This window comes from Nonomuraea fuscirosea, from assembly GCF_003001935.1.
In the GTDB taxonomy this organism is placed as follows: domain Bacteria; phylum Actinomycetota; class Actinomycetes; order Streptosporangiales; family Streptosporangiaceae; genus Nonomuraea; species Nonomuraea fuscirosea.
On record NZ_PVNG01000001.1, the window covers coordinates 285962 to 747334 of the forward strand.

The 461373-nt window shown below is 71.5% G+C and carries 399 protein-coding genes, 6 tRNA genes, 5 pseudogenes and 2 riboswitches (1 of these 412 running past the window's edge); of the genes and pseudogenes, 241 read left to right on the top strand and 169 right to left on the bottom strand.

Annotation, left to right across the window (positions count from 1 at the left end; genetic code table 11):
- Positions 1 to 508 carry the 5' portion of an ABC transporter ATP-binding protein gene (locus B0I32_RS01265; protein WP_245955451.1) on the bottom strand. It extends 431 nt beyond the left edge of the window, so the window shows 508 of its 939 coding nt (coding positions 1–508); the start codon lies at positions 506 to 508; the stop codon falls past the left edge of the window.
- A 641-nt stretch (positions 509 to 1149) separates the two neighbouring features.
- Between B0I32_RS01265 and B0I32_RS01270 the strand changes: the two genes are divergently transcribed.
- Positions 1150 to 1557 (top strand): hypothetical protein, encoded by a 408-nt coding sequence (locus tag B0I32_RS01270; protein ID WP_146177997.1) that lies wholly within the window; start codon positions 1150 to 1152, stop codon positions 1555 to 1557.
- A 238-nt stretch (positions 1558 to 1795) separates the two neighbouring features.
- Here B0I32_RS01270 and msrB read toward each other — a convergent pair whose 3' ends face one another.
- A complete protein-coding gene (gene msrB, locus B0I32_RS01275) occupies positions 1796 to 2197 on the bottom strand; it encodes a peptide-methionine (R)-S-oxide reductase MsrB (protein ID WP_106234192.1) in 402 nt (133 codons plus the stop codon).
- A gap of 376 nt (positions 2198 to 2573) precedes the next feature.
- Between msrB and ligD (B0I32_RS01280) the strand changes: the two genes are divergently transcribed.
- Entirely contained in the window at positions 2574 to 3575 is a 1002-nt protein-coding gene (gene ligD, locus B0I32_RS01280; protein WP_106234193.1) for a non-homologous end-joining DNA ligase, read from the top strand.
- 17 nt (positions 3576 to 3592) lie between these two features.
- Here ligD (B0I32_RS01280) and B0I32_RS01285 read toward each other — a convergent pair whose 3' ends face one another.
- On the bottom strand, positions 3593 to 4405 hold the full coding sequence (locus tag B0I32_RS01285; RefSeq protein ID WP_106234195.1) for an MBL fold metallo-hydrolase: 813 nt from the start codon (positions 4403 to 4405) through the stop codon (positions 3593 to 3595).
- Between the two features lie 163 nt (positions 4406 to 4568).
- Here B0I32_RS01285 and B0I32_RS01290 point away from each other — a divergent pair, with 163 nt between their 5' ends.
- The 3 genes from B0I32_RS01290 (at position 4569) to B0I32_RS01300 (ending at position 6922) form a co-directional block, all read left to right on the top strand.
- On the top strand, positions 4569 to 5114 hold the full coding sequence (locus B0I32_RS01290; protein ID WP_146177998.1) for a hypothetical protein: 546 nt from the start codon (positions 4569 to 4571) through the stop codon (positions 5112 to 5114).
- A 187-nt stretch (positions 5115 to 5301) separates the two neighbouring features.
- Entirely contained in the window at positions 5302 to 6150 is an 849-nt protein-coding gene (locus B0I32_RS01295; RefSeq protein WP_106234198.1) for an MBL fold metallo-hydrolase, read from the top strand.
- Positions 6151 to 6196: 46 nt separating this feature from the next.
- Complete coding sequence (locus B0I32_RS01300) at positions 6197 to 6922, top strand: class F sortase (RefSeq protein WP_146177999.1); 726 nt, start codon at positions 6197 to 6199, stop codon at positions 6920 to 6922.
- On the opposite strand, the gene B0I32_RS01305 is transcribed toward B0I32_RS01300, so the two are convergent.
- Positions 6923 to 9190, bottom strand: a complete 2268-nt coding sequence (locus B0I32_RS01305) for an acyl-CoA dehydrogenase family protein (RefSeq protein ID WP_106234201.1) — start codon at positions 9188 to 9190, stop codon at positions 6923 to 6925. It abuts the gene before it with no gap.
- Positions 9191 to 9519: 329 nt separating this feature from the next.
- On the opposite strand from B0I32_RS01305, the gene B0I32_RS01310 reads away from it, so the two are divergent.
- Together B0I32_RS01310 and B0I32_RS01315 are read left to right on the top strand one after the other, a co-directional pair.
- The gene (locus tag B0I32_RS01310) at positions 9520 to 9867 is read left to right on the top strand and encodes an RNHCP domain-containing protein (protein WP_245955453.1); all 348 of its coding nucleotides are present in this window, start codon (positions 9520 to 9522) and stop codon (positions 9865 to 9867) included.
- 1 nt (position 9868) lies between these two features.
- Positions 9869 to 10261, top strand: a complete 393-nt coding sequence (locus tag B0I32_RS01315; RefSeq protein ID WP_106234205.1) for an RNHCP domain-containing protein — start codon at positions 9869 to 9871, stop codon at positions 10259 to 10261.
- 120 nt (positions 10262 to 10381) lie between these two features.
- On the opposite strand, the gene B0I32_RS01320 is transcribed toward B0I32_RS01315, so the two are convergent.
- Both B0I32_RS01320 and B0I32_RS01325 read right to left on the bottom strand, forming a co-directional pair.
- Positions 10382 to 11257 carry a tetratricopeptide repeat protein gene (locus B0I32_RS01320; RefSeq protein WP_106234207.1) on the bottom strand — a complete coding sequence of 292 codons (876 nt, stop codon included), beginning with the start codon at positions 11255 to 11257 and terminating at the stop codon, positions 10382 to 10384.
- A 19-nt stretch (positions 11258 to 11276) separates the two neighbouring features.
- The gene (locus B0I32_RS01325) at positions 11277 to 12710 is read right to left on the bottom strand and encodes an aldehyde dehydrogenase family protein (protein WP_245955455.1); all 1434 of its coding nucleotides are present in this window, start codon (positions 12708 to 12710) and stop codon (positions 11277 to 11279) included.
- Positions 12711 to 12839: 129 nt separating this feature from the next.
- Between B0I32_RS01325 and B0I32_RS01330 the strand changes: the two genes are divergently transcribed.
- Positions 12840 to 13913: a class I SAM-dependent methyltransferase gene (locus tag B0I32_RS01330; RefSeq protein ID WP_181306894.1), complete on the top strand. Its 1074-nt coding sequence runs from the start codon at positions 12840 to 12842 to the stop codon at positions 13911 to 13913.
- Positions 13914 to 14052: 139 nt separating this feature from the next.
- Here B0I32_RS01330 and B0I32_RS01335 read toward each other — a convergent pair whose 3' ends face one another.
- Positions 14053 to 14985, bottom strand: a complete 933-nt coding sequence (locus B0I32_RS01335; RefSeq protein ID WP_106234210.1) for a U32 family peptidase — start codon at positions 14983 to 14985, stop codon at positions 14053 to 14055.
- Between the two features lie 330 nt (positions 14986 to 15315).
- On the opposite strand from B0I32_RS01335, the gene B0I32_RS58685 reads away from it, so the two are divergent.
- The 5 genes and pseudogenes from B0I32_RS58685 to B0I32_RS59545 form a co-directional block, all read left to right on the top strand.
- Positions 15316 to 15687 carry an enoyl-CoA hydratase-related protein gene (locus tag B0I32_RS58685; protein ID WP_219911585.1) on the top strand — a complete coding sequence of 124 codons (372 nt, stop codon included), beginning with the start codon at positions 15316 to 15318 and terminating at the stop codon, positions 15685 to 15687.
- 145 nt (positions 15688 to 15832) lie between these two features.
- Positions 15833 to 17017: an RNA-guided endonuclease InsQ/TnpB family protein gene (locus tag B0I32_RS01345; protein ID WP_245955458.1), complete on the top strand. Its 1185-nt coding sequence runs from the start codon at positions 15833 to 15835 to the stop codon at positions 17015 to 17017.
- A gap of 88 nt (positions 17018 to 17105) precedes the next feature.
- Positions 17106 to 17246, top strand: coding sequence for a hypothetical protein (locus B0I32_RS01350; protein ID WP_181306897.1), 141 nt, complete (start codon positions 17106 to 17108; stop codon positions 17244 to 17246).
- 148 nt (positions 17247 to 17394) lie between these two features.
- On the top strand, positions 17395 to 18105 hold the full coding sequence (gene pgeF, locus B0I32_RS01355; protein WP_106234215.1) for a peptidoglycan editing factor PgeF: 711 nt from the start codon (positions 17395 to 17397) through the stop codon (positions 18103 to 18105).
- A 55-nt stretch (positions 18106 to 18160) separates the two neighbouring features.
- A pseudogene (locus B0I32_RS59545) lies at positions 18161 to 18310 on the top strand (sigma factor); the annotation flags it as partial.
- Between the two features lie 255 nt (positions 18311 to 18565).
- On the opposite strand, the gene B0I32_RS01360 reads toward B0I32_RS59545, so the two are convergent.
- From B0I32_RS01360 to B0I32_RS01380, 5 genes are all read right to left on the bottom strand, one after another.
- On the bottom strand, positions 18566 to 18907 hold the full coding sequence (locus B0I32_RS01360; RefSeq protein ID WP_106234217.1) for a hypothetical protein: 342 nt from the start codon (positions 18905 to 18907) through the stop codon (positions 18566 to 18568).
- Positions 18908 to 18933: 26 nt separating this feature from the next.
- Positions 18934 to 20106, bottom strand: coding sequence for an ATP-dependent DNA ligase (locus B0I32_RS01365; RefSeq protein ID WP_106234219.1), 1173 nt, complete (start codon positions 20104 to 20106; stop codon positions 18934 to 18936).
- Entirely contained in the window at positions 20081 to 20824 is a 744-nt protein-coding gene (locus B0I32_RS01370) for a pyrimidine reductase family protein (RefSeq protein ID WP_106234221.1), read from the bottom strand. The genes B0I32_RS01365 and B0I32_RS01370 overlap by 26 nt, the downstream gene beginning before the upstream one ends.
- 176 nt (positions 20825 to 21000) lie before the next feature.
- Entirely contained in the window at positions 21001 to 23127 is a 2127-nt protein-coding gene (gene glgX, locus B0I32_RS01375) for a glycogen debranching protein GlgX (protein ID WP_106234222.1), read from the bottom strand.
- A 110-nt stretch (positions 23128 to 23237) separates the two neighbouring features.
- Positions 23238 to 23663, bottom strand: a complete 426-nt coding sequence (locus B0I32_RS01380) for an OsmC family protein (RefSeq protein ID WP_106234224.1) — start codon at positions 23661 to 23663, stop codon at positions 23238 to 23240.
- Positions 23664 to 23814: 151 nt separating this feature from the next.
- Between B0I32_RS01380 and B0I32_RS01385 the strand changes: the two genes are divergently transcribed.
- The 4 genes from B0I32_RS01385 to B0I32_RS01400 all read left to right on the top strand — a co-directional run bounded on the left by B0I32_RS01385 (position 23815) and on the right by B0I32_RS01400 (position 26829).
- Positions 23815 to 24372, top strand: a complete 558-nt coding sequence (locus B0I32_RS01385) for a sigma-70 family RNA polymerase sigma factor (RefSeq protein ID WP_219911586.1) — start codon at positions 23815 to 23817, stop codon at positions 24370 to 24372.
- Between the two features lie 199 nt (positions 24373 to 24571).
- A complete protein-coding gene (locus B0I32_RS01390) occupies positions 24572 to 25462 on the top strand; it encodes a maleylpyruvate isomerase family mycothiol-dependent enzyme (protein ID WP_106234227.1) in 891 nt (296 codons plus the stop codon).
- 221 nt (positions 25463 to 25683) lie between these two features.
- Positions 25684 to 26169: a hypothetical protein gene (locus B0I32_RS01395; RefSeq protein WP_106234229.1), complete on the top strand. Its 486-nt coding sequence runs from the start codon at positions 25684 to 25686 to the stop codon at positions 26167 to 26169.
- Between the two features lie 84 nt (positions 26170 to 26253).
- Positions 26254 to 26829, top strand: a complete 576-nt coding sequence (locus B0I32_RS01400; protein ID WP_106234231.1) for an HD domain-containing protein — start codon at positions 26254 to 26256, stop codon at positions 26827 to 26829.
- 177 nt (positions 26830 to 27006) lie between these two features.
- On the opposite strand, the gene B0I32_RS01405 is transcribed toward B0I32_RS01400, so the two are convergent.
- Positions 27007 to 28356, bottom strand: a complete 1350-nt coding sequence (locus B0I32_RS01405) for an ankyrin repeat domain-containing protein (protein ID WP_245955459.1) — start codon at positions 28354 to 28356, stop codon at positions 27007 to 27009.
- A 184-nt stretch (positions 28357 to 28540) separates the two neighbouring features.
- On the opposite strand from B0I32_RS01405, the gene B0I32_RS01410 reads away from it, so the two are divergent.
- Complete coding sequence (locus B0I32_RS01410) at positions 28541 to 29263, top strand: DUF1707 SHOCT-like domain-containing protein (RefSeq protein WP_106234232.1); 723 nt, start codon at positions 28541 to 28543, stop codon at positions 29261 to 29263.
- A gap of 1 nt (position 29264) precedes the next feature.
- Here B0I32_RS01410 and B0I32_RS01415 read toward each other — a convergent pair whose 3' ends face one another.
- From B0I32_RS01415 to B0I32_RS61540, 4 genes are all read right to left on the bottom strand, one after another.
- Entirely contained in the window at positions 29265 to 30041 is a 777-nt protein-coding gene (locus B0I32_RS01415) for a sirohydrochlorin chelatase (protein WP_106234234.1), read from the bottom strand.
- On the bottom strand, positions 30023 to 30751 hold the full coding sequence (locus tag B0I32_RS01420; RefSeq protein WP_106234236.1) for a phosphoadenylyl-sulfate reductase: 729 nt from the start codon (positions 30749 to 30751) through the stop codon (positions 30023 to 30025). The genes B0I32_RS01415 and B0I32_RS01420 overlap by 19 nt, the downstream gene beginning before the upstream one ends.
- 136 nt (positions 30752 to 30887) lie before the next feature.
- Positions 30888 to 32576 (bottom strand): nitrite/sulfite reductase, encoded by a 1689-nt coding sequence (locus B0I32_RS01430; protein ID WP_106234239.1) that lies wholly within the window; start codon positions 32574 to 32576, stop codon positions 30888 to 30890.
- Positions 32577 to 32688: 112 nt separating this feature from the next.
- Positions 32689 to 32772: a putative leader peptide gene (locus B0I32_RS61540; protein ID WP_311132608.1), complete on the bottom strand. Its 84-nt coding sequence runs from the start codon at positions 32770 to 32772 to the stop codon at positions 32689 to 32691.
- Between the two features lie 195 nt (positions 32773 to 32967).
- Here B0I32_RS61540 and B0I32_RS01435 point away from each other — a divergent pair, with 195 nt between their 5' ends.
- From B0I32_RS01435 to glyA, 5 genes are all read left to right on the top strand, one after another.
- Positions 32968 to 33741: a TIGR03084 family metal-binding protein gene (locus tag B0I32_RS01435; RefSeq protein WP_106234240.1), complete on the top strand. Its 774-nt coding sequence runs from the start codon at positions 32968 to 32970 to the stop codon at positions 33739 to 33741.
- 54 nt (positions 33742 to 33795) lie between these two features.
- A complete protein-coding gene (locus B0I32_RS01440) occupies positions 33796 to 34170 on the top strand; it encodes a YccF domain-containing protein (protein ID WP_106234816.1) in 375 nt (124 codons plus the stop codon).
- Between the two features lie 87 nt (positions 34171 to 34257).
- Positions 34258 to 35190 (top strand): YihY/virulence factor BrkB family protein, encoded by a 933-nt coding sequence (locus tag B0I32_RS01445; protein ID WP_245955462.1) that lies wholly within the window; start codon positions 34258 to 34260, stop codon positions 35188 to 35190.
- A gap of 82 nt (positions 35191 to 35272) precedes the next feature.
- Positions 35273 to 36904, top strand: coding sequence for a serine/threonine-protein kinase (locus tag B0I32_RS58690; protein ID WP_219911587.1), 1632 nt, complete (start codon positions 35273 to 35275; stop codon positions 36902 to 36904).
- A 26-nt stretch (positions 36905 to 36930) separates the two neighbouring features.
- Positions 36931 to 37013, top strand: a riboswitch (ZMP/ZTP riboswitch).
- A 25-nt stretch (positions 37014 to 37038) separates the two neighbouring features.
- The gene (gene glyA / locus B0I32_RS01455; RefSeq protein ID WP_106234242.1) at positions 37039 to 38289 is read left to right on the top strand and encodes a serine hydroxymethyltransferase; all 1251 of its coding nucleotides are present in this window, start codon (positions 37039 to 37041) and stop codon (positions 38287 to 38289) included.
- 137 nt (positions 38290 to 38426) lie between these two features.
- Here the strand turns inward: glyA and B0I32_RS01460 are convergent, their stop codons facing one another.
- The 3 genes from B0I32_RS01460 to B0I32_RS01470 are packed head-to-tail and all read right to left on the bottom strand — an operon-like array spanning position 38427 to position 41487.
- Positions 38427 to 39638: an amidohydrolase family protein gene (locus tag B0I32_RS01460; protein WP_106234244.1), complete on the bottom strand. Its 1212-nt coding sequence runs from the start codon at positions 39636 to 39638 to the stop codon at positions 38427 to 38429.
- Positions 39635 to 40750 carry a serine hydrolase domain-containing protein gene (locus tag B0I32_RS01465; protein WP_106234246.1) on the bottom strand — a complete coding sequence of 372 codons (1116 nt, stop codon included), beginning with the start codon at positions 40748 to 40750 and terminating at the stop codon, positions 39635 to 39637. The genes B0I32_RS01460 and B0I32_RS01465 overlap by 4 nt, the downstream gene beginning before the upstream one ends.
- Complete coding sequence (locus tag B0I32_RS01470) at positions 40747 to 41487, bottom strand: IclR family transcriptional regulator (protein ID WP_106234247.1); 741 nt, start codon at positions 41485 to 41487, stop codon at positions 40747 to 40749. Before B0I32_RS01470 ends, B0I32_RS01465 begins: the two co-directional genes overlap by 4 nt.
- Before the next feature lie 116 nt (positions 41488 to 41603).
- Here B0I32_RS01470 and B0I32_RS01475 point away from each other — a divergent pair, with 116 nt between their 5' ends.
- The 6 genes from B0I32_RS01475 to B0I32_RS01500 are packed head-to-tail and all read left to right on the top strand — an operon-like array spanning position 41604 to position 48180.
- On the top strand, positions 41604 to 43157 hold the full coding sequence (locus tag B0I32_RS01475) for an ABC transporter substrate-binding protein (RefSeq protein ID WP_106234249.1): 1554 nt from the start codon (positions 41604 to 41606) through the stop codon (positions 43155 to 43157).
- Positions 43154 to 44071 carry an ABC transporter permease gene (locus B0I32_RS01480; protein ID WP_106234251.1) on the top strand — a complete coding sequence of 306 codons (918 nt, stop codon included), beginning with the start codon at positions 43154 to 43156 and terminating at the stop codon, positions 44069 to 44071. Before B0I32_RS01475 ends, B0I32_RS01480 begins: the two co-directional genes overlap by 4 nt.
- Positions 44071 to 44925, top strand: coding sequence for an ABC transporter permease (locus B0I32_RS01485; RefSeq protein ID WP_106234252.1), 855 nt, complete (start codon positions 44071 to 44073; stop codon positions 44923 to 44925). Before B0I32_RS01480 ends, B0I32_RS01485 begins: the two co-directional genes overlap by 1 nt.
- Entirely contained in the window at positions 44922 to 46169 is a 1248-nt protein-coding gene (locus tag B0I32_RS01490) for a threonine synthase (protein WP_106234254.1), read from the top strand. The genes B0I32_RS01485 and B0I32_RS01490 overlap by 4 nt, the downstream gene beginning before the upstream one ends.
- Positions 46170 to 46206: 37 nt before the next feature.
- Positions 46207 to 47181, top strand: coding sequence for an ABC transporter ATP-binding protein (locus tag B0I32_RS01495; RefSeq protein ID WP_106234256.1), 975 nt, complete (start codon positions 46207 to 46209; stop codon positions 47179 to 47181).
- Positions 47182 to 48180, top strand: a complete 999-nt coding sequence (locus tag B0I32_RS01500) for an ABC transporter ATP-binding protein (protein ID WP_106234257.1) — start codon at positions 47182 to 47184, stop codon at positions 48178 to 48180.
- A gap of 312 nt (positions 48181 to 48492) precedes the next feature.
- Here B0I32_RS01500 and B0I32_RS01505 read toward each other — a convergent pair whose 3' ends face one another.
- The 3 genes from B0I32_RS01505 to B0I32_RS01515 all read right to left on the bottom strand — a co-directional run bounded on the left by B0I32_RS01505 (position 48493) and on the right by B0I32_RS01515 (position 51190).
- Positions 48493 to 49740 carry a CHRD domain-containing protein gene (locus B0I32_RS01505; protein WP_106234259.1) on the bottom strand — a complete coding sequence of 416 codons (1248 nt, stop codon included), beginning with the start codon at positions 49738 to 49740 and terminating at the stop codon, positions 48493 to 48495.
- A 161-nt stretch (positions 49741 to 49901) separates the two neighbouring features.
- Positions 49902 to 50645, bottom strand: coding sequence for an anti-sigma factor family protein (locus tag B0I32_RS01510; protein WP_106234260.1), 744 nt, complete (start codon positions 50643 to 50645; stop codon positions 49902 to 49904).
- Positions 50642 to 51190, bottom strand: coding sequence for a sigma-70 family RNA polymerase sigma factor (locus B0I32_RS01515; RefSeq protein WP_245955465.1), 549 nt, complete (start codon positions 51188 to 51190; stop codon positions 50642 to 50644). Before B0I32_RS01515 ends, B0I32_RS01510 begins: the two co-directional genes overlap by 4 nt.
- Before the next feature lie 298 nt (positions 51191 to 51488).
- Between B0I32_RS01515 and rsgA the strand changes: the two genes are divergently transcribed.
- Complete coding sequence (rsgA, locus tag B0I32_RS01520; protein ID WP_106234262.1) at positions 51489 to 52586, top strand: ribosome small subunit-dependent GTPase A; 1098 nt, start codon at positions 51489 to 51491, stop codon at positions 52584 to 52586.
- Between the two features lie 65 nt (positions 52587 to 52651).
- Positions 52652 to 53278: a phosphoribosyltransferase gene (locus B0I32_RS01525; RefSeq protein ID WP_106234263.1), complete on the top strand. Its 627-nt coding sequence runs from the start codon at positions 52652 to 52654 to the stop codon at positions 53276 to 53278.
- Positions 53279 to 53378: 100 nt separating this feature from the next.
- Here the strand turns inward: B0I32_RS01525 and B0I32_RS56275 are convergent, their stop codons facing one another.
- On the bottom strand, positions 53379 to 53780 hold the full coding sequence (locus tag B0I32_RS56275; protein ID WP_181306899.1) for an ATP-binding protein: 402 nt from the start codon (positions 53778 to 53780) through the stop codon (positions 53379 to 53381).
- Between the two features lie 201 nt (positions 53781 to 53981).
- Here B0I32_RS56275 and B0I32_RS01535 point away from each other — a divergent pair, with 201 nt between their 5' ends.
- Both B0I32_RS01535 and B0I32_RS01540 read left to right on the top strand, forming a co-directional pair.
- On the top strand, positions 53982 to 54863 hold the full coding sequence (locus tag B0I32_RS01535) for a helix-turn-helix domain-containing protein (RefSeq protein ID WP_106234267.1): 882 nt from the start codon (positions 53982 to 53984) through the stop codon (positions 54861 to 54863).
- 136 nt (positions 54864 to 54999) lie between these two features.
- Positions 55000 to 55233 carry a DUF397 domain-containing protein gene (locus B0I32_RS01540; protein ID WP_106234268.1) on the top strand — a complete coding sequence of 78 codons (234 nt, stop codon included), beginning with the start codon at positions 55000 to 55002 and terminating at the stop codon, positions 55231 to 55233.
- 49 nt (positions 55234 to 55282) lie between these two features.
- Here B0I32_RS01540 and B0I32_RS01545 read toward each other — a convergent pair whose 3' ends face one another.
- From B0I32_RS01545 to B0I32_RS01565, 5 genes are all read right to left on the bottom strand, one after another.
- The gene (locus B0I32_RS01545; protein ID WP_106234270.1) at positions 55283 to 55933 is read right to left on the bottom strand and encodes a maleylpyruvate isomerase N-terminal domain-containing protein; all 651 of its coding nucleotides are present in this window, start codon (positions 55931 to 55933) and stop codon (positions 55283 to 55285) included.
- Between the two features lie 282 nt (positions 55934 to 56215).
- Positions 56216 to 56527 (bottom strand): WhiB family transcriptional regulator, encoded by a 312-nt coding sequence (locus tag B0I32_RS01550; protein ID WP_080036407.1) that lies wholly within the window; start codon positions 56525 to 56527, stop codon positions 56216 to 56218.
- A gap of 100 nt (positions 56528 to 56627) precedes the next feature.
- Complete coding sequence (locus tag B0I32_RS01555; RefSeq protein ID WP_245955467.1) at positions 56628 to 57503, bottom strand: sucrase ferredoxin; 876 nt, start codon at positions 57501 to 57503, stop codon at positions 56628 to 56630.
- Positions 57504 to 57606: 103 nt separating this feature from the next.
- Positions 57607 to 59103, bottom strand: a complete 1497-nt coding sequence (locus tag B0I32_RS01560; RefSeq protein WP_106234273.1) for a glycerol-3-phosphate dehydrogenase/oxidase — start codon at positions 59101 to 59103, stop codon at positions 57607 to 57609.
- On the bottom strand, positions 59096 to 59605 hold the full coding sequence (locus B0I32_RS01565; protein ID WP_106234274.1) for a TetR/AcrR family transcriptional regulator: 510 nt from the start codon (positions 59603 to 59605) through the stop codon (positions 59096 to 59098). Before B0I32_RS01565 ends, B0I32_RS01560 begins: the two co-directional genes overlap by 8 nt.
- 31 nt (positions 59606 to 59636) lie before the next feature.
- Here B0I32_RS01565 and B0I32_RS01570 point away from each other — a divergent pair, with 31 nt between their 5' ends.
- Positions 59637 to 61310 (top strand): FAD-binding oxidoreductase, encoded by a 1674-nt coding sequence (locus tag B0I32_RS01570; protein ID WP_106234276.1) that lies wholly within the window; start codon positions 59637 to 59639, stop codon positions 61308 to 61310.
- Positions 61311 to 61381: 71 nt separating this feature from the next.
- On the opposite strand, the gene B0I32_RS01575 is transcribed toward B0I32_RS01570, so the two are convergent.
- Positions 61382 to 61795 (bottom strand): tetratricopeptide repeat protein, encoded by a 414-nt coding sequence (locus tag B0I32_RS01575; protein WP_146178001.1) that lies wholly within the window; start codon positions 61793 to 61795, stop codon positions 61382 to 61384.
- Between the two features lie 399 nt (positions 61796 to 62194).
- Between B0I32_RS01575 and B0I32_RS01580 the strand changes: the two genes are divergently transcribed.
- Positions 62195 to 63430, top strand: a complete 1236-nt coding sequence (locus tag B0I32_RS01580; RefSeq protein ID WP_245955546.1) for a metallophosphoesterase family protein — start codon at positions 62195 to 62197, stop codon at positions 63428 to 63430.
- A gap of 211 nt (positions 63431 to 63641) precedes the next feature.
- A complete protein-coding gene (locus B0I32_RS01585; RefSeq protein ID WP_219911636.1) occupies positions 63642 to 65144 on the top strand; it encodes a bifunctional 3'-5' exonuclease/DNA polymerase in 1503 nt (500 codons plus the stop codon).
- 128 nt (positions 65145 to 65272) lie between these two features.
- On the opposite strand, the gene B0I32_RS01590 is transcribed toward B0I32_RS01585, so the two are convergent.
- The 9 genes from B0I32_RS01590 to B0I32_RS01625 form a co-directional block, all read right to left on the bottom strand.
- On the bottom strand, positions 65273 to 66550 hold the full coding sequence (locus B0I32_RS01590; RefSeq protein WP_106234281.1) for an MFS transporter: 1278 nt from the start codon (positions 66548 to 66550) through the stop codon (positions 65273 to 65275).
- Positions 66551 to 66629: 79 nt separating this feature from the next.
- The gene (locus B0I32_RS58695; protein ID WP_219911588.1) at positions 66630 to 67118 is read right to left on the bottom strand and encodes an MOSC domain-containing protein; all 489 of its coding nucleotides are present in this window, start codon (positions 67116 to 67118) and stop codon (positions 66630 to 66632) included.
- 12 nt (positions 67119 to 67130) lie between these two features.
- A complete protein-coding gene (locus B0I32_RS58700) occupies positions 67131 to 67445 on the bottom strand; it encodes an MOSC domain-containing protein (RefSeq protein WP_219911589.1) in 315 nt (104 codons plus the stop codon).
- Positions 67442 to 68737, bottom strand: coding sequence for an MFS transporter (locus tag B0I32_RS01600; RefSeq protein ID WP_106234282.1), 1296 nt, complete (start codon positions 68735 to 68737; stop codon positions 67442 to 67444). The genes B0I32_RS58700 and B0I32_RS01600 overlap by 4 nt, the downstream gene beginning before the upstream one ends.
- Before the next feature lie 52 nt (positions 68738 to 68789).
- A complete protein-coding gene (locus tag B0I32_RS01605; protein ID WP_106234284.1) occupies positions 68790 to 69362 on the bottom strand; it encodes a TetR/AcrR family transcriptional regulator in 573 nt (190 codons plus the stop codon).
- A gap of 41 nt (positions 69363 to 69403) precedes the next feature.
- Positions 69404 to 71644, bottom strand: a complete 2241-nt coding sequence (locus B0I32_RS01610) for a serine/threonine-protein kinase (RefSeq protein WP_181306900.1) — start codon at positions 71642 to 71644, stop codon at positions 69404 to 69406.
- Between the two features lie 255 nt (positions 71645 to 71899).
- Positions 71900 to 73279 carry a YlbE family protein gene (locus B0I32_RS01615; protein ID WP_106234287.1) on the bottom strand — a complete coding sequence of 460 codons (1380 nt, stop codon included), beginning with the start codon at positions 73277 to 73279 and terminating at the stop codon, positions 71900 to 71902.
- Positions 73276 to 74625, bottom strand: coding sequence for an AllF/FdrA family protein (locus B0I32_RS01620; protein WP_106234289.1), 1350 nt, complete (start codon positions 74623 to 74625; stop codon positions 73276 to 73278). The genes B0I32_RS01615 and B0I32_RS01620 overlap by 4 nt, the downstream gene beginning before the upstream one ends.
- Positions 74622 to 75476 carry an oxamate carbamoyltransferase subunit AllH family protein gene (locus tag B0I32_RS01625; protein WP_245955468.1) on the bottom strand — a complete coding sequence of 285 codons (855 nt, stop codon included), beginning with the start codon at positions 75474 to 75476 and terminating at the stop codon, positions 74622 to 74624. Before B0I32_RS01625 ends, B0I32_RS01620 begins: the two co-directional genes overlap by 4 nt.
- 130 nt (positions 75477 to 75606) lie before the next feature.
- On the opposite strand from B0I32_RS01625, the gene B0I32_RS01630 reads away from it, so the two are divergent.
- The 11 genes from B0I32_RS01630 (at position 75607) to B0I32_RS01680 (ending at position 86909) form a co-directional block, all read left to right on the top strand.
- The gene (locus tag B0I32_RS01630) at positions 75607 to 77208 is read left to right on the top strand and encodes a PucR family transcriptional regulator (protein WP_106234292.1); all 1602 of its coding nucleotides are present in this window, start codon (positions 75607 to 75609) and stop codon (positions 77206 to 77208) included.
- Between the two features lie 22 nt (positions 77209 to 77230).
- Positions 77231 to 77434, top strand: a complete 204-nt coding sequence (locus B0I32_RS01635; protein ID WP_245955547.1) for an RNA-binding S4 domain-containing protein — start codon at positions 77231 to 77233, stop codon at positions 77432 to 77434.
- Between the two features lie 152 nt (positions 77435 to 77586).
- On the top strand, positions 77587 to 78231 hold the full coding sequence (locus tag B0I32_RS01640) for an NYN domain-containing protein (RefSeq protein ID WP_181306901.1): 645 nt from the start codon (positions 77587 to 77589) through the stop codon (positions 78229 to 78231).
- 78 nt (positions 78232 to 78309) lie between these two features.
- Positions 78310 to 79617 carry a uracil-xanthine permease family protein gene (locus B0I32_RS01645; protein ID WP_219911591.1) on the top strand — a complete coding sequence of 436 codons (1308 nt, stop codon included), beginning with the start codon at positions 78310 to 78312 and terminating at the stop codon, positions 79615 to 79617.
- A 194-nt stretch (positions 79618 to 79811) separates the two neighbouring features.
- Positions 79812 to 81224 (top strand): uracil-xanthine permease family protein, encoded by a 1413-nt coding sequence (locus B0I32_RS01650; protein WP_106234297.1) that lies wholly within the window; start codon positions 79812 to 79814, stop codon positions 81222 to 81224.
- Positions 81221 to 82087, top strand: a complete 867-nt coding sequence (locus tag B0I32_RS01655) for an FAD binding domain-containing protein (RefSeq protein WP_106234299.1) — start codon at positions 81221 to 81223, stop codon at positions 82085 to 82087. Before B0I32_RS01650 ends, B0I32_RS01655 begins: the two co-directional genes overlap by 4 nt.
- The gene (locus B0I32_RS01660) at positions 82077 to 82556 is read left to right on the top strand and encodes a (2Fe-2S)-binding protein (RefSeq protein WP_106234300.1); all 480 of its coding nucleotides are present in this window, start codon (positions 82077 to 82079) and stop codon (positions 82554 to 82556) included. The genes B0I32_RS01655 and B0I32_RS01660 overlap by 11 nt, the downstream gene beginning before the upstream one ends.
- Positions 82553 to 84913 carry an aerobic carbon-monoxide dehydrogenase large subunit gene (cutA, locus tag B0I32_RS01665; protein WP_106234302.1) on the top strand — a complete coding sequence of 787 codons (2361 nt, stop codon included), beginning with the start codon at positions 82553 to 82555 and terminating at the stop codon, positions 84911 to 84913. Before B0I32_RS01660 ends, cutA begins: the two co-directional genes overlap by 4 nt.
- A gap of 22 nt (positions 84914 to 84935) precedes the next feature.
- The gene (locus tag B0I32_RS01670; RefSeq protein ID WP_106234825.1) at positions 84936 to 85937 is read left to right on the top strand and encodes a leucine-rich repeat domain-containing protein; all 1002 of its coding nucleotides are present in this window, start codon (positions 84936 to 84938) and stop codon (positions 85935 to 85937) included.
- 75 nt (positions 85938 to 86012) lie between these two features.
- The gene (locus tag B0I32_RS01675; protein ID WP_106234303.1) at positions 86013 to 86438 is read left to right on the top strand and encodes a hypothetical protein; all 426 of its coding nucleotides are present in this window, start codon (positions 86013 to 86015) and stop codon (positions 86436 to 86438) included.
- Between the two features lie 51 nt (positions 86439 to 86489).
- Complete coding sequence (locus tag B0I32_RS01680; RefSeq protein ID WP_106234304.1) at positions 86490 to 86909, top strand: hypothetical protein; 420 nt, start codon at positions 86490 to 86492, stop codon at positions 86907 to 86909.
- Between the two features lie 68 nt (positions 86910 to 86977).
- Here the strand turns inward: B0I32_RS01680 and B0I32_RS01685 are convergent, their stop codons facing one another.
- A complete protein-coding gene (locus B0I32_RS01685; RefSeq protein WP_106234306.1) occupies positions 86978 to 88126 on the bottom strand; it encodes a LacI family DNA-binding transcriptional regulator in 1149 nt (382 codons plus the stop codon).
- A gap of 101 nt (positions 88127 to 88227) precedes the next feature.
- On the opposite strand from B0I32_RS01685, the gene B0I32_RS01690 reads away from it, so the two are divergent.
- The 5 genes from B0I32_RS01690 to B0I32_RS01710 are packed head-to-tail and all read left to right on the top strand — an operon-like array spanning position 88228 to position 92757.
- A complete protein-coding gene (locus B0I32_RS01690) occupies positions 88228 to 89457 on the top strand; it encodes an amino acid ABC transporter substrate-binding protein (protein WP_106234307.1) in 1230 nt (409 codons plus the stop codon).
- Positions 89454 to 90332 carry a branched-chain amino acid ABC transporter permease gene (locus B0I32_RS01695; RefSeq protein ID WP_219911592.1) on the top strand — a complete coding sequence of 293 codons (879 nt, stop codon included), beginning with the start codon at positions 89454 to 89456 and terminating at the stop codon, positions 90330 to 90332. Before B0I32_RS01690 ends, B0I32_RS01695 begins: the two co-directional genes overlap by 4 nt.
- Positions 90316 to 91305: a branched-chain amino acid ABC transporter permease gene (locus B0I32_RS01700; protein WP_219911593.1), complete on the top strand. Its 990-nt coding sequence runs from the start codon at positions 90316 to 90318 to the stop codon at positions 91303 to 91305. The genes B0I32_RS01695 and B0I32_RS01700 overlap by 17 nt, the downstream gene beginning before the upstream one ends.
- A complete protein-coding gene (locus tag B0I32_RS01705; protein WP_106234311.1) occupies positions 91302 to 92033 on the top strand; it encodes an ABC transporter ATP-binding protein in 732 nt (243 codons plus the stop codon). The genes B0I32_RS01700 and B0I32_RS01705 overlap by 4 nt, the downstream gene beginning before the upstream one ends.
- Positions 92026 to 92757: an ABC transporter ATP-binding protein gene (locus B0I32_RS01710; protein WP_106234312.1), complete on the top strand. Its 732-nt coding sequence runs from the start codon at positions 92026 to 92028 to the stop codon at positions 92755 to 92757. Before B0I32_RS01705 ends, B0I32_RS01710 begins: the two co-directional genes overlap by 8 nt.
- 30 nt (positions 92758 to 92787) lie before the next feature.
- Here B0I32_RS01710 and cydB read toward each other — a convergent pair whose 3' ends face one another.
- The 3 genes from cydB to B0I32_RS01725 form a co-directional block, all read right to left on the bottom strand.
- Entirely contained in the window at positions 92788 to 93666 is an 879-nt protein-coding gene (gene cydB, locus B0I32_RS01715; RefSeq protein ID WP_106234314.1) for a cytochrome d ubiquinol oxidase subunit II, read from the bottom strand.
- An 11-nt stretch (positions 93667 to 93677) separates the two neighbouring features.
- Positions 93678 to 95033, bottom strand: coding sequence for a cytochrome ubiquinol oxidase subunit I (locus tag B0I32_RS01720; protein WP_106234315.1), 1356 nt, complete (start codon positions 95031 to 95033; stop codon positions 93678 to 93680).
- Between the two features lie 196 nt (positions 95034 to 95229).
- Positions 95230 to 96153 (bottom strand): polysaccharide deacetylase family protein, encoded by a 924-nt coding sequence (locus B0I32_RS01725; protein ID WP_245955469.1) that lies wholly within the window; start codon positions 96151 to 96153, stop codon positions 95230 to 95232.
- 95 nt (positions 96154 to 96248) lie between these two features.
- Between B0I32_RS01725 and B0I32_RS01730 the strand changes: the two genes are divergently transcribed.
- The 4 genes from B0I32_RS01730 (at position 96249) to B0I32_RS01745 (ending at position 99151) form a co-directional block, all read left to right on the top strand.
- On the top strand, positions 96249 to 97013 hold the full coding sequence (locus B0I32_RS01730; RefSeq protein ID WP_106234317.1) for an SRPBCC family protein: 765 nt from the start codon (positions 96249 to 96251) through the stop codon (positions 97011 to 97013).
- Positions 97014 to 97090: 77 nt separating this feature from the next.
- The gene (locus tag B0I32_RS01735) at positions 97091 to 97987 is read left to right on the top strand and encodes a hypothetical protein (protein ID WP_106234318.1); all 897 of its coding nucleotides are present in this window, start codon (positions 97091 to 97093) and stop codon (positions 97985 to 97987) included.
- Between the two features lie 34 nt (positions 97988 to 98021).
- Positions 98022 to 98693, top strand: a complete 672-nt coding sequence (locus B0I32_RS01740) for a DsbA family oxidoreductase (RefSeq protein WP_106234320.1) — start codon at positions 98022 to 98024, stop codon at positions 98691 to 98693.
- Between the two features lie 38 nt (positions 98694 to 98731).
- Positions 98732 to 99151: a MarR family winged helix-turn-helix transcriptional regulator gene (locus B0I32_RS01745; protein ID WP_106234321.1), complete on the top strand. Its 420-nt coding sequence runs from the start codon at positions 98732 to 98734 to the stop codon at positions 99149 to 99151.
- On the opposite strand, the gene B0I32_RS01750 is transcribed toward B0I32_RS01745, so the two are convergent.
- Positions 99108 to 99830 carry a thymidine kinase gene (locus B0I32_RS01750; protein WP_342751700.1) on the bottom strand — a complete coding sequence of 241 codons (723 nt, stop codon included), beginning with the start codon at positions 99828 to 99830 and terminating at the stop codon, positions 99108 to 99110. The genes B0I32_RS01745 and B0I32_RS01750 overlap by 44 nt on opposite strands.
- Between B0I32_RS01750 and B0I32_RS01755 the strand changes: the two genes are divergently transcribed.
- The 3 genes from B0I32_RS01755 to B0I32_RS01765 are packed head-to-tail and all read left to right on the top strand — an operon-like array spanning position 99814 to position 104050.
- On the top strand, positions 99814 to 100242 hold the full coding sequence (locus B0I32_RS01755) for a hypothetical protein (protein WP_245955473.1): 429 nt from the start codon (positions 99814 to 99816) through the stop codon (positions 100240 to 100242). The two genes, B0I32_RS01750 and B0I32_RS01755, sit on opposite strands and share 17 nt — an antisense overlap.
- Positions 100243 to 100248: 6 nt before the next feature.
- A complete protein-coding gene (locus B0I32_RS01760) occupies positions 100249 to 102249 on the top strand; it encodes a hydantoinase/oxoprolinase family protein (protein WP_106234323.1) in 2001 nt (666 codons plus the stop codon).
- Positions 102242 to 104050 (top strand): hydantoinase B/oxoprolinase family protein, encoded by a 1809-nt coding sequence (locus B0I32_RS01765; protein WP_106234325.1) that lies wholly within the window; start codon positions 102242 to 102244, stop codon positions 104048 to 104050. The genes B0I32_RS01760 and B0I32_RS01765 overlap by 8 nt, the downstream gene beginning before the upstream one ends.
- A gap of 76 nt (positions 104051 to 104126) precedes the next feature.
- On the opposite strand, the gene B0I32_RS01770 is transcribed toward B0I32_RS01765, so the two are convergent.
- Positions 104127 to 105020, bottom strand: coding sequence for an NAD(P)-dependent oxidoreductase (locus tag B0I32_RS01770; protein WP_106234326.1), 894 nt, complete (start codon positions 105018 to 105020; stop codon positions 104127 to 104129).
- A gap of 69 nt (positions 105021 to 105089) precedes the next feature.
- Here B0I32_RS01770 and B0I32_RS01775 point away from each other — a divergent pair, with 69 nt between their 5' ends.
- Positions 105090 to 105767, top strand: a complete 678-nt coding sequence (locus tag B0I32_RS01775) for a histidine phosphatase family protein (protein ID WP_219911594.1) — start codon at positions 105090 to 105092, stop codon at positions 105765 to 105767.
- Positions 105768 to 105904: 137 nt separating this feature from the next.
- Here B0I32_RS01775 and B0I32_RS01780 read toward each other — a convergent pair whose 3' ends face one another.
- Positions 105905 to 106435: a uridine kinase family protein gene (locus B0I32_RS01780; protein WP_106234328.1), complete on the bottom strand. Its 531-nt coding sequence runs from the start codon at positions 106433 to 106435 to the stop codon at positions 105905 to 105907.
- Positions 106436 to 106512: 77 nt separating this feature from the next.
- Between B0I32_RS01780 and B0I32_RS01785 the strand changes: the two genes are divergently transcribed.
- Positions 106513 to 107670 (top strand): CaiB/BaiF CoA transferase family protein, encoded by a 1158-nt coding sequence (locus B0I32_RS01785; RefSeq protein WP_106234330.1) that lies wholly within the window; start codon positions 106513 to 106515, stop codon positions 107668 to 107670.
- Positions 107671 to 107744: 74 nt separating this feature from the next.
- Positions 107745 to 109229 carry a carboxyl transferase domain-containing protein gene (locus B0I32_RS01790; RefSeq protein WP_106234331.1) on the top strand — a complete coding sequence of 495 codons (1485 nt, stop codon included), beginning with the start codon at positions 107745 to 107747 and terminating at the stop codon, positions 109227 to 109229.
- A 51-nt stretch (positions 109230 to 109280) separates the two neighbouring features.
- Here B0I32_RS01790 and B0I32_RS58705 read toward each other — a convergent pair whose 3' ends face one another.
- The 7 genes from B0I32_RS58705 to B0I32_RS01820 form a co-directional block, all read right to left on the bottom strand.
- Entirely contained in the window at positions 109281 to 109490 is a 210-nt protein-coding gene (locus B0I32_RS58705; RefSeq protein WP_219911595.1) for a hypothetical protein, read from the bottom strand.
- A 117-nt stretch (positions 109491 to 109607) separates the two neighbouring features.
- Entirely contained in the window at positions 109608 to 109841 is a 234-nt protein-coding gene (locus B0I32_RS58710) for an RNA polymerase sigma factor (RefSeq protein ID WP_219911596.1), read from the bottom strand.
- Between the two features lie 33 nt (positions 109842 to 109874).
- Positions 109875 to 110267 carry a hypothetical protein gene (locus B0I32_RS01800; protein WP_106234333.1) on the bottom strand — a complete coding sequence of 131 codons (393 nt, stop codon included), beginning with the start codon at positions 110265 to 110267 and terminating at the stop codon, positions 109875 to 109877.
- Positions 110264 to 110710, bottom strand: a complete 447-nt coding sequence (locus B0I32_RS01805) for a hypothetical protein (protein WP_245955475.1) — start codon at positions 110708 to 110710, stop codon at positions 110264 to 110266. The genes B0I32_RS01800 and B0I32_RS01805 overlap by 4 nt, the downstream gene beginning before the upstream one ends.
- Before the next feature lie 45 nt (positions 110711 to 110755).
- On the bottom strand, positions 110756 to 111532 hold the full coding sequence (locus tag B0I32_RS01810; RefSeq protein ID WP_106234336.1) for a carbon-nitrogen hydrolase family protein: 777 nt from the start codon (positions 111530 to 111532) through the stop codon (positions 110756 to 110758).
- Entirely contained in the window at positions 111492 to 112418 is a 927-nt protein-coding gene (locus B0I32_RS01815) for a DUF418 domain-containing protein (protein ID WP_219911597.1), read from the bottom strand. The genes B0I32_RS01810 and B0I32_RS01815 overlap by 41 nt, the downstream gene beginning before the upstream one ends.
- Positions 112415 to 114121 (bottom strand): alpha/beta fold hydrolase, encoded by a 1707-nt coding sequence (locus B0I32_RS01820; RefSeq protein ID WP_146178002.1) that lies wholly within the window; start codon positions 114119 to 114121, stop codon positions 112415 to 112417. Before B0I32_RS01820 ends, B0I32_RS01815 begins: the two co-directional genes overlap by 4 nt.
- A gap of 25 nt (positions 114122 to 114146) precedes the next feature.
- Between B0I32_RS01820 and B0I32_RS01825 the strand changes: the two genes are divergently transcribed.
- From B0I32_RS01825 to B0I32_RS01835, 3 genes are all read left to right on the top strand, one after another.
- The gene (locus B0I32_RS01825) at positions 114147 to 115313 is read left to right on the top strand and encodes a pyridoxal phosphate-dependent aminotransferase (RefSeq protein WP_106234340.1); all 1167 of its coding nucleotides are present in this window, start codon (positions 114147 to 114149) and stop codon (positions 115311 to 115313) included.
- A gap of 105 nt (positions 115314 to 115418) precedes the next feature.
- Positions 115419 to 115604 carry an Arc family DNA-binding protein gene (locus B0I32_RS01830; protein ID WP_245955477.1) on the top strand — a complete coding sequence of 62 codons (186 nt, stop codon included), beginning with the start codon at positions 115419 to 115421 and terminating at the stop codon, positions 115602 to 115604.
- On the top strand, positions 115601 to 115972 hold the full coding sequence (locus B0I32_RS01835) for a type II toxin-antitoxin system death-on-curing family toxin (protein ID WP_106234343.1): 372 nt from the start codon (positions 115601 to 115603) through the stop codon (positions 115970 to 115972). The genes B0I32_RS01830 and B0I32_RS01835 overlap by 4 nt, the downstream gene beginning before the upstream one ends.
- Before the next feature lie 70 nt (positions 115973 to 116042).
- Here the strand turns inward: B0I32_RS01835 and B0I32_RS01840 are convergent, their stop codons facing one another.
- Together B0I32_RS01840 and B0I32_RS01845 are read right to left on the bottom strand one after the other, a co-directional pair.
- Complete coding sequence (locus B0I32_RS01840; protein ID WP_245955479.1) at positions 116043 to 117182, bottom strand: FUSC family protein; 1140 nt, start codon at positions 117180 to 117182, stop codon at positions 116043 to 116045.
- Positions 117183 to 117263: 81 nt separating this feature from the next.
- Positions 117264 to 117926 carry an alpha/beta fold hydrolase gene (locus B0I32_RS01845; RefSeq protein WP_219911598.1) on the bottom strand — a complete coding sequence of 221 codons (663 nt, stop codon included), beginning with the start codon at positions 117924 to 117926 and terminating at the stop codon, positions 117264 to 117266.
- A 176-nt stretch (positions 117927 to 118102) separates the two neighbouring features.
- Between B0I32_RS01845 and bar the strand changes: the two genes are divergently transcribed.
- The 8 genes from bar to B0I32_RS01885 all read left to right on the top strand — a co-directional run bounded on the left by bar (position 118103) and on the right by B0I32_RS01885 (position 124569).
- Positions 118103 to 119200 carry a barbiturase gene (bar, locus tag B0I32_RS01850; RefSeq protein WP_106234346.1) on the top strand — a complete coding sequence of 366 codons (1098 nt, stop codon included), beginning with the start codon at positions 118103 to 118105 and terminating at the stop codon, positions 119198 to 119200.
- Positions 119201 to 119211: 11 nt separating this feature from the next.
- On the top strand, positions 119212 to 119751 hold the full coding sequence (locus B0I32_RS01855; protein ID WP_106234348.1) for an SseB family protein: 540 nt from the start codon (positions 119212 to 119214) through the stop codon (positions 119749 to 119751).
- Positions 119752 to 119893: 142 nt separating this feature from the next.
- On the top strand, positions 119894 to 120487 hold the full coding sequence (locus B0I32_RS01860) for a prepilin peptidase (protein WP_146178003.1): 594 nt from the start codon (positions 119894 to 119896) through the stop codon (positions 120485 to 120487).
- Positions 120488 to 120531: 44 nt separating this feature from the next.
- The gene (gene aroC / locus B0I32_RS01865) at positions 120532 to 121713 is read left to right on the top strand and encodes a chorismate synthase (RefSeq protein WP_106234351.1); all 1182 of its coding nucleotides are present in this window, start codon (positions 120532 to 120534) and stop codon (positions 121711 to 121713) included.
- A gap of 31 nt (positions 121714 to 121744) precedes the next feature.
- On the top strand, positions 121745 to 122245 hold the full coding sequence (locus tag B0I32_RS01870) for a shikimate kinase (protein WP_106234353.1): 501 nt from the start codon (positions 121745 to 121747) through the stop codon (positions 122243 to 122245).
- A 70-nt stretch (positions 122246 to 122315) separates the two neighbouring features.
- Positions 122316 to 123386: a 3-dehydroquinate synthase gene (gene aroB, locus B0I32_RS01875; protein ID WP_106234355.1), complete on the top strand. Its 1071-nt coding sequence runs from the start codon at positions 122316 to 122318 to the stop codon at positions 123384 to 123386.
- The gene (gene aroQ / locus B0I32_RS01880) at positions 123383 to 123817 is read left to right on the top strand and encodes a type II 3-dehydroquinate dehydratase (protein ID WP_106234356.1); all 435 of its coding nucleotides are present in this window, start codon (positions 123383 to 123385) and stop codon (positions 123815 to 123817) included. Before aroB ends, aroQ begins: the two co-directional genes overlap by 4 nt.
- Positions 123814 to 124569: an SGNH/GDSL hydrolase family protein gene (locus B0I32_RS01885; protein WP_106234358.1), complete on the top strand. Its 756-nt coding sequence runs from the start codon at positions 123814 to 123816 to the stop codon at positions 124567 to 124569. The genes aroQ and B0I32_RS01885 overlap by 4 nt, the downstream gene beginning before the upstream one ends.
- 73 nt (positions 124570 to 124642) lie before the next feature.
- On the opposite strand, the gene B0I32_RS01890 is transcribed toward B0I32_RS01885, so the two are convergent.
- Positions 124643 to 126619: an ATP-dependent DNA helicase gene (locus B0I32_RS01890; protein ID WP_106234360.1), complete on the bottom strand. Its 1977-nt coding sequence runs from the start codon at positions 126617 to 126619 to the stop codon at positions 124643 to 124645.
- Positions 126620 to 126870: 251 nt separating this feature from the next.
- Here B0I32_RS01890 and B0I32_RS01895 point away from each other — a divergent pair, with 251 nt between their 5' ends.
- Together B0I32_RS01895 and B0I32_RS01900 are read left to right on the top strand one after the other, a co-directional pair.
- Positions 126871 to 128154 (top strand): hypothetical protein, encoded by a 1284-nt coding sequence (locus B0I32_RS01895; protein ID WP_146178004.1) that lies wholly within the window; start codon positions 126871 to 126873, stop codon positions 128152 to 128154.
- Positions 128155 to 128311: 157 nt separating this feature from the next.
- Positions 128312 to 129886 carry a Na+/H+ antiporter gene (locus tag B0I32_RS01900; RefSeq protein WP_106234363.1) on the top strand — a complete coding sequence of 525 codons (1575 nt, stop codon included), beginning with the start codon at positions 128312 to 128314 and terminating at the stop codon, positions 129884 to 129886.
- Positions 129887 to 129948: 62 nt separating this feature from the next.
- On the opposite strand, the gene B0I32_RS01905 is transcribed toward B0I32_RS01900, so the two are convergent.
- Positions 129949 to 130206 carry a UBP-type zinc finger domain-containing protein gene (locus B0I32_RS01905; RefSeq protein WP_106234365.1) on the bottom strand — a complete coding sequence of 86 codons (258 nt, stop codon included), beginning with the start codon at positions 130204 to 130206 and terminating at the stop codon, positions 129949 to 129951.
- Between the two features lie 127 nt (positions 130207 to 130333).
- Between B0I32_RS01905 and B0I32_RS01910 the strand changes: the two genes are divergently transcribed.
- Genes B0I32_RS01910 through B0I32_RS01935 form a run of 6 tightly spaced genes read left to right on the top strand, consistent with a single transcriptional unit; the run spans position 130334 to position 137041 of the window.
- The gene (locus B0I32_RS01910; RefSeq protein WP_106234367.1) at positions 130334 to 131095 is read left to right on the top strand and encodes an ABC transporter ATP-binding protein; all 762 of its coding nucleotides are present in this window, start codon (positions 130334 to 130336) and stop codon (positions 131093 to 131095) included.
- Positions 131083 to 131847, top strand: coding sequence for an ABC transporter ATP-binding protein (locus B0I32_RS01915; RefSeq protein ID WP_106234368.1), 765 nt, complete (start codon positions 131083 to 131085; stop codon positions 131845 to 131847). Before B0I32_RS01910 ends, B0I32_RS01915 begins: the two co-directional genes overlap by 13 nt.
- Entirely contained in the window at positions 131844 to 133688 is a 1845-nt protein-coding gene (locus tag B0I32_RS01920) for an AMP-dependent synthetase/ligase (RefSeq protein ID WP_106234370.1), read from the top strand. Before B0I32_RS01915 ends, B0I32_RS01920 begins: the two co-directional genes overlap by 4 nt.
- On the top strand, positions 133685 to 134572 hold the full coding sequence (locus B0I32_RS01925; protein WP_106234372.1) for a branched-chain amino acid ABC transporter permease: 888 nt from the start codon (positions 133685 to 133687) through the stop codon (positions 134570 to 134572). The genes B0I32_RS01920 and B0I32_RS01925 overlap by 4 nt, the downstream gene beginning before the upstream one ends.
- Positions 134569 to 135735, top strand: coding sequence for a branched-chain amino acid ABC transporter permease (locus B0I32_RS01930; protein WP_106234373.1), 1167 nt, complete (start codon positions 134569 to 134571; stop codon positions 135733 to 135735). Before B0I32_RS01925 ends, B0I32_RS01930 begins: the two co-directional genes overlap by 4 nt.
- A 16-nt stretch (positions 135736 to 135751) precedes the next feature.
- Positions 135752 to 137041 carry an ABC transporter substrate-binding protein gene (locus B0I32_RS01935; RefSeq protein WP_106234375.1) on the top strand — a complete coding sequence of 430 codons (1290 nt, stop codon included), beginning with the start codon at positions 135752 to 135754 and terminating at the stop codon, positions 137039 to 137041.
- A 95-nt stretch (positions 137042 to 137136) separates the two neighbouring features.
- On the opposite strand, the gene B0I32_RS01940 is transcribed toward B0I32_RS01935, so the two are convergent.
- From B0I32_RS01940 to bla, 5 genes are all read right to left on the bottom strand, one after another.
- Positions 137137 to 138087 carry a D-alanyl-D-alanine carboxypeptidase family protein gene (locus tag B0I32_RS01940; RefSeq protein WP_106234836.1) on the bottom strand — a complete coding sequence of 317 codons (951 nt, stop codon included), beginning with the start codon at positions 138085 to 138087 and terminating at the stop codon, positions 137137 to 137139.
- A gap of 70 nt (positions 138088 to 138157) precedes the next feature.
- On the bottom strand, positions 138158 to 139888 hold the full coding sequence (locus tag B0I32_RS59555; protein ID WP_245955480.1) for a sensor histidine kinase: 1731 nt from the start codon (positions 139886 to 139888) through the stop codon (positions 138158 to 138160).
- A complete protein-coding gene (gene cseB / locus B0I32_RS01950) occupies positions 139885 to 140556 on the bottom strand; it encodes a two-component system response regulator CseB (RefSeq protein WP_181306902.1) in 672 nt (223 codons plus the stop codon). Before cseB ends, B0I32_RS59555 begins: the two co-directional genes overlap by 4 nt.
- 164 nt (positions 140557 to 140720) lie before the next feature.
- Entirely contained in the window at positions 140721 to 142925 is a 2205-nt protein-coding gene (locus B0I32_RS01955) for a transglycosylase domain-containing protein (protein ID WP_106234376.1), read from the bottom strand.
- Entirely contained in the window at positions 142925 to 143866 is a 942-nt protein-coding gene (bla, locus tag B0I32_RS01960) for a class A beta-lactamase (RefSeq protein ID WP_106234378.1), read from the bottom strand. The genes B0I32_RS01955 and bla overlap by 1 nt, the downstream gene beginning before the upstream one ends.
- Positions 143867 to 144100: 234 nt before the next feature.
- Here bla and B0I32_RS01965 point away from each other — a divergent pair, with 234 nt between their 5' ends.
- From B0I32_RS01965 to B0I32_RS01985, 5 genes are all read left to right on the top strand, one after another.
- Positions 144101 to 145054 carry an alpha/beta fold hydrolase gene (locus B0I32_RS01965; RefSeq protein ID WP_106234380.1) on the top strand — a complete coding sequence of 318 codons (954 nt, stop codon included), beginning with the start codon at positions 144101 to 144103 and terminating at the stop codon, positions 145052 to 145054.
- Between the two features lie 58 nt (positions 145055 to 145112).
- Positions 145113 to 145499: a hypothetical protein gene (locus B0I32_RS01970; RefSeq protein WP_106234381.1), complete on the top strand. Its 387-nt coding sequence runs from the start codon at positions 145113 to 145115 to the stop codon at positions 145497 to 145499.
- 66 nt (positions 145500 to 145565) lie between these two features.
- Complete coding sequence (locus B0I32_RS01975; protein ID WP_106234383.1) at positions 145566 to 145892, top strand: YidH family protein; 327 nt, start codon at positions 145566 to 145568, stop codon at positions 145890 to 145892.
- 3 nt (positions 145893 to 145895) lie between these two features.
- A complete protein-coding gene (locus tag B0I32_RS01980) occupies positions 145896 to 146231 on the top strand; it encodes a DUF202 domain-containing protein (RefSeq protein WP_106234385.1) in 336 nt (111 codons plus the stop codon).
- Positions 146232 to 146286: 55 nt separating this feature from the next.
- The gene (locus B0I32_RS01985) at positions 146287 to 146589 is read left to right on the top strand and encodes a hypothetical protein (protein WP_146178005.1); all 303 of its coding nucleotides are present in this window, start codon (positions 146287 to 146289) and stop codon (positions 146587 to 146589) included.
- A 105-nt stretch (positions 146590 to 146694) separates the two neighbouring features.
- Here B0I32_RS01985 and B0I32_RS01990 read toward each other — a convergent pair whose 3' ends face one another.
- Positions 146695 to 148551 (bottom strand): ABC transporter ATP-binding protein, encoded by a 1857-nt coding sequence (locus tag B0I32_RS01990; RefSeq protein WP_106234388.1) that lies wholly within the window; start codon positions 148549 to 148551, stop codon positions 146695 to 146697.
- Positions 148548 to 150272 carry an ABC transporter ATP-binding protein gene (locus B0I32_RS01995; RefSeq protein ID WP_106234390.1) on the bottom strand — a complete coding sequence of 575 codons (1725 nt, stop codon included), beginning with the start codon at positions 150270 to 150272 and terminating at the stop codon, positions 148548 to 148550. The genes B0I32_RS01990 and B0I32_RS01995 overlap by 4 nt, the downstream gene beginning before the upstream one ends.
- A gap of 213 nt (positions 150273 to 150485) precedes the next feature.
- Here B0I32_RS01995 and B0I32_RS02000 point away from each other — a divergent pair, with 213 nt between their 5' ends.
- The gene (locus tag B0I32_RS02000; RefSeq protein WP_181306903.1) at positions 150486 to 150959 is read left to right on the top strand and encodes a nucleoside deaminase; all 474 of its coding nucleotides are present in this window, start codon (positions 150486 to 150488) and stop codon (positions 150957 to 150959) included.
- A gap of 84 nt (positions 150960 to 151043) precedes the next feature.
- Positions 151044 to 152327 carry a sensor histidine kinase gene (locus tag B0I32_RS02005; RefSeq protein ID WP_106234393.1) on the top strand — a complete coding sequence of 428 codons (1284 nt, stop codon included), beginning with the start codon at positions 151044 to 151046 and terminating at the stop codon, positions 152325 to 152327.
- A 2382-nt stretch (positions 152328 to 154709) separates the two neighbouring features.
- Here B0I32_RS02005 and B0I32_RS61545 read toward each other — a convergent pair.
- Positions 154710 to 155306, bottom strand: a pseudogene (locus B0I32_RS61545) (NACHT N-terminal helical domain 7-containing protein); the annotation flags it as partial.
- 144 nt (positions 155307 to 155450) lie between these two features.
- Between B0I32_RS61545 and B0I32_RS02010 the strand changes: the two are divergent.
- On the top strand, positions 155451 to 156098 hold the full coding sequence (locus B0I32_RS02010) for a TetR/AcrR family transcriptional regulator C-terminal domain-containing protein (protein ID WP_106234394.1): 648 nt from the start codon (positions 155451 to 155453) through the stop codon (positions 156096 to 156098).
- A gap of 27 nt (positions 156099 to 156125) precedes the next feature.
- Here the strand turns inward: B0I32_RS02010 and B0I32_RS57400 are convergent, their stop codons facing one another.
- Both B0I32_RS57400 and B0I32_RS62055 read right to left on the bottom strand, forming a co-directional pair.
- Positions 156126 to 156581 carry an aggregation-promoting factor C-terminal-like domain-containing protein gene (locus B0I32_RS57400; RefSeq protein WP_181306904.1) on the bottom strand — a complete coding sequence of 152 codons (456 nt, stop codon included), beginning with the start codon at positions 156579 to 156581 and terminating at the stop codon, positions 156126 to 156128.
- Between the two features lie 335 nt (positions 156582 to 156916).
- Positions 156917 to 157315: an aggregation-promoting factor C-terminal-like domain-containing protein gene (locus B0I32_RS62055; protein WP_342751701.1), complete on the bottom strand. Its 399-nt coding sequence runs from the start codon at positions 157313 to 157315 to the stop codon at positions 156917 to 156919.
- Positions 157316 to 157503: 188 nt separating this feature from the next.
- On the opposite strand from B0I32_RS62055, the gene B0I32_RS02025 reads away from it, so the two are divergent.
- Positions 157504 to 157989 carry a glutathione peroxidase gene (locus tag B0I32_RS02025; RefSeq protein ID WP_106234396.1) on the top strand — a complete coding sequence of 162 codons (486 nt, stop codon included), beginning with the start codon at positions 157504 to 157506 and terminating at the stop codon, positions 157987 to 157989.
- A 38-nt stretch (positions 157990 to 158027) separates the two neighbouring features.
- On the opposite strand, the gene B0I32_RS02030 is transcribed toward B0I32_RS02025, so the two are convergent.
- Positions 158028 to 158903, bottom strand: a complete 876-nt coding sequence (locus tag B0I32_RS02030) for an alpha/beta fold hydrolase (protein WP_106234397.1) — start codon at positions 158901 to 158903, stop codon at positions 158028 to 158030.
- Positions 158904 to 158905: 2 nt separating this feature from the next.
- Positions 158906 to 161752 (bottom strand): helix-turn-helix transcriptional regulator, encoded by a 2847-nt coding sequence (locus B0I32_RS02035; protein WP_106234399.1) that lies wholly within the window; start codon positions 161750 to 161752, stop codon positions 158906 to 158908.
- Positions 161753 to 161892: 140 nt separating this feature from the next.
- Here B0I32_RS02035 and B0I32_RS02040 point away from each other — a divergent pair, with 140 nt between their 5' ends.
- Positions 161893 to 163038 carry a 2,5-dihydroxypyridine 5,6-dioxygenase NicX family protein gene (locus B0I32_RS02040; RefSeq protein WP_106234400.1) on the top strand — a complete coding sequence of 382 codons (1146 nt, stop codon included), beginning with the start codon at positions 161893 to 161895 and terminating at the stop codon, positions 163036 to 163038.
- 58 nt (positions 163039 to 163096) lie between these two features.
- Here B0I32_RS02040 and B0I32_RS02045 read toward each other — a convergent pair whose 3' ends face one another.
- A complete protein-coding gene (locus B0I32_RS02045) occupies positions 163097 to 164167 on the bottom strand; it encodes a LacI family DNA-binding transcriptional regulator (RefSeq protein WP_106234402.1) in 1071 nt (356 codons plus the stop codon).
- A gap of 179 nt (positions 164168 to 164346) precedes the next feature.
- Between B0I32_RS02045 and B0I32_RS02050 the strand changes: the two genes are divergently transcribed.
- The gene (locus B0I32_RS02050; RefSeq protein WP_106234404.1) at positions 164347 to 165561 is read left to right on the top strand and encodes an ABC transporter ATP-binding protein; all 1215 of its coding nucleotides are present in this window, start codon (positions 164347 to 164349) and stop codon (positions 165559 to 165561) included.
- A 120-nt stretch (positions 165562 to 165681) separates the two neighbouring features.
- Here the strand turns inward: B0I32_RS02050 and B0I32_RS02055 are convergent, their stop codons facing one another.
- Positions 165682 to 166431 (bottom strand): SDR family NAD(P)-dependent oxidoreductase, encoded by a 750-nt coding sequence (locus tag B0I32_RS02055; RefSeq protein WP_106234405.1) that lies wholly within the window; start codon positions 166429 to 166431, stop codon positions 165682 to 165684.
- A gap of 46 nt (positions 166432 to 166477) precedes the next feature.
- On the opposite strand from B0I32_RS02055, the gene B0I32_RS02060 reads away from it, so the two are divergent.
- Positions 166478 to 167668 carry a PQQ-dependent sugar dehydrogenase gene (locus B0I32_RS02060; protein WP_106234407.1) on the top strand — a complete coding sequence of 397 codons (1191 nt, stop codon included), beginning with the start codon at positions 166478 to 166480 and terminating at the stop codon, positions 167666 to 167668.
- Here the strand turns inward: B0I32_RS02060 and B0I32_RS02065 are convergent.
- Positions 167628 to 167963 carry a carboxymuconolactone decarboxylase family protein gene (locus B0I32_RS02065; protein ID WP_146178006.1) on the bottom strand — a complete coding sequence of 112 codons (336 nt, stop codon included), beginning with the start codon at positions 167961 to 167963 and terminating at the stop codon, positions 167628 to 167630. The two genes, B0I32_RS02060 and B0I32_RS02065, sit on opposite strands and share 41 nt — an antisense overlap.
- A gap of 248 nt (positions 167964 to 168211) precedes the next feature.
- Between B0I32_RS02065 and B0I32_RS02070 the strand changes: the two genes are divergently transcribed.
- Both B0I32_RS02070 and B0I32_RS02075 read left to right on the top strand, forming a co-directional pair.
- Entirely contained in the window at positions 168212 to 168889 is a 678-nt protein-coding gene (locus B0I32_RS02070) for an LptM family lipoprotein (protein ID WP_181306905.1), read from the top strand.
- Positions 168890 to 168899: 10 nt separating this feature from the next.
- Entirely contained in the window at positions 168900 to 172010 is a 3111-nt protein-coding gene (locus tag B0I32_RS02075; RefSeq protein WP_106234412.1) for an AAA family ATPase, read from the top strand.
- Between the two features lie 116 nt (positions 172011 to 172126).
- Here B0I32_RS02075 and B0I32_RS02080 read toward each other — a convergent pair whose 3' ends face one another.
- The gene (locus B0I32_RS02080; RefSeq protein ID WP_106234414.1) at positions 172127 to 173323 is read right to left on the bottom strand and encodes a TerC family protein; all 1197 of its coding nucleotides are present in this window, start codon (positions 173321 to 173323) and stop codon (positions 172127 to 172129) included.
- Positions 173324 to 173493: 170 nt separating this feature from the next.
- Between B0I32_RS02080 and B0I32_RS02085 the strand changes: the two genes are divergently transcribed.
- Together B0I32_RS02085 and glnII are read left to right on the top strand one after the other, a co-directional pair.
- The gene (locus B0I32_RS02085; protein WP_106234416.1) at positions 173494 to 173985 is read left to right on the top strand and encodes a hypothetical protein; all 492 of its coding nucleotides are present in this window, start codon (positions 173494 to 173496) and stop codon (positions 173983 to 173985) included.
- An 88-nt stretch (positions 173986 to 174073) separates the two neighbouring features.
- Positions 174074 to 175093, top strand: a complete 1020-nt coding sequence (glnII, locus tag B0I32_RS02090) for a glutamine synthetase (RefSeq protein ID WP_106234417.1) — start codon at positions 174074 to 174076, stop codon at positions 175091 to 175093.
- Between the two features lie 43 nt (positions 175094 to 175136).
- On the opposite strand, the gene B0I32_RS02095 is transcribed toward glnII, so the two are convergent.
- From B0I32_RS02095 to B0I32_RS02110, 4 genes are read right to left on the bottom strand one after another with little or no spacing between them, the layout of a single operon-like run.
- Entirely contained in the window at positions 175137 to 176675 is a 1539-nt protein-coding gene (locus tag B0I32_RS02095; RefSeq protein ID WP_106234419.1) for an aldehyde dehydrogenase family protein, read from the bottom strand.
- Between the two features lie 33 nt (positions 176676 to 176708).
- Positions 176709 to 177578: a UTP--glucose-1-phosphate uridylyltransferase gene (locus B0I32_RS02100; RefSeq protein ID WP_106234421.1), complete on the bottom strand. Its 870-nt coding sequence runs from the start codon at positions 177576 to 177578 to the stop codon at positions 176709 to 176711.
- A gap of 51 nt (positions 177579 to 177629) precedes the next feature.
- On the bottom strand, positions 177630 to 178058 hold the full coding sequence (locus tag B0I32_RS02105; RefSeq protein ID WP_245955483.1) for a dsRBD fold-containing protein: 429 nt from the start codon (positions 178056 to 178058) through the stop codon (positions 177630 to 177632).
- 45 nt (positions 178059 to 178103) lie between these two features.
- Positions 178104 to 178649 (bottom strand): cupin domain-containing protein, encoded by a 546-nt coding sequence (locus tag B0I32_RS02110; RefSeq protein WP_219911599.1) that lies wholly within the window; start codon positions 178647 to 178649, stop codon positions 178104 to 178106.
- A gap of 33 nt (positions 178650 to 178682) precedes the next feature.
- Between B0I32_RS02110 and B0I32_RS02115 the strand changes: the two genes are divergently transcribed.
- The 6 genes from B0I32_RS02115 to B0I32_RS02150 are packed head-to-tail and all read left to right on the top strand — an operon-like array spanning position 178683 to position 186831.
- Positions 178683 to 179012 (top strand): hypothetical protein, encoded by a 330-nt coding sequence (locus tag B0I32_RS02115; protein ID WP_106234422.1) that lies wholly within the window; start codon positions 178683 to 178685, stop codon positions 179010 to 179012.
- A 33-nt stretch (positions 179013 to 179045) separates the two neighbouring features.
- Positions 179046 to 180698: an SWIM zinc finger family protein gene (locus B0I32_RS59560; RefSeq protein WP_245955548.1), complete on the top strand. Its 1653-nt coding sequence runs from the start codon at positions 179046 to 179048 to the stop codon at positions 180696 to 180698.
- Complete coding sequence (locus tag B0I32_RS02135) at positions 180695 to 182053, top strand: DUF5691 domain-containing protein (RefSeq protein WP_219911600.1); 1359 nt, start codon at positions 180695 to 180697, stop codon at positions 182051 to 182053. The genes B0I32_RS59560 and B0I32_RS02135 overlap by 4 nt, the downstream gene beginning before the upstream one ends.
- Complete coding sequence (locus tag B0I32_RS02140; RefSeq protein WP_106234424.1) at positions 182050 to 183114, top strand: ATP-binding protein; 1065 nt, start codon at positions 182050 to 182052, stop codon at positions 183112 to 183114. Before B0I32_RS02135 ends, B0I32_RS02140 begins: the two co-directional genes overlap by 4 nt.
- Entirely contained in the window at positions 183111 to 185606 is a 2496-nt protein-coding gene (locus B0I32_RS02145) for a DUF5682 family protein (protein WP_106234426.1), read from the top strand. Before B0I32_RS02140 ends, B0I32_RS02145 begins: the two co-directional genes overlap by 4 nt.
- A gap of 58 nt (positions 185607 to 185664) precedes the next feature.
- Positions 185665 to 186831 (top strand): VWA domain-containing protein, encoded by a 1167-nt coding sequence (locus tag B0I32_RS02150; RefSeq protein WP_106234428.1) that lies wholly within the window; start codon positions 185665 to 185667, stop codon positions 186829 to 186831.
- 6 nt (positions 186832 to 186837) lie between these two features.
- Here the strand turns inward: B0I32_RS02150 and B0I32_RS02155 are convergent, their stop codons facing one another.
- Positions 186838 to 188283, bottom strand: coding sequence for a DHA2 family efflux MFS transporter permease subunit (locus tag B0I32_RS02155; RefSeq protein ID WP_106234430.1), 1446 nt, complete (start codon positions 188281 to 188283; stop codon positions 186838 to 186840).
- 112 nt (positions 188284 to 188395) lie between these two features.
- Here B0I32_RS02155 and B0I32_RS02160 point away from each other — a divergent pair, with 112 nt between their 5' ends.
- The 4 genes from B0I32_RS02160 (at position 188396) to B0I32_RS58715 (ending at position 194106) form a co-directional block, all read left to right on the top strand.
- The gene (locus tag B0I32_RS02160) at positions 188396 to 189145 is read left to right on the top strand and encodes a TetR/AcrR family transcriptional regulator C-terminal domain-containing protein (RefSeq protein ID WP_106234431.1); all 750 of its coding nucleotides are present in this window, start codon (positions 188396 to 188398) and stop codon (positions 189143 to 189145) included.
- A gap of 90 nt (positions 189146 to 189235) precedes the next feature.
- Positions 189236 to 190615 (top strand): MFS transporter, encoded by a 1380-nt coding sequence (locus B0I32_RS02165; RefSeq protein WP_245955484.1) that lies wholly within the window; start codon positions 189236 to 189238, stop codon positions 190613 to 190615.
- Positions 190616 to 190626: 11 nt separating this feature from the next.
- Complete coding sequence (locus tag B0I32_RS02170) at positions 190627 to 191631, top strand: enolase C-terminal domain-like protein (RefSeq protein WP_181306907.1); 1005 nt, start codon at positions 190627 to 190629, stop codon at positions 191629 to 191631.
- A gap of 222 nt (positions 191632 to 191853) precedes the next feature.
- A complete protein-coding gene (locus B0I32_RS58715; RefSeq protein ID WP_219911601.1) occupies positions 191854 to 194106 on the top strand; it encodes a class I SAM-dependent methyltransferase in 2253 nt (750 codons plus the stop codon).
- 303 nt (positions 194107 to 194409) lie between these two features.
- Here the strand turns inward: B0I32_RS58715 and B0I32_RS02180 are convergent, their stop codons facing one another.
- Positions 194410 to 195714, bottom strand: a complete 1305-nt coding sequence (locus tag B0I32_RS02180; protein ID WP_106234435.1) for an MFS transporter — start codon at positions 195712 to 195714, stop codon at positions 194410 to 194412.
- A gap of 88 nt (positions 195715 to 195802) precedes the next feature.
- On the opposite strand from B0I32_RS02180, the gene B0I32_RS02185 reads away from it, so the two are divergent.
- Positions 195803 to 196492, top strand: a complete 690-nt coding sequence (locus B0I32_RS02185) for a GntR family transcriptional regulator (protein WP_106234436.1) — start codon at positions 195803 to 195805, stop codon at positions 196490 to 196492.
- On the top strand, positions 196489 to 197577 hold the full coding sequence (locus B0I32_RS02190; RefSeq protein ID WP_106234438.1) for a mandelate racemase/muconate lactonizing enzyme family protein: 1089 nt from the start codon (positions 196489 to 196491) through the stop codon (positions 197575 to 197577). Before B0I32_RS02185 ends, B0I32_RS02190 begins: the two co-directional genes overlap by 4 nt.
- Before the next feature lie 88 nt (positions 197578 to 197665).
- On the opposite strand, the gene B0I32_RS02195 is transcribed toward B0I32_RS02190, so the two are convergent.
- Complete coding sequence (locus tag B0I32_RS02195) at positions 197666 to 198238, bottom strand: ankyrin repeat domain-containing protein (RefSeq protein WP_106234439.1); 573 nt, start codon at positions 198236 to 198238, stop codon at positions 197666 to 197668.
- Between the two features lie 59 nt (positions 198239 to 198297).
- The gene (locus B0I32_RS02200) at positions 198298 to 199437 is read right to left on the bottom strand and encodes an ROK family protein (RefSeq protein ID WP_245955486.1); all 1140 of its coding nucleotides are present in this window, start codon (positions 199435 to 199437) and stop codon (positions 198298 to 198300) included.
- A 107-nt stretch (positions 199438 to 199544) separates the two neighbouring features.
- Between B0I32_RS02200 and B0I32_RS02205 the strand changes: the two genes are divergently transcribed.
- Genes B0I32_RS02205 through B0I32_RS02215 form a run of 3 tightly spaced genes read left to right on the top strand, consistent with a single transcriptional unit; the run spans position 199545 to position 201924 of the window.
- Positions 199545 to 200450, top strand: a complete 906-nt coding sequence (locus B0I32_RS02205) for a glutamate ABC transporter substrate-binding protein (protein WP_106234440.1) — start codon at positions 199545 to 199547, stop codon at positions 200448 to 200450.
- Positions 200450 to 201094, top strand: a complete 645-nt coding sequence (locus B0I32_RS02210; protein WP_106234442.1) for an amino acid ABC transporter permease — start codon at positions 200450 to 200452, stop codon at positions 201092 to 201094. Before B0I32_RS02205 ends, B0I32_RS02210 begins: the two co-directional genes overlap by 1 nt.
- Positions 201091 to 201924: an amino acid ABC transporter permease gene (locus B0I32_RS02215; protein WP_106234443.1), complete on the top strand. Its 834-nt coding sequence runs from the start codon at positions 201091 to 201093 to the stop codon at positions 201922 to 201924. The genes B0I32_RS02210 and B0I32_RS02215 overlap by 4 nt, the downstream gene beginning before the upstream one ends.
- Here the strand turns inward: B0I32_RS02215 and B0I32_RS02220 are convergent.
- Entirely contained in the window at positions 201887 to 203362 is a 1476-nt protein-coding gene (locus tag B0I32_RS02220; RefSeq protein WP_106234445.1) for an LCP family protein, read from the bottom strand. The two genes, B0I32_RS02215 and B0I32_RS02220, sit on opposite strands and share 38 nt — an antisense overlap.
- Positions 203363 to 203532: 170 nt before the next feature.
- On the opposite strand from B0I32_RS02220, the gene B0I32_RS02225 reads away from it, so the two are divergent.
- Together B0I32_RS02225 and B0I32_RS02230 are read left to right on the top strand one after the other, a co-directional pair.
- A complete protein-coding gene (locus B0I32_RS02225; protein ID WP_106234447.1) occupies positions 203533 to 204477 on the top strand; it encodes an enoyl-CoA hydratase-related protein in 945 nt (314 codons plus the stop codon).
- Position 204478: 1 nt separating this feature from the next.
- Positions 204479 to 205429: an alpha/beta hydrolase gene (locus B0I32_RS02230; RefSeq protein ID WP_106234449.1), complete on the top strand. Its 951-nt coding sequence runs from the start codon at positions 204479 to 204481 to the stop codon at positions 205427 to 205429.
- On the opposite strand, the gene B0I32_RS02235 is transcribed toward B0I32_RS02230, so the two are convergent.
- Complete coding sequence (locus B0I32_RS02235; protein WP_106234451.1) at positions 205402 to 206895, bottom strand: alpha/beta hydrolase family protein; 1494 nt, start codon at positions 206893 to 206895, stop codon at positions 205402 to 205404. The two genes, B0I32_RS02230 and B0I32_RS02235, sit on opposite strands and share 28 nt — an antisense overlap.
- Before the next feature lie 105 nt (positions 206896 to 207000).
- Here B0I32_RS02235 and B0I32_RS02240 point away from each other — a divergent pair, with 105 nt between their 5' ends.
- The 3 genes from B0I32_RS02240 (at position 207001) to B0I32_RS02250 (ending at position 213218) form a co-directional block, all read left to right on the top strand.
- Positions 207001 to 208110, top strand: a complete 1110-nt coding sequence (locus B0I32_RS02240; protein WP_106234453.1) for an exonuclease SbcCD subunit D — start codon at positions 207001 to 207003, stop codon at positions 208108 to 208110.
- Positions 208110 to 212204 carry an AAA family ATPase gene (locus B0I32_RS02245; RefSeq protein ID WP_106234454.1) on the top strand — a complete coding sequence of 1365 codons (4095 nt, stop codon included), beginning with the start codon at positions 208110 to 208112 and terminating at the stop codon, positions 212202 to 212204. The genes B0I32_RS02240 and B0I32_RS02245 overlap by 1 nt, the downstream gene beginning before the upstream one ends.
- A 126-nt stretch (positions 212205 to 212330) precedes the next feature.
- Complete coding sequence (locus B0I32_RS02250; protein WP_106234455.1) at positions 212331 to 213218, top strand: NAD-dependent epimerase/dehydratase family protein; 888 nt, start codon at positions 212331 to 212333, stop codon at positions 213216 to 213218.
- Positions 213219 to 213276: 58 nt separating this feature from the next.
- Here the strand turns inward: B0I32_RS02250 and B0I32_RS02255 are convergent, their stop codons facing one another.
- The gene (locus B0I32_RS02255; RefSeq protein ID WP_219911602.1) at positions 213277 to 213909 is read right to left on the bottom strand and encodes an HAD family hydrolase; all 633 of its coding nucleotides are present in this window, start codon (positions 213907 to 213909) and stop codon (positions 213277 to 213279) included.
- Between the two features lie 105 nt (positions 213910 to 214014).
- On the opposite strand from B0I32_RS02255, the gene B0I32_RS02260 reads away from it, so the two are divergent.
- Complete coding sequence (locus tag B0I32_RS02260) at positions 214015 to 215304, top strand: MFS transporter (protein WP_106234458.1); 1290 nt, start codon at positions 214015 to 214017, stop codon at positions 215302 to 215304.
- 44 nt (positions 215305 to 215348) lie between these two features.
- Here the strand turns inward: B0I32_RS02260 and B0I32_RS02265 are convergent, their stop codons facing one another.
- Positions 215349 to 216560 carry a LeuA family protein gene (locus B0I32_RS02265; protein WP_106234460.1) on the bottom strand — a complete coding sequence of 404 codons (1212 nt, stop codon included), beginning with the start codon at positions 216558 to 216560 and terminating at the stop codon, positions 215349 to 215351.
- Between the two features lie 1037 nt (positions 216561 to 217597).
- Here B0I32_RS02265 and B0I32_RS02275 point away from each other — a divergent pair.
- Positions 217598 to 218470: a citrate/2-methylcitrate synthase gene (locus tag B0I32_RS02275; RefSeq protein ID WP_245955488.1), complete on the top strand. Its 873-nt coding sequence runs from the start codon at positions 217598 to 217600 to the stop codon at positions 218468 to 218470.
- Between the two features lie 554 nt (positions 218471 to 219024).
- Here B0I32_RS02275 and B0I32_RS56285 read toward each other — a convergent pair.
- From B0I32_RS56285 to B0I32_RS02300, 3 genes are all read right to left on the bottom strand, one after another.
- On the bottom strand, positions 219025 to 222237 hold the full coding sequence (locus B0I32_RS56285; RefSeq protein ID WP_146178008.1) for a coiled-coil domain-containing protein: 3213 nt from the start codon (positions 222235 to 222237) through the stop codon (positions 219025 to 219027).
- A gap of 71 nt (positions 222238 to 222308) precedes the next feature.
- On the bottom strand, positions 222309 to 223547 hold the full coding sequence (locus B0I32_RS59565; RefSeq protein WP_245955492.1) for a hypothetical protein: 1239 nt from the start codon (positions 223545 to 223547) through the stop codon (positions 222309 to 222311).
- Positions 223544 to 224743 carry a hypothetical protein gene (locus B0I32_RS02300; protein ID WP_106234854.1) on the bottom strand — a complete coding sequence of 400 codons (1200 nt, stop codon included), beginning with the start codon at positions 224741 to 224743 and terminating at the stop codon, positions 223544 to 223546. Before B0I32_RS02300 ends, B0I32_RS59565 begins: the two co-directional genes overlap by 4 nt.
- A gap of 193 nt (positions 224744 to 224936) precedes the next feature.
- On the opposite strand from B0I32_RS02300, the gene B0I32_RS02305 reads away from it, so the two are divergent.
- From B0I32_RS02305 to B0I32_RS02340, 8 genes are all read left to right on the top strand, one after another.
- Positions 224937 to 227072 carry a fibronectin type III domain-containing protein gene (locus B0I32_RS02305; protein ID WP_425438080.1) on the top strand — a complete coding sequence of 712 codons (2136 nt, stop codon included), beginning with the start codon at positions 224937 to 224939 and terminating at the stop codon, positions 227070 to 227072.
- A 14-nt stretch (positions 227073 to 227086) separates the two neighbouring features.
- On the top strand, positions 227087 to 228136 hold the full coding sequence (locus tag B0I32_RS02310) for an AAA family ATPase (RefSeq protein ID WP_245955493.1): 1050 nt from the start codon (positions 227087 to 227089) through the stop codon (positions 228134 to 228136).
- Positions 228137 to 228146: 10 nt separating this feature from the next.
- The gene (locus tag B0I32_RS02315; protein WP_219911603.1) at positions 228147 to 229256 is read left to right on the top strand and encodes a DUF58 domain-containing protein; all 1110 of its coding nucleotides are present in this window, start codon (positions 228147 to 228149) and stop codon (positions 229254 to 229256) included.
- Positions 229253 to 231679: a transglutaminase TgpA family protein gene (locus B0I32_RS02320; RefSeq protein ID WP_146178010.1), complete on the top strand. Its 2427-nt coding sequence runs from the start codon at positions 229253 to 229255 to the stop codon at positions 231677 to 231679. The genes B0I32_RS02315 and B0I32_RS02320 overlap by 4 nt, the downstream gene beginning before the upstream one ends.
- Before the next feature lie 3 nt (positions 231680 to 231682).
- On the top strand, positions 231683 to 232642 hold the full coding sequence (locus tag B0I32_RS02325) for a winged helix DNA-binding domain-containing protein (RefSeq protein ID WP_106234465.1): 960 nt from the start codon (positions 231683 to 231685) through the stop codon (positions 232640 to 232642).
- Between the two features lie 58 nt (positions 232643 to 232700).
- On the top strand, positions 232701 to 233276 hold the full coding sequence (locus B0I32_RS02330) for an RNA polymerase sigma factor (protein WP_245955495.1): 576 nt from the start codon (positions 232701 to 232703) through the stop codon (positions 233274 to 233276).
- Complete coding sequence (locus B0I32_RS57405; protein ID WP_106234467.1) at positions 233269 to 234051, top strand: hypothetical protein; 783 nt, start codon at positions 233269 to 233271, stop codon at positions 234049 to 234051. Before B0I32_RS02330 ends, B0I32_RS57405 begins: the two co-directional genes overlap by 8 nt.
- Positions 234052 to 234180: 129 nt before the next feature.
- Positions 234181 to 235764, top strand: coding sequence for a heparinase II/III domain-containing protein (locus tag B0I32_RS02340; protein ID WP_245955497.1), 1584 nt, complete (start codon positions 234181 to 234183; stop codon positions 235762 to 235764).
- Here B0I32_RS02340 and B0I32_RS56295 read toward each other — a convergent pair.
- From B0I32_RS56295 to B0I32_RS02365, 6 genes are all read right to left on the bottom strand, one after another.
- Positions 235699 to 236238, bottom strand: a complete 540-nt coding sequence (locus B0I32_RS56295; RefSeq protein ID WP_146178011.1) for a hypothetical protein — start codon at positions 236236 to 236238, stop codon at positions 235699 to 235701. The two genes, B0I32_RS02340 and B0I32_RS56295, sit on opposite strands and share 66 nt — an antisense overlap.
- A gap of 11 nt (positions 236239 to 236249) precedes the next feature.
- Entirely contained in the window at positions 236250 to 238316 is a 2067-nt protein-coding gene (locus B0I32_RS02345; protein WP_146178012.1) for a hypothetical protein, read from the bottom strand.
- Entirely contained in the window at positions 238313 to 238564 is a 252-nt protein-coding gene (locus B0I32_RS02350) for a hypothetical protein (RefSeq protein WP_106234470.1), read from the bottom strand. Before B0I32_RS02350 ends, B0I32_RS02345 begins: the two co-directional genes overlap by 4 nt.
- A 193-nt stretch (positions 238565 to 238757) precedes the next feature.
- Positions 238758 to 239876, bottom strand: a complete 1119-nt coding sequence (corA, locus tag B0I32_RS02355; RefSeq protein ID WP_106234472.1) for a magnesium/cobalt transporter CorA — start codon at positions 239874 to 239876, stop codon at positions 238758 to 238760.
- Positions 239877 to 239898: 22 nt separating this feature from the next.
- Positions 239899 to 240372: a nuclear transport factor 2 family protein gene (locus B0I32_RS02360; RefSeq protein WP_106234474.1), complete on the bottom strand. Its 474-nt coding sequence runs from the start codon at positions 240370 to 240372 to the stop codon at positions 239899 to 239901.
- Positions 240373 to 240376: 4 nt separating this feature from the next.
- Positions 240377 to 241279 carry an amidohydrolase family protein gene (locus tag B0I32_RS02365; protein ID WP_245955499.1) on the bottom strand — a complete coding sequence of 301 codons (903 nt, stop codon included), beginning with the start codon at positions 241277 to 241279 and terminating at the stop codon, positions 240377 to 240379.
- A gap of 287 nt (positions 241280 to 241566) precedes the next feature.
- On the opposite strand from B0I32_RS02365, the gene B0I32_RS02370 reads away from it, so the two are divergent.
- Positions 241567 to 242265, top strand: a complete 699-nt coding sequence (locus B0I32_RS02370) for a M50 family metallopeptidase (RefSeq protein ID WP_106234475.1) — start codon at positions 241567 to 241569, stop codon at positions 242263 to 242265.
- A gap of 45 nt (positions 242266 to 242310) precedes the next feature.
- On the top strand, positions 242311 to 244257 hold the full coding sequence (locus tag B0I32_RS02375; RefSeq protein ID WP_106234477.1) for a serine/threonine-protein kinase: 1947 nt from the start codon (positions 242311 to 242313) through the stop codon (positions 244255 to 244257).
- Positions 244258 to 244267: 10 nt separating this feature from the next.
- Here the strand turns inward: B0I32_RS02375 and B0I32_RS02380 are convergent, their stop codons facing one another.
- Positions 244268 to 246487: a thiamine pyrophosphate-dependent enzyme gene (locus B0I32_RS02380; protein WP_106234479.1), complete on the bottom strand. Its 2220-nt coding sequence runs from the start codon at positions 246485 to 246487 to the stop codon at positions 244268 to 244270.
- A gap of 198 nt (positions 246488 to 246685) precedes the next feature.
- On the opposite strand from B0I32_RS02380, the gene B0I32_RS02385 reads away from it, so the two are divergent.
- Positions 246686 to 248005, top strand: coding sequence for a hypothetical protein (locus B0I32_RS02385; protein WP_146178013.1), 1320 nt, complete (start codon positions 246686 to 246688; stop codon positions 248003 to 248005).
- A 62-nt stretch (positions 248006 to 248067) separates the two neighbouring features.
- Here B0I32_RS02385 and B0I32_RS02390 read toward each other — a convergent pair whose 3' ends face one another.
- Together B0I32_RS02390 and B0I32_RS02395 are read right to left on the bottom strand one after the other, a co-directional pair.
- On the bottom strand, positions 248068 to 248757 hold the full coding sequence (locus B0I32_RS02390) for a hypothetical protein (protein ID WP_146178014.1): 690 nt from the start codon (positions 248755 to 248757) through the stop codon (positions 248068 to 248070).
- A gap of 136 nt (positions 248758 to 248893) precedes the next feature.
- A complete protein-coding gene (locus B0I32_RS02395; RefSeq protein WP_106234483.1) occupies positions 248894 to 249517 on the bottom strand; it encodes an SACE_7040 family transcriptional regulator in 624 nt (207 codons plus the stop codon).
- 61 nt (positions 249518 to 249578) lie between these two features.
- Here B0I32_RS02395 and B0I32_RS02400 point away from each other — a divergent pair, with 61 nt between their 5' ends.
- The 8 genes from B0I32_RS02400 to B0I32_RS02435 all read left to right on the top strand — a co-directional run bounded on the left by B0I32_RS02400 (position 249579) and on the right by B0I32_RS02435 (position 260899).
- On the top strand, positions 249579 to 251150 hold the full coding sequence (locus B0I32_RS02400) for a carboxyl transferase domain-containing protein (protein WP_106234485.1): 1572 nt from the start codon (positions 249579 to 249581) through the stop codon (positions 251148 to 251150).
- Positions 251151 to 251154: 4 nt separating this feature from the next.
- Complete coding sequence (locus tag B0I32_RS02405; protein ID WP_106234487.1) at positions 251155 to 253161, top strand: acetyl/propionyl/methylcrotonyl-CoA carboxylase subunit alpha; 2007 nt, start codon at positions 251155 to 251157, stop codon at positions 253159 to 253161.
- Positions 253161 to 254066, top strand: coding sequence for a hydroxymethylglutaryl-CoA lyase (locus B0I32_RS02410; protein WP_106234489.1), 906 nt, complete (start codon positions 253161 to 253163; stop codon positions 254064 to 254066). Before B0I32_RS02405 ends, B0I32_RS02410 begins: the two co-directional genes overlap by 1 nt.
- 3 nt (positions 254067 to 254069) lie before the next feature.
- Positions 254070 to 255206, top strand: a complete 1137-nt coding sequence (locus B0I32_RS02415) for an acyl-CoA dehydrogenase family protein (RefSeq protein ID WP_106234490.1) — start codon at positions 254070 to 254072, stop codon at positions 255204 to 255206.
- 45 nt (positions 255207 to 255251) lie between these two features.
- Positions 255252 to 255686: a GNAT family N-acetyltransferase gene (locus B0I32_RS02420; RefSeq protein WP_106234864.1), complete on the top strand. Its 435-nt coding sequence runs from the start codon at positions 255252 to 255254 to the stop codon at positions 255684 to 255686.
- 197 nt (positions 255687 to 255883) lie between these two features.
- A complete protein-coding gene (locus B0I32_RS02425; RefSeq protein WP_245955500.1) occupies positions 255884 to 258976 on the top strand; it encodes a helix-turn-helix transcriptional regulator in 3093 nt (1030 codons plus the stop codon).
- Positions 258977 to 259199: 223 nt separating this feature from the next.
- On the top strand, positions 259200 to 260363 hold the full coding sequence (locus B0I32_RS02430) for a S1 family peptidase (protein WP_106234492.1): 1164 nt from the start codon (positions 259200 to 259202) through the stop codon (positions 260361 to 260363).
- A 92-nt stretch (positions 260364 to 260455) separates the two neighbouring features.
- Positions 260456 to 260899 (top strand): hypothetical protein, encoded by a 444-nt coding sequence (locus B0I32_RS02435; protein ID WP_106234493.1) that lies wholly within the window; start codon positions 260456 to 260458, stop codon positions 260897 to 260899.
- A 193-nt stretch (positions 260900 to 261092) separates the two neighbouring features.
- Here B0I32_RS02435 and B0I32_RS02440 read toward each other — a convergent pair whose 3' ends face one another.
- From B0I32_RS02440 to B0I32_RS02455, 4 genes are all read right to left on the bottom strand, one after another.
- A complete protein-coding gene (locus B0I32_RS02440; protein WP_106234495.1) occupies positions 261093 to 264038 on the bottom strand; it encodes a serine/threonine-protein kinase in 2946 nt (981 codons plus the stop codon).
- Positions 264039 to 264122: 84 nt separating this feature from the next.
- Positions 264123 to 265052, bottom strand: coding sequence for a carbohydrate kinase family protein (locus B0I32_RS02445; RefSeq protein WP_106234496.1), 930 nt, complete (start codon positions 265050 to 265052; stop codon positions 264123 to 264125).
- Entirely contained in the window at positions 265049 to 265975 is a 927-nt protein-coding gene (locus B0I32_RS02450) for a pseudouridine-5'-phosphate glycosidase (RefSeq protein WP_106234498.1), read from the bottom strand. Before B0I32_RS02450 ends, B0I32_RS02445 begins: the two co-directional genes overlap by 4 nt.
- 120 nt (positions 265976 to 266095) lie before the next feature.
- Positions 266096 to 267037: a YeiH family protein gene (locus B0I32_RS02455; RefSeq protein ID WP_245955502.1), complete on the bottom strand. Its 942-nt coding sequence runs from the start codon at positions 267035 to 267037 to the stop codon at positions 266096 to 266098.
- A 289-nt stretch (positions 267038 to 267326) separates the two neighbouring features.
- On the opposite strand from B0I32_RS02455, the gene B0I32_RS02460 reads away from it, so the two are divergent.
- Positions 267327 to 268217 carry a LysR substrate-binding domain-containing protein gene (locus tag B0I32_RS02460; protein ID WP_106234500.1) on the top strand — a complete coding sequence of 297 codons (891 nt, stop codon included), beginning with the start codon at positions 267327 to 267329 and terminating at the stop codon, positions 268215 to 268217.
- A gap of 236 nt (positions 268218 to 268453) precedes the next feature.
- Positions 268454 to 269959 (top strand): phytoene desaturase family protein, encoded by a 1506-nt coding sequence (locus B0I32_RS02465; RefSeq protein ID WP_106234502.1) that lies wholly within the window; start codon positions 268454 to 268456, stop codon positions 269957 to 269959.
- Positions 269960 to 270068: 109 nt separating this feature from the next.
- On the opposite strand, the gene B0I32_RS02470 is transcribed toward B0I32_RS02465, so the two are convergent.
- Positions 270069 to 270626 carry a TetR/AcrR family transcriptional regulator gene (locus B0I32_RS02470; RefSeq protein ID WP_106234504.1) on the bottom strand — a complete coding sequence of 186 codons (558 nt, stop codon included), beginning with the start codon at positions 270624 to 270626 and terminating at the stop codon, positions 270069 to 270071.
- Between the two features lie 84 nt (positions 270627 to 270710).
- Here B0I32_RS02470 and B0I32_RS02475 point away from each other — a divergent pair, with 84 nt between their 5' ends.
- From B0I32_RS02475 to B0I32_RS02500, 6 genes are all read left to right on the top strand, one after another.
- Positions 270711 to 271913, top strand: coding sequence for a cytochrome P450 (locus tag B0I32_RS02475; RefSeq protein WP_106234506.1), 1203 nt, complete (start codon positions 270711 to 270713; stop codon positions 271911 to 271913).
- An 87-nt stretch (positions 271914 to 272000) separates the two neighbouring features.
- A complete protein-coding gene (locus B0I32_RS02480) occupies positions 272001 to 272699 on the top strand; it encodes a response regulator transcription factor (protein WP_106234508.1) in 699 nt (232 codons plus the stop codon).
- On the top strand, positions 272696 to 274081 hold the full coding sequence (locus B0I32_RS02485; RefSeq protein ID WP_245955504.1) for a HAMP domain-containing sensor histidine kinase: 1386 nt from the start codon (positions 272696 to 272698) through the stop codon (positions 274079 to 274081). Before B0I32_RS02480 ends, B0I32_RS02485 begins: the two co-directional genes overlap by 4 nt.
- A gap of 77 nt (positions 274082 to 274158) precedes the next feature.
- The gene (locus B0I32_RS02490) at positions 274159 to 275016 is read left to right on the top strand and encodes an ATP-binding cassette domain-containing protein (protein ID WP_106234510.1); all 858 of its coding nucleotides are present in this window, start codon (positions 274159 to 274161) and stop codon (positions 275014 to 275016) included.
- A gap of 11 nt (positions 275017 to 275027) precedes the next feature.
- Positions 275028 to 275978, top strand: coding sequence for an ABC transporter permease (locus B0I32_RS02495; protein WP_219911605.1), 951 nt, complete (start codon positions 275028 to 275030; stop codon positions 275976 to 275978).
- 22 nt (positions 275979 to 276000) lie between these two features.
- Positions 276001 to 276957 (top strand): ABC transporter substrate-binding protein, encoded by a 957-nt coding sequence (locus B0I32_RS02500; RefSeq protein ID WP_106234513.1) that lies wholly within the window; start codon positions 276001 to 276003, stop codon positions 276955 to 276957.
- Positions 276958 to 277066: 109 nt separating this feature from the next.
- Here B0I32_RS02500 and B0I32_RS02505 read toward each other — a convergent pair whose 3' ends face one another.
- The 10 genes from B0I32_RS02505 to B0I32_RS02550 form a co-directional block, all read right to left on the bottom strand.
- Complete coding sequence (locus B0I32_RS02505) at positions 277067 to 277333, bottom strand: hypothetical protein (protein ID WP_106234515.1); 267 nt, start codon at positions 277331 to 277333, stop codon at positions 277067 to 277069.
- A gap of 69 nt (positions 277334 to 277402) precedes the next feature.
- The gene (locus B0I32_RS02510; protein WP_106234517.1) at positions 277403 to 278254 is read right to left on the bottom strand and encodes a helix-turn-helix domain-containing protein; all 852 of its coding nucleotides are present in this window, start codon (positions 278252 to 278254) and stop codon (positions 277403 to 277405) included.
- A gap of 57 nt (positions 278255 to 278311) precedes the next feature.
- Entirely contained in the window at positions 278312 to 278572 is a 261-nt protein-coding gene (locus B0I32_RS02515; RefSeq protein ID WP_106234519.1) for a hypothetical protein, read from the bottom strand.
- 152 nt (positions 278573 to 278724) lie between these two features.
- Positions 278725 to 279738: a phosphotransferase family protein gene (locus tag B0I32_RS02520; RefSeq protein ID WP_106234521.1), complete on the bottom strand. Its 1014-nt coding sequence runs from the start codon at positions 279736 to 279738 to the stop codon at positions 278725 to 278727.
- A gap of 81 nt (positions 279739 to 279819) precedes the next feature.
- Positions 279820 to 281601: an acyclic terpene utilization AtuA family protein gene (locus tag B0I32_RS02525; RefSeq protein ID WP_106234523.1), complete on the bottom strand. Its 1782-nt coding sequence runs from the start codon at positions 281599 to 281601 to the stop codon at positions 279820 to 279822.
- A gap of 2 nt (positions 281602 to 281603) precedes the next feature.
- Positions 281604 to 282377 carry an enoyl-CoA hydratase-related protein gene (locus tag B0I32_RS02530; protein ID WP_106234525.1) on the bottom strand — a complete coding sequence of 258 codons (774 nt, stop codon included), beginning with the start codon at positions 282375 to 282377 and terminating at the stop codon, positions 281604 to 281606.
- Complete coding sequence (locus B0I32_RS02535) at positions 282374 to 284497, bottom strand: acetyl/propionyl/methylcrotonyl-CoA carboxylase subunit alpha (RefSeq protein ID WP_106234526.1); 2124 nt, start codon at positions 284495 to 284497, stop codon at positions 282374 to 282376. Before B0I32_RS02535 ends, B0I32_RS02530 begins: the two co-directional genes overlap by 4 nt.
- Positions 284494 to 286092 carry an acyl-CoA carboxylase subunit beta gene (locus tag B0I32_RS02540; RefSeq protein ID WP_106234528.1) on the bottom strand — a complete coding sequence of 533 codons (1599 nt, stop codon included), beginning with the start codon at positions 286090 to 286092 and terminating at the stop codon, positions 284494 to 284496. Before B0I32_RS02540 ends, B0I32_RS02535 begins: the two co-directional genes overlap by 4 nt.
- A 328-nt stretch (positions 286093 to 286420) precedes the next feature.
- A complete protein-coding gene (locus B0I32_RS02545; protein WP_106234529.1) occupies positions 286421 to 288901 on the bottom strand; it encodes a serine/threonine protein kinase in 2481 nt (826 codons plus the stop codon).
- Between the two features lie 361 nt (positions 288902 to 289262).
- Positions 289263 to 290624, bottom strand: a complete 1362-nt coding sequence (locus B0I32_RS02550) for an FAD-binding oxidoreductase (protein ID WP_245955506.1) — start codon at positions 290622 to 290624, stop codon at positions 289263 to 289265.
- Between the two features lie 113 nt (positions 290625 to 290737).
- Here B0I32_RS02550 and B0I32_RS02555 point away from each other — a divergent pair, with 113 nt between their 5' ends.
- The gene (locus tag B0I32_RS02555; RefSeq protein WP_146178015.1) at positions 290738 to 291316 is read left to right on the top strand and encodes a hypothetical protein; all 579 of its coding nucleotides are present in this window, start codon (positions 290738 to 290740) and stop codon (positions 291314 to 291316) included.
- Positions 291317 to 291328: 12 nt separating this feature from the next.
- Here B0I32_RS02555 and B0I32_RS02560 read toward each other — a convergent pair whose 3' ends face one another.
- Entirely contained in the window at positions 291329 to 292534 is a 1206-nt protein-coding gene (locus tag B0I32_RS02560) for an aspartate aminotransferase type Ic (RefSeq protein ID WP_245955508.1), read from the bottom strand.
- A 298-nt stretch (positions 292535 to 292832) separates the two neighbouring features.
- Between B0I32_RS02560 and ctaD the strand changes: the two genes are divergently transcribed.
- From ctaD to B0I32_RS02600, 8 genes are all read left to right on the top strand, one after another.
- Positions 292833 to 294410 (top strand): aa3-type cytochrome oxidase subunit I, encoded by a 1578-nt coding sequence (gene ctaD / locus B0I32_RS02565; protein ID WP_245955551.1) that lies wholly within the window; start codon positions 292833 to 292835, stop codon positions 294408 to 294410.
- Positions 294411 to 294444: 34 nt separating this feature from the next.
- Positions 294445 to 294678, top strand: a complete 234-nt coding sequence (locus B0I32_RS02570) for a hypothetical protein (protein ID WP_106234537.1) — start codon at positions 294445 to 294447, stop codon at positions 294676 to 294678.
- A gap of 5 nt (positions 294679 to 294683) precedes the next feature.
- Positions 294684 to 296420, top strand: coding sequence for a fumarate reductase (quinol) flavoprotein subunit (gene frdA / locus B0I32_RS02575; protein ID WP_219911606.1), 1737 nt, complete (start codon positions 294684 to 294686; stop codon positions 296418 to 296420).
- Complete coding sequence (sdhB, locus tag B0I32_RS02580; protein ID WP_219911607.1) at positions 296413 to 297171, top strand: succinate dehydrogenase iron-sulfur subunit; 759 nt, start codon at positions 296413 to 296415, stop codon at positions 297169 to 297171. The genes frdA and sdhB overlap by 8 nt, the downstream gene beginning before the upstream one ends.
- Positions 297168 to 297575 carry a succinate dehydrogenase/fumarate reductase transmembrane subunit gene (locus B0I32_RS02585; RefSeq protein ID WP_106234870.1) on the top strand — a complete coding sequence of 136 codons (408 nt, stop codon included), beginning with the start codon at positions 297168 to 297170 and terminating at the stop codon, positions 297573 to 297575. Before sdhB ends, B0I32_RS02585 begins: the two co-directional genes overlap by 4 nt.
- Entirely contained in the window at positions 297572 to 297913 is a 342-nt protein-coding gene (gene frdD, locus B0I32_RS02590) for a fumarate reductase subunit FrdD (RefSeq protein ID WP_106234540.1), read from the top strand. Before B0I32_RS02585 ends, frdD begins: the two co-directional genes overlap by 4 nt.
- 160 nt (positions 297914 to 298073) lie before the next feature.
- Positions 298074 to 300776 carry an immune inhibitor A domain-containing protein gene (locus tag B0I32_RS02595; protein WP_245955510.1) on the top strand — a complete coding sequence of 901 codons (2703 nt, stop codon included), beginning with the start codon at positions 298074 to 298076 and terminating at the stop codon, positions 300774 to 300776.
- A 46-nt stretch (positions 300777 to 300822) separates the two neighbouring features.
- Complete coding sequence (locus B0I32_RS02600) at positions 300823 to 301761, top strand: diacylglycerol/lipid kinase family protein (protein WP_106234544.1); 939 nt, start codon at positions 300823 to 300825, stop codon at positions 301759 to 301761.
- An 18-nt stretch (positions 301762 to 301779) separates the two neighbouring features.
- On the opposite strand, the gene B0I32_RS02605 is transcribed toward B0I32_RS02600, so the two are convergent.
- Positions 301780 to 302550: an SWIM zinc finger family protein gene (locus B0I32_RS02605; protein ID WP_106234546.1), complete on the bottom strand. Its 771-nt coding sequence runs from the start codon at positions 302548 to 302550 to the stop codon at positions 301780 to 301782.
- Entirely contained in the window at positions 302550 to 305666 is a 3117-nt protein-coding gene (locus tag B0I32_RS02610; protein WP_106234548.1) for a DEAD/DEAH box helicase, read from the bottom strand. The genes B0I32_RS02605 and B0I32_RS02610 overlap by 1 nt, the downstream gene beginning before the upstream one ends.
- A gap of 78 nt (positions 305667 to 305744) precedes the next feature.
- Between B0I32_RS02610 and B0I32_RS02615 the strand changes: the two genes are divergently transcribed.
- The 6 genes from B0I32_RS02615 (at position 305745) to B0I32_RS02635 (ending at position 309326) form a co-directional block, all read left to right on the top strand.
- A complete protein-coding gene (locus tag B0I32_RS02615; RefSeq protein ID WP_106234549.1) occupies positions 305745 to 306497 on the top strand; it encodes a class I SAM-dependent methyltransferase in 753 nt (250 codons plus the stop codon).
- A 67-nt stretch (positions 306498 to 306564) separates the two neighbouring features.
- Positions 306565 to 306729, top strand: a complete 165-nt coding sequence (locus B0I32_RS57415) for a hypothetical protein (RefSeq protein WP_181306909.1) — start codon at positions 306565 to 306567, stop codon at positions 306727 to 306729.
- A 64-nt stretch (positions 306730 to 306793) separates the two neighbouring features.
- Complete coding sequence (locus tag B0I32_RS02620) at positions 306794 to 307174, top strand: phage holin family protein (protein WP_106234551.1); 381 nt, start codon at positions 306794 to 306796, stop codon at positions 307172 to 307174.
- Positions 307171 to 307836 carry a DUF3618 domain-containing protein gene (locus B0I32_RS58720; RefSeq protein WP_219911608.1) on the top strand — a complete coding sequence of 222 codons (666 nt, stop codon included), beginning with the start codon at positions 307171 to 307173 and terminating at the stop codon, positions 307834 to 307836. The genes B0I32_RS02620 and B0I32_RS58720 overlap by 4 nt, the downstream gene beginning before the upstream one ends.
- Before the next feature lie 6 nt (positions 307837 to 307842).
- Positions 307843 to 308886 (top strand): YihY/virulence factor BrkB family protein, encoded by a 1044-nt coding sequence (locus B0I32_RS02630; RefSeq protein ID WP_106234553.1) that lies wholly within the window; start codon positions 307843 to 307845, stop codon positions 308884 to 308886.
- Positions 308886 to 309326 (top strand): protease inhibitor I42 family protein, encoded by a 441-nt coding sequence (locus B0I32_RS02635; RefSeq protein ID WP_106234554.1) that lies wholly within the window; start codon positions 308886 to 308888, stop codon positions 309324 to 309326. The genes B0I32_RS02630 and B0I32_RS02635 overlap by 1 nt, the downstream gene beginning before the upstream one ends.
- 144 nt (positions 309327 to 309470) lie before the next feature.
- Here the strand turns inward: B0I32_RS02635 and B0I32_RS02640 are convergent, their stop codons facing one another.
- Both B0I32_RS02640 and B0I32_RS02645 read right to left on the bottom strand, forming a co-directional pair.
- Positions 309471 to 310046, bottom strand: a complete 576-nt coding sequence (locus B0I32_RS02640) for a TetR/AcrR family transcriptional regulator (protein ID WP_106234556.1) — start codon at positions 310044 to 310046, stop codon at positions 309471 to 309473.
- A 4-nt stretch (positions 310047 to 310050) separates the two neighbouring features.
- Positions 310051 to 311562 carry an MFS transporter gene (locus B0I32_RS02645; protein ID WP_106234558.1) on the bottom strand — a complete coding sequence of 504 codons (1512 nt, stop codon included), beginning with the start codon at positions 311560 to 311562 and terminating at the stop codon, positions 310051 to 310053.
- A 52-nt stretch (positions 311563 to 311614) separates the two neighbouring features.
- Between B0I32_RS02645 and B0I32_RS02650 the strand changes: the two genes are divergently transcribed.
- Genes B0I32_RS02650 through B0I32_RS02675 form a run of 6 tightly spaced genes read left to right on the top strand, consistent with a single transcriptional unit; the run spans position 311615 to position 316691 of the window.
- Positions 311615 to 312397, top strand: a complete 783-nt coding sequence (locus B0I32_RS02650) for a DUF1838 family protein (RefSeq protein WP_106234559.1) — start codon at positions 311615 to 311617, stop codon at positions 312395 to 312397.
- Positions 312394 to 312798 carry an HIT family protein gene (locus B0I32_RS02655; RefSeq protein WP_106234561.1) on the top strand — a complete coding sequence of 135 codons (405 nt, stop codon included), beginning with the start codon at positions 312394 to 312396 and terminating at the stop codon, positions 312796 to 312798. The genes B0I32_RS02650 and B0I32_RS02655 overlap by 4 nt, the downstream gene beginning before the upstream one ends.
- A 49-nt stretch (positions 312799 to 312847) precedes the next feature.
- Positions 312848 to 314029, top strand: coding sequence for a histidine kinase (locus B0I32_RS02660; RefSeq protein ID WP_106234562.1), 1182 nt, complete (start codon positions 312848 to 312850; stop codon positions 314027 to 314029).
- Between the two features lie 33 nt (positions 314030 to 314062).
- A complete protein-coding gene (locus tag B0I32_RS02665; protein WP_106234564.1) occupies positions 314063 to 314812 on the top strand; it encodes a LytR/AlgR family response regulator transcription factor in 750 nt (249 codons plus the stop codon).
- Positions 314809 to 315207: a hypothetical protein gene (locus tag B0I32_RS02670; RefSeq protein WP_106234565.1), complete on the top strand. Its 399-nt coding sequence runs from the start codon at positions 314809 to 314811 to the stop codon at positions 315205 to 315207. Before B0I32_RS02665 ends, B0I32_RS02670 begins: the two co-directional genes overlap by 4 nt.
- Complete coding sequence (locus tag B0I32_RS02675) at positions 315204 to 316691, top strand: sodium/solute symporter (protein ID WP_106234567.1); 1488 nt, start codon at positions 315204 to 315206, stop codon at positions 316689 to 316691. Before B0I32_RS02670 ends, B0I32_RS02675 begins: the two co-directional genes overlap by 4 nt.
- Before the next feature lie 60 nt (positions 316692 to 316751).
- On the opposite strand, the gene B0I32_RS02680 is transcribed toward B0I32_RS02675, so the two are convergent.
- Entirely contained in the window at positions 316752 to 319085 is a 2334-nt protein-coding gene (locus B0I32_RS02680; protein WP_146178016.1) for a helicase-associated domain-containing protein, read from the bottom strand.
- 464 nt (positions 319086 to 319549) lie between these two features.
- On the opposite strand from B0I32_RS02680, the gene B0I32_RS02685 reads away from it, so the two are divergent.
- The gene (locus tag B0I32_RS02685; protein WP_219911609.1) at positions 319550 to 320386 is read left to right on the top strand and encodes an inositol monophosphatase family protein; all 837 of its coding nucleotides are present in this window, start codon (positions 319550 to 319552) and stop codon (positions 320384 to 320386) included.
- A 386-nt stretch (positions 320387 to 320772) separates the two neighbouring features.
- On the opposite strand, the gene B0I32_RS02695 is transcribed toward B0I32_RS02685, so the two are convergent.
- Together B0I32_RS02695 and B0I32_RS02700 are read right to left on the bottom strand one after the other, a co-directional pair.
- Positions 320773 to 321822, bottom strand: a complete 1050-nt coding sequence (locus B0I32_RS02695; RefSeq protein WP_106234572.1) for a hypothetical protein — start codon at positions 321820 to 321822, stop codon at positions 320773 to 320775.
- Between the two features lie 103 nt (positions 321823 to 321925).
- A complete protein-coding gene (locus B0I32_RS02700; protein ID WP_106234574.1) occupies positions 321926 to 322921 on the bottom strand; it encodes a LacI family DNA-binding transcriptional regulator in 996 nt (331 codons plus the stop codon).
- Between the two features lie 11 nt (positions 322922 to 322932).
- Between B0I32_RS02700 and B0I32_RS02705 the strand changes: the two genes are divergently transcribed.
- The 11 genes from B0I32_RS02705 to B0I32_RS02755 all read left to right on the top strand — a co-directional run bounded on the left by B0I32_RS02705 (position 322933) and on the right by B0I32_RS02755 (position 336077).
- On the top strand, positions 322933 to 324090 hold the full coding sequence (locus B0I32_RS02705) for a trans-sulfuration enzyme family protein (protein WP_106234575.1): 1158 nt from the start codon (positions 322933 to 322935) through the stop codon (positions 324088 to 324090).
- A 56-nt stretch (positions 324091 to 324146) separates the two neighbouring features.
- Positions 324147 to 325409, top strand: a complete 1263-nt coding sequence (locus B0I32_RS02710; protein WP_219911610.1) for an ABC transporter substrate-binding protein — start codon at positions 324147 to 324149, stop codon at positions 325407 to 325409.
- Positions 325406 to 326293 carry a carbohydrate ABC transporter permease gene (locus tag B0I32_RS02715; protein WP_219911611.1) on the top strand — a complete coding sequence of 296 codons (888 nt, stop codon included), beginning with the start codon at positions 325406 to 325408 and terminating at the stop codon, positions 326291 to 326293. Before B0I32_RS02710 ends, B0I32_RS02715 begins: the two co-directional genes overlap by 4 nt.
- A complete protein-coding gene (locus B0I32_RS02720; protein ID WP_106234576.1) occupies positions 326290 to 327114 on the top strand; it encodes a carbohydrate ABC transporter permease in 825 nt (274 codons plus the stop codon). The genes B0I32_RS02715 and B0I32_RS02720 overlap by 4 nt, the downstream gene beginning before the upstream one ends.
- 264 nt (positions 327115 to 327378) lie before the next feature.
- On the top strand, positions 327379 to 327609 hold the full coding sequence (locus tag B0I32_RS02725; RefSeq protein WP_407674833.1) for a DUF485 domain-containing protein: 231 nt from the start codon (positions 327379 to 327381) through the stop codon (positions 327607 to 327609).
- A 17-nt stretch (positions 327610 to 327626) separates the two neighbouring features.
- Positions 327627 to 329225 carry a solute symporter family protein gene (locus B0I32_RS02730; RefSeq protein WP_106234876.1) on the top strand — a complete coding sequence of 533 codons (1599 nt, stop codon included), beginning with the start codon at positions 327627 to 327629 and terminating at the stop codon, positions 329223 to 329225.
- Positions 329226 to 329614: 389 nt separating this feature from the next.
- Positions 329615 to 331006, top strand: a complete 1392-nt coding sequence (locus B0I32_RS02735; RefSeq protein ID WP_106234578.1) for an ABC transporter substrate-binding protein — start codon at positions 329615 to 329617, stop codon at positions 331004 to 331006.
- A 1-nt stretch (position 331007) separates the two neighbouring features.
- Positions 331008 to 331940: a carbohydrate ABC transporter permease gene (locus B0I32_RS02740; protein WP_106234580.1), complete on the top strand. Its 933-nt coding sequence runs from the start codon at positions 331008 to 331010 to the stop codon at positions 331938 to 331940.
- Positions 331937 to 332764, top strand: a complete 828-nt coding sequence (locus B0I32_RS02745) for a carbohydrate ABC transporter permease (protein WP_106234581.1) — start codon at positions 331937 to 331939, stop codon at positions 332762 to 332764. The genes B0I32_RS02740 and B0I32_RS02745 overlap by 4 nt, the downstream gene beginning before the upstream one ends.
- Before the next feature lie 92 nt (positions 332765 to 332856).
- A complete protein-coding gene (locus B0I32_RS02750) occupies positions 332857 to 334566 on the top strand; it encodes an alpha-amylase family protein (RefSeq protein ID WP_106234583.1) in 1710 nt (569 codons plus the stop codon).
- A complete protein-coding gene (locus B0I32_RS02755; protein ID WP_106234878.1) occupies positions 334563 to 336077 on the top strand; it encodes an FAD-dependent oxidoreductase in 1515 nt (504 codons plus the stop codon). The genes B0I32_RS02750 and B0I32_RS02755 overlap by 4 nt, the downstream gene beginning before the upstream one ends.
- Before the next feature lie 61 nt (positions 336078 to 336138).
- On the opposite strand, the gene B0I32_RS02760 is transcribed toward B0I32_RS02755, so the two are convergent.
- Positions 336139 to 337842, bottom strand: coding sequence for a glycoside hydrolase family 84 protein (locus tag B0I32_RS02760; protein ID WP_106234584.1), 1704 nt, complete (start codon positions 337840 to 337842; stop codon positions 336139 to 336141).
- A gap of 38 nt (positions 337843 to 337880) precedes the next feature.
- Between B0I32_RS02760 and B0I32_RS02765 the strand changes: the two genes are divergently transcribed.
- The 7 genes from B0I32_RS02765 to B0I32_RS02795 all read left to right on the top strand — a co-directional run bounded on the left by B0I32_RS02765 (position 337881) and on the right by B0I32_RS02795 (position 347995).
- Complete coding sequence (locus tag B0I32_RS02765) at positions 337881 to 339722, top strand: MBL fold metallo-hydrolase (protein ID WP_106234585.1); 1842 nt, start codon at positions 337881 to 337883, stop codon at positions 339720 to 339722.
- Entirely contained in the window at positions 339719 to 340762 is a 1044-nt protein-coding gene (locus B0I32_RS02770) for a LacI family DNA-binding transcriptional regulator (protein WP_106234587.1), read from the top strand. Before B0I32_RS02765 ends, B0I32_RS02770 begins: the two co-directional genes overlap by 4 nt.
- A 126-nt stretch (positions 340763 to 340888) precedes the next feature.
- On the top strand, positions 340889 to 341974 hold the full coding sequence (locus tag B0I32_RS02775) for an ROK family protein (RefSeq protein WP_106234588.1): 1086 nt from the start codon (positions 340889 to 340891) through the stop codon (positions 341972 to 341974).
- A 27-nt stretch (positions 341975 to 342001) separates the two neighbouring features.
- Positions 342002 to 342586 (top strand): D-sedoheptulose-7-phosphate isomerase, encoded by a 585-nt coding sequence (locus B0I32_RS02780; RefSeq protein ID WP_219911614.1) that lies wholly within the window; start codon positions 342002 to 342004, stop codon positions 342584 to 342586.
- Positions 342583 to 345150 (top strand): alpha-mannosidase, encoded by a 2568-nt coding sequence (locus B0I32_RS02785; protein ID WP_106234591.1) that lies wholly within the window; start codon positions 342583 to 342585, stop codon positions 345148 to 345150. The genes B0I32_RS02780 and B0I32_RS02785 overlap by 4 nt, the downstream gene beginning before the upstream one ends.
- A complete protein-coding gene (locus B0I32_RS02790; protein ID WP_106234592.1) occupies positions 345144 to 347117 on the top strand; it encodes a hypothetical protein in 1974 nt (657 codons plus the stop codon). Before B0I32_RS02785 ends, B0I32_RS02790 begins: the two co-directional genes overlap by 7 nt.
- A 146-nt stretch (positions 347118 to 347263) precedes the next feature.
- Positions 347264 to 347995, top strand: coding sequence for a TioE family transcriptional regulator (locus B0I32_RS02795; protein ID WP_106234594.1), 732 nt, complete (start codon positions 347264 to 347266; stop codon positions 347993 to 347995).
- A gap of 19 nt (positions 347996 to 348014) precedes the next feature.
- On the opposite strand, the gene B0I32_RS02800 is transcribed toward B0I32_RS02795, so the two are convergent.
- Positions 348015 to 348392 carry a 2'-5' RNA ligase family protein gene (locus B0I32_RS02800; protein ID WP_219911615.1) on the bottom strand — a complete coding sequence of 126 codons (378 nt, stop codon included), beginning with the start codon at positions 348390 to 348392 and terminating at the stop codon, positions 348015 to 348017.
- Between the two features lie 391 nt (positions 348393 to 348783).
- On the opposite strand from B0I32_RS02800, the gene B0I32_RS02805 reads away from it, so the two are divergent.
- The 3 genes from B0I32_RS02805 to B0I32_RS02815 all read left to right on the top strand — a co-directional run bounded on the left by B0I32_RS02805 (position 348784) and on the right by B0I32_RS02815 (position 351507).
- Positions 348784 to 349503, top strand: coding sequence for a DUF6882 domain-containing protein (locus B0I32_RS02805; protein WP_106234595.1), 720 nt, complete (start codon positions 348784 to 348786; stop codon positions 349501 to 349503).
- 109 nt (positions 349504 to 349612) lie between these two features.
- Complete coding sequence (locus tag B0I32_RS02810; protein ID WP_106234880.1) at positions 349613 to 350650, top strand: S66 family peptidase; 1038 nt, start codon at positions 349613 to 349615, stop codon at positions 350648 to 350650.
- Between the two features lie 26 nt (positions 350651 to 350676).
- On the top strand, positions 350677 to 351507 hold the full coding sequence (locus B0I32_RS02815) for a maleylpyruvate isomerase family mycothiol-dependent enzyme (protein ID WP_106234597.1): 831 nt from the start codon (positions 350677 to 350679) through the stop codon (positions 351505 to 351507).
- A 74-nt stretch (positions 351508 to 351581) separates the two neighbouring features.
- Here the strand turns inward: B0I32_RS02815 and B0I32_RS02820 are convergent, their stop codons facing one another.
- The 4 genes from B0I32_RS02820 to B0I32_RS02835 are packed head-to-tail and all read right to left on the bottom strand — an operon-like array spanning position 351582 to position 355381.
- Positions 351582 to 352169, bottom strand: coding sequence for a GTP-binding protein (locus tag B0I32_RS02820; protein WP_106234599.1), 588 nt, complete (start codon positions 352167 to 352169; stop codon positions 351582 to 351584).
- Positions 352150 to 352527, bottom strand: coding sequence for a DUF742 domain-containing protein (locus tag B0I32_RS02825; protein ID WP_106234600.1), 378 nt, complete (start codon positions 352525 to 352527; stop codon positions 352150 to 352152). Before B0I32_RS02825 ends, B0I32_RS02820 begins: the two co-directional genes overlap by 20 nt.
- Positions 352524 to 352943 carry a roadblock/LC7 domain-containing protein gene (locus B0I32_RS02830; protein WP_106234602.1) on the bottom strand — a complete coding sequence of 140 codons (420 nt, stop codon included), beginning with the start codon at positions 352941 to 352943 and terminating at the stop codon, positions 352524 to 352526. Before B0I32_RS02830 ends, B0I32_RS02825 begins: the two co-directional genes overlap by 4 nt.
- Entirely contained in the window at positions 352940 to 355381 is a 2442-nt protein-coding gene (locus B0I32_RS02835) for a sensor histidine kinase (protein ID WP_106234603.1), read from the bottom strand. The genes B0I32_RS02830 and B0I32_RS02835 overlap by 4 nt, the downstream gene beginning before the upstream one ends.
- Positions 355382 to 355659: 278 nt before the next feature.
- On the opposite strand from B0I32_RS02835, the gene B0I32_RS02840 reads away from it, so the two are divergent.
- The gene (locus B0I32_RS02840) at positions 355660 to 356610 is read left to right on the top strand and encodes a terpene synthase family protein (protein ID WP_181306911.1); all 951 of its coding nucleotides are present in this window, start codon (positions 355660 to 355662) and stop codon (positions 356608 to 356610) included.
- On the opposite strand, the gene B0I32_RS02845 is transcribed toward B0I32_RS02840, so the two are convergent.
- Together B0I32_RS02845 and B0I32_RS02850 are read right to left on the bottom strand one after the other, a co-directional pair.
- The gene (locus tag B0I32_RS02845) at positions 356598 to 358157 is read right to left on the bottom strand and encodes a prenyltransferase/squalene oxidase repeat-containing protein (protein ID WP_245955512.1); all 1560 of its coding nucleotides are present in this window, start codon (positions 358155 to 358157) and stop codon (positions 356598 to 356600) included. The two genes, B0I32_RS02840 and B0I32_RS02845, sit on opposite strands and share 13 nt — an antisense overlap.
- Positions 358154 to 359458, bottom strand: coding sequence for a cytochrome P450 (locus B0I32_RS02850; protein WP_181306920.1), 1305 nt, complete (start codon positions 359456 to 359458; stop codon positions 358154 to 358156). The genes B0I32_RS02845 and B0I32_RS02850 overlap by 4 nt, the downstream gene beginning before the upstream one ends.
- Before the next feature lie 511 nt (positions 359459 to 359969).
- Between B0I32_RS02850 and B0I32_RS02855 the strand changes: the two genes are divergently transcribed.
- Positions 359970 to 360977, top strand: a complete 1008-nt coding sequence (locus tag B0I32_RS02855; RefSeq protein WP_106234883.1) for a polyprenyl synthetase family protein — start codon at positions 359970 to 359972, stop codon at positions 360975 to 360977.
- 132 nt (positions 360978 to 361109) lie between these two features.
- Positions 361110 to 362039, top strand: coding sequence for an aldo/keto reductase (locus B0I32_RS02860; RefSeq protein ID WP_106234608.1), 930 nt, complete (start codon positions 361110 to 361112; stop codon positions 362037 to 362039).
- Positions 362040 to 362237: 198 nt separating this feature from the next.
- Here B0I32_RS02860 and B0I32_RS02865 read toward each other — a convergent pair.
- Positions 362238 to 362570: pseudogene (locus tag B0I32_RS02865) on the bottom strand (STAS domain-containing protein); the annotation flags it as partial.
- Positions 362571 to 362715: 145 nt separating this feature from the next.
- Here B0I32_RS02865 and B0I32_RS02870 point away from each other — a divergent pair.
- On the top strand, positions 362716 to 363150 hold the full coding sequence (locus B0I32_RS02870) for a helix-turn-helix domain-containing protein (RefSeq protein WP_106234611.1): 435 nt from the start codon (positions 362716 to 362718) through the stop codon (positions 363148 to 363150).
- A gap of 928 nt (positions 363151 to 364078) precedes the next feature.
- Here B0I32_RS02870 and B0I32_RS02875 read toward each other — a convergent pair.
- The 3 genes from B0I32_RS02875 to B0I32_RS02890 form a co-directional block, all read right to left on the bottom strand.
- Positions 364079 to 365956: a wax ester/triacylglycerol synthase domain-containing protein gene (locus B0I32_RS02875; RefSeq protein ID WP_245955515.1), complete on the bottom strand. Its 1878-nt coding sequence runs from the start codon at positions 365954 to 365956 to the stop codon at positions 364079 to 364081.
- A gap of 142 nt (positions 365957 to 366098) precedes the next feature.
- A complete protein-coding gene (locus B0I32_RS02885; protein WP_106234613.1) occupies positions 366099 to 367145 on the bottom strand; it encodes a sulfite oxidase in 1047 nt (348 codons plus the stop codon).
- Positions 367146 to 367324: 179 nt separating this feature from the next.
- A complete protein-coding gene (locus B0I32_RS02890) occupies positions 367325 to 368053 on the bottom strand; it encodes a hypothetical protein (RefSeq protein ID WP_219911616.1) in 729 nt (242 codons plus the stop codon).
- A gap of 160 nt (positions 368054 to 368213) precedes the next feature.
- Here B0I32_RS02890 and B0I32_RS02895 point away from each other — a divergent pair, with 160 nt between their 5' ends.
- Entirely contained in the window at positions 368214 to 368633 is a 420-nt protein-coding gene (locus tag B0I32_RS02895) for a YkvA family protein (protein WP_106234616.1), read from the top strand.
- A gap of 1190 nt (positions 368634 to 369823) precedes the next feature.
- Here B0I32_RS02895 and polX read toward each other — a convergent pair.
- Both polX and B0I32_RS02910 read right to left on the bottom strand, forming a co-directional pair.
- Positions 369824 to 371503, bottom strand: a complete 1680-nt coding sequence (gene polX / locus B0I32_RS02905; RefSeq protein WP_106234620.1) for a DNA polymerase/3'-5' exonuclease PolX — start codon at positions 371501 to 371503, stop codon at positions 369824 to 369826.
- A 51-nt stretch (positions 371504 to 371554) separates the two neighbouring features.
- On the bottom strand, positions 371555 to 372526 hold the full coding sequence (locus tag B0I32_RS02910) for an aldo/keto reductase (protein ID WP_106234621.1): 972 nt from the start codon (positions 372524 to 372526) through the stop codon (positions 371555 to 371557).
- 68 nt (positions 372527 to 372594) lie between these two features.
- Between B0I32_RS02910 and B0I32_RS02915 the strand changes: the two genes are divergently transcribed.
- Entirely contained in the window at positions 372595 to 373083 is a 489-nt protein-coding gene (locus B0I32_RS02915; protein WP_106234887.1) for a carboxymuconolactone decarboxylase family protein, read from the top strand.
- Here the strand turns inward: B0I32_RS02915 and B0I32_RS02920 are convergent.
- A complete protein-coding gene (locus B0I32_RS02920) occupies positions 373052 to 374098 on the bottom strand; it encodes a zinc-dependent alcohol dehydrogenase family protein (protein ID WP_106234623.1) in 1047 nt (348 codons plus the stop codon). The two genes, B0I32_RS02915 and B0I32_RS02920, sit on opposite strands and share 32 nt — an antisense overlap.
- A 1-nt stretch (position 374099) precedes the next feature.
- Positions 374100 to 374930 (bottom strand): helix-turn-helix transcriptional regulator, encoded by an 831-nt coding sequence (locus B0I32_RS02925; RefSeq protein WP_106234625.1) that lies wholly within the window; start codon positions 374928 to 374930, stop codon positions 374100 to 374102.
- A gap of 102 nt (positions 374931 to 375032) precedes the next feature.
- Between B0I32_RS02925 and B0I32_RS02930 the strand changes: the two genes are divergently transcribed.
- The 3 genes from B0I32_RS02930 to B0I32_RS02940 all read left to right on the top strand — a co-directional run bounded on the left by B0I32_RS02930 (position 375033) and on the right by B0I32_RS02940 (position 378269).
- On the top strand, positions 375033 to 375743 hold the full coding sequence (locus B0I32_RS02930; RefSeq protein ID WP_106234626.1) for an SDR family oxidoreductase: 711 nt from the start codon (positions 375033 to 375035) through the stop codon (positions 375741 to 375743).
- A gap of 35 nt (positions 375744 to 375778) precedes the next feature.
- Positions 375779 to 377176, top strand: coding sequence for a glutamate-cysteine ligase family protein (locus tag B0I32_RS02935; RefSeq protein WP_106234628.1), 1398 nt, complete (start codon positions 375779 to 375781; stop codon positions 377174 to 377176).
- Positions 377177 to 377282: 106 nt separating this feature from the next.
- Complete coding sequence (locus tag B0I32_RS02940; protein WP_106234629.1) at positions 377283 to 378269, top strand: hypothetical protein; 987 nt, start codon at positions 377283 to 377285, stop codon at positions 378267 to 378269.
- Positions 378270 to 378274: 5 nt separating this feature from the next.
- Here B0I32_RS02940 and B0I32_RS02945 read toward each other — a convergent pair whose 3' ends face one another.
- Entirely contained in the window at positions 378275 to 378994 is a 720-nt protein-coding gene (locus B0I32_RS02945) for a PaaX family transcriptional regulator C-terminal domain-containing protein (RefSeq protein ID WP_106234631.1), read from the bottom strand.
- Between the two features lie 30 nt (positions 378995 to 379024).
- On the opposite strand from B0I32_RS02945, the gene B0I32_RS02950 reads away from it, so the two are divergent.
- The 3 genes from B0I32_RS02950 to ligD (B0I32_RS02960) all read left to right on the top strand — a co-directional run bounded on the left by B0I32_RS02950 (position 379025) and on the right by ligD (B0I32_RS02960) (position 382780).
- Positions 379025 to 380695: an acyl-CoA dehydrogenase family protein gene (locus B0I32_RS02950; protein ID WP_106234632.1), complete on the top strand. Its 1671-nt coding sequence runs from the start codon at positions 379025 to 379027 to the stop codon at positions 380693 to 380695.
- A gap of 77 nt (positions 380696 to 380772) precedes the next feature.
- Positions 380773 to 381522, top strand: coding sequence for a crotonase/enoyl-CoA hydratase family protein (locus B0I32_RS02955; protein WP_106234633.1), 750 nt, complete (start codon positions 380773 to 380775; stop codon positions 381520 to 381522).
- A gap of 52 nt (positions 381523 to 381574) precedes the next feature.
- Positions 381575 to 382780, top strand: a complete 1206-nt coding sequence (gene ligD, locus B0I32_RS02960; protein WP_106234634.1) for a non-homologous end-joining DNA ligase — start codon at positions 381575 to 381577, stop codon at positions 382778 to 382780.
- A gap of 7 nt (positions 382781 to 382787) precedes the next feature.
- Here the strand turns inward: ligD (B0I32_RS02960) and B0I32_RS02965 are convergent, their stop codons facing one another.
- Positions 382788 to 384242 carry an NAD(P)/FAD-dependent oxidoreductase gene (locus B0I32_RS02965; RefSeq protein WP_106234636.1) on the bottom strand — a complete coding sequence of 485 codons (1455 nt, stop codon included), beginning with the start codon at positions 384240 to 384242 and terminating at the stop codon, positions 382788 to 382790.
- A gap of 72 nt (positions 384243 to 384314) precedes the next feature.
- Positions 384315 to 385208, bottom strand: a complete 894-nt coding sequence (locus tag B0I32_RS02970; protein ID WP_181306922.1) for an SDR family oxidoreductase — start codon at positions 385206 to 385208, stop codon at positions 384315 to 384317.
- A gap of 88 nt (positions 385209 to 385296) precedes the next feature.
- Here B0I32_RS02970 and B0I32_RS02975 point away from each other — a divergent pair, with 88 nt between their 5' ends.
- The gene (locus B0I32_RS02975) at positions 385297 to 387063 is read left to right on the top strand and encodes a thiamine pyrophosphate-dependent enzyme (RefSeq protein ID WP_106234639.1); all 1767 of its coding nucleotides are present in this window, start codon (positions 385297 to 385299) and stop codon (positions 387061 to 387063) included.
- Positions 387064 to 387100: 37 nt separating this feature from the next.
- Here B0I32_RS02975 and B0I32_RS02980 read toward each other — a convergent pair whose 3' ends face one another.
- Complete coding sequence (locus B0I32_RS02980) at positions 387101 to 387847, bottom strand: IclR family transcriptional regulator (protein WP_106234641.1); 747 nt, start codon at positions 387845 to 387847, stop codon at positions 387101 to 387103.
- A 70-nt stretch (positions 387848 to 387917) separates the two neighbouring features.
- On the opposite strand from B0I32_RS02980, the gene B0I32_RS02985 reads away from it, so the two are divergent.
- Positions 387918 to 389072, top strand: a complete 1155-nt coding sequence (locus B0I32_RS02985) for a 4-hydroxybenzoate 3-monooxygenase (protein ID WP_106234643.1) — start codon at positions 387918 to 387920, stop codon at positions 389070 to 389072.
- A gap of 37 nt (positions 389073 to 389109) precedes the next feature.
- On the top strand, positions 389110 to 389421 hold the full coding sequence (locus B0I32_RS02990; protein ID WP_146178017.1) for a DUF6401 family natural product biosynthesis protein: 312 nt from the start codon (positions 389110 to 389112) through the stop codon (positions 389419 to 389421).
- A 136-nt stretch (positions 389422 to 389557) separates the two neighbouring features.
- Here the strand turns inward: B0I32_RS02990 and B0I32_RS02995 are convergent, their stop codons facing one another.
- The 3 genes from B0I32_RS02995 to B0I32_RS03005 form a co-directional block, all read right to left on the bottom strand.
- The gene (locus tag B0I32_RS02995; RefSeq protein ID WP_181306924.1) at positions 389558 to 390346 is read right to left on the bottom strand and encodes a mechanosensitive ion channel family protein; all 789 of its coding nucleotides are present in this window, start codon (positions 390344 to 390346) and stop codon (positions 389558 to 389560) included.
- 183 nt (positions 390347 to 390529) lie between these two features.
- Entirely contained in the window at positions 390530 to 391294 is a 765-nt protein-coding gene (locus B0I32_RS03000) for an HpcH/HpaI aldolase family protein (RefSeq protein ID WP_106234647.1), read from the bottom strand.
- A gap of 57 nt (positions 391295 to 391351) precedes the next feature.
- A complete protein-coding gene (locus B0I32_RS03005) occupies positions 391352 to 392272 on the bottom strand; it encodes an aldo/keto reductase (RefSeq protein ID WP_106234648.1) in 921 nt (306 codons plus the stop codon).
- 254 nt (positions 392273 to 392526) lie between these two features.
- Between B0I32_RS03005 and B0I32_RS03010 the strand changes: the two genes are divergently transcribed.
- The 3 genes from B0I32_RS03010 to B0I32_RS03020 all read left to right on the top strand — a co-directional run bounded on the left by B0I32_RS03010 (position 392527) and on the right by B0I32_RS03020 (position 395655).
- Complete coding sequence (locus B0I32_RS03010; protein ID WP_219911617.1) at positions 392527 to 393783, top strand: four-carbon acid sugar kinase family protein; 1257 nt, start codon at positions 392527 to 392529, stop codon at positions 393781 to 393783.
- Positions 393780 to 394778, top strand: a complete 999-nt coding sequence (gene pdxA, locus B0I32_RS03015; protein WP_106234651.1) for a 4-hydroxythreonine-4-phosphate dehydrogenase PdxA — start codon at positions 393780 to 393782, stop codon at positions 394776 to 394778. The genes B0I32_RS03010 and pdxA overlap by 4 nt, the downstream gene beginning before the upstream one ends.
- Positions 394779 to 394872: 94 nt before the next feature.
- On the top strand, positions 394873 to 395655 hold the full coding sequence (locus B0I32_RS03020) for a DeoR/GlpR family DNA-binding transcription regulator (RefSeq protein ID WP_106234653.1): 783 nt from the start codon (positions 394873 to 394875) through the stop codon (positions 395653 to 395655).
- Here the strand turns inward: B0I32_RS03020 and B0I32_RS61555 are convergent.
- From B0I32_RS61555 to B0I32_RS03050, 7 genes are all read right to left on the bottom strand, one after another.
- A complete protein-coding gene (locus tag B0I32_RS61555) occupies positions 395599 to 395799 on the bottom strand; it encodes a DUF6879 family protein (RefSeq protein WP_425438081.1) in 201 nt (66 codons plus the stop codon). The genes B0I32_RS03020 and B0I32_RS61555 overlap by 57 nt on opposite strands.
- 157 nt (positions 395800 to 395956) lie before the next feature.
- A tRNA-Val gene (locus B0I32_RS03025) sits at positions 395957 to 396028 on the bottom strand.
- A gap of 19 nt (positions 396029 to 396047) precedes the next feature.
- Positions 396048 to 396119 (bottom strand) — tRNA-Gly (locus B0I32_RS03030).
- Between the two features lie 52 nt (positions 396120 to 396171).
- Positions 396172 to 396242 (bottom strand) — tRNA-Cys (locus B0I32_RS03035).
- A gap of 15 nt (positions 396243 to 396257) precedes the next feature.
- A tRNA-Gly gene (locus B0I32_RS03040) sits at positions 396258 to 396329 on the bottom strand.
- A 91-nt stretch (positions 396330 to 396420) separates the two neighbouring features.
- A complete protein-coding gene (locus tag B0I32_RS03045) occupies positions 396421 to 398595 on the bottom strand; it encodes an N-acetylmuramoyl-L-alanine amidase (protein WP_245955518.1) in 2175 nt (724 codons plus the stop codon).
- Positions 398596 to 398660: 65 nt separating this feature from the next.
- Complete coding sequence (locus tag B0I32_RS03050; RefSeq protein WP_219911618.1) at positions 398661 to 399269, bottom strand: TetR/AcrR family transcriptional regulator; 609 nt, start codon at positions 399267 to 399269, stop codon at positions 398661 to 398663.
- A gap of 61 nt (positions 399270 to 399330) precedes the next feature.
- Between B0I32_RS03050 and B0I32_RS03055 the strand changes: the two genes are divergently transcribed.
- The 11 genes from B0I32_RS03055 (at position 399331) to B0I32_RS03105 (ending at position 410163) form a co-directional block, all read left to right on the top strand.
- A complete protein-coding gene (locus B0I32_RS03055) occupies positions 399331 to 400137 on the top strand; it encodes an ABC transporter ATP-binding protein (protein WP_106234654.1) in 807 nt (268 codons plus the stop codon).
- Complete coding sequence (locus B0I32_RS03060; RefSeq protein WP_245955520.1) at positions 400127 to 400957, top strand: ABC transporter permease; 831 nt, start codon at positions 400127 to 400129, stop codon at positions 400955 to 400957. The genes B0I32_RS03055 and B0I32_RS03060 overlap by 11 nt, the downstream gene beginning before the upstream one ends.
- Before the next feature lie 113 nt (positions 400958 to 401070).
- Positions 401071 to 401346: a hypothetical protein gene (locus B0I32_RS03065; protein WP_106234893.1), complete on the top strand. Its 276-nt coding sequence runs from the start codon at positions 401071 to 401073 to the stop codon at positions 401344 to 401346.
- Positions 401347 to 401357: 11 nt separating this feature from the next.
- Positions 401358 to 403178: a glutamine--fructose-6-phosphate transaminase (isomerizing) gene (glmS, locus tag B0I32_RS03070; protein WP_106234656.1), complete on the top strand. Its 1821-nt coding sequence runs from the start codon at positions 401358 to 401360 to the stop codon at positions 403176 to 403178.
- A 57-nt stretch (positions 403179 to 403235) separates the two neighbouring features.
- Positions 403236 to 404012 (top strand): SAM-dependent methyltransferase, encoded by a 777-nt coding sequence (locus B0I32_RS03075; protein WP_245955522.1) that lies wholly within the window; start codon positions 403236 to 403238, stop codon positions 404010 to 404012.
- Between the two features lie 97 nt (positions 404013 to 404109).
- Positions 404110 to 405093 (top strand): Bug family tripartite tricarboxylate transporter substrate binding protein, encoded by a 984-nt coding sequence (locus B0I32_RS03080; RefSeq protein ID WP_106234659.1) that lies wholly within the window; start codon positions 404110 to 404112, stop codon positions 405091 to 405093.
- 4 nt (positions 405094 to 405097) lie between these two features.
- Positions 405098 to 405293, top strand: a riboswitch (cobalamin riboswitch).
- Between the two features lie 103 nt (positions 405294 to 405396).
- Entirely contained in the window at positions 405397 to 407568 is a 2172-nt protein-coding gene (locus tag B0I32_RS03085) for a ribonucleoside-diphosphate reductase subunit alpha (protein ID WP_106234660.1), read from the top strand.
- Positions 407569 to 407580: 12 nt separating this feature from the next.
- Entirely contained in the window at positions 407581 to 408576 is a 996-nt protein-coding gene (locus tag B0I32_RS03090; protein ID WP_106234662.1) for a ribonucleotide-diphosphate reductase subunit beta, read from the top strand.
- Positions 408577 to 408588: 12 nt separating this feature from the next.
- Positions 408589 to 409680 carry a mechanosensitive ion channel family protein gene (locus B0I32_RS03095; protein ID WP_245955523.1) on the top strand — a complete coding sequence of 364 codons (1092 nt, stop codon included), beginning with the start codon at positions 408589 to 408591 and terminating at the stop codon, positions 409678 to 409680.
- Between the two features lie 216 nt (positions 409681 to 409896).
- A tRNA-Pro gene (locus B0I32_RS03100) sits at positions 409897 to 409975 on the top strand.
- A gap of 114 nt (positions 409976 to 410089) precedes the next feature.
- Positions 410090 to 410163, top strand: a tRNA-Leu gene (locus B0I32_RS03105).
- A 167-nt stretch (positions 410164 to 410330) separates the two neighbouring features.
- Here the strand turns inward: B0I32_RS03105 and B0I32_RS03110 are convergent.
- Together B0I32_RS03110 and B0I32_RS61560 are read right to left on the bottom strand one after the other, a co-directional pair.
- The gene (locus B0I32_RS03110) at positions 410331 to 413495 is read right to left on the bottom strand and encodes an AfsR/SARP family transcriptional regulator (RefSeq protein WP_181306926.1); all 3165 of its coding nucleotides are present in this window, start codon (positions 413493 to 413495) and stop codon (positions 410331 to 410333) included.
- Between the two features lie 267 nt (positions 413496 to 413762).
- Positions 413763 to 414154, bottom strand: a pseudogene (locus B0I32_RS61560) (hypothetical protein); the annotation flags it as partial.
- Between the two features lie 88 nt (positions 414155 to 414242).
- Here B0I32_RS61560 and B0I32_RS61565 point away from each other — a divergent pair.
- From B0I32_RS61565 to B0I32_RS03120, 3 genes and pseudogenes are all read left to right on the top strand, one after another.
- Positions 414243 to 414536: pseudogene (locus B0I32_RS61565) on the top strand (transposase family protein); the annotation flags it as partial.
- Complete coding sequence (locus tag B0I32_RS57420) at positions 414521 to 415213, top strand: helix-turn-helix transcriptional regulator (protein ID WP_181306928.1); 693 nt, start codon at positions 414521 to 414523, stop codon at positions 415211 to 415213. The pseudogene B0I32_RS61565 and the gene B0I32_RS57420, both read left to right, overlap by 16 nt.
- Positions 415214 to 415284: 71 nt before the next feature.
- A complete protein-coding gene (locus B0I32_RS03120; RefSeq protein ID WP_146178018.1) occupies positions 415285 to 416157 on the top strand; it encodes a beta-ketoacyl-[acyl-carrier-protein] synthase family protein in 873 nt (290 codons plus the stop codon).
- Positions 416158 to 416171: 14 nt separating this feature from the next.
- Here B0I32_RS03120 and B0I32_RS03125 read toward each other — a convergent pair whose 3' ends face one another.
- Positions 416172 to 417011 carry a class I SAM-dependent methyltransferase gene (locus tag B0I32_RS03125; protein ID WP_181306930.1) on the bottom strand — a complete coding sequence of 280 codons (840 nt, stop codon included), beginning with the start codon at positions 417009 to 417011 and terminating at the stop codon, positions 416172 to 416174.
- A 160-nt stretch (positions 417012 to 417171) separates the two neighbouring features.
- Here B0I32_RS03125 and B0I32_RS03130 point away from each other — a divergent pair, with 160 nt between their 5' ends.
- The 8 genes from B0I32_RS03130 to B0I32_RS03165 are packed head-to-tail and all read left to right on the top strand — an operon-like array spanning position 417172 to position 426130.
- Positions 417172 to 417441, top strand: a complete 270-nt coding sequence (locus B0I32_RS03130) for an acyl carrier protein (protein WP_106234669.1) — start codon at positions 417172 to 417174, stop codon at positions 417439 to 417441.
- A 17-nt stretch (positions 417442 to 417458) separates the two neighbouring features.
- On the top strand, positions 417459 to 418970 hold the full coding sequence (locus B0I32_RS03135; RefSeq protein WP_106234670.1) for an amidase family protein: 1512 nt from the start codon (positions 417459 to 417461) through the stop codon (positions 418968 to 418970).
- Positions 418971 to 418993: 23 nt separating this feature from the next.
- Positions 418994 to 419725, top strand: coding sequence for a sugar phosphate nucleotidyltransferase (locus B0I32_RS03140; protein ID WP_106234672.1), 732 nt, complete (start codon positions 418994 to 418996; stop codon positions 419723 to 419725).
- A gap of 59 nt (positions 419726 to 419784) precedes the next feature.
- Positions 419785 to 421092, top strand: coding sequence for a nucleotide sugar dehydrogenase (locus tag B0I32_RS03145; RefSeq protein ID WP_219911620.1), 1308 nt, complete (start codon positions 419785 to 419787; stop codon positions 421090 to 421092).
- Positions 421085 to 422083 (top strand): NAD-dependent epimerase/dehydratase family protein, encoded by a 999-nt coding sequence (locus B0I32_RS03150; protein WP_106234673.1) that lies wholly within the window; start codon positions 421085 to 421087, stop codon positions 422081 to 422083. The genes B0I32_RS03145 and B0I32_RS03150 overlap by 8 nt, the downstream gene beginning before the upstream one ends.
- Entirely contained in the window at positions 422070 to 423245 is a 1176-nt protein-coding gene (locus tag B0I32_RS03155; RefSeq protein ID WP_106234675.1) for a DegT/DnrJ/EryC1/StrS family aminotransferase, read from the top strand. The genes B0I32_RS03150 and B0I32_RS03155 overlap by 14 nt, the downstream gene beginning before the upstream one ends.
- A 6-nt stretch (positions 423246 to 423251) precedes the next feature.
- Complete coding sequence (locus tag B0I32_RS03160) at positions 423252 to 425096, top strand: cellulase family glycosylhydrolase (RefSeq protein ID WP_106234676.1); 1845 nt, start codon at positions 423252 to 423254, stop codon at positions 425094 to 425096.
- On the top strand, positions 425093 to 426130 hold the full coding sequence (locus B0I32_RS03165) for an alcohol dehydrogenase catalytic domain-containing protein (RefSeq protein WP_181306932.1): 1038 nt from the start codon (positions 425093 to 425095) through the stop codon (positions 426128 to 426130). Before B0I32_RS03160 ends, B0I32_RS03165 begins: the two co-directional genes overlap by 4 nt.
- Positions 426131 to 426153: 23 nt before the next feature.
- On the opposite strand, the gene B0I32_RS03170 is transcribed toward B0I32_RS03165, so the two are convergent.
- From B0I32_RS03170 to B0I32_RS03215, 10 genes are all read right to left on the bottom strand, one after another.
- Positions 426154 to 427500: an MATE family efflux transporter gene (locus B0I32_RS03170; protein WP_106234679.1), complete on the bottom strand. Its 1347-nt coding sequence runs from the start codon at positions 427498 to 427500 to the stop codon at positions 426154 to 426156.
- A gap of 71 nt (positions 427501 to 427571) precedes the next feature.
- Entirely contained in the window at positions 427572 to 428441 is an 870-nt protein-coding gene (locus B0I32_RS03175; protein WP_106234681.1) for a hypothetical protein, read from the bottom strand.
- A 20-nt stretch (positions 428442 to 428461) separates the two neighbouring features.
- Positions 428462 to 429400 carry a 3-oxoacyl-[acyl-carrier-protein] synthase III C-terminal domain-containing protein gene (locus B0I32_RS03180; RefSeq protein ID WP_106234683.1) on the bottom strand — a complete coding sequence of 313 codons (939 nt, stop codon included), beginning with the start codon at positions 429398 to 429400 and terminating at the stop codon, positions 428462 to 428464.
- Positions 429397 to 430473 carry a glycosyltransferase family 4 protein gene (locus B0I32_RS03185; RefSeq protein ID WP_106234684.1) on the bottom strand — a complete coding sequence of 359 codons (1077 nt, stop codon included), beginning with the start codon at positions 430471 to 430473 and terminating at the stop codon, positions 429397 to 429399. Before B0I32_RS03185 ends, B0I32_RS03180 begins: the two co-directional genes overlap by 4 nt.
- Positions 430470 to 431954 (bottom strand): class I adenylate-forming enzyme family protein, encoded by a 1485-nt coding sequence (locus tag B0I32_RS03190; protein WP_106234686.1) that lies wholly within the window; start codon positions 431952 to 431954, stop codon positions 430470 to 430472. Before B0I32_RS03190 ends, B0I32_RS03185 begins: the two co-directional genes overlap by 4 nt.
- Entirely contained in the window at positions 431951 to 434167 is a 2217-nt protein-coding gene (locus B0I32_RS03195; RefSeq protein WP_181306934.1) for a beta-ketoacyl synthase N-terminal-like domain-containing protein, read from the bottom strand. Before B0I32_RS03195 ends, B0I32_RS03190 begins: the two co-directional genes overlap by 4 nt.
- A 35-nt stretch (positions 434168 to 434202) precedes the next feature.
- On the bottom strand, positions 434203 to 435063 hold the full coding sequence (locus B0I32_RS03200; RefSeq protein ID WP_106234690.1) for a cupin-like domain-containing protein: 861 nt from the start codon (positions 435061 to 435063) through the stop codon (positions 434203 to 434205).
- A 15-nt stretch (positions 435064 to 435078) separates the two neighbouring features.
- Positions 435079 to 435456: a holo-ACP synthase gene (acpS, locus tag B0I32_RS03205; protein ID WP_106234691.1), complete on the bottom strand. Its 378-nt coding sequence runs from the start codon at positions 435454 to 435456 to the stop codon at positions 435079 to 435081.
- A gap of 23 nt (positions 435457 to 435479) precedes the next feature.
- The gene (locus B0I32_RS03210) at positions 435480 to 435740 is read right to left on the bottom strand and encodes an acyl carrier protein (protein WP_106234693.1); all 261 of its coding nucleotides are present in this window, start codon (positions 435738 to 435740) and stop codon (positions 435480 to 435482) included.
- Positions 435740 to 437029 carry a type III PLP-dependent enzyme gene (locus tag B0I32_RS03215; RefSeq protein ID WP_106234695.1) on the bottom strand — a complete coding sequence of 430 codons (1290 nt, stop codon included), beginning with the start codon at positions 437027 to 437029 and terminating at the stop codon, positions 435740 to 435742. The genes B0I32_RS03210 and B0I32_RS03215 overlap by 1 nt, the downstream gene beginning before the upstream one ends.
- Positions 437030 to 437314: 285 nt before the next feature.
- Here B0I32_RS03215 and B0I32_RS03220 point away from each other — a divergent pair, with 285 nt between their 5' ends.
- Both B0I32_RS03220 and B0I32_RS03225 read left to right on the top strand, forming a co-directional pair.
- The gene (locus B0I32_RS03220) at positions 437315 to 438184 is read left to right on the top strand and encodes a 3-oxoacyl-[acyl-carrier-protein] synthase III C-terminal domain-containing protein (protein WP_219911621.1); all 870 of its coding nucleotides are present in this window, start codon (positions 437315 to 437317) and stop codon (positions 438182 to 438184) included.
- 192 nt (positions 438185 to 438376) lie between these two features.
- The gene (locus tag B0I32_RS03225) at positions 438377 to 439528 is read left to right on the top strand and encodes a DegT/DnrJ/EryC1/StrS family aminotransferase (protein ID WP_219911622.1); all 1152 of its coding nucleotides are present in this window, start codon (positions 438377 to 438379) and stop codon (positions 439526 to 439528) included.
- Between the two features lie 49 nt (positions 439529 to 439577).
- On the opposite strand, the gene B0I32_RS03230 is transcribed toward B0I32_RS03225, so the two are convergent.
- From B0I32_RS03230 to B0I32_RS03240, 3 genes are all read right to left on the bottom strand, one after another.
- Positions 439578 to 441029, bottom strand: a complete 1452-nt coding sequence (locus B0I32_RS03230; RefSeq protein WP_106234697.1) for a condensation domain-containing protein — start codon at positions 441027 to 441029, stop codon at positions 439578 to 439580.
- Between the two features lie 30 nt (positions 441030 to 441059).
- Positions 441060 to 442187, bottom strand: a complete 1128-nt coding sequence (locus tag B0I32_RS03235) for a 3-dehydroquinate synthase family protein (protein ID WP_146178019.1) — start codon at positions 442185 to 442187, stop codon at positions 441060 to 441062.
- An 80-nt stretch (positions 442188 to 442267) separates the two neighbouring features.
- The gene (locus B0I32_RS03240) at positions 442268 to 443671 is read right to left on the bottom strand and encodes an aldehyde dehydrogenase family protein (RefSeq protein ID WP_245955525.1); all 1404 of its coding nucleotides are present in this window, start codon (positions 443669 to 443671) and stop codon (positions 442268 to 442270) included.
- Between the two features lie 288 nt (positions 443672 to 443959).
- On the opposite strand from B0I32_RS03240, the gene B0I32_RS03245 reads away from it, so the two are divergent.
- The 8 genes from B0I32_RS03245 (at position 443960) to B0I32_RS03285 (ending at position 454232) form a co-directional block, all read left to right on the top strand.
- The gene (locus B0I32_RS03245) at positions 443960 to 445297 is read left to right on the top strand and encodes a preATP grasp domain-containing protein (RefSeq protein ID WP_106234700.1); all 1338 of its coding nucleotides are present in this window, start codon (positions 443960 to 443962) and stop codon (positions 445295 to 445297) included.
- A gap of 77 nt (positions 445298 to 445374) precedes the next feature.
- Positions 445375 to 445911 carry a hypothetical protein gene (locus B0I32_RS03250; RefSeq protein WP_146178020.1) on the top strand — a complete coding sequence of 179 codons (537 nt, stop codon included), beginning with the start codon at positions 445375 to 445377 and terminating at the stop codon, positions 445909 to 445911.
- Positions 445908 to 447143, top strand: coding sequence for a class I SAM-dependent methyltransferase (locus tag B0I32_RS03255; protein ID WP_106234703.1), 1236 nt, complete (start codon positions 445908 to 445910; stop codon positions 447141 to 447143). The genes B0I32_RS03250 and B0I32_RS03255 overlap by 4 nt, the downstream gene beginning before the upstream one ends.
- Positions 447144 to 447164: 21 nt before the next feature.
- Positions 447165 to 448217 carry an NAD-dependent epimerase/dehydratase family protein gene (locus tag B0I32_RS03260; protein WP_106234704.1) on the top strand — a complete coding sequence of 351 codons (1053 nt, stop codon included), beginning with the start codon at positions 447165 to 447167 and terminating at the stop codon, positions 448215 to 448217.
- A complete protein-coding gene (locus tag B0I32_RS03265; protein ID WP_106234706.1) occupies positions 448214 to 449140 on the top strand; it encodes a Gfo/Idh/MocA family protein in 927 nt (308 codons plus the stop codon). Before B0I32_RS03260 ends, B0I32_RS03265 begins: the two co-directional genes overlap by 4 nt.
- A 38-nt stretch (positions 449141 to 449178) precedes the next feature.
- Positions 449179 to 451506: a LamG domain-containing protein gene (locus B0I32_RS03270; protein WP_106234707.1), complete on the top strand. Its 2328-nt coding sequence runs from the start codon at positions 449179 to 449181 to the stop codon at positions 451504 to 451506.
- Complete coding sequence (locus tag B0I32_RS03275) at positions 451494 to 452531, top strand: glycosyltransferase family 2 protein (RefSeq protein WP_181306936.1); 1038 nt, start codon at positions 451494 to 451496, stop codon at positions 452529 to 452531. The genes B0I32_RS03270 and B0I32_RS03275 overlap by 13 nt, the downstream gene beginning before the upstream one ends.
- A 564-nt stretch (positions 452532 to 453095) precedes the next feature.
- Positions 453096 to 454232 (top strand): hypothetical protein, encoded by a 1137-nt coding sequence (locus B0I32_RS03285; protein WP_106234709.1) that lies wholly within the window; start codon positions 453096 to 453098, stop codon positions 454230 to 454232.
- A 438-nt stretch (positions 454233 to 454670) separates the two neighbouring features.
- Here the strand turns inward: B0I32_RS03285 and B0I32_RS03290 are convergent, their stop codons facing one another.
- The gene (locus tag B0I32_RS03290) at positions 454671 to 455813 is read right to left on the bottom strand and encodes an acyltransferase family protein (protein WP_106234710.1); all 1143 of its coding nucleotides are present in this window, start codon (positions 455811 to 455813) and stop codon (positions 454671 to 454673) included.
- Complete coding sequence (locus B0I32_RS58730; protein WP_219911623.1) at positions 455803 to 457191, bottom strand: alpha/beta hydrolase; 1389 nt, start codon at positions 457189 to 457191, stop codon at positions 455803 to 455805. The genes B0I32_RS03290 and B0I32_RS58730 overlap by 11 nt, the downstream gene beginning before the upstream one ends.
- Positions 457192 to 457270: 79 nt before the next feature.
- Between B0I32_RS58730 and B0I32_RS58735 the strand changes: the two genes are divergently transcribed.
- Both B0I32_RS58735 and B0I32_RS61570 read left to right on the top strand, forming a co-directional pair.
- On the top strand, positions 457271 to 458869 hold the full coding sequence (locus B0I32_RS58735) for a sensor histidine kinase (protein WP_219911624.1): 1599 nt from the start codon (positions 457271 to 457273) through the stop codon (positions 458867 to 458869).
- Entirely contained in the window at positions 458866 to 460014 is a 1149-nt protein-coding gene (locus B0I32_RS61570; RefSeq protein ID WP_425438079.1) for a response regulator, read from the top strand. Before B0I32_RS58735 ends, B0I32_RS61570 begins: the two co-directional genes overlap by 4 nt.
- Positions 460015 to 460143: 129 nt before the next feature.
- Here B0I32_RS61570 and B0I32_RS03320 read toward each other — a convergent pair whose 3' ends face one another.
- Positions 460144 to 461049: a universal stress protein gene (locus tag B0I32_RS03320; protein ID WP_106234712.1), complete on the bottom strand. Its 906-nt coding sequence runs from the start codon at positions 461047 to 461049 to the stop codon at positions 460144 to 460146.
- Positions 461050 to 461373: the final 324 nt, after the last annotated feature.

Sequence of the window (461373 nt, forward strand, 5' to 3'; positions counted from 1 at the left end):
GATCGACACCGGCGGTGGGCTCGTCGAGGATCAGCAGGGGAGGGCGGTGCAGCAGGCCCACGCCGATGTTGAGCCGCCGCTTCATGCCGCCCGAATAGTCCTTGACCGGGTCTTTCGCGCGGTCGGTCAGGCCGACGACCTCCAGCACCTCCTCGATCCTGGTGCGGGCCTCGGCGCGGCCGAGCGCGTACAGGCGGGCGAAGAAGCGCAGGTTCTCGCGGGCGCTGAGGTCGGGGTAGAGGGCCAGGTCCTGGGGGACGTAGCCGATGCGGCGCTTGCCCCAGGCGCTGGAGGTGCCGTGGGGGCGGTCGCAGACGGACACGTCGCCGCCGTCGCGGGCCAGGATGCCGGCGATCATGGAGATCGTGGTGGTCTTGCCGGCGCCGTTGGGGCCGAGCAGGCCGTAGGTCTCGCCCGCCGTGATGGTGAAGCTGACGTCGTCCACGGCGACGAGATCACCGAACGTCTTCCGCAGATTGCGACATTTCAGGATCTCGTCCGTCGACACAATCGCAGTCTGGTGGGCCGGATCCGTACCCAGCAAGACCCATATTGGCGATCCCACGGAATTGATCTATCCCCTTTGTCACAATCAGGGGAAATCTCTTGGTCGCTGGACATGCGCGGGGTGGCACGTTCCAACGGGAACCGGAGGACGGGGTGGCGGAGCCGGCAAGACGAGAACGACGACCGGCCGGTCGGCACGCGGCGGGCCGTCATGTGCGGGCGCGGCGGACGCATCGGGCGCGAGGTCGTGGCCGGGGGCGGCTGCGGCTGGTGGCGGGGGTGCTGGTGCTGGTGGGTGGGGTCGCGGGGCTGCTCGGAGTGAACGGGGTGTTCTCCGGTGCGTCAGGCGGAGGGGGTGGTGGGGTGCCCGTGGCCTCCGGTTCCGGGGACGGGTCGTCTGGGGCGGTGACGCGGGAACGTGCGGCGTCGGGCGGGGGTGACGGTGCGACGGGCGGAGGTGGCACGCCCACGACGGGCGGCGGTGGGGGATCACCAGGGGAGCCCGGCAGGGGTGTGGCGAGTGCGGGGGCCGAGACGCGGCAGGCGCCCAGGTCCCAGGCGCCCACCGTGCAGTCGGGGCCGGTTCAGGGAGGCACTGGGCAGGACGGCGCCACGAGAGAGGGCGGGGCCGCTGAGCCGGGGATGGTCGCGGGGACCACGACGGCGGACGACGTTCTGGCCGGAGGGCCGGACCCCGCCGACGGGGAGGGTTACAAGGCCGACGGGCCGTCCCGGCATACCGATCAGGAGGCGGCGCGGTATTTCCGGGCCAACTGGGGGCCGGGCGACAAGGCGATGAAACGCCTCAGAGACATTCGCACAGTCGGCGGATATTTGCGCATTTATACGGATCTGCCGGAAACCGCGGACAATTCGCTGACCGCGATCACTTTGTGTGAGCGCGGCCTGGCCTACATGCACGAGCGCGGGGTGGCCGACCCGGTCGTGTTCGTCCAGGCGGAGTTCGGCGGAAACGGCAACCCGGTGCTCGCCAACATCCTGGGCCGCTCCGACCGCAGCTGCCGCGTCACCCACCCCGCGCCGGGATGACCGGTCGGCGGAATCGTCACCGGGCCGGCACCGAGGTCATCTGGGCCGCCGCGTTCGTCCTCCCGGCGCCGAGGGACCGGTCAGCGCACGCGGACGCGGGTTTTCGAGCACACGTCACACCGCTGGGTGACGATCCGACCGATGGTCTCGATCGTCACCCAGCGGTGGCGAAGATGTACAAACCGCACGCGGCACTCGTACCCGGGAGAGACGATCGATACGCGCTGTCGCTACGTGATCACTGTTTGGGTTCGAGGCGGAGCGACACGGAGTTGATGCAGTAGCGGTCGTCCGTCGGCGTCGGGTAACCCTCGCCGTGGAAGACGTGCCCCAGATGCGAGTCGCAGCGCGCGCACCGCACCTCGGTGCGCACCATGCCGAGACTGCGGTCCTCGATCAGCCGCACCGACTCGGATTCGGACGGCTCGAAGAAACTCGGCCAGCCGCAGTGCGACTCGAACTTCGTGTCCGATCGGAACAACTCGGCACCGCAGGCGCGGCACGAGTAGACCCCCTCGGTCTTGGTGTCGACGTACTCCCCCGTGAACGGGCGCTCGGTCCCGGCCTCCCTGAGGACGTGGAACTCCTCGGGCGACAGTTCGGACCGCCACTCGGCCTCGCTCTTGACCACCTTGTCCATGAGTTCAGGATACGAGATCGGGCAAAAAGAGATCTCCAGAGGGTGAAGCATCCGTTCTGGGGCGAATTCGCGTCTTTGTAGGCATGGGGGTGTCATCGCCTCCTGTGAAGGGGTGAGATCGTCCGCAGATCCCGCCGAGCGGCACAGCCCACGCCCGTGCTGGCGCCGCTGGGGATCGGAACGGCCGGCCGGGTGGCGCGCCAGCGCCCGGAACGGCGGCGGACGCTCTCAGCGGCCCGTCCCGTCGAGCCCCCGGTCCCGCCACTGAGGCGGCTCCGGGACGGGCCCACCCCGCAGACCTGGGACGGGCTCACCCCGCGGACCCGGCGGCCGTTCTTCACGGAGCGGAGGGCGTGGGCAGGGTAGGTTCGGTGGCATGGCATCGCCGTACATAGAGCTCGAGGTGGGGGAGAGGACCGTCAAGGTCACCAATCCCGACAAGGTCTACTTTCCTGAGATCGGCGCGACCAAGCGGGAACTGGTCGAGTACTACGTGAGCGTCGGCGAGGGGGCCCTGCGGGCGCTCAAGGACCGGCCCACCAACATCAAGCGCCACCCCGACGGCGTGCAGACCGAGGCGATCTACCAGAAGCGGATGCCTCCCAAGCATCCCGACTGGCTCCAGTCCGTGACCGTGACCTTCCCCAGCGGCCGTACGGCACAGTCCCTGCGGGTCACCGAGGTGGCGGCCATCGCCTACTGCGCCAACCTCGGCACCATCGACTTCCACCCGTGGCAGGTGCGCGCGGCCGACGTCGAGCACCCCGACGAGCTGCGCGTCGACCTGGACCCGCAACCGGGCCTGGAGTTCGACGCGGCGCGCCGGGCGGCGTTCCTGACCAGGGACGTGCTCGACGAGCTGGGCATCACCGGGTTCGTGAAGACCTCGGGCAACCGCGGCGTGCACATCGCCGTGCGGATCGAGCCGCGCTGGGACTTCGTCCAGGTACGCCACGCCGGCATCGCCCTGGCCAGGGCCGTCGAGGCGCGTGACCCGAGCCTGGTCACCACGGCGTGGTGGAAGGAGGAGCGCGGCGAGCGGGTGTTCATCGACTTCAACCAGAACGCCAGGGACCGTACGGTGGCCAGCGCCTACTCGGTCAGGGCGCAGCCGCACGCCCCCGTCTCGACCCCGCTGACCTGGGAGGAGCTGGAGGACGCCGACCCGCGCGACTTCGACCTGCGCACGGTGCCGGCCCGCTTCGCGAAGGTGGGCGACGTGCACGCGGCCATCGACGATCAGGCGTACTCGATCGAGCGTCTCCTGGAACTGTACGCCGAGGACGATCGCGGCGACATGCCCTATCCGCCGAACTATCCGAAGATGCCGGGGGAGCCGAAGCGGGTGCAGCCCAGCAAGGCCCGGTCCGACACCTGAGAGACGGGCGGCGGGGCTCAGCGGCGGAGGAGGTGGTGGGGCGCGAGTTCGCGCGTCTCACCTCGTTCCAGGTAGACGACCCGGTCCGCCAGCCCGGCCTGCTCGATGTGGTGCTTGAAGTCGTCCAGCGGCGAGCTGAAGACGGTGTAGTCGTCGTAGTGGACCGGGACGACCGCGTGCGGGTGGATCAGGCCGACCCAGGCGGCCCCCTGCGCGCCGTCCATGGTCACCAGCATGGTGCCGAGCAGTTTGGTGCCGCCCAGGTGGACGAGGGCCAGGTCGATGTCGGGGAAGCGGCGCGGGATGGCGTCGAGCCGCCGGTCGAGCAGGGTGTCGCCGCTGATGTGCAGGCGCAGCTCGACCCGTTCGTCCTGGTTGCAGAACTCCAGCATCGTGCCGATCACGGGCGGCAGCAGCGCCTCTGCGGGGCCGGGCGCGTGCTTGGCCGGCAGCGCCGTGATCCGTACGGTGCCGCCCGGGCCGCGCAGCACGTGCTGCTGCCACGGGCGCAGTCCCACGCTGCGGCGGAAGCCGCGGCGGCGCAGCCGGCGGGCGGCCGCCGTGGTCGTGATGACCGGCGTCTCCTTGGGCAGGTTTCTGTGCGTCACCCGGTCCCAGTGGTCGCCGTGCAGGTGGGACAGCAGGACGGCGTCGATCGTCGGCAGGTCCTCGATCCGCACGGCCGGGTCGAGGAGGCGGCGTGAGCTGAGGCCGTGACCCAGGTACGCCCGCTGGCCACGGTGCAGGAAATTGGGATCCGTCAGCAGCGTGAGCCCGTTGTAGCGGATCAGCGTGGTCGCGTTGCCGATGAACTGCAAACTCCCTGTCACGGCTTTTGCCCCCTTTGTCGGGGTTCCTCTGCCACGATCTGCCGCCGCCAAACACTCCGTGTCCGGCTGGTTTCACTTCGGTCACATTACTTGACTGGCGGTCTAATAATTCGCCAGGCTCTCATGTGCATCGGGGGGCGACAACCGAGTCTGGAGCCTTCTCATGGCAAGAGCGCGACGTCTCGCAGCGGCTGGAGCGGCGACCGCCTTCGCGGTCGCGGGAGTGAGCCTCGCGGCGGGTCTGGGCACAGCCTCCGCTGCCTCCGTTCCCAGTGCCTCCTCCGTCTCTGGAGCCTCCGTCTCCAGGGCCTCCGACTCCGACGATCCAGGCCATCGGGTGCCCGGCACGGAGGCGCTCTGTCTGCTTCCGCTGCCGCTGCTCTGCGACGAGCCGACCGGCGCGCCGGGCTCCCCTCAGGACCACCCCACGGACGCCGGGTCGAGCGATCCGCACCACGAGGAGTCCTGGTCGGAGCCGCCCACGCGGGAGGGCTCCGAGCCGGGCACGCGGGAGACCGGGCGGCCGTGGCGGCCGGCGGGCGAGGACGAGCACAGGGTGCCCAGGGGTCATCCCGAGACGGGCGGGGGCGCGCTCGCCGCGAGCGGGCCGGTGTGGCCGTTCGCCGTGGGCGGCGCGGCCCTCCTGGCCGGCGCCGGCCTGGCCGGCCTCGCCGCCCGCCGCACGAGACGGCCCGCGGCACCCGAATAGCGCGGTGTCCTGATGGCGCGGCTCAGGCCTGGTGCGGACGGCGCGGCGCGCTCCGGTCGCGGCTCATTCGCCTCGCTCCTCCGCCTTGCCATCCGTCGCCGCCGATCACTACGGTCTCGGCAGCGGAGCGGTCGCCGTCCACAAGGGGTGGTAGAGCGGTTGCCGTTCACCAGGGGAAGGAGCCTCCGTGCTGAGGCAGGTCGCAGCGGGTGTGCTGGTGCACACGAGCGAGTTCGTCCAGACCAACGGGGTCGTCGTGCACGGCCGGGACGGTGTGCTGCTCATCGACCCCGGCATCCAGCACCACGAGCTGGCCTGCCTCGCCGACGACCTGTCCGGCGCGGGGCGGAGCGTCGTGGCGGGCTTCGCGACGCATCCGGACTGGGATCACGTCCTCTGGCATTCCCGGCTCGGCCCGGCCCCTCGCTACGGCACGGCGCGCTGCGCGGAGACCGCACGCGAGCAGTTGTCCGGTCCTGAGGGCAAGGCCCTCGTCACCGACCACCTGCTCGAAACGGAGATCGCCGGGCAGGTCCCGACGGACCTGCTCGGTGACATCACCGCCCTGCCCGAGGGGACGGAGCAGGTGCCCTGGGACGGCCCCCGCACCCGGATCATCGAGCATCAGGCGCACGCCCCCGGCCACGCGGCGCTGCTCGTCGAGGAACGCGGCGTCCTCGTCGCCGGCGACATGCTGTCCGACGTCCTGGTCCCCATGCTCGACCTGGAAGGCGGGGCCGACCCGATCGAGGACTACCTGTCCGCGCTGCGGCTGCTGGAGGAGGCGGCGGACGACGTCGAGTTCGTCGTCCCCGGCCACGGATCGGTCGGCGGACCCGGTCAGGTGCGTGCGCGGATCGAGCTGGACCGGGCGTACGTGCTCGCCCTGCGCGAAGGCCGGGAGCCGAGCGACCCGCGGATCGGCCCGTCGGCCCGGCCCGGCTGGGAGTGGGTGGCCGACGTGCACGAAGGGCAACGCCGGCGCCTCGCCGTAAGACGCGAGCGCGACGGCGCCGACCGGACCGCCGGCGACTAACATGCCCCCGCCGCCGTTCCCGCCACCGGAGCCCGCCGGGCGCCGTGTGCCGAAAGCAGCGCCGACCGCCGGGCCGACCGCCGGGACGCGGGTCCGGCAGGCGGCGGGAGCTCGGCTGATCGCGGGTGTGGCGGCGGTGGTGTCGCTGGCCGGGGTGGCGCTGATCGGGCTGGGGATCGCCGGCGTGCTGGACGGCGGTACGGACCCCGCGCCGGCCGCCCGGCAGGACAAGGCCCCCGGACCGGCGGTGAGCGACCTGCCGATCGTGGACGTGCCGCTGTCGAAGGTGGCCGGGCCGATGCGGGCCGCCCGGCCCACCGCCGTCTACATCCCCTCCATCGGCGTGGCCGCGCCCCTCATGGAGCTGGGCCTGGACGCGCGGGGCGCCATCGAGAACCCGCCGTTCGACCCGCCCGACCTGGCCGGCTGGTACCGCTACGGCCCCGTCCCCGGCCAGCGCGGCGCCGCCGTGATCACCGGCCACCTGGACACGCGCTCGGGCCCGGCCGTCTTCGCCCGGCTCAAGGAGGTCAAGCGCGGCGACCAGGTGCAGGTGCTGCGCGCCGACCGCTCGGTGGCCGTCTTCGTCGTGGACAAGGTCGAGCACACCCCGAAGCGCACGTTCCCCGCCAAGAAGGTGTACGGCAAGCTCGCCTACCCAGGGCTGCGGCTGGTGACCTGCGGCGGCACGTTCGACCGGCGCGCGCACAGCTACGCGGACAACACGATCGTGTACGCCCACCTCGCGGCCCCGTACCGGCTCAAGGACTGATCACGGATCCCGCGGCAGGCCCAGGGCGCGTTCGGCGATGATGTTGAGCTGGACCTCCGTCGTGCCGCCGCCGATCGTGAACGCGCGGGTGGTGAGGATCATCCGGTTCCAGTGCGGGTCGGCGGGCGCGAGCGACCAGCAGAACTCCGAGATCTCCTGCGAGTGCCGCATGCCGAGCAGTTTTCGCACACTCGATGCGGTGCCTCGACTGCCCGCGCTCGACGACCGGGAACCTGACGGCTGGGCGTCCGACAACTGGGAGAGGGTCACGCGCAGGCCGAGCGCCGAGACGGCCTGCCCCTCGGCCCACAACCGGCCCGCGCGCTCGCGCTGCGCCGGCCGGAGCTCGGGCAGGCGGGCGATGAGCGCGGCCATGTCCTGGTGCCGCGATCCGGGGCCCCAGGAGTCGCCGAGCGCGACGCGTTCATGGGAGAGCGTGTCGCGGGCCACCCGCCAGCCGTCGTTCACCGCACCCACCACCAGGTCGTCCGGTACGAAGACGGCGTCGAGGAAGACCTCGTTGAAGATCTCGTCCCCGTTGATCTCCTTGAGGGGTTTGACGGTGACGCCGGGGGAGGCCATGTCCACCAGGAAGTAGGAGATGCCGTCGTGCTTGGGCCGGTCGGGCGAGGTACGGGCGAGGCAGATGCCCCAGTGCGCGTACTGCGCCAGGGACGTCCAGATCTTCTGGCCGGTCAGCGACCAGCCGCCCTCCACCCGTTCCGCCTTCGTCGACAGTCCCGCCAGGTCGGAGCCCGCGCCGGGCTCGCTGAAGAGCTGGCACCACACGATCTCGCCGGCGAACGTGCCGGGCAGGAAACGTTCCTGCTGCTCGCGGGTGCCGTACCGGACGATGGACGGGATCGCCCAGGCGGCGATGCCCAGGTTCGGGCGGCGCAGGTCGCGGAACTCCTGGTGGATGATCACCTGTTCGAGCGGCGAGGCGTCCCGGCCCCAGGGACGCGGAAGGTACGGCATCAGCCAGCCCTCGCGCGCGAACCGCCCGCGCCTGGCCGCCGGCTCCTCGGCGCGCAGCGACGCCGCCTCGGCCCTGACCCGGTCCCTGAGGGCGGCGGCCTCCTCCGGTAGATCCGGCTCCATCCGCCGCCGCACACCCGCCACCGCCAGCCGCGCCGTCTCCTCCGCCCACGGGCCGGGGTCGCCGGCGAGCATGCGGTCGGACAGCGCTCTGCGGTAGTAGCGGTGGGCGTCGTGCTCGAACGTGTACCCCATGCCGCCGAGCACCTGGATCGCGTCCGCCGCGCACCGGACCGCGGCATCGGGCGCGAGCACCGCCGCCACCGCCACGGCCAGCCGCGCCTCACCCCCCAGCCCGTCCTCCCGGCCACCGCCGGCGCTCCCGCCCGACCCGGCCGCGTCGCCGGCCGTGCCATCGCCCGCGTCGCCGTCCGTGCCATCGCCCGGCGCGCCGTCTGGGGTGTGGTCCGGGTCGCGGGTCTCGTCCAGGGCTCTGGCGGCGTCCCATACGGCGGCCCTGGCCTGTTCGAGTGCTACCAGGGCGTCGGCCACCCGGTGCTTGACGCCCTGGAACTGCCCGATCGGCCGCCCGAACTGCTCGCGGGTCCTGGCGTGCCCGGCCGCCGTCGCCACGGCCCACGCCGCCACGCCGCACGCGTCCGCGCCGAGCAGGACGGCCGCGAGCTCCCGTACCGGGACGTCGCCGAGCACCCGGCCGGCGGGCACGGTCCGCGCGGCGACGGAGCAGAGCGGCCGGTCCTGATCGACGCCGTCGGCGGGCTCGGCGGTGGCGTCGCCGCGATCGAGCACCGCCCACGCCCCGCCGCCGACCGGAACGAGGAACAGGTCGGCTTCCATCGATCCGAGTGCGAGAAGGCCCCGCCCGCCCGCGCCGGGCGCGGGTCCGGACGACTCGCCGTCCGTCCCGAGCGCGCGAACGCCCTGGGTGGTGGGTGGGCCGAGGGTTACGGCGGCGGTCAGCGTGCCGTCGGCGAGGCCGCTGATCAGGACCCGCGCGTCGCCGATCAGGGGACGCGCGCCGCCCGCCCAGGCCAGCGCCGCCGACGTCAGCACCGACGGCAGGTACGCCCCGCCGACCCGCTGCTCGGCCAGCGCCTCCAGTGCCACGCAGAGCTCCAGCAGGCCGTACCCCTGCCCGCCGCACTCCTCGTCCAGATGCAGCCCCAGCAGCCCCTGCCCGGCCAGAGCCGCGTGCCCGCGATCTCGCCCGGCCAGCCCGCGTACGGAGGCGGCCAGCTCGACATGCTCCTCGGTCAGCCCGATACCCATGGGCCGAATCTAGAACATCATTCCGCCCAGCTCCAGAAAAATGGCTGGCGACCGGGCATCGCGCCTCGTTACGCTCGCCGTGTCCGTTCAGTGGAGCTTCCGGGCAGTCACGCCCGCAGGGGAGGGGTCTATGCCCGGCACCGCGCCCAGCGCGCCTCGCCGTACCCACGGGCGGATCCCGACCCCGTAAGGCGTCACCACACCCGTCCGCCCATCCACCGGCGTGCCCCGCGAGGCCCGCTCGGGCGCTTCCTTGCTGCTTTTCGCGAACCTCTCGCGAATCTTCTCGAACTCTCTCGAAGATGACATTCCGGCAAGGAGTACCCAGGTTGTCCACCGACGGAAAACCTCGTTCGCTCGCGAACACCGAGACATTCCCGTGCGTACGCTGCGGCCTGACGGTCGCCGCGGTCGCACCCGACGGCGCCCGCCGCAACCACTGCCCGAGCTGCCTGCACTCGCTGCACCTGCGCGACGAGTGCAGATCACGCATGCTCCCGATCTCGATCGCCGTCCTGCGCACCGGCGAATGGATGGTCATCCATCGCTGCACCCGGTGCGGTGAGCTGACGTCCAACCCCATCTGCGGGGACGACAACCAGCTCATCCTCATGCGCATGGCCGTCAGGCCGCTGGCGCAGCCGCCGTTCCCGCTAGAGGCGTTCGGTGATCTGTGACATGCCCAGGAGGAACCCGGGCCGGGAACGGCCCCAGCGACGTAAAGAGCTCTTCCACGCGGACGCGTTCCGCTGCGTCGGGTGCCGGCTGGACGTGCCGATGCTCGCGCCCGGCACCGCGCACCGCAACCACTGCCCGAACTGCCTGACCAGCCTGCACGTCGATCACCGGATCCCGGGGGATCGGCGGGCGGAGTGCCGGGGCAGGATGACGGCGCTGAGCGTGTCCGTGCGCGGGGACGGCGAGTGGCTGATCATCCACTCCTGCCAGTCGTGCGGCGGGCTCAGCGCCAACCGGATCGCGGGCGACGACAACGCGCTGGCGCTGCTGCGCATCGCCATGCGTCCGCTGTCGGACACCCGCCTGCCGGTCAGCGCCCTGCTGGCCCTGTGATCCCGCCCCGCCGGAGCCGCGGTACGCCCGCGGCCCCGGCGGGTACGGGAATCCCTGCGAAAGCGGCCCGGGTCAGAAGCGGCCCGGGTCAGAAGCGGCCCGGGTCAGAAGCGGGCCGGGTCACTCCTCGGCTTCGAGGTGCAGGGCCCGGGTGAAGTCGGCCACCGCCTCCTCGTGCCGGTCCAGCTCCTGGAAGATCTCGCCCCGCACCCGGTACGCCCAGATGTAGTCGGGATCCAGCTCGATCGCGGCGTCGAGGTCCTTCAGCGCCGCCTCGTTGTCGCCCAGCTCGCTCAGCACCGCGCCCCGGCTCCCGAGCGCCCGGTCGTTGCCGGGCTCCAGCTCCAGCGCCCGGTTGAGGTCGGCGAGCGCCTCCTCGTAGCGGTCGGCCATGCGCAGCGCCTCGCCCCTGCGGCTCAGCGCCCGCACGTAGTCCGGGTCGGCCTCCAGGGCCTTGGTGTAGTCGTCGATCGCCTCCGGGTAGAAGTTCATCCGCTGGTAGAGGTCGCCGCGGGCGACCCATGAGTACGCCAGCTCCTCGTTCAACGCGATGATCTTGCCGTGCTCGGTCAGGGCCTCGTCCAGCCGGTCCAGGTCCACCAGGGCGTCCGCCTTCGCCTCCAGGATCCACAGGGAGTCGGGCGACAGGGTGAGCGCGTGCTCGAAGTCGGCCATCGCCTCCTCCAGGCGGCCCATGGCGGCGTAGGTCTGGCCGCGCGAGCCGAGGGCGTACGCGCTGTCCGGCTCCAGCTTCAGCGCCTCGTCGAAGTCGTCGAGCGCGGTGTCGTACCGTTCGATCACCCGATGGCTCTCCCCGCGCAGCCGCCAGGCCCTCGCGTTGTCCGGCACCAGCGCGATCGACTCGGTCAGATCCGCGATCGCGGCGTCGTGCCGTGACAGGGCGATGTACGATTCGGCCCGGCTGCGCAGCACCGATGCCCGGGACTGCGCGGCGGCTTCCGACAGCCCTGACGTGTCCTTGATCCCCTCGCTCATGAGGGGTAAATGTATCCGACTAGATCTGGATAATGGCTGCCTTTTCCCGGGTGTACTCCAGGACCGAATCGTGGCCGTACCCGCTGTCCTTGACCCCGCCGAACGGCAGCCCGGGAGGCATCTGGCGGAAGGTGTTCACCCACACCGTGCCGCTGCGCAGATCGCGGACGAACCGGTGGGCCCGGCCCAGGTCACGGGTCCAGACACCGGCCGCCAGCCCGTACGGGGAGTCGTTCGCGATCGCCAGCGCCTCCTCGTCGGTCGAGAACGGCAGCGCCACCGCCACCGGCCCGAAGATCTCCTCCTGGCACACCCGCAGCGCGTTGTCCTCGGCCGTGTAGAGCGTGGGCGCCACCCAGTAGCCGCCGGGCAGCGCCGGCACCACCTCGGCGCCGCTCCGCCCGCCGAAGACGAGCCGCGCGCCCTCCTTCTCGGCCAGTTCCAGGTACGACGTCACCCGCTCGTACTGCCCGGCCGACACGATCGGCCCCATCGTCGTCGCCAGGTCCAGCGGGTCGCCCAGGACCAGGTCCGCGCAGGCGCGCTCGATCCGGCCGAGCATCTCCGACCAGATCGAGCGGTGGATGAGGATGCGTGAGCCCGCCACGCACACCTGTCCGGCGTTGCCCGTGTAGACGGAGTTCACCGTGACGCCCAGGGTGGCGGCGTCCAGGTCGGCGTCGGGGAAGACGATGTTGGGGGACTTGCCGCCCAGCTCGAACGTCAGCGGCTTCAGCGCGTCGGCCGAGGCCCTGGTGATGGCCTGGCCGGTCTCGGTCGAGCCGGTGAGGCTGACCTTGTGCACGCCGCGGTGGCGGACGAGGGCGTCGCCGACCTCCTCGCCCAGGCCGCTGACGATGTTCAGCACGCCGGGCGGGAAGACGTCGGCGAGCAGCTCGCCCAGCCGCAGCACCGACGCGCTCGCCTGTTCGGCCGGCTTGACGATCACCGTGTTCCCGGCGGCCAGCGCGTACGCGGCCTTGGCCGAGAAGGTCGAGATGGGGGAGTTCCACGGGATGATGCAGACCGCCACCCCGTACGGCTCGCGCCGCGTCAGCCCGAGGGCGTCCGGCCCCAGGACGACCGTGTCGCCCTTGACCGCGTCGAGGCACTGCCCGGCGGCCAGCTGCCACAGGTACGCCATGCCCGGCAGGTCCCGCTTCAGCGTGTCGCGCAGGATCCGGCCGTTGTCGCGCGTCTCCAACTCGGCCAGCTCCTTGGCGTGCCGGCCGAACAGCTCCGAGACCTTGCGCAGGACGTGCGCCCTGGCCGCCGCGGGCAGTGCCGACCAGGCGGGGAAGGCGCGGGTGGCCGCGGCTACGGCCGCCTCGGCCTCGGCGGCCCCGCCGGCCGGGATGCGCGCCCAGGGCTCGCCGGTGGCGGGGTTGACGGTGTCCATCTGGCGTGCGGCGGGGACGAGCTCGCCGCCGATCAGGTTGCGGTAGTCAGGCACGCGACCAAGCATATGCTTGCTCGTTTCGAGGAGCCAGGCCGGAGAAAGCCTCAAAGATCACGTAAAGCGACCGAACGCGGACGCTTAGACGGGGACGGCTCGGGCACAACCGCACGAAGGGTGGTGGCGATGACCAACAGAATCCTGGCCAGACTGGCGTACGGCTCCCGTTACGACCGCGTCCCGTGGGAACAGCGGGTCTACGTGCGGCCGGGAGAGCGGCTCATCCGCGAGGCGCAGTGGCGCCGGCTGATCGCCCGCGCGCCGATCATGTCGCGCGCCGCCTACGAACGGCTGCGCCCGCTGGGCGAGATCGAGGAGTTCCTCGACTGCATGATGTGCGGGGAGTCGCGCCAGCAGCCGCTCTTCGAGCCGACCGGCGGCAAGGGCTGGCGCTACCACGTCGTCCGCTGCCCCTCCTGCGGCTTCCTCTACCGCAACCCCAACGTCCGGCCCGAACGCCTCGGCGACCTGTACTCCACCGGCTACAGCGCCTTCCTGACCGGCAAGTACGCCGCCAACCGGCAGCGCCGCTACGACCTGACCATGAAGGCGCTGGCGCCCGTGTTCGACGAGGGCAAGGAGCGGCGGCTGCTCGACTTCGGCTCGGGCGTCGGGCTCTTCCTCGAACTGGCCGAGCGGCGCGGCTTCGACGCCTGCGGCGTGGACCTGTCGCCCGAGTCGGTGGCCCAGGCCAACGAACGGCTGAGCCGGGCCCGCACCTACTTCGGCGCGCCGGGGGACGTGCCGGAGATCGCCGCCGGCGGGTTCGACGTGATCACGCTGTGGTCGGTGCTCGCGCACCTGCCCCGGCCGCTGGAGGACTTCCAGCTGTTCAGGAGTCTGCTGGGGCCCGGCGGGGTGCTGCTCGTCCTGACCGTGAACGCCCGCTCGCTGCTGCTCAAGGCGTACGGGTCGAAGTGGAGCGGCTTCACCAAGAACCACCTGATGTTCTACTCCTCGCAGACCGTACGCACGCTGCTGGCCCGCGCCGGGTTCGCCGGCGTCGCCTTCACCCACCACTACGGCGACACGGTCGAGGCCGGCACCACCAAACTGTCGCCCGCCCTCGCCGCCCGGCTGCGGCGCAGCGTGGAGGCGAGCGACGGCGGCAACATGATGCGCGTGCTGGCCTTCGCCGACGAGGAGGCCATCGGCCGCTGGGGCGGCGGCCCCCTCACGATCCACCGCCTGCACGACTGAGCCGGTCCAGGCCCCGGACCCGGCACGCCCAGGCCCCGGACCCGGCACGCCCGGGTCCGCGGTCGGGGACGGTTACGATCCCGGCACGCCGAGGCCGGAGACTCGCCTACGGTCCCGGCACGCCGAGGCCGGGACGCGTCTACAGCTCCGGCACCCCGAGGTCGGAGGTCTGGGACGGCTTGGCCAGCTCGGGATCGAGCTGCTCGATCAGCCGCTGCACCAGCGCCGCCCGCCGGACCCGCTCGCGGCCGAGCTCCTTCGGCACCACCCCGAGATGCCCGCCGGAGGGGTAGATGTTGGGCGCGTTACGCAGCCCCATCTTCAGGTAGACGGGAGCGGCGGCCCGGACGATCTCCACCGCCTCATAGAAGCGGACGAACCCACCCTGATCATCCGGCACCTCCAGATAGAGATCGATCGGCAACCGGGTCGCCGCGCGGATCTCGGCCAGGTGCGGCACGGTCAGGTCGGTGCCCACGTTGACCGTGGTCGCGCCGAGCCGCTCGTAGACGGCGGCGGTCGGCCCGTTCGTCAGCGGCATCAGCACGGACGTCTTCAGCACCAGGTTCGGCGGCAGTGTCCCGTCCGCCTTGAGCTCCCGCAGCACGTCCAGCGTGCCGAGATCGCCCACGAGCAGGCTGCGGATGCCCAGCGAGCAGGCCCGCAGCGCGTCCGCCAGGCAGGCCGCGACCATCGCGTTCCCGCGCGCCGCCGCGCCCACGGCCTGGGTGAGCTTGGCCTGGCCACCGGTGTCCCAGGCGGCCCTCGGCCCCAGGAACAGGTTGACCTCGATGCCCCGCTCGGCCCCGAGCCTGGCCATCCGCCCGATCTCGTCGTCGGTCAGCATCATCACGCCGCTGCCCTGCGAGGTCCTCGCGACCGGCACGCCGAGCCGGTCGGCCTCGGCGACCACGGCCTCCAGCACGTCCGGTCCCTCGACGCTGGGAATCTCGAACCGGTACGGAGCCCCGTCCGCGAACCGGGACGCTACCGGAACGGCGGGCGCCTGCGCGGGCACCACCGGGTGTCCCAGGCGCTCCATCAACGCGTGGAGCTCGGCCAGGGTGGTCATCAGAGAGCCTCCTCGTCATAGATCACGTCAGCGCGGCCGAGCATGGTGCGCCGGCCGGTGTCGTCCTCACCCCACCATCCCAGCTCCACCCCGCCCACCGACATGCGCACCACCCAGCTGCCATGCTTCGGTACACAATGGAGCAAACCCGACTTAAGTGAGGTGTCGGCCATCCGGGAGGCGGGCCAGCATTTCGCCACCGGCGAGACGCTCGCCGAAGGCGTGGCGGTCCGGCCCCCACTCCGAAGGAGACCGTGTGAGCGAGCTGATCGTCACCGCCGACGGGCCCGTCCTGCGCGCCCCGCCCAGCACAACGCGCTGACCTGGGCCATGTGGGACGGCCTGGACGACGCCTGCGAACGCGCCGACGCCGACCCCGGCATCAAGCTGCTCACGATCTCGGGGGCCGGCGGGCGGGAGTTCGTCTCCGGAACGGACATCTCCCAGTTCGCCGACTTCACCGACGGGGCGGACGGCATCGCCTACGAGCGCAAGGTCCAGGGCATCATCGACCGCCTCGAACGCGTCAAGGTGCCCACCGTGGCCGTCGTCCAGGGCTACTGCGTGGGCGCGGGCCTCATCGTGGCCGCCGCCTGCGACCTGCGCCTGGCCGTATCGGGATCGAGCTTCGGCGTCCCCATCGCGAGGACGCTCGGCAACTGCCTGTCTATCAGCTCCTCCCGAGGGGACCGTCGTCTTTAGGCGACGGGGGAACCGGGAGCGGGAGGGCCGCCAAAGCCCGAGCGTGCCCTGACCTACCAGGTCCGCGCATCACAGATTTCCTCCCGGGTTTTGTCGGTGCAAGGCGATAGCGTGGTTGTCTCGTTACCGAACGTGGGGGGTGGGTGTGCGCCGGTCGTACAAGTACCTGCTGCGCGCCACCAGCAAGCAGGCCACCGCGCTCGCGCAGTGTCTGGAGGACCACCGGCAGCTGTACAACGCCGCGCTGGAGCACCGCCACACCGCCTACGCCAAGGCCGGGGCGAGCATCCGGTACGGTGAGCAGTCGGCCGATCTGAAGCACATCCGCGGCGATGACCCCGGCGGGCAGGGCCGGTGGTCGTTCTCTTCCCAGCAGGCCACGCTGCGCCGCTTGGACAAGGCGTTCCGCGCGTTCTTCGACCGGGTCAAGGCCGGGCGCATCCCAGGCTTCCCCCGGTTCAAGGGCCGGGGCTGGTTCGACACGGTGGAATGGCCGAAAGACGGCGACGGCTGCCGGTGGGACTCCCAGCCCGAGCACCCCGCCGCGACCTACGTCCGGTTGCGGGGCGTCGGGCACGTCCGGGTGCATCAGCACCGACCGGTCAAGGGCCGGGTGAAGACGATCGCGGTCAAGCGGGAAGGCAACCGCTGGTACGTGGTCCTGTCGTGTGACGACGTGCCCGCCGAGCCGCTTCCCGCCACGGGCGCGGCAGCCGGGATCGACATGGGCGTGGCCTCGCTGGTCACCACCTCCGACGGGGAACACCTGGCCAACCCCCGCCACCTGGCCGCAACCGCCGAACGTCTCGAGACGACGCAGCGGGCCCTTTCCCGCAAGAAGCGGGGCTCCAAGCGGCGGCGCAAGGTGGTGGCCCGCGTTGCCGCGCTGCACGGCAAGGTGCGCCGCCAGCGGCTCGACTACGCGCACAACGCCGCGCTCGCGCTGGTCCGCGACTACGACCTGATCGTGCACGAGGACCTGCCGATCACCAACATGACCCGCTCGGCATCCGGCACGATCGAGGCCCCCGGCCGCAACGTCGCCGCCAAGGCCGGTCTCAACCGAAGCATCCTGGACGCGGGTTGGGGGGTGTTCCTGACCATCCTCGCGCACAAGGCTGAAAGCGCCGGTCGAGAGCTGATCGCAGTGAACCCCGCCGGCACCTCCCGCACCTGTGCCCGATGCGGGCACTGCGCGAAGGAGAACCGCGTCACCCAGGCGGAGTTCGCCTGTACGGCGTGCGGGCATGCCGCGCACGCCGACGTGAACGCGGCGGTCAACATCCTCAGGGCAGGGCTTGCCCTTCGCCGGGCTTCGGAAGCGGCTTAGCGAGAAGCCGCTCCCTTCAGGGAACGGAGGAGTCACGAACACGTACTCGCTGCTCGTCCACCACCTCGGCCCCGCCAGAACCCTGGACATGCTGCTGCGGGCCCGCATGTTCACCGCCGAGGAGGCCCACTCCGCCGGCTTCGTGGCCACGGTCTTCGGCAGCGACGACTTCCACACCGCCGTCCCCGCCTTCCTCACCAAGCAGCAGCCCACCTGGCAGGGCCACTGACCGCCCGCCCCTGAGGCCGGTGGAGGGTGGCGTGTGCCTGCGGGCGGTGGCACCGGCCCCCAGGCAGTGGCACCGGCCCCGGGCAGCGGCATCGGTCCGTGCACGCTGGGACGCGTCCGTGCCCTGCGCTCGGCCTAAGATCGGAGGCATGCAGCTCGCCCCCGGTGTCCACGTCGCCATCACCGACCGCAACGGAGGGGTCAGCGCTCCTCCCTACGGCACGCGCAACCTCGGCGGCATGGTCGGCGACGACCCGGCCGCCGTGCGGGCCAACCGCGAGGGCGTGGCGGCCGAGCTGGGGGTGCGCGCCATCGTGTTCATGCGCCAGGTCCACAGCGCCGACGTCGCCTACGTGAGCGAGCCGTTCGGCGACGACCCGCCCATGCTGGACGGCGTCTTCACCACCGAGCCCCGCCTGGCGCTGGCCTCGCTCGGGGCCGACTGCCCGGCCGTGCTGGTGGCCGACCCCGTGGCGCGCATGATCGGCGCCGCCCACTCCGGCCGCCCCGGCACCGAGGCCGGCATCGCCACGGCCCTGGTGGAGGCGATGGCGGCCAAGGGCGCGGAGCCCGGCAGGATGGCCGCCCTGATCGGCCCGGGCGCGTGCGGCCGCTGCTACGAGGTGCCCGCCGACCTGCGCGACCAGGTCGCCGCGAAGGTGCCCGCCACCTGGTCCACCACCTCCTGGGAGACCCCCGCACTCGACCTGCGGGCCGGCATCGAGTCCCAGCTCCGGGCGGCTGGCGTCCCCGACGTACGCCACGACGCCCGCTGCACGATCGAGTCGCAGGAGCTCTACTCCCACCGCCGCGAACACCCCGGCGGCCGCTTCGCCGGCCTCATCTGGCTCGACGCCTGACCAGCCCTCACCCGACGCGCAGATCCGCGGGCCGGCTCTGCCGCGCTACGGGCTCGTGCTCACCGGCAACCCGCACGACGCCGCCGACCTCGCCCAGGAGGCGCTGCTGAAGCTCAGCGGTTCCTGGTCGAGGGTGCGGAAGAAGCACGACCCCTGGGGTTTCGTCCGCATCACCATGGCATGGCTGCACATCAGCGCCTGGCGCCGGATCAAGCGTGAACGTCTGGTCGTCAGTATTCCGGAAGAGGGTGCCGCCGACGCGGACATCGCCCGCTTCGACGGCAAACCGGGGCTGTGGCGCCTGGTGACGCGACCGCCCCCGCGCCGGCGCGCGGTCATCGGTCCGTGTCCGGTCATCCCGGGCGAGTCGGTCGGCCGGATCAGCGAGCCGGCCCGGCCACGTGAGAACGGCCGGCCGGGAGGGCACCTGAGGCCGTGTGGGCCGGGTGCCGGTGGCGGGTCAGCTCTTCTTGTTGGAGTTGTAGAGCGAGTTCACCACGATGATCCCGAGCCAGATCCAGATGAGCCCGTACGCCCGTTCCGCGAACACGAGGACCAGGGTCATGATCGTGCCCAGGGCCATCGAGACGATGGCCAGGGCCAGGCGCTGGGCCTCCGTCGGTCCCGGGCGGGCCACCTTGGCGGTCTGCTCCGGGGCGATCTGGGCGACGCGTTCGTCCACCCGGCGGTCGATCTCGGTGCCCACCCGGTCGAGGAACGACTCCACGACCGCGTCCTCGAACTCCGGCCCGAGGTCGCGACGCGCGGACACGGCGGCTCGTAGTTCATCCCCAGTGCTCATATGTCGAGATATAACGGGATTATGGGCTATCGGGCAAGGACGTCATCGAGGTTGTAACTGACTGGACGCTCCAACTGCTCATAAGTGCACGATTCGGGCGTCCGGTCGGGCCGCCACCGGCGGAACTGCGCGGTGTGCCGGAACCGGTCGCCCTCCATCTGGTCGTAGGCCACCTCGATCACCAGCTCCGGCCGCAGCGGGATGAACGACAGGTCCTTCTTGGCGTTCCACCGCGACACCGCCCCGGGCACCCGCTGCCCGCCGGTCGCGGGCCCGGCGGCAGGCTGGCCGGCGTTGGCCGCCGCCTGCTCGGCCCAGTGGCCCCAGGGATGCTCGCTCAGCTCCGCGAGGTACGGCCTGATCTCCTCGACCAGCTCCGCCCTGCGCTTCATCGGGAACGAGGCCGCCACCCCCACGTGGTGCAGCCGCCCGTCGTCGCCGTAGAGGCCGAGCAGCAGCGAGCCCACGATCGGCCCCGTCTTGTGCTCCCGGTAGCCGCAGATGACGACGTCGGCGGTACGTTCGTGCTTGACCTTGAACATCGTCCGCTTGTCGGGCACGTACGGCTGGTCACCCGGCTTGACGATGATGCCGTCGAGGCCCGCCCCCTCGAACATCTCGAACCACTCGCCCGCCTGCTCCTCGCTGGTCGTGACCGGCGTCAGCCGGACGGAGCCGCCCTTCTCCTCGGGGAAGAGCTTCTCCAGCCTGGCCCGCCGCTCCGCGAACGGCGCCTCCAGCAGCGACTCGTCGCCCACCGCCAGCAGGTCGAACGCGATGAACTGGGCCGGTGTCCGCTCCGACAGCATGCTCACCCGCGACTTGGCCGGATGGATGCGCTGCTGCAGCGCGTCGAAGTCGAGCTGGGTCCCCATGGGCAGCACGATCTCGCCGTCCACGACGACCCTGCCGGGCAGCTCGGCCCGCACCGCCTCGACCAGCTCGGGGAAGTAGCGGGTGAACGGCCGCTCGTTGCGGCTGCCCAGGTAGACCTCGTCGCCGTCGCGGAAGACGATGCAGCGGAAGCCGTCCCACTTCGGCTCGTAGAACAGCGTGCCGTCCTGCTTGGGCATGGCCTTGACCGGCTTGGCCAGCATCGGCGGCACCGGCGGCCGCACCGGCAGATTGGGCACCGGCTCCGGCTCAGGCTCCGGTTCGGTTTTCTTGGCCGCTTCAGGCTCCGGCGTCGGCTCGGTCATGGCTCTGCTCCCTCGTGTACTTGCAGAAGAGGACCCCCGCCTCTTCCAGCACCTGGCTCAGTTCAAGTGCCGTCTGCGCCGGCTCGCCGTTCTGGATGCGCGCGGCGCCGCCTCCGACCAGCAGCGGGCTGATCGACAGGCACAGCTCGTCGACCAGGCCGTCGGCGGACAGCTGGGCGTTGACCCGGGGACCACCTTCGCACAGCACCCTGGTCAGGCCCCGGTCGTGCAGCGCGGCCACGGCCGCCCGCAGGTCGACGCCGTCCTCGCCGGCCACGATCAGGTCGGACCGCTCGGCCGCCGTCTTGCGCCGGTCACCGGGCGCGGCCTCGCAGGTGATCACGATGGTCCGGCTGGGGGCGCTGGTGAACAGCTCGCCGTCGAGGTCGAGGTCGAGGCTGCGGGTGATCACGGCGATCGGCGGCACCTCGGGCCGGCCCCGCCTGATCTCCGCCCACGCCTCGCGCGGCGGGACCGGGCCGTACCGCTCCTTGCGCACGGTCGCGGCGCCGGCGACGATGACGTCGGCCAGGCCGCGCAGGGTCTGGAAGATGCGCTTGTCGCCCTTGCTGGACAGCCCGCCGGAGCGCCCGTCGAGCCAGGCCGCGCCGTCGGCGCTGGACACCATGTTGAGCCGCAGCCACGGACGGCCCTCGGGATAGGCGTACGCCTGCACGATGTCCGGATTGTCCTGTATGTCGGGATAGATGCGCCGCACTCCTCTACCTTGGCACACGGCACCGACAATCGGTCGCAGGGGTTTTGTCGGGAACGAGAGCCGCGTCCAACGGGAAGGCACGGGGCACAGGGCCCGTAGCCCAGAGCCGGTCGAGGGCTGGCCCAGGACTGGGCTAGAGCTGGTCCAGGGCCGGTCGAGGCCGGTCCAGGGCTGGGTCAGGGCTTGGACTGACGGGGCTGGCGCAGGACCTGGAGCGAGCGGGCCGTGACGGCCACCACGGCGTTCGGCAGCCAGCGCTCGTCCAGGAACGCGTCCTCCACCGTGTCGTGGTTGGTGTCGAGCACCGGCAGCCACGCCGCGCCGAACTCCTCGCCCGGCAGCGTGAACGGCATGTTCTCGTGGTGGGCGTTGATCAGCAGCAGGAAGGAGTCGTCGACGATCTTCTCGCCGCGCGGTCCCGGCTCGGTGATCGCCTCGCCGTTCAGATAGACCATCAGCGACTTGGCGTAGCTGATGTGCCAGTCGCTCGCCGTCATCTCGCGCCCGCCGGGCGTGAGCCAGACCAGGTCCCGCTTGCCGTCGTCGGGGTGGCGGCCGTGGAAGAAGCGGCGGCGCTGGAAGACGGGATGCTCGCGGCGCAGCTTCGACAGCACGCGGACGAAGTCGAGCAGGTCGGACTCGGCCCGCACCATCGACCAGTCCACCCAGGCCAGTTCGTTGTCCTGACAGTAGGCGTTGTTGTTGCCGCGCTGGGTGCGGCCGATCTCGTCGCCGTGGGACAGCATGGGCACGCCCTGCGACAGGAACAGCGTGGCCAGGAAGTTGCGGCGCTGGCGGCGGCGCAGCGTGACGATCTGCGGGTCCTCGACCGGGCCCTCCGCGCCGCAGTTCCAGGAGCGGTTGTCGTTGGTGCCGTCGCGGTTGTCCTCGCCGTTGTCCTCGTTGTGCTTGTGGTCGTAGGAGACCAGGTCGGCGAGGGTGAAGCCGTCGTGGCAGGTGACGAAGTTGATCGAGGCGACGGGACGGCGGCCGGAGGACTCGTACAGGTCGGCGGAGCCGGTCAGGCGGGAGGCGAACTCGGGCAGGGCCGAATGGGTGCCCCGCCAGAAATCTCGTACGATGTCGCGATATTTGCCGTTCCACTCCGTCCACAGGGGCGGGAAGTTCCCCACCTGGTAGCCGCCGGGACCGACGTCCCACGGCTCGGCGATCAGCTTGACCTGCGAGATCACCGGATCCTGCTGGATCAGGTCGAAGAACGCGCTCAGCCGGTCGACGTCGTGCAGTTCCCTGGCCAGCGCCGAGGCCAGGTCGAAGCGGAACCCGTCGACGTGCATCTCCAGCACCCAGTAGCGCAGGGAGTCCATGATGAGCTGCAGCGCGTGCGGCGAGCGCACGTTGAGCGAGTTGCCGCACCCCGTGTAGTCGAGGTAGTAGCGCCGGTCGCCGTCGTGCAGCCGGTAGTAGGCGGCGTTGTCGATGCCCCTGAAGCCCAGCGTGGGCCCCATGTGGTCGCCCTCGGCCGTGTGGTTGTAGACCACGTCGAGGATGACCTCGATGCCCGCCTCGTGCAGCGCCCGCACCATGGCCTTGAACTCCAGCACCTGCTGCCCTCGCGTCCCCGAGCTGGAGTAGCGGCCGTGGGGAGCCAGGTAGGCCATGGTGTTGTAGCCCCAGTAGTTCGTCAGCCCGCGCGCCACCAGGAAGTGCTCGGGGACGTAGTGGTGCACCGGCATCAGCTCGACCGCAGTGACCCCGATCGACAGCAGGTGCTCGATGATCGCGGGATGCCCGATGCCGGCGTACGTGCCGCGCAGGTCGGGCGGCACGTCGGGGTGCCGCATGGTGAGCCCGCGCACGTGGGCCTCGTAGATCACGGTCTCGTGGTACGGGATGCGCGGCGACCGGTCGTTGCCCCACTCGAAGAACGGGTTGATCACCACGTTCTTCGGCATGTAGGGCGCGCTGTCCTCGGTGTTACGCCGGGTCGGATCGGTGAAGTAGTAGGGGAACAGCGCCTGGTTCCAGGTCAGCTCACCGTCGATGGCCTTGGCGTAGGGGTCGAGCAGCAGCTTGGCCGGGTTGCACCGGTGGCCGTGGGACGGCTCGTTGGGCCCGTGGACGCGGTAGCCGTAGCGCTGGCCCGGCTGGATGCCCGGCAGATAGCCATGCCAGACGAACCCGTCGACCTCGGGCAGTTCGACGCGCTCCTCGGAGCCGTCATCGTGGAAAAGGCACAGCTCGACCCGCTCGGCGACCTCGGAGAACACCGAGAAACTGGTGCCCACGCCATCCCAGGTGCCGCCGAGTGGATAGGGCTCGCCCGGCCAGACCTCACGCATGTGGCCCAATTGTCGCACGCTGAAGCGGTCTTGGTCGTGTCATGGAGAGAACGCTCTGCTCCCGGGCCACGGAACCCCACGTCGGCAGGGGCTCCGTGGCGGACGGGAGACTAGAGCAGCTCGGCCTTGAGCGTGATCGTCGTGCCGGCCAGGGCCTTGCTCACCGGGCAGTTGGCCTTGGCCGTCTCGGCGGCCTCCTGGAACTGCTCGGCGGTCAGGCCGGGCACGTGACCCTGCACCGTGAGCACGATGCCCGTGATGCCCTCACCCGGCTGGAACGTGACGTCGGCACTCGTCCGCAGCGACTCGGGCGGCGTGCCCGCCCCGGCCAGCCCGTGGGACAGCGCCATCGAGAAGCAGGACGAGTGGGCGGCGGCGATCAGCTCCTCCGGCGAGGTCTTGCCGTTGGCCGCCTCGGCCCTCGACGGCCAGGAAACCTCGAACGTGCCGACTCCCGAGGTGTCGAGCGAGACCGTGCCCGAACCGTCGAGCAAGGCGCCCTTCCACTGCGTGGTCGCGGTGCGTGTGGTGGCCATGGCGTTGTGCTCCCTCCTGTATGGACTTCCGACCTTATCGCGTGGCGAAACAGGCCCGCCGACCGTCATCCGGCTGCACATTTGCCGCGAATAATGACATGCTCGGGTCGCGGCGCACCCGCCGCCTTGGTCCGGATCAAACGGGAGTGTGGTGCCAGTGGAGGCACCGTACGACGACCGTCTGCTGCATCAGCGAGTGGTCGGCGGCGATGAGTCCGCTCTGGGTGAGGTCTACGATCGGCTCTCCTCGCTGATCTTCGGTCTCTCCCTGCGGGTCACCAGGGACCGGGTGATCGCCGAGGACATCACACAGGAGGTGTTCCTCGTCTTCTGGGAGCGCCCGCTGGCCTACGACCCGGAGCGGGGCACGCTGCGCGCCTGGCTGGCCACGATCGCCCACCGGCGCGCGGTGGACCACGTACGCGCCGAGGAGCGCAGGAGGGTCTCGGCGCTCGGCCCGCGGCTGTTCGAGCGCGAGCCCGTGCGGCTGGAGGACACCGTGCTCGCCGCCGACGAGGCGGAACGGGTCCGGCAGGCGGTCACGTCGTTACCCGACGGCCTGCGGGAAGCGGTCGAGCTGGCGTATTTCGGCGGCAGGACCTACCGGCAGGTCGGGGAGGAGCTGGGCGTGCCGGAGGGCACGGCCAAGTCGCGCATCCGGCTGGCGCTGCGGCGCCTGGCGGACGCGCTCGCCGAGGAGGAAGTGTGATGACCACCGCGCCGCCGACCGCCGGGCGGGCGTTCGCGCACGCGAGCGGCACGCCGGACGCGGGCCCGCCGCACGCGCGGCCGGCGCACGCTGGACCGGCGCACGCGAGCCCGGTGTTCGCGCACGCGGGAAGCAGTCTTACGGACGCAGGGCCGCCGCGCACGTGCCCAGCGTCCACGCACGCGCAGGAAGAGGTGTGATGGACCCCGTCGAGCGTCTCTATCTGGACGCGATGATGGAGGACCCGGCGGTGCCGGCCCACTCGTTGCGACCCCAGCTCCTGTCCGGGGCCAGGGCCCGGCGCAGGCCCGCGGCCCCCACCGCCGCCTGGGCCGAGCCGTACGCCGGCCGCGTGGCCGCCATGGACGCCCTGCTGGCCTCGGCCGCGGAGGACGACTGGTCGCGCGTCATCGTCGAGGGCTGGACGTTGCAGGAGCTCGTCGCCCACCTGGCCGCCAAGGACGGCCTGCTGGCCGCCGCCGTCGGAGCTCCCGTGCTGGGCCCGCCGATCGGCGCGGCCGACTCGGCGAGCCGGACGGACGACCTCCAGGCCTACGAACGTGCCCGCAGCCCCGAGCAGACCAGGCGGGACTGGCGCGCCCAGGCCGACGCCCTGTGCCGCCACCTGGCCGAGCTGCCGCCCGCCACCCCGACCACGCTGGACGGCCTGGAGGTGGTGGCGAGCGACCACATCCTGGCCAGGAGCCTGGAGACGTGGATCCACACGGTGGACGCGGCCCAGATGGCCGAGATCCGGCTGCCCGACCCCATCGCCGGTCACATCCACCTCCAGGCCGACCTCTGCGCCCGCCTGCTGCCTCTCACGATGTTCCTGTCCGGCCTGGACGGCACCGGCCGCACGGCGCACGTGACGCTGACGGGCGAGGGCGGCGGCGAGTGGCGGGTCGCCCTGGGCGTCGGCGACACGGAGCCGGGCGAACCGGATTTGCGCATCACGGCGGACGTGGTGAAGTTCTGCTTCCTGCTCGGCGGCAGGGGGGATCCGGGGGAGTTCCCCGCCGAGCTGGACGGAGACCTTCCCCTGGCCAGGGACATCCTCCATGCGGCCCCCGCCCTTTCCGGTCCTTAACCCTACAAAAGGGACGAATTGCCGCTACGCCAATTACCGTATTTCCCACAAAATCAGGATTTCCGAATATCGCGACTTCCTGGTGAACGGCGATGATTTGACGGGTTGTTGGAGTTCGTAGAGGTAAAGGAGATTCTGCGTCGGGGTATGCCGACCCATGTCCGAGTACGCCGAGAAATGCGCGTTCCAGGACTCCGGGTCGATCTACCCAGGGCGGAAAAATGCACGTCAATTCGAATGACTCGCGCCGCGGGCGCATCGCGACACTGGCCGCGGCCGGAGCCGTCGCCGGACTCATGCTCCTCCCCGTCGGCCAGGGGGTCGCCGGCGCGAGCACGGCCGCGGTCCCGAGCGCGGTCGGATGGGTCTCGGGCGAGAAGCCGGTGCTGTGCGGGTACAGCCACTGGTGCGGCCGCCGCGGCTGGGGTCCCCGCTGGTGCGGCGGCAGGTGCCACCGGCATCACCACCACCACGGCTACCGCCACCACCACGACTTCGAGTCGCACAACAGGCACCACCACGTCGACCGGCGCGAGCCCGTACGCCGGGAGCCCGTGCGCGAGGAGCCGGTGCGGATGGAGCCCGAGCGGCCGGTCAAGGAGGACCGGGTCAGGCCGATCAAGCCGGTCAAGCCGGAGAACCCGTACAAGGACGACCGGGACGACTGGGGCGACTGGCTGCCCTTCGGCGCCGACGACGAGGGATGAACGAAGGCCGGCCGGGAGCACGCGTGTCGCGGCGATCGTGGAGGTCGTCGTCTAGGCTCGGCCCATGACGAGAGGGGGGTCCTCGTGACGGACGAAGTGACGGGTCTTGCGGGCCTGCTGTACGAGTTCGGGCTGCTCAAGCGCTACAAGCGGACCGGTTGGCTGGTGGCGGGCGTACGCGACCCCGAGAGCATCGCCGAGCACTCCTTCCGCGCCGCCGTCATCGCCAGCGTGATCGCCAGGCTCGAAGGGGCCGACCCGGAGCGGGCCGCGTTCATGAGCCTGTTCCACGACACGCAGGAAACCCGCATCACCGACATCCCGTACATCGGCAAGCGCTACCTCAAGCCGCCCTCCAACGAGGACGTCACCGCGGACCAGATGCGGGGCGTGCCCGCGGAGGTGGCCGAGATGGTCGGCGACGCGGTCGGCGAGTACGAGGAGAAGGCCAGCCTGGAGGCCGTCTGCGCGCGCGACGCCGACAAGCTGGAGTGCCTCATCCAGGCCGTCGAATACCGGGAGCAGGGGCACCAGAACGTGCAGGGGTGGATCGACAGCTCCCTGGCCGCCCTCACGACCACGACGGGCAAGCGGCTGGCCGAGGAGGCGTTGAGCACGGGGACCCTCGACTGGGTGGTCCGCGTGCTCAACGGCGACTGACGCGACAGCCCGCACGGGCCCCGGCAGACGGCGCCAGGGCCCGTCGGCGGAGAACGGGGCAGACAGCGCCAGGGCTCGCCGGTGGAGGACCGGGCAGACGACGCCAGGGCTCGCCGGTGGAGGACCGGGCAGGCGGCGCCAAGGGCGCGCTGACAGGCCGTACCGGCGGCGGCCCGGCTATTCGCCGGCGGGGCGGGTGACGAGCTCTCTGGCGTACTCGTCGTCGCTCTCCGCCAGCACCCGCTCGGCCCCCTGCGCGGCCCGTTCGTCGCCGCGCAGGGCCAGCCCGCGGGTCGCCTCGGCCACCGTGCGCAGGTCGGTGTCGGTTAGCCGGGCCGCCAGCGCCTCCCTGATCCCGGGCGTGTCGGCGGCCAGCCCGGCGACGCCGGCGGTGGCCCAGTCGCGGATCTCGGAGTCGTCGTCCTCGGTCATCGAGATGAGCAGCGCCAGCGCTTCCTCGTCGTCCGGCGGCAGCACGTCGGCCAGCGCGATCGGGTCGGTCATCGTGCGCTGGTGACCGGGCCGCCCGATGACGTCGAGCACGTACGGCAGCGCCCGCGGATCGCCCTGATGCCCCAGCCCGGCCAGCACCGAGCGCAGCACCTGCGGATTGCTCTCCGTGGTGACCATCTTCTGCAGCAGCGGCAGGGTCCGGTCGAGGTACGGCTTCTCCCCGTCCTCGGTGAACCCGAACTGGGCGATGGCGTCGACCCCGAACTCCCGCTCCCTGGCGTCCTCGCTCAGGCACAGCCGGGTCAGCGCGTCGTACGTCTCCTCGTCGTCCCGCCTGTTCAGCGTGTCGGCCACGATCCACCAGGTCTCGGCGTCCTCGTCGATGTCGCGGTGGGCCAGCGCCCGCGCCACGAGCCGCTCGACCGGGGTGTGGACGCCCGCCGCCTCCTCCAGGAGCGTCGCGACGGCCGCGTGGCCCCGCTGGGCCTGCACCTGGTCGCTCTCGGAGCCGTCGGCCGAGCGTCCCGCCACGGTGATCAGCTCGGTGCCGTCCTTGGCGTACTGGCGGGCCACCACGTATTCCCAGTCGTCCTGCTCGAACTGGTCCATCAGCGCGCTCTCCAGGTGCACGCCCACCCACGCGCCGGCGATCTCCAGCGGTGAGTCGCCCTCGCCGTCGTACTTCTGGTGGTCGGCCCCGGCCTCCAGCAGTGCCTGCACCACGCCCAGCGCGCCCCGCCTGGCGGCCAGGGTGAGCGGGGTGTCGCCGTCGTCGTTGGTGACGTCCACGTCGGCGCCCGCCTCGATCAGCACCTGGGCGACCGCGGCCTGTCCGTTGGTGGCGGCCCAGAGCAGGGCCGTCCAGCCGCCGTCCTCCCGGCCGTCGACCTGGGCGCCGGCTTCCAGCAGCGCCCTGGCCACCTCTGTGCGGTCCCTGGCGGCGGCCGCGCACAGCGGCAGCCCGCCCTCCTCGCCCTCGCTGGGCGTGTTGGGATCGACGCCGGAGGCGAGCAGCTTGCCGACGGTCTCGATCTCGCCGTTCATCGCCGCGCGGTAGAGCTGTTCCTCATGCATGACAGGGACCCTAGCCTGGTCCGGCCGCGCCCCGGACCAAGCCAGGGCCCCGTGTCATGGCGTGGTACGCACGCGGCCCCCGCCGGGGTTCAATCGCGATGCCGAACCTGCATACTTCGCTGGATGTCGTGTTTCCTACCAAAGTAGGAGCTTCAAGGCGCTCGAAACGCGATATGTTGCGAGTATGACTGATCCCGGTGACGTCCGCGCGTCGGACGCCGAGCGCGAGGCCGTCGTCGAGCAGCTCCGGGTGGCCTCGGTCGAGGGCCGGCTCTCGCTCGTCGAGCTGACGGACAGGACGGAGGCGGCCTACACCGCCACCACCCACGCCGAGCTGGCCATGCTCACCCAGGACCTGCCCGCGGGCGGCACGCGGGCGCCCGTCCCCGCCGCTCCCGCGGAGGGCAGGAAGCGGCGCTGGTTCGTCGGCGTCATGGGCGACTCCAAGCGGCGCGGCACGTGGCGCATCGACCAGGAGCTCGGCGCCGTCGCGGTGATGGGCGACGTGGTGCTCGACCTGCGCGAGGCCGAGGTGCGCACCGACCGGGTGGAGATCCTGGCGGTCTCCGTGATGGGCGACGTCAAGATCATCGTCCCCGACGGGGTGAACGTGGACCTCGACGGCATGGCCATCATGGGCGACAAGAAGGTCAAAGTGGACCAGGCGCCTCCCGGCATGAACGTGCCGGTGGTGCGGGTGCAGGCGTACGCGATCATGGGTGACGTCAAGGTGGTCGGCGACTCGCACGCCCAGCCGCTGCAGCGCCGCATCACCGCCTGGCGCGAGCACTGGCGGCGGCTGCACGGCGAGGACTGGCGCGAGCTGAGCCGCCAGCTGCGCGCCGACACCCGCGAGCTGAACCGGCAGATCCGCGACGCCCACCGCGACCTGGGCCGAGGCTACTGAGTCAGCCCGCCAGGGGCACCGGCTGCCGCTGGGCCGCCTCGTACCGTTCCAGCAGCACGTCCACCAGCTCGGGCGCGGGCCCGAGCACGTCCGCCACCACCTCGGCGCCCGCCTCCAGCGTCTCCCGCCGCACCTTGTCGGCGAAGTAACCGGGAGCCAGCAGGTACGGCGCGACGACCACCCTCGGCGCTCCCGCCCGCCGCAGCGCGGCCACGGCCTCGGCGGGGGAGGGGCGGGCGGCGGAGGCGTACGCGGCCGTGACGGTCCACCAGCCGGAACGCCGCCAGCCCCGCGCCAGCGCGGCGACGACCCCGTTCGCCCTGGCGTCGCTGGAACCCGCCGAGACCAGCACCACCGCCGTGTCAGGGTCGCCCACGGTCACGCCCGCCTCGCTCAGCCGCCGTTCGAGCGCGCGGCGCAGCGCGGGATGCGGCCCGAGCGTGCGGCCGTAGTGGACGACAAGGCGCGGCTCGCGGGCGCGCACCTCGTTCAGCGCGGCCGGCAGGTCCACCCGGCTGTGGTAGGCCTCGGTGAGCAGCAGCGGCAGCACCACGGCCCGGTCCAGGCCGCGCAGCGCCTGGCCGAGCGTGGGAGCGCTGTGGTCGAGATAGGCGACCCGGACGTCCAGCGGCACCTGGCCGAGCAACGCGGCCACGGTGGCGGCGGCGCGCGGGTCTCGCGACCCGTGGGCCACCGCCACCAGTGGCACGCCGCCGGGGGCCGTCCCGCCTGCCAACGGGACGGGTCCCCCACTGGGGATCACAGGTGAATGCCGCATTCGACCTTCCCCAGGCCCGCCCAGCGACCGCTGCGCGGATCCGCACCCTCGGCGACCTGCCGCGTGCACGGGGCGCAGCCGATCGACGGGTAGTTGTCGTAGTGCAACGGGTTGATGAGCACCCCGTTGTCGGCGATGTAGTTGTCGACGTCCTCCTGCGTCCAGGAGGCGATCGGGTTGACCTTCACCATCTGCCGCTTGGCGTCCCACTCCACGACCCTGGTGTCGGTCCTGCTGGTCGCCTCGTCGCGGCGGATGCCGGAGATCCAGGCCAGGTACGGCTCCAGCGCCCGGTTCAGCGGCTCCACCTTGCGCAGGTAGCAGCACAGGTCGGGATTGCGGCCGAACAGGCGCGGGCCGAGGTCGCGATCCTGCTCCTCGACCGTCCGCGACGGCTTCACGTCGATCACGTTGACGTCATAGACCTGCCGCACGGCGTCCCGCGTGCCGACCGTCTCGGCGAAGTGGTAGCCGGTGTCGATGAACAACACGTCCACCCCGGGTTTGACCCTGCTCACCAGGTCGATGAGGAGCGCATCGCTCATCGAGGAGGTCAGGCACAGCCGGTCGCCGAACGTGGCCGCCGCCCAGCGGATGATCTCGCGGGCGGGGGCGTCCTCCAGGAACAGCGCGGCGGACTCGACGATGTCCTGCAGGTCGAGCGCGTCGCGCTGCTCTCTCAAACCGACCTCGATGTCGACCAGCGTCATATCTTCACTCCGATTCCCAGGAATTTCAGCTTGAAGGCACGAGCGCAGGCGCGGCAGTACCAGCCGCCGTCACCCTGGTAGGGCTCAAGGTCCTCGTCGCCGCAGTAGGGGCAGTGGAAGGGGACCGCTCGTGTGGTCATTTCAGGTCGGCCTCGTCCGCTCGCTGGACCCAGTCGGCGAACGATTCGCCTTCCTTCTTCTGGCTGTCGTAGTTGGACACGACGCGCGACACGTAGTCGGGCAGCGCCTTGGCGGTGGTCTTGAGGCCGCGGACCTTCCTGCCGAACCCGGCGTTGACGCCGAGCGAGCCGCCGAGGTGGATCTGGTAGCCCTCGACCTGGTCGCCGTTCTCGTCGACGACGAGCTGCCCCTTCAGGCCGATGTCGGCCACCTGGATGCGGGCGCAGGAGTTGGGGCAGCCGTTGACGTTGATGGTCAGCGGCTCCTGGAAGTCGGGCAGGCGCCGCTCCAGCTCGTCGATCAGGTCCATCGCGGTGGCCTTGGTCTCGACGATGGCGAGCTTGCAGTATTCGATGCCGGTGCAGGCCATCGTCTGGCGGCGGAAGGTGGACGGGTTGACCTGGAGGTCGGCCGCCTCCAGCTCGGCCACGACGGACTCGACCCGGTCGGGCGCGATGTCGAGGACGACCATCTTCTGCTCGACGGTGGTGCGGACCCGGTCGGAGCCGTGCCGTTCGGCGATGTCGGCGATCCGGTGCAGGGTGTCGCCGTCGACCCGGCCCACCTTGGGCGCGAAGCCGACGTAGAAGTTGCCGTCCTTCTGCGGGTAGACGCCCACGTGGTCGCGCCGGTTGTCGCGGGGCAGCTCGGGCGCGGGCCCGTCGGGCAGCCGCTCCTTGAGGTATTCGGTCTCCAGGACGTCGCGGAACTTCTCCGGACCCCAGTCGTTGACCAGGAACTTGATCCGGGCCCGGTGACGCAGCCGCCGGTAGCCGTAGTCGCGGAAGATCCCGACGACGCCCTCGTGCACGTCCGCGGCCTTGTCGGGGCTGACGAACACGCCGAGCCGCTTGGCCAGCATCGGGTTGGTGGACAGCCCGCCGCCGACCCACAGGTCGAAGCCGGCCTCGCCCTGCTCGTTGACCACGCCGACGAACGCGACGTCGTTGATCTCGTGCACCGTGCAGTGCGCGGGGCAGCCGCTCAGCGCCGTCTTGAACTTGCGCGGCAGGTTGGAGTAGGCCGGGTTGCCGATGACCCGGTCGTAGATCTCCGTGATCTGCTCGGAGGCGTCGAGCACCTCGCCGGTGTCGATCCCGGCGAGCGGGCACCCCATGATCACGCGGGGCGTGTCGCCGCACGCCTCCGTGGTGGACAGGCCGACGGCCTCCAGCCGCTCCCAGATGTCGGGCACCGACTCGATCTCGATCCAGTGCAGCTGGATGTTCTGGCGGTCGGTGATGTCGGCGGTGCCGCGGGCGTACTCGTTGGAGATGTCGGCGATCGTGCGCAGCTGGGCCAGGTCGAGCTGGCCGCCGTCGATGCGCACGCGCAGCATGAAGTAGCGGTCGTCGAGCTCTTCGGGCTCAAGGATGGCGGTCTTGCCGCCGTCGATGCCGGGCCTGCGCTGGGTGTAGAGGCCGTACCAGCGCATGCGTCCGCGCAGGTCGGCCGGGTCGATCGAGTCGAAGCCCCGCTTGGCGTAGACGTCGATGATCCGTTGGCGGACGTTGAGGCCGTCGTCGTTCTTCTTGTTCTCTTCGTTCTTGTTGAGCGGCTCGCGGTAGCCGAGGGCCCACTGGCCTTCGCCGCGCGGGCGTTTGTGGTGCCGGCTGGCAGGAGTGCGGCTGGCAGGGGTGCTCATTGCGCGTCCTTCGATTCATGGGCGCGCTGCAGTGTTCCCACCTGGCCTCGTCATCGAGGGCAGGGCTGGAGAGGAAGAGTGCGACGCGCTCAGCGGTAGAGAAACAAGTGAGTTAGCGGGCGTCGCAACAGATGGCACTGCGGACACGCTGAAGATCGACGTGGCGTCGACCGACGAGCATGGGGTCCGCTGGCATGATTCGAGATTACTCTGGCTGTCCGGGATGTCCAAGACGGGGTCCAGAGTGTGGGATGGTTCACCCCTGACGTGGCCAGTCCAGGTCCGACTCCTGAGGCTGCTCCTCGCTCTTGTGCTGGCAGTCGCACCATGAGCCGCCGCGGCAGTCCTCGTGACGCTTGTCCTTGCAGCTCTCGCAGATCACGCTTGCATTATGGACCTCATGGCCGAGCTGCTCGGCGACCTGCGCGCCGAGACCGCCTCCTTCGAACAACTGCTCCAGCCCCTGCGGGACGACGACTGGGAGCGGCCCACCCCCGCCGAGGGCTGGGCGATCCGTGACCAGGTGAGCCATCTCGCCTGGTTCGACGACGCGGCCGTGCTCGCCGCCACCGACCCGGGCGGCTACGAGGCGCTGCTCGGCCGGTTCGGCTCCGTCGACGACGTGGCCGAGGCGATGCGGGGGATGCCGCCGGGCGAGTTGCGCGCCTGGTTCGGCGCCTCCAGGGCCCGCTCCCTTGAGGTGTTCGGCACGCTGGACGCCCGTGACCGGCTGCCGTGGTTCGGGCCGCCGATGTCGGCGGCCTCGTTCGTGACCGCGCGGCTCATGGAGACGTGGGCGCACGGCCAGGACGTCGCCGACGCGCTCGGCGTGGTCAGGGAGCCGACGGAGCGGCTGAGGCACGTGGCCACGATCGGGTTCAGGGCCCGGCCCTACAGCTTCGCCGTACGCGCGCTGCCCGTCCCCGAGGAGCCCGTACGGGTGGAGCTGAGCCTGCCCGGCGGCGGCACCTGGACGGCGGGGCCGGAGGAGGCCACCGGCCTCGTCCGCGGCACGATCCTCGACTTCTGCCTGGTCGTGACCCAGCGCATCCACCTGTCGGACACCGGCCTGGAGGCCACCCCCGGCCCGGCGCGGGCCTGGATGGAGATCGCCCAGGCGTTCGCCGGCGGCCCTGGCAAGGGCCGGGCGCCCAAGTCGGGGTGAGGCCAGGGTTCCGCCGGATGACGCCGGCCTCATGATCGGTGACATGCTGTGAGCATGCGCACAATCCTCAACGTCATCTGGCTGGTGTTCGCGGGTGTCTGGCTGGCGATGGGCTACGCCCTGGCCGGCGTCATCTGCTGCATCCTGATCGTGACGATCCCGTTCGGGATCGCCTCGTTCAGGATCGCGGCGTACGCGCTGTGGCCGTTCGGCCGGACGGTCGTGCGCGACTCCGAGGCGGGCGTCTTCTCGCTGCTGGGCAACATCATCTGGTGCGTGGTGGCCGGCATCTGGCTGGCCATCGGGCACGTCGTCACCTCGATCCCGCTGTTCATCTCCATCATCGGCATCCCCATGGGCGTGGCCAACATCAAGCTCATCCCCGTCTCCCTCCTTCCCCTGGGCGCGCGCATCGTCGACAACGACTGAGCACGACCGGCGGCGACCGGACGGCTAGAGGTGGCCCGGGGGACGTAAGCTGTGCCGAAGAGTCACTGCGAATAACCGTTGGGTGCCATGACGTCCACCGATGCGCCTTCCCGGCCCAAGCGCGGCCTGGTCTCCCATGCCCGCGCGCGGCTCAACTGGGTGCTCGACACCAAGTCGTGGGCGATCGTGCGCGCGTCCACCAACGCCGGCGTCACCTACCGGGTGACCGGCCTGGCCGGCGAGGCCGCGTTCTTCGCGCTGCTGTCGCTGCCGCCGTTCGTGCTGGGCCTGATCGGCGTGCTGGGCAAGCTCGGCACCTGGCTCGGCCCCACGGTGGTCACCCAGGTGAAGACCTGGGTGATCGACCAGGCAGGGCTGCTGTTCACCGACGACGCCCTCGACAAGGTGATCAATCCGCTCATCACCGACGTGCTGAGCGACGACGCCGGCAAGGTGTCGATCATCTCGCTGGGCTTCCTGCTGTCGCTCTGGTCCGGCTCCAGGGCGCTCTACGTCTACGTCGACCTCATCTCCGTCGCCTACGGGCTGGGGGAGGAGCGCGGCATCATCCGCACCCGGCTGATGTCCTTCGGCCTCTACGTCATCGGGCTGATCATCGGGATCATCGTCATGCCGATCCTGGTCGTCGGCCCGACCCTGATCAAGGACGCCCTGCCGGCCGACTACGGCAGCCTCATCGACCTGCTCTACTGGCCGGTCGTCATCATCGGCTCGGTGCTGTTCCTCACCGTGCTCTACCACGTGAGCGTGCCCGTCCGCACCAAGTGGTACCGCGAGCTGCCCGGGGCCATCCTGGCGCTGTTCCTGTGGATCCTCTGCGCGGCGGTGCTGCGCGCGGTGCTGGCCGCCTGGTTCTCGCCCGTCTCGGTGTACGGGTCGCTGGCCGCGCCCATCGCGCTGCTGCTGTGGCTCTACATCACCGCGCTGGCCGTGCTCATCGGGGCGATCCTGAACGCGGAGGTCGACCGGCTCTGGCCGGGCGTGGGCCGCGCCAAATAGCCGGCCGCCGGGGCCGGGCGGCCCCGGCGCGATCCCCGGGTTCCGCTACCGCAAGTCATGACGCACCGCCAGAATGCATGACGTGAACGATCAGACCAGGCGAATAGGGCCCTACACCCTCGTGCGCAAGCTGGGCGAGGGCGGCATGGGCATCGTCTACCTCGCCCAGGATCCCTCGTTCGCCCCGGTCGCGCTCAAGGTGCTGCGGCCCGAGCTGGCCGGCAGAGAGGACTTCAGGCGCCGCTTCACCAGGGAGGCGGAGGCCGCGCGGCAAGTGGCCAGGTTCTGCACCGCGCCCGTGCTCGACGCCGGGATCGAGGGTGGGACGGCCTACCTCGTCACCGAGTACGTGGACGGCCCCGACCTCACCACCATGATCGAGACGCGCGGGCCCATGCGGGGCGCCACCCTGGAGGCGCTGGCCGTCGGGGTGGCCACCGCGCTGGCCGCCATCCACGGGGCCGGCGTCGTGCACCGGGACCTCAAGCCGTCGAACATCCTGCTCAGCGCCGTCGGCCCGCGCGTCATCGACTTCGGCATCGCCCGCCTCGCCGAGCCCGACGCCACCCAGTCCGCCACCGTCGTGGGGACACCCGCCTACATGGCGCCCGAGCAGACGGGCGCCGGGCCCATCACGGCCGCCGGCGACGTGTTCGCCTGGGGCGGCGTGGTGACGTACGCGGGGACGGGACGGCCGCCGTTCGGCACCGGGCAGGTGCCCGAGGTGCTCTACCGGGTGGCGCACCACGTACCGCAGCTGGACGGGCTGGACGAGCGGCTGCGCGAGCTGGTGGAGCACGCGCTGCGCAAGGACCCGGCCCGGCGGCCGAGCGCGCAGCAGCTCATCGACCGGCTGCTGGGGCACGAACGGGCGAGCGTGGCCTCGGCGACCCGCGCCGTCAGCGACTCCTGGACCCCGCTCCTGCCCGCCCAGCCACCCACCGGCCCCGTCCAGCCAGGCCGGACCGGGCCCATCCAGCCAGGTCAGGGACAGGTCGGGCCCATCCAGCCATGCCAGGTGAGCGCAGGTGTGCCGGTCGCTTCGGCGTCCGGAGGGGGCGGGCGCTGGGTGGCGCCGGTGGTCGCCGCCGTGCTCGCCTCCGCGCTGACCGCCGGTGGCACGCTCGCCCTGTGGCGGCCGTGGGAGCCGCGCGCGAGCACGCCCGCGGCGATGGTGACCACGTACGAGACCGTGACCGAGCCGGCGGACGCCACCACGCCGGCCGGCTCCGAGTCCGATCGGCCCGAGGAGACCGGCACGCCGCGCACGTCCCCGACCGGTCCCCGGGGCATCGTCACCCCGGGCACCAGGCAGGCCGCGGAGTCCTTCGACTACAACGACGGCTCCGTCCGCAAGCCGGTGGTGCTGCAGATCGTCAAGCTCCGGTGGCAGGGCGACGACGTACGGCTGGAATTCTCGCTCAGGAACGACCACACGCGGAACTCCCTCAGCGTGTGGGGACTCACCGAGAGCAACGCCTACAGCCTGGGCGACATCGAGATGGCCCTGCCCGACCGGCCGATGCCGGTCAAACCCCTGCGGGAGGGCGACAAGTGCGTCTGCACCGAGCTGACGCCCGGCGACCAGATCCCGGCCGGTCAGACTCGGCGTTTCTTCGCCGTCTTCGGCGGCGTCCCCAAGACGGCGACCACGGTGGACCTGGACCTGAAGAACCTCGGTCACTTCGAGAACTTCCTGATCACCACGAAATGAGCGCCTGCTCGCATCCGCTATCGTCTAGGGCGTGACGCGACTGGCGCATTGGGTGGGATCGACCACCGGGGAGCGAAAGGAGCGGAGGCCGTGCGCCTGGGTCTTCGCAACTCGTCAACGATGACAGGAGAGTCATGAGTTCTCTCGCTAGCGTCGACCCGCAGATCGCCGAGCTCATCAAGGCGGAAGAGCGTCGTCAGTCCGACACCGTCAAGCTGATCGCGTCCGAGAACTACGTGTCGAAGGCCGTCCTCGAGGCCACCGGCACCGTGCTGACCAACAAATACTCCGAGGGCTACGCGGGCAAGCGCTACTACGAGGGCCAGCAGGTCATCGACCAGATCGAGACCGTGGCCATCGAGCGGGCCAAGTCCCTGTTCGGCGTCAACCACGCCAACGTGCAGCCCTACTCCGGCTCGCCCGCCAACCTCGCCGTCTACATGGCCTTCCTGGAGCCCGGCGACACCGTGATGGGCATGGGCCTGCCGTTCGGCGGCCACCTCACCCACGGCTGGTCCGTCTCGGCCACCGGCAAGTGGTTCAACCCGGTCCGCTACGGCGTGCGCCAGGACACCGGCCGCATCGACCTCGACGAGGTCCGGCAGCTCGCGCTGGAGCACCGGCCCAAGCTGATCTTCTGCGGCGGCACCGCGATCCCGCGCACGATCGACTTCGAAGGCTTCGCCTCGATCGCCCGCGAGGTCGGCGCCGTGCTGGCCGCCGACATCGCCCACATCGCCGGCCTGGTCGCGGGCGGTGCCCATCCGTCGCCGGTCGGGCACGCCGACGTCATCTCCACGACCACGCACAAGACGCTGCGCGGCCCGCGCGGCGCCATGCTCATGGCGAGCAGCGACGAGCACGCCACCGCGCTCAGGAAGGCCGTCTTCCCCGGCCTGCAGGGCGGCCCGCACAACCACACCACCGCCGCCATCGCGGTCGCGCTGCACGAGGCCGCCCAGCCGTCGTTCCGCGACTACGCCCACCAGGTGGTCGCCAACGCCAAGACCCTGGCCGACGAGCTCGCCTCGCGCGGCTTCGACCTGGTCTCCGGCGGCACCGACAACCACCTCATCCTGCTCGACCTCACGCCCAAGGGCATCGGCGGCAAGCCGGCCGCCCAGGCGCTCGACCGCGCGGGCCTGGAGACCAACTACAACACGGTGCCGTTCGACACGCGCAAGCCGTTCGACCCGTCCGGCATCCGCATCGGCACGCCGTCGGTGACCTCGCGCGGCATGGGCGAGGCCGAGATGCGGCAGATCGGCGCCTGGATGGACGAGGTCGTCACCGCCCTGGCCAAGGGGGATGCCGAGTCCGTCATCACGCGCGTCCATCACGAGGTCAGCGAGCTCACCGCGCAGTTCCCGGCTCCGGGTCTTTAAGGTCAAGAGCTTCATCTGTTACGGCGGTGCCGGCCTGGCGCCGCCCGCCGCACGGGGCTGAGGGCCTCCAGGGTGACGCCCTCTGACCCGCACGTGGTCGGCCGCCGTCACGGCGCGAAGCGGGCCGTGACGGTGGTTCACCCGCCGGTCGCCGGTGAGGTTCTGGTGAGGGTGCCGTTGCTGATCGTGGCTACCGGGATGACGTGCTGTTTCGGGGTGAGGGTGTCGCCCTTGGCGTCCCGGTAGACGCGGTGCTCCGGGGCGGTGGTGGTGACGCGGAAGAGCGTGGCGTGGTGGATCGTGCCGTCGGCGCTCAGCCAGGGTTCCGGCATGCGCAGGATGTCGCGCGGTCGCGTCGTGACCGCGTCGATCGCGTCCTCCAGGGGCATCCCGCAGGCCACCAGCTTCGTGATCGTGGTGGCCAGGTCGTGCACCGGGCCGCCGACGTTGCGTACGTGGATGTCCGTGCTGATCGTGTGCGGCGGGAAGCCGGCCGCGAGCGCGCGGGCCGCCACCTCGAAGCTGAAGCTGGCCGCCCCGTGTCCCACGTCCAGCAGCACCCCCCGGTCCAGGGCGCGGGCCAGCGCCGGGGCCGGAGCACCGCCGCAGGTCCACGGCGTTCCGGTCTTGCCGTGGTAGCAGTGGGTGACCACGTCGCCCGTCTCCAGCAGGTCGAGCACGTCGCCGATCAGCGGCGGCGCCTCACCCACGTGGACCAGCAGCGGCAGGCCCGCCTCCCTGGCGACCAGGCGGCCGAGCTGGAGCGGCTGCAGGCCCATCGCGCCCACGATCGCGCCGCTGGAACGCACCTTCACCCCGCACACCACGTCCCGGTGCCGCTCGATCGCGGCCAGGGTGGCGTCCACATCGATGAACGACGGGTCGGCGGTCTCCCGCAGGTGCACCAGGCCGTGGGAGCCGATGTTCAGCCAGGCCCGCACCCGGGTCCTCGCCGTGGGCAAGACATAACGGACCAGGCCGTCGATGGTCGCCTCACCGGCGCTGCCCGCGTCGGCCAGCACGTGCACGCCCGCGTCCAGGCCGACCCGGTCGGGTGGCAGGCTGATCTCGGTCATGGCGTCGTAGACGTGCGTGTGCAGATCCACCCATCCCGGCCCGGCCCACAGCTCCCCGGCTTGCCGGTCCTGGTCCCGGACCTGTCCGGCGGCCCACGGCTCCCCGGTCCACCGTTCCTCGGCCTGCTCTGTGCGCGATCGGTCGTCCGGTTCGGGCAGCGGGGTCAGGCGTGCCGTGCCGTCGGAGATCGTCAGGCGGGCCGGAGACGGGGAGCCGATCACGCGCAGGGGTGTGGTCGTCAGGTCCTCGGTCGGGTTGCGGTCCCGGGTCATGACAGTGCCTCCGTGACGGCGGCGTTGTGGAAGGTTCTGCGGACGCGGCCGATCGCGTCCGAGGTGCGCGCCGGGTGCACCCGGTTGGTCAGCAGCACGGCGAAGAAGTCCAGCTCGGGGTCCACCCACAGGCTCGTCCCGGTGAACCCGTTGTGCCCGTAGGCGGCGTCGGTGAGCAGGTCGCCGCCGCTGCTCAGCGGGGGCTCGTGCGCCTGCCAGGCCAGCGTGCGGCCGAGCACCCGGGTGCCGGTCATCACGCTCAGCGTGCGCGGCGCGAGCGGGCCGCCGCCGCCCCGGCACAGCCAGCGGCCCAGCCGGGCCAGGTCGGACACCGTGCCGAACATCCCCGCGTGACCGGCCACGCCGCCGAGCACCTCGGCGTTCTCGTCGTGCACCGTCCCCTGGACGACCCGGCCGCGCCACGGGCAGTCCTCGGTGGCAGCCGCCCTGGCCCGGTCCCGCTCCGGCAGCACGAAGGTGGTGGCGTCCATGGCCAGGGGCGCGGTGATCCGGTCCCGTACGAGCCGGTCGAGGGACGTCCCGGAGGCGCTCTCCGCGATCAGCCCGAGGATCATGAAGCCCTGGGAGCTGTACTCCATCCCCGGCTCCGCGCGCAGCGGCAGGTCGACGAGGGCTTCCAGCAGCTCCTCCCGGGTCGGGAAGCGGCGGTAGAGGGGCTGCCGGCCCGGGATGCGCGAGGTGTGGGTGAGCAGTTCGGACACGGTGATGTCCGCCTTGTCAGTGCCTTCGTAGCGCGGCAGGTGGTGCGCCACCCGGTCGTCCAGGGTCAGCTCGCCCGACTCCACCAGCGCCATGACCGCGAGGCCGACGATCGGCTTGGTGACCGAGGCGAGGTCCCACAGGGTGTCCGCGCCGACCGGGTCGCCGTCCCAGCTCAGCGTGCCGAGGGCGCCGAGCTCGACCGGACCGCCCGAACGGCCCCACGCCCACGCGGCCCCCGAGAACACGCCCGCCTCCCGCGCCCGCGCCAGCACCCGCGCCGCCGCGCCGGCCGGACTGCCCGCGCCAGGCGTCGAGTCCGTCGCCGTGCTCAGCGCCGGGCCCGGCGATGGACCTCCTGCCGCCGGGCTTGCGGATCGCGGCACCGTCATGTGTTCCTCCCCAGCGCCGCCGAGACCCGGGCGGCGGCGGCCACCACCAGCGGGCCGAGCAGCGGCACGTCGTCCTCGTTCAGGTTGAGGGTCAGCCCCGCCACGCTGACCGCGCCCACCGCCGTGCCGGCCGCGTCGTGGACGACCGCCCCGACGCACCGCACGTTGGTCTCGTTCTCCTCGTCGTCGACCGCGTACCCGCGTTGACGCACCCGTTCCAGTTCGGCCATCAGCAGGTCGGGGTCCACGATCGTCCTCGGCGTGTTGCTGATCAGCGGCGCGGTGGCCGCCAGCACGGCGCGCACCTGCTCCTCGGGCAGGTGCGCCAGGATCGCCTTGCCGATCGCCGTGCAGTGCAGCGCGATCTGCGTCCCGACCCGCGAGGCCATCCGGTACGGCTGCTGCGACTCCACCTTGGCCAGGTAGACGGCCGACGAGCCGCTGCGGATCGCGAAGTGCACCGTGTGCGTGGTGTTGCGCTGCAGGTTCTCCAGGATCGGCCGGACCAGCGTGGTCATGTCGCGATCGGTGAGCGCCGCACCGGCCAGCGCGAGGATGGCCGGTCCCGAGGCGTAGGTGCCGTCGCCGTGCGAGACGGCGTACCCCTGCGCGATGAAGATCTGCAGGATCCGGTGCACGGTCGTCTTGTTGATGCCGGTCCGCAGGGCGATGTCGGCCAGGCGGCGGGGCTGATCGTGCCCGGCCAGCGCCCCCAGCACGACCAGGGTCTTCTCCACCGAGTTCATTGTCACCTGACCCAAAAGCCTTGACGGACATATCCGAAACGAGCCATATTCAACCACGTGATACGAGATTTCACCATGTGAAACGTACGAAAGGGAGGCGGGACCTCATGTCCGTCCGCGAATTGCCGACCCGCCGGGATCTGTTCAAGCTCGGCGGCCTCGCCGCGGCGGCGCTCTCCCTCGGAGCCTGCGCCAGCACCAAGCCGTCGACCGGCGGCCAGGGCGCCGCCGCGACCGCGCTGCGGGTCTCGCTGGCCTCTGACGCCACCACCCTCGACCCGCACAAGCAGGGCGACCTGCCCTCCATGAACGTGCTGATCAACGTCTTCGACACGCTCACCGTCAGGGACACGAGCGACCAGCTCGTCGGCGGCCTGGCCGAGCGCTGGGAGTCGAAGGACGACAAGACCTGGCGCTTCCACCTGCGCGAGAACGTGACCTTCCACAACGGCGAGCCGTGCGACGCCGCCGCCGTGGCCTACAGCATCGAACGCCTCATCGACCCCGCCACGCAGTCCCCGATCGTGGAGCTGCGCCTGGTCACCGGCGCGAAGGTGATCGACCCGCACACCGTGGACCTGGTCACCAAGGAGCCCGACCCGATCCTGCCGGCCAAGCTGTCGCTGTTCGGCGGGGTGATCGTGCCGCCGAAGTACATCAAGGAGAAGGGCGACGAGTTCTTCGCCGAGCACCCGGTCGGCACCGGGCCGTTCACGTTCGAGCAGTGGCAGCGCGACAGCCAGATCACGCTCAAGGCCAACCCGAAGTACTGGAACGGCAGGCCCTCCGTCGAGCAGCTCACCTTCAAGGTCATGCCGGACCCGTCGTCGTCGCTGGCCGCGCTGCAGTCAGGCGAGCTGGACGTGGTGACCGGCCTGACCCCCGACGCCGCGCAGCAGCTCGGCGACGCGCCCGGGTTCAAGGTCGTCACCTCGCCGGGCGTGCGCACGTTCTTCGTCTCGCTCGACACCGAAGAGGGCCCGCTGAAGGACAAGCGGGTGCGCCAGGCGCTCAACCACGCCCTCGACGTGGACACGCTGATCAAGTCGGTGCTCAACGGCGCCGCCGAGCGCACCCCGACGCTCATCCCGAAGCAGGCCTTCGGCTTCGACGCCTCCGTGCAGCCGTTCCAGCACGACGTGGCCAAGGCCAAGAGCCTGCTCGCCGAGGCGGGACACGCGGGCGGCTTCTCGCTCAAGCTGTCGTCCTCCACCGCCGACAAGGACATCGCGCAGGCCATCTCCGGCCAGCTCGCCGAGGTGGGCGTCAAGGCGGAGGTGTCGCTGCTCGACCCGGCCACGTTCAAAGGCCGCCTGGTTTCGGACAACCGTAAGGCGCTGGGCGAGATGTACTTCGTCGGCAACTCCGGCTGGACCATGGACGCCTCCAGCAACCTGCAGTCGTTCGTCCGCCACGACCGCCGCCAGAGCCGCTGGAACAACCCGGAAGCCGACAAGCTCATCGACACCGAAGAGCAGTCGGTCGACCCGGACACCCGGCAGGAGGCGTTCACCGCGCTGCAGAAGCTGATGATCGAGGAGTCGCCGTTCCTCTACCTGTATCAGGCGAGCATCCTGTACGCCGTCAGCGACCGGGTCCAGTGGAAGACGAACGCCAACGGCACTCTCGCCATGGCGACCGCCAAGCTCGCCGGCTCATGATCGGATTCATCGTCAAGAGGGTCGGCCACACCCTGCTCGTGCTGTTCTGCGTGGCCACGGTGGCGTTCTTCATCGTCCGGCTGGCCGGCGACCCGGTGCAGCAGATGCTGCCGCCCGAGGCCACCATCGAGCAGGAGCGCGCGCTGAGGGCGAGCCTGGGCTTCGACCGGCCGCTGCTCGACCAGTACGTCTCGTACATGACCGGCCTGCTCGGCCTGGACTTCGGCCAGTCGGTGTTCTTCCACCGCCCCGCGTTCGAGGTGATCATGGAGCGCCTGCCGCTCACGATCGACCTGGCCGTGGCCGCGATGGCGTTCACCCTGATCGTCTCGATCCCGGCCGGGATCGTGGCCGCGGTCAGGAGGGGCAGCGCGACCGACACCTCGGTCATGGCCTCGGTCCTGGTCGGCCAGTCCACCCCGGCGTTCTGGGTCGGCATCCTGCTCATCCTGATCTTCGCGGTGAACCTGCAGTGGCTGCCCGCCTCGGGCACCGGCTCGCCGGCCCACCTGGTGCTGCCCGCGATCACGCTCGGCCTCTACTCGGCCGCGATGATCGCCCGGCTGCTCCGCTCGTCGCTGATCGACGTGCTCGGGGAGGACTACATCCGCACCGCCAGGGCCAAGGGCCTGTCCGGCTTCAAGGCGGTCACCGCGCACGGGTTGCGCAACGCCTCGCTGCCGGTCGTCACCGTGGTCGGCCTGGAGGTCGGCAGCCTGCTCGGCGGCGCCATCCTGACCGAGCAGGTCTTCTCCTGGCCGGGCATCGGCCGGCTGACCGTCGAGGCGATCACCTACCGCGACTATCCGCTCATGCAGGCCACGGTGCTGTTCCTGGCGGCCGTGTTCGTCATCGTGAACCTGGTCGTGGACCTGTCCTACGCCCTGCTCGACCCCCGCGTGAGGCTGTCCTGATGCTCACCGCAACCCTGCGCGCCCTGCGCCGCAACCACGCCGCCAAGGTCGCCGTGGGCGTCATCGCGCTCGTCGTCCTGGTCGGGGTCTTCGCGCCGCTGATCGCGCCGCACGACCCCAACCTGCAGAACCTGCAGCTGAAGCTGCGCCCGCCGTTCTGGATGGACGGCAGCGAGCCCGGCTACCTGCTCGGCACCGACAAGCTCGGCCGCGACGTGCTCAGCCGGGTCATGTACGGCACCCGCGTCTCCCTTCTCGTCGGCCTGGCCGCCACGCTGCTGTCGGGCGTGGTCGGCGCGGCCGTCGGGGTCGTCAGCGGCTACTACCGGGGATGGCGCGAGCAGGTCTTCATGCGCCTGGCGGACGTGCAGCTCGCCTTCCCCTCGATCCTGCTGGCCCTGGCCATCATCGCGGTGCTCGGCCCGAGCCTGCTCTTCCTCATCCTGGTGCTCGGCCTGACCGGCTGGGTGTCGTACGCCCGCGTGGTCCGCGCCGAGGTGCTCTCGCTCAGGGAACGCGAGTTCGTCACCGCGGCCAGGGCGATCGGCGACACCGGCCCGCAGATCATGGTGCGTCACCTCCTGCCGAACATCGTCGCCCCCCTGGCCACCATCGGCACCCTCCAGGTGGCCGCGATGATCGTCGCGGAGGCGTCGCTCAGCTATCTGGGGCTCGGCGTGCCGCCCAGCGTCCCCACATGGGGCAGCATGCTCGCCGACGGCCAGCTCTATCTGCGCGGGGCCTGGTGGATCGCGGTCTTCAGCGGCGCTGCCATCATGATGACCACACTCGCGATCAACGTCACCGGCGACCTGCTCCGCGACGTCGCCGACCCGAAGGCATACCACCGATGAACCTCGCCACCCACTACACGTGCGACGACTGCCACGCCACCTTCTCGCTGGACAAGCCCGCCCTCCTCTGCGAGGCGTGCGGCGGCCTGCTGGAGATCGGCTACGACCTCGGCTCCGCCGACGCCCGCCGGATCACGGACCGGGCCGCCGCCCGCCGCGACCTCGGCCTGTGGCGGTGGGCGGACCTGCTCCCGCTGCCGCGCGGCGCCGAGCCCCTCCACCTGGGCGAGGGCGACACCCCGCTGATGCCCACGAGGAGGCTCGGCCGCCACGTGGGCCTGCCCAACCTGCTGATCAAGAACGACACCCTCATGCCCACGGGCAGCTTCAAGGACCGCGGCTTCTCCGTCGCCGTCGGCTTCGCCCGGGCGCTGGACGTCAAGCAGGCGTTCACCTACAGCTCGGGCAACGCCGGCGCCTCCTTCGCCGCGTACGCCGCCAGAGCCGGCATCGAGGCCACGGTCCTGGTCGAGGACGTGGCCAACGAGTCCAAGATCGCCGCCATCAGCCTCACCGGCGCGCGCGTGCTGCGGCTGCGCTACCGCTCCAGCCTGGAGATCTTCGCCGGGGTGAGCGCCCTGTCGGAAGCGGGTTTCTACTGCTTCGTCAACTTCATCAATCCCGTGCGGCACGAGGGGATGAAGACGTACGCGTACGAGATCTGCGAGGCGCTCGGCTGGCGCGCGCCCGACGTGATGGTGCACCCGGTCGGCACCGGCGGCGGTCTGTACGGCGCCTGGAAGGGCTTTCGCGAACTGCGCGCGCTGGGCCTGATCGACCGGCTGCCGAAGATGGTCGGCGTCCAGCCCGCCGCCTCGGCCCCGCTGGTGCGCGCGTTCGCCGAGGGCAAGACGGCCGCGGGACGCCACGGCGACGCGAACAAGACCGTCGCCCAGAGCATCGCCGGCGACGCCCCCATCCAGGGCGGCTCCCGCGTGCTGCGCGCCGTGTACGAATCCGGCGGCCGGGTGGTCGCCGTGGACGACAACGACCTGTTCGAGGCCATGCGGCTGCTCGGCGAGGAGGGCGTGTCGGCCGAGCCGTCCGCCGCCGCCTCCACCGCCGCCCTGCTGCGCGCCCGCGCCCAGGGCTGGGTGTCGGAGAGCGACACGGTGGTCAGCGTGGTGACGGGCGGCGCGCTCAAGCAGCCCTCCGCCCTCGCCCAGGCGGCCCGCCCGCCGGCCGGCACCGTCCAGGCCGACCCGGCCGAGCTGCTGCGCATCTTCAGGGAGGACCTGGTATGAGCGGCGCGTCCCGTCCGAGCCCGGAGGCGATGATCGCATGAGCAGCGTGCTGGAGATCAACGATCTGCACGTCGAGTTCCGCCTGGACGCCGACACGGTCAAGCCGGTCAACGGCGTGTCGCTGTCGGTCGAGGCGGGGGAGACCCTGGCCGTCGTCGGCGAGTCGGGCAGCGGCAAGACCGCGACCGCCCTGTCGATCCTGCGCCTGCACCCCACCCCGCCCTGCCACTACACCGGCGGCGAGATCCTGGCCGGCGGCCGGGACCTGCTGAAGCTGCCGGAGCGGGAGATGCGCGCGATCCGCGGCAACGAGATCGCCATGGTCTTCCAGGACCCGATGACCAGCCTCAACCCCCTCAAGAGCGTGGGGGCGCAGATCGCCGAATCGCTCCGCCTGCACCAGGGCCTGTCCAGGTCGCAGGCCCGCGCCCAGGCCGTCCAGGCGCTGCGCGAGGTCGGCATCCCCAACCCCGAGCAGCGGGCGGGGGAGTACCCGCACCAGTTCTCCGGCGGCATGCGGCAGCGCGTGATGATCGCGATCGCGCTGGCCTGCCGGCCCAAGGTGCTGATCGCCGACGAGCCCACGACCGCGCTCGACGTGACCGTCCAGGCGCAGATCATGGAGCTGCTCGCCGGGCTGCAGGAGCGGTTCGGGATGGCGATCGTGCTCATCACGCACGACCTCGGCGTGGTGGCCCGCTGCGCGGACCGCGTCCTGGTCATGTACGGCGGGCGCCCGGTCGAGCTGGCCGCCGTGGACGAGGTGTTCGCGGCGCCCCGGATGCCGTACACGAGGGCGCTGCTGCGTTCCATGCCCCGCTCCGACGTCCCCGGCGGAGCCCCGCTCGACCCGATCCCCGGCAGCCCGCCGAACCTGTTCTCACCGCCGGGCGGCTGCGCGTTCCATCCCCGGTGCGCGCTGGCCCTGCCCGAGTGCTCTTCGACGGTGCCGCCCCTGACCGAGCGGGCCCCGGGGCACAGCGCCGCCTGCCTGCTGGAAGGGAGTCTCTGAATGGCAGAGCCACTGCCGCCGCCACTGCCGCCGCCGCTGCTGTCGCTGCGCGGCGTGCGCAAGGAGTTCCGCTCGAAGGTGGTCGCCGTGGACGACGTCTCGTTCGACGTGCGCCCCGGCGAGACGCTCGGGCTGGTCGGCGAGTCGGGCTGCGGCAAGACCACGCTGACCCGGCTCATCCTGCGGCTGGTCGAGGCCAGCGGGGGCGAGATCTGGTTCGACGGCAAGGAACTGCTCGGGCTGCGGCAGCGGGAGCTGCTGTCCGTGCGCGAGGACATGCAGGTCGTCCTCCAGGACCCGTACGCCAGCCTGAACCCCCGCATGCGCGTGGGCGACATCGTCGCCGAGCCCCTGGTCACCCACGGCCGGGTGCGCCGCCGCTCGGCCGCCGCCCGCGACCGCGTGGCCGAGCTGCTCGACGCCGTCGGGCTGGAGGCGGGCAGCCAGGACCGGTTCCCGCACGAGTTCTCCGGCGGGCAGCGGCAGCGCATCGGCATCGCCAGAGCCCTGGCGCTGGAGCCCAAGCTGGTCATCTGCGACGAGCCGGTCAGCGCGCTCGACGTCTCCATCCAGGCGCAGATCGTCAACCTGATGAAGCGGCTGCAGGCCGAGCGGGGGCTGACGTACCTGTTCGTCTCCCACGACCTGTCGATCATGCGGCAGATCGCCACCCGCGTCGCCGTGATGAACCTGGGCCGGATCGTCGAGCTGGCCGACACCGAGACGCTGTTCACCGCGCCGCGGCACCCGTACACGCACAGTCTGCTGTCGGCGGCGCCCGTCGCCGATCCCCAGGTGGAGCGGACGCGGCGGCGCATCGTGCTCAGGGGCGACCCGCCGTCGCCCGCCGATCCGCCGTCGGGATGCAGCTTCCGCACCCGGTGCCCGGCGGCCCGCGACGAGTGCGCGCACACCCGCCCGCCGCTGGCCGCCCAGGAGGACCCCGGCCACACGGCCGCCTGCCTCTTCCCGGTCGCGGACGCCTCGGCCCTCGTCTGACCGGGCTCCGGATCTCCGGCCTGGTCTGACCGGGCTCCGGATCTCCGGCCTGGTCTGACCGGGCTCCGGACCTCCGGCCTGGTCCGACCCGGCTCCGGATCTCCGGGCCTCGTCCGACCCTGCGCCGGGATTTCCGGCCCTGGAACGGCGGAGCGCCCCGCCGCACGGGCTCCGTGTGCGGCGGGGCGCTGGTCGCGACCGGGGTTTGGCCGGAGTCACCCCGTCGCGGCGGCCGACCGGCTGACCAGGCCGGTTCGGCCGGAACGGCCGTCGGCGGGCACGGGACAGAACCGTCCCCGCCACGGCCTCGACTCAGCCGAGGAAGACGTAGTCGGCCCCGTACGGGACGCTCACCTCGGCGCCCGGCTCGCAGGCGCCGGCGGGGGCGACGCCGCCCGTGGTGTTCAGCCGCAGGATCTGCGTGGCCTGCGCCAGCAGCCCGGCGCCCGCGCCCGCCTGCGTGGCGTCGAGGACCAGCTCGGGAATGTGCGCGCCGTTCGGCGTCCTGGAGAACACCGCGCCGCGCACCGCGCTGCCGTCGGGGGCGACCCACTGCGGCGGCCCGGAGGCGGGCGTGACGAACGTGTGCTCGATGCCGCGCTTGAGCGTGGCCGTCACGCCGAGCTGGGTGAAGCCGTAGCCGCCCGCAGGAAGCTCCGTGCAGGCGTAGATCTGGCTGCCGCGCAGCACCTCGGCGGTGAATCCGCGCGGATGGGTGAAGGCCGCGCCCGACAGCCGGGCCGCCGCCCTGCCGTCGCCGGATTCGGCGGTGCGCAGGTCGGCGTGGTATCCGCCGGGGCCGGCGGCGAGGTGCTTGGCCACCTTCGGGGCGACCGGCGTCTCCCCGGTGACGCCGGTCACGTTCGCGGGCAGGCCCCGGGGGACGGTGAACAGCTCCGCCGCCACGGCGCCGTGCCGTCCCGGCGCGCCCTTGTGCAGGTGCCCGGCCGTCACCCGGCCGAGGCCCGACCAGGTGACGGTGTAGGCGATCGAGGAGCCGCCGGGACGCAGCCACCAGGTCGCCCGGCCGCCCGCCTGGGTGCCGGTGCTCGCGGAGATCGTGGCCTGGTCGCCGCCGTGCAGGACGCCGTTGAGGTCGATCGGCCTGCTGAGCCGGTGGAACTGGCCGCGTACGGCGCCCTTGGGGTGGGCGGCGTCGGACAGGTTGGCGTAGAAGCCGCCCGGGTTCTCGACGAGCGCGTCCACCACGTCGGCGCTCGCGGTGACGGTACCGGTCACGCCCAGCGCGGAGGCGGGCAGTGACCCGGGAAGTAAGTCGAGCCGGACGTCGCCCTCCGTGCCCTTGGCGCCCGCGTGCACGCGGCCCGCGGTGGGCACGCCGATCCCGTTCCACCGGGCCGCGAACGTCACCTGGTTCCCGCTGACCTTGAGCACGACCGTCGAGGCGCCGTCCGCGTCGCCGGGGGCTCCGACCTCGCTCGCGCCACGCAGGCCGGCGGCGAGATAGACGTCGTCGGCGGCCTGCGCCGGGCTCACGGGCCCCGTGAGCAGCGCTCCCGCCGCCAGCAGCGCGGGAACCAGGATTCTTCGCTTGGACATTACGGCACCTCGTCAAGGACTCTGATATTCCGGTCAGTACGGCAGGCAGTACGCGCCCGAAGCCGGGAAGGTTCACCCCGTCGCGCGGATATTTCGCTATTTCTGCCGATAAATCGAGAAAAGCCCTCCCACCAGCGGTGGAAGGGCTTCCCGAGAACCGGTCAGGCCTGGACGGTGAGCAACTTCTTACCGGCCGAGGTGACCACCTCGAAGTGGTCGATGTCCTTCAGCGGCGTCGCGCTCCCGCCGTGCATGTAGAGCGGCGTGGGCGACCCCGGCACTCCGTACCCGGCTGGAGGTACGGACCACCCGGTCATCACCCGGCGCTCACCCGACTTGCCGACGGAGATCAGCTCGCACTCCAGCGGCCCCTTCACCCCGGACAGCTTGAGCGCCGCGTGCGTGCCCCACCCCTTGGACTCCACGACCAGCCCGCCGGTGACCCCGTCGACGCCCTTGCCCTCGATGGGCCGGCCCTCGGTGTAGAACTGCTCGGCCGGGCCCATGTCGGTGCCCATGTGGCCGCCGTGGCCCTGCGCGACCGGCGCCGCCTCACCCGCGTCGAGCTGCGTGCCGATCGTCAGGCCGCCCGCCACCAGCGTGACCGCGGCCGCCATCCCGATCACGAACGTCCCCCTGCGCGTCCGCCTGTCGGCCGCCTTCTTGCGCCGGAGCAGGCCGACCACGTCGTCCTCCCTGCCGGAGGGGAGGTCAACGGTAGGGGGGCCGAGATCATGGACCGGCCCGATCCCGTGCAGCACGTTGGCCACGCCGGCCAGGTCGGACAGTTCGTACCGGCACTGCGAGCAGCCGAGGAGGTGGGCCTCGAAGGCCAGCCTGTCGTCCTCGTCCAGCAGCCCGAGCGCGTACGCCCCCACATCCGTGTGCTCGACTCTCGAACTCACGCCGTCACCCCCCTCTCCTCAAGTGCGATCCGCAACGCGCGTACGGCGTAGTAAACCCGGGACTTCACGGTGCCCACCGGGATGCCGAGCGCCTTGGCGGCGTCGTTGACCGACCGGTCCCGCAGGATCGTCTCGTTGAGGATCTCGCGGTGGGCCGGCGACAACGCCTTCAGCGCCTCGGACACGACCACCTGGTGCAGCAGTCCTTCCATCTCGTCCGGCACGGGCATGCTCTCCAGCGGTCCGTCGCCCGACTCCCGCGGCCGGGCATCCCGGCGTCGCCGGTCATCGATCACGATACGTCTGGCGACCGTGGCGAGCCAGGGCATCAGCGAGACGGAATCGGGGTCGAGCCGCTCCGCACTGCGCCACGCTCTGATCATGGTCTCCTGCACCACGTCTTCCGCCCACTGCCGATCGCCCGCGGTCAGCCGGATCACGAATGCCAGCAGGGGCCTGTGATATTCCCGGTAGAGCGCGGACACGACCACCTCGTCGTCCGGGCGTACGCGCCGGATCCAGTGTCGTAGGCGCGGCTTCCCCATCGGGGCGGCTTCCTCGGCCGAGGGCGGGGGATACGTGCTGATTCGCATCATTCCCCTTTCTCAGTCCGTCGGGAGGTGGTACGGCCAGTGGCCAGGCCGCGGTTCAACGAATCGCCGAAGATAATGCGATTGCATCGGCGGCGGCAGTCTGCGTAGAGTCGCCCCGACGACAGTTCGAGATCGAGGAGGTGAGGACCTATGCGGGTCGCCGTTTTCAGCGTGCCGTCAGTCCACCTCCGGGCGCTCACCTGAGCAGCCCTTTCTTTCCTCTTCGTTCTCGAAACAAAGGTTCACTGCGTTGTCTCACGACCTTTCCCTGCTCGGCTGGAGCGACCTGCGCGCCGCCGAGCTGCCGGCCGAAACCGTGCCCGCCCGCGTGGCCCGCATCGACCGCGGCGCCGCCGAGGTGATCGCCGCGGACGGCCAGCATCACGCCAGATACGGCGCCCGCGTGCGCCGCGCCTCCGCCGCCGACCCGGTCGCACTGCCGTGCGTCGGCGACTGGGTCGCGCTCCGATGGCTGCCCGAGGGCCGCTACGAGCTCGACGAGGTCCTGCCGAGGACCACCGCCTTCGTCCGCGGCGGCGTCAGCCGCGACTCCGTCGGGGGCCTGTCCGGCGACGGCCAGGGCCAGGTGCTCGCGGCCAACGTCGACGTCGTCTTCGTGGCCGAGCCGTCGATGCACTCGACCGACTTCGCCGACCTCGGCCGCATCGAGCGCCTGGTCGCCCTGGCCTGGGAGTCCGGCGGCACGCCCGTCGTGCTCATCACCAAGTCAGACCTGTTCGAGGACGGCCTCGACGGCCTGCTCGACGACGTCCGCGTCGCCGCTCCAGGCGTCGACGTGCACGCCGTCTCCTCGCTGCTCGGCGACGGCGTCGAGCTGGCCGCCTCCTACCTCGGCGGCTCACGCACCGCCGTCATCCTGGGCCCGTCGGGGGCGGGCAAGTCCACCCTCGTCAACGCGCTGGCCGGCGACGGCGTCATGGAGACCCAGCACGTACGCGCGGCCGACGGGCGCGGCCGGCACACCACGGTGCACCGCGAGCTGATCCCGCTGCCCGGCGGCGGGCTGATCATCGACACGCCCGGCATCCGCCGGGTGGGCCTCTACGACATCGGCCAGGGCGTCGACCTCGTCTTCGCCGACATCGAGGCGCTGGCCGAGCGGTGCAGGTTCGGCGACTGCGGTCACAACGGCGAGCCCGGCTGCGCGGTGCTGGCCGCCCTGGAGAGCGGCGAGCTGCCGGAGCGGCGGCTGGAGAGCTGGCGCAAGCTCCAGCGGGAGGCCGCCTGGATGGCCTCAAGGACCGACGCGCGGCTGCGTAAGGAGCAGCAGAACAAGTGGAAGGTGATCACCAAGGAGATGCGCCGCTCAGGCCGCAACCGCCCGTGACGGCCCGCTGAAACAGCACTCCTGGGTACAGGCGAGGAGCGGCCGTCAGCGGGTAAGCACAGGTCATGGAGTTCTTCGCGGACCGGGCCGAGGCGGGAGCCCTGCTGGCCGAACGGCTGCAGGACGCGCACGACCCGGTGATCCTGGCCCTGCCGCGCGGCGGCGTGGCGGTGGCCGCGCCCATCGCGCGGGCCCTAGGCGCGCCGCTCGACGTGCTGGTGACCAGGAAGATCGGCTATCCCCCGACGCCCGAGCTGGGCGTCGGGGCGATAGCCGAGGGCGGCGAGCCGGTGTTCGACCTGACGCTGCTGAGCCGCCTGGGCCTGACGCCCGAGTCCGTGGCGCACGTGGTGGAGGACGAACGGCGCGAGCTGGCCCGCCGGATCCGCGCCTACCGCGGCGACCGGCCGCTGCCCGCGCTCGAAGGCCGGGAGGTGATCGTGGTCGACGACGGCCTGGCCACCGGAAGCACCGCGCGGGCGGCGCTCAGGGCGGTCGCCGGGGCCCGGCCGGCGAAGGTGACGCTGGCCGTCCCCGTCGGGGCCACGGAGACCGTCGAGTCGCTGCGCGCGGAGGCCGACGAGGTGGTGGTGCTGCTCACGCCCATCGACTTCAGGGCGGTGGGCCAGTGGTACGAGCACTTCGAACAGCTCACCGACGCCGACGTCCTGCGCCTGCTGGACCGGGCCTGAGACCTGCTGAACGTCTGGACTGGGGCCGTCCGGACCGACTCAGCCCGGACTGGGGCCCTTTCAGACCGGATCCTTCGGCTCTCAGCCCTTTCGCGCCGGGTCAGCCGGCGATGACCGCCCAGACGAGTTTGCCGGACCCGCCGGGGGAGAGCCACCCCCACGTCGCGCAGAGGGCGTCCACCAGCCGCAGGCCGCGTCCGTACTCGGAGAACACGTCGGGCGCCGAGGTCACGGGGACGGTCCTGCTGTGGTCGGTTACCGCGCACGCGAGCTGCGCCTCGTGCGAGACCAGCCGTAACTGCGCGGCGCCGCCGCCGTGCCGCATCGCGTTGGTGACCAGCTCGGAGACCACCAGCTGGGTGTCGAAGGCCAGCTCGAGCGCCCCCCAGGAGCCGAGCGTCTGGTCGACGAAGCGCCGCGCCATGGCCACGCAGGCGGGTTCGAGAGCGGTGCGCTGGTGGAAGGGGAAGACGGCATCACACTCCCCGGCACGCCCTTCCACCAGGATGGGCGTAAGCCACACGGGTGGCCGGGTGCCGGTGGCGGCTTGCGGCCGAGCGTCGAAAGTCGTCATTCTGGCCCCCGAAGCGCGGTCTGGTGATCCAATGCCCATCTTTACGGGGAGCGCTTACCGATGCAAGACTTTTCATCGTTTACGGATGCGAATCGCATCTGCACGTGCAGATGACCTAGGAGCGGTGCAGTGAGCGCACAGAGCGCGGAAGGGCAGCTTCTCCGCCACTCGCCGGGAAGCCCGACAGTGCTGCGGATCCTGCTCGGGACCCAACTGCGCAGGCTCCGTACGGAGCAGGGTATCTCGCGCGAGGACGCCGGATACTCGATTCGCGCATCTCACGCGAAGATCAGCCGGCTGGAGCTCGGCCAGGTCAGCTTCAAGCAGCGCGACGTGGCCGACCTGCTGACCCTCTACGGCGTCACCGACCCGGCCGAGCGTGAGCCCCTGCTCGCCCTGGCCAAGCAGGCCAACGCCCCGGGCTGGTGGCACCAGTACGGCGACCTGCTGCCCTCCTGGTTCGAGGTCTACATCGGCCTGGAGGGGGCCGCGTCGAGCATCCGTACGTACGAGAACCAGTTCGTCCCCGGCCTGCTGCAGACGCCCGCCTACGCCAGGGCGGTGATCGAGCTGGCCCACGAGAAGGCGCCCAGGGCGGAGCTGGACCGCCGGGTGACGCTGCGCACCACGCGGCAGAAGCGGCTGGAGAGCGGCCTGACGATCTGGGCGGTGATCGACGAGGCCGTCGTGCGCCGGACCCTGGGCGGCTCGGAGACGATGCGGGGGCAGATCGCCCATCTGCTCGACATGACGGCCGAGCGGAACATCACCGTGCAGATCATGCCGTTCGAGCGCGGTGGTCACGCGGCGGCCGGCGGGCCGTTCAGCATCCTGCGCTTCCCCGAGCGAGAGCTGCCCGACGTCGTCTACATGGAGCAGCTCACCAGCGCCCTCTACCTGGACAAACCCGCCGACTCCGACCAGTACATGGAGGTCATGGACCGGCTCAGCATCCAGGCGGAGGAGCCGAAGGCGACCAGGCGCTTCCTGGAGCGGCTCATATCTGGATGAGTTCCTGGATATCCCTGTGATCCACTCCATACCGTGATTTTTGGTCGTCCGGTATATGGAGCTCTCCGTGCTGCCGTATTGTCAGCTCGCAAACGCGGATGCACGTGCATCCGTAAGATCGCGAGGAGCCGTCCCCATGCATGAGTTCCACAACGGAACGTCCGCCGGCCGCCTTCCCGTCGTCTGGCGCAAGAGCAAGCGGAGCAATCCCAACGGGAACTGCGTCGAGGTCGCGAACCTGCCCACCGGGGAGATCGCCATGCGCAACTCACGCTTCCCCGAAGGGCCCGCCCTGGTCTACACCCAGGCCGAGATCACCGCGTTCGTCCTGGGAGCCAAGGACGGCGAGTTCGACGACCTCATCGTCTGACGGAGCAACGCCGTCGCCCGGTTACGGTCGTACCGGCGGCGGGTTTCGGTCACGGAGTCTGTGACGGCGGCTCGTTGTACCAGCGCCACCGTGTCAGGCGCGGACGTCCGGGCAACTCGGCGCGGCCCGTGACCCACAGCAGCGCGGCCCATGGCTCGGTACCGCGCGGAGCGTCGGGGAAGAGCCTGTTCAGCACCCTCGCGCAGATCTCCGCGGGCGGATCCCAGTCGAGCCCCAGCCCCCGTGCCAGGTCGTGCGTGTGCACCAGGGTCTCCACCAGGCCCATCGCGGCCGAGGACGCCGCGTCCGCCGGCCCGAAGATGTGATGGGCGCGCGCGTGCGGAGGGGCCGTGCGCACCATCGCGCTCAGCAGCGCGCCGCTCGCCTGCAGCACCTGCATCAGTCCGCTCACGCCCGAGGCCCGGTCGGCGTGCACGGAGTTGCGCGGCCCGCCGGGCCGGCGGCTCTCGGCGGCGAAGGGGACGTAGACGTCCAGCGGCCCCGTGCTGAGGCCGAGCTGGACCGCGTAGGCGAACAGGTCGTCGGCCAGGTGCTCGGCGGTCTCCCAGCAGGTCCATTCGAGGTCGCCCGCCTTGGCGTTCCAGGCGGGTTCTGTGGTGTCCGCGAGGAGCTCGACGGCCAGACGCACGATCTCGTCCAGGTCGTCCGCGCTCACGGATGCGGTATCTGATGCCGGCATGTCAGGAACCCTAGCCGCCTGCCCCGCCGCGCCGGAGCCGGTCGTGCTCGCCGGAGACGACCCTGGACATGACTTCGGACCGCGGTTGGCGCCCGCGGTCCGAAGTCATGTGCTCCCTCCCGCTCGCCGCCGATTCGGCACGTGAAGCGGGGGGTTGATGATTGTGGTCGCCTGATCAGGCAGTTGTCCCGACCGGGTTCGCCAGAGCCTGTGCTTGGCTGGCCAGGCTCTGGTTCATCGGGACAACTGCGTGATCACGCGATGGTGACGCTGCCGGGTGTGTCAGGCGGCGGAGATGCCGGCGCTGGCCGCGCGGCGCATGCGACGGCGACGCTCGCTCGCCCGCTCGTCCTCGTTGAGACCGCCCCACGTGCCGTACTTCTCGGGCCGCGAGAGCGCGTAATCCAGGCACTCGTTGCGGACAGGGCACTGGGCGCAGATCGCCTTGGCCTTCCGCTCTCGTACGTCACGCTCGGGCTGCCGCTCCCCGTCGGGGCCGAAGAAGAGCACGAGGTCCTCACCCCGGCACGCGGCATCATCCTGCCAACCCCAGCTGGGGCGCGGGCGGGCGAGCTGCCGACGTACCTGAGACATGAGAAAACCACCTTCGTGAGAGGTATTTCGGTAATTGAGCCGCATTGGACGCTTTTGGCGTCACTGTTCCAACGCAACGTAGGGCCGTGATGTTCCCTGCTCAGGCGAGAGCGGGCGTGGCGTACCGCACAGGCGTGAGCCTGTCCAGCGAAACCAGCCGGTAGGTGGTGATCGTCTCGGCGCAAGCCGAAGCGGTGCCACACGGCGCCGTGAACGCCGATGGCTCGACCACAACCTGGAGCCGGACGTCCCCGATGCGCACAATGGCCTCGGTGACGTCGCCGTCCGTCCTGGAGGATTCCACGGCCACCGCGCCGACGGAGCACTCTCCCGTATGGGCTCGGGCGAAGTGCTCGACGGCCTGCAATGGCTCAGGGATGCCTGCGCGTCCCCGGTAGCGGTCGAGAATGACCTCGCCCGACCGGTACGCGTTAGCCGCTGCCAACGCAGCAGCCTGAGACATGCTGCCGTAGAAAATTCCGTGTGGCAAGCACACGAGGTTGGCGGCGTACCGATCGCCGCCAACGTGTGACGTTTCCCATACTCTGTCCGGCAGGTTTTCCGCCAGCGACCGAGCGAGGGGTAGTCCAATGCGGGCGCAGCACACATTGCGCTTGGCGTGCGTGCAGACCAGAAATACCGGCTCGTCTTCAAGTATGCAGGACTCCGGGACCACTCCGGCCACCAGCGCGTCCAGGTCAAGATCGTCGGGACCTGCGACGACACCCGAGGCCAACCAGGGGTTCGGCCCCGCCGCGTAGCCCACTAGCACACGGATCCCCTGCTCCTGCGGGCGGGTTCGCCTGCCTGGACGGCGGATCAGCTGGGGCCTGATACCGCGTTCGAGGGCCCGGCGGACGAGTTCTGAGATTTTTCCCGGAAGTTCGAGCGTTTCCAGGCGCGAAGGCCAGGCTCCGGTGTATTCGATGAGCAGCCACAGCCTGGCTCCCACGGTGGCGCTGGCCAGCGTGGGCACCTCCCCTGTGTGACATCCCGCGGGATGTTCGCAGCCCCTCGCCAACGTGCCTGTCCTCTCCCCGATCCGACTTAGGTAAGACTAACCTAACGGATCGGATGGGTCAGGCGGACGAGATCCGGTCGAGCACGGCCCGTGTCGCGGGCAGGGCGCGGTCCCTGTCCCGCCCGACCAGGCCGATCCTGGTCCGCCGGTCCAGCAGGTCGCCCTCGTCGAGCGCCCCCTCGTGCAGCAGGGACCAGAGCAGGTCGCCCTCGGTGAGGCCGAGCCCGACCTCCTCCGGGTGTCTCTTGACGAGCTCGTGCACGGCTCCGGCCTCCGCGCCGTAGCGCTCGGCCAGGCTCGCCGGCACCCCGGACGGCACCGGGCCCGCTCCCACGAGCGGGATCTTGCGGGTGCGGCACCGTCCGGCCCGGAGGTTCCCGTACGAGATCGCTCGATCCACCGCGTCCTCGGCCATGCGCCGATATGTCGTCAGCTTGCCTCCCACGACGGTCACCACGCCGCCGTCCGTGAGCACCGCGTGCCTCCTGGACAGGTCGGCCGTCCTCCCGTCGGCTGCCAGAAGGGGCCTGAGGCCCGCGTAGACGCCCGCGACCGCCTCTCTGGTCACCGGAACCTCAAGAACCCCGTTCAGCACCTCCAGAAGCGCTCTGACGTCCTTCTCGGGCGCCTCGGGCACATCGGGGACCGGTCCGTCCACCGGCTCGTCCGTCAGCCCGACGTGGACGCGGCCGTCGCGCTGCGGCAGCACGAGCGCGAACCGGTTGCTCTCGCCGGGGATCGGCAGGTGCATGCCCGCGATCTGCCCCGGCAGCGTGCCGGGTCCGAGCACCAGGTGCGTGCCGCGGGACGGGCGCAGCTCCACCGCCGGGTCGAGCGTGCCCGCCCACACCCCGGTGGCGTTGATCACCACCCTGGCGCGGATCGTGAACTCCTCGCCGGTCAGCTCGTCGCGCACGTCCGCGCCCCCGCCGGTCAGCCGCAGCGCACGGCACCTGGTCAGCACGCGGGCGCCGTGCCCGGCGGCGGTCCGCGCCACGGCCACCACGAGGCGGGCGTCGTCGAGCAGCCGCCCGTCCCACGACAGCAGCGCGCCGCGCAGCCCGTCCACGGCCAGCACGGGCGACAGCGTGTGGGCGCGGGCCGCGCTCAGCCGGGACGGGCCCGGCAGGAGGCGGCGGGAGGTGCGCGCGGCGGCCCGCAGCCCGTCGCCGAGCCGGTAGCCGGCCATCACCAGCGCCGCCTGCCCGCGCGACACCGCCCGGGTCAGCGGCAGCAGGTACGGATGCGCCTTCACCAGGTGCGGAGCCGTCCTGCGGAGCAGGATCCCGCGCTCGACCGCGCTCTCGTACGCGACGTCCACCTGCCCCTTGGCCAGATAGCGCAGCCCGCCGTGCGCCATCTTGGAGCTCCACCTGGACGTGCCGAACGCCAGGTCGTGCGCGTCGATCGCCGCTACGCTCAGCCCTCGTGAGGCGGCATCGAGCGCGGCGCCCGCGCCCGTCGCGCCCAGCCCCACCACCAGCACGTCCACCCGTTCGCCGGCCACCCGGCGCAGCTCCAGGGACCTTCTTGCGGCGTTCAGCGAGCTATCCAAGGTAGGCCTCCAGCAGGGCGGCGAGCTCGTCGTCGAGCTCGTCGAGCGTCACGGGGTCGAGCATGGTCGGGGCGGACAGCAGGAACGACTGGGCGACCAGCAGCACCGCCCTGGCCCTGCGCGCGTCGCCGACCACCGGCTCCAGCACCTCCAGCACCGCCTCGTGGGTGGCGCCGCGCCGGTCGAGCAGGTACGGCACGAGCAGTTCAGGGTCCGCCTCCACGATCTTGCGCCACAGCGGGTGACCGCGCAGCCCTCTGACGCCCGACACGACCGCGCGTACCGGGTCGGAGGTGTCCAGCCCCTCCACCACCCGTACCCATTCCCTGGTCATCACGTCGGCCACCAGCGTGCGCACGTCGGGCCAGCGGCGGTAGAGCGTCATCCGCGACACCCCCGCCCTGCGCGCCACGTCCGTGAGCGTCGTCCTGCGCACCCCGTAGGCGAGCACGCAGTCGCGGGCCGCGTCCAGAACCTCGTCGTTGTGACGAATCGACGTCATGTGTCACAGTGTATGCGTGACTGGAGAACCGATGCTGTGGTCCGGCTGGGGCGACCCCGCCCAGGCGCGCGAGCTCCCCGAGAGCGTCCGCGGGCTGCTGCGCGACCTGCTCGGCGTGCGCGCGCCCGCCACCCCCGCCGCCGGCCTGGAGTCGGTGCGGCTCGCGCCGGTCGCCCTGCCCGAGCCGCTGCTCGGCGCGCTGGCCGAGATCGCCGGAGCCGGGCACGTGCGGACCGGACACGAGGACCGCGTCCGGCACACGCGCGGCAAGTCCACCCCCGACCTGCTGCTCATGCGCGCCGGCGACGGCTCGGCGGCACCCGACGCGGTCGTGCTGCCCGGCTCGCACGAGGAGGTGGCCGAGCTGCTGCGGCTCTGCTCGCGGGAGCGGATCGCGGTCGTGCCCTTCGGCGGCGGCACCTCGGTCGTCGGCGGGCTCGCCGCCGCGCGTTCCGGCTTCACCGGGGTGATCGCGCTCGACCTCGGCCGGCTCGACCGGCTGCGGTCGGTGGACACCGAGTCGATGGTGGCCGAGTTCGAGCCGGGGGTGCGCGCTCCCGACGCCGAGCGGCTGCTGGCCGGGCACGGGCTGACCCTCGGTCACTTCCCCCAGTCGTATGAGTACGCCACGCTCGGCGGCTTCGCCGCGGCCCGCTCCAGCGGCCAGGCCTCCGCCGGCTACGGGCGCTTCGACGACATGGTCGTCGGCCTCACCCTGGCCACCCCGTCGGGCACCCTCGACCTCGGCCGGGCCCCCAAGTCGGCGGCCGGGCCCGACCTGCGCCAGCTCGTGCTCGGCTCGGAGGGCGCCTTCGGGGTCATCACGTCGCTGCGGCTGCGCGTGCGGCGGTCGCCGGCCGAGCGCCGCTACGAGGGCTGGCGGTTCCCGTCCTTCACGGCCGGCTCCGCCGCCGTGCGGGCGCTCGCCCAGGAGGGGCCGCTGCCGGCGGTGCTCCGGCTCTCGGACGAGACCGAGACCCTGATCGGCCTGGCCAAGCCCGACTCGATCGGCTCAGGCGGCTCCGGCGCCTCGGGCGGCACCGGCGGCTCGGGCGGCTCGGGCGGCTCGGGTGGGTCGGGCGCGCCGGATGATCCCGGCGGTTCGGGTGGATCGGGCGGTTCCGGGTGTCTGTTGATCGCCGGGTATGAAGGGGCAGCGATCGGGCAGCGGCATGCCGCCGCCTCGGCCGTGCTGGCGCGGATGGGCGGGGAGCCGCTCGGGCCCGAGCCTGGGCGGGCGTGGGAGCACGGCCGCTTCTCCGCGCCGTACCTGCGCGACTCCCTGCTCGCGGCCGGAGCCACCGTGGAGACGCTGGAGACGGCCGGGTTCTGGGCGAACCTGCCCCGGCTCTACGACGCGGTCAGGCTCGCGCTGCTCGGCGCGCTGGATCCGGCGCACCCGCCGCTCGTCATGTGCCACATCTCGCACGTGTACGAGACCGGCGCCTCGCTTTACTTCACCGTCGTCACCCCGCAGGACGCCAACCCCGTCGCGCAGTGGGAGCGGGCCAAGACGGCGGTGAACGCGGCCATCGTCGAGGCGGGCGGCACCATCACCCACCACCACGGGGTGGGCCGCGACCACCGCGACGCGTACGGCGCCGAGATCGGCCCGCTCGGCGCGGCCGTCCTGCGCGCGGTCAAGGCCGAGCTCGACCCGGCCGGCATCCTCAACCCCGGCGCCCTCATCCCCCCGCCGCCGTAGTTCGGGCCCGCGTCCGCATCCCCGTGCTGCCGTGGTTCCGGCCCGGGCCCGCGAACGGTCTCCTGGGCGGTTCAGTCGGTCCTGGGGACCTGTTCGGCCTCGGCCATGGTGGCGGCGGCCTCGCTGTAGCGGTGCAGGGCCTCAAGCGCCGTGGCCAGGCAGACCAGCGAGAGCACCAGGGGGCCGCCGCCGATCGGGCGGGCGACGGCCACCGCCTCCTGCGCGAGCGGCAGCGCCTCGGTCGCCCGGCCCCACCGCAGTTGCAGCTTGGCGGTCGTGCGCAGGCAGCGGGCGAGCAGTTCGGTGTACTCGCCGGGGGACTTCCGGGCCAGCGCCCTGCTCCTCGCGATCGCCTGGCTGGCGCTGTCCAGGGCGGCGCTGCCGCTCCAGCGCGGCCGGGTCTGGGCGAAGGCGAGCAGACCGACGATGGCGTCCATTTCCGAAGTGCCCTTCCGGGTCGCGTCGTCCGGGCCGTTACGCGTCATGGGAGCCTCCCTGGGCGGTCCCAACCGCTTGCTTGGGGGGTGAGGCTACACCATTGCGCACCTTGTGTGTTCCTTACGGTACGGAGCGTTCAGGATGCGCGAATGGTAGATCACCGTAAAGATGTGGTCATGGTGGAAGTTGCGGCCGAACGCGGAAAGCAGTCGTCGTCCCGGATCTCCGAGGAGGGGGCCGGCTGGGCCTGTGCGCAGACGGGGACGTTCGCGCAGCTCAGACCGGATCGCCGTGGTTTCTCCTGGCTCAATTTAGGGACGCTCTGGCGCTCGCGCAACGAGATCCTCGCGGGATTGTTCGGTGATCCTTCCGGACAGGTCCGGGCGCGCTGGGTGGAGGCGCAGGAAGCGCGGGGCATTGACCAGGAATTTCGCATCAAGCCGCCGGTGGGGGGAGATTTCACTTTCCTGTTGCTGGGCGATACGGGTGAGGGAGACGCGTCGCAGTACTCCGTTGTTCCGGGCCTGCTGAAAATAGGGGAAAAGACGTCCTTCGCGGTCATCGCCAGCGACGTGATCTATCCGACGGGATCGGGCAACGAATACGGCGACAAGTTCTTCCGCCCGTACCAGGGCTATGACGCCCCGATCTACGCCATCCCCGGCAACCACGACTGGTACGACGGGCTCGGCGGCTTCATGCGCGTCTTCTGCGACGCACCGCAGCTGAAGCCGAAGCCGGACCGGGGGCTGCGCGGGGTGCTGTGGCGCAAGCCGGAGACGATCGACGAGGCCGCGCTGGCCGAGGCGCGCAAGCTGCGGGGCAGGACGTCGCAGCAAGCGGGCCCGCCGGCGGCGCAGCCGGGGCCGTACTGGGTGATCGAGAGCGACAGCCTGCTGATCGTGGGCGTCGACACCGGCATCCGCAACGAGATCGACCGGGCCCAGACCGAGTGGCTGCGCCGCGTCTCCCGCGACCCGCGGCCGAAGATCCTCGTCACCGGCAAGCCGATCTACACCGGCAACGAGTACAAGCCGTCGCGGCTGGAGGACGGCGGGACGATCGACGACATCGTGCGCGACCCGGCGCACCGGTACGTCGCGGCCATCGGCGGCGACGTGCACAACTACCAGCGCTATCCGGTCAGGCTGGACGACGGCAGGGTGATCCAGTACGTCGTGACCGGAGGCGGCGGCGCGTTCATGCACGCCACCCACATCATCGACCGGGTCGACGTGGCCGGCGTGCACGAGGACGGCTTCAGGTGCTACCCGCTGCGCGGCGACTCGCTGTCCTTCTACAGCCAGCTCTACGCCAAGCGGCTGCGGATGAGGTGGCTCTACCTGACGCCGTCCGAGGCGGCCTGCATCATGTCGGAGCGCATCAGGAACGAGCCGGTCAGGACGATGGCAGGGCCCGTGCGGATCACCCGGCGGATGCGGTGGGCGGCCCGGCTGCTGGGGGCCTGGCCGTGGCCGCTGCGGCTGCCGGTGGACAAGGTGTTCCACCGGTTCCTGTCCGAGCTGTCCGACTGGGACACGCCGCCGTTCTTCAAGCAGTTCCTGCACGTCACGGTCACCTCCGACGCGCTCACCCTGCGCTGCTTCGGGGCCACGGGGTGCCTGGCGCAGGAGCTGGAACCGCCGCTGGAGGACGAGGTGCGCATCCCGCTGACCGTGTGACGGCCACCTGGCGGCCGTTCTGTCGGAGGCGTTTGGCACTCTTGACCTCGTGTACGTCGTGGTCGCGGGGGAGAGGCTGCTGCCGGTCGGGGAGACGCCGGGTCCTCCCGCGGCCGGTCCCGCCGGCGGCCGGGCCGGCGTTCCCGACGGTGATTCCGCGGGTGGCCGGGCCGGTGATCTCGCCGAGGTGCCCGCCGGCGGTCCCGATGGGATGGCCGGGGTCGTGCGGGAGATCGAGGCGGCGCGGGGGCCCCGGTGGGTGTGGGCCGACACGCGGGAGGCGTACCCGCCGCTGCTGGAGCGCGGCGTGCGGGTGGCGCGCTGCCACGACCTCGCGCTCACCGAGGGGCTGCTGCTGGCCTTCGAGGGCCGCTACGGCGAGCCCCGCTCGGCCAGGGCCGCCCACGCCAGGCTGCACGGCCTGCCCGTGCCGGACGATCAGCCGGACGCGCCCGGCACGCTGTTCGCGCCCGAGCCGCTCGGCGCGGAGGCGGTCGCCGAGGTGCTGGCCGACCAGCTCGCGCGGATCGCCGCGCTGCCCGAGCCGGGCAGGTTCCGGCTGCTGGTGGCGGCCGAGTCGGCGGGAGCGCTCGTGGCGGCCGAGATGTCGCAGGCCGGCATGCCCTGGCGCCGTGACGTGCACGACGCGCTGCTGACCGAGTTGCTCGGGCCGCGTCCCGTCCACGGCATGCGCCCGGCCAAGCTGCAGGCGCTGGCCGACGAGGTGGCGGCGGCGTTCGGTCATCCGGTCAACCCCGACTCGGTGCAGCAGCTGGTCAAGGCGTTCAAGGGCGCGGGGGTGGCGCTGAAGACGACCCGGTCGTGGGAGCTGAAGCGGATCGACCATCCGGCGGTCGCGCCGCTGCTCGCCTACAAGGAGCTGGCCCGGCTGTTCAGCGCGCACGGGTGGGCGTGGGCCGACCAGTGGGTGCGCGGCGGGCGGTTCAGGCCCGAATACGTGGTGGGCGGGGTCGTGTCCGGGCGGTGGGCCACCAGCGGGGGAGGGGCGCTGCAGATCCCCAAGGTGATGCGGCGCGTGGTGATGGCCGACGACGGATGGGTGCTGGTCGTCGCCGACGCGGCGCAGCTGGAGCCCAGGGTGCTCGCCGCGATGGCCGGCGACGGGGGGCTGGCCAGGGCGGCCGGGGAGATCGACCTCTACTCCGCGCTGGCGCAGGCGTTCGGGGGCGAGCGCGACCACGCCAAGATCGCGATGCTGTCCGCCATGTACGGCGGCACCAGCGGCGACGCCGCCAAACTGCTGGCCGTGATGCGCCAGCGCTTCCCGAAGGCCTACCAGTTCGTCGAGGACGCGGCCAAGGCGGGGGAGGAGGGCCGGATCGTCCGCTCCTGGCTGGGCCGCACCAGCCCGCCGCCGTCGGCGAAATGGAAGGAGCTGGTGTCCGGGCCCGAGGGTGCGCGCGCGGCCAGGGACCGGGGTCGCTTCACCCGCAACTTCGTGGTGCAGGGCACGGCGGCGGAGTGGGCGCTGGCGCTGCTGGCCGTGCTGCGCGGGCGGCTGCCCGAGCCGGCCCGGCTGGTGTTCTTCCAGCACGACGAGGTGATGGTGCACTGCCCGGCGGAGCAGGCGGGGGAGGTGATGGCGGCGGTGACCGAGTCGGCCGCCGAGGCGAGCCGGCTGCTGTTCGGGCAGACGCCGGTACGGTTCCCGATGGAGGCGGTCGCGGTCTCCTCCTATGCCGACGCCAAGTGACCCCTGGCAGCTGACCCGGACGCGGACCGGCCGCTCCGCCCAGAGCTAATGCCGGACGCGCGGAGCCGGCGGTCGAGGGTGGCGCGGCAAGAGCCGGGGGCTGGGTCGGGGGTGGGGCGGCGGCTGGGTCAGGGGACGTCGGGGGTGGGGTGGCGGCGGACGGCGACGAGCCACAGGCCGGCGGCGGCGACCATGATGCCCACGACCAGGCCGAGCATGCCGTAGCCCAGCATGCCGACGATGGCCCCGGCGACGATCGTCCCGGTGGCGCCGCAGACGTTCATGATCAGGTCCGACAGGCCCTGGACAGCGGGGCGGCCCTCCAGCGGGACCGACTCCGAGACGAGCGCGGAGCCGGCCACCAGGCCGCAGGACCAGCCGAGGCCGAGCAGCACGAGCGCCGCCGTGACCTGCCACACCCGGTGCCCGGCCGTGCCGGCGAGGGCGGCGGCGCTCAGCAGCAGCGCCATGCCGAGCACCAGCACCGGCACCTTGCCCGCCTTGTCGGCCAGCCAGCCCACGACGGGCGACAGCACGTACATGCCGGCGATGTGCAGGCTGATCACGAGGCCGATGACGTCCAGGTTCGAGCCGTCGTGGTGGAGTTTGACCGGAGTCATCGACATGACGGAGACCATCGCCGTATGGCTGACCGCGATCATGACCAGGGCGCGGCGGGCCATCGGGGTCGTGCGCAGGGTCAGCCACGCGGTCCTGATCGTCCGGTTGCGTCCGGGGCCGGGGTCTTTGCTGCCGTTCACCTCGCGAGCCAGCGTGAGCGGGTCGGGGCGGAGGAAGCCGATGACGACGATCAGCGCCAGCGCGAAGGCGAGCGCCGCGAACGCGAACGGCCCCGCCTTCTCCACCAGCCCGAGCCGCATGCCGATCTGGTCGGCGGGCTTGGCCAGGTTCGGGCCGGCCACGGAGCCGATCGTGGAGGCCCAGACGACCAGCGACAGGTGCCGGGCCGCGCGGCCCTTGGGCGACAGGTCCGTGGCGGAGTAGCGGGACGCCAGGCTGGCCGCGCTGCCGCCGCCCACCAGGACCAGCCCGGCCAGCAGCAGCGGCCAGGAGCGCAGGCTGATCGCCAGCACCGAGATGGCGCATCCGGCCAGGGCCGCCAGGTACGCCAGCGACAGCCCGGCCCGGCGCCCGCCCTGGCCCGACGCCTTGGCCGTGGGCAGGGCCAGCAGCGCCGCGCCGAGCACGGTGGCGGTGCCGGCGAAGCCGCTGATCACCGTCGAGCCGGACAGTTCGTCGACGACGACCGAGCTGAGCGCGAGACCGACGGCCACCCCCACCCCGCCCACGATCTGAGCTGCGGAGAGCACCACCAGGGTGCGGCGCTGGACGCGGGAGATCCGGTCAGAGGGGGAGACCGCGGGCTTCGTGGGGGCACTCGTCACCCGTGAAGTCTCGCATAACCCCTAACTTCGCCCCAAAAAGGACGGTGAATAAATTTGATCGGGAAAGCGGCATTTTTCATTAGAAAACGGTGACGGCGTCACCCGTGGCGATCTGTCCGGGTCCGTCCGGGATCAGGTTGATGCCGAACCACACCTTCCCGTCCCATTTGCGAAACCGGGCCAGCGTCCTGATGGGCTCGGGGCCCTTCGTGTACGTGGCCGGGTCGACCGTGGTCAGCACGCAGCGGTCGCACCGCTTGCCCACCCGGAACTCCACCTCGCCGATGCTCAGCCGCTTCCACTCGTCCTCGGCGAACGGCTCCGCCACCCCGTCGATCACCACGTTCGGCCGGAACCTGCGCATGGGCAGCGGCGCGGGCGGCTCCTCGCCCCGTTCCAGGGCCGTCTCCGCGATCCAGTCGTCGAGCCGGGCGAGCGAGGCGGCCGAGGTGAGCAGCAGCGGGTAGCCGTCGGCCAGGCTCACCCGGTCGCCGGGGCGGCCGTGGGCGGGATCGACCGGGCGCCGCGCGGGGTCGTCCAGCCACTTGAGCCGGACCGGCCGCCCCACCAGCGCGCTCAGCTACTTCGCCGCCGCGTCGCCGCAGTCGGTCAGCTCGACCGGGGTGCCCCACACGGTCACCGTGGAGCGCCACCCGGCGGGCGAGACCGGCAGCGGCGGCGCGTGCGGCCCCGTCAGGGTGAGCGCGCCGCCGTCGAGCCGGGCGACGCAGGCCAGCAGGCGCGGCTCCACACGGGCGGTGAGCACCTCGCCGTCCGCGCCGGTGACCAGGTAGCGGCGGTCGCCCGCCAGGCCCCACGGCTCCACCTCGGCCGCGGTGACCTCGTGTCCCGCCGTGGACTTGACGGGATAGAGGGAGATGCTCGCCAGCCTCATACGGCCGACCGTACCGGACGCGCGCCGGCGGTTTCCGGCATGACCGGAACCCGGCGGTGCAGGGCCGCGGCGAGCACCACGGCGGCCAGGGCCGCCACCCCGATCGCCGCGCCGATCCAGGCGACCGAGGCGTAGCCGAGGCCCGCCCCGATGGCCAGGCCGCCCAGCCAGGGGCCCACGGTGATGCCGACGTTGAAGGCGGAGACGTTCACCGCCGCGGCCAGCGTGGGCGCGTTCCTGGCCAGGGCGAACGGGCGGGCGTTCAGCGCGGGGTTGGTGCCGAAGCCGAACGCGCCGAGCAGGAAGATCAGCGGGACGGCGAGCAGCGCCGTGGTCGCGGACGCGGCCAGGGCGGCCGAGGTCAGGATGACGCCGGTGACGCCGGCGTACAGGAGGGGGAAGGGGCGCGCGTCGGCGATCCTGCCGCCGATGGTGATGCCGATCAGCGAGCCCACGCCGTAGAGGGCGAGGACGGCGGGCACCCAGGCGGCGTCCAGGCCGGTGGTGCCGATCAGCAGGGCGCTCAGGTAGCTGAAGGAGGCCAGGAGCGCGGCCGTGGTCAGGGCGGTGGTCGCGTACGCCAGCCAGAGCGCGGGCCGGGCCAGCGCGCGCAACTCGGCGGCGATTCCGGACGCCGGGCCCGGGGAGACGTCGGTAGCGGCGCCGGACGCCTGGTTGTCAGTGGGGTCAGAAACCGTGCCGGAAGCCGTGGTCGAGGTCGGGGCCGGGGTCGTGGTCCGCTGCGGGCGGCCGCCAGGGATGGTGACGAAGACGCCGATTCCGGCCAGTGCCGACATCGCGGCGACCGTCCAGAAGGCCGCCCGCCAGCCGAGGTGCTGGCCGATCATCGTCCCCGCGGACAGGCCGAGCACGGTCGCCACCGTCAGCCCGCCGGCCAGCACGCTCATCGCCTTGGCCCGGGCGTTGACGGGCACCATGCCGATCGCGGTGCTCGCCGCCACGGCCCAGAAGCCCGCGTACACGAAGGCTCCCGCCACGCGGGTGGCGAACAGCACGCCGTAGCTCGACGTCAGCGCGGCGACGACGTGGGTCAGCACGAAGATCGCGGTGAACGCCAGCAGCACCGTACGGCGTGGCCAGCGCGAGGTGACGATGGCCAGCACCGGCGCGCCCACCAGCATCCCCATCGCGAACGCCGAGATCAGCAGGCCCGCCTCCGGCACGGAGACGCCCAGATCGGCGGACATCACCGGGATCAGCCCGGCCAGCATCAGCTCGGACGTGCCCTGGGCGAAGATGGAGAGTCCCAGGATGTAGACCGCCAACGGCATGGCGACCCCCTCAATTTTAGATTGATCAGTACAAAACAAGGGCGGCAAAAGATCAGATCGCGTCCAGCGCGACTTTCGCGATCGACTCGAGCGCGGCCCGGCTCGTCCCGCCCCTGGCGGCCACCCCCAGGCCGTTGATCGTGGCGGTGACGAAGTGGGCCAGGGCCAGCGGGTCCTTGTCCGCGCCGATCTCGCCGCGCAGCCGGGCGGTCTCGAGGGCGGACCTGATGACCTGGACCCGCAGGTCGGTGTCGCGGCGCAGCAGCTCGGCGACGCTCTGGTCGTGCGGGGCCAGCTCGACCAGCGTGTTGATCACCAGACAGCCGGCCGGATCGGCGGGTTCGGGGTCGACCGACCACCACAGCAGCGTCCTGATCTTCTCCTTGACCGGCCCCTCGCCCGTCATCAGCTCGGTGAACTGCGCGTTGCGCCAGGCCGTGTAGTGCAGCAGCGCCTTCACGAACAGATCGTGCTTGCTGGCGAAGGTGTTGTAGATGCTGCTGCGCCCGAGGCCGGTCGCGGCGCACAGGTCCTGAGTCGAGGTGGCCTCGTAGCCCGCGTCCCAGAACGCGCGCATGGCCGCCTCGACCGCCCGCGTCTCCTCGAACTTCCTCGGTCGTGCCACGAGAGGCACGCTACCCGTTTTGGAATGGTCAGTGCAATACGTCAGGCCTGCCGGAACGTGTTCAGGAACACCTCGCGGGTGCCGGCCTGGTCGTCCCACTTGAGCTCGGGCAGATCGAACGTGATCTTGAACGCGGCCTTCTTGTCGATCGAGACGTACCTGGTCAGGGCGTGCATGGGGACGCCGTTGGGGGTGGTGTAGGTGTACTCCCAGTCGGCGGCCTGCCAGTCGCGGTAGTCCACGCTCTGCAGCTGCACCTGGATGTAGCTCTCCAGCCCGCCGTCCGCCTCCTGCCGGCCCAGCGCGGTCAGCCCGCCGTCGGACTGCGGGGTGGCCCGCTCCACGACGATCCGCATCCCGGAGTCCTTCGGCCCGCTGAAGGTGGACCTGTCGCCGTCGTCACCCGGCTTCCAGCTCGCGGGCGCGGCGGCGGCGAAACCGGCGCCCGTGTGCATCGTGTAACCCTCGGGCGCGCTGGACGGCCCGTCGTCCGCCTTCAGCGGCGAGACGCCCGACGTGGCGGCTCCCGTGGCGACGGCCGTGGCCGCGGTGGGCGGCGTCCCCGGCGACCCGCCGGTCAGGATGATCAGCACGGCGCCCGTCACGACGGTCAGCGCCAGCAGGGAGCTGATGATCGTCAGGGGCGTGGGCCGGCCGTCGCGGACCCAGGGGCCGTCGTCCTCCTCGCTCCTGCGCCGGCTCTTGCCCGCGCGGGGAGTGGCGCTGGGCAGCGTGGTCAGGCGGTCGCGGCCGATGTCGCGCGACAGGCCGCGCGACTGCTCGCGCAGGTCGTCGGGCGAGGCCAGCGGCCAGGGGGTGGCGGCGGAGGCGCGGCTGTCGGTGGTCAGCGGCAGGATCGGCTGGGGACGCGGCCAGGCCGGGCTGTCCAGGTCGTCGTCCGGGTGCCGGCCCGTCCTGGGGCCGGGAGGAGCGCCGAAGGGCATCCCGGCCGGGCCCGAACTGCTCGCGAGGGAGTCGTACGGGCCGGAGGAACTGGCCAGGGAGTCGTAGGGGCCGGAGGAGCCGGGCCGGGAGTTGTACGGGCCCGAACCGCTCGCCAGGGAGTCGTACGGGCCCGAATTGCTCGCGAGCGAGTCGTACGGGCCGGAGGAACTGGCCAGGGAGTCGTAGGGACCGGAGGAGCCGCCCCGGGAGTCGTACCCGCCCGAACCGCTCGCGAGCGAGTCGTACGGACCCGACGAGCTCGCCAGGGAGTCGTACGTGCCGGGACGCGGGCCGGAAGGGGCGCCGGGCATACGCGGCAACTGCGGCAGCTGGTCGGTGCGGTGGCCGGCCGACGGGCTCGTCAGACCGTCGTAGGGCGGCATCGAGTAGCCGCCGGACGGGTTGCCCTGCGGGTCGTAGGGCACCCGTACCGGACCTGAGGGCGTCTCCACGATCCGTGAGGGCATCGGCCCCGACGGAGTGTCCAGCGGCGGCAGTAGCCCCGCGGGCGTGGGGTTGGACTGGCTGGGCAGCGCCTCGGGCGTGCGCGGGCGGGGCGCGCCGTGCGCGCGCAGCACCGCCTCCAGCATCTCGATGACCTGGGCCGAGGTCAGCCGCCGCGCCGGATCCTTGAGCAGCAGCCCCTCGATCACCGGCAGCAGCGAGCCGGCCCGCTGCGGCGTGATCGGGTCCTGGGTGAGCACGGAGCCGAGCACCGCGACCGGGTCGGGCCCCTCGTACGGCGGGCGGCCCTCGACCGCGGCGTACAGGGTGGCGCCGAACGACCACAGGTCGGCCGCCTGCGTGATCGGCTGGCCGGACAGGCGCTCCGGCGGGATGTACGCGGGCGAGCCCATGAGCAGCCCGGTCTGCGTGATCGTGACGTCGCCCTCGATGGCCGCGATGCCGAAGTCGGTCAGCACCACCCGGTCCGAGGTGAGCAGCACGTTGCCCGGCTTGATGTCGCGGTGCAGGATCCCGGCGGCGTGCGCGTGCCGCACCGCGTCGAGCACCCGGATGCCGATCTCGGCGGCCTGGATCACCGGCAGCGGCCCGCTCTGGCGCACGGCCTGCTCCAGGGACCAGGCCCGGACCAGCTCCATCACGATCCAGGGGCGGCCGTCCTCCTCGACGACGTCGTGCACGGTCACGATGCCGGGATGCGTCAGCCGCGCGGCCGACCTGGCCTCGCGCAGCATGCGCCGGTGGGCGACCTGCTTGCCGGCGTGGTCGAGGCCGTAGGGGAGGATCAGCTCCTTGACCGCGACGTCCCGGTCGAGCAGCACGTCATGCGCGTGCCACACCATGCCCATGCCGCCCCTGCCGACGGGCGACATCAGTCGGTAGCGCCTGCCGATCAGGCGTCCCTGGCTCTGTGAAGCGCCCCCCGTGGCACCTTCCTCTGAGCCGGGCCCGCTGAGCAAGCGGTCGGCTGCCATGTTCCGCCCCCATCTCGCCTCATCCGTCACGTGCGTTTCCACGCTACTTGCAGATTATGAGGATCGTTACGATATCGGCGGCGAATGCGCAAGGGAAGGTGATGTTGCCTTACATAAGTTCCGACGTGGGGATATGTCGGAATTTAAAATGGATCACTTAATCGCCTCGGCGAGAGCGCGCAGCGCGCTGGTGAACGCCTCGACCGGCGGCTCGACCAGCCCCGCCCCCACCTGCCCCGTTCCGGCGACCCGGCCCGCGATCCCGGTGTTGACCACCGGCAGCAGGCCTGTCCGCGCCACGAGCGTGACGTCGATGCCGACCGGCGTGCCGCGGAAACCGAGGCCGGGGATCTGGAAGGCGGGATGCTCGGCCAGCGTGATCTCGTACATCGAGCGGGTGGCCCGCACCGCGTCCGCCACCTCGCCGCCGACGAACCGCACGATCGCCGGCGACGCCGCCATCGCGAACCCGCCCACTCCTGACGTCTCCGTGATCGTGGAGTCGCCGATGTCGGGGTTGGCGTCGGCGGGGCCGTACGAGCCGAGGTAGAGCCCGTCGGGCACGCCCGCGGGGCCGGTGAACCAGCGCCCGCCCAGCCCTGAGACCTGGATGCCGAAGTCGGTGCCGTTCCGCGCCATCGCGACGACCAGGGACGAGCCGGGAACGTCGCGGGCCGCGTCGGTGGCCGCCTTGGCGGCGGCCATGCCCGCGTTGAGGAAGAAGTGGTCGTTGCCGTGGATGAAGCGCAGCACCGCCGCCGCGTCGGAGGGGGCGGCCTCGACCACGGCGGGAGCCAGCTCGCGCAGCAGCAGCGAGGTGGCGGCGCGGTTGCGGTTGTGCAGCTCGTCGCCCATCTGCAGCGCCTGCGCCATCAGCCAGCGCAGGTCGATCGGGCCCGTACGCTCCAGCGCGCCCGCCAGGGCCGGGCCGAGCACCCCGTCCATCCAGCGCAGCCGCTCCAGCACCTCGGGCCCGTACGCGCCGTAGCGCAGCACCTTGCCCAGGCCCTCGTTCAGGGAGCAGTACGCGGTGCCGCCGTGCTCGTCGTCGCGTACCTCGAACAGCCACATGGACGGGCTCACCACGCCCGCCATCGGGCCGACGGTCGCCTGCTCGTGGCACGGGCGGAGCGCGACCGCGCCCGCCGCGAGCCGGTCGGCGGCGTCGTGCTCGTCGGCCGCCAGGTCCTCCAGCAGCATCGCGCCGATCAGCGCGCCGCGCATCGGGCCCGAGGCGCGCTCCCAGGTGATCGGCGGGCCCGCGTGCAGGAACACGCCGGGCCCGAGCACCTCGGACGCCCGCCGCACGCCCACCAGATGCGGGCGGGCGGAGACGAGCCGGGCCACGGCCCACTCGTTCGCCTCGTGCCGGCGCGGGTCGGCCAGCACCCTGGCCAGGTCCTCGGCGGTGCCGGGCAGCGGCGGCCGCCAGGCGACCGGCGTCGTCGGCACGGCCTGCGCCCGCAACGCCTCGTCCAGCAGCCCCGCGCCGACGGTGATCACCCGGGGTGGTGCGTCGAGCAAAGAACTCACAGGAGGCTCCTGGCGTGGCGGGCGGCCTGGGCGTTGGACAGGAAGACGGCCGCGCCCGCCTCGCGGAAGGCCCCCGCCTGGCGGTGCAGATCCTGCGGGTCGCCCTCGGTGCCGATCAGGGCGAGCACGACGGTGGCGGGGCTGCGCGCGATCGGATGGGCGAGCGAGGCGGCCGGATCGGGGTCGGCGCCGTGCCCCAGGACGACGTCCATGAGCACCACGTCCGTCTCCGCGGCCCGCCCCAGCGCCTCCACGCGCAGCGCCGGGTCGATCATCGGATGCGCCCTGCCCCTGGTGTAGGCGTCGTCCCCGAAGTCGGTGAACTCCCCTGCGCCGGCCACCGCGGCGGCCTCCACGCTCAGGGTGCCGCCCGCGTACAGACCCCTGATCCGGTGCGGCGTGGCCCGGCCGCCGCGCCACGCGGGCCAGGACGGCCACTCGGGAACGGACCTGCCGAGGGCCCGCAGCGCCTGCTCGGCCGCCTCCGTCAGATCGGGCGCGCCCGGCCCGAGCAGAGCCCGCACCACGGGCGTGCGCAGCGGCAGCGCCTCGATGGCCCGCGCCACCTCGGGGGCCGGCGGCTTGGAGATCAGCACGATCAGCTCGGTGCCCGGGTCGTCGTCCAGCATGCGCAGCGCCCGCCGCGCCGACAGCCCGCCCACCTCGGCCGACAGGTCCCTGCCGCCCACGCCGAGCACGTGGCTCACGCCGGTGCCGGCCCGGTCGAGCAGGCACGTCACCTGCTGCGCGCCGGTGCCGGACGCGGCGACCACGCCGACGGGGCCGGGCGTCAGCACGTTCGCGAAGCCCAGGCCCGCGCCCGCGATGACCGCGGTGCCGCAGTCGGGGCCCATGACCAGGACGTCCCGCGCCTCGGCCCGCTCCTTGAGCAGGCGCTCCCGCTCGACGGTGACGCCGTCGCTGAAGATCATCACGTTGAGTCCTGCCTCGACGGCGTCCAGGGCCTCGAAGAAGGCGTACTCGCCCGGGGTCGAGACCAGGACGAGGTCGGCGGGACCGCGGGCGGCGGCCGAGCGGGTGGTCAGCGGCGGCTGCTCGCCGGAGTTCTCTTCCGGCCTGGGCGCCGCGGTGAGCTGCCGGTCGGCCTCCTCGACCGCCGCGTCCGTGTCACGCGCCCGTACGGCGATCACGAGGTCGCCCGGGTCGGCCTCCGGCACGCCGAAGCCCATCTCCCGCAGGATCGACACGTTGAGCTCGGTCGCCATGGCGACCATGGCCGCGTGCACGCCGGGCAGCTCCGACAGCGCCCGGCTGACCCGCATCAGCGTCACCGAGTCGTGGTAGGTCCCTCTCCGTACGAGCACCGCCTGGGGCAGGCCGTTCATCGGGCCCCGCTCAGCGAGCGGACGGCCCGTACCCCGATCGCGACACCCTGGGCCAGGTCGGCGCCAGAGGTGTGGCCGAGCCGGTGCAGCCGGCGCAGGGCCGGTTCGAGCGCCTGCCTGCCCGCGATGCCGCGCAGCACCGCGATCACCTCGGGACTGGCCTCGCCCCTGGCCGCGCAGTGCAGCAGCGTGGCGGACAGCGGCGTCGTCCGCGTCCGCGCGTCGAACGTGACGGTCGCCGCCAGCCAGCCGGCCAGCCACTGCGGCCGCTCCGCCCGCGCCGCCCGCCCCAGGTGCCGCAGCGTCACCAGCAGCCCCGCCAGCACGTCGTCACCGCTCGGCGTCAGCCCGGGGCCCAGCCCCACCAGCCGCTCCGCCGCCGTCACCGCACCCAGCAGCCAGCCCCTGGCGCAGCTGTCGGCCAGTTGCTCCACCGCCTCGTCGCCGGCCAGCCCGGCCCCCGGCGGATCGGCCAGAGCGGCCTCCGCCTCCGCCAGGCGGGCCGGATCGAGCCGTCCCAGCGGCGGCGCGGGATCCCACCATCGCCGTACGCTCAGGCTCAGCGGCCCCAGATCGATCGTCCGGTCGCCCACCGTCGCCTCGTCACCCACCGTGAGCTGCGGCAGCGGCGTGGACAGCAGCACCGAGTTGGGCAGCCGGGTGGCGTCGCCGGTGATGACGGCGATCACGGACGGCTCCAGATCGGTCCTGACCTCCAGGTACACGCCCGCGGGGAACGCAGCCAGCACCCGGGCCGGGCGTCGCTGGGACTCGAGGACGGGGCGCACCGCCGTACTGGCCGCGCCGGACACGTGAGCGCGGGTACGCCGAGCATGAGTACTGACGGTCACCAGACCTCCCAACCGACCTTGGTCCTGACCGTAGAACGGCCGGTGAACCCTCCGTACGGGTAAATTTGCCAACAGTCAGCGGGAAGGTTGGCTCTTCCTGACAGACCGCTTCTGGGTTCACAATTTCCTCATGGAGCCCCCCGTCCGTCTCGCCAGCACCGGCACGATCATCCACGGCGTGTCCGTCGGTGAGGTGCTCGGCGTGTCCACCCTCGCCGACGCCCGGCTGATCGCGGGGGAGAGCGGGCTGGGCCGCATCGTGCAGCGGCTCAACGTCATGGAAGTGCCCGACATCCTGGCCTGGGTCAAACCGCACGAACTGCTGCTCACCACCGGCTACCCGCTGCGCAACACGCCCCAGTCGCTCGGGCGGCTGGTGGCCGACCTGGACGAGCGCGGCCTGGCCGCGCTGGCGATCAAACTCGGCCGGTACGTGGACGAGTTGCCCGACGAGATGGTCGAGCAGGCGGACCGGCTCGGCTTCCCCCTCATCCTGCTGCCGAACGACGTCGGCTTCGACGACATCCTCAACCAGGTGCTGACCGACATCCTCAACCGCCAGGCCGCCGTGCTGGCCAGGGCGGAGGAGGCCCACCGGGCGCTGGTGCAGGTGGTGCTGGCCGGAGGCGGGCTGAACGAGGTCGCCGCCGAGGTGGCCCAGCTGCTCGACGTGTCGGTGGCGGCCGTGGACGGCTCGGGCGGCGTGCTGGCCACCGCCGGCGCCGCCGAGCACGTGAAGGTGCTGCGCGAGTCGATCTCCCGCGAGGGCCCGCCGCTCTCGCCGGCCACCGGCCGCGTGCGCTCGTTCGCCTCGGTGCCCGTCCTGGCCGGCGGCCACCACCACGGCAGGATCGTCGCCTACAGCCCGTCGGGGGCGATCGGCAACGCCGACGTCGGCATCCTGGAACGTGCCGCCACCGTCGCCGCGCTCGTCGTCACCCGGCAGGAGGCGGTCAACGCCGTCGAGAGCAAGTACCGGGCCGACTTCCTGCGCGACGTGCTCACCGGCCGGGCCGGCACCCCCGAGCGGATCACGGCCAGGGCCAGGGCGTTCGGCTGGGATCTGGCGCGGACGGTGACCGTCCTGGTGGCCGAGCTGGACCCGGACGGCGACGAGCGCAGCGCCCAGGACCGGCTGGTGGCCTGCTGGACGGCCGCGATCAGGCGGCACGACCCGCGCGGCGCGGTGGCCGGGTTCTCCCACGAGGTGGTGGCCGTGGTGGACGCCGCGCTCGACGCCGCCAGGGTGGCCAAGGACGCCGCCTCGGCCTTCGCCGACGTGCCGCCCGCCACCTTCTCCACCGGCACCTCCCGGCCCAGCCCCGGGGCGGCGACGCTGCCGGAGGCGTACTCGCAGGCGCTCAAGGCGGCCAGGGTCGGCCGGCAGCTGCACGGGCCCGGGGCGGTGGCCCACTTCGACCAGCTCGGCGTGTACCGGCTGCTGTCACTGGTCAACGACACCGACGAACTGCACGCGTTCGTCCGGGAGACGCTCGGGCCGCTGGCCGCCGACGACGACGCCGAGAACGCCGACCTGCGGCGCACCCTCCAGGTGCTGCTGGAGACCAATCTGAACGTGGCGGAGACGGCGCGGCGGCTGCACTTCCACTACAACACGCTGCGCTACCGGATCGGGAAGCTGGAACGCCTGCTCGGCAACTTCACCGACGACCCCCACCTGCGGCTCAACCTGACCCTGGCCCTGCACGTGCTGCGCATGCGGGGCATCTAGCCTGCCCCTAGGCTTGGACGTCGTGGACTTCGAACTGCGCTCTGACTACATCCCGCTGTGCGACCTGCTGAAGTACTGCGGGATCACGGAGACCGGCGGCATGGCCAAGCACCTCATCGCCGAGGGGATGGTCTCGGTGGACGGCGAGATCGAGCTGCGCAAGCGAGCCAAGATCCGATCGGGGCAGGTCGTGAGCGGGGAGGGCTTCTCGATCCGGGTGGAGTGAGCGCGGCGGACATCTACGAAAAGTCACCACGTCATTACGCGTTGTTTACTAGCATCGGGCCCGCCGGAAAAAGAAACGGCCCCCTGACGGGGGCCGTAAAGCCCGGGAACTGAGTGCCGGGCGCTCTGACTCCATGCTAGGAGATAGTGGCTGTGCGTGACAAGCCGAACGACGGAAACGGCCGCGTGGGCGTCTACGTCGACGGATTCAACCTCTACTACGGGCTCAGGCAGCTGAGCGGGCGTCGCGACCTTTGGCTCGATCTCGCAGGGCTCGCCCGCGAGCTGCTGCGCGACGGCCAGTCCCTGGAAGTGGTGCGCTATTTCACCACCATCGTGCGCGGCGACCGCCAGGCCGCCGCCCGGCAGCGCGTCTATCTGGCGGCTGTGCAGAGCCAGGGAGTGGACGTGGTGCTCGGGCGGTTTCAGGAGCGGCGCAACCGGTGTCACTCCTGCGGTCTGTCGTGGCGGTCCTACGAGGAGAAGAAGACCGACGTCGCCATCGCCAGCGCCATGGTGGCGGACACCGCGCTCGATAGGGTGGACATGGTCATGCTCATCTCCGCCGACACCGATCTCTGCGGCGCTGTCGAGACGATCCGGACGATCGATGACGGGCGCGGAACCAAGACACGGGTGGTCAGCGTGTTCCCGCCGGGCAAGGGCGCGAACGAGCTTCGCCGGTGCAGCGACGCCTGGTTCCCCCTCGGGCAGGCGATGGTGCGCAAGTGCCAGTTCCCCGACACGCTGACGGGTCCAGGCGGAGACGTTTACCGACGCCCGGCGTACTGGAACTGAAGCTCACCCTCTATTGTGCTCTCCGACACAAGTCGGGGAGACGAATCCGCTGGTCAGGCGGGAGATCGAGGTGCGGGCGTGGCGTTCGGGTGGAAGGTGCACGGCGATGGGAAGCGCCTGACGCCGGGTGAGGTGGTCAAGCCGGACGAGCGGCTGAGCTGGCCCAGGATGGTCGGGATCGGGGCGCAGCACGTCATCGCCATGTTCGGCGCGACCTTCGTGTTCCCGCTCGTCATGGGGCTCGACGCCAACCTGGCCGTGATGATGTCCGGCGTGGCGACGATCCTGTTCCTGCTGATCGTGAAGGGCCGGATCCCGAGCTACGTGGGGTCGAGCGCGTCCTTCGTCGGGGCCGTGGTGGCGATCAGGGCGGCCGGGGGCGGCGACGCCACCGTCACCGGGGCGCTGCTGGTCGTGGGCGTCGTGCTGGCCGGGTGCGGGTACGCGATCCACCGGCTGGGCGTGGGCGTGATCCACCGGGTCTTCCCGCCGATCGTCACCGGCGGCGTGGTGATGCTGATCGGGTTCGGGATGGCGTACGTGGCGGCGGACGTCTACTGGCCCAAGGACCCGTGGGTGGCGCTGCTGACGATGGCGGCCACGTTCGTGTTCATCGGGGTGTTCCGCGGGTTCCTGGGCCGGATCGGGGTGCTGCTGGGGCTCGTGTTCGGGTTCCTGCTGTCGTGGGGATGGGACCTCGTCGGCGGGCGGATCCTGGCGCCGGACGACAGCGGGCGGGTCACCGAGCACTTCCGGGTGAACCTGGACGCCGTGGCGCAGGCCGACTGGATCGGGCTGCCGTCGCTGCACGGGCCGGTGTTCGAGGTGTCGGCGATCGTGCTGGTGCTGCCCGTGGTGATCGCGCTGATCGCCGAGAACGTGGGGCACGTCAAGGCCGTGGGGGAGATGACCGGGGCCGACGTGGACGCCTACATGGGGCGGGCGGTGCTGGCCGACGGCGTCGGCACGGTCGTGGCCACGTCCGTCGGCGGGCCGGCCACCACGACGTACGCCGAGAACATCGGGGTCATGGCGGCCACCCGGGTGTACTCGACGGCCGCCTACTACATCGCGGCCGTCATCGCGATCCTCTTCGGGCTCTGCCCCAAATTCGGGGCGCTCGTCGCGGCCACGCCCGGCGGTGTGCTGGGCGGGGTGACGACCATCCTGTACGGCATGATCGGCCTGCTCGGCGCCAAGATCTGGATCGAGAACCGGGTGAACCTGTCGGACCCGGTCAACCTGGTGCCCGTCGGGGCCGGGATCATCTGCGCCATCGGGCCCGTCGCGTTGCCGATCACCGGCACGTTCGCGCTGAGCGGGATCGCGCTGGGCACCATCGTGCTGCTGGCCGGCTACCACCTGCTGCGCGTCACCCGCCGATAGCCCCCTGGACGCGGGCCCGGCCGATCCCGCGCGAGCCCTTCACACGCCGCCACTTTTCATGTGCGCGAGGTTCACCCTGGTCTGCCGGTCAGATTTGGCAGATCATGCCCGTGTAGGTGCGTGCCGTCGGGCCTAATGTGCCCGCAAAGCGGAGCGTGCCGCCGGCCCAGCCGCCCAGTACAAGAGGGGCTCGCATGGTTGTGGGATGGACCAAACACGGTGACGGCAGACATCTGGCACCCGGCGAGGTGGTCAGACCCGACGAGAGGCTGAGCTGGCCCCGGATGGTGGGGTTCGGGGCGCAGCACGTGATCGCGATGTTCGGCGCGACGTTCGTGTTCCCCCTGGTGATGGGGCTGGACCCGAACGTCGCGGTGATGATGTCGGGCGTCGCGACGATCCTGTTCCTGCTGATCGTGAAGGGCAAGGTGCCCAGCTACCTGGGCACCAGCGCGTCCTTCGTGGGCGGCGTGTTCGCCATCAGGGCCGCCGCCGGCGGCGACACGGCGGGCGCGGACGCCGTCGTGACCGGCGCGATCCTGGTCGCCGGGTTCATGCTGGCGCTGGCCGGGCTGGCCATCCACTTCCTCGGCGTGGACGTCATCCACCGCGTCTTCCCGCCCGTGGTCACCGGCGCGGTGGTGATGCTGATCGGGTTCGGGCTGGCGTTCGTGGTGGCGGACGTCTACTGGCCGCAGGACCACTGGATGGCCCTGGTCACGATGGTCATCACGTTCGTGGTGATCGTCGCGTTCAAGGGGTTCATCGGGCGCGTCGGCGTGCTGATCGGGCTGGTGTCCGGGTTCGTGCTGTCGTGGGTGCTGGACCTGACCGCGGGGCCCGTCACGTCGGTGCTGCCGGGCGCCAACCTGCGGGACGCGGCGGGTGCGGCCTGCCCGGCCGAGGGGACGTACTGCGTGGCGACGGCCTTCCCGCACGACCGGGTCAGCTTCGACGCCGTGTCCTCCGCGCCCTGGTTCGGGCTGCCCAGCTTCCACGCGCCCGACTTCAAGACCTCGGCGGTGCTGCTGGTGCTGCCCGCCGTGATCGCGTTGATCGCGGAGAACATCGGGCATGTGAAGGCCGTGGGGGAGATGACCGGCACGGACCTGGACCCGTACGTGGGGCGGGCGGTCACGGCCGACGGCGTCGCGACCGTGCTGACCAGCGCCGTCGGCGGGTCGCCGACGACCACGTACGCCGAGAACATCGGCGTGATGGCGGCCACCAAGGTCTACTCGACGGCCGCGTACTACATCGCCGGCGTCATCGCGATCCTGTTCGGTCTGTGCCCGAAGTTCGGGGCGCTGGTCGCGGCCACCCCCGGCGGCGTGCTCGGCGGGGTGACGGTGATCCTGTACGGCATGATCGGCCTGCTCGGCGCGAAGATCTGGATCGAGAACAAGGTGGACTTCGCCGATCCGGTGAACATGGTTCCGACCGGAGCGGGCATCATCCTGGCCATCGGACCCGTGAGCCACTTCATCGGCGGAGACTTCACCCTTGAGGGCATCGCGCTCGGCACGATCGTGGTGCTGGGCGGATACCACCTGCTGCGCGCCATCGCCGGCCGCACTCCCGTGCCCGCCAGGAGCGAGGCCGGGTGAAGCCGCCGCCCTTCGAGTACCATGCGCCGCGCGACCTCGGCGCGGCGCTGCGGACCCTCGCCGAGGTGGACGGCAAGGTGCTGGCCGGCGGCCAGAGCCTCATCCCGATGCTCAACATGCGGCTGGCGGCGCCCGCCCATCTCGTGGACATCAACCGGGTCGGCGGGCTCGGCGCGAGCGAGGTCACCCCTGAGGGGGTGCGGGTGGGCGCGCTGGCCCGGCACGCCGAGGTGGAGCGGGCCGCGGCGCATCCGCTGCTCACCCGCGCGCTCAAGCTGGTCGCCCACCCCGTGATCCGCAACAGGGGGACGGTGGTGGGCAGCCTGGTGCACGCCGACCCGGCGGCCGAGCTGCCCGCCGTGCTGGCGGTGCTGGGCGGGAGCGTGCGCGCGGCCCGCTGGGACACCGCCGGCGGCGGCCCCGTGCTGCGGGAGGTGCCGGCGGAGGAGTTCTTCGTCGGCCCCATGGAGTCGGCGCTCGGCCCGGACGAGCTGGCCGTGTCGGCGTTCTTCCCGGCGCTGCCGGAGGGGAGCGGGGCCGCGTTCGAGGAGGTGAGCCGCAGGCACGGCGACTACGCGCTGGCGGGCGTGTGCGCGGTGGTCACGGTCGGCGCCGACGGCGCGGCCCGCGCGCGGGCCGCGTGCGTCGGGGTCGGCGCCGGGCCCGTCGTGGTCGACCTGGGCGAGCTGGGGCCGGTGCGGCGGGCCGGCTGGAAGGCGGCGGCGGCCCTCGTACGCGAGGCGACCGATCCGGAAGAGGACATCCACGCCACCGCCGCCTACCGCCGTCACCTGGTGGGCGTGCTGGCCGAGCGGGCGCTGCGGAACGCGGCGCGGGAAGGGGCGGCGGCCCGTGGAGCATGAGATCACCCTCGTCGTGAACGGCACCGCCAGGCGGGTCCGCGTCCCCGCGCGCCGCCTGCTGTCCGACTGCCTGCGCCACGACCTCGGCCTGACCGGCACCCACGTGGGCTGTGAGCACGGCGTCTGCGGCTGCTGCACGGTGCTGCTCGAAGGACGGCCGGTGCGCTCGTGCCTGACGTTCGCCGTGACCGTGGACGGGGCCGAGATCACCACCGTCGAGGGCCTGGCCGGGAGCGACGGCCGGCTGTCGGCGGTGCAGCGGGCCTTCGCCGAGTGCCACGGGCTGCAGTGCGGGTTCTGCACGCCGGGCTTCCTGTGCACGGTGACGGCCCTGCTGGCCGACAACCCGGTCCCCACGGACGACGAGGTGATCGAGGGGATCTCGGGCAACCTGTGCCGCTGCACCGGCTACCAGAACATCGTCAAGGCCGTGCACCGGGCCGCCGAGCTGCGGGCGGAGGAGACATGACGACGAAGCTGTTCGGCGAGCCCGTGCAGCGGCGCGAGGATCCGCGGCTGCTCACCGGGCAGGGCCGCTACCTCGACGACCTGGGCCGGGAGGCGCTGGCGGCGGCGTTCGTGCGCTCGCCGCACGCCCACGCCCGCATCCGCGACATCGACGTCGGCCCCGCACTCGACGTGGAGGGGCTCGTCGCCGTCTACACCTGGGAGGACCTGCCGGAACGGGTCGGCCGGGCGCTGCCGCTGCTCATCCCGCACCCCGCGCTGACTCACGGGCGCACCGCGTACCCCCTGGCCAGGGAGGTCGTCAGGCACGTCGGCGAGCCGGTGGTCATGGTGGTGGCCACCGACCGGTACGCCGCCGAGGACGCCTGCGCGCTCATCGAGGTCGACTACGAGCTGCGCAAGCCGGTCGTCGGCCTGGAGGAGGCCGTGCACGGGGCCCAGCTCGTGCACGAGGACGTGCCCGGCAACGTCGGCGCGCACCTCGTCCAGGAGGTCCCGGCGCCCGGCGGGCACGGCGCGAGGGAGGCGATCGAGGCCGCGCCGCACACGCTGTCCTTCCGGCTCGACATCGAGCGCAGCGCCAGCATGCCGCTGGAGGGCCGCGGCGTGTACGCCCGCTGGGACGGCCGCGACCTGCGCGTCTACTCCAGCACCCAGACCTCCACCAGCGTCCGCATGGCGGTCGCCGCCGCGCTCGGCCTGCCGCTGCCCCAGGTCGAGGTGATCGCGCCCGACGTGGGCGGCGGCTTCGGGGTCAAGATCGTGCACCCGTGGCCCGAGGAGGTGCTCGTCCCCTGGGCCGCGATGACGCTCGGGCGCGAGGTCAAGTGGGCCGAGGACCGGCGCGAGCACTTCATCTCCTCCGCGCACGAGCGGGCCCAGGTGCAGCACGTGCGGGTGGGGTTCGACGACGAAGGGCGAGTCCTGGGGCTTGACGTCTCGATCCTGCACGATCACGGCGCCTACACGCCGTACGGGATCATCGTGCCGATCGTCACCTCCACGCAGCTGCTGGGGCCGTACCGGGTGGGCGCCTACCGGGTCGAGTTCACCGCCGTCTACACCAACACCGTGCAGGTGACCCCCTACCGGGGGGCCGGGCGGCCGCAGGGCGTGTTCTGCATGGAACGCACGATGGACAAGATCGCGCGCCACCTGGGCAAGGACCGCACCGCCGTCAGGGAGGCCAACTTCATCCGCCCCGAGGAGTTCCCGTACGACCAGGGGATGATCTTCCAGGACGGGCGGCCGCTCATCTACGACAGCGGCGACTACCCCGAGATGCTCCGCATGATCAAGGAGCTGATCGGCTGGGACTCCTTCGAACGGCGTCCCGGCCGGGGCATCGGGATCGGCTGCTACGTCGAGGGCACCGGCGTCGGCCCGTACGAGGGCGGCCACGTGCAGATCACCTCCGACGGCCGGGTGCACGTCTCCACCGGCCTCACCTCGCAGGGGCAGGGCCACGAGACGGCCTTCGCCCAGATCGCCGCGGCCGAGCTGGGCGTGCCCATCGAGCGCGTCAGCGTGGTCACCGGCGACACCCGCAGGTTCGCCTACGCGGTCGGCACGTTCGCCTCCCGCGCCGCCGTGGTCAGCGGCAACGCCATCGCGCTGGCCTGCCGCAAGGTGCGCGAGAAGGCGCTGCGCATCGCCGCCGACGCCCTGGAGGCCGACCCGGCCGACCTCGACATCGCCGACGGCCTCGTGCACGTGGCCGGCACCCCGTCCGCGTCCATCCCGCTGTCCACGGTGGCGGTGCTGGCCAACCCGCTGCGGTACGCCTTCGACGAGGAGGCGGCCAAGGCCACCCAGTTCTCCGGCACCGCCTCGCCCGACCGGCCGCCGGTGGCCGAGGGCGAGGAGCCGGGGCTGGAGGGGCGCGACTACTACTCGCCGATCAGGTCCACGTTCGCGGCCGGCATGCACGCCGCCGTCGTCGAGACCGACCCGGACACCGCCGAGATCAAGGTCGTCCGGTACGCGGTCGTGCACGACTGCGGCCGGCTGATCAACCCCATGATCGTCGAGGGGCAGATCCACGGCGGCGTCGCCCAGGGCATCGGCGGCGCCCTGTACGAGCGCATGGTCTACGACCAGCACGGCCAGCTCGTCAACGCCTCCTTCATGGACTTCCTGATGCCGTACGCCACCGAGGTCCCGCACGTCGAGACCGATCACCTGGAGACGCCCTCGCCGCTCAACCCGCTCGGCATCAAGGGCGCGGGCGAGGCCGGCGTGATCCCCGTCTCGGCCGTGATCGCCTCGGCCGTCGAGGACGCCGAGGGCTTCGCGGTCGACCGCATGCCCATCTCCCCGTCCGAGCTGTTCGAGGCGAGGCGGCGCAACCGCGGGTGACGGGGGTGGGATGATCGGCGCCATGCGTGCCCCCGACTCCGGTCTGACCGCCTTCCCCGACGTGCCCGGCGACGTCCGCCTGATCGACCTGGCCTGGAACGAGATCGCCGAGGTGCCCGGCTGGGTGGCCGGGCTCGCCGCGCTGGAGGAGCTCCGCCTCGACGGCAACGGCCTGCGCACGCTGCCCGACCTGTCCGGGCTGACCGCGCTGCGCGCGCTGCACCTCGACGGCAACGCGCTGACGTCCTTCCCCGCCTGCCCGCCCGGTCTGGAGAGCCTCTTCCTGTACGGCAACCGCCTCGCCGGACTCCCCGGCCGGCTGCCGGCGACGCTCAGGCACCTGCACGTAGGCGCGAACGGCCTCACCGCGCTCCCGGACACGCTCTGGAAGCTGACCGGCCTCGAATCGCTCAACGTGGCCCAGAACGCGCTCACGGAGCTCCCCGCGGGCATCGGCGCGCTGGCCCGGCTGCGCATGCTCGACCTGGGCCACAACCGGCTCACCGAGATCCCGCCCGAACTCGGCGACCTGCCGCTGACCGACTACCTCTACCTCAGCGACAACCTCTTCACCGAGGTGCCGGAGTCGATCGGGCGGCTCGACCGGCTGGCCTACCTCAACCTGACCGACAACCGGATCACCCGCCTGCCCGCCTCGCTCGGCTCCATGACGGCGCTGGTGGAGCTGCGGCTCTACGGCAACCGGCTGGAGTCGCTGCCGGAGACGATCGGCGACCTGCCCCGGCTGCGTGAGCTGCACCTCCAGGGCAACCGGCTGCGGGAGCTGCCCGGACGGCTGCCGGAGAAGCTGAAGGTGCTGGATCTCCGCGACAACCGGCTCGGCCGGCTGCCGGAGTCGCTGCCCGCCGGGCTGAAGCAGCTCGACCTGCGTGACAACCGGCTGCGCGACCTGCCGGACACCCTGCCCGACCTGGAGAAACTCGATCTGCGCTGGAACAAGCTGGACGGTGAGCCGCAGGTGCTGGCCCGGCTCGAAGCGCGCGGGTGCGTCGTGCTGAGGTGAAACCGGGAGCACCCCACCGCGAACCGGAGTCGTCCGGCGGTGAACCGCGCCGGGCGGGCCTGCGTACCCTCGCACATGACGACATTTCCACGTCTGGCCGCTTTCGCGCTGCTGGCCGGACTGGTCGCCGGCTGCTCCTCAGGGGGCGGCTGGAGCGACTACGTCGCAGCAGGCAAGAACCAGCCCCCCAACCCCGCCCCGCTCACGGTCGAGCAGATCTCCGAGAAGGTCGGCTGCAAGCCGAAGATGCAGGTCGACGCCGACGAGGTCCGTACGGCGTACTGCAAGACCCAGGACGGTGAGTTCTTCGTCAACACGTTCAAGACGGAGAAGCTCAAGGACGAGTGGATGGACCGGGCCCCCGAGTACAACCCCCATCTGGTCGGACCCAAGTGGACCGTGCTGGGGCCGTTGAAGGTGCTTGAGACGATCAGGGGACCGCTCAACGGCGACCTGCACCTGACCGACCACCGGGTCTCCAAGACGCCTGCGCCCAAATAGCCGGACGGTATGAGTCTGAACCGAGGTAGGAAGGGCCGCGTACCCCCGCACATGACGACAATCCCCCGCCTGACCGCTGTCGCGCTGCTGGCGGCGCTGGTCGCCGGCTGCTCCTCGGGGAGCGGCGGCGGCTACGTCGCGTCCGCCGGCAAGCTGGCCGGCGCCGCGCCGCTCACGGTCGAGCAGATCTCCGCCAAGGTCGGCTGCACGCCTCGCATGCAGGTCGACGCCGCCGAGATCCGCACGGGCTTCTGCCGCACACCGGACGGCGAGTTCTTCGTCACGACGTTCGCCAGCCAGACCGGCAAGGACGCCTGGATGGACGCCGCTCCCGAGTACAACCCGCACCTGGTGGGCAACCTCTGGACGGTCCTGTCCAGCCGCAAGGTGCTCGACCTGCTCAAGGAACGGCTCGGCGGCGACCTGCACCTCACCGACCACCGCACCAAGCAGATGAAGGTCGTCGGCTGACGCACGCCTCCGGCCACCGGCCGTGAAACGGTGGCCGGCGCGTCTCCCGAACCGCACCCGATCCCCGCTCAGGGGCGGGGTGCGGCCGTGGAGGCTCTGACGACCAGCTCGTGCCGGGTACGGCGGCGGCGCGGGCGGGTGGCGGGCGGCTTGAGCACCAGTTCCAGGGCCTGCCTGCCCATGCCGACCATGGGCAGTCTGACCGTGGTCAGCGCCGGATAGACGTCCCTGGCCACCGGCACGTCGTCGAACCCGGCCACCGAGATCTCCTCCGGCACCCGCCGCCCGTGGTTGAGCAGCCACGACAGCGCCCCCACCGCCATCGGGTCGTTGAGCGCGACCACCGCCGTCAGCTCCGGATGGGCGCGTACCAGCCGGGCCGTGGCCGCCGCGCCGCCCTCGCGGGTGAAGTCCCCGTGCACGACCGGCACCGACGCCCAGTCGAGCCCGGCCGCCCCGTACGCGGTGCGCAGCCCGGCCAGCCGGTCCTCGACGGTGGTCAGGTTGGCCGGGCCGCCGAGCACGCCGAGCCGGCGGTGACCCAGGTCGAGCAGGTGGCGCATGAGGGTCGCGCCGCCGGCGGCGTTGTCGGGCAGCACCGCGTCCACCGGCAGGTGGTGCCGGCCGATCACCGCGACGCGCCCGCCCGCCGCGGTGAACGAGCGCAGCTCGGCCGCGATGTCGGTCTCGGTGCGCGCGTCCACGTAGCCCGAGCCGGCCAGCACGATCGAGGTCACCCGGTGCGCCCGCAGCGCGCGGATCCTGGCCAGCTCGGCGCGCGGGTCGCGCTCGGTCTGGCTGATCAGCGCCAGGTAGCCGCGGCTGTCCGTCTCACGCAGCACGCCCCGCGCGATCTCGCCGAAGTAAGGGTCGCCCACGTCGTGCACGACCAGCCCGACCATGGACGCCTGCCCGCCGGCCAGCGCCCGCGCGTGGCTGTTGGGCACGTACCCCACCTGAGCGGCGATGGCCCGCACGTGCGCGGCGACCCGGGGGCTCACCCCGGCGCTGCCGGTCATCGCCCGCGAGGCGGTGGCCAGCGACACCCCGGCCGCCCTGGCCACGTCGATCAGGCGCGGCGGGCCGGACGGCTCGCCGGGAGGAGCGCCGGGAGGAGCGCCGGGAGGAGCGCCGGCCAGGGTGCCCGCGCGGGTGTCGGGAAGGGCGCCAGGTGGGGCGCTGGGTGGGGAAGGCCGCGGGGAGGGGCGTTCTGCCATGCGGTGCGTACCCCCTTGTATGGGGCGAAATCCCGTGTAATCGTAACCGAAAGCGCTTACGAAAGCGCTTTCGCTCGCCTCTTCTGACGGGGGTCTCCTCGATGGCAAGAGTAAGCAAGGGCCTGGCGATCATCTCCCTCTGCGCACTGGCGCTCACCGCCTGCGCGAAGACCGACGAACCCGGCGCGGCGCCGTCGCCCGGACAGCAGCGGGGGCCGGTGCGGATCGGCGTCTCCTTACCGCTCACCGGCGACTTCTCCGAGCCGGGCAAGGGCATCCAGGAGGGTTACCAGGTCTGGGCCGACCGGGTGAACGCCAAGGGCGGCCTGCTCGGCAGGAAGGTCGAGCTGATCTTCCGCGACGACGCCTCCGACCCCAACCGGGTCAGCTCCGACTACGAGTCGCTCATCACCCAGGACAAGGTGGACCTGGTCTTCGGGCCGTTCTCCTCGCGCCTGGTCATCCCGGCGGCGAAGGTCGCCGAGTCGTACGGGATGCTCTTCGTGGAGCCGGCCGGCGCCGCCGCCGAGGTCTTCGAGCAGGGCTTCAAGCGGCTCTTCTACGCCGCCCCCGCCATCGCCGGCGACCACTACGACTACCTGTCCGACTACCTCACCCAGTTGCCCGCCGACCAGCGGCCGAAGACGGCGGCGTACGCCAGCCTGGACGACCCCTTCGCCCAGGGCACCGCGTACGGGCTGCGCGACAAGCTGGCCGCGGCCGGGATCAAGACCGTCGTGGACGAGGTCTACCCGCCGGAGACCACCGACTTCGCCCCCATCGCCGCCAAGATCGCGGCTGCCAAGCCCGACCTGGTCGTGGGCGGCACGCAGTTCGAGGACTCGGTCGGCCTCGTGCGGGCGCTGCAGGAGCTCAAGGTGCAGCCGAAGCTGGCGGCCTTCTCGACCGGGCCGACGCTGGCGGAGTTTCCCGCCGCGGTGAAGGGGGCGGCCGAGCACGTCATCTCGCCCGTCGGCTGGTCGGCCACCGCCACGTTCACCGGCAACCAGGACCTGGTCAAGCGGTACAAGGAGATGTTCGGCGGCGACGCCAACGAGGACGCGGCCAACGGCTACACCGTCGGCCAGATCGTCGAGGCGGCCGTGGCCGCGGCCCAGTGCGCGGACCCGTCCAAGGAGTGCCAGGACAAACTGACCGCGCACATCGGGCAGGCCACGTTCGACACCGTCGTGGGGCCGCTGTCGTTCGACGACAAGGGCCGGCCCGAACAGGCGCACATGATCCAGCAGTACGTGAACGGCAAGGTCGAGATCGTGCTGCCCGAGCAGGCCAAGACCGCCGGCATCGTCTACCCGAAGAAGCCGTGGTGAGCCTGCTCGCGCAGGGCCTGGCCCTGGGCGTGCTGACCGGCGGCCTGTACGCGCTGCTCGCCTCCGGCCTGTCGCTGTACTTCGGCGTGATGCGGGTGGTCATGGTGGCGCACCCGGCGTTCCTCTTCCTGGCCGCCTACCTGACCTACACCGCGCACACCGTGTTCGGCGTGGACCCGTTCCTGGCGCTGCCGGTGACCGTGCCGCTGTTCTTCGCGCTGGGCGTGGCGGTGCAGCGGCTGCTCATCGCCCGGCTGGCGCCGGAGAACGTGGCGATGATGTCGGTGCTGCTGACCTTCGGGCTGGCGCTGACCATCGAGGGTCTGCTCGGCACGTTCTACACCGGCTCGTACAAGTCGATCAGCATGGACTACGCCACCCGGTCGCTCACCGTGGCCGGCGTGCACCTCCCGTACGACAAGATCATCGCCTTCCTCGTGGCCGCGCTCACCCTCGGCGTGCTGTTCGCGGTGCTGGTCAAAAGCAGGTTCGGGCAGGCACTGCGGGCCACGATCCAGCACCGCGAGGCGGCCAGGCTGGTCGGGATCCCGACCGAGCGCGTGGCCGGCCACGGCTTCGGCGTGGGCCTGGCCACGGCCGCCGCAGGCGGCACGGTGCTGGCGCTGATCACGCCGTTCTTCCCCGCCTCCCACTGGGTGTGGATCGGCAAGCTCATGGCCGTCATCGTGGTCGGCGGCCTGGGCAGCGTGACCGGAGCCGCCCTCGCGGCCGTGCTCCTCGGGGTCGTCGAGGGCGTCGTGCTGGTGACCGTGGACGCGACCTGGGCCACCATGATGTTCTACGTCTTCCTCTTCCTGGCCCTGCTCGTCCGCCCCCAGGGGTTCTTCGGAGGCCGGCTTGCGCACCGTTTCTAGAGGACTGCCGCTGCTGGCGGGCGCGCTCGCGATCGCCTACCCGTGGCTGGTGCCCAACTACTACCTGGTGTACGCGGGCGCGCTGACTGTCATGTACGCCGCCATGTCCACCTCCTGGAACCTGCTCGGCGGCTTCACCGGCTACGTCTCGCTCGGCCACTCGGCCTTCTTCGGGCTGGGCGCGTACGGCACCGGGCTGCTGGTCGTGCGCCTGGACGTGCCCTGGCTCGTCGCCCTGCCGGTCTCGGCGCTGCTGGTCACGCTGTTCGCGGCCGGCGTCGGCATCGCCGCCGTGCGCGTGCGCGGCGCCTCGTTCGTGATCGTCTCCATCGCGCTCGTGTCGATGATGAACCTCGTCGTGCAGGGCTGGCGCTCGCTGACCGGCGGCTCCACCGGTCTCCAGGTGCCCTCGCCCTTCCCCGGGCTGCACAGGGGCCAGACCCATCTGGTGTTCTTCTATCTGTTCCTGGTGCTGCTCGGGGTCGCGCTGCTGGCCTGGTGGCAGATCTCCCGCTCCCGCTTCGGCGCGGGGCTGCGGGCCATCAGGGAGGACGAGGACAAGGCCGAGTCGCTGGGGGTGCCGACGGCGGCGTACAAGGTGGCGGCCTTCGCCCTGTCCGCCCTGTTCGTCGCGCTGGCCGGCGGCCTGTACGCGCTCTGGTTCGGCAGCCTCGACCCGATCTTCGTCTTCTCCATCCTGATCGGCTCGTCCATGGTGCTCATGAGCCTGCTCGGCGGCGTCAGGCACCTGCTCGGGCCGCTGCTCGGCGCGCTCATCGTGGCCCCGGCGGGGGAGTACTTCCTGATCGCGCTGGGTGAGACGCAGATCCACCTGACCGCGACGGGGCTGGTGCTCGTGCTGGTCGTGCTGTTCATGCCGGAGGGGATCCTGGCCAGGTTCGCCAGGCGGCGGGCGGGTCCGTCCATCCCCGACGAGAGCGCCGACCAGCGGCTGCAGGGGGTGTCCTCATGAGCTCGCTGCGGACGGAGGGGCTGACGAAGTCGTTCGGCGGCGTGCTGGCCGTGGACGGCGTCACCGTCGAGCTGCGCGACGGCGCGATCAACGGCCTGATCGGGCCGAACGGCTCGGGCAAGACGACGTTCTTCAACATCGTCACCGGCATGATCAGGCCGGACGCCGGCCGGGTGCTCTACCGCGACAGGGAGATCACCCGGCACGCGCCGCACCGGATCGCGCACGCCGGCATCGGCCGCACCTTCCAGCTCTGCCGCGTCTTCCCCCGCCTGACCGTGCTGGAGAACATGCTGGTCGCGGTCCGCCGCACCCGGCTGCGCGAGCTGATGGCCGGGCTGCGCGACGCGGGCGAGACCGAACGGGCCCGCCACTGGCTGCGCCGCATGGGCATCGAGCACCTGGAGGAGGCCGAGGCCCGCGACCTGTCCTACGGCCAGCAGAAACTACTCGAACTGGCCGCCGTCCTCATGGCCGAGCCGGACCTGGTGCTGCTCGACGAGCCCGCGGGCGGGGTCAACCCGGCGCTGATCGACCGGATCACCGGCCTCGTCCGCGACCTCAACGCGGAGGGCCGCACCTTCCTGGTCGTCGAGCACAACATGGACATGGTGATGGGCATGTGCGACCACGTGATCGTCTTCGACCGCGGCGCGCCCATCGCCGAGGGGCCGCCGTCGGCGGTGCGGGAGGATCCGCGGGTGCTGGAGGCGTATCTCGGTGTCTGAGACGGTGCTGTCTTTGGAGGACGTGGTGGCCGGGTACGGCAGGGCCGCGCCCGTGCTGCGCGGCCTGACCGTGACCGTGCGCGCCGGGGAGGTCGTCTGCCTGGTCGGCCCCAACGGCGCGGGCAAGTCCACCGCGCTCAAGGTGGCCAGCGGCCTGCTCGCGCCCAGGTCGGGCCGGGTGCTGCTGGCCGGGCGGGACGTGACGGGCGTGTCGCCGCAGCGGCTGCTCGGGCTCGGCCTGGCCCACGTGCTGCAGGGGCACAGCGTGTTCCGCGAGATGACGGTGGCCGAGAACGTGCGGCTCGGCGGCTTCACCGTCCGCGACCAGGCCCGGCTGAAGGAGCGGATCGAGGTGGTCAAGGACCTGTTCCCCGTGGTGCGCGAACGGTGGGGCAGCATGGCGGGTCTGCTGTCCGGCGGGCAGCAGAAGCAGGTCGAGTTCGCCCGCGCGCTGATGCTGGAGCCGTCCGTGGTGCTGCTCGACGAGCCCTCGATGGGCCTCGACCCGCGCAACACGCAGGTGGTCTTCGACCAGATCGACCTCATGCGCAGGACCGGCGTGGCGGTGCTGCTGGTGGAGCAGAACGCGCGCAGGGCCCTGGAGACGGCCGACCTCGGCTGCGTGCTGGACCTCGGCCGGGTGCACATCAGCGGCCCGGCCCGCGAACTGGCCGCCGACCCCCGGCTGGGCCGCCTCTACCTGGGCGGCGCCCCCGCCGGCTGAGCGCGCCGTCCATGCTGGGCGCGTCGTCCGTCAGGCGGGCACCTTGATCCGCTTCCTGAACACCCAGTACGTCCACCCCTGGTAGACCAGGATGAACGGCAGCGTGATCAGCCCGATCCAGGTCAGCATGGTCAGCGTGTACGGGCCGGAGGCCGCCTCGGCCAGGGTGAGCCCCGGCAGCGGCCGTACCCGCAGCTCCATGAAGACCGCCAGCGTGGTCAGCACGATCGCGCCCGCCGTGGCCGTGAACGCCCAGCCCTCCCTGCGCCGCCAGATCAGCGCCGTGGCCGCGGCCAGCGCCGCCATCGCGGCGAGGGCGGGAGCCGTGCCCAGGCTCGACAGGGCGAAGACGGCGACCGGGATCGTCACGGCGCCGGCGGCCAGGGCGACGGTCCTGGCCCGGCGGCGCACCGGGCCCGTGGTGCGCAGCGCCAGGAAGACCGCGCCGTGCAGGGCGCACACGGCCAGCGTGAACGCGCCGCCGAGCAGGGCCGGGGCGACGCCGCCGAACAGCAGGCTGGCGAAGATCGCGCCCCACAGGAACGCCGGGATCGCGCTGCCCACCACGATGCCGAGGTCGCACCAGAGCGGATTCGTCACCTTGCCGCGCCACTCCAGCCCGACGCCGCGCACGATCAGCCCGGCCAGGACCAGCACCACGGGCAGGTAGAAGGTGCTGAACAGGCCCGCGTACCAGGCGGGGAAGGCGGCGAACATGGCTCCGACCGCGGTGATCAGCCACACCTCGTTGCCGTCCCACACCGGGCCGATGGTCTCCAGGCCGGCCCGCTGCTCGGCGGCGTTCCTGCTCACCAGCGGCGCCAGCATGCCGACGCCGAAGTCGAAGCCCTCAAGGACGAAGTAGCCGGTCCAGAGGAAGGCGATGACGGCGAACCACAACTCGATCATTGGTCAGCTCCTCAGTACATCAGGGACGGCTCGCGCCGCTCGGCCGCGGGCAGCGGCGCCCGTTCCGCCGCGCCCTTGCGCACGTGCCTGGTCAGCAGCACGGTCTCGGCCACCGCCAGCGCGCCGTACAGGAGGGTGAAGAGGGTCAGCGAGGTGGCCACCTCGGCCAGCGACACCCCCGGCGACACACTGGAGGCCGTGAGCAACTCGCCGGCGACCGTCCACGGCTGGCGGCCGATCTCGCTGAGCAGCCAGCCGGCGGTCACCGCGACCAGCGGCAGCGGCAGCGACAGCAGCAGCGCCCGCGAGAGCCAGGCGGGGAAGGGACGCCGGCGGCGGGTCAGCCAGAGCCCGAGCACCGACAGGCCCACGGTGGACAGCCCGAACACGATCATCACCCGGAACGACCAGAACACGATCGTCTGGTCCGGCCGGTAGTCGCCGGGGCCGAACTGCCGCTCGAAGCGCCGCTGCAGGTCCTCGGTGCCCTGGACGGTGGCGCCCGGGTCGTTCGTGGCCAGGAAGCTGAGCACGGCGGGGATCTCGACGCCTGGGACGAGGCTGAACGGGGCCGCGGCGGTGTCGCGTTCGAGGCCCTCGGCCGAGGCCAGCTTCATCGGCTGCTGCTCGTACATGAGCTTGGCGGAGGTGTCGCCGGTGGCCGCGACGAGCACGCCCGCGAGGGCCGTCATCACCAGCGCCGCGCGGGCCGCACCACGCCACATGCCGCCGTCGCCGGTCCGGCGCGTGCGCAGCATCCAGTAGCCGCACACCGCCAGCACGAACCCGCCCGCCACGATGAACGCCGCCCCGATCACGTGCGGGACCTGGGCCAGCGCGGTGGGGTTGGTCAGCACCGCCCACAGGTCGGTCATCCTGGCCCGGCCGTCCACGACCTCGTAGCCCACGGGGTGCTTCATCCAGGCGTTGGCCGCGAGGATGAAGTAGGCCGACACGTTGGAGCCGACGGCCGCCGCCCAGATGCAGGCCAGGTGCGCCCGCTTCGGCAGCCGGTCCCAGCCGAAGATCCACAGGCCGAGGAACGTGGACTCCATGAAGAACGCCAGCAGCGCCTCCATGGCCAGCGGCGCCCCGAAGACGTCGCCCACGAAGACGGAGTACTCGCTCCAGTTCATCCCGAACTGGAACTCCTGCACGATGCCGGTGACCACGCCCATGGCGAAGTTGATCAGGAACAGCTTCCCGAAGAACTTCGTCAGCGTCAGGTACTGCTCCTTGCCCGTACGGTGCCAGGCCGTCTGCAGGCCGGCCACGAAGATCCCGAGACCGATGGTCAAGGGCACGAACAGAAAGTGGTAGACGGTGGTCACCCCGAACTGCCACCGCGCAAGGTCTAGTGCGTCCATTCTCCCCGCCGACTCCCTGAGCTCTACACGCTGTAGTACATCTACCCACAGTAGTACTACAAGCTGTAGAGCAATGGGATGCGTTCTTGGTCACATCCCCTTCGCTGGACTTCCGACGGTCATCGAGGATGGCGCGGGCGGGCTCGTCAGCGCGTCCCCCGCCGGGCTGACAAGCGGGTCCGCCGCGCGGCGGACCTCAGCGGACGCGGGCGGCGGCCAGGTACGCCTGGAGGTTCCCCAGCTCGTAGCCGCGCCGCCGGATCTTCTCGACCAGGACGCGGAAGTCCCTGGCCAGGTTGGGGCGGAAGTGCATCAGCAGGATGTCGCCGGGGCGCAGCCGCTTGTCGGGCACCTGGTAGGCGATCTTCCCGCCCGGCTGCACGGTCGCGGTCCAGAGGAGCACGGCCGTCACGCCGCAGTTCTCGGCGGCCGTGAGCGTGTCGGTGTTGTAGACGCCGAACGGCGGCCGGAACAGCGTGGGCCGCGCGCCGACCTGCTTGCCGATGAGCTTGGCCGCGCCGCAGATCTCCCTGCGCTGGGCGTCGCGGCCCAGCAGGCGGAGGTCGGGATGGGTGAGGGTGTGGTTCTCGACGGGCACTCCGGCATCCCGCAATTGCCGGAAATATCCCCACTTGCCGGCGCCGACGTAGCGGGCCCGGCCGCCCGCCTCGTCCGGGGTGCCCTTGGCCTCGACCGCGTCGCGCATGGCGAAGGCGGTGACCGGGATGCGCTGGTCGCGAATCTGCGCGGTGAAGCCGGGGTCCTGCTCCCAGCCGTCGTCGATGGTGAGGAAGACGACCTTGCGCTTGGTGGGGATGGAGCTGATCACGGGCGGGAGGCCGCCGGTGCGCTCGATCGGGCGCACCTCACCGGTCCTGGGCATCACGCCGGGCGGGCCGGCCGGGGGCGCTGTCGAAGGGGCCTTCGAGGGCGCCGTCCGTGACACCGCCGGGGTCGCCGATCCGGCGGCTCCGGTGCCGGTCCCGGCCGGCGCGCACGCCGCCAGCATCACCACACACGCCCCGGCGGCCGCCCGCCCGGCAGCCGCGCCGATCGGCCCGCCGATCACCCCGCCGATCACCCCGTCGCCCGTCCCGTACGTCCTCCGCCCCCTGCGCATGGGGCACCATCTTGCCAGTCTTGATCACCGCGCCATGCCCGCGTCTGGCAGGTGTTGCCCTTATCGGGCCGTCCGCGTCTGCCTAAAGTGTCTGCATGAAGGTGGCGGGCAGCGCCGTGATCGGCGTGCACAGGGACCAGGCGTGGACGGCGCTGCGGGATCCGGAGGTGCTGGTGCGCACCATTCCGGGATGCGAGCGGCTGGAGGAGACGGGGCCGGACACGTACCGGATGACGGTCAACGCGGGGGTGGCCTCCATCAAGGGCGTCTACCAGGGAGAGGTGTCGCTGGGCGACCCGCTGGCGCCGGAGAGCTTCACGCTGCGGGCGTGCGGGCAGGGCGCGCCGGGAACCGTGGACGCGACCGTACAGGTCCGGCTGAGCGAGGTCGACGGCGGGACGCGGGTCGACTACGACGCCGAGGCCGTGATCGGCGGCATGATCGGCGGGGTCGGGCAGCGGATGCTGGGAGCGGCGGCCAGGCGGACGGCGGCGGAGTTCTTCTCGGCCGTGGACGAGCACCTGCGCGCGCCCGCCGAGATCTGCGAGGTCGTGCCCTACGCCGCCGCGCCCGGCGAGCTCGCCGGGCCCTCTGGCACCGTTCAGCCCGCCGGGGCCGCCCAGTCCCCGGACGCCGTTCCGTCCTCCGGCTCCGCCGCCCAAGCCGCCGGAGCCGTCCAGGCCGTTCAGCCCGCGCAGGCGCCCCGAACGGCCGGAACGGTCTACGAGCGGCCCGCCGCGCGGCACACCGAGACCCGCCCATGGGTGATGCTGGCCTCCTTCGGCATGGGCGCGGGCGTCGCGCTCGCCGGAGCGGCGGTGGGCTGGCTGTTCGGGCGCGGGTGGCGGCGCGACGCCTGAGGCCGGCGGCGCGGCGCCTGAGGGCGGTGGCGTCGTGGACTCTCGCGGAAAAGGATCTCCGGGCGTAGCGTGGCGGTATGCGGCAGGCACACGCTGAAGACGCACGGACCGAGGCCAGGCGAGTCGTACGCGACCTGCTGGGCGAGGAGCGCCCGACGGCCGAGACGCTGATCGGAGACGTGCGCCCCGTGCTCGGCGACGACCGCACCGGGCGCACGCTCGACCTGGCCCTCGGCGCCCAGCTCACCAGGCGCTCGGCGGAGCTGGCCGCCATCGCCGCGCTGCTGGTCGGCACCCGCGAGCTGGGCGAGCAGTGGTGGGGCAGGTCCAGGGGCGGCAAGCTGCCCCCGCCCGACGAGGTGGTGCGCACGGCCGTCGCGATCGAGCCGTGGACCGATCTGACCGCTCTGGAGATGCTCGCCGCCTGGATCGCCGACGACGCCGCCGACCAGCTCTGGGGCGCGCCCGTCGCGCAGGTCGACCTCAACTCCTGGCAGGCCGAGGACCGCTTCGACCTGCCGCCGGACGTCAGGCCGGGCCAGCGGCTCGTCGTGCACTTCGACGCCGGCGGCAGGCTCGACGCGGTCGTCGCCCGCAGGGCCGACGAGGAGCTCGGCTCCAACCTGGACTTCCATTCGCTGCGTTACTCCCGCCCGGCCGAGGCCCAGTGGAGCTGGGGCGTGGCGGCCGGGCTCGGGCCGCACCGGCTGCCGGGGGAGAGCCCCGACCCCTACGCGCGCGAGGTGCCCGCCGGCGCCGCCGACGTGCTGCGGGCGTGGGCGATGCGCCACGGCGCCACCCGCGAGCAGCTCGGCGAGAGCTGGCGGACCGTGGGCGACGTGGTGGCCGCCATCGAGCGGGTGGACTGGATGTGGCGCAGCGGCGAGTGGTTCGGCTGGTGGCGCGGGGCCTCGGCGCTGGTCGACGATTCCGCGTACCTGCCGTACCGGCTGGAGGAACTGGCCGCGGGATAGGAATCAACGGCGGGCGGCGTCGGTTGAGGCCGACATGAAGGTGGAGATTTTCTCTGACGTCGTGTGCCCGTGGTGTTACATCGGCCACGCCAGGTTCGCCAAGGCCGCCGAGCGGTTCCGCGACAAGGGCGGCTCGATCGAGGTGACGATGCGGCCGTTCCAGCTCGATCCGGACGCCCCGGCCAAGGGCGAGCCGCTGATCCCGTCGATGGAGCGCAAGTTCGGGCCCAACGCCCGCCAGATGATCGATCGGGTCGTCGGCACCGCGGCCGAGGAGGGCCTGGAGCTCGACTACGACCGGGCGCTCAACGCCACCACCCTGGCGGCGCACCGCCTCATCGAGGTGGCCGGGCGGCAGGGGCTCGGCGAGGAGATGGCCGGGCGGCTCTTCCGCGCCTACTTCTCCGAGGGCCGCGACGTGTCCGACCCCGGGGTGCTGGCCGAGCTGGCCGCCGAGGTGGGCGTGACGGACACGGGGGAGGGGGCGGAGGAGGTGCGTGAGCAGCTGGCCAGGGCCCGCTCGCTCGGCATCAGCGGGGTGCCGCTCTTCCTGTTCGAGGGCAAGTACGCCGTCTCGGGCGCGCAGCCGGTCGACACCTTCGCCGCCGCGATCGACGAGGTGGCCGAGCGCACCGGCCAGACGCCGATCACCCAGCTCGCCGCCCCGGCCGAGGGGTGCGACGACGACGGCGTCTGCGCGGTCTGAGCGGCTCCGGGGCCACCGGCGGGTGGGAGAATCGCAGGGTGTCGAGACCTCGCCTTGGTTATCTGCTCAAGCACGCCAACCTGCGCCTGTCCGAGCTGGTGGGCGCGGCGCTGGCGCCGTACGGGATCGACGGGCGTGAGTTCGCGGTGCTCGCGCTGCTCGACTCGCCCGTGCCCATGTCGCAGCTCGACGCGGCCAGGCGGCTCGGGATCGACCGCACGACGATGGTGGCCATGGTCGACGCGCTGGAGCGCAAGGACCTCGTCCGCCGCCGGCCGCATCCCGACGACCGGCGCAAGAACGTGGTCGAGCCGACCGAGCGCGGGCACCGGACGCTGGGCGGGGCCAGGATCGCCGTGGACGCGGCGGAGGAGGAGTTCCTGTCCGCATTGTCCGGCGGCGACGCCGGGCTCCTCAGAGACGTCCTGGAGCGCCTGGTCCCGCCTCCAGCGGGCTGAGCGCGCCCTCCCCGAGCTGGCCGGCCCGGTGGTGGCGGCGGCACAACACCTGATAGCGCACGTGCGCGGCGTCGGTGTCGCCGATCACCACCTGCTCGCCGGTGCGCGCCATCGCCCCGCCCACGATCCTGGCGTTGAGCTGGCCGGGCCGCCCGCACCAGCACAGCACCTCGACCTGCAGCCGGCACACCTCGTCGGCCAGCTCGAACAGCCGCTGCGCCGCCGGGAACATCACCGACCTGAAGTCCGAGGCCAGCCCGAAGGCGTAGACGTCCACGCCGTGGCCGTCCACCAGATCGGCCAGCTGCTCGATCTGCTCGACGGTGTAGAAGCAGGCCTCGTCGCAGATGAGGTAGTCGATGCGGTCGTGCGCGGTCACCAGCCGGACCAGGTCCACGGAGTCCTCGACCTCGATGGCCTCAAGCCCGAGCCCTATCCTGCTGGTCACCTTCGGGCCGCCCGAGCGGTCGTGCTTGGTCAGCACCAGGCCGCGCCGGCCCTGCCGTCCGTGGTTGTAGTTCATCTGGAGCGCAAGGGTGGACTTCCCGCAGTCCATGGGACCGAAGTAGAACTTCAGTACGGCATCCCTGGCTCCAGAGGGCACGGCAGACAAGGCAGACAGTTCAGTCACGGGCCGCCAGCTTAGTGGCTTGGCTTGTCCCATGACCTCGTGGGACATTTTGTCCCCTGAGTATCAGGAGGAATCAGTGGTCACCGATAATTCCCCGTCCAAACCGTCGTCGCTCGACGCGATGATGACCCCGGACGACCTCACGGCCGCCCAGGCGGATGCCACCCGATGGCGGTACGGCTTCCTCGTGGTCGTGGCCGGTATCGTCGCGATCCTGGTCGCGTTCGGCGCCGCCGTGTTCGCCACCGGGGAGTTCGCCGCGCTCTTCGCGGGAGTCGCGGGGGTGGTCGGTACCATTATCGGGGCTTACTTCGGCGTTCAGGCGGGTCAGTCCGGAAAGGCGAGAGTGGAGGCCGAGCTGGCCCGGTCCCAGGAGATGGTGGTCAGGCTGGCGGCCTACGTCGGCACACAGAACGCGCCCCGAGTCATCGACGAAGTGCTCGGCCGACGCCGAAGCTGAGGAGTCATGCGTAGCGTCCGTATCGGAGTGGACACCGGAGGCACGTTCACCGACGTCGTGGCGGTGGACGAGGAGACCGGTGAGATCCTCACCACGAAGACCCCCTCGACCCCCGCGAACCCGGCCGACGGGTTTCTCGCGGGCATCGAGAAGCTGGGCCGGCACGACGCCGGCGCCATCGTGCACGGCACAACCGTGGCCACGAACCGGCTGCTGGAGGACCGGATCGAAAGCCTCGGGTTCATCACGACCGAGGGCTTCGAGTTCGTCCTGGAGATCGCCAGGCAGAGCGTGCCCGACGGTTACGGCAACTCCTACTTCTGGGTCAAGCCGCCCAGGATCGTTCCCGTGCACCTGGTCAAGACCGTCGGCGGGCGGCTCGACCACCGGGGCGAGGAGGTGTGGCCGTTCTCGGAGGAGCAGGCCGTGGAGGTGGCCCGCTGGTTCCGGGCCAAGGGCATCACCGCGATCGGGGTCTGCTTCCTGCACTCCTACGCCAACCCCGAGCACGAGCGCCGCATGCGCGAGGTGCTGTGGCGCGAGCACCCGGAGGCGGTGATCTCGCTGTCGAGCGACGTGCTGCGCGAATACCGCGAGTACGAGCGCTCGGTCACCACCCTGGTCGACGCCGCGGTCAAACCGGCCATGCGCGGCTACATCGCGAACCTGTCCAACCGGCTCGGCAAGCCGTTCTCGGTGATGAAGTCCAACGGCGGCATCCTGTCCGCCCGCGAGGTCGTCAACCAGCCCATCACCACGGTCCTGTCGGGCCCGGCGGCCGGCGCGCTCGGCGCGGCGCTCATCGCCTCGACGGCCGGGCACGAGTCGGTGATCACCCTGGACGGCGGCGGCACCTCGACCGACGTGGCCGTGGTGATCGACGGCGAGCCGTCCATCACCACCGAGGGCTCCGTCGGCCGTTACCCGTGCAAGATCCCGATGATCGACATCATCACGGTCGGCGCGGGCGGCGGCTCGATCGCCTGGATCTCGCCCGAGGGCACGCTCAAGGTCGGGCCCAGGTCCGCGGGCGCCGACCCCGGCCCGCTCTGCTACGGCAAGGGCGGCACCGAGGTGACGGTGACGGACGCGCACGTGTTCCTCGGCCGGGTCCCGCCCCACCTGCTCGGCGGGGAGATCCCGTTGGACGCCGAGGCCGCGCGCACCGGCGTCGAGGCGCTGGCCGACAAGCTCGGCCTCACCCCCGAGCGCACGGCGACCGGGATCCTGGAGATCAGCGCGTTCAACCAGAGCAACGCCATCAGGCAGCTCACCGTCAAGCGCGGGCTGGACGTGCGGGACTTCCCGCTGGTGACGTTCGGCGGGTCGGGCCCGCTGCTGGCGTGCCGGCTGATCGACATCCTGGGCCTGCCGTCCGTGATCGTCCCGCGCGATCCGGGCAACGTCTCGGCGTTCGGGCTGCTCACGGTGGACGTCAAGAACGACTACGTCCGTACGTACGTCACCCGCGACCTCTCGCTCGGCAAGGCCGTCGAGATCTTCCACGACCTGGAGCATCAGGCGGGCGAGGCCCTCGACCGCGAGGGCTTCGCCGACCCGGTCTACCAGCGCAGCGCGGATCTGCGGTACTACGGCCAGGCGTACGAGGTCCGGGTGCCCGCTCCCGCCGGCGAGATCGACGAGGAGTGGCAGGCCGAGGTGGTCTCCCGCTTCCACGAGGCCCACGAGAAGCTCTACGGCTACGCCTACCGCGACGACCCGCGCCACGGCGTCGAATGGGTCAACCTGCGCGTCTCCGGCATCGGCCCCATCACCCGCCCGGTCATCAGGCGGCTGGAGAAGGCGGGCGACGGGGCCACCTCGGTGCGTCCCGTGCACTTCGACGAGACCCGCGACACCCCGATCCACCAGCGCGCGGCGCTCGGGCCCGGCGCCACGGTGCAGGGGCCCGCGGTGATCGAGGAGTACGGCTCGACGATCCCGATCCATCCGGGCTTCACGGCAAAGGTGGACGATTACGGAAATGTGGAGATAAGTCGTGACTGATCCCATCCTGGTGGAGATCGTGGAAGGCACGCTGGCCTCCGTCGAGAAGGAGGTCGAGACCGCGATCGCGCGCACGGCCCGCTCGCCGATGATCCGCGACGCCCACGACTTCCGCGCGGGCATCCACGACGCGCGCCTGCGCAAGCTCACCGGCCGCTCCTACAGCGCGCTCGTCCAGCCCATCGTGCGCGACTTCCCGATCGAGACGATGAAGCCGGGCGACGTCTACTTCCACAACGACGTCTACCTGTCGGAGGGCGGTATCGGCCACCTGCCCGATCTGTGCGTCACCGTGCCCGTCTTCCACGAGGACGAGGTCGTCGCCTTCGTGCAGGCGTTCGGCCACCACGACGACATCGGCGGCGCGGTCCCCGGCTCCATGCCCTCCCATGCCCGATCGGTCTACGAAGAGGGCCTGATGGTCCCGCCGATCAAACTGTGGGACGCGGGTGAGCCCAACGAGGCCGCGCTGCGCATCATGACCCGCAATTCCCGCATGCCCGACTCGCTGGCCGGCGACCTCGACGCGGAGTGCTCGGCCTGCCTGATGGGCGCGCGGCGGCTCGGCGAGCTGTTCGAACGCTACGGCAAGCAGGCCGTCCAGGAGTGCTTCGACGCCGTCATCGACAAGACCACCGAGACGTTCCGCAGGGAGCTGCTGGCCAAGATCCCCGAGGGGACGTACGTGTGGGAGGACTACGCCGAGCACGACGGCGTGGACGAGCCCCGCCTGCACGCCCAGCGCGTCACGCTCACCGTCGACCACGCCGCCGACGCGCCCCTGACCATCGACTTCACCGGCACCTCGCCGCAGGCCAAGGGGCCGATCAACCACGCGGGCGACTACGCCGACGGAGTGTTCCTGAAGAAGTGGCTGGCCCCGGTGCTGCGCAACCTGGCCGACACGCCGGAACGCATGGCGGAGCTGGACGTCAACGAGGGCGTCGTGCCGCTGATCAAGATGATCTTCCCGGAGAAGGGCACGCTGCTCACCCCGATCTTCCCCGCGCCCACCAACGCCCGCACGTTCGTCATCCTGCGCCTGCTCGGCGTGCTGGCGGGCGTCCTGGCCAAGGCGACCGGCGGGCGCATGCCGGCCGACCAGGAGACCATCCGCTACACCGGCGTCCACGGCGTCGACGCAGAAGGGGCCCCGTACCTGATGCGGGAGGTCCTGGGCGGCGGCTCGGGCGGGCGCTGGTACGCCGACGGCGAGGACACCATCCACGTGGTGCCCGACTCGCGCAACATCCCGGTCGAGTTCGCCGAGGCCAGGTGGCCGTTCCGGGTGGAGCGGCTGGCGCTGGCCTGCGACTCGGGCGGGCCGGGGATGTACCGGGGCGGGCTCGGCTACGACAAGCACATCCGGATGTTGCGCGACGCCTCGTACATGTCGATCGCCGACCGCTCGATCCTGTCCTGCTGGGGCGTCAACGGCGGCCTGGCCGGGCGGCCGTTCCGGGTCGAGATCGCGGGCAAGGAGATGGAGGGGCTGGTCGACGACCACCAGGTGCAGGCGGGCGAGCTGATCAGGATCCGCACCACCGGCGGTGGCGGCTGGGGCTCCCCGTACGACCGCGACCCCCGCGCGGTGGCGGCCGACGTGCGCGACGGCAAGGTGTCCATCGCCGGCGCCCTGGGCGACTACGGCGTGGTGCTGGACGGCGACCGCATCGACGAGCAGGGCACGGCCGAACTCCGCGCCCGCCTGCGGCCACCGGCCGACCGCTTCTTCGACCGCGGCCCCGGCTACGCCAAGCTCTCCGGCGGCCGGCCGCACGCGGACGTGGACGAACTCTGACCGGTGTGCCCGCGCCGCGCGGGCACGCCCGTCCGGCGCGGTCCCGATCATCGGGCCGGTCGCCGGCGGTCCGGTCTCACGTCCCGTCTCGGCGCGAGTCCCGGCCGGGGTCGAAGGAGGCGAAGTACGTCGCCGCCATGTCCTCGTCGCCGTGCCCGGCCGCCTCGGCCCGGCGGAAGCGCTCGCCCGCGGCGGCCACCAGGTCGAGCCTGACCCCGGCCGTCTCGCCCGCCCTGGTGATGAGACGGGTGTCCTTCTCGGCGTTGCGCACCGAGAAGCTGGGCGTGAAGTCGCCCTCCAGGATGGCCTGCGACTTGGCCTGGAAGTACGCGCTGTCCAGCGGCCCGCCGGCGATCACCTGCCGCACCAGATCAGGATCGAGCCCGAGCCCCTCGGCCAGGGAGAGCGCCTCGGCGACGACGGCGGTCATCGAGATGCTGAAACTGACCGTGGCCATCTTCAGCCTGGTGCCCGCGCCGCCGGCCCCGTCCTCGCCGAGCCAGAGCGTGCGCTGCCCGAGCGCCGCGAACACCGGCTCCAGCGCCTGCCTGGCCGCCTGCGGCCCGGCCGCGAGGATGACCAGCGTGCCCTGCTCGGCCGGCTGCCTGGTGCCTTGCACCGGCGCGTCCACGAACGTCAGCCCGTGTTCCCCGGCCAGCGCGGCCAGCCGACCGACCGCGTCCACGCCGACCGTGCTCATCTGCGCCCACACCTGCCCGGGCCGCAGCCCCGGCGCGGCGGCGGAGATCGCGTCGTGCACGGCGTCACCGTCGCTCAGCATCGTGACGATGACGTCCGCGCCCTCGACCGCCCCGGCCGGCGCGTCCGCGACCGCCACGCCGTCGGCCTCCAGCGGCAGGGCCTTGTCCCTGGTACGGTTCCACGCGCGTACGCGCAGGCCCGCCCCGGCCAGATTGCGGGCCATGGGCAGCCCCATGATCCCGGCTCCGAGTACCGCGACAACAGTCATGTGATCACGATATGCCGGGCGTCCCGGCGCGCTCAGTCAGGGGGGTGAGCGGCGTGTGAGGATGAAGGCATGGGCGTCGCGCGGATCATGGCGGTACGGCACGGAGAGAGCGAGGCCAACCTGGCCTATCGGCGGGCCGGCGACACCCCGCTGGTCTACGAGCGCGGCGACGACGAGGTGGGCCTGACCGGGCTCGGCCGGGCCCAGGCGGCGGCGCTCGGCCGGCTGCTCGCCGCCCTGCCCGCCGGCGAGGCGCCCGAGCTGGTCTGGTGCTCGCCCTACCGGCGCGCGCTCGACACCTGGGAGCTGGCCCTGGCGTCGTGGGGCGCGCCGCCGCTCCCCGTCACCGTGGACGAACGGCTCAGGGACCAGGAGGCGGGGGTGCTCGCGCCCTACAACCTGGCCGCGATCGGCGAACGTTTCCCCGGGGAGCTGGCCCGCATGCGGTCCGAGGGCGAGTACTCCTACCGGCCGCCGGGCGGCGAGTCGCTGGCCGACGTCGTAGTCCGGCTCCGCGCCTTCGCGCACGACCTCGACGGGCGGGCCGGCGGGCGGCGGGTGCTGATCGTCGCGCACGACTCGGTGGTGCTCGGGCTGCGCCACGTCATCGCCGGGGGTCCCGACGCGGAGCTAGCGGCGGTGCTGGAGTTCGCGCCCGTGCTGAACGCGTCCGTCTCGATCTGGGACACCGGCGGCGCCGGGTTCGAGCTCGTCACCTTCAACGACGTCACCCACCTCACACCCTGACGGCGAGGGCCGGCGTCACGCGTTCACGGGCACCGTCACGCGTTCCCGGGGACGCCGCGCCTCCGAGGCGGCCGCGGCGTCTTTCGCGGGAGCCGCCGCGTCTTCGCGGGGGGCGGCCCGTGCTCGACGGAGGAAGGTCACGTTTCGACGACGAGATCGGCGCGTTCCCGGGTGCGGTCGGCGGCGAACCACGCCCGTTCGGCCGCGAACCACTCGCGCCACCGGGGCTCCAGCTCCGGCCCGTCCCGCTCCAGCACGCGCCGCAGCCGCACCGCCTCGCCGGCCTCCACCCAGACGACGTACGCCAGCAGCTCCGCCACCGACGCCCGCGCCGTGCCGACGCCCTCGACGACCAGAAAGGGCGCCACGGGCACGGCCACCTCCTCGGCGTACGTCCCGCGCACCCAGTCGTACCTGCGGAAACCGCCGGGCAGGCCGTTCCGCAGCGGCTCCAGCACCTGGGTCTCCAGGGCGTGGAACCAGGCGCCAGGACCCTCCTCCCACGGCACGGGGAAGTCGTCGCTGTGCACGACCTGGCAGCCAAGGTCCGCCGCCAGCCGGTTCGCGTACGTCGTCTTGCCCGCCCCCGCCGGCCCGTCCACGGCCACCAGCCGCACGGGGCCGCACGAAGGCGGCAGGCGCCTGATCCGTTCGGCGGGCTCAATCACCGACCCAGGGTAGGTGACGCGGGGCGGCCTCCTGAGAGAATGTTCTTTCACCCTGAACGCGAGGAGGAGGCTGGATCTTGCTCGGACCCCTCGGTGACATCGTCGTGCTCGATCTGTCCAGGGCCCTGGCCGGGCCGCACGCCGCGCAGATGCTCGGTGACCTGGGCGCTCGGGTGATCAAGGTAGAGCATCCGGACGGGGGCGACGAGTCACGCGGCTGGGGACCGCCGTTCGTCGGGCCTGATGGCGAAATTTCCACTTATTTCCTGGCGGCCAACCGCAACAAGCAGTCCATCGCCGTCGATCTGAAGTCCGCCGAGGGCAAAGAGCTCATCGAGCGCCTCGTCCGCCAGAGCGACGTCCTCGTCGAGAACTTCCGTACCGGCGTCCTCGACCGCCTCGGCTTCTCCGTCGAGCGCCTGCACGAGCTCAACCCGCGCCTGGTCGTCCTGTCGATCACCGGCTTCGGCCACGACGGCCCGGAAGGGGGCCGCCCCGGCTACGACCAGATCGCCCAGGGGGAGGGCGGCCTGATGTCGCTGACCGGCCCCTCGGCAGACGAGCCCTACCGCGTCGGCGCCTCCGTGGCCGACCTGCTGGCCGGCATCCACGGCGCGTACGGCGTGGCCGGCGCCCTCTACGAGCGCGAGCGCACCGGCAGAGGCAGGGTGGTGCGCACCTCGCTGCTCGCCGCGATCACGGGCGTCCACTCCTACCACGGCACCGCCTGGACGGTCGGTGGCAAGGTGCCCGCCGCGAGCGGCAACCACCACGCCTCCATCACCCCCTACGGCGCCTTCCGCTGCGCCGACGGCATGCTGCAGATCGCCGCCGCGAACGAGGGCCAGTGGCGCAAGGTGGCCGCGCTCCTCGGCATCGACCCGGCCCAGGCGCGCTACGCCACCAACAGGGACCGGTTCGAGCACCGCGACGAGCTCGTCGCCGACATGGAGAAGGCGCTGTCGGCCCACCCCCGCGCCCACTGGCTGGCCGCGCTCGGCGAGGCGGGCGTGCCCGCGGGCGCGATCAGGTCGCTCGACGAGGTCTACACCTGGGACCAGACCCGCTCGCAGGGCCTGCTCGTCGAGGTGGAGCACCCCGTACTGGGGACGATCGAGCTGCCGGGACCGCCGCTGCGGTTCGACGGCCTGACCGGAGTGGAGCACAGCGCGCCGCCCATGCTCGGCCAGGACGGCGACGCGGTGCTCGCCTGGCTGGAGGAACGTGAAAGATGATCGGAATTCGGCGGCACCGTCGAGGGCGCTCGTGCGTCAACATGTCAGCGTCGACCGACAACTAGGGAGCGATAGTGAGCCGTCCGGACGCGCGCACACTGATCGAAACGGTCCTCGACCGGGGGTCGTGGAAGTCGTGGGACGTGCCGCCCGCCGATCCGGCCGAGCCAGGCTCCTCCTACGCCGACGAGCTGGCCGCGGCCCGCGTCAAGTCCGGCTACGACGAGGCCGTGATCACCGGTGAGGGGCTGCTCGACGGCCGCAGGGTGGCCGTCGCCGCGTGCGAGTTCTCGTTCATGGCGGGCTCGATCGGGGTCGCCGCGGCCGAGCGGTTCACCGCGGCGGTCGAGCGGGCCACCCGCGAAGGACTGCCGCTGCTGGCCGCGCCGGCCTCGGGCGGGACCCGCATGCAGGAGGGCGCGCTCGCGTTCGTCCAGATGGTGAAGATCACCGTGGCGATCCAGGCGCACCGGGCGGTCGGCCTGCCCTACCTGGTCTACCTGCGCCATCCGACGACCGGCGGGGTGTTCGCGTCCTGGGGCTCGCTCGGGCACGTCACGGCGGCCGAGCCGGAGGCGCTGATCGGGTTCCTCGGGCCGAGGGTGTTCGAGTCGCTGCACGGCTACGCCTTTCCCGAGGGCGTCCAGGTCTCGGAGAACCTGCACCGCAAGGGCCTGCTCGACGCGGTGGTCTCGGCCGGCGACGCGCGGGAGGTGGCCATCAGGGCGCTGGCCGTGCTCGCCGCCGACAAGTCCGGCATCGTCGCGGGCGAGCCGCCCGAGGAGGACCTGCGGCCGGTGGAGGCGTGGGAGGCGATCACCCGCTCCCGCCGCGACGACCGGCCGGGCGTGCGCACGCTGCTCAAGCTCGCCGCCTCCGACGTGACCCCGCTCAGCGGCACCGGCGAGGGCGAGAACGAGCCGGGGCTGCTGCTCGCGCTGGCCAGGTTCGGCACCGCGCCGGCCGTGGTGCTCGGCCAGGACCGGCGGCTCCAGCGCGCCAACTCGCCGCTCGGCCCCGCCGGGCTGCGGGTGGCCAGGCGCGGCATGCGGCTGGCCGCCGAGCTCGGGCTGCCCCTGGTCACCGTGATCGACACGGCGGGGGCCGACCTGTCCAAGGCGGCCGAGGAGGGCGGGCTGGCCGCCGAGATCGCCCGCTGCCTGGCCGAGCTGGTCATGCTCGACGCGCCGACCGTCTGCCTGCTGCTCGGCGAGGGTGCCGGCGGCGCCGCGCTGGCCCTGCTGCCCGCCGACCGGGTGCTGTGCGCGCAGCACGCCTGGCTGTCGCCGCTGCCGCCCGAGGGCGCCTCCGCCATCCTCTACCGCTCGGTCGACTTCGCCCCCGAGATCGCCCAGGCGCAGCGCATCCGCGCCACCGACCTGCGCCGCGACGGCATCGTGGACCGGGTCATCCCCGAGGTGCCCGACGCCGCCTACGAGCCCAGGCAGTTCTGCGAGCGGGTGGGGCAGGCGCTGGAGTACGAGATCGCGCAGCTGCTGCGGGTGAGCCCGGCGGACCGCTTCACGGCCCGCCAGGCCCGCTTCCGCAACCTCGGCTGAGCCTCGGCCTGGGGTCAGGCTGCGGCCCGCCGGGCGCGTCTCCCGCCTCGGTCAGGCCGCGGCCCTCGGGGTCAGGAGGGCGTGTGCTCCCGGGGGTGTCCTGGGGCCGTCCTGCCACAGCTTCGCGCCGGCGGCGTCGTAGCCCGTGATGGACATGCCCGCCGAGAACTCGGCGCCCTTCGGGATCGGCGCCGCGAACCGCGTGACCAGCCGGTAACGCAGGACGAGCGCCTCGCGCTGGCGGCGCGGCAGGAGGTCCACGGCCGCGAGCAGTTCCCTGTGCTCCTCGGAGACCAGGACGGCGTGCTCGCTGCCGCGTACGGGCTCCGGCGGGTCGGGGCGGCGCAGCCGGACGAGGCGCAGGCGGCGCGCAGGCGGTTACGGGTCAGGTTGCAGGCGGTTACGGGTCAGGTTGCAGACGGTCGAGCGCAGGTGGGCCAGGGCGGCCCCGTCGTCGCGCAGGCGTCTGGTGTGCAGCCGGGAGAACGCCTCCTGGGCGATGTCCTCGGGGTCGTCCGCGCCGAGCAGCCCGGCCAGGCGTACCAGCGCGTGGTAGTGGGCCGCGAACAGCTCGGCGAACGACGGCCGCGTCACGGTCGCGGTTTCGATCACACCTCAGAGACACCCGGGCCGGAACTCGGTTGACTAGGGGACCGGAATCCGCTCGACCCGGATCGAGAAGACCTCCTCGCGGGGCACCACGACCTCGTAGGCGCCGTGGTCGACCATCCAGTAGCCGAGCGCCTCGGCCTTCATGCCGCTGTGGCCGGTGTAGGCGATGTGCAGCCCGTCGTCGTCCTCGTCGAGCACGATGCACGGCTCGCCGCCGAACGCGCCCACGGTGCGGATCAGCACCAGCCACTCGACCTGCGCCCTGGGCACGACCCGGCGCCAGTAGCCGGAGGCGGGCTCGAACCCGTCGAGCTTCTCCTCGCTGAACAGCACCACGTCGTTGTCGGGGCCGAGGGCGGCGGGCAGGGTGCGCTCGCCGAAGCGGGCCACGAAGCCGGAGGCGACCGGCGTGATCTCGTCGCTCATGCGGAGGGCCGCCAGGTCAGCCCGTCGTAGCCGGCGAACGGCCGCTCGCCGTCGCCGGTGACGTGGATGATCTCGGCCCCCGCCGGGATCGGCATCGGGACCGTGTGGAACTGCGGCACCACGTGCTCGGACGAGGTGGTGAACCCGTTGCCGGCGAAGGGCGGCGCGTCGCTCCAGTCACCCCCCATGTGGGGTCCGTACGGCACCGCGTAGGTGTCGATGTCACGGGCATGCCAGCGCATGAGATAGATCTCCGGCACCTCGGGAAACAGCTCCGATCCATCGAAGGCCAGGTCGAGCCCATGGTAGAGGGCCTCGGGGGTGGTCAGCCGGACACAGTCCTGCACCCGGTAGACGTAGCCTGAGATGACCGTGCGCTTGCCCGACAGATATGGCACGAGCAGACGCGGCGGGACCACCTTCTGCATCTGCGTTCCGCTCACGGTACTACTTTACGATCGCTTTACCACCCGGTGGACCGCCAGGGCCTACAGCACGCGGTGTTCCAGGCACGGAAGCGTCGCGCGGGCGGTGGCCGTCCACTCGTGGTCGACCTCCACGACCCGCACTCCGGGGCCGGTGCCGAGGTCGGCGCGGACCACGCCCATCGGGTCGACCAGCATGCTGCGGCCGACGCCGTAACCGTCGGACGACTCGGCCGGATTGGGCGCCTGGCCGACGGCCGCGGTCCACATGGTGTTCTCCAGCGCCCTGGCCCTGACCAGGGTCACCCAGTGGTCCTCCTTGAGCGGGCCCGAGCCCCACGCCGCGATCACCGCGAACAGCTCGGCCCCCTGGTCGACCAGCGCCCTGGTCAGCTCGGGGAAGCGGATGTCGTAGCAGGTGACCAGCCCGACCCTGACGCCGGCCAGCTCCACCACGACCGGCTCGGCGCCGGGCGCGACCAGGTCGGACTCCTTCGCGCCGAACGAGTCGAACAGGTGGATCTTCCGGTACGCGGCCCGCATCTCGCCCTGGGCGTCGATGGCCACGGCGGTGTTGTGCACCCGCCCGTCGCCCGGCTCGAACACGCCCGCGATCACCGCGATGCCGTGCTCGCGGGCGGCCTCGGCCAGCCCCGTCACGAACGGCCCGTCCAGCGGCTCGGCCAGGTCGGTGATCCGCCTGCCGTAGCGGGTCAGCGTGGCTTCGGGGAAGATCGCCAGCTCGGCGTCACCGGCCGCGGCGATCGCCTCTCTGGCCCTCTTGAGGTTGGCCGACGGGTCAGGAGACACCGGGATCTGGCAGAGGGCGATTCTGGTCACACGCCGACTCTAGCCGGTTGGGCATGAGCCGGAACAAGGTCAGGCACCGCCACACCCACTCCAGGGGACCGTACCTGTAACGTCCGAGCCACCATCGGCTGAACAGGATCTGCGCGGCGATCGTGACCGCCGCCAGCGCGACCACCGCCCATCGGGTCGGGTCGGCGTCCAGCAGCGGTTTCGCCAGCACGATCACCGCCGTGCCCGAGACGTAGTTGGTCAGCGCCATCTTGCCCAGCGGCTCCAGCACCGCCGACAGGCGCGGGCCCAGCGCGAGCAGCAGCCCCAGCGAGTACGCCGCCGCCCCCGCCAGCGCCGCGAGGCTGTAGACGGTCCACTCGTCCGTCAGCACCCACGCCACGCTCAGCAGCGCCGAGGCCACCGCGGCCGTGGCGAACCCCGGCAGCAGCAGCGTCCTTCCCGGCCGCAGCCGCCACAGCCCCATGCCGAGCAGGAACAGCCCCGGGATCAGCAGCACGCCGCCGCCCACGGCGGGCAGCAGCGCCCACGCCGTCACCACCGCGCCCAGCAGCAGCACCGGCAGCGCCCCCGGCAGGAACGAGGCAGGCAGCAGCACCAGGGCCCCGAAGAAGGCGTAGTCGGTGAGCACCTCGCCCGCGTAGAACAGGTGCTGCAGCTTGCCGATGAGGAACAGCCAGACGAGCCTGCTCAGCAGTGTCCAGCGGCTGTGGCCGCGCAGGAACAGCAGGAAGCTGATGCCGAACAACATCGAGAAGATCGGGTAGAAGCGGCTCTGGAACAGCGCCTCGATCGTCCAGTCGAGCGGGACGGGCGGCTTCTTCTCGGTGTGCTGCCAGGTGTTGACCAGCATGATGCCGCCCACCGCGAAACCGCGGAGGGCGTCGAGCTCACGGATGCGCGTCACAGGACCCAGGTGAACCACCATACGAGGAATCCGGCGCCGGCGACCGCCGCCGCGAGGAGCCGCCCTTTGCGCTCATGGAGGAACGCGGCGGCGCCGAGGACCACCGAGGCGACGGCGATCCACGTGTACGGTCCCGTCAGGCCGGGGAGCCCGACGGCGAGCGCGGTCTCGTTCCGCGCCGCCAGCGTGAGGACCGATTCGGTGATCAGCCCGGTGAACGCCACCCCGGCCAGGCCGGCGAAGGCCCGCAACGACCTGCCTCTGAGCGCGCCCGAGACGAGCTGCGCCAGGCAGACGAGGGCGAACAGGGCGAAGGGCGCGGCCAGCCAGGGCGAGCGCGAGATCCGGTACGGCGCCGCCGTCACGTGCAGGTCACCCGTCCGGACGACCGGCGGGTCCTCGGGGCAGGCGGTGACCGCGTACGACGCGGGGTCGGCGACGAACGCGACGATCCGGGCGCGGGCGCACGCGCTGGCCAGGAAGACGGCGTGGGAGACGCCGCCGAACTCCTGGAACCGGGCCGCGGGCAGGGCCTCGGCGGCGGGCCGCGCCGTCCTGGGCGGGGTGGTCGGGTCGTCGGAGCCGCCGAGCACGTAGACGGGAGCCCTGGTGGTGGCGTTCACGGGTGTGGCCTTGGGCAGCTGCCAGGCGTCACACACCGCCTTGTCGGCGTTCAGCGTGAAAAGCCGGGACGCGGGGGTGAAAGTGTTGAACGGGACCTCGTCCTGGCACTGCACCGCGTGATAGAGGCCGAACTCGTGCGACGTCAGCCCCTCGCCCGCCGCGTCGGCCAGCGGCGTCAGCAGCTCGTCCCGGCCCTGCGCCAGCGCCCGCACCAGCGCGGGCGCCACCGCCGCGACGTCGCTCTCCTGCACCGCCTCGGCCAGGATCGCGGCCACGTCGTCCCCGCTCATCCGCGCCGTGAACTCCCTGCCGAGCAGCGGATCCGTGGTCGGGACGAGGGCGGGCGAGCGGTTCAGCCGCTCCCGCACGGCGGCGAAGCGGTCGGCGACGCCCAGGCGGCGCATGGTGTCGGTCAGGTTCCTGTCCCGGTCGTCGTACCAGGCGGCGCCCTCGGGCAGGAAGGAGTCGAGCACCAGTGAGCGCACGCCGTCGGGGTCGGCCGCGGCGGCGTCCAGCATGACCCTGGTGGAGTAGCTGACGCCGAACAGGTTCCACGTGTCGTAGCCCAGCTCCCGCCGCAGCGCGGCCACGTCGGCGGCGATCTCCTTCGTGTTGTAGCCGCGCAGGTCGACGCCCTGCTCGCCGAGCCGCTCGCGGCACCGCGCCGCGGCGGCGCCGACGTCGGCGGGCGGCTGACGCAGCCGGCCGAGCAGCGCCTGCGCGGTCTCGGGGCAGGCCAGCGCGGGCCGCGAGTACCGGCTGCCGCGCTGCTCGATCGTCACCACGTCGCGGTCGGGGAACATCTGCCCGAGAAAGCCGATGAGCTGCGCCGAGGCCGAGCCGGGGCCGCCGCTCATGTAGACGATCGGGTCGGGTCTGCGGCCCGGCGCGTCCGACATGTGCACGGCGTACCCGACCTGGATCTTGCGTTCGGGGGCGTCCCTGCGCTCGGGAACCTCCAGGAAGGCGCAGCTCGTACGGGCGGGCACGGGGACCGGGCAGGCGCTCGGAGCGGGTCCCGCGGGGGTCATGACGGGAGGCGCGGACAGGGCGAGAGCGAGCACGACCCGAATGATCACGGGTCGAGACTAATAGTGTGGAGCCGTGACCGAACCACTTGTTGCCAGGATGCGCGCCTTCGGCACGACGATTTTCGCGGAGATGAGCGCGCTGGCCGTCCAGACCGGATCGATCAACCTCGGCCAGGGCTTCCCCGACACCGACGGGCCGGCGGCGATGCTCGACCGCGCCGTCCAGGCCATCGGGGCGGGCGCGAACCAATATCCGCCGGGCCCCGGGGTGCTGGAGCTCAGGCAGGCGGTCTCGGAGCACCGGGCCGCCCACTACGGGCTCTCCTACGATCCCGTGGGCGAGATCCTGGTCACGGTGGGCGCCACCGAGGCCGTGGCGGCCACGGTGCTGGCGCTGTGCGAGCCGGGCGACGAGGTGATCGCGTTCGAGCCGTACTACGACTCCTACGCCGCCTCGATCGCGCTGGCCCAGGCCCGCCTGGTGCCGGTGACGCTCCGCCCCGACGAGGGCCGCTTCACCTTCGACCCGGCCGAGCTGCGCGCCGCCGTCACCCCCCGCACCAGGGCCGTGCTGGTCAACTCGCCGCACAACCCGACCGGCACCGTCTTCACCCGCGAGGAGCTGACCGCCATCGCGGAGCTCTGCCAGGAGCACGGGCTGATCGCCATCACCGACGAGGTGTACGAGCACCTGACCTTCGACGGGGTCGAGCACATCCCGATGGCCACGCTGCCCGGCATGCGGGAGCGCACGGTGATGATCTCCTCGGCCGGCAAGACGTTCTCCGTCACCGGCTGGAAGACCGGCTGGGTGTGCGCGCCGCCCGAGCTGGTCACCGCCGTGCAGACGGTCAAGCAGTTCCTCACGTTCACCGCGAACGCGCCCTGGCAGCTCGCCGTCGCCTACGGGCTGCGGCACGAGCTGGAGTGGGTGGCCGCGCTCAGGGCCGGGCTGCAGGACAAACGGGACCGGCTGATGGAGGGGCTGTCGGCGGCGGGCTTCTCGGTGCTGCGGCCGGCGGGGACGTACTTCGTGCAGACGGACATCCGGCCGCTGGGCTTCTCGGACGGGCTGGAGCTCAGCCGCCGGCTGCCCGAGCTGGCCGGGGTGGTGGCCATCCCGACCCAGGTCTTCTACGACCATCAGGAACGGGGGCGGCACTTCGTCCGGTTCGCCTTCTGCAAGAAGGACGAGGTCATCGACGAGGCGGTCACCCGGCTGAAGCGCCTGTCCTCCTGAGGGGCTCCGGACGCGACGCACCGTGACAGAGGGTGAACTCTCTGTTGTGGTATCGCCGTGATACCACCTCGTGTCTACGATGGGGGCATGGCTATGACCCTTCGCTTGAGCGACGAGCAGACCGAGGCCCTCCGTAAGCGCGCGGAGGCCGAAGGGCGGAGCATGCAGCAGATCGTGGTTGCGGCGGTCGAGGAATACCTCGCGCGGCATGGCGCCGATGAGGAGGTGCGCCGTCTCGGCGCGAAGTCCAGGGAGCGCTGGCGGACAGTCCTCGATCGGTTGGGCGAATGACCCGCTATCTCACCTTGGAGCAGGTTCTCGAGCTGGCGGAGGCCGAGCTGGGCGATGTCCTCGTCGTCAGGGACCTCGGGCTGCTCGACTCGGCGGTGCATCGGCCGGCCTCGTCCATGTTCGGACAGGAGGCCTACCCCGACCTGATCACCAAGGCGGCCGCGCTGCTGCAGTCGCTGGCGGTCAACCATCCGCTCATCGACGGCAACAAGCGGCTGTCGTGGCTGGTGACAGACGTGTTCCTGCGGTACAACGGCGTGGAACCCGACACCGACGACGACTCCGCCTACGACCTGGTGATCGCAGTGGCTTCGGGCAAGATGACCGATCTGGACGAGATCGCCGACGTCCTGCGCACCTTCGTGTAAGGCCATCTGCGGATGATGCCCAGCCACGCGGGACCTCGCTCAGCCGGGTGAGGCCCCTCCCGGGTGGTGCTCAGCGCCGCTGCGCCGCCTCGTCGTTCGCTTCGTTCGCCTCGTTCTTGGCGTTCGCGCCGTTCGGCCCGTCCAGGGGGGTCAGCGCGGCCGTCGCCTCCTCGTGCCCCATCCCCGTCGCCTGCAACAGGTCCACGACCACCGAACGCAGCTGCGCGATGATGACGTGCGCCGAGAAGCCCAGCCCGTCCGGCCGCTCCCGGGCCGCCACCGCCAGCAGCGCCTGCTGGGCCAGCGTCGGCTCCCGGCCGGCGCCGAGTTCGAGCTGCAGCAGCAGCGCCGCCTCCGAGACCTCGCGCATCGCCTCCGCCAGCGCGGCCGGTGGCGGGCTGGCCTCGCCGAGCGAGGCCAGCGTGCGCCTGCTCAGCACCCGCGCGTTGCGCAGCGCCAGATCGACCGGCAGCGCGGCGGTCTCGTACCGGGCCAGGCGGGCCCGCCGGTGCCAGTGCAGCGGGGAGATCATCGCGATCTCCTTGCTGGTCGCCAGCGCCGCCTCGAACTCCTCCACCGCCGCCTGCGTCGCCCGCGCCTCGTCCAGCGCCTCGGCCGCCAGGTCCGCGTCCCGCTTCTCGATCGCCTCCGCCGCCCGTTCCATCACCGTGGACAGCGCGTCGAGCACCCCCGACAGGTGCTTGGCGGCGATCGCGAACGGGCTCGCGGGCAGCAGCGCCACCGCCGCGATGCCGATGATGCCGCCGGTGAGAGCGTCGGCCATCCGGTCCAGGCCGCCCGCGTCCTCGCCGGGCACCAGGGCGGCCACCAGCACGGCCGACGAGCCCGCCTGGGCGACGAACAGCGCGCCGCTGTTCAGCAGCACCGCGACCGCCATGGCCAGCGCCACCACGAGCCCGAGCTGCCAGGCGCCCGAGCCGATCCACGACACCAGCAGGTCGCCCACGCCGACGCCCAGGCTGACTCCGACGACCAGCTCGACGAGCCGCCGCAGCCGCTGGCCGAGGCCGACGCCCACGCAGATGAGCACGGAGATGGGAGCGAAGAACGGGCGGGGGTGGCCGAGCAGCTGGATGGCGATGATCCAGGCCAGGGCGGAGCCGACCGCGCACTGCGCGATGGAGGGAGCCACCAGGCCGAACGTGCCCAGCCGTTCCTTGACGAGGTCGCTGAGCCGGGTTCGCACCATTCCACGATGCCTGATCATTATGACAGTAAGGTCACATTAGCGCCCTTTAAGTCCTTTTCGTCCGTCCCGGCGTACGCTCCCTCACTCGTCGAGGAACGCCTCCACCACCTGCAGGAACTCCTTGCGGGCGGCCATGTGGATCAGGTGGCCGGCCTCGATCCTGACCAGTCGCGCGCCCGGGATGCGGGCCGCCACGTCGGGCTCGAACGGGCTCTGCGTCCCCGACAGCGCCAGCGTCGGCACGGTGATCCGGGTGAGACCCTCGGCCCACGCCGGATCGGGGTTGAGCATCTGCCGCTCCGTGTCGTGCATCATCCGCCAGTCGAACCCGGTGGATTCGTCCTCCACGAGCGGCGGCCGGCCGGTGAGCGGGTGCGCGGGCGGCGGGTCCTCCAGCACGAGCCGCGCGACCCGGTCCGGATGCCGCATGGCGAGGTGGCAGGCGATCACGCCGCCGAGCGAGTGCCCCACCACCGCCGCCCGCGCGGCGCCCACGTGGTCGAGCAGCGCGGCGACGTCCTCGGCCATCTCGGGCAGCGGGTACGCACCCGGCCTGTCGCTGGCCCCGTGCCCCCTCAGGTCGGGCACGAACACATGACGCCGGGCCGCGAACCGCTGCGTGATGCCGTTCCAGTCGTTGTGGTCGGCGGTCCGGCCGTGGAGCAGCAGGAGCGGGGGAGCGGCGGGGTCGCCTTCCTCCCGGTAGACGAGCTTGATCCCGTTGACGTGCGCGTCGCGAATCACGTCCGCGACCCTACCCCCGGACCTCGGGCGGGCGCCGCCGCCCGGCTCCCCGGAGCCGGCCGGGCACTGAGCGCACGTTGACATCACCGGCGGGGTACGTGGGCACACATTGACCATGAACCCCGCCGACCGGCCTCGGTAGCGTGGGTGACCGCCGCCAGGAGAAAGGGCTACGCATGCCGGACCCCATCGAAGTGCGCAAAGTGCCGATCGAGAGCGTCACCGACGCCTCGGGGTTGTCGCGGCTCATCGCCGACGGGGTGATCGAGGCGGACCGGGTGCTGGCCGTGGTCGGCAAGACCGAGGGCAACGGCGGCGTCAACGACTACACCCGCATCCTGGCCGACCGCGCGTTCCGCGAAGTCCTCGCCGAGCACGGGCATCCGGCGCCGGAGAGCGTGCCGCTGGTGTGGTCGGGCGGCACCGACGGCATCCTGAGCCCGCACGCCACCATCTTCGCCACCACCGCCGACGCCCCCGCCACCGACGAGCCGCGGCTGTCGGTCGGGGTGGCGATGAGCGAGGTCATCCTGCCCGAGGACATCGGCCGGCCCGCCATGGTGGAGAAGGTCGCCGCCGGGGTCAGGGAGGCCATGAAGATCGCCGGCATCGACGACCCACGCGACGTGCACTACGTACAGACCAAGACGCCGCTGCTCACCCTCGCCACCATCACCGACGCCAAGAACCGCGGCCAGGACACCGCCATCGAGGAGACCGGCCCCTCCATGGACCTGTCCAACTCCACCACCGCGCTCGGCATCGCCGTCGCGCTCGGCGAGATCGAGATGCCGGGCGCCGACCAGATCCACAAGGACCTGTCGCTCTACTCCTCCGTCGCCTCGTGCTCGTCGGGCGTGGAGCTGGACCGGGCGCAGATCGTGCTGGTGGGGAACGTACGCGGGATCGGCGGGCGCTACCGCATCGGGCACAGCGTGATGAAGGACGCCCTCGACGCCGACGGCATCTGGGAGGCCATCAAAGACGCGGGGCTCGCGCTGCCCGACCGCCCGCACCCGTCGGACCTCGGCGGGCGGCTGGTCAACGTGTTCATGAAGTGCGAGGCCGACCCGTCGGGGCAGGTGCGCGGACGGCGCAACATCATGCTGGACGACTCCGACGTGCACTGGCACCGGCAGATCAAGGCGGCGGTGGGCGGCGTGGCGGCCTCGGTCACGGGCGACCCGGCGGTGTTCGTCTCGGTGGCCGCCGTGCACCAGGGGCCTTCCGGCGGCGGGCCGGTGGCTGCCATCGCCGACCTGGGGGAGCGGTAGTCTCGGAGGTTGTGCCGAGCATCCCGCAGCCCCTCGATCCCCACGACGACGGCGCCGCCGCGCCCGCCGTGGCCGCCGCCCTGTCCGCGTACGAAGCGGGCACGGCCGGTCCCGCCGAGGTGCTCAACGCGCTGGCCGGCGCGCGGCTGCTCGTGCCCGTGGTCGCGCTCCTGACCGAGGCCGAGGTCGGCGCGCACGGCCTCGCGCAGGAGAAGGAGAGCGAGATGGCGCTGCCCAAGCTCGTCGGGCAGGACGGCAGGCAGGCGGTGCTCGCGTTCACCGGCACGGACGCGCTGACCAGGTGGCGGCCCGACGCCCGGCCGATCCAGGCCAGCGCGCTGCAGGTCTGCCAGGCCGCCGTGCAGGAGCGGGCGGCGGCGGTCGTGGTCGACGTGGCCGGGCCCGTGCAGTTCGTGATCGAGGGCGAGGTGCTGGCGGCGCTGGCCGCGGTCGAGTCCGGCACCGTGGGCGAGCTCGGCGGCGTGACGGTGGCCAAGATGCAGCCGGCCACCCCGCGCCGGCGCCGCTGGTTCTCCAGAAAGCACGGCTGAGAAGGTCGGCGCCCTCCGCGTGCGGTGACGGGCCGGCGCCGTGACGTGGACGTCGGGGATGCGCCGGTGGAACGGGACGGCGTCATGCCCAGTCTGTGCGGTGACCCGCGGGTAAGGGGATGCGCGGGTTAAGGTCGGCGGCGTGGTCGCACTCATGGCGCTGATCGGCCTGTTCTGCGGAGACCGCATCAGGGCGCTGGCCCGCTCCTACGACGACCTGCCCGCCCCCGCCCTCTCCCGGGCCCCCTCCTGGCCGGCCCTGGAGCCGGTGTGCGCCGGGGTGGCCGCGCTGGTCGCGTGGCGGGCGGGTCTTCCGTACGTGTGCTTCGCCGTGATCGGCGTCGCCCTGGCCGTGATCGACTGGCGTACCAGCACGCTGCCCGACGCGATCACGCTGCCGGCGTACCCGATCACCGCGCTCGCGCTGCTGCCGACCGGCGAGCTGCCCAGGGCGCTGGCCGGCGGGGCGGCGCTGGCCGCCGCGTACGGGCTGCTCTGGTTCGTCCGGCCGCAGGCCATGGGGTTCGGCGACGTCAAGCTGGCCGGGCTCATCGGCCTGGCCGCCGGCGCGCTCGGCTGGCAGGCCGTGGTGGCGGCCGCCTTCTGCGGGCAGCTGCTCGGCGCGCTCTACGGGCTGACCCTGCTGGTGAGCGGCCGCGGCACGCGGCACACGCAGTTTCCCTTCGGCCCCTTCATGCTGCTGGGGGCGCTCACGACACTCTGTCTCGCATGGTGACCGGAGGGACATCTCACTAGGCGGTACGTGGAAGACTTGTACGCATGTTGCGCTGGTTGACCGCCGGAGAGTCCCACGGCCCCGAACTCGTCGCCATCCTCGAAGGCCTGCCGGCCGGGGTCGAGGTGAGCACGTCCGCCATCGACGAGGCCCTGCGCCGCCGCAGGCTCGGCTATGGCCGCGGGGCGCGGATGAAGTTCGAGCAGGACCAGGTGACGATCGCCGGAGGCGTCCGCCACGGCCGCACCATGGGCAGCCCGGTCGCCGTCCGCGTCGGCAACACCGAGTGGCCGAAGTGGGAGAAGGTCATGGCGGCCGACCCGGTCGACCCGGCCGAGCTGGAGGGCCTGGCCCGCAACGCGCCCAGGTCGCGTCCGCGTCCCGGGCACGCCGACCTGGCGGGCATGCAGAAATACGGCTTCGACGACGCCCGCAACGTGCTCGACCGGGCCAGCGCCCGCGAGACCGCCGCCAGGGTGGCGCTCGGCGAGGTCGCCAGGCGCTTCCTCAAGCAGGCGCTCGGCGTCGACATCGTCAGCCACGTGACCGAGATCGGCGGCGCGCGCACCCCGTCCCCGGTGCTGCCCGGCCCGGGCGATCTCGGCCGGATCGACGCCGACCCGGTGCGCTGCTCCGACGCCGAGGGCAGCGCCGCGATGGTCGCCGTGATCGACAAGGCGCACAAGGACGGCGACACGCTCGGCGGCGTCGTCGAGGTCCTCGCCTACGGCCTGCCGCCGGGCCTGGGCAGCTACACCCACTGGGACCGCAGGCTCGACTCCAGGCTGGCCGGCGCGCTCATGGGCATCCAGGCGATCAAGGGCGTGGCGGTCGGTGACGGCTTCGAGACGGCACGGCGTCCCGGCTCCCAGGCGCACGACGAGATCGAATACACCACCGACGACGGCGTCCGCCGCATCACCAACCGCGCGGGCGGCGTCGAGGGCGGCATGAGCAACGGCGAGATCCTGCGGGTGAGCGCCGCCATGAAGCCCATCTCGACGGTGCCGAGGGCGCTGGCCACGATCGACGTCAAGACCGGCGAGGCGGCCAAGGCCCACCACGAGCGCTCCGACGTGTGCGCCGTCCCCGCCGCCGGCATCGTGGCCGAGGCGATGGTGGCGCTGGTGCTGGCCGACGCGGCGATCGAGAAGTTCGGCGGTGACTCCGTGGAGGAGGTCGCCCGCAACCTGTCCGGCTACCTCTCCTCCATGGTGATCAAGTGAGCATGGTGCGGATGAGAATGGTGAGCGACATATGAGCAGGGTTGTGCTGATCGGGCCGCCCGGATCCGGCAAGACCACGCTCGGGCGGCTGCTGGCCGAGCGCCTCGGCGTCGGGTTCCGCGACACCGACGCCGACATCGAGGCCGTGGCGGGCAAGCCCGTCTCCGACATCTTCGTCGAGGACGGCGAGGAGCGCTTCCGCGAGCTGGAGCACGAGGCCGTGCGCCGGGCGCTGGCCGAGCACGACGGCGTCCTGTCGCTCGGCGGCGGCGCCGTGCTGCACGCCGAGACGCAGACCCTGCTGCAGGGCCAGCACGTGGTCTACCTCCAGGTCGGGCTGTCCGACGCGATCCAGCGGGTGGGGCTCGGCTCCGCCAGGCCGCTGCTGGTGCTCAACCCGCGCAGTCAGCTGAAGAAGCTGATGGAGGAGCGGCGCCCGGTCTACGAGCGGCTGGCCGTCATGACGGTGGTCACCGACAAGCGCGAGCCGGACGAGCTGGCCGACGAGATCGTCAAGGGGCTGAGCGCATGACGAGACCGTGCGCGGGCCCCCGCGGCGAGGGCGGTGCCTCCGTGAGCGCGACCGCGAAGGTGGTGCTCCGGTGAGCGCGACGCGGATCCACGTGCGCGGCGACAGCCCGTACGACGTCGTCGTCGGCACCGGTGTGCTGGCCGAGCTGGCCACGCTGCTCAAGCCCGGCGTGCGCACCGTCGCCGTGATCAGCCCGCAGACGCTGCCGGAGATCTCCCGGCCGGTCCGCGCGGCGCTGGCCGAGGCCGGCTACCAGGTGGTCGAGCTGACCGTGCCCGACGGCGAGCAGGCCAAGAGCGTCGAGGTGGCCGCGCGGCTCTGGTCCGAGCTGGGCCGCCACGGCGTGACCCGGTCCGACGCCGTGGTCGGCGTGGGCGGCGGAGCGACGACCGACCTGGCCGGGTTCGTGGCCGCCACGTGGCTGCGCGGCGTGCAGGTCGTGCTGGTGCCGACGACGCTGCTGGCCATGGTCGACGCGGCGGTCGGCGGCAAGAACGGCATCGACACGGCCGAGGGCAAAAACCTCGTGGGCACGTTCCTGCCGCCCGCGGGCGTGCTGTGCGAGCTGTCCACGCTCGACAGCATGCCGAGGCGCGACTACGTGGCGGGCCTGGCCGAGGTGATCAAGGGTGGCTTCATCGCCGACCCGGAGATCCTGCGGCTGGTCGAGTCCGACCCGGAGGCGGCCACCCGTCCCGGCGGGCCGCACACCCGCGAGCTGATCGAGCGCAAGATCCGGGTGAAGGCCGACGTCGTGGGCGCCGACCTGCGCGAGGCCGGGCTGCGCGAGATCCTCAACTACGGCCACACCCTCGGCCACGCCATCGAGCGCGACGAGCACTACGGCATCCGCCACGGCGAGGCCGTGGCCATCGGCATGGTCTACGCCGCCGAGCTGTCCAGGCTGGCCGGCCGCGCCGACCTGGTCGAGCGCACCCGCGCCGTCCTGACCGGCGTCGGCCTGCCCGTCTCCTACCGCGCCGACGCCTGGCCGCGCCTGCGCGACCACATGCGCCTGGACAAGAAGAACCGCGGCGCCGAGCAGCGCTTCGTCGTGCTCGACGGCCTGGCCGCGCCCGGCCGCCTCGAAGGCCCCGCCGAAGAGCTGCTCGAAGCCGCCTACAAGGAGATCGCCGAATGATCCTCGTCCTCAACGGGCCCAACCTCGGCCGGCTCGGCAAGCGCGAGCCCGGCGTCTACGGCGCCTCCACCTACGAGGACCTCGTCCAGCTCTGCCGCGAGACCGCGGGCAAGCTCGGCCACGACGTCGACGTGCGCCAGACCGACTCCGAGGCCGAGCTCATCGGCTGGATCCACGAGGCCTGCGACGGGCGCGTCCCGGTGGTGCTCAACCCGGCCGCCTTCACCCACTACTCCTACGCCGTGCGCGACGCCGTCGCCCAGCGCACCGCCCCGCTCATCGAGGTGCACATCTCCAATCCCGCCTCCAGGGAAGAGTTTCGTCATACCTCCGTCGTGGCCGGGGTGGCGACGGGCACCATCGCGGGCTTCGGACTACAGTCGTACGTCCTTGCGCTGCACGCTATCGCGGAGATGAACACCACCTCATGAGGCACTACAAGTCCTTCGTCGCCCTCGGCGACAGCTTCACGGAAGGGCTGAACGATCCCGGTCCCGACGGCCACTACCGAGGCTGGGCCGACCGGGTGGCAGAGCGGCTCGCCGCCGACGACCCCTCCTTCCGCTACGCCAACCTGGCCGTCAGGGGCAAGCTCCTCGACCAGGTCGCGGCCGAGCAGGTGCCGGTCGCCGTGGAGATGGGGGCCGACCTGGTCAGCTTCTGCGCCGGGGGCAACGACCTGCTCAGGCCGGGCAGCGACCCCGACGTGATGGCCAAGACGCTCGCCCGGGCCGTGCGCGACCTGCGCGCGGGCGGGGCCGACGTGCTGCTGTTCACCGGCGTCGATCCGCGCGACACGCCGCTGATGCGGCGCCTGCGCGGTCGCTTCGCCATCTACTACCTGCACCTGCGCTCGATCGCCGACCTGTACGGGTGCCGCCTCGTCGACCAGTGGTCCATGCAGGGGCTGCGCGACTGGCGGGCCTGGAGCGCCGACCGGCTGCACATGAACGAGGACGGTCACCGCCTCGTCGCGGCCCGGGTGCTCGACGTGCTCGGCGTGCCGTTCGAGGACTGGCGCAAGGACTGGCCCGAGCGTTCCGTCGACCCGCGGGCCCGGCGCCGCGAGGACGCGCAGTGGATGCGCGAGCACCTGGTGCCGTGGATGTCGCGCCGCCTGCGCGGCGTGTCGTCCGGCGACGGCATCCTGCCCAAGCGCCCCGACCTCGCCCCCTGGTCCTGACCTTCCCCTGCCCTTCCTCCCGGCCCCGGCCGGCCGAGTTCGCTCAGGTCACCGGGGTCCGTGGCGGGGCCGGTCAGGCGGTCTCGGTGGCCAGCCGCTTGAGCGCGGCCCGGGGGATCGCCGGGTCGGTCGTCCGCCAGAACGGCGGCAGCGAGCCCAGCAGGAAACCGCTGTAGCGGGCGGTCGCCAGCCGGGGATCCAGCACCGCGATCACGCCCTTGTCGTCCTGCGAGCGCAGCAGCCGCCCGACCCCCTGGGCCAGCAGCAGCGCCGCGTGGTTGGCCGCCACCGCCATGAACCCGTTGCCGCCCCTGGCCGCGACGTGCCGCTGCCTGGCCGAGGTGAGCGGGTCGTCGGGGCGCGGGAACGGCACCCGGTCGATGATGACCAGCCGCAGCGAGGGGCCGGGGACGTCGACGCCCTGCCACAGCGACAGGGTGCCGAACAGGCAGGTCGGCTCGTCCTCCGCGAACTGCTTGACCAGCAGCATGGTCGAGTCGTCGCCCTGGCACAGCAGCGGGACGTCCAGCCGGTCGCGCAGCGCCTCGGTGGCCGCCTTGGCCGCGCGCATCGAGGAGAACAGGCCCAGCGTGCGCCCTCTTGCCGCCTCGATCAGCTCGGTGATCTCGTCGAGGTACTGCTGCGGCAGCCCGTCGCGGCCGGGCTGGGGCAGGTGCTTGGCGACGTAGAGGATGCCCGCGCGCGGGTGGTCGAACGGCGAGCCGACGTCGATGCCCTGCCAGCCCTTGCCGTCGCCGAGCCCCCACTGCGCCGCCAGCGCGTCGAACGTGCCGCCGAGCGCCAGCGTGGCCGAGGTGAGCACGACCGTCCGTTCGCCGAACAGCTTGTCGCGCAGCATGCCGCTCACGCTCAGCGGCGCGACGCGCAGCGCCGGCGGGCGCCGGTCGGTGCCGGCGTCGAGCCAGACCACCTCGGCGCGGTCGGACTCGGAGTCGTGACCGTACGCCTCCAGCATCCGCACCGCCGTGTCGTGCACCTCGTCCAGGGCGGTGAAGGCCGCCTTGCGCTGCCCCGCCTTGTCGGGGTCGTCCTTGTCGGCGTTGCGTGGGCCCATGGCGGTGACGCAGCGCCAGGAGGTGTCGCGGATGAGCTGCAGGGTCAGGCCGAGCACCTGGGGCAGCTCGTCGATGCGGCCGGGCGGCGCGGCGGCCAGCAGCGCCTTGAGGTCTTCGCCGGCCTCCATGAGCTGGTCGGCGAGGGGCTGGTCGATCAGCCGGCCGACCCGGCGCACCGCCAGCATCACCGACGACTCCGACAGCTCGCCGGTCACCACGGAGGTCACCCGGTCGACCAGCTCGTGGGCCTCGTCGACCACCACGACCTCGTGCTCGGGCAGCACCGGCAGCTCGCCCATGGCGTCGATGGCCATCAGCGCGTGGTTGGTCACCACCACGTCGACCTCGCCGGCCCGCGCCCTGGCCAGCTCGGCGAAGCACTCGGGCCCCGAGGGGCAGCGGCTCGCGCCGAGGCACTCCTGCGCGCTCACGGAGAACTGCCGCCACGCCTGCTCGCTCACGCCGGGCACCAGCTCGTCGCGATCGCCGGTCTCGGTCTCCTCGGCCCACTCCTGGATGCGCTGCACCATGCGGCCGGTCGCGCTCACCTCGCGCGGGTCGAACAGCTGGTCCTGCTCGTCCTCCTCGGGCCAGCCCGCCGTGGCCTTGTAGCGGCACAGGTAGTTGCGGCGGCCCTTGAGGATGGCGAACGTCGGCTCGTGCGGCAGCTCCTTGGCCAGCGCCTCCGACAGCCGGGGCAGGTCGCGGTCGACGAGCTGGCGCTGCAGGGCGATGGTGGCCGTGGAGATGACCACGGGGGTGTCGCTGTCCATCGCGTGGCGGATGGAGGGCACCAGGTAGGCCAGCGACTTGCCGGTGCCCGTGCCGGCCTGGACGGCCAGATGCTCCTCGCTGTCGATGGCCTTCTGCACCGCCTGGACCATGGTGATCTGGCCCTGACGTTCGCTCCCTCCGAGAGCGTTGACCGCGATGCTGAGCAGTTCGTCCACTGACGGGAGATGGGAGTCCGGCACGGCAGTAAACGCTACCCGCAATCCGGGGCCGCCGCGCCGAACGCCGTGTGATCGGCCAGACGCATCCTGGCGTTCGCGAATACTCCCGCCGGGTTGCGTGGCACACTGGGCGATCGGAACTCCAACCGGTGACGATAGGTGTTCACGGGTTGTGACCACAGGGGTTCCGGGTGTAGATGGGAGAGCCGGTTCCACAGGGTTTTCCGGGGTTGAGTGGACGAATAAAGGCTGGTTAAAGCAGTATGTCTGCCATGTCGGAAGTTGTCCCGTTGCCGTCGTTCGGCGAAGTCTTCTTCGATGCACGAGGTCAGGAGCGGTGCCTCCGGGTCACGTGGCATGAGGGCACGCTGGTCCTCAGCCTGTGGCGCGGCGAGATGTGCACCGCGAGCTTCCGCATGCCGATGGAGGACGTCGGGCGGCTGCTCGACACTCTCGACGAGGGCTTCGCGGAGGCCACGGGCGAGCAGCCCGCTGTGCCCGCGCCCGAGCCCGGCACCGAGGTGATGCCGGGCACCGGAACCTATCACCGCCCGGGCCAGCACGGCCAGCAACCGGGCCGGCAGCACGCGCCGCAGACCGGCGCGCAGCAGCCCCAGCTGCCGGGCCGGCCGCAGCTCGACGAGCGGCCCACGGCGGCGCTGTCGCCCAGCGACGTCCTCGTGGCCAGGGGCACTCCGGCCGCGCACCAGGACAAGCTGGTGGCCTCCTACGGCGAGACGACGGCCCCCCGCGACCCCGGTTACGCCGAGCCCGCCGCCGGCCGCGGCGACTACGCCGACCCCGTCAGGGACAGCACCCCCGCGTACGGCGAGCCGCGCAACCTCTTCACCGGTCCCCAGTACGTCGACTCCACCGGCCCCCAGCAGAAGTACACCGGCGACCCCTACAGCGGCCCGCAGTACGCCTCCGACCCGCTCAGCGGACCCCACCAGTACGGCCAGGACCCGCTCAGCGGCCCCCACTCCTACGCCCAGCAGGTCCAGCCCGAGCCGTTCACCGGCCCTCAGTACGTCGACAACGAGCCCGTCTACCAGATGCCCGGCTCCGACCAGCGCCGCCAGGCGCCGCTGAGCACCGACCCGCTCGGCTTCCCCTCGCAGGCGGCCGACCGCTACCAGGCGGCCGGCGACTATCCCTCCGATCCGTACGGCGGCCGCCGCCCCGACGCCTACCAGCAGCAGCCCCCGCAGGCCGCCCAGCCCCAGGCACCGGCGCAGCCGAGCACGGCGGGCCTCGGCACGCCCATGCACGGCATCCCCGGAGCGGGCCGCCGCCGCGGCGCCCCGCAGCCGCCGCAGCCGGCCCCCGTCCACGACGACTACGGCTCCTACCAGAACCCGCAGGTGCCCAACCCGGTGGACCCGCTGATGACCCTCGGCCGGCCCGACCAGCAGTACCCGCCCGCGTCCGGGCAGCATCCCGGCCAGGAGGACCTGTCCCGCCCCTACGTCGGGGACCCCATGTTCTCCACGGGCGAGCGCCTGCGTCCCGACCAGCCCGACTACCACGAGAGAAGCGACCGCAGGGAGTGGTGACGGCCCACTCCGTCCCACCGGGTACGCTCACCGCGAGACGATCGAGCCACGGCTAGTCCCGGCGGCCGATCGCGCGTCATCGAGGAGCGAGCCCGCGCGGCCGAGGCTCCGGCGGGCGGTCCCGACCCCATCGGGCTGGCGGGGGAGGGGCGCGGCGGTGACACCGATCATGGGCCTGCAACTGCTGCTGGTGGCCGCCGGCGCCATCGCCGTGGCGGCGGTCGCCAGGCGCAGGGGCTGGCCGGCGCCGCTGCTGCTGGTGGCCGCGGGGCTGCTGGTCTCGCCCCTGGTGCCGGAGGTGCCGCTGGAGCCGGAGCTGGTGCTCTACGTGTTCCTGCCGCCGCTGCTCTACTCCGCCGCGCTCGACAGCTCCTACCTGCGCCTGCGTGACGTCAGGCAGGCCGTGGGGCTGCTGTCGGTCGGGCTGGTGCTGTTCACCACGGCCGTGGTCGGGCTGCTGGTCCACCTGATGCTGCCGGACCTGCCGCTGGCGCTGGCGTTCGCGCTCGGCGCCGTCATCGCCCCGCCCGACGCGGTGGCCGCCGTCGCGGTCGGCCGGCGGCTGGGGCTGCCGCGCCGGGCGCTGACGATCCTCATCGGCGAGAGCCTGTTCAACGACGCCACCGCGCTCACCCTCTACCGGGTGGCCATCGGGGCGGCGCTGGGCGGCGCGGTCAGCGTGTGGGAGGGGCTGGGCGAGTTCGTGTTCGCCGCCGCCGGCGGGGTGGTGATCGGGCTGGTGCTGGCGGTCGCGCTGGCGTGGCTGTTCCAGCGCACCCGCGACTCGCTGGTGGAGAACACGCTGATGCTGCTGATCCCGTTCGCCGCCTACCTGGCGGCGGAGTCCGTGCACGCCTCGGGCGTGATCGCGGTGGTGGTCGTCGGCCTCTACCTGGGCAACCGCATGCATCTGCGCGGGTTCGGCACCCGGCTGGTGTCCGACGCGGTGTGGAAGGTCACCGACTTCTTCCTCGAAGCGGTCGTCTTCGCGCTGATCGGGCTGCAGCTCGTGACCGTGGTCAAGGGCATCGCCGGCTACGGCCCCTGGGAGGTGGCCGGTTACGCCGCGGCGGTGCTGGCGGCCTCGATCGCGGCCAGGTTCGCCTGGATGTTCGGCCGCACCTTCCTGCTGAAGGTCCTCGGCCGCACCCGGCCGACGGCGGCGGAGACGGTGATCCTCGGCTGGGCGGGCATGCGCGGCGTGGTGTCGCTGGCGGCGGCGTTCGCCATCCCGCCCGAGGTGCCGGCGCGGGACCGGGCGCTGCTGCTGTTCCTGACGTTCACCACGGTGATCGGCACGCTGCTCATCCAGGGCACCACGTTCCCCGCGCTGATCAGGCGGCTGCGTGTGTCCAGCGAGCAGGAGCGCTACGAGGACCGCCTGGCGGAGGCCGCGGCCCAGCAGGCGGCGCTCGAAGCGGGGCTGGCGGAGCTCGACCGGCTGGTCGGCGAGCAGGAGGGCGAGCCCGACCAGATCCAGAAACAGGTCATCGACCAGCTCAGGGAGAAGTCGTGGCGGCGCTCCCTGACGGCGTGGGAACGCCTCGGCGGTGGCACCGGCCCCGGCGGCGCGGAGACGCCGAGCGCACTCTACCGCCGCCTGCGCCGCGACATGCTGCAGGCCGAGCGCCAGGTCTTCGTCCGGCTGCGCGACGAACGCCGCCTCGACGACGAGGTGCTCAGAGAGGTGATGGCCCAGCTCGACTTCGAAGAGGCCATCCTCGAACGCTGACGCACGCGACCTGAGGACCCGGCCGCCCCGGCCAGGGGCGCGGGCTCAGCCGGCCGGAAACGTCAGCCCATCTGGCTGTCGACGAAGCACCACCGCCAGTTCTCGCCGGGCTCGTAGGACTGCACCACCGGATGGCCGCTCTCGTGGAAGTGGGCCGTGGCGTGCTTGGCCGGCGAGGAGTCGCAGCACCCGATGTGACCGCACTCCAGGCACCGGCGCAGGTGGACCCACCGGCCGTCATGGGCCAGGCACTCCTCGCACCCGTCGGGCGTCCTGGCGGCGGGGTCGGTGGCCTGGGAAAGATGCTCACAAATTGCCATACCCGAAATCCTAGGACGAGAGTGCCGTTCGAATTTCGGCCGGGGCCCTTGTCGCTCGGCGGGCGAACGTGGACATTGAGCTCAACGGGGGGAGTGACACAGGCCACACAACTCCGAGGAGCCGCGCGTGCTTGAGGTACGCAACCTCGAGGTCGTCTACGACGACGTGATGCTCGTGCTGCGGGGCGTGAGCATCCGCGTCCCCCCGGGCTCCATCGTGGCCCTGCTCGGCGCGAACGGCGCGGGCAAGACCACCCTGCTGCGAGCCCTGTCGGGCCTGCTCGGCGTGCACGACGGCGAGATCACCAAGGGCGCCGTCACGCTGGAGGGCGAGCCCGTCCACCACCTGCGGCCGGCGCAGATCGTCCGCCGCGGGGTGAGCCAGGTGATGGAGGGCCGCCGCATCCTGGCCGAGCTGACCGTCGAGGAGAACCTCAGGGTCGGCGGCCACACCGCCGCGGAGTCCCACCTGGACCGCGTCTACGGCCTCTTCCCGCTGCTGCGCGAGCGGCGCAGGAGCGTGTCGGGCTACCTGTCGGGCGGTGAACAGCAGATGCTGGCCGTCGGCCGCGCGCTCATGGCGGGCCCGAAGTACCTGCTGCTGGACGAGCCCAGTCTCGGCCTGGCGCCGTCGCTGGTCGGCCAGGTCCGCGACCTCATCGTGGAGATCAACCGCCAGGGCACCACGGTCCTGCTGGTCGAGCAGAACGCCACCATGGCCCTGTCCATCGCCTCCCACGGCTACGTCATGGAGACCGGCAAGATCGTCATGGACAAGCCGGCCGGGGAACTGCTCGCCGACGAGGACATCAAGGAGTTCTACCTGGGGGCCGTCCGGTCCTTCCGCGAGGTCAAGCACTACAAGCGGAGGAAGCGATGGCTCTCCTGACGTTCGGGGACGTGCACCTGAGCTTCGCCGGCGTCAAGGCCGTCGACGGGGTCTCCTTCGAGGTGCGCCAGGCGGAGCTGCTGGCGATCATCGGGCCGAACGGCGCCGGCAAGACCTCGATCTTCAACGTGCTGTCCGGCGTCTACCGGCCCCAGAGCGGCCGGGTCACGTTCCTGGGCGAGGACCTGCTGGCCCGCCGCCCGCACGAGATCGCCGCCATGGGGATGGCCAGGACGTTTCAGAACGTGGAGCTGTTCCACAACCTGACCGTCCTGGACAACCTGATGCTCGGCCGCCACCACCACTTCCGCTACGGCGCGCTGCCGGCCCTGCTCTGGTACGGCCGCGCCCGCCGGGCCGAGCTGGCCGCCCGCGCGAAGGTCGAGGACATCATCGACTTCCTCGAACTGGAGCCGTGGCGCCGCCATCCCGTGCGGCTGCTCCCGTACGGGGTGCAGAAGCGGGTGGAGCTGGGCCGCGCGCTGGCGATGGAGCCGAAGCTGCTCCTGCTGGACGAGCCGGTGGCCGGCATGAACCTGGAGGAGACCGAGGACATGGCCAGGTTCGTCATGGACATCCGCGACGAGCTGGGCATCCCCGTCGTGCTCGTGGACCACGACATGGCGCTCGTCATGGACCTGGCCGACCGGGTGCTCGTGCTCGACTTCGGCCGCCAGGTCGCGCTCGGCGCCCCGGCGGAGGTGCAGCGGGACCCGGCGGTCATCGAGGCGTACCTGGGAGGAACGGCATGAGCGGGCGGACCGAGGCCGCGGCGACCATCGTCACGAGGGTGCGCGAGCGCGCCAGGCGCGATCCCGGGGCCGTCGCCATGCGGCACAAGGACCTCGGCATCTGGCAGGAGGTCACCTGGGGCGCGTACTGGACGCAGGTGGAGCTGGTCGCGCACGCCCTGCTCGCGCTCGGCGTCGAGCCGGGCGACCGGGTGGCCGTGCACGCGGAGAACCGCCCCGAATGGTTGTACGCCGATCTCGGCACGGTCGCCGTGCGGGCCGTCACGGTCGGCCTCTACCCGACCAACCCGCCCGCCGAGGTCGCCTACCTGCTGGCCGACTCCGGCGCGAAGATCCTCATCGCCGAGGACCAGGAGCAGGTGGACAAGGCGCTGTCCGTCCTCGACGAGTGCCCCGAGCTGCGCCGCGTCGTCTACCTGGAGCCGCGCGGCATCCGCGGGCGCTACGACGACGACGTGCTGATGTCCTGGCCCGAACTGCTCGCCCTCGGGGCCGGGCACCGGGCCGCGCATCCCGGCGCCGTCGCACGCCGGATGGAGGAGGCCAGGCCGCCGGACGTGATGACGCTCATCTACACCTCCGGCACCACCGGGCCGCCCAAGGGCGTGATGCTGACCGTCGCGAACGTCGAGTTCGCCGTGCGGGTCCTGGTCGAGGGCGGGGGTTTCGCCTCGCCGCCGCCGTCGGAACGCGACCTCATCCTGTCGTACCTGCCGCTGTGCCACGTGGCCGAGCGCGCGTTCACGGTCTGGTTCAACGCGGCGGCCGGCGTGCAGGTGAACTTCGCCGAGTCCATCGACACCGTCCAGGCCAACCTGCGCGAGGTGCAGCCGACGATCCTGTTCGGGGTGCCGCGCATCTGGGAGAAGGTGCTGGCCCAGGTGGACATCAGGCTGGAGTCGGCCTCACCGGTCAAGCGGGCGCTGACCCGGTTCTGGCTCCGGGTGGCCGACCGCATAGGCGACGCGCTGGTCCGCACCGGCGGCAGGCACACGTTCTGGACGCGGGCCGCGTACGGGGCGGGCTGGCTGCTCTGCTACCGCGCGCTGCGCGAGCGGCTCGGCATGCGGCGCGTGCGCTACGCCGCCTCCGGCGCCGCGCCGATCGCGCCCGCCGTGCTCAAGTTCTACATGGGGATCGGCCTGCCCATGCACGAGGTGTACGGCATGAGCGAGAACACCGCCATCGCCACCGCCAACCGCCCCGGGCGGGTCCGCCTGGGCACGGTCGGCGAGCCGCACCCCGGCGCCGAGCTGAAGATCGACGAGGCCACCGGCGAGATCCTGACCAGGCATCCGGGCAACTTCGCCGGCTACTGGCGCAACCCGCGCGCCACGGCCGACGTGCTGGACGAGGACGGCTGGCTGCACACCGGCGACGTGGGCGAATGGGCCGAGGGCACGCACGTCAGGATCACCGACCGGATGAAGGACATCATCATCACGGCCGGCGGCAAGAACATCGCGCCGAGCGAGATCGAGAACGCGCTGAAGGCGTCGCCGTACCTGAAGGAGGCCGTGGTCGTCGGGGACCAGCGGCCGTACCTGGTGGCGCTGATCGGGATCGAGCCCGACACGGTGGGGGAGTGGGCGCGGCGGCGCGGGCTGCCGTACACGACGTATCGGGATCTGTCGGAGAAGCCGGAGGTGCGCGAGCTCGTCCAGGGGCTCGTCACCGAGGTGAACACCCGCTTCGCCCACGTCGAGCAGATCAAGCGGTTCGCGTTCCTGCCGAAGGAGCTCGACCACGAGGACGGCGAGCTGACCGCCACCCAGAAGGTCAAGCGCTCGGCCGTGGCCAAGCTCTTCGAGGACCTGGTCGAAGGGATGTACGCCCGGTGAAGGGCCTGCTGGAGACGGTGATCAGGGGCCTCGGGAACGGCTCGGTGTACGCGCTGCTCGCGCTCGGCTTCGTGATCATCTACAAGGCCACCCGGGTGATCAGCTTCGCCCAGCCCGCCCTCATGCTGGCCGGCGCCGTCGCCGTCAGCTACCTGGCCGGGGTGACCGGCTTCTACCTGGCCGTCCTGCTGTCGGCGCTGCTCATCGCCGGCGTCGCGCTGGCCATCGAACGGGTGGCGATCAGGCCGATGGTGGGCCGGCCGGTCTTCGTCGTGGCGATCATCACGCTCGGCATCGACGTGGTCGTGCGGGTGGTGGTGAACGGCTTCATCGGCAGGGACGTGCGCCAGGTCGGCGACCCGTGGGGGTTCACCCAGGTGTCGCTCGGGCCGCTGGTCGTGCAGTCGCGCTGGCTGGCCATGCTGCTGGTCACCGCCGTGCTGGTGACGCTGCTGTTCGCCTTCTTCCGCCACACCCGGTACGGGCTGGCGATGCGGGCGGCGGCCTTCGACCAGGAGACCGCGCTGGCGCAGGGCGTCTCCGTGGGCGCGGTCTTCGCGCTGTCGTGGGGCCTCGCCGGATTCCTGGCCGCGATCGCCGGCATGTTCGTCGGCACCGGCCAGGGGATCGAGCAGATGACCTGGGTGATCGCGCTGAAGGCGCTGCCGGCGATCATCGTGGGCGGGCTCGACTCGCTCGGCGGCGCGGTGGCCGGCGGGCTGATCGTCGGGGTGGTGGAGTCGCTGTTCCAGTCCTACCAGGGGGAGTTCGCGCCCTGGCTGGGGCAGAACTTCGCGATCGTGTCGCCGTACGTGGTGATGCTGATCGTCCTGCTGGTGAAACCGTACGGGCTGTTCGGGACCCGGGAGGTCGAGCGGGTATGACCGAGACGCGTGAAGAGGCCGCACCCGTCGCGCCCGACATACCGACCGGCCGGTCTCGGCGGGTACGCGGCCGGCCGCTGCTCTACACCTCCTACGCCCAGGACATGGCGCTGCTCGACACCCCCGCCAAGCGGCTGTGGACGCTGCTGCTGGTGGCGCTGGCGTTCGGGCTGTCGGTGCTGCTGCAGGACCGGTCGCTGGAGGTGCTGGCCGGGGCGTACGTGCTGGCCATCGGCGCGATCGGGCTCAACATCGTCACCGGGTACGCCGGCCAGGTCTCGCTCGGGCACGCCTTCTTCGTGGCCATCGGCGCCTACACCGCCGCCGCGCTCTCCGGTCCCGTGGACGGCGAGAACATCGGCTTCGGCATCGCGGAGGTGTGGCTCTGGCTGCCCGCCGCCGGCCTGGTCGCCGCCGCGGCCGGGGTGCTGGTGGCGCCGCTGGCCGGCCGGCTGCGCGGGCTCTACCTGGCCGTCGTCACGCTCGGGCTGGTCTTCCTCGGCGAGCACGTCTTCAAGGAGTGGAAGAAGCTGACCGGCGGGCCCGGCGTCGGCCGGGAGGCGGCGGTGCCCGAGCTGTTCGGCGTCCGCCTCGACCAGGACGGGCCGTTCGGCACCAAGGAGCAGGTCCTCTACACGCTCATGCTGGCGCTGCTGATCCTCTTCGCCGTGGCCGCCCGCAACCTGGCCCGCTCCCGCGTCGGCCGCGCCTTCGCCGCCATCCGCGACCGCGACATCGCGGCCGCGGTGATCGGGGTGCCGCTGACCCGGTACAAGGTGCTCGCCTTCGGCATCTCCTCCTTCTACGCGGGCTGCGCGGGCGGCCTGCTCTACACGATCTCCGGCTACGTCGAGCCGGGGTCGTTCAACCTGCTGCTGTCGGTGCAGTTCATCGCGATGGTGCTGATCGGCGGCGTGGCGACGGTGTCGGGAGCCATCGCGGGCGCCCTGTTCATCTCGCTGCTGCAGCCGGTCACCAGGTCGCTGCCGGCGCTCGTGCCGTTCATCAGCGGCGACACCACGCAGACGCCGAACGTGTTCCAGGTCGAGACCGTCCTGTACGGGCTGCTGATCGTGCTGTTCCTCATCTTCGAGCCCCGGGGCCTGTTCGGCCTGTGGATCCGGGTCCGCAACTACTGGAAGTCCTGGCCTTTCTCGTACTGATCAGAAGGGATTGCTGATGAAGAGTCGCTATGCGCTGGTGAGCATCGCCATAGTGGCCCTTCTGTCCGCGTGCGGCGTCATCCGGGGGGACGACGAGGGCAGCAAGGGCGGCGCCCAGGCTCCGGGCGTCACCACCGAACCGTGCCCGTCCGCGGTCGACACCAAGAAGGGCTGCATCTACCTCGGCACGGTCTCCGACCTCACCTCCGGCCCCTTCGCCGCGCTGGCCGTGCCGATCACCGACGCCCAGAAGGCGTTCTGGGCCCGGGTCAACAAGGCGGGCGGCATCGGTGGCCGGTACGAGGTGGACGTCACCAAGTACGTCAAGGACAACAAATACAACCCGGAGGTGCACCGGCAGGTCTACAACGAGATCAAGGACCAGGTGCTGGGCTTGGCCCAGACGCTCGGCTCGCCCACCACGGCCGCCATCATCGGCGACCTGAAGGCGAACTCCATCGTGGCCGCCCCCGCCTCCTGGACCTCGGCCTGGGAGTTCGAGGACGTCATCATCGAGACCGGCTCCAACTACTGCGTGGAGGCGATGAACTCGGTGGACTACGCGGTGGAGACGTACAAACCGAAGTCGGTCATGGCCGTGCACCTGGCCGGCGACTACGGCGCGGACGCCGCGGCCGGCGCCAAGGTGGCCGCCGAGCGCAACAAGCTGACGTTCACCAACGTCGAGACGCCGTCGGGCGCGACCGAGCAGGGCCGGGCCATCACCGAGATCACCAAGAACAAGCCCGACCTGGTCATCCTGACCACCGGCCCGGCGGACGCCGCCACGATCGTCGGCCAGACGGCGGCGGCCGGCTACAAGGGCCGCTTCATCGGCACCGGCCCCACCTGGAACCCCGCGCTCCTCCAGTCGCCGGCCGCGCCCGCGCTGAAGGCCCTGTACGAGCAGTCGGCCCCCGGCAAGCCCTGGGACGCCGACACCCCCGGCCACAAGGCGATGCGCGAGGCCCTGCCGGGCGTGACCCCGAACGACGGCTACACCTCGGGGTGGGCGTGGGCGTACCCGATGAAGGCCGCCCTGGACAAGATGGTGAGCGGCGGGGACGTCAGCAGGAAGGGGCTGCTCGCCGCGGTGAAGACGCTGACCAGCGTGGACTACGAGGGCATGCTGCCGCCCGAGGCGGGGAACTACGCCGACGCCAGCGGCGCCTCCGTGTTCCGGCAGACGCTGATCAACAAGGTGGACGACAAGGCGACGACCGGGGTGACGATCGCCAAGGACTTCTTCGTCGGGCCGACGGCGCAGGCGTACACGTTCGACGGCCCCTGCTACACCAAGCTGTAGCCGACCGGCGGCCGGCTGGACCGGCGGCGCGCTCACCGGCGAGGCGGAGGTAGCGGATGGCGCGCTCATCCGTGAGCGGGTGAGCCGTGACGCGCTCACCCGCGAGGCGGGTGGGCCGTCGCCGCGCCCGCCCCCGCGTCGGGGCGGGTCGCCGTCGTGCTGAGCAGCCAGTGTTCGACCGCCGCGCTCATCCTCGCCCCCGCCTCCAGCGCGGCCGTCTTGCCGGTGACCGGGTCGCTGCCGGCCGCCTGGCCCAGGATCACGCCCAGCACCAGGCGGCCGCGCACCCGGGACGCCCACATCAGGTTGCCGCCCGCGGCCGTGCCGGAGCCGGTCTTGATTCCGACGACGCCGTGCCGGTTCAGCAGCGTGTTCGTGTTGGACAGCCTCCTGACGTCGCCCGGCACGGCGGTGTCGCCCCGCGCCACCACCGCGCGGAACACCGGGTCGCGCATCGCCGCCTTCGCCAGCACGAGCTGGTCGGCGGCGGTGCTGACGGTGCTGTCCTCGTTGCCGCTGGCCCCCGTGTACGTCGTGGCGCCCATGCCCAGGCGGCGGGCGGCGGCGTTCATCCGCGCGGCGAAACGCTCCTCAGAACCGGCGTCCCAGCGGGCCAGCAGGCGGGCCACGTTGTTGCCCGACGGCACCAGCATCAGCTCCAGCAGGCGGCGCAGCCGGATCCGCCGGCCTTCCAGGAGCGGCACGGTGGACTCCAGCCCCGAGTACGACTCGTCGGCGGCGGTCCGGTCCACCTCGATCAGAGGGCCGTCCTCGCCGGGCCGCAGCGGGTGCCGGCGCAGGATCACGTACGCGGTCATGACCTTCGTCACGCTGGCGATCGGCACCGGCTCCGCCTCGCCGCTGACGCCCAGGCTGCCCAGCCCCTCCACCTCGACCGCCGCCTGCCCCTCGCCCGGCCACGGGAGGGGCACGCCGGTGACGGTGGCCCCGGCGACGCTCGGCGCGGCGGCGCAGCCGGACAGGCCGCTCACCGCGAGCAGGACGACGGTCAGAACCGGTAGAAGGAACCTGGAGGAACGTGACATGGTGGCCATGCTGCGCCGCCGATGTGTTCGTCCCGTCGTGACCGTGTCTCCGCGGTGGCTTGATCGTGTATCAACCCGGTATCAGCACGTCCTGATCCCGGCGGGGAAGGCGGAGGGTGGCGAGCGCGCCGCCGTCCCCGGCGTTGGCCAGGGTCAGCTCCGCGCCGATGACGCCGGCCTGGCCCAGCGCGATCGTGAGCCCGAGACCGTGGCCCCGGCCGCGTTCCGCGGCGCCGGTGCGGAAGCGGCGCGGGCCCTCGGCCAGCAGTTCCGGCGGGTAACCCGGGCCGTGGTCGCGGATCTCGACCAGGTGGTCCCGTACGGTGATCAGCACCGGGGGCTCGCCGTGGCGGCGGGCGTTCAGCACCAGGTTGGCCACGATCCGGTCCAGGCGGCGCGGATCGGTCTCGGCGACCGGCTCGCCGCCGTCCGGCGTCTGCACCCGTGCCTCGACGCCCACCCGGGCCGCGGACTGCCGGGCCAGTTCGGCCAGCGGCACCCGTACGCGGTCGGCCACCTCGGCGCCCGCGTCCAGCCTGGACACTTCCAGCAGGTCCTCGACCAGGGAGCGCAGCAGCCGTACGCGGTCGCGTACCAGCTCGGTCGCCTCGCCCTCCTCCAGCAGCTCGACGGCGGCGACCAGGCCCATGAGCGGGGTGCGCAGGTCGTGCGCGACGTCGGCGGTGAACCGCTGCTCGGCCAGCAACCGGTGCTGCAGGCTCGCCGCCATCGAGTCCACGGCGACGGCGATGTCGGCGATCTCGTCCCGCCGGCCGCGCCGCCTTTGCGTCGCGATGCCGCCCAGATGATCGGGATCCCTGGTCACGGTGATCTTGTGCTGATGCGCGAGGTCCCTTTGCGCGGTGATCTCGTCCGGGTGGCCGGGGTCCCTTTGCATGGCGATCCCGTTCCGGCGTTCCGGGTTGTCCTGCTTCGCCGTGGCGACGCGGGCGTCGAGGTCGCCGGCCGCGATGCGGCGGGCGGTGTCGGCGACCCGGCGGAGCCGCCGGTTGGCCGGTTCGGCCAGGAGCGCCGAGAGCGGCACCACCGCGGCTAGTGCGGTGAGTGCGGCCAGCACCATGGCGCGGTCGAGCGCGCGCAGGCTCGCCAGGTCCGAGCTCATGTCGATCTTGGACGTGGCCACGAACCCGCCGCGCACCCGCTGCGCCGCCCACATCCACGGCTGGTCCGGCTTCTGGTCGTCGTACCAGGTGACGGCGGACCCGTCAGGCGTCCAGGCCGGCGATCCGGTCGACGATCCGTCCGGCGAGTCGGCGGGGGACCCGAGGGGCGATTCGGCGGACGACGCAGCGGGCCGTTCCGTGGGTGACGCGGCGGGCGACGCGATGGACAACTCGGTGCGCGATTCGGTGCGCGATTCGGTGCGCGATTCGGCGGGCAAATCAGCGGGTGATCTGGTGGGCGACCCGCTGGGCAGCCGTGCGCGCAGGGCCGTGGGCAGGTCGGCCGGATCCTTGATCCAGTCGGTCCACGGGGTGGGCGGTTCGGGAGCGGTGCCCGCCCGATACTGGTCCGCGACCGTGGCCGCCTCCATCAACGCCCGTGCTTCGCCCAGCCGCATCGTGCGTTCCAGCGTCGTCCGGTGCACCAGCACCCCGACCACCGCGGCGACGGCGCAGCAGGCCAGCGTGATCAGCGCCGCCACCTTCCACCGCAACGACCCCGGCAACGGCCCCGCCACCTTCCACCGTGACGACTCCGGCGACGACCCGGCCGCCTCCCACTGTGACGGCTCCGGCGACGATTCCGGTGTCACGGTCCGCTCGGCTCGCCGTCTCATGGCTTGCGCAGCTTGTAGCCGAATCCGCGCACGGTCTCGATCAGGTCGGCGCCGATCTTCTTGCGCAGCCGCTGCACGCACAGATCGACGACGCGGCTGTCACCGTCCCAGCCGTAGTCCCACACCTCGCGCAGCAGCGTGGCCCGCTCCAGCACGATGCCCGGATGCGCGGCGAACTCCAGCAGCAGCCGCATCTCGGTCGGGGCCAGCTCGACCGGCCGCCCGCCGAGCCGCACCTCCAGCGCGGCCGGATCCACGCTCAGCTCGCCGAACCTCAGCACCCCGGACGGGGACGGCTCCGCCGGGGCGCCGACGCGGCGCAGCACCGACCTGATCCGGGCCACCAGCACCGGGATGTCGACCGGTTTGACCACATAGTCGTCGGCCCCCGCCTCCAGCCCGGACACCACGTCGAGGGAGTCGCCCCGCGCCGACATCATCAGGATCGGCACCTGGCTGGACTCCCTGACCCGGCGGCACAGGCTGATGCCGTCCAGCTCGGGCAGCATCACGTCGAGGACGAGCAGATCGTGCCCGCCGCGCCGGAACGCCTCCAGCCCGCTCAGCCCGTCGGCGGCGGTGTCGAGCCGGTAGCCGTAGCGTCCGAGGGCCAGGGAGACGGTCTTGCGGATGACGTCGTCGTCCTCGACGAGCAGGATGAAGGTCACGCTGTACGATACGCGCCCCGCACGACACCCGCTCAGGAGCACTCGTGCCGGGGCGGACCGATCGCCCGCCCCGGCACGAGTGGGCCGCTAGCCGCGTCGATCGCAGGCCCTGACGCGAGCGGCCCGGCCGGGTCGGCTGCCCCGTCCCGACGCGGCGGTCCCGGTCAGTCGAGGAGGTCGCCCGGGTCGAGGGTCACCTCCGGGGTCTCCGCCGCCGGGGCCGTCGTCTCCGTGACGGGGCTGCCCGTGGCGGGTGTCTCGGGGATCCCGGTGGCGGTCGGTTCCGGGTCCTTCTCCTCCGGGCGGCAGTTCTCGGCGCAGCCGCCGAAGCGGGCCGTGTCCACCGGGGTGAACGCCGTGGGAGGCACCCCGCGCAGCGCCGACAGCATCGTGTCCAGCCAGATCGGGCCGGGGATGCTCGCCCCCTGCACCGACCCGTAGTACCGGCCGCCGATCGTCACCCCGGTCAGCTTGTAGCGCTGCGAGCCCCGGGGATCGCCGAGGCTGACCGCGCCGGCCAGGTCGGGGGTGAAGCCGGCGAACCAGGCCGAGGCGTAGTCGTCCGTGGTGCCCGTCTTGCCGGCCGCGTCCCGGCCGAGGCCGCCGACCCCGCGCATGGTGCCCTTGGTGAACACGCCCGACAGGACCTCGGCGGTGGCGTCCGCGACGGCCGGGTCGAGGGCCTGGCGGCACTTGGGCCGGTAGCGGGTGTTCTCGCCGTCGCGGCCGGTGATCCGGGTGACGGCCATGGGCGCGCAGTACTCGCCCCTGGCCGCGATGGCCGCGTACGCGGTCGCGATGGTGACCGGGTCGCTCTCGTTGATGCCGAGCGTGAACGTCTCGTACTCCTGCAGCTTCTTCCCGTCGGCCCGCCGCACGCCGAGGGACTTGGCCGTCTTGACCGTGTCACAGAGGCCGACCCGCTCCTCCAGTTCCATGAAGAACGTGTTCACCGAGTTCCAGGTGCCGCTGCGCAGCGTCTTCCAGCCGGGAGAGCCCTCGTCGTTGGTGACGGTGTGGCCGGGGTCGCCGATGCTCTGGCCGGCGCAGTTCTTGAACGTCGCGTACGACGGCGCCCGGTAGCCCGCCCCCGCGGCCAGCCCGTCGTCCAGCTTCATGCCCTGCTTCAGCGCGGTGATCAGGGTGAACGTCTTCATCGTCGAGCCCGGCTGGAACCCGATGCCGCCGCCGTGCGCGGTGTCGGCGACCACGTTGTACGAGATCTCGTTCCTGGCCGCCTTGGTCCCGTACCGCCGGCTGGCGGCCATCGCCCTGATCGCCCCCGTACCGGGCTGGACCAGGGCCTGGGCCGCGACGGGCGCGTCCGAGGGGTGCACGTAGCGGGCGACGGCCCGCTCGGCGGCGGCCTGCATGCCGGGGTCGAGCGTGGTCGTGATGGTCAGGCCGCCGCGGTTGAGCCTGGCCAGCCGGGCCTTGGCGGTGGGGCCGAAGTCGGGGTTGTTGAGGACCTCCTGGCGGACATAGAGGCAGAAATACGGATATTTGCTGGATTCGCAGCCGCCGGGCAGGCGGGTGCCCTTGTACCCCAGCTTGGTGGCCTTGGCCCGGGCCGCCTGATCCGCGGTGATCTCGCCCAGCTCGGCCATCCGGTCCAGGACGACGTTGCGGCGCTTGAGCAGGCGGTCGCGCTGCGCCCGGCCCAGGTTGGGGTCCGTGGCGTTCGGGTCCTGGACGGCGCCGGCCAGCGTCGCCGCCTGCGGCAGGGTCAGGTCGGCCGCGTGCGTGCCGAAGAAACGCTTGGCCGCCGCCTCCACCCCGTACGCGCTGGCACCGAAGTACGCGATGTTCAGATATTTCTCAAGAATCTGGTCCTTGGTGTACTTCTCCTCGATGCCCATCGCGTACCGCAGCTCGTTCAGCTTGCGCGCGTAACTCGCCTCCAGGGCCGCGTGGCGATCCTCGTCCGTGGTGGCCGCGTTGAACAGCACCTGCTTGACGTACTGCTGGGTGATGCTGGACCCGCCCTGGCTCACCCCGCCGGAGCGCAGGTTCGTGGCGAGCGCGCGCAGCGTGCCCTCGATGTCGATCGCCCCGTGCTGGTAGAAGCGGAAGTCCTCGATCGACACGATCGCCGTCTTCATCTCCGGCGAGATCTCGTCGAAGCCGACGACCTCGCGGTACTCCTCGTAGAACCGGGCGATCTCACCGCCCTTGGCGTCCCGCACGATCGTCACCTCGGCCGGCGGCGGCTCGGTCAGGTCGGCGGGCGCGAGGTTCACCTCCTCGGCCGCGGCCACGAACCCGGCGCCCGCGCCCCCGACGGCCGGGATCGCGATGGCGGCCACCAGCACGCCGGCCGCGGCCCCCGCCGCGGCCAGGCGGGCGATCTTCGTCCCCCGTCGCCACATCAGAGCCTGCCGAGCCCGCGGGCGAGGATGGTGGCGGCACGCGCGATGGCCGCGTCGTTCGTGACGGCGCCGGAGCCCTCGCGGTTGGTGTAGACGGCCAGGATGATCGGAGCGGCCTTGCGGCCGGCCGGCCAGGCGACGGCGATGTCGTTGCCCGCGCCGATCTCGGTGTTCGTGCCGGTCTTGTCGCCGACCGTCCAGCTCTTCGGCAGGCCGGCGCGGATGCGGGCGCCGCCGGTCTCGGTCGCGATCAGCCAGCCGTTGAGCCGCTCGCGGTCCTTGGCGCTCAGCGCGCCGCCGGTCGTGACCGCGCGCAGGTCGCGGGCGATGGCGGCGGGCGTGGTGGTGTCGCGCCTGTCCTTGGGGGCCCAGTCGTTGAGCTCGGTCTCCCAGCGGTCGAGGCGGGAGACCGGGTCCTTGAGCGTACGGAAGTACCGCGTCAGCCCGGCGGGCCCGCCGATCTGCTTGAGCACCATGTTGCCCGCGGTGTTGTCGCTCAGGGTGATCGCCGCCCGGCACAGTTTGGCGACCGTCAGGCCGTCCTTGACGTGCTTCTCCGTGGTCGGCGAGTTGGGCTTGAGGTCCGCGGCGGTCCACTTGACCACCTTGTCCATCAGGCCGGGCTGGCTGGTGCGGGCCCGGTGCAGCGCCGCCGCGCAGGCCATCGCCTTGAACGTGGACAGCAGCGGGAAACGCTCGCCCGACCGGTAGGCCAGGGTCCTGCCGCTGGCGGTGTCGATGGCGTACGCGCCGATGCGGCCCTTGAACGACGCTTCGAGCGCCCGCAACTCCTTCTTGACCTGTGCTTCGCCCGATATGGCCGCCCGCGCGGCGGGCGCCGTCGCGGCCGTGGCCGGGGCGGCGGTGAGGGCGGCGCCCGCCAGGAGGGAGGCCGTCAGCGCGGTCGCCCGCAGGGCGGCGGGGCAGCGGAGGTTGCGCATGCGTAGTCCTTGCTTTCGTCGATCGGGGTCCGGAGGGCAGGAGCAAAGCAGATGCGCTCGGCCGATGTCTAATAGCGATATCGCGAAAGAACTCATATCGGATCCGGAATGACCGCAGGTCAACCCGGATCAGCGGACTTCTTTGCCGTAACGGCAACGGGATTCGCTCCGGCCGCCGGGATCGCGCCATAGCCTGGTGCCGCGGTGCGGCGGGGAGAGGCAAGGAGAGGTGAGATGTCCGAGATCACGCATCGGCTCGTCGAGGTGCCGGGAGGCCGGATACACGTGGCCGAGCAGGGCAGCGGCCCGCTGGTGCTGCTGGTGCACGGCTTCCCCGAGTCGTGGTACTCCTGGCGTTACCAGCTCCCCGCGCTCGCCGCGGCCGGGTTCCGGGCGGCGGCCGTCGACGTGCGCGGCTACGGCCGCTCATCGAAGCCGGCGCAGGTCGAGGACTACCGCATGGTTTCCTGCGTCGCCGACAACGCCGCCGTCGTCCGGGCTCTGGGCGAGCGCTCCGCGGTGATCGTCGGGCACGACTGGGGCTCGCCGATCGCGGCGAACTCCGCGCTGTTGCGGCCCGACCTCTTTCGCGCGGTCGGCCTGCTGAGCGTCCCGTACACGCCGCGCGGCCCGCACCGCCCCACCGACGGGTTCGCCAGGATGGGCGGCGAGGAGGAGTTCTACGTCAGCTACTTCCAGACGCCCGGGCGGGCCGAGGCCGAGATCGAGCCCGACGTGCGCGGCTGGCTGGCCGGCTGTTACGCCAGCCTGTCGGGCGACACGATGGCGGAGAGCGCCTGGCTGGTCCGGCCCGGCGGGCGGCTGCGCGACCGTTTCCCCGAGGGTGTCAGGCCGGCCTGGCTCACCGAGGCCGACCTCGACGTCTACGCGGGGGAGTTCGAGCGTACGGGCCTGACCGGGGCGCTCAACCGCTACCGCAACATGGACCGCGACTGGGAGGACCTGGCCGCGTGGGACGGAGCGGCCATCACCCAGCCGGCGCTGTTCGTCGGCGGGGAGCTCGACCCCACCACGTCCTGGATGGGCCGCGCCGTCGAGGCCCTGCCCAGGACGCTGCCCGGCCTGGCCGGCGCGCACCTCCTCGACGGCTGCGGCCACTGGGTGCAGCAGGAACGCCCGGACGAGGTCAACCGGCTCCTCACCGGATGGCTGCGGTCGCTGTCGTGAGCCGATCGTGCACGGTGTGTGCACAGCACGGGGCCGTACTCTTGGGTAGGGTCGAGTCATGCCTCACTTCGGACGCCGGTTCGTGCCCCTGGCCCTCTTCGCCTCGTGTGTTCTCGCCGCCGGTTGCAGCGAGGTCAACAGCACCATCGACAAGGCTCAGGCCTGCCTGGAAGCTCCCAAGATCGTCACCGAGCTCATCGCGGAGGTCTCCAAGCTGACCAACGACCCGCAGGCCCTGGACAAGGCCCTGGACGACGCGGCGACCAAGCTCAACGACGTCGCCGACGAGGCCGCCAACACCACGATCAAGGAAGCCTCCGACAATCTGGCCACCACGCTGACCGGCATCACCGTCAAGGACGCCAACGACGCCGTCGACGCGGTGCAGAAGGTCGGCACCGACGGGGCCGCGTACGTGGAGAAGATCGCCCAAGCCTGCAGCTGACCCGGCCGCCGCTGGGGAGAATCCCCCCTTCTCTAGGGGAAATGGTGACGAATTACCGTTTTTCCTATGGAACCCGACCCGCGTTTCACCTTGGCCAACGAACGCACCTTCCTCACCTGGCTGAGCACGGCGCTGGCGCTCAGCGCGGGCGGGGTGGCCATGGCGGCGCTGCCTCCCGACGTGTTCGTCCCGTGGATCCGCACGGCGCTGGCCGTCGTGCTGGTCACCCTCTCCGCGCTGGCGGCGGGCATGGCCTACCCCCGCTGGCGCAACATCCAGCGCGCCCTTCGGCAGCAGGCGCCGCTGCCTCCGCCCGCGCTCGCGGCCGTCTTCGGCTACGGCGTCGCGGCCGTGGCCGTGGTCGCCCTGGTCCTCATCATCGCCTCCATCTGACCGATGCCGGGAAGTGAGGAGATCTGGGACGAGGGCCTGCAGAGCGAGCGCACCCGGCTGGCCTGGGTGCGCACGGCCGTGGCCCTGTCCACCGGCGGCCTGGCGGCGACCGGGCTGGCCCTGCGGCACGGCCTGCCCGCGTTCGCGATCGCCGGTTTCGCCCTGGCCGCGCTCTGCGGCGGCGTGCTGCTGATCAGGACGCGGGTGCGCTTCCGCCGGGTGCAGGCGGCTTTGCACGCGGGAACGCCGCTGGACGCGGGACTCGACGCGGTCTTCGCCTGGCTCGGCACACTGAGCGTGGTGGCGGGCGCCGTCGCCTTCGTCGTCAGCGTTCGGTAAGGCCGCTTGCGGGAAGCCGGGAAGGGGGCGGACACTCGAAGCAGGGGGTGACCTCGTGGAAGAAGTACACAGGAACGTGCCTTTCGAGTGCCGCCACTGCTGGCACGTCTGGCATGAGGACTACGTCGTCAGGCACTTCGAGGACGACCACGGAAACGCCGGGGAGATCTGGCTGCGGGCCGGCCTTCCCGCCGCGCCGCCGTCGGCGGGCGTCAGTTGCCCGTCATGCGGCTGTCAGGACGCCACGATGTTCCCGGACGGCTACCTGTCGCGCCATCCGGAGCTGATCCCACCGGCCGAGCCGGCCGCGCCCGACCCGACGCCGATGCTCACCCCGGTGCGCAAACCGCTGTACTGACAGCCGCCGGGCGTGCCCGCCTCCTGACGGGCACGCCCGCGCGGCCGCTCACGGCGACGCGGGCGCAGGCTCTCCGACCGAGCCCGGCCACCGCGACGCAGGACGCTAGCTCAGGCTCTCCAGCCACGCCCGGTGCAGCCCGGCGAAGCGCCCGGAGGCGGCGATGAGCTGGTCGGGCGGGCCGTCCTCGACGATCCGGCCGTGCTCCATCACCAGCACCCGGTCGGCGATCTCCACCGTCGACAGCCGGTGCGCGATGATCAGCGCCGTCCGGTCGGCCAGGATCGTCCGCAGCGCCCGCTGCACCAGCCGCTCGCTCGGCACGTCGAGGCTGGAGGTCGCCTCGTCGAGGATGAGCACCGCCGGATCGGCCAGGAACGCCCTGGCGAACGCGACGAGCTGCCGCTGCCCGGCCGACATGCGGCCGCCGCGCTTGCCCACCTCGGTGTCGTAGCCGTCGGGCAGGCCCGCGATGAACTCGTGGGCGCCGATGGCCTTGGCCGCCTCACGGATCTGGTGGTCGCCGGCGTCGGGGCGGCCGAACCTGATGTTGTCCGCGACCGTACCGCTGAACAGGAAGTTCTCCTGCGTCACCATGACCACGGCCTGACGCAGCGTCGGCTCGTCGAGCGTGCGCAGATCGGCGCCGTCGAGCAGCACGGCGCCCTCGGTCGGGTCGTAGAAGCGGGAGATCAGCTTGGCCAGCGTGGTCTTGCCCGCGCCCGTCGCGCCGACCAGCGCCACACTCTGACCCGCCGGGATCGTCAGATCGAGGCGGGGCAGGATCGGCATCTCCTTGACGTAGGCGAACTCGACCCCGTCGAAGCGCACCTTGCCGCGCGCCCTGCCCTGCGGCAGCGAGGCCGGCTCGCGCGGCTCGGGCACCGAGGGCTCCTCCTCCAGCACGCCCGAGAGCTTCTCCAGCGCCGCGCCGGCCGACTGCAGCGTGTTGTAGAACTGGCTGATCTCCTGCATCGGCTCGTAGAACTGGCGCAGGTACAGCAGGAACGCGGCCAGCACGCCGATGTTGACCTCGCCGTGCAGGGCCAGGTAGCCGCCGTAGAGCAGCACGGCGCCGATCGTCATGTTGCCGATCAGCCTGACGCCGGTCATGAACGTCGCGCCGAGGTACATGCTGCGCGCGTTCGCGGCCCGGTAGTCGTCGTTGAGCTGCTTGAAGATCTCCTGGTTGCGCGGCTCCCTGCGGAACGCCTGCACCGCGCGGATGCCGATCATCGACTCCACGAAGTGCACGATCACCAGGGCGACCGCCTCGCGGGTACGCCGGTAGACGATGGCCGACTGCCGCTGGAACCACTTGGTGAACAGCAGCAGCAGCGGCAGCGGGACCAGCGCCACCAGGCCCAGGTGCACGTCCAGGATGAGCAGCAGCACCGCCGTGCCGACCAGCGTCAGCACCGCCTTGACCAGCGCGTCGAAACCCGACTGCACCAGCTCGGCGATGGCCTCGATGTCGGAGGTCAGCCGGGAGATGACCCGGCCGGAGGTGTAGCCCTCGTGGAAGCTCAGCGACAGCCGCTGGAAGTGGTCGAACACCCTTCTGCGCAGCTCCAGCAGGATGTTCTGGCCGATCGAGCCCATCAGCCCCAGGAACGCCTGCCGGGTGAACGCCTGGATGATCGCGGCGGCCAGGATCACCCCGACCACCGTGACCAGGACCGTGGCGCCCGACCCGGACACGATCGGCGGGATGCCCTCGTCGATCCCCACCGAGACCAGGAACGGGATGGACAGCCCGGCCGCGTTGGAGGTCACGATGATCAGGACGAGCAGCGCGATCTTCTTCCGGTACGGCCGCAGCAGGTCGCCGAGCAGGCGCCGCGACCGCGAGCGCAGCAGCACGGACACCTTGGCCGGCAGCTCGTCCTGATCCTCCGAGGCGACGCCGCGCCAGTCGCCGCTCTTCTCGGGAGCCGTCGTCGTGGTGGCGGGGGTGGTCATCGCAGCGCTCCTTCCGAGGCGTCGTCGAAGTCGGCGTCCTGGGCCAGCAGCTCCCGGTATTCGGGCACCTGGGCCAGCAGCTCGCGGTGCTGCCCGACGTGGGTGATGGTGCCGTCGCGCAGCAGCGCGACCTTGTCGGCCAGCAGCACGGTGGAGGCCCGGTGGGCGACCACGATGCCGGTCGCCTCGCGCAGTACGTGCCGCAGCGCCTCCTCCACCAGGGCCTCGGTCTCGGCGTCGAGCGCCGACAGCGTGTCGTCGAGCACGAGGACGCGCGGCTTGCTCAGCACCGCCCTGGCCAGGGCGAGCCGCTGCCGCTGGCCGCCGGACAGCGACAGCCCCTGCTCGCCGATCCGGGTGTCGAGCCCCCACGGCAGGTCGTAGACGAACATGGCCTGCGCGGTCTGGATGGCCTGCGCCAGCTCCTCCTCGGTCGCGTCGAGCCGGCCGAGCATGAGGTTCTCGCGCACGCTCATCGAGAACAGCGTGGGCTCCTCGAACGCCGTCGCCACCACCGAGCGCAGCGTCTTCAGGTCGAGGTCGCGTACGTCGTGACCGTCGATCGTGACCCGGCCGGAGGTCGGGTCGATCAGGCGCGGCACCAGCGCGGTCAGGGTGGTCTTGCCCGCCCCGGTCGCGCCCACGATGGCCACCGTCTCGCCCGGCCGCACCTCCAGCCAGACGTCACGCAGCACCGGCTCCTCGGAGTCGGCGAAGCGGAAGCCGACGCCCTCGAAGCGCAGGTGGCCGCGCGGCTCCTCGATGGTGCCGGTGCCGCCCTCGATGGCCGGGACGGTGTCCATGACCTCCATGAGCCGGTCGGCCGAGGTCATCGCCTCCTGGGCCATCGCCAGCAGGTAGCCCAGGCTGGCCACGGGCCAGACGAGCTGCAGCATCAGCGTGGTGAAGGCGACCAGCGCGCCCAGCGTCAGCGCGCCCTCGCCGACCGCCAGCGCGCCGAGCAGCACCACCAGGGCCAGCGTGATGTTGGGGATGATCTCCAGGAAGGAGAAGAATTTGGCCGACAGGCGTACCTTGTCCATCGACGAGGCGTACACCTTGCGGGCGGCGTCGTCGTACCGGTCGTAGACGTGGTGGCGGCGGCCGAACGCCTTGATCGTGCGGATGCCGATCGCGGACTCCTCGACGAGCGTGGCGAGGTCGCCCTGCTCGTCCTGGACCTGGCGGGAGATCCTGATGTAGCGCTTCTCGAAGCGCAGCGACGTCCACACGATCGGCACGACCGAGGCCAGCACCAGCAGGCCGAGCGGCCAGTACTTGTTCAGCAGCAGCACGGTGACCGCGCCGACCTGGAGCACGTTCATGACCAGGAAGAGCATGCCGAAGCCGAGGAAGCGGCGGATCGTCGACAGGTCGGTGGTCGCCCGTGATAACAGCTGCCCCGACTGCCAGTCTCCGTGGAACCCCATGGGCAGGCGCTGCAGGTGCTCGTAGAGGTCGTCGCGAAGTGCGGTCTCCAGGCCGAGCACCGGCCGGACCTGCATGTAGCGCCGGAACAGGATCAGCAGCGCCTCCAGGGCGCCGACGCCGATCGCGAGCAGCCCGAGGGGTAGCAGCCCGCCGGCGTCACCGTGGTGCACGGGCCCGTCGATGACTCTCTCGATGATGAGAGGGAACGCGATGACGGTGGCGATTCCGGCGATCGCCGTCAGCCAGATGATGATCAGTCTGGTGACGTAGGGGCGGAGGTAGGACTTCATCCGCCACAGTGAGTTGGAGGAGAGCAGGGGACGGCGAGGTTTGTGCGTATCGGGAGGCATCCCTTCTAGGCTAATACGTGGGATCAACCGATTTTCTGTGGCCCCACGGTGGGGTTTCCGTATGTGACGTGCGCAAACGTGAAAGATCGTGCACTTCCGGCGGACCGTTACCCGCTCGCTCGGCGGTCGCACTCACGTCTGAGATGGTGAATCATGATCGAGCAATCCGAGCTGCCGCACCTGCGCCGCTGCGTCGAGCTGGCCACCCGGGCCCTGGAACTGGGCGACGAACCGTTCGGCTCGGTGCTGGTTTCGGGCGACGGCGCCGCCCTGGCCGAGGACCACAACCGGGTGGCGTCGGGAGACCGCACCCGGCATCCGGAGTTCGCGCTCGCCCGCTGGGCGGCCGAGCACCTGACACCCGAGCAGCGGGCCGCGGCCACCGTCTACACCTCGGGCGAGCACTGCCCGATGTGCGCCGCCGCGCACGCCTGGGTCGGGCTGGGCCGCATCGTCTACGCCTCCTCCTCGGTCCAGCTCGACGGCTGGCTGAGCGAGCTGGGCGTGCCCGCCGCGCCCGTCCGCTCGCTGCCGGTCAACGAGGTCGCGCCCGGGGTCGTCGTCGAGGGACCGGTGCCCGAGCTGGCGGAGGAGGTCCACGAGCTGCACCGTCGCTACCACGGATGACGGTGGGTGTGCGTTTGACCTGCGTTTTGTCATGTAAGTGGCACAGTGTGACGCATGGCGCACTGTCGGTCCATCAGGTGCAGGATGACGATCGCGACGGTGGTCGTGTTCGGCATCCTGCTGCTGAGCGGGGCGTCGGTGATCTCACTCCTGTACCCGTCGCGGGTCAGGGACAGGATCGTCGATCAGGCCGACGAGGCCAGCCGGCGCATCACCACGCTCATCGACGACCGTAAGTTTCCCGGCCCCATCCCGCCGCAGGCCGGCGTGGGCCTGCTCCAGGTCGTCAACCTGGACGGCGAGGTGGTGGCGGCCAGCGCGGGGCTCGAAGGCCGGCCGCCGCTCACCCTGGAGCGGCCCGCGGGCGGCGACTCGCGGGTCAGCTCCCGGGTGTGCCTGCCCGAGGGCTGCCTGGTGGTCGTGGGCACCAGCAACCGCTCCACCGCCTACGGGTCGGTCGTGGCCTACGCCGCGATCCGTGAGCCGTTCCAGCTCGAAGCGTCCTACGTCGCCGCCATCCTCTTCGGCGCCTCCGGCGTGCTCCTGGCACTGATGGGCTGGGGCGCCTGGTACGGCGTCGGCCACGTGCTGGCCCCCGTCGAGCGCATCAGGCGCGGGCTGGAGCGGATCAGCGCCGAGGACCTCAGCCGGCGCATCGAGGTGCCCGGCACCCAGGACGAGGTGGCCGAGCTGGCCACGACCGTCAACGACACGCTGGCCCGGCTGGAGGACGCCGTGGCCAGGCACCGGCGGTTCGTCTCCGACGCCTCCCACGAGCTGCGCACCCCGATCACGGCGCTGATGGTACGGCTGGAGGCGGGGATGGAGGAGCGTACCGGGGAGGACTGGCGGGCCGCGCTGAACGACGCCCGGCGATTGTCCGACATCGTGCAGGACCTGCTGCTGATGGCGCGCCTTGACGCCGGCGCCAACATCCGGCAGGAGCGCATCGACCTGGGACGGCTGGTCGAGGAGGAGGCCGGGCGCCGCCCCGGCCGGCTGCCGGTCACCCTGAGCCTCGAACCGTGCGTGATCGTCAGGGGGAACCGGCTGCGGCTGGCCCGGCTGTTCACCAACCTGCTGTCCAACGCCGACCGGTACGGCGACACGCGGGTGCGGGTCTCGGTGTGCCGGCGGGGCGAGGAAGCGCTGCTGGAGGTGTCGGACGACGGGCCGGGCATCCCCGAGGACATGCGGGAGACCGTGTTCGAACGCTTCACCCGGCTGGACACGACCAGGTCACGCGACACCGGGGGGAGCGGGCTCGGCCTGCCCATCGCCCGCGACATCGCCAGGGCTCACGGGGGAGACCTCAGGATCGGGGAAGGACCGGAAACCCGGCTCGTCCTGTGCCTTCCCGCGGACTAGCCGCTCCACCGCCGCCAGCACGTCAGGGCTGGTGCCCGGTCGGTCGCGCAGGACACGCAGGACGTTCTCCAGCCGGTCGGGGCCCCGCCACCAGAGGCAGGCGACGGTGACGATATGCAGCACGTCGGCGTCGGGCAGATGGCGGGCGTCCACCTCCAGCTGCTTCAGCAGCCGATCCACGTACTCCCACGTCGGCGGCCGGTCCAGCGCCCGCGCGTAGGCGCGGATGTCGGGGGTGCGGCTCAGCAGGACGGCGAGCAGATCGGCGACGGGGCTGTGGGGGTGGGCGTCGAGGGTCTCGTCGATCTCCGTCAGGTAGGGGAGCAGGTCGACGAAGAGATGGGCGAGTGTGGAGTCGTCGCGGAAGGCGATCTCGCGCATCCAGGGCACGCGCCTCGACCGCATCCGGTACGGACTCTGAGTCCCTTCACCCTCGCCCGGCCAGGTGAAGAAGGCCAGCTCACGGAGATCGATGACCGGGTCCCGCTCGAACCCGGCCGTCATCATCCTGCTCCCGCCGCTCACGGAGTGGCGGATCCTGACGGTGCGGGTGAGCGAGTCCCACTCCGCCCTGCTGAGCTGCGCGTGCCACAGCCGGGAGATCCGGCGCCACAGCTCGTTCGCCGGCTCGGGCTGTTCGGTGCCGAGCAGGTCCGTGCCCGCGATCGGCTCGTTCGCCGACAGCACGGCGAGCAGCAGCAGGTTGGCGCTGTAGGCGGCGTACCGGACGGTGGCCTGCGCCCGTACCGGCTGGTAGGCGTCGTACGGGGAGCCGGGCCGCTCCATGAGCGAACCGGCGAACAGCTCGCACAGGTGCCGGGTCAGCAGCGCGCGCCGGTCGGGCGGGACGGCGGCCAGGCCGTACCCGAGGAAGTCCACGGTGGGCGCGCGGACGGTGAGGGCCGCGAACGACAGCAGCGCGTGCATGAAGGCGTCGTCCGGACGGGCGGGGCGGCGGCGGGACGTGGCGAACGCCAGCTCCTCCGCCAGGTCGGCCAGCTCCCTGACGACCAGCCGGGCGACCAGGTACTCGCCGAACGTGGCGTGCAGGAACTCGTAGGTCTTGAGCCGCTGGTCGTCGCGGAGCGCCTGGGTGGTGTGCACGAAGAAGAAGCCGCCGATGACGCTCTCGGCCGGAGTCAAGGAGCGGCGCAGGCCCTGGCTCTGGGCGGGGGAGGTCTCCTCCGGCAGCAGCGCCCCCAGGTCGGCGTCCAGGTCGGGCTCGGCGACCCACTGCCGGCCCCGGTTGAACATCGCGAACGCGGTGATCGACAGGCGCAGCAGGGCGTCCTCCACGGCCCGCGCCAGCTCCTCGTCCGTGAGGTCCGCCTGCGCCTTGCCGATCTCGCGGGCGGCGAAGCCCTGCAGCAGGCGTTCGTACAGCTCGGCCTCGTGCAGGTCCTCGCGCATGAGGCGCAGCGCGTTCGCGTCGGCGTCGTACAGGGCGAGCATGAGCAGCAGCAGGGGCTGCTCGGCGAGGTTGCGCACGGTCAGCACCCGCTCCACGGGCAGCGGCTGGAGGCCGCGCTCGCGGAAGTAGCCGTCGTTGCCGTCGTTCCAGGTGTTGATCCACCGGCGGATCTGGTCGTGGTCGAACGGTTCCAGCCGGATGACGGACGTCTCCGGCGGGATCCGCGCCCGGTCGGCCACCGCCGTCCTGGAGGTGACGACGACCGCCAGCGCCCGGCCCCGCTCGGCCTGGGCCTGCTGGAAGCGGGCCACCCGTTCCAGGTAGTCGCTCTGGTTCACGCCGGTCGCCTGGAGCAGCTCGTCGAAGCCGTCCAGCAGGACGACGGGCAGCGTCCCGCCGCCCGCGTGCACGAAGTCCGGCCACGACATCGTCTCGTCCAGCGCGGACCTGATGCCGTGCTCGATCTGGGCCAGCACGTCGCTGTCGGCGGGGAGGTCGCGCAGCTCGACGCGGAGCGGCAGGAACTCGCTCCCGGGCAGCCGGGCGGCCAGCACCCGGGTCAGCACCGACTTGCCCGCGCCCGGCTGGCCGAGCACGAGGAGGGGCGCGTGCGTGGCCTCGGGCAGGGTGAGATGGCCGGCCAGGAAGGAGGCCAGGTCGTGCCGGCGGGGCAGCGGCGCCCACTCCTCCTCCGCGGTGACCGGACGTCTCGCCGTCGGCGGGGGGAGCAGCCGGTAGCCGGGATCGACGTACCCCTGCTCCAGCGAGGGGATCCGCATCCCCGGCGGCGTCTGGGCGGAGGACACGGACGGGCGGGCGAGCACGGCCCGGTTCGCCCTGATCAGCGCCGCCAGCCGGTCGGACGGAGTGCGCGTCACCGGGATCGCGGCGAGCTGCCGCCTGATGCCGTCGAGCCCGCGCGCCAGGTCCCTGACCTGCGCCCGGGTGGCCTGGTGGTCGACGCGGTCGGCCCAGCACGCCACCTCGGGGAAGTCGGCCGCGAGCCGGTGGAACAACTCCTCGTAACGGCGTCTGGCGCGCGGCGGCAGGTCGCCGGCGAGCCTCGCCCTGGTGGTCTCGTCCCAGCGGTCCCAGCACGCCAGCCCGGACAGGAAACCGGTCAGCGAGACGGTGTAGTCCGCGTAGGTCTCCTCGACGCTCCTCAGCACCTTCTCGAACGGGACGGCGGGGGAGGGCAGCGGCGCCCGGCACGAGATCAGCGACCGCCCGACCTCCTCCGCGCCGGTGATCCTGCGCTGGTCGTCCGGCGTGAGCTCGCGCAGCACGTCCACCTCGGCGAGCGCGTCGAGGTAGGCGGTGACCACGATGACCGAGTGCGCCGCGGCCAGCCGCTGCGTGGTGTCGTACCGGCTCAGGCCCTTGACCTGGTCGCGCAGCCGGCGGAGGAACGCGTCGCCGAGCCGTACGGCCTCGGCCCGCGCGTCGAACAGGTCGATCGCGCCCAGCCCGAACAGGGCCATGGACGAGGCCTTGTCGAGGACGTCCGTGATCGCGCTCGGGCCGCCGAGCAGCGCCACGGCGTCGCGATAGGTCACTATCCGCCGCATCAGGCCCAGTCTGCCGGATCTCCGCCCGCGCCGGGCGCGATCGCCGCGGTCGGTGGATCGCCGCGGTCAGATCACGGGGTCGGCAGGTCGTCGGGGTCCGTAGATCGTCGGGTCCGTAGATCGTCGCGGTCCGTAGAATGAGCTATGAGCATCGAGCGCCTCTCCCGGGGACGCATCGTCGCCGCGGCCATCGACCTCATCGAGCGCGAGGGCGCCGACGCGGTCTCCATGCGGCGCATCGCGGCCGAGCTCGGCGTGGGGGTGATGTCGCTCTACAACCACGTGCCCAACAAGGACGCCCTGCTCAACGGGGTGGCCGAGGCGGTGCTGAGCCGGATCGAGTTCACCGACGACCCCGACGCCCACTGGACCGACCGGGTGCGCGCGCAGGCGCGGGCCTTCCGGCAGATCGCCCACCACCATCCGCGCTCGACCATGCTGGTCGTCAGCCGCCAGCTCCACTCAGCCGCCGGGCTGCTGCCCGTCGAGCGGGCGCTGGCCACGCTGCGCGGCGCCGGGTTCGACGGGGCGGACGCGGTGCGGATGCTGCGCATGTTCATCGCCTACATCGTCGGCTCGCTGCTGCGCGAGGTCGGGGTGACGCCCGCGTTCGCGCCCGAGCAGACCAGGACGATCACGGCGGACGGCGTCGATCCCGCGCTGTTCCCCGAGGTGAGCTCGCTGGCGGAGCTGCTGGCCGAGTGCGACCACGAGGCCGAGTTCGAGTTCGGGCTCGAACTGCTGATCAAGGCGATCGAGGCGCACGCGGGCCGTCGGGAGGGCACCCGGTGAGCTGCTCCGGATGCCCTCCGGAACGGGCTAGTACCAGTTGTGTGATCTCCAGTGCCCCCAGGCGCCGCAAGGCCTGCCGTACCTCCCCTTGATGTAGGCCAGGCCCCACCGGATCTGCGTCTCCGGGTTGGACTTCCAGTCGCGGCCGGCACCGCTCATCTTGCCGGCGGGAAGGGCCTGCGGGATGCCGTACGCGCCCGACGAGCGGTTGAGCGCCTTGTGGTTCCATCCGCTCTCGCGGGTCCACAGGTTGTCCAGGCAGTGGAACTCCCGGGCGTTCCAGGAGCGCTGGACGACGTGGTCGAGGGCGATCTTCTTGTTCCGGGTCGACGGCCGCACGGCCGCCATCTTCGGCTGCGCCGACGTGGTCCAGACGCCGGTCCTGACCGGTGGCCGGGACTCGGCCAGGGCCGGTAGGGCGGTGCCGAACGCGGTGATCGCGGTGACGGAGATGAGTGTGCCGCTCAGGGCTCGCTTGTCCACGGGAATCCTCACTGTCGGGTCGCGTGCGGACGGGCGCCGTCAGCCGGCGCCCTGCCGGTCCGCGCCCGTGGCTCGGGCGCGGAGGGTCCGCGTGGCCCTCCGGGATTTCCGTTACCGCCCGATCTCGCTGGGCGGCCCGGAGGGCACCGCGACGTGTCCTCTAGCACGATTCCTATTACGCGCTGTCACCGCGGTTCACGGATGGGGACACGCGAAGGACAGGTGTTTGTGTGATCGTTGCCGATAAAAGGTCCTCTCGCTGGAGCGGGATTGCCCGGTTCGCCGCCTGCCTGGGCGGGCCTTGCCGGAAAACGCGATCAAACCTGGGGTTTGGGTCAGTACCAACCGTGGGATTGGAAGTGCCCCCAGGCGCGACACGGCGAGGAGTAACGCTGCTTGATGTAGGACAGACCCCACTTGATCTGGGTGCGGGGGTTGGTCCGCCAGTCGCTGCCGGCCGAGGCCATCTTGTGCCCGGGGAGCGCCTGCGGGATGCCGTAGGCGCCCGACGAGCGGTTGCCGGCGCGGTGGTTCCATCCGCTCTCTCTGTGCCAGAGGCTCACCAGGCACCCGAACTGGGCCAGGCTCCAGCCGCGCGCGGCCACCAGGGGCCGGGCGATGGACTTGTTCTTGCCGCTGGTCTGGGAGCTCTGCGCCTGTGCGGCCGAGGCGCCGCCCGCCGCCACCAGGGTGGCGGTCAGGACCAGGACGCCGGTACGGCGGAGCATGGGCATGCGGGTTCCCTTTCGAGGGGGTTCATGGACCGCAGCACAGTGCCCGACTGGTTCCCTTTACAGCGAATTGACCATGAAAAGGTGGATCGTCAGTAAAGATCTCGATATATACCTTTTTCTGGGGGTTGGTGGCGAGATTGAGGACTGCGTCACATTTATCGTCCTGACTCGTTCTGTAGGGTCACACCATGAGCCTCAGCGACATCCCGCTCCGCACCCTCGCGGACGCCCCAACGACGTTGGCGGAACTGACGGGCGGCAAGCCCGCCCTGATCGTCAACGTGGCCTCGAAATGCGGCCTCACGCCCCAGTACGGCGGGCTGGTGCAGCTCCAGCGGCAGTACGGCCCCCGCGGCTTCACCGTCATCGGCATGCCGTGCAACCAGTTCGCCGGCCAGGAGCCGGGCTCGGCCGAGGAGATCGAGCAGTTCTGCGCCACCACGTACGGCGTGGACTTCCCGCTCCTGGAGAAGGCCGAGGTCAACGGGCCCGGCCGGCACCCGCTCTACGCCGAGCTGACCCAGGCCGCCGACGAGCAGGGCGAGGCCGGCGACATCCAGTGGAACTTCGAGAAGTTCCTGGTGGACGGCGACGGCCGGGTCGTGGCCCGCTTCCGCCCCCGCACCACCCCCGAGGACCCCGCGGTCACCGGAGCCATCGAAAAGCTCCTCTGACGGCGAACGACCCCATGCGACCGGGTTGCTCGGCCGCGCTACTCGGCGGTGTGCGCGAGGACGGCCGTGGCCAGTTCCTCGTGCACCTCCGGGGGCAGCGTGTGCCCCATGCCGTCGATCATCAGCAGCCGCGCCCCCGGGATCTCCTTCGCGATGAGCGCGCCGTGCCCCGGCTTGGCCGGCTCGTGGGTGCCCTCGACGACCAGCGTGGGCGCCTTGATCCGGCCCAGCACGCCCACCGGCTCGAAGTCCGGCCTGGCCGCCGCCGCCAGGCGATGGTTGGCCACGGCGTCCAGGTCGCGGGCCCGGTCGTAGATCCGCTCCTGGAGCCGGCGGGCGGCGTCCTCGTCGAACGGCAGCGCCGTGCCGTGCAGCACCCGCTGCTCGGCGATCATGACCTCGATGCGCTCCCTGCGGTCCTGAGGCGGCGGCGCGGCGATCAGCTCACGGAAGAAGGCGGTGAACTCCGGCGCGGGCTCGGGCAGGCTGCCCTCCGGTTGCGGCTGTCCCATCAGCGCCCGCATGATCACCATGCCCTCGCCGCCGCCGAGCGGTGAGGAGCCGATGACGGTGAGCGTCCGCACCCGTTCCGGCCGCTCCACCGCGATCAGCTGGCCGAGCAGCCCGCCCGCCGAGTGACAGACCAGGTGCGCGCTCTCCAGCCCGTGCGCGTCCATCACTCGCAGCACGTCGTCCTTGATGTCCTCCCACGTGTACGGGTTCGCGGCGAAGTCGACGGTGCCGGACCGGCCGGTGTCGCGGTGGTCGTACCGGATCACCCGGCGCCCGCCCGCGGTCAGCCTGCCGACGAACTCGTCCGGCCACAGGATCCCCTGCGACATCGACCCCATGATCAGCAGGATCGGCGCGTCGGTGGCGGCGCCGAACTCTTCACTCCAGATATCGATATGCATGCTCAAAGCATGTCCTGCCGGGCCGTGCCCGCCTTCCGTAGAACTACCAGCCGCGCCAGTTCCGTACGGGTGGTGATGCCCAGCTTCGGATAGATCTTGTACAGGTGGTACTCGACCGTGCGCGGGCTGAGGAACAGCCGCGCGGCGATCTCCTTGCTGGACAGGCCGTCGGCGACCAGCCCGGCGATGCGCAGCTCCTGCGGCGTCAGCGTGTCGAGCAGCGGCCCCGGCGCGGGCTCGGCGCTCTCGCCCGCCGCGCGCAGCTCGCCCTGCGCGCGCCGCGCCCACGGCCGCGCCCCCGCCGCCTCGAACGTCTCCATCGCCGCCCTCAGCCGGGGCCGCGCCTCGCCTGGACGGTACGCCCGGCGCAGCCGCTCGCCCAGCAACAGCCCGGTCCTGGCCGCCTCGAACGGGTTGGCGTGCAGCCGCAGCGCCTCCTCGAACCCGCCGGCGTCGTCCTCGACCAGGGCGTGACAGCGGGCCAGCAGCGCGCGCGACTCGTCGGTGCGGGCGTGCGCCGACCGTCGCCCGTACGCCTCCAGCGCCGCCCGCGCGGCCCGCGTGTCGCCCGCGCCCACGGCGGCCTCGATCCGGTCCGGCGCCGACCGCCACACCACCGCCGGGTGCCCGGCGCCCGGACCCGCCTGCGCCATCGCGGTGAACCGGTCGTGCGCCGCGGCGAACCGGCCCAGCCCCAGCTCCAGCATGGCCAGCGCGTACGCGGCCACCCCGACGCGCAGCCCCACCCGGTGCGGCACGGCGATGGCCAGCGCCTCCCGCGCCAGCCGCCCGCAGGTTTCCTCCTCACCGCGCAGCGCCGCCAGCACCGCCAGGTTGGCCAGGTGCGCGGCCACCGTGTTGCCGTAACCGGCCTCGCGGGCCAGCTCCAGCCCCTCCTCCGAGATGGCCTGACTCTCCGCCAGCCGCCCGGAGATCCGCTCGCCGGTGGCCACGAACTCCAGCACCACCGGCAGTTGCCCGGCCATCCCCGACACCCTGGCCACCCGCCCGGCCCGCCCGGCCAGCTCGGCCGACAGATCCGCCTCACCCAACTGACTGGCCGCCGCCGTAGCCCACAGAAACTCAGCCGCCTCCGTCAGCTCCCCGACCCGCTCCAACGCCCGAACAAGCAGCCCGTGCCCCCCGCCGTCAGCCCCGTCGCCGGACAACATCAGGCCGATGCCCACGAGCACGTCACGCAGGAAACCCTCCGGATGGGCCGCCGCCCGGCCGCCGAACCGGATCATGGCCTCGGTGTCGCCGACGTACGAGGCAGCCTCCATCGCGTCGGCCAGCATGCTCAGGCTTTCACCCGCGGACAGGATCCGCACGGCCTCGGCGGCGCTGCCGGAGTTCAGCTCGAACCTGCCGCGCAACTGGTCGATCTCGGCCGCCGTCACGGGATCGGAACCGGCCCGTTCGCGAGCCTCGGCCAGCAGCGACCCGGCCTGCCCAGGACGACCACCGAGCCAGGCCGCAACGGCGGCGTCCTTCAGCCTGGCCGCCCTGCTCACCGGATCGGGAGTCAGCTCGGCGGCCCGCGCCAGCGCGGTGGCCGCGTCACCATAGCCACCCCGCTCGCGAGCCCGCACGGCGGTAGCGGCCAGCGCCGCGGCCACCTCCTCGTCCTGTCCGAGCGCAGCCGCCGCCAGATGCCAGGCACGCCGATCACCCTCACACAGCCCGCCCAGCACCGCGTGCGCCGCACGCCGGTCAGCGGGTGCCGCCGCCTCGTGCACAGCCGACCGGATCAACGGATGCCGAAACCGCACGCCCGCACCGGGCACCAACACCAGCCCAGCCGCCTCCAGCTCATGCAAGGCAGCCCGGCCCGCGTCGGTCGAAGAGCCGGTCAGGACGGGAGCGCGGTCGTGCGATTCAGCACGCCCTGCGTCGGCCGCAGAGCCACCCGGGGCACGGGCTGCGTCGCGCGGCTCGACGCGCCCCGAGTCCGTCGAAAGACCCATCCTGGCGGCGGCGCGGAGTACCAGGTCCAGATCGCCTTCGACGGCCGCCAGCAGGGCGACCTGACGAGCCTGGGGGGACAGCGCGGCCACCTGCTCGCCGAAGAGCTGGGCGCCGCCGGGCAGCGGATCCGGCAGTGGCTCGCGGCCGGCCAGCTGGGCGGGGCTCAGCAGCCGCACGATCTCACGCAAGGCCAGCGGGTTCCCACCGGTCAGCGCCGCCAGCTCCCGCACGACCCCCGCTTCGACCCCAACGCCGGCACTCGCACTGGCGCCCGAGCGCGTTGTCGCGGACGTGATGTCGGCGTTCAGGAGGGCGGTGGCTGCGTCGGGTGGGAGGCCGCCGAGGGTCAAGGATGGCAGGCCCTTGACCGGCAGGGTGCCTCGTACGGACAGCAGCATCGCGATGCGTTCCGTGCTCAGGCGTCTGGCGGCGAAGAGCAGCGCGTCGGCGGAGGCTCGGTCCACCCACTGGAAGTCGTCCACCACGCAGACCAGCCCGTCCGGTACGGACGCCTCCGCCAGCAGCGACAGCACTCCGGCCGCCAGCAGGAACCGGTCACCGGAGGCGGCTCCGGCCAGTCCGAGCGCCCCGCGCACCGCCTCCCGCTGCGGCTCCGGCAGCGCGTCCAGCAGCCCGCCCGCCGGGATCGTCACCGGGCGCAGGAGTTGGTGCAGGGTGGCGAAGGCGAGGTCGGATTCGGGTTCGGCGCCGGTCGCCCGGAGCACGCGCATCGAGCCGGCCCGCGTGGCCGCCAGGTCGAGCAGGGCTGTTTTGCCTACGCCCGCGTCGCCACGCAGCACCAGAGCCCCGCCCGCACCCCCGCGAGCCCGGCCGAGCAGGTCGTCGATGGCGGCGATCTCCGCCGATCTGCCGAAAAGCACAATGGCCGACTGTATCCCTGTCTAGACACCTACTTCACACAGTAGTGGTACGAACGCGGTACGCCACCTTATCGGCTGGGTATCGAAACGAGGTTGCGGATGGCACCGCATCGAGACTCACGTCCCGCAGGGAGCGCGCTATGACGACCAATCCTTACTCCGGATCGCCCTTCAGCTACGTCGCGGAACCCCCCGTGTCGCCGTACGCGATCGTGGAGCTGATGCCCGGCGTGCGCAACTTGTGCGAATACGTCCGGCTGGAGCCGGGCGAGCGCGTGCTGTTGATGATGGAGCACACCGTCGACCCCGTCGTCGTGCAGGCCATCGCCGCCGCGGCGGCGATGCGCGACGCCGACGTGCGCATCCTGTCGGTGCCGCCGTTCACCCCGGGCGGATGGGACAGGGAGGCGTGGCTGGGCATCGAGACGGCCGCCTTCCGCGAGGCCGACGTCGTGATCAGCGGCACCTGGTGGGGCGAGGTGCACACGGCGCCGCTGTTCTTCGACCAGATCAAGTCCCGCTCCGCCCGCTTCCTGTCCCTGCACATGACCGCCACGGCCGGCGCGCTGATGACCGGCGGCCGGCTGCCCGCCGAGGTCTTCTACGCACTGTTGCGGCGGGCCCTGCGCCAGTTGTCCCGCGCCTCCTCGATCCGGGTGACGTCGCCGCGCGGGACGGACGTGACGTTCTCCGGGCTGACCTTCGACCCCGACCCCGGCGCGCTGCGGCCGGGCGACTGGCGGCCCTTCCCGTACGGCGGCGCCAACTTCTGGCCGACCGAGACCGAGGGCGTGCTCGTCGTCGAGGACTCCACCGTCACCGGCGTGCCCGAGGAGCCGCTGCGCGTCACGCTGGAGGGCAACCTGGTCCGCAAGATCGAGGGCGGGGCCGCCGCCGAGCAGCTGCGCAGGTACGCGCCGGGCGGCTTCTACATGCGGCACGGCCTGTTCGGGCTGAACCCGAAGGTCCGGCTGGCCGGCGGTACGCAGTTCGAGCGGGAGAAGCACGCGGGGGCCTTCTACTGCGGCCTCGACGGCCTGACCGACGGGGTGCCGGTCACCACGGGGCCCGGTTTCGCCCACTGCGACTGCCAGGTGGACCGGCCGACCGTGGTGGTGGACGGGGAGGTGTTCGTCGAGGAGGGGCGGCTGCTGATGCTGGACGAGCCGGAGATCAGGGAGGTGGCGGCGCGGTTCGGCCCGCCGGAGGTGATCCTCGACGACAACCCCGTAATGATTCTCCCGCGCCGCTACTCCGGTGCGGGAGAACGCCCCGCAGAAGGGTGACGGCCCGCAGGAGGATGGCGGTCCGTCCGCTGGAGGATGTCGGCTGTGCGACGGCGGCTCACTGCCGGTGCGGGCCGCAGCTGCCCCTGATGATGAGCTCCGTGGGCAGCATCACCCCGCGCGGCCTGCGCCCCCCTGAGCGCAGCACCAGCTCGGCGGCCCGGTAGCCCATGTCGCGGCCCGGCTGGGCGATCACCGTCAGGGGCGGGGAGCACAGCTCGGCCCAGGGCACGTCGTCGTACATGACGAGTGAGATGTCGCGCGGCACCCGGAGGTCGAGCTCCCTGGCGGCCAGCACCGCCGCCTCCCCGAGGACGTTGCCCCCGGCGACGACCGCCGACAGGTCGGGGCGGCTCTGGAACAGGCCGGAGGCGGCGGCGTAGGCGGAGTCGCGGCTGCCGGTGGCGAAGACGACCAGTTCCTCGTCCACGGGCGCGCCCACGGCGGCCCCGAACGCCGCCGCCCGCCGGTCGTGCCCTGGGCCCCCGAGGAAGGCGATGCGCCGGTGGCCGAGGCCGCGCAGGTAGCGCACCGCCGTACGGATGCCCGCCCGGTCGTCGGCCACCACGGACGGCGCGTCGAGCGGGCGCGGCCGGGAGCCGGAGGACACGCCGTCGAGCAGCATGAGGTCGTTGACGGCTGTCGCGGCGGGGTCGTCGTCCTCGTCGGAGGAGGGGCGGGCGGGCAGGCGGTCGGCGAAGACCACCGTCATGCCCGCGCGGATCGCGGGCGCCCAGGTGTCCTCGTCGCCCGACGGCACGGCGATGAGCCGGTCGACGCTCTGCTCCAGCAGCATCCCGATCAGCTCGGACTCCTGCTCGGGGTCGCCGGCCGTGGAGCCGAGCACGACCGGCTCGCCGGCCGCGCGGGCGCAGGCCAGCACGCCCTCGGCGAGCTGCGCGTGGAAGGTGTCGGTGAGGTCGGGGACGAGCAGGCCCATGCCTCCGGTACGGCGCTGGCGCAGGTTGCGGCCGAGCGCGCTGGGGCGGTAGTCGAGCTGGGCGGCGACGGCCAGGACGCGCTCTCGCGTGCGCGGGCTGGCCGAGCCGCCGGACAGCACGCGGGACACGGTCGCGACGCCCACGCCGGCCGCCTCGGCCACATCTTTGATCGTCGCGCGCTTGTCCATGGAAACGATTCCATCATGCTTCCACGGAAACGGGAAGCCGCCAGGGCCGACAAAGGCTGGTCACGCTGTAACCCTTGACACCGATGTCCGTTTCGGGTGAGATGCTTGAAAACGTATCCACGTTGGTGGGGACACGGTAACAACATCCGGGCTACCGCCCTGGAGCGCGAAGGAATGTCATGGCATCCATCGTTCTGACGAACGTCGACAAGATCTACGCCGGTGGCGTAAAGGCCGTGAACGGGCTCAACCTTGAGATCAAGGATGGCGAGTTCATGGTGCTGGTCGGTCCCTCCGGTTGCGGTAAGTCGACCGCGCTGCGGATGATCGCCGGCCTGGAGGACATCAGCGGCGGCGAGATCGCCATCGGCGAGAAGGTGGTCAACCACCTGCCGCCGAAGGACCGCGACATCGCGATGGTCTTCCAGAACTACGCGCTCTACCCCCACATGACGGTCGAGGAGAACCTCGCCTTCGGTCTCAAGCTGCGTAAGATGCCCAAGCCGGAGATCCAGAAGCGGGTCAACGACGCCGCCAAGATGCTCGGCCTCGAGACCTACCTCAAGCGCAAGCCGGCCGCGCTCTCCGGTGGTCAGCGCCAGCGTGTCGCCATGGGCCGCGCCATCGTCCGTGAGCCGCAGGCCTTCCTCATGGACGAGCCGCTGTCCAACCTGGACGCCAAGCTCCGCGTCTCCATGCGCGCCTCGCTCAACCAGATGCACGAGCGCCTCGGCGTCACCACCGTCTACGTCACCCACGACCAGGTCGAGGCCATGACCCTCGGCGACCGCGTCTGCGTCCTGCGCGACGGCCTGCTCCAGCAGGTCGACACCCCGCAGAACCTGTTCGACAAGCCGGTCAACCTGTTCGTCGCCGGCTTCATGGGCTCGCCCTCGATGAACTTCGTCACCGCCGAGCTGGTCCGCGGCGACGGCGGCCCCGCCGTGACGTTCGCCGATATCAAGCTGACGATCCCCGAGTCGACCTTCTCCGACAAGCCGGGCCTCGACCAGTACATCGGCAAGAAGATCATCCTCGGCATCCGCCCGTCGGACTTCGAGGACGCCGCCTCCGCCGGCAACCACGCCAACGGCTGGGCCACGCTGCCGGTCAAGGCGGAGGTCACCGAGGAGCTCGGCTCCGAGATCAACGTGCTGTTCCTCATCGACGCCCCGCCGGTCGAGCACAAGGACACCGTCGCCGCCGCCGACACCGGTGACGACGAGGAGGCCGCGCTGCCGCTGACGGGCGACAAGTCCCTGTGGACCGCCCGCGTCAACGCCCGCAGCCACGTGCGCCCCGGCCAGAACATCGACCTGGTCGTCGACACGCACAACCTGCACTTCTTCGACCCGACCTCGGGTCTGTCCATCGGTCACGAGGCCAACCGCTGAGTCCTCGCCGCTGACACCTGGTTCCCGGCCGCGGGCTCGCCCGCGGTCGCCCGGGCCCCCACCGCGACCCCCTCCCGCGGCGGGGGCCCTTTTTTCACGCACGAACGATCGGGTACGGGGTCAGCGGCCGATCCGCTGCGACACCATGGCCTGCAGGCGGCGCGGCACCAGCCGGCCGACCGCCACGATGGCCTTGTAACGCAGGTCGGGGACCGACACCCGCCGCCCCAAGGCCAGGTCGCGCATCGCCTCGCGGACCACGTCGTCGGCCTTCAGCCACAGGAAGCCCGGAATGGACGAGTCGTCCATGGAGGCGCGCCGGTGGAACTCGGTGCGCACGAAACCGGGGCACAACGCCATGATGCGGATGCGCGGGTTGGCCACCTCGTTCGCGGCCGACTCGCTGAAGTTCACCACCCACGCCTTCGACGCGCTGTAGGTGCCGCGGGTGAAGAACGCCGCCACGGACGCCACGTTCACGATCGCGCCCCGGTCACGCTCCGTCATGCCGGGCAGCGCCGCCAACGTCAATCTCAGCACGGCCTCGCAGTGCACCTTCAGCATGCGCACCTCGTCCTCGACCGGCACGTGCGGGAAGCGGCCCGCGTTGCCGAACCCGGCGTTGTTGACCAGCAGGTCGACCCCGCCGCGCAGCCGCGACTCGACCTTGGCCAGGCCCTCGTCGGTGCCCAGGTCGGCGGGCAGCACCTCGACGTTCACGCCGTACCTGAGCTTGAGCTGGTCGGCGGCCTGGGTCAGGCGGAGCTCGTCCCTGGCCACGAGGACGAGCGAATAGGCGTCGGCGGCCAGGCGCCGCGCGAAGGCGGCGCCGATGCCGGCGGTCGCGCCGGTGATCAATGCGGTAGGCATGCCTGAACCTTAACGTCCCCGCTCTCCGGCATGGCAGGATGAACACGTGCGCCTCGTCGTGGCCGTGCTCCTGCTCGTGGCCCTCACCGCGTGTACCTCCGGCCCGTCGTCTGTGCCGGCTTCCGGGCCGTCCGCGGATTCGGGGCAGGCGAGCTCCGCCCCGGTGACCTCGGCCGTCCCGACGCCGACGCCCGAGACGACGCCTCCCGAGACCACGCCGCCGCCCGCGCGGGGCAAGCTGCGCTTCGACAAGATCGCCACCCTGGAGCAGCCGGTGGCCTTCGCCGTGCGCACCGGCGACGACCGGCTCTACGTCGCCGAGCAGACCGGCCGGCTGCGCACCACCGCCGGCGAGACCGTCATCGACCTGTCCCGCGAGGTGAGCACGGGCAACGAGCAGGGGCTGCTCGGCGTGGCCTTCCACCCCACCGGCCGGTGGGTCTACCTCGACTGGACCGACGCGCGGGGCACCACCCACGTCACCGAGTGGGCCTACGACGGCACCAGGGCCACGGCCAGGCGCGACGTGCTCACCCAGAAGCAGCCGTTCGCCAACCACAACGGCGGCCAGCTCGCCTTCGGCCCCGACGGCCTGCTCTACATCGCCTTCGGCGACGGGGGCAGCGCGGGCGACCCGCAGGGCAACGGCCAGAACCTCGGCACGCTGCTCGGCAAGATCCTGCGCATCGACCCGCGCGGCAAGCCGTACACGATCCCGCGCGACAACCCGTTCGTCGGCAAGGAGGGTGCGCGGCCCGAGATCTGGGCCTACGGCCTGCGCAACCCCTGGCGCTTCACCTTCGACCGCGACACCGGCGACCTGTGGATCGGCGACGTCGGCCAGAACGAGCTGGAGGAGGTCAACTACCAGCCGGCCGGCTCCGAGGGCGGCGAGAACTACGGCTGGAACCTGCGCGAGGGCGACCGGCCCTTCCGCGGCCGGGCCAACCCCCGTGACCTGGTCGAGCCGGTGATCGTCTATCCGCTGGGCGAAGGCGGCAACTGCTCGGTCATCGCCGGCTACGTCTACCGGGGCGACAAGGTCCCCTGGCTGCAGGGACAGTTCCTGTACGGCGACTTCTGCGCCGGCTGGATCAAGGCCGCGCCGATGGACGAGCTGGGAGAGGCCGCCGAGGTCGGTGAGGTCGAGCAGCTGTCGTCGTTCGGCCAGGGCCCCGACGGGGAGCTGTACGCACTCAGTCTGCAGGGCCCGATCTACCGGATCGTTCCCGCCTGACCCGCTCGATCAGCTCCTCCACCTGGTCGTTCAGCTTCGCCCCCCTGATCCAGCCCGCGTAGTGCGTCAGGACGACCACCACCTCGCGCAGTTCGACCTCGCTCAGCTCTCCCGCGCGCAGGGCCACGTCGAGATGCACGCCGGTCATCTCGGGCATTCCCTCGCCGACGAGCAGCCCGAGCAGGAGCAGGCGGCGTTCCCTGTCCGACAGGACCGAACGCGACCACACGTCGGCGAACTGGCGCTCGGCGTTCATGCCGAAGGAGTCCACGGTCTCCATGGTGGGTTCAGTCATTGTTCGCTCCGGAGGTGTCGGAAGGGATCCTCATATCTTTCGCTACTTCCCGAGGGGAACCAATGGGGGGTTGCATGAACGTTGTAGCGGAGCGCCGCAGCCCCAGCACGGAGGGCGTTTTGATCTGTAACAAGTAAAGCCAATAGACGGGCAAGATTTGGTCAAGATTTTCCGGCGTCTTCCGGGCTCATTACTGCTGAAAGCGGGCACAACAACTCCGTTGGTCCGTAAAGCGGAGGTAAGCCCTGGTGAAAAAAGCACGGGGTTTGATCGCGCTCATGGTCGCGGTCCTGACGCTGTCCGCGTGCGGGCAGCCGGAGTTCACCTACGTCCGTGACAAGGCCGGAACGACGTACTTCAAGGTGCCCGCCTCGTTCACGCAGCTCGACGCCTATCCCATCGAACTGTACCTGTCCGGTGACCACCCGAGCTCGCAGGCCGCGGCGCTGCGGGCGCAGCGGGTCTGGTCGACGGCCTTCGACCAGTCGGCCAAGCCGTCGGTCAACCACCTGCTCGGCTCGGCGGACCCGTTCGTCTACGCCGCCGTGCACCAGCTCACCGAAGAGCAGCGCGACACGATCTCCCTCAACAGGCTGCGCGACTTCATCCTGCCGGTGACCGAGCAGATGCGCCTGCTCTACCAGCAGCAGGCCGTGACCGCGAACCAGCCGCCGATGTTCAACCGCTTCGAACCCATCAGCGACCAGGTGCTCAGCCTGGACGGCGGCGCGAGAGGCGTCCACGTGCGCTTCAACTACCAGATCGGCGCCGACGTCCAGACCTTCGACCACACGGCGATCCTCGACGAGAAGGGCGCCACGGTCTCCGTCATGCTCATCGGCTGCCAGTCGGTCTGCTTCCAGAAGCGCGGCGCCGAGTTCGACAAGATCGCGAATTCGTTCAAGCTGCTCCGGCTGCCCGGATGAGGGAGCACCATTGACCACGACCATTCACCACGAAGGGCTGCGCGCCCCCGGCAGCGGGCCTTCCGATCCCGAATCCGTGACCAGGAAGAAAATGCAGTTCTGGGACCGGAGCAAATTTCTTATCGTCCTGGTGCTGGCCTACCTCATCCTCACGTGGAAGGTGATGGCCGACTTCGAAGGCATCATGACCTTCCCCGAGGCCGCGCAGAAGATCGCCGTCGAATACCAGTGGATCTTCTGGCTGCTCGGGGCCGAGGCGATCAGGCAGCTGCACTTCTTCGTCAGCGAGCACTGGTCGGCCTACCACCGCTTCTGGAGCCAGAAGGTCTTCGGCGGCTTCGAACGCTGGACCCACCGCCGCTTCGACGACTGGACCCGCTTCCGGCTCGCCAGGGCGCTCAAGATCGCCTTCTTCATCACCCTGATCGCCCTGGTGCTGGGGGCGGTGCTGGACATCAGCCCGTTCGCCGCGCTGCTCCAGGCCCCGGCGCTGATCTGGCAGGCACTGCCGTTCTTCCTGCAGATCGTCTTCCTGTTCTTCTTCGTCATCATCCAGTTCGTCGGCCTGTTCTGGTTCCTGTCCAGGGGCGGCGTCGAGACGTACTTCCCCGACGACATCAAGACCCGCTTCCACGACGTGTGGGGCCAGGATCACGTGGTCGAGCGTGTCAGGGAGAACATCGTCTTCCTGGAGCGGCCGGACGAGATCGAGCGGCGCGGCGGGTACGTCCCCAGCGGCCTGCTGCTGTGGGGGCCGCCGGGCACCGGCAAGACCCTCATGGCCGAGGCCGTGGCCGGAGAGACCGGCAAGCCGTACGTGTTCGTGGATCCGGGCGCGTTCACGAACATGTTCATGGGCATCGGCATCCTCAAGGTCAAGTCGCTGTTCAGGAAACTGCGCAAACTGGCCCTCCGGTACGGCGGAGTCATCGTCTTCTTCGACGAGGCCGACTCCCTCGGCAAGCGCGGCCGCCTGGCCCAGCAGGGCCCGCCGGGACAGGGCGGCGGCTTCTCCGGCCTGTCGGGCGTGGCCGGCTGCCACGGCGCGAACTACATGTCCGAGGCCACCCGCCAGCTGCTCGCCTTCGGTGGCGGCGGCCGGGCGGAGGAGGAGCCGGGCCGGCGCAACCGCTTCTTCATGGGCGGCGGCATGAACGGCGGCGGCGGCGACACCGGCACGCTGCAGGCGCTGCTCACCGAGCTGTCCGGGTTGAAGAAGCCGCGCGGCTTCTTCAACCGGCTCGTCCGCCGGCTGCTCGGCATGCGGCCCAAGCCCCCGCCCAAATACCGCATCCTCGTCATGATGGCCACCAACCGGCCCGACGCGCTGGACGAGGCGCTGCTGCGGCCCGGCCGCATCGACCGCATCTACAAGGTCGGCTATCCATCCAAGGCGGGGCGGGTGCGCACGTACCAGGGCTATTTCGACAAGGTGTGGCACGAGCTCACCCCCGAGCAGATCGACAAGCTCGCCACGATCACCCCGTACGCCACCGGCGCCACCATCAAGGACCTGGTCAACGAGTCGCTCATCACGGCCATCAGGGACGGCCGCGAGGTCATCACCTGGTCGGACGTACTGCGCGCCAAGCGGCTCAAGCAGCTCGGGCCGCCCGAGGACGTCGAGTACATCGAGCGCGAACGGCACGCGGTGGCGGTGCACGAGGCCTGCCACGCCGTCGTCGCGTACGTGACCCGCTTCCACCTCGAGATCGACATCGCCACCATCGAGAAGGGCGCCGACTACCTGGGCATGGTCGCCTCGATCAAGCCCGAGGACCAGTTCACCCGGTGGAAGTCGGAGCACGAGGCCGACATCATGGTCTCCCTGGCCTCGCTGGCCGGCGAGCGCATGTTCTTCGGCGAGGACAACTCCTCCGGCGTCTCCGGCGACCTCTACTCGGCCACCTACCTGACCGCGATGATGGAGTCGTACTGGGGGATGGGCTCCGGCGTCACCTCGCTGCCAGCGCTCCAGGAGCTGGAGATCATGGGCGGCAAGGCCATGCGCAAGCGCGGGCCCGGCGCCGGCATCGGCATCACCGAGCGGGAGCCGGCCAGGCGCCAGCCCGACCTCGCGCCCGACGTGCTCGGCGAGCGCATCGAGTTCAACCTGGTGCGGCTGCTGGAGCGGACCGAGCGACTGCTGGAGGAGCACCGCAGGGACGTGCTGTGCCTGGCGCACGCGCTGGAGACGCACAAGACCCTCAACGGCGACGACGTGGTCGCCGTCATCCGCAGGGAGCCGGGGCCGCTCGTCGACGGCACCATCTACGCCTCCGACGAGCTCTACCAGGAGCTGGAGGAGTACCACCACGACGCGGCCAGGGCGCACAAGGAGCACAGCCGCATCGACCGCGCGCTGCCCGGGCATGTGGAGGAGGCTCCGGTCGTGACGGTCGGCTCCGCCGCGCCGGGGACGGGCGTGCCCACGCCGCCCTTCGCGGCCCCGCCCACCGGGATCCAGGTGCTGCCCCCACCCGGACCGGCCACGGCGGCGCCTCCTGCCGGGTCTCCTGCTGGGCGCCCGCCGGGGATCCAGGCGCCGCCTCCCACGGGGCCGCCCGTTCAGGTCGGTCAGGATCCGCAGCGCGAGCCGGCCGACCGGCCCGAGTTCGTGCCCTGGGCCGGCACCCAGCCGGGCGCCGGGCCCGCCAACGGCCCTGCCTCGGGGGTCTCAGCGGCCTCGGCGCCGGTGCCGGTCGTCGTGGGCACGCCCGCGGCGAGCACGCCGTCGCCGCAGCGGCGCCGCCGGGCCGGCCGCATCTGGCTCGTCGTCGCCAGCCTGCTTGCCCTCGTGGTGATCTCCGTCATCGCCGCGCTCGCCGTGACGGGCGTGCTCGGCGGCGGGAACGCCGCCGGCTCGGCCGCCGCTCCCTCGGTGGCCTCGCCCGGGCTGCTGCTCCTGCTGTTCGTCGTGGTCGTCGCGGTCATCGTGGGCGCCGGGCTGGCGTTCGTGGCGATCAAGGGCGTCCGCGCGGCGCAGGTCAAGGCCGAGCAGGAACGCGACCAGGCCCACGCCAGAGCGCAGCTGCTGGCCGCGGCGATGGACCCGGACACGGCCATGCGGCTGCTCGGCTACGACGGCAACGGCAACGGCACCGACCGGCGCGGCGGCTGACCGCGCCCGCGCACCCCGGGCGGCCGGCACCACCGGCCGCCCGGTCTGCGGTTTGAACAAGCCCGGCCTGCGGTTGAACAAGCCCGGCCTGCGGTCCGGACAGGCCCGACCTGCGGTCACACCGGTCGCCCGGCGGATGGTCCGGCCCGGTCGTGTTCCTCGTGGGCGCGGCGCAGCAGGGCCAGCAGGCGGTCCTCGTCGCGGATCTCCCGGCGGTACCGCTCCGGCAGCTGCCGCAGCTGCTCCTCCTTCACGAGCAGCCGGTCGAAGAGCTCCTCGCGCACCACCGGGTCGTGCTCGACGTCCAGGTACGCCTCCGCGTACCGGCGTACCCCCGACACCGTGTTCTGGGCCCGGCCCTTCGGGCTGGCCAGCGAGGCCACCACCGTGACCAGCAGCACCCCGACGATCACCGACAGGGACAGCCCCGTGCTGATCTCCACGACCGGCACCGGCTCGCCCTCGTTGATGAACGGCACGTTGTTCTCGTGCAGCGCGTGCAGGACCAGCTTGACCCCGATGAAGGCCAGGATCGCGGCCAGCCCGTAGGCCAGGTAGATGAGCCGGTCGAGCAGCCCGTCGATGAGGAAGTACAGCTGGCGCAGCCCCAGCAGGGAGAACGCGGTCGCGGTGAAGACGAGGTAGACGTTCTGGGTGAGGCCGAAGATGGCCGGGATCGAGTCGAGGGCGAACAGCACGTCGGTCCCGCCGATGGCGATCATGACCAGCAACATCGGCGTCATGACGCGCTTGCCGTCCTGGACGGTGAAGAGCCGGTCGCCGTCGTAGGTGTCGCTCGTGTGCAGCAGTCGGCGCGCGACCCGGACCATGAGGTTGTCGGGGGAGCGGCCGTCACCGCCCTCCGGCTTGAGCAGGTTGCCCGCCGTGAGCAGCAGGATCAGGCCGAACAGGTAGAACACCCAGGCGAACGTGTTGATCAGCGCCGCGCCGAGCAGGATGAAGCCGGTGCGCGCGACGAGCGAGAAGACGATGCCGAACAGCAGCGCCTTCTGCTGGTCGGCGCGGGGCACCTTGAAGCTGCCCATGATGACGAGGAAGACGAACAGGTTGTCGACCGACAGCGCCTTCTCCGTCACGTAGCCGGCGAAGTACTCGGCACCGGGATCGGCGCCGCCGAAGAGCCAGACGCCGGCGCCGAACAGCAGCGCGACGCCCACGTACAGGGACGACCAGATCGAGGCCTCGCGCAGCGTGGGGACGTGAGCCTTGCGGACGTGGAAGACGAAGTCGAACAGCAGCAGCCCGGCGATCCCCACGATCGTGAGCCACCACACGCCGGCGGAAACGTCCACTCAAGGCTCCAGAGGTGCGGGCCGCCGTGGGGAAAGGCGGCCTTTGCGGGGTTGTCGTGGCAGGTGTTACCCCGATCACCGGCCCTCATGCCCGCCCCGCCGGCCCTCGTCCCGCTCGTATCACGCGAAAGCCCGTCGAACCGGACGCGACCAGCCCGCGTCTTAGGGGTGTGCCGCGACTCGCCTCCCCCGCCTCCGTCCTGCTCGCCTGCGCCCTCCTGCTCACCGCGGGCTGCTCGGACGACGTCCCCTGCACACTGATCGGCGCCGCCGCCGGAGTGTCGGTGCACGTACGGGCGCCGCTCGCGGCCGAAGCCGAGTCCGTGGAGCTGGACGTGTGCTGGGACGGCTCCTGCCGGCAGGCGCGGGCCACGCTGCACCCGTCCTCGCGGCCCGGTCAGGAGACGTGCTCGGGCGACACCTGCGCCGTGCAGGCCGTGCCCACGGGGGACAAGAACGGGTTCGGCGACGTCCAGGGGCTGCCGGAACGGCCGGTGCGGGTGCGCCTGACGCTGCGGGGCGGCGGACCCGAGCCGGTGCTGGAGCGTACGATCGAGGTCACGCCGCGCGGCCTGTACCCCAACGGCCCCGACTGCGGCAAGGCGGGCCCGCAGGCGGTGCTCACCGTCGCGGGTGACGGCACGGTGCGGACCGGTCCCTGATTAACACGCCGTTCACATTCGGGCAAAAAGCGGGAAACGGCCATCCGTAAGACTCGGCGTGGCTGAGAGAAACCCCGAAAGGACCGCCGTGAGCTACAAGGCTGAGTACATCTGGATCGACGGCACCGAGCCCACGGCTCTGCTGCGCTCGAAGACGAAGATCCTGGCCGACGGAGCCGAGCCTCCGGTCTGGGGCTTCGACGGCTCCAGCACCAACCAGGCCGAGGGCCACTCGTCGGACCGCGTGCTCCGCCCGGTGTTCACCTGCCCGGACCCGATCCGCGGCGGCGAGCACAAGCTCGTCCTGTGCGAGGTCGAGGAGATCGACGGCGAGCCGCACGCCAGCAACACGCGTGCGCTGCTGCGCCCGATCGCCGAGCAGTTCGCGGCGCAGGAGTCCTGGTTCGGCATCGAGCAGGAGTACACGTTCTTCAAGGGCAGCCGCCCGCTCGGCTTCCCCGAGGGCGGCTTCCCCGCCCCGCAGGGCCACTACTACTGCGGCGTGGGCGCCGAGGCCGTGTTCGGCCGCGAGATCGTCGAGCTCCACCTCGACCGCTGCCTCGCCGCCGGCCTGAAGATCTCCGGCATCAACGCCGAGGTCATGCCGGGCCAGTGGGAGTTCCAGGTCGGCCCGGCCGGTCCGATCGAGGTCGCCGACCACCTGTGGATCGCCCGTTACCTGCTCTACCGGACCGCCGAGGAGCACGGCGTGGAGGCCACCCTCGACGCCAAGCCCGCCCGCGGCGACTGGAACGGCGCCGGCGCGCACACCAACTTCTCCACCAAGGCCATGCGTGAGGGCTACGAGGCCATCATCACCGCCTGCGAGTCGCTCGGCGAGGGTGACAAGCCGATGGAGCACGTCAGCCAGTACGGCGCCGACATCGAGTCCCGCCTCACCGGCCACCACGAGACCGCCCCGTGGAACAAGTACACCTACGGCGTCTCCAACCGCGGCGCCTCGGTGCGCATCCCGTGGCAGGTCGAGGTGGACAAGAAGGGCTACATCGAGGACCGCCGTCCCAACGCCAACATCGACCCGTACGTGGTCACCCGCCTGCTGGTGAACACCTGCTGCTCGGCCCTGGAGAAGGCCGGCCAGGTCTGACCGACCGGCGAGCGACGGGGGCCCCGATCGGGGCCCCCGTTTCTCATGCCAGGCGGAAGCCCAGATCGGGGACGATCTCGGCCACGTCCATCTGGGCCTTCTGCAGGCGCCCTGAGTGGTCCCAGTTCATCGCCTGCCAGCGGGTGAACTGGTCGAGCACCCACACGCCGGACTGGCGGCTGCCGTTGCCCGACTTGCCGTTGCCGCCGAACGGCAGGTGCGCCTCGGCCCCCGAGGTGGAGTTGTTGACGCTGACCATGCCGGCCGAGATGCCCTCGCGGAAGCGGAAGGCGTGCTTCGGGTCGGTGGTGTAGATGGAGCTCGACAGGCCGTAGCCGGGCAGGTTGGCCAGCTCGACCGCCTCGTCCAGGGTGGCGAACGTGGTGACGCCCACGATCGGGCCGAACGTCTCCTCCATGAACAGCCGGTCGCCCGGCCGCACGCCGTCCACCACGACCGGGTGGTAGTAGAGGCCGCCGGCGCCGTCGAAGCCGCCGCGCGGGTTGCCGCCGGTGACGCGGCCCGTGGGGCCCGTGACGACCTGGTGGTGGGGCTGGATCCAGGTCAGGTACTCCTCGTAGCGGTCGGCGAACTTCTGGTCGAGCAGCGGCCCCGCCAGCACGTCGCCGGCCGGGTCGCCGATCTCGGCCTCGCCTACGGCCCGCGCGAACCGTTCGACGAACGCGTCGTGCACGCTCTCGTGCACGATGACCGTGCCGAGACTCGTGCAACGCTGGCCCGCGGTGCCGAAGCCGGAGAACAGCGCGCCCTCCACGGCCAGGTCGAGGTCGGCGTCCGGCATGATCACCATGGGGTTCTTGCCGCCCAGTTCCAGGCAGGCGGACTGCAGGTGCCGCCCGGTCAGCTCGCCGACCTTCCTGCCCACCTCGCTGGAGCCGGTGAAGCCCACCTTCTGCACGCTGCCCTCCTCCAGGGCCAGCTCCAGGCCGCGGAAGGTGTCGGCGCCGTCGGCGAAGACGATGTTCAGCACCCCGTCGGGCAGGCCCGCCGCCGTGAACAGCCGGAACATCGCGTGCGCGGAGGCGGCGGCGTACTCGGCGGGCTTCCAGACGACGGCGTTGCCGCACAGCAGGGCCGGCACCAGGTACCACGACGGGACCGCCACCGGGAAGTTGCCCGCCGTGACGACCGCCGCCACGCCGATCGGGTTGCGGAAGGTGAACAGGTTCTTGTCCGGCATCTCGGACGGCACCGTCTGCCCGTACAACCTGCGGCCCTCGCCCAGGAAGAAGTCACACGTGTCGACGATCTCCCTGACCTCGCCCAGAGCCTCCGCGTACGGCTTGCCGATCTCCTCGGTCACCAGCCGCGCCAGCGCCTCGGCGTTCTCCTCCACCAGCCGCCCGATCGAGGCGATCACCCTGCCGCGCACCGGCGCGGGCACCCTGGCCCACTCCCGCTGCGCCTCCTTGGCGGTGCGGCAGGCGGCGGCGAACGTGTCCGCGTCGGCCAGCCCGACCCGCGCCACGACCTCGCTCGTGCGGGCGGGGTTGGTCGAGTCGTACGTGGTCGCTGCGGCGGCGTCCTTGCCGCCCACGATGGAAACGATGTTTCGGCTCACCGGGGCCCTCCTCCGTAAGTTCTCCGGTAGACGCTAGCTCTCCAGGGCCAGTTTGCGCAGCTCCGGCCCGTGCACCGGATCGGCCAGCGCGGCGGCGAACTGCGCCCGCAGATAGTTGAGCGGTGAGCCGGTGTCGTACCAGGTGCCGTCGATGACCTGCCCGTACACCGGGTGCGTGGCGGCGTGGCGGTGCAGCGCGTCGGTCAGGTAGATCTCGCCCTGCGGGTCCTCGTACCAGCGGTGCGTGGCCGCCTCCAGCTCGGCGACGACGCCGGGGGTGACGACGTAACCGCCTATGGCCGCGTACCGGGACGGAGCCTCCTCCGGGCGCGGCTTCTCCACCAGGCCGGAGACGCGCAGCCGGCCGCCGCCGAGATCCTCCTCGACGATCGGCACGCCGTAGCGGGAGGCGTCCTCGACCTCCATCGGCATCAGCGCCAGCACCGGCGCCCCCGTCGCCTCGTAGGCCGCCTTGAGCTGCCGGGCGCGCGGCACCTCCGCCACGAACACGTCGTCGGCCCACAGCACCATGAACGGCTCGTCGCCGATGACGCGGGCGGCGTTCAGCACGGGGGTGCCGTTGCCGTACGGGCCGTTCTGGTACAGGTACGTGATGTGCGCCAGCGACGACAGCTCGGCCACCGCGGCGGCCAGGTCGTCCTTGCCCGCCTCGCGCAACTGCCGCTCCAGGTCGGCGTCCGGGGCGAAGTGCCGCTGCACCAGGTCCTTGCGGGCCGAGGTGACGATGGTGATCTCGTCGATGCCGGAGTCGACGAGCTCGCGGATGGTGTGCTCGATGACGGGCTTGTCGCCGATCGGCAGCATCTCCTTCGGCAGCGCCTTGGTGAGGGGCAGCAGCCGGGTGCCCAGACCGGCCACCGGGATCACGGCTTTACGGACCATACGTCACTCCTTATGTGGTGCGGCTGCTACAGGTCACGCGCGGTGAGTCGTTCACCACGATCGGCTCGGGGCGGGGGACTCGGCGGACGACTCGGCGATGTCGCGGTTCGTGATGACGGCGAGCTGCTCGGCCAGGTCGGCCAGCGCGCGGGAGACGGCCAGCTCGTCGCCGATCCCGGCCACCCGCGCGTCCGCGGGATTGCGCCGCGCCCGCCCGACCCCCGTCAGGGCCCGCCCCGCCTCCGTCGTGGCGCGTCCGGCCTCTGCCCCGTCGCGTCCGGCCACCGCGGTGTCGCGCCCGGCCACCGCGGTGTCGTGGCCGGGCTCCGTGGTGTCGTGCCCGGCGGGCGCGGTGAGCGTCGCGCGTGCCGTGGTGTCGTCGCCGTCCTCGGCGAGCTCGATCCGCACGGCCCATTCCTTGGTCTCCATGACCACACCTCCCTCTTCCAGCGGGCTGCTGCCCGCGCGGAAGGCACTCAACCAAGGGATCCTCCCGTACGATGCCCGCCGAGCCGGGACGTGACGTCAGGCGGTGAAGTCGGCGAAGTCGAAGCCGGGGGAGACCAGGCAGCTCACCAGCACCGCCTCCGCGCCGGCCGGCCGCGCCGACTGCCACACCCCGCCGGGCACGACCGCCTGCGGCACCTGCCCGTCCTCCACGTCGGGCCCCAGCAGCACGTCCTCGTCCCCGATTGTCAGGCTGAGCGGCCCGCCGCGGTGCCACAGCCAGATCTCGGCCGACCTGACCACGTGCGGCACCGACTCCTCGCCCGGATGCAGCAGGAAGTAGATGGCGGTGGCGCTGGCCCGCGCCCCCTCATAGCCCTCCGGCTCGAACGTCACCGGCGAGCGCCACGTCTCGCGGAACCAGCCGCCCTCGGGATGAGGCAGCAGGTCGAGGGCCGCGGCGACGGGCGGGCGCGGTACGAACGCGACGGGGGCGCCCGTGACGTCCCTGCGCAGGAACCGGTCGCCGTCGAGGACGAGCTGTCCGTCGAGCGGGCTGGTCAGGGCTTCGGCCTCGTCGGCCACCTGGACGGCTGGGCCGTCGGGATAGATCCGCAACTCCACGGGACGAGTCTAGGGACGTTCCGGACAGCGGACGTGGTCGCGCGGGTCGTCGACAACACCGGCGACCCGCTCACCCGGCCGCTCATGGTGACCGCGGCCGCGCCGCCCACCGCCACCCCCGCCACCTCGTCCCCGGACGTCCCCGCCCATCAGGGCGTCACCGCGGCCGTCCGGATCACCGCGCCCAGGGACACGCCGCCCGGCGAGCACCGCGTCACGGTGACGGTCGGGGACGAGCCCACCGAGGTGCCGGTCACGGTCACGGAGACGTGCACGGAGCCCGAGGTGTACGCCAGCAGCTTCCCCACCGGCTTCGGCCCCGAGCGGGCCGTGGACGGGGACATCGCCTGCCAGGGCTGCTAAATGTCGGTCAGGCTGGCTAGTCTGCGGCAGGTGATGCAGCGGTGGAGCCGGGATCAGGTCCTCGCCCTCGCCCCCGACGCGCCGTCCCGCAAGGCGGCGCAGGGGGTGTCGGCGCCGGGCAGATGGTCGTCCAACGGCACGACGGGCCTGGTCGTGTTCGGGGAGTGCCGGGGCAGCGGGTCCAGGCCCTACCTGGCATGCGTCGACCTCACCGAGCCCGCCTACCGGTGCAGTTGCCCGAGCCGGAAGTTCCCCTGCAAGCACGCCCTCGGGCTGCTGCTCCTCTGGTCCGCCGACGGGGTCCCCGAGCTGGCGGCGGCCCCGCAGTGGGTGACGGAGTGGATGGAGGGCAGGGCCGCCCGCGCCGCCAAGTCCACCGCCCGCCTCGAAGCCGCCCGCGCCGAAACTCGCGCTGACGCCACCGACGGGGTGTCAGCCAGCCCCACCGACGACGTCCCGCCCGACACGGAGGGATCGGCCGCCGCTGGAACGGCCCGGCCTGGCCGGGGAGGCTCTGGAGCCCGTGAGGCGGCCCGGCCAGGCGCGGAAGGCCCTGGAACCAGCGGAGTCGCGCGGTCAGGCATGGAGGAGCCTGGAACCGGTGAGGTGGTTCGGCCCGGCACAGAAGGGCCTGGATCCGGTGGGGCGGCTCCGGGCGGGGAGAGGGCCGGGGGTGGCGGGGCCGGGCGGGCGGAGAGCGTGCGGCATGGGCGGGTTGCCGCTGGGCTCGGCGAGCTGGAGCGGTGGCTGGCCGATCAGGTGCGTCAAGGGCTGGCCGGAGCCGCCGAGCACGACTGGGAGGGGCTGGCCAAGCGGCTCATCGACGCCCAGGCCCCCGGCGTGGCGGGCGTCGTCTCCCGCCTTGCCCGGGTGCGGGCCGAGGAGGGCTGGCCGGGGCGGCTGCTGGAGGAATACGCGCTGATCGACCTGCTCGCCGTCGCCTACCGCCGGCGGGCCGCCCTGCCGGGGCCGCTCGCCGAGACCGTGCTGATCCGCACCGGTTTCCCCGTCACCAGGGAAGAGGTGCTGGCCGGCCCCGTGGTGCGCGACCACTGGGACGTCCTGGGACGGCGTGACGAGCAGCAGGACCGGCTGACGGCACGCCGCGTCTGGCTACGGGGCCGCCGCACCGGCCGCCCCGCCCTCATCCTGTCGTTCGCCCCCCAGGGCCAGGCGCTGGACGCGTCCCTGGTGACGGGCACCACGATCGACGCCGACCTGACCTACTACCCGGGCGCCGCCCCCCTGCGAGCCCTGGTCGCCACCCGCCACGCCATCCTCACCCCACCACCCCCGGACACCCCGACACCCGACACCACCCCCTCCCTCCGCCCAACCTCCAGGGCCACAGCGTTGGAGGCCACACCGTCGCAGGCCGAATCGTCCGGGGATGCGCGGCTCTGGGCCGTGCCGCCGGGGATGGCGGTGGACGAGGCGCTGGACGAGGTGGCGCGGGCGCTGGCCGAAGATCCATGGACCGAGTCCTGGCCGCTCGTCCTTGCCGGAGCCGTTCCCGGCCGGACCGAGATCGGTGGCCTGCCCTGGCACCCGCGTTCCCGCGACCCCTGGCGGCTGATCGCCGTGTCCGGCGGGCGGCCGCTCACCGTGGCCGTCGAATGGACGCCGCAAGGCCTGAGACCCCTGACCACCTGGGACGACGAGGGAAGGGCGGTGATCCTGGCATGACGGGCTGGGAGCAGCTGACGTCCACGGCGCTCGTGGGCACCGACCGCCGGCCGTACCCCGGAGACCTGCTCGAAGCCGCGGCCGTCGAAGTAGCGCGGCGGCGGGCGGGGCGGCGCGCGGGCGAGACGGGGCGGCTGGAGCGAGCGCCCGAGGAGGAGCGGGAGGCGGTCGGCAGGCGCGCGGCCGAACGGCTCGTCCGCATCCTGAGTGGCGAGCACGAGCGGCTGCTGCCGGAGTGGCTGGCCGCGGCCGCCGCGACCGGCCGCAGGGTGCCCGCGTACGCGCTGCCCGACCTGCTCGACCGCGGCCGGCGCGACCGTTCGATCAGGGTGCACCTCGGCGTGCTCGCGGGCCGGCGCGGACGCTGGCTGGCCGGGCTCAACCCCGCCTGGGACTACCTGCTGGAGGAGCCCACGGGCGAGACGTGGGAGCTGGGCGGCGCCGCCGACCGGCGGGCCCACCTGAGCACGCTCAGGGCGGCCGATCCGGCCGGGGCCAGGCGGCTGCTGGAGAGCTCGTGGGAGCGCGAGACCCCCGACGACCGGGCCGGGTTCGTGGAGGTGCTGGCCGAGGGGCTGAGCATGGAGGACGAGCCGTTCCTTGAGCAGGCGCTGGACGACCGGCGCAGGGAGGTGCGCCAGGCCGCGGCCAACCTGCTGACCCGCCTGCCCGATTCGCGCATGTCCCGGCGCATGGCCGAGCGGGTGCGCGCCTGCGTGACGATCCGGCGCGAGAGCGGCGGCGGTGAGGTCATCGCCGTGGAGGCGCCCACGGTCTGCGACAAGGCGATGGAGCGCGACGGCGTGCGCCAGAAGCCGCCCAGGGGCATCGGCGAGCGCGCCTGGTGGCTGCAGCAGATCATCGCCCGCGCCCCGCTGGCGCTCTGGGACCGGCCGCCGGCCGCGCTGCTCGCGATGCGGATCCCCGACTGGGACGCCGAGGTGAAGGCGGCCTGGGTACGCGCCGCGGTGCTGCAGCGAAACCCCGAGTGGGCGCGGGCGATGTTCGGCTGGGACCCGATCGCCGACCTGCTCGAATCCCTTCCGCCGGCGGAACAGCAGGAGCTGGCTGCCCGGTTCGTGCACAACCACGACCTGGACAGCCAGCTGATCATGGTGCTCGGCGGGGTGTCGTCCCTCTGGGGCGAGGGCCTGGCCACGGCGGTGCTGCGCAAGATCGTGAAAGTCGCCGCCACCCAGCCGTGGAACCTCGGCGAGCTGGTCAAGCTGGCGGGCGAGCACAGCGACCCGGCCCTGTACGAGCTGGCCGAGGACTTCTCACCCGCTGAACCCATCCAGCAGGTCGCCGCCCTGCTACGGTTCCGCGCTGACATGTACAAGGAGCTCCCCCTATGACCGTTCTGCGCCCGCACGCGGAAGACCAGTACGCCGAGGAGCTGGCCTTCCTGGCCAAGGACGACGACCGTCCGAGGCCACCCGGCTGGAGGCTTTCGCCGTGGGCCGTCACCACGTACATCCTGGGCGACGGCGACCGCGTCACCCCCAAATACGTGGGCGCGCGGCGCATCGTCGAGGTGGCCGTCGCCACGCTCGCGACCGACCGCGCGCTGCTGCTGCTCGGCGTGCCCGGCACCGCGAAGACGTGGCTGTCGGAGCACCTGGCCGCCGCCGTCAGCGGCGACTCGACGCTGCTCGTTCAGGGCACCGCCGGCACCGCCGAGGAGGCCATCAGATACGGCTGGAACTACGCCAGACTCCTGGCCGAGGGTCCCTCCATCGAGGCGCTGACCCCGTCGCCGGTGATGCGTGCCATGGCCGAGGGCCGCGTCGCCCGGGTCGAGGAGCTGACCCGCATGCCGTCCGACGTCCAGGACGCGCTGATCACCGTCCTGTCGGAGAAGACGCTGCCGATCCCCGAGCTCAACCGCGAGGTCCAGGCCGAGCGCGGCTTCAACGTGATCGCCACGGCCAACGACCGCGACCGCGGCGTCAACGAGCTGTCCAGCGCGCTGCGCCGCCGCTTCAACACCGTCGTGCTGCCGGTCCCGGCGACCGCCGAGGAGGAGGTCGACATCGTCGCCCGCCGCGTCGCCCAGCTCGGCCGCTCGCTGGAGTTGCCGGAGACGACGACGGGGCTGGCGGAGATCCGGCGGGTGGTGACGGTGTTCAGAGAGCTGCGCGCCGGCGTGACCGAGGACGGCCGCACCAAGCTCAAGTCGCCCAGCGGCACCCTGTCCACGGCCGAAGCCATCTCCGTGCTGACCAGCGGCATCGCGCTGGCCGCCCACTTCGGCGACGGGGTGCTGCGGCCGTCCGACGTGGCCGCGGGGATCGTCGGCGCGGTGGTGCAGGAGCCGGTGTCGGACCGGGTGGTGTGGCGCGAATACCTGGAGACGGTGGTGCGCGAACGCTCCGACTGGCGCGACTTCTACCGCGCGTGCCGCGAGACTTCATGAGCGTCTCCGTCCTGGGCGTACGCCACCACGGGCCCGGCTCGGCGCGGGCCGTGCGGCGCGAACTCGAACGCCTGCGCCCCGACGTCATCCTCATCGAGGGCCCGCCCGAGGCCGACGCCCTGGTCACGCACGCGCCCGGCCTGGAGCCGCCGGTCGCGCTGCTCGCCCACGTGCCGGGGGCGCCGGCCCGGGCGGCGTTCTGGCCGTTCGCGGAGTTCTCGCCGGAGTGGCAGGCGATCCGGTACGGCACGTCCGCGGGTGTCCCCGTACGGTTCTGCGACCTGCCCGCCGCCCACTCCCTGGCCGACGCTCCGCCCGAGGCCGACCCCGGCGGCCCTGAGCCCGGAACGGAGCCGCCCGGCACGGCGGCACCTGCCGGGGTGACGCCCGGCACGGCGGTGCCTGGTGGCGGGGCGGGGCCTGACGGGGTGGCGCCCGGAGGGCCTGGGGCCGGGGCGGCGGTGACCGGGATGCGGGGGGATCCCATCGGGGCGCTGGCCGGCGCGGCCGGGTACGACGATCCCGAGCGCTGGTGGGAGGACGTCGTCGAGCACCGGGGCGGTGACACGCCGTTCGAGGTCATCGCCGAGGCCATGGCCGCCGTACGCGAGGGATACCGGCCGGACGAGCGGGAGGCCAGGCGCGAGGCGTACATGCGCAAGACGCTCCGCGCGGCGATCAAGCAGGGTTTCGGGCGGATCGCGGTGGTCTGCGGCGCCTGGCACGTGCCCGCGCTGACCGGCCCGCTGCCGTCCGTGACCGCGGACAACGCCGTTCTGCGCGGTCTGTCGAAGGTGAAGGCCGAGCTGACCTGGGTGCCGTGGACGTACGGCAGGCTCGCCTCCTGGAGCGGCTACGGCGCGGGGATCACCTCGCCGGGCTGGTACCACCACCTGTTCGACACTCCCGACCGGCCCGTGGAGCGGTGGCTGGCCGCGGCCGCGGCGGTGCTGCGTGACGAGGGGCTGGCGGTCTCGTCCGCGCACGTCATCGAGTCCGTACGCCTGGCCGGCAGCCTGGCCGCCCTGCGCGGCCGGCCACTGGCCGGGCTCGGCGAGGTCACCGAGGCGGCCAGGGCGGTGCTGTGCGAGGGCGACGACCTGGCCGTGGAGCTGATCCAGCGGCGCATGGTCGTCGGCGACCGGCTCGGCCACGTCTCCGACGGCACCCCGATGGTGCCGCTCCAGCGCGACCTGCGCGACCGGCAGCGGCGGCTGAAGCTCAGGCCGGAGGCGCTCGACCGCGAGATCGACCTCGACCTGCGCAAGCCCCTCGACCTCGACCGCAGCCACCTGCTGCACCGGCTGCGGCTGCTCGGGGTGGGCTGGGGCACGCCGGTGCGGGCGCGCGGCAAGGGGACGTTCAGGGAGACGTGGACGCTCCAGTGGCGGCCCGAGCACGACCTCGCCCTCATCGAGCACGCCGCCCTGGGCACCACCGTGCCGTCCGCCGCCGCCCAGCGGGCCGGCGACCTGGCCGGGGCGCCGTCGGCGACGCTGGCCGACCTGACCTCGCTGGTCGAACAGTGCCTGCTGGCCGACCTGCCGCAGGCGCTGCCCGGCGTGCTGGCGGCCCTGTCGGCCAAGGCGGCGCTCGACACGGACGTCACCCACCTGATGGCGGCGCTGCCCGCGATGGTGCGTGCCCACCGCTACGGCGACGTACGCGGCACCTCGGCCGACGGGCTGGCGGTGATCGTCCGCTCGATGCTGGAACGCATCTGCGTCGGGCTGCCGGTGGCGGTGACGGGCCTGGACGACGACGCGGCGGCCGACCTGCTCAAACACGTGGACGCGGTCCACTCGGCCGTCGCCCTCCTCACCGACCCTCCCGAGAACACGTCACCGCAGCGAACGGCGGCTCCCGAGACCGCGCCGTCGGAGGAGACGGCGGCTCCCGAGGGCGCGGGGCCGGAAGAGACGGCGGCTCCCGAGGGCGCGGGGCCGGAAGAGAGGGCGGCTTCTGGTGCGCCGCCATCGGGAGTCGCACGCTCCGAGGTGGTCGAGGAGGCCGGCTCGGCGGTGTCGCCGCGTGGGCGGTGGATGGGCACCTTGCGTGGCATCAGTGACCGGCAGGATCTGCACGGGCTGATCGAGGGCCGGCTCACCAGGATCCTGCTCGACTCGGGTGAGCTCGACGACGCCGGTGACCGCATGTCCAGGGCGATGTCCCGGGGGCAGGCTCCGGCGCGGGCGGCGGCGTGGGTGGAGGGGTTCCTGTCCGGGGGAGGGCTGCTGCTGGTGCATGATCCGCGCCTGCTCGGCCTGGTGGACGACTGGCTGACGGGGCTGTCCGGCGAGCAGTTCGTCGACGTGCTGCCGCTGCTGCGCCGTACGTTCGGCGGATTCGCCGCGCCGGAACGCAGATCCATCGGCGAACGGCTCCGCTCGGCCGGCCGCGACGACGCCGACCGGGAGCAGGACGTGGACGAGCACCGCGCCGCGGCCGCCGTCGCCACCGTCCTGTCGATCATCGGAGGGACGGACGGATGAACGCACCGATGGACGCGGCAGGCGGACGGATGCACCGATGAACGCGGCAGATGGACGGATGGACGCGGCCGATGAGCGGCTGCGGCGGTGGCGGCTGGTGCTAGGGGGCGGGGCGGCCGACGGCACCGGGCTCGGGCTGGACGGCGTGGACGCGCAGATGGACGCGGCGCTGGCCGCCGTCTACGACCGGGGCGGCCGGGAGGACGGAGCGCCGGGAGGCAGGGAGGGCGGGCTCGGCGCGTCGGCGCCCCGGGTGGCCCGCTGGCTCGGTGACATCCGCACCTACTTCCCCTCCACCGTCGTCCAGGTCATGCAGAAGGACGCGATCGAGCGGCTCAACCTCACCAGGCTCCTCCTCGAACCCGAGATGCTCGAAGCCGTCGAGCCGGACGTGCACCTGGTCGGCACCCTGCTGGCGCTCAACAAGGTCATGCCCGACCAGGCCCGCGAGTCCGCCAGGGCCCTCGTGCGCAAGGTGGTGACGGAGCTGGAGCGCAAGCTGGCGCAGAAGACGAGGGCGGCGGTCAGCGGGGCGCTCGACCGGTCGGCCAGGACCCACCGCCCCAAGCGGGTGGCCGACGTCGACTGGGACCGGACGATCAGGGCGAACCTCAAGAACTACCTGCCGGAGCGGAACACCGTCGTCCCCTCCCGCCTCGTCGGCTACGCCCGCAGGCAGCGGTCGGTGCAGCGCGAGGTGGTGCTGTGCATCGACCAGAGCGGGTCGATGGCGGCCTCGGTGGTGTATTCGAGCGTGTTCGGGGCGGTGCTGGCCTCGATGCGGGCGCTGAAGACGTCGCTCGTGGTGTTCGACACGGCGGTGGTGGACCTCACCGACCGGCTGCACGATCCGGTGGAGCTGCTGTTCGGCACCCAGCTCGGCGGCGGCACCAACATCAACCGGGCGATCGCGTACGGGCAGGGTCTCATCACCAGACCGGCCAACTCGATCTTCATCCTGATCAGCGACCTGTACGAGGGCGGCGTGAGGGAGGAGATGCTGCGCAGGGTGGCGGCGATGACGCAGGCCGGCGTCCAGGTGATCGTGCTGCTGGCGCTGTCCGACGAGGGGGCGCCGTTCTACGACCACGAGAACGCCGCCGCGCTGGCCGCGATGGGCGTGCCCGCGTTCGCGTGCACGCCCGACGCCTTCCCGGACCTGATGGCGGCCGCGATCGAGCGGCGCGACATCACCCAGTGGGCCGAACGCCACACCACCCTCTGAGCGCCGTCACGCGGGCTCGGACTCCGGGCGGGCGTGGCGGGGCAGCAGGTACGTCAGCGCGAACGTCAGCGCCAGCAACCCCACCTCCACCCACACCGTCGCCTGCATGGAGGCGCCGAACCCCCAGCCGGAGGCCAGCAGGTCGAAGAAGAGCGTCCCCAGCACGGCGGTGCCCACCGCGCCGCCGAGCTGCTGGATGCCGGTCAGCGCCCCGGAGGCGGAGCCGGTCTCGTGCGGCTCGACCCCGGCCAGCACGATGTCGAAGAACGGCGCCATGGTCAGCCCCATGCCGATCCCGACCAGGGCCAGACCGGGGGAGAGCTGCCAGGTGGAGACGTCCACCCCGGTGAGGTGGATGGTGAGGGCGAGCACGGCCGCGCCCGCCGCCATCACGAGGGTGCCGATCTGCATCAGGCCGCGCCCGAGCTTCGCCTGCAGCCCGGACATCGCCAGACCGAAGCCGGCCACGCCGCCGAGCGCCTGGGGCAGGGCGGCCAAGCCCGCCTGGAGCGGGGTGAAGCCGAGGCCCAGCTGCGTGTAGAGGCTGAAGACCAGGCCGAAGCCGATCATCCCGGAGAAGAAGGCGAGCCCGGCCACGAGGCCGCTGCTGAAGGAGCGCTTGCGGAACAGGCTGGGAGTGATCAGCGGGTCCCGGCCGGACCTGGCGCGGCGGGACTCGTACCGGCCGAAGAGGGCGAAGAGCACGACGGAGGCGGCCATCGAGACGAACGTCCAGGCCGGCCAGCCCGACTCGCGGCCCTGGATGAGCGGGAAGATGAGCAGGAACGCGGCGGCCGAGACGAGCGCGACGCCGGGCAAATCGAGCCGGGTGGCGTTCGAGAGGCGATATTCCGGCAGGAAGCGCAGCGCGGCCACGACGGCGGCCAGGCCGAGCGGCAGGTTGATCAGGAAGATCATGCGCCAGCCGGTGCCGAAGAGGTCGGCGTCCACCAGCCAGCCGGCCAGCACCGGGCCGCCGACGGAGGAGATGGTCATGACCGGGCCGAACATGCCGAAGGCCTTGCCCAGCTCCTCAGGCGGGAACATCTCCTTGATCAGCCCCAGCCCCTGCGGGAGCATCACGGCGCCGAACAGGCCCTGCACCACGCGTCCCGCGATCAGCAGTTCAGGGCTGCCGGAGACGCCGCACAGCAGCGAGGCGGCGGTGAAGCCGAAGGCGCCGATCACGAACATGCGCTTCCTGCCGTACAGGTCGCCGAGCCGGCCACCGGTGATCAGGCCCACGGCCATGGCCAGGGTGTAGCCCGCGCCGAGCCACTGCACCAGGCTCTCGCTGCCGCCCAGCTCCCTGCGGATCGTGGGGGCGGCGATCGCGGTCACGAGGGCGTCGAGCAGGTCCATGACCTCGGCGGCCAGGATGACGAACAGCGCGACCCAGCGCCAGCGATAGGGCTGGACACCGGTGGCCTCCGCTGAGGCGGTGACGGTCATGAGGGACTCCTTGAAACGGTGTTCGTGTTGGACGAACGTTGTTCGTTACGAACACCGTTTTAAGCGCGAACACCGTTCGTGTCAAGTACGGCGTTCGCGGTAGAGTGAGTGCATGGTGGATCGGAAAGAACGTGGCGAGGGCGAGGTCCCGGCGCCCCCGTGGCGCAGGTCGCGCAAGCCGGCGCAGCCGAGACGGCAGCTCAGCCAGGATTTGATCATCGATACCGGCCTGCGCATCCTCGACGTCGAGGGCCTCGACGCGCTCAGCATGAGACGGGTGGCCCAGGAGCTCGACACCGGCCCCGCCTCGCTGTACGCGCACGTGGCCGGCAAGGAGGAGCTGCTCGAACTGATCTACGACCGGGTGCTCAGCGAGATCAGGCTGCCCGCGCGCGACCCCGCCCGATGGAAGGAGCAGTTGCGGGCGTACGCCCTGGAGGTGCACCGCGTGCTGGGCGCGCACGCCGACGTGGCCAGGGCCGCCCTGGCCACCATCCCGACGGGCGAGCACTCGATCCGCGCGGGCGAGTTCCTCTTCGGGCTGCTCGTCGAGGCCGGGATGGCGCCGCGCGAGGCCGCCGTGGCGATGGACCGCCTCTCGCTCTACATCGTCGGCGACGCCTACGAGGCATCCCTGCACTACGCGCGGATGCGGGCGGCCGGGATGGACGATCCCGAGGAGTATTTCGAGTCGTTCGTCGCCCAGATCGCCGGCTACTACCGGGCGATCCCGCCGGAGCGCTTCCCGTACCTGGTCAAACACGTGGACGACCTGATCGCCGACGACGGCGAGCAGCGCTTCCGCTACGGCCTCGACCTGATCCTCGACGGCATCGAGGCCCGCATGCCGCGCGACCCCTGACGGCCGGGCGCGGGCGGCGGGCGCCTTAGGCCGAATTGCCTAGGCCCCGGGCCCGATGTGCGGTCAGAGGCCTGGCCATAGCTTTCCGGTATGACGACGACGATGGAGAAGACGGCGGCGGCCCCCAGCGTGGTGGCCCCTCAATACCGGGCGCTGAGCGTCGGGCTGGTCGCCCTGGTGATGTTGCAGGCGTTCGAGGCCATGGCGGTGGCCACGGCCATGCCCGTGGTGGCGCGTGATCTTGGCGGCATGCACCTGTACAACCTGGCCTTCAGCGCCACGCTGGCCGCCAGCGTGATCGCCACGGTGCTGGGCGGACGGTGGAGTGACGTGCGCGGGCCGCTCCCGCCGATCGCGACGGGTGTGGCGGCGTTCGTGGCGGGGCTGTTGCTGGCCGGGCTGGCGCCGACGATGGAGCTGTTCGTGGCGGGCCGGTTCGTGCAGGGCATCGGGATGGGATTCACGCAGGTCGCCCTGTACGTCCTGGTCGCCCGGGTCTACCCGCCGGCGATGCATCCACGGGTCTTCGCCCTGTTCTCGGCGGCGTGGGTGGTGCCCTCCATGGTCGGCCCCGCCATCGCCGGCTTCGTGGTGGAGAACCTCGACTGGAGGCTGATCTTCCTCGGCGTCACGGTCATCGTGATCCCCGCCGCGCTGCTGCTCTGGCGCGGCACCGCGGGCAAGATCGCCGCCGGTGTCACCGCCGAGCCCGCCTCCGGTCTCGGACGCAAGCTCGTCTACGCCACGCTGACCGCAGTCGCCGCCGCGCTGATCCAGTACGGCAGCGCGCTCAAGCTGGCCGGCCTGCCCCTGCTCGCCGTCGGCGTGGCGCTGCTGGTGATCTCCCTGCCGAAGCTGCTGCTGCCCGGCTCGCTGCGGGCCGCCCGCGGCCTGCCGACGGGGCCCGTCCTGCGCGGCCTGGCCTTCGGCTCCTACACGGCGGCCGAGGTGCTCATCCCGCTCATGCTCATGAACGAGCGCGGCCTGACCGCCACCGGCGCGGGCGTGGTGCTCACGGTCGGGGCGCTCGGCTGGTCCGCCGGCTCGTGGATCAAGGGTCGCGGCATGATCGGCAACCTGGCGGCCATCCGCGGCGGCGCCGCCCTGATCGCGGCCGGCATCGCCATGGTGAGCCTCGTGCTCGTCGACCAGGTGCCGCTCGCGGTCGCGTACGTGGCGATGGCCCTGGTCGGGCTCGGTATCGGCGCGCTGCACCCGACGGTGTCGGTCCTGGTGCTGGAGATGTCCAAGGAGGGCGAGGAGGGCGACAACTCCGCCGCCGTGGGCGTGGGGGAGTCGGTGTTCACCGTCATGGCCGTCGCGGTCAGCGGCGCCCTGTTCACCGCCGCCGCCCAGAACTACGCGGCCGGTCTCGCCTTCGCCGTCGCGCTGGCCGTCGTGGCCGTAGTGCTGGCCCCGCGTTTCGTGCACTCCTCGGCACCGGGCACTATGGAGGAAGCCGCGTCATAAAAGGGGGGTTCATGCCGCGAGTGCGGGAGCTCGAGGTCTTCCGGTTGCTGCTGCCGTACGGCAGGAAGTCGGAGACCCTGCTCGTCAAGCTCACCGACCACGGCGGCATGACCGGGTGGGGCGAGGCCACCTCGCCCCCGGCCAAGACCTGGGCCAAGCTGGAGGAGACGCTGGCCGCGCAGCTGATCGGCATCGACTGGGAGCATCCCGACACCGTGCCGACCGGCGAGCCGGCCGTCGACATGGCCTGCTGGGACCTGTGGACCAGGATGCGCGGGGTGCCGCTCGCCGAGGCGATCGGCGGCACCCGCACCTCGCTCGTGGCGACCGTGCGGCTGACCCCCGACTCGTCCGTCGAGAGCCTGGTCTCCCGGGTCAACCAGCAGGTCTGCGCCGGATACGGGCACGTCACGGTGGACGTCAGGCCCGGCTGGGACGTCGAGCCCATCCGCGCGGTGCGGCAGGCGTACCCGGCGCTCACCCTGGCCGTCGACTGCGGCAACGCCTACACCGACCTCGACCAGCTGCTCGCGCTCGACTCCTACGGCCTTGAAGTCATCGAACGGCCGTTCGCGGTCGCCGACACCTACTCCCACGCCTCGCTCCAGGACCAGGTGACCGCCTCGGTCGCGGTCGAGGTGGGCTCCTCCGCCGAGCTGGACGACTACCTGACCCTGCGGGCCGCGCGCGTCCTGCTGCTGCGGCCCTCCGCCTTCCCCTCGCTGTCACAGGTACGCCGCGCGCACGACCGCGCGGCCGCGGCCGGCTGGGACATCCAGTGCACGGGCGGCCAAGGGGCCGGTCTGGCCAGGGCGGCGACGGTGGCGGTGGCCAGCCTGCCCGGCTGCACGCTGCCGTGCGACGTCACGCAGCCGCCGCGCCAGAACCAGATCGTCACGCCGATCGTGGGCGCGAACGCCGGGGTGATCGCGGTCCCGCTGACCCAGCCGGGGCTGGGGCACGACATCGACGAGACCCGGCTGCACCGGATGGCCAAGGAATCCTTCCGCGTGTGACACCCCGGGTCGCGGAGGAGTCGTTTCGCGGGTGCGGCCCGTGATCGGGCGGGTGACGGAGCAGCCGTTTCGCGGGTGCGGCCCGGACCCGCCGCATGCTGGTGGAGTCGTCTCCTTCACCAGGTCGGGGCCGCCGGACGTCCGGGTGTGGTGGGTGTGACGTCGGCGTGATCACGTTCCCCTACCGTTGTCCCGAAATTTCGGGATATCGAGGGGGATGCGGTGGAGCTGACCAGGGAGCGGATCTTACGCATTCTCCTGACCAGGCATCCGGCCTGGCTGGTGCCGGAGCCGCTGAAGATCGTCATCGGCACGGTCGTGATCTGCGCCGTCGCAGCCGCCCTCACTGTGCCCGCCGCCGCCCTGGGCGGCGGCGGGCTCCTGATGATCGTGGCGGTGTGGGTCGCCGCGCTGTGGGCGTTTCTGGCCGCCCGGGTGCCGCGTACGTATGAGTGGAGCTGCCCGCGGCTTCCTCTGGACGACCAGCCGCGATTACGCGCCGTGCTCGAGGACGCCGGGCGGCTGGCCGGGCTCGACGGACTGCCGATGGTGCGGCTGACGGCCGACCGGGGGGTGTGGGTCCGCGTCAGGAGGGACGGGCGGGTGGAACTGATGATCGCCACTTACCTGCTCTTGGGGATGCGAGCGGAGGAACTGCGCACGTTCATCCTGCGCGAGCTGATCAGTGCCCAGCGGTGGTCCTGGCACGAGCGGTGGGCCGTCACCCTGCTGCGCGCCCATCGCGACTGGGAGTGGCTGGCCGCGGCCTGCGCGCCGATGCGGCATGCCCTCACGGCCGAGACCGCCGCCCTCGTCGGCTGGAAGGCCGTCTTCGCCGCCACGCGTGCCGAACTGGTCGCACGGCAGGCGTTCCAGTGGCATCTGACCCGGTACGCGACCAGCTTCGCGGGCAAGGGATGGCCGACCGACCTGTATGAGAGCTTCCGGTGGAAGATCCAGGAAGACGACCTGATGACCCGGGTCCGGCCGCAAGCCGAGGAACTCTCCCGCACCCTCTCCGACGCGGTCGAACTCGAGTGCGGCGGCTATCCCGCCCGGCCTGGTGATGAGACCGATGCTCAGCTCGGCGGCGGGCGTGGCGGCGGGCGTGGCGGTGAGCGTGCTGACGAGCACGGCGATGAACGCGTTGACGAGCGCGGTGGTGCACGCGCTGATGAGCACGGCGGTGATGAACACGGCGGTGATGAACACGGCGGTGATGAACACGGCGGTGATGGGTCCGGCGATGAGCCCGGTGCCGACTCTCGCGGTGGCGAACGGCTCATGGGCGATGACGAATGGTCGCCCAGCTCGGCCGGCGGCGTTCTGGAGAGCGTGGGGGCCGCGCTCGAACTCCGGCTGAACAAGGTGCTGGCCTACCGGGTGGCAGGCGGTGTGAGCCTGTCGCTGTTCGCCAGGCCGTACCGGCTGAGTGAGCTTCCCGCGCACGAATGGACCGCGCCCATGGTGCTTCGGCGCGTGGCCGTGCTCGACGCCGCCACCCGGCTCCTCGGCCGGCCCGCCACGAACCTGGACGTCGTCGAGCTGGTGGTCGCGGGGCGCGCCGGCGAGCTGGAGTGGTGGGGCAAGAAGGGCTCGTGCCCGCATCCCACACCCGGCGTCTGCGCCCTCATGCCGCTGTTCGACGTGGCGCTGCGCCGCCGGGGCTACACGCACGAACACGTGTTCGCTCAGCGCGTGCTCGTCGGGCCGACCGGGGACCGGGTGGACCTGGTAGAACTGTCCAGGAAGACGGAGTCAGGCGAGCCGTGGGGGCTCATGCTCGGAGGGCCGATGACCGGAGACGATCCCGAGGCCGACGCCGTCCGGCTGGCCGGCGAGTCGCTGGCGGCCGGTGACGCGACCGGCTGGTTCGAGCGGCTCTACGCCGAGTCGGCGACCGGCGACGCGCTCGTCCCATGGGACTCGCGCTCACCCCACTACCTGCTGACGGAGTGGGGCGACCAGCAGTTCGGCGTGCCCGGCGGGGGTGCCGGGGGTTCGCGTGGGCGGGCGCTGGTCGTGGGGGCCGGGCTGGGTGACGACGCCGAATACGTGGCCGGGCTCGGTTACGAGACGGAGGCGTTCGACGTGAGCGAGTCGGCGGTCCGGCTCGCCCGCGAGCGCTTCCCCGGCAGCCGGGTGCGCTACCAGGTCGCCGACCTGCTGGATCCGCCGAAGGAGTGGCACCGGGCCTTCGACCTGGTCGTCGAGGTCATGACCGTGCAGTCACTGCCGGAGCCGCTGCACGGGCGGGCCATCGCGGCGGTGGCCGGGTTCGTGCGGCCGGGCGGCACGTTGGTGGTGATCGCGACCGCGCGGGAGGAGGACGGGCCGGTGTTCGCGCCGCCGTGGCCGCTGACGCCGTCCGAGATCAGGGCGTTCGCCGGTGAGGGGCTTGAGGCGGACAAGATCGAGGACCTGCGAGGAGGGGAGCGACACCGGTGGCGGGCCATCTTCCACCGCCCCGCCTGACCCAGGCGGACTGAAGGGCCGAAACGCCTGACGGTGGCGGACGCGGAAGATGTACGTGCGTCGTCGAGCGAGTGCCTCGACCAGGCGCCTTGGTAGGGCGTGCCGGTCAGGGGTGCCGGACAGGCGGGGCCCGTGAGGTGTGCCGGCCGGGTGGGCCGGTCAGGTGTGCCGGCCGGGTGGGCCGGTCAGGTGTGCCGGCCGGGTGGGCCCGTGAGGTGTGTTGGCCGGTGGGCCCGTGAGGTGTGTTGGTTGGCCGCGCTGGTCAGGCGGTCTCTTGGAGGCGTCAGCGGCCATCGGGTGGGCTCAGGTGTGTTCGGTGGAGGGGAGGCCGAGGGGTTCGACGCGCTTCAGGATCACCGCGTACGTGAACGCGCCCAGCAGCGCCACGGCGGAGATCACCATCAGCGGCACGGTGAACGACGACGTCCGGTCCACCAGTACGCCGATCATGATGGGGCTGATGATGCCGGCGAAGTTCGAGGCGAAGTTCTGGATGCCGCCGATCGAGGCCACGTGCCGGTCGGCGGGCGCCACGTCGGCCGGCAGCGACCAGATGTTGGCGGCGGCGAACGTCGAGCCCGCGTACGCGACCGACAGCAGCGCCAGCGCCATCCACGCCTCCGGCACCCACACGGCGATCCCGATCACGGTCGAGACCAGGAACCCACCGGCGATGAACGTCTTCCTGACCTTCGTCACCGAGTCGCCGGCCGAGATGCGGCGGTCGGCCAGCCAGCCGCCCAGCCACTCGCCGCCGATCGCCACCAGGCCGGGCAGCGCGCCGAAGATGCCCAGCGTGAGCAGGCTGAAGTGCCGCTCCTCCACCAGGTACGTCGGGAAGAAGGTGAGGAAGAAGTAGACGACCATGTTGAGGCAGAAGAAGCCCAGCATCATCGCCCAGATCGTGCGATAGCGGAACAGGTCCCGCCACCGGATCCCGTCCTCCTCCTCGTCGCCCTCGAACCCGCGAGCCCCGCCCTCACGCAGGTAGTCCAGCTCCTCCTGGGTGATCTTCGGGTGCTCCTGCGGGTCCCGGTAGGCCCGCCACCACCCGAACGCCCACAGCAGCCCCGCCACGCCGATGATCGCGAACGTCCACCGCCACCCCAGCCAGGCGATCAGCGTCGTCACGATGGGCAGCGCGATGACGCCGCCCACCCGGGAGCCGGAGTCCCAGATCCCGGTGGCCAGGGCCCGTTCGTGCTTGGGGAACCAGCGGCCGACGACCTTGGCGCTCGTCGTGGCGGCCGGGCTCTCCCCGACGCCGAGCAGCAGCCGTACGCCGAAGAGTGAGGCGAAGCTGGTGGCCAGCGCCGTCAGCGAGGTGAACAGCGACCACCACACGGCGGCGAACGTGAACGTCCTGCGCGGCCCGTACCGGTCCACGAACCAGCCGGCCGCCAGCTGGAAGAAGTCGTACGACCAGAAGAACGCCGCCAGGATCATGCCCTCCTCGGTCTTGCTGAGGTGGAAGGTCTCGCCCATGAACGGCAGCGCGACGCCCAGGCTGGCCCGGTCCAGGTAGTTGATGACGAGCCCGGCGAAGACGTAACTGATCATGTACCAGCGCAACCGGCCGTGGACGGTGCTCCGGGAAGTTGTGGCCATGGCGATCCTCAGTACAATTTCCTATTGGATAATTCGGACATGTTGCCTAGAGTTCACCGCAGACGTCAAGTGGAGTCACAGGAGAGAGATGGCAGGCAGTGAGCTGAGTGGGCCGGTACGCGCCGCCCGCCGCAGCGTCCTCACCGAGGACGTGTACGAGCGCGTCAAGAGCCTGATCATGAACGGTGAGCTCGAACCGGGCGCCCGGGTCAACATCTACGCGGTGGCCAGGCTCCTCGACGTCTCCCAGACGCCGGTGCGCGAGGTGCTCTCGGCCCTGGAGTCGGAGGGCCTGCTGACCAAGGAGGCGCTGCGCGGCTATTCGGTGGCGCCCGTGCTCAGCCCGGCCCAGGTCGCCGACCTCTATCAGCTCCGGCTGCTGCTGGAGCCGTGGGCCGCCGGCAGGGCCGCCGAGCGGATCGGCCCCGGCGCCGCCGCCCGCCTGCGCGCCGAGCTGGACAGCGTCCCGCAGGCACCGCAGGGCACCCGGTACGAGGACTACCACACCATCGCCGCCCACGACGCGCGCTTCCACGACCTGGTGGCCGAGCTGTCCGGCAGCCCCGCGCTGCGCGAGTCGCTCCAGCGCACGCACTGCCACCTGCATCTGTTCCGCATCGAGTACGAGGGCAGGCGCAGCGGCGAGCCCACGCTGGCCGAGCACGCCCGCATCGCCGAGGCCGTCACGGCGGGCGGCCCCGAGGCGGCCGAGCAGGCGATGCGCGACCACCTCGGCGCCGCCCGCGACCGCTTCCTCCGGATGGGACCATCGACGTGACGAAGATCGTCAGTGCCTCGGCCGCCCTGGTCGACCTGCCCGTGGAGACCGTCAGGACGGACGCCGTGCAGGCGTTCGTCAAGCAGGAGACCATCGTCGTGGACCTGCGCACGGACGACGGCCTCGACGGCACCGGCTACTCCTACACGATCGGCACCGGCGGCCGGGCCGTGCTGTCCATGCTCCGCGACCACCTGCTGCCGCTGCTGGAGGGCCGCGACGCGCGGGACGTGGAGGCGGCCTGGCGCGAGCTGTTCGCCGTCACCCGCGCCACCACGGTCGGCGCGATCACCTCCCTGGCCCTGGCCGCCGTGGACACCGCCCTGTGGGACCTGCGCTGCCTGCGCGCGGGCGAGCCGCTGTGGCGCCTGGCCGGCGGCTTCCGCCGGGCCGTCCCCGTGTACGACACCGAGGGCGGCTGGCTGCACCTGTCCATCGAGGAGCTGGTACGGGGCGCGCTCGCGGCCAAGGAGTCCGGCCTGCGCGGCGTCAAGATCAAGATCGGCCGCCCCAGGGCGGAGGAGGACGCCGAGCGGGTGGCCGCCGTCCGCGCCGCCGTGGGCCCGGGGATGGACATCATGGTCGACGCGAACCAGTCCATGACGTACGCGGAGGCCAGGCGGCGGGCGTACGCGCTGGAGCCGTACCAGGTGGGCTTCTTCGAGGAGCCGCTGCCCGCCGACGACGTCCAGGGGCACAGGGAGCTGGCCAGGTCCACCTCGATCCCGGTGGCGGTGGGGGAGTCGCTGTACTCGGTCGGCCAGTTCCGCGACTACCTGGCGCGCGGCGCGGCCTCCGTGGTGCAGGCGGACGTGGCCAGGGTGGGTGGCATCACGCCGTGGCTCAAGGTGGCCCACCTGGCGGAGGCGTTCAACGTGGCCGTGTGCCCGCACTTCCTGATGGAGCTGCACGTCAGCCTGGTGGCGGGGGTGCCGGCGGGCACGTACGTGGAGCACATCCCGCAGTTGCGCGCCGTCACCCGCACGGAGCTGCCGATCGAGGACGGGCACGCCGTCGCGCCCGACGAGCCCGGCCTGGGGATCGCCTGGGACAGGAACGCCCTGGACGACCTCCGCGTGGCCTGACCAGGCCCGGGAGGCCGTTCGCCGGAGGTCGGGCGGGTCAACCCGCGGGGTGGCTCAGCTCGCGGGATGGCTCGACCCGCGGGGTGGCTCAGCTCGCGGGGTGGCCGCCCGGCGGGCCGGGGAGGCGGGACTCCAGCAGGCGGACGATCTCGGCGTGGCCGGTGCCGAGGGAGTGTTCCGAGCGCAGTTCGCCCGCCTCGTCCCGTACCTCCGCCACCACCCGCACATCGCCCCCTTCCGACCGTTCCCGCCGCACCCCGATCCGCGCCCCCGGCCGGGCGTACGCGCCGGCCAGCGCGCGCACCTCAGCCTCGGCGTCGCGCCCGGCGAACTCGCGGGCGGCGTCGAGAGGGCCGCGCCCGCCGGCGGGCGCGGGGTCGGCGCCACGGTCGAGCAGCGCGGTCACCGCGCCGAGGTGCCCCCAGCACGCGGCGGCGCACAACGGCAGCCCCTCGTCCTCGGCCGCGCTCTCCCTGTCAGGGTCGGCGCCGGCCGCCAGCAGCGTCCGCACGAGGGCGGCATGCCCCTGCACGGCGGCCCGGTAGAGCGCCGTGCCGCCGTCGTCGCCGGGTTCGTCGGGGGACAGGCCGGCGGCCAGCAGCCGCCCGGCCTCCTCGTTCTCGCCGCACGTCGCCGCCGTCACCAGGTCCTCTCCTGTCATGAGCCCCAGTCTGTACGGCGACGTCACCCTCTATCTGCCGATATAAGCCGATGAAAAATCTACAATGTAAGGGCGGCCTCCAGGAGCAGCGCCCCCGCCCCCCGCAACGCGGCGTCCCGGCCGGCCCGCGCCGGCGCGATCTCCAGATCCCTGGTCGCCAGCGGCAGGCAGCGCTCCCAGACCGCCGCCCTGATCGAGGTCAGCAGCGGCTCGGCCGCCGACAGGCTGCCCCCGACCGCCACCACGTCCGGATTGAAGAAGTTCACCAGCACCGTCAGCACCTCGCCGATGCGCCGGCCCGCGTGGCGCACCAGGCTGGTGGCCTCGGGGACGGCGTCGTTGACCAGCGTGACGATGTCGGCCGGGCGGGTCACCGTGACGCCGGCCTCGGCGAGCGCGGTCATCAGCGCGGCCCCGCTCGCGTACGCCTCCAGGCAGTCGGGGTGGCCGCAGGCGCACACGGTCGAGGAGTCGGAGCGGACGCGGACGTGGCTGATGTCGCCGGCCGCGCCCCGGCCCCGGTGCAGGCGGCCGCCCGCGATGACGCCGCAGCCGATGCCGGTGCCGGCCTTGACGACCATGAGGTTCTCGGTGCCCGGCCACCATCTGGCCTCGCCGGCGGCCATCAGGTTGGCGTCGTTCTCGACCAGGACGGGCAGGTCGTAGCGGGTGGCGAGGTGCTCGGCGACGGGGAAGTCGTTCCAGCCGGGCATGCGCGACGGCGTGACGACGCGCAGGGTGACGGGGTCGACGGGGCCGGGGACGCCGGTGCCGACGCCGCGCAGGGGGACGCCGGGGGGCACGTGCTCGGTCAGGAGCTCGTCGAAGGCGTCGGCGATGCGGTCGAGGGTGCGGCGGGGGCCGTCGGTGATGTCGCAGGAGCGTTCCTCGACGACGAGGGGTTCGCCGCTGAGGTCGAGCAGGCCGAGCCGGACGTGGTGCGCGCCGAGGTCGGCCACGGCGAGCACGCCCGCGCCGGGTGACAGGCGCAGGCGGCGGGGGCGGCGGCCGCCGCGTGAGGTGCCGGCGCCCTCTTCGGCGAGCAGGCCGGCGTCGATGAGCTCCTCGACGCGGAGTGAGACGCTGGATGCGGCCAGGCCGGATAAGCGGGACAGCTCGGCGCGTGACTCGGCCCTGCCGGTGGCGACGAGGCGCAGCAGGTCGCCCTGTGGCCCTTGCACGGGCAGCCGCTGGTTCATGTGAGATACCTACCATGTCAAGACTTACGCCGACAATGTATTGACTTGCTCCGAAATATCCCACTACGGTCCGGCTTATCTTCGAAATCGAAGGAAGTGAGCTGTTCATGAAGAGGTTCGTCGCCGTCGCCGTCGCCTCGCTGTTAGCCCTGGCGGCCTGCGGTGAGTCGAGCAGCCCTGCCGTGCCGGGGGCGTCGCCGCAGCAGAGCGAGGCGCTGGCCAAGGCACCCGTCGCGGACGCTGCCGAGATCCTGCCCGGTTCGACCATGGAGAAGATCAGGCAGCGCGGGGAGCTCATCGTGGGCGGCTCGCTGGACGCGCCGCTGCTCTCGCAGCAGAACCCCGTCTCGGGTGAGGTCGAGGGGTTCGACGCGGAGATGGGCAAGGCGCTGGCCACGTACATCCTGGGCGAGCCCAAGGTGAAGATCGTCAACTCGGCGTCGGAGACCCGGGAGGCGCTGCTCGCCAACGGCACCGTGGACGTCGTCTTCCAGACGTACACGATCACCGAGGAGCGGGCGAAGCAGGTGGCGTTCGCGGGCCCGTACTACACCTCGGGCCTGACGATCGCGGTGAAGAAGGGCACGACGGGCATCGCCAAGCCGGAGGACCTGAACGGCAAGAAGGTCCTGGCGGGCGCGAACACCCCGGCGATCCCGGCGATCAAGAAGCTGGCGCCGCAGGCGGAGATCCTCACGTTCGGCAGCGACCCCGAGTGCATCCAGGCGCTCAAGCAGGACCGGGGCGTGGCGTACGTGCAGGACGAGACGATCCTCATCGCGGACGCGAAGAAGGACCCGTCGATCGAGATCGTGACGAAGCCGTTCACCGAGGACCCCTACGGGATCGGCCTCAAGCACGGCGACGATCAGTTCAAGAAGTTCGTCAACGACTGGCTGAAGAAGATCCAGGACGCGGGCGTCTGGCAGGGGATCTGGAAGAACTCCATCGGCACCGTGGTGACCGGTGAGGCTCCCCAGCCGCCGGGGATCGGCTCCGTGCCGGGGTCCTGATGCCGGTCCTCTTCGAGCACCTGCCCGAGCTGTGGCAGGGGCTGATCGTGACGGTCCAGCTCACCGCCGCGTCGTTCGCCGGCGCGGCGGTGCTGGGCGTGCTGGTGTGCGCCCTGCGGGTGAGCCCGGTGGGGGTGCTGCGCGCGATCGGCACGGCGTACGTGGAGACGTTCCAGAACCTGCCGCTGCTGGTGCTGCTGGTCCTGGCCTTCTTCGGGCTGCCGGAGATCGGGTTGCAGGCGCCGCCGCTGGCGACGGCGATCATCGTCATCGCCGTGTACGAGGCCGCCTACATCGCCGAGGCGCTGCGCTCGGGCGTGAACTCGGTGTCGAAGGGGCAGGGTGAGGCGGCCAGGGCGATCGGGCTGACGTTCGGCCAGTCGCTGCGGCACGTCATCCTGCCCCAGGCGCTGCGGACGGTCGTGCAGCCGCTGGGCAACATCTTCATCGCGACCGCGATGAACACGGCGCTGGCGGCGGCGGTCGGGGTGGTGGACCTGACGGCGGCGGCGCACCGGGTGAACCTGGTGGAGGCGCAGCCCATCCCGATCTTCGTGGGCGCGGGCGTGGCCTACGCCCTGATCGCGTCGGTGGCCGGGTTCGTCACGGGCCGGCTGGAGCGCAGGCTGGTGATCCTGCGATGAGCACCGCGCTGTTCGACGAGCCGGGGCCGAAGGCCCGCCGGCGGATCAAGGTGGCGACCGTCGCGGGCGCGCTGGCGGCGGTGGCGCTCGTGGCGCTGGCCGTGCGGCAGTTCGCCGCGAACGGGCAGCTGGACGCGACGCGCTGGCAGCCGTACGCGACCTGGCCGATGTGGCGCTACCTGCTGGACGGGCTGTGGTCGACGTTCCTCGCGGCGGTCGTCTCGGCGGCGCTGGCCATGGCGCTCGGCCTGGTCCTGGCGCTGGGGCGGCTGTCGCACCGGTCGTGGGTGCGCGCTCCCGCCGCCGCCTACGTCGAGGTGGTCCGGGTGATCCCGGCGCTGCTGCTGGTGTACGTGGTCCTGTTCGCGCTGCCCCGGTACGGGCTGGACCTGCTGCTGTTCTGGAAGCTGACCGTGCCGCTGACGGTGTCGAACGCGGCCGCGTACGCGGAGATCTTCCGCGCCGGCATCGTGTCGATCGAGCGCGGGCAGACCGAGGCGGGCCTGGCCGTCGGCTTGACCAGGTTCCAGGCGATGCGCCTGGTCGTGCTGCCGCAGGCGGCCCGGCGGGTGCTGCCGTCGATCGTCAGCCAGTCGGTGGGGCTGCTGAAGGACACCTCGCTCGGCTTCGTGGTCAGCTACGGGGAGCTGCTCTACAGCGGCAAGGTCCTGGCCGCCTATAACGGCCTGCTCATCCAGACGTACCTGGTCGTCGCGCTGATCTATCTGGTGGTCAACGCGTCGCTGTCGAAGCTGGCTCGCACGCTGGAGGCCCGCCAGCCCTCGGGTGGCCTCAGCCCTTGGCGGATGAGCCGCCGCAGCCTTCCGTGAGGCCCTGCGCCGGGTCCTGGCCGTCCTTGGCCTGCGGCTTCTTCGGGGTCTTCCCGGGGCTCGGCGTGGAGGTGGGCGTGGCTGCGGGAGAGGCCGACGCCGCCACGGGCGCCTGTGCGCGGCTGGACGCGCGCAGCGCCTTCTCCGCGATGTCGCGGATCTTGTCCCAGTCGGGGTAGCCGGTGTTGATCAGCGGCGGTACGAACTGCACGCTCGACACCTCGGCGTCCTTGACCTTCAGCGCCAGCGGCACCAGGTGCCGCAGCATCGGCCGCGGGATGTCGGTCCTGATCAGCTCCTTGGTGGCCAGCGCGATCTGGTTGAACCTGGTCAGCACCGTGGCCGGGTCGGCCTGGTCGAGGAGGGCGCCGAGCACGCACCGCTGGCGGCGCATGCGGGTGTAGTCGTCGGAGTTGGTGCGCGAGCGGGCGTACCACATGGCGTCGGCGCCCTTGAGCCTGCGGGTGCCGGCCTTGACCAGGCCCTCGTTGTACTTGCCGAAGACGACGTCCTGCTCGACGCTGATCCGCACGCCGCCGATGGCGTCGATGAGGCGGGCGAAGCCCCACATGTTGACCAGGGCGTACCAGTCGACCTCGATCCCGAGGGTGTAGCCGATGGTGTCCATCAGCACCTTCGGGCCCTGGTGCTGCTTGCCGCCGAAGATCTCGGGGTGGGCGTCGGCGTACTCCCAGACGCTGTTGAGCAGGTCGCTGCTGCCGCCGTTGGCGTCCTTGGGCAGGTCGAAGCCGCCGGGGAAGCGGCGGGCCATCGGCGTGTCCGGGCGGAAGCGGACGTCCTCCAGGTTGCGCGGCAGGCTGAACAGCACGGTGTTGCCGGTCTTCACGTCGACGCTGGCCAGGTTCATGCTGTCGGTGCGCACGCCGGTCCTGTTGTCGTCGGCGTCGCCGCCGAGGAGCAGGATGTTGACGCGCTCCCGGCCGGCCCAGGGGTCCTCGGGCTCGGGCTCCGGCGGGGGCGGCTCGCCCTCGTTCTCGGGGGCGGTGAAGATCCGGTCGAGGGTCTGGCGCGAGGTGCCGGCGGACTGGGCGGCGTACCCGAACGGCACCACCACCGCGATGGCGAGCAGGCCCGCCACCGTGCCGGTGAGGGCCTGTCCCGACTGCGCCAGCCGGCCGGGCCGCAGCACCACGAACGAGTGGACGATCAGCGCGAACCAGGCCAGGCCCAGCACGATCCCGCCGGCCATGATGGCGGTGAGCCAGGAGTCCTGCGTCGCCGAGCCGGCCAGGGTGCCGAGGTCGTTGGACAGGACGAAGGCGAGCAGCGCCAGCAGCAGGGCGGCGTAGCAGGACAGGAGCACGAGGCCGGTCCTGCGCCATCCGGTGCGCAAGTGGGCGGACCCGGGGGCGAGTGCCGAGAGCACCAGCCACCCGAGGACCGCTCCGGCGCTCTTCGGTTCGTCAGCCTGCCGCACGCCTTCCCCGTTTCCCCGCGAATTCCACCATAAGCGCAAAGTCCGCAACCTGCGGTGAACCACGCGGTCGCGGTCACCTCAGGCTCCCGTAGCGGCGGCAGCCTACCGATCGGATACGAAATATCTGTCTATCGAAGGGTGAACATCAGTAACCGAATAAGATTCGGGGCATGGCCTTCTCTGAGATCGCGTACGAAGTGACCGATCACGTCGCCACCGTCACATTGAAGCGTCCTGAACGGCTGAACGCCTTCACCTTTACGATGCGCGGAGAGTTGATCGAGGCTTTCGACCGGGCCGACGCCGACGACGACGTCCGCGCGGTGGTGGTCACCGGGGCCGGACGGGCCTTCTGCGCCGGGGCCGACCTCGGTGGCGGCGGAGGCACGTTCGCCCGCAGGGACCAGACCTCGGAGGGCAAGACCACAGAGGGCAAGACCACAGAGGGCGAGACCTCGGACGGCGAGACCTCGGACGGCGAGACCTCGGACGGCGAGACCGTCGATGGCGTGCCGCGCGACGGCGGCGGCACGGTCGCGCTGCGGATCGCCCGCTCGCTCAAGCCCGTCATCGGCGCGATCAACGGCCCCGCCGTGGGCGTGGGCGTGACGATGACGCTGCCCATGGACGTCCGGCTCGCCTCGGAGACGGCCCGGTTCGGGTTCGTGTTCGCCCGGCGCGGCATCGTCACCGAGGCCGCCTCCAGCTGGTTCCTGCCCAGGATCGTCGGCATCGCCCAGGCCATGGAGTGGGCCGCGACCGGCCGCGTCTTCCCCGCCGCCGAGGCGCTCGAAGGGCGGCTGGTCTCGCGCGTGTATCCGGCGGACGAGCTGCTGCCTGCGGCGTACGCGCTGGCCCGCGAGATCGCCGACAACACCTCGGCCGTCTCCGTCGCCGCCGTCCGCCGGCTGATGTGGTCGGGCCTGTCGGCCGCCTCACCCTGGGAGGCGCACGCGGCCGACTCGCGCCTCATGGCCGAGCTCGGCGGCGCGCCCGACTCGGTGGAGGGCGTGACGGCGTTCCTGGAGAAGAGGCCGGCCGCCTTCCCGATGAAGGTCAGCCAGGACCTGCCGCCCGGTGTGCCCTCATGGCCCGACGATCCCTATCGTGTCTAGCATGTACGAGATCACCGTGCTGCCCATGCCCGACGACTTCGAGGGCGAGGTCGTGGCGACGCTGGTGTCCAGGAGAGCCGAGACCCCCTCCCGCCGGGCCGTGCTCTACCTCCATGGGTTCACCGACTACTTCTTCCAGGACCACCTGGCCGAGCACTACGTCCAGCGCGGCATCGACTTCTACGCGCTCGACCTGCGCAAATACGGCCGGTCACTGCTGCCGCACCAGACCAGGGGCCTGGTCAGGAGCATCACGGAGTACTTCCCCGAGATCGACGAGGCGGTCCGCGTCATCCGGCGCGACCACGACGAGCTGACCGTCAACGCCCACTCCACCGGCGGCCTGATCGCGCCCCTGTGGGCCGACCGGGTTCGCGGCCGGGGCCTGGTGCAGGGGCTGGTGCTCAACAGCCCGTTCTTCGACCTCAACGTGTCCACGCCGCTGCGGCTGGCCGCCGACCTGCTCAGGACGCCGCTGTCGTACACGCGCAGGGCCCTGCCGCTGGGCTCCAGCACCGTCTACGGGCGCACGCTGCACCGCAGCGAGCAGGGCGAATGGGACTACGACCTGGAGCTCAAGCCGCTGGGCGGCTTCTCGGTGCACGCCATGTGGCTGGCCGCGATCCGGCGGGCGCAGCGGCGGCTGCACGCGGGCCTGTCCGTGGACGTGCCGGTCCTCGTCCTCGCCTCCACCACCGGCCTGCGCGTACGCGACTTCGTCCCGGAGGCGCGCTCGGCCGACATCGTGCTCGACCCCCGCCACATCGCCCGCTGGTCCACCGCGATCGGCCCCCATGTGACCTGCGTCCGCATCCCCGACGGCGTGCACGACCTGGTCCTGTCGGCCGAGCCGGCCCGCAAGCAGGTCTTCTCAGAGCTCGACCGCTGGATGAACACCTACATCCATCAGAGCGAGGTGCGAGCTCACCACGGGAAGGAGAACAGCCCGTAGTAGGCGGCGGCCACCAGCAGCAGCCCCGTGCCGCCCAGCACGCCCGCGACCGCCACGTGCTGCCACCGGCCCGGCCGCAGCCCCTCACGCAGCGCCGACACGAACGCCGCCACCGCCGTGACCTCCTGGATCAGCATCAGCACCGCCAGGAGGCGGACGACCAGCCAGCCCGCCAGCACGGCGGGCCACGCGCCCGCCTGGTTCACCGAGAACAGCACCAGCAGCGTGATGAACGCCACCACCGAGGCCAGCAGGCCCAGCCCGGTCCACGCCATCCGGCTCAGCCGGCGCCTGATCGGCGGCCACAGCCTGGCGTTGGCCTCCACCGGGGTCTGGTTGCGGTGGCGCAGCCGGACGAGCATGGCCGCGACCGGGCCCGCCACGTAACCGACGGCGGCCAGGCAGATCGTCAGCCCGAGCATCGTGCCGCCCGCGTACCACGGGGCCGCCGGCACGTCGCTGGCCTCGAACCGCTGGACCGGCGTCGCGCCCGCCATGTGCACCGCAGGCCGGGCCGTGCCCGGCAGGCCCTTGATCCAGTTGGCCAGGGTCTCCAGGTAGCCGGCGGTGAAGTCGCCGCCGTTGACCCGCATGGCGTGGTCGCCCTTGGCCATGAACCTGATCGTGTAGTCGTCGTTGCCGGCCGTGTTGAGCGCCTTGACCAGCGCCTTGGTGGACTCGACGAAGGGGATCGACGGGTCGGTGGTGCCGTAGAAGGCCAGCACCGGCTGCTTGACCCGGCTCAGCGCGGGCATCGCGTCATAGCGCAGGAAGTCGAACCCGACCCCGCCCATCGCCCTGGTCAGCAGGTCGCGCGCGCCGATGGGGGCGCGCAGCCGCAGCAGCTGCTCGTTCAAGGCCCAGGCCACCTGGCGCAGCGGCGAGACGTTGGGCGAGGACACCAGCACCATGAAGCCCACCGCGCTGCTCTTGGCCGCCGCGATCGGCACCACCCAGCCGCCCTCCGACACACCCCAGATGCCCACCCGGGCCGGATCGACCTCGGGCCGCGTGCGCAGGTATTCGACCATCCGCAGCGCGTCGTCGGCGAGCAGCCCGAAGTCGCGGTCGCGGAAGTTGTAGCCGATCGTGCGCTTGTCGAACGCGATCGTCACCACGCCCGCCTTGGCCAGGAACTCCGCCTGCGGCGTGAACTCCTCCCGCGAGCCGTTGCCCGACCCCGAGACGAACACCATCGCCGGATGCCGGCCCGGGGTGAGCGGCACCCGCAACGTGCCGTCGAGACGCTGGGCCTCCGCCGGCAGCGAGATCGCCTCCCTGCGGATCGGATCGGCGGCCACGACGGGCTTCAGCTCGTCGGCCGGCTGCGCCGGGATGGACCGGAAGGCCGCGTCCGTCTTGAGCGGTGGCGGGTCGAACGCGGGCGGCAGCACGTATCCGACCGAAGCGAGGACCACCAGCACCAGGCCGGCGGCCACGCTTAAAGTGCCACGGCCAGTGCGCATCGGCCTCCCCAAAGGCGTTGTTTTCCGCTGATCTTTCAGACTACTCCTGGCGTGTGGGACAGGAGAGACCGCATTTGTCGGTGAGAACTGTTAGCTTCCTGCGACATGCGGATCCTGCACACCTCCGACTGGCACCTCGGGCGCTCCTTCCACCGCGAGAGCCTGCTCTCCGGGCAGGCCGCGTTCGTCGACCACCTGGTGGAGACGGTGCGGGCCGAGCGGGTCGACGTGGTGGCGATCGCCGGCGACGTCTACGACAGGGCGCTGCCCCCGGTCGACGCCGTGGCCCTGCTCGACGAGGCGCTCGGCCGGCTGCGCGCGGCCGGCGCGCGGGTGGTGCTGATCAGCGGCAACCACGACTCGGCGCTGCGGCTGCGGTTCGGCTCGGCGCTGTTCGAGCCCGCGGGCGTCCACGTACGCACCTGGCCCGGCCAGTCGTGGGAGCCGGTGCTGGTCGGCGACGTGGCCTTCTACGGCATCCCCTACCTGGAGCCCGAGCTGGTCAGGGCCGACTGGGAGCTGCCCGACCGCAGCCACACCGCCGCCATCGCGCACGCGATGACCCGCATCAGGGCCGACGCCGCGCGTCACCGCGCCTCGGTCGTGCTGTCCCACTGCTTCGTGACCGGCGGGCAGGCCAGCGACAGCGAACGCGACATCAGCGTGGGCGGCGTCGCTCACGTGCCGCTGAGCGCGTTCGACGGCGTCGACTACGTGGCGCTCGGCCACCTGCACGGCCGGCAGCGCATGTCGGAGACCGTCCGCTACTCCGGCTCCCCGCTGGCCTACTCCTTCTCCGAGGTGGGCCACGTCAAGGGGTCGTGGCTGGTCACGCTGGGGGAGGAGACGGAGTTCGTGCCCGCCCCCGTGCCCCGGCCGGTGGGCCGGCTGCGCGGTGAGCTCGACGATCTGCTGAGCGCCCCGCGTTACGCCGCCTACGAGGACCACTGGCTGCAGATCGTGCTGACCGACCCCGTACGCCCGAAATCGGCGATGGACCGGCTGCGCGCCCGCTTCCCGCACACCCTCGCCCTGTCCTTCGACCCGGCCGGCGGCGCGCCCGCCGCCCAGCCCGTGCGCCTCAACGGGCGGCCGGAGGCGGAGGTCGCCCTCGACTTCGTCAGGGAGGTGCGCGGCGAGCCTGCCGCACCCGAGGAGGAAGACCTGCTAAGACAGGCCATCGAGGCGTCGAGGGTGAAGGAGACGATGGCGTAGTGCGGCCGCACAGGCTCTCGCTGACGGCGTTCGGGTCGTTTCCCGGCACGGAGACGGTCGACTTCGACGCCCTGGCCGAGGCGGGCCTCTTCCTCGTCCACGGTCCCACCGGCGCGGGCAAGACCACGATCCTCGACGCGCTGTGCTTCGCCCTCTACGGCCAGGTCCCCGGGCAGCGCAACAGCGCCCGCAGCCTGCGCTGCGACCACGCCCCGCCCACGGTGGGGCCGTCGGTCACGCTGGAGGTGACGCTCCGCGGCCGGTTACTGCGCATCCAGCGCTCCCCGGCCTGGCAGCGGCCCAAGCTGCGGGGCACGGGGTTCACCGAGGAGAAGTCCAAGGTCGTCCTGTCGGAGTGGCAGGGCGCCGACTGGCACGGCCTGACCACCCGCCTCGACGAGGCCGGCGACCTGGTGAGCGGGCTGCTCGGCATGAACGCCGGCCAGTTCTGCCAGGTGGCGATGCTGCCGCAGGGCGACTTCGCCAGGTTCCTGCGCGCCGACGGCGACGAGCGCTCGAAGCTGCTCGAACGGCTCTTCACGGTCAAGATCTTCACGGCGGCGGAGTCGTGGCTGGCCGAACACCGCAAACTGGCCTGGCGCGAGGCGCAGGAGCTCCGGCAGCAGGTGGACTACGCGGTCAAGCGCGTCGAGGAAGTAGCCGGCGACGACCTCCCGGCCCTCCTCACCGCCCGCCCCCTCACCGCGCCGGTGCCCGCTGTGGCGCCGGCTGAGGGGAGCGTCTCCGAGCCGTCGCTCTTCGACTGGCCCGCCTCCTCAGCACCGTCCGATGCCTCCGCCGAGGGCACGACCGGGGGAGACGAGGCGGCGGCAGACACGCCCAAGGAGGACCAAGCCGAGGAGGACAACGGCGGGGGAGACGCGGCCGAGGGGGAGTCGGGCGGGGAAGAGGTGCCGACGCCGGAGGATGATCCGTTGCGGTGGGCCGGGGCGCTGCTCGATGCCGCGCGGGCCGTCGTGCGGCGGGCCGACGGCGAGCTCGCCACCGCCGGGCACGCGGTTCGAGCGGCGCGGACGCGATTCGACCAGGCCGCGGCGCTCGCCGACCGGCAGCGCCGCCACGCCGAGGCCCTCACGCTGCGCCGTACCCTCGACGAGCGCGCCGACGAACGCGCCGACCTGCAGGCCATCCTCGACGACGCCGCCAGGGCGGATCGGGTGCGCCCGCTCATCACCGTCGCCGGACAGCGCGCCGAGGCCGCCACCAAGGCCCGCACGTTGGCCGCCGACGCCCTAGCCAGAGCCCGCCCCCTGCTGTCCGCCGCCGACACCGTCGCACATCGGGGCCAGACTCCCGCGCACCCGCCCGCTCCGACGCCTCGGTCTACTTCGGCCACCTCGACCACCCCGGCTGATACGACTCCTTGGACTGCTCCGGCCGGTGCGAACGCCGCGACTGGTGCGAACGCCCCGGCCGCTGCGAACGTCCCGGCCACGTCGGACGCTTCGGGCACTCTCGACGCGGCCGGTTCGCCGTCCGTGGCCGAGCTGGCGGCGCTGGAGCGGCGGCGGCAGGACGAGATCGCCCGTCTCCAGGAGCTCCTCACCGAGGAGGCCAGGCTTTCGGTGGTCCGCCGCGACCTGCTGCGGGTGGAGGAGGAGCTGGCCGGGCTGGTCAGGGCCGACGAGGACGTGGCGGCCCGGCTGGCCAGGCTCCCCGAGCTGATCGAACGGGCGGAGGCCAGGCTCGCCGCGGCCCGGGTCGACGCCGCCAGGGTGCCCGCGGCGCGGGCCGTACGCGATGCCGCCGCCCATCTGATCGAGATCGACGGTGAGCTGTCCAGGCTGGCGGCGGAGCTCGACACGCTGGCGCAGCGCGAGGCCGAGGTGGCCGCCGCGGAGGCCGAGCTGCCCGAACGGCTCGCCGACGCGAACGCGGCCCTGGCGGACGTACGCGCGCAGGCGGCGGCCGTCCCGGCGGCGAGCGCGGCCCTTGACGCGGCCAGGGCGGCGCTGGAGGCCACCCACCGCCGCGAAGCCCTCGCGGGCGAGCTGGAGTCCGCCGCCGCCCGGCATCAGGTGCTCGTCGACCAGGCGCAAGCCCTGCGCGAACGGTGGCTCGACCTGCGCCAGGCCCGCATCGACGGCATGGCCGCCGAGCTGGCCCGCGACCTGGCCGACGGGCGGCCGTGCGCGGTCTGCGGCTCCGAGCACCATCCCCACCCGGCCTCTCCCGCCGAGAGCGCACCTTCGGCCGACGACGAACACGAGGCCGAGTCCGCCCACGAGGCGGCCCTCGCGAGCCGGGAGGAAGCCGAGCGCACTCTCGCCGCCATCGGTTCCCGCCACGCCGACGCCGTGGAAGCCACCGCCGGTCTCGACGTCGACACGGCCGCCGAGCAGGTGGAACAGGCCGCGCAGGAGGTCGCCCGCCTGCGATCGGCGGCCGACCGCGAGCCCGCCCTGGCCGCCACGCTCGAACGCATCGAAACCGAGCGCGAACGCGTCCGCGACCAGGCGAGGGAGATCGCCGAAGCCCTCGCCGCCCACCGTGCCCACAGAAGGCAACTGACCGCCGAACGAGCCCGCGTCCAAGCCCAACTCGCCCAGACCACAGCGAACACCGGCCCTCAAGCACGCGTGGACGCCGCTCCATCGCACGCCCAGCCGTCCGCGACCCCGTCACACGCCGGACCGCACGCGGCCCCGCCGCACGCCCCGCCGCACGCCGAGTCGGACGCGGGCCCACACGCCCGGCCGCAGATGATCACATCCGACGGCGCCACCGAACCCGAGTGGACCGCATCCGGCGAGGCAGGCGCGCCAGGCGGCGCCGGGGCCGAGGCGCTTGCGGCCGGTGAGGTCGCGGCTGACGGGCCTGCGGTGCTTGATGCCGCCGAGCGTGAGCTGCGCAGGCTGGAGGCGTCGGCGGCGCAGGAGGCCACACTGGCGCAGGAGACGGAGGGGCTCAACCGGGACCGGTTGGAGCAGGAGGAACGCGGACGGCGGGTGGCCGCGCGGCTGGCCGCCTGCCGCACCAGGCACGAGGAGCTGAGCGGCGACGCCGGCCGGTTGAGCGCGCGGCTGGACGCGGCGCGCGGCGACGACGCCACCCTCTCCGCCCGCCTGTCCCGGCTCAACGACGAGGCCGAGCTGCTGCGCGAGGCGCTGGAGGCCACGCAGTCGGCGGTGACGGCCCGCGCCGAGCGGGACGCGGCCCGGCGGGCGGCCGAGCAGGCGGCGCTCGAAGCGGGGTTCGGTGACGTGGGGGAGGCGGAGGCCGCGTACCGGAGCCCGGCGGAACGGGAGAGCAAGGCGGAGCTGCTGCGCCGGCTGGACGACGAGCATTCCGCCGTGAGCGGCGTGCTGGCCGATCCCGAGCTGGTGGCGGCGGCGGCCGAACCCGCACCCGACCTGGCCGCGATCGGGGCCGGGCGCGACGAGCTGGAGGCGGCGTACACCAGGCTGTCCAGCGCCCTCGACCGGGCGCGGGCCAGGGCGCGGCGGCTGGAGGAGCTGCACGCCGAGCTGTCGGAACGCATCGAGCACTGGCGGCCGGCCGCCGAGCGGCACCGGCTGGCCGAGCGGATGGCGGCCCTGGCCAGCGGCACCTCCGGCGACAACCAGTGGAGCATGAGCCTGTCCTCCTACGTGCTGGGCGAGCGGCTGCGCCAGGTCGTGGACGCCGCGAACGAACGGCTCGACCACATGTCGGGCGGCCGCTACCTGCTGCGGCACGACCTGCGGAAGACGGCCGGCTCCCGCACCCGCGCGGGCGGCGGGCTGGGGCTGCGTGTGGCCGACGGCTGGACCGGCGTCGACCGCGACCCGGCCACCTTGTCCGGCGGCGAGAGCTTCATCACCTCCCTGGCCCTGGCGCTGGGGCTGGCCGACGTCGTCACGGCCGAGGCGGGCGGCGCGGAGCTGGGCACGCTGTTCGTGGACGAGGGGTTCGGCACGCTCGACGAGGACACGCTCGACAGCGTGCTCGACATCCTGGACGGGCTGCGCGACGGCGGGCGGGCGGTGGGCATCGTCAGCCACGTGGCCGAGCTGCGTACCAGGATCACCGCCCAGCTCAAGGTCACCAAGACCCGCACCGGCTCCACACTGCGGGCGGTGGGGTTGCGCTGAGGCCCTGAGGTACGGCGAGATGACCTTCGCTCCGGGCACGGCTGACGCGGCCGTTCCGGGGAGATGACCTTGGCGGCGGGTGCGCACTACGCTGGGCCGGGCCGAGATACCAAGGGAGCGGTCATCATGCGCGTCGTCGTCACGGGAGCCCACGGCAAGGTGGGCAGAGCGGCCGTCAAGGCCCTGGCCGAGGCGGGTCACGAGGTGACCGCCACCGACCTCACCCGCCCGGTTTGGGAGCGCCACGACCCCGGCACCCCCCGCTACGTGCAGGCCGACCTGACCGACGCCGGGCAGGCGTTCGCGGTGACGCACGGGGCCGAGGCGGTCGTGCACGCGGCGGCGATCCCCGATCCCACCTCCAACCCGGCGCACGTGGTGTTCCAGAACAACCTGATGTCCACGTTCAACATGATCGAGGCGGCGGTGCGGTTCGGCGTCCGGCGGTTCGTGAACATCTCCAGCGAGACCGTGCCCGGCTTCTTCTTCCCCGAGCGGCCGTTCCTGCCCGACTACGCGCCGGTGGACGAGGAGCACCCGATCCGGCCGCAGGACCCGTACGCGCTGGCCAAGCACTTCGGCGAGCAGCTCATGGACGCGGCCGTGCGCCGGTCGGACATCAGGTGCATCTCGCTGCGGCCGAGCTGGGTGCAGCACGAGGGCAACTACGAGCGCAATCTCGGGCCGCAGGTGCGCGACGCCTCCGTGGTGGGGGCGGGACTGTTGAGCTACATCGACGTGTACGACCTCGCCGACGCGATCGTGCTGGCCGCGGAGTCCGAATTGCCCGGGCACGAGGTGTTCTACATCGCCTCGCCGGACAACGCGGGCGGGCACGACTTCGCGGCCTCGCTGCGGCGCTCTCACGGTGACCGGGTCGAGCTACGGGCGCTGGCCAGGCCGGACGCGTCGGGCATCTCCTGCGCCAAGGCCCACCGCCTGCTGGGCTGGACCCCGAAGCGGTCGTGGCGCGACTACCTCGACGAGAACGGCCGCACCCGCAAGGAGGCGTGACCGGCCGTTTCGGCAAGGAGCGTGACCGGCCGTTCCCGCGCCCTGGGGGAAAGCCGGGTCAGTCGAGGGCGGCGATCAGGTCGGGGAGTTTGGCGGGGTCGTGGAAGAGGGTCGCCCCCAGCCCCTCCAGCCGCGAAACGGGCGTGACGCCGCCGGCGAAGGCCAGGCAGCGCATGCCCGCGCTCACCGCCGCCGTCACCCCGAACGGGCTGTCCTCCACCACCACGCACCGCTCGGGCTCGGCCCCCATGACGGCGGCGGCGTGCAGGAACAGGTCGGGTGCCGGCTTGCCCCGCGTCACGTCCTCGACGCTGAACACCGCCCCGTCGAACCGGTCGGCCAGACCGGTCAGTTCGAGGCTGCGGCGGATGGTGGCGTGGCGGCCGTTCGAGGCCACGCAGCAGGGAATGGTGAGCCGCTCGAGCGCCTCCTCGATGCCCGCGATCGTGCGTAGCTCGGCCTTGACGGCGGCCACGTAGTCGGCGTTGAGCTGCTCGCGCCAGCCGGGAGGGGTCCGGCCGATCTGCTCCAGCCAGTAGTCGTTCGTGCAGCCGACGAAGCGTTCGGCGTACTCGGCCTCGTCGATCGTCCAGCCCAGGCGCCGCAGCGCGGCGGTGCCCACGCGTACGGAGATCGGCTCGCTGTCCACCAGCGTCCCGTCGCAGTCGAAGATGACCAGCTCGACAGCCAAACTGTTTCCCTTTCCCCGAGTCAGCATTGCTTGAAACTTAACATTGCGCAGGTGGTAGCGTTCCCGTACCACTTCACAAGACGCTAGTCCGCATGGTGAGACACGATGACGACATCCCCCCAGACGTCGGCGCCGAGCCGGTCCAGGATCGCGACCGCCAGCCTGATCGGCACCGCGATCGAATTCTATGATTTCTACATTTACGGCACCGCCGCGGCCCTGGTGCTCAACACCGCCTTCTTCCCTGAGATGGACCAGGTGGCGGGCAACCTCGCGGCGTTCTCGACGTTCGCGGTGGCGTTTATCTCGCGGCCGCTCGGCTCGGCCGTGTTCGGCCACTGGGGCGACCGGATCGGCCGCAAGTCCATGCTGGTCGTGTCCCTGCTGGTGATGGGGCTCTCGACGGTGGTGATCGGGCTGCTGCCCGGCTACGCGTCGATCGGCGTGCTCGCGCCCGTCCTGCTGGTGCTGCTGCGCTTCACGCAGGGCATCGGCCTCGGCGGCGAGTGGGGCGGTGCGGCGCTGCTGGCCACCGAGCACGCCCCGCCGGGCAAGCGCGGCCTGTACGCGATGTTTCCGCAGCTCGGCCCGTCGGCCGGGTTCATCGTGGCGAACGGGCTGTTCCTCGTCCTCGGAGAGACGCTGAGCGAGGGGCAGTTCGACAGCTGGGGCTGGCGGCTGCCGTTCGTGGCGAGCCTGCTGCTGGTGATCGTCGGCCTGTACGTACGGCTGAAGATCTCCGAGACGCCCGTCTTCCAGCAGGCCATGGACGAGCGCCGGATCGCCAAGGTGCCGTTCGCCGGCCTCATGCGGCACCAGCGGCGGCGCGTGCTGCTCGGCGCCGGCGCCATGACGATCGCCTACACGCTCTTCTACACCGCCACCACCTACTGTCTGGCCTATGGCACCGACACGCTGCAGATCCCCAGGACCACCATGCTCGCGCTGACCATGGTCGGGGTGGTGTTCATGGCGGCCGGCACGGTCGTCTCCGCCGTGGTGTCCGACCGGGTGGGCCGCCGCCGCACCCTGATCACGGGCACGATCGCGGCCGTGGTGTGGGGGCTGGTGATGTTCCCGCTGATGGAGACGCGCTCGGTGCTCCTGGTCGGGCTGGCGCTGGCCGGGGCGCTCGCGCTCATGGGGCTGGTCTTCGGGCCGATGGGCGCGTACCTGCCCGAGCTGTTCAGGACCGAGTTCCGCTACAGCGGCGCGTCCACCGCCTACAGCCTCGGCGGCGTGCTCGGCGGCGCAGTGCCGCCGCTGGTCGCCACCGCCATGCAGGCCAGTGGGCTGGGCGCACTGGCGGTCGGCGGGTACGTCGCCGCGATGGCCCTGCTGAGCCTGCTCTGCCTGCTCGCCCTGCCGGAAACCGGCGACAGCACTTTGCGCTGACGGGACCGCGACGGCCTGGGAACAGCACCCTGCGCCGACCGGGCCTAGTAACCGGGAAACAACAGGGACAACTCGCGCGGATGGGCCGCGATCAGACGTAGTTCATCGTCGGTGAGCGGCCTGCCCGTCATCGCGTTGCAGAGCTGGACCACGCGGAACGACAGGTCCTCGTCGGCCACCTCGGCGCCGAGCCCGTCCATGACGTGCCGGAAGCCGGCCTTGCCGCCGTACTCGCCGGTCAGCACCACCCGGCCCGCCCGCGCGTGCCGGTCGTCGGGGAACGGGCCCAGCGTCGCCTCGTCGTACAACTCGTAGTTGCCGTGATCCTTCAGCGCCCCGTCGGCGTGGATGCCCGACTCGTGCGCGAACGCGTTGCGCCCCACCCCCACCTGGTTGTACGGCAGCGGCTGCCCCAGCGCGTAACTCGCCCACAACGCGAACCGGCGCGCCCACGACAGATCCAGCGGGTCGCCGATCTTCGCGTCGAGGCCGAAGCCGTGCCGGAACGCCAGCACGGTGGACAGCAGGTCGGCGTTGCCCGAGCGCTCGCCGACGCCGTTGACGCACGTGTTGATCCACGCGTCCTGCCCGGCGTCGAGGTCGCCGAGCGCGCCCGACACCGAGTTGGCCACCGCCATGCCCAGGTCGTCGTGGCAGTGCGTCTCGACCGGCATCGCGGCGCCCGAGGCCAGCCTGGCGAACCGCTCACGGATCCGGCCGGGCGTGTCACCGCCGATGGTGTCGCAGTAGCGTACGCGGTCGGCGCCCGCCTCCTTGGCCGCCAGCGCGAACTCCAGCAGGAACCCGTCGTCGGTACGCGAACCGTCCTCGGCGTTCACCCCGACCGTCAGCGCCCCCGCGCCCTTGGCCACGCGGACCGCGGCCGTCATCTCCCTGATGATCTCCTCCCGGCCCAGCCGGCCGCGGAACTTGTTCTGGATCATGTAGTCGGAGGTCGAGATGGACAGGTTGTAGTGCTTCAGCCCGAGCGGTGCCGCCCGCTCCACGTCCTGGGGCACGCCCCGGCACCACCCCGACAGCCGCAGTTCCCCGAACACACCCGCCTCGGCCAGCGCCACCTGCGCCCTGACGTAAGGCGCCTCATGGAAGAGGAACGGGAACCCGATCTCGGACTGCGCCACCCCGAGCCTGGCCAGATAGAAGTTGACCATGGTCTTGCCGAACTTCGACAGGCCGGTGCGCGCGGTCTGCACGCCGTCCCGGTTGGTCACGTCGAGGAAGTGAACGTTGGGCATGCTCCCACGTTGACATGCTCGTTCGACGTGGATCAATATTGATTATCGTCAACTGCGGAGGGTGTTCGGTGGCGGAGTGGATCGACGCGGCCACGGCGTCGGAACGGCTGGGCATCAAACCCGCGACGCTGTACGCGTACGTGAGCAGGGGAGTGCTGCAGCGGCGGCACGGGGAGGACGGGCGCCGCAGCCTCTTCTCCGCCGAGGAGATCGAATGCCTGGCCCGCCGCGGCCGCCCCCGCAACCAGCGCCCGGAACTGGTCATCGAGTCGGCCATCACCGCACTCGGCGTCGACCGCCCCTACTACCGAGGCCTCGACGTACTCAGCCTGGCGGGCCCGGCCCGGTTCGAAACGGTCGCGGAATGGCTCTGGACCGGCAACCCCACCGTCTGGCCCCCCACCCGACCGACCTCCCTTAACGCTCCGAACGCCTCCACCACCGCTCCGAATGCCTCCAACGCCGCTCCCAGCACCTCCACCATCGACCCTGGCCTTCCGGGCGACTCGGGTGCTTCGTCCGGCGACTTGGGCACCCCGGTCGTTTCCACGAGCGACGCGGGCATATCTCGCGAAACAGCCAGTTTCACCAGCAGCGTTGACGTTCCGGACGGGGTGTCGGCCCCCAGAGCGCACGTTCCGCCGCGGGAACGTCTGGCCGCCGACGCGTCCGCTCCGCATGAACCTTCACTCGCGCGCACGAACGATCCGCAGGGGCGTCCGGCCGTCTCCGGAGACGATGCCGACGTTGAGGGTGGGGCGTCAGTCGCCGGTGCGTCCACTCCGCATGAACATTCCGCCCCAGGCGCGTGCGTTACGCAGGGACGGTCGGCCGTCTGCGAAGGCGGTGTCGGCGTTGAGGGCGAGGCGCCGGTCGTCGGTACATCCGTTCCGCAGGGACGTCCGGCCGCTGGTGCGCGTGTTCCGCAGGGACGTGCGGTCGTCATCGAAGGCGGTGCTGGCGTCGCGGGCGAGGTGTCGGTTGCGGGTGCGCGTGGTGCCCGGGGGCGTGGGCCCGAGGTCGGTGGGCGGCGCAGGATGGCGGCACGCGCGGTCTGGCGGTGTGAGCCTGAGGCGCTGGAGGCGGCCGTCGCCGCTCAGCGCGGACTGCCCGCCGACCTGCTGCCGCTCGACCGGCTGCAGGTGATCACCACGGTCCTCGGCGCGTCCGACTCCCTCCGCCATCAGCTCGACCCCGCCTCCGTCACCGAAACCGGCCGGCGCATGATCGCCGGCCTGGTGGACGCACTGCCCCAGCTCAGCGAGCCCAGTGGCGACTCGATCGCCGCGCGCCTGTGGTCCCGCCTGTGCCCGTCACCTGCCACCCCCGCCCTGCTCACCGCTCTCGAAGGTGCCCTGGTCCTGCTCGCCGACCACGAACTGGCCGCCTCCACGCTGGCCGCCCGGGTCGCCGCCTCCGCCAAGGCCGACCCGTACGCCGTGGTGCTGACCGGCCTCGGCGTACTGGGCGGCCCGCTGCACGGAGGAGCGTCGTACGGCGCCGAACGCCTGCTCGCCGAGATCGCCGCGCCACACCAGGCCGCCCGCGTCGTCACCGAACGGGTACGGCGCGGCGAGCGCATCCCCGGCTTCGGCCACAGCGTCTACAAGAACGGCGACGCCCGCGGCGCCCTGCTGCTCGACCTGGTCAGAACCGCCGCCCCAGGCCATGAGCGCATCGCCGCCGGAGACGCCCTGCTGGCGGAGATGCGCCGGCGCCGCCTCCCCGACCGCAACGTCGACTTCGCCCTCGCCGTCCTCACCGCGGTCACCGGCATGGTGAGCGGCGCCGGCGAGGCGATCTTCGCGGTCGCCAGAGCAGCGGGCTGGCTGGCCCACGCGATGGAGGAGTACCACCGCGGCTCCCTCCTCCGCCTCCGCGCCTCTTACACCGGCCCACCCACCAAGTAAACGCCCCCAACGCCGCACAGACGTGGCACGCCGCCAAGGCCGCACGCCATCAACGCCGCACACCATCGACGTGGCACGCCGCCAAGGCCGCACGCCGCCAACGCCACACACCATCAACGCCGCACACCTCAACAGCGCACGCCCAGTGCCGCTCGCCGCTAGCGCTGCACCGGACGCCCCCGCGACCACATCATGGCCCCTAGCTACACACCTGCGGCCTCAACCATCCGCGACGCTCAGCCACTCACGACCCTGGCCATCTGCGATCCTCGGTTACGCGCGATCACCCGCAGCCCCGCCCACACGTGCACCTCACCACACGCTGCCCGCAGTCGCTCCACGGCCTTCGACCGCTGCGCGACCCCCAGCCGCTCCACGCCCTCGGTCACTCACGCTGCCGCGATCTTCACCCACCGAGCCTCTCAGCCACCAACGACCTCGACCCTCAGGGGCCTGCAAGCGCTCCGGAATCCCCGGTCACTCGCGGCCCCCACGGTCCTCACCCACCATGCACGTAGCCGCTCCGCGACCCGGGGAAGCAAGGGTGCGGGCGGTTACGCCGGGGTCGGGGTGCCTCGGTCCACGTACGAGGACAGAGCTCGGACTCGTTCGGCGTGCTGGTCGTGGCCGACGATCACCGGGGGCTCGTTGTACGGCATCGCGTCCGACGAGCGACGCAGCTTGATGTACTGCCCGCAGGCGTCGATCGCGTACGGCTCCATGTCGTCCTGCAACGCCCCGATCACCGTGATCCCGTACGTCTCCCCGATCCTCCTGAACAGCGCCACCGCCTCCCTCCGGTGCTCCTTGCCCAGGTTGCGGCCCAGCTCGTCGAGGACGAGGCACAGGTGCCCGCCCCCGGAGGAGGCGATGGCCGCCGAGCACACCAGTTTGACGGCCTTCTCGTCCATGAGCGCCGTGTTGGCCCGCCGGTTGTAGGGGACGAACCCCTGCCCCTCGCCCCGCCGCCACTTAGGCGTCACCCGCCACTGCCAGCGCTGCTCGGGGTCGGCGGGAGCGGGTGGCACCGGGAACTCCAGGGTGGCGCCGTAGCCGCCGTAGGAGGTGTCGAGCTTGTCGAACTCCTCGGCCACCCGCGTGAGCCGCGCCTTGATCGCCGCCGTCAGCGCCGCCCGGTGCACGGCCGTCGACTGGGCCGCCTCCTCCGCGCCCCTGGCGGCCGCCGCCAGGTCGCGCTGGCGGGAGCCGAGCTGCGCCTCGATCTGGCGCCGCTGGTGGCGTTCGTACTCCTCCTGCCCCCGCAGGTAGGACGCGAGCGCCCCGCACACGCCCGCGAACGTCGCCTGCTCGCGGGCCGTGCTGCCCTCCCGCTCGCTCAGCAGGAAGCGCAACTCCTCCGGGATCTCCGCCTCCTCCTCGGGGAACGTGTCGCGCAACGCCTGGTCGAGGTGGCGTTCGGCGACCCGCCACCACTCCTCGGCGGCGCGCGGCCGCTCCTCCTCAGGCAGCGCGGCCAGCCACTCGCGGGCGGTCTCGATCGTGCCGCCCCAGTCGGCGGCCAGCGCCGCCAGCTTGAGCGCCTCCCGCTCCGCGCCGACCTTCGCCTCCAGCCCGCGCGCCTGCGCCCGCTCGGCCTCGTGCCGCTGCCTGCGGCCCTCCAGCCGCTCGATCTCCATGTCCCTGGTACGGGCGCGGAAGTCGAGCGAGCCCGCCTGCCGTTCGGCCTCGGCCACCTTCGGCGCCAGCTCCTCGATGGCCGCGTTCAGCTCGCCCAGCCTGGCCCGCCGCTCGCCGAGCTTGGCCTCCAGCTCCGCCAGCCGCACCCCGGCCCTTGCGCCCTCCAGCCGCCGCTGCGCCCGCGCGACCGACTCCTCCCCGTCGTGCACGGCCTGGGCGGCGCTCTCCTGTACGTCTCTGGCCCGGTTGAGCCGCTGCTCGGCCGCCTTGATCCGGGCCTCGCGCCCGGTCGCGACCCCGTCGAACGCCCCGACGACGCTCACCCCGGCCGCGCTGACCAGCACGGACCCGGGCAGCGCGGCCAGCGCCGCGGCGGCGGCGTCGAGCTGGGCGGCGTCCACGATCACGGCGTGCTCGTTGGGCCAGCCACGCAACTCACCCAGCGCCCCGGCCGTGGTCCCGGTCCCGGCCTGCCCCTGCGACTTGCCGTAACGCGCCTTGAGCGCCTCCCCGAGCGCCTGCCCCTCACCGCCACCGGCATCGGCATCGGCGCCACGACCGGCGAGGCCGGCTCCCTGCGGCGTGTGGGCGGCGTCCCGGGCCTGTTCGGCCACGTCGAGGGCGTCGAGCAGGCCGGTGGCGCCGATGCCGGCCGCCGCCAGCGCGTTGAGCTGGGCCGCCGCCGGGCCGCCCTCGGCGTCGTCGAGCGCCGCCTGGGCCGAGGACACCTCCCGGTCGGCCACGCCGAGCGCCTTGAGCGCCTCGTTGAGCCGTAGCCGCACCTCGCCCAGCTCCCGCTCGGCGGCCGGCACGTCGCGCCCGTCGGCGAAGCGGCGCGTCTCCTCCAGAGCGGGGATCAGCCCGCGCAGCTCGTCGGCGGAGTTCTCCGCCACGGCGCGGTCGGCTTCGAGCTTGGCCGCCCGCGCCTGCATCGCCGCCAGCTCCTTGCGGGCCTGCGACACCTGCCGGTCGAGGGTGTCCTCGCGCAGGGTGGCGATCTCGGCCTTGACCATGGCGATCGACTCGGCGGCCGCCTCGCCCGCGGCGCGGTGCCGGTCGAGGTCGGCGACCAGCGCCTCGTCCTTGCCGGCCGCGTCGGCCAGCCGGCGCGCCTGCCGTCCGCGCCAGCACCGCAGCGCGTCGGCCAGCCGGATCCTGGCCTGGTCCCGGCGGTCGAACGTGCTCAGCAGCGCCTTCGACTCCGCCTCGAACTCGGCCAGCCGCTCGCCCGCCTGCGCCGCCCGCACCCGCTTGGCGTGCTCGTCGCGGCGGGCCTCGCGCTCCTGCTCCAGCTCGGCGTCCAGGCCGGTGAGGGCGGCGATGGCCTCGAAGACCCGCTCGGGCGAGATCTCGTTGAGCGGCTGGGAGAGCAGGTTGGTGGCGACCTTGCTGCGTACGGACGTGGACAGGAACGACACGCACCTGACCCGGTCGCCGTAGAGCACCTTGGTCAGGTCGCGGGCCACGACGTCGCGCCGCCCGGCCGACTTCGGCAGCGACGCCCAGATCTCGTCGGCCCGCGCCACCCGCTCGGCCTCGGACGGCGACGCCGCCAGGTGCACGCCCTCCCGCCAGCGGATCTCCAGGTGTGGGGCCTCCTGGTTGACCTTCAGCCAGACGGTCATGGCCCCGCCCGAGGTGTCGGGCACCTCGAACAGCTCCCCGTCACCCGAGCCGGCCTCCTCGAACAGCTCTCCGTCAGCCGAGCCGACCCCCTCCACGGCAGCGGCCGGGCCGCTGTCAGCCACGGAAGAAGCCGGGGGAGGGGAGTCCGCCGCGTCGCCGAAGCCCTCCATGCCGGGCGGCCCGAAGACGCCCACGATGTATCCGTGATCGGCGCTGGCCCACTGCCGGGCCCCGGCGCCGCTGGCCAGCTCGGCGTTGAAGAGCAGCTCCGACACCGCCTTGGCGCCGGAGGCGAAGCGCCACTGCTCGTCACCCAGCAGCGCCGTGATCGAGGCGATGAACGACGACTTGCCCGCCCCGTTGGAGTCCTTCGGCCCCGCGCCCGCCACCACGATGAGCGTGCCGGGGACCGTCGGCACCGGATGGGTCGACAGCCGCGAGATGTTGACCGCCTGCACGGCGATCAGCACCCGGTCTCCGACGACGTTCTCCACCTGCGACACCTGAAACCCCCGTTGTCCTTCCATCCGTGTTGAAAGCCACTACCGGGCCGCTGCGAAGCGGCCCGTCCCCGTCACTTCGCCGATCTACGCGCGAGTACGGCCGCCGCCAGCGGCGTGTTGGGCCCCGCCGCCAGGATCAGCTCCTCCTGCAACCGCCGCCTGGCCGCCGGCGTGAGCCGGTGGAACTGCGGCCCCGGCACGTAGCCGCCCGCCTCCTCGCCCGCCTTGACCTGCCCGATCAGCCCGGCGTGCCGCAGCGAGCGCAACGCCGCCTCCAGCTCGCCGATCGGCAGCTGGGTGTGGCGGCGCAGCTCGTCGACCGGGGTCGGGTGCGGCGACAGCCACGAGTCCTCAGGCAGCAGGCCCTCGGCGCGCGGGATGGCGACGGAGTGCACGAGCACGAGCGTCAGCACCGCCCGCTCGCTCACGCCCAGGCTGGTGGTGCCCTCGGCACCGCCCAGCTCGGCGGCGACCGCGTCGTCGTAGCCGGAGGTCCAGCGCTCACGGTGCTGGATCAGCGTACGGCCGCGCCGGGCCAGCATCTCGCCCAGCGTGTGGCGCAGCGCCGGATCGCGCAGGGCCGCGAACCGCACCTCCGGCACCGGCTCCGCCGCGTGCTCGACCGCCATGAACGCCGCCACGAGCTCGGCCCGCCGCCGCTCGTCGTAACCGCTGAGCAGGTCGTCGAACTCGGCCGCCCCGCCCTCGGCCCGGCCCCCGGCCCCGGCGGGCGCCGGAGGATGCGGGCCCGCCACGGCCACGATGTCGGCGTCGCCGACCACGGTCAGCTCGGGCCGCTCGGGCTCGGGCAGCCGGCGTACGAGCTCCTGCAGCTGCGCGTGCGACTCCACCGGCCACAGCGCGCAGCGCGGCCCGAGCAGCACCACGCCGTCGTCGACGATCACCCAGGCGGAGTCGTGCAGCCGCCGCAGCGCGCCGCGCGCCCAGTTGCGCATCAGGTCGTCGGTGCGGCCGATCAGCTCGCGGTAGGTGTCGAGCACCAGCTCCACGGAGGCGGGCTCGCCCGGCCACGGATCCACCGACAGGTCGCGCCAGCAGCACTTGAGCACCGCCGCCAGCACCCGCCTGGTCTCCCCCGACCGCTCCACGGAGACGGGCGGCACCTGGTGCTCGTCGAGGAGGGACGGCGTCACCCCGTCGGGCCACACGGGCACGGCCTCGCCGGTGGAGTCGGGCCGGGTCAGCCGCAGCATGCCGGGAGCCGCCGCCACCCCGGCGCCGAGCCGGGCCGGCCCGGCCGCGCGCACCCGCGCGTGGGCGAGCGCGTACGCCTGCCGATCGACGCTCATGAGACCCGCTCCAGGTAGCCGTGGGAAAGCCACGCGGGCTCGCGCTCGGGATCGACGCTCAGCCCGTCGGACCAGGCCAGCCGGTAGGGCAGCTCGGGCCGCAGATCGACGGTGGTGAGGTCGGCCAGCACGCGCCGCGCGGAGGGCCAGTCGGAGCCGAGCACGTCGGCCAGCGCGACCCGGTCGGCCTCGCCCAGCAGCGACTCGGCCATCAGGGTCAGCCGTTCGAGCGCCGCGCCGGGCGAGGAGTCGAGCGAGGACTCGGGCCCGGGGTCGGGCAGGTTGGAGCGCGGGGGAGTGGGCTGGGCAGGGGCCGGGCGCGGGGCCTCGTCGACGGCGCGGGCGACGGCGGCCGGATCGTGCCACGGCGCGGGCGCGTCGAAGACGAACCCGTCGAGCACCGCCGCCAGCCGCTCCCTGGACGCCGTCTGCGCGAACGTCCGCCACGTCTCCGTCGGCAGCAGGGTCAGGTTGCGCGTGGTGCCCGCCGAGTCGGCCAGGCGCCCGGCGGCGCGGCGGGAGGCGTCGCTGTAGGCGTAGATGGCCGCCCGCAGGTCGGTGCAGGTCCGGTCGAGCTCCGGCCATCGGGTCAGGATCGTGCCGTGCAGGCTCTGCGCCCGGCGCGCGATCTCCTCGGTGCCCCACAGCTTGGGCGCCTGCTCGCGCAGCTCCTCGATCGTGCCCGTGGTGAGGGTGATCAGCTCGAGCGCCCACAGCCGGAACGCCCGCGCCAGGTTGAGCGCGCTCTGCCTGGCCTCCTCCATCGTGGTGCGCGGATCGGCGACGTTGAGGTCTTCGAGCGCGAGCAGCCGGTGCATCTCCGACTGCCCGCCGTCGTCCATCATCCGCCGGATGAACATCAGCCCCACCACACTGGTGAACGAGGCGCGGTAACGCAGCTGGTTGGGCTTGGGGAACACCTCGCGGATCGCGCCGAGCCCCTTGAGCACCCGCAGCCGGTTGTCGAACTGGTCGGCGGGATGGGCCCGGCAGGCGAAGCGCATCTGCTCGTGGGTCAGCCACTCCTCGCCGGCCTCCGCGAACGCCGCGAACAGCGTCTCGGCGATGTCGACCAGGGCGGGATCGTCGACCACCGCCCCGCTGTCGCGGGCCAGCGCGGCGAACATGCGGCGGTAGGTCGACAGGACCGCCTCGTCGGTGAGGACGGAGTCGAGGGTCAGGGGCTGTTCGGACACGGGCACTAAGGTACGGCTTCACACCGACACTCTTGGCACGCTCGCACCGAGAGCCCCGAAGGAGCTCAGGAGAACCCCAGGTATACCAGCCAGTACGTACGCGTACGGGACGCCTGGGCGCTAGGGTGATGCCCGATAACACGGGGGCGAAACGCTAAGTAATCGTACAAACCGGGGTGAGTGACGGGTGCGCATGCTCCGAGGCGATCGAGCAACGGCACTGATCGCCGCCGCGGTGGCCGCGATCCTGGTCGCCGTGGCGGCGTGGCTGGGCGTGGGCGTGTCGAGCGCCAACCCCAAGCTGGCCGACGTCGGCGCCTGGCTCTGGACCAAGGCCAGAGGCAAGATCGTGCACGTCAACGGCCTGTCGGGCGAGGTGGACGGCTACCTCAACGACAAGGCGGGCCGTCAGCTGCGGGTGGTGCAGGACGGCGGCGACGTGCTGCTCGTCGACGACACGACCGGCTACGTCAGCCGGGTCGAGCCGAGCCAGCTCAGCGTGGCCGAGACCCGCGACTTCGGCGCGGCCGGGCTGCAGCTGGCCGTGTCCGGCGGCACGGGGTACGCGGTCGATCCCGCGAGCGGCAAGATCCAGCAGATCAACCCCGCCACGCTCGACACCGTCGGCGCCGCGCTCACCCTGCCCGCCCCGCTCGGCGCGGCCCGCATCGACGGCGGCGGCCGCCTGTGGGTGCCCGTCACCGCCAGGGGCGAGGTCGTCCCGGTGGCCGAGGGCACGGCGGCGGCCCCGGTCAAGGTCGGAGAGCCCGGCGAGGAGCTGTCGGTCACGATCGCCGGCGGCCTGCCCGTCGTCGTCAACAGCCGCGCGGCCACCGCCACCGTCATCGGGTCCGACGGCGGCGTCGGCCAGATCACCCTGCCCAAGGGCGTCTCCCAGGCCGCCAGGGGCGGCGCGCTCGCCCCCGCCGCCACCGAGGGCTCGCTCGTGCCGATCCTGACGCCCGGCGACTCCGGGCTGCTCGTGGTGATCGACACCGCCTCCAACGCCGTGCTCAGCACCAAGCTCGGCACCGGCGACCCGGCCGCGCTCGGCACGCCGCAGGTGCTCGGCTCCAAGGTGTACGTGCCCGACCAGGCCGCCGGCTCGCTGATCGTCTGGGACAGCGCGGACGGCGGCCGCCCCACCACGCTCAGGGTGGCCCAGGATCCGGGCCCGGTGGACGTGTTCGTCAAGGACGGGCTGCTGTGGGCGAACGACGAGAACGGCGACAAGGCCATCGTCATCGACCCGGAAGGCCGCAAGCACGACGTCGACAAGGACGACTCCGACGTACCGGGGCCGACCAACACCCCCAAGCCCAAGCAGACGCCGCGCTCCGACCCGACGCGGACCGACACCCCGCCGCAGCCCGACCACGTCGAGACCACCACGCGGGCCCCGGTCCCGCCGACACGCGAGCCCACGCGCGAACCCACCACTGGGCAGCCGACGCGGACACCGACGCGGACCCCGTCCTCGACCCCCACACCCACATCCACACCCACGCAGAGCGCGCCGGCGCCGCCCGGCGGCGTCACCGCCAGGTCGGGGCCGGGCAAGGTGACCGTCACCTTCAGCCCGTCCGCCGGCGGCAAGGTCGAGCGGTACACGCTCAAGTCCTCCGGTGACGGCAGGTCCGTGCCGCAGTCGGTGGACGCCGACGGGCCGTTCCGGTTCGAGTTCACCGGCGGCAGTTGCAGCGGCGAGTACACGTTCACCGTGGTCGCGCACTGGCAGGGCGGCGAGGTCGAGTCCGAACCGAGCGCGGGGGCCAAGCCCTGCGTGGCGCCGGGCTCGCCGACCGGATTCGCGGCCAAGGCCAGGAATCGCGGCGCCGAGCTCACCTGGAACGCCCCCGAGGGCGCCGACGACGCCACCACGTACGAGCTGACCGGCGCCGCGACCAACGACGCGATCAAGGGCACCACGTTCACCGTCGAGGGACTGAAGAACAACCAGAAGCACTCGTTCAAGCTCAAGGCCAGGAACGCGGCGGGAGAGAGCCCCGACGTGGCCACCGCCGAGGTGGACCTGGCCTACCCGAAGCAGCAGTACAAGAACGCCAGCAACGACGACACCAACACGATCATCAGGACCGGCCCGTCGGCCGGTGACAAGGCCGGAACGATCCCGCAGGGGCAGTACATCACCCTGACCGTGATCTGCCAGGTCAAGGGAGCCTCGTACACCGACTCGTCCACCGGCAAGACCAGCGACATCTGGAACCGGATCGAGAGCCAGTACGGCAACGGCTACCTGAACGACACCCTGGTGGCGACTCCGGACGGAGGCTTCCCCGAGGGGCCGCTGTTCGAGTGCACCGACTGAGAAGGGGAACTCAGTTGAACCAGTACAACTACGGGGACCAGTTCGAGCAGACCGCACAGCCGTACCAGCAGCAGCCGCAGGTGCCGCAGCAGCAGGTCGCCCAGCAGCAGCCCGCGCAGCTGGCCGGCCAGTTCGCCCAGCGGTTCCAGCTGCTGGCGAGCAACATCGAACGCATCATCCGCGGCAAGCACGAGGCCATCGAGCTGGCGCTGATCTGCCTGTTCGCCGAGGGACACCTGCTGGTCGAGGACGTGCCCGGCACCGGCAAGACCACGCTCGCCCGCTCCGTCGCGGCCAGCGTGGACGCGGAGTGGCGGCGCATCCAGTTCACGCCCGACCTGCTGCCCAGCGACATCACCGGCGTGTCCATCTTCAACCAGGCGCACCAGAAGTTCGAGTTCCACCACGGGCCCGTCTTCGCCAACATCGTGCTCGCCGACGAGATCAACCGCGCCTCGCCGAAGACGCAGGCCGCGCTGCTGGAGGTCATGGAGGAGCGCCGGGTCACGGTGGACGCCGAGCCGCATCCGGTGCCCAGGCCCTTCCTCGTGGTCGCCACGCAGAACCCGGTCGACATGGACGGCACGTACCCGCTGCCCGAGGCCCAGCTCGACCGGTTCCTGATGAAGATCTCCGTCGGCTACCCGGACCACGTGTCGGAGGTCGAGGTGCTCAAGGGCATGCCGACGGGGCCGCAGGTCGAGCGGCTGCCGGTGGTGGCGCGCGCCTCCGACGTGGCCGGGATGATCGACTTCGCCTCGCGGATCCACGTCGCCGATCCCGTCTACGACTACATCGTGGCGCTCTGCGGCGCCACCCGTACCAGCCCCCATCTGCGGCTGGGCGCCAGCCCGCGCGGCAGCCTGGCGCTGCTGCGCGCGGCCAGGGTCAAGGCCGCCGCGGCCGGACGGCACTTCGTCGTGCCCGAGGACGTCAAGGCGCTGGCCGTGCCCGTCCTGGCGCACCGCCTGATCCTCACCCCGGAGGCCGATCTGCGCGAGGTCACCGCCGCCGCCGCGCTCGGCGAGATCCTCGCCGGGATGCCGGTGCCGCAGGCGGCGTAGGGTGCGGCTCATGGCGGTGCTGACGCCGCTCGGGCGCGGCACGCTGGCCGGCGCCGTCGTCCTGTACGCGGCCGGGTTCGCGCTCGGCTACCCCGAGCCCGTCGTGCTCGCCACGGGCGCCCTGCTCGCGCTGGCCGCCGCCTTGGCCTGGACCGCGCCGAAGCCGCGGCTGGAGGTGCACAGGGAGGTCACGCCGGTCAAGGTGCCGCGCGGCGAGGCCGCGGTGGCCGTGCTGAACGTGGCCAACCTCGGCGGCCGCGGCCTGTCCGGGCTGCGCGCCCAGGACCGGATCGGGGCCGACGAGCACACCGTCGACCTGCCCAGGCTGCCCAAGGGGGCGACGCGGACGGTGTCGTACCCGCTGCCGACCGGCACCCGGGGGGAGATCCCGGTGGGGCCGCTCGCGCTCGTGCGCGCCGACCCGTTCGGGCTGACGCGCCGCGTGCGCGAGTACGGCCGGCCCGTCACCCTGCTCGTCCGGCCCCGCACGGTCCCCCTGTCCGTCCCGCCGTCCGGCAAGGCCCACCACCTGGAGGGCCCCACCAGCGACAACGCGCCCAGCGGCACGGTCACCTTCCACACCCTGCGCGAGTACGTGGTGGGCGACGACCTGCGTCACGTCCACTGGAGGTCGAGCGCCCGCACGGGGACGCTGATGGTGCGCCAGCTCATCGACGCCAGCCTGCCGACGACGACGGTCCTGCTCGACACGCGGGGGCTGACGGAGCCGGCGGTGGACGCGGCCGCCTCGGTCGCGGTGGCCGCCGCCCGGGCCGGCTTCCCGGTACGGCTCCGCACCGACGCCGGGCCCCTGCCCGACACCAAGTCGGACGCGGAGGCGGTCCTGGACCGGCTCGCCCTGGTCCAGGCGCGCACGTCGGGAGCCGCCGGCGCTTCGGGAGTCACGGAGGCGCTGCGGACGGCGCGGGGCGGGGGATCGCTGGTGCTGGTGACGGGGGACCCGGCTGAGGTGGGGCGGGCCGCGGGAGTGCGGCGCCGCTTCGACCGGGTCATCTGCGTGTACGTCGGCGCCGGCCCCGCACCGGCCGCGCCGCCCGGGGTGTCGCTGGTACGCGTCTCGTCACTGGAGGAGTTGCCGGTGGCGTGGGGCGCCCGATGACCGATCAGACCCTCGGCGGCCCACCCGGCCCCGTACCGCCGCCCGGGTACGGGCCTCCGCCTGGTGCCGTCCCTGGGCACGGGCCGGTGGGCGGCGTATCCGCTCATGAGGCGGCGCCGGTGGGCGCGCCCGGTTCAGGTGGGCACGGACCTGGGGCGGCACCAGCCGGTGGACCCGGCGGCGGCGCGGCGTCCGGCGGCCTGGCCGGCGGCGAGCGGGCGGCGGGCTCGCGGTCGTCCCGGCACGACCGTGCCGGGTCCAGTCGGCGCACCCGGCGGGCCGCGACCGGCGGCGACCGGCGCGCGGACACCCAGGACGGCGGCGACCGGCGCGCGGACACTCGGGAGGGCGGCGAGTGGCGGGGGCGCGGGGCGGACGGGCCCGGGTGGCGGTGGGCGGCCGGGCTGGGGGTCGTGGCGGCGACCGCGGCCGTGGCCGGATGGGGGTTCCACCGGGTCTTCCCGTCGGACGGGCTGCTCCTGGCCGTCGTCCCCGCCGCCGTGGCCCCCGCCGTCGTCGCCGCGCTCGTCCGCCGCCGCCCGCTCTGGCTGGCCCTGGCCTTGGACGTGCTGCTCTGGCTGGCCGGCACCGTCCCCCTCTACCAGGCACTCACCCCCACGGTCCTGGCCGACGTGGGCAACGCCTGGCACGCCCTGCTCACCACCCTCCTGCCCGCCCAGCCGGAACCCCGGTTGCTGGTCCTCGTGCACACCCTGGTCTGGGCCGCCGCCACCATCGGCGCGGAGATCCTGACCCGTACCAGAACCAAGATCGTCGCCGCCCTGCCCGCCCTCGCCGTCTACGGCGTGGCACTGCTGCTCGGCGTGGACGGCGAGGGCTCCAATCTCCCGGTCGCCGCCGCGCTCTTCGTACTGACCGCCGCCCTCGCCCTCCTGCGCGACGGCCGCTCGCCCGTCTGGCTGCTCACCGGCCTTCCCGCGGCGGCCGCCCTGGCCGCGCTGGCGCTGGTGGCGGGCCCGCTGCTGCCGATGGCGGCGCAGCCGTACAACCCCAGGAACGACGTCGAACTGCCCCCGCCGGCCCGCGTGGACAGCGTCAGCCCGCTCGACCGCGTCTCCGCGTGGCTGCAGATCCCCGACCGCGACCTGTTCACCGTCAGGGCCGACAAGCCGCAGAACTGGCGGCTGGCCGTGCTCGACCGGTACGACGGCGTCCGCTGGACCTCGAGCGCCCGCTTCCAGCCCACCGGCGGCCGGGTCCCCGAGGGCGAGTGGACGGGCGCGGCGGACGTCGTCCACCAGAAGGTGACGTTCGGTGGCCTGCCCGGCACCTGGCTGCCCGCCGCCGAACGCCCCGAGAACGTCACCGGCGTACGCGGCCTGGCGGTGGACCCGGGCAGCGGTGCCCTGCTCACCACCGGTGGCAAGCCGGGCAAGGGATTCGGTTACCAGGTGACCTCGCGCGTGCCCAAACCGTCCAAGGAGGACCTGCTCGTCGCCACGCCCGTACGCGACCCCGCCCTGACCGCGTTCCCCGCAGGCCCGCAGGAACGGCTGTTCCGCCGGCTCGCCCAGCAGGCCGTCAAGGGCGCCGACGCGCCCATCAAGCAGGCTTACCGCCTGCAGAGTTACCTGCGCACCAACGCCAGTTACGACGTCACCGCCCCTCCGGGGCACTCGCTCAAGGGGCTGGAGTTCTTCCTGCAGACCACTCACCGGGGGACGTCGGAGCAGTTCGCGGCCACGTTCGCGCTCATGGCAAGAACCCTCGGGCTGCCGTCACGGGTGGTCGTGGGGTTCCGGCCGGGGCAGGCGTCCGGCGGGGCTTATCACGTCAAGTCGGGACATGTGATGGCGTGGGCGGAGATCGAGTTCGAAGGGCTGGGCTGGCGGCCGTTCTATCCGACGCCGGGACGCAGCGGGGCCAAGGACGACCACGAGGTCGTCTCGTCGGCGATCGAGGAGAGCGAGGAACTGGAGGGGGAGTTCGCCAAGGGCGGCAGCGACCGGTCACGGCGGTCCGAACCGCAGGCCACGGGGAACGGCGAGCAGGACGGCTCCGGCCCGCCGGTCTGGGTGATCGCGGCGGTGGCGGCGGGCGGCCTGCTCGTGGCGTACGGCGTCGTGATCGTGGTGGTGCCGTGGCGGCGCAGGCGCGGCCGCCGTCTGGCGCCGGGCCCGGAGCGGCGGGTGCTCGGGGCGTGGCGGCAGACGTGCGACGACCTGGGGCTGCGGGGTGAGCCCGCGCTGACGGCGGAGGACGTGCTGTCCCGCCAGCCCGCCGACATCTCACCGCATCTCCGGCCGTTGGCCGAAATTTCGAACTTCGTCCGGTACGCCCCCGAAGCCGGTACCGACACGGCGGCCACAGAAGCCTGGCACCACAGCGACGCCATCCGCCGGATCGTCCGCGCCCGCACCCCCTTCACCATCCGCCTGCGCGACCGTCTGCTGCTGCGATAACCGATGAGAAGCGTCGAGGCCCAGCTCCTGCACCGCCCTCCCGGCCTGACGGCGGGCGAGATCGTCCGGCGCCTGACGGCCGTCCAGGCCCAGGACGTGCCCTCCGCCCTGCTCGCCTTCCGGGCTCGCTCCGCCACCCTCACCAGGGCCGACGTCGAGGCCGCCGGACAGGCCCGCGAGCTCGTCAGGACGTGGGGCCCGCGCGGCACCCTCCACCTCGTGCACGCCGAGGACCTCCCCTGGATCCACGCCCTCACCAGCAGCGCCACGAACGCCCGGCGCCGCCTGGCCGAGGAGGGCGTCACCGGCGACGACCTGCTCGCCCTCATCGACCGCGCCCTCGCGGGCCGGGGCCCGCTCACCAAGGCCGAACTGGAGGAACGTCTCGCGGGCCGGGCCCGCGGTCAGGGCGTCGTGCACCTGGTGGCGCTGGCCGCCCACCACGGGCTGGCCGTACTCGGGCCGTCCCGCGCGGGCAAGCCCACGTACGTCCACGCCGCCGACTGGCTCGGCGCGCCCATCACGCCCGAGCCCGACCGCGACCGCGCACTGAAGGAACTGGCCGTCCGCTACCGCCGCGCCCACCACCCCGCCGACCCCGAGGACCTGGCCGCCTGGTCCGGCCTCCCGCTCGGACAGGCCCGCCGCGCCTGGGCCATGAGCGCCGCCCCCGCGCCTGTGCCACGTACGGCCCCTTTCGTCCGGCTCGCCCCCGCCTTCGACGAATACCTGATGGGCTGGCGCGACCGGACGCCGATCCTGGCCGCCGAGCACGCGCGGAAGGTCTTCCCAGGAGGCGGCATCCTGCGGCCCGTCGTGCTGGTGAACGGCCTGATCCAGGGCGTGTGGACGCGGAAGGGCACGCGCGCGAGCGTGGAACCGTTCGGCGACCTTCCCGGGGAGATGCTCGACGCGGAGATCACCGACGTCCACCGCTTCCTCAGCGTGGAGACGCGGGCGTGAAGCCGAATCGGCCTATCGGGTGATTAGTCATGAGCACCGATCCACCGGAAGGTTGCACATGACAGGGGAGAGCATCGCGGCCATGATGCCCTGGGCGGCCCGCGCGCCGGGAAAGCTCGCGGACGAGGCGGCGTTCGAGGCGGCGTTCGACGCGCACTTCGGCGAGATCCACGCCTACGTCGCCCAGCGCGTCGGCCCCGACCACGCCGAGGACATCGTGGCCGAGACCTTCCTCACCGCGTTCAGGAAGCGCGCCCAGTACGACCCGTCCCGCGCGGGGGTGCGGGCCTGGCTGTACGGCATCGCCACGAACCTCGTCGGCAAACACCGCCGCCTGGAGGCCCGCACCCTGCGCGCGCTCGTCCGCTGCGCCCCCGACACCGACGCGCCGGGACACGAGGAGACGGTCGCCGTACGGGTCAGCGCCCAGAGCCTGCGGCCGGAACTGGCCGCCGCCCTGGCCGGGCTGAACCGGGGCGACCGCGACGTCCTGCTGCTGGTCGCGCTGGCCGGGCTCGGCCACGACGAGATCGCCACGGCGCTCGGCATCCCGTACGGCACCGTCTGCTCCCGCCTGAACCGGGCCAGAAGGAAACTGCGGGCGCTGCTCGGGGAGGTGGCCGTCCATGGATGAGCTGATCCGCGACCTGTACGGGACGCCCCGCGAGGACCCGCGGGCCCGGCAGCGGGTGTGGCGCAAGGTGACGGCCAGACGCCGGCGCGCGCGGCTGACCTGGATGGCGATCCCCGTCACCGCGGCGCTGACGGCGATCCTGCTGACCGTGCTCCCCGCCGCCGACCCGCCGCCGGTCCCCGGCCGCTCGATCCTGCTGACGGCCGCCGCCTCCGCCGCGTCCAGCGGATCCGCGGGTGCGTACTGGCACGTCAGGAAGCAGCGCGACGGCGGCCCTGAGACCGAACTCTGGGTGAACGCCCGAGGCCGGGCCTGGACCGCCGAGCGCGGGCGGGTCAGCCGCGTCACCGGCCGGCCGCCGTTCAGCCTGGCCGGGCGCGGCATGACGTACGAACAGATCCGGGCCCTGCCCGCGGAGGCGGGCGCGCTGCGCGACCAGGTGGCCGCCCTGTTGCCCGACGGCTCACGCGGGCTGCTCGCCGACGCGCTCAGCGGCCTGCTGTGGACCAAGCCGTCGGCCCCCGGCGTGCGCGCGGCCGCGTACCGGGCCCTGGCCGACCTGCCCGAGGTCCGCTACCTGGGGGCCGCCACGGACCCGCGGGGGCGCGGCGGGGAGGCGTTCGCCTACGGGCTGCCCTCCGGCGTGCGGCGCACGTTGATCATCGACCCGGCGTCCTCGCAGGTGCTGTCCAGCGTCGACAGCGGTCAGGGCGGCCGCTCGGAACTCGTCCTGACCGCCGGCTGGACCGACCAGGCCCCTCCGAACCTCCCCTGACCCGCGCCTCCTCACCCGCCGCGCACGTGTGACTTCAGCGCGTGTGACCCCGGCCCGGCCATAGGGGTGGCGGCCTCGCCCTGGGCCTGAGGCATATGCCGGTCAATTCACCCTTTGGAGCATGACGACGTGTTCTGGCGTGCCCGCTCGACCTCAGGCAAGGCCATCTGCCTGAGCGATCAGTTCCCCGGAATCAAGGTGGAGGAGGTGATGCGCGGCCAGGTGACCTTCGTCGGCCTGCCACCGGTAGAACTCGGCACCGGCGAGATCGACTGGACCGCGAACCCGCACGGCAACCGTTCCTGGGCGCTCAACCTGCACACGCTGCGCTGGATGGGGCGGCTGGTCGGCGCGTACGAGCAGGGCGGTGATCGAGCCTGCCTCGACCGCGCCGCCGACATCACCACCCAGTGGCTGCGCGCCAACCCGAGAGGCGGCGCCGGCGTCAGCCCGTGGGCGTGGGCCGAGCACGCCGTAGCGCTGCGCGCCCCCGTCCTGGTGTGCCTCAGCGAACACGTCCGGACGCCCGCCCTGTGGGACTCCCTGGCCGAGCACGGGGAGGTCCTGGCCGACCCGGCGCTCTACCGCGAAGGCCACAACCACGGCCTGGACCAGGACATCGCCCTCCTGGTCGTGGGCTGCCGCCTGGGCCGGGCCCGCTGGCGTGACCTGGCCGTACGCAGGATGACCGGCTCCGCGGAACGCGCCATCGACGCCCAGGGCGTCCTGCACGAACAGGCTCCCCGCTACGGCCTCTACGTCCACCGCCGCCTCGGCGTCGCCCTGCGCGCCATCCGCGAGAGCGGCACCGAGCCCCCCGAACGGCTGCTGGCCAGACGGCGCGCCCTGGAGACCTACGTGGCCCACGCCACCCAGCCCGACGGCCGGCTCGTCCCCATCGGCGACAGCCCCGCCGACACCCGCGCGGACGGCTTCCCCCACGAGGGACCGACGGTGCGGGTCTTCGACGGGGGTTACGTCTTCGGCCGAACCGCCTGGGACGACCCGCACTCCGCGTACTACTCGATCAGATTCGGCCCCGGCCGCCGCCTGCACGGCCACGAGGACCACCTCGGCATCACCTACGCCGCCCAGGGCCGCCGCATCCTCGTGGAAGCCGGCTTCCACTCCTACGAACGCACCGGCTACGTCGACTGGACCCGCTCACCCGAAGCCCACAACGTCCCCATCCCCACCACCGGCACCTTCCGCCCCGGCACCCCCACCCACCTCCTCTCCTCCTCCATCACCCCGGCCACCCAGTCCTTCACCCTCACCGACGACGCCTACGGCATCCGCAGAACCCGCCACATCGTGATCAACCACGGAACGGATTGGCTGGCAGTACACGACACCGCCGACTCAGGCACCCTACGCGCCACCTTCCACCTCGACCCTTCCCTCAAGCTTCTGTCCCGGGGCGACGGGGCGGTGGTCCTGGGCGACGACACAGGCTTCCGCGTCACCCTCCTGCATTTCCCGGGAGAGGGGGAGTCGATACGGCCCGGGCTGGTCTCCACCGGTTACCTCCGCACCGCTGAGAACATCACCGTCCTGTCGCCGGAGGCACAGAGCGTCCTGACGGTGATCGTGCCGCAGGACGGTCGTTGCGGGCCCATGGCTTGTGGTGAACGTCGGCGATGCCCATCACTTGCGTCGGTCCAGAAGGACGGGCTTGAGCTGGCGAAATATTTCGGTCGCATCCGCCAATGAATCACGGCCAGGCGCGCCCTCCGCAATACTGACGGTAAGAAGGCGCTGGTAGTCAGGCGTCCACCCGTAGACGCTGGCGATGGTCTGGTTCTCGTCGTTCTTCCGCCGGGCTGTGAAGCCTGGCCCCAGTGTCGCGGGCAGGTCATTCCCTTGGCTCACCGTTTTAGTGTTCTCCAGATCTTCCGCGCTGTCCGAAGAAGGGTCGAAGACTTCGATCAAGAGCCCCCTCTTGTCTTCTTGGCCGGACTCTTCATGCACGGAGCAGGATGCGAAGCGCTGTCCCTTGTCCATTTTCGTGCCGTAGGCGGTGTAGTGCTTGAGGCCGGTGGCAAGAGTGATGGTTCTCGCTGAGATCAGGCCACATTCCCGGGGTGCGGAGGTGACATTTCCCAGTGGACGATTGTCCGGTGATGGAGCGGGTGCTGAGGAGCATGCCGCGGTCAAAGCGAAGCCGGCGAGCAGCGCAGCCGTCAATGGTGCCGTTCTCATGAACCGTGCCCAGAATAGTACTTTTCAGCGTCCTTGAAGCCGATAGCGATGGATTCGCTTGGCTCGCTGAAGACGCGGCCGATGGCATTCACGCCCAGCCACTCCTCGTAGCTATCCTGTTGGCTGGTATTCATATCCGTCCAGGAGACAAGCTCTCCATTTCGGAGGAAATGTCCGTCCGAGTCGGTTCGGAAGTCCTCGTAATGATAAGGATGAGTTTTCGCCGGTGTGGATGCGTCGCCGAAAAGACCATGGCGCATCATTGCGGCGATGGTGAGGTCGGTGAACATGTGCTTTGCGGTGCCGAGCGCTGTGTCCGCGTCTGCGCGAGCGCGCCTCTCATTATTCGATTTGATCTCTCCGAAGATCTTTCTCTTGGCTTCGTCGATCAGGAGTCCGAAGAACTTGCCTTGCGGGCATGGCGCCAGCCCGGCCACTTTCTCGGTTATCTCCTTGAAGATGGCGAAACGGGTGTCACCTTGCTTGGCTGAGTCGATGTCGGCAATATTGGCCGCATCGGTGATCACCCAAGTTGTCATGCTGAGGTTGCGCGCCGCTTGAGCGAACTCGCCGCCCGCTCCGCCGCTCATACGGGCTTCGAGCAGCTTCTGGCGCGTCGCCGATGCCTGGTGTTCCGTGGCTTCCGGATGTGCTTTCTTCCAGGCCGCGAAGCTGATCGCCACTTCATTCGCTATTTTAGCGCCCAGTTCGTCCATCATTTCGGTGGAGTACAGTGCATGTGCGACGGCCGCGGTCTTGAACGTTTCCTCGTCCTCGAACGCCCACGTCATGCCCTGTTTCAAATCCGCGGCGTTGAACTTGGCTCCATAGGGTTCCGCGCCGATCAGGTTCTTATCGGCGTCCCGTGCTGTCATGACGCCCGGCAACCGTTCCGTGAACGCGCGTATGTCGCGGTGTAGGTCCCCCGTGTACTGGGCCAAGATCGTGCCGAGGTGGCCGCGGGTGTTCGGGAGGTTCTGCTGGACTTTCGGGTCGCTCCAGAAGTGGACCGCCCATGAGGCGATCAGTGCGGACTTGTAGCCGCGTGAACCCCCCGGTGGCAGGTCGTGATCGCGGAACTCCGTGCCGGCCGCCTCGATGGCCCAGCCGAGTTCCGTGTCGGCGTCACCGTCCCACGGGTGCCGCCGCATCAGGTACGCCAGCGGTCGCCGCTGCGGGTCGGTGAAGAAGTCCTGGGCGACGGTGGGATGGTGGGCGAGGGCGGTCAGGGCGGCGCCCATGGGGCTGAGGTCGCCGGGTGCCGCGTCTCTCGGGCCGGGCAGTGCCCAGGGGTCTCGTGGGAGGCTCGGGTCCGGTGGGTGGGCCAGGTCCTTGTCGTACAGCTTCTGGACCACCGTGAGCAGGAACGTGTGGTCGAACTCCGCGTCCTGGAGCAGCCTCTTCACCGCGAACGCGTCCTGCCTGTTCTCGATCCCGTCGACCAGCTGGTCGGCGTAGCCGTCCGGCAGTCTCAGCCGGCCCGCGCCCCGTGAGGCGGTGCCGAGGATGGTGCTGAGCATGGTGAGGAGCCTGTCCTGGGTGATGACGTCGCGCTGGAGCGGGCGGGCCGAGGCGGAGAGGCCGGCCCCGTAGAGGGCGTTGATCAACGCCTTCAGCTCGCGCGGCGGTATCTCCGTCGCGAAGGCCATGGCGAAGTACGGGTCGTTCTTGTGCCGCTCGATCTCGGCCACCAGGTGCGGATCGAGGGAGTGGCTCGCGACCTGGTCCCGTAGCTGCGTGGCCAGGGTCTTGGCGGAGGCCGCGCCCTCGGCGGGTGAGCTGGACAGCCAGGGTGATTCGTCGGCCCAGAGGGTGCCGCCCGTGCCGGAGGTACGGTCCGGTTCGGCGAGGATGAGGTCGAGGCGGCCTTGGAGCGAGGGGATCAGGTCGCTCATCTGACGGCCGATGTCGCGCAGCGGCGACGGGCCCCACAGGTGGATGCCCAGCGACGTCAGCGCCCGCTCCACCTGGCGGTCGACGTCCGGGATCATGCCGCTGACCCGCTTCATGCCGTCGATCAGGCGGGTCATCAGCGCGGGATCGATGCCGACCATGGGGCTCATCGAGAAACTCCCGCGGTGCCCTGGTCGCTCGGCTGGAGTGAGTCCAGGAGGGACAGGGCGCGGGTGAAGCGGTCTCTGAAGCCGCGGTCCCAGGCGCGCAGGTCGGCGGCGAGCCGGTCTCCGGACGCGCCTTTGAGTGCGCCGTCGTCCACCAGGCGGATGAGCGCGGTCACGTCATTCACGTGATAATCGCGCAATTCCTCAATGTGCCGCCGGGCGGCGTCGATCTGTTCCCGCGTCGCCATCATCGCCTGATCTCATTCGTCCTGTGGAACGGGCACACCGGGCCGATGGAATGGTAACCGGAGGCCGGCCGCGGAGTGGAGTGGATCAGGGGATTGCAGAGAAAGAGCCATCGGGGAGGTGCCGCTTGTCGGGCGGGCGTGTCTGTTTATGGGTTTTAGGTGTTATAGCGTGGCAAATGCTAAATCGGGGGAGAATCTACAGCCAGTTGCGGCGTTTGAAGACCCTATGGAGGACCAGGCAGACGGCGCCCATCAGGACGATGGCGAACGGGTAACCGAACACCCAGTGCGTCTCCGGCATGAAGTCGAAGTTCATCCCGTAGATGGTGCCGACCAGAGTGGGGGCGAAGAGGATGGCGGCCCAGGCGGAGATGCGCTTGACCTCCTCGCCCTGCTGGATGCTGGCCTCCGTCATGCGGGCCATCTCCGCGTTCTGGGCCTGGGTCACCAGGGTGGAGTTGACGATCAGGATGTTCTGCAGCATCTGCCGGAACGAGGAGATGCGCTCGGTCACGGTGATCGCGTGGTCGGTGACGTCGCGCAGGTAGCTCTGGAGTTCTTCGGTCACCCCGTATTTCCGCGCCCCCGCGATGAAGCCGTTGATCATGTCGGTCAGGGGCGCCGTGGCCCGCTGGAACTCGATGACCTCGCCGGAGAGCTCGTACACGCGCCGCGACACCGACGGGTCGCCGCTGAAGACCTCGGCCTCGATCTCCTCGATGTCCTTCTGCAGCCCGGCCACCACCGGCGCGTATCCGTCGACGACGGCGTCGAGGAGCGCGTACAGGACGGCCTGCGGGCCCTGGCGGAGCAGGTCGGGGTCGGACTCCATGCGCCGGCGCACGGCCACCAGGTCGGGGGCCTCCGCGTGGCGTACGGTGATGACGAAGTTGGGGCCGACGAAGATGTGCAGTTCGCCGAACGCGACCTCCTCGGCCGCGTCCAGGTAGCGTGCGGCGCGCAGCACGACGAACAGCGTGTCGCCGTAGCGGTCGGCCTTGGGCCGCTGGGAGCCGACGATGGCGTCTTCGAGCGCCAGCTCGTGCAGCTCGAACTCCTCGCCGAGCTTGACCAGCTCCCACTCCTTCGGCCGGTAGAGCCCGATCCAGGCCATGGCGTCGGGCATCTGCTTGAGGCGGTCGAAGGCGTCGGCGAGCGAGCCGGGGTTGTCGACCCGCTCGCCGTTCTGGTAGATCGCGTTGTCGATGACGGTGGGACGGTAGGGGGGCTCGTCGCCGGCTCGCGGGTCCATCGAGTGTTCCGGCGCTTCCTCGCGTACGTCCGCGCCGCGCCTGAACCCCTTCACCCTGGCCATGAAGCCTCCCTGACGACTGTGACTATGACGGACGGAACTCGTCGAGCTGCTGGCTGGCGCGGTCTCTGATGGTCTTGCGCCACATCGGCGTCCAGCCGAACAGCAGCCCGTGGGGTCTGCCCAGCGCCATCTTCGACCACCGCTTGAAGTCGAACTCGTCGTGGTGGCGCACGATCAGGTCGTCCTCGAACCTGAACAGCGCGTCGATCTCGTTGACGACCTCACGCCCGGTGCTGGAGAAGGTGTAGCGGGCGGTCCAGTGAGCGGTGCCGCTACGGTCGTCGGCGGTGACATCCCGGTATTCCGACTTCAGCCCGTCACGAACGCCGAGCTGCAGCCGCCACATCCTCATCACCCGGTCCCGCCCTTCGACCTCCTGGAAGATGGGATCGCCGAAGCTGACCTCAGGGTGGTAGCAGCGCTCCATGGCCGCGTAGTCCGCGCGCCCCAGAGCGTCGTAGAAAGCGCTGATGAGCGCCACGTGCCGATCGTTCACCCCTCTATCGAATCACGGCCGCACCGTTGTCCCAGCACACAGCCCGCAACCAGGCATCGCCGAGATCAAGGCGTTCCAGGGCGTCGAGCTGATGGACATAGGGGTACGGAATGGTCGGGAAGTCGCTGCCGAGCACCACCTTCCCCGCCAGACCCAGATCAAGCAGCGCGGGCCGCAACCGATCGGGGAACGGCATGCCCGGCTCGCTGAACTCGGTGAACGCCATCGTCGTGTCCAGCATCACCCGCTCGTGGCGCGCGGCCAGGTCGAAGAACGGGTCGTACTCGGGCATCCCGAGATGAGCGATCACCACGCGCAGCGCCGGATGCCGGCGCAGCACCTCGCCGATCGGCTCCGCCCCGACGTGACCGCCCGGCACGGGTACGGAGCTCGCGTGCACCACCACCGGCACCCCGGCCTCGGCCAGCAGCCCCCACACCCCGTCCAGTTCAGGCGCACGCGGATCGAACCCGCCCACCTGCAGATGCACCTTGAAGATCTTGACCCCGTCCGCCAGCGACCGCCGCACGTATCCGTCGACCCCAGGCTCGGGGTAGAAGGTCGCCGACGGGAGACAGCCGGGTGTACGCCGGGCGAACTCCAGCGTCCAGGCGTTCAGATCGGAGGCCATGCCGGGTTTGTGCGCGTACGCGAGGGCGGGGAACGTGCGCACGCCCATCATCCGCAGCCGCTCGACCCGGCGCTCGACCGGCCACCGGTAGGCGATGTGCCAGCCGTTGCCCATGAGCGGCCCGCCGTGGGCGAAGTGGTGCCACACCCGGCGCTCCATGCGTTCGGGCAGGAAGTGCACGTGCAGGTCGATCAGGCCGGGCAGCCCCAGCTCGCCCCACCAGCCGGGCACCCGCGCGTCGGATTCGGGCTCGTCGAAGGAGGTCCCGTCCGGCACGCTCTCTTCCGGCGTAGCCGGGGGCGTGGCTCCGGGTGAGGGCCCGCGCGCAGCTGAGGGCGTAGCCGAGGGTGCGGCTGAGGGTGCGGCTTCTTCGGGCACGGTGCCGACCCTACCGACGGGCTCCCGCGACCGGCAGGCCGCCACTCTCCGGCCCCCGCCGGTGGTCATCCCACAGGGTCGTCCACCGGTGGCCCGCCGATCTCCGCCGATCGGTTCATGCCGGCCGGAAATCCCTGGCTTCACGGGCTCCGGGGAGCAGGCCGAGCGGTTAGGGTTTCTCCTCGATGGACAAGTTCTGGGCCCACCTGATCGCGGTTCAGCCCGACCCCGATCCCTGGGTGGTGGGCGTCTCGGCGCTGGCCGCCCTGCTGATCGTCGGGTTCCGCATGCCCTGGCAGGTGTCGCGCGGCCTGATCACGATCGCCCACGAGGGCGGTCACGCCTTGATGGCCCTGCTCACCAGGCGCAAGCTCGAAGGCATCCGGCTGCACTCCGACACCTCGGGTGTGACCCTGACCAGGGGTCGGCCCACCGGTCCCGGCATGGTGCTGACCGCGCTCGCGGGCTACCTCGCGCCGCCGTTCCTCGGGCTGGGCGCCGCGTGGATGACCGAGCAGGGGCGCATCACCCTGCTGATCTGGGGCGTGCTGCTGCTCCTGGTCTGCATGCTGCTGCTGATCCGCAACCTGTACGGCGCGCTGATCCTCCTGGTGACCGGCGGCGCGGTGTTCGCGCTGATCATGTACGCGCCGGCCGACGTGCAGCAGGTCGTGGCCATGGTGGCGGCCTGGTTCCTGCTCTTCGGCGGCATCCGGCCGATCATCGAGCTGCAGCACAAGCGGCGCAGGCGGCAGGCCAGAGACTCCGACGCCGACCAGCTCGCCCGGCTGACGTTCCTGCCCGGCGGGTTCTACGTGTTCTTCTTCCTGCTGGTCGCGGTGGTGTCCGTGCTCTTCGGCGCATACCTCATGAACCCCCTCTGATCCCGCTATTTCGCACTAAACTCCACAGCAACAGGGGGAGATGACGTGCTGCCAGTCGAGGACGCCCCGGGCTACCGGGTACTCGATCAGGCGGGTCAGGGCGGATTCGCCGTCGTGTACCGCGCCTACCAGGAGCGCCTCGACCGCGTCGTGGCGCTCAAGGTGCTGTCCGTCGATCGGGTCGACCAGCGCACGATGCGCAGGTTCCAGCGCGAACTGCAGCTCACCGGCCGCCTCACCGGGCATCCGAACGTCGTCACCGTCTTCGACACGGGCGTGACCAGCTCGGGCAAGCCGTACATCGCGATGGACTTCTTCGAGAACGGCTCCCTGCGCGACAAGGTCCGCAAGGAGGGGCCGCTGCCGGTGTCCGAGGTGCTGCGGGCGGGCGTCAAGCTCGCCGGCGCGCTGGCCGCCGTACACGAGGCCGGGGTGCTGCACGGCGACATCAAGCCGCAGAACATCCTCATCTCCCGGTACGGCGAGCTCGCGATCGCCGACTTCGGCGTGGCCAGGGTCGTGGACTCCTCGGAGATCTCGGCCACCTCGCAGGCGTTCACCCCGCTGCACGCCGCGCCCGAGGTGCTCACCGGACAGCCCCACTCGGCGTCGACCGACATCTACTCGCTCGGCTCGACCCTCTACCACCTGCTGGCCGGCCGGCCCGCCTTCCACAACCCGGCCGACCCGTCGATCGCGCCGCTGATGTACCGCGTGCTCAGCGTCGAACCGCCGCCGATCAACCGCCCGGACGTGCCGCGGGCGGTCTTCGAGACCGTCGTACGGGCGATGTCCAAGCAGCCCGAGTCCCGGTACGGCTCCGCGCGCGAGCTGGCCAGGCGCCTCCAGGCGGTGCAGGCGGACCTGGGCCTCCCGGTCACCGACCTGCTCGGCCAGGACTCCGGCCCCGCTGCCGCCACCGGCGGTCACCCGTCCCAGACCGGCGGCGGCCTACCTTCTACGGGCCACCACCTGCCGCAGGGCGGCGCCCTCCCCACCACAGGCCGGCATGCGCCGCAGGGCGGTGGTGCTCAACCCGTCGCCGGCCAGCACCCGCCGCAGGGAGGGGGCGCCTTTCCCGCCACGGGCAACCATCCGGCGCAGGGAAGCGGCGCTTTCCCCGCCACGGGCAGCCAGTTGCCGCCCTTCCCGCAGCAGGCCACCGGCCAGAGCGAGGCGACGCCCGACACGGCCGCCGCCGCGTCGGCGCAGGCGTACACGGCGCCCGGCCGGCCGGACGACCTGCGGTGGAGCCCGGAGTACTCAGCCTCCCGTCAAGCCCAGCCCGGCTCGGCACAGCCCGGCCCGACGCAGCCCGGTCCAGCCCAGCCCAGCCAAGCCCAGCCGGGCCCCGTACACCCCCACTCCGCGCCGCAGTTCGGCCCTGCCCAGGCCCAGCACGCGCAACAGCCCACCTACCCCCCGGCCCAGCCCTCCACAACCCCGCAGAACCCGGTCCAGCCGGGCGCCGGGCACCGGAAGCCGGCCGGTTCGGAGAGCGCCACCCGCGTCAGGAACGGCATCCTGGTCGGCGGCGCGGTGGCGGTGGCCGTCACCGGCGGCACCGTGCTGGCGGTCTACCTGTCGCTTCAGCCGCCCTCCGACCCCCGGACGACCCCGGCCACCAGCACGGCCGCGCCCCGGCAGCAGCCCGAGAAACAGACCTCCATCGACAAGCGCGAGGTGGCGGCCCTGGCACCGCGCCAGGTGAAGGCGGCGGCCGACCAGGGGGCGTTGGTGGAGCTGCGCTGGACCCTGCCCGCCGGCGCCCGCGACTATCCGGTGGTCCTGCAGCGCTCTCCGATCAAGGAGGGCGAGCAGGCGATCACCGCGCTGAGCACGGGCGCCACCTCGGCCCGGGTGGCGGGCCTAGACCCGAACCGCGGCTACTGCTTCCTGGTCGGCGTGCCGCTGCGGATCTCGGAGAACTCCACGGTGGCCTGGTCGGCGCCGTACTGCATCAGGGGCGCACGCGCCGAACAAGGTCAGTGACCAGGGGAGATCAGCCGAGGAGCTTGCGCGCCGCCTGCTCGATCTCGTCCTCCGACAGCAGCACGTGATCGGCGGCGCCGCCGAGCGGGATGAAGCTGTCGGAGGAGGTGACCCGGGCGACCGTGCCGGTGAAGCCGGCGTCGAGCAGCTCGGCCACGATGCCCTCGGAGACGCCGCCGGACCGGCGGGTCTCGTCGGCGATCAGCACGTTGCCGGTCAGCTCGGCCGCCCGCAGCAGGTCCTCGACCGGCAGCGGGGACAGCCAGCGCAGGTCGAGGACGCGGCAGCCGTACCCCTCCTGGGTCAGTCGCACGGCGGCCCGCAGGCTCATCCGCAGCCCGTTGCCGAACGTGACGATGGTCAGGTCGCGCCCGTCGCCGTAGGAGCGCGCCCGCCCGATCGGCACGTGCGTCTCCGGCCAGCGCCCGGGGGGCGCGTAGGGCGCCAGCCAGCCGCCGTCGCCCTCGTCGAACAGGTCGCGCGTGTGGTAGAGCGCGATCGGCTCCAGGAACACGCAGACCGAGCCGGACGTACGGGCCGCAGCCAGGCACGTGCGCAGCATGGCGGAGGCGTCGTCGGGCCGCGCCGGTGAGGCGATGACCAGCCCGGGGATGTCCCGCAGCGCGGCCACCGCGTTGTCGTTGTGGAAGTGGCCGCCGAACCCCTTCTGGTAGGAGTATCCGGCCACCCGCACCACCATCGGGTTGGTGTACTGGTGGCGCGAGAAGAACGACAGCGTGGCCGCCTCGCCGCGGATCTGGTCGAGCGCGTTGTGCAGGTAGGCCAGATATTGGATCTCGGGTACGGGCAGCAGCTTCGACACGCCCTGGCCGAGCGCCAGCCCCAGCACGGCCTGCTCGTCGAGCAGCGTGTCGAACACCCGCCCCGCCCCGAACCGCTTCTGCAGCCCCCTGGTCACGCCGTAGACGCCGCCCTTCTTGGCGACGTCCTCGCCGAACACCGTCATCTCCGGATAGACGGCCAGCGCGTCGGCCAGCGTGCGGTTGATGGACTGCGACAGCGTCATCGCCTTGTCGTTCTCGGGCAGCGCCCCGGCGAACGCCTTCTCCCTGACCGCGGCGGAGGCCGCCATCGGGCTGATCTTGGCGATCAGCTCGGGCCGGCGCGGCGCGATCGGCTCCATGACCTCCTCGGCCGAGCCGAGCCGCGGGCTGCGGGTCGTCTCCAGGGCGATCCGCAGCACGTGCTCGCGGGCGGACTCGTACAGGGTGAGCAGGTCCTCCGGCGTCTCCAGCCCCGCCTCGATGAGTAGGGCGGCGGTCCGCAGCAGCGGGTCGCGTTCGAGGTCGGCCCTGATCTCGCGCTGGGTGCGGTACGCCGACTCGACGTCGGAGCCGGCGTGGCCCATGAGCCGCACCGTGGACAGGTGGAGGAACGCGGGGGAGCGGTGCTCGCGCACGTGCTCGGCGGCGCGGGCGGCGGCGTCGTAGGCGGCGGCCAGGTCGCAGCCGTCGGCGGCGAAGTATTCGATGCCGGGACGGCGCGCGGCCGCCTCCACCCAGCCCTGGGGCGTGCGGACGCTGATGCCGATGCCGTTGTCCTCGCACACGAACAGCAGCGGCAGCGCCTGCCCCTGGTAGGTGGCGTAGGAGGCGGTGTTGAAGCCGGACAGGGCGCTGGCGTGGTTGACCGAGGCGTCGCCGAAGCTGCACACCGCGATGGCGTCGCCGGGCCAGGCGGCCCGCACCCCGAGCGCGCGGGCCCGCTCGATGGCGAACGCCACGCCCACGGCCCTCGGCAGATGGCTGGCGATGGTCGAGGTCTGCGGGATGACCGCCAGGTCGGGGTGACCGAACACCTTGTGCCGGCCGCCCGCGATGGGCTCGTCGGCCGCGGCGGTCAGGCCCATCAGCACGTCGCGGATGCCCTGCTCGGGCAGCCGCCCGGCCTGCTCGGACCGGGTCAGGTAGAACGCGCCCGAGCGGTAGTGGAGCAGCGCCGGGTCATCGGGCCGCAGGGCGGCGGCGACGGCCGCGTTGCCCTCGTGACCGGCGGAGCCGATCGTGTAGTAACCCTCGTCCTGCCCGCGCAGCCAGCGGGCGGCGATGTCGAGCAGCCTGCTGTCGAGCTGGCGCAGGAACAACGTCCTCGCCCGCTCGCCGGTCAGGGACGTGCCCTCAAGGATCGGCTGCCCCGGATCTCGCTCGGGGCCCGTCTTGAGCGTCGCAACCGCCTGGATGAAGTGAGTCTCAACTGTGTCCCGCGCCACAGCATCGATTATGTCTCTGATCGGCGCTGACGTCTGCCGGACACCGGTGACATGTTGTGGACCGGTCCGTTTGACCCGCAATTATTACGGTTTGTCAGAATACTCAACCCTGTCGCCCGCGCGTACGTCTACTTATATGACACACGTGGCACCCTCAATGCCGCGTTGGACCAATGGGGTCTCCAGAAAGGAACCCGCATGTTACAACGCATTCGTGTCGCCGCCCTCGCAGTCGTGCTCGGAGCAGGGACGCTCACCCTGGCTCCCACCGCGGCGACGGCGGCCACCGCCCCAGCCATCAGTGACGTGACGGTCAGCCCGGCCGCTCCGGTCGTCTTCGACTCGCCGGTCAACGTCACGTTCACCTTCACCACCACCGACGCGACCGACGCCGGCCTCAAGCTCAACGGACAGACGGTCGACGTCTCCTCCTCGCCGGCCGGCGGCGGCCTGAAGTGGACGGGCACCAAGTCCCTCGGCCCCGGCAGGTACAACTACGCCGCCACCGCCCAGGGCACGCCGCCCGCGGTCAAGTCCGGCTCGTTCATCGTCACCAAGGCCGTGACCACCTCGTTCGGCGACTTCGACGCCAGCCCCGACCTGGTCGACAAGGGTGACGACATCAGGGTCACCGGCCGGCTGCTGGCCGACGGCAGAGGATTCGGCGGCCAGTCCGTCTCCATCGCCTTCCGCGCCCGCGGCTCGAACGACTACCGCGAGGTCGCCAAGGTGACCTCCGGCCGCGGCGGCTGGTTCGGCACCCGCGTCAAGGCCGAGGCCACCGGCTGGTGGCGGGCCTCGTTCAGCGCCACCGGCACCGCCAAGGGCTCGGTCAGCGAGTCCGACCGGGTGGACGTCAAGCGCGCCGACCTCGCCAGCCACCTCGTCGGCTTCGACGCCCGGCCGGAACCGGTGGACAAGGGCGACCGGCTCGCCTTCACCGGCTCCCTGCGCGTCGACGGCCGCGGCGGCCTGGCCGGCCAGCGCGTCAGCGTCTTCTTCAAGGCCGACGGGTCGCGCAGGTGGGAGTACGTCACCAGCGACGTGACCAGCAGGCACGGCCGCTTCTGGGCCACGACGCGGGCGCAGACCTCCGGCTGGTGGCGCGCCCAGTACGCGGGCACGCGCGGCGTCAACGGCTCGACCAGCGGCGCCGACTGGGTGCGGGTCAACCAGCCCGCCCCCGAGCCCGAGCCGTCGAAGGCCGACACGCGGCTGACCAAGTTCAACGCCTACCCGGAGCCGGTCAAGCGCGGCCGGTACCTGAAGTTCAAGGGCAAGCTGCAGATCGACGACGAGGGCAGCTGGGAAGGCTACGAGGGCAAGGTCGGGCTGTACTTCAAGCCGCTCGGCTCGAGGAAGTGGCAGTACGTGAAGACGACCTGGTCCAGCGAGAGCGGCCGCCTCTACACCAGGGCCAAGGCCTGGCGGTCGGGCTACTGGAAGTTCGTCTTCGGCGGCGACGAGGACGCCTACGGCGACGACAGCCGCAGGGACTACGTCCGCGTGCGACGCTGATCACCCACCACTGAACGAACGAGGCCCGGGGGCACCACCTCGGGCCTCGCCCATTCGCCGGCTCAGTTGGGCTGTGGGCCGGTCAGCTTGGCGTCGATGCGGATCAGGAGGGATTCGATCGAGTTGAACCGCTTGTCGTGATCGCCGAGGTGCGCCTCGATCCTGTCGATCCGCAGATCCCGGCGCTTGCTGTCCTCGTCGATCTTGGCGATGCCGTCGGCCAGCTCGCAGAGACGGTCATCCACTTGCTCGAACCGTTTGTCGACTTGCTCGAAGCGCTGATCTACGCGCTCGAAGCGCTCGTCGATGGATTTGCAGCGTCCGTCGATGGTCTTGAACTGCCGCTCGGTGTCACCCGCTTGCTGCTCGATGAGGGACTTGAGGCTGTCGAAACGTGCGTCGTGCTGATCGAGCCGGCCGTGAACCTGGTCGATTCGTAGCTCGACACGGGAGATGTCGGTGTCGATGCGGCCCAGCCGCTCCGCTGTCGATGACGTCAGCCCGGTGATCCGCTCGTTCGTGCTGCTGAGTTCGCGACTGACGTCGCTGAACCCCTTCTGCATCTTCTGTGCGGCTTCGTCGAACCTCTTGTCGATCTTGGTGAGGAGGTTCTCTCCGACGGCGTCCACGCGATCGTGCAGTGTGTCGAGCCGGTTCGCGATGCTGTTGCCTGGCACACCGCTCACAGTAGCCTGCTCCAGCCTGACGACTCTCTCTTCCAGGTCGCGGCATTTTGTTCGAAGCTCGAACATGGCTGGGTGCACTCCTTTGTTGGAGGGAGAAGGGGATGAGCCGCGCGGCTGCATCGGGAAAGCTACCCTCCGTACAAGATCGTGCGCAGAAAGATGCGAGATTCACTCCTGTTCGATCTGAGTGACCCCGGAGAAGTTAGCGAGTCTTAACGGCGGCGGTGATGGCGGCGTGGGCCATCGTGTGCAGGAGTGGGCGCATGTCCTGGGCCGGTAGTTCGCCGGCGCTGTGCGGGGTGGAGTTGAGCAGGCCGAAGACCGCGTGCGTGGCCGCGCGCAGCCGGGCCGCAGGGCAGGCGGGGTGGAGCTCGGCCAGCACCGTCACCCACTCCTCGACGTAGAGCCGCTGCAGCCGCCTGATCTGCCGGCGGGCGGGCTCCGGCACGTTGCCCAGCTCCCTGTCGTGCACCGTGATCAGCGCCGGCTGCTCGATCGCGAACGTGATCTGCGCGTCGAGCAGCGCGTCCAGCGTGGCCCTAGGGTCGGGTGAGGTGGTGACGGCCGCGACCGCCGACTCGCGCAGCCGTGAGCTGATGTCCAGCAGCATCTCCGACAGCAGCGCGTCCTTGCCGTCGAAGTGGCGGTAGAGCGCGGGGCCCGAGACCCCGACCGCGCCGCCGATGTCCTCGATCGAGACGCCGTGGAAGCCGCGTGCCGCGAACAGCCGGGCGGCCGCCTCCAGGATTTCCCCGCGCCTGTTGCGCCGGCCACGGGTAGGAGTGCCTGAAGCGGTGCCGGAGGTGGTGCTGGAGACGGTGGCCACGTCTCACATGCTAGACGATGACGTTAATGATGACTAACATCCGTGCCATGAGAGGGGACTCATGAGCAGTGACTGGCCGGTGCTGAGATCGGCCGCCGTGCCCGGGAGCGAGGCGTACAAGCACAACGCCGAGCTCAACGAGCGGCTGGCCGCCGAGCTGCTCGAACGGCTCGCGACCGCCGCGCTCGGCGGGCCGGAGCGGTCGCGGCGGCGCCACGTCGAGCGCGGCAAGCTGCTGCCGCGCGACCGCGTGGACGGCCTGCTCGACCCGGGCTCGCGCTTCCTGGAGCTGTCGCCGCTGGCCGCCGGCGGTCTCTACGACGACCAGGCGCCCGCGGCCGGCATCATCACCGGCGTCGGGCGCGTGTCGGGCCGCGAGTGCGTGATCGTGGCCAACGACGCTACCGTGAAGGGCGGCACGTACTACCCGATCACGGTCAAGAAGCACCTGCGCGCGCAGGAGGTGGCCCTGCACAACCACCTGCCGTGCGTCTATCTCGTCGACTCGGGCGGGGCGTTCCTGCCCAGGCAGGACGAGGTGTTCCCCGACCGCGAGCACTTCGGCCGCATCTTCTACAACCAGGCCACGATGTCGGCCCGGGGCATCCCGCAGATCGCCGCCGTGCTCGGCTCGTGCACGGCCGGCGGCGCGTACGTGCCCGCGATGAGCGACGAGGCGGTCATCGTCCGCGGCCAGGGCACGATCTTCCTGGGCGGCCCGCCGCTGGTGAAGGCGGCCACCGGCGAGGAGGTCACGGCGGAGGAGCTGGGCGGCGGCGACCTGCACGCGCGCGTCAGCGGCGTCACCGACCATCTGGCCGAGGACGACGCGCACGCGCTGGCCATCGTCCGCGACATCGTCTCCACGCTGGCCCCGCGCGCCGCCCGCCCGTGGGACACGATCGCGCCGGAGCCGCCCGTGCACGACCCCCGCGACCTTTACGGGATCGTCCCCGCCGACACACGTCAGCCCTACGACGTGCGCGAGGTGATCGCCAGGATCGCGGACGGCTCGCGCTTCCTGGAGTTCAAGGCCGAGTACGGATCGACCCTCGTGACCGGGTTCGCCCACGTGCACGGCCACCCGGTCGGCATCGTGGCCAACAACGGCATCCTGTTCAGCGAGTCGGCCATGAAGGGCGCCCACTTCATCGAGCTGTGCGACCAGCGCCGCATCCCCCTGCTGTTCCTGCAGAACATCAGCGGCTTCATGGTCGGCAAGGCGTACGAGGCGGGCGGCATCGCCAAGCACGGCGCCAAGATGGTGACGGCCGTGGCGTGCGCGCGGGTGCCCAAGTTCACGGTGGTGATCGGCGGCTCGTTCGGGGCGGGCAACTACGCGATGGCGGGGCGGGCGTACTCGCCCAGATTCCTGTGGATGTGGCCGAACGCCCGCATCTCGGTCATGGGCGGCGAGCAGGCCGCGAACGTGCTCACCACCGTGGGCGACGCCGACCCCGACGCGATCAGGGCCCAGTACGAGCACCAGGGCAACCCCTACTACTCCACGGCCAGGCTGTGGGACGACGGGGTGATCGACCCGCTCGACACCCGTACCGTCCTGGGCCTGGCACTGTCCGCGGCGGCCAACGCCCCGCTCGAGCCCGCCGGTTACGGCGTCTTCCGGATGTGACGCGATGGTGTTCGACCGTGTTCTGATCGCCAACAGGGGCGAGATCGCCGTACGGATCGCGCGCACGTTGCGGGCCCTCGGCATCACGTCCGTGGCCGTGCACACGCCGTCCGACGCGGAGGCCAGGCACGTCCGCGAAGCCGACATAGCCCTCCAGGTGCCGAAATATCTGGATATTGAGGCGATTATCGGGGCGGCCAACGCGGCCGGAGCGCAGGCCGTGCACCCCGGCTACGGCTTCCTGGCCGAGAACCCCGAGTTCGCCCGCCGCTGCGTGGCCGCCGGGCTCGTGTTCGTCGGCCCGCCGGCCGCGGCCATCGAGGCCATGGGCGACAAGATCCGGGCCAAGGCCACGGTGTCGGCCGCGGGCGTGTCCGTGGTGCCGGGCGCGACCGAGCCGGGGCTGGAGGCGTGGACCGACTTCCCCGCCCTGATCAAGCCGTCCGCCGGTGGCGGCGGCAAGGGCATGGTGCTAGTGCGCTCGGCCGCCGAACTTCCCGGCGCGATCGAGTCGGCCCGCCGTACGGCGCTGGCGGCGTTCGGCGACGGCACGCTGCTGATCGAGCGTTACGTCGAGCGCCCGCGCCACATCGAGATCCAGGTCATGGCCGACGCCCACGGCGGCGTCGTGCACCTGGGCGAGCGCGAGTGCAGCCTCCAGCGCAGGCACCAGAAGATCATCGAGGAGGCGCCGTCGCCGTTCGTCACCCCCGAGACGCGCGCCGGGATGGGCGCGGCGGCCGTGGAGGCCGCGCGCGCGGTGGGCTACGTGGGCGCGGGCACGGTCGAGTTCATCGTGGACGGCACGACCGGGGCCTACCACTTCATGGAGATGAACACCCGCCTCCAGGTCGAGCACCCCGTCACCGAGCTGGTCACCGGGCTGGACCTGGTCGAGCTGCAGCTCAGGGTGGCGGCCGGCGAACGGCTCCCGTTCGGGCAGGACGACGTGCGGCTCGGCGGGCACGCGGTCGAGGCGCGGGTGTACGCCGAGGACCCGGCGCGCGGCTTCCTGCCGACGGGCGGGCGCGTGCTCGCCCTGCGCGAACCCGGCGACGGCACGGGAGCGACGCCGGCACCCCCGGCGACGCGACCGCACGGCGGGCGCGCGGTCGTCCGGGTGGACTCCGGGCTGGCCGAGGGCGGGACGGTCGGCAGCGCGTACGACCCCATGCTGTCCAAGGTCATCGCCTGGGCCCCGGACCGCGAGGCGGCCCTGCGCGCGCTCGACCGGGCGCTGGCCGACACGGCCGTCCTGGGCGTGGTCACCAACGTGCCGTTCCTGCGAACTCTGGTCGCCCACCCGGCCGTACGCGCGGGCGAGCTGGACACGGGCCTGGTCGAACGGGTGCTGCCCGAGCTGGTGGGGGACGACGGCGTCCCGTGGGACGTGCTCGCCGCGGCGGCGCTCGTCTTCCACGCCCTGCCGCAGGGCGACGACCCGTGGGAGGTCACCGACGGCTGGCGCGTCGGCGCGCCGGCGTGGACGACGTGGCGGCTGGAGTCGAGGGACGGCGTGCACGAGGTCCGGGTGCGCGGCCTGCCGGAGGAGGCCGCCGAGGTCCTCGACGACGACGGGCGCCCGCGGCCGGCCAGGATCCGTACCCGGCGCGACGTTCCCGGCGAACGCTCGCTCGGCGTCACCATCGGCGGGCGTACCGAGAACTACCTGTGCGTACGCCGCGCCGACACGCTCTGGCTCGGCCGCGACGGCGCGTCCTGGCAGCTGACCAGGCACCGCATCGGCGACCCCGGCGACCGCCCCGGCGCCGCGGCGGCGGGCGACGGCGTGGTCAGGAGCCCCATGCCCGGCACGGTCCTGCTCGTCAAGGCCGATCCGGGAGACCGGGTGAGCGAGGGGCAGCCGCTGATCGTGGTGGAGGCGATGAAGATGGAGCACACGGTCACGGCCCCGCGCGACGGGATCGTCTCCGAGCTGACCGCGCGGGCGGGCCGTCCCGTCGACATGGACGCCGTCCTGGCCGTGATCACCGCTGAGGAGGCGACGTGATGCCGTACCCGGAGGAAGGCCTGCCGCACCAGGTCACGATCTACGAGGTCGGCCCGCGCGACGGGCTGCAGAACGAGTCCGCGATCGTGCCCGTCGAGGTCAAGGCCGAGTTCATCGACCGGCTCGCGGACGCGGGCCACAAGGTGATCGAGGCGACCAGCTTCGTGCATCCGAAGTGGGTGCCGCAGCTCGCCGACGCCGGTGAGCTGCTGGGGCGGCTGCACCGTAGGCCGGGCGTGCGCTACCCCGTCCTCGTGCCGAACGAACGCGGCCTCGACCGCGCGCTCGACCTCGGCGTGGACGAGATCGCCGTCTTCGCCAGCGCGACCGAGACCTTCGCCGCGAAGAACCTGAACCGCAGCCTGGAGAGCCAGTTCGAGATGTTCGAGCCGGTCGTGGCCAGGGCGCTGGACAACGGGATCAAGGTGCGGGCGTACGTGTCGATGTGCTTCGGCGACCCCTGGGAGGGTCCCACGCCCATCGGGCAGGTGGTCGCGGTCGGCGAGCGGCTGCTCGGGCTCGGCTGCTACCAGCTCTCGCTCGGCGACACCATCGGCGTCGGCACGCCCGGTCACGTCACGGCCCTGATCGACGCCTTCCGCCGGCCCGAACGCCTCGCCGTGCACTTCCACGACACCTACGGCCAGGCCCTCGCCAACACCCTCGCCGCCCTCAGGGCGGGCGTCACGACGGTCGACGCCTCCACGGGCGGCATCGGGGGCTGCCCCTACGCCGAGTCCGCCACCGGCAACCTCGCCACCGAGGACCTCGTCTGGATGTTGCGCGGACTCGGCATCGAAACCGGGCTCGACCTGGGCAAGCTCGTGTCCACCAGCACCTGGCTGGCGGAGCTGCTCGGCCGGCCCAGCCCCTCTCGCGTCGTACAGGCGCTGTCGAAAGGCTGAGACATGCTCAAGGACGAGTACGAAGAGCTGCGCAAGACCGTCGAGTCTTTCGCCCGCGAGGTGGTCGCCCCCGTGATCGGGGACTTCTACGAGCGCGAGGAGTTCCCGTACGACATCGTGCGGCAGATGGGCGTGATGGGGCTGTTCGGGCTGCCCATCCCCGAGGAGTACGGCGGGATGGGCGGCGACTACTTCGCCCTCTGCCTGACCCTGGAGGAGCTGGCCAGGGTCGACTCCAGCGTGGCGATCACGCTAGAGGCGGCGGTGTCGCTCGGCGCGATGCCGATCTACCGCTTCGGCACCGACGAGCAGCGCGGCACCTGGCTGCCCCGGCTCACCTCGGGGGAGATGCTCGGCGCGTTCGGCCTGACCGAGCCGGGCGGCGGGTCCGACGTGCCCGGCGGGATGCGCAGCACCGCCGTCCTGGACGGCGGCGAATGGGTGATCAACGGGACGAAGGCGTTCATCACGAACTCCGGCACCGACATCACCGGCGTCGTCGGCGTGGCCGCGCTCACCGGCGAACGCGAGATCTCCACGATCCTCGTGCCCAGCGGCACGCCCGGGTTCACGGTCTCGAAGAAGTACTCCAAGGTCGGCTGGAACGCCTCCGACACCCGCGAGCTGTCCTTCACCGACTGCCGCGTGCCCGCCCAGAACCTGCTGGGCGAGCGCGGCCGGGGTTACGCCCAGTTCCTGCAGACGCTCGACGAGGGCAGGATAGCGCTCGCGGCCCTCAGCGTCGGGCTGGCGCAGGGGTGCGTGGACGAGTGCCTGACGTACGTACGGGACCGCAGGGCGTTCGGCCATCCGATCGGCCACTACCAGTCCATCCAGTTCAAGATCGCCGACATGGAGGTCCGCGCCCACACCGCGCGCCTGGCCTACTACCACGCGGCCGAGAAGATGCTGGCCGGGGTGCCGTTCAAGAAGGAAGCGGCGATCGCCAAGCTGGTCGCGTCCAACGCGGCGATGGACAACGCGCGGGACGCGACCCAGGTGTTCGGCGGCTACGGCTTCATGAACGAGTTCCCCGTCGCGCGTTTCTACCGCGACGCGAAGGTGCTGGAGATCGGGGAGGGCACGAGCGAGGTGCAGCGCATGCTCATCGCTCGCCAGCTCGGGCTCGGTGACCTGTGAACGGTGTTTGCGGAGGCGACGGTGCACGATCTAGGGTCGATGGTCATGACGGCTGACGATCTTCTCATCAGGAAGGCGGAGAAGGCGGACGCGGACGAGGTGTTCGCGCTGGCCCGCGAGTTCGGTCTGACCTTCAGGCCCGAGCGCGAGGCCTTCGACGCGGCGCTCCCCCAACTCCTCGCCAACGACGACGCCCTCCTGCTCGTGGCCGTCGTGAACGGCCGGGTGCAGGGTTACCTGCTGGGGTTCGTGCACCTGACGCTCTTCGCCAACGGGCCGGTGGCCTGGGTGGAGGAGGCCATGGTCCAGTCCGGGTCGCGGCGGCAGGGGATCGGGCGGACGCTGCTGGAGGAGTTCGAGCGGTGGGCCCGCACGCGGGAGGCCGGCTACGTGGCGATGGCCACGCGGCGGGCGCCGGAGTTCTACCATGCGCTGGGTTACGAGGCGTCGGCCACGTTCTTCCGCAAGGTGCTGCGCTGAGGACTTCCGGCTTCCGCGAGGTCGTGCGCTGACCTCGGGCTGCTGAACTCGGGCTTCCGCGCTCGGGCCTCCGTTGCTCGGGCTTCCGCGCTCGGGCCTCCGTTGCTCGGGCTTTCGTTGCTCGGCCTTTCGTACGCTCCCCGCGAAGGTGGGGGCGGCCGACGTTTTCTGTCACCGCCGGATGGCATCCTGGGGGCGTGAGTATCCACGCCGTGAGCCCCTTGTTCATCGGGCGTGCCCGCGAGCTCGCAGCCCTCGGCGACGCCCTGGGCCGGGCCCGCGCGGGCGCGTCGTCCACCGTGCTCGTCGGCGGCGAGGCGGGGGTCGGCAAGACCCGCCTGATCAGGGAGTTCACCGCCCGGCGCGCCGACGATGCCAGGGTGCTCGTCGGCGGCTGCCTGGAGCTGGGCACGGAGGGCCTGCCGTTCGCGCCGTTCACCGCCGTGCTGCGCGGGCTCGTGCGCGAGCTCGGCCGCGACGGGGTCGCCGCGCTGGTGCCCGGCGGAGACACGCGCGGGCTGGCCCGGCTGCTGCCCGAGTTCGGCGAGCCGGGCGAGGAGGGGGCGGAGGCCAGGGCCAGGCTGTTCGAGCAGGTGCTCGGGCTGCTGGAGCGGCTCGCGGAGGACCGTCCCGTGGTGCTGATCGTGGAAGACGCCCACTGGGCCGACCGCGCCACCCGTGACCTGCTGACGTTCCTCGTCCGCTACCAGCGCACCGCGGCCCGGCTGCTCCTCGTCGTGACCTACCGCACCGACGAGCTGCACCGCTCCCACCCGCTGCGGCCGCTGCTCGCCGAGCTGGGCCGGGTGGAGTGGGTGACCAGGACCGAGCTGCGCCGGCTCACCCGCAGGGAGGCCGTCGCGCTGGCCGCCGGGATCCTGGAGCGCGAGCCGTCCGCCGGCGACATGGACCTCATCTACGCGCGCAGCGAGGGCAACCCGCTGTTCGTGGAGGCGCTGCTCAGCGAGGCCGACGGTCAGGAGGCGCTGCCCGAGTCGCTGCGCGACCTGCTGCTGGCCAGCGTCGAGCGGCTGCCGGCGGAGACGCAGGAGCTGCTGCGGGTGGCCAGCGTCGGCGGTCAGCGGATCGAGCACGACCTGCTCACCGCCGTCGCCGGCCTCGACGAGGACACGCTGTCGCGCGCCCTGCGCCCCGCGGTGGCGGGCAACGTGCTCGTGGTCGACGGCGAGGGCTACTCCTTCCGCCACGCGCTCATCCGCGAGGCGCTCGACGACGATCTGCTGCCCGGCGAGCACATCCGCCTGCACACCCGCTACGCCGAGGCCCTGGAGCGCGACCTGTCGATCCTGCCCGCCCCGCGCGGCGCGATCGAGCTGGCCCACCACACCCGGCAGTCCGCCGACTACGCCTGGGCGCTGGTGAGCGCCTGGCGCGCGGCGGACGCGGCCCGCACCTCCACCGCCTACGACGTGCAGCTGCGGATGTTGTCCAGGGTGCTGGAGCTGTGGGATCAGGTGCCCGACGCGGCCGAGCGCGTCGGCGCCGACCGGATCGACGTGCTCAGGCGGACGGCCACGGTCGCCCACCTGGCCGGCGAGTACGAACGCGGCATCGCCTTCGGCAGCGCCGCCCTCGACGAGCTCGACCACGACGCCGACCCGGCGCGCACGGCCATGGTGCTGCGCCAGCGCGGCCTGACCAGCTGGGACCTCGGCCGTCCCGGCTTCCTCGACGACCTGCGCAAGGCCGCCGCCCTCGTGCCCGCCGACCAGCCCAGGCTGCTCGGACAGGTGCTGGAGACGTTCGCGCGGATGCTCACCCACCCGGACGACCTCCAGGAACGGCTCGACACGGCCCAGCGCGCGATCGAGCTGGGCCATGAGATCGGCGACGCCAACGTCGAGGCGCACGCGATGATCAGCTTCAACTGGGGCAAGGCGTGCTACACCGACATGGAGCTGCAGATCGAGACGTTCGCCGAGGCGCGCCGCATCGCCCAGCGCGACGGGGCGTACAACGCCCTGCTGCGCTGCGCGGTCTCCGAGTCCGACGCCTTCGAGGGCGCGGGCTGGCACGAGCTGGCCGCCCAGGTCGCCCGGCGCGGGGTCGACGACGCCGCCCAATACGGGCTGGCCCGCACGTCCGGCACGTTCCTGTCGATCAACCTGGCCGAGCCGCTGCTGTCGCTCGGGCGCTGGGACGAGGCGCTGCGGGTGGTCGAGCACGCCCTCGACCTCGCGCCGCCCGCCCCCTACCGGGCCAGCCTCCAGGGGCTCGCCGCCGACATCGCGCTCGCGCGGGGGCAGCTCGACCGGGCCGAGACCCTGATGGCCTCCTCCCGCCAGATCCTGTCGCGCGGCACCTTCCGCGATCAGGTGACGCTGCCGCACCTGCGCAGGGAGGTGCAGCTGCTGTCGGCGCGAGGGGAGATGGAGCAGGCGGTGGAGGCGGCGGCCAGGGCGCTGGAGGAGCACGACCTGATGAGCAGCCCGCGCTATTCGTGGCCGGTGCTGGTGACCATCGCGCGGCTCATCTGGGCCGTGGTGCCGTCCAAGCAGCTCATCGACGCCATGATGCAGGCTCCTCCACCCGTCGGCGACCGGCCCGCCGCGGAGGGATCCGGAGCGGAGGAGCCCTTCGGAGGCGGCGCCGGTGACGGGTCGGCCGCCGCCGGGGTGCCGTCCGGTGGGGACGCTGTGCCGGGGGCGGGGCTGGGGGCGCTCGCGCGGCTCGCGTTGTCGTTGCTGCCGAAGATCAGGGCGCTCGCGTTGCGGCTCGACACCATGGGGGAGTCGCAACAGGCCCACCGGCTCACCTTCACCGCCCTGACCGGGCCGGGGCCGACGTCCGCGTACGTGAGCGACGCGGCCTCCTGGCAGTTCAAGGCGTGGGACCAGGCGGTGCGGGCCTGGGCCGACCTGCGGGAGCCGTACCCGGAGGCGCAGTGCCTGGTGGGCGCGGCGCAGGCGGCGCTGGCGGCGGGAGACCGGCAGGAGGCGGCCGCCCGGCTGACCCGGTCGCGAGAGCTGGCCAGAGAGCTCGGCGCCACACCGCTGCTGGAACAGCTGGACGTCTTCGGCCGGCGAGCCCGGCTCGGGGGCACCGACGACGTGAACGACGGGCAGCCGCTCGGGCTGACGGCGCGGGAGCTGGAGGTGCTGCGGGAGGTGACCGACGGCCGCAGCAACCGGGAGATCGCGGAGGCGCTGTTCATCTCGGTGAAGACGGTCAGCGTGCACGTCTCCAACATCCTGGCCAAACTGGGCGTGGCCACCCGAGGCGAAGCCGCCGCCACCGCCCACCGCCTCCGCCTGTTCGACCAGGACTAGGGTCCCTTTTCGCCGCCCCGGCGGAAGCTGATCAGGTGTTGCCCGATCGATCTCGTCCAACGACGATCACGAGGAACGGGCGGGCAGCCCGCGAGCGGACGAGAAAGGGCGAAGATGAGGATCAGTAAGCGTGTGCCGGGAGTGCTGATCGCACTCCTCTCATCGGTCACGGCCGGGCTGGCGCCGGCCCCGGCGCAGGCGGTGTCCGCCTGGCGTCGCCGCCGTGGCCGACGACCCCGAGGACCTCGACCCCGAGGAAGGTGGGCTTGAGGACGGGGCCGCCCTGGACGCCGAGTCCTACGCCAAGGACTTCGGGGTCACGACCGCGGAGGCACGGGCCAGGCTCACGGCGCAGAACGACTTCGGCGCCCTGGTGGAGGAGATCGAAGCGGCCCACCCCGGCACGTTCGCCGGATCGACCCTGGTCCACGAGGGCGACTTCGGCCTGCGCGTCCGTTTCACCGATGACAAGGTGCCCGACAAGGCCAGGGAGATCGTGCGGGGCGTGCCGGGGGTAGCCCTCGAAGCGGGTGCGCGATTCAGCCTCATCGAAGCCGAGAAGATCATCGACTCGACAGGCGACACCCTCGACACGCACGGCGCGGTCGAAGGGGTCTTCTACGACGCGACCAACGAAAAGTTCGTGCTGGACATGGTCGGCGCGGCCACCGGCGACCGCTCGGCGGAGGAGGTGACGGCCTCGCTGCGTGCGACACTGCCCGCCTCCCTGCCCGGGGAGATCCGCTCCGCCGACATCAGGCTCACGCCGGAGTCCGCCGCCGACGGCCAGCGGGGCGGGCTGCGCATGGATACGTGCACCAGCGGGTTCTCCGTCAGGAACGCCGCGGGCATCGAGGGCATCCTCACGGCCGGGCACTGCGGCAACACGCAGCGGTACCGCTACTACAATTCCAGCACCTGGGTGCCGACCAGCTTCCGGAGTCAGGCACGTAACGCCTCCAGCGATGTGCAGTGGCACACCCGCCCCAGCAACGTCGCCCACCCGAGGTTCCATGCCAGCAGCACCACGGCGACGCGGACGGTCACCGGGCGCGTGGTGCGGAGCGGCCAGAACGGCGACTACGTCTGTCACCGGGGGAAGGCCACCGGCTACAGCTGCGGCACGGTCAGCACCATCTCCTACCGCCCGACCTGGGACAACGCCTGCGACGGACAGACCTGCGCGGCGACCTGGATCCGGGTGTCCGGTGCCAACCTGAAATGCTACCCGGGTGACAGCGGAGGCCCGTGGTTCAACGCCGGCAGGGCATACGGCATCTACAAGGGCCAGTCGTCCACCGGAACCGGGACCGCCGGTTGCAACTGGGCCGTCTACATGGCGATCAACTACATCTCCAACATCAACGTCTCCCTGCTGTACGGGTGACAGGGGCGAGGTGACATCCGTTGGGCATGCGCCGCGACGCATGCCCACGGATGTGCGTCGAAAGAGGAGACACCCGACCGACAGGAGCAGCCATGCACGCGATCAGGGCCGCGACCGGCCTCGTCATCCTGTCCCTCGCGATCGCCGCCTGTACGACCGGCGGACAGACCCCAGTGGAGGGCCCAATGGAGAGCCCGGTGGAGAGCCCGGTGGAGACGTCGGCGGCGGCCCCTTTCGCCGCCTATGACCGCTCCGAACCTGGAGTGGGCGACGCCGCCCTGCTGACCGCGATCCTCGTCCTGGACCGGGGCTGCCTCTACGCCGACAGCGAGGGGCGACGGTGGCTGCCGGTCTTCCCCGCCGCGGGCACCGAGTGGGACGCGGCGGCGCGGACCCTGACCATGGACGGGCGCACCGCGGTACTCGGGCAGACCGTGGAACTCGGCGGGGGAACCGCGCGGGCGGATGTCATCACCTCGGCCCCGGAGGGTTGCGATCGTTCCCGGGTCTGGCTGGTGGTCAGCGTCGGCTCCTGATGGAGATGCCGGAGGACCGTCCGCCCGACCAGGGTGCCGCACCATGTTCCGGACGGCGTGGGTGTGGCGGCGTCCGGTTCACCGTGACGGCCGGCGCACGCCCGAGCGGCCAGAAGGCGCCGTCGGTCGCGGGACGGGCGGCTCCTCGCGGTGGAGGCCGTTGCCCGCCGGGGTAAGGGCCGGCGAGGTGGGGTCAGCCGGTCAGCTGGGCTTCGAGGCGGTAGCCGTCCACGGTGACGTAGACCTGGTCGCCCGGGCGGGCGTTCAGGCGCATGAGGACCGGCTGCAATGAGTCGAAGACGGGCTGGTGGCCCTGCCAGACCAGGACGATGGCGTTGTCGCCGGGGCCCGTGACCGACAGCAGGGTGCCGGGGCGCATGCCCAGCTGGGCCGCGTACCCCTCAGGCACCGGCACCGGGCCGCCCCTGAGGTGTTCGGGGGTGACCTCGATGCGCTGCCAGCGGCGCGGATCCGAGTTCGGGCCGGGCAGCGGCGGCGGCGGGGTGGCGGGGGCGCCCGCCAGGCCGGGGAGCATGGGGGAGCGGCCGCCCGAGAGCGCCGACAGGGTGGCCAGCGCGGCGGAGGGGTCGATGGCTCCGGCCGTCGCCGACGGGATGGGCTGGCCACCCCGGTGGTGGTGGCCGTTGGCTCCCGGGGTACGGCGGGGGAGCGGCTGGGCCGGGGACGAGGCGGCGGCCACCGGGTCGGGGCCGGTCTCCGGGGGCAGCGCGTCGAGCCAGGCCTTGGCGGAATGGGCGCGGATGCCCAGTTCGCCCATGAGTTCCACAAGGTCGGTGTCGGGCGGGCTGGAGGCCAGGAGTTGCCTGGTACGGCTCTGCAGGCCGTGCAGGTCGCCCACGACGAGCCAGCCGTCCTGGAAGCGGCGGTCCGGCATGAGCGTCACCAGGACGCGCCAGAGCGGCGTGCGCAGCGACGGGACCGTCACGGGGTGCGCCGGGTCGGCGCCGATGAGCTGGTCCTCGGTGGCCGCCGCGCCGAGCCATTCGGTCAGGCGGAACATGTGGCCGGTGACCGGCGCGGACTCGGAGGAGCGCAGCCAGTGCAGGACGCGCTCCTCGGCGGTGCGCTGGGCCTGCGAGAGCGCGTCACGCTCGACGAGCATCTTGTGGGCGAGCGTACGGAGACTGACCGGGTCCTCGGCGAACAGCCGGTGCACGGCCACCGCCAGCTCCAGCTTGTCCAGGCTGCGGAACAGGTTGTCCACGACGCGGACCATCGCGTGGTCGGTGTCGGAGGGAACCGGGCTGGTGCCGGCCGGGTAGCTGGGGGTGGAGCCGGAGGCGGAGGGTGGCGACGAAGGGGCGGGAGCGGAGGGGGCTCCCGAGGGGCCGGCCGGGGTGCCTGCGGCCGCGCGGGCGGCTGATCCGGGGATGCCGGCTCCGGGCGTTCCGGCCGCGGGAAGCCCGGCGACCGGGTTTCCGGCCCCGGCGAGGCCGGCGGCGGGATTGGCAGCTCCGGGGAGGCCGGCGGCAGGGTTCGCGGCTCCGGGGAGGCCGGCGGGGTTGGCGGATCCGGGCGTTCCCGCGCCGGGGCCTGCGGCGCCAGGCGTTCCGGGGGCTCCGGGAGTCCCAGCGGCGGGGGCCCCGGTGCCAGGGATCCCGGTGCCAGGGGCTCCGGGGGCGCCAGGAGTGCTCTGGGAGGGCGGTGTGCCGGGAACGGGCGGGATCGAGCCGGTGTGCGGGCCGCCGCTCCCGGGGTGCGGGCCGTTGGCGGCCGGACCGCCGGCGTCCTGGCGGCCGGACTGCGGGCCCGAGGGGCGTTGCGGAAGGCGTTCCGACTGGCCGGGGGCGGGGCGCTGCGGCAGGCCACCCTCGCTCGCGAGCCCCTGACGCGGATTCGCGCCGCTCTGCGGCTGCGCGGAGAACGAGCCCGTCTGGGGCTGTCCGGCGAACGAGCCGGTCGAACGCTCAGGGGAGGACGGCCCGGGGAAGGCGCCGCTCTGGCGGGCGTTGCCCTCCGAGGAGGGCACGGCCGGGAAGGAACCTGTTTGACGCTGGTTGCCCTCTGTGGGCGGTACGGCGGGGAAAGAGCCGCCGGTCTGGCGCGGGTTGCCCTCCGCGGGCGGTACGGCCGGGAAGGAGCCGGTGTGGCGCTGGTTGCCCGCCGAGGACGGCGGCGCGGGGAAGAGGCTCTGGCGCGGGCTGCTCTCCGAGGAGGGCACGGCGGGGAAGGAGCCCGTCTGACGCTGGTTGCCCTGCGCGGACGGGGGCGAGGGAAAGGCACCGGACTGGCGCGGATCGTTGTCCTGGCCGGGTACGGCGGGGAAGGAGCCCGTCTGGCGCGGGCCGCCCTCGGCGGCGGGGAACGACCCGGTCGAGCGCGAGGGGCTGTCGGTGGAGGTCGGTGCGGGGAAGACGCCCGGCTGGCGCGGGTTGCTCTCGGAGGACGGCGGTGCGGGGAAGGAGCCGGTGGAGCGGGGACCGCCGTCGGCCGCCGACGGCACGGGGAAGGCGCCGCTCTGGCCGGGCGCGGGCCGGCGCATGTCACCCTGCCCCTGCCCCTGCCCGGCGAACGGGCCGGTCGGCTGGAGGCCGCTCGGGTTGGCCTCGGACGGGGTGAAGGCGCTGCGCGACTGCGGCGTGCCGTCGGGCCCGACCGCGGGAAAGGTGCCCGTGCCACGGGCGGAGACGGGCATCTGGTCCCGCTGGAGCGGGCGCGTGACCTCGGGATGGCCGGCGGCGACGGGGATCTCTCGATGGGCGGGGATGCGGCCCAGGATCTCGCGCAGGACAGAGCCGATCACGACCTCGGGCGTGGCCGACGGCGTGCTCAGGTCGCTGGGCGACAGGCGGCGCAGCCGCTGCCAGCCGCCGAGGCCGGTGACGGCGGTGCGGGTGGCCTCGGACCAGCCGGGCAGCGCGGGGTCGATGGGGTGAACCGTCAGCGCGGGCAGCAGATCGGCCAGCGGCAGGTGGTCCCAGCGGGCGACGGCCAGCTTGGCCAGGCGGTCACAGATCCAGTCGAGCCCGGCGGTGCCGAGCGCCTTCGACAGCGGCAGGGAGGACCACCACCCCGCCGGCAGGCGCGGATCGCCCAACGCCTCGGCCACCTGCTGAGGGCGGCTCCAGCGCAGCGCAGGGATGAGGTCGCTCAGGCAGATCGATGACTCGACTTCCATCGGCGGACCTTATCCTCCCCAGTGAGCCGCGTGGTGCTGCCCGTAACGCATGTGGCTAATGGTGCAAGCCTACGCGGCAAGCTATCAATCAGTGTGAATAGGGTAAAGACGGTTCAGATCCAAACCGTACCGTGGACGGCCCCCCACCTGGGCCACACATGCGGCACCGGCACGGCAGCCGGCCTCCAGCGCGGCCTGCTTGGCGGAGCCGAGCAGAGTGGCGGCGAGGAACCCGGCGGCGAAGGCGTCACCCGCCCCCGTCGAGTCCACGACCTCGGCGGACACACCTTCCGCGGTCGCCACCACCTCTCCGTCGACGGCCGCCAGCGCCCCGCCGGCGCCGAGCTTCACGACCGCTGTGCCGTATGTCTCACTCAAGAGTACGGCCGCCCGCGTGGCCGTCGCCGCCCCACTGAGCAAAAGGGCCTCGTCGAGATTGGGGATGACCAGCCCGGCCGCCGCCGTCTCGCGGATGAAACGTTCGACGCCGAAGTCGCGCAGCGGGCCCGTGGAGGCCGGATCGACGCTGATCGCCACGCCCGCCGCCGCCGCGTCCGCCATCGCCCGCCGGGCCAGCCGCAGCCCCGCCTCGGCGAACAGCACGTACCCGGAAAGATGCAGCATGGCGACGCCGTCGAGCAGAGCCGGGTCCCAGTCGGCCTCGGAGATCAGGCCGCCGGCGCCGCGGTTGGTGAGCATCGAGCGCTCGCCGCTCTTGTCCACCATCGCGATCACCACCGCCGTGGGGTGCGCGGGGTCCACGGAGAAGTGCGGATTGACGCCCGTCTTGATCAGCTCGGTGGCGTGCCACTCGCTGCTGTCGTAGCCGAGCCTGGCCAGCAGGTGGACCTCGGCGCCCAGGGAGGCGGCCCAGGCGGCGGTGTTCGCGCCGGAGCCGCCGGGACGCAGCACGATGTCGGCGGCCGTGTCCGTGCCGGCCGTGACGGGTGAGCCGTGCCGGGCCACGACATCGGTGACCACGTCGCCGATGACGAGCAGGGCGCCGTCCGTCACGATCGGGCCCAGGCCAGCGCGATCCGGGCGGCCAGGGCGGTGTTCCCGCGTACGGCGGCGAGGTTGGCCTCCAGGGAGGCGCCGCCGGTGCCGTCCACCAGATAGCCGAGCAGGAACGGGGTGATCGCCTGTCCCTTGACGCCCTCGCGCTCGGCGGCGGCCAGCGCCTCGCCGAGCACGCGGTCGTGCAGCTCCGGATCGAGCTGGGCGTCCTCGGGGACCGGGTTGGCCACGATGAGGGCGCTGTCGGCGCCGCCGAGCGCGTCCTGGCCGCGCATGACGGCCGCCGCGTCCTCGGGCGACTCGATCCGCCATTCGATCGGCTGGCCGGAGGAGTGCAGGTAGAAGCCGGGGAAGTGGTCGGTACGGTAACCCACCACGCTCACGCCCCGCGTCTCCAGCCGCTGCAGCGTGGCCGGCACGTCGAGGATCGACTTCACCCCGGCGCAGACGACGGTGATGCGGGTGGCGGCGAGCGTGCCGAGGTCGGCGGACTCGTCCTGGTCCTCGGTCCAGCCGCGGTGCACGCCGCCGAGCCCGCCGGTCGCGAAGACGCGGATGCCGGCGCGGGCGGCCAGGAAGGACGTGGCCGACACGGTGGTGGCGCCGCTGGCCTTGAGTGCCGCCGCCACGGGCAGGTCGCGCTGGCCCAGCTTGCGCAGCCCCGACTCGGTCGCGATGCGCTCCAGCTCGACCTCGTTCAGGCCGATGCGGGGCACACCGTCGAGCACGGCGATCGTGGCCGGCACGACGCCCGCCGCACGCACGACACCCTCCAGCTCCCGCGCCACCTCCAGGTTGCGCGGCTGCGGCAGCCCGTGGGAGATGATCGTGGACTCCAGCGCCACGACCGGCGCGCCGGTTGCCAGGGCCTCGGCGACCTCGTCGGACGGCCGCAGAAGGGAGTCGGTGGTGCTGCGCATGGTGAGTTTCGTGCTCCTCGTGTGGTCCTTGGCCCTGACATAGGAGGAACGGCCGTTTTCACGGGATTTGTTCCAAACCGAGCAGCCTACGGGCCCCCGGCGCGGCCGTCCACCCGAGGATCACACGAGAAACGCGACGCCCGCCAGGGACGTGGCCGCGATGATCGCGGTGGCGATCCCGCCGAGCAGCGCCGCCCGGCCACCCCTGGCCAATTTTCGCAGGTCGATGCCGGTGCCGAGGCCGAACAGGGCGGCGGCCATGAGCACGTTCGTGAGCGCGGGGACGGCCGCCGTGACGGCCTGGGGGACCAGCCCGGTGCCGCGCAGCAGCACCATCGCGAGGAACGCGGCCACGAACAGCGGCACGATCGGCGGCCTCGGCCCCGTCTTCCGCTCGTGTGCCCCGCGCCGGCGATAGGACGTCAGGGCCACGATCGGGGCCAGCAGCACGACCCGGCCCAGCTTGACCGTCACGGCGGCGGCCAGCACTCCCGTGGCGGCGCCCACCGCGGCCACCTGCGCCACCTCGTGCACGGCGGCGCCCGTCCACACGCCGAGCTGCGCCGCCGACAGGCCCAGGAGTGAGCCCAGGAGGGGCACGAGGGGGATGGCCGCGGTCCCGTACAGGACCACGACACCGAGCGCGCTCGCCGCGGCCTCGTCGTCGTCGGCCAGCCCGGCGCTCTCGCGCATGGCGGCGATGGCCGCGGCGCCGCAGATGGACACGCCCGTCGCGATGAGCAGCGACGTGCCGGGGCTCAGGCCGAGTGCGCGCCCGATCACCCGGGTCGTGACGAACGTGAGCCCCGTCGCGACCGTGATGATCGCCAGCGTCCGCCAGCCGAGCCCGAGCACCTCGGGCAGGGCGATCTGCAGGCCGAGCAGGGCGATCGCGACGCGCAGCACCCGCCTGGAGACGAACGCGAGCCCGGGGCGGAGGCGCCCGGCCACGCCCGTCAGGTTCGCCGTCACGGCGCCCGCGAGTACGGCGACGACGGCGGGGCTGAGCGCGGGGACGTACCGGTTGACGATCATCGACAGCGCCGTCGCGACGGCCGCCACGAGAAGTCCTGGCCACAGGAGACGGACGTTTTCCTGGGCGCTTTCCCGGGCGGACTTCCAGGTGGTTCTCCGGACGGTCGCGCGGGCGAGATCCAGGGTGGTTCTCCGGACGGATGCCCAGGCGGTTCTCCGGGCGTCCTTCCAGGCGGTTGTCCGGGTGGTTCTCCGGGCGTCCTTCCGGGTGGGGCGGACGGCGGGATCCTGCGCGGTGGCGGGCATGATCTCAGTCTTCTGAACGGCGGGAACGCCCGGTAGCCACGCCTTGCCTGGGAGGTCATAGCCTGTGGCTATGAGCGCGCTGCCCGATCTCGACTCGCTGAAGCTCCTCGTCGACGTCGGCGAGCTGGGCAGCCTCGGGCGCGCCGCCAGGGCCGCCGGGATCGCGCAGCCGTCCGCCAGCAAGCGGGTCGCGCAGCTCGAACGCCGTCTCGGCCTGCCCCTGATCGAGCGTACGCCGCGCGGGTCCGCGCTCACCGCCGAGGGCAAGATGGTGGCCGGCTGGGCCGCGCAGGTGCTCGCCGCCGCGCAGGAGCTCATGCGGGCCGTCCAGGCCGTGCGGCACGGCGAGGCCGCCCATCTGCGGGTGGCGGCCAGCATGACGGTGGCCGAGTACCTGGTGCCGCGCTGGCTCGGCGAGTTGCAGAACCGGGAGCCCGACGTGCAGGTGGGGCTCGACGTGGTCAACTCCGCCGACGTGGCGGCGCGGGTGCTGGCCGGGGAGGTGGAGCTGGGGTTCGTGGAGGGGCCCAGCGTGGCCGACGGGCTGGCCGGGCGGGTCGTGGGGACCGACCGGCTGGTGGTCGTGGTGGCGCCGGGGCATCCGTGGGCGCGCCGCCGTACCGCGCTGAGAGGTCCTGAGCTGGCCGCCACGCCCCTCGTGGTACGCGAGCCAGGCTCGGGTACCCGCGAGACGCTGGACGTCGCCTTCGGCGGCCTGCACCGCGCCAGCCCGCGGCTGGAACTGGGGTCCAACTCGGCGGTCAAGGGGGCGGCCCAGGCGGGGGCGGCGCCGGCGGTGCTGAGCCGGTACGCGGTGGAGGCCGACGTGGACACCGGGCGGCTGGTGGAGGTTCCGCTGGCGGGCATCAACCTGGTCAGGAGCCTGCGCGCGGTATGGCGGCGCGGCCGCGCCCTGACCGGCCCGGCCGCCACCCTCCTGTCGATCGCCAGCCGCCCATGACACCGCCCCAACCCCGACCTTGCCCCTGACCTTGCCCGCTGGCCCTGCCCGCCAGCCCTGCCCGCCAGCCCTGCCCGCCAGCCCCGCCCGACGGCCCCGACCCCCGGCTCAGGCCCTCTGATCTCGGTCCCCTTACCCCGGTCCGACGCCGGTTCCTGACGTCGGCCGGTGATGGCGGTCGGTGACGCCGTTCGTGGCGTTGACGAAGGGTGCGGGGTGGGTCGTATGGTGCGACGATGAGGACGTTCGACGTGGTCATCGCAGGCGGCGGGCACAACGGGCTGGTCGCGGCCGCCTATCTCGCCGGGGCCGGGCGCAGGGTGCTGGTGCTGGAGCGCTACGACCACGTGGGCGGGCTGGCGATCTCCACGCGCGCCTTCCCCGGCGTCAACGTGCTCCTGTCGCGTTACTCCTACCTGGTCAGCCTGCTGCCCTCGGGCATCGTCCGCGACCTGGGGCTCGATCTGGAGCTGCGCCGCCGCCGTTACGCCTCCTACACGCCCAGGGGCGAGCGCGGCCTGCTCGTGGACAACGAGGACGATCTGCGTACGGCGGCCTCGTTCAGGGACGTCACCGGCGGTGAGGCCGACCACGCGGCGTGGCGGCGCTTCTACGGCATGGTCGGCGAGGTGGCGCGGACCCTGGCCCCCACCCTGCTCGAACCGCTGCGCCCCCAGGCCGAGCTCGAGCGCCTGGTCGGCCCCGAGGCGTGGCGCGACCTGTTCGCCGAGCCGATCGGCCGGACGGTGAACGAGCGGTTCGGCGACGACACCGTGCGCGGGGTCGTGCTCACCGACGCGCTGATCGGCACCTTCGCCGATCCCGACACCGACGTGCTGGCCAACCGGTGCTTCCTCTACCACGTGATCGGCGACGGCACCGGCGAGTGGAACGTCCCCGTCGGCGGCATGGGCGCGGTCTCCGGCGCGCTGGAGGCGGCGGCCAGGCGGGCGGGCGCCGAGATCAGGACCGGCGCCGAGATCGTCGGCATCGCGCCGACGGGCGAGGTCACGTATGTGGCCGAGGACGGCGAGCACACGGTGAACGGCGGCCACGTCCTGGTCAACCTGCCGCCCGCCGTGCTCGACCGGGTGCTCGGCCGCCCCGTGACGGTGCCCGAGGGCGCGCAGCTCAAGGTCAACATGGTGCTCACGCGGCTGCCCAGGCTCAAGGACGCCTCGGTGGACCCGCGGGCGGCCTTCAGCGGGACGTTCCACATCAACGAGGGACGCGGCCAGCTCGACGCCGCGTACGCGCAGGCGGCCCGCGGGGAGATCCCCGAGCTGCCGCCGGCCGAGGTCTACTGCCATTCGCTGACGGACCCGTCGATCCTCGGTCCTGAGCTGCGCGGCCGCGCGGAGACGATGACGCTGTTCGGGCTGCACATGCCCGCCCGCCTTTTCCGGAAAAATCCTGAAAAAGCGCGGAAGATGGCTCTGGACGCCACCTTCGCCTCCATCAACACGGTCCTGGCCGAGCCCATCGAGGACTGCCTGCTCCGCGCCCCCGACGGCACCCTGTGCGTCGAGGCCAAGTCACCCGTCGACCTCGAACGCGACGCGGGCCTGCCCGGCGGCCACATCTTCCACACCGACCTGAGCTGGCCGTACGCGGAGGAGGGCGGCTGGGGCGTGGAGACCGAGCACGAGCGGATCCTCATGTGCGGCGCCGGCGCCCGCAGGGGCGGCGCGGTGAGCGGCATCGGCGGCCACAACGCCGCGATGGCCCTGCTGAGGCGCTAGCGGACCACCCGCCGCCGAGGCGCCGGTGAACATCGCGCCGGCGAGCGGCGGGTCACCGGCGCGCACCTGGGCCGCTGGGGTGCCGGTGAGCGCCGTGTCGCCCGGGTGCCTAGTCGTCCGCGATGAGCTTGGCGGCCACCTCCAGGGCCACGGCCGTGCGCTCCGACTCCTCCAGCCCCATGTCCGACAGGAACGGCACGTTCCCGAGGATCACCGCGAAGACCGCCAGCCTGGCCTCGAACTGCCTGACCGGGCCGTCCTGCGGCGAGGACAGCAGGGACAGCATGCTGATCACCCCGGTCTGCAGCCGTTCGCCGGCCGCGCTCTCCCGCAGGGCCCCCTGGTTCACCTGCGCGAACCTGAACAGCGGCCGCCACTGGTCCTCCAGCAGCCCGGCGATGCGCCGCAGGATCTCCAGCCGCGCCCCGGCCGTCGCCGGCTGCTCCTTGGCCCAGGCCACCAGCTCATCCATGGACTCCGTCAGCCGGTCCACCACGCTGGCGAGGATCGCCTCCTTCGTCCGGAAGTGGTAGTAGAGGGCCGGTCTGGTGATGTCCAGCCGCTCCGCCACCTCCTGCAGCGTGGTCTTGTCGTATCCGCGCTCGGCGAACAGCTCCAGCGCGACCTGCTGGATCCGCTCTCGTGTGTCCGTCCGCCGCCCAGCCATTCCGCTCCCTCGCTTGACGACCGGCTCAACATTGCTTACTTTCGCGTAAGTAAGCAATGCGGTCCGGCTTGTAGGGAGCAGACTATGGCTCAGCCCTTCCCTGTCCAGCGCACGTGCCCGTTCGCGCCGCCGCCCGAGTACGAGCGGATGCGCGAGCAGGCTCCTCTCGTCAAGGGCACGCTCTCCGGCAAAGACGTGTGGCTCGTCACCCGGCACGCCGAGGCCAAGCAGGTCCTGGCCGGCTCCGGCATCAGCACCAACCCGGCCACCCCCGGCCATCCCAGCGCCCCGCCCGACGACGAGCAGGTGACGCCGGAGGAGCGGGCGGCGCGGGAGAAGTTCACCGCCGGCCACTTCATCGACCTCGACCCGCCGGAGCACGGCAGGTTCCGGCGCCTGCTCATCCCCGAGTTCACCGTCAGACGGATGAAGGAGCTGCGGCCCGGCATCCAGCGGCTCGCGGACGAGCTCCTCGACGACATGCTCGCCAAGGGTCCAGACGCCGACCTGGTGGAGGCGTACGGGCTGGCGCTGCCGTCCCTCGTCATCTGCCAGCTGCTCGGCGTCCCGTACGCCGACCACGAACTCTTCCAGTCGCGGACCCGCACGATGATCTCCTCCATGGACGATCCGCAGGTCCGCATGGCGGCGGCGATGGAGATCCACGACTACCTCGACGCCCTGATCACCTCCATGGCCGAGCGGCCGGGAGACGACCTGTTCGGGCGGCTGATCACCGGCGGCGCGCTCAGCCACGACGAGCTCGTGGGCGTGGCGTTCCTGCTGCTCGTCGCCGGTCACGAGACCACCGCGAACATGATCCCGCTGTCCGCGCTCACCCTGCTGCGCCATCCGGAACAGCTCGCCGCGCTGCGCGCCGACCCGTCGGGCTGGCCGGCGGCGGTGGACGAGCTGCTGCGTTACCTGTCGATCGTGGACTGGGTGGCGTTCGACCGCGTCAGCACCGAGGACCAGGAGATCGGCGGGCAGCAGGTGAGGAAGGGCGACGGCATCTACGTGCTCGGCGCCAGCGCCAACCATGACGAGCGGGCGTTCGAGCGGCCCGACGCGTTCGACCCCGGGCGCGGCGCCAACCACCACGTGGCCTTCGGGTACGGCGTGCACCAGTGCCTGGGCCAGAACCTGGCCAGGGCCGAGCTGGAGATCGCCCTGCGCACGTTGTTCGAGCGCGTGCCGGGGCTGCGGGTGACGATGTCCGACGAGGAACTGCCCGCCAAGTACGATGGAGCCATCTTCGGTCTCACGGCGATGCCCGTCACGTGGTGACCTGTCGGCCAATCCCTCATCAACTCCTCATGAAGCCGGTGTGAGATCCTTCATCGCGTTCTCATGATGACCCCTTAGTTTTCTTCTATGAACGAGCCCGCACGGTTGCTGGTAGTGGACGACGAGCCCGCCTTGCGCGAGGCCCTGCAGTCGAGCCTGGAGTTCGAGGGCTACAAGGTCGTCACCGCCGTCGACGGGCAGGAGGCGCTCGACGCCGTCGCCACCGATTCCTACGACGCGGTGCTGCTCGACGTGATGATGCCCAGGCTCGACGGGCTGACCGCGTGCCGCAGGCTGCGCGCGTCCGGCAACCACATCCCCGTGCTCATGCTCACCGCCCGCGACGCGGTCGGCGACCGGGTGTCGGGGCTCGACGCGGGCGCCGACGACTACCTCGTCAAGCCGTTCGAGCTGGACGAGCTGCTGGCCCGGGTGCGCGCCCTGCTGCGGCGGGGCGCGCTCAGCGCGGGCACCCCCGAGGGCGATTCGCTCTCCTACGGCGACCTGCGGATGGACCCGTCGACCAGGGAGGTCACCCGCGGCGAGCGCAGGCTCGACCTGACCAGGACCGAATACCTGCTGATGGAGCTGTTCCTCGCCCATCCGCGCCAGGTGCTGACCCGCGACCAGATCCTCAGCGAGGTGTGGGGCTTCGACTTCGAGCCGACGTCCAACTCCCTCGACGTCTATGTGATGTACCTGCGCCGCAAGACCGAGGCCGGTGGCGAGCCGCGGGTGATCCACACCGTGCGCGGGGTGGGTTACGTGCTGCGGGCCACGGCGTGAGAACCGGCCGCCTCCGCGAGCGGGTGGCCGGCCTGGCCACCCGCGGCAGCCTGCGCACCCGCCTGACGCTCCTGGTCACGGTGGCCGTGGCGGTGGCCATCGCGATGTGCGCGGCCCTGTCGTACGTCATCCTGGCGGACCGGCTGCGCGGCAACCTCGACATGACCATCCTGGCCTCGGTGAACCAGGGCGACAAGAAGTGGCTGATGGAGCACTGCTCGTCCGACGGCACCCCGGGCCCGTTCGCCGACGGCCTGGCCACGCTGCTGTTCACCGACGGCAGGACCTGCTCGGTCGGGCCCTCGCCCATCCTGGCCGACTTCGAGCAGGACAAGGAGGCCTTCCAGCCGTGCGAACCCGTCTACCGCTACGGCGAGACGCGTGACGGCAAACGGGTCCGGGTGGTGACGGTCCACTTCAAACCCGGCGTCGCGGTCATGGAGGCCAGACCGTACGGGCACATCGAGCGGACGAAGCGGATCGCCGCGCTCACCCTCGGCGGCATCACCGCGCTGGGCGTGCTCGGCGCGGCCTGGGCCGGGCTCGCCATCTCCCGCGCCGCGCTGCGCCCGGTCGGGAATCTGACCCGGGCGGTCGAGCACATCGCGCAGACCGAAGACCTCGGCACCCGCATCCCCGTCACGGGCACCGACGAGATCGCCCGCCTGTCCTCCTCGTTCAACGCCATGACCGCCGCCCTGGCCGGATCGAGGGAACGCCAGAAACAGCTGGTCGCCGACGCCGGCCACGAGCTGCGCACCCCGCTCACGACGCTGCGTACCAACATCGACCTGCTCCTGCGCAGCGAGCAGACCGGCCGCAGCCTCGACCCCGGCGCCAAGGAGCGCCTGCTGATCAACGTCAAGGCGCAGTTCGCCGAGCTGTCCACGCTCGTGGCCGACCTGCTCCAGCTCGCCAGGGGCGACAGCGACCACGAGCCGCACGTCGAGCTGGGCCTGCACGAGGTGGTCACCGCCGCCGTGGAACGCGCCAGGCTGCGCGGCGCCGAGGTCACCACCGACCTGCGGCCGTGGTACGTCGTGGGCAGCGCCTCCTCGCTCGAACGCGCCGCGCTCAACCTCATCGACAACGCCGCCAAGTTCAGCCCAGGCGGCCAGGTCGAGGTGAAGCTGCGCGACGGCTGCCTGACCGTCCGCGACCACGGCCCGGGGCTGCCGGAAGACGAGCTCCCGCACGTCTTCGAGCGCTTCTGGCGCTCCCCGTCCGCTCGCGGGCTGCCGGGGTCGGGGCTGGGGCTGGCGATCGTGGCCCAGGCCGTCGCCGAGACGGGTGGCGAGGTACGCCTGGCCAACGCGCCCGGGGGCGGGGCGATCGCGACCGTGGACCTTCCAGGAAGCCCGGACCGCCGCGCGGCGCCGTAGCGGATCTTCTGGGCGTGGCGTGCCTTTTCGGCACGGGTGGGGTTGACAACGATGTCAATGCGTTTCTTGATGGTCGTATGGCCGTACCGCTGATCGACGCCCGCGGGATCGTGAAGAGCTACGGGCAGGTCGAGGCGTTGCGGGGAGCGGACTTCAGCCTGCGCGGTGGCGAGGTTGTCGCGCTCATCGGCGACAACGGAGCCGGCAAGTCCACGCTGGCGAAGATCCTGTCCGGGGTCGAGCGGCCCGACGGCGGGACGATCTCGCTCGACGGTGAGAGCGTCGCCTTCGGGACCGTGGAGGAGGCCAGGGCGGCCGGGATCGAGACCGTCTACCAGGACCTCGCGCTGTGCGCCGACCTCAGCCCCGCGGCCAACTTCTTCCTCGGCAGGGAACGGCTCCGCCCGGGGCTGCTCGGGCTGCTCGGCGTGCTGGACAACGTCCGGATGCGCCGGGAGACGCGGGAGGCATGCGAGCGGCTCGGGGTGCGGCTGGCGTCGATGAGCGCGCCGGTGTCGGCCCTGTCCGGCGGGCAGCGGCAGGGGGTGGCCGTCGCCAGGGCCGCGACGTGGGCGCGGCGGGTGGTGTTCATGGACGAGCCCACCGCGGCACTGGGCGTGCTGCAGACGCGGCGGGTGCTCGACCTGATCAGGAGCGTCCGCGACGCGGGCGTGTCCGTCGTGCTGATCAGCCACAACATGCAGGACGTGATGGCGGTGTCCGACCGGGTCGAGGTGCTGCGGCTGGGCCGGCGGGTGGCCGGCTTCGAGACCGGCCGCGTGTCGATGGAGGAACTCGTCGGCGCCATGACCGGCGCCATGGAACAGGACGAGCGGAACGGGCGGAACGGGCAGGACGAGGCGGCCGGACGGGACGCGGCCGGACGGGACGCGGCGGCCGGACCGGGCGAGCAGGCAGGACCGGGCGAGCGGTGAAGGGGGCGGGCGTGAAGGTGGTGCGGGAGCTGGGCCGGTTGCAGATCGTGTGGATCGGGCTGGTGCTGGCCGGGCTGCTCGTGGCCTTCTCCGTGCTCGCCCCCGGTTCGTTCCCGACCTCGTTCAACCTGCTCAACCTGGTGAGCGACGCGGCCATCCTGCTGCTGCTGGCGACGGGGATGACGTTCGTGATCGTCACGGCGGGGATCGACCTGTCGGTGGGCGGCGTGCTGGTCTTCTCCGCCGTGGTGGCGGCCAAGGTCATCGAGGGCACGGGGTCGCTGACGCTCGGAGCGGCGGCCGGGGTGGTCACCGGGCTGGGGTGGGGTGTGCTGAACGGCGTGCTCGTCGCGCTCGGGCGGATTCCCGCGCTGATCGTCACGCTGGGGACGCTGGGCATGTCGCTGGGCGGGGCGCTGCTGCTGACCGGCGGCGTGGACCTGCGCGCGCCGGCCGAGCTGAATCTGGGGCTGGGCCTGGCGCGCTGGCTCGGGGTGCCGCTGATCGTGTGGATCTGCGCCGCCATCACCGCCGTCGCGGGGCTGACGCTCGCTTGGACGCGGTTCGGGCGGCACACGTACGCCATCGGCTCCAACGCCGAGGCGTCCCGGCGCGGCGGCGTGGCCGTGCGCGGGCATCTGATCAAGGTGTACGGGCTGGCCGGGCTGCTGGCCGGGCTGGCGGGCCACCTGTCGCTGGCCAAGTACGGCATCACCGGCGTGTCCGCGCACTCCACCGACAACCTCCAGGCCATCGCCGCGGTGGTGATCGGCGGCACGTCGCTGTTCGGCGGGGTCGGCACGGTGGCGGGGACGGTCATCGGGGTGTTCATCCCCGTCGTGCTGCAGAACGGGTTCCAGATCCTCGGCGTCCGGCCGTTCTGGCAGCAGGTGGTGGTGGGCGCCGTGCTCGTCGCCGCCGTGTACGTGGACCAGTGGCGACGCAGGGCCCGCGATCAGTAGGAAGGCGACAGGAGGCACCACCATGCGCAAGGCGATGGCCGTACTCGGGACGCTCATGTTGGTCACCGCGTGTGGCGGAGGCGGTGGTGGCGGCACCGGCCAGGTCAGGGTGACGCTCGTGCAGGGCCTGGCCGGGGAGGAGTTCTACGAGACCATGGCGTGCGGGGCGAAGGCCAAGGCCCAGGAGCTCGGGGTGACGCTGGACGTGCAGGGGCCGCAGAAGTTCGATCCCACGCTGCAGACGCCGATCGTGAACTCGGTCGTCGCGGGCAAACCGGACGCCCTGCTGATCGCGCCGACCGACGTCAAAGCGATGATCGCGCCGCTGACCCAGGCCAAGCAGCAGGACATCAAGATCATCCTGGTGGACACGGTGGTCGAGGACCAGAGCATCGGGCTGTCGCGGATCAGCACGGACAACGTCAAGGGCGGCGCGGCGGCGGCCAAGGCGCTGTCGGAGCAGATCGGCGGCAAGGGGAAGGTGCTGGTGATCTCGACCGATCCGGGCGTGAGCACCGTGGACGCGCGGATCAAGGGCTTCGAGGACGAGGTCAAGGCGAACCACGCGGGGGTCGGCTACCTCGGCGTGCAGTACTCGCACAACGACGTGAGCGAGGCGTCCAGGATCGTGAACGCGGCCCTGGCCAAGGACCCCGACCTGGCGGGCATCTTCGCGGCCAACCTCAACTCGGCCACCGGCGCCGGGTCGGCCCTGCAGCAGGCGGGCAAGCTGGGTGAGGTCAAGATGGTGGGCTTCGACGCGGGCCCGGCCCAGGTCAAGCAGCTCAAGGACGGCGTCGTCCAGGCGCTGATCGCGCAGCTTCCCGGGGAGATCGGGGCCAAGGGGGTCGAGCAGGCGGTCGCGGCGGTCAAGGGGCAGCAGGTCACGCCGTCGATCCCGACCGACGCCACGATCGTGACGGCGGAGAACGTGGACCAGCCCGAGGTGCAGAAGGTGCTCTACAAGGCCGGCTGCTGAACCGGCGCCAGGGGCGACCGCTGAGGGCGGGCTCGGGCCCATCCGTTCAGGGCGGGCTCGGGCGCTCCGTTCAAGGCGGGCCGGGCCTGGGCCGGGCGGAGGTGCGGGCTCAGGCGGGGAGTGCGGCCAGGAGGAAGGCGAGGCGGGCGGCGGCGGACTCGACGTCCGCCGTCGTGCCCAGGCGGTAGCCCCACGAGGTGATGAAGGCTCCCTCGTCGGAGCAGGTCACGGTCTCGGCGAGGGTGGCCGAGAAACGGTTGCGGACCGACACGTACGCCGGATCGCTGGCCAACGCGAGGCTCTGGACGGCCAGGTCGGCGTGGCGACCGGCGTGCCAGGCGAACCGCTCGAGGCAGAGCGCGGTATCGAGCATCATGCGTCACCTCCGCAACGTCTCGCGACAGAATTGCACGATCTTGGGGTGGGAGGCAAGCAATTGCTGCGGTTAATGTGGACTTTGTTTCCGATATTCGTGAAGAATCGCCATGATGACCTCCCGCCCGGATTCCTCTAACTCCGCCGCCTTCGCGTAATCGTCGAAGGCCCGGACGTAGAAGGCGATGTCGTCGGGATCGCGCAGGATCAGATCCTTCGTCATGGTGGCGACGGCGACCATGGCCTCGTTGTAGATCCAGAAGCCGTTGATCGGGTTGGCCGGCAGCTCGGTGCCGAAGGGGATCACGCCGAACTCGACGTTCGGCAGTGTGCTGACCGCGAGCAGGCGGTCGAGCTGGCCGCGCATGACCTCGGGCGGCGCGAGCGCGGTGCGCAGCGCGGCCTCGCTGACCACGAACCGGAACGTCCGGGTGCGGTCGTACAGGATCTCCTGGCGTTGCATGCGCACCCGCACGGCCGCGTCGATCTGGTCGGCGGCGCTGTAGAGGCGTTTGACCTTCTGGAAGACGTGCCGGGCGTATTCGGAGGTCTGCAGCAGGCCCACGATGATGCCGGGCTCGAAGACGCGGAAGAGCTTGGTGCGCGATTCGAGGTCGCGGACGTCCTCCTGGAGCGCGGCCAGGCCGCTGCGGTGGCGCTGTTTCCAGTCGTCGTGCCGCTCCAGCAGCGCGATCGACTGCCTGAGCAGGCCGTCCGTCGTGTCGGGCGAGGCGCCGACCGCCTGCGCCCACACGACCACGTCATCCTCGGTCGCCGTCTGCCTGGCGTTTTCCAGCCTGCTGACCTTGGAGGGCTGCCAGCGCAGGCGCTCCGCCAGCTCCTTGCCCGACAGATGGGCGGCCTCGCGCAGCTGACGTAGCTGGCTGCCGAGGTCGATGCGCGCCTGCTGAAAGGACGTCACGCCGCAAGAGGCTAGCCCCGCTTGCGCCGATCATGCCAGGGCCTGCCGCAATTGTGATCAACCGGTTGCCGTGGGTGTTCTTCCGCTGGTCGGGAAAGCGTTTGCCGCATACTCGGGCAGAACGCGGCGGGCGATCTCGGTGAGGAGTTCGCGGGGGACCTCCACCGCGGCCTCGCCGTCGAGGACGTCGCGGAGGTCGGCCAGCGCCTCCGCGTCGGTGACTTGCAGACCTTGGACGACGATGGTGCCGCGGTCGGTCTCGTACAGGGTGGGGCAGGCGCCCGCCTCCGAGGTGGAGCCGAGGAACCGCATGCGCATGACGATCCTTCCCCGATATCAGGTGCAATTGCGCGCAATTGTACGTCCCGGAAGGTGAGGTGTGATCGTTTTTCCAGAAATCACGACATAAGTCCGAGTTGACATTGCCGGATAACCGGAAGAAATGAGCGGTTCGCTGGGTGGTGTCCGGTTCAGTCGAGGGCGCCGGCCATGAACTGGCCCGCCCGCTCGAACAGGCTCAGCGTCGTCGCGTGCAACAGGTCGCCGATGTCCTTGGGCGCCTTGCCGGCGAACGCCCGCGCGTGGGTGCCCTCCAGCACGATGCCGAGCTTGAAGCAGGCCATCACCGCGTACCAGCCGACGGCCGACAGATCGCGCTCCGACAGCGCCGTGTAGTACGCGATGATCTCCCGAGGCGCCGGCAGCCCCGGCACGTGACCGTTGTTGCTCGGCCACGTGGCCAGCAGCCAGCCGAGGTCGAGCAGCGGGTCGCCGATCGTGCACATCTCCCAGTCCACGATCGCGGCCACGCGGGGGCCGTCGCAGGCGAACATGAGGTTCGCGAAGTGGTAGTCGCCGTGCATGATGCCCGGCGTGAACGTGCGCGGCAGGTGCCGGGTGAGCCAGTCGGCCGTCTCGCGCAGGCCGGGGATGTCGGGGCCCGGATAGCCGTCGAGCTCGCCGTACGAGTCGAGCTCCTTGAGCCAGCGCGGCACCTGCCGTTCGAGGAAGCCCTCGGGCCGGCCGAAGCCCGGCAGCACCGCCGGATCCACCCGCCCCAGCTCGGCCAGCGCCGCCGCGGCCTCCAGCCCCATGCGGTGCCTGATCGCGGGGTCCGACGCGTGCGGCTCGGGCAGCCCGGTCGAGGGGTTGAACCCGTCCACCGGCTCCATCAGGTAGAACACCGGCTCCCGCTCGGTCTGCGCGGCCACCAGCCGGGGCGCGGGGACCTGCGTGCCGCGCAGCGCCGCCAGCACCCGCGACTCGCGGCGCAGCACCTCGTTGCTCTTGCGGCGGGCGTGCACGGGCGGGCGGCGCAGGATGTACGGGCGGCCGCCGCGCTCGAAGCGGATCATGACGTTCTGCGTGCCGCCCAGGACCGGCGCCGCGCCCGTGATCGGGCCGCCGGGGAGCCCCTGGGCGTCCATCCACGCGCCGAGCGCGTCGAAGTCCACGGTGGCGACGTCGATGTGGGTGGAGGTCATGGACCGCCCTTCTCACCAGAACGATGTTCTGCGCCTCGACCCTAGAGAGCGCCGCTCCCACGGTCAACCCGGATCACGGGCTCACACCAGGGTGACGGGAACGTCGGCAGGACAGGCGCGCAGCTCCTCGCCCAGGGCCTTCGCCTGCGGGTCCATCCGCGGACTCGCCGCCACGCCGCGGCCGAGCAGCCCGTGGACGACGAAGTTGAGCGCGTTGACGTTGGGCAGCGGATGACGGTCGATCCGGTACGGCGCCAGGCCGGGCAGCAGCTCCTTGAGCCGTTCGACCGTCAGGTGACCCGCCAGCCACGCGTAACGCTCGTGGGTGTCGGCCCACACGCCCAGGTTGGCGTTGCCGCCCTTGTCCCCGGACCGCGCACCGGCCACCCGGCCCAGCGGGATCCGCACGGTCTCCGCTTCTCCGGCGGGCTCCGCCGCCGGAGAAGCCGCGTGTGCGCCGGCGGCTGCGGACACGGTCGGTGCGAGGGAGACGGCCGGCGTTGCGGGGTCGGCTTGCGCGACGGAGGCGACGGAGGTGGCCGGCGTTTCCGCCAGATCCGCCGGTTCCGGCGTGGCCGGTGTCTCCGGTGGTGTGAACGGCAGTTCCTCCCCGTCCACGAAGACCCGCGCCCGCACCTCCGACGCCGGAACCAGCACCGGCCAGTACACCCCGTACGCCGACGCGTTCCCGGGCGGTGTCAGCCCGTAGAAGCCCGGATAGCTGGCCAGCCCCGTCTCCACCACGGCCGAGGAGAAGGCGCGGCCCGCCGTGCGCTCGTCGGCGGACATCACCGTGATCCGCAGCAGCCCCGAGTCCGTCAGCGTCACGTCCACCTCGTCGAACGACTCCCGCGGGATCCGCGCCCACAGGGCCTCCTCCGCCACCCGCGCCTTGGCCGGCAGGTCCAGGCCCGTCAGCACGAGCGTCATCGTGTTGCGGTAACCGCCGAGGTAGTTGACGGCCACCTTGAGCGTGCCGGGCGGCGGCTCGCCGCGGACGCCGGAGATCAGCACCCGATCGGGCCCGTCGTCCGAGAGCGTGATCGTGTCGAACCTGGCCGTCACGTCGGGGCCCAGGTAGCGGGGGCCGCCCAGTTCGTACACGAGCTGCGCCGTGACCGTGCCGACCGAGACGAGCCCGCCCGTGCCGGGATGCTTGGTGATCACGCTGGAGCCGTCGGCCCGCAGCTCGGCCAGCGGGAACCCGCAGTGCGCGAGGTCGGGCACGTCCTGGAAGAAGGCGTAGTTGCCGCCCGTGGCCTGGCAGCCGCACTCGATCACGTGCCCCGCCACCACCGACCCGGCCAGCGGATCGAGGTCGTCGGGACCCCACCCGTACCGCCAGATGCCCGGCCCCGTCACCAGCGCCGCGTCCGTCACCCGGCCCGTCACGACCACGTCCGCCCCCGCCGACAGCGCGGCGGCGATCGGCCGGCCGCCGAGGTAGGCGTTGGCGGTCAGCGGAGTGGCCTCCAGGCGTTCGCCGGTGTCGGCGTTGACCAGGTCGAGCGGCCGGCCGGTGAGGTCGTCGCCGGTCACGTGCGACACGGAGGGCGACAGGCCGAGGCGTCCGGCCAGCTCGTGCACGGCCCGCGCGCAGCCCGCCGGGTCGAGCCCGCCCGCGTTCGTCACGATCTTGATGCCCCGGTCGAGGCAGGTGCCGAGCACCTCTTCGAGCTGGCGCAGGAACGTCGGCGCGTAGCCGGGACGGCCCTTGAGCCGGTTCCCGGCCAGGATGAGCATCGTCAGCTCGGCCAGCCAGTCGCCGGTCAGCACGTCGATCGGCCCGCCCTCGACCATCTCCCTGGCCGCGGAGAGGCGGTCGCCGTAGAAACCGCTGCAGTTCGCGATGCGCAGCACCATGCTCAGCCCTGCGGCGGGACCCACTTGGGGGCCCTCTTGTCCATGAACGCGGCGATGCCCTCCTGGCCCTCGTCCGAGGTGAAGCGTTCGGCCGACAGCTCGGTCATCCGGCCCAGCCCGTCGCGGAACGACATCGCGGGCACCTCCCTGACCAGCCGCTTGGTGATCGCCAGCGCCTCGGGGCCGCCCTTGATCAGCATCCCGGTGTAGTGGGCGACGACCGCGTCCAGCTCGTCCTCGGGGACGGCGCGCGACAGCAGCCCGATCTCCGCCGCCCGCGCCGCGTCGAACACCTCGCCGGTCAGGAAGTACTCGGCCGCCGCGCGGGCGTTCAGCCTCCTGAGCACGGGCACGGCGATCATGGCCGGCGCGACCCCGAGCCGTACCTCGGTGAACGCGAACGACGCCGTCAGCGGCGCGACGGCGAAGTCGCAGGCGGCCACCAGCCCCAGGCCCCCGGCCCGCGCGGTGCCGTTGAGCCGGCAGACGACCGGCTTGGGGCTGTCCCAGATCAGTTCGAGGACCTCGGGGAACGACGCCGTCACCGGCGCGTCGGTGCTTCCCGCGCGCTGCTCCTTGAGGTCGGCCCCCGAGCAGAACACCTTGCCGGTGGCCGTCAGCACGATCACCCTGACCTCCGGCTTGGCCAGCGCCCAGCTCAGCCGGTCCGACAGCTGGGCGAGCAGGCGCGAGGACAGGGCGTTGCGGTTGGGCGGCGAGTCCAGCGTGATCGTCGCGACGCCCCCCGCCAGGTCCTTGTGCACCAGGTCCGTCATGAGTCCCCCTCTTCGATGACCGCCAGCACCGCTCCCGCGTCGACCTGGCGGCCCTTCTCCACGTGTACGGCGGCCACCACGCCGTCGGCCGGCGCGGCGATCCGATGCTCCATCTTCATCGCCTCAAGGACGAGGACCTCCTGGCCCTTGGTCACCCGGTCGCCCGGCTCCACCTCGACCCGCAGCACGCTACCCGGCATAGGAGCAAGGAGTGAGCCGGGGGCGACCTGGTCGGCGGGTTCGGGCAGGCGGGGGAGCGGGGTCAGCTCGGCGTGGCCGTCGGCGTGGTCGACGCAGACCTTCCCGTCGGGGTAGCGCGCCACGTCGAAGGCGTGCCGGACGCGGTCCCGCTCCAGCACCACCCCGTCGGGCTCCGCCCGGACGACCGTGACGCCCGGGGGCAGCGGGTCGTAGACGACGTCCTCCTCGATCTCGGCGAAGCGGGTACGGCGCGGCTGGGAACGGACGTTGCGCCACCCGCCGGGCAGCCCACCGAGCACTCTGGCCCTGCGCCGGTTGCCCGCGGCGACGGCCAGAGCAGCCGCCAGCACCGCCAGTTCCTCCGCCCCGCCCACGGAACCAGCACCACCGCCCGACGCGGCATCGCTGCTCAGTCCGGCACCGCTGCTCAGCTCGCCACCGCCGTCCGGGCCGGCACCGCCGTCGGCGGCGGGGGTGTCAGAGGTGGGGTTGCCGGGCGTGGGGCTGGGGTGGAGGGGGCCGCCGGGGGCGAGGAAGGCGGTGTGCGTGTCGCCGGCCAAGAACTCCCGATTCGTCAGGATATTTACCAGTAAATCTCGATTGGTGGTGAGGCCGTGCAGTCGTGCCCCGCGCAGCGCCGTCACCAGTTTCCGCACCGCCTGCTCCCGCGTGGCCCCGTGCGCGATCACCTTGGCCAGCATCGCGTCGTAGTAGGGCGACACCACGGACCCGGACTCCACCCCGGAATCCACCCGTACGTCGCCGGCGATCTCGAACCGCCGCAACACACCCGACTGCGGCACGTACGCGGAGTCCTCGGCGTACAGCCGCGCCTCGACCGCCCACCCGGCCGGCTCCGGCGGGACGGACGGCAGCGCCGCCCCCTCGGCCACCTCCAGCTGCAGCCGCACCAGATCGACCCCGTGCACCAGCTCGGTCACCGGATGCTCGACCTGGAGCCGGGTGTTCATCTCCAGGAACGCCACCCGTTCCCCGTCGACCAGGAACTCCACCGTGCCCGCGCCCACGTAGCCGATCTCGCGGGCGGCGCGGACGGCGGCGTCGTGCAGCAGCTCCCGCGTGCCGGGGGAGATGCCGGGAGCGGGGCACTCCTCGATCACCTTCTGGTGCCGCCGCTGCACGCTGCACTCGCGCTCGCCCAGCGCCCACACGGTCCCGTGCTGATCGGCCAGCACCTGGACCTCGACGTGCCTGGCCCGCTCCAGCAGCGGCTCGGCGAAGACCGTGCCGTCGCCGAAGGCGGCCGCCGCCTCCCGCCGCGCCGACTCCACCTCCCGCGCCAGCTCACCCGCCGCCCGCACGACACGCATCCCGCGCCCGCCCCCGCCCGCGGACGCCTTCACCAGCAGCGGAAACTCCACGGGCACGGGCGCCGGAGCGGACGCAGGGTCGGACATCGGGTCGGACGCAGGGTCGGACGTCGGGTCGGTCGGAGCATCGGACGCCGGAGCGGACGCGGGATCGGGCACGGTCACGGCGGCGGGGCCGGACAGGTCGTACGAGGGCAGCACGGGCACGCCGGCCGCCGCCATCAGCCGCTTGGCCCCGATCTTGACGCCCATGGCCGCGATGGCCTCGGGCGGCGGGCCGATCCACACCAGCCCGGCATCGATGACGGCTCGGGCGAAGTCGGCGTTCTCCGACAGAAAGCCGTATCCGGGGTGGACCGCGTCCGCTCCGGTGGCCGTACAGGCCGCCAGGATCGCCGCTGCGTCCAGATAGGTCTCCGCGGGGTGCGCACCGGGCAGACGTACCGCCAGGTCCGCCTCGGCCACGTGAGGCGCGTCCGCGTCGGGGTCGGAGAAGAGCGCGACCGTGGAGACGCCGAGCTCCCGGCAGGTACGGAAGATCCGGCGGGCGATCTCGCCCCGGTTCGCGACGAGCAGGCGGTTGATCACGGGCGGAACACCCCGAACCCGGCCGGCTCCGGCTCCGGCGCGCTGTTGATCGCCGACAGGCACAGGCCCAGCACGGTACGCGTGTCGCGCGGGTCGATCACCCCGTCGTCGTACAGGCGCCCAGACAGGAAGAAGGCCAGCGACTCGGCCTCGATCCGTTCCTCCACCATCGCCCGCATCGCGGCGTCCGCCTCCTCGTCGTAGACCTGGCCCTTCGCCAGCGCCGAGGCCCGTCCCACGATGGACATCACCCCGGCCAGCTGCGCCGGCCCCATCACCGCCGATTTGGCGCTGGGCCAGCTGAACAGGAAGCGGGGATCGTAGGCCCGCCCGCACATCCCGTAGTTCCCCGCCCCGTACGAGGCGCCCATCACGACCGTCAGATGCGGCACCGTCGAGTTGGACACCGCGTTGATCATCATCGCGCCGTGCTTGATGATGCCGCCCTGCTCGTAGTCCTTGCCGACCATGTAGCCGGTCGTGTTCTGCAGGAAGAGCAGCGGTGTGCGCGACTGGTTCGCCAGCTGGATGAACTGCGCGGCCTTCTGCGACTCCTCGCTGAACAGCACGCCGCGCGCGTTGGCCAGCACGCCCACCGGATAACCGTGGATCTTCGCCCACCCGGTCACCAGCGAGGCCCCGTACAGCGGCTTGAACTCGTCGAACTCGCTCCCGTCGGCCACCCTGGCGATCACCTCGCGCGGGTCGAACGGCACCTTGAGATCCTCAGGCACGATCCCGAGCAGCTCGTCGGCCGCGTACACCGGCTCCCGCACCGGCCCGTCCGGGACGAAGCCGCGCTTGCGCCAGCCGAGCGAGGCGATGATCCGCCGCCCGATCCGCAGCGCGTCGAGCTCGTCCACGGCCAGGTGGTCGGCCAGCCCGCTGATCCTGGCGTGCATCTCCGCGCCGCCGAGCGACTCGTCGTCGGACTCCTCGCCGGTCGCCATCTTGACCAGCGGCGGCCCGCCGAGGAACACCTTGGCCCGCTCCCGCACCATCACCACGTGGTCGCTCATTCCGGGCACGTAGGCCCCGCCGGCCGTGGAGTTGCCGAAGACCAGCGCGACCGTCGGCACCCCGGCCGCCGACAGCCGGGTCAGGTCGCGGAAGATCTGGCCGCCGGGGATGAAGATCTCCTTCTGCGTGGGCAGGTCCGCGCCGCCGCTCTCGACGAGATTGACGTACGGGAGCCGGTTGCGCAGCGCGATCTCCGCCGCGCGCAGCGACTTCTTCAGCGTCCACGGGTTGGAGGCGCCGCCGCGGACCGTGGGGTCGTTCGCGGTGATCACGCACTCGACGTCCTCGATCACCCCGATCCCGGACACCACGCTCGCCCCGACGGGGAACTCGCTGCCCCACGCCGCCAGCGGCGACAGCTCAAGGAAGGGGGAGTCGGGGTCGACGAGCAGCTCGATCCGCTCCCTGGCGAGCAGCTTGCCGCGGGCGCGATGGCGCTCGACGTACTTCTGGCCGCCGCCGGCCACCGCCTTGGACTGCTCGGCGTCGAGCTCGGCCAGCCTGGTCAGCATCGCCTCGCGGCGCAGCCGGTAGTCCTCGCTGTCCGTGTCGAGCCTGCTCCTGATCACGCGCACTCCTCCGGCAGAGCCGACGATCATGTGGTGAGCACGCTAGCGCAGCCCGGTGCCCCCGGCACAGAGCGAGCCGCCGCCCGATGACGGGCGACGGCTCGTGAACGGGGCACCACTCGTCCCGCTCGGACGCACGGATCGGGTCGCCCAAGAGCCGGCCGCCCAGGACCCGGGCTCCCAGGACCCGGGCTCCCAGGACCCGGGCTCCCAGGATCAGGTGCCCGAGACCAGGTGTGCCCGGGGTCAGGTGCTCGAGGTCAGGTGCCCGAGACCAGGTGTGCCCGGGGTCAGGTGCTCGAGGTCAGGTGCCCGAGACCAGGTGTGCCCGGGGTCAGGTGCAGTGGCTCCAGCCGGACTTCCACGAGGTCTTGTGCCACGTGCCGCCCCAGATGACGCACTTCTTCTTGGCGGCCAGGCGGACGGGACCGGCGTACGAGGTGAACTTGCCCGGGTTGCTCCCGCTGGAGCCGCCCTTGACCTGGAGGATCGCGTTCATGTTCACCTTGCCGGGGATCACCATGCGCGAGATGGTGACCACGCAGTTCTTGCCCGCGCCGGCGTGGTAGAGCAGGTACGTCGTGGCGCCCTCGCCCAGCTTGTGCGAGTTGATCACCTTGTATCCGGCGCCGCACACCCCGACCGGCGTGGCCGTGTTGGGCTTCAGCGGCGGCTGCGACGGCTTGGCCGGCTGGTCGGTGGCCTTCCCCTGCTCGTCGAACGGCCGGGTCGACGGATCGGGATCCGGCTCGACCATGTTCCTGCTCTTCTTCTTGGTCGGCGTGGCCTGCGGCCGGCTCGTGGTGGTCTGCGGCCGGGGAGCCTGCGTGGCCGGGTTGGGCACCTGGGCGACGGGCTCCCTGGTGGGCTTGCGCGTCTTCTTCTCCTCGATGTCCAGGGTGGGGACAGGAGGCGTGCTGTCCGTCGGGATCGGCACGGACTCGGGCGGCTCGCCCGGCTGTCCCGCGCCGGAGCCGCCGTCGGGCTCGCTGGTGTTGCCCACGGCGACGACCGGGACCTCCTTGCCGCTGTTCGCCTGGACGACGACCGCGCCGGCCACGACGAGCAGCGCGGCCGCGGCGGCGCCGGAGAGAGCGAGGGTCAGCGTACGACGCTGCTTGGCGGGCACCCCGTCACCGGACTGCCCACCGGCACCGGGCCCACCAGCACCATGACCGGCGCCAGGACCACCCGAACCAGGACCACCGGCCCCTGGACCACCGGCACTAGGACCGGCGCCAGGACCACCGATCCCAGGACCACTGACACCGGGCCCGCCCGCGCCATGACGGGCGCCGGGTCCTCCGGGGTGGCCTGGTCCGCCGGGGAAGGGGCCGCCGGGCGGAACGCCGGGGCCGTGTGGCATCCCGGACGCCTGCATCCCGATCCCACCCTGGGCGGGACCGTGCGGCGGCTGCGGAGCGCCGGGCGGGAAGCCGCCGGGCTGCTGTGCCCCGAACGCCCCACCGGCCTGACCGCCCTGCCCCATGCCCGCCTGCGCTCCGGGCGCCATGCCCGCCTGGGGTCCGCCCTGAGCCGCGCCCTGCGGTCCGGCCTGCGGTGTGCCAAGCGGTCCGGCCTGAGCCGCGCCCTGCGGTCCGGCCTGCGGTGTGCCAAGCGGTCCGGCCTGCGGCGCACCGGCCAGGGGAGCGCCCTGGCCGCCGTGCGGCGCGCCCGCCTGAGCCCCGGCCTGGGGCGCGTGCCCTGCGGGACCGCCCTGCGCGGCGGCGGCCGCGTGGCCGTAGTCGCCCGTCTGCGGCGGCGCCACGGACTGCGGACCCGTCTGCTGCGGGCCGCCCACCGCGACGGGGCCGGTCGGCTGGTGCCAGGGACCGGGGTAGTTGTCCTGCGCGGAGCCGGCCGCACCACCGCTGCCGCCGGCGCCCTTCGGACCGCCGGCGCCACCCGCGCCGCCGCCCGCGTGAGCCGCGGCGGCACCCGCCGCGGCTGCGCCGGCCGTCTTCTGCCGGCCCGTGATCGGCTCGACGGCCGCGTTGGGGGCCGGCTGGCCGGTCAGGTGCACGATCAGCTCGTCGGCGCTGGGCCGCTGGGCCGGGTCCTTCGACAGACAGGCGGCCACCAGGTCCCCGAGGACCCCGCCCTCCATCTGCTCCAGCTCCGGCTCCTCGTTGAGGATCCGGTTCATCACGACGGGGATCGAGTCGGCGCCGAACGCGGGCTTGCCCGTCGCGGCGAACACCATCGTGACGCCCCACGCGAAGACGTCGGCCGCCTCGGACACCGCCGCCCCGCTGAGCTGCTCGGGCGCCAGGTACGAAGGCGTCCCCATGGCCATGCCGGTGGCGGTCGCGCCGGGGGAGTCGAGGGCGCGGGCGATGCCGAAGTCGATCACGACGGGACCCTCGGGCCCCATGAGGACGTTGGCGGGCTTGAAGTCGCGGTGCAGAATCCCGGCGCGGTGGATGGCCGCGAGCGCGGTGGCCGTACTGATCGCCAGGCGTTCGAGCGCCGCGCCCCGCCGCGGCCCCTCGTTGATCACGAGCTCCCGCAGCGACGGCCCCGGGACGTACTCGCTCACGATGTACGGCCGGCTCCCGTCGAGGTCGGCGTGCAGCACTGGAGCGGTGCAGAACCTGGCCACCCGCTGGGCCACCGCCACCTCGCGCAGGAACCGCGTCCTGGCGTCGGTGTCGGCCACCAGAGCGTGGTGCAGCAGCTTGACCGCGACCTGCTCACCGGAGTCGCTCTTGCCGAGATAGACAACGCCCTGGCCGCCCTCGCCGAGCCGGGCGACGATGTCGAACGCCCCCAGCCGCCGCGGGTCGTCCGCCGCCAACGGCTGGAACTGATTCACGTCGGACCCCCATTACCACCTAATAGATGAGGCAAAACGCTACCAGCGCGACAGACGGGGCGTCTGCCGGACCTGTCAGAAGTTTCATGTTTTGACGAGCAAAGTCAGCGTTTCGTCGCAGGTCGAGTGCGCTTCGGTGACCGAAGTCACGGCTTGGTCAAGGCAAGATCCACTTACCGCGGACGTCAGATCGCCTCGCCGCGGCCGCGATCACCGAGCGGTCGGATTCGCCGAGGGTGGCGGGGGCTGAGCAGGTCGAAGGAGGTCAGATCGCCTTGCCGGGGGTCGAGGATGCCGAGCGGGTCGAAGGAGGTCAGATCGCCTTGCCGGGGGTCGAGGATGCCGAGCGGGTCGAAGGAGGTCAGATCGCCTTGCCGGGGTTGAGGATGCCGAGCGGGTCGAAGACGGCCTTGATCCCCCGCTGCACCTCCTCCGCCACCGGCCCGGCCTCCAGCCCCAGCCAGCGCCGCTTGAGCAGCCCCACCCCGTGCTCCCCGGTGAGCGTGCCGCCGAACTCCAGCGCCCGCTTGAACACCTCGTCCGCCGCGGCCCACACCTCCGGCGGCGGCTCCACCGACCCGTGCTCGAAGATGAAGACAGGATGCACGTTGCCGTCGCCCGCGTGCGCCACCGTGGCGATCCGCACGCCGTGCCTGACCGCCGCCGCCTCGATCGCGGTGATCATGTCGGGCAGCGCCGACCGGGGCACGCACACGTCCTCGACCAGGCACGCGCCCTGCCGCTCCTTGGCCCCGTACGCCAGCCGGCGCAGCCCGATCAGCTCGTCGGCCTCCTCCGGACTGGAGGACACGGCCACGAACGAGGCGCCGTTCTCGGTGCAGATCGCCTCCATGCGCCCGGCCATGGCCTGGCTGTCGGCGGCGTCGGACTGGCCGATCAGCATGGCCTGCGTGCCGGGTTCGAGGCCGATGTTGCGCCACTCGTCGATGGCCTCCAGCGTGGCCCGGTCGAGCAGCTCCATGAGCGACGGCTGGCAACCGGCCGCCATGATCGCCGAGACGGCGGCGCCCGCGTCGCGCAGCGAGCCGAACTCGGCGGCGAACGTCGCGGGCGGCGCGGCCGGCGCGCGGCGCAGCCGCACGGTGGCGGCGGTGATCACGCCGAGCGTGCCTTCCGAGCCGACGAACAGGCCGGTCAGGTCGTAGCCGGTGACGCCCTTCATCGTGCGCCGGCCGGTGTTCAGCACCCGGCCGTCGGCCAGCACGACCTCAAGGCCGAGCGCCGAGTCCCTGGTCACGCCGTACTTCACGCAGCGCAGCCCGCCGGCGTTGGTGGCCAGGTTGCCGCCGATGGTGGAGATCTCGTACGAGGACGGGTCGGGCGCGTACATGAGCCCGTGCTCCCTCGCGGCCCGGTCGAGGTCGGCGGTGATGACGCCGGGCTCGACCACGGCGATCTCGTCGGCCGGCGACAGCTCCCTGATCGCCGTCATCCTGGCCAGCGACAGCACGATCGAGCCGTCGCCGGCGACCGAGGCACCGGCCAGGCCGGTGCCCCCGCCCCTGGGCACCACCGGCACCCGGTGCTCGGTGGCCCAGCGCAGGGTGGTCACCACGTCGTCGCGCGAGGCGGCGAGCACCACGCCGACCGGCTTGCCGGGCTCCAGGAACGTGCGGTCACGGGCATAGGAGTCGATCACGTCGGGGTCGGTGATGACGCGGGCTTCGGGCAGGGACTTCACCAGGGCATCGATCGGTCTCACACTATGCACCCTAGGCGCACGCCCGGCGCGGGGAAGCGCCAGGTCGGGACGGCCCGGCCGCCAGGCGTGACGGACGGTTTGCGCAGTGCGTTCCTTAAGGCCAGACTGCCCGGGTGGAAGTCAGGTGCCCGGTGTGCTCGGAGACCGGCCAGGTCGTAGCGGTTCCCGGGGCGGTCGCCGCCGGTACCACGTACAGAATCGGGCGGGTCAGGTTACCGGGGACGCGTGAGATCGCCGATCTGCCGACGGCGGCCTCGCTCGGCGCGTCGAAGCACGTCATGAGCCGGACGCAGCTCGCCGTCTGGCTGTCGTTCCCCGCCCGCCACTACACGCCGTGGGCCAGGAACCAGGGCTACGTGCTGCTGCTGGTGGCGGCCCTGGTGCATCTGGTCGTGTCGCTGGTGATCGCCATGGGGCAGGACCCGCGCTGGGGCGAGGTGCTGCTGGCGCCGTTCTGCCTGACGGGCCTGTTCTGGGGGCTGGGGCTGCTCAACGTGCTCGGCTCGTACGGCGCCCGCAAGCGCGACACGCAGGAGGCCCCGGCCAGGGAGAAGGCCCTGGCCGTCTGGGAACGCCTCTACTACTGCCCCCGCGACAACGTCGCCTTCGAGCCGGAGGTCGGCGTCGCGTTCCATCCGAGCGAGACGCGCGAGTACATCTTCGGCTTCAGGAACGGCGGCGCCCCCAGATGACCGCGGGCGGGCTCAGCCCCGCTCGTCGGCGACCAGCCGCACGCAGGTCGCCAGCCCGTCGATGGCCTGCTCCAGCTCGTCCAGCTCGGGGAAGGTCGGCGCGATCCTGATCGTGCGGTCCTCGGGGTCCTTCCCGTACGGGTGCGTGGCGCCCGCGGGCGTCAGCGCGATCCCGGCCGCCTTGGCCTTCGCCACCACCTCGGCGGCGTGCGGCACCTCCAGGCTGACGAAGTAGCCGCCCTTCGGGCTGGTCCATGTGGCCAGGCCGCCGAGCCGCTCGGTGAGCATCTTGTCCACCAGCTCGAACTTCGGCCCGACCAGCTCGGCGTGCCGGCGCATGTGCGCGGCCACGCCGGCGCCGTCACGCAGGAACTCCACGTGGCGGAGCTGGTTGATCTTGTCGGGGCCGATGGACTGCTTCGAGGTGTTGTGCAGGAACCACTTCACGTTCTCCGGCGAGGAGCCGAAGAAGGACACGCCCGCGCCGGCCAGGGTCACCTTGGAGGTCGAGGCGTAGACGAACACGCGGTCGGGGTGACCGTGCTCCGCGCTGAGCGTGAGCAGGTCGGCCAGCTCGGCGGGGGTGTCGGTGAGGTGGTGGACGGCGTAGGCGTTGTCCCAGAAGAGGCGGAAGTCGGGGGCTGCGGCGGTCATGGCGGCCAGCCGGCGCACGGTCTCGTCGCTGTAGGTGACGCCGGTCGGGTTGCTGTACTTCGGCACGCACCACATGCCCTTGACGCTCGCGTCGGCGGCGACCAGGCGCTCGACGACGTCCATGTCGGGGCCGTCGGCGTTCATCGGCACGCTGACCATCTTGATGCCGAACCGCTCACAGATGGTGAAATGCCGGTCATAGCCGGGGACCGGGCACAGGAACGTGATCTCCGGCTCCTCGATCCACCGGCGCGCGGCCCCGGGCACCGGGCTCAGCAGCGCGTGCACGATCGTGTCGTGCATCAGGGCCAGGCTGGCGTTGCCGCCGACGACGAGCTGACCGGCCGGCACCTGGATCAGCGGCGCGAACAGCTCGCGCAGCTCGGCCAGCCCCTGCAGGTTGCCGTAGTTGCGGCCGTCCGTGCCGTCGGCCGCCCGGTACGACGCCGGCAGCGTGAGCATGGCGTTGGAGAGATCGAGCTGGCGCGGCGACGGCTTGCCCCGGGTCAGGTCGAGCGAGAGCCCCCGCTGGACGAGGGCGGCGTAGTCACGCTGAGCGGTCACGATGTTCTCTCCTCGGTTCGGCTTATCGAAGGATAGAAGACGCCGCCGGGTGGACCGCTCGATATCCGCCATGTGGACGGCACGGAAAGGGCGCCGGACGGGTCCTTCGGAGGTGATCGCCAAAGGTTTCGGTGGCGAATGTCAAAGAACGACTTCCCGAGCGGCGATCGTTGACGTGGAATGGGTAGATCGGGGCAGGCACAACTCCACGTCGGAGGGAGCACCCGTGACGACTGTTCGCGAGACCTCGATCGAGCAGGTCAGGCGCCGCCGCACCGGGACCGTCATCGCCTCCTGGATGTCGACGACCGACCACAAGGTCATCGGGTACCTCTACCTGATCACCTCGTTCGGGTTCTTCCTCGTGGCCGGCATCATGGCCATGATCATCCGGGCCGAGCTGGCCGCGCCCGGCATGCAGCTCGTCGGCCAGCAGCAGTACAACCAGCTGTTCACCATCCACGGCACGGTGATGCTGCTGCTGTTCGCCACGCCGCTGTTCGCCGGGTTCGCCAACGTGGTCATGCCGCTGCAGATCGGCGCGCCGGACGTGGCCTTCCCCCGGCTCAACGCGGTGGCGTACTGGCTGTTCCTGTTCGGCGGGCTCATGGTGGTGGCCGGGTTCTTCACGCCGGGCGGCGCGGCCGACTTCGGCTGGTTCGCCTACACGCCGCTGTCGGACTCGGTGTACTCGCCGCAGGTCGGCGCGGACCTGTGGATCATGGGCCTGGCACTGTCCGGCCTCGGCACGATCCTCGGCGCGGTGAACTTCATCACCACGATCATCGGCATGCGCGCGCCCGGGATGACCATGTTCCGGATGCCCATCTTCACCTGGAACGTGCTGCTGACCAGCATGCTCGTGCTGATGGCCTTCCCCGTGCTGGCGGCGGCGCTGCTGGTGCTGGAGTCGGACCGCAAGCTCGGCACGCAGGTCTTCGTGGCCGGCAACGGCGGGCCGCTGCTCTGGCAGCACCTGTTCTGGTTCTTCGGCCACCCCGAGGTCTACATCATCGCGCTGCCCTTCTTCGGCATCGTCACCGAGGTCATCCCGGTCTTCAGCCGCAAGCCGATCTTCGGCTACATGAGCCTGGTCGGCGCCACCATCGCCATCGCCGGGCTGTCGATGACCGTCTGGGCGCACCACATGTTCCCGACCGGGCAGGTGCTGCTGCCCTTCTTCTCGTTCATGACGTTCCTCATTGCGGTGCCGACGGGCGTGAAGTTCTTCAACTGGATCGGCACGATGTGGCGGGGCCATCTGAGCTTCGAGTCGCCCATGTTGTTCGCGGTGGGCTTCCTCGTCACGTTCCTCCTGGGGGGCCTGACGGGCGTCATCCTGGCCTCGCCGCCGCTCGACTTCCACATCAGCGACACCTACTTCGTCGTCGCCCACTTCCACTACGTGGTCTTCGGCACGGTGGTGTTCGCCATGTTCGCCGGGTTCTACTTCTGGTGGCCCAAGATGACCGGCCGGATGCTCGACGACCGGCTGGGCAAGGTGCACTTCTGGACGCTGTTCCTCGGCTTCCACACCACGTTCCTCATCCAGCACTGGCTCGGCCAGGCCGGGATGCCCAGGCGTTACGCCGACTACAGCCCGGGCGACGGCTTCACGACGCTCAACCAGATCTCCTCGGTCGGCGCGTTCCTGCTGGGCGCCTCGACGCTGCCGTTCCTCTACAACGTCTGGAAGACCGCCAGGCACGCGCCCAAGGTCACCCTCGACGACCCGTGGGGCTACGGCGGGTCCCTGGAATGGGCCACGAGCTGCCCGCCGCCGCGACACAACTTCACCAGCATGCCGAGCATCCGCTCCGAACGGCCCGCGTTCGACCTGCACTACCCGCACGAGAAGCAGGACGAGCCTGGCTGACCCCCCATGTTTCGCCCATCTAAGGAGATCGGCGATGACCGGCACGAAGACTCCCTTCGATCCTGAGACTGCCCCCTGCGGGAAGAGGTCGGGCGGTGAACGTCTTCTCGACGACGACGGTTACGGCCTGGTCATCCGGGATCAGCTCTTCGACTGCGGCTGCCGCAGGATCCGCCACGAGTACCACGACGGCAGCATCCACCTGTCCGCCATCCGCCACGACGGCAAGCGGGTGAAGGACCCGATCCAGCCGGACCACGGAGTGTGACCCCAATGATCGATGTGCTCATCGTCGGGGGAGGCGGAGCGGGGCTGCGGGCGGCGATCGCGGTCGCCGAGACCGACCCCTCGCTCAGGGTGGCGGTCGTGTCGAAGGTCTATCCGATGCGCAGCCACACCGTCTCCGCCGAGGGCGGCGCCGCGGCCGTGATCGGTGCTGGCGACACGCTCGACGAGCACTGCTACGACACGATCTCGGGCGGCGACTGGCTCTGCGACCAGGACGCGGTGGAGGCGTTCGTGTCGGAGGCGCCCAAGGAGCTGATCCAGCTGGAGCACTGGGGCTGCCCGTGGAGCCGGGAGAGCGACGGCCGGGTCGCGGTGCGCCCGTTCGGCGGGATGAAGAAGATGCGCACCTGGTACGCCGCCGACAAGACCGGCTTCCACCTGCTGCACACGCTCTTCCAGACCACCCTGAAATATCAGGACATCATCAGGTACGACGAGTGGTACGTCACCAAGCTCGTCGTCGACGACGGCCGGGTCCACGGCGTCGTGGCCGTCGAGATCAGGACCGGCAGGGTCGAGACCATCCCCGCCAGAACGGTCGTCCTGGCCACCGGCGGCTGCGGCAAGGTCTTCCCCTTCACCACGAACGCCGCCATCAAGACGGGCGACGGCATGGCCCTGGCCTACCGCGAGGGCGCGCCGCTCAAGGACATGGAGTTCGTCCAGTACCACCCCACCGGCCTGCCCTTCACCGGCATCCTCATCACCGAGGCGGCCAGGGCGGAGGGCGGCTGGCTGATTAACAAGGACGGCTACCGTTACCTCCAGGACTACGACCTCGGCAGCCCCACGCCCACGCCGAAGCTGCGCAGCATGGAGCTCGGGCCGCGCGACCGGCTGTCGCAGGCGTTCGTGCACGAGCAGGAGAAGGGCCGCACGGTGGACACCCCGTACGGGCCTGTCGTCTACCTCGACCTGCGCCACCTCGGCGAGTCGAAGATCGACGCCCGCATCCCGTTCGTGCGCGAGCTGTGCCGCAGCTACCAGAACCTCGACCCGGCCACCGACCTCATCCCCGTGCGGCCCGTCGCGCACTACATGATGGGCGGCGTCCACACCGACATCGACGGCGCCACCCCGATCGCCGGCCTGTTCGCGGCCGGGGAGACGGCGTGCGTGAGCATCAACGGCGCCAACCGGCTCGGCTCCAACTCGCTGCCCGAGATCCTCGTCTTCGGCCGACGGGCCGGGATCGCCGCCGCCGCGTTCGCCAGGTCGCACGCCGGGCAGGCGGAGGCGTCCGCCGTACGCGCCCAGGGCGCGGACGAGCGGCGGCGGCTGGAACGCGTGCGCGGGGGCGGCGGGCACGGTGAGCGGATCGCCGACCTGCGCGAGCGGATGCAGCACACGCTGGAGGGAGCCGCCGGCATCTACCGCGCGGGAGACGTGCTGACCAAGGCCGTCGACACGCTCGCGGACCTGGGCGAGCGGGCCCAGGAGGCGCGCGTCGACGACAGCAGCACCGCCTTCAACACCGAGCTGATCAGCCTGCAGGAGCTGCACGCCATGCTGGAGATCGCGCGGACCGTGGTGGCCTGCGCGCTGAACAGGCAGGAGTCGCGCGGCGCGCACCAGCGCACCGACTTCACCGCCAGGGACGACGAGACGTACCTGGCCCACTCGCTCGTGCACCGCGCGCCCGACGGCTCCCCGTCCGTCGGGCTGCTGCCCGTGACGATCACCCGCTGGCCTCCGGGAGAAAGGGTCTACGGCCGTGACTGACACCACCGAAGCGGTACGGCGGGCGAGCACGCGCACGATCCGCGTGGAGGTCTCCCGCTACCGGCCGGGCGAGGACGCGGAGCCGGTGTTCCAGGAGTACGAGGTGCCGCTCATGGCCGACTGGGCCGTGCTGGACGGGCTCAACTACATCAAGGACCGGCTCGACGGCAGCCTGTCCTTCCGCTGGTCGTGCCGGATGGGCGTGTGCGGCTCGTGCGGCATGAACGTCAACGGCGAGCCCCGGCTGACCTGCGGCACCTTCCTGTCCGAGTACGGCGAGGGGCCGGTCAGGATCGAGCCGCTCAAGGGCTTCCCCGTGATCAGGGACCTGGTCGTGGACATCGACGACTTCCTGGCCAAGCTGTCGTCCGTGCGGCCGTGGCTGATCAGGGAGGGGGAGGAGCCGCCGCTGACGGCCGAGTACGCCCAGACGCCCGAGCAGCTGGAGGCGTACAAGCAGTACAGCATGTGCATCAACTGCCTGCTGTGTTACTCGGCCTGCCCCGTCTACGTGCTCGACCCCGACTTCCTCGGCCCGGCCGCCATCGCGCTCGCCCAGCGCTACAACCTGGACTCGCGGGACATGGGCGACCGGTTCGACGTGCTCAACCTGGAGGACTCGGTGTGGGGCTGCACGTTCGTCGGCGAGTGCACCAGCGCCTGCCCCAAGCACGTGGATCCGGCCGAGGCCATCCAGCGCTACAAGCTGACCGCGGCCCTGCGCTCGGTGCTGCCGTGGAGCCGGCGATGAAGACCCGCGACGAGGTCACTCCCGGCGGCTACCGGCCGCGCCGCGACGCCTTCTGGTTCGCCCGCAGCCGCGCCTACACCGTCTTCGTGCTGCGCGAGCTGACCAGCGTCTTCGTGGCCTGGACGGTCGTCTTCCTGCTGCTGCTGGTGGACGCGGTGCTGGGCGGGAGCCTGCCGGAGTTCGCGGCGCTGGCCGCCCGGCCGTGGATGATCGCGCTCAACGTGCTGGCCCTGGCCGCGACCTGCTTCCACGCGATCACGTTCCTCAACCTCGCGCCCAGGGCCACCGTGGTGCGCCTGGACGGCTACCGGTTGCCCGCGTGGCTGATCCAGGGCGGCAACCACTCGTTGTGGCTGGCGGTGTCGGCGGTCGTCGCGTTCTTCGTGCTGAGGGGGTTCCAGTGAGGCGCACGCCGGAGCCGTACCTGTGGCTGCTGTTCAGCGGCGGGGGAGTGGTGGCGGCGCTGCTGCTGCCCGTGCTGGTGCTGCTGTTCGGGGTGCTCATGCCGCTCGGGGTCGTGGACTGGCCCGCCGCCGAGCACCTGCGGGCGCTGCTGGACAGTCCGCCGGTCCGGGTGGCGCTGGTCGTGGTCGTCGTGCTGTGTCTCTTCCACGCCGCGCACCGCGTCCGGCACACCAGCGAGGAGCTGTTCGGCATCGCCAGATTCGACGTGGTGATCGCGCTGCTCTGTTACGGCGGAGCCGTCGCGGGCGGGGTCGTCGCCGCCGTATTGATGGTGTAAATGTCGTAGTTTTATCACGTTTCAACAACGTACTTTACGACTGGTTGACCCACCCTCTAACGTCCGGCATTGCACACCCTATGGCCATGCGCCCGGCGATCCCGGGCAGAGAGGGTTCCTGGTGCCCAGCACAAAGCGCCTGTTAGCAACACTTCCCGCGGTGGCCCTTCTCGCCGCCGCGCTGTCCGTGCCCGCCGCGCAGGCGAGCTCCGTCGCGGCCTACGAGCCCACGGCCTCGGACTTCTACATCAATTACGCCCCTCCGCAGGTGGAGAAGGACGTCAAGGACCCCGCGGTCGTCGATCAGCGGGCCCGTTCCCTCACTCCGGCGCAGAAGTTCGACCGCAAGTTCAGCAGCGGAAACCCGGCCGCCGGTCGCATTCTCGCCGCCCGTGAGCGACAGGCCGTCAAGTCCGGCCGCAACCCCGCTGAATGGATCTTCAAGAACTCCAAGCAGACCCGCACGGCCAAGCTCCTCACCGTGCTCGTCGAGTTCAACGATCAGGCCAACGACGACTTCTCCGGCTTCAACCGGCTGCGCACGGTCAACAGCGCGCCGAACGACTGCGCCGTCGAGCCGGCCGGCACGCTGCTCAACGGCCCGCTGCACAACAACATCCCCGACCCGGCGACGCTGCCGCACAAGGACAACAACTCCTTCTGGGTCAAGGACTTCAGCACCGCGCACTTCAACAAGATGCTCTACACGGACAAGGGCATCACCGAGCGCGTGCGCCCGGACCTGAAGGACCCGCGCGACGGCAGGCGCGGCATCGACATCTCCGGCCAGACCATGAAGAACATGTACGAGGAGATGTCGAAGGGGGCCTACTCCGTCACCGGCTCCGCGGTCGGCTGGATCAAGGTGCCCCACTCCGAGGCGTACTACGGCGCCGCGGCCTGCGGCGGCGCGCCGCAGGACATGTCCGGCCACCCGGACAACCCGCTCGGCGCCCAGCAGCTGCCGATCGACACGGTCGAGGCCCTGGCCGCCGCGCAGCCCGACTTCCCGTGGGCCGACTACGACGTCGAGGACATCTCCGACGCCGACGGCGACGGCGACTTCAACGAGCCCGACGGCGTCATCGACCACCTGGTGCTGGTGCACGCCGGCAAGGACAAGTCCTCCGACGGCGGCGCCGAGGGCACGTACGCGATCTGGGCGCACTCCAGCGCGGTCGCGGGCGGCTACAAGATCCCCGGCACCGACAAGAAGATCTCGAACTACATCGTGCAGCCCGAGGACTCCGGCGTCGGGGTCTTCGCCCACGAGTACGGCCACGACCTCGGCCTGCCCGACCTGTACGACACCTCCGGCGCGGCCAGTTCCGCGGTGGACTTCTGGGACCTCATGTCCAGCGGCTCCCACTCCGGCCCGATCTTCCAGTCGATGCCGACGCACATGGGCCTGTGGGACAAGTGGGTGCTCGGCTGGGCCAACCCGAAGACGTTCAACCCGGGCGACAAAGCCAAGCTCGTCACCGTCGGCCAGTCCTCGCGCACGCCCAAGCTCACCCAGGACGGCGTCCGGGTCAACCTGGCCTCCACGCCGCTGAAGATGATCGACGTGCACAGCGGCTCCAACGCCTGGTGGAGCGGCCTCGACCAGGACTGGGCGAACCTCACCCTGACCCGTGACGTGCCCGTGCCCGCCGGCACCGACGTGAAGTTCTGGATGTGGAACAACTACGTCATCGAGCAGGACTGGGACTTCGGCTTCGTCGAGGTCTCCACCGACGGCGGTGAGACGTGGACCCAGCAGAAGGTCTTCGACGAGGCCGGCAACGAGGTCAGCACGGCCGACGACTACCCGGACCCGAACAAGAACCTCAAGACGTTCGGCGACAAGAAGTACGGCCTCACCGGTGACAGCGGCGGCTGGCGGCACGACTACGTCAACCTGACGCCGTTCGCCGGGCAGGACGTCAAGCTGCGGCTGACGTTCAACTCCGACGCCGCCTTCCAGGAGCGCGGCTGGCACGCCGACGACTTCGAGCTCACCAACGGCGCCACCTCCGTGTGGAGTGACGACGTCGAGAGCGACACCGGCTGGAAGCCCGTCGGCGGCACGTTCACCAACACCAGCGGCTCCGGCTGGACCCGCAACAACGGCGAGCGCGAGATCTCCCGCTTCTACCTCGCTGAGTGGCGCAACTTCGACGGCTTCGACAAGGGCCTGCAGTACACCTACGACACCGACTACCTCCGTGACGGGGCGTGGAAGGTGCAGAAGGTGAAGTACAACGCCCCTGGCCTGCTGGTGTGGTACCGCGACTCGACGTTCATCAACAACAACATCGGATCGACCGTCACCCAGTCGCCGAGCATCGGCCCCAAGGGCAGCCTGCTGGTCGTCGACTCCCACTTCGAGCCGCTCCGCCGCACCGGCGCCGCGGCCACGAAGGACCCGTCGCTCAACAAGAACCTGCAGGGTCGCGTCCAGACCTCCAACGCCGCGTTCGGGTTCGGCAAGACGTACCCGTTCAAGGAGTGCCTGGAGGCGGCGGACGAGCCGTACAGCGCCTACTGCACGGACTTCCCCGCGCAGAAGGGCGTGTCCACCTTCACCGACGCCAAGACCTGGTACCCGGGCATCGAGCAGATCGGCACCGGCCTGTACTACCGGGACGTCGACGCCTCGGTGGTCGTGCCCTCCAAGGGCGACCAGCGCTACTCCACCCGCGTGGTGCACCAGGACGGCACCCCCGCCACGGAGCTGTACGGCCAGGTGGCCGCCGGCTCGACGCTCGGCACCGGCAATCCCGGTGACGAGGGCAAGGCGCTGGGCGTGCAGTTCAAGCTGGTGAGCCCGCTGCCGGGCAACCTCGGCGCGATCGTCCACGTGGTCCCGCCGAAGAAGTGAATCAAGGGGCCGCCGGGCCATCCCGGCGGCCCTAACATTGATGACCATGAGCGAATTGCGCACCAAAGACGAGCACACCCAGGCGATCCAGCGCGATCGCCGGGTGGCGGTGGTGGTGAACACTCGCTCGCGGCGCGGGCGCCGCCACTACTTCGAGGTGATCGAGCAGATCCACAACCTCGGGTTCGAGCCGCTGGCCGAGCTGTCGGTCTACAACCCCAAGCGCCTGCGTGACCTGCTCGACACCGCCCTCGCCACCGACCCCGACCTGCTCATCGTCGGCGGTGGCGACGGCACCCTTTCCTCCGCCGTGCGCCACGTCGCCCACCGCGACGTCGCCCTCGGCGTGCTGCCGCTCGGCACCACCAACAACTTCGCCCGCAGCCTCGGCCTGCCGCTCGACCTGGCCGGCGCGATCAAGGTGTTCGCCGAGGGCAAGGTGGCCGACATCGACCTCGGCATGGCCGACGACCGGCCGTTCGCCAACCTGGCCAGTTTCGGCGTCTCCGTCGAGGTGGCGGGCAAGGTCAAGCCGTGGCTCAAGCGCATCGTGGGCCGCCCCGCCTACCCGCTCACGGCGCTGACGATCCTGCCGGGCCACACGCCGTTCCGCGCCTACATCACGGTCGAGGGCCAGCGCCACGAACTGCTCACCCACCAGCTCAACATCGCCAACGGCCGCTTCCACGGCGGCTGGCAGGTGGCGAGAGACATCAGCATCGACAACGGCATGCTGGTCGCCTACCAGCTCGGCTCGGGCAAGAAGCTGCGCCTGCTCGGCGAGACGCTGCTGCGGGCGACCACCGGCCGCTGGCGCAGCCTCGCGGGCGGGCCGTTCGTGACGGGGCGGGAGATGCTGCTGGAGACCGATCCGCCGATGGCCGCCGACGTGGACGGCGAGGTGCGGCTGCGCACGCCGATCAGGCTGCGCGTGGTGCCGAACGGGGTGCGCGTCATGGTGCCCGCCGCCTTCGACGACCGCTGAGCCCCCCGGGAACCTGCTTCAGGCGTCGGCGAAGCCCTGGTAGGCCTTCGTGAGCGGGCGCGCCAGGTCGCCGGGCGGCGGGAAGACACGCAGCAGCAGGTCGGGGGCGGCCGTCGCGGTCCGCCGCTCCGGGCGGTGCGCCGTGGCCCCGGGAGCGTAGAAGTCGGCCAGGCGGTCGGCGAACGGCACGTCCGGCACCGAGAGCACGTCGGCCGCCGGCTCGTCGGCCAGTGAGCCGAGCAGTTGCTCGCGCGTCCGGCCGCGCCAGGCCAGCACCAGGAACGGATCGTCGTCGAACGACTCGGCCAGCAGGTAGAGCACCGCCGACAGGTGCTTGCAGGGAAACCCCCAGTCGGGGCACGAGCAGTCCATGTCGAGGTCGCGCGGGAACAGGTCGAGCCCCATCGCGGCGAACAGCTCCTCGATCTCCGGCGGCATCTCGCCCGCCAGCAGCTTGGCCCGGTAGACGGCCTGCGCCGCGATCGACTCCTCCACCGCCGTCCAGCGCCGCTCGTCGTACGCCTCGATCCGCACCACGACCTCGTACGGCGTGCGCCGCGACCCCTGCACGGCGGCCCTGACCTCGCCGGCGGACAGGTCGATCGACAGCACCTGGCCCTGCCGGGCGTAGGCGCGGCCGCGCGACAGGCGGCCCTTGTCGCAGATGCGCTCCAGGATGTCGATGAACCGGCGCGACCACCAGGTGGAGCCGATGCTGCCACGCCGGGTGCGGGCCTTGAGCCCGTTCTCGACCTTGATCGGGCCGCCGCCGTCGTACCAGCCGGACATCAGCTCACCCCTTCGGCGGTCAGCGCGAACACCTCGCGCAGCTCCTCGGTCGACAGGTCGGTCAGCCACTCCTCGCCGGTGCCGACCACCCGCTCGGCCAGGGCCTTCTTCCGCTCGATCATCTCGTCCACCCGCTCTTCCAGGGTGCCGGCGCAGATGAGCTTGCGTACCTGCACGTTCTTGCGCTGGCCGATCCGGAACGCGCGGTCGGTCGCCTGGTCCTCGACGGCCGGGTTCCACCAGCGGTCGACGTGGATGACGTGGCTGGCGGCCGTCAGGTTGAGCCCGACGCCGGCCGCCTTGAGCGAGAGCACGAACAGCGTCGGCTCGTCGTCGTTCTGGAACCGGTCCACCAGGCGGTCGCGGGTCTTCTTCGGCAGGCCGCCGTGCAGCCACAGGACCGGCCGCTCCAGCCGCTGGGCGAGGTAGGGCTGGAGCATCGTGCCGAACTCCGCGTACTGGGTGAACAGCAGCGCCTTCTCGCCCTCCGCCAGGATCTCCTCGGCCAGCTGCTCCAGCCGGGCCAGCTTGCCCGACCTGCCCGCCAGCACAGAACCGTCCTTGAGCAGGTGGGCGGGATGGTTGCAGACCTGCTTGAGCCGGGCCATGGCCGACAGCACCAGGCCGCGCCGCTCGATGCCCTCGCTGTCGCCGATCTTGGCCAGCATGTCGTCCACGACGGCCTGGTAGAGCGTGGCCTGCTCCGTGGTGAGCGGGCACCACTCCTTGACCTCCAGCTTCTCCGGCAGGTCGGAGATGATGGACTTGTCGGTCTTGAGGCGGCGCAGGATGAACGGGCCCGTCGCCTGCCGCAGCGCCCTGGCCGCCTGCTCGTCCTGGCGGGCCTCGATCGGCTCCTGGAACCGGGTCCTGAACCGCGAGCGCGGCCCCAGCAGCCCCGGGTTGGCGAACTCCATGATCGACCAGAGCTCGGCCAGGTGGTTCTCCACCGGGGTGCCCGTCAGCGCGAGCCTGGTCCCCGTGGGGATCGAGCGCACCGCCCTGGCCTGCAGCGTGCCGCTGTTCTTGATCGCCTGGGCCTCGTCGCACACGACCCTGCGCCAGGTGTGCCCCTTGAGCGTCTCCAGGTCGCGCTGGGCGGTGCCGTACGTGGTGATCACCAGGTCGGCGCCGTCGATCTCGGCCGCGTCCCTGCCGCTGCCGTGGTGCACGTACACCCGCAGGCCCGGCGCGAACCTGGCCGCCTCCCGCTGCCAGTTGCCCACCAGCGACATCGGGCACACCAGCAGCGTCGGCGCGCCGGGTCCTTCGTGCACGAGCAGCGCCAGCGTGGTGATCGTCTTGCCCAGCCCCATGTCGTCGGCGAGCACCCCGCCGAGGCCCAGCCCGGACAGGAAGCTCAGCCAGGCCAGCCCCCGCTCCTGGTACGGCCGCAGCGTGGCGTCCAGGCCCGGCGGCGTGGCCAGCGGGGTCAGCCGCCGCTCGGCCTGCCCGGACAGCAGGTCGCCGAGCGCGCCGTCGGCGTCCACCGCCAGCAGCGGCGGCTCGTCGTCGTTCTGGACGATCTCGCGCAGCAGGTCGGCGGCGCTCGCCTCGCCCGTACGGCCGCCCTCGACGGCCCGCAACGCCGCCTTGAGCTGCCTGTCGTCCAGCTCCACCCACTGGCCGCGCACCCTGACCAGCGGCACCTTGAGCCTGGCCAGCTCGGCCAGCTCCTCCTCGCTGATCGTCTCCTCGCCCACCGCCAGGTCGACGCGGAAGTCCAGCAGCTCCGCCATGCCGAAGCCCTGGCCGGCGGCGGCCGACTGCGTCTTGGTCCTGGTGGTCAGCTTCAGCCCCAGCCGGGTGCGGCCGGCCCAGCGCGGCAGCTGCACCCCGAACCCGGCCGCCTGGAGCAGCGGCGCGGCCGTGCGCAGGAAGCCGAACGCGCCCGCCGTGTCCAGGTCGAGCGCGCTCGGCTCGGGGACGCGCAGGGCGCGGTCGAGCTCGGGGTAGAGCCTGACCGCGCGGCCCAGTCCGGTCAGCAGGTCGCGTTCCGGCCTGCCGGGCAGTCCCGTTACGCCGTCCCAGAGCGCGGCGGCCGGGACGTACAGGCTGGGGTCGTCGGTGGCCTGCAACGCCAGCTCGACCCGCCAGTCGTCGGTGTCGGCCGGCTCCAGCAGCCGGAAGCACACGCGCGTCGCGCCCTCGGCGGCCACCACCGAGTCGTGCCAGCGTTCCAGCTCCCCGTGCAGCTCGGGGTCGTCGGGGCAGGCGGGGGCGTCGCCGGAGAGGGCGGCCAGCCAGCGTTCCCGGGTGGTCCTCGGCTTTCTGGAGATCAGCGGGGCCGTCAGCGTCGTGCGCGCCACGGCATCGGTGAACGCCTCCAGGGCCTGTTCGAGCACCTCGGCGGAGGGGCGTTCCGTGCCGGCGGTACGGCAGGCCGGCGGCATGGCCAGGGCCAGCTCGCGGAAGTACGCGGCGTCGGCCCCGGTGAGCACCGGCCGCCATCCGGCCCTGGCGTCGTCCGGCGCGACGGCCCACATGCTCATGCCGTCGGCATCGCTCCCGGCCGCTGTGCTCTCGGCCGCTGTGCTTCCGGCCTTCGTGTTTCCGGCCTTCGTGCTGCCGGTCGCCGGGCGCTCGCCGCCGTGGGCAGCCGGGGCGGGCCGCGCCTGGCCGGGGCGGATCAGGCGGGGGAGGACGCGGCCCCGGCGTACCAGGTCGCGGGCGAAGGCGGCGACGGCGGCCCAGTGGCGCATCGTCGCGGTGCCGGTGTGGCCGGCCAGCGCGTCGAGCGCGCCGGGGACGGCGGGGACCACGGCGGGCACCCGCCACAGCCGCAGCCTCGGCCGGGACACCTCCGCCAGCCGGCCGGTCTCCGGCGACGGCAGCGGCTCCTTGGCCGACCCTGGCAGCAGCAGCTCCAGCGTCCGGGCTCCGGCGTCGCCCAGACCGAGCACGGCGGCGACATCCGCGGAGGGCACCGCGAAGGGATGCGGCCGCACCGCACCGGCTCCCCGCGACGAGACCGCGCGATCGGAGTCGAGGCCGCCTCCGCCGCCCCGGCCCCGCGGGGCCGGGGGGCCGCCGGGGTCGGCGGCACCGGGTTGGGGGTCGGTGGTCTCCGCCCAGAAGGCGAGGCCGTCCCTCGTCCAAACCCCGTGTACCAGCACCCGGGCAGGCTACCGCCGGCGGCGGAAGATCGGGGACCGCCACGAAGGCGCGGAGATCGTTTCCCGTAGGATCCGGCTATGAGATTCTCGGGGGCCGAGGACAGGTGGCGCGAGGGACTGGGCACGCTGCGGGACGTCGTCCGCCAGGAGCTCGTCACCCGGCAGCTCGCCGGGCACCTTCCCGCGACCCCCTGCCGGATCCTCGACGTCGGCTCCGGCCAGGGCACGCAGGCGCTCAGGATGGCCGCCAGAGGCCACCACGTCACCGCGCTCGACGCCTCGCGCGAGCTGCTCGGCCTGCTGGAGGCCGGGATCCAGCCGGGCATGCGGGTCAGGACCGTGCACGCCGAGGCCGAGCGGCTGGGCGAGCTGTTCGAGCCGGGCGGCTTCGACGCGGTGCTCTGCCACGGCGTGCTGATGTACTTCGACGACCCAGACCCCCTCATCGCGGCCATGGCCCGCCAGCTCGCCCCCGGCGGCCTGCTGTCGCTGCTGGTGCGCAACGGCGACGCCCTGGCCATGCGGCCGGGCCTGACGCGCGACTGGACGGGGGCGCTGCGGGCGTTCGAGGGCACGGGCTATCGCAACAGGCTCGGCGTGGACGCCAGGGCCGACCGGCTCGACGAGCTGACGGGGCGGCTGGCGGCCCAGGGGCTGGAGGTCCGGCGGTGGTACGGCGTGCGCGTGTTCAGCGACGCCGTGCCGAAGGACGAGCCCGTGCCCGGGGACCTCTACGACCTGCTGGCGGCCGAGGAACGGGCGGGCAGGACCGACCCCTACCGCCGGGTGGCGGCCCTGACCCATCTGATCTGCCAGGTCAGGAGCGGGTGAGCGAGACAGGCGGAGCGGACGGCGGTGAAGCCCGGCTCGGCGGCCCGCGAAGTCGTACCATAGAGGTATGAACACTCCGGGATCGTGGTGTGAGCGGCCGAAGCCGCAGGCTCCCTCGTGCGAGCTCCCGTCCCCGTGGAGCAGGCCGAAGCAGCCCGACAACTGGTGCGGGACCGAGAAGGACCCCGTCACGTCCGTCCTCAAGTTCCTGATCAGGGCCGCCAAGCGCTGAACGGCCCGTGATATAAGGCCGGTCGTCTGGGTAGTCGCCTTCCTCAGCGGAGGAGGCGATCGACGTGAACGACACCCACAAACTGGTCAACGACCTTTCCGAGCAGGTCTCCCGGCTCGTTAAGGACGAGCTCCGCCTGGCCAAACTGGAGCTGGCGGAGAAGGGCAAGCGCGCCGGATTCGGCGCGGGCCTGTTCGGCGCGGCCGGTGTGGCCGCGTTCTTCGGCGGTGCGACCCTCGTGGCCGCCGTCGTCATGCTCCTCGCACTCGTGCTGCCCGGCTGGGCGGCCGCCGCCATCGTGGCGGTGGTGCTGTTCATCGTCGCCGCCCTCCTCGGGCTCTTCGGCAAGAACGAGGTCAAGCAGGCCAAGCCGCCGGTCCCCCGAGAGACCATCGCGAGCGTCAAGGCCGACATCGACATGGTCAAGGAGAGGGCACGGCGATGAGCGAGACGGACCCCGGATACAGCGAGCAGCACGCCGGCAACGTCGGCGCCCGCAGAGCGACCGTGGGCACGCCGACCGAGCACGAGTCGATCAACGTACCCCCGACCAGACCGGGCGCGGCGGAGAACGCGCACCGGGCCGAGGTGGCCCGGCAGGAACACGAGACGTTCATTCCCGAAACCCCCATCCCGGACGAACGGTCCGAGGCCGCCGGGAGCCATCGGACCGAAGAGGAGTCCATGGGCGGGGCCCGCGGGGAGGACGACGACCAGGAGGATGAGGACGACGTGCGCAGAGATATCGAGAAGACCCGGCAGGAGCTGGGCGAGACCGTCAGCGCGCTGGCGGCCAAGACGGACGTGAAGGGCCGGGCGGGGCACGCCGCCGAGCTGGCCAAGGACAAGGCGGGACACGCGGCCGAGCTGGCCAAGGACAAGGCGGGACACGCCGCGGAGCTGGCCAGGGACCGGGCCGCCGGCGCGGCCGACGTGGTCAGGGACAGGGCCGCGGACGTGGCGGAGAAGGTCAAGGCGGGCACGCCCGACCAGGTCAAGGACGTGGCGGCCGAGGCGAGGAAGCGGCCCGTGATGCTGGTCGCGCTGGCGGGCGTGGTGGTCGCGTTCGTGGCGCGGCGCATGATGAGGCGCCGGCGCGCCAAGTAACCGCCGATGTCCCCCGACACGAACCCCGGGAAGGGCCCCCGGAACGACTCCGGGTCCGACCCTCTGAACGACTCCCCGGCCGGCTCGGGGAACGACTCCCGGAGCAGCTCCGGGAACGTTCCCGAGCGGCCGGGCGAGTTACCGCGCAGGGCGTGGTGGGCCGTGCTGCGGCGCACGGTCGCCGAGTTCGGCAACGACCGGGTCCAGGACCTCGCGGCCGGGCTCACCTACTACGCCGTCCTGTCGATCTTCCCCGCGCTGATCGTGCTGGTGTCGCTGTTCCGCCTGCTGGGCCGGCAGGACGCGCAGGCCGTGGTGGGCAGCCTGGTGGCGGTGGCGCCGGCCGAGGTGCGCGAGCTGATCGTCGGCGGCGTGCGTGCGGTCGAGGGGAGCGCGGGCGCGGCCAGCGCCGTCGCGGTGATCGGGCTGCTGGTCGCCCTCTGGTCGGCCTCCAGCTACGTGGCGGCCTTCATCAGGGCGGCCAACGCGATCTACGACATCAGGGAGGGCCGGCCGTTCTGGAAGATCACCCCGTTGCGGCTGGGCCTGACGGTGCTGACCACCGTGCTGCTCACGGTCGGCGCCGTCGCGGTGACGCTGACCGGCGAGCTGGCCGCCGTCGCGGGCGAGGCGCTGGGGCTGGACGACGCCATCGTGACCGTCTGGAACGTGCTCAAGTGGCCGGTGCTCGCGCTCGCCGCCGCCGGGCTGATCATGGTGCTGTACTGGGCGGCGCCCAACGTGCGCCAGCCGGGCATGCGCTGGATCACGCCGGGCGGCCTGCTCGCGGTGGTGCTCTGGCTGGTCGTCTCCGGCGGTTTCGCCCTGTACGTCGCCCGCTTCTCCTCCTACGACCGCACGTACGGGGCGCTGGCGGCGGTCGTGGTGTTCCTGATCTGGCTGTGGCTGTCGAACATGGCGCTGCTGCTCGGCGCCGAGCTGGACGCCGAACTGGTCAGGGCGCGGCGGGTCGCCGCGGGGCAGCCCGTGGAGCGCGAGCCGTACGCGGTGCCGCGCGATCCGCCGAAGGCCGATAACCTGCCCGGGTGATGCGTGCAACGGCCGCCGTCCTGCCGGCCCTGCTGATGGCCCTGGTGGCGCCGCTGACGGCGTGTGGCGCCGGGTCCGCGGTGAGCGACTACGGCAAGGTGATCAAGGGCTCGAAGGGCGCGACCGTGCAGGTACGGGTGCGCCCGGGGCAGCGGTTCTCGCTGGCCGTCCCCGACAACCCGTCGGTGGGCGACAGCTGGGAGCTGGCGGAGGTGCCGGACGCGAAGGTGGCCTCGTTCATCAGCAAGGAGCGTGAGAGCGAGGGCGACGCGCCGGGCTCGGGCGGCACCAGCTACTTCGTCTTCAACGGCAAGCGGCCGGGCACGACCGAGGTGCGCTTGTTCGACTGCTGGCGGTGCGGCCAGGGAAGGACGCCATCCACGGAGGACAGCAGACAGCAGTCGGGCGAGGCGATCTTCGCCGTCACCGTGGCGGAATGAGCCCCCCAGACGCGCGACGAGCGACCCGGATCGTGACGGCAGGCCCCCTGATGACAGACCCGTGACGACAGACCCGTGACGACAGACCCGTGACGACAGACCCGTGACGACAGACCCGTGACGACAGACCCGTGACGGCAGGTCTCAGACCGCCATCGCGCGGCAGAGCACGTCGAGCGTCGTCTCCCTGACCATCTCGGGATCGGCGCCCGCCGCGAGCCGCCGCCGTCCCTCGCCCAGGATGCTCCACCCCAGGTGCGCGACCAGGTCGGGATGTTCGTGGCCGGCCTCGGCCAGCACGTCGCGGAGCGGGGTGATCATCGTCTCGTGCAGCTCGTCGAGCCGGACCCGGCAGCCGGGCGGCAGCTCGGCCGAGACCACCGCGCGCAGCACCGCGTAGTCGGGGCTGGACACGAACGACAGAGTCACCGCCCCGAACTCGCGCACCCGCCCGCGCAGGTCGCCGGGCCCCGACGTGACGCCCGCCAGGCGGGCCCGCCAGCGCGGGACGGCGTCCTCGACGAGCTGGGCCAGGATGTCGGCGGTGGAGGAGAAGTAGCGGTAGACGCTGGAGCGGGCCAGCCCCACGCGCGCCCCGACGGCGGCCGGGGTCAGCCCGGCCGGGCCCTCGGCGACCAGGATCTCCAGCGCGGCCGCCAGCAGGGCCGCGTGCCGGCCGGCACGGTGGTCGGCCACCGTGGCCGCGCTGATCCTCGGCACCGCCTCACTCCTCCTCGGGTCGCCTGCCTCCAGTATCGGGCAGCAGCAGCGTCGCCCCGACCCCGAGGAACAGCACGAGCCCCGTGACGACGGTGACCCGCCGGGTGGCCTCGGCGGCGGCCGCGACGGCCGCGGCGTGCCGCGCGGGGTCCCTGATGGAGGCGACGGCCGCCCCGGCGCTCTCGCGTAAGGCCCTGGCCAGTTGCGGCTGGTCCGACAGCCGGCCGGCCATGGCCGATTCGAGGCCGGTGACCAGCACGGTGCCGAGCAGGGCGATGCCGACGGCCGCGCCGAGCTGGCGGATCGTGCTCTGCAGGCCGGAGGCGGCGCCGGACCGCCTGGCGGGTACGCCGGCCAGCATCACGTTCGGCAACTGGGCGGAGGCGAAGCCGATGCCGATCCCGTACAGGACCAGCCAGGGCACCAGCGTCCACGGGCCGAGCGAGGGCGAGACGGACAGGCCGATCGCGACGGCCGCGGTGGCCTCGATGGCGAGCCCGATCCTGACGATGACCCGCGGCGTCGCCGGCAGCCTGGGCACCAGGCCGCCGGCCAGGAACGTGCCGCCTGCGAGCGAGGCGATGATCAGGCCGGTCGTGAACGCGGTGAACCCGATGGCCGACTGCAGGAACAGCGGCAGCACGAGGATCAGGCCGAACTCGCCGAGCGAGACGATCATCGCGGCGGCGCCGCCGTACCGGAAGGAGGGAATGCTGAACAGGGACAGGTCAAGGACGACCGGCCGGCCCTCCCGTGCCCTGGAACGCTCGACCAGGACGAGGGCCGTCAGCGCGAGCACGGCCAGCGCGAACGCGAACGGGATCGGCGTCCAGCCGAAGAAGCCGTACCGCTGGCCCTCGATCAGCCCGAACACCAGCGCCGACGTGCCGGTCACCGACAGCAGCACGCCGGGCACGTCGGACCCGGCGGCCGCCGGGTCGCGCGACTCGGGCACCTTGAGCGTGCCGAGCAGGACCAGCAGGCCGATTGGCAGGTTCACCCAGAACGCCCAGCGCCAGCCGATGTCCGTCACCACCCAGCCGCCGAGCAGCGGCCCGAGCGCCGCCATGCCGCCGATGATGGAGCCCCAGACGGCGAACGCGATGGTCCTGCGCCTGCCGGTGTAGGTGGCGTTGACGACGGCGAGCGTCATCGGCACCACCATGGACGCGCCCGCGCCCTGGAGCACGCGCGCGCCGATCAGCAGCGCGGCGTTGCCCGCCGCCGCGGCCAGCAGGCTCGCCACCAGGAAGACCGCCAGCCCGAGCGCGAACGTCCTGCGCCTGCCGCGCACGTCGCCCATCCGGCCGAGCGGGATGAGCAGGGCGGCGAACGTCAGCGAGTAGATCGAGTTGACCCATTCGACGTCCGTGGCCGAGAGCTTGAGGTCATCCATGATGGCCGGCACGGCCACGTTCACGATCGTCGCGTCGATGACGATCATCGACATGCCGACGCCCAGGACGAAGAGGGGGAGCCAGCTCTGCCGCTGGCTCCGCCCTGTTTGCGACACCATGTCTCAAACATAGCAACGGGGTGTCGCTAAGCGGTCGGCTAGTCTGCAGATCATGGACTTCATCCGGGTCCGCGCCTCGTCCGACGGCGCGGAGGTGATCTCGTACTGGACCGGTGACGTCTACGGCGTCCAGGACGACGACGGGCCGCACCACCTGTTCGGGTTCGAGGGGCTCAACGTGGCGAGGGCGGTCGAGACCGGCACCGGCTGGCAGCTCCTGACCAGGGAGGCCGCGCTCTACCTCGATCCGGCGAGCAGGCAGGTGCTCGGCACCTGGGACAACCCGTTCACCGGCCGCGCGGTCGAGGTGCGTCACGTCTTCAACGACCCGGTCAACCAGCGGCTCGGCGCCTACCCGGTGCCTGAGACGCGGCTCGGCGGCCAGGTCGTCTACAACGTGGACGTGCGGCTGGCCTATCCCTCGCCGCTCAAGGTCGCCGACTATCCGGACAGCTCGGCCAGTGACACGTACCGGGCGCTGGAGCTGTTCCAGTTCTTCGTCTCGGCCGCCGACCTGGAGTCCGGCGTGCCGGACGTCCCGTGCGTGTTCTCCTGGTGCCGGGTCTCGCCGTGGCTGCCGTGGATGGCGATGGCGCAGCGCGGCGGCGGGCTCGTCTACCACTGCAGGGGCGCCAAGGTGGCCGAGGTGCCCGAGCGGCTGCGCGAGCGGGTCGGCGAGCACTTCCTGCACGCGCCAGCACGCTGGTCGGCGCCCAACGTGACGAGCTGGACCGCCTTCAGGGACGCCCCCACCGGCACCGGCGACGCCCCCACCGCCTTCAGCGACGACCTCACCGGGTTCGGCGACGGCACCACCCGTGAGGTGGGTCGGTGAGCGACGACCTGTTCTGCGAGATCATCGCCGGCGAGCGGCCCGCCCACGTGGTGAGCTCCGACGAGGTCGCCGTCTCCTTCCTCGACGTCCGGCCGGTCTTCAAGGGTCACGTGCTGGTCGTGCCGCGCGTGCACGTCGAGACGCTCACCGACCTCGGCGAGGTGGGCCCGTTCTTCGAGCGGGTCCAGGCCATGGCCCGGGCCGTGGAGGAGGGCCTGGAGGCCGGCGGCACGTTCGTCGCGATGAACAACCGGGTCAGCCAGAGCGTGGCCCACCTGCACGTGCACGTGGTGCCCCGGCAGAAGAAGGACGGGCTGCGCGGCTTCTTCTGGCCGCGCACCAAGTACGACTCCGCCGAGGAGGCCGAGTCCTTCGCCGCCCGCGTCCGCGCGGCACTCTGAGCCGCCGGGCCCGCCACCCGCCCGCCGTCAGGCACTAGGCTCAGGCGGCGTGGAATACCTGGTCGACGTGGTCGTCGTGGCGGTGCTCGTCGGCGTGCCGTCGATCGTGCTGTGGCGGGTCATGCGCGGCCGCAGGGAGCTGGGCACCAGCCCGGCGGAGCGGGCCACGTTCGAGACCCTGCACACCGCCTCGATGGCCGGACCGCCGCTGCGGGCCGGCCTGACCGCCGATGGCGCCGAGCGCGCCTCGCGGCACCTGCGCGCCCTGCTCGGCTCGGCCGCCGTCGCCATCACCGACGGCGAACGCCTGCTCGTCTACGACGGCGCCGGCGACGACCACCACGCCGACCAGGCGTTCGAGCACGCGGCGGCGACGCTCAAGGACGGCCGCACCCAGGTCCTGACCATCGACTGCGACCTGCTCGAATGCCCCGTCAGGCACGCCGTGGTCGTGCCCCTGACCACCGACGACCGCGTGGTCGGCGCGCTGGCCGCCTACGGGCAGAACGCCTCGGCCGGTCTCGTCAGGGCCGCGCAGGAGGTCGCCGGATGGGTGGACTCGCAGCTGGAGCTGGCCGAGCTCGACCGCTCGCGCACTTTACTGATGGAGGCCGAGGTGCGGGCGCTGCGCGCGCAGATCTCCCCGCACTTCATCTACAACTCCCTCACCACGATCGCCTCCTTCGTCCGCACCGACCCCGAGCGGGCCAGGGAGCTGCTGCTGGAGTTCGCCGACTTCACCCGCTACTCCTTCCGCAGGCACGGCGAGTTCACCACCCTGGCCGAGGAGCTGCGCTCGATCGACCGCTACCTGATCCTGGAGCGGGCCAGGTTCGGCGACCAGCTTCAGGTGACGCTGCGCATCGCGCCGGAGGTGCTGCCGGTGGCGGTGCCGTTCCTGTGCCTGCAGCCGCTGGTCGAGAACGCCGTCCGGCACGGCCTGGAGAGCAAGAACGGTGTCGGCCGGATCACGATCATCGCCGAGGACGCGGGCGCGGAGTGCCGCATCAGCGTCGAGGACGACGGGCTCGGCATGGACCCCGAGCGGCTGCGCCGCATTCTCGCAGGTGACATCGCTCCGGCGGGCGGCGTCGGGCTGGCGAACGTGGACGAGCGGCTGCGTCAGGTGTACGGCGACGAGTACGGTCTGGTCGTCGAAACGGCCGGCGGCGCGGGCACCAAGGTCAACATCCGGTTGCCGAAATATCACCCAGGCGTCTCCGCCCGTTGACCTCGATCTTTGTTGTCGGTTTAGTCACTGTCTATGGCACAACTCCGGGTATTGGCGGTCGACGATGAATTGCCGGCCCTCGAAGACCTGTCGTACCTGCTGCGCGCCGATCCCCGCATCGGCGAGGTGGCCACGGCCAGGGACGGCGCGGCCGCGCTGCGGCTGCTGGACCGCGCCATCGCGGACGGGCGGCCGATCGACGCCGTGTTCCTCGACATCAGGATGCGCGGCCTGGACGGCGTGGTGCTCGGCCGGCTGCTGTCGCAGTTCGCCAACCCGCCCCGGGTGGTGTTCGTGACCGCGTACGAGGAGCACGCGGTGGACGCCTTCGAGATCAAGGCCGAGGACTACCTGCTCAAGCCGGTCCGGCCGGAGCGGCTGGCCGAGGCGATCAGGCGGGTGGCGGTCTCGGCCGACGTGCCCGTGGAGGGCGGCGAGAGCGACACGATCCCGGTCGAACTGGGCGGCGTGACCCGCTTCGTCTCCAGCGCCGACGTCATCTACGTGGAGGCCCACGGCGACTACGCGCGGCTGCACACCGCCGCCGGCAGCCACCTCGTCCGCATCCCGCTGGCCACCCTGGAGGAACGGTGGGCCTCCGCGGGCTTCATCCGCGTGCACCGCAGCCACCTGGTGGCCGTCAAACACATCGAGGAGCTGCACATCGACTCGGGCAGGTGCACCGTGCGCGTGGGCGAGACCGAGCTGCCGGTCAGCCGGCGGCACACCCGCGAGCTGCGCGACCTGCTGGTGCGGCGGGCCAGGAAGGGCAGGCAGGAATGAGCCAGGTACCGCGCCCCGGCCGGCGCTCCGACGTGCCCCGCCGCGTCACCGTCACCAGCCCCAGGACGGCCGCCGCCCGCCGGCCCCGCTACCCGGCCCTGCGCGAGATCGACGAGCAGACCAGGCTGGGCGAGGTCTACATGCACTCGCTGCTGCGCACCCAGTTCCGGCTGGCCCTGTTCGTCTGCACGGTGCTGGCCTGCGTGATCGGCGGCCTGCCGCTGCTGTTCCTGCTCCTGCCCGACCTGCGCGAGGTGCACGTGCTCGGCGTGCCGCTCCCGTGGGCGGTGCTGGGCGGGCTCATCTATCCCGCCTTCGTCATCGGCGCCTGGCTGTACGTCCGTCAGGCCGAGCGCAACGAGCGGCACTTCGCCGAGCTGGTCGAGCGCCGATGAGCCTGACGGCGGTGCTCGTGGTCATGCTGGCGGCCGTGCTCATCGGCGCGTTCGGCATCAGGTTCTCCCGCACCACGTCCGACTTCTATGTGGCCTCGCGCACGGTCAGCCCGCTCTGGAACGCCTCCGCCATCGGCGGCGAGTACCTGTCGGCGGCCTCCTTCCTGGGCATCGCCGGGCTCATCCTGTCCTTCGGCGTGGACATGCTGTGGCTGCCCGTCGGCTGGACCGGCGGTTACCTGGTGCTGCTGGTGCTGGTGTCGGCGCCGCTGCGGCGGTCGGGGGCGTACACGCTGCCCGACTTCGCCGAGGCCAGGCTGGAGTCGATGACCGTGCGCCGCACGGCGAGCGTGCTCGTCGTGCTCATCGGCGGGCTCTACCTGATGCCGCAGTTCCAGAGCGCCGGGCTCGTGCTGCGCACGATCACCGGCGCGCCCGTCTGGGTCGGCGGGCTGCTCGTCGCCGTCGTCGTGGCGGTGAACGTGCTGTCGGGCGGCATGCGTTCGATCACGTTCGTGCAGGCGTTCCAGTACTGGCTGAAACTGACCGCGCTGGCCGTGCCGCTGGTGTTCCTGCTGCTCGCCTGGCGGGCCGACGGCGCGCCCGCCGTGAGCGCCGCCGACGCGCTCACCTGGCAGACGCCGCTCGGCGGGGTCAGGGAGTACGGGCTCTACTCGACGTACTCGCTGATCCTGGCCACGTTCCTGGGCACCATGGGGCTGCCGCACGTGCTCGTCCGCTTCTACACCAACCCCGACGGGCGGGCCGCGCGCCGGACGACGCTGGTCGTGCTCTCGCTGCTCGGCGCGTTCTACCTGCTGCCCACCGTGTACGGCTGGCTGGGCCGCATGTACGCCCCCGACCTGGTCCGCACGGACACGGTCGTGCTCACCCTGCCCGCCCGCATGATCGGCGGCACCCTCGGCGACCTGCTCACCGCCCTGGTCACCGCGGGCGCGTTCGCCGCGTTCCTGTCCACGTCCTCGGGGCTCACCGTGTCCGTCGCGGGGGTGATCGCCCAGGACCTGCTCAAGGGCGGGGTGCGCTCGTTCAGGATCGCCACTCTGATGGCGGTGGCGGTGCCGCTGGCCCTGGCGCTGTGGGCGCGGGCGCTGCCGGTGGCGGACGTGGTGGGCCTGGCCTTCGCCGTGGCGGCCTCGTCGTTCTGCCCGCTGCTCGTCCTCGGCATCTGGTGGCGGCGGCTGTCCACGACGGGAGCCCTGGCCGGGCTGTTCGTCGGGGGCGGGCTGGCCTGCGCGGCGGTCCTGGTGACGATCGTCGGCGGCCCGGCGTCGGGCCTGGCGGGCGCCCTGCTCGCCCAGCCGGCCGCGTGGACGGTGCCGATCGCGTTCGCGGTGATGGTGGCCGTGTCGTTCCTGACGCCGCACCGGGTGCCGCCCGGCACGGCCAGGACCATGGTCAGGCTGCACACCCCGGAGAACCTCGACCTCGACCGCGGCGACTGGCGGCCCCGCTCGTCGTAGCGAGCCCGCTGGTCGTGGCGAGCCCTGGCGTCGCAGGAAGCTCCACCGTCGTAGGGAGTGCTACAGGGGATAGGCCTTCTTGATCTTGGCCCGCTCGATCCGGTGGATGTCGTCGCAGTCGTGGCAGTAGCCGATGACCGTGCCCGGCCCGAACTCCAGGCCGTCCATGTAGTGCTCGCCCCGCCGCCAGACGATCACGATCGGCTCGCCGGTCACGGCCGCGTCCTGGAGCGCCTGCTCGGCCGAACCGGGTGCGGGCCGGGCGGGACCCCCGAACATGACCCGGGCCGCGGCCTCCGCGTCGAAGCCCGCCTCGTCGGGGCTCGGCTCGGCCGGGAGACGCCGGCGCTGAGGACGTTCGGCCTGGATCGTCCCGTCGGCGGCCACGCCGACCGGGGTGTGCCCGGCCTGCCGCAGCAGCCGCAGCGTCTCGCCGGGAGACAGCGTGCCGAGCGCGACCGTCGGCGCGATCCGCCGCAGGCCCGCCTTGCGCAGCGCCTTCGCGGCGCACAACTCGGTGATGACGGCGGGGTCGTCGGCGATCACGACGGAAGGGGCCGCGGCGACCTTGACCGTGCCGTGCCTGCGGGCCGTGTCGGTGACCAGGTAACTCAGCGGCTGCGGGATCGCCTTGGCGGAGAAGCGGTCCAGCCCTGACAGCAGCGTCTCGGCGTCCGTGCCCTGGTCGAGCGCCCTGCGCACGCTCGCCTCCGAGAAGCGCCACACGCTCGCCCGGTCGCGCGATTCGAGGTCGGCGGCCAGGTCGAGGAAGGCGGCCAGCTCGGGGGAGGGGACGCCGGTGACGACGGCGGTCAGGTCGTTCTGCAGGGTCACGGTCGTGACCGGGGCGGGGAAGAGTGCGTCCACGTCGCCGGAGTCGAGCGGGGCCGGTCCGGGCGTCGTGAGTGCTCCGCCGGCGTCGAGCGGGGCCGGTCCGGGCGTCGTGAGTGCTCCGCCGGCGTCGAGCGAGGTCGGCCCGGGCGTCATGAGTGCCCCGCCGGAGCCGAGGAGGGCTCGCCCGAGCGTCGTCAGCGCCCCGCCGGCCACCACGCCGAGCCACTCGGCCTCGCGCAGGGCCGCCGCGACGAACTCGGCGGCCGCCTCCGGCGCCTCCGCCATCGCCCGCGTGCGCCAGGCCACCGCCTCGCCCATCTTGTCCGCTTCCGCGCCCATGCCAGGGGGCAGCGTACGCAACGTCTGGAGCACCGCGCGCCGGATCCGGCCCGCCTCGCACGCGAACTCGTACGGCGGCGGCAGCGGCGTCATGTGCTCCTCGCAGCACCCCATGACGCGGTACGTGGGCGCCTGCGGCAGCCCCAGCCAGCTCTCGGCCAGCGCCCGCCACCTCCGGCCCGCCGGACGCTCCAGCCAGTCGTCCAGGAGCGTGGTGGCGATCAGCCGCTCGCCCTGCTCGGAGCCGATCAGGTCGGCCGCGACGACGACGTCCAGCCAGAGCACGGCCTCCCGCTCCGGCAGGCCGAGCGCCTTGGCCACCCGCCTGACCTCACGCACGCCCACACCGCCGGACTTCAGCTCGGCCACGGACTCCGTCGCGGCCAGCTCCGCCAGCGCCCGCGCCCGCTCGATCGCGGCCAGCGCCACGTCCACGCCGTCGCTCTCGGGGACGGGGCCCGCCGGCACCTCGGGCTGCCCGGTCAGCGCCGGCTTCCAGCCGTCGCCGCGCAGGGCCAGCGCGATCTCCCTGGGCAGCTCGTACTCCCAGCCGTCGCGGATCACGAACCCGGCGTCCGCCAGGCGCTGGACGGGTTGCGTACGGGGGACGGGACCGTAGCCGAACTGCGTGCCGGCCAGCACGGGAGACCCGGCGGCCATCGACTCCAGCAGGGCCCGCGCCTGCGCCGGCAGCCCGGCCGCGCGAGCCCGCACCGCCGCGCCGTCGGCCAGCAGGTCCTCGGCCTGCCGCACCAGGTCGGCCTTGCGCCCGGCCGGCTGCCCGCCGAACGTCCTGACGATCGTCTTCAGCGTCTCGGCCGTGACCGCCTTCCCGAACTCCCGCAGCGGCCTGCCCAGCCCGAACGGATGCTGCCAGAGCCCGGCGGGGTGCCGCGAACGCACGATGCCGCCGTCGGAGCCGCCGCTGTCGGGGCCGCTGTCGAGCGTGATCAGGCCGTGTCCGGCCATGGTGTCCAGCACCTCGCCGAGCCGGTCGAGCGGGTCGTGCAGCAGACCGGCCAGCGCCTCGCGGGTGGTGGCGCCGCCCGCCGCCTGGATGGCCTGGCTGACGACGTGGCAGTCGGCGTCGAGGTCGAGCAGAACGGGGATGGCCAGCTCGGGCCGGTCCAGCAGCCGTTCGAGCATGTCCACGGAGGGCGCCCCGGCGAGCTCGGGCCTGTTGCGGAGGATCTGGGTCAGCGCCGGGGGGAGAAGAGCCACGATCCGACTGTAGTGCGGCGGCTGACGCTCCGCCGCCCGGTTCATGTGCCCGGCCGTACGCACGACCGTCACGGTGAGTGAGGCTTCCCCGGCCGCAGGGGTATGACGAGGTCGGGGACGCGTCCGCCCGACGGGACTTCACCTGGCGGATCTCCGGGAGCGAGCTTCGGTAGCGAACTTCCCGGGACGCGGACTTCCGGAGAGGGAGGACGGCGATGCCGGCAACGGACGGGCCCGAACGACCCGACGATCCCAGCCCCGCCCCGGCGGCACGGGAACGCAATTCCTCCGCGCCGCGCGCAGGCGGTCCCTTTGTGCCTCATGTCGGCGATTCGCCCGCGCCGCACGTCAGCGGCTCGTCCGAGCTGGACGCTGGTGGCTCGTCTGTGCCGCGGGTTGGTGGTTCGTCCGTATCTCGGCGGGTCGGCTCCTCTGTGGCGCGAGGTCATGCGTGGGTGGTCGGGGTGCCTGGGGAGGCTCAGCCCGCGCTGGCGGCGGCCGCGTCCGCCGCGTTGGAGGCGTACAGCGTCGCCACCGCAGAGCATGACCGCGCCGCCCTGGCCGAGGTCGTGGGGGACGGTGCCGACGGCACTCCCACCATGCGGATCGACGTGCTGGTGGAGAACGCCATCCTGAACGCGCTGTCCCGCCACTCGGTCAACGTGCTGACCGAGGAGACCGGCTGGGTCGACAACGGCTCGGCGCTGACCCTGGTCATGGACCCCGTGGACGGGTCCGCCAACGCCGCCGCCGGCGTGCCCCTGTCCGCGTTCTCGGCCGCCGTGGCCGTGGACGGATCGTTCACCGAGGCGCTGACCGTCTGGCTGGAGACCGGGCGGAGCTGGTGGGCGAAGGCGGGCACGCCGTCCCCGCTGCGTACCACCGGCCGCACGTCCCTGCCCGGGGCGGCCGTCTCCCTGCTGCGCCCCCATCCCGCGAACCCGGGGGCGGCCTCGGCGTGGTGGGAGGTGGCGCGCCGGGCCGGCCGCGTGCGGATCCTGTCCACGAGCTGCCTGGAGGGCGCCCTGGTGGCCCAGGGGGCGACGGACGCCTTCGCCGACGCCGCCACCGACACGCACCGGCTGGTGGACCTCGCCGCCTCCGTGGTGCTGGCCGAGGCGGGCGGCGGGGCGGTCAGGGACGTGTTCGGCCGCCCGATCGGCCTGGACACCGACCTGACCAGGCGCTGGAGCGGCGTGGTCGCGGCCAGCCCGGAACTGGCCGACGAACTGGCCTCGGTCCTCCACGACGCCTACGAAACCGGCCGCACGACTCCCACCGGTCCAGGCACCCCGACCTAGAGCTCAGCCGGCGGCTGGTGGTCAGGTGCAGGTGCAGGTGCAGATACGGGTGCGGGCTGTGACGAGGATTCGGGTCGGGGGTCGGGCGTCGGTTGGGCTGGTGGCCGGGGTTCCAGTCCGAGCCGGGTCAGGGAATCGGGTGGTGGGGCGGTCAGGCGGGCGGCGAGGCGGAAGTCGAGTTGGATGTCGTGATAAGTCACGCCGGCCGTCACCTGGGCGGGCAGGTTCTTCCGGTCGCTGCCCGAGGCGTGCTCTCCGCCGGGCTCTGCCTCCGTGTGCGTGCTCACCTCGGGGCGTGCCTGGAAGCGGAGCTCGCGGGCCTTCACCGAGGCTCTGATCTCGACGTCCGGTACGTCCGGGCGCTCAGGCATGGGCATGACGGGTCCTCACTTACGCCGGGGATGGTGCTTGCTCGCGTGGCCCGCGCCGCCGGTGAGGTGGTCGAGCCAGTCGCGGCCGGCTCGGAAGGTCCTGCGGGCCAGGGCGGCGGCCAACTCGGGCGCGCTCATCGCCTCCACCCCGTGCGCCGCCGCCGTCCCCTCGTCGGGTCCCGCACGCCCGGGCTTCTCGACGACCCGCCCGGCCCCCGCCGCTCCATCCCGCACGACCTCTCCGGCTCCGGTACCGGTGTCCCGCGCGACCTTCCCGGCTCCAGGCCCGGCGTTCCGCACGGCGGCTCCAGCTTCGGGCGCGACGTCCCGAACGACCGCCCCGGGTCCGGCTTCGGCGTCTCGCACAACTTCTTCGGCTCCGGCTCTGGTGTCCCGCACAGCCTCCCCGGCCTCGGTCCCGAGGTCCCGTACGACGTCTCCGGCCCCAGCCCCGACGTCCCCGACCGCGCCACCGGCGACCGTGCCCACGTCACCTACGACCGTCCCGGGTCCGGTCCCGACGTCGCGGACCGCCTCGCCCGTGCCCGCCCCGACGTCGCGGACCGCGCCGCCGGTGCCGGCTCCGACGTCGCGGACGGCGTGGCCGGCTCCCGTGCCCACGTCACGTACGGCGTGCCCCGCGCCCGTGCCTACGTCCCGTACCGCGTGGCCGGCCCCCGTGCCCACGTCGCGTACCGCGTGGCCCGCGCCGGCGCCGAGGTCGTGGACGGCGGCCCCGAGTCCGCGTGTGACGTGCTCCAGAATCTGTGGGTTGTCGTCGATCGTGGTCAGCACCCGGTCGATGATGCGCGCGACGTTGTCCAGCCGCACCTGCAGCACCGCCTGTGCCTCCACGCCCTTGATCGTCAGGTTGACGCTCCCCAGCACCACGTCCGCGCCCACGCTCAGCCGGAGCAGGTCCAGCACCTCGGCCTGCAGCGACACCTTGGCCCGCAGGTCCTGCACGTCGAGGGTGATCTCCTCGACCTTGACCATGGGCACGTCCAGGTAGACGTCCGGATCGGCGACCTCCCAGGAGGCCTCGGCATCGTCGCTCTCGGACATCGCTCTTCTCCTTGAGCCGGCCCCGAAGTCGTACAGCCGGGTGATTACCCGCCCGAAGGCGGGCTCAGACGGGGGCATGCCGAGACCTGACCCGCTCTTGGAGTCAGGCCGGGATCTCTCCCGAGCCGCGCGTCACGAGCTCGACCGGCACCTTCACCCGCCGCGCCGTCCGCGAGGGGTTGAGCAGGAGGTCGACCGCGCTGCGGGCCAGGCGGGTGACGTCGTAGCGGACCACGGTGACGCCGGGGTTGAACACGTCGGCGAGGGCGAAGTCGTCGAACCCCACGTACGCCGGCCGCTCCGGCCGCTCCCGCAGCGCCTGCAGGATCCCGATCGCGGCCCGGTTGTTGGTGGCGAAGAACGCGGTCGGCGGGGCGGGCAGGCCGAGCAGCCGGCCGACCTCGCAGGCGACCCGGGCCGGCTCGAACACCCCGCGCACCACGAGTTCGTCGTCGGCCGGGACGCCGGCCGCGGCCAGCGCCGAACGGTAGCCGATGGCCCGGTCGTGCACCGAGCTCAGCCCGTCGTCGTCGGAGATCAGCGCGATGCGGCGGTGCCCGTGGGCCAGCAGGTGCTCGGTGGCGGCCCGGCCGCCCCACACGTCGTCGAGCAGGACGACGTCGGCCGCGCTCAGCCCGGACGGCACCCGGTCCACGAACACGGTGGTGAGACCGGCGTGCTCGGCCAGCCAGCTGTGGTCGGCCGCCGAGGGGACGATGATGAGGGAGTCGACGCCCCGCGCGTACATGGTCTCGATGAGCATGCGCTCCTTGGCGGCGCTCTCCTCGTACGAGCCGAACACGACGAGGGCCTCGTGCTCGGCGGAGGCGGCCTCGACGGCGGCGGCGAGGCGGGAGTAGAACTCGTTGGAGATGTTCTCCATGACCAGCCCCAGCGTCAGCATGGTCGCGCCCCTGGCCAGCCGGGCGGCGGCCTCGTTGCGGCGGTAGCCGAGCGCGCTGATCGCCGCCTGCACGCGCTGCTGCAGGGACGTCCGGACGTGCGGCTCCTGGTTGACCACCCGGGAGACGGTCTTGAGACTCACGCCCGCGTGCCTGGCCACGTCGGCCATCGTCGGCTTAGGCGTGCGAGCTGTCATAGTCTGCCCCCATGGATGACGATTGGATCTGTGGCCGGTTGGGCGAGGACGAGCCGTGGGTGCTGGGCGCGGTCAACCCGCCGGTGTACGAGAACTCGGTGTTCACGTTCGAGACCGCGGAGGAACTCGGCGAGGCGATCAAGAACGAGGACGAGCGCTACGTCTACTGGCGGGGGACCAACCCGACGGTCGACCTCGCCCAGCGTAAGCTCGCGGCGCTCGAGCGGGGAGAGCGGGCGAAGTGTTTCGGCTCGGGCATGGGCGCCATCTCGGCGACCATCTCCTCCCTCGTGTCGGCCGGGGACCACGTGCTGGTGCTGGGCGCCGTCTACGGACCCACCACCCAGTTCCTGCGCTATCTGGAGAAGTTCGGGGTCACGCACACACATGTCGAGGACCTCGCGCACTGTGACAGCGCAATCAGGGGGAGCACCCGCCTACTCTACTTCGAGTCCCCTTCGTACATGGCCTACCAGGTCGTGGACATCGCCGGGATCACCGCGTGGGCGCGGGGGCACGGGCTGGTGACGGTGATGGACAACACCTGGTCCACGCCGCTGTTCCAGAAGCCGCTGACGATGGGGGTGGACCTCGTCGTGCACTCGCTGTCGAAGTACATCGGCGGGCACAGCGACCTCGTGGGCGGCGTCGTGGTGGGCCCGGCCCGGCTGGTCAGGCCGCTGGCGCTGACCGAGTACCAGCTCTACGGCGCCGCGATGTCGCCGCACGACGCGGCCAAGGTGATCAAGGGCCTGCGCACGCTGCCGGTGCGGATGGCGGCGCACCAGGAGCGCGGCCTGGCGGTGGCGGCCTTCCTGAACGATCATCCGGGGGTGCGGGCGGTGAACCATCCGGGGCTGCCGTCGCATCCGGGGCACGCGGTCGCGCTGCGGCAGATGTCGGGGTTCTCCAGCCTGTTCAGCGTGGAGCTCGACACGGAGTCGCGGGAGAAGGTCGCAGCTTTTCTCGATAAATTGCGACATTTCAGGATCGGGGTGTCGTGGGGTGGCTTCGAGAGCCTGGTGAACGCACCCGCGCTGTCCACCGAGGAGAGCGTGCGGGCCACGATGGGCATCCCCGTCGGTCTGGTGCGGCTCTCGGTCGGCCTGGAGCCCGCGGACACTTTGATCAAGGATCTCGGTCTGGCGCTCGAGGGGCTGGTCGCCTAGGTTGGCTCACAGCGCGTGACTGACAGCGCTGTCTGAACCATCGCGGGAGGCTCGTCGTGAGAAACCCCCTCCTCCTGGCGGCCGTGGTCGCCGTGACGCTGGTGTCCGCCGCGTGCGGCGGCTCCGGCTCGTCGTCCTCGGGCGAGGTACGGCTGCGGATGATCGAGAGCCTGACCAGCCCGGAACGTACGAAGCTCATCAAGTCCCTGATCGCCGACTTCGAGAAGGCCAACCCCGGCGTCAGCGTCGAACTCGTCTCGCCGCCCCTCGACAGCGCCGACCAGAAGATCACCCAGATCCTGCAGACCAAGAAGGACCTGGACGTGCTGGAGGTGCGCGACCACACGGCCAAGTCCTTCTCCAACAACGGCTGGCTGGCCGAGCTGCCCACCACGGACTGGCCCGGCTGGTCGGACCTGACCGAGCTGGCCCAGACGAAGGCGGTCGAGGTCGGCGGGAAGCCCTACCTGATCCCGTACGGGTTCTACCAGCGGACCCTGTTCTACCGGACCGACTACGGCATGACCAAGCCCCCGGCCACCTGGCAGGAGCTGTACGAGGCGGGCAAGCGGATGACCTCGGCCGACCGCTTCGGCTACTCGTTCCGGGGCGGCAAGGGCGGGGCCGACTACGCGGTGATGATGATCAGCGCGTACAACGGTGAGGCCCTGGATCCTGAAAAATCCTTCTATCTGAAGGACAAGCGGACGATCTTCTCGACCCCGGAGGCCGCCCAGGCCCTCGACCTCTACGTGAAGATCTTCAAGGAGGCCTCACCGCCCGACTCCGTCTCCTGGGGCTACCCGGAGATGGTCCAGGGCTTCACCTCGGGCGTCACCGGCATGCTCATCCAGGACCCCGAAGTGATCAAGACGGTCGAGGAGAGCGGCGTCACGGCCTGGTCCACCGCCCCCATCCCCAAGGGCCCGAGCGGGTACGCCTTCCAGCCCGTCGGCTACGCCGGCTGGGGCGCGACCTCCTTCACCAAGCACCCGAAGGAGGCGGTCAAGCTGGTGCAGTTCCTGTCGGAGGCCAAGCAGAGCATCGCCTTCGCCAAGGGCAACTCGCTCATCCCGATCTCCAAGCAGGCGCAGAGCGACCCGCAGTTCTCGCAGGGCGCGTGGAAGGCGTACCTGGAGGCGCAGCAGGACCCCAAGCAGGTGATCACGATCAGGCCGGTCGACTACCCCGGCTGGAGCCAGTTCCTGGTGGACTCCGACCGTGACGTGCAGGCCCTGATCACCGGCAAGAAGAGCACCGCCGAGGTGCTGAAGGCGTGGGACGCCTTCTGGGCGGACCAGGCCAAGAAGGTGTCGTGAACCGCACCTTCACCGTCCGCAGGGCCCGGTTCATCGCGCTGTGCCTGCTGCCCGGCGTGGTGTTCGTGGTCCTGTTCACGTACTACCCGATGATCCGCGGCGCGGTGATCGCGTTCCAGCGCTACAACCTGTTCGACCTGACCTCGACGCCCTTCGTCGGCCTGGAGAACTTCCGGGTCGTCCTGGGGGAGGACCGGTTCTGGACGGCGCTGCGCAACACCGGCACGTGGGTCGCGGTGTCGCTGTTCTTCCAGTTCTTCCTCGGCTTCGGGCTGGCGCTGCTGCTGCGGCGCCACTTCCGGGGCCGGGGGCTGTACCAGGCGTGGGTCTTCTTCCCCTGGGCGATGTCGGGGTTCCTGATCGGGCTGCTGTGGCGGTGGATGTTCAACGGCCAGTTCGGCGTGATCAACGACCTGCTGCTCAAGGCGGGGATCATCGACGGGCGCATCGGCTTCCTGGCCACGCCGGGCTGGGCGATGACGTCCGTGATCGTGGCCAACATCTGGTACGGCGTCACGTTCTTCGCCATCATGATCATGGCCGCGCTGCAGTCGGTCCCCAAGGAGCTCTACGAGGCCGCGTCCGTCGACGGGGCCTCCCGGCTGCGCCAGTTCTGGCACGTCACGCTGCCGCACATCAGGCCCACCCTGGCGCTGATCGTGCTGCTGCGGATCATCTGGATCCTCAACTTCCCCGACCTGATCTACTCCATGACCGGCGGCGGCCCGGCCGGCAGTACCGACATCATCACCACGTTCCTCATCCAGCAGGTCATCGGCGGCGACTACGGCCGGGCGGGCGCGGTCGGCCTGCTCATCCTGGGCCTGCTGCTGGCCTTCAGCGTCTTCTACCTGAACGCCACGAGATTCGAGAAGGCCCGATGAGGCGGCTCGCGCTCGCGGCCAAGGTCGTCGTGCTCGGCGCCTGGCTGCTCATCACCCTGTTCCCGCTGTACTGGATCGTCGTCACCTCGCTGAAGCCCAAGCCGGAGATCTTCTCGGTGCCGCTGCGGTACTGGCCGGCGAACCCGACCTTCGAGCATTACGCAGAGCTGTTCTCGTTCGCCGACTTCGGCGCGTACCTGCTCAACTCCCTGCTCGTCTCGCTCGCCGCCGCCGCGGCGGTGACCGCGATCGGCGTGCTGGGCGGCTACACGCTGGCCCGCTTCGCCTTCCCCGGGCGCGGCATGCTGATGCTGGCGTTCCTGGTCACCCAGATGATCCCGCTGTTCATCGCGCTCGGGCCGCTCTACCTGCTGATGTCCGACCTCGACCTGCTCAACCGCCTGTCGGGGCTGATGCTGGTGTACGTGGCCATGCTGGTGCCGTTCGCCACGATCATCATGCGCGGCTTCTACGAGCGGGTGCCGGTGGCGCTGGAGGAGGCCGCCCAGGTGGACGGCGCCTCCCGGCTGGTGGCGATGGTGCGGGTGGTCATCCCGGTGATGCTGCCGGGGATCGCGGCCACGTTCATCTTCGCGTTCGTGCAGTGCTGGAACGAGCTGTTCCTGGCGATCACGTTCATCGACAGCGAGGACGCCAAGACGATCCCCGTGGCCATGAACTCCTTCATCACCCAGTACGACATCGACTGGGGCTCGATGGCCGCCGCCACGGTCGTGTCGGTGGTGCCCACGCTGGTGCTCTTCGCCGCGATCCGGCGCTACATCGTGGAAGGACTGACGGCGGGAGCCGTAAAGGGGTGAAAGGGATAGCCGACCGCTCATCGCGCCATACAGACCTTTCACCGCAGGCCATCCCCAACTAATCGCCCGCCCGCAGCGGCTCGGCGAACAACCCTCCTTCGGATCTCCACGACAGGTAGGTTGCGCTCTTACGTTGGGCGTGATCCGCATCACAGTGGAGGTCTCGTGACGACACAAGAACATGACGCATCGGTCTATGAGCAAATGCAGGAGAGCAGTGAGTTCCAGGAACTGAAACGGCGTTTCCGCCGCTGGACTTTTCCCATGACCGTGGCGTTCCTCGTGTGGTACCTGCTCTACGTGGTGCTGTCGGGCTGGGCGCGCGGGTTCATGGCCATCGAGCTGTTCGGTGAGATCAACGTCGGGCTCATCTTCGGGCTGCTGCAGTTCGTCTCGACGTTCCTCATCGCGTGGGCGTACGCCAGGCACGCGGAGAAGGTGCTCGACCCGATCGCCGACAAGCTGCGCCACGAGGTGGAGGAGAAGACCCAGTGACCTCGACGACCCTGGGGATGATCCTCTTCCTCACCTTCGTGGCCGCCACCCTGGCGATCACCTTCTGGGCGAGCCGTCAGACCAAGACGGCCGCCGACTACTACGCGGGCGGCCGGTCGTTCAGCGGCGTGCAGAACGGCCTGGCGATCGGCGGCGACTACATGTCGGCCGCGTCCTTCCTCGGCATCGCGGGCATCATCGCGCTGTCCGGCTACGACGGGTTCCTGTACTCCATCGGGTTCCTGGTCGCCTGGCTGGTGGCGCTGCTGCTGGTGGCCGAGCTGATGCGGAACTCCGGCAAGTTCACCATGGCCGACGTGCTGGCGTTCAGGATGAGCCCGCGCCCGGTCCGCACGGCGGCCGGCGTGTCCACGATCGTGGTCAGCATCTTCTACCTGCTGGCGCAGATGGTTGGCGCGGGCGCGCTGGTCGGCCTGCTGCTCGGCATCCACAGCCCGGCCGGTAAGGCCTGGACGATCGTCGGCGTCGGCGCCCTCATGATCGTGTACGTGGTCTTCGGCGGCATGAAGGGCACCACCTGGGTGCAGATCGTCAAGGCCGTGCTGCTCATGAGCGGCGCCGCCCTGGTGACGCTGCTGGTGCTGGGCAAGTTCGGCTTCAACCTGTCGGCCCTGCTCGGCCAGGCCGCCACGGTCAGCGGCCCCAAGGCCAACCCCGATGCCTTCCTCAGCCCGGGACTGAAGTACGGCACCGAGGCGCAGGGCCTGGCGGGCAAGATCGACCTGATCAGCCTGGGCCTGGCCCTGGTGCTGGGCACGGCGGGCCTGCCGCACATCCTCATCCGCTTCTACACCGTTCCCACCGCCAAGGACGCCCGCAAGTCGGTTCTGTGGGGCATCGGCATCATCGGCGTCTTCTACCTCCTGACCCTGGTCCTCGGCTTCGGCGCGGCGGCCCTGGTCGGCAAGACGGCGATCGCCGAGGGAGACGCGGCGGGCAACACCGCGGCGCCGATGCTGGCGCAACGGATCGGCGAGGAGATCTTTGGCTCGTTCGGCGGCACGATCCTGCTGGCGCTGATCGGAGCCGTGGCCTTCGCCACGATCCTGGCCGTGGTCGCCGGGCTCACGCTGGCCTCCTCCTCCAGCTTCTCGCACGACCTGTACGCGCACGTCTTCAAGCGCGGCCAGGCCACCGAGCGCCAGGAGGTCGTGGTGGCCCGCATCTCCGCCTTCGTCATCGGCGCCGCCGCGATCGGCCTGGGCATCCTCGCCCAGGGCCAGAACGTGGCGTTCCTGGTGGCGCTGGCGTTCGCGGTGGCGGCCTCGGGCAACCTGCCGGCGATCCTCTACAGCCTGTTCTGGAAGAGGTTCAACACGGTCGGCGCGGTCTCGGCCATCTACGGCGGCCTGGTCTCCGCCCTGCTGCTGGTGATCTTCTCGCCGGTGGTGTCGGGCGGGCCGACGGCGCTGTTCAAGACGGCCGACTTCGTCATCTTCCCGCTGAGCAACCCCGGCATCGTCTCCATCCCGCTGGGCTTCCTGTGCGGCTGGATCGGCACCGTGCTCAGCAAGGAGTACAACGCGGCCAAGTACGCCGAGATCGAGGTCCGCTCGCTCACCGGCGTCGGCGCGGAGAAGGCCACGAAGCACTGACCCCGCTCGATCAGCAGGGCTTGATCAACAGGGTTTGATCAACTGGGGCTGACCAACAGGGCGCCCGAACCCCTGCCCCTAGGGCGCCCGCCCGATGAGGGCCCGGCCGGAATCACCGGCCGGGCCCTCTCGCGTGTCCGGGCCCGCTCGCCCGGCTCGCGTGTACGGGATCGCCCGCAGGGCAGGAGATGCGCGCGATCCCGTGGCCGTCCCACACCGCCGCACCTCCTTAACGACACGGAAACGCAGTGAAAGGAGTGGTTGACGGGCTTTCAGCGGTATGGGTACGTTCTCAGATGTGTGAACGTTGCCACACTGGCTTTGGCGCCACGTGGCCGTCATCAGCATGCCTGATGCCCCGCTTGATCAGTGTGGAGGCGAAACCCCCAATGAGAACCCCGCTCGTCCGCTGGTCCGTGCTGTCGGTGTCGCTGGCGCTGGCGCTCACCTCCTGTGCCAAGGGCACCGGTGGAGCGTCGGCCCCGACCCCCACGGCCGGCCAGTTCAACCCCGGCGCGACCTACTCGGGCACCATCTCCGCGATGGGCTTCGGCGCGACCGACGAGATCGGGAGCACCCGCGTCGACCTGGCCAAGAAGTCGCTCGGCGGCGCGGACGTGAAGCTCGTCGAGGGCGACCTCGACATCCAGCAGTTCCTGTCGTCGGTGGCGGCCGGCGACCCGCCGGACCTCATCTACGCCAACCGCGACCAGATCGGCACCTTCGCCTCGCGCGGCGCGATCACCCCGCTGACCGCGTGCGTCCAGGGTGAGCAGATCGACACCTCGATGTACAACAAGGACGCGCTGAGCCAGGTGACGTTCGGGGGCGAGGTGTGGGCCATCCCCGAGTTCAACCAGGTCCAGATCACCATGGCCAACGCCGATCTGCTCAAGGACGCCGGCCTGAGCATCGAGGACGTCAACGGATCCAGCTGGGACAAGATCACCGCCGCGGCGAAGAAGATGCTCAAGGCGCCGGGCGGCAAGCTCCAGGTGATCGGCTACGACAGCAAGCTGCCGGAGTTCCTGCCGCTGTGGGCCAAGTCCCTCGGCGCCGACCTGCTCTCGGCCGACGGCAAGACCGCGCAGCTCAACTCCCCGCAGGTGGTCAAGGCGCTGGAGTTCGCCGTCTCCATCTACGACGCGCAGGGCGGCTTCGCCAAGGTCAAGGCCCTGCGCGACTCGGCCGACTTCTTCGGCAAGGGCAACCAGTACGCCAAGAACGCCCTCGGCGCGATGCCCATGGAGCAGTGGTACGTCAACGTGCTCAACGACGTCTCGCCCAAGGCGCCCCTGGCCTTCGACACCTTCCGCACGCCTGAGGGCAAGCCGCTGGCCTACTCCTCCGGCTCGTCCTGGGCCATCCCCAAGGGCGCGAAGAACCCCGGCGCCGCCTGCCGCTTCGCCAAGACCATGACCCTGGTCGACACGTGGAAGGCCGCCGCCCAGGCCCGGCTGGACAAGCGCAAGGCGGACGACAAGCCGTTCACCGGCATCCTCACCGGCAACGTCAAGGCCGACGCCGAGATCGAGCAGATGCTCACCTCCGGCGGCGAGCCCTGGGACTCCGGCGTCAAGGCGTTCTACGAGGCCAACAAGAACACCTTCAGCCTCCCCGCCAACCCGGCCGACAAGGAGTTCAAGGACGCCTGGCAGGGCGCGGTGAACCGGGTGCTCAACGGCCAGGACAAGCCGCAGGCCGCACTCGACAAGGCCCAGCAGGACGCCCAGAAGGCGCTGGACGAGGCATGGGCCGGCTGGACGAAGCGTACGAACTGAGATGTCCCCTTCCCGCACCCGAGCACCACGACGACGGACCACGCGGTTCATCGAGACCCGGGCCGCGCTGCTGTTCATCAGCCCCTGGATCATCGGTTTCCTCGTCTTCACCGCGTGGCCCGTCATCAACAGCGCCTACCTGTCGCTGACCGACTACGACGTCATCAACGACCCCTCGTACGTCGGCTTCGACAACTACGTGCAGCTCTTCGAGGACCCCAAGGTGGGCCTGGCGCTGTGGAACACCTTCGTGTTCGCCGTGCTGTCGGTGCCGGCCCACCTGGTGGTGGCGCTCGGGCTGGCGCTGCTGCTCAACGGCGCCAGCAAGGCCACCGGCTTCTTCCGCACCGCCTTCTTCCTGCCGAAGATGACGCCGCCGGTCGCGATCGGCATCCTCCTGCTGCTGCTGTTCAACGGCCAGGACGGCCTGATCAACGCCTTCCTCGGCGTCTTCGGCATCGACGGCCCGGCGTGGACCACCGACCCCAACTGGGTCAAGCCGGCCCTGGTGCTGATGAACCTGTGGACGGTCGGCTCCTCCGTGGTCATCATCCTGGCCGCCCTGCGCGGCGTCCCGCAGGAGCTGTACGACTCCGCCCTCGTGGACGGCGCAGGCTGGTGGAAGCGCACCCTGCGGATCACCGTGCCGATGATCAGCCCCACGCTGTTCTTCCTGTTCATCGTGGACAGCATCAACGCCCTGCAGTCGTTCACCGAGGCGTACACCGCCTTCTTCGGCGCGGGCAACACCACCTACAGCAACGACGCCGCGCTGTTCTACGCGATCTACCTGTTCCAGCAGGCCTTCGAGTTCCTGCACATGGGGTACGCCTCCGCGCTCGCCTGGCTGCTGTTCATCGTGATCATGGCGATCACCGGCGTGCAGTTCGTGGTGACCAGGCGCTTCGTCCACTACGAGGGGGGTAACCCATGAGGCGCGCCGCGAAGATCCTGACCTGGGTCGCGCTGAGCGCGTTCACCGTCGCGTTCGTCTACCCGTTCATCTGGCTGCTCAGCGCCTCCTTCAAGCCGCGCGGCGAGGTCTTCGACAACCGGATCATCCCCGAGACCTTCACGCTGGAGAACTACATCCGGGTGTGGCACGAGGCCCCGCTCGGCCTGTGGATGGCCAACACGCTGCTGGTGACGGTGCTGGCGGCGGTGGCCGTGACGATCACCAGCGCGATGGTCGCCTGGGGGTTCGCCTACTTCCGCTTCCCCGGCAGGAACGCGCTGTTCGGCGTGGTCCTGGCGACGATGATGCTGCCGGGCGCGGTCACGATGATCCCCGTGTTCCTCATCTGGAACTCGCTCGGCATGGTCGGCACGCTGACCCCGCTGTGGGCCCAGAACCTGTTCGGCAGCGCCTTCTACATCTTCCTGCTGCGGCAGTTCTTCATGGGCCTGCCGCGCGAGCCGTTCGAGGCGGCCAAGATCGACGGGGCGAACAACTGGAAGATCTTCCTCCGCATCGCCCTGCCCCTGTGCAAGCCGGCGGTCGTCGTGACGCTGCTGTTCGAGTTCCAGGCCGCCTGGACCGACCTCATGCGCCCGCTCATCTACCTGCGCGACTCCAGCACGTTCACCGTCCCGCGCGGGCTTAAGGCGCTGCTCGACCAGTTCGGGTTCGGCGGCGAGTGGCACTGGGAGATCGTCATGACGGCCAGCGTGATCACCACCATCCCCATGATCATCCTGTTCTTCCTGGGCCAGAAGCACTTCGTCCGCGGCATCGCCACCACCGGCAGCAAGGGATGAGCGGCCGCGACCACTCCGGGCGCCACCGCGGCCGGCTCACCATCGGGGGCACGGCCCCCTCCCCGCCGAGGATCGAGGCATCCCGCTAACTCATGCGCATCACGACCACTGACACGGCCCACTACCTGGAGACCGGCCACTACCGGCTGACCGTCTCCCGCACCGACCCCAGCGTCGAGCTCGAAGGCTGGATGACGCTCAACCTGCTCGCCTCGGTCAACACCGCGGCTGGGCGCGACGAGACGTACGAGACGCTGCCGCCCGTGCTCGACCGGCGCGACGGCACGGTCGTCTTCGACTTCCCGCAGCGCACGACCGGGTGGGAGGCCAAGACGGTCCGGCTGACCTGCACCCCCGAGACCATCGCGCTGCAGGTGCGGGTCGAGGGGAACGGCGTGCTCAGCGACGTGACCCTGATGGGCGGCCGGGCCGTGCTCAACACCCGGGCGTCGGGCACGTTCAGAACGGGCCTGCACGCGCGCGGCGTCTTCAGCCCCACGCCCGCGCATCCGATCCAGGTGGTGCGGCCGGTCTCCGTCCCGGTCGCGCTCACCGTCGTCGGCGACGCCTCGCCGGGCCGGCTGCACGCCGTCTTCTCCCCGCCGCCGTTGGTGCTGGCCTTCGGTAAAGAGGCCCCGGCCGGCGCCACCGAGGTGCCGGACGGCGACTGGCTGGGCGCCTCCGTACGTGCCGGGATCGCCGACCTGACCTTCACCGAGCTCGCGTACGAGCCGCTGGACGGCGGCGCGCTGCTGCGTTTCGACTACGAGGGCCACACCGAGGTGCGCGGGGCGTGGACCTCGCCGGCCGTCGTGTTCCGCGCCGCCTCCTCGCCCTGGGAGGCGATCTCCCACCACCGCGACGACCTCGTCACCCACGGCCTGGCCCCGGAAGGGCCCGTGCGGGAGCGGCACGCGTGGTGGAGCGAGCCCCTCTTCTGCGGCTGGGGCGCCCAGTGCGCCAGGGCCGACGGCCGCTCGCCGGTCGAGCTGTCCCGGCAGGACCTGTACGACGAGTGGCTGGCCAGGATCGAGGAGCACGGCATCGTGCCCGGCACGATCGTCATCGACGACCGCTGGCAGCTCACCTACGGCGACCCCGAGCCGGACGAGGCCAAGTGGCCCGCGCTGCGCGAGTGGATCGCCGCCAGGCACGCGCGCGGCCAGCGGGTGCTGCTGTGGTGGCGGGCCTGGTCGCCCGAGGGGCTGCCGGCGCAGGAGTGCGTGACCGACGCCGGCGGGCGCGCCGTGGCCGCCGACCCGTCGAACCCGGCCTACCGGCAGCGGATCAGGGCCGTCATGGAACGTCTCCTGGGCGACCTCGGCGCCGACGGCTTCAAGGTCGACTTCACGCAGTGGTCGCCCAGCGGCTCGCACCTGAAGGCGTACGGCACCGCCTGGGGCCCGGCACTCCTGCACGAACTGCTCGCCACCCTGTACGACGCCGCCAAGGCCGTCAAACCAGACGCCCTCATGATCACGCACACCCCGCACCCGGCCTTCGCCGACGTCAGCGACATGATCAGGCTCAACGACGTGCTGGAGTACGACGCCGCCGGCGACCTCGTCCCCGCCGTCGACCAGCTCCGCTACCGCCACGCCGTGGCCACGCGCGCCATGCCGGGCCACCTCGTCGACACCGACCAGTGGCCCATGCCGAGCCGCGCCGACTGGCTCGCGTACGCCGAGGCCCAGCCCGAGCTGGGCGTTCCCGCCCTCTACTACGTGGAGTCCATCGACAACACCCGCGAGCCGATCACCGGCGCCGACCTGCGTCAGATCGCGGAGTGGTGGCGGCGATGAGGCGGGCCGAGGTCGTCGTCTACGGCGCCACGTCGGCCGGCGTGTGCGCCGCCGTCGCCGCCGCCCGGCGCGGCCTGGACACGGTGCTGCTCGAACCCGGCCGGCACGTCGGCGGCATGACCTCGGGCGGGCTCGGCTACACCGACCTCGGCGACAGGCGCGTGCTGGGCGGGATGGCCGCCGAGTTCCGCCGCGCCGTGGCCGCCGCCTACGGGGTCGCGCCCGGCCACTACGCCGGGCCCGAGCCGCGCGTGGCCGAGCAGATCTTCCTGTCCTGGCTGGAGGCGGCCGGGGTCGAGGTCGTCTTCGGGGCCGGGCTGCGCACGGTGATCACCTCGGGCGACCGGATCTTCTCCGTCGCCACGCACGCGGGCGACTACGCGGCCGGCGCCTTCGTGGACGCCGGCTACGAGGGCGACCTGCTGGCCGCCGCCGGGGTGGGCTACCGCGTCGGCAGGGAGGACCGCTCCCTGCACGGCGAGCGCTTCGCCGGGCGGCGCGAGGTGGTGCCCGGCCTGCACAACTTCCCGCCGTGGATCTCGCCGTTCCGCGCCGACGGCACACTGCTGCCGCAGGTCGCCGACGGGCCCATGGCCGAGGTGGGCGCGGGGGACGGCGGCGTCATGTCGTACGGCTACCGCGTCTGCATGACCACCGCGCCCGACCGCGTCCCGTTCGAACGGCGGCCCGGCTACGACGAGGAGCACTGGGAGCTGGGCCGGCGGCTGTTCCGCCACTGGCGCGACCAGGGGATCGAACCCCGGGCCGGCAAGCTCGTCGGGCTTGAGCCGAACCTGCCCCACGGCAAGTGCGACGGCAACTCGCTCGGGCCGTTCTCGCTGAGCGTGCTCGACCGCTCGGCCTGGGCCTATCCCGACGCCGACCCCTCCGAACGCGAACGCATCCGCCTGCACCACCTGCATCACGCCCAGGACCTGCTGTACTTCCTCTCCCACGACCCCGAGGTGCCCGCGAGCGTGCGGGCCGAGCTGGGGCGGTGGGGGCTGCCGGCCGACGAGTTCACCGACACCGGCCACCTGCCGCACCAGCTGTACGTGCGCGAGGCGCGGCGGATGCTGGGGGAGAAACACCTCACCGAGCACGACCTGGTCCAGGGCCGGCGGCACGAGGACGTGGTCGCGATGGGCTCCTATCACCTGGACGTCCGGGAGGTGCAGCGGACCTGGCGGCACGTCCACGAGCATCCCGATCCGGTGCCGATGGTGGTGACCGAGGGGTACCTGTCGGTGGGGGTGGCGCCGTACCAGATCCCGTACGGGGCGCTCGTGCCCAGGCGGGAGGAGTGCGCGAACCTGGTCGTGCCGGTGTGCGTGTCGGCCTCCCACGTGGCCTTCTCCTCCATCCGGATGGAGGTCCAGTACCAGATGCTCGGCCACGCCGCCGGCCTCGCCGCGGCGCTGTCCGCGGCGAGCGGGAAGGTGGTGCAGGACGTGGACGTGCGGGCGCTGCAGGAGGAACTGGCGGCGGCCGGCCAGGTGCTGTCCCTCTGACACCGGCCGACCCCCGGGCGAGCCGCGCTCGCACGGCCGGCCCTCGCTGGCGTGCGCGCGATCAGGTGGCCGCGCGGTCGAGGACCTGGCGCACGAACGGCGGGATCACCCGGCGCAGGACGTTCGCCTGGTGCTCCTCGGCCCTGGCCAGCGCCTTCTCCACCGCGGCCGGGCTCGGCGGGGCATCGGGGGTTTCGGGTGCGGTCGCCAGCAGGTCGAGTGCCGCCAGACCGGCCGCGCCCATGTCTCTGGCGGCGGCCACCCAGCGGGCCAGCTCCGTGGCGAGCCTGCCCGGCACGTCCGCCGGCAGCTCGGCCAGCCGCGTCAGCTCGGACCGCAGCTCGGCGCGCGCCTCCGCCTGGGATCCCGGCTGGGAGCCGTCGTCGAGGGCGGCGGTGCACAGGGCGGTGAGGGCGGGGCTCTGGTCGGCGCCGGGAGGCCAGGCCGAGCACGCCTGCACCAGCGGCAGCAGTTCGGTCGCGCCCGGCACCAGGCGCACGGCCCTGGCGTGCGAGCGGACCGGGTCGTAGGCGGCCAGGTTCCAGGCGTAGTCGGCCACCGTCGTCAAGGCGATCCGCGACGCCGCCGCCTGCACCATCGGGTTGGCCGTGATCCCCTCCAGCACCGCGCCCTCCGGGAGCGGGCCGTTCGGGGCGGTGGTGCGTCCGGTCAGCGGGCCGAGGAAGACACGGTCGAAGTCGAAGTCGTTGACCGGGAAGTTGTCCCACAACGCCAGCCGGTGCCCGTAGGAGCCGGCCGCGGCCGTCACGTCCTCAGACGTGATCTCGCCCACGACCACGTCGGACCCGGTCCACCAGACCAGCACGTCCGCCGGCAGCTCGGCCGCCAGCCGGTCCCGGTACGTCGTGCGCCCGGTCCCCGCGTAGTCCGTCGGCACCATGGTCAGCGGCCGCGACGCGCCCCGGGGAAGCAGGAACTCCTCGGCGAAGTCGCGGCAGACCGCCGCGTGCGCGCTCGCGCTCGCCCCGTCCGCCGTGCCGAACGTCTCCCGGTCGCGGGCGTGGCTCAGCTCGGGCGGGATGTCGTCGAAGAGCAGCGCGTACTCCCTGACGCCCGCGTCCCACACCTGTCCCGCCTTGGCCCGCAGCGCCGCCCGTTCGGCCGGGTCGGCGTACACCATCGACAGGCCGGGGCTGAGCGCGAACACGAACCTGACGTGCTGTCTCTCCGCCTCCGCGACCAGCTCGCCGAGCCGGGCCAGCTCCTCCTCCGGGTACGGCTCCCGCCACCGCTCCCGGTGGAACGGGTCGTCCTTGGGCGCGTACACGTAGGCGTTGAGCTTGTGCCGGGCGGAGAAACGCAGGTGGTCCATGCGGTCGGCGTGGGTCCACGGCGGGCCGTAGAAGCCCTCGATGGTGCCCCGCAGCGGCAGGTCGGGCCAGTCGCTCACCTCGGACTCGGGCACGCAGGCGGAGTGCTCGGAGCAGGGCGCCCCGGCCAGGGCGAGCAGGGTCTGCGCGCCGTAGAAGGCCCCGGCCGCGTCGGCCCCGATGATCAGCACGCCGGTGGGGCCCGCGCTCAGCGTGTAGCCCTCGGCCGGCAGCCCGGCGCCGGCGTCCACCCGGATCCGTACCTCGGCAACAGCGGCGGAGGTGGCGTCCTGAGGGCCGAAACGGTCGCGCAGGGCGGCGACCGCACGATGAGCCGTGGCGTCGCCCTGGACGGCGCAGGCGCTGAGATCGACATGCGACGCACTCGAAGAGGCCTTTTTCGGACAGGGGACAATCCACTCCCAGGCATCCATTGTGGGAACGATACCGGATAGGATGCGGCGTCGTGGGTATGGAAGTCGCCGAAGTTTCGCCCGGGGTGCTCCGCGTCGAGGACACCTGCCACGTCTATGTCGTCAAGGCTCCCGACCGGCCGGGGGAGGAGCGTACCGGCATCGCGATCGACTTCGGTTCCGGGCGCGTGCTCGACCTGCTCGACGAGCTCGGCCTCGACCGCATCACCGACGTGCTGATGACCCACCACCACCGCGACCAGGCGCAGGGCCTGCACCGGGCGGCCGCGGCGGGCGTCGCCATCCACGTGCCGCCGGTCGAGCGCGACCTGTTCGACCAGGTCGGCGAGATGTGGCAGGGCCGCCAGATCCTCAACGACTACGATCTGCGCGACGACCGGTTCTCGCTGCTCGACCCCGTGCCGGTGACCGGCGTCGTCCCCGAGTATCGGACGGCCCGTTACGGCGGGGTCGACGTCCGCGTCCTGCCCACGCCGGGGCACACGCCGGGCTCGGTCACGTACGTGGTCGGCCGGACCGCCTTCACCGGCGACCTGATCTACGCCCCGGGCAAGGTGTGGTCCCTGGCCGCCACCCAGTGGTCCTACACCGAGAACGAGGGCCCGGCCATGGTCGTCATCAGCGCCGAGCTGCTCCAGCGGGAGGAGCTCGACGTGCTGCTGCCCTCCCACGGCGACCCGATGACGGAGCCGAAGGACGCGCTCGCCCGGCTCTCGTCGGCGATGCAGCGTTACGTGGACTTCCGCCGCCCCCACCCCTGGGACGTGCGCGGCCTGCTGGAGAACCCGTTCATCCAGGTCACGCCGCACCTGCTGATGAACAGGAGCAGCCAGTCCTACAGCTACGTGCTGCTGTCGGAGTCCGGCGCGGCGATGGTGTTCGACTTCGGCTACGACATGTCCACGGGCCTGGTCAAGAGCACCGCCCGGGAGGCCAGGCGGCCGTGGCTGGCCTCCCTGCCCGCGCTGCGCGAGCACTACGGCGTCACCGACGTCGAGGTGGCCGTGCCCACCCACTACCACGACGACCACGTGGCGGGCATGCCGCTGCTGCGCGACGTCGAGGGCACCGAGATCTGGGCGCCGTCCCACATCGCGCCCATCCTGGCCACGCCGCTGCACCACGACCTGCCGTGCCAGTGGTTCGATCCCATCCCCGCCGACCGGGTGCTCGGGCTGGGGGAGACGGTGCGCTGGCGCGAGTACGAGATCACGGTGCACGACCTGCCGGGGCACACGTTGTTCGCGGCGGCGTACGAGTTCGAGGTGGACGGGCACCGGGTGCTGGTGACCGGCGACCAGCAGGACGGAATGGGCATTCCGGAAGAACGCCAGGAGATTCTGAATTTTCAGTACAAGAATAGGTTCCAGATCGAGGACTACCGGAAGAGCGCCGCGCTCTACCGGCGCCTGCGCCCCGACCTCATGGTCAGCGGCCACTGGCGGCCCCGCTGGGTGGACGACGACTACCTGCACCTGCTGACCGGACGAGGGGAGGAGCTGGTGGCGCTGCACCACGACCTGCTCCCGCTGGACCGGCTCGACCTCGGCGCCGACGGGGTGCTGTGCCGCCTGACGCCGTACTATACGAGCGTCCCCGCGGGCGGCGAGATCGTGCTGACGGCCACCGTGCGCAACCCGTGGCCGGACAAGGCCGTCGCGACCATCGAACCGGTGGTTCCGGCCGGCTGGAGGCGCGAACGGGGATCACTGACGCTAAGGCTGCCCGCAGGGGGTATGGAGCAGGTGCATCTCCGACTCGGCGCCGACACCGTGCCGCGACGCCGCGTTCGCCTCGCAGTCGACCTGACCATCGGCGACCTGCGGCTCGGACAGCACGCCGAGGCGCTGGTCGACGTGGTACCGGAAGGGAACAGATGACCGTAGAACGGCGCAGCACCCCCCTCAGCCGTTCCCGCCGTCCCACGATCAAGGACGTGGCCGAGGCGGCCGGCGTCTCACGCTCCACCGTCTCGCGGGCGCTGACCGGGCGCGGCTACGCCGCCAGCGACGTGCGCGAGCGCGTCCTGCGCGCCGCCGCCGAGCTGGGCTACGTGCCCGACGTCATGGCCCGTACGCTCAAGCAGCAGGTCAGCCGGTCGGTCGGGATCCTGGTGAGCGACCTGCGCAACCCGTTCTACGCGGAACTGGCCGCCGGGGCCAGCAGCGAGGCCCGCGAACGCGGCTACACCATGGTGCTGTTCGACACCAGCCTGTCGGCGCAGGCCGAGAGCGAGGCCGCCGAGGCGCTGGTCGCGCTCCGGGTGGCCGGCGTGATCGTGACGCCCAACTCCTCCGCCGTGTCCACCTACCTGTCCTCCCACGGCATCCCGGTCGTCGAGGTGGACCGGCAGTTCGCGGCCGGCTCCACCGACGGCGTGGTCGTCGGCAACCGCGTCGGCGCCCGCACCGCCACCGCCCATCTGGTCGGGCTGGGTCACCGCAGGATCGCGCTGTTCATCGACGAGACCGACTGGACCACGGGCTACGAGCGCTACCAGGGCTACCTGGAGGCGCTGTCGGCCGGCGACATCAAGGTCGATCCCGAGCTCGTCGTCTCCTCCGGCTGGGACGTCGCCGACTCCCGCCGCCGGGCCCTCGACATGCTGCGCGGCCCCGACCGCCCGACCGCCGTCTTCGCCGCCAACAACGTGCTCGCCGAGGGCGTCTGGCGGGCGATCGGCGAACTCGGGCTGAGCGTGCCCGGCGACATCAGCCTCGTCGCGTTCGACGACTCGCCGTGGATGAGCATGGTCTCGCCCACGGTCAGCGCGGTCTCACAGGACACCTTCAACCTGGGCGCGACCTCGGTGCGCCGGCTCGACGAGCGCATCGAGCGGCCCGAGTCCGACTCTGTCACGACCGTGCTCAACGTGCGGCTCGTCCAGCGCGAATCCACCGCGCCGCCGCCCGCGCTCTGACCGCGCTCTGACCGCTCCGGCGGGTCGCGCGTTGACCCATGGGGAAAACTCCACCTAGGATCCGTGTGGGAACGATGTCACAGCGGTGTGGCGGCCGTTCCCGTCGGAGGTCCCGCCGGAGGTTCCATGGAGCACGATCGTCCCCCCGTCCTGTCGCTCGACATCGGCGGCACCAAACTCGCCGTCGGCGTGGTCACCGGCGACGGCCTCATCCACGGCTGGCAGGTCGCACCCACCCGCAGGGACGAGGGCCCGCGGCGCGTCCTGGACCGGCTGTTCGACCTGGGCAGGAAGGCCATCGCGGAGGCCGGCCTGCCCGAGGTGGCCGCGGTCGGCATCTCCTGCGGCGGCCCGCTGGACACCAGGACCGGCGTGCTGGAGTGCCCGCCGCACCTGCCCGGCTGGATCGACGTCCCCATCGGGGCGATGGCCGCCGAGGCGTTCGGCGTCCCGTCCGCCCTTGAGAACGATGCCACGGCCGCCGCGCTGGGCGAGTTCCGGTACGGCGCGGGGCGCGGCACCAGCACCATGCTCTACCTCACCGTCTCCACCGGCGTCGGCGGCGGCTCGGTCATCGGCGGACGCCTGCACCGGGGCGCGGCGGGCAACGGCGGCGAACTGGGCCATGTCATGGTGCGGCCGGGCGGGCGCAGGTGCTCGTGCGGCCGTCTGGGCTGCCTGGAGGCGTACGCGTCCGGCACCGCCATCGCCGAGCGCGCCCAGGAGGCCATCGCCGCCGGCCGCCCCTCGTCGCTGTCCGCCCTCGACCGCCCGACCGCCGAGGACGTCTCGCGCGCCGCGGCGGCCGGCGACCCGCTCGCCGTCGCGATCTGGGACGAGACCACATGGGCGCTCGGCAGCGCGATCACCGACCTGGTGAACGCGTTCGAGCCGGAGCTCGTCGTCCTCGGTGGCGGCGTCACCCGTTCCGGCGAGCGGCTCTTCGCCCCCGTTGCCGCCGCCGTCGCCCGTGACGCCATGCCGCCCGCGGCCCGTGCCGCGCGCATCGTGCCGGCCGCGCTCGGCGCGGGGGTGTGCGTCGTGGGCGCCGGCGCCGTCGCGCACGACCTCGTCGCCGGAACCATCAGGAACGCCGTCCCAGAGGCCGTCCCAGCAGACGTCCCAGAAGACGTCTCAGAAGCGGTCCCGGCAGATGTCTCAGCAGCCGTCCCAGAAACGGTCACAGACGCCGTCCCAGGAACCACGGGCTGAGACCCGTACTTCTCTCAGGAAAGATCCATGCCTGAACTTCCCCCGATGTCCGAGCTCCTCGCCGGCCACGTCGAAGGCCACCTCGCCGCCGCCCGCGGCATGGCGGCGCTCACGCCCGCCGTCGAGGCGGCGGCGGACCTGCTCATCGACGCCTTCACCCGCGGCGGCACCCTGTACACGCTGGGCAACGGCGGCAGCGCGGCCGACGCCCAGCACCTCACCGGCGAGCTGGTCGGCCACTACAAGCGCGACCGCCGCCCGCTGCCCGCGGTGACGCTCACGACCGACGCCACGGTCATGACGTGCATCGCCAACGACTACGCCTACGAGGACGTCTTCGCCCGGCAGGTCCAGGCGCTGGCCCGCCGGGGCGACGTCGTGGCCGCCTTCACCACCAGCGGAAACTCGCCCAACGTGGTCACCGCCCTCGACGCCGCACAGAGCAATGGCGCGGTGACGGTACTGTTCGGCGGCGGCGACGGTGGCGCCGCCGCCAAGTACGCCGACCACCTCCTCCTCGCCCCCAGCTCAGAGACCCCGCGCATCCAGGAGATCCACACACTGATGCTGCACATGATCAGCGAGAAGCTCGACGTCTGGGCGGCAGCATGACCAGGCGCCCCGCCCCCATGTCGAACGCCCCCTCCGGCAGCCAGCCCCCCGGTCTCCCGCCGGCCCCCCGCCCCGCGGCCAGCCCCGGCCGCACCCTGCACATGATCGGCAACGCCCACCTCGACCCGGTGTGGCTGTGGCCGTGGCAGGAGGGCTACCAGGAGGCGCGGGCCACGTTCTGGTCGGCGATCCACCGCATGGACGAATACCCCGACTTCGTCTTCACCTGCGACCAGGTCGTGCTGCTTTCGTGGGTGGAGGAGGCCGACCCCGAGCTGTTCGCCCGGATCAGGGAGCGGGTGGCCGAGGGCCGCTGGGTCATGACCGGCGGCTGGTGGGTGGAGCCCGACTGCAACATGCCGTCGGGGGAGTCGTTCGTCCGGCAGGGCCTGTACGGCCAGCGCTACCTCAAGGAGAAGTTCGGCGTCACGGCCTCGGTCGGCATGAACGTGGACCCGTTCGGCCACAACGCCATGCTCCCCGCCATCCTGCGCGGCCAGGGCATGGACTCCTACTGCTTCCTGCGCCCTGGACCGCACGAGAGCGACCTGCCCGGCACGATGTTCTGGTGGGAGGCGCCGGACGGCAGCCGGGTGCTGGCCTACCGGATCCCGTTCGAGTACTGCAGCCCGCCCGGCGAGGTCGCCGGACAGACCGAGAAGGCGCTCGGCCAGCTCGACCGCTCGCTCGGCGACCTGATGGTCTTCTACGGCGTCGGCAACCACGGCGGCGGCCCCACCAAGGCCAACATCGAGTCCATCCACCGCTACGACCGCATGGGCACGTTCGGGGAGCTGACGATGTCCTCCCCGCGCCGCTACTTCGACGAGATGGTCAAGCGCCTCGGCGAGCAGGGCCTGGCCGAGCTGCCGGTGTGGCGCGACGACCTGCAGCACCACGCGGCCGGCTGCTACTCGTCCCACTCGGGCATCAAGGCCTGGCAGCGCAGGGCGCAGGCGGCGGTGCTGTCGGCCGAGCGCTGGGCCGCGATCGCCGGCCACGACGCCCGCGCCGACCTGGAACGGGCGTGGAAGCAGGTGCTGTTCAACCAGTTCCACGACGTGCTGCCGGGCTCGGCCATCGAGCCCGCCTACGACGACGCCCGCGACCAGCTCGGCGAGGCGGTGGCGATCTCCAAGCGGATCATCACCAGGGCGCACAACGTGATCGCCCGCGACGTGCGCGTGCCCGAGGAGAGCGGCACCCAGCCGGTCATCGTCTTCAACCCGCACCCGTGGCCGGTCAGCACCAGGGTCGAGCTGCAGTACGGCCTGGCCCCCAACGGCGTGCACGTCGTGGACGCCGACGGCGCCGACGTGCCCTGCCAGCGCACCCAGTCGGTCGCCACCACCGACGACAAGGGCCGCGGCGCCACCGTCTTCCAGGCCGAGCTGCCCGCCCTGGGCTACCGCCTCTACCGGCTGCGCCAGGGCCCGGCCGCCCACGCCACCGGCACGCTGTCCGCCTCGCGGCACCACCTGGAGAACGACGTCCTGCGCCTGGAGCTCGACCCGCTCACGGGCTGGCTGTCCAGCCTGGTCGACAAGCGCACCGGCGTGGACCTGGTGGCCGGGGCGGCGGGCGAGCACACGCAGATCTGCGCCGACCCGACCGACACGTGGGGCCACCGCGTCATCTCCTACGACTGGCCCGGCGAGGCGATGACCACGACCGACATCGTGCTGCGCGAGGAGGGCCCGCTGCGCGCCCGCATCCGCGTCGAGCGCGAGTGGGGCCGCTCCACCATGGCCGAGGAGTTCATCCTGGGCGCGGGCGACGACGACGCCGTCGAGGTGCGGGTCACGCTCGACTGGCGGGAGCAGGCGCACCTGATGAAGCTGCGCTTCCCCGTCGGGCTGGAGAGCCCGGTGGCCACGTACGAGATCCCGTTCGCGCACCTCAACCGGCCGATTGACGGGGCGGAGGAGCCCGCGCAGTCGTGGGTGGACCTGTCGGGCAGCGTGGCCGGCCGGCGCGCGGGGCTGGCCGTGGTGAACAACGCCAAGCACGGCTACGACGTCTCCCCGCCCGGTCACGGCCGTAGTCACAGCATCGGGATCACCGCCGTGCGCAGCCCCGTCTACGCCTGGCACGACCCCAGGCTGCTCGACCCCGACGGCTACTACTCCTACCAGGACCAGGGGACGCAGCGGTTCTCGTACCTGCTGGTGCCGCACGCGGGCGACTGGCGCGCGGCCGGGCTGACCCGGCGTGCCGCCCTGCTCGGCGCGCCGGTGCGGGCCATGCTGGAGAGCTTCCACGACGGCCCGCTGCCCGGCTCGCGCGGCTACCTCGACGACGGCGGCGGCCAGGTCATGGTCACGGCGGTCAAGCTGCACGAGGACGCGCCCGGCGACCTGGTGGTGCGGGCCGTCGAGAGCACCGGTGCGGCCGCGGTCGCGACGCTGAACATCCCGATGGCCGGCATCCGGCTGACGGCCGACTTCGGGCCGAGCCAGATCCGCACGTTCCGGATCCCGCTCGCCGACCCGCTCTCCGCCGTCGAGACCGACCTGATCGAGCTGAACGAGCGCAAGGGCGCGTTCACGGTGGAACCGTGGTGATCGCGGGCGGCGGCGAGCCGCTGGCGATCATCGACCCCGACGGGGGCTCGGTGAGCGTGGAGGTGCTGGGCGAGGGCACGTGGAGCGTCGCCTGGCGCTGGGGCGAACGGCTCCCGACCGGCCGCCGCGACCTGAGCCTCGACCTCCGGTACGACGGCGCCGAACCGGCCGCCGGGACCGTGCGCGTGAGCAGGTCCGTGGCCGCCCGCGACCCCTGGTGGCTGATCCCGGGCCTGTTCTACGGCGAGAACCGGCCCGCCGCGTGCCGGCGGATCTTCCCCCGCTTCGAGCCCGGGGCCGACCGGCCCGAGGAGATGGTCTCGGCCCGCTGGGGCTTCCGCGCCGACCGCGCCGCCACGCCCGCCGTCCTGGTCTGGGGCGACGGGGGCGGCGCCGCGCTGATCGCGGACGAGGACTCACCGCTGGGCCCGGCCGGCCTGGCCATCGGTCATGAGGCGCCGGCGCTCGACCCTCACCGGCCGGCCATCGGTCATGCGGAGTCGACGCTCGGCCCGGACGGGCCGTCCTTCGGTCACGCGGAGGGGACGGCGACGGTCTCGCTGCTGTTCCCGTACCAGGAGTATCCGGTCACCTACTACGGATCCGCCCTGGCCCGGCCCGCCGAGGCCGCCGCGCACGTGTGGCGGCCGGGGGAGTCGCACGTCCTGACCGTCGCCACGTGCGCGCTGCCCGCCGACCGGCACGCGTACGCGCCGCTGCTGCGCGAGGACCGCGATCTGCGCCGGCCGGCCGCGCCCGTCGAACCCTGGGAAGACGTGGCCGAGGCGGCCGACATCGCGGCCGAGGGCCTGTACCGCTGGCACTACGACCCCGACCCCGGCGTGCTGCTGGAGACGGTCGGATTCGACCGGGAGATCAGCGGCGGCGACGGGGAGCGGGTGGACCGGCAGGCGATGCACGTCGGCTGGGTCAGCGGCATCCCGTGGGCGGCCGCGCTCCTGGAACACGGACTGCGTACGGGACGGCCCGAGCACGTCGCCGCCGCCGAACGGGTGATCGGCTTCATCTGCGAGAACCTGTCACCGTCCGGCACGTTCTGGGGCACCTGGTACCGAAAGTCCGGCTGGTCGCAGAGCTGGAGCCACGTCAAGGACGCCCTGCACGCGCGCACGCTGGGTGAGGCCACGCTGTTCCTGGTGCGCGCGCTGCGGCTGCGGCCCGACCCCGCGTGGGCGGCCGCGGCCCGCTCCAACCTGGACGCGATGCTCGCCCGCCAGCGGCCCGACGGCAACCTCGGGGCCCTCCACCACGCCGCCACCGGCGAGGTGCTGTCCTGGTCGGGCGCCTCCGGCCTGACCTGGGTGGCCGCGCTGGCCGAGTCGGGGGAGCCCGCCGATCTGCGGGCCGCCGAGCTGGCCGGGGAGTACTACGCGTCGTTCGTGGACGACGAGTTCATCTACGGCGCGCCCGAGGACGTGGACCTGGCGCCCACCTCGGAGGACGGGTACGCCGCCGTGCTGGCGTACATGGCACTGCATCGCCGCACGGGCGCGGATCGCTGGCTGGACCTGGCCCGCCGGGCCGCCGACTGGACGCTCACCTTCCGCTACACCTACAACGTGCGCTTCGGCCCGCGCACCCCCCTCGGCGTGTACGGCTTCGCCACCAGGGGCGCGGACCAGGCGTCACCGTCCAACCAGCACCTGCACGCGTACGGGCTGGTGTGCACCGCCGAGCTGATCGAGCTCTCGCGGGCGCTGGGCGACCCGTACTACGCGGAGCGGGCGCACGAGACACTCGACTGCTTCCGCCAGCTCCTGCCGGCCGCCGACGGCGACCTCAACGCCTACCGCGGCATGATCACCGAACGGTACTACCAGACGGACTGCTTCCAGCCGAAGGGCATGTACCTGACGCTGTCGCACGCCTGGAGCGCGGGTGTGCTCCTGCTGGCCTGCGAGCAGATCCTCGCCCAGTCACCCGTGGCGGCCCGCGACCACGGGTGACCCTGTCGCCCGCGACCGACCAGGCGATCGCGGAACCGGGGAACCGCGGAGCCGGAGAACCGGGCGATCGGAGACCCGGGGACCAGGCAACCGAGCACCCGCGAATTGGATAATCTGAGCAACCCGTCAACACGGAAAGGCGCTCGATGCCCGGTGCGCGACTCCGGCCGGTGGATCTGGCGCGCGAGCACGGCCTGTCGACACAGGCGGTCCGCAACTACGAGGAAGCGGGCATCCTCCCGCCCGCCGCCCGCACCGAGTACGGCTACCGCACCTACACCCACCTGCACGCCCGGGCCCTGGGCGCGTTCCTCGCCCTGGTGCCCGCCCACGGACACAGGACCGCCACGTCGATCATGTGCGCCGTGCACCGGGACGCCGAGGACGAGGCGCTGCGGCTGATCGACGAGAGCCACGCCCAACTGCTCGACGACCGCCGCACCCTCCGAGCCGTCGAACAGGCCCTGCGCGCCCTCGAACCACCGGACCCCACACCGACCGCCCACCCCACCGGCACCTTCATCGGCCCGCTGGCCGTCCGCCTCGGCATCCGGCCCGCGACCCTGCGCAAGTGGGAACGTGCCGGGCTGGTCACCCCCCGCCGCGACCCGCAGACCGGATACCGCGTCTACTCCGCCGCCGACGTCCGGGACGCGCAGCTCGCGCACCAGCTCAGGAGGGGCGGATACCCGCTGGAACAGATCGCCCTGCTGCTCACCCAGGTCCGCGCGGCGGGCGGCCTCGCGCCCCTGGAAAGCACGTTGAACGACTGGCACGCCCGCCTGTCGTCCCGCGGCCGCGCGATGCTGCACGCCGCCGCCGAACTACACACCTACCTGAACGCCCGCACCCCGGCAGCCGACCGCAGCGAACCGTAGTAAGCCCTGGGAGCTGGAGTCAGGTGAGCGGGAACGTCTCGCTCTCGGTCCAGCGCTCGCCGTCCACACAGACCAGCAGCGTCACGGCCCGGGCTCGGGATGTCAGCGGCAGCTCGCCGTCCAGGGCCGACTCCTCCACCACGTCGGCGCGCCCCAGGGTCAGGTGCGGGATGATCGTGTCGTGTGCCCCGCCGTACGGAGGCGTCTCCGGCCAGCGCGCCACGACGGACTCCGTCAGCCGTACGAACGCCTCGGCCGGTTCCGGCGTCAGGTAGACCACCTCGGGAAAGCGTCCGACCCGGCGAAAGCCGACGTCCACAGCGGGATGCTGCTGGAACAGCGCCCGCAACTCAGCCCGTACGGTGTCGTCGATCCGGCTGATGGGCAGGAACGGCACCAGCCACCGTCACATGCGCCGGGATGCCGTCCTCATGCTCCCGCCACCGCCCCACCAACGGCTCCGCCTCCGGCACCGTCACCACGAGCGCCGTATCCCCAGCCCGGAACGCCACCACCCGCTCGCCGCCACCGGCCGCAGTCCGTCCCCCAGCCCCCGCCCTCTCGCCCGCGCCACGCCGTTCCACCATCGCTCCTCCTCGACTCGCACCCGCATCCGCGCGCCCTCGCCCTCGCGCTCGCCACCAGCGTGTATCGCTCTTCCTCGGGGCCGCCACCAGGTTTCCGCGCAGGCTCGGACGCCGCGCGCAGGAGACCCCGAGGCCCGCACGATTCGGATATTTCGTGAAAGACGGCGTGGGATTCGGGCGGGACCTAATAGTCTCCCGGGGGTGCAGAATTCGCTGACTTTCACCGACCTTCTCGACGACGCCGCCCTGATCTCCCTGGAACACCAGCTACACCTGGAAGAAGTCCTCGCCGAGCACAGCTGGCACGTGGACCTCCAGGCGCGGCGTTTCGAGTTCACCGGCACGCAGCCGCGCACGTGCACCGCCTTCCACCTGCTCGGCAGCGCCGCCCCCGGCCCGGCCTCGTGGCTGTGGGCCTGGGCGAACCCGTCCGGCTTCCCGGCCGAGGTGGCGGCGACGGCCGCGAGGTTGCGCGACTTCGGTCTCCAGCACGGCATCCAGGAGCTGGCCTCGGCGGAGGTCCCGTTCAGCGCGCTGCCGGGTTCGCCCACGGAGCCGCATCTCGTCGCCGGGCTGATGACCGAGGCGGCCAAGGCGGTGACCGGCCTCTGGACCTCGTACAACGGCGACGCGGGCGGTGGCACGCGCGCGGCCTTCCTGGTGGAGCACCCCGACTTCCACCTGCCGCCGATCGATTCGGTCCGCGTCATGCGGGTCATGCAGCAGGCGCTCGCCGGTCTGCGCCTGTCGGATCACCGGCGGGTGGTGTACAGCTACGCCAAACACCGGGGCCTCGGTGTGAAGTTCGACGGTGACCAGGCCACGCTCTCCGGGCCTGGCCTTTCGGCGGTGGTGGACTTCGACGGGCTGGGGCGGATCGCCCACATCAACGCCAATCTGTCGTCCGCGAACGGCGGCTGAGCCCGGGCCCTCCGGTCTCGACGCCGCTCCCGGGAGTAGCGCCGCTCTGACACCCGCCGGGGCGGAAAAGCCGTGGCCGGTGTCAGAGGGCTCGGGTAACTTGCTCCGCATGCCGGCCTACCCTGACAAGCCGCAGCCCGGTGACAGAGTCGCCATCCTGTCACCGGCCGCCGGGCTTCCCGCCATCTTCCCCGCCCCGTACGAGCTGGGTCTGTCCCGCCTGGAGAAGGAGTTCGGGCTGGTCCCGGTCGAATACCCGACCACCCGCGTGCTCGGCGCGTCCCCGGCCGCCCGTGCCGCCGACGTCAACGCGGCCTTCGCCGATCCGTCGATCAAGGCCGTGCTGACCTCCATCGGCGGCGAGGACCAGATCAAGGTGCTGCGTCACCTCGACCCCGACGTCCTGCGCGCGAACCCGAAGCCGTTCTTCGGCCTCAGCGACAACACCAACCTGTGCAACTACCTGTGGAACCTCGGCGTCGTCTCCTACTACGGCGGTGCGATCATGACCGCCTTCGGCCGCGGCGGGGCGATGGAGGCGCAGACCGCCGAGGCCCTGCGGGCCGCGCTGTTCACGCACGACGAGTACGAACTGCGTCCCGCGCCGGCCTACAGCGACGTCGACCGCGACTGGGGCGACCCGGCGACGCTGGCGAGCGAGCCCGAGCCGTTCCCCGGCGGCGGCTGGCGGTGGCACGGCCCGAGCCGCGCGGTGACCGGCCCTTCGTGGGGCGGCTGCCTGGAGATCATCGACCTGAACCTGCGCGTCGGCACCCACATCAGGCAGCCGGCCACGTACGACGGCTGCGTGCTGTTCCTGGAGACCTCCGAAGAGCTCCCCGACGCCACGTACGTCTACCGCGTGCTCATGACCATGGGCGAGCGCGGCCTGCTCCAGCGCTTCGCCGCCGCCATCGTCGGCCGCCCCAAGGCGTGGTCGCTGGACAACCGGCTCACGCCCGAGCGCAAGGCCGCGTACACCGCCGCTCAGCAGGAGGCCGTGCTCAAGGCGTTCACCGAGTACAACCCGGACATTCCGCTCGTTTTCCAGGTGGACATCGGGCACACGGATCCGCAGCTGGTCGTCCCGTACGGCGGCTCCGTCACCGTCGACGCCCCAGCCGGCCGCATCACCGTGCGTTACTAGCACCGTCACCCGGGAGAACCTGCGAAATGACGATCTTCGGTCCCGCCATCGACGTCCGCCCCCTGTTCCCGCGCGAACGGCAGGCCCTGCTCGACCTGCTGCGCGCCCTCGGCCCGGGGGACTGGTCGAAGGAGACGATCTGCCCGGGCTGGGACGTGCACGACATCGCCGGACACGTGCTCAACGACTACCTGCGGCGCCTGTCGGGCAGCCGCGACGGCTACCCGGGCGCCGTCTTCGCCGACGACGAGACGCTGCCCGCCTACCTCGCGCGCACGAACGGCGAGTTCGTCGCGGCCACCCGCCAGCTCAGCCCGCGGGTGCTGATCGAGCTGCTGGAGCACCTCGGGCCGCGGCTCGACGCCGTCTGGGCGGCGCACGACCTGGAGGCGCCGGCCGGCCTGAACGTGTCCTGGGCGGCCAGCGACGTCGACAGTCCCGCGTGGCTCGACATCGGCCGCGAGTACACCGAGTTCTGGGTCCACCAGCAGCAGATCCGCGACGCCGTGGCCATGCCGGGAGCCACCCAGCCGGAGCTCATGGCGCCAGTGCCGTACCTCTTCGCCCGAGCTCTGCCGCACACCCTGCGCACGATCGAGCGGCCCGAGGGGACGTCGGCCGAGCTGGAGGTGCTCGGGCCGGCCGGTGGACGGTGGAGCGCGGTACGGCGCGACGGCCGCTGGCGCCTGGCGGAGGCCGCGGGCGAGCCGGCCGCGCGGGTCTCGATGGACCAGGACGTGTTCTGGCGGCTGGCGAGCAGGGGCATCACCGTGGCGGAGGCGCGCGAGCGCTCCACGTCGAGCGGTGACCCCGAGCTCACCGCCGCGATGACGACACTGCTCGCCGTCGTCGCCTGACCTCGGGTCCGCGTCGCGGCCCGTACGAAAGAGGTCTGGGAGCCTTCGCTGAGCGCTCCCAGACCTCTGGGCGGTCAGCTGCCGACCGGTTCGGCGCGCAGCCGCGCCGAGTGCTTGACCAGCGCGATCAGCACCTCACGGCTCGACTCGCGCTTCCTCGCGTCACACATGATGATCGGAACGGACGGGTTGAGCTGCAGCGCCAGGCGCACCTCGTCCAGCTCGAACGTCGGCGCCCCCTCGAAGCAGTTGACCGCCACCACGAACGGCGTCCCGCGCCGCTCGAAGTAGTCGACCGACGGGAAGCAGTCGGCCAGCCGCCGGGTGTCGGCCAGGATGACCGCGCCCAGGGAGCCCTCGGCCAGCTCGTCCCACACGAACCAGAAGCGTTCCTGCCCGGGCGTGCCGAACAGGTACAGGACGTAGTCGCTGCCCAGCGTGATGCGGCCGAAGTCCATCGCCACGGTGGTGGTCCGCTTGGCCTCGACGGACGTGAGGTCGTCCACGCCGATGCCGCGGTCGGTCAGCACCTCCTCGGTGCGCAGCGGCCGGGTCTCGGAGACGGCGCCCACCATGGTCGTCTTGCCCGCGCCGAACCCGCCCGCGACCAGGATCTTGATCGCCGTCGGCAGGCGCGGACGCTCAGAGCGAGCGAAGACCATCGAGCACCGCCCTGTACATCTTCATGTCGTGCATGTCCACCTCGGATCGTGGTTCCTGCGCGGAGACGAGTTCACGGTCGAACAGGTCGCCGAGCAGCACCCGGATCGTGCCGGCCGGCAGATCCAGGTAGGCGGCTATCTCGGCGACGGACTTGGGCTCGCGGCAGAGCTGGATGATCCGCAGGTGCTCCGGATCGAGCCCCGCGTCGGGCCCGGGGGGAGGGCCCACCGCCAGCGCCATGGAGATCAGGTCGAACCTGCCGTGGGCAGGCTGGGTACGGCCGCGCGTGACGACATAGGGCCGGATGATCTCCGGATCCACCCAGTGCTCGTCCGTGGGATCGTCGGTGCCTCTCACCGGTCGCTCCTGGCGATGGCCTCGGCGTTGCGGGCCCCCGAGGTCAGGTATTGGCCCACCCGGGCCACCAGCATCGCCATCTCGTACGCGACCAGCCCGATGTCGGCGTTCTGCGCGCACAGCACGGCCAGGCAGGCCCGCTCGCCCGCGGTGGTCACGATGAGGAACTGGTTCTTCCACTCGACGACCGTCTGCCGCACCTCGCCGCCGGAGATGTGGTCGGAGACTCCCTTGGCCAGGCTCTGCAGCCCGGAGGCCACGGCGGAAAGGTGCTCGCCGTCGGTCCGCTGCAGGCCGGCCGAGGAGGCCATGAGCAGCCCGTCCGACGACAGCACGATGGCGTGCTCGGTCTCCTTGATCCGGCCGACCAGGTCGTCGAGCAGCCAGTTGAGGTCGGTTCCCGTCGACGGGGTCATGCTTCACCTCCGGGCTGCTCGTCCATCATCTCGGCCGCGCGGGTGCGGCCGAGACGGGTGCCTGACTGCAGAGATCCCATCATCGCGCGGATCTCCTCCGGCGAGCGCTCGTCATCGTCCTCCTCGAGGTCGGGCTGCGTGGGTGTGTCGTCACGCAGCGCTGGCGCCAGGTTGGCCTGGGGCACGCGCAACGGTAGCCCCGATGGGGTGAACTCGGCCACAGGTTGCTGCTCCGGGTCGGCCGGCTTCTCGGTCGCCGTTTCTGGGGCGGGTGCGGGGGTGCCGGCGGGCGCGGGGGCCGGCTCCGGGGCCGGGGCCGGGGCCGGCTCCGGGTCGGGCACGGGGGTGGGACGCGACACGGGCCGGGGTTCCGGCCTGGTCGAGGGCCTGGTCCCGGGCCCGTTCTCCGGCGTGGCCGCGGGACGCGGGACGGCCGTGGGCCGGCCGGGCTTGAGCGTGCGCACGTTCTCGGCCGAGGCCGGCCGGCTCGCCGCCGCCACCGCCGGCTGCCTGCGCGGCAGCCGGTCGCGCCCTTCGCCGTCGTGCGGCTCGGGCGTGGGGTCGAGCTGGACGAGCTCCTGCGGCAGCAGGACGACGACCGTCGTGCCACCGTACGGGGACGACTTCAGCACGACCTGGATCTCGTGCCGCCTGGCGAGCTGGCTGACCACATAGAGGCCCAGCCGGGCGGTGCCGGTGATGCGGAACTCCGGCGGGTCCGCGATGCGCTCGTTGGCGGCCTCGAGGTCCTCGGGCTTCATGCCGAGGCCGCGGTCCTCGATCTCGATCACGTACCCGTTGGCCACGAGCTGCCCGCTGACCTGCACGTTCGTGTAAGGAGGCGAGAACGACACGGCGTTCTCGATCAGCTCGGCGAGCAGGTGGATGACGTCACCGACGGCCCGGCCGACGAGCACCACGTCGCCCATCGGCATGAGCGAGACCCGGGTGTAGTCCTCGACCTCGGCCAGCGCGCCGCGGACCACGTCCACCATGGGGACCGAGCGCCGCCACGTACGGGCGGGCGCGGAGCCGGACAGGACGATGAGGTTCTCCGCGTTGCGCCGCATCCGGATGGCCAGGTGGTCGAGCCGGAAGAGCTCCTTCAGCTCCTCGGGGTCGGTCTCGCGGCGCTCCATCACGTCGAGGACGGTCAGTTGGCGGTGCACCAGGCCCTGCGTCCTGCGGGCCAGGCTGAGCAGGATGTCGCGGATGCTGCGGCGCAGCTCGGCCTGCTCGGCGGCGACGCCGATGGCGGTGCGCTGGACCGTGTTGAACGCCTGGCCCACCTGGCCGATCTCGTCGTCACCGAAGTCGAGCGCGGGCGCCTCCTTGGCGACGTCGACCTCCTCGCCCTGGCCGATGCGCTCGACGATGCCGGGCAGGCGGTCGTCGGACAGCTCGTGGGCGGCGTCGCGCAGCTTCTGCAGCTGGGCGAACAGGGAGCGGGCCGTGGTGATGGAGAGCATGATCGAGGCGATGACCGCGAGCAGGCCGAGGCCGCCGGCCAGGACCAGCCGGACGATCACGTTGACGGCGACCGGCACCGTCCGGTCGACCACGCGGTCACCGGCGTCGAGCACCATCGTGTTGAAGTCGGTCAGGAAGCGCTCGGTGGCCGACCTCCACTCCGTGGCGGTGAACGGCAGGCTCAGGGCGCTCTGGTCGTAGGCCATGACCCGCTTCTCCAGGCCCTGCAGCCGGACGGCGGACTGCCCCTTGATCAGCTTGTCGTAGGCGGCCCGGTCGAAGTCGGGCAGGTCGGTCGCGGCCTGTTCGGCGGTGATCCGCCAGGAGCCCACCGCCTGGGAGAAGTCGGCCAGGGTGTCGGGGGTCAGCCGCCCGTCGGCGAGCGCGCCGGCCAGCAGCGCGTCCTCCCTGGTCAGCAGCTCTCTGGCGCGGCTCAGGGCGAGCAGCGAGCGGACGTCCTTGGCCAGTTCCTTGTCATCGAGCGTCGCCAGCGAGCCGTAGAGGCCGTAGATGGGGTCGATGACGTCGGCGTAGGCGTCGGACGTGCGCGTCTGGTCGAACCGCCCGGCGTCGATGCTCTTGCGGACGTCCTTCAGCGATTCCAGCCGCTTGAGCATCTCGGCCAGCCGCTCGTCGCCCTGGTCGTCCAGAGCGAGGTCCACCACGCTGGAAGCTGCCGACTCGCGGAAGGCCGCGTGGAAACGGTCGGTCTGCTTACGCTGAGTTTCCAGTTCTTTGCGAGATTGGGCGGTCTTCTCGCTCAGTCTCACCATCGAAATCCGGCGCTCTTTTTGCAGCGCGAAGAGCAATGGGTCGCTCGGGGCCGACACAGCGCTGTCGAGTTGGGAGACCCAGAGGAGGTTGACTCCCTCACGGAGGGTGACCCACGCGGCGAAGACCCACAAGGCCGCCAGGGAGAGCAGCATGGCCGTGATCTTGGTCCGCAGCCGCGTCTTGCGGAAGCGCATTATATCCACCCGGTGAAAGTCACATGTTGTACGCCAGTCACCTGACGTGCGGTGACGCTGGCCATCATATCGATCAAGGGACTCTAGCGCACCGGCAAAGTGCCTCTCAAGCAACAGTATTCACACTTGTCCGGCTATTGACACAATATAGTCAAATTCCCCCCAAAATGGGTCAGAAACGATATTGTGGGCAAGTGACCGACGCTGCCTCCGTTTATTTCCGCATCCACAATGACCTCGCTGACCAGCTCCTTCGGCAGTCACATCAACTGGCCGGCGTGCCACCGGAGGACCGTGGCGGCATCCTGCGAACGGCGCTCGACTCGGCCCCTGACGTGGCCCGCCTGCTGAGCCCGTACACCGCCCTTTTCGCGGACGGAGACAGTGCCGGCAGCCGGCTGGCCTTCAGCTGCCTGTCGGCCGCGGCCACGTTCCCGGGGGCGCGGCGCGAGCAGACGGCCGACCTCGGCGCCCTGAGCACGATCCTGTTCGGCGTCGACGACATCACCGACAACGTCGCGGGGGAGTGGACCGACCGGGACGTCACGGCCCTTTTCCGGCGGCTGTCCTCCGTCCTGACCGGTGAGCGAATCGAGGCGGGGCCGGGGACCCGGCCCATGGATCAGGCCCTGCACGCCTGGCAGACGTGGTGCGATCGCTTCCGCGGGTACGGCGCCGCCGCCGCGTACGCGCCGCTCCTGGCGGAGCAGCTGGAGCTCACCGGCGCCGCCATGGCGCAGGAACGCGTCTGGGCGACCGGCGGCGAGCCGTGGCCCACCTATGAGGAGTACCTGCCCAACGCCACCGTCACGTTCCTCTACCACACGTGGTGGCTGGCGGCGCTCGGGATCTGCGGCCCGAGCCCGGCCGACGCCGCCGTCTGGGATTCCGTCGGGGAGGTCACCGAGCTCGGGGCCGCCTGCCTGCGGCTGGCCAACGACGTCAGGACGTTCCAGCGGGAGCGGAGCGAGGGCAAGCCGAACGCGGTCCTCATCCTCGAACGCGCGGGCCTGCGTACCGAGGCGGCCGTCGAGCAGGTGTCGGCGCACATCCGCGAGCTCAACGCGGACTTCACCCGGGCGCTCACCGGCCTGCCCGCCGGCCTGGAGTGGGTCGCCGACGGGCAGCGCAGGTGCGTGTTCTTCAGCGGCGGCTGGTACATGGCCAGGGACACGCACGCGTACACCGTCCGTGACCTCGCCGCGGATGCGGACGCTCATCGCGGCTGAACCGCCCGTGCCCGCCGGACGAGGTACGACGACGCGATCACCGCAGCGCGGGCCACGGCGGTGGGCACGTACAGGTCCTTGTCGTGCCAGAGCGGCGGATGGTCGCCGCCGGCCCGGCCCGCCACGTGTGCGTGACCCCGGTCCGCCGCCTCAAGCCGCCGCGGGTCGCCGTGTCCCGTGGTCAGCAGCAGGATCTGGATCGCGTACGCGGTCTCCTCCGCCGTGCCCTCCCAGCGGCCCCACGAGCCGTCCTGCCGCTGGGTCCGCAGCGTCCACTCGGCCGCCGCGCGCACCGCGTCCCGCGCGGACTCCCCGCCGAAGGCGTCCAGCGCCAGCGCGCAGCTCACGGTGGCGTAGTACGGGGAGGCGTGCCACCGGTCCGTCCAGCTCCCGTCCGGCTGCTGGCGGTCGCGGATCCATCCGGCCAGTTCAGCGACGGCCTCGTCGTAACGCGGCGCGGCGGCGGGTACGCGGCGGACGTACTCGCCGAAGGCGTCCAGGATGTGCGCGTTCACACTGACCGAGACGCCCTGCTCGCCGGGCCAGGTGGAGAAGTGCGTGCCGGCGCGGAACCCCCACAGGCTGTCCGGCTCGTACGGCGCGTCCAGCAGCGCCAGCGCGTACAGCGCCACGGACGTCGTGTCGGCGTCCGCGGGCAGCCCGGGACCGGCGGGCGTGCCGGCCGGGCCGATCGCCGTCCTGATGTCGGCCACCATCTCCGGCGGCACCTCGATGTCCACGCCCGCGCGCAGCAGCCAGCTCAGCACCCAGCCGCGTTCGAACACGGTGATGGGCAGCCCCACGGGAACGGGCCCTCCGTACAGCCGGACCACCGCCTCCAGATGCCCGCGGGCCGGATCATGCGCGTCACGTTCCCCGTGTTCACCCAGCCAGGCGGCGGTCGCCGCGGGTGAGGCACCGACGCTGCCGATCGGCGTGGGCCGGATGCCGGGCGCTCCGGCGGCGGCGTCGGAGGCGATCTCCAGGGCGTGCAGCAGCTTCTCCGGCACCTCCATGCCGGACCTGACCCGCGACCTGACGACGTGGAGGGCGTCATAGCTCATGGCCGCGGGCAGCGGGATCGGCGCCTGACCGGGTAAGTCCTCGACGCGCTGGTTGATCCGGGCCACCAGCGAGGGGACGATGTGCTCGATCGCCGGCATGTCGGGCAGGTCGAGCGGGCCGCTCAGCCAGGTGGTGAGCACCCGCAGGCCGCGTTCCGCCGCGCCGGCCAGGCTCGCGCGATCGGTGTCCGGGTCCGCGCGCGTCAGCGCCGCCAGGATGCCCTCGGTGGCGCTCAGGGTCGGCACGACGCCGTACCCGTCGGGCGCGCCCCAGGCGCCGTCCTGCCGTTGCGTGCGGATCAGGTAGTCGATGCGTTCCCGGTGCCCGGTCAGCCAGGGGGCCAGGGACACGAGCCGGCCGGTCTCGTAGACCGAGGTCGAGACCTGGCCCCACGGCCGCAGCATGAGGCTCGTGACCAGTTCGCCCGCTTCCGCGGTGATGTCCGTTCCCGCGGTGGTGTCCGCGGCTTCGCCGATGCTCACGCGGCACGCGTCCGTCCGGCCGGGTGCAGCTGGAGGAACAGCTTCTGCTTGGGTCTCAGGGTGGCTCCCCCGGGTACGGGCTTCAGTTGCTGCGGATTGGCCACGACCGGCCGGAACCTGCTCATCACGTTCGCGATCACCAGGGACGCCTCGATGTAGAACAGGTGCTGGCCGAGGCAGACGTGCGGGCCCACGCCGAAGGGCACGAACGCGTAGCGGTGCGCCAGCGCGGCCTTCTCGTCGGCCCACCGCTCCGGGTCGAACTCCAGCGGCCGGGGCCAGAACTCCTCCAGCCGGTGGGTCGTGTACGGACTGATCAGCACCTGCGAGCCCGCCTTGATCGGCACGCCGCCGATCTCCGTGTCCGCCACCGTCTGGCGCGGGACGACCCAGGCGTTCGGATAGACGCGCAGCAGCTCCTGGAGCACCATGCGGAGGTAGGGCATCTGGGCGACGTGCGAAGGACGTACCGGATCGCCGCCCACCACCCGGTCGACCTCCTCCTGCAGCCGGTCGCGCACGCCGGGGTGGTCGTGCAGCACCTGCCACAGCCAGATGAGCGACATGGCCGTGGTCTCGGAGGCGGCGCCGTAGATGTTCACCAGGTCGTCGCGCACCTGCCGCAGGTCCGCCTCGCCCTCCTTCTCCAGCCTGGCCGCGAGCAGCGCAGAGACGACCTCCTTGCTCCGGGTCTTCTCGTGCCGTGCCTGCTCGATGAGGGGGTAGACGATCTCGTCGATCTTCTTCGCCGACCGCAGGAAGGCGCGGTCGCCGGGCACCCTGATCGAGTACGGGGCGAAGGGGAGCAGCATGCGGAAGCCGATCGAGGTCGCGCACGTGGCGAACTCGGGCGCCAGCCGTTCCGCGGTGTCACGGGAGATCCGGCCGCCGAACAGCACTTTGATCACGGTGTCGTTGACGATCGAGGTCATCTGGTGCTCAAGGTCGATCGGCCGCCCCGTGATCGAGAAGTCGTCCAGCTCGGAGATGCGCGCGGCGATGGTATCGGCCATGTCCTCGGCCAGCGAGGCGGTGTAGCGGGCGGTGAAGAGCGGCTGGAGGATCTTCCTCGCGGACGCCCAGCTCTCGCCCTCGCCGAGGATGCTGTGCCCGATCAGGCGCTGCAGCGGCCGCCAGAACACGCCCGCGCGGACGAAGTTGGTCCAGTCCGTCTTGAGCACCTGCTGCACGTGGTCGGGATGCGAGATGAGGTACGGGCGGAACGGCCCGAGGTGGAGCCGGACGACCCGCCCGGCGGCGTCGGTGCCCATCCTGGCCAGCTCGGTGACCGGGTCGCTCACGAGTCTGGGTATGGCGTGGTGGGTGGGAACGACATGAGGTCTGGTGGTGAGGGTTCCCTTGGCGTGCGGCATGACAGTGATCCCCGATCCGGATGCGATGGCACACGAGAGCCGAGCGGCGCCGGCGTCCGTGCTGCCTGCGTGTCTGATGGGTGAGAGGCGGCGTGTGATCAGATGGGAGGAAGTGCGAGTCGCGGGGCGGCTCGAGTGGCTGTGGCCGGCTCAGCGGGCGCCTTTGCGGACGCCCTGATCGCAGGAGCCCCGAACGCCACTTGTGATCCCTCCATCGCTTACGGTGCCCGTCTCACATCACGGACATCTCCTGACAAAAGTCAACCGTCTGGTGGAGTATCACATGCTTGTGCATGTAGATTCAAGATCGTACCCGGGGTAGGAGCGCCAGTTGAATCTCAGCCATCCGTTGAGCGGGGCCACGTTGGCCCGCTTTCGAGGCCTCCTCGACCCGGCCCTCAGGGACGCCGTCTCGGTGCTCGACCCCTGGGGGGAGCGCATGGCCGCGTTCGCTTTGGGCTGGTCAGACACGGACGGCGGCCCGCACGGCGGCGTCGGCGGGGGCTTTGGGGGCGTCGGCGGTGGCGCCGATAGAGCAACCGGTGGGGGAACAACGGACAGAGGAGCCGGTAGCGGAACCAACGGGATATCCAGGGGCGACGGCGGCAAGGGGGTGCGGCCCGCCCTCGCCCTGCTGAGCGCCGAGGCCGTCGGCGCTCCCGCCGAGTCAGCGCTGCCCGGCGCGGTGGCGGTGGAGCTGGTGCACGCCTTCTCCCTGGCGCACGACGACATCATCGACCGCGACGAGCTGCGCAGGCACCGCGCCGCCCTGTGGAAGGCGTACGGTGTGGGCCCGGCGCTGCTCACCGGTGACGCGCTGCTGGCCCTGGCCGTCAGCCAGCTGGCCGGCCGGCCGGAGGCGATGCCGTACCTGTCCGCCGCCCTGATCGAACTGGTCCAGGGGCAGAGCGCCGACATGGCGTTCGAGAACCGCCCGTGGAAGGGGCCGGGCGAGGTCGGCATAGACGAATACGCCGAGATGGCCGCGGGCAAGACCGGCAGCCTGCTGGGCGCGGCCGCCGCCGCCGGCGTCGCCCTCGGTGGGGCGCCGGAACTGGCCGACCCCATGTGGGCCATGGGCCGCGACCTCGGGGTGGCCTTCCAGATCGTGGACGACATGCTCGGCATCTGGGGCGACCCACGCGTGACGGGCAAACCCATCTACAGCGACCTGCGGCACGAGAAGAAGACGCTCCCCGTCCTGGCCGCCCTCGCCGACGGCGGTTCCGCCGCCCGCGAACTGTCCGCCCTCCTGGCGGCCGGAACGACGGACGAGGAGTCCGTACGACACGCCGCCCACCTCGTGGAGGAGGCGGGAGGCCGGGAGAAGTCCCAGGCCCTGGCCGACCGGTACGTGGAAACCGCGCTGAGCGTCATCGACGAACACCTCCCGTCCGCCACCGAACTCCGCACCCTGTGCAACTCCCTGGTCCACCGCGTCAACTGACACCCAGTCCCGCGGCGGGAAGGGTGCCACGTTCACCAGGGACAGGCCGTCGGCGACGACCGCGCTGACCAGGCATCCACATCAGCGGGGGCGCTTCCAGCCTCTCCGGCAGGGTGTGCGGATAATGGCGGGATGAGATCACTGGGCATTACCGGCCTGTCCGTTTTCCCGATATCGCTCGGCACCAATGTCTTCGGCTGGACCGCCGACAAGGAGACCTCGTTCGCCGTCCTCGACGCCTACGTCGAAGGTGGCGGCAACTTCCTCGACACGGCGGACGTCTACCCGTACTGGGCGACGGGGGAGTCGACCTCCGAGACGATCATCGGCGAGTGGCTGGCGGCGCGCCGCAACCGCGACTCCATCGTGCTGGCCACCAAGGTCGGCATGCTGGAGGGGCACAAGGGGCTGGCGCCGGCCACGATCAGGACGGCGGTCGAGGACTCGCTGCGGCGGCTGCGTACCGACTACATCGACCTCTACTGGGCACACGTGGACGACCGCGACACGCCGCTGGTGGAGACGCTGTCCACGTTCGACACGCTGATCCGTGAGGGCAAGGTGCGCTACGTGGGCGCCTCCAACTACGACGCGCCACGGCTGGCCGAGGCCCTCAAGACCTCCGATGAAGAGGGCCTGGCCCGCTATGTGGCGTTGCAGCAGCCGTACAACCTGGTCGAACGCGCCTACGAGGGCGACCTGCGTGCGGTCGTGGCCGCCGAGGGCCTGGCCAGCACGCCGTACTCCGGGCTGGCCCGCGGCTTCCTGACCGGCAAGTACACGCCGGGCGCGAACGTGGACAGCCCGCGAGCGGGAGCGGCGGCCCGCTACCTGGAGACCGAGCACGGCCCCAGGACGCTGCAGGCCCTCACCCGGGTCGCGCAGGAACGCGGGGCCGCGCCGGCCTCGGTGGCACTGGCCTGGCTCGCCGCCCAGCCGACGATCACGACACCGCTCGCGAGCGCACGCAACGTGGAGCAGCTGCGCCCACTGATGGAGGCGGCGGCGCTGACGCTGAGCGAAGAGGAACTCACCCTCCTCGACGAGGCATCCCGCCCCTGACACTCGTTCCGGTCGCGGGCGAACGCCTGCCGCCACCATCCGGAGCGTTGAGGACGTGGACGAACCGGTGTCACCGGCGTTGATGAGCCAGGCCGGCGGCCGTGAAGGTCAGGCGGTGGCGAGGCCGTGTTGGCGGCACCACTCGTCGACGCTGCCTGCCTCGCGCTCGGTGATCCGCGTCCAGTGCGCGTCGGCCGTGATCGCCTCCTGCACCGAGCTGTGGGAGGCGAACACCGCCGTGAGGCCGGTGATCTTGAAGATGCGGGAGATGCGGTCCGTGGTCATGACGAGCGACAGCGACCCGTCGTGCGTACGCAGCCGCTTGAGGCCGCCGACGAGAACCCCGAGGCCGGTCGAGTCGAGGAACTCCACCGCGCTGAGATCGGCGACGAGGTGCACGATGCCCTTGCCCGCCAGGTCCACCACCTGCTCGCGCAGCTTGGGAGCAGTGAACACGTCGACCTCGCCGGCGATCTTGAGCACGGCGCAGTCGCCGACCGGTCCGACCACCTCGATGACGATGTCCTGCATGTCTCGCCTCACCATCAGTCGTGTCATTGACTACATTGACGGGGAACTCTGTAGATTTACAGTACTGTCGCGAGCGCCCTTCCGTCAATGACCGGCTGTCGGTGTCATCGTGCAGAATGACAGGCAGGCGTGAAGGGGCGTGGGGATGCGGGTAGAAGAGGCGATCGGGCGGCAGCTCGCACGGCTGCGGGCGGAACGCCGGATGTCGCTGACCGAGCTGGGGGAGGCGCTGGGCCGCTACCTGGACAGGCCGTGGAGCCGCCAGGCCGTTCACCAGGCCGAGCGTGGGCAACGGGCCTTCACGGCGGCCGAGCTGACCGCCCTCGCCCTGGTCCTCGACACCTCGGTCCAGGTGCTGTTCCGTGCCGAGGACGACGGCATCGAACTGCCCGGCGGCGCCGTCTCCCGCGAGGACTACCGGGGGATCCTGCTGAGCAGAGAGCCGGACATGCCGCTCGACGGGGTGGAGGAGCTGATCATCGCCCTGCATGACATCGGCGAAGTCCTCTCCCGCCCCGCCCTGGCCCGCCTCGCCCGAATCGGCCGCGTAGCCGACCAGGTAGCCGGCCCAGAACACTAACCCGCCGCCTGGCCGGATGACTCGGTCCGGGCGGATAACCCGGTCCTGCTTGGTGTCTGGTCTGGCGTGGTGTCTGGGTCTGGCGTGGGGGTCTCGGCTGGACTTGGTGTCCGGGCCGGGCATGATGTCTCGGCTGGGCCTAATGTCCGGGCTTGGCCTGGCGTCTCGGCCGGGCTTAGTATCTGCGCCCGATTTGGCGTCTGGGCGCGGCCTGGCGTATGGCTCGGCTTGGGGTCTGGCCCGGCTTGGCGTCTGGCCCGGTCTGGTATCTCGGTCGGGCCTGGCTTCTCCCATTGACCCCCATATCCCGCCCTCGTTCGACCTTCCGCCCTGTCGCCTGAGGTTCCGCTTCCGTCGACGTCCTATCCCGATATCCGGCTCTTCTCCGGTGTCTGGCCTTCTTCTCCCGCTCCCGCTCCCGCTCCCGCTCCCGCTCCCGCTCCCGCTCCCGCTCCCGCTCCCGCTCCCGCTCCCGCTCCCGCTTCCCGCTCATGCTCCCTGCTCCCTGCTCCCTGCTTCCCGCTCCTGCTCTCGCCCGAGCTCCTGCTCCCGCCCGCGCTCCCGCTCTCGCCCTCGCCCGTGTTTCTGCTCTTCCCTGGGGTTCCAGTGCGGGGCCTCCCAGGCCAGGCCCCGCTCAGAACAGTGCGAGCCTCCTGCAGACCAGGTTGGCCTAGTTCAGCTGAAGAGCGCGAACCCGGTTGCGGCGTTCGCTGTGGGCGGGGGCGTCAGCGGGAACGCTCGGTGGTAGGGGAGCCAGGTTGGAAGGTGGCGGTGGTCGGGAGGCTGGCCGGGGTGGTCGCCCGTGGCCTCGGACGTCGGCCGGGGTGGTCGCCCGTGACCTCAGATGCTGGCCTGGTTGGTTGCCCGTGGCCTCAGAGGCGGCGTTCTACCGCGATCCTGTGCCGTCGTTCTGCATCACCGCCAGGACCTATGCCGGTTGACCGGTTACCAGCTCGGCCTCGGCGCCGTTGCGGAACTCGTCGTCCACTTGGTCGTCCAGGAGTTCGTCGAGCGCCGTACGCAGGTGGGCCAGCAGGCTCCACACGTCGTTCACGCGTTCGGGGCAGGCCACGATGCCGAAGTCGAGCATGCCGTCGTACGAGAAGCAGGTGATGTTGAGGCCGCCGCTCATGTCGGTCAGCACCGACAGGGGATAGTAGGACAGGACCCGGCCGCCGCACAGATAGAGCGGGAACTGCGGGCCGGGGACGTTGCTGATGATGAGGTTGATCGGTGGGAACGCCATCCCGGCCAGCCGGAAGATCGCCGGTGTGGCCAGGCTGGTGACCGGGGCGGGCAGCATCGAGCACAGTTCGCTCAGCCAGGTCGCCGGAGCCCGGGCGAACCGCCGTTTGGCTTGGCTCATGGCGTTTCCGACGGCCTGCAACCGCTCTCTGGCGTCGGCGACGTTCGTGGGCAGGGGTGTCACCATCGCGGAGATCTGGTTGCCGACCAGGTCCTTCGCCTCGGCCCGTCGTACCGCCACCGGGACGGCCACGATCAGCGGCGCCTCGGGCAGCGCGTTCCGTTCGCGCAGCCACGAGCGCAGGGCCGACGTGCACAACGTCATGACGACGTCGTTGACGCTGACGCCGTTGGCCTTGGCGACGTTCTTGACGTCCTTGAGCGACAGCGAGCCGAAGGAGAGGTGGCGGCGGGCGCTGATGGGGCCGTTGAACGGGGTCCGCGGGACGGCGAGGCTGGGCAGGCCGGGACGGTGATGCCCGTCGCCGGACACCACCCGCGCGGCCTTGGCGATCAGCTTCGCGCCGGGCAGGCCCGCGACCACGGGGATGGCGTCCATATCCTCCGCCGCCCTGACAGCCGACTGGAGGGCGCGTACGGGATGGGTCACGCCACGGACGGCGGCTCCGGCCAGCATGCGGATCATCCCCGGCGTATCGTCATCCGGCGCCGGAGAGCCGGGCATCGCCCCGCCACTCGCGTGCTCGGTTTCGGCGGGCGCAGGGCTAGGCATCGACCCGTCGGCCGCGTCCTTCGTCTCGGCGGGCGCAGGGCCAGGCATCGACCCGTCGGCCGCGTCCTTCGTCTCGGCGGGCGTAGGACCGGGCATCGACCCGTCGGCCGCGTGCTCCGTCTTGGTGGGCGTAGGGCTGGGCTTCGATCCGTCGGCCGTGGCGGGCGCGGAGCGGGGCTTCGACTTGCTGACCGCGTGCCCCGTCTCGGTGGGTGTGGGGGCAGGCATCGAGTCGTCGGCCGCGTCTTCCGTCTCGGTGGGTGCGGTGGCGAGGGGTGTGGGACGTGCCCCGGTGGGGGGTTTGGCGGTGGTGGGGGTTGTTGTCGTGGGGATGCGTCTGCGGGTGAGGTGGCCGTCGGGGGTCAGGTCGAGGAGAGTGGCCAGGGTTTCGGCGCCTGAGACGCCGTCGATGGCGGCGTGGTGCACCTTGGTGTAGACGGCCACCTTTCCGTCGGTCAGGCCGGTGATCAGGTGCATCTCCCACAGTGGATGCGCACGGTCGAGACGGCGGGCGTGGAGTTGGGCCACGGTCTCGGCGAGTTGCCAGTCGTCACCAGGCTCGGGCAGCTCCGTCTCGAACAGGTGGTTGGCGATGTCGAAGTCGGGATCGGCCGCCCAGTACGGGTGGTCGAGACCCAGCGGCACCTCCACCAGGCGCAGGCTGAGTGCGGGGGAGAGGTGGAGGCGATCCAGCAGCAGCTCCGCCAGGGCGGCTCTGCTGACCGAGCCGTCCGCCGAGTCGAGCAGCGCGAGACCGGCCACGTGTGCGGCGGTCGTGGTCGTCTCGACATTGAGGAACTGGGCGTCGAGTGCGGTCAGCTGGCGCATCGGCTCTCCTTTTCCCTTGGTGTGGGCAGCTTCACACGAGGGGATTTCCGGAAGGTTTCTGCGCGAGTCTTTCAGATGAATTCAGATGTGCCGAACCCGCCTTTCGAGAATCGCCTGCTCAGCTTGGATGGGTGACAATTTCCTATCCATTGACGACGTGAATGGGATGTTGGACAACGGCGTCGAAGTGATAGCCGAACGGATGTCGCGGGATGGTGAGGGGCTGGGTGGCGCCCGTCTCGTCGGTGGCGCGCGCCATGAGCAGCCGCGTGCCCGTGCGCTGCGGAGCCCATTCGATGTGCCAGGGCAGCCAGGCGCTGACCAGGTGTTGTCCGTGGTGCTCCGCCTGGCGCCAGGTCAGTCCGCCGTCGAGACTGACCTCCACCCGGACGATCCGGCCGTGTCCCGACCAGGAGCGGCCGCGCAGGACGCGCGGGCTCCCGAGGGGCACGCGCGCATTCCATTCGAGCTCGAATGCGCTCTTCACCGGCTGCGTGGTGACGTCCCGGTAAAAGACCGTGTTCCACGGCGTGAAGAGCTCTGTTGTTGAAATTTCTATGTCGCCGAGCCATTTTATCGACGCTATTCCCACCCATCCCGGCACCACCAGCCGCACCGGAAATCCATGGTCGGGCGGCAGCGGTCCGCCGTTCATCTCATAGGCGACGAGCACGTCGTCCATGGCCTTGTCGACGGGCAGCGGCCTGCGTACGTGCCCGTGGTCCTCGAACGGCGCGTCGAGCCCGGTGGGCAGCACGTCGACCGCGCCCGGCAGCACGCCCACCTCGTTGAGGAGATGGCGTAGCGGTACGCCCCGCCACCGCGCGACCCCGATCGCCCCGAGCCCCCACTGCGTGCCGGGCGCTCCGTCGTGCTGCTGCGTCCGGTAGAAACGCCGCCCGTTGCCCGCGCACTCGATCGCCACGTCGTACGTGCGCGACGGCATCGCCCGCAACTCGTCGTAGCTGAACTCACGCGGCCGGCGCACGCCCGCCCCGTGGACGTTCAGCCGCCAGGTGGTGGCGTCGATGAGCGGGGTGAAGGTGTGATTGCGCACGAAGAAGCGGTCGTTCGGGGTGTGGTACCCGAGCCCCGCCATGGACTCCCAGCGCATCTCCGCGCTGTTGCCGTGCACCCGGAACAGGTGGTCGGGCAGCGGCTTGGCGATCGCCGCCGTGGCTTGCTTCATGAGAGCATCACCTCGTTATGCCTATTTCCTACCTGGAAACCATTTAATCTCCTCGCCCTGTCTGGTGGCGACCCCATTGCCGAAACCTGTCTCAGCTGTACGGGAACGTTCCAGTCTCTGCCTCGCAGCATCTACCCGGCTCCGGGCCCGAGCCAACCCGCCCACGGTCGCCGGCGGGGTCAGGCCGGGTGCGCGGATAAGGGGAACGGGCGGCCGGTGTTGAGATCGTCGATCAGCGCGAGGAGGCCGGTGCGGCCGTCGTTGGCCGCCAGCCACCGGCTCACCTGGCAGGCGGATTTCGCGTACGTCGTCACGTCCTTGGACGCGGCGTTCAGCCACTCGTCGAGGGTCGCGGGCAGCGGCCCCGACGGTGTCACCAGGCAGCGGTCCGCGGCCGTCTTCGGCGCGAGGTAGCGGGGATCGTCGGCGACCACCACCGCGAGGCCCTCGTCGAACCACTGCGGCACCCCGGCTCCGGACGTGAGCCGGGTGTGCAGCTCGACGTGGGACATCTCGTGCGCGGCGATCACCGGATCGATGCCCCTGGGGGAGAGCATCACCGACCTGTTGAGCACCGCTATGCCGCGTTCCTTGCCGCCGCCGATGCGCTCGTAGCAGCGCTCGGTCAGGCAGGCCAGAACGGTCGGGGAGCTTCGCCGGGTGCCGTAGAAGTCGTGGACGAGGCGGCGGGCCTGCCGGACCGTCTGTCTCACCCGCTCCTGTTGGGCGCCGGACAGGCCGTCCTCGGTGTGGACGGACTCCTCCAGCTCCGTCAGGCCGTAGCAGCCGGGGCAGAACGTCGAACCCAGGGACGGGTAGGCCAGGGCCACCCCGGCGCCGGCGGCCACCAGCAACGCTGTCAGAATCGCGAGCAGCCGCGCCCACAGCTTGTGCGACTTCTTCCGCATGGGCTGCATCTTCCTCGGGGTCTCCTTGGGTGGGGGAGTGGTGGGAACACTCTTTCGTATGGCGGGGCTGGGCGCATCAGCCCACGGGTTGTCATGCTGGCGGTTGACGAGCGACCCCTGTCTCTGGGGCGTCGAAGCTGCTGTTTGCGCGAGGAGGAACGTGATCGGGACGTGGTGGGAGCTGGTGATCGGCGCGGCGGTCGCGGTGATCGCGACGTGGGCGGCGCTGGTGGTCGCGCTCGTCGTCGTACGGCCCCGTGGCGGCCTGTTGCGGGAGTCGCTGCGGCTTCTGCCCGACATGTTGCGGCTCGTCCGGCGGCTGGCCGCCGATCGGGACCTGCCTCGCGGCGTACGGGTCCGGCTGTGGCTGCTGCTGGCCTACCTCGCCTTTCCGATCGACCTGATCCCGGACTTCATCCCCGTCCTCGGGTACGCCGACGACGCCATCGTGGTCGCCGCGGTGCTGCGGTCGGTGGTGCGGAGGGCGGGGCCGGCGGTGGTGGAACGTCATTGGCCGGGGAGCGCGGACGGGCTCGCGGCCCTGGTACGGCTCACGGGCCTGCACAAACGCCTCCCGTAGCGGCACCGGGCGTCCCGGCGGCTCACTCCTCCATGGCTGGGCAAAATGTTGACTTCTGTGGCATTAAGTCGCTGGTGAGGTGAAGGAGATCCGTTCGGACGGAGATCCGTTCGGACCCGCGTCCGTCGGAAGGGGATCGCCGCATGAGAGCCGCCGCCACCCATGTCGTCGTCGGAGCCGCGCTCGCCCTCACCCCCATCACCTCAGCGCGTACGGCGACCGCGAGTGCCACCATGGGCTCGCCGAACACGGTCAGCCCGTCGGCACACCTCGCCGCCCGGACGGGGATGGCGGATCTCGCCGCGTATGCCTGGACGGGGAGCGTGACCGCGGGGGTGCTGGCGGAGGGGACGGTCGGGCTCCATGGGCTTGCTCGGCCCGGCTGGACGGTGGGGCTTGTGGGGCTTGCTCGGCCCGGCGGGACGTGGGGGCTCGTGGGGCTTGCTCGGCCCGCCTGGTCGGAGGGCGTGACCGCTGGGGAGACGGCGGAGGCCGGGCCGGAGGAGACGGTGGGGCGCGGTGGGCTTGCTCGACCGGTCTGGATGGCGGGGCTTGGTAGGCTCACTCGCTCTGTCGGAACGGCGAAACTTTCGGGCCTCGCCTGGCCCGCCTCAGGGGGATACAGCCATGGATCTCCCACCTGCCGCTACGTGTCGGCGACGGACAAATCGGCACCTGTCAGGAAGGGGCCGGGCAAGAAGTACCGGAAGCGCGCCGAGCTGGCCCCCTCGAAGGAGCCCGTCCGTGCCACCTGCGCCGCCAGGGGACGTGGTCGCGACCACTGGGTACGGCTCAAGGAAGGCGAGCACGAAGGCCTCTGGGTCTGGCGCGACCGCCTCCACCCCTGGAGCGGCTGAACCAGCACGCCCGCCACCACCCGGCGGCTCCTGAGGCGGAGGACGTCAATGCGGGAGAGGGCCCCGCGACTGACGCCACCGCCCGGTGAGCGGCGACGGCCGTCAACAGTCCAGAGGCCCCTACGACAGAGCACACTCGAGAGGGCCCCTACAACGGAGGACGGTCGAGAGGCCCCGCGACGGACGCCACCGCCCGATGAGCTGCGACGGCCGTCAACAGTCCAGAGGCCCACGACGAAGGACGGTCTAGAGGCTCCCACGACGGACGTCAGCGACGGGAGAAGTCCCTCATGATCGGACATCAGTGACGGAGAGGCCCCTGGCCGCAGGGCGTCAGCGGCCGAAGAAGGCGAGTAGGCGCTCCAGTGGCCAGGTGTTGATCACGTCGTCCGTGGTCAGCCAGGCCCGTTGCGCGATCCCCACCCCGTACCGCTGGTTCGCCAGGTGCGGGATCGCGTGGGAGTCGCTGTCGATCGAGAACTTCACCCCATGGTGCCTGGCCAGCCGCACCAGGTCGGCGGGCAGGTCGGAGCGGTCGGGGTAGGAGTCGATCTCCATGGCGGTGCCGGTCCTGGCGGCGGCGCGGAAGACGGCCTCCCAGTCGGCGTCCACCGGCTCGCGCTTGCCGATCTTGCGGGTGGTGGGGTGGCCGATGATGTCGACGTACGGGTTTTCGCAGGCGGCGATGAAGCGGCGGGTCATCTCGTCGCGCGGCATGCCGAAGTGGGAGTGGACCGAGGCCACGCACACGTCGAACTCCCGCAGGATCTCGCCCGGCCAGTCGACCGAGCCGTCGGGGGCGATGTTGAGCTCGCTGCCGTGCAGCAGGCGCATGCCGGGATAGCGCGCCTGCAGCTCGGCCACCCTGGCCCGCTGCTCCAGCGCCTTGTCCAGGGTCATCCGCTGCATGGCCAGGTCGGGAGCGTGGTCGGTGACCGCGTAGTAGGAGTAGCCGCGGGCGTGACCGGCGGCGACCATGTCCTCCAGTGTGGCGATGCCGTCGGTCAGGTCGGTGTGGGTGTGCAGGTCGCCCTTGAGGTCGGCCAGCTCCACCAGCACGGGCAGCTCGCCGGCCAGCGCCGCCTTGACCTCGCCGCCGTCCTCGCGCATCGGCGGCGGCACGAACCGCATGCCGAGCGCCTCGTAGATGTCCTCCTCGGACTCGGCGGCGATCACCCGGTCGCCCTCGAAGAGCCCGTACTCGGACAGTTTCCAGCCCTTCTTGACCGCCATCTCCCTGATGGCGACGTTGTGCTCCTTGGAGCCGGTGAAGTACTGCATGGCCGCGCCCCACGAACCGGCGGGCACCACGCGCAGGTCGACCTGGATGCCGGACGTGGTGCGGATCGAGGTCTTCTTGTCGCCGGAGGCGATGACCTCGGCGACGTAGGGCTGGGCGCGGAAGTCGTCCATGATGGACTCGGGCGCCACGGCGAGGATGTCGATGTCGCCGATGGTGTCCTTCATCCGCCGCAGCGAGCCCGCGTACGCGATGCGCTCGGCCTTCAGCGACCCCATCACCTGCTCGGCCAGCGACATGGCGACGCCGATGTGCACCCGGCGCCCCGACTGCTCCAGCTGCTCGATGCCCTTGAGCAGGTTGGCCAGGGTCTTCGGGCCGAGGCCCTTGACCCCGTCGAGGCGGCCGGAGGTGATCGCCTCGCTCAGCGCCGCGGACGAGTCGATGCCGTAGTCCTCGAACAGCATGATGGCCGTCTTGGGGCCGAGCGAGGGCACCCTGGTAAGCCGCCGCACCCCGTCGGGCACGCGGCCGCGCAGGTCGTCGAGCTGGCGGAAGCTCCCGCGCTGCAGGAACTCCTCCATCTTCTTGGCGATCGCCTCGCCCACCCCTGGGACGCCGCGTACGTCGACGACCGAGATGTCGTCGGGGAACCCGGCGATCGCCTTGGCCGCCTTCTGGTAGCTCCGCACCCGGAAGGCGTCGCCGCCGCAGAGCGCGAACAGCTCCGCGTATTCCTGCAGCGCCGCCGCCGCCTCCTCATTTGCCCGCATGACCCATACCTTAGGGTCCCGGTCCGACAAATAGTCCCTGACGGGCCCGGGTCAGAAGCGCACCTCGCGGGCCCGGTACGGCGCCTCCAGGAAGGAGATCTCCTCCTGCGACAGCGACACGGAGACGGCCGCCACCGCGTCGTCCACGTGCCGTTCCTTCGTGGCCCCCACGATCGGCGCCGTGATGCCGGGCCGCCCCAGCACCCAGGCCAGTGCGATCTGGGCGGCGGGCAGGTCCCGGCCGGCGGCCACCTCGGCGACGCGGTCCACGATCTGCTTGTCGTTCTCCGGGTCGTACAGGTAGTCGATGCGCCCGTCCGACCCCGTCCTGACCGTCGTGGCGGAGGAGCTGCCCGCCCTGGCGAGCACGCCGCGCGCCAGCGGGCTCCACGGGATCACGCCCACGCCCTGGTCGGCGCAGAGGGGCAGCATCTCGCGCTCCTCCTCGCGGTAGAGCAGGTTGTAGTGGGGCTGCATCGAGACGAATCTGGTCCAGCCGTTGACCTGGGCCACGTGCTGCGCCTTGGCGAACTGCCAGCCCCACATGCTCGAAGCGCCCAGGTAGCGGGCCTTGCCGGCCCTGACCACGTCGTGCAGCGCCTCCATGGTCTCCTCGATGGGCGTGTCGTCGTCCCAGCGGTGGATCTGGTAGAGGTCCACGTAGTCGGTGCCCAGCCGCTCGAGCGAGGCGTCGATGGCCGCGTGGATGTGCTTGCGCGACAGCCCCCGGTCGTTGGCGCCCCGGCCCATCGGGAAGTACACCTTGGTGGCCAGCACGTAGTCCTCGCGGCGCGGGAAGATCGCGCGCAACACCTCGCCGGTCACGACCTCGCTCGCGCCCGCGCTGTAGACGTCGGCGGTGTCGAAGAACGTCACGCCGGCCTCGGCCGCCCTGCGGACGAGGGGCTCGGCGTCCTGCCGGGGCAGCGCCCAGTCCTGTTTCGCGGGGTCGCCGTAGCTCATCATGCCGAGGCAGATCCGCGAGACCTTCAAACCTGTGTCACCGAGTCGCGTGTCATCCATGGTGCACACCTTATGAGGATGAATCCGGCGGCTGGCCGGGGGCGTCCGCACGGGAGATGCTGGCGACCATGAAGCCCCGCGTGCGGCCCCTTCCCCAAGGGGAATGGGACGACTTCACGAAGTCCAGCCCGTACAACGTGTTCGCCACCCTGGCCAGGCACCCGCTCCTGTACGAAGCCTGGCGGCGCTTCGACGCCGCCCTCCAGGACGGCACGCTGCCGGCCCGCGACCGCGCGCTGGCCACCCTGCGCACGGCGCACCACTCCGGCAGCGCGTACGAGTGGGCCCGCCAGGCCAGGCGGGCCCGCGAGAAGGGCCTGCCGGCCCAGGAGATCGAGCTGGTACGCGCGCCCGACGCGCTGTGGTCGGTCGAGGACCAGCTCGTGCTCCAGGTGGCCGACGACCTGCACTACGCAGGCGACCTGACCGACGCGACGTGGGCGGCGCTGTGCGACCGCTACGACGAGGCGGGCCGGATCGAGCTGGTGCTGCTGGTGGCCCACCACGCCGCACTGGCGCTGGTGGTCAGGACGCTCCGGGTGCGGACCGAGGAGTGATCATCGTGACGCCCGGCACCGAGCCGATCGAGGCCAGGGCCTTGCCGGCGTCGGCGAGCCCGATCGTGCGGGTGACGAGCTGGTCGGGGTGGAGGATGCCGGCTCTGATCAGCTCCAGCATCGGCGGGTAGGCGTGCGCGGCCATGCCGTGGCTGCCCAGCAGCCGCAGCTCGTGGCCGATCACTCGTTCCATCGGCACCGGTGTCGCGCCGCCGGGCAGCAGCCCGACCTGTACGTGCCGGCCCCGGCGGCGCAGGCTCTCGACGGAGGCCGCGCAGGTCTGCGGGCTGCCCAGCGCGTCGATCGACACGTGGGCACCGCCCCTGGTCAGCTCTCTGACCTGGGCGGCGGCGTCGCCGGCCGAGCCGTTGACGAAGTGGGTGGCGCCGGCCAGCTCGGCCAGGTGGAGCGCGTCGGTGCTGATGTCGACCGCGACCACCCGCGCGCCGGCCGCCGTGGCGATCATGACCGCCGACAGGCCCACGCCGCCGCAGCCGTGCACGGCCACCCATTCGCCGGGCCGCACCTCGCCCACCTGCGCCACGGCGCGGAAGGCGGTGGCGAAGCGGCAGCCGAGCCCGGCGGCGGTGGCGTACGCCATGTCCTCGGGGACGGCGATCAGGTTGACGTCGGCGTGGTCGATGGCGACGTACTCGGCGAAGGAGCCCCAGTGGGTGAAGCCGGGCTGCGTCTGCCGCTCGCACACCTGCTGCTCGCCGGTAGCGCAGGAGGCACAGGTGCCGCAGGCGCAGATGAACGGCACCGTCACGCGCGCCCCCGGCAGCCACCCGCGCACGTCGGAGCCGACCGCCTCGACCACGCCGGCCAGCTCGTGCCCGGGAACGTGCGGCAGGACCTTGATGTCGGAGTCGTGGCCCTGCCAGCCGTGCCAGTCGGAGCGGCACAAACCGGTCGCCTCGACTCTGATCACCGCCCCGTGCGCGGACGGGGAAGGGTCGGGCAGCTCGCGCACGTCGAGCTCTCCACCGAAGATGTCAAAGGCAACCGCTCGCATCTCATGAGCTTAGAGTCAATTGCCGCAGCTCGCGCAAGGCCCGGTGCGACGGCGAGCCGGGTTCGGTGGTGTAGAGCACCAGGCGCAGGTCGTCGCGGTCGGGCACCGGCATGACCTGGCAGATCGTGTCGATGACGCCGACCGCCGGATGGACGACCTGCTTGCGCTGCTCGCGGCGGATCTCCACGTCGTGCTGGGCCCACAGCTCGGCGAACGCGGGGCTGAGCGCGAGCATCTCGGCCACGAGCGCCTGGAGGGCGCGGTCGTCCGGGTAGCGGCCGGCGGAGACGCGCAGGTCGGCGACCGAGGCGCGGGCGAAGCGGCCCTTCTCCTCGTCGCTCAGGTGCTCGGCGATCTGGGGCGACAGGAAGACCCAGCGGATCACGTTGAGCCGCTCGGGCGGCAGGGTGCTCAGCCCGCCCATGAGGGCGTCGGCCATGGGGTTCCAGGCGCGCAGGTCGCCGCGGGCGTTCACGACATACGCGGGCACCTCCTCCAGGAACGTGATCAGGTGCAGCAGGCTCGCCGGCACGTCCTCCCTGATGCGCGGAGGGTCGAGGGGCTGGCCCGCCAGGTGGAACAGGTGCGTGCGTTCGTCCTGGGTCAGCAGCAGCGCCCTGGCCAGCGCGCCGAGCACCTGCCGTGACGGGTGCGGCCCTCTGCCCTGCTCCAGGCGGATGTAGTAGTCGATCGACATGCCCGCGAGCTGCGCGACCTCCTGCCGGCGCAGACCGGGCGTGCGGCGGCGGCCCCCGCCCGGCAGGCCCACCTCGGCGGGGGTGACGCGGGCGCGCCGGGCGCGCAGGAACTCGGCCAGTTCGTCGCGGTTCATCCCCCCATCCTCCGTGGTGGGACGTCCGCGTGGGTGGCATCGTTGGTACCAGCCTTCCCAGGTCTCTCCCGGCGCCGGCTTGACCTGGGCGAACGTGGACACATGACGAAGATCGCCCTCATCACGGGTGCCAACAAGGGAATCGGCTACGAGATCGCGCGGCTGCTGGCCGGGCGGGGCGTCACCGCGATCGTGGCGGCGCGCGACGAGGAACGCGGGCGGGCCGCGGCCGGGCGGCTCGGGCTGCCGTTCGTCCGGCTCGACGTGACCGACGAGGCGAGCGTGGCCGCCGCCGCGAAATGGGTGGAGGCCGAGTACGGCCGGCTCGACATCCTGGTCAACAACGCCGGGATCAGCGGCGGGATGACCGCGCTCCAGCCCAGCGCCCTCACGGCCGCGCAGGTCAGGGAGGTCTACGAGACGAACGTGTTCGGCGTCGTCACCGTGACCAACGCCATGCTGCCGCTGCTGCGCGAGTCGGCGTCCGGCCGGATCGTGAACCTGTCGAGCGAGCTCGGCTCGCTGGGCATGGCGCTGGACCCGGCCTCTCCCTTCCGGCCGTTCAACCACCTGCCCTACAACTCCTCCAAGACCGCGCTCAACATGATCACCCTCTGCTACGCCAAGGAGCTGGAGGACACCCCGATCAAGGTGAACGCCGTCAGCCCCGGTTACTGCGCCACCGACCTGAACGAGAACATGGGCCTGCGCACGCCGGAACAGGGTGCGGCGGTCGCCGTACGGCTCGCGACCATCGGTGCGGACGGACCCACCGGGGCCTACGTGGACGATGCCGGTGTGATCGCCTGGTGATGTGTCAAGAACGGGAAAAAGGACAGTAGGGGGTGATGGGAAGAGATTTGGACAAGGAGCGCTTCACCGAGGCGGAATACGCTCAGTTCGGTGAACGCATCCGCGAGCAGCTCGGCGTGCTGCGCGAACTGCTCGACACCCCGGGCTTCGGCCAGGGGCCGACCACGATCGGGGCCGAGCTCGAACTGTTCCTGGTCGATGAGGAGGGCCGGCCCCTGCCGCGCAACAGCCAGGTGCAGGAGTTGCTCGGCGACCCCCGCGTCGTGCTGGAGCTGGGCCGCTTCAACATCGAGGTGAACCTGACTCCCACCCCCCTCGCGGGCAGGCCCTTCGAGACGCTGAGCGGCGAGGTGCAGGAGACGATCGCCAAGGTGGACGCGGCGGTGGAGGACGGGGGAGCGGTGCCCATCGGCATCCTGCCCACGCTCGACACCGAGGACTTCACGCTGGGTGCGATGAGCGACCAGAACCGCTACCGGGCCATGAGCAGGGGCCTCAGGCGGCTGCGGCTGGAGCCGTTCCTGGTCAAGATCGAGGATCTGGAGCTGTTGGTGGAGGACGTGATCCTCGAGAGCGCCAACACCTCGTGGCAGGTGCACATCCGCACGCCTCCTGAGCGTTTCGCCCGGGTGTTCAACGCCGCGCAGCTGGCCATCGGGCCGGTGCTGGCGGCGTGCGGCAACTCGCCGTTCTTCCTGGGCAGGCAGTTGTGGGAGGAGACGCGGATCGCGCTGATGGAGGAGGCCGCCGACGACCGCGACGTGCAGCGGCTGGAACGCAGGGACGGGCGGGTGACGTTCGGCTCCGACTGGGTGTACGAGGGCGCCCACGAGTTGTTCGAGCGCTACGTGAAGGACTACGACCCGATCCTGCCCGACCTCAGCGAGGGCGCGCAGCGGCACGAGGTGCCGGAGCTGCGGCTGCACCAGGGCACGATCTGGCAGTGGAACCGCCCCGTCTACGACCCGGCGGACGGCGGCCACCTGCGGGTCGAGATGCGGGCGCTGCCCGCGGGGCCCTCATGCGCGGACATGGCGGCGAACACGGCCTTCCTGCTGGGGCTGACGTTGTCGCAGGCGGAGCGGGACCTGACCGGCTACCAGTTCGCGCAGGCGTACCAGAACTTCTATCGCGCGGCCATGCACGGACTGGACGCCAAGCTGGCCTGGCCGGGCAGGGAGGGCGAGTTCGACGCGGCGGAGCTGGTGCTGTCGCTGCTGCCCGAGGCGCGGGAAGGGCTGCTCGGAGCCGGGGTGACGCCGGGCGACGCGGACCGGGCGCTGGGCGTGATCGCGCAGCGGACCAGGTCGCGGCGGACCGGGTCGGTCTGGCAGCGGGAGACGCTGGAGCGCTTCGGCGGCGACCGGCGCCGGCTCGTACGGCGCTATCGGGAGCTGGCTCTGACAGGAACACCTGTGCATTTGTGGAAGTGATCGCAAACCTTGGTCGCCCTTTATCCGTCAGACTGGTCAAGAGACGGAAAAAGGTGAGGAAGATATGGCGGCATCGGGCATGGTTCCTACCGATAAGTCGGCTTTTTTGCTGAATCGGGCGACGGGCGACCTGGCGGATGGGGCGGCCAAGCTGGCGAGCGACATCGGGAGCACCTCCGTCGAAGCGGTGCTCGCGGCGGCCAACCGGGCGATGAGACGCAAGGGCGCGAGCGCCACGATGGGTTCGATGAACCCCAGGCCGGCCGAGTGGTACTCCTTCGACGACGGCGACCAGCAGACCACCGACTGGTACCCGCAGGGCCTGAGCGGCAGCGACGACTCCGGCGGGATCGGGGTGCCGTCGTTCCTGGTGAGCTGGTACTTCAAGCCGGAGGCCGGCGAACGGGGCATCAGGCTGTCGTTCGTCAGCCCCCGCACGCTCAAGTACCGGCACGCGCTGCTGGTGCAGGCCAAGCCGGACGGGGCGTACGGGCCGATCGACATCCACGCGGGCGGCATCGCCTGCCACGGTGACCTGCTCTACGTCGCCGACACCGTACGCGGCCTGCGCGTCTTCGACCTGAACAACGTGCTCGACCTGCGTACCGTCCAGAACGACCTGGGCGACCCGCAGCGGGTCGGCAGGCACGCGGGCAAGCTGCACGCCTTCGGCTACCGCTACGTCATCCCCCAGACCGACTTCTGGAAGGTGGCGCAGGCCGGGCCGCGCTTCTCCTTCGTCTCGATCGACCGCAGCGGCGCCACGCCGCGCCTCATCACCGGCGAATACCGGGAGAACGACCCCGGCGGCTGGGTCGGGCGCTGGGACCTCGACCTGGCCGGCGGCCAGCCGGTCGACGCGTTCGTCATGGGTCACCCCAAGATCCAGGGAGCCACGTCGCAGGGCGGGAAGTGGTACCTGAGCCAGGCGGCCAACGCCACCACCAACGGCAAACTGCTGGTCTACGAGGGCCAGACCCTGCGCACCAGGCCGTTCCCGATCGGTCCCGAAGACCTGGCCGTGCAGGACGGCAAGCTGTGGAGCGTCACCGAGTTCAGGAACAAGCGCACGATCTTCGGCGTCGGCCTCTGAGCCCTTCAGCCGTCGAGGTGATGACGCAGGACCTCGCGGTAGCGGCGGTCGAAGTCGTCGTAGACCGCCCGCAACTCGGCGCCCGGCCAGCCGGCCGGCAGCAGCTCTGGCGGCAGCAGCGGGTCGGCCAGCAGGTGGCGCAGCACCGCGGCCGAGACGAGGAAGCCCTCGGCCAGCCCCTCGGCCCGGCCCAGTGAGCGCTCCAGCCGGCGCGCCTCCGACGCCCAGCCGTCCAAATCCCACAGCAGCGGTGTGGGGTCGCCGTGCGGGCGTCCGTCGATCAGCGTGCACTGCGCCGTGACGATCTCCGGCCAGGCCCGCGCCAGGTTCGCCGGCCGCATCCAGGTGCCCTCGCGCAGCTCGGCCAGGCGCAGCGTGAGCATCGCGTGCCGGAACGCGGCCCGCTCGGCCGGAGCCCGCCGCTCCGCGGTGACCACGGCCACCTCCCACGTGCCGTCCCACGGCTTCGGATGCGGGTCGCGGCTCTCGTCCTGCCTGGCCTGACGCTCGACCAGCCGCCGCGACAGCGTGTACTGGCCGTCGAACTGGAGCAGGTCGCCGGCCGCCAGCATCCGCGACAGCGCGACCCTGACCGTGCCCTCGGCGATCCCGAACAGCGCGCCGATGCGCACCAGGTGGCGGGCCGGCAGGCGGGGCGGGTGACTGCCGAGCAGCGCGCTCAGGACCGCGGAACGCGCGCTCAGCGTGGTATTACGCTCTTCCATCGCGTGTCGAGTATATGTAACACTCACGGTATGGGCCGGTACCTCATCGAAGCTTTCGACCGCGGCGAGCGCAGCGACCGCTACGCCACCGAGCGCTACCAGGGCGCGGCCGGTCGCAACTGGTGGCGCGGCGACCCCACCCTGCGCCTGCTCATGCGGCGTCACCTGGGCGACGGGTTCGCCTGGGCCGAGCCGCACCTCGACGCGCTGGGCGAGCTGATGGGCGGGCTCGTCGCCGAGTGCGCGGAGGAGACCGACAGGAACCCGCCGCGGCTGGAGAAGTACGACAAGTGGGGCAGAGACATCAGTCAGGTCGTCATGCCGCCGTCGTTCCACACCGCCCGGCAGGCCCTCATGGGCGCGAACTTCACCTCGCCGTCGTTCGCCGCGCAGGCCAGGGCGAACGGGGCTGATCCGGCCGCGCTCGGCGCCGCGTGGACGTACCTGCTCGATCAGGCCGACATCGGGATGGGCTGCGCGCTCGGCACGGGCGGGGACATGGTGGTCTCCCTCGCCGAGAAACACGCGCCCGAGGACGTACGCGATCGGGTACGGGAGATCTTCGCCGACGGCTACTACTCCGGCGAGGCCGCTCAGATGTTCACCGAGCGCAGCGGCGGGTCCGACCTGGCCGCGCTGGAGACCGAGGCGGTGCCCGAGGGCGACGCGTGGCTGCTGTCCGGGTTCAAGTGGTTCGCCTCCAATGCCAACGGCTCGGCGTTCGTGGTGCTGGCCAGGATGCCGGAAGGGGCCGTGGCGCCGTTCCTCGTGCTGTGGGAGCGGCGCGACGGCAGCCGCAACGGCGTGCGCATCCGCCGGCTCAAGGACAAGCTCGGCACCAGGTCGGTCGCCTCCGCCGAGGTCGAGTTCGAACGGGCGGAGGCGTTCCTGCTGGCCGGAACCGGCTCGGGCGAGGGCTCCGGCCTCGGCACCATGATGAAGCTCACCAACGCCTCCCGGCTCGGCGTGGCCATGATGGGTCTCGGCGTGGCCAGGCGCGCCCTGGTCGAGGCGCTCTGCTACGCCCGCTCGCGCGAGGCGTTCGGCCGGCCGCTCATCGAGCAGCCGCTCATGCGCCGCCGCCTGGGCGAGCTGATCGTCGAGGTCGAGGCAGCGCAGGCACTGGTGTTCGACGGCCACGTCGGGCCCCGGCTGCGCCTGGCCCCCGCCCTGATCAAGCTGCGCACCGCCCGGCTCGGCGTGACCGCGGCCAGCGACGCGATCGAGGTGCACGGGGGCAACGGCTACATCGAGCAGTGGCCGGTGGCCCGGCTGCTGCGCGACGCCCAGGTCAACCCGATCTGGGAGGGCGGCGACAACATCCTCTGCCTGGACGTGCGCCGCGCCATGCTCAAGGAACGCGCCCACCTGCCCTTCCTCGACCACCTGCGCACGCTGGCCACCTCCGACCTGGTCCGCGGGCGCGTCGACGACCTGACCAAGGCGATCGAGGCGTGGTCCGCGCTGGAGCACTCGGTCGCGGAGGAGCGGCTCTATCCGCTGGCGCAGTTCATGGCCGACGTGTACGCCGCCGCGCTGCTGGAGGACCAGGCCACGTGGGGGCTCGACGACGGGCGCAAGTCCCTGGTGGCCCGCCTGTACGCCGAGGCCCATCTCGCCGACCAGGGTCCGCTGCGCGGGATCGACCGTCCGGCGGAGGACCCGTTCGAGGAGCTGGTGGCGGGCGCGGTCAGCCTCTGATCGGCGCCGCTGGCCGCGGCGGGGGCGAGAGCGTACGCTCGGCAGGTTCCCCGAGGACTTTCCCCGAGGAGGATCGCATGACCGTACGCGTGGAACGCCGTGGCCCCGTCACCACGGTGGTGCTCAGCAGGCCGGAGGCGCGCAACGCCGTCGATCGCAAGACCGCCGACGCGCTGACCGGCGCGTTCGTCGACTTCGAGGACTCAGGCGCCGACGTGGCGGTGCTGTGGGGCGAGGGCGGCACGTTCTGCGCCGGCGCCGACCTCAAGGCGCTGGACAACCACGTCGGCGAGGAGGGCGACGGGCCGATGGGCCCGACCCGCCTGCGGCTGAGCAAGCCGGTCGTCGCCGCGGTCGCCGGGCACGCCGTGGCCGGCGGGCTGGAGCTGGCGCTCTGGTGCGATCTGCGGGTGGCCGAGGAGGACGCCGTGTTCGGGGTGTTCTGCCGGCGGTGGGGAGTGCCGCTGATCGACGGCGGCACCGTACGGCTGCCGCGCCTCATCGGCTCGTCCCGCGCCATGGACATGATCCTCACGGGGCGGCCCGTCGAAGGGCCCGAGGCGTACGCGTGGGGGCTGGCCAACCGGCTCGTCCCCACCGGCACCGCCCGCGCCCACGCCGAGGAGCTGGCCGCACGGATCGCCGCGTTCCCGCAGGCGTGCCTGCGCGGCGACCGGATGTCGGCGCTGGAGCAGGACGGGATGGACGAGGCGGAGGCGATGCGGAACGAGCTGCGGCACGGGCTGGTGTCGCTGCCCGACGCCTCCGAGGGGGCAGCCCGCTTCGCGGGGGGCGCCGGCCGGCACGGCTCCTTCCAGAGTCCCTGACCTCGGCGTACGGCTCCCCGAGATTGTCGGTGGCCGCGCGTATCGTGACCGTATGCCTGACATCATCGAGGTCGCCGGGCGCGAGGTCCGCATCACCAGCCCCGGCAAGGTGGTCTTCCCGCAGTCCGGCCACACCAAGCTCGACCTGCTCCGGTTCTACCGGAGCGTGGGCGAGGCGGCGCTGCGCGGCGTCCACGGGCGGCCGATGGTGCTCAAGCGGTTCGTGCACGGCATCGAGCAGGAGGCGTTCTTCCAGAAGCGGGCGCCGGCCAAGCGGCCCGACTGGATCGAGGTGGCCGAGCTGAAATACCGGTCCGGGCTCAGCGCGGAAGAGGTCGTCTGCACCGACCTGGCGCAGCTCCTGTGGGTGGTCAACCTGGGCTGCGTCGACCTCAACCCCCATCCGGTACGCGCCGACGACCTGTCCAGGCCCGACGAGCTGCGCATCGACCTCGATCCCGTGCCCGGCGTCGCCTGGTCCGACGTGCTGGCCACGGCGCAGGTGGCGCGTGAGGTGCTGGCCGATCACGGGCTGGTCGCCTGGCCCAAGACGTCCGGCTCGCGCGGGTTCCACGTCTACGCCAGGATCGAGCGGCGCTGGCCGTTCGCGAAGGTGCGCAAGGCCGCCGAGACGGTGGCCCGCGAGGTCGAGCGGCGCGCCCCCGGCCTGGCCACCAGCCGGTGGTGGAAGGAGGAGCGGCACGGCGTGTTCGTCGACTTCAACCAGAACGCCTACGACCGCACGGTGGCCTCCGCCTACTCGGTGCGCGCGGTGCCTGACGCCCGCGTGTCCACCCCGCTGACCTGGGACGAGGTGCCGGGGTGCCAGCCTGAGGAGTTCACCATCGACACCGTGCCCGAGCGGCTGGCCGAGCTCGGCGACCCCTGGGAGGACCTCGACCTGCATCCCGGCTCACTCGACGGGCTGCTGGAGCTGGCCGAGGAGCTCGGGCCCGCGCCCAAGCCGCCCAAGGGCAGCGGGCGCAGGCGGCAGACGATGCCGGTGATCGAGATCGCCAGGGCCGAGCACAAGGACGAGGCGATGGCCGGGTTCGAGCGGTGGAAGGCCCGCCACCCCGAGGTCGCGGCCCGGCTGGAGCCCGCCGACGTGCTGGTCGACGGGATGCGCGGGCGCAGCAGCGTGTGGTACCGGATCCGGGTCAACCTGCAGCACGTGCCCGAGGGGGAGCGGCCGGAGCAGGAAGCGCTGGAGGTCGACTACGACCCGTGGAAGGGCGCCGCCGGCCCGGCGGAGTGAGTCGCGTTCAGCGGCCGGAGATCAGGTTGGCCAGGTGGGCGTAGGCCGAGGTGGTCGTGCCGCGTTCGTTCTCGTGCCGGTCGGCGGCCCTGAACAGGGTGTAGATGAGCTGCACCCCGGTCCACCGCAGCGGCTCGGGCTCCCACTGCCGCACCTGACGCCCCACCCAGGGCAGGCTCGTCAGCGCGGTGTCGCGGGCGAGCACCAGGTCGCGCAGCGTGCGGCCGGCCAGGTTCGCCGTGGTGACGCCGCTGCCCACGTACCCGCCGGCCCAGCCGAGGCCGCTCGCGTGGTCCAGATGCACCGTCGAGCACCAGTCGCGCGGCACCCCGAGCACGCCGCACCAGGCGTGCGCGATCCGCGCGTCGGCCGCGGCGGGGAAGAGCTTGACCAGCATCCGCCAGAGCAGCGCGACCGTCTGCGCCTGGGTGGCTCCCCGGTGGTCGGTACGCGAGCCGTACCGGTACGGCACCCCGCGCCCGCCGATCGCGATCCGGTCGTCGGCCGTGCGCTGCGCGTAGACGTAGGCGTGCGCCTCGTCCTCCAGCAGTTCGCTGCCGTGCCAGCCGATGTGCTTCCAGACGTCCGGCGGCAGCGGCTCGGTGACGATCATGGAGCTGTTCATCGGCAGCCACTGGCGGTGCTGGCCGGCCAGGCTCGCGGTGAAGCCCTCGGTCGCGCGGATGACATAGTCGGCCGTGACGACGCCGCGCGTGGTGACGGCGGCGGCCTTACCCCCGCGCCCGCCATGGTCGTTCTGCCCGCTGGGCCCGGCGGCTCCCCGGGGCAGGATCTCGGTGACGGTGGTGTCCTCGAAGATGTCCACCCCCAGCTGTTCCACCACGCCGGCCAGCCCGACGGCGAGCTTGGCCGGCTGGATGCGGGCGCAGTGCGGCGAGTACGACGCCTCCAGCGCCCCCGCCACCTGCAGCCGCTCGCGCGCCTCGTCACGTTCCATCAGCCGCACGTCGTCCACGCCGTACCCCCACGCGCGCAGGTCGGCGACGCCGGCCCGCAGCCGCCGCCGCTGGGCCGGGTTGGTCGCGACGTGGATCAGCCCGCCCTTGTGCACGTCGGCGTCGATGCCCTCCGCGCGGGCCACCTCGATGACCTCGTTCACCGACCGGAACATGGCCCGCTGCAGGTCGATCATGGCCTGCCGCCCGCGCGCCCTGGCATGGCGCTTGCGTGACCCGGCGAACTCGGCCGACAGCCACCCGCCGTTGCGGCCCGACGCCCCGAACCCGGCGAACTCCTTCTCCAGGATCGCGATCCGCAGGCCGGGCTCGGCCCGCTTCAGGTAGTACGCGGTCCACAGGCCGGTGTAGCCGCCGCCGACGATGGCGACGTCGTAGTCACGCGGCCCCGGCAGCGCCGGCCGCCGCGCGGGCAGGCCGATCTGCCGATACCAGAAGGAGACGCCGCCGTTGGCGAAGTCCTTGGTCAGCGGGATGCCTTTCATCACCGAACACATTGTCTAGTAACAGCTCAGCGGCCTACAAGTCGGCGAAGTGTAATGAAACCGGGTGCCTGGCTAGCTTCGTGTCGGGCGTTCATACCCCTCGTCCCCTCCGTATACGCGCAGGTCAGGATCCTGCTCCGGCTGAGTGGCCGGGCTGGTGGGGGAGGCGGTGTGCTCGGAGGCGAAGTCGTCCGAGAGGATCGCCTCGGGCGGCAGCAGGTAGTCGTGCCAGGTGATCTCGCCCTGGGGCAGGGCGTCGGTGAGCAGCAGGCCCGCGCGCTGGGCGGCGTACAGGCGGCCGGGATAGCGGACGGGCACGCAGGGCCGGCGCAGGCCCGCGGCCCGCAACCAGGTCTGGACCAGCGCCTCGGTGTCGATCGCCTCGGGGCCGCCGAACTCGATCTCCCTGCCCTCGGGCCCGGCGCTGAGCAGCGCGGCGGCGCGCGCGGCGACCTCACCCGTGTGCACCGGCTGCCAGGGCAACGAACGGTCCACGGGCAGCGCCGGCAGCGACGCGAAACCGCCGAGCCGGTGGTGCAGCCACTGGTGGAACGGGGTGAGCCGGAGGATCGTCCAGTCCAGGCCGCACTCCGTGACCAGGCGCTCGGCCTCCAGCTTGTGGCGCAGGTAGCCGTGGGCGGCCCGGTCGGCCCCGACCATGGAGGTGAACAGCACGTGCGGCCGCCCGGCCTGCCTGGCCAGCAGGAGCAGGGTCCTGGTGCCCGGCACGTCCACCGCGCCGCGCCCCTTGCGGCCGCTGGTGGCCAGGTGCGCGATCGCGTCCACGTCCCGTACGGCCTCCTCGACGCCCTTGCCGGAGATGAGGTCGCCCCAGATCCACTCGACGTTCCCGCGGTCCTCCCGCTTGGCCCGGCTCAGCGCCCGCACCTCGTGACCCGCCTTGAGCAGGGCGGGCACCAGTGCGCCGCCCAGCGTGCCGGTGGCTCCCGTGACCAGAATGCGCATGCCGGGACCCCTACCCGCCACAATCCAGAAATGTCCATGAATCACAGCCCGGCGTCTGGCCCGGGCGGAGCGGGGTAGTGCCGCTCCTATGGCTCGCATCGCATCGGAAGTCCTGATCGAACGGCTCGCGGCTTGGGGCGTGGACACCGTCTTCGGCCTGCCGGGTGACGGCATCAACGGCATCATGGAGGGACTGCGGCGCCATCGTGACCGGGTGCGCTTCGTCCTGGTGCACCACGAGGAGGCCGCCGCCTTCATGGCCACCGGCTACGCCAAGGCCACCGGGCGGATCGGCGTGTGCCTGGCGACCTCGGGCCCCGGCGGCATCCACCTGCTCAACGGCCTCTACGACGCCAAGCTCGACCACGTGCCCGTGCTGGCCATCACGGGCATGCAGGAGACGTCCGTGCTGGGCACCGGCTACCAGCAGGAGGTGCACCTGGACAAGCTGTTCGCCGACGTGGCCGAGTACAACATGATGATCACGAACCCGACGCAGCTGCCCTCGCTGGTGGACCAGGCCGTCAGGACCTCCTACGCGCGGCGCGGGGTCTCCCACCTCACGCTGCCCAACGACATCCAGGTGGCGGACGCCGGCGCGGATCCGTACCGTCACGTGGCCCCGGCGCGCTCGCCCGAGACCGCGCCCGTCTACCTGCCGCCGGCAGGGCTGCCCCGGCAGGAGGACGTCGAGTGGGCGGCCGAGGTGCTCAACCGGGCCGAGCGGCCCGCCATGCTGGTCGGGCAGGGGGCGCTGCACGCCAGGCAGGAGGTGCTGGCGGTGGCCGAGGCACTGGGGGCGCCGGTGGTCAAGACGCTGCCGGGCAAGGCGGTGGTGCCGGACGACTCCCCGTACACGACGGGCGGGCTCGGGCTGCTCGGCACCCGGCCGAGCGAGGAGCTGATGGAGGAGGCCGACGTCCTGTTCATGGTCGGCACGAACTTCCCCTACTCCCAGTTCCTGCCGGAGGTGCGGGACACGCGGGTGGTGCAGTTCGAGGCCGATCCGACCAGGGCGGGGGCACGCATCGCGACCGACGTGCCGGTGGTGTGCGACGCGAAGGAGGGGCTGCGGGCGCTGCTGCCGCTGCTGACCGCACGGAACGGCAACGCTCATCTGGCGAAATATCAGAAGATGATGGCGAAGTGGCGCTCGGACATGGACGCGCTGGAGAACCCGGACAGAGACCCCATCGCCCCGCAGTACGCCGTCTCCGTCCTCGACGACCTCGCGGCCGACGACGCCATCCTGACCTGTGACAGCGGCACCATCGCCACCTGGGCGGCGCGGCACTGGACGATCAGGGGCGAGCGCGAGTTCTACCTGTCCGGCACGCTGGCCTCGATGGCGCCGGGGCTCCCGTACGCCATCGCCATGCAGCACGCCCACCCCGGGCGGCAGGTCATCGCGTACGTCGGCGACGGCGGCTTCTCCATGCTCATGGCCGAGTTCCTCACCGCCGTGCAGCACCGGCTGCCGGTCAAGGTGATCATCAACAACAACAACTCGCTCGGCCAGATCCTGTGGGAGCAGATGGTGCTCGGCTACCCCGAGCACGGCGTTCGCTATGCCATGCCCGAGGCCGACTTCTCGGCCTGGGCCAGGTCGTGCGGCGGGTTCGGGGCCAAGGTCACCAAGTCGGGCGACGTGGCGACGGCCATCGGGCAGGCGCTGGCCCACGACGGGCCGGCGCTGGTGGACATCGACGTCAACCCGAACGAGCCGCCCATGCCGGGCAAGGTCACCTATGACCAGGCGAAGAGCTTCGCGCAGGCGTTCCTCAAGGGGCAGCCGCACAAGGCCGCCATCGCCACCACGCTGTTCAAGGACCGCATCCAGAAGCTGGGCGACTGATCACCTGCAGGCGCCTGGGCCCCCAAGGCCCGCGCGATCATCCGTACGCGCACGCTATCCCGGCGGCGGCGGCGCGCAGGGGCTCGACCAGCCGGGGCAGCTCCCGGGCGCGCCGCGAGGACACCACGAGGCCCAGTGCCGCCACCGGCCGCCCGTCCACCAGGACCGGCGCCGCCGCCGAGCACGAGCCGGGCGTCATCTCCTCGTACGTCAGCGCGTACCCCTGCGCCCGCACCGCCGCCAGCTCCCTGGCCAGCCGCCCCGGCTCGGTGATCGTGCGGGGCGTCGGGCGTTCGAGCGCGCGGGCCAGGTAGGACGTGACGAACCAGTCGGGCTCGTACGCCAGCAGCGCCTTGCCCACCCCGGTCGGATGCATCGGCAGCCTGGCCCCGATCCGCGACACGATCGGCACCGCCCGCCGGCCGTGCACCTTGTCCACGAACAGGACCTCGACGCCGTCCCTGATCGCGAGGTGCACGTTCTCGCCGGTCGAGCCGAACAGCTCCTGCAGCCACGGATGCGCCAGCTCGCGCAGCCGGTTCGGCGCGAGCTGGCCCAGCTCCCACAGCCGCTGCCCCACCCGCAGCCGCCCGTCGGGGGTGCGGCCGAGCGCCCGCCACTCCTCCAGCTCGGCCACCAGCCGGTGGGCCGTGCTCAGCGGCACCCCGCTGCGCGCGGCCAGCTCGGTGAGCGTGAGCTGCGGATGCGCGGCGTCGAACGCGCCCAGGATGGCCAGCACCTTGGACGTCACCGATCGTCCCGGCTCGCGGGATCCGCCTGACATGGGCGCCATTCTTCCACTCAGTGGAAGCGCCCTCTCGGCGATACGCCGCTTTAAGCAGGATGCTTCCCTCATGCGAACTCAGGTCGGGATCATCGGGGCTGGCCCCGCTGGTCTGCTTCTGTCCCACTTGCTCCACCTGCGTGGCATCTCCTCCGTGGTGCTGGAGAAACGCAGCCGCGACTACGTCGAGCGCCGCGTCCGCGCCGGCGTGCTGGAGCAGGGCACGGTCGACACGCTGGTGGCGGCCGGCCTCGGCGAGCGCATGCTGCGCGAGGGGCTGCCGCACCACGGCATCGAGCTCAGGTACGGAGGCCAGGGTCACCGCATCGCGTTCGACAAGCTCGTGCCGGGCCGGGCCATCACCGTGTACGGGCAGCAGGAGGTGGTCAAGGACCTGATCGCGGCCAGGCTCGCGGCGGGCGGCGACGTGCGGTTCGAGGTCGAGGACGTGGCCGTGCACGCGCTGGAGTCGGAGCCGTACGTGACCTTCGGCGGCGAGCGGCTCGACTGCGACGTGATCGCCGGCTGCGACGGCTTCCACGGCGTGTCCAGGCCGTCCATCCCCGAGGGCGTCCTGAGCGTCTTCGAGCGGGAATATCCGTTCGCCTGGCTCGGCATCCTGGCCCGCGTCGCGCCCTCCTCGGACGAGCTGATCTACGCCAGGAACGAGCGCGGCTTCGCCTTGCACAGCATGCGCTCACCCACGGTCAGCCGCTTCTACCTGCAGGTTCCCGCCGACGCCGAGCTGGGGGAGTGGCCGGACGAGCGTATCTGGGCCGAGCTCAAGGCCAGGCTGGAGACCGTGCCCGGCTTCGAGCTGACCACCGGCGAGATCATGGAGCGGGGCATCACGCCCATGCGGGCGTTCGTGGCCGAGCCGATGCAGTACGGGCGGCTCTACCTGGCCGGGGACGCCGCCCACATCGTGCCGCCGACCGGCGCTAAGGGGCTCAACCTGGCCGTGGCCGACGTCAGGGTGCTCACCGAGGCGCTGGACGCGTACTTCACCGGCGGCTCGGACGAACTGCTCGACGGCTACTCGCAGGCGTGTCTCAAGCGGGTGTGGCGGGCCCAGCACTTTTCGTGGTGGATGACGACGCTGCTGCACACGTTCGAGGAGGACGACCCGTACGCGCGGCGGCTGCAGCTGTCGTACCTGGACTACGTGACCACCTCGGAGGCGGCGGCCACGACGCTGGCGGAGAATTACGTCGGGCTGCCGTGATGCCCCCTGACCTTGGGAAATGCTTTACAGTGTTTCGGTGGTCTTTGAGGACGGATGGGCGGCTTCGCCCCTGCGCTGGCTCATGAACGCCTTGGGCGACGCCCAGCTCGCCATGATGGTCGAGAACCCCGGCATGGTCGCGGCGGTCGACCAGCACGCGGCGGTGCTGCGCGACGCGATCCCGCTCGACCGGGAGACGCTGGGCGACTATCTGCTCGGCTTCCTCGACGAGCTGCGGCACCGGGGCTGGGCCTTCACCGGCGAGCCGGACGCGCCGTCGCTGCGGCTGACGGCGGTGTGCTGGCTCACCCGCGAACTCGACCTCCTGGACGGGGCCGCCCCGGCCTGACCGGGCGACGGCGACCGGTGCGGTGGCGTGGCTCCGGCTTGGTCATGCCCCAGCACGACGGCGCCGCCCCGGCCGGGCGGCGCCTCATCCGTGGTGACGGTGCCCAGTGGTGTGGCCGGCGCCGGGCGGGCGGCGGTCAGCCGGGAGGCATGTCGGAGCGGTGGGCTCCGCCCTGCGGCGTCGACCTGATCGGAGCCGTCTCCTCCGTCATCGACCGGGCGTCCTCACGCCCGCGCTGGTACGCCTCCGCGTGCGCCCTGGCCTGCGGGGCCTCCTGCTCGATGCGGCCCAGCCAGCGCTCCCAGCGCTGCTGCATGGGCCGGACGAGCCCGCCGCCGACGCCGATCGCCGCGATCGCCCCGATGGTGGCCAGCACCGTGATCAGGACCGGGGTCGTGACCGCCGTGGCCACGCCGATCTGGTTGAGCGCCGCGATGATGCCCAGCGCCCAGATGAACACCGCGGCCGCGGTCGCCAGGAAACGACCGTAGGACAGGCCGCCGAGCGCCCCGGACAGGATGTCCCTGACGGCCTTGGCCACCGCCCCGGCCACCACGATGATCACGATGGCCACGATCGCCAGCGGCAGCCAGGCGACCACGCCGGCCAGCAGCGCCGAGACCGGGTTGGGCCCGAACACGTTGAAGGCGATCTGCAGCGTGATCAGCAGGATCGCGTAGAAGACGATCTTCGCGAGCAGGCTGCTGGCGTCGTACTTGCTGCGTTCCAGCCAGCGCTGCACGCCGCTGCGCTCCACCGCCCGGTCGAAGCCGACCCGCTCAAGCACCTTGTCGACGAGCTTCTCCAGGGCTTTGGCCACGATCCACCCGATGATGAGAATCACCAGGAACGCGATCAGCCGCGGAACGAACGTGGCTATCTGCCGCCAGGCATCCGATATGCCTTGGCCTATGTCGATGTCCATAGTTTCCTCCTCTGAGGAGCCAATGCATCGGCGCTACCCGCGCTGAAACGGTATATACACGCAGAGCTACCAAAAGTCCGCACAAGGCGATATACCTCCCTACTCGGGGGCATGCGGGAGCAATGCCGGTGCAATGCCGGTCGGCGGGTGGGGGCAGACCTGCTGGAGCCGGCCGCCGAAGGGTCAGTCGCCCTTCGCGGCCTTCAGGTGCGCCGCCGCGGCCTGCTCCAGGTGGACGAGGTCGGAGGCCACGGTCGCGAACGTGAACCCCTCCGCCAGCCGCCGGGCGGCCTGCTCCCCGCCCGGATTGTGGATGCCGGCCGCGATCCCCGCCGCCGCGGCGGCCGTACGGATCCGCTCCAGCGCCGCCTCGAAGACGTCGGCCACCGCCGGGTCGTTGGGGTAGCGCCCGCCCACGGCCAGGCACAGGTCGGAGGGGCCGACGTAAATGCCGTCGAGGCCCGGCGTGGCGCAGATCTCGTCGATGTCAGCGAGGCCGCCGGCCGTCTCGATCATCGCCAGGACCACCACGGTCTCATCCGCCTCCGCCGGCGTGGGCCCGATCCGCAGCGAAGAGCGCATGGGCCCGTACGAGCGACGCCCGCCGGCGGGGTAGCGGGCCGCGGAGACGGCATCGGCGGCGTCCGCGGCCGTGTCGACCAGCGGCACGATCACGCCGGCCGCCCCGTAGTCGAGCGCCCGGCCGATCACCGCGGGGTCGCCGGACTCCACCCGGACGATGCCGACCGAACGCCCGCCCGCGTCGATGGCCATGAGGTTGCTCAGCAGCCCCGCGTGGCCGATGAGCCCGTGCTGGCCGTCCAGCGTCACGTAGTCGTACCCCAGCCGGGCCAGGCGCTCGGTGGCGACGGGCGCGTCGAGAACCACCCAGTAGCCGACGCACTGTTCCCGATTGCGGATCTTCCTGGCGAACTCGGCTGCGGTCATACGACATCAATCTCCTCTACGGCGAGTACGATCGCCCGCCGGCATCGGGCGTACAGCTCAACGGTTGTAGGCGGGCATCGGGCCGTGCAGTGACGCGCCCACGGCGTCGCAGGCGGCGGCCACGTCGGACGGCAGCGGCCCGGCGGCCAGCGCCTCCAGGTTGGCCCGCAACTGGTCGGGGCCGGAGGCGCCGAGCACGACGGCGTTCACCACGGGCCGGCCCGCCAGCCACCGCAGCGCCAGCTCGGCGAGCGGCATCCCGGCCCGCCTGGCGATGTCGTCGAGCGTTGCGACGGCCTCGAAGAGGCGCGGGTCCCAGTACCGCTCCCGGTACATCCCGGCCAGTCGGAAGTCACCGAACCGGCCGCTCTCCGGCGTGCGGTCGAAGCGGTGCCGGCCGGTCAGCAGGCCGCCGCCGAGCGGGTTGTAGACCATCGTGCGCAGGCCGCTGGTCTGGGCGAACTCGGCGTACTCGTCCTCGATCCGCCTGGCCACCAGGTTGTACAGCTGCTGAGCCACCACGGGCGGAGGATCGATCCCGGCGATCTGCCAGGCGGCGTAGTTGGACACGCCCAGCTCCCCGATCTTGCCCTCCCGCTTCAGGTCGGCGACCGTGGCCAGGGTCTCCTCCAGCGGCGTGGCCCGGTCGGGCTGGTGCAGGTAGAACAGGTCGACATGGGTCACCCGGAGCCGCCGCAGGCTGGCCGTCAACGCGTTGCGCAGCCCGCGCGGCGACAGCGGCGTGTATCCGCCGGCGTCCGGATGAGGCATGCCCGCCTTGGTCGCCAGCACGACCTGATCGCGCCGACCGCGCAGAAGCCTGCCGAGAATCTCCTCGGCGGCGCCGCCCGCGTAGCCGTTGGCCGTGTCGACACCGGTGACCCCGGCGTCGAGGGCCAGATCGAGCATCTTCCCGGCCGTGTCCGCGTCCACGGTGTCGCCGAAGGTCATGGTTCCGAGCACGGGCTCGGGGTTCATCGAGCAGGTCCTTTCGCCGCCGGGTGGACGTCGCCTAGCTTGTATCCCCGCATGCTATCGACCCCCGCATCCGCAGAACCCGTCCCCCGGAGCCCGCCACGCGAGAACCGCGACCACGAAACGGCGCACGCGTGCGGACGACGCGGCGGAGTGCGGAATGTGCGTCCGCGTCACGTCGCGGCAACTGTGGCATGCTTGCGTACTCTGTGCAATGCTCAATGCGTGATTCGCGCAATGCGGTGGCCGGGGGAGACGTGAGCGTCGGCCCGGCGTCCGTGCTCGTCCTGGCCGACGACCTGTCGGGGGCGGCCGAGACGGCGGCCGTGCTCATGTCCCGCGCCGGCTCCGCGCTCATCGCCCTGTCCGGCCCGCCGTATCCGTCACAGGCACCCGTGCTGGTGGCCGACCTCGACAGCCGGCACCACCCACAGGCCTTCGACCTGGTACGTGAGGCGCTCGGGCACGCTGAGGACCGCCGCGTCTTCGTCAAGATCGATTCTCTCCTGCGCGGCAACGTCGCAGCCACGGTCGCCGCCTGCCTCGCCACCGCCCCTGTGGTGCTCGCCCCTTCCCTCCCGTCCGCCGGACGCACGGTGACAGGCGGAGTCCCGTACATACGAGGAATCCCGCTGCGCGAAACACGCACCTGGCGCGCAGTCCCCACGCTCACTGCGCGCACATTCCCGCCGAAGTCTGCCTCTGCCACGACTGCGGGCACGTCTGCGGCCGGTGGTGACGGACTTGCCGGGCCCGTCACCGTGGCGGATGCGCTCGGTGCGGTGCCGTCCGTTCTCGTGCCGTTGAACACCGTCCGCGCCGGTCATCGGGCCCTGACGGCGGCCATCGGGCGGGCGGGCGGCCGGGTGGCGGTCTGTGACGCGGAGACCGACGGCGACCTCGACGCGATCGTGGCCGCCGCACTCGACGCCGACCCGTCCACCCACCTGATCGGCGCCGGCGGCCTGGCCGCAGCCCTCGGCCGCACCCTCTCCCCCGACCCGCCACCCCACCCCCCGCCTTCGCGTCCCGGCGCGGCACCGCTGCTGGTCGTCGTCGGGACGGCCGAGCCGGGGGCGGCCGAGCAGGCGGCGTTGCTCGTCGGGCACGGCGCCACCCCCATCCCGCTCACCGCCGCCGAACTGGGCGAGCCCGAGGCAGCCGCGCGCCGGGTGCGGAACGCACTGGACGGGCCGGTCGTGCTGACCGTGGTGGGTCCCGCCCCGCCGGGTCTGGCCGGCGTCCTGGGTGGGATCGTCGCCCGTGGCCTCGACGACCGGCCCGCCGGGCTCGTTCTCACCGGTGGGGAGACCGCGAGGCGGGTCCTCGACGCGCTCGGCGTCACCGAACTGACCCCGCTGGGCCAGATCCACCACGGCGCGGTGCTCAGCCGCAGCCCCCAAGGGCATCACGTGGTCACCAGGCCGGGCAGCTTCGGCGAGCGTGACAGCCTGCTCCGCATAGCCGCACATCTCGCCCCCTACCACTTCGCCTCCGTAGAAAGGCTGACATGAGTACACCTCTGATCGCCCTCACCATGGGGGACGGCTCCGGCGTCGGCCCCGAGGTCATCATCGGCGCGCTGCTCGCCCCCGAGACGTCCGCGTTCTGCCGCCCGGTCGTCATCGGCGACGCCCGGCGCCTGCGCAGGGCCGCCGGGTTCCTCGGCGCGAGCCCCGAGGTGGTCACGGTGGACGCTGTCGCCGACGCGGTGTTCGAGCCGGGCCGCGTCAACGTCATCGACCCGGGCCTGCTCCCCGACGACCTGCCGTGGGGGAAGGTGTCGGCGGTCGCGGGCGGTGCGGCGTACGAGTACGTACGGCTGGCCAGCGAACTGGCGATGTCCGGCCAGGTACGCGCGATCTGCACGGCCCCGCTCAACAAGGAGGCCCTGCACGCCGCCGGCCATCTCTACCCGGGCCACACCGAGCTGCTCGCCCACCTCACCGGCACCGAGGAGGTGTCGATGATGCTCTCGACGGCCAAGGTCAAGGTCATCCACGTCACCACCCACATCGGCCTGATCGACGCCGTCGCCCGCATCGAGCCCGGCCTGGTCGAGCGGACGATCCGGCGCGGCGAGGCCGCCATGCGCGGTTCCGGTCTCGAACGTCCCAAGATCGGCGTCTGCGGGATCAACCCCCATGCGGGCGAGAACGGCCTGTTCGGGTACGGCGAGGAGGAGGAGAAGATCGTTCCCGCCGTCGAACGGCTGCGCGCCGAGGGCATGGACGTGCACGGCCCGCTGCCCGCCGACACCGCGTTCTTCCTGGCCGGCCGGGGCGACTACGACCTCATCGTGGCCATGTACCACGACCAGGGCCACGGCCCCGTCAAGATCCTCGGCCTGGAGGCGGGCGTCAACATCACCGTCGGCCTGCCCGTGATCAGGACCTCGGTCGACCACGGGACCGCGTTCGACATCGCCGGGAAGGGCGTCGCGGACGCCGGTAGCATGATCGAGGCCCTCCGACAGGCCGCCGAGCTGTCGTCCGCGCAGGGGCTGTGACACACACGCAATGTGAGGCACGCGCAGGGGTCGTGAAGGGCGCGCAACAGTTGCCAAGGACGCGCAGGGGCTGCGAGGGAGAGGACCGTCACCGATGGGCCGTGCGGCACAGGCCAGACGCGACGAGATCGTCCGCCTGGCCACCACCACCGGGCTGGCCAGCGTCGAGGAGCTGTCGGCCCAGCTGGGCGTGACGGCCTCCACCATCCGCCGTGACCTGGCCCACCTGAAGGCGGCGGGCCTGCTGGCACGCACCTACGGCGGCGCGATGGCGGTGGTCACCCATCCCGAGGCGTCGCTGCGGCAGCGCATCGGGGAGGCGTTCGAGGCCAAGCGCGCCATCGCCGCCTGGGCCGCCGCCCAGATCCGTCCCGGCGAGACCGTCCTGCTCGACTCCGGCTCGACCACGGGCGCCCTGGCGCACGAGCTGCGCCACGCGGTGGACCTGACGGTCGCCACCACCGGCCTGAACGCCCTGCAGGAGCTGGCCGGGGCGACGGGCGTGCACGTCGAATGCCTCGGCGGCACGCTCCGCCACGTGAGCCAGGGCTTCGTGGGTCCCCTGGCGGAGGCGGCGCTGAGCCGGATGACGTTCGACCGCGTGTTCCTGGGCGCCGACGGGGTGACGGCGGAGGAGGGGATCTGCGAGGCGAGCCTCCAGCAGACCCGGTTCAAGGAGCTGATGATGGAGCGCTCACGCCACGTCTACCTCCTCGTTCACGCCGCCAAGCTGGGCCGCCGCCCGTTCCACGCCTGGGCCCGCATGCCGGACGCCCTCGGCGCCTGGACCCTGGTCACGGACGCGGCTGCCACGGAGGAGTCACTTCAGCCGTTCACCGCGAGAGGGGTCAGAACGGTCGTCGTCGCGGGCTCGTGAAGCCGGCCACGCGTAGTCGTCCGGCTCGCCCAGGAGCCACCGGCGAAACGGCCCCGCTTCGTCCTCGACACCATAGGAATCGCTCATCTCCAGGCGGAAGGCCCGCCGGCGTCTGAGCCACAGCGACCGGAACTCGTCACGCATCAAGAGCTCTCTCTCCACGTTCGAGCCGCTCCTCGGGGGAAGTGCCGTATTCGTGATCGACCGGAACAACAAGAAGCCCCAGACTCTGGGCACATGCCATGAGCTGGGGCTGGTAGCTCCGAGTCGGCCGAAATCACATCCGGCCGGTGGAGTCAGGTGGACGATACTGGGATTGAACCAGTGACCTCTTCCGTGTCAGGGAAGCGCTCTCCCGCTGAGCTAATCGTCCGTATTGAGTTGGAACTCCGAGCGGAAGACGGGATTCGAACCCGCGACCCTCACCTTGGCAAGGTGATGCTCTACCACTGAGCCACTTCCGCGTGATGACGCTTCTTTTACTTTACCGGATCCCGGAGGGTCCGCCGGTCATCGAGGTGGAGACGGGATTTGAACCCGTGTAGACGGCTTTGCAGGCCGCTGCCTCGCCTCTCGGCCACTCCACCAGGAGTCTTGCTCCGAGCGGAAGACGGGATTCGAACCCGCGACCCTCACCTTGGCAAGGTGATGCTCTACCACTGAGCCACTTCCGCGTGAATCTCCGGCGACGTGCGCCGGGCCACGGGAAAACCATATCGTCTCCGCGGAGTGCCCGTGCGCACCGTCAGGGCCGTGGCCGGGAATTCAGCTGATCAGGCGGACGTCGCCGGTCATCACGAACATCACCCGATGACCGAGCTGGATCTGGTAGTACCGCGTCTTGCCGGTGGTGGTGACGTGTTTGGACGCGCGGAAGGCGTTCGCGGCATAGTACGAGCCGGTGACCGTGTCGCCCACCGTGTACGTCTGGCCCGGCTCGATCGTGTACTTGAGCGGCGTCAGGGCCTGGTAGGCCGCGCTCTTGTAGGCCGACTTCTCAGGATATGCCCGCCCGTACACCTTCACCCGCCCCGACGTCGGCGTCACCATGGGCCCCTTGGCGGGGACGGCGGTCGGCGCGGAGGCCGGGTTGTGGAACCACGCCTTCTGTCCCAGGTACCAGATGGCCGTCCAGTCGCCCTGCCGGGCCGCGACGGCGAAGCGCTGCCCGGTGGAGGCGCGGGCGCTGTGGTCGTACACGCTGTAGGTGCTCGGCTTGCCCGGGTGCTTGCCCAGGTCGGTGACCAGGGGAGCGGTGTGGCTGGGCGACTTGTGCAGCCAGACGGTGGCGGCGCCGTGGGCGGGGCAGGCCTGCTCGGGCTTCGTGGTCACGCAGCCGGTGAAGCGGGGTCGGTTGGTGGTGTACGACGGCCGGATGATCACCGAGTCACCGTCCTTCGCGGCCTTGAAGGGCTTGCCCATGAGGGCGAAGTAGTGGGCCCAGTCCCAGTAGGGGCCGGGGTCCTCGTGCATGCCGGCCACCGTCTGCGGGGTCGTGCCTGGAACGTTGTCGTGGCCGAGGATGTGAGCCCGGTTGAGCGGGATGTGGTACTTGGCCGCCAGGTGTTTGACCAGCCTGGCCGACGAGCGGTACATCGCCTCGGTGTACCAGGCGCCGCCCTTGGCCAGGTACCCCTCGTGCTCGATGCCGATCGAGCGGGTGTTGACGTCCCAGTTGCCCGCGTGCCAGGCGATGTCGTTCGTCTTCACGTGCTGGGCGACGTGTCCGTCACGGGAGCGGATCGTGTAGTGCCAGCTCACGTACTTGGGGTTGCGGATCATGGAGGGGATGCCCGCGTAGGAGCCCTCGGTGTCGTGGATGACGATGTAGTCGACCGCGCGGGTGCGGGCCAGCCGGTCGTGGTTGCCGTAGTCGCGGTCCTTCTTCTTGCCGAAGCGCTTGTACGCGGCCGGCATCCATTCGCAGGTGAGCGTGGACGGGCACTCGGCCTGGCCCGGCTTCTGCTGCTTCGGCAGGGCGGACAACTCGGGCTCGGCCTCTCCGTCCCAGCTCAGCTCCGGGTCCAGGTCGAAGTTCAGCGGCTCGTCGTCACCGAAGTCGTCGCTTTCCGTATCCGACATATCCGGATCCGCCGAAGTGCCGGAAGCGTCGGCGTTGCTGAGGGCGTCAGTGGCAGGAGAGGCATTCATAGCGTTCAGGGCATCCGGGGCCGCCTGTACGGCGGTCCCGGCGCGTTCGCCCGCCGCCGACTTCCCGCCCGGTGCCACGTCCACAGGGTCGAGTCGGACGAAATATCCGTCATCGGTACGCCGCCGCACCCCTTCCCGCATCACCGCGAACACCTCGTCCGCGAACGCCCCCGCCGCCACGGCGTCATCCGTGCCCGCGTACTTGGCCACGGCCCCGTACCAGTCGGCCGGGTCGGAGCTGGGCCGGTCCTGGTAGGAGGCGAGCAGCGCGGCGCCGGCCCGGATGTTGGCGGCCGGGTCGGTCCGCAGCCGGGCGGGCTCCACGCCCACGAGGCGACCGGCCTCGGGCAGGGTCGTCAGGGGAGCGGGGCCAGGGGTTGTGCGCAGCGCACCCTGATCGGCGAGCGTACGGGACATGGGCCTGGCGTCGTCTCCCCGGGGGTCACCGAGGGCGTCCCCGATCAGGTGGCCGTGCCCGAGCGCGTCGGCGGGGAAGGCGTCGATCAGGTGCATCGGCCCGTAGCCGCCCGAGGTGCTGGGCCGCCCGCCGTTCGCGTCCCACCGTGACTCCAGGTAGGCCACCCCGAGCAGCACGCTCTCCGGCACCCCGAACTCCCGCGCGGCGGCGGCGAAATCGGCCTGCCGCCCTGAGGCCACCGTCCCGAAGGCGGTCGTTCCCGAAGCCGTCGTCCCGAAGGCCGTCCCGGTGAGCGGCTGCTCCAAGGGCGGGAGGGCGGTGGGTGCGGTGAGGGTGCCTGCGGCCAGGGCGGCGGCCAGCCAGAGGTGCATGAACATCTCCCCAGGAATGTCACGGAACGACTACTCACCGTAACCATGCCCCGGAAAGGGATGTGTCAGACGGGTCGGATGATACGCATGAGATCTGCCAGATCCGCTGCGAACTCGGCATCCCAGTCATCGGCCGCCAGATGCCCAACCAAGCGCCGATGCGCGGGCAGATCGGCCCCCCGCCGCGTCCGCGACTCGTCCGAGGCGCTGGAGAAGCGCCCGTTCACCTCGGAGATCGCGAACCCCAGCACGAACGTGCTCACCAGCCGCTCGATCCTGGGCACGTCCGCCTCCGGCACCCCCGCGTCGAGCAGCGCCTGGTAGATCAGATCCACCACGCGCACCCCGTCGGACGTCACCGAGGCCCGGAAGAGCAGCAGCGGGAAGACCGCGGGATGCTCCCTGGCCAGCCGCCGGGTCGCCCACGCGATCTCGGACAGCCGCTCCTGCCCCGTGCCCGCCTCCTCGGACGGGGTCAGCCCGGTGAGCAGCCGCCCCACCAGGGCGTCGAGCAGCTCGTCCTTGTTGCGGAAATAGCCGTAGAGGGCCATGGGCGTCACCCCGACCCGCTCCGCCACGGCCCGCATGGACAGGGCGTCGAGCCCGCGCTCGTCGGCGATGGCGAGCGCCGCGTCGAGGATCTCCGGCTGCCGTGAGGTCTTGAGCTTCCGCACGACCGCAGTCTACAGTGTAGAGCAATCGGTCTACGACGTAGACCGAGAAGGGCGGGTCGTCATGCTGGCAGCCGAAGGACTGGTCAAGCGCTACGGCGGGGTCGTCGCACTCGACGGCTTCGACCTGCGGGTGCGGCCCGGTGAGATCGCGGGCCTGGTCGGGCACAACGGGGCGGGCAAGACGACGTTCTTCGAGATCGCCGCCGGCCTCATCGCGCCGGACGCGGGGCGGGTGCGGGTCGAGGGCGACGTGGGGATGGCCCCGCAGCACCTCGCGCTCTACCCGAGCGTCACCGTACGGGAGACGCTGCGGCTCTTCGGCGGCCTGGCCGGGCTGCGCGGCCGGGCCCTGGCCGCGGCCGTGGAGCGCACGGCGGAGGAGCTGGCCCTCACCGAGGTGCTCGACCGGCGGGTCGGCGTGCTCTCCGGCGGCCAGCAGCGCCGCACCCAGGCCGCCACTGCCCTGCTGCCGGAGCCGGAGGTGCTGCTCCTCGACGAGCCCACCGCGGGCGCCGACCCGGAGACGCGCGCCGCGCTGCTCGCCGCCGTACGCCGCCGGGCGCAGGGCGGGGCCGCCGTCGTCTACTGCACCCACTACCTGCCGGAGCTGACCGAGCTGGCGGCCACGGTCGCGGTGGCCGGGAACGGGCGGGTGATCGCCAGAGGCGCCGCCGCCGACCTGCTGCGGGACCTGCCGGGCGAGGTCAGGGTGACCGTGGAGGGCGCGGCGGAGATCGCCGTGGCGACCACCGATCCCACCGCCACCCTCGTCGAGCTGCTGCGCGACCTCGACCGGCCGGTGCTCGGCATCGACATCCGCCGCCCGTCCCTCGACGACCTCTACCGGGAGCTGTCACATGCCACCTGAAGCCCCGAGCCGCCACCCGGCCGCGCCGCGCCGCCACCCGTCCGCGCCGCGCCGCATCGCCGGAGGCGGCCGGCCGGTGGCCCTGCGAGCGTCGCTGCGGCGGATCGCCGTGCTGGCCGGGCACAACGCGCGGCTGCGGCGGCGCGATCCCGCCCACTTCGTCAGCTACCTCGTCATGCCGATGGTGCTCATGCTCGTCTTCAAGGGCATGCTCGGCGAGGCCACCCAGGCGGTGACCGGGCTGCTGGTGATGTTCTCGGTGCTGTCGATGGCCGACGTCGCCACCGCCACCCTCACGGAGCGCACCTGGCACACCTGGGACCGCCTGCGCGCCACCCGCGGCAGCGTCCCCGAGATCATGATCGGCAAGGCGCTGCCGGTCTTCGGCGTGCTCGTCGTCCAGCAGGCCGTGCTGCTGGCGTACGGGGTGCTCGTGGTCGGCATGCGCCCGGCGGGGCCGCTCTGGCCGCTGGCGCTCGCCGTGACCGCGTGGTGCTTCGCGCTGCTGTGCCTGGGCACGGCCGTGGCCGGCGTCGTGCGCAGCCAGGGCGAGCTGAGCACGTTGTGCAACATCGCCGCCCTGTCGGTCAGCGCGCTGGGCGGGGCGCTGGTCCCGTACGCGCTGATGCCCGCCTGGGCGCAGGCCGTCGCGCCCGTCTCGCCCGGCTACTGGGCCACGACCATGCTGCAGGCCGCCGTCAGGGGTGACGTGGCGGGCACGGCAGGTCCGGCGGCGGTGCTCGCCGGGCTCGGCGTGGCCGCCGGAGCCTTCGCCTGCCGCCGCTTCAGCCGGGGCTGGGGCCGTTCCGCGACCCTCTGACGTCCGCTTCGGCCGAGGGCTGGGGCCGTTCCGGGATCCCCTGGCGTTAATTCCTGCCCGATATCGGGCAGGATGTTGGCGTGTCTCACTCCAGAGCCGTAGTGTCCTCGTCTGTGTCCACGACACGGCATCCGTACGAAGATCTCATTTCCCACCTCACGAGGACGAGCCCGCTCGGTCCTGGCGAGGCGGCCCGCGTGGTCGCCGACGTGCTGTCCTACTTCTCCGAATCGGCCGAGGAGTTCGTCCGCCGCCGTCACGGGGAGCTGAAGGCCAGGGGATTCACCAACGACGAGATCTTCCCCAGGATCGCCGGCGAGTTACACGGCCGCCGGGTGGCGGCGCCGGAGCTGTCGCTACGGCAGCTTCGCAGGATCGTTTACGGATAGAGGAGACCTCGATGTGCGGAATCGTGGCCTACGTCGGCCCCAAGGACGCCGCGCCCATCCTGCTGGAGGGCTTGCAGCGGCTCGAATACCGGGGCTACGACTCGGCGGGGGTCGTCGTGTCCAACAAGGGCCTCAAGGTGCGCAAGGTCAAGGGCCGGGTGGCCGACCTGGCCAAGGTCGTGCCGGCCAGGTTCAAGGGCGGCCTCGGCATCGGGCACACCCGCTGGGCCACGCACGGCGTGCCGAGTGACGTCAACGCCCATCCGCACCTGTCCGCGGACGAGCGCATCGCGGTCGTGCACAACGGCATCATCGAGAACGCCGGAGAGCTGCGCGCCAAGCTGGAGGCCGACGGCGTGGTGTTCGCCTCCGAGACCGACACCGAGGTGCTCGCGCACCTGATCGCGCACGCCGCCGACGAGAACGAGTCGCTGGAGGAGGCGGTCAGGAAGACGCTCAAGAGCGTCGTGGGCACCTACGGCATCGCCGTGATCGACTCCCAGCGGCCCGGCGAGGTGGTCGTGGCCCGCAACGGCAGCCCGATCGTGCTGGGCATCGGCGAGAAGGAGATGTTCGCCGCCTCCGACGTGGCCGCGCTGGTCCGCTACACCCGTCAGGTCGTCCACCTGGAGGACGGCGAGCTCGCCGTGCTCAAGGCCGACGGCTTCCACACCTTCGCCAGCGACGCCCGCGAGACGGCCAAGGAGCCGCTGACCGTCGACTGGGACGCCGGCCACTACGACACCGGCGGCTACGAGCACTACCTGCTCAAGGAGATCTCCGAGCAGCCCGAGACGATCACCCGCACCATGAGCGGGCGGCTCGACGAGCGCTTTCACGTCGCCCACCTGGGCGGGCTCAACATGGACGCCCGCGAGACGCGCGGCTTCCGCCAGGTGAAGATCATCGGCTGCGGGTCGGCGTACTACTCGGGGCAGATCGGGGCGCAGCTCATCGAGGAGCTGGCCCGCATCCCGGCCGACGCCGAGCCGGCCAGCGAGTTCCGCTACCGCAACCCGGTCGTCGACCCCGACACGCTCTACGTCGCGATCAGCCAGTCGGGGGAGACCTACGACACGCTCGCCGCCGTACAGGAGCTCAAGCGCAAGGGCGGCCGGGTCATCGGCATCGTCAACGCCGTGGGCAGCGCCATCGCCCGCGAGGTCGACGGCGGCATCTACCTGCACGCGGGCCCCGAGGTGTCGGTGGCCTCGACCAAGGCGTTCACCTCGACCTCGGTGGCGTTCGCGCTGCTGGCGCTGCACCTGGGCCGGGTGCGCGACCTGTCGCCCGCCGACGGGCGGCGCATCGTGGACGGGCTGCGCCGGCTGCCCGGCCAGATCGAGCAGATCCTCGCCCAGGGCGAGGAGATCGCGGAGCTGGCCAAGAAGTACGCGCCGCACCCGAGCATGATGTTCGTCGGCCGCGTGCGCGGCTACCCGGTGGCCCGCGAGGGCGCGCAGAAGCTCAAGGAGATCTCGTACGTGCACGCCGAGGCCTACCCGGCCAGCGAGCTCAAGCACGGCCCGCTCGCCCTGATCGGCCCCGAGATGCCGACGGTCGCGATCGTGCCCGACGACGAGCTGCTCGACAAGAACCTCACCACGCTCGGTGAGATCCGCGCCCGCGGCGGCCGGGTGCTCATGGTCGGCCACCGCGCGCCCGACGCCAAGCTGGCCGACGACGTCATCGTCATCCCGAAGAACGAGATCGAGCTCGACCCCATCCTGCTGACGATCCCGCTGCAGCTCCTCGCCTATTACGCCGCCGTCGCGCTCGGTCGCGATGTGGACAAGCCACGCAATCTCGCCAAGAGCGTTACGGTCGAGTAAGAGTCTAATTCGGGCCAAACTATCGTTATCTCGCTGCGGACGGCATAAATTCAAACTGTGCGGCAGTTCGACCAACACCGGCCCCATCCCGCACGCATGTACGACTACATGCTCGGCGGGAAGGACAACTACGCGGTCGACCGCCAGGCCATCGATCACCTGGCGGAGCTGATCCCGGAGGCGGTCCCGCTGGCCCGGGCGAACCGGGCCTTCCTCCAGCGTGCCGTACGCTATGTGGCCCGCGCCGGGGTCACCCAGTTCATCGACCTCGGCAGCGGGCTGCCGACCCAGGGCAGCGCGCACGAAGTGGCGCCGGAGGCCAGGGTCGTCTACGTCGACCGCGATCCCGTCGTCGCCGCCCACGCCACGGTCCTGCTCCGGCGCTCGCCGGGCAGGGCCTGTTTCGTCCAGGCCGACCTGCTCGATCCCGACGCGGTGCTGGCGGGGGCGGGTGAGTTCCTCGACCTCGACCGGCCGGTGGCCGTGCTGATGGTGTCGATCCTGCACTTCCTGCCGGACGAACGGGACCCGCAGCGGGCGGTGGCCGCCCTGCGCGAACGGATGGCGCCGGGCAGCCATCTGGTGATCTCGCACGCCACGACGCTCGGGCGCATCGGCGACGAGGAGCGGGCCAGGAGCGTTCAGCGGGGGTCGTCGGGCCGCAACGGGGCCGACCGCACCCCGGCGCAGATCCGGGCGTTCTTCGGCGATTTCCCGCTGGAGCCGCCGGGGCTCGTGCAGGCCACCGACTGGCGTCCCGACCGGCCCAAACTGGTGGGTGACTGGTCGCTGCCGTCGTCCCTCATGGCGGGAGTCGGAAAGAAAGTCAGATAAGCCCAAAAATCATGAAAAAGCGGCAAAAATAGTGATTTTGCGTGGTGGACAAGACCCCGGTGTACAGCCGCTCGTAATGGGTTAATAACCTAGAGTAATGGGGGATTCGGGCAGCACGTTCATCCGCCGCCGGGGGTTCATCGCCTGGGGCCTCGGCCTGGCGGCCTGCGCCGCCGGGTGCGGTGTCGAGCGCGTCGGTGAGCGCCTGGCCGCACCGCGTACCGGATTCTCGATCAACTCCGACCGGCGGCGCTGGGCCCGCGTCGGGCAGGCGTTCGCCGGCGCGGCCCGCGCGGCCGGGTTCGAGGCGGGCACCGGCCTGGGCGCCGGCTCGATGATCACCGTGACCGGCCTGCCCGCGCTCACCGCGGCCGAGCTGAACAACGGCCAGAGCCTGCTCGACACCGGCACCCCGCTGGCCAGGCTCAGCGGCGAGGCCGAGGTGGTGGTCGTGCCCGACGGCTCGCCGCTGCGCGACTTCGACGACTTCAGCGCCCGGCTGCTGGCCGGCCCCGGACGGACCGTGCTGACCGGCGGCCCGCAGGGCGAGCCCGACCACCTGCTGTTCGGCCTGATCGCCAAGGCTCTCGGCGCCGACACCAGGAAGGTCGACTACACCGGCTATCCGAGCAGCGGCGAGGCCGTCGCCGCACTGCTGGCCGGCCGGGCCACCGCCGCTGCCGGCCCCCTGTCCAACTGGCGCACCGGCATCGGCCGCGGCCGGGTCAGGGCGCTCGCGGTGTCCTCGGCCCGGCGCGTGCCCGACCTCGACGCGCCGACGCTGCTCGAATGCGGCGTACGGGTGGACTTCGCCGACTGGGTGGCCGCGTTCGGGCCCGACGACATGCCCGCCGAGCGGCGCGAGGCGGCCGTGCGCATGTGCGACGAAGTGCTGGGATCGAGGGCGTGGGAGGCCGCCTGCCGGACCGCGGGGTGGCTGGCGATCCCGCTGGCGGGCGACGACTTCGCGCTCTGGCTCGGCACGGAGATCGCCCGCACCCGCGCGACACTACGCGATCTCGGCCTGATCGACGCCACCAAAGCCACAACATGCTGGGGTAGTTGCGGGAACGGCCACTAGATGTAGGATCCTGGTCGTCGCTGGTTCGCCTCTCCTGAGGCGGAGCAAAAGGGAACCCGGTGCGATTCCGGGGCTGCCCCGCAGCGGTGAGCGGGAACGACCGCCGTCATACGCACTGGAGAGATCCGGGAAGCGACGGCCAGTAGGAGCCATCGAGCACGCCCGCGAGCCCGAAGACCTGCCAGCGGTGTGAAGTGTTCAGGGCCTCGAGGGCGGGCCGGAGCGCGCCGCGGCGGGGGTGACCCCTGGCCGTCGTGCTCTCGCGTGCCCTCACGGGGATGAGCTCGCGAGGAGAGGGAGCACGTGACTCAGATCGTTGAGGTTGACCGCCGCCTGGCCATCGAGGAGGCCGCCGCCCGGGTGATCGCCGACCCGGCCAACTCCCGGGTCGCCGCCCGGCTGCTGGCCGAGGAGATCGCCGACGAGGCCGCCGGGCAGGGGGTGCGGTCGTTCTCCGAGTCGATCGCCGCCACCCACGCGGCCGGGCTCGTCCAGGACGGGCTGGCCGACTTCGTCGCCGCGCACGCCGCCGAGCTGGACGCGCTGGTGCCGGACGACGCGGACGACCGCTTCGAGTACTTCGGGCTGCGTACGGTCTACGACCGCTACCTGCTGCGCCATCCCGAGAGCCGGGCGGTGCTGGAGCGACCTCAGCACTTCCTGCTCCGGGTGGCCTGCGGGCTGTCGGAGAGCGTCGCCGAGGCGGCCGAGCTGTACCGGCTGATGTCGACGCTGTCGTACCTGCCCAGCTCGCCGACTCTGTTCAACTCCGGCGCGCGCCGCCCGCAGCTGTCGTCCTGCTTCCTGCTCGACTCGCCGCGCGACGAGCTCGAAGCCATCTACGACAGGTACGGGCAGGTGGCCAGGCTGTCCAAGTACGCGGGCGGCATCGGCGTCTCGTGGACCCGGGTGCGCTCGCGCGGCTCCCTCATCAGGGGTACGAACGGCCACTCCAACGGCATCGTCCCCTGGCTGCGTACGCTCGACTCCTCCGTGGCGGCGGTCAACCAGGGCGGGCGGCGCAAGGGCGCGGCCTGCGTCTACCTGGAGACCTGGCACGCCGACATCGAGGAGTTCCTCGAACTGCGCGACAACACCGGCGAGGACGCCCGCCGCACCCACAACCTCAACCTGGCCAACTGGGTGCCGGACGAGTTCATGCGGCGGGTCGAGGCCGACGAGGTGTGGTCGCTGTTCGACCCGAAGGAGGTGCCCGACCTCACGGACCTGTACGGGGCGGAGTTCGACGCGAAATATCGCGCCTATGAGGCCGCCGGGCGATATGTCAGGCAAATACCGGCGCGTACCCTCTACGGCCGGATGATGCGCACCCTCGCCCAGACCGGCAACGGCTGGATGACCTTCAAGGACGCCGCCAACCGCACCTCCAACCAGACCGCCCGCCCCGGGAACGTCATCCACCTGTCGAACCTGTGCACCGAGATCCTGGAGGTCACCAGCGACGCGGAGACGGCGGTGTGCAACCTCGGCTCGGTCAACCTGGCGGCGCACCTGACCGGCGGGGACGTGGACTGGGAGCGGCTGCGCGGCACCGTACGCACGGCCGTGCGCTTCCTCGACCGCACCATCGACCTCGGCTTCTACCCGACGCCCGAGGCCGGAGCGGCCAACCGGCGGTGGCGGCCGATCGGGCTCGGCGTCATGGGGCTGGCCGACGTGTTCTTCACGCTGCGGCTGCCGTTCGACTCGCCGCGCGCGCTGGAGCTGTCCACCAGGATCGCCGAGGAGATCGCGCTGGCCGCGTACGACACCTCGGCCGACCTCGCGGCGGAACGCGGCCGGCACCCGTCGTACGCCGACACGCGCGCCGCCGCCGGAGTCCTGCACCCCGACCACTACGCGGCGGCCGGCTCGGCGCGCTGGGACGCGTTGCGGGACAAGATCGCGCGTACCGGCCTGCGCAACTCGCTGATGATCGCCATCGCGCCCACCGCGACCATCGCCTCCATCGCCGGCTGCTACGAGTGCATCGAGCCCCAGGTCTCCAACGTGTTCAAGCGCGAGACCCTGTCGGGCGAGTTCCTCCAGGTCAACCGGTATCTGGTGGCCGACCTCCAGGCGCGCGGGCTGTGGACGCAGCAACTGCGCGACGACCTCAAGCGGGCCGACGGCTCGGTGCAGACCGTGCCCGGCATCCCCGAGGACCTCAAGGTGCTCTACCGCACCGCCTGGGAGCTGCCGCAGAAGGCGCTGATCGACCTGGCCGCCGCGCGCCAGCCGTACATCGACCAGTCGCAGTCGCTCAACCTGTTCATGGCCAGCCCGACCATCGGCAAGCTCTCCTCGATGTACGCCTACGCCTGGAAGCGCGGCCTGAAGACCACGTACTACCTGCGTTCCCGCCCCGCGACCCGCATCGCCCAGACCACGGTGACGGCCACCTCGGCCGCTCTGCCGGCCGAGGCGGTCGCGTGCTCGCTGGAGAACCCGGAAACCTGCGAAGCCTGCCAGTAAGGAGCCCCTTTCGTGCTGCTCGACCCCGGCATGGACCTCACCCTGCGTCCCATGCGCTACCCCGACTTCTACGAGCGCTTCCGCGCGGCCATCCGCAACACCTGGACCGTCGAGGAGGTCGACCTGCACAACGACCTCGCCGACCTGGCCAGGATGACGCCGCAGGAACGCCACCTGATCAACCGCCTGGTCGCCTTCTTCGCCACCGGCGACTCGATCGTGGCCAACAACCTCGTGCTCAACCTCTACCAGCATGTCAACGCCCCGGAGGCGCGCCTCTACCTGAGCAGGCAGCTTTATGAGGAGGCGGTGCACGTGCAGTTCTACCTGACCCTCCTCGACACGTACCTGCCCGACCCGGACGAGCGGGTCAAGGCGTTCGCCGCGATCGAGCACATCCCCTCGATCCGCGACAAGGCCGAGTTCTGCTTCCGGTGGATCGACTCCATCGACGGCCTGCGCCGCCTGGAGAGCGCCGCGGAACGCCGCCAGTTCCTGCTGAACCTCATCTGCTTCGCCGCCTGCATCGAGGGCCTGTTCTTCTACGGCGCGTTCGCCTACGTCTACTGGTTCCGCTCCCGCGGCCTGCTCAGCGGCCTGGCCACCGGTACGAACTGGGTCTTCCGCGACGAATCCATGCACATGGAGTTCGCGTTCAGCGTCGTGGACACCGTGCGCGCCGAGGAGCCGTCGCTGTTCGACGACGAGCTGGGCAAGCAGGTCACGCTCATGCTGGAGGAGGCGGTCGCCGCCGAACTCGCCTTCGCCGCGGACCTCTGCGGCGACGGCATGCCCGGCATGGGTGTCGAGCAGATGCGCCAGTACCTCGAATACGTCGCCGACCAGCGGCTGACCCGGCTGGGCCTGCCCCCGCGCTACGGCTCGGCCAACCCCTTCGCGTTCATGGAGCTGCAGGACGTGCAGGAGCTGGCCAACTTCTTCGAACGGCGTGTCTCTGCTTACCAAGTGGCGGTTGAGGGCAATGTGAGCTTTGACGAGACGTTCTAAGACATTGGGGGCATGAACGTGCAGTCTCTGGCGGACTGGCCGATCCTGCTCATCGCGGTGATCGGATCGATCCTCCTGGTGGAAGTGCTCCGGCGGGTGCTGAACCGCGCCGGGCGTAAATGGGCACTCGCCCGCCATCTTGTGGAGCACTGCACGTGGCCGGCCTTCCTGATGGCCGCCGCGGTGGCCGCCAACGCGGCGTTCGGGCCGGGTATGTTCGGCGACACCCCGGCCGAGCGGGGCCTGGCCGGCACGGTGGAACGGGTGCTCGGCCTGGTCACGATCGCGGCGGTCACCTGGCTCATCGTGCAGGCCACGTACGCGCTGACGGACGTCGTCCTCGATCGGCTGGTGCTGGTCGAAGGCGAGCGCAACCGGCGGGCCCGGCGGATCATGACGCAGATCGCGCTGGTCCGCCGGATCGCCGCCGCGGTCATCATCGTGGTCGCGGTCGGCGCGATGCTCTTCTCCTTCCCGCAGGTCCGCGCGCTCGGCGCCGGCCTGCTCGCCTCCGCCGGCATCGCGGGCGCCGTCGTCGGCATCGCCGCCCAGCCGACCATCGGCAACGTGCTGGCGGGCCTGCAGCTCGCCTTCAGCGACGCGCTCCGCCTCGACGACGTGGTCGTGGTCGAGAAGGAGTGGGGCCGGATCGAGGAGCTCACCCTCACGTACGTGGTGCTGCGGCTCTGGGACGAGCGGCGGCTCGTGCTGCCGGTGTCGTACTTCACCCAGAACCCGTTCGAGAACTGGACCCGCCACGGCAGCCGCGTCCTGGCCGTGGTCTACCTGCGGGTGGACTGGGCCGTCCCCGTCCCGAAACTCCGCGACGCCCTGTACGAGTTCCTCCAGGGAAACCCGCTGTGGGACCAGAAGGACTGGACGCTCCAGGTCACCGACGTGCTGCCGAACGGGCTCGTGGAGCTGCGGGCCCTGATGAGCGCCGCCGACTCGCCGTCCTCATGGGACCTCAAATGCGACGTACGCGAATTCCTGGTGAACTTCGTCCGGGAGAATTACCCGGACGCCCTGCCCCGATTCCGCGTCGACTTCCCCGAGACCCAGGTGAGCGCGGGCTGGCACCGCGAACAGGTCGACGATAAATAAGTGGCACGCCGCCCGACCGTCCCTTTACCGTGGACAACGTCCGCCGGCGAGAACGAAGGGAGAGCGAGAAGTGACCCACCTGACCGTCCTGACCAGCTACCGGCCGCTCGCGCCCGCCCTGTGCGCGCCGCGGCGGAGGCTTTCCGGATAACCCCCGACGGGTTCGCCGGAAAGCCGTCTCGGACGAAAGTCCGGGGCGGCTGATTGTTTTTCATTCCGAGTGTGGGGCAGTTTGGTCAGCCCGCCTGCCTTGGGAGCAGGAGAATCGCAGGTTCGAATCCTGCCGCTCGGACCACGGCCCTGAAAGAAAAGGGCCGCGGGCCACGGCCTGGCCGATGGGAATGGCGCCCCTCGGCCGGACCGGGCCCTCGCCCCGGGCACGGCCCACGCCAGCCAGGCCCGGGGCCCAGCCGCTCTGGCCCAACTGGCAGAGGCGCCGTCTTCAGGAGGCGGAGGTTCAGGGTTCGAATCCCTGGAGCGGCACCGAGAAGACCCTGAACTTCTGCGTCCCCCTGCGAGGGACCCAGAAGAAGGGGACACATCGGGATGCCCACTGAACCAGGCTCGCCTGCCGTTGCAGGGCGCACCCGGAGGCGACAGGCGAAGATCGAGGCCGTGCGGCGACTCAGAGCCGCGCTCTGTACCTTCATTCACCAGGCTTGTCCCAGCAGTGCCGCGGTTTTCGATTGTTCGGGGGCGCCGATGGCCGTGAACAACGCGTGGGCTTGTTCCCAGTGGCTGCGCGCCTCCTCCTTTGCCGCGTTTTTCCTGGCATGACCGAGCGTCATGAGGAGGCGTGCGTACTCCAGTCGCTGCCCGGATCGCCGCGTGATCTCCAGCGCGTCCTCGCACACTTGGATGCACCGCTCATTGTCGCCCTCCTCCAGGTGGATGGCGGCGAGCAGGCCATGCAAGCGTGGCAGATTCAGCGGATTGACGGTGAACGACGGCTGCAGCAATCGGTCTATCGTGACACGCGCGTCTCTGGGCCGGCCTTGGCGGTGGTAGAACTCCGCGCGGTCCATCAGCACCTGATCAAGGTCCGTCCCCGTGTGTTCGCTGAGTTCCAGCGCGGCGTCAAGGCGCGTGAGCGCGACGTCTGCTCTGCCGAGTTCTGATTCCGCTTCCGCGATGCCGACCAGCGAAGCGATCTGACACCGTTTGTTCTCGACTTCCTCGGCGATGGCCAAGCCCCGGCCGAAGAAGTCGATCGCCTGCTCGTAACGGCCCATGTCACGATGTGTCCAGCCGAACGTCTCGTACGTCACCGCCTCGGCGTAGCGCAGACCAACGGCCTGGGCCACGGCCAGCGCCTCGTCAAGAGCCTCCAGCGCCTCGGGGAGGCGGGCCTGATTCCGGCGTACCAGGGCGAGGTTGACCAGGGCCAGTGTCTGGATGTGCGTGTCACCGGACTCGTCGGTCAGCGGGAGACACGCCTGCAGGCATTCCTCGGCGCGGGCGAGCTGGGCGAGCATGAGGTGGGCCGAAGCCAGGTTGTTCAGTCCACGTGCTTCACCACTCCTGGATCCCAGCGCGTGATGGATCTCCACGGCCCGCTGGTACAGGGGAATCGCTTTGTGCGGCTCTCCCAGCTGTTTGAACACCACACCACAGCCCTGCAGCGCCACGGCCTCACCCTGCGGCCATGACGCCTGGCGGGACAGTTCCAGCGCGCGCTCGAAATAGTCCATGGCGCTCTTGAGATCAGCAATGCGCCATTGGACCAGACCGATCAGGCGGCACATCGCGGCCTGCCCCCTGGGGTCTTGCTCCCTCTCGGCGGCGATCAGCGCGATCTCCGCGATACGGAGCCAGTCTCCGTGTGCACGCCGGTGCTGCAGGACGTCGTGCATGGCCTCGATCAGGAGCCATGCGTACGGCCGAGGCCCGTGCGTGGCCGCGCGCGACACGGCCACCACGAGGTTGTCCCACTCGATGTCGAGCCAGTCGAGTGCGTCCCGCTTGGTAGCGAAGGGTGTGGGGGTCACCTCCGGCCGAGCGTGATCATAGGCGAGATCGGGGACCTCGATACCGGCCGCTTCAATCGCGCCGATGACCGTACACAGGTAGTAGTCGAGAAGCCGGCGGACAGCGGACTCCCGCTCGACGGCGGGGTCCTCTTCGGTGCATCGTTGCGCGGCGTACTCGAGCACCAGATCGTGGGCGGCGAAACGCAGTGGGCCGATCTCCTTGATGAGGTGGATCCGCGCCACGGCACCGAGCAGGCCCACCGCCCGCTCGTGGCTCGTTCTCGTCAGAGCGGCCGCCGCCGCGACGGAGATCTCGCCGCCACCCGCCAGGCTGAGCAGGCGGAACATCCGCTGCGCCGCCGGCATCAGTGCCTTGTACGACAGATCGAGGGCTGCCTGCACGGCGACTCTTTCGTGGCCCTCCACGCGCAGACGCACCAGCCGTCCCTGTTCAGCAAGCTGGTCGACGTAGTGGGCGATCAACCGGTGTTCGTGATCGCCGATCCAGGACACGGCGATGGACAGAGCCAACGGCAGCCGGCCACAGAGCGCCATGAGTTCTTCGGCGGCCTCCGGCTCCCGTAGCAGGCGATCCTCACCGATGCTTCTGGCGAGCAGCCGCTGCGTCTCCTCGCGGTCCAGCACATCCAGCGTGAGGCGCTCGACTCCGTCCAGGGCCGCCAGGCTCGCCAGCCGGTGACGGCTTGTGATGACGGCATGGCATCCCGGGTCGCCGGGCAACAACGCGCGCATCTGTTCCGGGTCGGCGACGTCGTCAAGGATCACCAGCACCCGCCGTCCTGCCAGGAGCGAGCGATAAAGTGCGACTTGCGCGTCCAGCTCTAATGGAATGTCCTTCGCCGCCACACCGAGTCCCTGCAACAGCAGTAGCAGGGACTCGGACAACGACATCGGCTCCCGCTGGTCGAAGCCCCGCATGTTGAGGAACAACTGCCCGTCGGGAAAGCGTCCGCTCGCGGAATGAGCCCAGTGGATCACCAGCGCGGTCTTGCCCACGCCGGCGGGACCGACCACGAGGTTCACCCGGCCGGCGTCCAAACGCCGCAGCGCCGCCGCGCGGCCGACGAAGCGGCCGCTCGCGGGTGGCAACTGGCGTGGGACCAGCGCCGGGTTGGCAGTCTTGGCCGGAGGTCTCCCCTCGAGTATCAGCTGCTGAAGCCGCTGCAGCTCATCGCTCGGATCCACACCGAGATCGCGGACGAGCGCGGTTCGGAGTCCCTGGTACACCGACAGGGCGTCGCTGACACGTCCGTCGCCGAAGAGCGCCTGCATGAGCAGGGCGTGTGGCCTCTCCCGCAACGGTTGCTCGGCGACGAACTGGGTGAGCGCCGGGATGACCGACCTGCCCTGCCCCATCGCCAGCAGCGCCGCCGCCCGCCCCTCGACCGCCTCGTACTTGAGCTCCTCGAGCCGGTATCGCTCCGCGTGGGCGGCCGGGGAGCTCAGATCGTCGAAGGGGCTGCCCCGCCATAACGCGAGAGCCTGGTCGTACAGGTCCGTCGCCTCCGGGTGCAGGCCGTCCTCCATCGCCCGGCGCGCTTCTTCCACCAGAGAGACGAACTGGTCGGCGTCCACCGCGGCCGCCCTGGTGTCAAGGAGGTATCCCGGGCTTCGGGTGAGGATGACGTCCCGCCCATGGGGACCGAGCGCCCGCCGGAGCTCCGCGATCAGGGCGCGCAGCCGTGCCGGGGCGGAGGGCGGCAGGTCATCGCCCCAGATGTGGTCAGCCAGGCGCCCCACCGACACCACTCGACCGGCGTCGAGAAGCAGGGCCGCGAGCAGCGACCGCTGCCTGCCGGTCGGTTGCGCGGCCCGGCCGTCCACGGAGATCTCCAGAGGGCCGAGAAGAAGAAACCGTATGTCAGGCGACGCATTCCTCATCCGGCTCCCCATGCAAGATCCATGCGCGATCCATGCGCGCAATTGCCACAGTGCTGCCAAATCCCACTCAGAAATCGGTGGTGCACGGATGACGCCACAACTCAACGGTAGCGACTGGGCGTGGGGCGAGGGGAGCAATGGCTGATCTTGGTCTCACGCAACCAGCCCGCTCTGACCTACCGCAATGAGACGGCGGACGCGCTCGGAGGTCTACTCGGCCGGAGCGCAGGACCGTCGTCGACCTCCTGAACGAGCCGTCGCCGGGCAGGGCGGCAGGCCCGCTCCCGGGCGACGGACAAAAAGGCCGGCGCGAGCATGCAGGTGGTGACGTGACGGTGCCAGGGGGTCCATTCGCGGACTTGGTACTGGCCGACCGCACCGCACGAGCGGCGCTCCCAGGCGGTCACCCCCAACTCTGTGCACACCTGGTCCGGACGACGCGCCCCGCCCCGGGCATCGAGCAGGGGCGGATTCACCGGGACGGCCATCGCGTAAGGCATCTGACGGATAGGGAAGAAGGCCCGCAAACCGGGGTCGCGCCCGTATCCGGAATGGGCGGTGAAGTACCGAAACGGGGTCCCGGCCGCCGGCTCCTCCCGAAGACCTTCACGTCACTCTCCGTACCCGATCGGCAACGTGAATCAGGATCTACGCATGTAGTACAGGGCACCGGGATCCACGCCCCGGCACAAGAAGCCACCCGGCCGGGATCTCACCCCAGCCCGCCAGTCCTGCAATACCGCACTGAACCGCATCCGGGCCGCCGTCGAGCGGGCCATTGCCCACCTGAAATGCTGGAGGGTTCTCAACAACGGATTCCGGCGTTCACCGGAGGAAATCCCGCGGTGCTACGCACCGTCGCCAAACTCCTGGAAGTCTTCCGAGCGACGGCCCGTACTGAAACACAGTCCGAACAGATTTTGGGAAGTTCTCCAGCTGTCCGTGAACCATCGAGAGCGGAGAGACCTGTGCCGGAAACGGTGACATCGTCCCCTATAAACGGAAATGCCTCCCTCAGTGTCGCGCTCCACATCGGAAGCGACGTCATCGCGCATGGCCTTGAGGTCGTCCTGCAGCAGATCGCGGGTGTCCGCTCCGTGCAGCGTGTGGATCTTCGCTCGCTGCCCGGCCTCATCGAGGACGACGAGACAGATGTCCTGGTCGTCTCCTTCGATCTGTGGTCCGACCTCGAGGGGATCTGGGACCCCACCGATCACCGCACCAAGATTCTCGTCACCGGCAGCGATCTGCACACCCGGGAGATAGAGTCCTTCAGTTCTCTCCCCGTGGACGGGTTCCTCGCTCTCGAGTACATCTCGGCGGAACGTCTCAACGACACGCTCGGCCGACTGGTGAACGGGGAAGTCCCCCTACCCTCCGAACTGGCCTACAGGCTGTTGAACGAGGCGTATCCGGTGGTGACCCGCCGGAGGCGCGCTCATGTGGAACTCACCGCCCGGGAGAAACAGACGCTGGCGCTGCTCGTGAAAGGGATGAGCAACAAACAGATCGCCCGAGGTCTCGGCATCTCCACACACGGGGCAAAGCGGCTGGTCACTGCGATACTGCTGAAAATGGGTGTACCGAACAGGACCGCGGCCGCGGTGCAGGCGATCGACTCCGGCCTCGTCCCGGAGCGGTCGACCGGGGATTCGGGATAGCCGGAACCCATGAAGTGACGGTCCGGCTCCCGGTCCGTCACCGCGCCGCTCCTTTCATCTCTTAAGGTGTGATGGCCATCCAGACATCCGTCCTTGAAACGTTCAGCACCGTGTTCACCGGCGAGCCGCGCGAGGATACGGTGGCTCCGGCTGAAACGGTCGCGCGATCACGCGAAGACGAATACCTCAACGACCTGGCGGACGTGCACGGTCTCGATGAATCCGCTGTTCTCTCCACTGTGACATCGCGCTCGTATGGAGAAATGGCGGCCAGGGCCCTCGAAGGGTGTGGTGCGGGATCCGGCCACATCGATGTGATCATCCTCGCCTACGCGAACACCGAGTTCTTCGTCCCGGAAGGCGCCGGCTCGTTCCTGGCCGAGGAATTTCCGTCGGCGAAGATGGTCTACGCCGTCACGGAACAGGGAAAGCTGGCCCCGTTCACCGCGCTGAAACTCGCGCAGTGTCACCTCCAGGAGGAAGAGTGCGAAAGAGCGGCCGTCGTCGCGATCGAGCAGCGCGCCGTGCCTCTCGTCGACGACCACGACGCGGGCAGGCCTGAAGTCGATGCTGCCGCGGCGATTCTTCTGTCGCGAGATATATCTGCCGCTAGTACTGAAATGCCGGGCGTTGCTCTGCGAAAGGTCGGCGGGCAGGCGGAACTCGGTCCGCTGGTGAGAGAGATGTTGCGGATCGTGACGGCACAACTGGACGGCGACCCCCTCATCGTCATCGGCGAGCGCATACCGAGTGGCGAGGCCGCTTCCTTTTCGTCCCGTGTCCGTCGGGCGGAAGCCGGCCGTGTTTGCACCGGAGTGTGGGAAACGCTCGACCGGAGTCTGCGCGGCGACGACGGCGACGGCGGGTATTCCGGGCCCGTCGTCGCCATGGAATACGAGCCGATGCTGGATCAACTCGGTGTGGCGTCGATGATCGTGCCGTAGCGCCTTCACGCCGTTCACACGTGTCCCGCGGCCAGGTAACTACGGGGCAGATCCGGCAGGTTGGCCGGATTGGCGGCCGAGGACCAGCGGCCGTACTCGGCGCCCGGCCGGCCGGGCTCGGTCACGACGTCCACGGTCCAGCCGTTGTCCGACAGGAAGCTCCCCGGGTCGTCCGTGCCGAACCGCCACGGACTGCTCGCGTCTTCGAGTTTGCGCAGGAAGGATTTCATGTACGGGAAACGGTAGATACCGGTTCCGATCAGATCGACGCACAGGCGGCTGCCGGGCGCGGAGAGCTTCGCGGCGCGGCGCACCACGTCGCCGGCCAGTTTTTCCGGCAGGTAGAACAGCACCCCCTCGGTGAACCACAGCGTCGGCACCTGGGGGTCGTGGCCCGCCGCCGCCAGAGCCGCGTCCCAGTCGTCGCCGAGGTCCACCGGAACCGTCCGCAGGTCGCACTGCGGTACGGCGCCGGCCTTGTCGAGGACGGCTAGCTTGTAGGACAGGACAGTCGGCTGGTCCACCTCGTACACGGTGGTTCCGACCGGCCACGCGAGGCGGTAGGCGCGGGTGTCGAGACCCGCGCCGAGCCCGACCACCTGCACCAGGCCCGCGGCCAGACCTTTCCCGATGGTGTCGTCGAACCAGCGCGTGCGGATCGGCAGGAAGGGATTGCCCTCGTCGGAGGCTCGTGAGGTGTGGAAATGCCGAAGGAGTTCGGCGCCTTCCGGTCCGGCGAGCAGCGAGGCGTAGGGATCGTCGAACAGCCGGTCGGGGCGTGCACTCTCACGGGCTCTGGCAGCAGCCGTCCACCGTGCGGTCTCGCCGACTCCGTTCATCTTGTCTTCGCCCATGGGCAAGCAATGTAACGACCGGCCGGCAGCGGCAGAATCTCCATACTCCGGCATACCTGATCCGGCAGGGCCTTTGGGACGCCCAATGGGGACTGGCCTGCCGCTATGCGCCCGGCAGAAGCTGGCAGCGCCAGCAGGATTCGAGAGAAGAGGACGCGTGATGCAGCCGCGAACGGTGGACGACGTACCAACGGTGATCGCCCAGGAGATGGGGCGCGTCCTGGCCGGCGAACCGCTGGACCTCCACCGGGACTTCTTCCTCGCCGGAGGTGACTCGGTGCGCGCCGTGGAGTTGATCACGCGCCTTGGCGAGCGCTTCAGCGACGGTACGGAAGAGGCCAGCGCCCGCCTGTGTTCGGCACTCCTGCTCGCCGTGTTCGAGGACGCGACACCGGAGGCGCTGGCCGCGGTCGTGCGTGAGCACCTCTGAACGGGAGGGCGACCCCTATGACCGGTTCCGGTTGGTCGGTCCGGGAGATCGCCGACGCCGTGGCCGCCCGCCGGGTCTCCGCGACGGAGATTCTCGCGGAGGCCCTCACCCGTATCGACTGCTGCAACAAGGAGTTGCGCCTGGTCGTCACCATCGACGAACGGGCCGAGCGATGGGCGCGCGAGGCCGACGAGGCCGTACTGCGCGGTGAGTCGCTCGGTCCGCTGCACGGCGTTCCGCTGACAGTGAAGGACAGCTTCTCCACGCGGGGTCTGCGCACCACCGCGGGGTCCCGCGCCCTCGCCGGCAACGTCCCCAGCCGTGACGCGGACGCCGTGGCCGCGCTCAGAGCGGCCGGCGGCATCGTGTTCGCCAAGACCAACCTGGCGGAGAACTGCGGTGACCTTCAATCTGCGAACCCCCTGTTCGGGGCGGCTGCCAACCCCTGGGATCCGCGGTACACCACCGGCGGTTCCTCGGGCGGTTCCGCCGGAGCGGTCGCCGCCCGGTTCTGTGCCGCCGACCTGGGTTCCGACATCGCGGGATCGATCAGGATCCCGGCCGCCGCCTGCGGGGTCTACGGGCATCGGCCGAGCTACGGCATCGTGCCGATCCGCGGTCACCACCCCCCGTACCAGCCGATCGAACCGGATCTCGCGGTGGCGGGTCCGCTGGCGTCCACGCCCGGCGACCTCTCCGTGCTCCTCGACCTTCTGCTCGGCCCGAGCCAGGCGGACAGACCGGCCTGGCGGGTGGAGCTGCCGCCCGCCAGGACCGTACGGCGGGTGGCGATCTGGCCGGACGATCCGTACTGCCCGGTCGACGCCGAGATTCGCGGCGCACTGGGACACGTGGCCGAGGTGCTGGAAGCCGGCGGCGTGCCTGTCGAGCAGACCCGGCCGTCCGGCATCCGGCTGGACGAGAGCGACGAGGTGGCCCGCAGGCTACTCGCCTCCGTGGCGCTGCAGGACTACAGCGCCGCGGACATCGCCGCCATCAACTCCGGCGACCGCGCGCCGGATGACGGCCTCGGCGCGCAGTACGTCGCACAGAGCTACCGGGACTGGATGCAGGCGCACGCCCGGCGCGAGCGGCTGCGGGCGCGGTGGCAGTCGTTCTTCACGCGCTTCGACGCTCTGCTCCTCCCCGTCGTCCCCTCCTTGGTCGGCCCCCACGACGCCCGCCCGTTCGCCGAGCGGACCCTGACGGTCGACGGCGCTCCACGCCCGTACTGGGACCAGATGGTGTGGGCCAATCTGACGGGCCCGGCCGGACTTCCGACCACGGTCGTCCCTGTGCGCCGCGACAGTCGCGGCCTGCCCATCGGCATCGCGGTCGTCGGCCCCTACCTGGAGGACCGTACGCCGCTGTCGCTCGCTCAGCGGCTGTACGAACTGCTCGAACCTCTCGGGCCCCCACGGGTCCGGCATGGCAATTCAGCCAGCTCTGTCGGGCGGGCACCTGGAGTTAGCCGTGACCGCGGCGCCACGCCAGATTGTTCCCAAGTCAATCCACTCCCCCGAATGTGAATGGCTGGATCGGAGGACCATCCATGCACGCAATCGTCATCGCCGGTGGGAAAGGCACCCGGCTAGGGCCTTTGACAGCCGAGACCCCTAAGGCGCTGATGAGGTTCGGCGAATTCACCCTGCTGGAGATAACGCTGCTCCGTCTGCGGGAGGCCGGTGCCGACCGGGTCACCCTCTGCGTCTCCCACCTCGGCGAGGTGATAAGGCAGGTGATCGGTTCGGGTGACGCACTGGGGATCGCCGTCGAGTACTGCCACGACCCGGTTCCGCTGGGCACCGCGGGTCCGTTGCGGCAGGTACCGCACTGGGAGGAGCCGGCACTGGTGATGAACTGCGACATCCTCACGGCTCTCGACTTCGGCCGCCTGTACAGGCTGCACGTCGACTCCGGGGCGAGGATGACGGTCGCGACCCAGCGCCGCCACGTGGTCGTCCCGTTCGGTGTGATCGAGTTCGCCGAGACCGGCCACGAGGTGCGGGCCATCAGGGAGAAGCCGTCGCTGCCCTTCGATGTCTCCGCGGGCATCTACGTCGTCGACCCGAAGGCCAAAGACCTGATACCGATGCGGGAGCCGACGGACATGCCCGCCTTGATGCGTGCCCTGCTTGAAGAGGGACACTCCGTTCAGGCGAGTTCGTTCACCGATGTCTGGCACGACATCGGCACGCCTGCGGGCTACCAGGCCGCGCAACGGGACTTCGCCGCCGACCCCACCGCCTACCTCGTGCCGAAGATCGCAACCCCGCAGCCATAAGCGGATCACCTGCTCATTTCTTCTCCACTCAGCTGCGAGAACATGAAGGCGAGGACATAGTGGTCGTCGAACCTGATGAGGACTCCGCGTACGTGGCGGTGATCGGCCTGGGATACGTGGGCCTGCCGCTCGCCGCGTCGCTCGCCGCGGCCGGCATCCGGGTGGTCGGGATCGACACTGACCCCCGCGTACGCGACGCCGCCCGAGCCGGTCGGCCCCTCCTGCGGGAGCCGGGCATACCCCGACTGCTCGCCGGTTTGGACGAAAGACAGCTCACCTTCCGCGAGAAGTTGCCGGACGAGCCGCCCCAAGCCGTCATCGTGTGCGTCGGCACCTCGCCGGACACCGAGAGCGACCAGCCCAACCTGCGGCATGTGGAAGCAGCCATCGACATGATCGCGCCGTCCGTCACCGACGACTGCGTCGTGATCGTCCGCAGCACCGTGCCGGTCGGCACCTGCCGCGAGGTCGTGCTGCCCCGGCTGCGGGCGCACACACCGAGGCCACTGCTCGCGTTCTGCCCCGAGCGCACCATCCAGGGAACCTCGCTCGCGGAACTGCACGCGCTGCCGCAGATCGTCGGCGGCCTCGACGAGCGGTCCGTCAAAGCGGCGAGCGAGTTGCTCGCTCCCGTCATGCCGGACCGGGTCACCGTCTCCAGCCTGGAGGCCGCCGAGCTGGTGAAGCTGGTGTGCAACGCGCACACCGACCTCATCTACGGCTTCGGCAACGAGATCGCCCTGATCGCGGAGGGCCACGCGCTCGACGCCAACGAGGTGATCGACGCCGCCAACCTGCGCTACCCGCGCCCGGACATCTCCCGGCCCGGCTACGTCGGCGGAAGCTGCCTCGTCAAGGATCCGTACATGCTGATGCGGGCGGCCCGGCAGGCCGGCCACCACGCCCCGATGGTTGCCGCGGCCCGGGAGATCAACGAATCGGTGCCGCGGCACGTGGTCGCCAGGGCCGTCACCGAGCTCGAGCGCCGCGGGCGCCCCCTCGCCGACGCCACCGTCCTGGTGTGTGGCATCGCCTACAAAGGACGGCCCGAGACCGACGACGTACGCGGCTCCGCCGCCGCCGTCGTCCAGGCCCAGCTGACCGGCCGGGTGGCGCGGCTGCTCGGCCACGACTTCGTCGTCGCGCCCGAGCGGATCGCCGCCATGGGGCTGCACCCCACGCCCCTGATGGACGGGCTGCGCAAGGCGGACGTGGTGCTGCTCCTGAGCGACCACCCGCGATACGTTCGCGACGACATCGCGGCAGCGCTGACCTCGGCCCCGGTGGTCTTCGACATGTGGGGGCTCTGGCAGGAGCCGCTCGCCGACGCGGCCGACATCGCGTACATGAGGCTGGGCCGTGGCTGAACACGCACTCATCACCGGCGGCGCCGGGTTCATCGGCGCTCATCTGGCGCGCAGGCTGCTCGACGAGGGCGCCGAGGTCACCCTGGTCGACGACTTCTCCCGAGGACAGCGCGACGCCACCTTCGCCGATCTTGAACGCCGTGCCCGGCTCGTCCGCCACGACCTGACCCGGCCGATCCCGGCCGAGGCCTTCCCGACACGTGTGGACACCGTCTACCACCTGGCCGCCGTCGTCGGCGTCCAGCGTACCCAGGACGACCCCGGGCGGGTCCTGCGCACCAATGTGCTGGCCGCGACCCACCTGTTCGACTGGTGCGACCTGACCCGTCCCGACACCGTGTTCCTCAGCTCCACCAGCGAATTCGCGGACGGTGCCGCACACCTGGGGGCGGCCACCTTCCCGACATCCGAGGAAGTGCCGTTCGTGCTGGCCGAGCCGCATGCGCCGCGGTCCAGCTACGCGCTGAGCAAGGCCGTCGCCGAGAGCATGCTGCTGTACCGCGCCGAACGGCTGCGCGTACGTATCGGGCGCTACTTCAACGTCTACGGACCGCGCATGGGCCACTCCCACGTCATCCCGCAGTTCGTTGACCGCGTCCTGGAGGGAGAGGACCCGTTCCGGGTCTACGGGGGCGAGCACACCCGCGCCTTCTGCCATGTCGACGACGCGGTGGCGGCCACCGTCGCCCTGACCCGGCTGCCGGACCCAGGGCCGGTGATCGCCAACATCGGCGACGACACACAGGAGATCCGGATCGCGGAACTGGCCCGGCTGCTGTTGCAGGTCGCCGGAGTCTCTCCGCGCCTCGAGATCCTGGGTGCCCCCGCGAACTCGCCGGCCCGCCGCCTGCCGGACCTGTCCAGGCTGCGCAGGCTCCTGCCCGGGCGCACTCCCGTGCCCCTGGAGAGCGGCCTGCGGCAAATGCTCGACTGGTACAAGGGGGAGCGTCGCGGCCCGTCCGCCGAAGGAGTCCCGCATGACGGTCAGTGAGACGCGGCGCGAGATCGCCTTCGCCGACAACACGATCGGCCGGCCCGAGATCGACGCCGTGACGGACGTCCTCACCTCCGGCTGGCTCTCCGCCGACCGGCGGACCCGCGTCTTCGAGGAGGAGTTCGCGGCCGCCACCGGGGCGCAGGACGCGGTCTTCGTCAGCAGCGGCACCGCGGCGCTGCACCTGGCGGTGCTCGCGCTCGGCCTGCGGCCGGGGGACGAGGTCATCATGCCGTCGCTGACCTTCGTGGCGGGAGCGGCGTGCTGCGCCCTGCACGGAGTCGTACCGGTCCTGGCCGACATCCACGGCGCACGGGACCTCACGGTGGACCCCGCCGACATCGAGCGGCTGATCACCGAGCGCACCAGGGCCATCGTGGTCATGCACTACGGGGGATACCCGGCCTCCGTCGCACAGGTCAGGGCCCTCGCCGACCGGCACGGGCTCCACCTGGTCGAGGATGCCGCGCACAGCCCGGTCGTCTCCACGCCCGACGGCGCACTCGGCACGGTCGGCGACATCGGCTGCTTCAGCTTTTTCGCCACCAAGAATCTGACCACCGGCGAGGGCGGCATGATCCTCGCCCGGGACGCCGAACTGCTGGCCCGCGTACGGTCGTTGCGCTCGCACTGCATCGACGGCTCCTCCCGAAGCCGTACGGCGAGCGGTTCCGCCGGATACGACGTCAGCGGTGTCGGCCTCAACTACCGGCCCACCGAGATGGCCGCCGCCCTCGGCTCGATACAGCTCGGCAGGCTCGCCGGCGACCGGTCCCGCCGCAGCGACCTGGTCTCCCTGTACCACGGCGGTCTGGCCGGGATCAGCGGGCTGGACGTGCCGTTCGCCGGACACCAGGGCGCCTCGGCCCACCATCTGCTGCCCGTGCTCCTGCCCGAGGGCAGCGACCGGGAACGGATCAGGCGGCGGCTGCGCGCGGCGGGAGTACCTACCTCCGTGCACTATCCGCCGACGCATCTGATGACGTACTACCGGGACGACCCGGACGGCCTGCGTGCCGACGCCATCCCGCGCGAACGGCTCGTACGTACCGAGTCGGTCGCACGCAGGCTGCTGTCGCTGCCGCTGCACGCCCGTCTCGGCGACGACGACGTGGCGTACGTCGTGGACCGGCTGGCCGACGTTCTCGCGGGGGAGTGAACCAGGGTGGAGATCACCACGACCGACCGCCGCCTTCACCGCGCCGGGCTCTCCTTCGTGGCGCTCGGTGTGGACCATCACCCCTCGGCCGCCGGCTGCCGCTGGTGGGTGGACTGGGACGAGGACGCCCTTCGGGCCGACTTCGCGCGCATGGCCGAAGCGGGCCTGAACTCGGTGCGGCTCTTCCTGTTCTGGCGCGACTTCATGCCCACGGAGCACGCGGTGGACTCCGAGATGCTCAACCGTCTGGACACCGCCGTCCGCGCGGCCGGAGAGGCGGGTCTGTCCTGCGTTCTGTCGCTTCTGACCATATGGATGAACGGCCAGCGCCTCGACCTGCCCTGGCGGCGGGGGCGCAGCGTGTGGCGCGATCCTGACCTGCTCGCCGCCGAGGAGGCGTACGCGCGAGCCGTGGCCAAGACCGCGCACGCCCACGGCAATGTCCTCGCCTACGACCTCGGCGACGAGTTGTGGAACATCGACGAGGCCGACACGCTCACCCTGACCAAGGAGGAGGTCGCCGGCTGGTACCGGCGGCTCGCCGACGCCCTTCGCGCGGAGGCGCCCGGCGCACTCGTCATGCAGGCCAACGACCCGTCGGCGGTGTTCGGCGGCGGCCCGTACGGCTGCGACAACCAGCGGGAGCTCGATCTGATCGCCCTGCACGGGTTCCCGCCGTGGGCCCCCGGCGGGATCGAGTCGACTCTGTCGTACAAGGCGACGAACCTGCCGTCGTTCCTGGCCGCCGTCGGCTCGGCCTACGGCCCGGTGCTCATCGACGAACTGGGCAGCTACGGCGTGCACAGCGGCACCGCCGCGTCCTTCCTCTCGGCGGCCACCGCGTCGGTCCTCGCCAACGGCGCCGCCGGAGTCTTCGTCTGGTGCTGGCAGGACATCGCGTCGGCGGCGGAGCCGTACCGGGAACGCCCGGCCGAGCGCTACGTCGGGCTGCACACCCTGGAGGGCACCCCGAAACCCACCATGGGCGCCTACCGGCGGATCCTCGACCACGCCAGCGTTCTCACGGCCGCGCGTGCGCCCGCCGCCACCGCCCTCATGCTGCCGCACCGTCTGCGCGGCCAGGGCGCGTCGTACCTGGACGGTGCGGGCAGCGCGGTCGCCGCCTTCCACTCCTATCTCCTGCTCAAGCGGGCCCACGTGGACGCCGACGTGGTCACCTCCGCGGGACTCGACCACGACCGGCACGACCTCGTCATGTGCCCGGCCGCGGACCGGCTCACCCTCGACGACCTCGACGCGCTGCGGGCCCACGCCGAGCGCGGCGCCACCGTCTACCTCTCCCTCGGCGACCATCTGCACGGGCTGCCCGGAGCCGACCTCGTCGGGGCCGAGATCGTCGACTTCCGGCTCGGGGACGACGGTAAGAGCGCGCTGTGCTGGGACGACGAGCGATGGCCACTTCGATGGGATCCCGCGGCGATGAAACCCACCACCATGGCCGCCACCACCGGCCGGGTCCTCGCGAGCTACCCCGACGGGTCGCCCGCCCTCGTCGAGCAGGCCGTCGGCCGGGGCCGCGTGCTGTTCACCAACGCACCGCTGGAGTGCCAGTTCGGCGCACCCGGACTGCTCACGTCGAGCGGATGGCACCTCTTCTACGCACGCATCGCCGAGATCGCCCACGTGCGGCCCGCGGTGCGCTGCGAGGAGCCCGACCTGGAGATCGTGAGCGGCCGCGACGGCGGGCTTGTCGTCGTCAACCATGGTGAACGCCCCATCTCGGCGCAGCTGTCGGCCGCCGGCACACGCCACGCCGTCTCGCTCGGAGCCAAGGAATGGACGGTCCTGGGCCGACGGCTCCCGAGTCACGGAAGGAAGTCCGCGTCATGAAGGCAGTCGTCTACCACGGGCCCGGGAAGGTCGCAGTCGAAGAGCTGCCACAACCCCGGCTCGCCGGGCCCCGGGACGCGATCGTCAAAGTGCACCGCACGGCTCTGTGCGGCACCGACCTGCACCCCTACCGGGGCGAGACACCCTCGTTCGAGTCCGGCACGGTGCTCGGGCACGAGTTCGCCGGCACGGTCGCCGAGGCGGGCCCCCTGGTACCGTTCGCGCCCGGACAGCGGGTGTTCGCCTCCGACATCGTCGCCTGCGGCTCGTGTGCGTCCTGCGCGCACGGCATGCACTACCAATGCGTGTCGGTCGGCCTGTTCGGTTCCTCCACCCTGGTGGGTCCCGCGATCGCGGGCGGCCAGGCCGAATACGTCCGCGTCCCGTTCGCGGACGTCGTTCTGTGCGCCACGCCTGACGGTGTCTCCGACGAGCAGGCACTGTTCGTCGGAGACGTCCTGAGCACGGCGTACGCGGCGGTGATGGGCGCGCGGGTGCGACCGGGCGACGTCGTGGCGGTGGTCGGGGCGGGACCGGTCGGCGTCCTCGCGGCGGCCTGCGCCCGGCTCGCCGGGGCCGCCGAAGTCGTCCTGGCCGACAGCGACGCCGGGCGGCGCGCAGGCTTCACCGGTCCAGGACGGATCGTCGCCCCCACGCAACTCGCCCATGTGACGGCCGAGTTGACCGGAGGCTGGGGAGCGCATGCCGTGATCGAGGCCGTGGGGACACCGGCTGCCCTGTCCACCGCCGTCGGGGCCGCGGCCCCCCGGGCCACCATCGCCGCGGTCGGCGTGCACCATGCCGACGCCTCTTTCCCCGCGGGCACCGCCTTCGCCCGGGAGCTGACGGTGCGCTTCGTCGTAGGCGACCCGATCGACATCCGCGAGCCGGTGCTCGCGCTGCTGCGCCACAAGCGCCTGGACCCGTCCGAGCTGATCAGTCACCGGCTGCCGCTGTCCGCGGCCGCCGACGCCTACGACCTGTTCGACCGCCGCGAAGCCTTCAAGGTCGTCCTCGCTCCGTCCGAAGGGTGACCCTGGTCAACTCCGACCTCGGATCACGTGACAGCCGTCCGTGCGCTTCCCCCGGCTGACAGTTTCCGAATGTGCCGCAGGGCGACGACCGGCACGCTCACACCGATCAGGTTGCAGTAGGCCACCGAGGCGTAGAAGCTGTCCACCGTGCCGGTGGCGTGGGTCGCGGCGGTGCTGACCACGACGATCAGGCCGAAGTAGATGGCGTTGAGCACGATCGCCCGGAGGCCGCCGCCGGTTTCCTCCATGACGGTCAGCGACATGAGTACCGGGCCCTGGACGGCGTAGGTGAGCGCCACGGCGCCCAGGTAGGCGCCGGCCTCCACGGCCACCCCGGCGTCCCCGCTGACCAGGCGTGCCAGTGGCGCGTGCACCGACCACACCAGCAACGCGATCACCACGTAGGCCATGACGGTGACCTCGACGCCGCCGCGCATCGACGCACGTATGCGCGCCCAGTCGCCCGACCCGCGCTGCTGGTTGATGGTGATCGCGGTGGCCGTGCCGAGGACCATTCCCGGCAGCAGCACGAGGTTCTGCATGGTGGACACGACCGTGAAACCGGCCACGGCGTCCGGCCCGTAGTTCCCGAGGACGCCGATGACCGCGAGGTTGTACGCGGAGATCACGAAGAACGACATCGCGATGGGCACGCCGATGCGGCGCAGGTCGGTGAGGACTTCGCGCCGCCAGACCAGAGCGGCCGGCGGATGCCACAGTTCGGTGCGGCGCAGCAGGACCAACCCCATGGCCAGGCCGGCCACACCCGCCGTCGCCTCGGCTATCGGGACCGCCGCGATCCCGATGTCGGTGCCGAGCCCGAGACCGGCCACGAGGCCGATCCGTACGCCCGCCGTGAAGACGACCAGCAGGGTAGCGTGCCGCACATACCCGTAGCCGCGCAGGCTCGACGCGCAGAGTTCCGGCCCGATGGTCAGCAGCCCGGCGGCGCTGGTCCAGCGCAGGAAGGAGACGAACGCGTCCCGCTGCCCGGCGTCCACCTGGAAGAACCCGGCCAGCAGGGGAGCAGCGATCATGAGAACCAGGAACAGGGCGGCGCCGAGCCCGAGCCAGACCCTGGCCAGGCTGGCGGCGTTCGCCATGACGTCCCGCGGACGCCCGGCCCCCTTGCCGATCGCGGCGGCCACCTGGTTGGCGACTGCGAAGCCCACGGTCACGGCGAGGATGACGAGGCTGACCGGCTGATACAGGGAGCGGATATAGATGACGTCGCCCCCCATACGCCCCAGGATGGCCACGATGCCGAGCTGGACGGCGAAATTGAGGGACTCGGCCACGAAGAGCGGGACGGCGAGGCCCGAAATGGTGCGCCAGACGCTCCTTCTCTCCTGCGTGGTCAGGAACGGCATACGGGCCTCCGGGAGCGCGACGGCTGGGGGTGAAGAGGACTCACGGGACGCTAGCAAGATTCATCGAGGAATCACCATGGGAAGCGCCTGATTGAGGTCGCTGCCGTGTCGAGCCGGCACAGGCTGAGGTATCCGAGGTGCGGGTCGTAGTCCGCCAGGACGATCTTCCGGTCCGACGTCTCCGGGAGGCCGGCGCAGTGCTCCGAGAGCGTGACCCACAGCCCGGTGCACGGCAGTCCGGCAGGGACGGGCAGAACGTCCGCGCTGACACCGGCCTTCGCCCAGTACGGGGCGAAGGCCGGTCGGCAGATCGCGGTGACCGCCCCCGCCTCCTCCACCTCAGTCCGCAGCAGGGTGACGACGTCGGATGCCGACACCCCGGCGTGCTGACGGACCCTGGGGGCGCCGAGTGCGCCGTCGCGGTCGAGGACGAGCGCCACGGCCATGTCGCGGGTGGGACGGATGTCCTCGGGGATCGGCGGCCCCCGCCACACGGTCGCCTGGTCCATCACGAGGACGAGCGCACGTCCGTGGGAACCCGCGGGCAGAGTGGTCGCGGTGAGCCGGAGCGCGGTGAACGCGCCTGCGGCGCCTTGGTCGGAGATCGCGAACACCGTGTCGATGCCGTCGAGCGCATGCTCCAGGAACGGCATGGGAAAGCCGGGCTCCGCGTCAGGAGTGGAGCTGGCGAGCACCGCCGCGTCGAACCCTTCGGCAAGCGGCCCGAGCCGGCCGAGCATCGGCCCGGTCATGTCGTGGAAGGTGGTCCGGCGACCCGCGAGGTACGCATCCTCCCACGGGAGCCCGAACAGCTCCCACAGATGGCCGAAATAGGTGCGGTCCAGCTCGTTGAAGGCGCTCAGCCCGTCGAAGGCGCAGTGGTCGATGTGGGCAAGGCGCAGGTCCGCCCCGATGCCGTCCGGCTTCGGTCCGATGTACACCGCGTGGCCTTCCTTCCGGTTCAGTGCTCGAAGACCATGGCCGAGAATGTGGCGCCCAGGCCGACCGCGGTCATCAGGTAGCGGTCGCCGGGCGTGAGCCTGCCGTCCGCGCGGGCCGAGCAGTAGTTGATGAAGGCGTCGGCGCCGAAGCAGTGCCCGAGTTTGGAGAGGTTGTCCAGGTAGAGGCGGTCAAGGTTCTTGAGTCCCAGGCCCTTGATCACCTTGCGCCAGGACAGCTGATTGACGTGGTGCGGCAGAATGAGGCGGATGTCGTCGATGGTCAGGCCCGCGTGGTCGAGGGCGGCGGTGATGACCTCGACGAGCACGTCGGGGTAACGCACCGCCCATCTCTCGTGATCCTCGTCCGTCATCCGGGAGCCGCGGTAGAACTCGCCGCAGATGCGGGAGGCGTAACCGAGCATCCGGTCCCTGCCGGTGTCGCCCGCCCGGACCAGGAGCGCCACCACGCCCTCGCCCATCACGGCCGTCGCCCCGAGGACACGCGCGTCGTCGGTGAAGGTCTTCTCCCCGGCGAAGACCAGGGCGAGAGCGTCCGGATCACCGTCCTGCGCGAGCATCCGCCCCGCCAGTTCGACGCAGACCAGTACGGAGGCGCAGGCCTGCTGGCTGACGGAGAACGCCGGCGCGTGCGTCAGGCCGAGAGCCGCGCGGGCCTCGTGCAGCGGGTTGACCGGGTACGGTGCGGACACCGGCATGGTCTTCGCCTGGAGCACGTAGCGCACCCGGTGCTCCTGGCCGCGCAGCTCCGTCAACCCCCGCCCAGCGGCGATGAGGTGCTCCGCCATGCTCCGGTCGTGATCCACCCGGATCTCGGAGAACCCGTAGTACAGACGGTAGTGCCTGATTTCCTGGTCGCTGTGTCCAAAAGCACGCAAGCGTCCGGCGACCGGTTCGCTGTGCCGGGGCAGATGGACCGCGACGGCTTCGAGGGAGGTCACCGTTCGCCTCGCTGTGCCCGGCCGTCGCGGGCCCCGGGAAACGCGTTCTCGACCACGGCTGCCACGTGCGGCCAGTTCATTCCGTCCCGTATCCGGGTCAGTCCGGCCGCACCGAGGTCCGTACGCAGGTCCTCGCTGTGCAGCAACCGCAGGACCGCGGCCGCGACATCGCCGGCCGTCAGGTCGCACACCAGCCCGTCGACGTCGGCTCGCACCACGTCCTCCACCCCGGCGAATCGCCCGGACACCACCGGCTTGCCGCAGGACCATGCCTCCGCGAACACCAGCGGGAAGACATCCGCGCAGGAGGGCAGGCAGAGCAGGTCACAGGCGGCCAGCGCGTCGTGTTTGCCGCTCTCGTCGAGCAGGCCGAGGTCGAGGATCCGCTCGTCCCGGTGGCGGGCGAAGACGCTTTGGTCCGCCCTCCCGCCCGACGGCCCACCGAAGGCGAGAACCGTCTCCGGAAGTGCTCGCCAGATCAACGGGGCTGCTTCGAGCAGGAGGTGATACCCCTTTGACGGAATCCTGCGCCCCAGGAACAGCACCAGCGGCCCGGTCACCGAATGCCGGTCCAGGAACGCCGCGCCGTCACCGGCCCCGATCAGATCCGGGGCCTGCGGGATGTGGCGGATACGCGAGGTGGGCACGCCGAAGTCGGCCAGGAGCGCCGCCTCCGACGGGGTCAGAGTGAACACGGCACGGGCCGCACCGCACAAGCGGCGCCCCAGCCGGTGATCCGGCCAGGTACCGGGGGCGGAGGCGGGTGTCAGCAGGAACTCCGCCCCGCTCTCGCGGGCCAGCTCGTATCCGAGGGCGGCGTATTCCGCCGACGCGAGGTCGTACACGTGCACCACATCGGGACGCCGCCAGTCCGGGCTCGCGCCGAGCTGCTCTCGGGTCCTGAACCGGACCGGCAGATCGTCGGACGATCCGGGCGGGCGCGCGGAATCGGTGAGAACCGCCACCTCGTGCCCGCGTCGGACGAGCGCGGCGGCGGTGCGCCATGCCATCCGCAGGCCACCGGTGGTCTCACTGTTCGGGTAGCCGGCGAAGACGGTGAGGACCCGGCTCATGCTTCGTCCTCCTTGACACCGGCGGCGGCCCGAAGAGCGGAGATGTCGACCTTTCCCAGCGCGGAGCGGGGGAGAGCGCGCAGGAGATGAACGTGGTGGGGCACCTCGTGGGCGGCAAGCCGCTCGCGGCACAGTGCGATCACCTCGCCGGCCAGTCCGGCACCGCCCCGGGGCCCGGCCACGACGGCGGCGTGGACCGTCTGCTCGCCACGCTCCTCGACACCGAAGACGTGCACGTCGGCCACGTCGGGGTGGTCGCCGACAAGGCGCGCGACCCGCTGCGGGTTGACCTTCTTGCCGCCCACGTTGATGAAGGTCTGCTTGCGGCCCAGCAGGAACACCTCGGACGTGTCCGAGATACGCACCAGGTCGCCGGTTTCGTAGAGACCGGGGCCGGGTCCAGGGCCCCCGTCGGAGTATCCGGTGAACATCGTCGAGGTTCGGACCGCGAGCCGATGACCGGATCCGCCGGATTCGTCCCCGGGCGTGTCCGGCAGCAACTCCCATTGCACGCCCGGCGCGAACACCCCCACCGATCTCGGCTGCCAGGTCTCCCTGCTGCCGTCCTGGCAGGCGACGAGCCCGGTCTCGGTGCTTCCGTAGACCTGGTACACCGGCACTCCGCACAGCCGCCGCACGGCATCCGCCGTCTCCTGCGGCAGTGGGCCGCCCGACGACAGCAGGAGCCGCAGCCCCGGCGCGTGCGCCTCGGTTCCCCAGGCGCGGACCAGCATCGAGTACAGCAGCGGCGTGCCGAGCACCACGGACGCGCCGTCGGCCAGAGCTCGCACGAGCCGGCCGGCCGAGAACTTCGGCATGGTCAGGACTTGAGCGCCGGCTCTCAGCCCGGCGAACAGACCCCCGATGAGCCCGAACGAGTGCGCTACAGGGACGGGCAGCAGGATCCGGTCCGCCGGGCCGTACCCATGGATGCTCCGGTACAGCTCGCCTCCCCTGACCGCGGCCCGCATCGGCTGCCGTGCGAGCCGCGGCTCGGACGTCGAACCGGAGGTCAGCAGCAGGAGGCCGGGGCTCGCCGAGCCGGATCCGGCGGGCGGGGTCGGCGACGTCGCGGGGCCGGGTGCGAGCAGGTCGTCATAGGTCAGCTCCGTCGGACCCGTCGGCGCGGGCACCGCCGACGACTCCGGTCTGATCAGGGTCCGCGCACCGGCGGACCAGATCACCGACCGCTCGTCGCGCAGGTGCGAATTGCCCGCCTCGACCACGACGACGTCGACCGCCGCCGCGAGGAGGCCGAGCAGTACGGCGATGCTGCTGCGGCTGCCGTCCAGTACGGCGATCACGGCCGGCCGCAGGCGCTCCGCGTGACGCGCCACCCGCATGACCTCGGCCCGCAGCTCGGCGCCCGACGTCGTCGCCGTCCCCTCCGCGGTCAGCTCACCGAGCACAGGGCGTTCGGCGGCCCGTGCGTCCTCCCGGCTCAGTAGCGCGGCGACCGCCCGCATGGCCTGGTCCGTCACCGTTCACCCGGCTCCGGCGTCGGCGCCGGAACGTGTCCGGCGGCCGTCGCCCGCTCGACGTGGCCGGCCAGGCCCGCCAGCGACAGATGGCCGGACAGGACGGCGTCCACGGCCTCGTCGAGGTCGATCTCGTACGTGTCCAGCAGGTCGCCGACGAGCTGGACCAGGGAGATCGAGTCGAAGCCGAGCGTGACCAGGTCCACGTCGACATCGATCTCCCGCTCCGGGACCCGGAGGAAGCGGGTGGCGAGGCCGCGCAGTTCACGCTCGATCGCGAGCCGTGACGGGGCCGGCTCCTCCGTCGGCGCGCGGCCGGACGGAGCGGCGCCCGATCCCACCGTCACGGACGGCGACGGTACCGGGTCCGGGGCCTGTGCGAACGGGAGCCAGTACCGCTTCTTCTCGAAGGGATAGCGCGGCAGCGTCACCGGGAAGGGTCGCGGGCCTAGCCACAGGGGGCTCCAGTCGACGACCGAGCCCTGCGTCCACAGCCGCGCCAGGTGCGCCAGCTCCCGGTACTCGCGGGTCCGGGCGACGACCGGCTCGGCATTCCCGCCGTCGGCACGGTGCGGCACGGCTGTGTCGTGGCAGACCCGGGGCACGTCGTCGCCGCGCACGAAGGAACGCAGCCCGGCCAGCACCTCCTCAGTGCTCCTCGCCAGCACCGCCAGGCGCACCGGCATCTCCTTGCGGCGCAGCGCGGCCATGTACGTGAGCGCGCGTAGTCCGGGCGCGTCGGCGCGGGCCAGCAGCTCCGCGGTGCGCTCGGCGATGACGCGCAGGTGCGGGAGGGTCCGGGCCGAGAGCAGAAACACGTCCTCCTCGCCGTCGCCGTCGCCGTCGGCGTCCGCGGTCGCTCCGGAGCGGCGGCGTTCGTCCGGGTACTCCTCGACGATGACGTGGGCGCCGGCTCCGCCGGACCCGAACGAGCTGACACCCCCGCGCCGGGGCGTGCCCGGCTCGCTGATCCACTCGGTCAGCTGGGTGGGGAAGTAGAAACGACCCGATTCGGTGTCGATCATCGGGTTGACCTTGTCGAGATGGACGCAGGGGGCGATCTGACGGTGCCGGAGCTGAAGCAGGAGTTTGGTCAGGCCGGCGATTCCCGCGGCGCCTTCGAGGTGCCCGATGTTCGCCTTCACCGAGCCGACGGCGCATCGCAGGCGTCCAGCGGTGCCGTTGTCCGTGCCGTTCGCTGTGCCGTTCCCCGTGCCGTTCGCCGTGCCGTCGGCGCGAGGAGTGAGCGCGGCGTTGAGCCCTGCCGTTTCGAGGGGGTCACCCAGCTTGGTGCCCGTGCCGTGCGCTTCGATGTAGCCGATGGACTGCGGCGCCATCCCCGCCCGGCGTATCGCCTCGGTGATGAGATCGGCCTGTGCCGTGGGGTTCGGGACGGTGAAACCGGAGCGGCGGCCCGCGGAGTTGACGAAACTCGCCTTGATCACGCCCCATATCTCGTCGTTGTCGGCCTCGGCGTCCGCGAGTGACTTCAGGAGAACGGCGCCCACTCCTTCGCCGGGCACGAAGCCGTTGGCCCCGGCGTCGAACGCCCGGCACCGCCCCTCGGGTGAGAGCATGCTCCTGGAGGCCAGTCCGGCCAGGTGAGCGGGATGCAGGATGAGGTTGGCCCCGCCCGCGATGGCCATCCGGCATTCACCGTTGCGGATGCTCTGACAGGCCAGGTGCACGGCGGTGAGCGAGGAGGAGCAGGCGGAGCCGACCGCGTAACTCGGCCCCTGGAAGTCGCAGTGGTACGAGACCATGTTGGCCAGTCGCCACGCTGTCGAATCGGCGCTGGTCAACCGCCCTGTGTTCCAGCCCGTGGCAGCGATCCGGCCGTACGTCTCGTACATGAGGCCGACGAACACCCCGGTCGATCTCTCGTGGGTGGCCGTCCCCAGGTAGCCGGTCTCCTCGAGCAGGCTCCAGACCACCTCGAGGAAGAGGCGTTCCTGCGGGTCCATGATCTCGGCGTCGCTCGGCAGGACGTCGAAGAACGCGGCGTCGAACCCCGCGACATCGTCCAGGAAAGCACCCCACTTGCCATAGCTCTTCTGGTCGCGCCCGCGGCGCTCGTCATGGTGGGTGCGCCAGTCCCATCGTTCCTCAGGTATCTCGACCACGCGATCGGCGCCCGTGCGCAGCGTCTCCCACAGGCCGGCCATGTCGGTCGAGCCGGGGTAGTAGCCGCCGACACCGACCACAGCGATGTCCAAGGGGCTTTCGACACGTTCCGACTCTGGACCCGGCATCATGCGTACCCCTCTGAACGATGCTGTCTGCGGAAGTACTTGACGGTTGGATCCGCCGAACCGCCGGAGTCCAGATACTTCGCGAACCGGTCGGCGTTCACCGCGTGGACGAAATTCCAGGTCACGGAGACGCTGGCGGACAGGGCGACGGCCGCGTGGTACCAGCCGGCGGGGATGAAGATGGCGTCGCCCGGCTGAAGTGTCACGTCCAGCGCGGGTTCGACGGAGTTCCACAGCGGGAACCGGGCGGTGTCCGGCCGGTCGAGGTCGACGACGCCCGCGCCGTCGCTCAGCGCCTTCCCCGCTGCCGGGGGGTAGAGCACGAAACGTTTCTCGCCGGTGATCTGGCAGAGGCAGGCGTCGCTGGCCCATGGGTCCACGTGCAGGCGAGTCCGCCCGCCGGCCGCGCAGAGGAAGAGTCCCTTGGCCGGGAAGCTGTCCTTCGTCGGATCGGCGTTCTCCTTGATGGCCGGGAACACGTAGTCGTCCGACGGCAGCCAGGAAGGTGCCGCCCAGTCGCCCTTCAGTTCCGCGAACGCGTCGTCCGCGCAGATCATCTGGAAGTTGCGCTGCCTCGCGTACCAACGCATGTACGGCACCGGCTCACCGTCGGCCACGCCGTCCGCCATCGCGGAGATGTACTCCTCGAAGCGCACGACCCGCTGCATCTCGAACAGGGAGTCGAAGACCGGAACGCGGCAGGCCCCGAAGCGCCGGGCCAGCTCGCCCAGGTCCCACGGCGGGGGCTGCGGCCACCACTGCCGGCACCAGCCCCTGCTGACGAGAGGCTGATTCGCGGCGAGATGGCCCGCGATGAATTCCGCGCTGCTCATGCCGGCGGGCGACGTGTTACCGGCCATCCGATGGCCCTCCGTTCATTTCCGCGTTTCGGCGACCGCGAAGGCCACCACGAGATCCGCCTGATGGGTGAGGGTCACCACCACCTCGTCCAGCTCCAGCGCATCGGCGATCGTCCGGGCGCCTCGGTGCAGCGTGACGACGGGTCTTCCCCAGGGGTCACCGAGCACTTCGATGTCCCGCCAGTGAATGCCCTGCCCGAACCCCCGGCCGAGGACCTTGCACGTCGCCTCCTTGGCGCAGAAACGCCCTGCGAGGCGCTCCACCCGGCGCTCCGGCCGAAGCCCCACGGTCTGGGCGAGCTCGCCCTCGGTGAAGAGCAGGGAGCAGTAGCGGGCGCGCCGCGCTATGGGCACGAATCGATGGATGGCCAGCAGATCGACACCTGTCCGCACACCAGATCCCTCCCAGGGCGCCTTCAGGACACCGCACCCAGAGCCTCGGCTCCCACGAAGTCGGCCAGGGTGGCGACGGTGCTGAAGACCTCCGGTTCCAGTTCGTCCAGGTCGACTTCCAGGCCGATGCTGTCCTCCAGGGCCATCATCAGCTCGACGACGTTGGTGGAATCCAGACCGAGGTCCTCCACGAGGCGGGCGTCCGCGTCGAGTTCGGGGATCTCCCGGTCGAGGACGACGGAGAGTGCGACGCGGATGTGCTCGACGGTCTGCTCGCGGTTCATCAGCCCTCATCTCTCGTGCTCGTCGGTGCCGGGGTCCGGGCGTACAGGTGCTGCTGGCGCAACAGGTCATCCGGCAGATCGCGGCTGCGCACGAGATGAGCCGCGCCGTCCCGGACGAGTACCTCCGCGGGGAAGCCGTGGCTCAGGAACCGGCCAGGCGAGGCCGAAGGGCCGTAGGCGCCGGATCTGGCGATGCCCAGCAGGTCACCTTCCCGGAGCGGCGGCAGGACGGCACCCTTGAGCAGGGTGTCGTTAGGCGTGCAGAGCGGACCGGTGATGGTCCAGGGCCGAGGCGCGCCGTCGTCGTGCGGACGGTTGAGCAGGGCCACCGGGAAGTTCCGCTTGGTGTACGAGCCGATGCCCACCGCGGCCATGTGATGGTTGCTGCCGCCGTCCGCGACGGCGAACCATTTGCCCATGGACTCCTTCACATAACGCACCGACACCACGTAGACACCGGCGCGCGCGGTCAGGAAGCGCCCCGATTCCATCAGCAGGCGTGTACCGGGGTGGGTGCGCGCGAACTCCTCGATCAGGGGGTTGACGCACTCGGCCACCCGCTTCTCGTCGAGGTCCTCCTCGCCGTCGAAGTAGGCGACGCCCAGTCCGCCGCCGATGTCCACGGCCTCCAGCGGGATCCCGGTGGCGGCCGCCACCCGGTCCGCCAGATCCAGGATGTAGCGGGTATTCCTCCCGATGATGTCGGGATCGAGGATCCGGGTGCCCATGTACACGTGGATGCCCGCCGGTTCGGCGTTCCGCCAGCGCGACGACAGGTCTCCGGCCGCGAGCACCAGCGCTTCGTCGATCCCGAACTGCAGCGGCCGCCCGCCCATGGTCAGGCGCGACCCGCGGACCGTGAAGGCCGGATTGATCCGCAGCAGGACGCGCTGACGGACTCCGCGCTCGCCGGCGAGCCGGTCGATCCGGTCCACTTCGTCGAAGGACTCGGCGACGATGGCGTAGACGCCGGCCTCCAGGCAGGCGGCCAGCTCGTCGTCGCTCTTGCCGGGGCCGAGGAAGATGATGTCTCGCGCTTCGGCGCCGGCCAGGAGCGCGGTGCGCAGTTCGACCAGCGACGACACCTCGGCCCGCGCGCCGCCCTCGAGGAGTGTGGCGAACACGCTGATGTTCGGGTTCGACTTGAGCGAGAAGAAGGCTTCAAGGGCGGGGTGCAGCGCCCCGGACAGGGCGGAAAGGGTGCGCAGCAGGACATCGCCGTCGTAGACGTAGAGCGGCGTGCCGAAGCGTTCGACCAGCTCCGTGTATTCGATTCCCTGGATGTTCATAGGCTCTCAGGTCGGTGGACTCGTGCCGCCCGGCGGGGGCCGCGACTACGGTCATGCTCGGTCTGCTCCCCCTCGGGGGCAAGGCTTGGGCGGGCGCTCCACGGACCTGCCCGAAGGGCCAGGGGTGAATGCCAGATTCCCAACAGCGCCCAGGCGGCTGAAAAATCGGGCCCGGTAGCCCGGCACGCCGGCGGCAGGAGCGGAGGGACAACAGGTGACGACCGATGCGGATCCCGAGCATGCCCCGGCCACCGTGAGGGGGTCGTCCTGACCGCCATCGTCGAGGTGTCGAGACATGTTCCCCGGCAGCGGATCGGAATCGAGGAGCTGGGGGCCCGACTGGGCCTGACGCCGTCGCGCGTACGCCTCTACGAACGCCTGTTCGGGCTCAAGTGGTTTCCCTACGAAACCGGCTCCACCGCAACGGACCTCATGCTGGCGTCGGCGTCGGGTCTGACCCAGCTCCGCGAGCGGGAGAAGGACATTCACTATGTCGTCCTGGGGCGTGCGATCGAGTTCGCCTCCCCGTACCCGTCGATGCATGTGCAGGAGGTCGTGCGGTCGCTGTCCCTGGAACACACGACGGCATTCACGGTGACGCAGCATTCCTGCGCGACCGGCCTGCTCGCCGTGTCACTCGCCGGACGGCTGCTGGCCGCCGACCCGGATCCCCGGGCGCTCGCGCTGGTCCTCACGGGCGAGAAGGCGTTCTCGCCGACGGTTCAGCTCCTGTCGGACATCACCATCAACAGCGAGGGCACGGCGGCGGCACTGATCGCGTCCTCCGCCGACCACGACAGTCTGATCGGGTCCGCCACCAAGATCTACGGACGACGCGGTGACTACGTTCCCGCACTGGCGCAGATCATTCTGGATGCGGTCGATTCGGCGAAACTGACGTTGGACGACATCGCCTTGATATTGCCGCACAATGTCAACCGGTTCACCTGGAAAAAGGTCTGCGCGCTCCTCGGCATACCGCTCGACCGAGTCTTCCTCGACAACGTGCCGACCATGGGACACAGCTTCTGCGCGGACGCCTTCTTGAACTATCTGGACGCTCGTGACGGTGGACGCCTGAATCACGGCGATCGGTACGTCATGGCCGCCGCCGGCCTCGGCGGCACCTATTCGGCCATGGTGTTCGCACACTGACGGAGGTGAGCCGCCATGCGTCGGCGGGCGACGGGAATGGAGAACATGATGCCAGACGAAGTACACCCTGCGCCCGCCCGTCCGGCGCCGGACACGCTGGCGATCGCGGGGAGTTCCCCCGTCCGTCCACCGAACCGACCGTGGCCCAGATGGCCGCAGCCCGCCGAGAACGCCCCGGATCTGTTGGCCTCCGTGCTCGCCGGCGGCCGCTGGGCGATCAGCGGACCGGCCACGGGCAGCGAACCCTACGAACGTGCTTTCGGCCGCAGGTTCGCCGAGTACGTGGGCACGCGCCACTGCGTACCGGTGGACCATGGCTCCAGCGCCCTGGTCACCGCACTGGAAACTCTCCGGCTGCCCTACGGGTCCACGGTCCTCGTACCGGCGCTCACCTGGGTCGCGAGCGCCAGCGCGGTCTTCCGCGCCGGCCTCGTGCCGATACTGGTCGACGTCGACCCCGAGACGGGCTGTGTCGGCCCGGACAACATCGCACCGGAAGCGGATACGGGCGCCCTGATCGCTGTTCACTGGGCCTGCGCCATGGCGGACATCCCGGGGATTCGCGAGATCACCGATCCCCTGGGCATCGCCGTCATCGAGGATGCGGCCCAGGCGCACGGCGCCCAGTGGCTCGGGAAGCAGGCCGGATCGCTGGGCCGGATCGGCTGCTTCAGCATGCAGCACTCGAAAGTGCTCACCGCGGGCGAGGGTGGCGCCGTGGTCACCGATGACGACGCGCTGGCCGCGCTCCTTGAGGAACTGCGCGCGGACTCCCGGCGGTACGCCGACGGTCAGTCGACGGCCATGGGCCTCGACCTCGTGGAGAGCGCGACCCTGATGGGAGCCAACTTCTGTCTCAGTGAGTTCGGCGCGGCGGTCCTGTGCGCCCAGCTCGGCATCCTCGACGAGCAGCACGCGATACGCAACGCCAATTACCTCCTGCTCGGGAAGCTGCTCGCGGACGTGCCCGGTGTGCGGCTGCTGAACCACCGCGAGGAACAGACCCGGCTCTCCCTCTACGAGGTACCGCTGATCTTCGATCCGCTGCCGGACGGGGTGACGGCGCAGCAGATCGCCGACGCGCTCACCGCCGAGCTGCACACGCGTTTCTATCCTCCGCGGGCGCCCCTCAATCGCAGCACGCTGCTGCGGCCGTGGACGAAGCCGAGCCTCGCGCACCTCGCCGGGCGCTTCGTCGCCGAGCACCGTACCCGGAGCTATCCGCACGCCGAGCACCTGGTCGCGCACACCGTGCTCGCCCATCACAGCAGCTTTCTGGGGGACGAGCGCGACATGGCCGACATCGCCGACGCGGTGGCGAAGGTCCTGATCGCGTACCAGTGATCCGGCGGGCCGTGCGCATCGTCCGGTGCGAGGTCGGTGTCGTGCCGGGTCAGTTCTGGTGGAGCTGTATTCGGCCGACGGGCAGGTCCGGGCGCTCCACGATGTGTCCCACGGTCTGGCGATAGTCCCGGGCGAGACCGGCAGCCACGTCCGCCTCGAAGAAGCAGGGGTTGTAGGTGACCGTACCGCCGGTGCGTGCGCGGTTCACCGAGATGGAGGGCGCCCCACGCTTCATCCACAGCTCCAGGTCGCCGGCCGGGGGCATGAGAGGACCGTTCACAGGGACGCCAGTGGGGCAGAACATGTCCGGACGGCTGATGGAGAGATCGCCGACCCGGTCGTCCTCCTGGAACCTCGGTGGGTCCGCCTGGAACCAGGAGTCGAAGAGGTGGAGGAACGGCCAGGGCCGCTCCTTCTCGAAATCCGGGTGGACGGCGCGCGCGATGCGTTTGAAGGACCACCCTCTGGTGGTCTCGCGCTTGAGGCGCTCATGGGTTTCCGTCACGACGTCACGCAGGGGAACGTCCGCCCGCGCCGCGGACAGGAGGTACACATTGGTGGTGAACTGCCCCATGGACTGGGCGGCCCCGTCCGTCTTTCCCCTGGCCAGGGTGACGGTGCCGATGCGCAGGCCGTCGAGGCCCGTGCGCAGCCGCAGACAGACCTGATAGGCGGCGAGAAGCACGACGAACGGGGTGGTTCTCAACCGCCAGGCCAGGCGCCGTACCCCGGTGGAGATGCCGTCCTCGAAGGAAAAGGCATACGAGGCCTCCGCGACCATGTCGGCGCCGGAACGTTCGCCGCGCTGTGCCCTGGTGGGAAACAGAATTCCGGGGCGAGCCAGACCCAGGTCCGCCGTCCGGCGGTCTCCTGTGGTGGAATCCTGCGCGATGCGTTGCAGCTCCGCCAACTCGCGGAACGCGACTGCCGTGGAGACTCCCGGAGCGGCCGGGCCTGTCTGATCCGTCTGGGAAAGGTCGCCTCGCCGGATGCTGTAAAGCCTCATCAGGTCGCTGAAGAAGACGCTGAGGGACCGTCCGTCGCAGACGAGGTGAGAGAAGCCGGCCACGACAAGGTGCCGTTCCGGCGCGAGGCGCACGAGGTGGACGGACCACAGTGGCGCCTTGCGGAAATCGAAGACCTGCGCGGACGATTCCCGTATCAACCGCGCGACCGGTCCCAGCTGCTTCTCCTCCGAGAGATCCGAGAGGTCGACGAACGACACCACCGGCCGCACATCGTGCCGGATCCGCAGAAGCGGGTCCCGGCCCAGTTCGGCGAACTCGATCCGGAGAGCATCGTGTCGCCCCGCGACATCGTCGATGGCGTCGTACAACGCCTCCAGGTGGACCTGCCCCTCCAGCAACCTGAAGTCGCAGACGTTGAACCGCTCGGCACCTGGATCGTCGGGCGAGAAGTAGTGGATGAATTCCCAGATCGCTTCCTGGCTCGGAGCGAGTGGAAGCAACTCCGTGTCGGAGCGCACAGATTCTTCCTGCATCGTGTTTCCTCCGGTCGGATCCCGAACGGATCAGGGTGCGGCCACCGTGCTCAGGGCTGTCATCACGGTGTCCAGGGGAACAGCCACCAGGGGATGACCGCTGGCGGCCAGGACCGGTTCGGCGACGCCCTTCAGCAGCACCATCGGCACCTCGTCGGGGGCACACTGCACATAGCCCCGCTTGTTGTCCGCCGCGAGCACCTGGCGCAGTCGCGCGAAGTCCAAGCCGCCCAGCCGCGAGCGGGGGTCCGGCAACCCCAGGTGGGACACGATCTCGCGGTGATGGGCCACCTCGGCCTCGTCCATGTACCCGAGCGACCTGCTGACCTCCGCCGCGACGAGCATCCCCCAGGCCACCGCTTCGCCGTGGCGGATGACTCCGTTGGAGACGAACTCGACGGTGTGGCCCGCCGTATGCCCGTACTCGAAGATGAGTGCTTCCTTACGTTCCTTCGGATCGGCGCGCAGCAGCGGCTCCTTGGTGTCGATCCCGATGCGCATGAGGCTCAACAGCGCGTCCGGCGCGGCTTCTTCGCCGAGCCGGCCGAGGGAGCGCAGCAGCAAGGTCTCGTGCTCAGGAGTGGCGATCAGGACGTTCTTCACCATTTCGGCCAGCCCGTTGACCAAGCCGCTCCGTGGTCCCGTCGTCAGCCATTCGAGATCGCAGGCGATGGCGGTCGGGCGTGCATAGCAGCCACAGAGGTTCTTTCCCCGGGGCAGGTTGACCGCTTGCTTGAGCGACAGCACCGAGTCGAAGGCGGCCACGGATGTCGTGGGCAGGTGGGCGAAGCGCACTCCCCGGTAGATGAGGGAGGCGGCGAGGCCGGCGATGTTCCCGGTCAGTCCACCACCCATCGCGAGGAAGAAGGATTCCCGCGTGAGTCGCCGGTCGACCGCGAAATCGATCACGGACTGCACGGCACCGAGCGTCTTGTTGCGCTCCTCGGCGTCGAGGAAGTACACGTGCATGGTCATGTACTCGGCAAGCCGGTCGACGATGTCCTCGGCGAACTTCGCCACCGCCCGGTCGGCTATCAGCAGGCCCGCGTCAGCGTTCTTGAACTCGGCGGCGAGTGCGTTGACGAGATCATCCGCACAGCCGAAACCGTAAAAATAGGGAATGGGTTCGTCACCCACAACGACACTACGCTCGAACACGGGCCGTCCCGATTCCTTCCGTGAGCACGTATACCGATGAGAAGGGCTGTTGCCGGCAGAACGTTCAGGTGGACGGCACACTACGGCCGAGCGATATTGCGGACCTTGATGCGGGCGTATTCGAGGAGCCCCCAGTAGCCGTACTCCGTGCCCATGCCGGAGGACCGGTAACCGCCGAACGGCGCCTCGGCCCGCAGTGCTCCATGGGTGTTGATCCAGACCGTCCCGCAGTCGAGCCCGGTGGCCACCGACACGGCGTGCTCCTCGTCGCCCCAGACGGAGCCGCCGAGGCCGAACTCGGTGCCGTTGGCCCGGCCCACGGCCTCCTCCACCGTGTCGTAGGCGAACACCGGCAGAACGGGGGCGAACTGCTCCTCCGCTTCCAGCCGGGTGCCGCGGGGCAGACCGGTCACCACCGTCGGCGTAAGGAAGTGGCCGGGCAGGTCCGGTGTCCGGGAGCCTGGGAAGACCCGCGCACCGGCGGCACGGGCCTCCGCGACCAGGGCCGTCGCCCGATCGAGCTGGGCCCGGCTGACCAGCGGGCCGTACTCGGTGCCCGTCAGCAGCCCGTCGCCCAGCCGGGCGGCGGCCGCCAGATCGGCCAGGGCCGAGGTGAGCTGATCGGCATCGGGCGCGGGAACGTAGATCCGTTTGATCGCGGCGCAGAATTGGCCGTTGTTCACCATGGCGGCGGCGAAGATGCGGGGCGCGATCGCGGTGACGTCGGCGCCCGGCAGGACGAGGCAGGCGTCATTGCCACCGAGCTCAAGGACGACGCGCTTGAAGTTGTCCGCGGCGGAGCGTGCGATCGCCCGGCCGGCCGGCACCGACCCGGTGAACGAGACCAGGCCGATCTCCGGATGTTCGGTCAGTGCCGCCCCGGTGGCAGGACCGCCGCAGAGCGAGTTGCAGACCCCGGCGGGGAGCACCTCGCCGAGCAGCTCCGTCATCCGCAGGCTGGCCAGCGGCGTGACCTCGGAGGGCTTCAGGACGACGGTGTTGCCGGCCAGCAGAGCCGGAGCGACCTTGGTGACCGCCAGGATCAGCGGAAAATTCGACGGCGCCACCGCCGCGACCGCCCCGTAAGGGACGTGCTCCATGGACACCAGGGCTCCGGGCTCGTTGACCAGGTCCTCGCTGGGCAGCGCGAGAGCGGCGGTGTGCCCGAACCAGTCGGCGGCCAGAGTGGCCTCGCCGCGCGCGTCGGCGAGCGGCTTGCCCTGTTCGAGCGTCAGCAGCCGGGCGAGCTCGTCGACGTGCCGGTGCAGCAGCGTGCGGCAGTCCCGCAGTAGCTGGGCCCGCTCGGCGAACGACAGGGCCGACCAGCCGGGGAAGGCGGCGACGGCTGCGTCCACCGCACGATCGACGTCCTGCGCCGAGGCGGCCGGCGCGCGCGCGAACTCCTTCGCCCAGGCCGGGTTCTCGACAGGCAGCGTCGCCGCCCCGCGGGTGACCCGACCACCGATGGTCATGCCGACGTCCACGACTACCTCCCTGCTTCGCCTCGGTACCGGTGGTGCCTAGACCGGTGCACAGCCGGGAGACCGGTGCGCAGCCGGGGAGACCGGTGCGCAGCCGGGAGACCGGTACACAGCCGGGCGGCCGGTTTCGAGTCTTGGTCAAGTCCGGTCCGGCGGGCAGCCCCACTTTGCGGTATGGCCGTTGGTCCAGCCTCCTGGGCGCCCATCCGCGCCTTGGCGGGCCAGGGCGCCCAGCGGCATCGTTGCCCATGCTCCGCGCGCGCCGCTGGCCAGGACCGAAAGAGGGACAGGATGGATTTCGCTGGACGGCTCAAGCGAGACCTGGTCGGCCGCTCCGAAGCGCGTTTCGTCTATCTGAACAACTTCGAGGTGGAGCGCAGCTGGTCCGTCGGTGAACCCAAGCTGCCAGGGGCCGGCATCGCCTTCGCCGGTGTCACGGTCAACCGGATGGAGGAGATGGGGGTCCTGCTCGCCGCGGCGGAGGACACGGTCGTCCTCAAGGCACCCATGGACCAGGAGTACGCCGCCTATCTGTCCAGGGTCGGCGCGGCCGCCGGGCAGGTGGTGTGGGCGGAGAGCAGCGAGCCTGCGCGTACCGTCACCGAGGACGCGCTGGCGTCCCCGCAGCTGATCGAGACGCTCCGGGGTCTCGCGGACGGGAACACCTATCTGATGCCGCTTGGGGTCTCGCCCGCCGAGGAGCGCCTGGCGGTGCGCACCGGACTGCCCTTGGCCGGCCCGGGCGCGGAGGTCTGCAAGGCGGTCAACGGCAAGGTCTACAGCCGCCGCCTGGCCGATGCCGCCGGACTGACCGTCGTGCCGGGCGAGGTCTGCGAGACCGTCGGCGAGCTGTCCGGCGCCCTCGCGCGGCAACTCGCCGGTGCCGGCCGGGCGGTGGTGAAGGAGTCGTACGGGGTATCCGGTCGCGGCATGGTCCTGGTCCCGGACGAGCGGGCGGCGGCACGACTGGTGCGCCGGCTCGGCCGGCGCGGCGAGCAGAGCCGGGCCGACCTCGTGGTCGAGTCCTGGATCGAGCGCGCGGAGGACCTCAACTACCAGTTCATCGTGAGCAGAGCGGGTGACGTCCGGTTCCTGACGGTGAAGGCTGCGGTGCTGCGGAACGGGGTGCACCAGGGCCACCGCTTCCCGGTGGACCTGCCCGCGGTGACGACGGCCGAACTCCACCGAGCCGCGGGGCTGATCGGCCGGCAACTGCACGCCGACGGGTATGCCGGACTGGTCGGTGTGGACGCCCTGCTCGGCCCCGACGGCACCCTGTACCCCTGCCTGGAGATCAACGCCCGTTTCAACATGTCGACCTACCAGAACCGTATCGCCGAGCGGTTCATCCCCGAGGGCCGGCATGGGATCGCGGCGACGATCGAGCTGAGACCGTCCCGGGCCCACGGCTTCGGCGAGATCGCCGACGCCCTGGGGGATGTGCTCTTCGACGGCGGCGGGACCTCGGGTGTGCTGGTCAACAACTTCGCCACGCTCAACGCGGCGGCCGTCGCCGAAGGGCCTTTCCGCGGCCGGATATACGTGGTCTGTGTGGCCGAGAGCCCGGACGAGGCGCTGTCCCTGCGGGCCGAGACCGAGCTGAGACTGAGGAAGCTGGCGGAGTCCTGAGAGGGCATGGCGGTTCAGGTGTCTCGCCAGGTCGGGGCGTTTCGTCGGGTGAGGTTGTCACGCAAGAAGGAGATGCAATGGGTCGACCGACATCAGGCTTCACGCATGCCGAGTACACCGGGCTCGTCGACGACGGGAAATACCCTGATACGCCGTTGGTTCCGCTCGACGAGCCCTTCGTCAATTCTTCGGGAAGGATTCTGAACGTCCTTCTCAAAAGGTTCACCTCGGCGGCCTGGATCGAGAGCAACGCCGGTTCCCTGCGGGCCAACCATTACCACAAGACGGACTGGCATTATTCGTTCGTCGCCTCCGGCACCGTGGTGTACGGGTGGCGGCCGTCCGGCAGCACCGCGCTGCCAGAGGTGTCCGAGTTCCACGCCGGACAGTTGTTCTTCACGCCGCCGATGGTCGAGCATGTCATGTACTTCCCGGTACCGACGACCTTCATGACTTTCGCGCGCAATCTGCGGGACCACGTGTCCCACGAGAGTGATGTGGTGCGGGTCGACCCGCTCTTCTCGGTGGTGTGGTCGGAAACAGCAGGTACGTTCACCTACAAGATCAACGGTCCCGATCGGCGGTCCTCGCCCGCCGGGGGCCCGCTTTCATGAGTGTGATCGCCCATCGCCGGGTCTGCGCCCTGTGCGGGAGCGACACCGCCGACGACATCGCCTTGTCCCTGCCGCCTACACCCTGTGCCAACGAATTCCTCAAGCGGCCCGCCCGGCAGGACGTCTTCCCGCTCGACCTGCAACTCTGTGCCGCCGCCGACTGCGGGCACCTGCAACTCGAGGCGGTCGTCGACCCGACGCGGCTGTTCGACGACTACGTCTACGTCTCCGGGACCTCACCTGTCTTCGTGGCCCACTTCGCCGAATACGCCCGCCAGGCGGCAGAGACGGCAGGATTGGGCCCGGACTCACTCGTCGTCGACATCGGCTCCAACGACGGCACGCTTCTGGCCCGATTTCTCGAGAATGGCATGACCCGGGTCCATGGCGTGGAACCGGCCGGCAGGATCGCCGCCGCCGCGGTCGCCCGCGGCATCCCCACGACCAACGCTTACTTCGACCGGCCGGTTGCTCAGGCGCTGCGTGCCGAGCTCGGTCCGGCTCAACTCGTGACGGCGAACAACGTCTTCGCCCATATCGCGGATCTGGAGCACACGGCTCTGAGCGTCGGTGATCTGCTCGCACCGCACGGCGTCTTCATTTTCGAGGTGTCATACCTTCTCGACGTCGTGGAGCAGGGATTGTTCGACACCATCTACCACGAGCACCTCTCCTACCATGCTGTTCGTCCTCTCATCGGATTCTTCGCCCGCCTGGGTATGACCCTGTTCGATGTACAGCGGGTTCGCGCTCACGGCGGATCGATCAGGGTGTACGTTTCAGCCGAGCCACGACCCGTAAGTGCCCGGGTCGCGGAACTGGTGGAGTTGGAGATCTCGGCAGGGCTTTTCCGCCCCGAGACCTACTCCGTCCTCCGGAAACAAATCGCCGCGCGCGCCTCCGAACTCCGTGCGCACCTGGCCGCCCTGCGTAGCGAAGGAGCTCGCTTCTGCGGGTACGGAGCTCCAGCGAAACTCACCACGATGATGTACGCCCTCGAACTGGACCGCGACGACGTCGAGTTCGTCGTCGACGACAGTCCTCTCAAGCGCGGGTTGTACACCCCCGGCACCCACATTCCCGTCGTCGGTTCCGACCACTTGGCGGCGGTGTCCGGCAAGGGATTCTGGTGCGTCGTGTTCGCGTGGAACTTCTACGACTCGATTGTGGCCCGCCACAGCGACTGGGCGGGCAATTGGATCAACCCCCAGGTCCGTGCACTCACCGGCTGACGAGCACAGGAGTGGCAACCGATGGCATACTTACTTGAGGACGACATCCGGGAACTTGTTTCGGCACTGGGTGACAACGTGCATCTGTTCACCGGACGTCGGGTGCTGATCACCGGGGCGAACGGTTTCCTGGGCCGCTACCTCGTCGCGTTCTTCCGCCACCTGAACTCCACGACCCTCGCGGGACCCTGCCGGGTGACAGCTCTGGACAACTGCCTGACCTCCGGCAAAAGGCCGGACGAGATGCAGGATGACCCGTACATCACCTTCGTCGAGCATGATGTGTCTGAACCCTTCGAGTTGTCCGGCGGCGTCGACTACATCGTCCACGCGGCCGGCATCGCGAGTCCCCACTACTACCGCAAGTTCCCGTTGGAGACCATGGACGTCTCCAGCCGAGGGCTCCGTTCGATGTTGGAGCTGGCGCAGGTTCACGGGGCGAAACTGCTTTTCATGTCGTCCTCCGAAATCTACGGCGACCCGGACGCGCAGCACGTCCCGACCGGCGAGGACTACAACGGCAACGTCTCCTGCCTCGGCCCGCGAAGCTGCTACGACGAATCCAAGCGTTTCGGGGAAACGCTGCTGCGAGTCTTCCACGAGAACTATGGCGTGGAGGCCGTCATCGTGCGGCCGTTCAACATCTACGGACCTGGTTTGCAGCGCACCGACTATCGGGTCATGCCGAACATCGCCGAATGCCTGGTGGCCGGTCGGGTGGTCAACATCTACGGCACCGGCCGCCAGACACGCACCTTTTGTTATGTCACCGACGCCATCAGAGGCGTGCTTCTGGCGCTGCTGCACGGCCGCTCGGGCGAGGCGTACAACGTCGGCTCGGCGACGCCGGAAATTTCGATGGTCGATCTGGTCGCCGCGGTGCGCGAGCAGATCCCGATGTCCGGCCTGCGGTACCAGATCGTCGACTACCCGCACTCATACCCGGCCAGCGAGCCGATGCGGCGCTGCCCCGACCTGACCAAGGCCTATCAGCATCTGGGATATGAGCCATACGTCGAATTCACCGACGGACTGCGCAGATTCTTCGGCTGGGCGCAGGACACCTACCGGTGAACGCTGCCGAGCAGCTCCGGATCGGCTTGATCGGCACCGGACGGTGGGGATCGCGCTACCTCGCCACCATCGGCCGACTGTGGCCGGAATCGGAAGTGATGGTCTCTGACACGGCGGGCCGCGGCGGACCAGGACCACCCGGCCCGGTGCGGTGGCCGACTCCGGCGGCACTGGTGGCATCGGCTCGAGTGGACGGCATCATCGTGGCCTCGCCGGCATCGACCCATGAGCCCGTTGTGACCGGCATCCTGAACCGGGGAATCCCGGTCCTGGTGGAGAAGCCGTTGACGGCCGACCTGCTCGGCACGTTACGTCTGTGCTCCCACGCCCGGCGCAGCGGCGCACCCATGCTCGTCGGTCATCAGCACCTGCGTGCCCCGGCCTATCAGGAGCTCCGCCGACTCATCCGCGGTCGTGCCATCAAAGAGATCCGTTGTGTCGCCGGCGGAATCGGCCCGATCCGGGCCGACTGCAACGCGCTGTGGGACTACGGCCCCCACGACCTCGCCATGGTGCTCGATCTCGTGCGTGCCGTCCCGATGACGGTCCAGCACGCGGAATGCCGGGTCCGCGGGCCGGGCGGTGAGGAATGGACCGCTGACCTTCGTGCGGGCGCCACCGCGGTGCGCCTCGAACTTTCCAACACGGCAGAGGAGAAGACACATCGGCTGTCGGTCACCACCGCCGACGGAGGTTCTCTCGTGTACGACGACTTCGCCGGCCATCGGCTGCGAGTTGACGGCGTACCGGTCGAGGTGTCCGATGAGTTGCCGCTGGACCGGCAGGTCCGGCAGTTCGTCGCCCTGGTCCGGGGAGCTCCGGGCGGCAAGGACCCGGACGAACTTGACCTCGCCGTGGCGATCGCCCAGGTACTGCGGGACATCGGTGACGCGGCAGTGCTCAGTTCGCGGTCCCGACGGTGACGCCGGCCGCGCCGTTATCCGAATCAAGAGGAAGAGCCATGGCAGCAGGCACACACCCGTCCGCCGCGACGGGAAACGCGTGGAACCTCCGTGCCGCCGCGGCGTCCGTGGTGGAGCGGCCGGCTCAACGCCCCGTTCGGGTCGCGGGTCTGGCCGGATACGTCGATCCGCTCGGCGTACGACCGGGACAGGTCTTGCGTATCCATCTGAACGCGCCGGCGGCATACGAGATCGCTGTGGGTAAGCTCGGCCACAAGGCACTGGTACAGCCGGAGCCGGACGACGACGGCGACCGCGCGGACGTGCGGTGGCTGGCCTCGCTCGCCTCGCCCGGCGCCGCCCGGCACGACGTCTATCCCGGGTCGTACGCGTGGATGGACGATCCCGGCATCGACCGGCCGGCCACGATCTCCGCGTGGGTCCGGCTCGGCGCTCTGCCCGCCACAACGGAGACATCCAGCTGGGCCGCGATCATCAGCCAGATGGACTACCCGGACCGGTGCGGCTGGGCCTTGGGGGTCGACGCCGACGGCAGGCCCCGCTGTTACGCGGGTGACGGGGCTCGTCATGACCGCGTCTTCTGGTGTTTCGCCGAGGTGAGTCTGCGGCGACGGCTGGACGAGTGGGTCCACCTCACCGCGACGATCGACGACGACCGGGTCCGCCTGTGGGTGGACGGTACGGTCGCCGGCGAAGGCCGCGCCGCCCGTCCGGCACGGCAGAGCGGAGCCACCGGTCAGCCCCTGCGGATCGGCGCCTCGGGCGAGAGCGGCGTGGCGGATCACCTCCTCGATGGTGACGTGAGCGATGTGGCGCTGTTCTCCCGGCCTCTGAACGCTGACGAAGTCGTGGCGCTGACGAAGAATCGCGCGGCGGCTCCCCTCGTCGAAGTGGGGCGGGAGTCGCTGGTCGCCCATTGGCCGCTCCGCGAAAGGAGGGGCACGCACATCCAGGACGTCGGCGGGAACGGCCTCACCGGCGTCCTGGTCAACGCACCGGTCCTCAATCTCCCCGGTCCGCCTTCCTCTCCCGCCGCAGGCCGGGCCGGCTACGACCCGGACGCCGATCCCCGGCGTGGCGGCTGTATCCGGTTCTCCTCCGACGACCTGGTCGACTGCGAGTGGCCCGCGGCAGCCGAACTCGTCGTCCCGGACGATGCGGACAGTGGTACCTACTACGTCCGGGTGACCTTGGCCGGTGCCGACGATCCGGTGGAGCTGCCGTTCGTCGTGGTGCGGCCGACGCCGCGACGCCCCCGGTCGGTAGCCCTGCTCTTCGCGACGTTCACGTGGACCGCCTACGCCCGCCGAGCCACCGACGGCGTCCATGTCCCGGGGCTCATGTCCTCGGCGTACACCCGGAACGCAGGCGGACGGTTGTTCTTCAACCTTGGGATGCGCATGCCGCTTCCGCGCGTCCAGCCGTTCCGGCACCGGACGCATTTGCGCGACGCAACGCTGCACCAGCACCTGGTGCGGCCGGAGCGCCAGACCGAGGCCTGGCTCGCCGAGCAGGGGTACGCCTACGAATGCATCACCGACGCCGAACTCGACGCCGAGCCGGCCCTGCTCGACCGGTTCGCGGCTCTGATGATCGTCGGCCATAACGAATACTGGACCGACCGCATGCGCGACGGTGTCGAAACCTACTTGCGCGGCGGCGGAAAAGTGCTCTGTCTCAGCGGCAACACGGCCTTCTGGCGGGTCAGTTACGACCCGCGGACGAGGGTCCTCGAGACCCGCAAGACCTCCCTGGGCGATGGCCTGGACGATGCCTGGCTGCCACCCGAACGGTGGGCGGAACGCTGGCATACCGACGGTCACCCCGGCGGCCAATGGTCCCACCTGGGCCGGCCGCCGAGCGAACTGCTCGGGCTGGAGACGCTCGGGTGGATCGACAGCGGCGACGAGACGGCCTACGCACCCTTCACCATCTGTGCGCCCGGCCACTTCCTCATGCAGGAACCGGAGGAGGTTCCGCTGGAGGACGGTGCGTTCATCGGCACCCGGTCGCACGACGGGCCGGCGGTCAGTGGCTACGAGATGGACGGGCTGCCGCAGGCACTGGGCAAACCGGCCCTCGATCCCGGAGGGCTCACCATTCTCGGGCACGCCGACCATGGCCCACGCTTCGTCGCCCATTGGGGCGTGCAGGCCGGTTACGGAGCCGACCTGATCCTGTGGGAACGCCCAGCTGGCGGAATCGTCTTCAACGCCGGAGCCACCAACTACCCGGGAGCGCTCGCGGCCGATCCCGGCATCCAGGCATTGACCCGCAACGTCCTGCACCACATGGGGGTCGGGCATCGCAGCCCACGCCGGCCGTCCGAGAAACGTCGACTTCAGGAGGATGTGTGTCCACAGTAGAACATGAACGCGGGATCTCGGTCGTCGTCCCCGTCAAGGGCCGGGTACCGCAGATGCGTGCGCAGCTGGCCTCGCTGCGCGCGGCCATGGATCGTAGTCCCGAGCCCGCGGAGGTGCTCGTCGTCGACGACTCCGAACCGGCCGATGCCGCGAGTCACCAGCTCAACTGCCGGGAGTTCGGCGCGAGGTACGTGACCGGTCCCCGCCACGTCGGCGCGAAACGCAACCTAGGCGTCGCGCAGGCCCGATACGACCTCATTCTGTTCACGGATTCCGACTGCAGGGTTCCCCCGGAGATTCTTGAACGCCACGTGAAGACGCTGCGCGGCGCGGACCCCTCCGTAGGTGGTGTCGCGGGTCCGACCTTCGTGGAGCACAGTGAGGCGCCGACGTACCGCTTCATGCGCTGGTCCAAGTTGCTCAACGACGACCTGGAACGTCCTCGGCGGCGGGCGACGGTCACCTGGGCGACGACGACCAACCTGGCGGTGCGCCGGAAGGCTTTCGAAGAGGTCGGTGGCTTTCCGTCGGAAAGTCTCACGATTGTCGGTGGCGAGGACGTCGACCTCGGCATCAAGATGTCCGATGCCGGCTACACGACCGTGTGTGACCCGGAGACGGTGGTCATCCACGACCACGCCAGCACGGACTCCCTCGCCACGGCGTGCCGGCGACTCTTCACCTACGGGCGCTCCGAACAATGGCTGTGCACGATCCACCCGAGCCACAGGCGCCCCGTGTTGAACGCCTTCACGCTGGCGACGGCGGCCGCAGCGGTTGGAATTGTGCTCGTTCCGCGCACCGGGGGTCGCAGCCTGCTTGCGGCGCCGATGGCCCTGGGTCTCGTGGCCGGCGCGCGTGCCCGGCGGCTGCGCGGTACGGATCGGTCGGCTCGAGCCGCCGCGGAGACGTTCGCGTGCGCTTCGGTAGACCTGCTGTTCGACCTTGGTGGCTTCGTCGCCGCGTTCGAACTTCGCCGCCCCGGCATGTTGTTCACCGGTCTGCGGCCGGCCGACGCCGACTGAGGTCTTGGCGAGTGCGGCGACCGGCAGCCACTGACGGCGCAGCCCGGCCATCGTCATCCCGACGGCGACGACCCGCCACGCCGGCCCCTCCCGGCGAGCCCGCACGACCAACTCCCGCCTTAGGGCGCTCGCTCTCGACGACCTCGGCGGTGAGCGCCCGGAAGGCCGGTCGGCAGGCGCCCTGGCCGGCGCCGACGATGGCCGCGGCAAGCCTCGGCGATCCGGTACGGCGGGCGGCCGTATTCGGCGATCAGGTCCTGCCGGAGCCGTACCAGCTCGTCCTTCACCTCGCCCTTGTCAACGGGGAAGAACACGTCCGTATGGGCGATGGCCTTGGCCGCCTGCCGCCTCCTTCTGCGACCGGATCCACGTCATGGCGAACGGCCTTCCATCGCCGGCGGTCGGGCCGTTGGGGATTGTTCAGGGTCTTCTGCGCGCCCCCGGAGCGGCATGCGGCGTCTGAGCACTGACGCTCCTCGCCCGCTCAACGCGGGCTCAACACGTTCTCAACACCCCCGGCGCACCCTAGGGATCGCCAGTCGACGTCAGATGGGGGAGAGACGAGTGGTGGACAGGCCGAGGGCGACAGCGTCCCTTCTCTCGCTGGTCCTGGCGGCGAGCCTCGCCGGCTGTTCCTCGGCCGCCGAGGAGGGCGGGGCGGGCGAAGCCGCCGGTCGGCGAGCTTCGGAGCCCGCGATCAGTACGGACTTCACCCAGCGGAACATGATCATCACGGCTGTCTGCTCGCGAGAGAACGGCAGCGTCGTCAACCTCGACGGCTGGCACCCGCAAAGCTGGGAACACCTGGCTCACGCCGAGTTCCGGCTTCCGGACACGGCGGTTGCCGAGCACGACTCATCCGAGCCCAACACCGCTGTGAGGCGGCTGTGCGAGCCTGGTGAGCTGCCCACTGACGCCGGGGATGTGACAGTCGTCCGATCGCTCTTCGACCAGGACTTCACGAAGATGGCCGTGGTCACCGAGGACCCGAGGACCGGAGCCACTCATGTCGGTTATGTCGACCGTACGGGCAAATTTACTGATCTGACAGGGAATCAGGACTTCGGTAACACCCCGCACGAGCACAACGCGGCCTTCGCCCGGGACGGGAGCGCGGTCTGGTTCACGTACGAGGTGACCGACGAGCCCGGGACCTCGACCAAGGACCGGATCGCGAGCCGCGCGCTCGCCGGGGACCACAAGCCGGTCGACCGGTTCGAGGTGAGCACGGCCCAGAACCTCGTCATGGTGGGGAGTACGCCGAGCCAGGCGGTGATGGCCAACAGCGCCTTCCTCTCGCCGGACGGCAGACGCCTGCTGGCCGAAGGTTACGTGTTGGACGTCCCGGCGCAGGCCCAAGGGGTGGGCCCGGACCTCGTGGAGAAGGGCAGATACCTCGCCTGTGATTACGGCTGGCTCGACGACGACACGGTGCTGTGCGGTGAGAACGGCAGGTACGCCGCGCTCGACATCGCCCCTGGGGCGAAGCCCGGGCCGCCCATACTCCCCAGCAACGACCACCGCAACAGCGCCATGGTGATCTCCCCGGACGGCGGGAGGTTCGCGTTCCTCTCCCAGAAGGGGGCCGCGCTGGATTACTACCTCTGCGATACCAAGCCGGGATCCACACCTCAGAAGGTCGAACGGACCGGGAAGTTCTCCACGCTCGGCGACACCGCCGCCTTCATCGAGTGGCGCTGAGCACGCACGATGAGTGCGTTGCGGGCGGGGAAGGCTTGCATGCCCGGCTTCGGCCGGGCTCGGGCTGGAAAGTGTCCGGGCGCTGTCCAAGGCCGGCGCATCGGTGACCGTCGCCTCCTGCGATCCCCACTTCGGCGACAAGGAAGGGGCGGTGCCGCTCGCGCCTTTTAGGACGGGTTACGGTCGCGAGTCGCGGCCCCCGCATCCGGTCAGCACCTGTTCGGCCTGCTCACTCATGTCGGTGACGATGTCCGCGCGACTGGCTTGATGTCGTGGATCAGGCCGACGTCCCGCCCCATGAGCCAGGGCATCTCCTCCCGGCCGGCCTCCGTCTCCGGGAGCGCCAGGAGCGGGGGGAACGTGCGTACCTGCGTACCTGCGTCTCCTCGCCCTAGGCGACCATGGCACCGACCCGTTAGGCACGGCTAAGACGATCACCTAGTACTCGACGGTCCGGGCGTGATCGTGCCCGGGGCGTACGTGCCGTCGAGGTTGGTGGGCGGGGAAGGCGGCTCGGCACGCGAGCAGGGCCAGTGCGAAGGCCGGCAGCCAGGCCAGCCGGGCCAGGACCCAGGCCGGGTCGTCGGGGGCGGTGTGCAGACCCGGCAGGATGTGGCCGGTGAGCAGGCCGAGCGTGGTGACCGCGATCATGGCGGTCTGGTGCCAGAGGAAGATCGTCATCGCGGAGAGGTTCGCCAGCGCCACGAACGCCCAGACGGCCGGCCGCGACAACATCCGCCGTAAGGGGGCGAGCAGCAGCAGCGCCGCCCCGCACTGGGCGAGGCCGAAGGCGACGGCCGCGAGCGTGGGCGGGGACTGGTTCGAGATCGGGGCGCCGGGGACTCCCACCATGGAGGCCGGGTAGCCGGCCCACAGCACGAGTGCGGCCGTGGCGGCGGCGCCGCCGAGCAGCAACGCCCAGGCGGCCGTCCGGGTGCGCAGGCGGTCGCGGGCCCAGGCCGCGCCCAGGCAGTACGGCACCAGCCATCCCGCCGCCAGGTTGACCCAGCCGATCCAGGCGGGCCCGCCCAGGCCGAACCGGGTCAGATCGACGAGGGCGACCGTGGCGAGCGGCCACGCCGGGTGCAGCCGGGCCGCCAATGGGGTGAGCGCTGTCAAGGCGGCGAAGACCAGCAGGAACCACAGCGGCGACCACACCAGCTTGGCCAGCGCGTACACGGTCGCGAGGTCCGCCCCGAGGGCGAGCGGCACGACCGCCGCCGTCGTCCAGACCGCGAGCACGGCGGCGACCGGACGGAACAGCCGGGCCAGCCGCGTGCCCAGCCATCGCCCGTAGGTGACGTGCGCGGCGCGGGCGCGGGCGTGGCTCATGGCGGCCGACTGCCCGCCCACCAGGAAGAAGAGCGCCATGGTCTGGAAGATCCAGGAGGCGGGGGCGAGGTAGGGCATGTGCCGCAACGGGCTGGCCACGCGTACGGTGCCGCTGTCGGCGACCAGCGCGGTCACCAGCCAGTGGCCGAGCACCACGCCGCCGATGGCCAGGGCACGCAGCGCGTCGAGGGCGCGGTCGCGGCCGGCGGGGGTCGCCGCCTCGAGGAGCCGGACGAGCTCAGTGACCACCGCGCGCCTCGGCGGGGGGTTGTCCTGAGACGATGCGGGCGATGTTCGTCAGCGACGGGGAACCGGCCTTGAAGTAGTCGCTGTGCCCGCCGTCGCCGGCCGCGAAGACGCGGGCGCCGAAGTTTGGAGCGACCGGGTCCGCGCCGAATCCGATCGTGACGTACGGCAGGCGGAGCCGGGTGTGCGGCACCCCGGCGATCCAGTCACGGCTTCCCCGACCGGCCCAGACGGTCGCCGGGGTGCGTAACGCGGCCACGTCGCCGGCGGTGACGCTGGGGCTGCCGATCAGCACGATGCCGGCGACGTCCAGACCGGGGGCCGCCCGGGCGCAGACCACGCTGCCGTACGAGTGACATACCAGGGTGATCCGGGCGGCCGGGTTGAGCTCGCTCACCTCCCGGATGAAGGCACGCAACGGCGGCACGGCCTCGTCGGCGCGGCCGGTGGTGAGGGACGCCAGGCTCACCGTGTTGGGAGTGCGGTAGCCGAGCCAGGCGACGACCGCGGACCGGCCGCCGAGCGTCTGGCTCAGCCTCACCGCGCTGCCGCGCAGAAGCCCGTACTTGTCGAGGTGGGTGTCGCCACCGGGCACCAGCACGGCCAGATGCCCGGCCGCCGCGAGGTCGCCGAAGACCTCGGCCGCCCGGCCGCCGTCACGGCCGTCGAAGGACAGGAACCGGCGCGCCGGGTCGGCCATCGCGCGCAGCAACGCGGCCCGCCGTCGGTGGCCGTAGCCGGCGGCCATCCGCTCGGCGGCCACGATGTCACCGCGAACGGCCGCGTAGCGCGCGGCCAGAGCCGCTGCGGCCGCCGTACGCGGCGAGGCCGAGACGGCGGGGACGGCCGACGGGCGTGCAGTTTCGCTCAGTGGCGAGGCCGAGGCGGCGGGTACGGAGCCGGAGACGACCGACGGACGTGCTGCTCGGCTGAGCGGCGAGGCCGAGACCGCAGGGACGGACGACGAACGTGCTGTTTCGCCGAGCGCTGCGCCCGGGGTGGTGGGGACGGTCGAGGGACGTGCCGTTTCGCTGAGCGGTGAGGCCGAGGCGGCGGGGACGCTCGACGGGCGGGCCGTTTCACTCAGGGGCGTAGCCGGGGTGGCGGGGGCGGTCGAGGGATGCGTTGCTCCGCTGAGCGGCGTGTCCGGGGTGGTGGGGACGGTCAACGGACGTGCTGCTTCGCTGAGCGGTGAGGCCGAGGCGGTGGGGACGGGGGCGGGGACGGCCGATGGGCGCGCTGCCTCGCTCAGCGGCACCGCCACCGAGGCGGCGATCGTTGCGGCCAGCAGGGTGCGGCGCAGCCTGGACACGTTGACGTGGATCACCCGATCGACGGTGCCGCAGGCGGTGCCGGTGCCGCATCGGACCGTCGTCCACATTTCGGGGATGCCGATAGCCCGTGGTCTTACACCCGTGGTCCGATGCGGCGGTTCCGGCCGCGCCGTTACGATCGCGAGCATGCACGTGATGCCGCCCCTGCCGCCGCTGAAGCGGGTTCCGCCCGGCGTCTGGACGGTTCTCGCCTGGTGGGCGGGCCTGGTGTTCACGTTCCTCATCCGGATCGGGCTCCCCGGCGAGTCCGGGCCGGCCGAACTGGCCGGGCCGTTCTTCTTCCGCTGGGACGGACTGGCCTGGCTGGTGGTGTCGACCGTGCTGACCCACGTCGCCGGTGCCCAGCTGCGCCGGCGACCGCTGACGGCGATGGGGCTGCTGCTTGTCGCCGCGATCTTCGCGTGTGTGCCTCTGGGCGTGAGCGAGATCCCCTTGGCGCAGTTCCTGGCGGCCGACGTCGCGCTGTCCTTCATCGCGGCCGAACGCGCGCGCCGCACCGGGATCGTCGCCCTGCTCGGCGCGCTCACCGTGCTGGCCGGCTATCTGACCACCCGGCTGCTGTTCGGCTGGCCCGCCGGCACCTCGGCGGAGCTGGCCGTGGCCATGACGGCGGTCATCGCCTGGCTGGTCGGCCACTCGGTCCGCCAGGCCCGCGAGCACGCCGCCACGCTCATCGCCACGGCCACCGCCCAGGCCGTCACCGACGAACGCCTGCGCATCTCGCGCGAACTGCACGACACGGTCGCTCACAGCATCGGCGTCATCGCCCTGCAGGCCGGCGCCGCCCGGCGCGTCATCGACACCCAACCGGCTCGGGCCGGCCAGGCGCTCGGCGACATCGAGACAGTCGGCCGGGAGACACTGTCCGGCCTGCGGCACATGCTCGGCGTCCTGCGCCAAAGCGAGCAGGGCCAAGGCCAGGGAGTACAGGGCCAGGGCCAGGGCCAGGGAATGCGTGGTCAAGGCGTGCAGGATCGCGGGGTGCCGAGTCACGGCGTACAGGGCGACGGCGTGCAGGGCCACGGTGTAAAGGGTCACGGGGTGCCGAGCGACGGCGAGCAGGGCCAAGGCAAGCAGGGCTACGGCGTGCAGGATCAAGGAGGGCAGGACCAAGGCGAGCAGGGCTACGGCGTGCAGGATCAAGGAGGGCAGGACCAAGGCGAGCAGGGCTACGGCGTGCAGGGCCAAGGCGTGCAGGTTCGCGGTATGCAGGGCTACGGCATGCGCGGCCAAGGCGTGCAGGACCACGGCGCGCAGGACCACGGCGTGCCGCGTTACGGCGAGCAGGGCCACGGCGAGCAGGGTTACGGTGTGCAGGGGCAGTTGGCTGCTGTGGCGCCTGGTCTGTCGGAACTTGGTCGGCTTGTGGCGATGACGACGGATGCCGGTGTGCACGTCGAGGTGCGTCGGCTGGGTGAACGGCGTCCGCTGCCGCCGGAGATCGACGTCTCGGCCTACCGCATCATCCAGGAGGCGATCACCAACGTCGTGCGGCACGCCGGCACGAGCCGGTGCCGGGTGTCGATCGACTACCGGGACGAGGAGCTGGCCGTCGAGATCCTCGACGAGGGACGCGGCCCCCGTCGCAGGTCGGAGGGCGGTTACGGCCTGGTCGGGATGCGGGAGCGGGCTAACCTGCTGCGGGGGAGCTTCTCCGCGGGGCCGCGTGCCGAGGGCGGCTTCCGGGTCGCGGCCAGCCTGCCCTTGAGCGCGGAGGTGCGATGACCGTCCGTGTCGTCCTGGCCGACGACCAGCCGCTGATCCGGGCCGCCCTGCAGATGGTCATCTCCGACGCCGCCGACCTCGAACTCGTCGGCGAGGCCGCGACCGGGCTCGACGCCGTCCAACTGGTCGGGGAGTTGGAACCTGATGTCGTGGTGATGGACATCCGTATGCCCGTCATGGACGGCATCGAGGCCACCCGGCTGATCGCCCAGGGCTCCAGTGGGGCCCGCGTCATCGTCCTGACCACGTTCGACGAGGACGACTACGTCTTCGGCGCGCTCCGGGCGGGCGCGTCAGGGTTCCTGGTCAAGGACATGGCCCTGGACGACATCCTCACCGCGATCCGCGTCGTGGCCGCCGGCGACGCCCTGATCGCGCCAGGTGTCACCCGGAGACTGATCGAGACGTTCGCCAACCATCCCGCACCCGATCCCGCATCGGATCACGCGTCAAGTTCCGGACCGGCTCCCTCACTGCGTCCCGCGTCGGGTCCTGCGTCGGCTCCCGCGCAGCGTCCCGGATCGGATCACGGATCGGATCCCGCGTCGGATCCTGTGCTGGGTTCCGCACTGAGTTCCGGACCGGCCCCCGCGCTGCGTCCCGCGCAGCGTCCCGGATCGGCTCCCGCGTCGGACCCTGTGCCAGGTTCGGCGTCGGATCCTGTGCCAGGTTTGGCGTTGTGTCCCGGATCGGGCCTCGTGTCGGGTTCTGCGCCGCGTCTTGGCTCGGGTTCCGGGTCGGATCCCGTGTCGGGTTCCGGATCGGGTCCTGTACCGGGGTCGGCGTCGGGTCCCGGATCGCGTCCTGGATCGGGTTCCGCTCCGAGTTTCGGATCGGCCCCCGCGCTCCGTCCCGCATTGGGTCCTGCCTCAGGTTCCACGTCGGGTCCCACGTCGGGTTCTGCAAGGCATCGCGCGTCCGATCGTGCATCGGGGGAGTTGGAGGGGGTCACGGAGCGTGAACGTGAGGTGCTCACGTTGATCGCGCGCGGACTGACCAATAGCGAGATAGCCGCCGACCTGGTCATCAGTGTCGCCACCGTCAAGGCGTACGTGGGACGGCTGCTGACCAAGCTCGATGCGCGTGATCGGGTTCAGCTCGTCATCCTCGCCTACGAGGCGGGACTGGTGACGCCGTCGAAGTGATGGTCAACGTCTGCATTGCGCACGTGCCACCACGCACTTGCCGCCGCCACCTGCCGCCGCGCCACTTGGCACCGCGCTACCTGGCTCCGCATAGGCCGACGCTGGTCTGATCTGGGCGTCGTGCGGGGTTCAGCCTGGTGGGATTCTGGGTTTCATGATGGCTGTGGGGGTTACCGCGACCGGGCACCAGGCTTCGAGTAGCGCGGTCTGGGTGACCGGGCCCAGGAGCAGGGTGGGGGGAGATTCGTTGCCCCGGTTGCCGAGTACGAGGAGTGTGGCGTCTCTGGCCGCGTCGAGCAGGGCGCGTTGCGGGCGTTCGGTGACGAACTCGGTGATCACCGGTACGTCGGGGCGCCTCTGGGACAGGTGTGCGGTGACCTCGCGGAAGCGGGCCTCGGCTCCCCGGCGCAGTGCGCGGGAGTCCACGAACGGGAGCGGTTCCGGCCAGGACGACGATCCGCAGTCGGTCCAGCAGCACAGCACCGTCACGGTGCCGAGGCGTAGCGCGGCCTCGTCCAGGGCGAGGTCGAGGGCGGCGAGGCCGGCGGGTGAGCCGTCCAGGCCGACCACGATCCTGGCGTCCGGGCCGGTCCTTGGCTGGAGCTCCGGGCGTACGACGACGACCGGGCCTGAGCAGTGCGCGGCCACCTGGACCGCGGCCGATCCCACCTCCAGGCCGTCGAACCCGCCCTGCCCGCGCAGCCCCAGCACCGTCAGCTCCGCCCCCCGCCCGACCTCCAGGAGCACCGCGGAGGGCGAGCCCCGGCCGAGGATCCGCCGGACGTCCACGTCGGGGGCGAGTTCACGGGCCCGGCGGACGCCATCGTCCACGACCTCCTGGGCCACCTGGTCGATCTGCGCCATGAGCTCGTCGGAGAGGGGCTTGAGGGCGTACGGCCAGTGCAGGGCGTGGCAGACCAGCACGGGGAGACCGCGCAGCCGCGCTTCCTCGACCGCCCAGATCAGCGCGTGCCGGCTCTCGGGCGAGTCGTCGTAGCCGACCAGGACGGGCCGGTCGGCCAGGCCATCGCTCATCTCGCCGCCTCCCTGAGCGGAACCGTCTGCTCTTCCTGAGCGGATCCGTTGCTCTTGAGCGGATCCGTCTGCTCCTGATCGGATCCGTCTGCTGCTGGGCGGATCCGTCTGCTCCTGATCGGATGGACTTTCCCCGGACCATGGGGACAAGGCCCGTACGCGCGCAAAGGCCTGACCATGTCTTGCTTGCCTCGCCCGGAGTTTGGCGAAGAGAGCCGCTGGCGAAGGGCGTGAGGCGCGGTCGCTTCTCAGCGGACGGTCACGGTCTCCTCTCAGTGGCCGGACGCGGTCCGCTGTCAGTGGCCGGTCGCGGTCACCTTCAAG

Bases quoted from the DNA above. Each gene is read 5' to 3' on its own strand.
- B0I32_RS01495 (WP_106234256.1), top strand. From the start codon at position 46,207: ATGAGCAGCGTGCTGGAGATCAACGATCTGCACGTCGAGTTCCGCCTG.
- cydB (WP_106234314.1), bottom strand. From the start codon at position 93,666: ATGATCGAGTTGTGGTTCGCCGTCATCGCCTTCCTCTGGACCGGCTAC.
- B0I32_RS01670 (WP_106234825.1), top strand. From the start codon at position 84,936: ATGCGTGCCCCCGACTCCGGTCTGACCGCCTTCCCCGACGTGCCCGGC.
- B0I32_RS02180 (WP_106234435.1), bottom strand. From the start codon at position 195,714: ATGGCCACAACTTCCCGGAGCACCGTCCACGGCCGGTTGCGCTGGTAC.
- B0I32_RS02000 (WP_181306903.1), top strand. From the start codon at position 150,486: ATGATCGAGCAATCCGAGCTGCCGCACCTGCGCCGCTGCGTCGAGCTG.
- B0I32_RS02605 (WP_106234546.1), bottom strand. From the start codon at position 302,550: ATGTCCGGCTGGTACGACGGCGGCGGCCCGATCAAGGTCGAGAACGGG.
- B0I32_RS01390 (WP_106234227.1), top strand. From the start codon at position 24,572: ATGGACCCCGTCGAGCGTCTCTATCTGGACGCGATGATGGAGGACCCG.
- B0I32_RS02050 (WP_106234404.1), top strand. From the start codon at position 164,347: ATGGCATCCATCGTTCTGACGAACGTCGACAAGATCTACGCCGGTGGC.
- B0I32_RS02320 (WP_146178010.1), top strand. From the start codon at position 229,253: ATGACCGATCAGACCCTCGGCGGCCCACCCGGCCCCGTACCGCCGCCC.
- B0I32_RS02985 (WP_106234643.1), top strand. From the start codon at position 387,918: ATGCGAACTCAGGTCGGGATCATCGGGGCTGGCCCCGCTGGTCTGCTT.
- B0I32_RS01290 (WP_146177998.1), top strand. From the start codon at position 4,569: ATGGCAAGAGCGCGACGTCTCGCAGCGGCTGGAGCGGCGACCGCCTTC.
- B0I32_RS01760 (WP_106234323.1), top strand. From the start codon at position 100,249: ATGCGTAGCGTCCGTATCGGAGTGGACACCGGAGGCACGTTCACCGAC.
- B0I32_RS02475 (WP_106234506.1), top strand. From the start codon at position 270,711: ATGGCTCAGCCCTTCCCTGTCCAGCGCACGTGCCCGTTCGCGCCGCCG.
- B0I32_RS01505 (WP_106234259.1), bottom strand. From the start codon at position 49,740: ATGTCCAAGCGAAGAATCCTGGTTCCCGCGCTGCTGGCGGCGGGAGCG.
- B0I32_RS01835 (WP_106234343.1), top strand. From the start codon at position 115,601: ATGACCCGCTATCTCACCTTGGAGCAGGTTCTCGAGCTGGCGGAGGCC.
- B0I32_RS03095 (WP_245955523.1), top strand. From the start codon at position 408,589: ATGAACGTGCAGTCTCTGGCGGACTGGCCGATCCTGCTCATCGCGGTG.
- B0I32_RS57405 (WP_106234467.1), top strand. From the start codon at position 233,269: ATGGATGAGCTGATCCGCGACCTGTACGGGACGCCCCGCGAGGACCCG.
- B0I32_RS02055 (WP_106234405.1), bottom strand. From the start codon at position 166,431: ATGCCTACCGCATTGATCACCGGCGCGACCGCCGGCATCGGCGCCGCC.
- B0I32_RS02370 (WP_106234475.1), top strand. From the start codon at position 241,567: ATGGACAAGTTCTGGGCCCACCTGATCGCGGTTCAGCCCGACCCCGAT.
- B0I32_RS02695 (WP_106234572.1), bottom strand. From the start codon at position 321,822: ATGTCCGAGAGCGACGATGCCGAGGCCTCCTGGGAGGTCGCCGATCCG.
- B0I32_RS02935 (WP_106234628.1), top strand. From the start codon at position 375,779: ATGGGAAGAGATTTGGACAAGGAGCGCTTCACCGAGGCGGAATACGCT.
- B0I32_RS02765 (WP_106234585.1), top strand. From the start codon at position 337,881: ATGGAAGTCGCCGAAGTTTCGCCCGGGGTGCTCCGCGTCGAGGACACC.
- B0I32_RS01965 (WP_106234380.1), top strand. From the start codon at position 144,101: ATGTCCGAGATCACGCATCGGCTCGTCGAGGTGCCGGGAGGCCGGATA.
- pgeF (WP_106234215.1), top strand. From the start codon at position 17,395: ATGCAGCTCGCCCCCGGTGTCCACGTCGCCATCACCGACCGCAACGGA.
- B0I32_RS02875 (WP_245955515.1), bottom strand. From the start codon at position 365,956: ATGCGCCAGCTGACCGCACTCGACGCCCAGTTCCTCAATGTCGAGACG.
- B0I32_RS02065 (WP_146178006.1), bottom strand. From the start codon at position 167,963: ATGACTGAACCCACCATGGAGACCGTGGACTCCTTCGGCATGAACGCC.
- B0I32_RS01775 (WP_219911594.1), top strand. From the start codon at position 105,090: ATGGGCGTCGCGCGGATCATGGCGGTACGGCACGGAGAGAGCGAGGCC.
- B0I32_RS03125 (WP_181306930.1), bottom strand. From the start codon at position 417,011: ATGGGCGAAGACAAGATGAACGGAGTCGGCGAGACCGCACGGTGGACG.
- B0I32_RS01410 (WP_106234232.1), top strand. From the start codon at position 28,541: ATGACTGATCCCGGTGACGTCCGCGCGTCGGACGCCGAGCGCGAGGCC.
- B0I32_RS01840 (WP_245955479.1), bottom strand. From the start codon at position 117,182: ATGGTGCGAACCCGGCTCAGCGACCTCGTCAAGGAACGGCTGGGCACG.
- B0I32_RS02500 (WP_106234513.1), top strand. From the start codon at position 276,001: ATGCGCAAGGCGATGGCCGTACTCGGGACGCTCATGTTGGTCACCGCG.
- B0I32_RS01435 (WP_106234240.1), top strand. From the start codon at position 32,968: ATGGACCTCATGGCCGAGCTGCTCGGCGACCTGCGCGCCGAGACCGCC.
- B0I32_RS02400 (WP_106234485.1), top strand. From the start codon at position 249,579: ATGAGCAGTGACTGGCCGGTGCTGAGATCGGCCGCCGTGCCCGGGAGC.
- B0I32_RS01770 (WP_106234326.1), bottom strand. From the start codon at position 105,020: ATGACTGTTGTCGCGGTACTCGGAGCCGGGATCATGGGGCTGCCCATG.
- B0I32_RS02315 (WP_219911603.1), top strand. From the start codon at position 228,147: ATGGCGGTGCTGACGCCGCTCGGGCGCGGCACGCTGGCCGGCGCCGTC.
- B0I32_RS02925 (WP_106234625.1), bottom strand. From the start codon at position 374,930: ATGAACCGCGACGAACTGGCCGAGTTCCTGCGCGCCCGGCGCGCCCGC.
- B0I32_RS02945 (WP_106234631.1), bottom strand. From the start codon at position 378,994: ATGGAAGAGCGTAATACCACGCTGAGCGCGCGTTCCGCGGTCCTGAGC.
- B0I32_RS02745 (WP_106234581.1), top strand. From the start codon at position 331,937: ATGAGGCGCGCCGCGAAGATCCTGACCTGGGTCGCGCTGAGCGCGTTC.
- B0I32_RS03270 (WP_106234707.1), top strand. From the start codon at position 449,179: ATGGCAGCAGGCACACACCCGTCCGCCGCGACGGGAAACGCGTGGAAC.
- B0I32_RS01475 (WP_106234249.1), top strand. From the start codon at position 41,604: ATGTCCGTCCGCGAATTGCCGACCCGCCGGGATCTGTTCAAGCTCGGC.
- B0I32_RS02835 (WP_106234603.1), bottom strand. From the start codon at position 355,381: ATGCGCTTCCGCAAGACGCGGCTGCGGACCAAGATCACGGCCATGCTG.
- B0I32_RS02780 (WP_219911614.1), top strand. From the start codon at position 342,002: ATGCCTGAACTTCCCCCGATGTCCGAGCTCCTCGCCGGCCACGTCGAA.
- B0I32_RS01990 (WP_106234388.1), bottom strand. From the start codon at position 148,551: ATGACCACCCCCGCCACCACGACGACGGCTCCCGAGAAGAGCGGCGAC.
- B0I32_RS01750 (WP_342751700.1), bottom strand. From the start codon at position 99,830: ATGTCCCACGAGGTCATGGGACAAGCCAAGCCACTAAGCTGGCGGCCC.
- B0I32_RS02305 (WP_425438080.1), top strand. From the start codon at position 224,937: ATGCTCCGAGGCGATCGAGCAACGGCACTGATCGCCGCCGCGGTGGCC.
- B0I32_RS02470 (WP_106234504.1), bottom strand. From the start codon at position 270,626: ATGGCTGGGCGGCGGACGGACACACGAGAGCGGATCCAGCAGGTCGCG.
- B0I32_RS02490 (WP_106234510.1), top strand. From the start codon at position 274,159: ATGGCCGTACCGCTGATCGACGCCCGCGGGATCGTGAAGAGCTACGGG.
- B0I32_RS02735 (WP_106234578.1), top strand. From the start codon at position 329,615: ATGAGAACCCCGCTCGTCCGCTGGTCCGTGCTGTCGGTGTCGCTGGCG.
- B0I32_RS01320 (WP_106234207.1), bottom strand. From the start codon at position 11,257: ATGAGCGAGGGGATCAAGGACACGTCAGGGCTGTCGGAAGCCGCCGCG.
- B0I32_RS02260 (WP_106234458.1), top strand. From the start codon at position 214,015: ATGACGACATCCCCCCAGACGTCGGCGCCGAGCCGGTCCAGGATCGCG.
- B0I32_RS02750 (WP_106234583.1), top strand. From the start codon at position 332,857: ATGCGCATCACGACCACTGACACGGCCCACTACCTGGAGACCGGCCAC.
- B0I32_RS02135 (WP_219911600.1), top strand. From the start codon at position 180,695: ATGACGGGCTGGGAGCAGCTGACGTCCACGGCGCTCGTGGGCACCGAC.
- B0I32_RS03165 (WP_181306932.1), top strand. From the start codon at position 425,093: ATGAAGGCAGTCGTCTACCACGGGCCCGGGAAGGTCGCAGTCGAAGAG.
- B0I32_RS02155 (WP_106234430.1), bottom strand. From the start codon at position 188,283: ATGACCGTCACCGCCTCAGCGGAGGCCACCGGTGTCCAGCCCTATCGC.
- B0I32_RS02755 (WP_106234878.1), top strand. From the start codon at position 334,563: ATGAGGCGGGCCGAGGTCGTCGTCTACGGCGCCACGTCGGCCGGCGTG.
- B0I32_RS03230 (WP_106234697.1), bottom strand. From the start codon at position 441,029: ATGCAGGAAGAATCTGTGCGCTCCGACACGGAGTTGCTTCCACTCGCT.
- B0I32_RS02165 (WP_245955484.1), top strand. From the start codon at position 189,236: ATGACGACGACGATGGAGAAGACGGCGGCGGCCCCCAGCGTGGTGGCC.
- B0I32_RS01570 (WP_106234276.1), top strand. From the start codon at position 59,637: ATGCTGTGGTCCGGCTGGGGCGACCCCGCCCAGGCGCGCGAGCTCCCC.
- B0I32_RS01405 (WP_245955459.1), bottom strand. From the start codon at position 28,356: ATGCATGAGGAACAGCTCTACCGCGCGGCGATGAACGGCGAGATCGAG.
- B0I32_RS01545 (WP_106234270.1), bottom strand. From the start codon at position 55,933: ATGCCGGCATCAGATACCGCATCCGTGAGCGCGGACGACCTGGACGAG.
- B0I32_RS01725 (WP_245955469.1), bottom strand. From the start codon at position 96,153: ATGCGCAGGGGGCGGAGGACGTACGGGACGGGCGACGGGGTGATCGGC.
- B0I32_RS02415 (WP_106234490.1), top strand. From the start codon at position 254,070: ATGCTCAAGGACGAGTACGAAGAGCTGCGCAAGACCGTCGAGTCTTTC.
- B0I32_RS02930 (WP_106234626.1), top strand. From the start codon at position 375,033: ATGACGAAGATCGCCCTCATCACGGGTGCCAACAAGGGAATCGGCTAC.
- B0I32_RS01460 (WP_106234244.1), bottom strand. From the start codon at position 39,638: ATGACCCGGGACCGCAACCCGACCGAGGACCTGACGACCACACCCCTG.
- B0I32_RS01800 (WP_106234333.1), bottom strand. From the start codon at position 110,267: ATGAGCGACGAGATCACGCCGGTCGCCTCCGGCTTCGTGGCCCGCTTC.
- B0I32_RS01755 (WP_245955473.1), top strand. From the start codon at position 99,814: ATGACCTCGTGGGACATTTTGTCCCCTGAGTATCAGGAGGAATCAGTG.
- B0I32_RS01335 (WP_106234210.1), bottom strand. From the start codon at position 14,985: ATGACCACCCTGGCCGAGCTCCACGCGTTGATGGAGCGCCTGGGACAC.
- B0I32_RS03055 (WP_106234654.1), top strand. From the start codon at position 399,331: ATGCTGGCAGCCGAAGGACTGGTCAAGCGCTACGGCGGGGTCGTCGCA.
- B0I32_RS03130 (WP_106234669.1), top strand. From the start codon at position 417,172: ATGCAGCCGCGAACGGTGGACGACGTACCAACGGTGATCGCCCAGGAG.
- B0I32_RS01630 (WP_106234292.1), top strand. From the start codon at position 75,607: ATGGAGCCCCCCGTCCGTCTCGCCAGCACCGGCACGATCATCCACGGC.
- B0I32_RS01935 (WP_106234375.1), top strand. From the start codon at position 135,752: ATGAAGAGTCGCTATGCGCTGGTGAGCATCGCCATAGTGGCCCTTCTG.
- B0I32_RS01690 (WP_106234307.1), top strand. From the start codon at position 88,228: ATGGCAAGAGTAAGCAAGGGCCTGGCGATCATCTCCCTCTGCGCACTG.
- B0I32_RS58685 (WP_219911585.1), top strand. From the start codon at position 15,316: ATGTGGGACGGCCTGGACGACGCCTGCGAACGCGCCGACGCCGACCCC.
- B0I32_RS02420 (WP_106234864.1), top strand. From the start codon at position 255,252: ATGACGGCTGACGATCTTCTCATCAGGAAGGCGGAGAAGGCGGACGCG.
- B0I32_RS58720 (WP_219911608.1), top strand. From the start codon at position 307,171: ATGAGCGAGACGGACCCCGGATACAGCGAGCAGCACGCCGGCAACGTC.
- B0I32_RS01740 (WP_106234320.1), top strand. From the start codon at position 98,022: ATGAAGGTGGAGATTTTCTCTGACGTCGTGTGCCCGTGGTGTTACATC.
- B0I32_RS03185 (WP_106234684.1), bottom strand. From the start codon at position 430,473: ATGAGCCGGGTCCTCACCGTCTTCGCCGGCTACCCGAACAGTGAGACC.
- B0I32_RS02530 (WP_106234525.1), bottom strand. From the start codon at position 282,377: ATGACGGACCTGGTGCACAAGGACCTGGCGGGGGGCGTCGCGACGATC.
- B0I32_RS03155 (WP_106234675.1), top strand. From the start codon at position 422,070: ATGACGGTCAGTGAGACGCGGCGCGAGATCGCCTTCGCCGACAACACG.
- B0I32_RS03200 (WP_106234690.1), bottom strand. From the start codon at position 435,063: ATGGCCGGTAACACGTCGCCCGCCGGCATGAGCAGCGCGGAATTCATC.
- B0I32_RS02185 (WP_106234436.1), top strand. From the start codon at position 195,803: ATGGCAGGCAGTGAGCTGAGTGGGCCGGTACGCGCCGCCCGCCGCAGC.
- B0I32_RS02460 (WP_106234500.1), top strand. From the start codon at position 267,327: ATGAGCGCGCTGCCCGATCTCGACTCGCTGAAGCTCCTCGTCGACGTC.
- B0I32_RS01610 (WP_181306900.1), bottom strand. From the start codon at position 71,644: ATGTCGCCCGTCGGCAGGGGCGGCATGGGCATGGTGTGGCACGCGCAT.
- B0I32_RS01315 (WP_106234205.1), top strand. From the start codon at position 9,869: ATGCCCAGGAGGAACCCGGGCCGGGAACGGCCCCAGCGACGTAAAGAG.
- aroQ (WP_106234356.1), top strand. From the start codon at position 123,383: ATGATCCTCGTCCTCAACGGGCCCAACCTCGGCCGGCTCGGCAAGCGC.
- B0I32_RS02975 (WP_106234639.1), top strand. From the start codon at position 385,297: ATGGCTCGCATCGCATCGGAAGTCCTGATCGAACGGCTCGCGGCTTGG.
- B0I32_RS01270 (WP_146177997.1), top strand. From the start codon at position 1,150: ATGGTCGCGGGGACCACGACGGCGGACGACGTTCTGGCCGGAGGGCCG.
- B0I32_RS02980 (WP_106234641.1), bottom strand. From the start codon at position 387,847: ATGTCAGGCGGATCCCGCGAGCCGGGACGATCGGTGACGTCCAAGGTG.
- B0I32_RS03170 (WP_106234679.1), bottom strand. From the start codon at position 427,500: ATGCCGTTCCTGACCACGCAGGAGAGAAGGAGCGTCTGGCGCACCATT.
- B0I32_RS62055 (WP_342751701.1), bottom strand. From the start codon at position 157,315: ATGCCCATGCTCCGCCGTACCGGCGTCCTGGTCCTGACCGCCACCCTG.
- B0I32_RS02435 (WP_106234493.1), top strand. From the start codon at position 260,456: ATGCACGCGATCAGGGCCGCGACCGGCCTCGTCATCCTGTCCCTCGCG.
- B0I32_RS02235 (WP_106234451.1), bottom strand. From the start codon at position 206,895: ATGCGCACTGGCCGTGGCACTTTAAGCGTGGCCGCCGGCCTGGTGCTG.
- B0I32_RS03255 (WP_106234703.1), top strand. From the start codon at position 445,908: ATGAGTGTGATCGCCCATCGCCGGGTCTGCGCCCTGTGCGGGAGCGAC.
- B0I32_RS03215 (WP_106234695.1), bottom strand. From the start codon at position 437,029: ATGAACATCCAGGGAATCGAATACACGGAGCTGGTCGAACGCTTCGGC.
- B0I32_RS58735 (WP_219911624.1), top strand. From the start codon at position 457,271: ATGCACGTGATGCCGCCCCTGCCGCCGCTGAAGCGGGTTCCGCCCGGC.
- msrB (WP_106234192.1), bottom strand. From the start codon at position 2,197: ATGGACAAGGTGGTCAAGAGCGAGGCCGAGTGGCGGTCCGAACTGTCG.
- B0I32_RS01920 (WP_106234370.1), top strand. From the start codon at position 131,844: ATGAGCGGGCGGACCGAGGCCGCGGCGACCATCGTCACGAGGGTGCGC.
- B0I32_RS02635 (WP_106234554.1), top strand. From the start codon at position 308,886: ATGCGTGCAACGGCCGCCGTCCTGCCGGCCCTGCTGATGGCCCTGGTG.
- B0I32_RS02030 (WP_106234397.1), bottom strand. From the start codon at position 158,903: ATGCATATCGATATCTGGAGTGAAGAGTTCGGCGCCGCCACCGACGCG.
- B0I32_RS01915 (WP_106234368.1), top strand. From the start codon at position 131,083: ATGGCTCTCCTGACGTTCGGGGACGTGCACCTGAGCTTCGCCGGCGTC.
- B0I32_RS03060 (WP_245955520.1), top strand. From the start codon at position 400,127: ATGCCACCTGAAGCCCCGAGCCGCCACCCGGCCGCGCCGCGCCGCCAC.
- cutA (WP_106234302.1), top strand. From the start codon at position 82,553: ATGACGACGAAGCTGTTCGGCGAGCCCGTGCAGCGGCGCGAGGATCCG.
- B0I32_RS02615 (WP_106234549.1), top strand. From the start codon at position 305,745: ATGAGATTCTCGGGGGCCGAGGACAGGTGGCGCGAGGGACTGGGCACG.
- ligD (WP_106234634.1), top strand. From the start codon at position 381,575: ATGCCTGACATCATCGAGGTCGCCGGGCGCGAGGTCCGCATCACCAGC.
- B0I32_RS01330 (WP_181306894.1), top strand. From the start codon at position 12,840: ATGACCAACAGAATCCTGGCCAGACTGGCGTACGGCTCCCGTTACGAC.
- B0I32_RS01650 (WP_106234297.1), top strand. From the start codon at position 79,812: ATGGTTGTGGGATGGACCAAACACGGTGACGGCAGACATCTGGCACCC.
- pdxA (WP_106234651.1), top strand. From the start codon at position 393,780: ATGAGTACACCTCTGATCGCCCTCACCATGGGGGACGGCTCCGGCGTC.
- B0I32_RS61555 (WP_425438081.1), bottom strand. From the start codon at position 395,799: ATGCGTGACGAGTTCCGGTCGCTGTGGCTCAGACGCCGGCGGGCCTTC.
- B0I32_RS02250 (WP_106234455.1), top strand. From the start codon at position 212,331: ATGCGCGTCGTCGTCACGGGAGCCCACGGCAAGGTGGGCAGAGCGGCC.
- B0I32_RS57415 (WP_181306909.1), top strand. From the start codon at position 306,565: ATGAACACTCCGGGATCGTGGTGTGAGCGGCCGAAGCCGCAGGCTCCC.
- B0I32_RS01705 (WP_106234311.1), top strand. From the start codon at position 91,302: ATGAGCTCGCTGCGGACGGAGGGGCTGACGAAGTCGTTCGGCGGCGTG.
- B0I32_RS02240 (WP_106234453.1), top strand. From the start codon at position 207,001: ATGCGGATCCTGCACACCTCCGACTGGCACCTCGGGCGCTCCTTCCAC.
- B0I32_RS01415 (WP_106234234.1), bottom strand. From the start codon at position 30,041: ATGCGGCATTCACCTGTGATCCCCAGTGGGGGACCCGTCCCGTTGGCA.
- B0I32_RS02815 (WP_106234597.1), top strand. From the start codon at position 350,677: ATGACGATCTTCGGTCCCGCCATCGACGTCCGCCCCCTGTTCCCGCGC.
- B0I32_RS03045 (WP_245955518.1), bottom strand. From the start codon at position 398,595: ATGCACCTCTGGCTGGCCGCCGCCCTGGCCGCAGGCACCCTCACCGCA.
- B0I32_RS01870 (WP_106234353.1), top strand. From the start codon at position 121,745: ATGAGCAGGGTTGTGCTGATCGGGCCGCCCGGATCCGGCAAGACCACG.
- B0I32_RS03000 (WP_106234647.1), bottom strand. From the start codon at position 391,294: ATGACCGCAGCCGAGTTCGCCAGGAAGATCCGCAATCGGGAACAGTGC.
- B0I32_RS02725 (WP_407674833.1), top strand. From the start codon at position 327,379: ATGACCGTGGCGTTCCTCGTGTGGTACCTGCTCTACGTGGTGCTGTCG.
- glmS (WP_106234656.1), top strand. From the start codon at position 401,358: ATGTGCGGAATCGTGGCCTACGTCGGCCCCAAGGACGCCGCGCCCATC.
- B0I32_RS02760 (WP_106234584.1), bottom strand. From the start codon at position 337,842: ATGGATGCCTGGGAGTGGATTGTCCCCTGTCCGAAAAAGGCCTCTTCG.
- B0I32_RS01445 (WP_245955462.1), top strand. From the start codon at position 34,258: ATGACGTCCACCGATGCGCCTTCCCGGCCCAAGCGCGGCCTGGTCTCC.
- B0I32_RS01305 (WP_106234201.1), bottom strand. From the start codon at position 9,190: ATGGGTATCGGGCTGACCGAGGAGCATGTCGAGCTGGCCGCCTCCGTA.
- B0I32_RS02770 (WP_106234587.1), top strand. From the start codon at position 339,719: ATGACCGTAGAACGGCGCAGCACCCCCCTCAGCCGTTCCCGCCGTCCC.
- B0I32_RS02700 (WP_106234574.1), bottom strand. From the start codon at position 322,921: ATGACAGCTCGCACGCCTAAGCCGACGATGGCCGACGTGGCCAGGCAC.
- B0I32_RS02505 (WP_106234515.1), bottom strand. From the start codon at position 277,333: ATGATGCTCGATACCGCGCTCTGCCTCGAGCGGTTCGCCTGGCACGCC.
- B0I32_RS59560 (WP_245955548.1), top strand. From the start codon at position 179,046: ATGCAGCGGTGGAGCCGGGATCAGGTCCTCGCCCTCGCCCCCGACGCG.
- B0I32_RS02645 (WP_106234558.1), bottom strand. From the start codon at position 311,562: ATGGTGTCGCAAACAGGGCGGAGCCAGCGGCAGAGCTGGCTCCCCCTC.
- B0I32_RS02025 (WP_106234396.1), top strand. From the start codon at position 157,504: ATGAGCCTCAGCGACATCCCGCTCCGCACCCTCGCGGACGCCCCAACG.
- B0I32_RS58700 (WP_219911589.1), bottom strand. From the start codon at position 67,445: ATGAGGCTGGCGAGCATCTCCCTCTATCCCGTCAAGTCCACGGCGGGA.
- bla (WP_106234378.1), bottom strand. From the start codon at position 143,866: ATGCGCAACCTCCGCTGCCCCGCCGCCCTGCGGGCGACCGCGCTGACG.
- B0I32_RS01685 (WP_106234306.1), bottom strand. From the start codon at position 88,126: ATGGCAGAACGCCCCTCCCCGCGGCCTTCCCCACCCAGCGCCCCACCT.
- B0I32_RS02225 (WP_106234447.1), top strand. From the start codon at position 203,533: ATGGCCTTCTCTGAGATCGCGTACGAAGTGACCGATCACGTCGCCACC.
- B0I32_RS02830 (WP_106234602.1), bottom strand. From the start codon at position 352,943: ATGACCCCGTCGACGGGAACCGACCTCAACTGGCTGCTCGACGACCTG.
- bar (WP_106234346.1), top strand. From the start codon at position 118,103: ATGCCGGACCCCATCGAAGTGCGCAAAGTGCCGATCGAGAGCGTCACC.
- B0I32_RS01550 (WP_080036407.1), bottom strand. From the start codon at position 56,527: ATGTCTCAGGTACGTCGGCAGCTCGCCCGCCCGCGCCCCAGCTGGGGT.
- B0I32_RS03250 (WP_146178020.1), top strand. From the start codon at position 445,375: ATGGGTCGACCGACATCAGGCTTCACGCATGCCGAGTACACCGGGCTC.
- B0I32_RS02665 (WP_106234564.1), top strand. From the start codon at position 314,063: ATGGCACAACTCCGGGTATTGGCGGTCGACGATGAATTGCCGGCCCTC.
- B0I32_RS02150 (WP_106234428.1), top strand. From the start codon at position 185,665: ATGGACGCGGCCGATGAGCGGCTGCGGCGGTGGCGGCTGGTGCTAGGG.
- B0I32_RS01485 (WP_106234252.1), top strand. From the start codon at position 44,071: ATGCTCACCGCAACCCTGCGCGCCCTGCGCCGCAACCACGCCGCCAAG.
- B0I32_RS02465 (WP_106234502.1), top strand. From the start codon at position 268,454: ATGAGGACGTTCGACGTGGTCATCGCAGGCGGCGGGCACAACGGGCTG.
- B0I32_RS02210 (WP_106234442.1), top strand. From the start codon at position 200,450: ATGCCGGTCCTCTTCGAGCACCTGCCCGAGCTGTGGCAGGGGCTGATC.
- B0I32_RS02920 (WP_106234623.1), bottom strand. From the start codon at position 374,098: ATGCGAGCGGTTGCCTTTGACATCTTCGGTGGAGAGCTCGACGTGCGC.
- B0I32_RS01540 (WP_106234268.1), top strand. From the start codon at position 55,000: ATGCATGAGTTCCACAACGGAACGTCCGCCGGCCGCCTTCCCGTCGTC.
- B0I32_RS01515 (WP_245955465.1), bottom strand. From the start codon at position 51,190: ATGGGGAAGCCGCGCCTACGACACTGGATCCGGCGCGTACGCCCGGAC.
- B0I32_RS02205 (WP_106234440.1), top strand. From the start codon at position 199,545: ATGAAGAGGTTCGTCGCCGTCGCCGTCGCCTCGCTGTTAGCCCTGGCG.
- B0I32_RS02600 (WP_106234544.1), top strand. From the start codon at position 300,823: ATGAGCGAATTGCGCACCAAAGACGAGCACACCCAGGCGATCCAGCGC.
- B0I32_RS02955 (WP_106234633.1), top strand. From the start codon at position 380,773: ATGACCGTACGCGTGGAACGCCGTGGCCCCGTCACCACGGTGGTGCTC.
- B0I32_RS01440 (WP_106234816.1), top strand. From the start codon at position 33,796: ATGCGCACAATCCTCAACGTCATCTGGCTGGTGTTCGCGGGTGTCTGG.
- frdA (WP_219911606.1), top strand. From the start codon at position 294,684: ATGATCGATGTGCTCATCGTCGGGGGAGGCGGAGCGGGGCTGCGGGCG.
- B0I32_RS03210 (WP_106234693.1), bottom strand. From the start codon at position 435,740: ATGAACCGCGAGCAGACCGTCGAGCACATCCGCGTCGCACTCTCCGTC.
- B0I32_RS02525 (WP_106234523.1), bottom strand. From the start codon at position 281,601: ATGGTGCTGCGCATCGCGAACTGCAGCGGTTTCTACGGCGACCGCCTC.
- glyA (WP_106234242.1), top strand. From the start codon at position 37,039: ATGAGTTCTCTCGCTAGCGTCGACCCGCAGATCGCCGAGCTCATCAAG.
- B0I32_RS02915 (WP_106234887.1), top strand. From the start codon at position 372,595: ATGAAGCCCCGCGTGCGGCCCCTTCCCCAAGGGGAATGGGACGACTTC.
- B0I32_RS01720 (WP_106234315.1), bottom strand. From the start codon at position 95,033: ATGGACGCACTAGACCTTGCGCGGTGGCAGTTCGGGGTGACCACCGTC.
- B0I32_RS03140 (WP_106234672.1), top strand. From the start codon at position 418,994: ATGCACGCAATCGTCATCGCCGGTGGGAAAGGCACCCGGCTAGGGCCT.
- B0I32_RS01395 (WP_106234229.1), top strand. From the start codon at position 25,684: ATGCACGTCAATTCGAATGACTCGCGCCGCGGGCGCATCGCGACACTG.
- B0I32_RS02450 (WP_106234498.1), bottom strand. From the start codon at position 265,975: ATGCGCAGCACCACCGACTCCCTTCTGCGGCCGTCCGACGAGGTCGCC.
- B0I32_RS58730 (WP_219911623.1), bottom strand. From the start codon at position 457,191: ATGTGGACGACGGTCCGATGCGGCACCGGCACCGCCTGCGGCACCGTC.
- B0I32_RS02040 (WP_106234400.1), top strand. From the start codon at position 161,893: ATGACGACCAATCCTTACTCCGGATCGCCCTTCAGCTACGTCGCGGAA.
- B0I32_RS02885 (WP_106234613.1), bottom strand. From the start codon at position 367,145: ATGAAGCAAGCCACGGCGGCGATCGCCAAGCCGCTGCCCGACCACCTG.
- B0I32_RS02345 (WP_146178012.1), bottom strand. From the start codon at position 238,316: ATGAGCCCCATGGTCGGCATCGATCCCGCGCTGATGACCCGCCTGATC.
- corA (WP_106234472.1), bottom strand. From the start codon at position 239,876: ATGGCCAGGGTGAAGGGGTTCAGGCGCGGCGCGGACGTACGCGAGGAA.
- glgX (WP_106234222.1), bottom strand. From the start codon at position 23,127: ATGCGTGAGGTCTGGCCGGGCGAGCCCTATCCACTCGGCGGCACCTGG.
- B0I32_RS02630 (WP_106234553.1), top strand. From the start codon at position 307,843: ATGTCCCCCGACACGAACCCCGGGAAGGGCCCCCGGAACGACTCCGGG.
- B0I32_RS01350 (WP_181306897.1), top strand. From the start codon at position 17,106: ATGCTGCTGCGGGCCCGCATGTTCACCGCCGAGGAGGCCCACTCCGCC.
- B0I32_RS02140 (WP_106234424.1), top strand. From the start codon at position 182,050: ATGACCGTTCTGCGCCCGCACGCGGAAGACCAGTACGCCGAGGAGCTG.
- B0I32_RS02730 (WP_106234876.1), top strand. From the start codon at position 327,627: ATGATCCTCTTCCTCACCTTCGTGGCCGCCACCCTGGCGATCACCTTC.
- B0I32_RS02195 (WP_106234439.1), bottom strand. From the start codon at position 198,238: ATGACAGGAGAGGACCTGGTGACGGCGGCGACGTGCGGCGAGAACGAG.
- B0I32_RS02410 (WP_106234489.1), top strand. From the start codon at position 253,161: ATGCCGTACCCGGAGGAAGGCCTGCCGCACCAGGTCACGATCTACGAG.
- B0I32_RS03320 (WP_106234712.1), bottom strand. From the start codon at position 461,049: ATGAGCGATGGCCTGGCCGACCGGCCCGTCCTGGTCGGCTACGACGAC.
- B0I32_RS02675 (WP_106234567.1), top strand. From the start codon at position 315,204: ATGAGCCTGACGGCGGTGCTCGTGGTCATGCTGGCGGCCGTGCTCATC.
- B0I32_RS02325 (WP_106234465.1), top strand. From the start codon at position 231,683: ATGAGAAGCGTCGAGGCCCAGCTCCTGCACCGCCCTCCCGGCCTGACG.
- B0I32_RS03020 (WP_106234653.1), top strand. From the start codon at position 394,873: ATGGGCCGTGCGGCACAGGCCAGACGCGACGAGATCGTCCGCCTGGCC.
- B0I32_RS01955 (WP_106234376.1), bottom strand. From the start codon at position 142,925: ATGTGGCGACGGGGGACGAAGATCGCCCGCCTGGCCGCGGCGGGGGCC.
- B0I32_RS02910 (WP_106234621.1), bottom strand. From the start codon at position 372,526: ATGGATGACACGCGACTCGGTGACACAGGTTTGAAGGTCTCGCGGATC.
- B0I32_RS02100 (WP_106234421.1), bottom strand. From the start codon at position 177,578: ATGGTCCGTAAAGCCGTGATCCCGGTGGCCGGTCTGGGCACCCGGCTG.
- B0I32_RS03120 (WP_146178018.1), top strand. From the start codon at position 415,285: ATGGCCATCCAGACATCCGTCCTTGAAACGTTCAGCACCGTGTTCACC.
- B0I32_RS02855 (WP_106234883.1), top strand. From the start codon at position 359,970: ATGGCCGCGTTCGCTTTGGGCTGGTCAGACACGGACGGCGGCCCGCAC.
- B0I32_RS01490 (WP_106234254.1), top strand. From the start codon at position 44,922: ATGAACCTCGCCACCCACTACACGTGCGACGACTGCCACGCCACCTTC.
- B0I32_RS01365 (WP_106234219.1), bottom strand. From the start codon at position 20,106: ATGACCGAGCCGACGCCGGAGCCTGAAGCGGCCAAGAAAACCGAACCG.
- B0I32_RS02795 (WP_106234594.1), top strand. From the start codon at position 347,264: ATGCCCGGTGCGCGACTCCGGCCGGTGGATCTGGCGCGCGAGCACGGC.
- B0I32_RS01575 (WP_146178001.1), bottom strand. From the start codon at position 61,795: ATGACGCGTAACGGCCCGGACGACGCGACCCGGAAGGGCACTTCGGAA.
- B0I32_RS01420 (WP_106234236.1), bottom strand. From the start codon at position 30,751: ATGACGCTGGTCGACATCGAGGTCGGTTTGAGAGAGCAGCGCGACGCG.
- B0I32_RS02995 (WP_181306924.1), bottom strand. From the start codon at position 390,346: ATGGACATCGACATAGGCCAAGGCATATCGGATGCCTGGCGGCAGATA.
- B0I32_RS02810 (WP_106234880.1), top strand. From the start codon at position 349,613: ATGCCGGCCTACCCTGACAAGCCGCAGCCCGGTGACAGAGTCGCCATC.
- B0I32_RS02515 (WP_106234519.1), bottom strand. From the start codon at position 278,572: ATGCGCATGCGGTTCCTCGGCTCCACCTCGGAGGCGGGCGCCTGCCCC.
- B0I32_RS02330 (WP_245955495.1), top strand. From the start codon at position 232,701: ATGACAGGGGAGAGCATCGCGGCCATGATGCCCTGGGCGGCCCGCGCG.
- B0I32_RS02045 (WP_106234402.1), bottom strand. From the start codon at position 164,167: ATGGACAAGCGCGCGACGATCAAAGATGTGGCCGAGGCGGCCGGCGTG.
- B0I32_RS02970 (WP_181306922.1), bottom strand. From the start codon at position 385,208: ATGCGCATTCTGGTCACGGGAGCCACCGGCACGCTGGGCGGCGCACTG.
- B0I32_RS03245 (WP_106234700.1), top strand. From the start codon at position 443,960: ATGGATTTCGCTGGACGGCTCAAGCGAGACCTGGTCGGCCGCTCCGAA.
- B0I32_RS02785 (WP_106234591.1), top strand. From the start codon at position 342,583: ATGACCAGGCGCCCCGCCCCCATGTCGAACGCCCCCTCCGGCAGCCAG.
- B0I32_RS61540 (WP_311132608.1), bottom strand. From the start codon at position 32,772: ATGCCAGCGGACCCCATGCTCGTCGGTCGACGCCACGTCGATCTTCAG.
- B0I32_RS01360 (WP_106234217.1), bottom strand. From the start codon at position 18,907: ATGAGCACTGGGGATGAACTACGAGCCGCCGTGTCCGCGCGTCGCGAC.
- B0I32_RS02160 (WP_106234431.1), top strand. From the start codon at position 188,396: ATGGTGGATCGGAAAGAACGTGGCGAGGGCGAGGTCCCGGCGCCCCCG.
- B0I32_RS01430 (WP_106234239.1), bottom strand. From the start codon at position 32,576: ATGAGCACCCCTGCCAGCCGCACTCCTGCCAGCCGGCACCACAAACGC.
- B0I32_RS02230 (WP_106234449.1), top strand. From the start codon at position 204,479: ATGTACGAGATCACCGTGCTGCCCATGCCCGACGACTTCGAGGGCGAG.
- polX (WP_106234620.1), bottom strand. From the start codon at position 371,503: ATGCGGGCAAATGAGGAGGCGGCGGCGGCGCTGCAGGAATACGCGGAG.
- B0I32_RS02170 (WP_181306907.1), top strand. From the start codon at position 190,627: ATGCCGCGAGTGCGGGAGCTCGAGGTCTTCCGGTTGCTGCTGCCGTAC.
- B0I32_RS03005 (WP_106234648.1), bottom strand. From the start codon at position 392,272: ATGAACCCCGAGCCCGTGCTCGGAACCATGACCTTCGGCGACACCGTG.
- B0I32_RS01480 (WP_106234251.1), top strand. From the start codon at position 43,154: ATGATCGGATTCATCGTCAAGAGGGTCGGCCACACCCTGCTCGTGCTG.
- B0I32_RS02145 (WP_106234426.1), top strand. From the start codon at position 183,111: ATGAGCGTCTCCGTCCTGGGCGTACGCCACCACGGGCCCGGCTCGGCG.
- B0I32_RS01500 (WP_106234257.1), top strand. From the start codon at position 47,182: ATGGCAGAGCCACTGCCGCCGCCACTGCCGCCGCCGCTGCTGTCGCTG.
- B0I32_RS01565 (WP_106234274.1), bottom strand. From the start codon at position 59,605: ATGACGTCGATTCGTCACAACGACGAGGTTCTGGACGCGGCCCGCGAC.
- B0I32_RS02385 (WP_146178013.1), top strand. From the start codon at position 246,686: ATGTTACAACGCATTCGTGTCGCCGCCCTCGCAGTCGTGCTCGGAGCA.
- B0I32_RS01940 (WP_106234836.1), bottom strand. From the start codon at position 138,087: ATGTCACGTTCCTCCAGGTTCCTTCTACCGGTTCTGACCGTCGTCCTG.
- B0I32_RS02720 (WP_106234576.1), top strand. From the start codon at position 326,290: ATGAGGCGGCTCGCGCTCGCGGCCAAGGTCGTCGTGCTCGGCGCCTGG.
- B0I32_RS02570 (WP_106234537.1), top strand. From the start codon at position 294,445: ATGACCGGCACGAAGACTCCCTTCGATCCTGAGACTGCCCCCTGCGGG.
- B0I32_RS01730 (WP_106234317.1), top strand. From the start codon at position 96,249: ATGAAGGTGGCGGGCAGCGCCGTGATCGGCGTGCACAGGGACCAGGCG.
- B0I32_RS02215 (WP_106234443.1), top strand. From the start codon at position 201,091: ATGAGCACCGCGCTGTTCGACGAGCCGGGGCCGAAGGCCCGCCGGCGG.
- B0I32_RS02200 (WP_245955486.1), bottom strand. From the start codon at position 199,437: ATGAACCAGCGGCTGCCCGTGCAAGGGCCACAGGGCGACCTGCTGCGC.
- B0I32_RS02950 (WP_106234632.1), top strand. From the start codon at position 379,025: ATGGGCCGGTACCTCATCGAAGCTTTCGACCGCGGCGAGCGCAGCGAC.
- B0I32_RS02585 (WP_106234870.1), top strand. From the start codon at position 297,168: ATGAAGACCCGCGACGAGGTCACTCCCGGCGGCTACCGGCCGCGCCGC.
- B0I32_RS01970 (WP_106234381.1), top strand. From the start codon at position 145,113: ATGCCTCACTTCGGACGCCGGTTCGTGCCCCTGGCCCTCTTCGCCTCG.
- B0I32_RS01885 (WP_106234358.1), top strand. From the start codon at position 123,814: ATGAGGCACTACAAGTCCTTCGTCGCCCTCGGCGACAGCTTCACGGAA.
- ligD (WP_106234193.1), top strand. From the start codon at position 2,574: ATGGCATCGCCGTACATAGAGCTCGAGGTGGGGGAGAGGACCGTCAAG.
- B0I32_RS59565 (WP_245955492.1), bottom strand. From the start codon at position 223,547: ATGAGCGTCGATCGGCAGGCGTACGCGCTCGCCCACGCGCGGGTGCGC.
- B0I32_RS01680 (WP_106234304.1), top strand. From the start codon at position 86,490: ATGACGACAATCCCCCGCCTGACCGCTGTCGCGCTGCTGGCGGCGCTG.
- B0I32_RS01675 (WP_106234303.1), top strand. From the start codon at position 86,013: ATGACGACATTTCCACGTCTGGCCGCTTTCGCGCTGCTGGCCGGACTG.
- B0I32_RS01930 (WP_106234373.1), top strand. From the start codon at position 134,569: ATGACCGAGACGCGTGAAGAGGCCGCACCCGTCGCGCCCGACATACCG.
- B0I32_RS02820 (WP_106234599.1), bottom strand. From the start codon at position 352,169: ATGGTCTTCGCTCGCTCTGAGCGTCCGCGCCTGCCGACGGCGATCAAG.
- B0I32_RS01980 (WP_106234385.1), top strand. From the start codon at position 145,896: ATGCCGGGAAGTGAGGAGATCTGGGACGAGGGCCTGCAGAGCGAGCGC.
- B0I32_RS01995 (WP_106234390.1), bottom strand. From the start codon at position 150,272: ATGAAGTCCTACCTCCGCCCCTACGTCACCAGACTGATCATCATCTGG.
- B0I32_RS01525 (WP_106234263.1), top strand. From the start codon at position 52,652: ATGGAGTTCTTCGCGGACCGGGCCGAGGCGGGAGCCCTGCTGGCCGAA.
- B0I32_RS01585 (WP_219911636.1), top strand. From the start codon at position 63,642: ATGGCCGGGGTCGTGCGGGAGATCGAGGCGGCGCGGGGGCCCCGGTGG.
- B0I32_RS02480 (WP_106234508.1), top strand. From the start codon at position 272,001: ATGAACGAGCCCGCACGGTTGCTGGTAGTGGACGACGAGCCCGCCTTG.
- B0I32_RS01975 (WP_106234383.1), top strand. From the start codon at position 145,566: ATGGAACCCGACCCGCGTTTCACCTTGGCCAACGAACGCACCTTCCTC.
- B0I32_RS01905 (WP_106234365.1), bottom strand. From the start codon at position 130,206: ATGGCAATTTGTGAGCATCTTTCCCAGGCCACCGACCCCGCCGCCAGG.
- B0I32_RS03080 (WP_106234659.1), top strand. From the start codon at position 404,110: ATGGGGGATTCGGGCAGCACGTTCATCCGCCGCCGGGGGTTCATCGCC.
- B0I32_RS02870 (WP_106234611.1), top strand. From the start codon at position 362,716: ATGCGGGTAGAAGAGGCGATCGGGCGGCAGCTCGCACGGCTGCGGGCG.
- B0I32_RS02670 (WP_106234565.1), top strand. From the start codon at position 314,809: ATGAGCCAGGTACCGCGCCCCGGCCGGCGCTCCGACGTGCCCCGCCGC.
- B0I32_RS02965 (WP_106234636.1), bottom strand. From the start codon at position 384,242: ATGAAAGGCATCCCGCTGACCAAGGACTTCGCCAACGGCGGCGTCTCC.
- B0I32_RS01465 (WP_106234246.1), bottom strand. From the start codon at position 40,750: ATGACGGTGCCGCGATCCGCAAGCCCGGCGGCAGGAGGTCCATCGCCG.
- B0I32_RS59555 (WP_245955480.1), bottom strand. From the start codon at position 139,888: ATGAGACGGCGAGCCGAGCGGACCGTGACACCGGAATCGTCGCCGGAG.
- B0I32_RS01600 (WP_106234282.1), bottom strand. From the start codon at position 68,737: ATGCCGTTGGCGGTCTACATCCTGGGACTCTCCATCTTCGCCCAGGGC.
- ctaD (WP_245955551.1), top strand. From the start codon at position 292,833: ATGTCGACGACCGACCACAAGGTCATCGGGTACCTCTACCTGATCACC.
- B0I32_RS02010 (WP_106234394.1), top strand. From the start codon at position 155,451: ATGAGCATCGAGCGCCTCTCCCGGGGACGCATCGTCGCCGCGGCCATC.
- B0I32_RS01735 (WP_106234318.1), top strand. From the start codon at position 97,091: ATGCGGCAGGCACACGCTGAAGACGCACGGACCGAGGCCAGGCGAGTC.
- B0I32_RS61570 (WP_425438079.1), top strand. From the start codon at position 458,866: ATGACCGTCCGTGTCGTCCTGGCCGACGACCAGCCGCTGATCCGGGCC.
- B0I32_RS02005 (WP_106234393.1), top strand. From the start codon at position 151,044: ATGACGATCGCGACGGTGGTCGTGTTCGGCATCCTGCTGCTGAGCGGG.
- B0I32_RS02705 (WP_106234575.1), top strand. From the start codon at position 322,933: ATGGATGACGATTGGATCTGTGGCCGGTTGGGCGAGGACGAGCCGTGG.
- B0I32_RS02775 (WP_106234588.1), top strand. From the start codon at position 340,889: ATGGAGCACGATCGTCCCCCCGTCCTGTCGCTCGACATCGGCGGCACC.
- B0I32_RS02740 (WP_106234580.1), top strand. From the start codon at position 331,008: ATGTCCCCTTCCCGCACCCGAGCACCACGACGACGGACCACGCGGTTC.
- B0I32_RS02890 (WP_219911616.1), bottom strand. From the start codon at position 368,053: ATGCGGAAGAAGTCGCACAAGCTGTGGGCGCGGCTGCTCGCGATTCTG.
- aroC (WP_106234351.1), top strand. From the start codon at position 120,532: ATGTTGCGCTGGTTGACCGCCGGAGAGTCCCACGGCCCCGAACTCGTC.
- B0I32_RS02265 (WP_106234460.1), bottom strand. From the start codon at position 216,560: ATGCCCAACGTTCACTTCCTCGACGTGACCAACCGGGACGGCGTGCAG.
- B0I32_RS02350 (WP_106234470.1), bottom strand. From the start codon at position 238,564: ATGATGGCGACGCGGGAACAGATCGACGCCGCCCGGCGGCACATTGAG.
- B0I32_RS02405 (WP_106234487.1), top strand. From the start codon at position 251,155: ATGGTGTTCGACCGTGTTCTGATCGCCAACAGGGGCGAGATCGCCGTA.
- B0I32_RS02390 (WP_146178014.1), bottom strand. From the start codon at position 248,757: ATGTTCGAGCTTCGAACAAAATGCCGCGACCTGGAAGAGAGAGTCGTC.
- B0I32_RS01620 (WP_106234289.1), bottom strand. From the start codon at position 74,625: ATGAACGGCCTGCCCCAGGCGGTGCTCGTACGGAGAGGGACCTACCAC.
- B0I32_RS01895 (WP_146178004.1), top strand. From the start codon at position 126,871: ATGTCGGAAGTTGTCCCGTTGCCGTCGTTCGGCGAAGTCTTCTTCGAT.
- B0I32_RS01380 (WP_106234224.1), bottom strand. From the start codon at position 23,663: ATGGCCACCACACGCACCGCGACCACGCAGTGGAAGGGCGCCTTGCTC.
- B0I32_RS02440 (WP_106234495.1), bottom strand. From the start codon at position 264,038: ATGGAAGTCGAGTCATCGATCTGCCTGAGCGACCTCATCCCTGCGCTG.
- B0I32_RS03260 (WP_106234704.1), top strand. From the start codon at position 447,165: ATGGCATACTTACTTGAGGACGACATCCGGGAACTTGTTTCGGCACTG.
- B0I32_RS03135 (WP_106234670.1), top strand. From the start codon at position 417,459: ATGACCGGTTCCGGTTGGTCGGTCCGGGAGATCGCCGACGCCGTGGCC.
- B0I32_RS02275 (WP_245955488.1), top strand. From the start codon at position 217,598: ATGGCGGCACGCGCGGTCTGGCGGTGTGAGCCTGAGGCGCTGGAGGCG.
- B0I32_RS02520 (WP_106234521.1), bottom strand. From the start codon at position 279,738: ATGACCTCCACCCACATCGACGTCGCCACCGTGGACTTCGACGCGCTC.
- B0I32_RS02860 (WP_106234608.1), top strand. From the start codon at position 361,110: ATGAGATCACTGGGCATTACCGGCCTGTCCGTTTTCCCGATATCGCTC.
- B0I32_RS02650 (WP_106234559.1), top strand. From the start codon at position 311,615: ATGGACTTCATCCGGGTCCGCGCCTCGTCCGACGGCGCGGAGGTGATC.